Source organism: Polaromonas sp. P1_F4, assembly GCF_056405675.1.
Window position 1 is genome coordinate 668243 of record NZ_JBFUBP010000001.1, and the last position, 397046, is coordinate 1065288.

The 397046-nt window shown below is 61.8% G+C and carries 366 protein-coding genes, 6 tRNA genes, 1 other RNA gene, 4 pseudogenes and 1 riboswitch; of the genes and pseudogenes, 220 read left to right on the top strand and 157 right to left on the bottom strand.

Annotation, left to right across the window (positions count from 1 at the left end; all coding sequences use genetic code 11):
• The first annotated feature begins 79 nt into the window (after positions 1-79).
• Both AC1DYQ_RS03190 and AC1DYQ_RS03195 read left to right on the top strand, forming a co-directional pair.
• Positions 80-988: a LysR family transcriptional regulator gene (locus AC1DYQ_RS03190; protein WP_477685539.1), complete on the top strand. Its 909-nt coding sequence runs from the start codon at positions 80-82 to the stop codon at positions 986-988.
• A gap of 109 nt (positions 989-1097) precedes the next feature.
• A complete protein-coding gene (locus AC1DYQ_RS03195; protein WP_457280492.1) occupies positions 1098-2057 on the top strand; it encodes a LysR family transcriptional regulator in 960 nt (319 codons plus the stop codon).
• Positions 2058-2068: 11 nt separating this feature from the next.
• Here the strand turns inward: AC1DYQ_RS03195 and AC1DYQ_RS03200 are convergent, their stop codons facing one another.
• From AC1DYQ_RS03200 to AC1DYQ_RS03215, 4 genes are all read right to left on the bottom strand, one after another.
• Entirely contained in the window at positions 2069-2869 is an 801-nt protein-coding gene (locus AC1DYQ_RS03200; protein WP_457280493.1) for a sulfite exporter TauE/SafE family protein, read from the bottom strand.
• 92 nt (positions 2870-2961) lie between these two features.
• Positions 2962-3141, bottom strand: a non-coding RNA gene (ssrS, locus tag AC1DYQ_RS03205) — 6S RNA.
• Between the two features lie 66 nt (positions 3142-3207).
• A complete protein-coding gene (locus AC1DYQ_RS03210; RefSeq protein WP_457280494.1) occupies positions 3208-3543 on the bottom strand; it encodes a cell division protein ZapA in 336 nt (111 codons plus the stop codon).
• On the bottom strand, positions 3540-3779 hold the full coding sequence (locus AC1DYQ_RS03215) for a DUF904 domain-containing protein (protein WP_457280495.1): 240 nt from the start codon (positions 3777-3779) through the stop codon (positions 3540-3542). Before AC1DYQ_RS03215 ends, AC1DYQ_RS03210 begins: the two co-directional genes overlap by 4 nt.
• A gap of 46 nt (positions 3780-3825) precedes the next feature.
• A riboswitch (cobalamin riboswitch) is annotated at positions 3826-4111 on the top strand.
• An 84-nt stretch (positions 4112-4195) separates the two neighbouring features.
• Between AC1DYQ_RS03215 and AC1DYQ_RS03220 the strand changes: the two genes are divergently transcribed.
• From AC1DYQ_RS03220 to AC1DYQ_RS03315, 20 genes and pseudogenes are all read left to right on the top strand, one after another.
• On the top strand, positions 4196-6106 hold the full coding sequence (locus AC1DYQ_RS03220; RefSeq protein WP_477685540.1) for a TonB-dependent receptor domain-containing protein: 1911 nt from the start codon (positions 4196-4198) through the stop codon (positions 6104-6106).
• A 22-nt stretch (positions 6107-6128) separates the two neighbouring features.
• The gene (locus AC1DYQ_RS03225; protein WP_477685541.1) at positions 6129-7469 is read left to right on the top strand and encodes a cobyrinate a,c-diamide synthase; all 1341 of its coding nucleotides are present in this window, start codon (positions 6129-6131) and stop codon (positions 7467-7469) included.
• Complete coding sequence (locus tag AC1DYQ_RS03230) at positions 7466-8314, top strand: ABC transporter substrate-binding protein (protein WP_477685542.1); 849 nt, start codon at positions 7466-7468, stop codon at positions 8312-8314. The genes AC1DYQ_RS03225 and AC1DYQ_RS03230 overlap by 4 nt, the downstream gene beginning before the upstream one ends.
• Complete coding sequence (gene cobU, locus AC1DYQ_RS03235) at positions 8311-8898, top strand: bifunctional adenosylcobinamide kinase/adenosylcobinamide-phosphate guanylyltransferase (protein ID WP_477685543.1); 588 nt, start codon at positions 8311-8313, stop codon at positions 8896-8898. The genes AC1DYQ_RS03230 and cobU overlap by 4 nt, the downstream gene beginning before the upstream one ends.
• A 149-nt stretch (positions 8899-9047) precedes the next feature.
• Positions 9048-9905 (top strand): ABC transporter substrate-binding protein, encoded by an 858-nt coding sequence (locus tag AC1DYQ_RS03240; RefSeq protein ID WP_477685544.1) that lies wholly within the window; start codon positions 9048-9050, stop codon positions 9903-9905.
• The gene (locus AC1DYQ_RS03245; RefSeq protein ID WP_477685545.1) at positions 9902-10981 is read left to right on the top strand and encodes a FecCD family ABC transporter permease; all 1080 of its coding nucleotides are present in this window, start codon (positions 9902-9904) and stop codon (positions 10979-10981) included. The genes AC1DYQ_RS03240 and AC1DYQ_RS03245 overlap by 4 nt, the downstream gene beginning before the upstream one ends.
• An 8-nt stretch (positions 10982-10989) precedes the next feature.
• A pseudogene (locus AC1DYQ_RS03250) lies at positions 10990-11763 on the top strand (ABC transporter ATP-binding protein); the annotation flags it as partial.
• A 27-nt stretch (positions 11764-11790) separates the two neighbouring features.
• Complete coding sequence (cobO, locus tag AC1DYQ_RS03255) at positions 11791-12360, top strand: cob(I)yrinic acid a,c-diamide adenosyltransferase (protein ID WP_457280977.1); 570 nt, start codon at positions 11791-11793, stop codon at positions 12358-12360.
• Positions 12361-12517: 157 nt separating this feature from the next.
• Complete coding sequence (locus AC1DYQ_RS03260; RefSeq protein WP_477685546.1) at positions 12518-13348, top strand: ABC transporter substrate-binding protein; 831 nt, start codon at positions 12518-12520, stop codon at positions 13346-13348.
• Between the two features lie 23 nt (positions 13349-13371).
• On the top strand, positions 13372-14433 hold the full coding sequence (gene cobW / locus AC1DYQ_RS03265) for a cobalamin biosynthesis protein CobW (protein WP_477685547.1): 1062 nt from the start codon (positions 13372-13374) through the stop codon (positions 14431-14433).
• Positions 14434-14601: 168 nt separating this feature from the next.
• Positions 14602-18420: a cobaltochelatase subunit CobN gene (gene cobN, locus AC1DYQ_RS03270; RefSeq protein WP_477685548.1), complete on the top strand. Its 3819-nt coding sequence runs from the start codon at positions 14602-14604 to the stop codon at positions 18418-18420.
• Positions 18421-18428: 8 nt separating this feature from the next.
• Positions 18429-19505 (top strand): magnesium chelatase ATPase subunit I, encoded by a 1077-nt coding sequence (locus AC1DYQ_RS03275; RefSeq protein WP_477685549.1) that lies wholly within the window; start codon positions 18429-18431, stop codon positions 19503-19505.
• An 80-nt stretch (positions 19506-19585) separates the two neighbouring features.
• Complete coding sequence (locus AC1DYQ_RS03280) at positions 19586-20197, top strand: vWA domain-containing protein (RefSeq protein WP_477685550.1); 612 nt, start codon at positions 19586-19588, stop codon at positions 20195-20197.
• A gap of 9 nt (positions 20198-20206) precedes the next feature.
• On the top strand, positions 20207-20611 hold the full coding sequence (locus tag AC1DYQ_RS03285) for a DUF1636 family protein (protein ID WP_477685551.1): 405 nt from the start codon (positions 20207-20209) through the stop codon (positions 20609-20611).
• Between the two features lie 66 nt (positions 20612-20677).
• Complete coding sequence (locus AC1DYQ_RS03290; RefSeq protein WP_457280507.1) at positions 20678-20869, top strand: CbtB domain-containing protein; 192 nt, start codon at positions 20678-20680, stop codon at positions 20867-20869.
• Positions 20870-20894: 25 nt separating this feature from the next.
• Entirely contained in the window at positions 20895-21734 is an 840-nt protein-coding gene (locus AC1DYQ_RS03295; RefSeq protein WP_477685552.1) for a CbtA family protein, read from the top strand.
• Positions 21735-21820: 86 nt separating this feature from the next.
• Complete coding sequence (gene bluB, locus AC1DYQ_RS03300; protein WP_477685857.1) at positions 21821-22459, top strand: 5,6-dimethylbenzimidazole synthase; 639 nt, start codon at positions 21821-21823, stop codon at positions 22457-22459.
• A 49-nt stretch (positions 22460-22508) separates the two neighbouring features.
• The gene (cbiB, locus tag AC1DYQ_RS03305; RefSeq protein ID WP_477685858.1) at positions 22509-23498 is read left to right on the top strand and encodes an adenosylcobinamide-phosphate synthase CbiB; all 990 of its coding nucleotides are present in this window, start codon (positions 22509-22511) and stop codon (positions 23496-23498) included.
• Positions 23495-24517 carry an aminotransferase class I/II-fold pyridoxal phosphate-dependent enzyme gene (locus AC1DYQ_RS03310; RefSeq protein WP_477685553.1) on the top strand — a complete coding sequence of 341 codons (1023 nt, stop codon included), beginning with the start codon at positions 23495-23497 and terminating at the stop codon, positions 24515-24517. The genes cbiB and AC1DYQ_RS03310 overlap by 4 nt, the downstream gene beginning before the upstream one ends.
• The gene (locus AC1DYQ_RS03315) at positions 24514-26028 is read left to right on the top strand and encodes a cobyric acid synthase (protein WP_477685554.1); all 1515 of its coding nucleotides are present in this window, start codon (positions 24514-24516) and stop codon (positions 26026-26028) included. The genes AC1DYQ_RS03310 and AC1DYQ_RS03315 overlap by 4 nt, the downstream gene beginning before the upstream one ends.
• An 11-nt stretch (positions 26029-26039) precedes the next feature.
• Here AC1DYQ_RS03315 and AC1DYQ_RS03320 read toward each other — a convergent pair whose 3' ends face one another.
• Positions 26040-26534, bottom strand: a complete 495-nt coding sequence (locus AC1DYQ_RS03320) for a hypothetical protein (protein ID WP_477685555.1) — start codon at positions 26532-26534, stop codon at positions 26040-26042.
• A 319-nt stretch (positions 26535-26853) separates the two neighbouring features.
• Here AC1DYQ_RS03320 and AC1DYQ_RS03325 point away from each other — a divergent pair, with 319 nt between their 5' ends.
• Positions 26854-29406, top strand: coding sequence for a two-partner secretion domain-containing protein (locus AC1DYQ_RS03325; RefSeq protein WP_477685556.1), 2553 nt, complete (start codon positions 26854-26856; stop codon positions 29404-29406).
• A 503-nt stretch (positions 29407-29909) separates the two neighbouring features.
• Positions 29910-37061: a two-partner secretion domain-containing protein gene (locus AC1DYQ_RS03330; RefSeq protein ID WP_477685557.1), complete on the top strand. Its 7152-nt coding sequence runs from the start codon at positions 29910-29912 to the stop codon at positions 37059-37061.
• A 180-nt stretch (positions 37062-37241) separates the two neighbouring features.
• Here the strand turns inward: AC1DYQ_RS03330 and AC1DYQ_RS03335 are convergent, their stop codons facing one another.
• Complete coding sequence (locus AC1DYQ_RS03335; RefSeq protein ID WP_477685558.1) at positions 37242-39173, bottom strand: sensor histidine kinase; 1932 nt, start codon at positions 39171-39173, stop codon at positions 37242-37244.
• Between the two features lie 54 nt (positions 39174-39227).
• A complete protein-coding gene (locus AC1DYQ_RS03340; protein ID WP_477685559.1) occupies positions 39228-39923 on the bottom strand; it encodes a response regulator in 696 nt (231 codons plus the stop codon).
• Between the two features lie 392 nt (positions 39924-40315).
• Here AC1DYQ_RS03340 and AC1DYQ_RS03345 point away from each other — a divergent pair, with 392 nt between their 5' ends.
• The 4 genes from AC1DYQ_RS03345 to AC1DYQ_RS03360 all read left to right on the top strand — a co-directional run bounded on the left by AC1DYQ_RS03345 (position 40316) and on the right by AC1DYQ_RS03360 (position 48773).
• Positions 40316-45472: a two-partner secretion domain-containing protein gene (locus AC1DYQ_RS03345; protein WP_477685560.1), complete on the top strand. Its 5157-nt coding sequence runs from the start codon at positions 40316-40318 to the stop codon at positions 45470-45472.
• Between the two features lie 114 nt (positions 45473-45586).
• Positions 45587-45877 carry a hypothetical protein gene (locus tag AC1DYQ_RS03350; RefSeq protein ID WP_477685561.1) on the top strand — a complete coding sequence of 97 codons (291 nt, stop codon included), beginning with the start codon at positions 45587-45589 and terminating at the stop codon, positions 45875-45877.
• Positions 45878-46396: 519 nt separating this feature from the next.
• Complete coding sequence (locus tag AC1DYQ_RS03355; RefSeq protein ID WP_477685562.1) at positions 46397-48082, top strand: ShlB/FhaC/HecB family hemolysin secretion/activation protein; 1686 nt, start codon at positions 46397-46399, stop codon at positions 48080-48082.
• 493 nt (positions 48083-48575) lie between these two features.
• On the top strand, positions 48576-48773 hold the full coding sequence (locus AC1DYQ_RS03360; protein WP_477665830.1) for a hypothetical protein: 198 nt from the start codon (positions 48576-48578) through the stop codon (positions 48771-48773).
• A 35-nt stretch (positions 48774-48808) separates the two neighbouring features.
• Here the strand turns inward: AC1DYQ_RS03360 and AC1DYQ_RS03365 are convergent, their stop codons facing one another.
• The 3 genes from AC1DYQ_RS03365 to AC1DYQ_RS03375 all read right to left on the bottom strand — a co-directional run bounded on the left by AC1DYQ_RS03365 (position 48809) and on the right by AC1DYQ_RS03375 (position 50641).
• Positions 48809-49117 carry a pentapeptide MXKDX repeat protein gene (locus tag AC1DYQ_RS03365; RefSeq protein ID WP_477685563.1) on the bottom strand — a complete coding sequence of 103 codons (309 nt, stop codon included), beginning with the start codon at positions 49115-49117 and terminating at the stop codon, positions 48809-48811.
• Between the two features lie 92 nt (positions 49118-49209).
• A complete protein-coding gene (locus AC1DYQ_RS03370) occupies positions 49210-50001 on the bottom strand; it encodes a molybdopterin-dependent oxidoreductase (RefSeq protein WP_477685564.1) in 792 nt (263 codons plus the stop codon).
• Positions 50002-50044: 43 nt separating this feature from the next.
• Positions 50045-50641 carry a cytochrome b/b6 domain-containing protein gene (locus tag AC1DYQ_RS03375; RefSeq protein WP_477685565.1) on the bottom strand — a complete coding sequence of 199 codons (597 nt, stop codon included), beginning with the start codon at positions 50639-50641 and terminating at the stop codon, positions 50045-50047.
• A gap of 225 nt (positions 50642-50866) precedes the next feature.
• On the opposite strand from AC1DYQ_RS03375, the gene AC1DYQ_RS03380 reads away from it, so the two are divergent.
• Positions 50867-51433 (top strand): VTT domain-containing protein, encoded by a 567-nt coding sequence (locus AC1DYQ_RS03380; RefSeq protein ID WP_477685566.1) that lies wholly within the window; start codon positions 50867-50869, stop codon positions 51431-51433.
• Positions 51434-51435: 2 nt separating this feature from the next.
• Here the strand turns inward: AC1DYQ_RS03380 and AC1DYQ_RS03385 are convergent, their stop codons facing one another.
• From AC1DYQ_RS03385 to AC1DYQ_RS03410, 6 genes are all read right to left on the bottom strand, one after another.
• Entirely contained in the window at positions 51436-51852 is a 417-nt protein-coding gene (locus AC1DYQ_RS03385; protein WP_477685567.1) for a hypothetical protein, read from the bottom strand.
• A gap of 16 nt (positions 51853-51868) precedes the next feature.
• Positions 51869-52384, bottom strand: coding sequence for an O-acetyl-ADP-ribose deacetylase (locus tag AC1DYQ_RS03390; protein WP_477685568.1), 516 nt, complete (start codon positions 52382-52384; stop codon positions 51869-51871).
• Between the two features lie 69 nt (positions 52385-52453).
• Positions 52454-53185 (bottom strand): amino acid ABC transporter ATP-binding protein, encoded by a 732-nt coding sequence (locus AC1DYQ_RS03395; RefSeq protein ID WP_477685569.1) that lies wholly within the window; start codon positions 53183-53185, stop codon positions 52454-52456.
• The gene (locus tag AC1DYQ_RS03400; protein ID WP_457280527.1) at positions 53163-53930 is read right to left on the bottom strand and encodes an amino acid ABC transporter permease; all 768 of its coding nucleotides are present in this window, start codon (positions 53928-53930) and stop codon (positions 53163-53165) included. The genes AC1DYQ_RS03395 and AC1DYQ_RS03400 overlap by 23 nt, the downstream gene beginning before the upstream one ends.
• An 18-nt stretch (positions 53931-53948) precedes the next feature.
• Positions 53949-54716, bottom strand: coding sequence for a basic amino acid ABC transporter substrate-binding protein (locus tag AC1DYQ_RS03405; RefSeq protein WP_477685570.1), 768 nt, complete (start codon positions 54714-54716; stop codon positions 53949-53951).
• Between the two features lie 178 nt (positions 54717-54894).
• The gene (locus tag AC1DYQ_RS03410) at positions 54895-55785 is read right to left on the bottom strand and encodes a dienelactone hydrolase family protein (RefSeq protein WP_477685571.1); all 891 of its coding nucleotides are present in this window, start codon (positions 55783-55785) and stop codon (positions 54895-54897) included.
• A gap of 311 nt (positions 55786-56096) precedes the next feature.
• On the opposite strand from AC1DYQ_RS03410, the gene AC1DYQ_RS03415 reads away from it, so the two are divergent.
• The 4 genes from AC1DYQ_RS03415 to AC1DYQ_RS03430 all read left to right on the top strand — a co-directional run bounded on the left by AC1DYQ_RS03415 (position 56097) and on the right by AC1DYQ_RS03430 (position 61622).
• The gene (locus AC1DYQ_RS03415; protein WP_477671902.1) at positions 56097-56903 is read left to right on the top strand and encodes a DUF2726 domain-containing protein; all 807 of its coding nucleotides are present in this window, start codon (positions 56097-56099) and stop codon (positions 56901-56903) included.
• Positions 56904-56970: 67 nt separating this feature from the next.
• Entirely contained in the window at positions 56971-57258 is a 288-nt protein-coding gene (locus AC1DYQ_RS03420; RefSeq protein ID WP_477685572.1) for an HNH endonuclease, read from the top strand.
• Positions 57255-60026: a 7TM diverse intracellular signaling domain-containing protein gene (locus AC1DYQ_RS03425; RefSeq protein WP_477685573.1), complete on the top strand. Its 2772-nt coding sequence runs from the start codon at positions 57255-57257 to the stop codon at positions 60024-60026. The genes AC1DYQ_RS03420 and AC1DYQ_RS03425 overlap by 4 nt, the downstream gene beginning before the upstream one ends.
• 9 nt (positions 60027-60035) lie before the next feature.
• Positions 60036-61622, top strand: coding sequence for an alkaline phosphatase D family protein (locus AC1DYQ_RS03430; RefSeq protein WP_477685574.1), 1587 nt, complete (start codon positions 60036-60038; stop codon positions 61620-61622).
• Positions 61623-61793: 171 nt separating this feature from the next.
• On the opposite strand, the gene AC1DYQ_RS03435 is transcribed toward AC1DYQ_RS03430, so the two are convergent.
• The 3 genes from AC1DYQ_RS03435 to mfd form a co-directional block, all read right to left on the bottom strand.
• Complete coding sequence (locus AC1DYQ_RS03435; RefSeq protein ID WP_477685575.1) at positions 61794-63650, bottom strand: ABC transporter ATP-binding protein; 1857 nt, start codon at positions 63648-63650, stop codon at positions 61794-61796.
• Between the two features lie 115 nt (positions 63651-63765).
• Positions 63766-64476, bottom strand: a complete 711-nt coding sequence (gene serB / locus AC1DYQ_RS03440) for a phosphoserine phosphatase SerB (RefSeq protein ID WP_477685576.1) — start codon at positions 64474-64476, stop codon at positions 63766-63768.
• Positions 64473-67973: a transcription-repair coupling factor gene (gene mfd, locus AC1DYQ_RS03445; RefSeq protein WP_477685577.1), complete on the bottom strand. Its 3501-nt coding sequence runs from the start codon at positions 67971-67973 to the stop codon at positions 64473-64475. Before mfd ends, serB begins: the two co-directional genes overlap by 4 nt.
• 148 nt (positions 67974-68121) lie before the next feature.
• On the opposite strand from mfd, the gene ispD reads away from it, so the two are divergent.
• Positions 68122-68901 (top strand): 2-C-methyl-D-erythritol 4-phosphate cytidylyltransferase, encoded by a 780-nt coding sequence (gene ispD, locus AC1DYQ_RS03450; RefSeq protein WP_477685578.1) that lies wholly within the window; start codon positions 68122-68124, stop codon positions 68899-68901.
• A gap of 32 nt (positions 68902-68933) precedes the next feature.
• Positions 68934-69416 carry a 2-C-methyl-D-erythritol 2,4-cyclodiphosphate synthase gene (ispF, locus tag AC1DYQ_RS03455; RefSeq protein WP_477685579.1) on the top strand — a complete coding sequence of 161 codons (483 nt, stop codon included), beginning with the start codon at positions 68934-68936 and terminating at the stop codon, positions 69414-69416.
• A gap of 97 nt (positions 69417-69513) precedes the next feature.
• Here ispF and AC1DYQ_RS03460 read toward each other — a convergent pair whose 3' ends face one another.
• Positions 69514-70890: a sensor histidine kinase gene (locus tag AC1DYQ_RS03460; RefSeq protein WP_477685580.1), complete on the bottom strand. Its 1377-nt coding sequence runs from the start codon at positions 70888-70890 to the stop codon at positions 69514-69516.
• A 348-nt stretch (positions 70891-71238) separates the two neighbouring features.
• Positions 71239-71976 (bottom strand): osmolarity response regulator transcription factor OmpR, encoded by a 738-nt coding sequence (gene ompR / locus AC1DYQ_RS03465; RefSeq protein WP_007866319.1) that lies wholly within the window; start codon positions 71974-71976, stop codon positions 71239-71241.
• A gap of 362 nt (positions 71977-72338) precedes the next feature.
• Here ompR (AC1DYQ_RS03465) and AC1DYQ_RS03470 point away from each other — a divergent pair, with 362 nt between their 5' ends.
• On the top strand, positions 72339-73055 hold the full coding sequence (locus tag AC1DYQ_RS03470) for an SIMPL domain-containing protein (RefSeq protein WP_477685581.1): 717 nt from the start codon (positions 72339-72341) through the stop codon (positions 73053-73055).
• Here AC1DYQ_RS03470 and AC1DYQ_RS03475 read toward each other — a convergent pair.
• Entirely contained in the window at positions 73024-73569 is a 546-nt protein-coding gene (locus AC1DYQ_RS03475; protein WP_477685859.1) for a multidrug/biocide efflux PACE transporter, read from the bottom strand. The genes AC1DYQ_RS03470 and AC1DYQ_RS03475 overlap by 32 nt on opposite strands.
• A gap of 121 nt (positions 73570-73690) precedes the next feature.
• Between AC1DYQ_RS03475 and AC1DYQ_RS03480 the strand changes: the two genes are divergently transcribed.
• A complete protein-coding gene (locus tag AC1DYQ_RS03480) occupies positions 73691-74599 on the top strand; it encodes a LysR family transcriptional regulator (protein ID WP_477685582.1) in 909 nt (302 codons plus the stop codon).
• 143 nt (positions 74600-74742) lie between these two features.
• Here the strand turns inward: AC1DYQ_RS03480 and AC1DYQ_RS03485 are convergent, their stop codons facing one another.
• Entirely contained in the window at positions 74743-75366 is a 624-nt protein-coding gene (locus tag AC1DYQ_RS03485; protein ID WP_477649170.1) for an outer membrane beta-barrel protein, read from the bottom strand.
• A gap of 214 nt (positions 75367-75580) precedes the next feature.
• On the opposite strand from AC1DYQ_RS03485, the gene AC1DYQ_RS03490 reads away from it, so the two are divergent.
• The 3 genes from AC1DYQ_RS03490 (at position 75581) to AC1DYQ_RS03500 (ending at position 78663) form a co-directional block, all read left to right on the top strand.
• Positions 75581-76426 carry an N-formylglutamate amidohydrolase gene (locus AC1DYQ_RS03490; RefSeq protein WP_477685583.1) on the top strand — a complete coding sequence of 282 codons (846 nt, stop codon included), beginning with the start codon at positions 75581-75583 and terminating at the stop codon, positions 76424-76426.
• Positions 76427-76511: 85 nt separating this feature from the next.
• A complete protein-coding gene (locus tag AC1DYQ_RS03495) occupies positions 76512-77558 on the top strand; it encodes a histone deacetylase family protein (protein WP_477685584.1) in 1047 nt (348 codons plus the stop codon).
• A gap of 1 nt (position 77559) precedes the next feature.
• Positions 77560-78663 (top strand): NAD(P)/FAD-dependent oxidoreductase, encoded by a 1104-nt coding sequence (locus tag AC1DYQ_RS03500; protein WP_477685585.1) that lies wholly within the window; start codon positions 77560-77562, stop codon positions 78661-78663.
• A 3-nt stretch (positions 78664-78666) separates the two neighbouring features.
• Here the strand turns inward: AC1DYQ_RS03500 and AC1DYQ_RS03505 are convergent, their stop codons facing one another.
• A complete protein-coding gene (locus AC1DYQ_RS03505; protein ID WP_477649166.1) occupies positions 78667-79449 on the bottom strand; it encodes a 3-hydroxybutyrate dehydrogenase in 783 nt (260 codons plus the stop codon).
• Positions 79450-79567: 118 nt separating this feature from the next.
• Between AC1DYQ_RS03505 and AC1DYQ_RS03510 the strand changes: the two genes are divergently transcribed.
• The 8 genes from AC1DYQ_RS03510 to rimO all read left to right on the top strand — a co-directional run bounded on the left by AC1DYQ_RS03510 (position 79568) and on the right by rimO (position 88647).
• Positions 79568-80479 (top strand): alpha/beta fold hydrolase, encoded by a 912-nt coding sequence (locus AC1DYQ_RS03510; RefSeq protein ID WP_477685586.1) that lies wholly within the window; start codon positions 79568-79570, stop codon positions 80477-80479.
• A 93-nt stretch (positions 80480-80572) separates the two neighbouring features.
• Positions 80573-82831, top strand: a complete 2259-nt coding sequence (locus tag AC1DYQ_RS03515) for a RelA/SpoT family protein (RefSeq protein WP_477672699.1) — start codon at positions 80573-80575, stop codon at positions 82829-82831.
• 91 nt (positions 82832-82922) lie between these two features.
• Positions 82923-82999: transfer RNA gene (locus tag AC1DYQ_RS03520), tRNA-Val, on the top strand.
• Between the two features lie 169 nt (positions 83000-83168).
• A complete protein-coding gene (locus tag AC1DYQ_RS03525) occupies positions 83169-85025 on the top strand; it encodes a hypothetical protein (RefSeq protein WP_477685587.1) in 1857 nt (618 codons plus the stop codon).
• 23 nt (positions 85026-85048) lie between these two features.
• Complete coding sequence (locus AC1DYQ_RS03530; RefSeq protein WP_477685588.1) at positions 85049-86005, top strand: glycosyltransferase; 957 nt, start codon at positions 85049-85051, stop codon at positions 86003-86005.
• A 56-nt stretch (positions 86006-86061) separates the two neighbouring features.
• The gene (locus AC1DYQ_RS03535) at positions 86062-86424 is read left to right on the top strand and encodes a GtrA family protein (RefSeq protein WP_477685589.1); all 363 of its coding nucleotides are present in this window, start codon (positions 86062-86064) and stop codon (positions 86422-86424) included.
• 132 nt (positions 86425-86556) lie between these two features.
• Positions 86557-87171, top strand: coding sequence for a polyhydroxyalkanoate synthesis repressor PhaR (gene phaR / locus AC1DYQ_RS03540; RefSeq protein ID WP_477685590.1), 615 nt, complete (start codon positions 86557-86559; stop codon positions 87169-87171).
• Between the two features lie 66 nt (positions 87172-87237).
• On the top strand, positions 87238-88647 hold the full coding sequence (gene rimO / locus AC1DYQ_RS03545; RefSeq protein WP_477685591.1) for a 30S ribosomal protein S12 methylthiotransferase RimO: 1410 nt from the start codon (positions 87238-87240) through the stop codon (positions 88645-88647).
• A gap of 130 nt (positions 88648-88777) precedes the next feature.
• Here rimO and AC1DYQ_RS03550 read toward each other — a convergent pair.
• Positions 88778-88862, bottom strand: a tRNA-Leu gene (locus AC1DYQ_RS03550).
• 167 nt (positions 88863-89029) lie between these two features.
• On the opposite strand from AC1DYQ_RS03550, the gene rnr reads away from it, so the two are divergent.
• Both rnr and AC1DYQ_RS03560 read left to right on the top strand, forming a co-directional pair.
• Positions 89030-91354 (top strand): ribonuclease R, encoded by a 2325-nt coding sequence (gene rnr, locus AC1DYQ_RS03555; RefSeq protein WP_477685592.1) that lies wholly within the window; start codon positions 89030-89032, stop codon positions 91352-91354.
• Positions 91355-91429: 75 nt separating this feature from the next.
• Positions 91430-91999, top strand: a complete 570-nt coding sequence (locus AC1DYQ_RS03560; RefSeq protein ID WP_477685593.1) for a YggT family protein — start codon at positions 91430-91432, stop codon at positions 91997-91999.
• A gap of 20 nt (positions 92000-92019) precedes the next feature.
• Here AC1DYQ_RS03560 and AC1DYQ_RS03565 read toward each other — a convergent pair whose 3' ends face one another.
• From AC1DYQ_RS03565 to AC1DYQ_RS03575, 3 genes are all read right to left on the bottom strand, one after another.
• Positions 92020-93546: an NAD(P)H-hydrate dehydratase gene (locus AC1DYQ_RS03565; RefSeq protein WP_477685594.1), complete on the bottom strand. Its 1527-nt coding sequence runs from the start codon at positions 93544-93546 to the stop codon at positions 92020-92022.
• A gap of 71 nt (positions 93547-93617) precedes the next feature.
• Complete coding sequence (locus AC1DYQ_RS03570; protein ID WP_477685595.1) at positions 93618-94877, bottom strand: D-amino acid dehydrogenase; 1260 nt, start codon at positions 94875-94877, stop codon at positions 93618-93620.
• A 121-nt stretch (positions 94878-94998) separates the two neighbouring features.
• Complete coding sequence (locus AC1DYQ_RS03575) at positions 94999-96345, bottom strand: amidase (protein ID WP_477685596.1); 1347 nt, start codon at positions 96343-96345, stop codon at positions 94999-95001.
• A 162-nt stretch (positions 96346-96507) separates the two neighbouring features.
• Here AC1DYQ_RS03575 and rpsB point away from each other — a divergent pair, with 162 nt between their 5' ends.
• The 20 genes from rpsB to AC1DYQ_RS03675 all read left to right on the top strand — a co-directional run bounded on the left by rpsB (position 96508) and on the right by AC1DYQ_RS03675 (position 117493).
• Entirely contained in the window at positions 96508-97260 is a 753-nt protein-coding gene (gene rpsB / locus AC1DYQ_RS03580; RefSeq protein WP_457280556.1) for a 30S ribosomal protein S2, read from the top strand.
• A gap of 127 nt (positions 97261-97387) precedes the next feature.
• Complete coding sequence (tsf, locus tag AC1DYQ_RS03585; protein ID WP_457280557.1) at positions 97388-98302, top strand: translation elongation factor Ts; 915 nt, start codon at positions 97388-97390, stop codon at positions 98300-98302.
• Positions 98303-98363: 61 nt separating this feature from the next.
• Complete coding sequence (gene pyrH / locus AC1DYQ_RS03590; protein ID WP_036838012.1) at positions 98364-99074, top strand: UMP kinase; 711 nt, start codon at positions 98364-98366, stop codon at positions 99072-99074.
• Between the two features lie 52 nt (positions 99075-99126).
• The gene (frr, locus tag AC1DYQ_RS03595; RefSeq protein WP_477685597.1) at positions 99127-99687 is read left to right on the top strand and encodes a ribosome recycling factor; all 561 of its coding nucleotides are present in this window, start codon (positions 99127-99129) and stop codon (positions 99685-99687) included.
• Between the two features lie 26 nt (positions 99688-99713).
• Positions 99714-100454, top strand: coding sequence for a polyprenyl diphosphate synthase (uppS, locus tag AC1DYQ_RS03600; protein ID WP_477685598.1), 741 nt, complete (start codon positions 99714-99716; stop codon positions 100452-100454).
• Entirely contained in the window at positions 100454-101314 is an 861-nt protein-coding gene (locus AC1DYQ_RS03605) for a phosphatidate cytidylyltransferase (RefSeq protein WP_477685599.1), read from the top strand. The genes uppS and AC1DYQ_RS03605 overlap by 1 nt, the downstream gene beginning before the upstream one ends.
• 13 nt (positions 101315-101327) lie before the next feature.
• Complete coding sequence (gene ispC / locus AC1DYQ_RS03610) at positions 101328-102515, top strand: 1-deoxy-D-xylulose-5-phosphate reductoisomerase (RefSeq protein WP_477685600.1); 1188 nt, start codon at positions 101328-101330, stop codon at positions 102513-102515.
• Position 102516: 1 nt separating this feature from the next.
• Positions 102517-103890 carry an RIP metalloprotease RseP gene (rseP, locus tag AC1DYQ_RS03615; protein WP_477685601.1) on the top strand — a complete coding sequence of 458 codons (1374 nt, stop codon included), beginning with the start codon at positions 102517-102519 and terminating at the stop codon, positions 103888-103890.
• 13 nt (positions 103891-103903) lie between these two features.
• Positions 103904-106201 carry an outer membrane protein assembly factor BamA gene (gene bamA / locus AC1DYQ_RS03620; RefSeq protein ID WP_477685602.1) on the top strand — a complete coding sequence of 766 codons (2298 nt, stop codon included), beginning with the start codon at positions 103904-103906 and terminating at the stop codon, positions 106199-106201.
• A complete protein-coding gene (locus tag AC1DYQ_RS03625; protein WP_477669255.1) occupies positions 106201-106707 on the top strand; it encodes an OmpH/Skp family outer membrane protein in 507 nt (168 codons plus the stop codon). Before bamA ends, AC1DYQ_RS03625 begins: the two co-directional genes overlap by 1 nt.
• 48 nt (positions 106708-106755) lie before the next feature.
• Complete coding sequence (gene lpxD, locus AC1DYQ_RS03630; RefSeq protein WP_477685603.1) at positions 106756-107820, top strand: UDP-3-O-(3-hydroxymyristoyl)glucosamine N-acyltransferase; 1065 nt, start codon at positions 106756-106758, stop codon at positions 107818-107820.
• Entirely contained in the window at positions 107817-108257 is a 441-nt protein-coding gene (gene fabZ, locus AC1DYQ_RS03635; protein WP_477685604.1) for a 3-hydroxyacyl-ACP dehydratase FabZ, read from the top strand. Before lpxD ends, fabZ begins: the two co-directional genes overlap by 4 nt.
• 31 nt (positions 108258-108288) lie before the next feature.
• On the top strand, positions 108289-109101 hold the full coding sequence (gene lpxA / locus AC1DYQ_RS03640) for an acyl-ACP--UDP-N-acetylglucosamine O-acyltransferase (protein WP_477685605.1): 813 nt from the start codon (positions 108289-108291) through the stop codon (positions 109099-109101).
• Positions 109102-109193: 92 nt separating this feature from the next.
• A complete protein-coding gene (gene lpxB, locus AC1DYQ_RS03645; RefSeq protein ID WP_477685606.1) occupies positions 109194-110330 on the top strand; it encodes a lipid-A-disaccharide synthase in 1137 nt (378 codons plus the stop codon).
• Positions 110302-110919 (top strand): ribonuclease HII, encoded by a 618-nt coding sequence (rnhB, locus tag AC1DYQ_RS03650; RefSeq protein ID WP_477685607.1) that lies wholly within the window; start codon positions 110302-110304, stop codon positions 110917-110919. Before lpxB ends, rnhB begins: the two co-directional genes overlap by 29 nt.
• Positions 110916-111710 carry a TrmH family RNA methyltransferase gene (locus AC1DYQ_RS03655; RefSeq protein WP_477685608.1) on the top strand — a complete coding sequence of 265 codons (795 nt, stop codon included), beginning with the start codon at positions 110916-110918 and terminating at the stop codon, positions 111708-111710. Before rnhB ends, AC1DYQ_RS03655 begins: the two co-directional genes overlap by 4 nt.
• A 270-nt stretch (positions 111711-111980) precedes the next feature.
• Positions 111981-113165, top strand: coding sequence for a glutamine-hydrolyzing carbamoyl-phosphate synthase small subunit (gene carA / locus AC1DYQ_RS03660; RefSeq protein ID WP_477685609.1), 1185 nt, complete (start codon positions 111981-111983; stop codon positions 113163-113165).
• Positions 113165-116395: a carbamoyl-phosphate synthase large subunit gene (carB, locus tag AC1DYQ_RS03665; protein ID WP_477685610.1), complete on the top strand. Its 3231-nt coding sequence runs from the start codon at positions 113165-113167 to the stop codon at positions 116393-116395. The genes carA and carB overlap by 1 nt, the downstream gene beginning before the upstream one ends.
• 133 nt (positions 116396-116528) lie before the next feature.
• Positions 116529-117005 (top strand): transcription elongation factor GreA, encoded by a 477-nt coding sequence (greA, locus tag AC1DYQ_RS03670; RefSeq protein WP_477649842.1) that lies wholly within the window; start codon positions 116529-116531, stop codon positions 117003-117005.
• 17 nt (positions 117006-117022) lie between these two features.
• The gene (locus tag AC1DYQ_RS03675) at positions 117023-117493 is read left to right on the top strand and encodes a DUF4149 domain-containing protein (RefSeq protein WP_477685611.1); all 471 of its coding nucleotides are present in this window, start codon (positions 117023-117025) and stop codon (positions 117491-117493) included.
• Here the strand turns inward: AC1DYQ_RS03675 and folD are convergent.
• The 3 genes from folD to AC1DYQ_RS03690 all read right to left on the bottom strand — a co-directional run bounded on the left by folD (position 117490) and on the right by AC1DYQ_RS03690 (position 121662).
• A complete protein-coding gene (gene folD / locus AC1DYQ_RS03680; protein WP_477685612.1) occupies positions 117490-118335 on the bottom strand; it encodes a bifunctional methylenetetrahydrofolate dehydrogenase/methenyltetrahydrofolate cyclohydrolase FolD in 846 nt (281 codons plus the stop codon). The genes AC1DYQ_RS03675 and folD overlap by 4 nt on opposite strands.
• Before the next feature lie 82 nt (positions 118336-118417).
• Complete coding sequence (locus tag AC1DYQ_RS03685) at positions 118418-119044, bottom strand: response regulator transcription factor (protein ID WP_477685613.1); 627 nt, start codon at positions 119042-119044, stop codon at positions 118418-118420.
• 50 nt (positions 119045-119094) lie between these two features.
• On the bottom strand, positions 119095-121662 hold the full coding sequence (locus AC1DYQ_RS03690) for a PAS domain S-box protein (RefSeq protein ID WP_477685614.1): 2568 nt from the start codon (positions 121660-121662) through the stop codon (positions 119095-119097).
• Between the two features lie 353 nt (positions 121663-122015).
• On the opposite strand from AC1DYQ_RS03690, the gene aceE reads away from it, so the two are divergent.
• The 5 genes from aceE to AC1DYQ_RS03715 all read left to right on the top strand — a co-directional run bounded on the left by aceE (position 122016) and on the right by AC1DYQ_RS03715 (position 130911).
• Positions 122016-124751: a pyruvate dehydrogenase (acetyl-transferring), homodimeric type gene (gene aceE, locus AC1DYQ_RS03695; RefSeq protein ID WP_477685615.1), complete on the top strand. Its 2736-nt coding sequence runs from the start codon at positions 122016-122018 to the stop codon at positions 124749-124751.
• A gap of 44 nt (positions 124752-124795) precedes the next feature.
• The gene (gene aceF, locus AC1DYQ_RS03700) at positions 124796-126463 is read left to right on the top strand and encodes a dihydrolipoyllysine-residue acetyltransferase (protein WP_477685616.1); all 1668 of its coding nucleotides are present in this window, start codon (positions 124796-124798) and stop codon (positions 126461-126463) included.
• A 13-nt stretch (positions 126464-126476) separates the two neighbouring features.
• Complete coding sequence (locus AC1DYQ_RS03705) at positions 126477-127067, top strand: MFS transporter (RefSeq protein ID WP_477685617.1); 591 nt, start codon at positions 126477-126479, stop codon at positions 127065-127067.
• Positions 127064-128929 carry a dihydrolipoyl dehydrogenase gene (gene lpdA, locus AC1DYQ_RS03710; protein ID WP_477685618.1) on the top strand — a complete coding sequence of 622 codons (1866 nt, stop codon included), beginning with the start codon at positions 127064-127066 and terminating at the stop codon, positions 128927-128929. The genes AC1DYQ_RS03705 and lpdA (AC1DYQ_RS03710) overlap by 4 nt, the downstream gene beginning before the upstream one ends.
• Before the next feature lie 707 nt (positions 128930-129636).
• On the top strand, positions 129637-130911 hold the full coding sequence (locus AC1DYQ_RS03715; protein WP_477685619.1) for a reverse transcriptase family protein: 1275 nt from the start codon (positions 129637-129639) through the stop codon (positions 130909-130911).
• Positions 130912-130974: 63 nt separating this feature from the next.
• Here the strand turns inward: AC1DYQ_RS03715 and AC1DYQ_RS03720 are convergent, their stop codons facing one another.
• From AC1DYQ_RS03720 to AC1DYQ_RS03775, 12 genes are all read right to left on the bottom strand, one after another.
• A complete protein-coding gene (locus AC1DYQ_RS03720; protein ID WP_477685620.1) occupies positions 130975-131769 on the bottom strand; it encodes a bestrophin-like domain in 795 nt (264 codons plus the stop codon).
• A 361-nt stretch (positions 131770-132130) separates the two neighbouring features.
• Positions 132131-133042, bottom strand: a complete 912-nt coding sequence (locus AC1DYQ_RS03725) for a polysaccharide deacetylase family protein (RefSeq protein WP_477685621.1) — start codon at positions 133040-133042, stop codon at positions 132131-132133.
• A 7-nt stretch (positions 133043-133049) separates the two neighbouring features.
• Positions 133050-133415, bottom strand: a complete 366-nt coding sequence (locus AC1DYQ_RS03730) for a nuclear transport factor 2 family protein (RefSeq protein ID WP_477685860.1) — start codon at positions 133413-133415, stop codon at positions 133050-133052.
• Positions 133416-133525: 110 nt separating this feature from the next.
• Positions 133526-134506 carry a Bug family tripartite tricarboxylate transporter substrate binding protein gene (locus tag AC1DYQ_RS03735; RefSeq protein WP_477685622.1) on the bottom strand — a complete coding sequence of 327 codons (981 nt, stop codon included), beginning with the start codon at positions 134504-134506 and terminating at the stop codon, positions 133526-133528.
• A gap of 337 nt (positions 134507-134843) precedes the next feature.
• Positions 134844-135620 (bottom strand): sulfur oxidation c-type cytochrome SoxA, encoded by a 777-nt coding sequence (gene soxA / locus AC1DYQ_RS03740; RefSeq protein WP_477685623.1) that lies wholly within the window; start codon positions 135618-135620, stop codon positions 134844-134846.
• A complete protein-coding gene (gene soxZ / locus AC1DYQ_RS03745; RefSeq protein WP_477685624.1) occupies positions 135617-135940 on the bottom strand; it encodes a thiosulfate oxidation carrier complex protein SoxZ in 324 nt (107 codons plus the stop codon). The genes soxA (AC1DYQ_RS03740) and soxZ (AC1DYQ_RS03745) overlap by 4 nt, the downstream gene beginning before the upstream one ends.
• Positions 135940-136413: a SoxY-related AACIE arm protein gene (locus tag AC1DYQ_RS03750; RefSeq protein WP_477685625.1), complete on the bottom strand. Its 474-nt coding sequence runs from the start codon at positions 136411-136413 to the stop codon at positions 135940-135942. The genes soxZ (AC1DYQ_RS03745) and AC1DYQ_RS03750 overlap by 1 nt, the downstream gene beginning before the upstream one ends.
• Positions 136414-136417: 4 nt before the next feature.
• The gene (gene soxX / locus AC1DYQ_RS03755) at positions 136418-136864 is read right to left on the bottom strand and encodes a sulfur oxidation c-type cytochrome SoxX (protein WP_477685626.1); all 447 of its coding nucleotides are present in this window, start codon (positions 136862-136864) and stop codon (positions 136418-136420) included.
• Positions 136861-139068 carry a xanthine dehydrogenase family protein molybdopterin-binding subunit gene (locus AC1DYQ_RS03760; RefSeq protein ID WP_477685627.1) on the bottom strand — a complete coding sequence of 736 codons (2208 nt, stop codon included), beginning with the start codon at positions 139066-139068 and terminating at the stop codon, positions 136861-136863. Before AC1DYQ_RS03760 ends, soxX (AC1DYQ_RS03755) begins: the two co-directional genes overlap by 4 nt.
• The gene (locus AC1DYQ_RS03765) at positions 139065-139568 is read right to left on the bottom strand and encodes a (2Fe-2S)-binding protein (protein WP_457280590.1); all 504 of its coding nucleotides are present in this window, start codon (positions 139566-139568) and stop codon (positions 139065-139067) included. The genes AC1DYQ_RS03760 and AC1DYQ_RS03765 overlap by 4 nt, the downstream gene beginning before the upstream one ends.
• A 169-nt stretch (positions 139569-139737) precedes the next feature.
• Positions 139738-140862, bottom strand: a complete 1125-nt coding sequence (locus AC1DYQ_RS03770; protein WP_477685628.1) for a winged helix DNA-binding domain-containing protein — start codon at positions 140860-140862, stop codon at positions 139738-139740.
• A 2-nt stretch (positions 140863-140864) separates the two neighbouring features.
• Positions 140865-141776 (bottom strand): glycosyltransferase family protein, encoded by a 912-nt coding sequence (locus AC1DYQ_RS03775; protein WP_477685629.1) that lies wholly within the window; start codon positions 141774-141776, stop codon positions 140865-140867.
• Positions 141777-142308: 532 nt separating this feature from the next.
• Between AC1DYQ_RS03775 and AC1DYQ_RS03780 the strand changes: the two genes are divergently transcribed.
• Both AC1DYQ_RS03780 and AC1DYQ_RS03785 read left to right on the top strand, forming a co-directional pair.
• Positions 142309-144012, top strand: a complete 1704-nt coding sequence (locus AC1DYQ_RS03780) for a ShlB/FhaC/HecB family hemolysin secretion/activation protein (protein WP_477685630.1) — start codon at positions 142309-142311, stop codon at positions 144010-144012.
• A gap of 44 nt (positions 144013-144056) precedes the next feature.
• Positions 144057-149129 (top strand): beta strand repeat-containing protein, encoded by a 5073-nt coding sequence (locus AC1DYQ_RS03785; protein WP_477685631.1) that lies wholly within the window; start codon positions 144057-144059, stop codon positions 149127-149129.
• A 226-nt stretch (positions 149130-149355) separates the two neighbouring features.
• Here AC1DYQ_RS03785 and AC1DYQ_RS03790 read toward each other — a convergent pair.
• Positions 149356-149928, bottom strand: a pseudogene (locus AC1DYQ_RS03790) (C40 family peptidase); the annotation flags it as partial.
• 236 nt (positions 149929-150164) lie between these two features.
• Between AC1DYQ_RS03790 and AC1DYQ_RS03795 the strand changes: the two are divergent.
• Entirely contained in the window at positions 150165-151325 is a 1161-nt protein-coding gene (locus tag AC1DYQ_RS03795; RefSeq protein ID WP_477685632.1) for a PQQ-dependent sugar dehydrogenase, read from the top strand.
• A gap of 12 nt (positions 151326-151337) precedes the next feature.
• Here AC1DYQ_RS03795 and AC1DYQ_RS03800 read toward each other — a convergent pair whose 3' ends face one another.
• Genes AC1DYQ_RS03800 through AC1DYQ_RS03810 form a run of 3 tightly spaced genes read right to left on the bottom strand, consistent with a single transcriptional unit; the run spans position 151338 to position 152917 of the window.
• A complete protein-coding gene (locus AC1DYQ_RS03800; protein ID WP_477665869.1) occupies positions 151338-151814 on the bottom strand; it encodes a RidA family protein in 477 nt (158 codons plus the stop codon).
• Positions 151815-151864: 50 nt separating this feature from the next.
• Positions 151865-152512 (bottom strand): LysE family translocator, encoded by a 648-nt coding sequence (locus tag AC1DYQ_RS03805; RefSeq protein ID WP_477685633.1) that lies wholly within the window; start codon positions 152510-152512, stop codon positions 151865-151867.
• A 48-nt stretch (positions 152513-152560) separates the two neighbouring features.
• Complete coding sequence (locus AC1DYQ_RS03810; protein ID WP_477685634.1) at positions 152561-152917, bottom strand: hypothetical protein; 357 nt, start codon at positions 152915-152917, stop codon at positions 152561-152563.
• A gap of 198 nt (positions 152918-153115) precedes the next feature.
• Here AC1DYQ_RS03810 and AC1DYQ_RS03815 point away from each other — a divergent pair, with 198 nt between their 5' ends.
• Complete coding sequence (locus tag AC1DYQ_RS03815) at positions 153116-154588, top strand: aminotransferase-like domain-containing protein (protein WP_477685635.1); 1473 nt, start codon at positions 153116-153118, stop codon at positions 154586-154588.
• Between the two features lie 91 nt (positions 154589-154679).
• On the opposite strand, the gene AC1DYQ_RS03820 is transcribed toward AC1DYQ_RS03815, so the two are convergent.
• Positions 154680-155330: a LysE family transporter gene (locus tag AC1DYQ_RS03820; RefSeq protein ID WP_477685636.1), complete on the bottom strand. Its 651-nt coding sequence runs from the start codon at positions 155328-155330 to the stop codon at positions 154680-154682.
• A 104-nt stretch (positions 155331-155434) separates the two neighbouring features.
• Here AC1DYQ_RS03820 and AC1DYQ_RS03825 point away from each other — a divergent pair, with 104 nt between their 5' ends.
• From AC1DYQ_RS03825 to AC1DYQ_RS03840, 4 genes are read left to right on the top strand one after another with little or no spacing between them, the layout of a single operon-like run.
• Positions 155435-156241, top strand: a complete 807-nt coding sequence (locus AC1DYQ_RS03825) for an MlaE family ABC transporter permease (protein ID WP_477685637.1) — start codon at positions 155435-155437, stop codon at positions 156239-156241.
• Between the two features lie 41 nt (positions 156242-156282).
• Positions 156283-157308 carry an MlaD family protein gene (locus tag AC1DYQ_RS03830; protein ID WP_477685638.1) on the top strand — a complete coding sequence of 342 codons (1026 nt, stop codon included), beginning with the start codon at positions 156283-156285 and terminating at the stop codon, positions 157306-157308.
• Positions 157305-157982, top strand: a complete 678-nt coding sequence (locus tag AC1DYQ_RS03835; protein ID WP_477685639.1) for a hypothetical protein — start codon at positions 157305-157307, stop codon at positions 157980-157982. The genes AC1DYQ_RS03830 and AC1DYQ_RS03835 overlap by 4 nt, the downstream gene beginning before the upstream one ends.
• Before the next feature lie 33 nt (positions 157983-158015).
• Complete coding sequence (locus AC1DYQ_RS03840) at positions 158016-158321, top strand: hypothetical protein (RefSeq protein WP_477685640.1); 306 nt, start codon at positions 158016-158018, stop codon at positions 158319-158321.
• A gap of 21 nt (positions 158322-158342) precedes the next feature.
• Here AC1DYQ_RS03840 and AC1DYQ_RS03845 read toward each other — a convergent pair whose 3' ends face one another.
• The gene (locus tag AC1DYQ_RS03845) at positions 158343-158582 is read right to left on the bottom strand and encodes a hypothetical protein (protein ID WP_477685641.1); all 240 of its coding nucleotides are present in this window, start codon (positions 158580-158582) and stop codon (positions 158343-158345) included.
• A gap of 20 nt (positions 158583-158602) precedes the next feature.
• The gene (locus tag AC1DYQ_RS03850; protein WP_457280606.1) at positions 158603-158797 is read right to left on the bottom strand and encodes a hypothetical protein; all 195 of its coding nucleotides are present in this window, start codon (positions 158795-158797) and stop codon (positions 158603-158605) included.
• Here AC1DYQ_RS03850 and AC1DYQ_RS03855 point away from each other — a divergent pair.
• Complete coding sequence (locus AC1DYQ_RS03855) at positions 158796-159230, top strand: nuclear transport factor 2 family protein (RefSeq protein WP_477685642.1); 435 nt, start codon at positions 158796-158798, stop codon at positions 159228-159230. The genes AC1DYQ_RS03850 and AC1DYQ_RS03855 overlap by 2 nt on opposite strands.
• A gap of 18 nt (positions 159231-159248) precedes the next feature.
• Entirely contained in the window at positions 159249-159707 is a 459-nt protein-coding gene (locus AC1DYQ_RS03860) for a MerR family transcriptional regulator (protein WP_477685643.1), read from the top strand.
• Here the strand turns inward: AC1DYQ_RS03860 and AC1DYQ_RS03865 are convergent.
• On the bottom strand, positions 159704-160282 hold the full coding sequence (locus AC1DYQ_RS03865) for a TetR/AcrR family transcriptional regulator (protein ID WP_477665878.1): 579 nt from the start codon (positions 160280-160282) through the stop codon (positions 159704-159706). The genes AC1DYQ_RS03860 and AC1DYQ_RS03865 overlap by 4 nt on opposite strands.
• A gap of 116 nt (positions 160283-160398) precedes the next feature.
• Here AC1DYQ_RS03865 and AC1DYQ_RS03870 point away from each other — a divergent pair, with 116 nt between their 5' ends.
• From AC1DYQ_RS03870 to AC1DYQ_RS03880, 3 genes are all read left to right on the top strand, one after another.
• The gene (locus AC1DYQ_RS03870; RefSeq protein WP_477685644.1) at positions 160399-160866 is read left to right on the top strand and encodes a nuclear transport factor 2 family protein; all 468 of its coding nucleotides are present in this window, start codon (positions 160399-160401) and stop codon (positions 160864-160866) included.
• Positions 160867-160998: 132 nt separating this feature from the next.
• Entirely contained in the window at positions 160999-161517 is a 519-nt protein-coding gene (locus AC1DYQ_RS03875; RefSeq protein WP_477685645.1) for a hypothetical protein, read from the top strand.
• Positions 161514-162770 carry an Hsp70 family protein gene (locus tag AC1DYQ_RS03880; protein WP_477685646.1) on the top strand — a complete coding sequence of 419 codons (1257 nt, stop codon included), beginning with the start codon at positions 161514-161516 and terminating at the stop codon, positions 162768-162770. The genes AC1DYQ_RS03875 and AC1DYQ_RS03880 overlap by 4 nt, the downstream gene beginning before the upstream one ends.
• 29 nt (positions 162771-162799) lie before the next feature.
• Here AC1DYQ_RS03880 and AC1DYQ_RS03885 read toward each other — a convergent pair whose 3' ends face one another.
• Positions 162800-163660, bottom strand: coding sequence for a LysR substrate-binding domain-containing protein (locus AC1DYQ_RS03885; RefSeq protein ID WP_477685647.1), 861 nt, complete (start codon positions 163658-163660; stop codon positions 162800-162802).
• Positions 163661-163780: 120 nt separating this feature from the next.
• Between AC1DYQ_RS03885 and AC1DYQ_RS03890 the strand changes: the two genes are divergently transcribed.
• From AC1DYQ_RS03890 to AC1DYQ_RS03905, 4 genes are all read left to right on the top strand, one after another.
• The gene (locus AC1DYQ_RS03890) at positions 163781-165130 is read left to right on the top strand and encodes a class-II fumarase/aspartase family protein (protein ID WP_477685648.1); all 1350 of its coding nucleotides are present in this window, start codon (positions 163781-163783) and stop codon (positions 165128-165130) included.
• Between the two features lie 18 nt (positions 165131-165148).
• Positions 165149-166123 (top strand): tripartite tricarboxylate transporter substrate-binding protein, encoded by a 975-nt coding sequence (locus AC1DYQ_RS03895; protein WP_477685649.1) that lies wholly within the window; start codon positions 165149-165151, stop codon positions 166121-166123.
• 175 nt (positions 166124-166298) lie between these two features.
• Positions 166299-166625, top strand: coding sequence for a helix-turn-helix domain-containing protein (locus AC1DYQ_RS03900; protein ID WP_477685650.1), 327 nt, complete (start codon positions 166299-166301; stop codon positions 166623-166625).
• Between the two features lie 3 nt (positions 166626-166628).
• On the top strand, positions 166629-167966 hold the full coding sequence (locus tag AC1DYQ_RS03905) for a type II toxin-antitoxin system HipA family toxin (protein ID WP_477685651.1): 1338 nt from the start codon (positions 166629-166631) through the stop codon (positions 167964-167966).
• Here the strand turns inward: AC1DYQ_RS03905 and AC1DYQ_RS03910 are convergent.
• Positions 167963-168730 (bottom strand): glutathione peroxidase, encoded by a 768-nt coding sequence (locus tag AC1DYQ_RS03910; protein ID WP_477685652.1) that lies wholly within the window; start codon positions 168728-168730, stop codon positions 167963-167965. The genes AC1DYQ_RS03905 and AC1DYQ_RS03910 overlap by 4 nt on opposite strands.
• A gap of 232 nt (positions 168731-168962) precedes the next feature.
• Between AC1DYQ_RS03910 and AC1DYQ_RS03915 the strand changes: the two genes are divergently transcribed.
• Both AC1DYQ_RS03915 and AC1DYQ_RS03920 read left to right on the top strand, forming a co-directional pair.
• A complete protein-coding gene (locus AC1DYQ_RS03915) occupies positions 168963-169415 on the top strand; it encodes a DUF2721 domain-containing protein (protein ID WP_457280618.1) in 453 nt (150 codons plus the stop codon).
• Positions 169416-169802: 387 nt separating this feature from the next.
• On the top strand, positions 169803-170357 hold the full coding sequence (locus AC1DYQ_RS03920) for a hypothetical protein (RefSeq protein WP_477685653.1): 555 nt from the start codon (positions 169803-169805) through the stop codon (positions 170355-170357).
• A gap of 21 nt (positions 170358-170378) precedes the next feature.
• Here AC1DYQ_RS03920 and AC1DYQ_RS03925 read toward each other — a convergent pair whose 3' ends face one another.
• Positions 170379-171326, bottom strand: coding sequence for a LysR family transcriptional regulator (locus tag AC1DYQ_RS03925; RefSeq protein WP_477685861.1), 948 nt, complete (start codon positions 171324-171326; stop codon positions 170379-170381).
• 130 nt (positions 171327-171456) lie between these two features.
• On the opposite strand from AC1DYQ_RS03925, the gene AC1DYQ_RS03930 reads away from it, so the two are divergent.
• From AC1DYQ_RS03930 to AC1DYQ_RS03995, 14 genes and pseudogenes are all read left to right on the top strand, one after another.
• Positions 171457-172875, top strand: coding sequence for an acyclic terpene utilization AtuA family protein (locus AC1DYQ_RS03930; RefSeq protein ID WP_477685862.1), 1419 nt, complete (start codon positions 171457-171459; stop codon positions 172873-172875).
• The gene (locus AC1DYQ_RS03935) at positions 172872-173243 is read left to right on the top strand and encodes an AtuA-related protein (protein ID WP_477685654.1); all 372 of its coding nucleotides are present in this window, start codon (positions 172872-172874) and stop codon (positions 173241-173243) included. Before AC1DYQ_RS03930 ends, AC1DYQ_RS03935 begins: the two co-directional genes overlap by 4 nt.
• Positions 173244-173317: 74 nt before the next feature.
• On the top strand, positions 173318-174325 hold the full coding sequence (locus AC1DYQ_RS03940; RefSeq protein ID WP_477685655.1) for a Bug family tripartite tricarboxylate transporter substrate binding protein: 1008 nt from the start codon (positions 173318-173320) through the stop codon (positions 174323-174325).
• A gap of 263 nt (positions 174326-174588) precedes the next feature.
• Positions 174589-175212, top strand: a complete 624-nt coding sequence (locus AC1DYQ_RS03945) for a TetR/AcrR family transcriptional regulator (protein ID WP_477685656.1) — start codon at positions 174589-174591, stop codon at positions 175210-175212.
• A gap of 41 nt (positions 175213-175253) precedes the next feature.
• A complete protein-coding gene (locus AC1DYQ_RS03950; protein WP_477685657.1) occupies positions 175254-175877 on the top strand; it encodes an isochorismatase family protein in 624 nt (207 codons plus the stop codon).
• A gap of 69 nt (positions 175878-175946) precedes the next feature.
• On the top strand, positions 175947-176750 hold the full coding sequence (locus tag AC1DYQ_RS03955; RefSeq protein ID WP_477685658.1) for a hypothetical protein: 804 nt from the start codon (positions 175947-175949) through the stop codon (positions 176748-176750).
• Between the two features lie 177 nt (positions 176751-176927).
• On the top strand, positions 176928-177299 hold the full coding sequence (locus AC1DYQ_RS03960; protein ID WP_477685659.1) for a hypothetical protein: 372 nt from the start codon (positions 176928-176930) through the stop codon (positions 177297-177299).
• A gap of 62 nt (positions 177300-177361) precedes the next feature.
• Positions 177362-177724, top strand: coding sequence for an energy transducer TonB (locus AC1DYQ_RS03965; RefSeq protein ID WP_477685660.1), 363 nt, complete (start codon positions 177362-177364; stop codon positions 177722-177724).
• Between the two features lie 31 nt (positions 177725-177755).
• Entirely contained in the window at positions 177756-178268 is a 513-nt protein-coding gene (locus AC1DYQ_RS03970; RefSeq protein ID WP_477685661.1) for a DinB family protein, read from the top strand.
• Between the two features lie 88 nt (positions 178269-178356).
• Complete coding sequence (arr, locus tag AC1DYQ_RS03975; RefSeq protein ID WP_477685662.1) at positions 178357-178752, top strand: NAD(+)--rifampin ADP-ribosyltransferase; 396 nt, start codon at positions 178357-178359, stop codon at positions 178750-178752.
• 115 nt (positions 178753-178867) lie between these two features.
• A complete protein-coding gene (locus AC1DYQ_RS03980) occupies positions 178868-179134 on the top strand; it encodes a hypothetical protein (protein ID WP_477685663.1) in 267 nt (88 codons plus the stop codon).
• 156 nt (positions 179135-179290) lie between these two features.
• Complete coding sequence (locus tag AC1DYQ_RS03985; RefSeq protein ID WP_477685664.1) at positions 179291-179713, top strand: SgcJ/EcaC family oxidoreductase; 423 nt, start codon at positions 179291-179293, stop codon at positions 179711-179713.
• Positions 179714-180104: 391 nt separating this feature from the next.
• On the top strand, positions 180105-181082 hold the full coding sequence (gene acuI / locus AC1DYQ_RS03990; RefSeq protein ID WP_477685665.1) for an acrylyl-CoA reductase (NADPH): 978 nt from the start codon (positions 180105-180107) through the stop codon (positions 181080-181082).
• A gap of 30 nt (positions 181083-181112) precedes the next feature.
• Positions 181113-183029 (top strand): annotated as a pseudogene (locus AC1DYQ_RS03995) (propionate--CoA ligase); the annotation flags it as partial.
• 58 nt (positions 183030-183087) lie between these two features.
• On the opposite strand, the gene AC1DYQ_RS04000 reads toward AC1DYQ_RS03995, so the two are convergent.
• The 4 genes from AC1DYQ_RS04000 to AC1DYQ_RS04015 all read right to left on the bottom strand — a co-directional run bounded on the left by AC1DYQ_RS04000 (position 183088) and on the right by AC1DYQ_RS04015 (position 185350).
• Positions 183088-183495, bottom strand: coding sequence for a hypothetical protein (locus AC1DYQ_RS04000; RefSeq protein WP_477685666.1), 408 nt, complete (start codon positions 183493-183495; stop codon positions 183088-183090).
• A 52-nt stretch (positions 183496-183547) separates the two neighbouring features.
• Positions 183548-183949 (bottom strand): hypothetical protein, encoded by a 402-nt coding sequence (locus AC1DYQ_RS04005; RefSeq protein ID WP_477685667.1) that lies wholly within the window; start codon positions 183947-183949, stop codon positions 183548-183550.
• 344 nt (positions 183950-184293) lie between these two features.
• Positions 184294-184683, bottom strand: a complete 390-nt coding sequence (locus AC1DYQ_RS04010) for a hypothetical protein (protein ID WP_477685668.1) — start codon at positions 184681-184683, stop codon at positions 184294-184296.
• Entirely contained in the window at positions 184676-185350 is a 675-nt protein-coding gene (locus AC1DYQ_RS04015; RefSeq protein WP_477685669.1) for a hypothetical protein, read from the bottom strand. The genes AC1DYQ_RS04010 and AC1DYQ_RS04015 overlap by 8 nt, the downstream gene beginning before the upstream one ends.
• 88 nt (positions 185351-185438) lie before the next feature.
• On the opposite strand from AC1DYQ_RS04015, the gene AC1DYQ_RS04020 reads away from it, so the two are divergent.
• The 3 genes from AC1DYQ_RS04020 to AC1DYQ_RS04030 all read left to right on the top strand — a co-directional run bounded on the left by AC1DYQ_RS04020 (position 185439) and on the right by AC1DYQ_RS04030 (position 189156).
• Complete coding sequence (locus AC1DYQ_RS04020) at positions 185439-185903, top strand: (2Fe-2S)-binding protein (protein WP_457280640.1); 465 nt, start codon at positions 185439-185441, stop codon at positions 185901-185903.
• A gap of 11 nt (positions 185904-185914) precedes the next feature.
• Positions 185915-188065 (top strand): xanthine dehydrogenase family protein molybdopterin-binding subunit, encoded by a 2151-nt coding sequence (locus tag AC1DYQ_RS04025; RefSeq protein WP_477685670.1) that lies wholly within the window; start codon positions 185915-185917, stop codon positions 188063-188065.
• A 62-nt stretch (positions 188066-188127) separates the two neighbouring features.
• The gene (locus AC1DYQ_RS04030; RefSeq protein WP_477685671.1) at positions 188128-189156 is read left to right on the top strand and encodes an XdhC family protein; all 1029 of its coding nucleotides are present in this window, start codon (positions 188128-188130) and stop codon (positions 189154-189156) included.
• 106 nt (positions 189157-189262) lie between these two features.
• Here the strand turns inward: AC1DYQ_RS04030 and AC1DYQ_RS04035 are convergent, their stop codons facing one another.
• The gene (locus AC1DYQ_RS04035) at positions 189263-191419 is read right to left on the bottom strand and encodes an O-linked N-acetylglucosamine transferase family protein (protein ID WP_477685672.1); all 2157 of its coding nucleotides are present in this window, start codon (positions 191417-191419) and stop codon (positions 189263-189265) included.
• 86 nt (positions 191420-191505) lie between these two features.
• Here AC1DYQ_RS04035 and AC1DYQ_RS04040 point away from each other — a divergent pair, with 86 nt between their 5' ends.
• Complete coding sequence (locus AC1DYQ_RS04040) at positions 191506-192522, top strand: glycosyltransferase (RefSeq protein WP_477685673.1); 1017 nt, start codon at positions 191506-191508, stop codon at positions 192520-192522.
• 20 nt (positions 192523-192542) lie between these two features.
• Here AC1DYQ_RS04040 and AC1DYQ_RS04045 read toward each other — a convergent pair whose 3' ends face one another.
• The 3 genes from AC1DYQ_RS04045 to AC1DYQ_RS04055 all read right to left on the bottom strand — a co-directional run bounded on the left by AC1DYQ_RS04045 (position 192543) and on the right by AC1DYQ_RS04055 (position 196716).
• Complete coding sequence (locus tag AC1DYQ_RS04045) at positions 192543-193862, bottom strand: FecR family protein (protein ID WP_477685674.1); 1320 nt, start codon at positions 193860-193862, stop codon at positions 192543-192545.
• Positions 193863-193929: 67 nt separating this feature from the next.
• Positions 193930-195345 (bottom strand): FecR family protein, encoded by a 1416-nt coding sequence (locus tag AC1DYQ_RS04050; protein WP_477685675.1) that lies wholly within the window; start codon positions 195343-195345, stop codon positions 193930-193932.
• Positions 195346-195384: 39 nt separating this feature from the next.
• Positions 195385-196716, bottom strand: a complete 1332-nt coding sequence (locus AC1DYQ_RS04055; protein ID WP_477685676.1) for a surface lipoprotein assembly modifier — start codon at positions 196714-196716, stop codon at positions 195385-195387.
• A 254-nt stretch (positions 196717-196970) separates the two neighbouring features.
• Between AC1DYQ_RS04055 and AC1DYQ_RS04060 the strand changes: the two genes are divergently transcribed.
• From AC1DYQ_RS04060 to AC1DYQ_RS04125, 14 genes are all read left to right on the top strand, one after another.
• Positions 196971-197354, top strand: coding sequence for an ArsR/SmtB family transcription factor (locus tag AC1DYQ_RS04060; protein WP_477685677.1), 384 nt, complete (start codon positions 196971-196973; stop codon positions 197352-197354).
• An 18-nt stretch (positions 197355-197372) separates the two neighbouring features.
• Entirely contained in the window at positions 197373-198707 is a 1335-nt protein-coding gene (gene soxC / locus AC1DYQ_RS04065) for a sulfite dehydrogenase (RefSeq protein WP_477685678.1), read from the top strand.
• A 34-nt stretch (positions 198708-198741) separates the two neighbouring features.
• Complete coding sequence (locus AC1DYQ_RS04070) at positions 198742-199881, top strand: c-type cytochrome (RefSeq protein ID WP_477685863.1); 1140 nt, start codon at positions 198742-198744, stop codon at positions 199879-199881.
• A gap of 148 nt (positions 199882-200029) precedes the next feature.
• Complete coding sequence (soxY, locus tag AC1DYQ_RS04075) at positions 200030-200497, top strand: thiosulfate oxidation carrier protein SoxY (protein WP_477651150.1); 468 nt, start codon at positions 200030-200032, stop codon at positions 200495-200497.
• Between the two features lie 49 nt (positions 200498-200546).
• Positions 200547-200858 (top strand): thiosulfate oxidation carrier complex protein SoxZ, encoded by a 312-nt coding sequence (gene soxZ / locus AC1DYQ_RS04080; RefSeq protein ID WP_477685679.1) that lies wholly within the window; start codon positions 200547-200549, stop codon positions 200856-200858.
• A gap of 63 nt (positions 200859-200921) precedes the next feature.
• The gene (gene soxA / locus AC1DYQ_RS04085) at positions 200922-201728 is read left to right on the top strand and encodes a sulfur oxidation c-type cytochrome SoxA (RefSeq protein WP_477685680.1); all 807 of its coding nucleotides are present in this window, start codon (positions 200922-200924) and stop codon (positions 201726-201728) included.
• Between the two features lie 18 nt (positions 201729-201746).
• On the top strand, positions 201747-202406 hold the full coding sequence (gene soxX, locus AC1DYQ_RS04090) for a sulfur oxidation c-type cytochrome SoxX (RefSeq protein WP_477685681.1): 660 nt from the start codon (positions 201747-201749) through the stop codon (positions 202404-202406).
• A 106-nt stretch (positions 202407-202512) separates the two neighbouring features.
• Entirely contained in the window at positions 202513-204228 is a 1716-nt protein-coding gene (soxB, locus tag AC1DYQ_RS04095; RefSeq protein WP_477685682.1) for a thiosulfohydrolase SoxB, read from the top strand.
• A 276-nt stretch (positions 204229-204504) separates the two neighbouring features.
• The gene (locus AC1DYQ_RS04100; RefSeq protein ID WP_457280656.1) at positions 204505-207393 is read left to right on the top strand and encodes a 2-oxoglutarate dehydrogenase E1 component; all 2889 of its coding nucleotides are present in this window, start codon (positions 204505-204507) and stop codon (positions 207391-207393) included.
• 57 nt (positions 207394-207450) lie between these two features.
• Entirely contained in the window at positions 207451-208719 is a 1269-nt protein-coding gene (gene odhB, locus AC1DYQ_RS04105) for a 2-oxoglutarate dehydrogenase complex dihydrolipoyllysine-residue succinyltransferase (RefSeq protein ID WP_457280657.1), read from the top strand.
• A gap of 8 nt (positions 208720-208727) precedes the next feature.
• Positions 208728-209201: a hypothetical protein gene (locus AC1DYQ_RS04110; protein ID WP_477685683.1), complete on the top strand. Its 474-nt coding sequence runs from the start codon at positions 208728-208730 to the stop codon at positions 209199-209201.
• 6 nt (positions 209202-209207) lie between these two features.
• The gene (gene lpdA, locus AC1DYQ_RS04115; protein WP_477685684.1) at positions 209208-210635 is read left to right on the top strand and encodes a dihydrolipoyl dehydrogenase; all 1428 of its coding nucleotides are present in this window, start codon (positions 209208-209210) and stop codon (positions 210633-210635) included.
• A gap of 19 nt (positions 210636-210654) precedes the next feature.
• Positions 210655-211758: a cell division protein ZapE gene (zapE, locus tag AC1DYQ_RS04120; protein ID WP_477685685.1), complete on the top strand. Its 1104-nt coding sequence runs from the start codon at positions 210655-210657 to the stop codon at positions 211756-211758.
• Positions 211755-212414, top strand: coding sequence for a hypothetical protein (locus tag AC1DYQ_RS04125; RefSeq protein WP_477685686.1), 660 nt, complete (start codon positions 211755-211757; stop codon positions 212412-212414). Before zapE ends, AC1DYQ_RS04125 begins: the two co-directional genes overlap by 4 nt.
• Positions 212415-212441: 27 nt before the next feature.
• Here the strand turns inward: AC1DYQ_RS04125 and AC1DYQ_RS04130 are convergent, their stop codons facing one another.
• Positions 212442-213200, bottom strand: coding sequence for a PP2C family protein-serine/threonine phosphatase (locus tag AC1DYQ_RS04130; RefSeq protein ID WP_477649471.1), 759 nt, complete (start codon positions 213198-213200; stop codon positions 212442-212444).
• A gap of 84 nt (positions 213201-213284) precedes the next feature.
• Between AC1DYQ_RS04130 and AC1DYQ_RS04135 the strand changes: the two genes are divergently transcribed.
• Both AC1DYQ_RS04135 and AC1DYQ_RS04140 read left to right on the top strand, forming a co-directional pair.
• On the top strand, positions 213285-213488 hold the full coding sequence (locus AC1DYQ_RS04135) for a DUF465 domain-containing protein (protein ID WP_457280662.1): 204 nt from the start codon (positions 213285-213287) through the stop codon (positions 213486-213488).
• Positions 213488-215494: an ATP-dependent DNA helicase gene (locus AC1DYQ_RS04140; RefSeq protein ID WP_477685687.1), complete on the top strand. Its 2007-nt coding sequence runs from the start codon at positions 213488-213490 to the stop codon at positions 215492-215494. Before AC1DYQ_RS04135 ends, AC1DYQ_RS04140 begins: the two co-directional genes overlap by 1 nt.
• Here AC1DYQ_RS04140 and AC1DYQ_RS04145 read toward each other — a convergent pair.
• On the bottom strand, positions 215457-216281 hold the full coding sequence (locus AC1DYQ_RS04145) for an outer membrane protein assembly factor BamD (protein ID WP_477685688.1): 825 nt from the start codon (positions 216279-216281) through the stop codon (positions 215457-215459). The two genes, AC1DYQ_RS04140 and AC1DYQ_RS04145, sit on opposite strands and share 38 nt — an antisense overlap.
• A 17-nt stretch (positions 216282-216298) precedes the next feature.
• Between AC1DYQ_RS04145 and AC1DYQ_RS04150 the strand changes: the two genes are divergently transcribed.
• The 22 genes from AC1DYQ_RS04150 to AC1DYQ_RS04255 all read left to right on the top strand — a co-directional run bounded on the left by AC1DYQ_RS04150 (position 216299) and on the right by AC1DYQ_RS04255 (position 238385).
• A complete protein-coding gene (locus tag AC1DYQ_RS04150) occupies positions 216299-217333 on the top strand; it encodes an RluA family pseudouridine synthase (RefSeq protein WP_477685689.1) in 1035 nt (344 codons plus the stop codon).
• Positions 217334-217457: 124 nt separating this feature from the next.
• The gene (scpB, locus tag AC1DYQ_RS04155; protein ID WP_477685690.1) at positions 217458-218231 is read left to right on the top strand and encodes an SMC-Scp complex subunit ScpB; all 774 of its coding nucleotides are present in this window, start codon (positions 217458-217460) and stop codon (positions 218229-218231) included.
• A 3-nt stretch (positions 218232-218234) separates the two neighbouring features.
• Positions 218235-219845 carry a pseudouridine synthase gene (locus AC1DYQ_RS04160; RefSeq protein WP_477685691.1) on the top strand — a complete coding sequence of 537 codons (1611 nt, stop codon included), beginning with the start codon at positions 218235-218237 and terminating at the stop codon, positions 219843-219845.
• Positions 219846-219970: 125 nt separating this feature from the next.
• Entirely contained in the window at positions 219971-220396 is a 426-nt protein-coding gene (gene ndk, locus AC1DYQ_RS04165) for a nucleoside-diphosphate kinase (RefSeq protein ID WP_477685692.1), read from the top strand.
• A 79-nt stretch (positions 220397-220475) separates the two neighbouring features.
• Positions 220476-221624 (top strand): dual-specificity RNA methyltransferase RlmN, encoded by a 1149-nt coding sequence (gene rlmN / locus AC1DYQ_RS04170; RefSeq protein WP_477685693.1) that lies wholly within the window; start codon positions 220476-220478, stop codon positions 221622-221624.
• Positions 221621-222430 (top strand): type IV pilus biogenesis/stability protein PilW, encoded by an 810-nt coding sequence (pilW, locus tag AC1DYQ_RS04175; RefSeq protein ID WP_477685694.1) that lies wholly within the window; start codon positions 221621-221623, stop codon positions 222428-222430. Before rlmN ends, pilW begins: the two co-directional genes overlap by 4 nt.
• The gene (locus AC1DYQ_RS04180) at positions 222423-223433 is read left to right on the top strand and encodes a RodZ domain-containing protein (RefSeq protein WP_477685695.1); all 1011 of its coding nucleotides are present in this window, start codon (positions 222423-222425) and stop codon (positions 223431-223433) included. Before pilW ends, AC1DYQ_RS04180 begins: the two co-directional genes overlap by 8 nt.
• On the top strand, positions 223433-224710 hold the full coding sequence (ispG, locus tag AC1DYQ_RS04185) for a flavodoxin-dependent (E)-4-hydroxy-3-methylbut-2-enyl-diphosphate synthase (RefSeq protein WP_477685696.1): 1278 nt from the start codon (positions 223433-223435) through the stop codon (positions 224708-224710). Before AC1DYQ_RS04180 ends, ispG begins: the two co-directional genes overlap by 1 nt.
• 5 nt (positions 224711-224715) lie before the next feature.
• The gene (gene hisS / locus AC1DYQ_RS04190; RefSeq protein ID WP_477685697.1) at positions 224716-226065 is read left to right on the top strand and encodes a histidine--tRNA ligase; all 1350 of its coding nucleotides are present in this window, start codon (positions 224716-224718) and stop codon (positions 226063-226065) included.
• A gap of 93 nt (positions 226066-226158) precedes the next feature.
• The gene (locus AC1DYQ_RS04195; protein ID WP_477685698.1) at positions 226159-226851 is read left to right on the top strand and encodes a YfgM family protein; all 693 of its coding nucleotides are present in this window, start codon (positions 226159-226161) and stop codon (positions 226849-226851) included.
• The gene (gene bamB / locus AC1DYQ_RS04200; RefSeq protein ID WP_477685699.1) at positions 226848-228002 is read left to right on the top strand and encodes an outer membrane protein assembly factor BamB; all 1155 of its coding nucleotides are present in this window, start codon (positions 226848-226850) and stop codon (positions 228000-228002) included. Before AC1DYQ_RS04195 ends, bamB begins: the two co-directional genes overlap by 4 nt.
• A 30-nt stretch (positions 228003-228032) precedes the next feature.
• Complete coding sequence (gene der / locus AC1DYQ_RS04205; RefSeq protein ID WP_477685700.1) at positions 228033-229376, top strand: ribosome biogenesis GTPase Der; 1344 nt, start codon at positions 228033-228035, stop codon at positions 229374-229376.
• Positions 229377-229427: 51 nt separating this feature from the next.
• The gene (gene hfq / locus AC1DYQ_RS04210) at positions 229428-229697 is read left to right on the top strand and encodes an RNA chaperone Hfq (RefSeq protein WP_411883131.1); all 270 of its coding nucleotides are present in this window, start codon (positions 229428-229430) and stop codon (positions 229695-229697) included.
• Between the two features lie 17 nt (positions 229698-229714).
• Complete coding sequence (hflX, locus tag AC1DYQ_RS04215; protein WP_477685701.1) at positions 229715-230875, top strand: GTPase HflX; 1161 nt, start codon at positions 229715-229717, stop codon at positions 230873-230875.
• A gap of 57 nt (positions 230876-230932) precedes the next feature.
• Positions 230933-232357 (top strand): FtsH protease activity modulator HflK, encoded by a 1425-nt coding sequence (gene hflK, locus AC1DYQ_RS04220; RefSeq protein WP_477685702.1) that lies wholly within the window; start codon positions 230933-230935, stop codon positions 232355-232357.
• Positions 232358-232368: 11 nt separating this feature from the next.
• Positions 232369-233271, top strand: coding sequence for a protease modulator HflC (gene hflC / locus AC1DYQ_RS04225; RefSeq protein WP_457280677.1), 903 nt, complete (start codon positions 232369-232371; stop codon positions 233269-233271).
• Between the two features lie 6 nt (positions 233272-233277).
• Positions 233278-233466, top strand: coding sequence for a DUF2065 domain-containing protein (locus AC1DYQ_RS04230; protein WP_457280678.1), 189 nt, complete (start codon positions 233278-233280; stop codon positions 233464-233466).
• Between the two features lie 129 nt (positions 233467-233595).
• Positions 233596-234786, top strand: coding sequence for an ATP phosphoribosyltransferase regulatory subunit (locus tag AC1DYQ_RS04235; RefSeq protein WP_477685703.1), 1191 nt, complete (start codon positions 233596-233598; stop codon positions 234784-234786).
• Between the two features lie 45 nt (positions 234787-234831).
• Complete coding sequence (locus AC1DYQ_RS04240) at positions 234832-236172, top strand: adenylosuccinate synthase (RefSeq protein WP_477685704.1); 1341 nt, start codon at positions 234832-234834, stop codon at positions 236170-236172.
• Positions 236173-236247: 75 nt separating this feature from the next.
• Positions 236248-236772 carry a phosphoribosyltransferase gene (locus AC1DYQ_RS04245; RefSeq protein ID WP_411877599.1) on the top strand — a complete coding sequence of 175 codons (525 nt, stop codon included), beginning with the start codon at positions 236248-236250 and terminating at the stop codon, positions 236770-236772.
• Positions 236773-236929: 157 nt separating this feature from the next.
• Positions 236930-238108, top strand: coding sequence for a PLP-dependent transferase (locus tag AC1DYQ_RS04250; protein WP_477685705.1), 1179 nt, complete (start codon positions 236930-236932; stop codon positions 238106-238108).
• A gap of 91 nt (positions 238109-238199) precedes the next feature.
• Positions 238200-238385: a hypothetical protein gene (locus tag AC1DYQ_RS04255; protein WP_457280683.1), complete on the top strand. Its 186-nt coding sequence runs from the start codon at positions 238200-238202 to the stop codon at positions 238383-238385.
• A 154-nt stretch (positions 238386-238539) separates the two neighbouring features.
• Here AC1DYQ_RS04255 and mnmH read toward each other — a convergent pair whose 3' ends face one another.
• Together mnmH and AC1DYQ_RS04265 are read right to left on the bottom strand one after the other, a co-directional pair.
• Positions 238540-239607 carry a tRNA 2-selenouridine(34) synthase MnmH gene (gene mnmH / locus AC1DYQ_RS04260; protein ID WP_477685706.1) on the bottom strand — a complete coding sequence of 356 codons (1068 nt, stop codon included), beginning with the start codon at positions 239605-239607 and terminating at the stop codon, positions 238540-238542.
• Complete coding sequence (locus tag AC1DYQ_RS04265) at positions 239604-240185, bottom strand: arylesterase (RefSeq protein WP_477685864.1); 582 nt, start codon at positions 240183-240185, stop codon at positions 239604-239606. Before AC1DYQ_RS04265 ends, mnmH begins: the two co-directional genes overlap by 4 nt.
• A gap of 127 nt (positions 240186-240312) precedes the next feature.
• On the opposite strand from AC1DYQ_RS04265, the gene AC1DYQ_RS04270 reads away from it, so the two are divergent.
• Positions 240313-241059 (top strand): ABC transporter ATP-binding protein, encoded by a 747-nt coding sequence (locus AC1DYQ_RS04270; protein ID WP_477685707.1) that lies wholly within the window; start codon positions 240313-240315, stop codon positions 241057-241059.
• A 112-nt stretch (positions 241060-241171) separates the two neighbouring features.
• Here AC1DYQ_RS04270 and AC1DYQ_RS04275 read toward each other — a convergent pair whose 3' ends face one another.
• Both AC1DYQ_RS04275 and AC1DYQ_RS04280 read right to left on the bottom strand, forming a co-directional pair.
• On the bottom strand, positions 241172-243451 hold the full coding sequence (locus tag AC1DYQ_RS04275; protein WP_477685708.1) for a protein kinase domain-containing protein: 2280 nt from the start codon (positions 243449-243451) through the stop codon (positions 241172-241174).
• A gap of 59 nt (positions 243452-243510) precedes the next feature.
• Complete coding sequence (locus AC1DYQ_RS04280) at positions 243511-244389, bottom strand: c-type heme family protein (RefSeq protein WP_477685709.1); 879 nt, start codon at positions 244387-244389, stop codon at positions 243511-243513.
• A 159-nt stretch (positions 244390-244548) separates the two neighbouring features.
• Between AC1DYQ_RS04280 and rlmB the strand changes: the two genes are divergently transcribed.
• Positions 244549-245301: a 23S rRNA (guanosine(2251)-2'-O)-methyltransferase RlmB gene (rlmB, locus tag AC1DYQ_RS04285; RefSeq protein WP_477649216.1), complete on the top strand. Its 753-nt coding sequence runs from the start codon at positions 244549-244551 to the stop codon at positions 245299-245301.
• Positions 245298-246449, top strand: a complete 1152-nt coding sequence (locus AC1DYQ_RS04290) for an NAD(P)/FAD-dependent oxidoreductase (protein ID WP_477685710.1) — start codon at positions 245298-245300, stop codon at positions 246447-246449. The genes rlmB and AC1DYQ_RS04290 overlap by 4 nt, the downstream gene beginning before the upstream one ends.
• An 18-nt stretch (positions 246450-246467) precedes the next feature.
• Here AC1DYQ_RS04290 and AC1DYQ_RS04295 read toward each other — a convergent pair whose 3' ends face one another.
• The 4 genes from AC1DYQ_RS04295 to AC1DYQ_RS04310 form a co-directional block, all read right to left on the bottom strand.
• Positions 246468-247052: a chromate transporter gene (locus AC1DYQ_RS04295; RefSeq protein WP_477649214.1), complete on the bottom strand. Its 585-nt coding sequence runs from the start codon at positions 247050-247052 to the stop codon at positions 246468-246470.
• Positions 247049-247624, bottom strand: a complete 576-nt coding sequence (locus tag AC1DYQ_RS04300) for a chromate transporter (protein ID WP_477685711.1) — start codon at positions 247622-247624, stop codon at positions 247049-247051. Before AC1DYQ_RS04300 ends, AC1DYQ_RS04295 begins: the two co-directional genes overlap by 4 nt.
• A 164-nt stretch (positions 247625-247788) precedes the next feature.
• Positions 247789-248784 carry a bifunctional helix-turn-helix transcriptional regulator/GNAT family N-acetyltransferase gene (locus AC1DYQ_RS04305; protein ID WP_477685712.1) on the bottom strand — a complete coding sequence of 332 codons (996 nt, stop codon included), beginning with the start codon at positions 248782-248784 and terminating at the stop codon, positions 247789-247791.
• A 66-nt stretch (positions 248785-248850) separates the two neighbouring features.
• On the bottom strand, positions 248851-249207 hold the full coding sequence (locus AC1DYQ_RS04310) for a cupin domain-containing protein (protein ID WP_477685713.1): 357 nt from the start codon (positions 249205-249207) through the stop codon (positions 248851-248853).
• 99 nt (positions 249208-249306) lie between these two features.
• Here AC1DYQ_RS04310 and AC1DYQ_RS04315 point away from each other — a divergent pair, with 99 nt between their 5' ends.
• On the top strand, positions 249307-250164 hold the full coding sequence (locus AC1DYQ_RS04315; RefSeq protein WP_477685714.1) for an AraC family transcriptional regulator: 858 nt from the start codon (positions 249307-249309) through the stop codon (positions 250162-250164).
• 2 nt (positions 250165-250166) lie between these two features.
• On the opposite strand, the gene AC1DYQ_RS04320 is transcribed toward AC1DYQ_RS04315, so the two are convergent.
• A complete protein-coding gene (locus AC1DYQ_RS04320; protein ID WP_477685715.1) occupies positions 250167-250517 on the bottom strand; it encodes a hypothetical protein in 351 nt (116 codons plus the stop codon).
• Positions 250518-250789: 272 nt separating this feature from the next.
• On the opposite strand from AC1DYQ_RS04320, the gene AC1DYQ_RS04325 reads away from it, so the two are divergent.
• Positions 250790-251395, top strand: a complete 606-nt coding sequence (locus AC1DYQ_RS04325) for a hypothetical protein (RefSeq protein ID WP_457280696.1) — start codon at positions 250790-250792, stop codon at positions 251393-251395.
• Positions 251396-251459: 64 nt separating this feature from the next.
• On the opposite strand, the gene fabG is transcribed toward AC1DYQ_RS04325, so the two are convergent.
• The 4 genes from fabG to AC1DYQ_RS04345 all read right to left on the bottom strand — a co-directional run bounded on the left by fabG (position 251460) and on the right by AC1DYQ_RS04345 (position 256231).
• Positions 251460-252203 carry a 3-oxoacyl-ACP reductase FabG gene (gene fabG / locus AC1DYQ_RS04330; RefSeq protein WP_477685716.1) on the bottom strand — a complete coding sequence of 248 codons (744 nt, stop codon included), beginning with the start codon at positions 252201-252203 and terminating at the stop codon, positions 251460-251462.
• Positions 252204-252260: 57 nt separating this feature from the next.
• Positions 252261-254408 (bottom strand): 3-hydroxyacyl-CoA dehydrogenase NAD-binding domain-containing protein, encoded by a 2148-nt coding sequence (locus AC1DYQ_RS04335; RefSeq protein ID WP_477685717.1) that lies wholly within the window; start codon positions 254406-254408, stop codon positions 252261-252263.
• 5 nt (positions 254409-254413) lie between these two features.
• Positions 254414-255622 (bottom strand): acetyl-CoA C-acetyltransferase, encoded by a 1209-nt coding sequence (locus AC1DYQ_RS04340; RefSeq protein ID WP_477685718.1) that lies wholly within the window; start codon positions 255620-255622, stop codon positions 254414-254416.
• Positions 255623-255826: 204 nt separating this feature from the next.
• Positions 255827-256231: a GFA family protein gene (locus AC1DYQ_RS04345; protein ID WP_477685719.1), complete on the bottom strand. Its 405-nt coding sequence runs from the start codon at positions 256229-256231 to the stop codon at positions 255827-255829.
• 101 nt (positions 256232-256332) lie between these two features.
• On the opposite strand from AC1DYQ_RS04345, the gene AC1DYQ_RS04350 reads away from it, so the two are divergent.
• Positions 256333-256809 (top strand): MarR family winged helix-turn-helix transcriptional regulator, encoded by a 477-nt coding sequence (locus AC1DYQ_RS04350; protein WP_477685720.1) that lies wholly within the window; start codon positions 256333-256335, stop codon positions 256807-256809.
• A gap of 35 nt (positions 256810-256844) precedes the next feature.
• Here the strand turns inward: AC1DYQ_RS04350 and AC1DYQ_RS04355 are convergent, their stop codons facing one another.
• The 7 genes from AC1DYQ_RS04355 to AC1DYQ_RS04385 form a co-directional block, all read right to left on the bottom strand.
• Positions 256845-257015 (bottom strand): hypothetical protein, encoded by a 171-nt coding sequence (locus tag AC1DYQ_RS04355; RefSeq protein WP_457280702.1) that lies wholly within the window; start codon positions 257013-257015, stop codon positions 256845-256847.
• A 103-nt stretch (positions 257016-257118) separates the two neighbouring features.
• Entirely contained in the window at positions 257119-258297 is a 1179-nt protein-coding gene (locus AC1DYQ_RS04360; protein ID WP_477685721.1) for an ROK family protein, read from the bottom strand.
• A gap of 15 nt (positions 258298-258312) precedes the next feature.
• Positions 258313-259092: an ATP-binding cassette domain-containing protein gene (locus AC1DYQ_RS04365; RefSeq protein ID WP_477685722.1), complete on the bottom strand. Its 780-nt coding sequence runs from the start codon at positions 259090-259092 to the stop codon at positions 258313-258315.
• Positions 259093-259238: 146 nt separating this feature from the next.
• The gene (locus AC1DYQ_RS04370) at positions 259239-260369 is read right to left on the bottom strand and encodes a sugar ABC transporter permease (protein ID WP_477685865.1); all 1131 of its coding nucleotides are present in this window, start codon (positions 260367-260369) and stop codon (positions 259239-259241) included.
• Positions 260370-260530: 161 nt separating this feature from the next.
• The gene (gene xylF / locus AC1DYQ_RS04375) at positions 260531-261547 is read right to left on the bottom strand and encodes a D-xylose ABC transporter substrate-binding protein (protein WP_477685723.1); all 1017 of its coding nucleotides are present in this window, start codon (positions 261545-261547) and stop codon (positions 260531-260533) included.
• A 293-nt stretch (positions 261548-261840) separates the two neighbouring features.
• Entirely contained in the window at positions 261841-262890 is a 1050-nt protein-coding gene (locus AC1DYQ_RS04380) for an Ldh family oxidoreductase (RefSeq protein WP_477685724.1), read from the bottom strand.
• 301 nt (positions 262891-263191) lie between these two features.
• Positions 263192-265150, bottom strand: a complete 1959-nt coding sequence (locus AC1DYQ_RS04385; RefSeq protein ID WP_477685725.1) for a PhoX family protein — start codon at positions 265148-265150, stop codon at positions 263192-263194.
• Positions 265151-265417: 267 nt separating this feature from the next.
• Here AC1DYQ_RS04385 and AC1DYQ_RS04390 point away from each other — a divergent pair, with 267 nt between their 5' ends.
• The 3 genes from AC1DYQ_RS04390 (at position 265418) to AC1DYQ_RS04400 (ending at position 268195) form a co-directional block, all read left to right on the top strand.
• Positions 265418-266086, top strand: a complete 669-nt coding sequence (locus tag AC1DYQ_RS04390) for a DsbA family oxidoreductase (RefSeq protein WP_477685726.1) — start codon at positions 265418-265420, stop codon at positions 266084-266086.
• An 83-nt stretch (positions 266087-266169) separates the two neighbouring features.
• Positions 266170-266898 carry a glutathione S-transferase gene (locus AC1DYQ_RS04395; protein WP_477685727.1) on the top strand — a complete coding sequence of 243 codons (729 nt, stop codon included), beginning with the start codon at positions 266170-266172 and terminating at the stop codon, positions 266896-266898.
• Between the two features lie 331 nt (positions 266899-267229).
• Positions 267230-268195, top strand: a complete 966-nt coding sequence (locus AC1DYQ_RS04400) for a ferritin-like domain-containing protein (RefSeq protein WP_477685728.1) — start codon at positions 267230-267232, stop codon at positions 268193-268195.
• A gap of 121 nt (positions 268196-268316) precedes the next feature.
• Here AC1DYQ_RS04400 and AC1DYQ_RS04405 read toward each other — a convergent pair whose 3' ends face one another.
• The 5 genes from AC1DYQ_RS04405 to ku form a co-directional block, all read right to left on the bottom strand.
• Positions 268317-268637 (bottom strand): hypothetical protein, encoded by a 321-nt coding sequence (locus AC1DYQ_RS04405; protein WP_477685729.1) that lies wholly within the window; start codon positions 268635-268637, stop codon positions 268317-268319.
• Positions 268634-268807, bottom strand: coding sequence for a hypothetical protein (locus AC1DYQ_RS04410; RefSeq protein ID WP_477665924.1), 174 nt, complete (start codon positions 268805-268807; stop codon positions 268634-268636). The genes AC1DYQ_RS04405 and AC1DYQ_RS04410 overlap by 4 nt, the downstream gene beginning before the upstream one ends.
• Before the next feature lie 93 nt (positions 268808-268900).
• Positions 268901-269173 carry a hypothetical protein gene (locus AC1DYQ_RS04415; protein WP_477685730.1) on the bottom strand — a complete coding sequence of 91 codons (273 nt, stop codon included), beginning with the start codon at positions 269171-269173 and terminating at the stop codon, positions 268901-268903.
• A gap of 154 nt (positions 269174-269327) precedes the next feature.
• On the bottom strand, positions 269328-271970 hold the full coding sequence (ligD, locus tag AC1DYQ_RS04420) for a DNA ligase D (RefSeq protein ID WP_477685731.1): 2643 nt from the start codon (positions 271968-271970) through the stop codon (positions 269328-269330).
• A gap of 24 nt (positions 271971-271994) precedes the next feature.
• On the bottom strand, positions 271995-272918 hold the full coding sequence (gene ku / locus AC1DYQ_RS04425; RefSeq protein ID WP_457280715.1) for a non-homologous end joining protein Ku: 924 nt from the start codon (positions 272916-272918) through the stop codon (positions 271995-271997).
• Positions 272919-273132: 214 nt separating this feature from the next.
• Between ku and AC1DYQ_RS04430 the strand changes: the two genes are divergently transcribed.
• The 6 genes from AC1DYQ_RS04430 (at position 273133) to AC1DYQ_RS04455 (ending at position 278598) form a co-directional block, all read left to right on the top strand.
• Positions 273133-273594: a CHRD domain-containing protein gene (locus AC1DYQ_RS04430; RefSeq protein ID WP_477685732.1), complete on the top strand. Its 462-nt coding sequence runs from the start codon at positions 273133-273135 to the stop codon at positions 273592-273594.
• Positions 273595-273698: 104 nt separating this feature from the next.
• Positions 273699-274157 (top strand): MarR family winged helix-turn-helix transcriptional regulator, encoded by a 459-nt coding sequence (locus AC1DYQ_RS04435; RefSeq protein ID WP_477685733.1) that lies wholly within the window; start codon positions 273699-273701, stop codon positions 274155-274157.
• Positions 274158-274214: 57 nt separating this feature from the next.
• A complete protein-coding gene (hmgA, locus tag AC1DYQ_RS04440; protein ID WP_477685734.1) occupies positions 274215-275519 on the top strand; it encodes a homogentisate 1,2-dioxygenase in 1305 nt (434 codons plus the stop codon).
• Between the two features lie 5 nt (positions 275520-275524).
• Complete coding sequence (gene fahA, locus AC1DYQ_RS04445; protein WP_477685735.1) at positions 275525-276805, top strand: fumarylacetoacetase; 1281 nt, start codon at positions 275525-275527, stop codon at positions 276803-276805.
• 255 nt (positions 276806-277060) lie between these two features.
• Positions 277061-278257, top strand: coding sequence for a cytochrome P450 (locus AC1DYQ_RS04450; protein ID WP_477685736.1), 1197 nt, complete (start codon positions 277061-277063; stop codon positions 278255-278257).
• Entirely contained in the window at positions 278254-278598 is a 345-nt protein-coding gene (locus AC1DYQ_RS04455; RefSeq protein WP_477685737.1) for an antibiotic biosynthesis monooxygenase family protein, read from the top strand. Before AC1DYQ_RS04450 ends, AC1DYQ_RS04455 begins: the two co-directional genes overlap by 4 nt.
• Here the strand turns inward: AC1DYQ_RS04455 and AC1DYQ_RS04460 are convergent.
• Positions 278595-279011 (bottom strand): DUF2784 domain-containing protein, encoded by a 417-nt coding sequence (locus AC1DYQ_RS04460; RefSeq protein WP_477685738.1) that lies wholly within the window; start codon positions 279009-279011, stop codon positions 278595-278597. The genes AC1DYQ_RS04455 and AC1DYQ_RS04460 overlap by 4 nt on opposite strands.
• A 168-nt stretch (positions 279012-279179) precedes the next feature.
• On the opposite strand from AC1DYQ_RS04460, the gene AC1DYQ_RS04465 reads away from it, so the two are divergent.
• The 4 genes from AC1DYQ_RS04465 (at position 279180) to AC1DYQ_RS04480 (ending at position 283610) form a co-directional block, all read left to right on the top strand.
• Complete coding sequence (locus tag AC1DYQ_RS04465) at positions 279180-281579, top strand: YgiQ family radical SAM protein (protein ID WP_457280723.1); 2400 nt, start codon at positions 279180-279182, stop codon at positions 281577-281579.
• 275 nt (positions 281580-281854) lie between these two features.
• Complete coding sequence (locus AC1DYQ_RS04470; RefSeq protein WP_477685739.1) at positions 281855-282070, top strand: YgaP family membrane protein; 216 nt, start codon at positions 281855-281857, stop codon at positions 282068-282070.
• Entirely contained in the window at positions 282070-282615 is a 546-nt protein-coding gene (locus tag AC1DYQ_RS04475; RefSeq protein WP_477685866.1) for an RNA polymerase sigma factor, read from the top strand. The genes AC1DYQ_RS04470 and AC1DYQ_RS04475 overlap by 1 nt, the downstream gene beginning before the upstream one ends.
• Before the next feature lie 152 nt (positions 282616-282767).
• Positions 282768-283610 carry a hypothetical protein gene (locus AC1DYQ_RS04480; protein ID WP_477685740.1) on the top strand — a complete coding sequence of 281 codons (843 nt, stop codon included), beginning with the start codon at positions 282768-282770 and terminating at the stop codon, positions 283608-283610.
• A gap of 76 nt (positions 283611-283686) precedes the next feature.
• On the opposite strand, the gene AC1DYQ_RS04485 is transcribed toward AC1DYQ_RS04480, so the two are convergent.
• Positions 283687-284640, bottom strand: coding sequence for a CoA transferase (locus AC1DYQ_RS04485; protein ID WP_477685741.1), 954 nt, complete (start codon positions 284638-284640; stop codon positions 283687-283689).
• Between the two features lie 217 nt (positions 284641-284857).
• On the opposite strand from AC1DYQ_RS04485, the gene AC1DYQ_RS04490 reads away from it, so the two are divergent.
• From AC1DYQ_RS04490 to AC1DYQ_RS04505, 4 genes are read left to right on the top strand one after another with little or no spacing between them, the layout of a single operon-like run.
• Positions 284858-285427, top strand: a complete 570-nt coding sequence (locus AC1DYQ_RS04490; protein ID WP_477665937.1) for a DUF2975 domain-containing protein — start codon at positions 284858-284860, stop codon at positions 285425-285427.
• A 19-nt stretch (positions 285428-285446) separates the two neighbouring features.
• Positions 285447-285662 carry a helix-turn-helix domain-containing protein gene (locus AC1DYQ_RS04495; RefSeq protein WP_092127875.1) on the top strand — a complete coding sequence of 72 codons (216 nt, stop codon included), beginning with the start codon at positions 285447-285449 and terminating at the stop codon, positions 285660-285662.
• Positions 285663-285684: 22 nt separating this feature from the next.
• Complete coding sequence (locus AC1DYQ_RS04500) at positions 285685-285885, top strand: hypothetical protein (protein ID WP_477665938.1); 201 nt, start codon at positions 285685-285687, stop codon at positions 285883-285885.
• A gap of 49 nt (positions 285886-285934) precedes the next feature.
• Positions 285935-286261 (top strand): TfoX/Sxy family protein, encoded by a 327-nt coding sequence (locus AC1DYQ_RS04505; RefSeq protein WP_477685742.1) that lies wholly within the window; start codon positions 285935-285937, stop codon positions 286259-286261.
• A 27-nt stretch (positions 286262-286288) separates the two neighbouring features.
• Here the strand turns inward: AC1DYQ_RS04505 and pobA are convergent, their stop codons facing one another.
• Entirely contained in the window at positions 286289-287458 is a 1170-nt protein-coding gene (pobA, locus tag AC1DYQ_RS04510) for a 4-hydroxybenzoate 3-monooxygenase (RefSeq protein ID WP_477685743.1), read from the bottom strand.
• Positions 287459-287584: 126 nt separating this feature from the next.
• Between pobA and AC1DYQ_RS04515 the strand changes: the two genes are divergently transcribed.
• Positions 287585-288430, top strand: coding sequence for an IclR family transcriptional regulator domain-containing protein (locus tag AC1DYQ_RS04515; protein ID WP_477685744.1), 846 nt, complete (start codon positions 287585-287587; stop codon positions 288428-288430).
• A 116-nt stretch (positions 288431-288546) separates the two neighbouring features.
• On the opposite strand, the gene AC1DYQ_RS04520 is transcribed toward AC1DYQ_RS04515, so the two are convergent.
• The 8 genes from AC1DYQ_RS04520 to AC1DYQ_RS04555 all read right to left on the bottom strand — a co-directional run bounded on the left by AC1DYQ_RS04520 (position 288547) and on the right by AC1DYQ_RS04555 (position 296658).
• Positions 288547-289302 (bottom strand): ABC transporter ATP-binding protein, encoded by a 756-nt coding sequence (locus tag AC1DYQ_RS04520; RefSeq protein ID WP_477685745.1) that lies wholly within the window; start codon positions 289300-289302, stop codon positions 288547-288549.
• On the bottom strand, positions 289302-290051 hold the full coding sequence (locus AC1DYQ_RS04525) for an ABC transporter ATP-binding protein (protein WP_477685746.1): 750 nt from the start codon (positions 290049-290051) through the stop codon (positions 289302-289304). The genes AC1DYQ_RS04520 and AC1DYQ_RS04525 overlap by 1 nt, the downstream gene beginning before the upstream one ends.
• Positions 290044-291066, bottom strand: coding sequence for a branched-chain amino acid ABC transporter permease (locus AC1DYQ_RS04530; RefSeq protein ID WP_477685747.1), 1023 nt, complete (start codon positions 291064-291066; stop codon positions 290044-290046). The genes AC1DYQ_RS04525 and AC1DYQ_RS04530 overlap by 8 nt, the downstream gene beginning before the upstream one ends.
• A gap of 148 nt (positions 291067-291214) precedes the next feature.
• The gene (locus AC1DYQ_RS04535) at positions 291215-292078 is read right to left on the bottom strand and encodes a branched-chain amino acid ABC transporter permease (RefSeq protein ID WP_477685748.1); all 864 of its coding nucleotides are present in this window, start codon (positions 292076-292078) and stop codon (positions 291215-291217) included.
• 222 nt (positions 292079-292300) lie between these two features.
• A complete protein-coding gene (locus AC1DYQ_RS04540; protein WP_477685749.1) occupies positions 292301-292927 on the bottom strand; it encodes a LysE family translocator in 627 nt (208 codons plus the stop codon).
• 182 nt (positions 292928-293109) lie between these two features.
• Positions 293110-294297, bottom strand: coding sequence for an ABC transporter substrate-binding protein (locus tag AC1DYQ_RS04545; RefSeq protein WP_457280738.1), 1188 nt, complete (start codon positions 294295-294297; stop codon positions 293110-293112).
• 195 nt (positions 294298-294492) lie between these two features.
• Complete coding sequence (locus AC1DYQ_RS04550) at positions 294493-296070, bottom strand: benzoate-CoA ligase family protein (RefSeq protein ID WP_477685750.1); 1578 nt, start codon at positions 296068-296070, stop codon at positions 294493-294495.
• Between the two features lie 96 nt (positions 296071-296166).
• On the bottom strand, positions 296167-296658 hold the full coding sequence (locus tag AC1DYQ_RS04555) for a flavodoxin domain-containing protein (protein WP_477685751.1): 492 nt from the start codon (positions 296656-296658) through the stop codon (positions 296167-296169).
• A gap of 134 nt (positions 296659-296792) precedes the next feature.
• Between AC1DYQ_RS04555 and AC1DYQ_RS04560 the strand changes: the two genes are divergently transcribed.
• The 3 genes from AC1DYQ_RS04560 (at position 296793) to boxB (ending at position 300959) form a co-directional block, all read left to right on the top strand.
• The gene (locus AC1DYQ_RS04560; RefSeq protein ID WP_477685752.1) at positions 296793-297689 is read left to right on the top strand and encodes a helix-turn-helix transcriptional regulator; all 897 of its coding nucleotides are present in this window, start codon (positions 296793-296795) and stop codon (positions 297687-297689) included.
• A gap of 22 nt (positions 297690-297711) precedes the next feature.
• On the top strand, positions 297712-299406 hold the full coding sequence (gene boxC / locus AC1DYQ_RS04565) for a 2,3-epoxybenzoyl-CoA dihydrolase (RefSeq protein ID WP_477685867.1): 1695 nt from the start codon (positions 297712-297714) through the stop codon (positions 299404-299406).
• Between the two features lie 128 nt (positions 299407-299534).
• Positions 299535-300959, top strand: coding sequence for a benzoyl-CoA 2,3-epoxidase subunit BoxB (gene boxB / locus AC1DYQ_RS04570; protein WP_477685753.1), 1425 nt, complete (start codon positions 299535-299537; stop codon positions 300957-300959).
• A gap of 105 nt (positions 300960-301064) precedes the next feature.
• Here boxB and AC1DYQ_RS04575 read toward each other — a convergent pair whose 3' ends face one another.
• On the bottom strand, positions 301065-301451 hold the full coding sequence (locus AC1DYQ_RS04575; protein WP_477685754.1) for a DUF488 domain-containing protein: 387 nt from the start codon (positions 301449-301451) through the stop codon (positions 301065-301067).
• A 153-nt stretch (positions 301452-301604) separates the two neighbouring features.
• Here AC1DYQ_RS04575 and AC1DYQ_RS04580 point away from each other — a divergent pair.
• A tRNA-Pro gene (locus tag AC1DYQ_RS04580) sits at positions 301605-301681 on the top strand.
• A gap of 116 nt (positions 301682-301797) precedes the next feature.
• Here AC1DYQ_RS04580 and AC1DYQ_RS04585 read toward each other — a convergent pair.
• Positions 301798-302241: a response regulator gene (locus tag AC1DYQ_RS04585; RefSeq protein ID WP_477685755.1), complete on the bottom strand. Its 444-nt coding sequence runs from the start codon at positions 302239-302241 to the stop codon at positions 301798-301800.
• Between the two features lie 241 nt (positions 302242-302482).
• Between AC1DYQ_RS04585 and AC1DYQ_RS04590 the strand changes: the two genes are divergently transcribed.
• A tRNA-Arg gene (locus tag AC1DYQ_RS04590) sits at positions 302483-302559 on the top strand.
• Between the two features lie 312 nt (positions 302560-302871).
• On the opposite strand, the gene AC1DYQ_RS04595 is transcribed toward AC1DYQ_RS04590, so the two are convergent.
• Positions 302872-303576 carry a glutathione binding-like protein gene (locus AC1DYQ_RS04595; RefSeq protein ID WP_477685756.1) on the bottom strand — a complete coding sequence of 235 codons (705 nt, stop codon included), beginning with the start codon at positions 303574-303576 and terminating at the stop codon, positions 302872-302874.
• Between the two features lie 56 nt (positions 303577-303632).
• Between AC1DYQ_RS04595 and AC1DYQ_RS04600 the strand changes: the two genes are divergently transcribed.
• Complete coding sequence (locus AC1DYQ_RS04600) at positions 303633-304319, top strand: hypothetical protein (RefSeq protein WP_477685757.1); 687 nt, start codon at positions 303633-303635, stop codon at positions 304317-304319.
• Positions 304320-304407: 88 nt separating this feature from the next.
• Here the strand turns inward: AC1DYQ_RS04600 and AC1DYQ_RS04605 are convergent, their stop codons facing one another.
• From AC1DYQ_RS04605 to AC1DYQ_RS04625, 5 genes are all read right to left on the bottom strand, one after another.
• Positions 304408-305667, bottom strand: coding sequence for an acyl-CoA dehydrogenase family protein (locus AC1DYQ_RS04605; RefSeq protein WP_477685758.1), 1260 nt, complete (start codon positions 305665-305667; stop codon positions 304408-304410).
• Between the two features lie 49 nt (positions 305668-305716).
• The gene (locus AC1DYQ_RS04610; protein ID WP_477685759.1) at positions 305717-306808 is read right to left on the bottom strand and encodes a phosphotransferase; all 1092 of its coding nucleotides are present in this window, start codon (positions 306806-306808) and stop codon (positions 305717-305719) included.
• Positions 306809-306829: 21 nt separating this feature from the next.
• The gene (locus AC1DYQ_RS04615; RefSeq protein ID WP_457280750.1) at positions 306830-307555 is read right to left on the bottom strand and encodes a Crp/Fnr family transcriptional regulator; all 726 of its coding nucleotides are present in this window, start codon (positions 307553-307555) and stop codon (positions 306830-306832) included.
• Positions 307556-307694: 139 nt separating this feature from the next.
• The gene (locus tag AC1DYQ_RS04620; RefSeq protein WP_477685760.1) at positions 307695-308474 is read right to left on the bottom strand and encodes an oxepin-CoA hydrolase, alternative type; all 780 of its coding nucleotides are present in this window, start codon (positions 308472-308474) and stop codon (positions 307695-307697) included.
• 160 nt (positions 308475-308634) lie between these two features.
• The gene (locus AC1DYQ_RS04625; protein ID WP_477685761.1) at positions 308635-310155 is read right to left on the bottom strand and encodes a 3-hydroxyacyl-CoA dehydrogenase; all 1521 of its coding nucleotides are present in this window, start codon (positions 310153-310155) and stop codon (positions 308635-308637) included.
• Positions 310156-310211: 56 nt separating this feature from the next.
• Between AC1DYQ_RS04625 and AC1DYQ_RS04630 the strand changes: the two genes are divergently transcribed.
• Positions 310212-312347 (top strand): type IV pilus assembly protein FimV, encoded by a 2136-nt coding sequence (locus AC1DYQ_RS04630; RefSeq protein ID WP_477685762.1) that lies wholly within the window; start codon positions 310212-310214, stop codon positions 312345-312347.
• 70 nt (positions 312348-312417) lie between these two features.
• Here the strand turns inward: AC1DYQ_RS04630 and AC1DYQ_RS04635 are convergent, their stop codons facing one another.
• Positions 312418-313425, bottom strand: a complete 1008-nt coding sequence (locus tag AC1DYQ_RS04635) for a D-2-hydroxyacid dehydrogenase family protein (protein ID WP_477685763.1) — start codon at positions 313423-313425, stop codon at positions 312418-312420.
• 675 nt (positions 313426-314100) lie between these two features.
• Complete coding sequence (gene lexA / locus AC1DYQ_RS04640) at positions 314101-314805, bottom strand: transcriptional repressor LexA (protein ID WP_477669422.1); 705 nt, start codon at positions 314803-314805, stop codon at positions 314101-314103.
• Between the two features lie 140 nt (positions 314806-314945).
• Between lexA and AC1DYQ_RS04645 the strand changes: the two genes are divergently transcribed.
• Positions 314946-315902, top strand: coding sequence for an asparaginase (locus AC1DYQ_RS04645; RefSeq protein WP_477685764.1), 957 nt, complete (start codon positions 314946-314948; stop codon positions 315900-315902).
• A gap of 96 nt (positions 315903-315998) precedes the next feature.
• On the opposite strand, the gene adk is transcribed toward AC1DYQ_RS04645, so the two are convergent.
• The 6 genes from adk to AC1DYQ_RS04675 form a co-directional block, all read right to left on the bottom strand.
• Positions 315999-316655, bottom strand: coding sequence for an adenylate kinase (gene adk / locus AC1DYQ_RS04650; protein WP_477648743.1), 657 nt, complete (start codon positions 316653-316655; stop codon positions 315999-316001).
• A 186-nt stretch (positions 316656-316841) separates the two neighbouring features.
• Positions 316842-317600: a 3-deoxy-manno-octulosonate cytidylyltransferase gene (gene kdsB / locus AC1DYQ_RS04655; protein WP_477685765.1), complete on the bottom strand. Its 759-nt coding sequence runs from the start codon at positions 317598-317600 to the stop codon at positions 316842-316844.
• Between the two features lie 37 nt (positions 317601-317637).
• Positions 317638-317820: a Trm112 family protein gene (locus tag AC1DYQ_RS04660; RefSeq protein WP_122956562.1), complete on the bottom strand. Its 183-nt coding sequence runs from the start codon at positions 317818-317820 to the stop codon at positions 317638-317640.
• Positions 317801-318871, bottom strand: coding sequence for a tetraacyldisaccharide 4'-kinase (lpxK, locus tag AC1DYQ_RS04665; RefSeq protein WP_477685766.1), 1071 nt, complete (start codon positions 318869-318871; stop codon positions 317801-317803). The genes AC1DYQ_RS04660 and lpxK overlap by 20 nt, the downstream gene beginning before the upstream one ends.
• 22 nt (positions 318872-318893) lie before the next feature.
• The gene (locus AC1DYQ_RS04670) at positions 318894-319322 is read right to left on the bottom strand and encodes an ExbD/TolR family protein (protein WP_457280760.1); all 429 of its coding nucleotides are present in this window, start codon (positions 319320-319322) and stop codon (positions 318894-318896) included.
• The gene (locus AC1DYQ_RS04675; RefSeq protein WP_477685868.1) at positions 319319-319957 is read right to left on the bottom strand and encodes a MotA/TolQ/ExbB proton channel family protein; all 639 of its coding nucleotides are present in this window, start codon (positions 319955-319957) and stop codon (positions 319319-319321) included. The genes AC1DYQ_RS04670 and AC1DYQ_RS04675 overlap by 4 nt, the downstream gene beginning before the upstream one ends.
• A 340-nt stretch (positions 319958-320297) precedes the next feature.
• Here AC1DYQ_RS04675 and xseA point away from each other — a divergent pair, with 340 nt between their 5' ends.
• Both xseA and AC1DYQ_RS04685 read left to right on the top strand, forming a co-directional pair.
• Positions 320298-321617, top strand: a complete 1320-nt coding sequence (gene xseA, locus AC1DYQ_RS04680) for an exodeoxyribonuclease VII large subunit (protein ID WP_477685767.1) — start codon at positions 320298-320300, stop codon at positions 321615-321617.
• Between the two features lie 54 nt (positions 321618-321671).
• Positions 321672-322253: a Fe-Mn family superoxide dismutase gene (locus tag AC1DYQ_RS04685; protein WP_431096247.1), complete on the top strand. Its 582-nt coding sequence runs from the start codon at positions 321672-321674 to the stop codon at positions 322251-322253.
• A gap of 66 nt (positions 322254-322319) precedes the next feature.
• Here AC1DYQ_RS04685 and AC1DYQ_RS04690 read toward each other — a convergent pair whose 3' ends face one another.
• Both AC1DYQ_RS04690 and AC1DYQ_RS04695 read right to left on the bottom strand, forming a co-directional pair.
• Positions 322320-322757: a DUF192 domain-containing protein gene (locus AC1DYQ_RS04690; protein ID WP_477685869.1), complete on the bottom strand. Its 438-nt coding sequence runs from the start codon at positions 322755-322757 to the stop codon at positions 322320-322322.
• A 151-nt stretch (positions 322758-322908) separates the two neighbouring features.
• Complete coding sequence (locus AC1DYQ_RS04695; RefSeq protein WP_457280763.1) at positions 322909-323214, bottom strand: hypothetical protein; 306 nt, start codon at positions 323212-323214, stop codon at positions 322909-322911.
• Between the two features lie 199 nt (positions 323215-323413).
• Between AC1DYQ_RS04695 and icd the strand changes: the two genes are divergently transcribed.
• The 6 genes from icd (at position 323414) to AC1DYQ_RS04725 (ending at position 331392) form a co-directional block, all read left to right on the top strand.
• Positions 323414-324673, top strand: coding sequence for an NADP-dependent isocitrate dehydrogenase (gene icd / locus AC1DYQ_RS04700; RefSeq protein WP_457280764.1), 1260 nt, complete (start codon positions 323414-323416; stop codon positions 324671-324673).
• Positions 324674-324835: 162 nt separating this feature from the next.
• Positions 324836-325213, top strand: coding sequence for an ATP-dependent Clp protease adapter ClpS (gene clpS, locus AC1DYQ_RS04705; protein ID WP_457280765.1), 378 nt, complete (start codon positions 324836-324838; stop codon positions 325211-325213).
• A gap of 69 nt (positions 325214-325282) precedes the next feature.
• Positions 325283-327619 carry an ATP-dependent Clp protease ATP-binding subunit ClpA gene (gene clpA, locus AC1DYQ_RS04710; RefSeq protein WP_477685768.1) on the top strand — a complete coding sequence of 779 codons (2337 nt, stop codon included), beginning with the start codon at positions 325283-325285 and terminating at the stop codon, positions 327617-327619.
• A 127-nt stretch (positions 327620-327746) separates the two neighbouring features.
• Complete coding sequence (cls, locus tag AC1DYQ_RS04715) at positions 327747-329204, top strand: cardiolipin synthase (RefSeq protein ID WP_477685769.1); 1458 nt, start codon at positions 327747-327749, stop codon at positions 329202-329204.
• 20 nt (positions 329205-329224) lie between these two features.
• A complete protein-coding gene (gene sbcB, locus AC1DYQ_RS04720; RefSeq protein WP_477685770.1) occupies positions 329225-330691 on the top strand; it encodes an exodeoxyribonuclease I in 1467 nt (488 codons plus the stop codon).
• Between the two features lie 140 nt (positions 330692-330831).
• A complete protein-coding gene (locus tag AC1DYQ_RS04725) occupies positions 330832-331392 on the top strand; it encodes a hypothetical protein (RefSeq protein WP_477685771.1) in 561 nt (186 codons plus the stop codon).
• 238 nt (positions 331393-331630) lie between these two features.
• On the opposite strand, the gene AC1DYQ_RS04730 is transcribed toward AC1DYQ_RS04725, so the two are convergent.
• The gene (locus AC1DYQ_RS04730) at positions 331631-332728 is read right to left on the bottom strand and encodes a saccharopine dehydrogenase family protein (protein ID WP_477685772.1); all 1098 of its coding nucleotides are present in this window, start codon (positions 332726-332728) and stop codon (positions 331631-331633) included.
• Positions 332729-332903: 175 nt separating this feature from the next.
• Between AC1DYQ_RS04730 and AC1DYQ_RS04735 the strand changes: the two genes are divergently transcribed.
• The gene (locus AC1DYQ_RS04735) at positions 332904-333335 is read left to right on the top strand and encodes an Lrp/AsnC family transcriptional regulator (RefSeq protein ID WP_477685773.1); all 432 of its coding nucleotides are present in this window, start codon (positions 332904-332906) and stop codon (positions 333333-333335) included.
• A 215-nt stretch (positions 333336-333550) separates the two neighbouring features.
• Here AC1DYQ_RS04735 and AC1DYQ_RS04740 read toward each other — a convergent pair whose 3' ends face one another.
• The 5 genes from AC1DYQ_RS04740 to AC1DYQ_RS04760 all read right to left on the bottom strand — a co-directional run bounded on the left by AC1DYQ_RS04740 (position 333551) and on the right by AC1DYQ_RS04760 (position 337157).
• Entirely contained in the window at positions 333551-334108 is a 558-nt protein-coding gene (locus tag AC1DYQ_RS04740) for a hypothetical protein (protein WP_477685774.1), read from the bottom strand.
• Positions 334109-334178: 70 nt separating this feature from the next.
• A complete protein-coding gene (locus AC1DYQ_RS04745) occupies positions 334179-334628 on the bottom strand; it encodes a DUF2628 domain-containing protein (RefSeq protein ID WP_477685775.1) in 450 nt (149 codons plus the stop codon).
• A 107-nt stretch (positions 334629-334735) separates the two neighbouring features.
• Complete coding sequence (locus AC1DYQ_RS04750) at positions 334736-335401, bottom strand: glutathione S-transferase (protein ID WP_477685776.1); 666 nt, start codon at positions 335399-335401, stop codon at positions 334736-334738.
• Between the two features lie 20 nt (positions 335402-335421).
• Positions 335422-336369 (bottom strand): oxygen-dependent tRNA uridine(34) hydroxylase TrhO, encoded by a 948-nt coding sequence (trhO, locus tag AC1DYQ_RS04755; RefSeq protein ID WP_477685777.1) that lies wholly within the window; start codon positions 336367-336369, stop codon positions 335422-335424.
• Between the two features lie 188 nt (positions 336370-336557).
• A complete protein-coding gene (locus tag AC1DYQ_RS04760) occupies positions 336558-337157 on the bottom strand; it encodes a GNAT family N-acetyltransferase (protein ID WP_477685778.1) in 600 nt (199 codons plus the stop codon).
• Positions 337158-337450: 293 nt separating this feature from the next.
• Here AC1DYQ_RS04760 and AC1DYQ_RS04765 point away from each other — a divergent pair, with 293 nt between their 5' ends.
• A complete protein-coding gene (locus AC1DYQ_RS04765; protein ID WP_477685779.1) occupies positions 337451-338698 on the top strand; it encodes an extracellular catalytic domain type 1 short-chain-length polyhydroxyalkanoate depolymerase in 1248 nt (415 codons plus the stop codon).
• Between the two features lie 79 nt (positions 338699-338777).
• Here the strand turns inward: AC1DYQ_RS04765 and AC1DYQ_RS04770 are convergent, their stop codons facing one another.
• The 3 genes from AC1DYQ_RS04770 to AC1DYQ_RS04780 all read right to left on the bottom strand — a co-directional run bounded on the left by AC1DYQ_RS04770 (position 338778) and on the right by AC1DYQ_RS04780 (position 340721).
• Positions 338778-339689: an alpha/beta hydrolase gene (locus tag AC1DYQ_RS04770; protein ID WP_477685780.1), complete on the bottom strand. Its 912-nt coding sequence runs from the start codon at positions 339687-339689 to the stop codon at positions 338778-338780.
• 111 nt (positions 339690-339800) lie between these two features.
• A complete protein-coding gene (locus AC1DYQ_RS04775) occupies positions 339801-340106 on the bottom strand; it encodes an EF-hand domain-containing protein (RefSeq protein WP_477685781.1) in 306 nt (101 codons plus the stop codon).
• 72 nt (positions 340107-340178) lie between these two features.
• Positions 340179-340721, bottom strand: coding sequence for a hypothetical protein (locus AC1DYQ_RS04780; RefSeq protein WP_477685782.1), 543 nt, complete (start codon positions 340719-340721; stop codon positions 340179-340181).
• Between the two features lie 279 nt (positions 340722-341000).
• Between AC1DYQ_RS04780 and ompR (AC1DYQ_RS04785) the strand changes: the two genes are divergently transcribed.
• Together ompR (AC1DYQ_RS04785) and AC1DYQ_RS04790 are read left to right on the top strand one after the other, a co-directional pair.
• Complete coding sequence (gene ompR / locus AC1DYQ_RS04785) at positions 341001-341750, top strand: osmolarity response regulator transcription factor OmpR (RefSeq protein ID WP_477685783.1); 750 nt, start codon at positions 341001-341003, stop codon at positions 341748-341750.
• 10 nt (positions 341751-341760) lie between these two features.
• Positions 341761-343086, top strand: a complete 1326-nt coding sequence (locus tag AC1DYQ_RS04790; RefSeq protein ID WP_477685784.1) for an ATP-binding protein — start codon at positions 341761-341763, stop codon at positions 343084-343086.
• Between the two features lie 130 nt (positions 343087-343216).
• Here the strand turns inward: AC1DYQ_RS04790 and AC1DYQ_RS04795 are convergent, their stop codons facing one another.
• Positions 343217-343849: an NADPH-dependent F420 reductase gene (locus AC1DYQ_RS04795; protein ID WP_477685785.1), complete on the bottom strand. Its 633-nt coding sequence runs from the start codon at positions 343847-343849 to the stop codon at positions 343217-343219.
• A 108-nt stretch (positions 343850-343957) separates the two neighbouring features.
• Here AC1DYQ_RS04795 and AC1DYQ_RS04800 point away from each other — a divergent pair, with 108 nt between their 5' ends.
• Entirely contained in the window at positions 343958-344887 is a 930-nt protein-coding gene (locus AC1DYQ_RS04800) for a LysR family transcriptional regulator (RefSeq protein ID WP_477685786.1), read from the top strand.
• A gap of 114 nt (positions 344888-345001) precedes the next feature.
• The gene (locus AC1DYQ_RS04805) at positions 345002-345916 is read left to right on the top strand and encodes a ketopantoate reductase family protein (RefSeq protein ID WP_477685787.1); all 915 of its coding nucleotides are present in this window, start codon (positions 345002-345004) and stop codon (positions 345914-345916) included.
• Between the two features lie 12 nt (positions 345917-345928).
• Here AC1DYQ_RS04805 and AC1DYQ_RS04810 read toward each other — a convergent pair whose 3' ends face one another.
• Positions 345929-346909, bottom strand: a complete 981-nt coding sequence (locus AC1DYQ_RS04810; RefSeq protein WP_477685788.1) for a GlxA family transcriptional regulator — start codon at positions 346907-346909, stop codon at positions 345929-345931.
• A gap of 127 nt (positions 346910-347036) precedes the next feature.
• On the opposite strand from AC1DYQ_RS04810, the gene AC1DYQ_RS04815 reads away from it, so the two are divergent.
• The 3 genes from AC1DYQ_RS04815 to AC1DYQ_RS04825 all read left to right on the top strand — a co-directional run bounded on the left by AC1DYQ_RS04815 (position 347037) and on the right by AC1DYQ_RS04825 (position 350811).
• The gene (locus AC1DYQ_RS04815; RefSeq protein WP_477685789.1) at positions 347037-347855 is read left to right on the top strand and encodes a dienelactone hydrolase family protein; all 819 of its coding nucleotides are present in this window, start codon (positions 347037-347039) and stop codon (positions 347853-347855) included.
• Positions 347856-348189: 334 nt separating this feature from the next.
• Positions 348190-349002 (top strand): formate/nitrite transporter family protein, encoded by an 813-nt coding sequence (locus tag AC1DYQ_RS04820; protein WP_477685790.1) that lies wholly within the window; start codon positions 348190-348192, stop codon positions 349000-349002.
• 63 nt (positions 349003-349065) lie between these two features.
• Positions 349066-350811 carry a bifunctional protein-serine/threonine kinase/phosphatase gene (locus AC1DYQ_RS04825; protein ID WP_477685791.1) on the top strand — a complete coding sequence of 582 codons (1746 nt, stop codon included), beginning with the start codon at positions 349066-349068 and terminating at the stop codon, positions 350809-350811.
• A gap of 122 nt (positions 350812-350933) precedes the next feature.
• On the opposite strand, the gene AC1DYQ_RS04830 is transcribed toward AC1DYQ_RS04825, so the two are convergent.
• Positions 350934-351401 (bottom strand): EVE domain-containing protein, encoded by a 468-nt coding sequence (locus tag AC1DYQ_RS04830; protein WP_477685792.1) that lies wholly within the window; start codon positions 351399-351401, stop codon positions 350934-350936.
• A 153-nt stretch (positions 351402-351554) separates the two neighbouring features.
• Here AC1DYQ_RS04830 and AC1DYQ_RS04835 point away from each other — a divergent pair, with 153 nt between their 5' ends.
• Together AC1DYQ_RS04835 and AC1DYQ_RS04840 are read left to right on the top strand one after the other, a co-directional pair.
• Entirely contained in the window at positions 351555-351878 is a 324-nt protein-coding gene (locus AC1DYQ_RS04835; protein ID WP_477669455.1) for a metalloregulator ArsR/SmtB family transcription factor, read from the top strand.
• A gap of 17 nt (positions 351879-351895) precedes the next feature.
• Positions 351896-353317 (top strand): DUF2867 domain-containing protein, encoded by a 1422-nt coding sequence (locus tag AC1DYQ_RS04840; RefSeq protein ID WP_477685793.1) that lies wholly within the window; start codon positions 351896-351898, stop codon positions 353315-353317.
• A gap of 59 nt (positions 353318-353376) precedes the next feature.
• Here AC1DYQ_RS04840 and AC1DYQ_RS04845 read toward each other — a convergent pair whose 3' ends face one another.
• The 21 genes from AC1DYQ_RS04845 to AC1DYQ_RS04945 all read right to left on the bottom strand — a co-directional run bounded on the left by AC1DYQ_RS04845 (position 353377) and on the right by AC1DYQ_RS04945 (position 374334).
• Positions 353377-354972, bottom strand: a complete 1596-nt coding sequence (locus tag AC1DYQ_RS04845; RefSeq protein WP_477685794.1) for a hypothetical protein — start codon at positions 354970-354972, stop codon at positions 353377-353379.
• A 467-nt stretch (positions 354973-355439) separates the two neighbouring features.
• Positions 355440-356162, bottom strand: coding sequence for a M23 family metallopeptidase (locus AC1DYQ_RS04850; protein ID WP_477685795.1), 723 nt, complete (start codon positions 356160-356162; stop codon positions 355440-355442).
• On the bottom strand, positions 356162-357223 hold the full coding sequence (locus AC1DYQ_RS04855; protein WP_477685796.1) for a L,D-transpeptidase family protein: 1062 nt from the start codon (positions 357221-357223) through the stop codon (positions 356162-356164). Before AC1DYQ_RS04855 ends, AC1DYQ_RS04850 begins: the two co-directional genes overlap by 1 nt.
• Positions 357224-357380: 157 nt before the next feature.
• Complete coding sequence (locus tag AC1DYQ_RS04860; RefSeq protein ID WP_477685797.1) at positions 357381-358067, bottom strand: alpha/beta hydrolase family protein; 687 nt, start codon at positions 358065-358067, stop codon at positions 357381-357383.
• Positions 358068-358118: 51 nt separating this feature from the next.
• Complete coding sequence (locus AC1DYQ_RS04865; RefSeq protein WP_477685798.1) at positions 358119-358391, bottom strand: YkvA family protein; 273 nt, start codon at positions 358389-358391, stop codon at positions 358119-358121.
• A 128-nt stretch (positions 358392-358519) separates the two neighbouring features.
• Positions 358520-358777, bottom strand: coding sequence for a hypothetical protein (locus AC1DYQ_RS04870; RefSeq protein ID WP_477685799.1), 258 nt, complete (start codon positions 358775-358777; stop codon positions 358520-358522).
• Positions 358778-358849: 72 nt separating this feature from the next.
• Positions 358850-359059 (bottom strand): hypothetical protein, encoded by a 210-nt coding sequence (locus AC1DYQ_RS04875; RefSeq protein WP_477685800.1) that lies wholly within the window; start codon positions 359057-359059, stop codon positions 358850-358852.
• Between the two features lie 73 nt (positions 359060-359132).
• Positions 359133-360101 carry a DKNYY domain-containing protein gene (locus AC1DYQ_RS04880; protein WP_477685801.1) on the bottom strand — a complete coding sequence of 323 codons (969 nt, stop codon included), beginning with the start codon at positions 360099-360101 and terminating at the stop codon, positions 359133-359135.
• 92 nt (positions 360102-360193) lie between these two features.
• Positions 360194-361471, bottom strand: coding sequence for an amidohydrolase family protein (locus AC1DYQ_RS04885; RefSeq protein ID WP_477685802.1), 1278 nt, complete (start codon positions 361469-361471; stop codon positions 360194-360196).
• 22 nt (positions 361472-361493) lie between these two features.
• Entirely contained in the window at positions 361494-361955 is a 462-nt protein-coding gene (locus AC1DYQ_RS04890) for a hypothetical protein (RefSeq protein WP_477685803.1), read from the bottom strand.
• Positions 361955-362896 (bottom strand): ABC transporter permease, encoded by a 942-nt coding sequence (locus AC1DYQ_RS04895; RefSeq protein WP_477685804.1) that lies wholly within the window; start codon positions 362894-362896, stop codon positions 361955-361957. Before AC1DYQ_RS04895 ends, AC1DYQ_RS04890 begins: the two co-directional genes overlap by 1 nt.
• Positions 362897-363061: 165 nt before the next feature.
• Positions 363062-364141: an ABC transporter permease gene (locus AC1DYQ_RS04900; protein ID WP_477685805.1), complete on the bottom strand. Its 1080-nt coding sequence runs from the start codon at positions 364139-364141 to the stop codon at positions 363062-363064.
• Entirely contained in the window at positions 364138-365844 is a 1707-nt protein-coding gene (locus AC1DYQ_RS04905; protein WP_477685806.1) for an ABC transporter ATP-binding protein, read from the bottom strand. The genes AC1DYQ_RS04900 and AC1DYQ_RS04905 overlap by 4 nt, the downstream gene beginning before the upstream one ends.
• Positions 365841-366572: an alpha/beta fold hydrolase gene (locus tag AC1DYQ_RS04910; RefSeq protein WP_477685807.1), complete on the bottom strand. Its 732-nt coding sequence runs from the start codon at positions 366570-366572 to the stop codon at positions 365841-365843. Before AC1DYQ_RS04910 ends, AC1DYQ_RS04905 begins: the two co-directional genes overlap by 4 nt.
• A 71-nt stretch (positions 366573-366643) precedes the next feature.
• The gene (locus AC1DYQ_RS04915) at positions 366644-367087 is read right to left on the bottom strand and encodes a VOC family protein (RefSeq protein ID WP_477685808.1); all 444 of its coding nucleotides are present in this window, start codon (positions 367085-367087) and stop codon (positions 366644-366646) included.
• A 1-nt stretch (position 367088) separates the two neighbouring features.
• Complete coding sequence (locus AC1DYQ_RS04920) at positions 367089-368105, bottom strand: 5'-methylthioadenosine/S-adenosylhomocysteine nucleosidase (protein ID WP_477685809.1); 1017 nt, start codon at positions 368103-368105, stop codon at positions 367089-367091.
• 34 nt (positions 368106-368139) lie between these two features.
• The gene (locus tag AC1DYQ_RS04925; RefSeq protein WP_477685810.1) at positions 368140-369141 is read right to left on the bottom strand and encodes a BMP family protein; all 1002 of its coding nucleotides are present in this window, start codon (positions 369139-369141) and stop codon (positions 368140-368142) included.
• 169 nt (positions 369142-369310) lie between these two features.
• The gene (upp, locus tag AC1DYQ_RS04930) at positions 369311-369952 is read right to left on the bottom strand and encodes a uracil phosphoribosyltransferase (RefSeq protein ID WP_477685811.1); all 642 of its coding nucleotides are present in this window, start codon (positions 369950-369952) and stop codon (positions 369311-369313) included.
• A gap of 96 nt (positions 369953-370048) precedes the next feature.
• A complete protein-coding gene (locus tag AC1DYQ_RS04935; protein ID WP_477685812.1) occupies positions 370049-371368 on the bottom strand; it encodes a URC4/urg3 family protein in 1320 nt (439 codons plus the stop codon).
• The gene (locus tag AC1DYQ_RS04940) at positions 371361-372701 is read right to left on the bottom strand and encodes a GTP cyclohydrolase II (protein ID WP_477685813.1); all 1341 of its coding nucleotides are present in this window, start codon (positions 372699-372701) and stop codon (positions 371361-371363) included. The genes AC1DYQ_RS04935 and AC1DYQ_RS04940 overlap by 8 nt, the downstream gene beginning before the upstream one ends.
• A gap of 118 nt (positions 372702-372819) precedes the next feature.
• Positions 372820-374334, bottom strand: a complete 1515-nt coding sequence (locus tag AC1DYQ_RS04945; RefSeq protein WP_477649515.1) for a helicase HerA-like C-terminal domain-containing protein — start codon at positions 374332-374334, stop codon at positions 372820-372822.
• Between the two features lie 75 nt (positions 374335-374409).
• Here AC1DYQ_RS04945 and AC1DYQ_RS04950 point away from each other — a divergent pair, with 75 nt between their 5' ends.
• The 10 genes from AC1DYQ_RS04950 (at position 374410) to AC1DYQ_RS04995 (ending at position 383625) form a co-directional block, all read left to right on the top strand.
• A complete protein-coding gene (locus AC1DYQ_RS04950; RefSeq protein WP_477685814.1) occupies positions 374410-375135 on the top strand; it encodes a YebC/PmpR family DNA-binding transcriptional regulator in 726 nt (241 codons plus the stop codon).
• Positions 375136-375216: 81 nt separating this feature from the next.
• Positions 375217-376518: a phosphoribosylamine--glycine ligase gene (gene purD / locus AC1DYQ_RS04955; protein ID WP_477685815.1), complete on the top strand. Its 1302-nt coding sequence runs from the start codon at positions 375217-375219 to the stop codon at positions 376516-376518.
• 51 nt (positions 376519-376569) lie between these two features.
• Entirely contained in the window at positions 376570-377487 is a 918-nt protein-coding gene (gene hemF / locus AC1DYQ_RS04960; RefSeq protein WP_477685816.1) for an oxygen-dependent coproporphyrinogen oxidase, read from the top strand.
• 35 nt (positions 377488-377522) lie between these two features.
• Entirely contained in the window at positions 377523-378116 is a 594-nt protein-coding gene (gene nadD, locus AC1DYQ_RS04965; RefSeq protein WP_477685817.1) for a nicotinate (nicotinamide) nucleotide adenylyltransferase, read from the top strand.
• Positions 378117-378145: 29 nt separating this feature from the next.
• Positions 378146-378958: a ribosome silencing factor gene (rsfS, locus tag AC1DYQ_RS04970; RefSeq protein WP_477685818.1), complete on the top strand. Its 813-nt coding sequence runs from the start codon at positions 378146-378148 to the stop codon at positions 378956-378958.
• On the top strand, positions 378955-379422 hold the full coding sequence (gene rlmH, locus AC1DYQ_RS04975; RefSeq protein WP_477659088.1) for a 23S rRNA (pseudouridine(1915)-N(3))-methyltransferase RlmH: 468 nt from the start codon (positions 378955-378957) through the stop codon (positions 379420-379422). Before rsfS ends, rlmH begins: the two co-directional genes overlap by 4 nt.
• 130 nt (positions 379423-379552) lie before the next feature.
• Positions 379553-380155, top strand: a complete 603-nt coding sequence (locus AC1DYQ_RS04980; RefSeq protein ID WP_477685819.1) for a Maf family protein — start codon at positions 379553-379555, stop codon at positions 380153-380155.
• Between the two features lie 31 nt (positions 380156-380186).
• Positions 380187-381686 (top strand): ribonuclease G, encoded by a 1500-nt coding sequence (gene rng / locus AC1DYQ_RS04985; protein WP_477685820.1) that lies wholly within the window; start codon positions 380187-380189, stop codon positions 381684-381686.
• 5 nt (positions 381687-381691) lie between these two features.
• Positions 381692-382447 (top strand): polysaccharide deacetylase family protein, encoded by a 756-nt coding sequence (locus AC1DYQ_RS04990; protein ID WP_477685821.1) that lies wholly within the window; start codon positions 381692-381694, stop codon positions 382445-382447.
• The gene (locus AC1DYQ_RS04995) at positions 382444-383625 is read left to right on the top strand and encodes a glycosyltransferase family 4 protein (RefSeq protein ID WP_477685822.1); all 1182 of its coding nucleotides are present in this window, start codon (positions 382444-382446) and stop codon (positions 383623-383625) included. Before AC1DYQ_RS04990 ends, AC1DYQ_RS04995 begins: the two co-directional genes overlap by 4 nt.
• A gap of 15 nt (positions 383626-383640) precedes the next feature.
• Here AC1DYQ_RS04995 and AC1DYQ_RS05000 read toward each other — a convergent pair whose 3' ends face one another.
• From AC1DYQ_RS05000 to AC1DYQ_RS05010, 3 genes are all read right to left on the bottom strand, one after another.
• Positions 383641-384513: a glycosyltransferase family protein gene (locus tag AC1DYQ_RS05000; RefSeq protein WP_477685823.1), complete on the bottom strand. Its 873-nt coding sequence runs from the start codon at positions 384511-384513 to the stop codon at positions 383641-383643.
• 87 nt (positions 384514-384600) lie between these two features.
• Entirely contained in the window at positions 384601-386373 is a 1773-nt protein-coding gene (msbA, locus tag AC1DYQ_RS05005; RefSeq protein WP_477685824.1) for a lipid A export permease/ATP-binding protein MsbA, read from the bottom strand.
• A complete protein-coding gene (locus AC1DYQ_RS05010; RefSeq protein ID WP_477685825.1) occupies positions 386370-387560 on the bottom strand; it encodes an O-antigen ligase family protein in 1191 nt (396 codons plus the stop codon). The genes msbA and AC1DYQ_RS05010 overlap by 4 nt, the downstream gene beginning before the upstream one ends.
• Before the next feature lie 237 nt (positions 387561-387797).
• On the opposite strand from AC1DYQ_RS05010, the gene AC1DYQ_RS05015 reads away from it, so the two are divergent.
• From AC1DYQ_RS05015 to AC1DYQ_RS05055, 9 genes are all read left to right on the top strand, one after another.
• A complete protein-coding gene (locus tag AC1DYQ_RS05015) occupies positions 387798-388568 on the top strand; it encodes a glycosyltransferase family 2 protein (protein ID WP_477685826.1) in 771 nt (256 codons plus the stop codon).
• Entirely contained in the window at positions 388565-389407 is an 843-nt protein-coding gene (locus tag AC1DYQ_RS05020) for a glycosyltransferase family 2 protein (RefSeq protein ID WP_477685827.1), read from the top strand. Before AC1DYQ_RS05015 ends, AC1DYQ_RS05020 begins: the two co-directional genes overlap by 4 nt.
• Before the next feature lie 14 nt (positions 389408-389421).
• Positions 389422-390711 carry a Tol-Pal system beta propeller repeat protein TolB gene (tolB, locus tag AC1DYQ_RS05025; RefSeq protein WP_477685828.1) on the top strand — a complete coding sequence of 430 codons (1290 nt, stop codon included), beginning with the start codon at positions 389422-389424 and terminating at the stop codon, positions 390709-390711.
• A 61-nt stretch (positions 390712-390772) separates the two neighbouring features.
• A complete protein-coding gene (pal, locus tag AC1DYQ_RS05030) occupies positions 390773-391306 on the top strand; it encodes a peptidoglycan-associated lipoprotein Pal (RefSeq protein WP_477685829.1) in 534 nt (177 codons plus the stop codon).
• Between the two features lie 20 nt (positions 391307-391326).
• Positions 391327-392082 carry a tol-pal system protein YbgF gene (gene ybgF / locus AC1DYQ_RS05035; RefSeq protein WP_477685870.1) on the top strand — a complete coding sequence of 252 codons (756 nt, stop codon included), beginning with the start codon at positions 391327-391329 and terminating at the stop codon, positions 392080-392082.
• Positions 392083-392148: 66 nt separating this feature from the next.
• The gene (locus tag AC1DYQ_RS05040; RefSeq protein ID WP_477685830.1) at positions 392149-393264 is read left to right on the top strand and encodes a YeeE/YedE family protein; all 1116 of its coding nucleotides are present in this window, start codon (positions 392149-392151) and stop codon (positions 393262-393264) included.
• Between the two features lie 29 nt (positions 393265-393293).
• A complete protein-coding gene (locus AC1DYQ_RS05045) occupies positions 393294-394073 on the top strand; it encodes a tRNA threonylcarbamoyladenosine dehydratase (RefSeq protein ID WP_477685831.1) in 780 nt (259 codons plus the stop codon).
• A gap of 93 nt (positions 394074-394166) precedes the next feature.
• Positions 394167-394242: transfer RNA gene (locus AC1DYQ_RS05050), tRNA-Lys, on the top strand.
• An 8-nt stretch (positions 394243-394250) separates the two neighbouring features.
• Positions 394251-394326 (top strand) — tRNA-Lys (locus tag AC1DYQ_RS05055).
• A gap of 6 nt (positions 394327-394332) precedes the next feature.
• Here AC1DYQ_RS05055 and AC1DYQ_RS05060 read toward each other — a convergent pair.
• The 3 genes and pseudogenes from AC1DYQ_RS05060 to AC1DYQ_RS05070 form a co-directional block, all read right to left on the bottom strand.
• The gene (locus tag AC1DYQ_RS05060) at positions 394333-395415 is read right to left on the bottom strand and encodes a tyrosine-type recombinase/integrase (protein WP_477685832.1); all 1083 of its coding nucleotides are present in this window, start codon (positions 395413-395415) and stop codon (positions 394333-394335) included.
• Between the two features lie 233 nt (positions 395416-395648).
• Entirely contained in the window at positions 395649-396677 is a 1029-nt protein-coding gene (locus tag AC1DYQ_RS05065; protein WP_477685833.1) for a hypothetical protein, read from the bottom strand.
• Positions 396678-396923: 246 nt separating this feature from the next.
• Positions 396924-397025, bottom strand: a pseudogene (locus AC1DYQ_RS05070) (ATP-binding protein); the annotation flags it as partial.
• Positions 397026-397046 lie beyond the last annotated feature (21 nt).

Genomic DNA, 397046 nt, shown 5'->3' on the forward strand with positions numbered 1-397046 from the left:
TCCCATCCTGTGCATTACGCTTATTCCAAACTGGAATAAATGATTGCCTGGCCGATGTCGCCGTGGTCTACTTGTGGCCATGGACCGCATTCAAGCCATCCGGCTTTTCATTCGCGTGGTGGACCTCGGCTCTTTCAGCAAGGCGGCGGCCGACATGGGTATGGGCCAGCCGTCAGCCACCAAACTGGTGGTGCAACTGGAAAAGCAGTTGGGTTCACGGCTGCTCCACCGCTCGACCCGCGGCGTGACACCCACCGAGATCGGCGCGCTGTACTACGCCAAGTGCAAGCTGATTGCACACCATGTCGAAGAGGCCGAGACCGTGGCGGCGCTATTACAGTCGCAGGTCCAGGGCGGCCTGCGAATCACTACCTCCGTAGCTTTCGGACGGCGTGTGCTGGTGCCGCTGGTCATGCGTTTCATGCAGATGCACCCCAAATTGCAAATCGAGTTGAACTTCGAAGACCGTTATGTCAACCTGGTTGAGCAAGGCATTGACGTGGCGATCCGGATGGGGCCGCTCGCTGACTCGACGTTGGGGGCGCGTTACCTGGGTATCAACCCGTGGGTGGTCGTGGCCTCGCCCGAATACATCAAGAAGCGCGGTGCGCCGGCCGACCCTGCGGATCTCGTTGAGCACGATGCACTGATTTACAGCACCGTACAGGGCGATGCGCGCTGGCATTTCAACGGGGCCGAAGGCCACGCGCGTCCGGTCTCGGTCAGTGGGCCGCTGCGTTCGAACAATCTCTCGGCGTTGCTGGCGGCTGCGCGTGGCGGCATGGGCGTGGCTGCCTTGCCCAGGTATGTGGCGCATGAGTCGGTGCGCAGCGGTGCCCTGGTGCCTCTGCTGAACGGTTGGGTGCTGCCATCGCAGGAAATCCATGCTGTCTATCCTTCGCCCCAACTGGTGCCAGCCAAGGTCAACGGCTTTGTCGGTTGGCTGCAAGGCCAGTTCGGCGAGTCCTGGTGGGCGGACCAGAAATAGTCACAGGCGAAAGCCCATTCTGGTCGTCCGGCCTGCGATGAATGATTATTCATTGCTAACCCATTTGATACCATGAATTACTTATGAGTTATGGATTAAAGGGGCCGAGATGAAGAATGCGACGTTGCGCCAGCTCAAGGTGTTCGAGGCTGTGGCCCGCAACTTGAGCTTTTCGCGAGCCGCCGAAGAGCTGCACCTGACACAGCCGGCGGTGTCCATCCAGGTCAACAAACTGGAAGACCACGCAGGCCTTCCACTGTTTGAGCAGCTCGGAAAAAAAATTCATCTCACGCCAGCGGGCATTGAGATGCTTCACTCCAGCCGGATCATCATCCAGCAGTTCAAGGAGGTGGAGGAAGCCATGGCGCAGTTCAAGGGCATTTCCGGCGGCAAGCTGAACGTTGCGGTGATCAGCGCCGGCGACTATTTCTTTCCGCGCCTGCTCGTTGAGTTTGCACGGCGCCACTCGGGCGTGACGCTGGACTTCGGCGTCTGCAATCGCGAGGAACTCTTGAGCCAACTGACCGACAACCTGACGGATCTGGCCGTCATGGTGCGCCCGCCGCTGGACATGGACACAGTGAGCGAACCTTTCGCCCCGCACCCTTATGTTGTTGTGGCAGCGCCCAACCATCCGCTGGCAGCCAAGAAGCGCATTCCGCTATCGCGCCTGGCCAGCGAACCCTTTGTTGTGCGTGAAAAGGGTTCCGATACCTGGAATTCGATGGAGGAGGGTTTCGGCACGCACCTGGCTGACCTCAACATCGCGATGGAGATCAAGAGCACGGAAACCATCAAACAGGCCGTGATCGCGGGCATGGGGGTGAGTTTTCTGTCGGCGCATACCATCAGCCGCGAACTTCAGGTGGGCAGCCTGACCGTGCTCGACGTGCAGGGTTTTCCGTTGATGCTGAATTGGTATGTCGTGCACCGTCGCAACAAGCGGCTGACGCCGGTAGCGCAGGCGTTCAAGACTTTTTTGATGACCGATGGCGGGGCGTTGATCGAGCAGACAATTGGTTTTCGGCCCAAAACGGCACAGCCCCGGCGTGCTGTCACCCGCCGTTAGCACAACAAGGGTTAGCGCAGCAGGAAATAGGCTGCCAGGATATACAGCACGACCGCGAAGACTTTCTTCAGCGGCTGGATGTCCATGCGGTGCGCCGTGCGTGCGCCCAGGGGCGCTGTACAAATGCTGGCCACCGAGATGATGACCAGCCCTGGCAGGTACAGAAAGCCGATGGAGCCGGGCGGCATTTGCGGGAGATTCTGGCCGGCCCAGATGTAGCCCAGGGTGCCGGCCAGTGCAATCGGAAAACCAAGCGCTGCCGAGGTTCCCACGGCGTCATGGATTTTCACGTTGCACCAGGTCATGAAGGGCACCGAAACGAAGGCGCCGCCTGCGCCCACCAGCGAAGACAGCATGCCGATGACACCACCCATGCCAAAGGTGCCCAGGCGGCCGGGCAGGGTGCGGCTGGGTTTGGGTTTACGGCCCAGAAACATCTGGGTGGCTGAAAACGCCACAAAAACGGCAAACAGGATGCTGAGGATTTTTCCCGGCAAGGCCACTGCCAGTTGGGCACCAATCAATGACCCCAGCAAAATGCCGGGCGCCAGCAGCCGAACGATGGGCCATAGCACGGCCCCGCGCCGGTGGTGCGCACGCACTGATGACAACGAGGTGAAGCAGATGGTGGCCAGCGAGGTGGCGACCGCCATTTTCACGGTGTATTCCTGCGGGTAGCCCTTTGCCGTGAGGATGAAGGTGATGAACGGCACCATCAGCATCCCGCCGCCGATGCCCAGCAGGCCTGCGAGAAAACCGGTGCACAGACCCAACAAGAGAAGTTCGGCAATAAGTTGGGGTTCGAGAGACATCAGATCTGCTGTGGCACGGCGGGCTGGGCCCGCAACCGGCTATTGTTTTTGTTCGCGGCCTGGATTCCGTTCGGATCCGGGACAAGAAAAGAAAGGTGTCTGCGAGTGCCACTGGACCGTCATCCTGAACCGGGGTTCAGGTGGGCGAGGGCAGTCAGGTTTCGGGTTCGTCTGACGCGAGACGATCACACCTGCCGGACAATTTACCAAGCCCGTGCTCGAAGAGCATTGGTTCAAGGAAATATAAAGCCCAATGCGCATCGCAGACATGTTCATTGTAGGCCTTTGCGGCCCTCGCGCGCGAAGTAGGGAGTGATTTACCGCAGGGGTGCGCGGGCTTAAAGCAGGCGGCCGTCAACACCCAGGGCCGTGTCAAGCCGCTGTAGCAAGGCTGTGAGTTGCGGATGCGTTGTTTCGCCAGCACTGGCGGTTGTTTCCGCTGTTGTCGCGGCGGGTGTGGGCGTGGCGTTTGGCGTGCGCTCGGGGAGCTCAAAGGCGAGATTGAGCGCCGCCAGAACGGCAATGCGGTCACGTGCCTTGATTTTCCCGGCATCGCGAATCCTGCACATGGCCATGTCAACACGGTTCACGGCGTCCAGCATTCGGGCGTCGCCATTTTCGGGGCAGCCCAGCAAATAGCTTTGGCCCATGATCTGCACTTCGAGCTGTTTCATGACTCGGTTCCCACGGTGTTTTTGGCGGCATGCCCGTTGGTTTCGGGCAGGCGCTCCAGCAGTGCATCCACACGGGCGCGTGCCGCGCCGAGCCGCGATTTGAGGGAGTCGCGTTCGTGCGTCAGAACGCCGACCTGCTCCACCAGGAGCTCGTTGGTACGCTGCAGCTCCTCATAGCGCAGCAGGAGCCGCTCAACGCGTTCGACGATCTGGTCGATTTGGGTTTGGTTCGACATGGCAGCTCCGATTGTAGGGTTTGCGGCCGGACATGGGGAAGGCCCGCGTAGAATCTGCCCTGTTGGTGCCCGCAGTGTGGTTCGCACGCTGCAGTTCAACGGGAAGCAGGAGGGGGTCAAAGCCATGCATCAGGTCAACCTGATTCGCTGGCGCCGAGACCTTTAACCTGCGCTGCCCCCGCAACGGTAATACGGACGAATGGGCTCCTGACGCCAAGTCAGAAGCCCATTCAGCTTTCATCACTAGCCACTGAGCGTTTTGAACACACGCTTGGGAAGGCGATGGAGGCAGTTCCGTCAGCCCGGATACCGGCCAACAAGGTGAACGCGCACGTCCATGAACTGGCATGAGCGTTTGTAACGCTCATGCACTGGCGGGGAAGCCAGTGAGGGTATTTTGTTGATTGTCTGATTCCATGAAAACCTGTGTTTTCCACACACGCCTTGCCGTGCTTCCGCTGGCTGTGGCCGCTGCCTTTCCCGCCTTGTCCCAGACTGCCCCGGCGGCCCGGGCCGGCGCGACGCCACAACTCAAGGAAATGGTGGTAACCGCTACGCGCAGCGCCCAACCCATCGGCGATGTCATTGCTGATGTCACGGTCATTGACCGTGAAACCATAGAGCGCGCCGGCCCGGTGGGGCTGGCTGACGTTCTGGTTCGCGTGCCGGGCATACAGATCACCCGTAACGGCGGTATCGGCAGCAATACAAGCGTTTTTGTGCGTGGCGGTGAAACCCGCCACACCCCGGTTTTTGTAGACGGCGTGAGGATGGAGTCGCAGACGACGGCTGGAGCCGCCTCCTGGAACAACATCCCCCTCTCGCAGATTGATCGCATTGAGATCGTGCGCGGCCCCAGCAGCGCAGTCTATGGCTCCGATGCCGTGGCCGGCGTGATCCAGATTTTCACCAAGCGCAGCCAAGGTCCTTTTTCGCCTTCCGTGACGGTCGGTTACGGTTCCTACAATACCAGCCGGGTCGAGCTCGCCGCCAGCGGTTCAGCGGGCGGCTTTGACTATTCTCTGGGCTTGACGCAGGGACAAAGCGATGGCTTCAATGCCCGGACCATCCCGGCTCAAAACCCCGATGCCGACGGCTACAAAAGCCAGAGCGCCAATGCCAAGCTGGGTTTGCAGATCAACCCTGACCACCGCATTGAAGCCAATGTGTTGCAGAGCCATATGGATGCGCAGTACGACGGCGGCCTTACCCGCGATTTCCGCCGTATCAGCGACCTGCAGACCCTGGGCCTGCAGTGGGAAGCCAAATGGTCTGGCCAATACAGCACCAAGCTGGCGATCACGCAAGGTACCGACTCAGGTGAAGAAGGCCTGAACGGCTCGACCCCGCAGATTTCTTACGACAAGAGCACCATCAGCACGCTGCTGTTCCAGAACGAATACCGCATTGGCGCGCATCTCCTGAGCGCCACACTGGAAAGCCGTCGCGATGTGTTCCGCCTGGTCGGATCCTCGGCCGTGCCGGCTGGCATGAGCACCCTCAACGGGAACCGTTCGCTGGATGGCGTGAGCCTGGGCTACGGCTGGAGCGGCGGTGCGCACACGGTGCAGTTCAACGCCCGCCATGACACGGACAGCGAATTCGGCGGCAAAACCACCGGCTCCGCCGCCTACGCCTTGGCGCTCACACCGCAGTGGAAAGTGTCCGCATCCGCCGGCACCTCCTTTCGGGTCCCCACGCTGTACCAGCGCTTCAGCATTTACGGCACCTCGACCTTGAAGCCCGAATCCGGCCGCAGTGTGGAAATGGCGCTTAAGTACAGCCAGGGGACTGCCCAGTATGGTGTCACCGCTTATCGCAACCGCCTGACCAACCTGCTGAGCTATGTCACGGGCAACGGCCCCTGCCTCAACGGCGGCCCGCCAACAGTGCTGAGCAATCGTGGCTGCTATGCCAACACGGCGCAGGCCCAGTACACGGGGCTGACGTTCACGGCTGCAGAGGCGCTGGGCAATGTTCACGTCCACGGCTCGCTGGATTTGCAGAATCCCAAGAACCTGGTCACCAACCGAACCCTGCAGCGCCGCTCCCGCCAATACGGCACGCTGGGCGCCGAGATGCCAGTGGGCAGCTGGCAACTGGCGACCGACCTGGTGATGGCCTCGCACACCTTCGACAGCGACACCAGCAACGTGGTGCTGCCAGGCTACTCGCTCGTGAACCTGAGCGCCACGACGGCGCTGTCGCGCGACTGGAAACTGGTCGCCAAGCTGGACAATGTGACCGACAAGGTCTACCAGACTGCCGGCACTTACGCCAATGGCCGGCGCTCTGTGTACGTCGGCCTGACCTGGGCGCCCCAGTAAGTAAGCCTCATCCACACCAGCCATGCAAACCTCCGTCCGTTGCCCTGCCATTCTCATCGCCGCCCCGGCTTCCGGCCAGGGCAAGACGACGGTGACCTGCGCGCTGGCGCGCCTGCATGCGCGGCAGGGCCGCCGGGTGCGGGTTTTCAAGTGCGGGCCGGATTTTCTGGACCCGTGCTGGCACGCTCTGGCCAGCGGCACGCCGGTGTACCAGATGGATCTGTGGATGACGGGCGAGGACGATTGCCGCGCGCGCCTGCATGCGGCGGCGCAGGAGGCCGACCTGATCATTGTCGAAGGGGTGATGGGCCTGTTTGACGGTGAGCCCAGCGCGGCCGACCTCGCACAGCGCTTTGGCTTGCCGGTGCTGGCGGTGGTGGATGCATCGGGCATGGTGGCAACCTTCGGCGCGCTGGCCTTTGGCTTGCAGCACTATCGTCCCGATATGCCCTGGGCCGGCGTGCTGGCCAATCGCGTGGCCAATGCGCGCCATGCGGGCATGCTGCAGGCCAGCGTGGCGCCGGAACAATGGTTGGGGGCAGTGCTGCGCAATGCCGCGATGAGCCTGCCCAAGCGCCACCTGGGCCTGACCGTGGCCACCGAAGTGGCAGATGCCATGGAGCGGCTGGACGCCGCAGCCGATACGCTGGCCACCACGCCGCTGGGTCAGATGACCCTGGACGACTTGCAGCGCTGGGCGGTGGACTTCGCGGCACCGGAAGCCTCTGCGCCCATTGCTCCCATGCTGAAAGGCAAAACCATCGCTGTTGCGCGCGACGCCGCCTTCTGCTTTATCTACGCCGCCAACCTCGACACCCTGCACTCGCTGGGTGCCGACGTGGTGTTTTTCTCGCCGTTGTCTGGCGCGGCGCTGCCTGCGTGCGACGCGCTGTGGATTCCCGGTGGCTACCCTGAGCTGCACGCAGAGGCGATTGCCGCTAACACCCCCATGCGGGAAAGTCTGGTCGAGCACATTGCCGCAGGCAAACCTGTGTGGGCTGAGTGCGGCGGCATGATGGCGCTGTTTGAGACGCTGGTCACGCTGGATGGCGAGCGCCATGTGCAATGGGGCGTGCTGCCTGGTGAGGTGACCATGCAAAAGCTGCTGGCCGGCCTGGGCCCGCAGCAGCTGCCGCTGGCCAGCGGCACCTTGCGCGGCCACACCTTCCATTACTCGACCACGGCCACGCCCCTGCAGGCGACGGCCCGAACATCGCGCCCAGGTACCGAACCTTCAAACGACGCGGGTGAGGCCGTGTGGCAGCAGGGTGCGGTGCGCGCCAGTTACTTTCACGCCTGGTTTCCATCCTGCCCCGAAGCGGTGGCGGAGCTATTCACCGCACCTGTGGAGGCGGTTACATGACGGACTTGCTGCACTACCAGCCCGGCCCGCAGCGCATCGTCTGCCTGACCGAGGAAACCACCGAATGGCTTTACCTGCTGGGCCAGCAGCAGCGCATTGTGGGCATCTCGGGCTACACCGTGCGGCCCAGGCGCGCGCGAGACGAGAAGCCGCGCGTCAGCGCCTTCCTGAGCGCCAAGATCGACAAGATCATGGAACTGCAGCCCGACTGCGTGCTGGGCTTTTCGGACCTGCAGGCCGACATTGCATCGGACCTGGTCAAGCGCGGCGTGCAGGTCACCATCTTCAACCAGCGCAGCGTGGCCGAGATTTTCTCCATGCTGTTTCAGTTGGCTGCCATGGTGGGCGAGGCAGAGCAGGGCGCGCAGCGCATTGCGCAGATGCAGGCCGATCTGCGTGCCATGCAAGTGGCCGTCGCAGCCAGGGTGGCCAACGGTGCGCGCCGCCCCAAGGTGTATTTTGAAGAATGGGACAGCCCACACATCAGCGCGATCCGCTGGGTGTCCGAGCTGATCGGCATTGCGGGAGGTGACGATTGCTTTCCTGAGCTCGCCGCCGAATCGCTGGGCAAGAATCGCATCATTGCCGACGGTACTGAGATCGTGCACCGTAACCCGGACATCATTCTGGGCTCCTGGTGCGGCAAGAAATTCCGGCCTGAGAACGTGGTGGCGCGCGAGGGCTGGAGTGCGGTGAATGCGGTGCGTCACAACCAGCTGTTTGAAATCAAGTCGCCCGACATCCTGCAGCCCGGCCCCGCTGCGCTGACCGACGGCGTGGCTCGGATGCACCAGATCATTTTGCGATGGATGGACGCTGACCAAGCCGGAGCGTACCAATCATGAACGCGATGACGATTGCCAAAAGCGAATTGATTTTGGGTGGCCAGAAAAGTGGCAAGTCACGCCGTGCCGAACTGCTGGCGCGGCAATGGTTGTTGCAGTCGACAGAAAACCGCGCTGTGTTGATCGCCACGGCCCAACCCTGGGACGACGAAATGCGCGAACGCATTACCCGCCATCAACAGGACCGTGCCGCACGCGTGCCTGGCATGGCCACGGTCGAAGAGCCGCTGCAACTGGCGCAGGCCCTCGCGCAGCACAGCCGCATGCACACGCTGGTCGTTGTCGATTGCCTGACCCTCTGGCTGACGAATTTATTGATGCCGGCGGAAAGTCTTAAGGAAAAAGAGCCCGCAGCGCAGGAGGGACGGGCGCAAGTAGCTATGCTTTTAGGAGCAATACAGGCTGCCGAGGGGCCGGTCGTGCTGGTCGGTAACGAGATCGGGCTGGGGGTGATACCGCTGGGCCGCGAGACGCGCGCGTTTGTAGATGCGCTAGGGCGCCTGAACCAGGATGTGGCCGTCACCTGTCAACGGGTGACGTTGATGGCGGCGGGCCTGCCATTGACTTTGAAAGATACGGCATGAGGGTACAACTATTCAGCCGTTTTCATGGGCTCCTCCCGCGGCGAGGGCGCGGGGCGGCAGAGCGTTCTGCTCCGTGTCCCCCGCCCGCTTTGCGGGCTCCTCCTTTACCTGCGCAGAACCCTCTACCGCCCCGCGTCTTGGCGGCTTTAATGCTTGCGTTCGCTTTTACGCTGACCAGTGCCGCCCACGCGCTGCAGGTCACCGACGACCGCGGCGTCACTGTCACGCTGCCAGCAGCACCCCAGCGCATCGTCAGTCTGCTGCCCTCGTTAACCGAAACCGTATGCGAACTCGGCCAGTGCCAGCGTCTGGTCGGTGTGGACCGCTATTCCAACTTCCCGGCCAGCGTGCAGAAGCTGCCACAGGTGGGTGGTGGCTTGGACCCAAATATCGAAATGATCGTTGCCCTCAAGCCCGACGTGGTGCTGATGGCCACTTCGTCCCGCGCGGGCGAACGGCTGCAGGCGCTGGGCATCAAGGTGGTGGCCCTGGAGCCCAAGCGCCATGCCGATGTGCAGCGTGTGATACTCAAGCTCGGCCAGTTGCTGGAGGTGCGTGATGCCGCACGCATCTGGCGCGCGATTGATGCGGGTGTCTCTGCCGCAGCCCAGTCGCTGCCGGTCAGCGTGCGCAATGTGAAGGTCTACTTTGAAGTGAACCAGGGCCCGTATGCGGCCGGCGAGTCGTCCTTCATTGGCGAAACGCTCACGCGCCTCGGTGCCCAGAACATCGTACCCGCCAAGCTGGGCCCGTTTCCCAAGCTCAACCCCGAATACATCGTTCGCGCCAATCCTGACCTGATCATGATCGGCCAGCGCAGCGCCGGCGGTTTGACGGCCCGGCCCGGCTGGCAAAGCATCCGCGCACTGCGCGAGCAGCGGGTCTGCATCTTCCCACCCGACGAGGCCGACATGCTGGTGCGTCCCGGCCCGCGCATGGCTGAAGGTGCGCGCCTGATGGCCCAATGTCTGCTGAAAAATGCGCCCGCCCCGGGAGCCAAACCATGATGCAAACCCGCGTTTTCTGGCTGGTCTGGGCCGGTGTGCTGGGAGCATTGGCTTTGGTGGCGTTGGGTATCTGTGTCGGCAGCGCCGGACTGGAGAACCTGATTCGTCCGCTGCTCAACCCCGCACAGGACCCGCAGCAAACCGCCATGGCACAGCAAATCATCTGGCAGATCCGCCTGCCGCGCACCTTGGGCGCCTGGGCCGCCGGCGCCTTGCTGGGCCTGGCCGGTGCCGTAGCCCAGGGCCTGTTTCGCAACCCCCTGGCTGACCCGTATTTGCTGGGCAGCGCCTCGGGTGCCTCGCTGGGCGTGGCGCTGGCATTGGCCGCTTTGGGTGGGGGCGCCGGCATGTTGGGCGGCAGCATGATGAGCGGCGGTATGGCCGTCAGTGTGTTCTCCAGCAGCTTGTGGGTGCGTCTGGGGTTGACCGGTGCGGCGTTTCTGGGCGCCGTGTTTGCGGTGATGCTCACGCTGGTGCTGTCGCGCGGTGTGGGCCACACGCTGCGCCTGCTGCTGGCCGGTGTGGTGGTGGGCGTTGTGTTGGGTGCCATGACGCACCTGGTGCTGCTGTTCTCGCCCGAATCGTTGCAGGCCATGCAGGCCTTCATGCTGGGCTCGACCGCCTTTGTCGGTTGGACCTCGTGCGTGCTCATGGCCAGTGTCTGGGGCGTGTGTGTGCTGGCGGCGTGGCTGTTGGCGCGCGTCCTTGATGGTTTGAGTTTGGGTGACGCTACGGCGATCAGCCTGGGCCTGCCGGTGGCGCCTATGCGAGCGGCGCTGGTGGCGGTACTGGCGCTGGCTACGGGCACCGCGGTGGCTCAAACCGGGTTGATCGCTTTTGTAGGCCTGGCCGCACCGCACCTGGTGCGCTCGGTGGTCAAGACCACGCACGCGCACCTGATGCTGCTCTCCAGCCTTATGGGCGGCGTGTTGCTGATGGCGGCCGACACGTTGGCACGCTGGCTGATCGCGCCGCAGGAGCTGCCCGTGGGCATGCTCACCGCGGTGCTGGGCGGCGGCTATTTGTTGTGGCTGATGCACCGTAGCAGCAGTCTGGGTGGAGGGCGTGCGGTATGAGTGATGCTATGAAATCAATAGCTGTCCGCGCAGACTCCATAAAGGCCAGTCTCGGAAATGGCTTGCAAAAGCAACACGTACTGCACGGCATCAGCCTGGACATTGCGGCGGGTCGATGGACCAGCATCGTCGGCCCCAACGGCGCAGGCAAGTCCACCTTGCTCAGGGCGCTGGCCGGCGTACTGCCGCACAGCGGTGAAGTCAGCTTGCTCGGCCAGCCGCTGCAAAGCCTGCCGCACCGCGAACGCGCCCGGCAGCTGGCCTGGCTGGGTCAGAACGAAACCTCGGCCGATGACCTGACGGTGTGGGACGTGGCCATGCTGGGCCGCTTGCCGCACCAGGCCTGGCTGGCCCCGCCCAGCGTCGCCGACCGTGCAGCGGTGGAGCAGGCCCTGCGCGCCACCCGTGCCTGGGACTGGCGCGAGCGCGCCTTGGGGCAACTGTCCGGCGGCGAGCGCCAGCGCGTGCTGCTGGCGCGTGCCCTGGCAGTGCAGGCCCAGGTGCTGCTGATGGACGAGCCGCTGGCCAACCTCGACCCGCCGCACCAGGCCGATTGGCTGGACGTGGTGCGTGCGCTGGTGGCCGAAGGAAAAACCGTGGTCAGCGTTCTGCATGAGATCACCATGGCATTGCAAGCCGACACCATGGTCGTGATGGCTGAAGGCCGCATCACCCACCAAGGCGCCTGCGCCGATCTGGCCACCCACCGCGCACTGGAAGACGTATTTGACGGACGCCTTGCCGTTCATCCCTTGCAAGGGCAGTGGATTGCGCTACCCAAAGTCAACCATCCCGCAAAGAGAGCCCCCATGCAAATTGAAACCCCACCCGTCGATTACGAACGTGTCGTTCCTACGGCCGAGCGTCGTGGCCTGATCATGATCAACACCGGCCACGGCAAAGGCAAAAGCACCGCAGCCTTTGGCCTGGCCCTGCGTGCGCATGGCCGCGGCAAGGCCGTCAAGGTCTACCAGTTCATGAAGGTGCCTACGGCGCGCTTTGGTGAGCACCGCTTGTTTGAGCAACTGGGCATTCCCATCGAAGGCCTGGGCGACGGCTTCAGCTGGAAGAGCCGCGACCTGGACCACTCGGCGCAACTGGCACTCGACGGCTGGGCCAAGGCAGAAGCCACCATCCGCGCGGGAGAACACTTCATGGTGGTGCTCGACGAAATCATGTACCCGCTGCGCTACGGCTGGATTCCGCTGGAGACCATCCTCACCTGCCTGCGCGAACGCCCGCCGCATGTGCATGTGGTGCTGACGGGCCGCAATGCACCGGGTGAGCTGGTGGACCTGGCGGATACGGTGACGGAGATGACTTTGATCAAACACCACTTCAAGGCGGGTGTGCCCGCGCAACGTGGCATTGAAGACTAGAAATATGGCCCCCACGCTTTTCACTTCGCCTTCGGCTCCGTGTAATGCGCTGCCCCCCGGGTGGGCGCTGCGCCTGCGGCCCGGCAAAGCCGGTTCCGCGGCCCCGGCTGGTGAAGGCGGGGCGCGGACTCGGAGCTTGCGTAGGCGAGTTCCCGCCGTGGCGTCGTTGGTGGTGCTGGGGCTGCTCTCGAGCTTCGCGATGGCGCAGGGCACGCAGCCGGTGTCGCGCATCGTCACGCTCGCGCCCTCGCTGACCGAAGCCGTGTGTGCGCTGGGCCGCTGCGCGCAGCTGGTGGGCACTGATCGCCACTCCACCTGGCCCGTTTCGGTACTGGCGCTGCCCAAAGTGGGCGGGTTGGAAGACGCGCAGGTCGAGCGCATTGTCACGCTGCGGCCGAACCTGGTTTTGCTGGGGCCGCGCAGCCGCGCCGGTGAGCGCCTGCAGGCGCTGGGCGTGCCGGTGATGATGCTGGATGCCCGCACCCATTCGGATCTGAAACGCATGCTGGTGAAGCTGGGCGACACCTTGGGTGAACCGGCCCGCGCCACCGAACTGATAGCCCGTATCGACACCGAACTCGACACCGCCGCGGGCCGCATGCCCGCCGCATTGCGCGGGCGCAGCGTGTATGTGGAAGTTGGGGCAGGGTCGTCCGCCGCCAGCGAAAAAAGCTTTATTGGCGAGACCGTGGCCAGGCTGGGCCTGGTCAATGTGGTGAGCGGCGAGCTGGGCCTGTTTCCCAGGATCAATCCCGAGCTGCTGCTGCGCCGCCCGCCCGACATCATCATTGGCCCGCGCGCCACGCTGGCCAACTTGTCAGACCGCCCCGGCTGGAGCGCCTTGCCGGCGGTGCGCCAGCAGCAGCTGTGCCTGCTGGATACTGAACGCATGGACCTGCTGTCACGCCCTGGCCCTCGCCTGGGCGAGGCCGCCCAGATGCTGGTGGAGTGCCTCAAGGCCCTGCCTCCCCGTGACGCGCCCCGTTAATTTTCTTTACCCGAGAGACTCTTATGCAAACCCGAAAAATTCCCGCCACCATCGTCACCGGTTTCCTGGGCAGCGGCAAGACCACGCTCTTGCGCCACCTGCTGGCCAACGCGCAGGGCCGTCGCATCGCAGTCATCGTCAATGAGTTTGGCGAACTCGGCATCGACGGCGAACTGCTGCGCGGCTGCGGCATAGGCTGCGACGAGAACGGTGAAGAAAACGGACAGCTCTATGAGTTGGCCAACGGCTGCCTGTGCTGTACCGTGCAGGAAGAATTTGCACCGGTCATGGAAAAGCTGGCCGCTCGCCGCGACCAGATCGACCACCTGATCATCGAGACCTCGGGCCTGGCCCTGCCCAAGCCGCTGGTACAGGCCTTCCAGTGGCCCGCGCTGCGCAATACCTTCACGGTGGATGCGGTGGTGACCGTGGTGGACGCGCCTGCGGTGGCCGCGGGAGACTTTGCTGACGACCCGGTGACCGTGGACGCCCAGCGCCGCGCCGACGACAACCTGGACCACGACTCGCCGCTGCACGAGTTGTTTGAAGACCAGCTCGCCACGGCCGATCTGGTGATCGTGCACAAGACGGATGGGTTGACGGCCGAAGAATTGGTGGGCGTGGAAGCCGCCATCCGCGCCGAAACCTTGCCCGGTGTGAAGCTGGTGCATGCGCAGCATGGCCGCATCGATATTGGCGTGTTGCTGGGCCTGGAGCGCGCAGTGGAAGACCAGATCGACCAGCGCAAGACGCATCACGACGAGGAAGAAGACCACGACCATGATGCGTTTGACTCGGTGCAGGTGGCGCTGGACGTGACCGGCCGCGAAGCATTGCTGGCCGCGCTGCGCGATGTGGTGGGCCGCCACGAGATTTACCGCGCCAAGGGTTTTGTGGCCTTGCCCGGGGTGGCCATGCGCCTGGTGGTGCAGGGCGTCGGTACGCGCTTTGACAGCTACTTCGATCGCCCCTGGCGTGCGGATGAAGTGCGCCAGTCGCGCCTGGTGCTGATTGGTTCCGAGCTCAATGCGGCTGTGTTGCAGGCTGAGTTGAGTGCGGCGCTGGCGGCACCCGTCGCGGCTTGAATCCAAATGCACGCTGAAGCTTTAGTTTTGTGGCGGGCACAGGCCGACGGGGCACTCCGCTCCGCGGCTGTCCTCCGCCCTGCGGGCTCCTCCTTTATGCCGCTGCGCAGAGCGCCCCATCGACCTGCGCCAGGATGGGCTGTTCAACCTTACCTTGTGAAATAAAACATGCATTTGCTCTCCACCCGCCCCGGCGGCCACGTTGAAGACGGTGGCCAGGGTGTGGTGCGCGTGGAGCAAACGCCGGGTGACATCGTGGTGCTCAGCGCTGCGGACACGACGCTGTCGCTGCTGGCCGATGCAGCGGGGGCGTTGCCCGAAGGCTTTCCCACGGTGCGCCTGGCTAACCTGATGTGGTTGCGGCAGCCCGCGTCGGCGGACATGTATGTAGACGAGGTGTTGCAACATGCGCGCGTGGTGGTGATTGACCACCTGGGCGCTGCCAGCGATTGGGCCTATGTGGTGGAGCGCGTGCGTGAGCTGGCGCGCGAACGCGGCCAGTGGCTGGCCCTGTTCTCGGGTGACGCGAGTGAAGACCTGCAACTGCTGTTGCGCAGCACCGCCCCGCATGAGGACTGCCGCCAGTTGTGGCGTTGCCTGCGTGAAGGTGGCCGTGACAACGCCCGCAATTTTTTTGAATTGATAGGCCACTCCGCTTTTGGCCTGGGCGCACGGCCCACGCCACCTGCAGCGTTGTCACCGGCCATGGTCTACCAGTCGCCTGTGCCGCAGGCGTGGCGTGACGGAGCCCCTGCGGCGCTGCTGGTGTTCTACCGCGCGCATGTACAAGCTGGCAACACGGCGGTGTTTGATGCCATGCTGGCTGCACTCAGTGATGCGGGTCTGAATACCGTGGCCGTGGCGGTGGATTCGCTGAAAACCCCCGCCAGCCTTGCGCTGTTGCAGTCACTGGCTGCACAGCATGGGGTGGGCGTGGTACTCAATGCCACCAGCTTTGCCATCACCGCGCTGGATGGGGATGACGTTGACAGCGTGGACGGCGCGCAGATGGAGCCTCTGGCCGGCGACGCGCCCGTGTTGCAGCTGATCACCGCAGGTTGCGCGCAAGAGCAGTGGGCGGCTGACCCGCACGGCCTGGCCCCGCGCGACCTGGCGATGCAGGTGGTGCTGCCCGAGGTGGACGGCCGCATCGGCACCCGCGCCATCAGCTTCAAGGGCCTGGCCTGGCGCGATGAACGCACCGAGGTGGACGTGGTGCGTTACCAGCCCGAACCCGAACGCATGGCCTTTGTGGCCGAGCTGGCGCGCCGCTGGTGTGTGCTGCGTGACAGGCCCAATGCCGACAAACGCGTCGCGCTGATCCTGGCCAACTACCCCAACGACGATGCCCGCCTGGCCAATGGCGTGGGTCTGGACACTCCGGCCTCCACGGTGGCCCTGCTGCGCGCCATGCAGGACGCAGGTTATGTCACAGGTGCCTTGCCCGAAGGCGGTGACGCACTGATCGCCGCGCTGGTGGCGGGCGTCACCAACAACCTGGACGCGAACGATATCCGGCCGGCAGGCCAGAGCCTTGCCATGGCCGATTACCTGCAGGACTTCAACCAACTGGACGCTGCCAGCCGCGACGCGGTGAACACGTTGTGGGGCGCACCCGAACAGGACCCCATGGTGCGCAGCGGCCGCTTCATGGTCCCCGGCCTGCGCTTGGGGAATGTGTTTGTCGGCATCCAGCCCGCGCGCGGGCGTGACCTGGACCTGGTGGCCACGTATCACGACGCCGACCTGGTGCCCACGCACAACTACCTGGCGTTTTACTTCTGGCTGCGGCGCAGCTTTTCGGTGGACGCAGTGGTGCACGTCGGCAAGCATGGCAACCTCGAATGGCTGCCTGGAAAAAGCGTGGCGCTGGGTGCGGCCTGTTGGCCCGATGCCATCCTGGGCCCCTTGCCGCACCTGTATCCCTTCATCGTCAACGACCCCGGCGAAGGCAGTCAGGCCAAGCGCCGCACGCAGGCCGTCATCATCGACCACCTGATGCCGGCCCTGACCCGCGCCGAAACCTACGGCCCGCTGCAAAAACTCGAGCGGCAGATGGACGAGTACTACGAGGCCCTGTCACTGGACCCACGCCGCGCCCAACGCCTGCGGGGCGACATTCTGGAGCGTGTGCTGACTGAGAATCTGCACACCGACCTGGGCTTTGCCAAACCCGCCGATGACGCGGGCCGTGAGGCCTTGCTGCAGCGGCTGGATGCCTACCTGTGCGAGATCAAGGAGTCACAAATCCGCGACGGGCTGCACATCCTGGGCACATCACCACAGGGCCGCCAGCAGATCGACACGCTGGTGGCGCTGGCGCGCTTTCCCGGCGGCACAGCGGCTGGCCAACGCAGCCTGTTGGTGGCCTTGGCTCAGGATTTGGAGCTGGATGGTGTGGACGGCTTTAGCGTGCTGAGCCCGGAGTGGGCCGCACCCTGGAGCGGTCCCTTCCCCTCGGTGTTGCAAGACATCAGTGTGGACGCTTGGCGCCACGCCGGCCACACACGGGAGCGGCTGGAACTGCTGGCCCGGCAACTGGTGTCCGACCACGTGGTGGCCGATGAGACATTCGATGCTGCGGAATGGCCGCACACCGCCCCGGTGCTGCAACGCATGCGCCAGGTGCTGCGCCCGCGGCTGGACGCCTGCGGCCCGCAGGAGATTGCGCAGTGTCTGCGTGGCTTGTCGGGCAAGTTTGTGCCCGCCGGCCCCAGCGGTGCGCCGTCGCGGGGCCGTCCTGATGTGCTGCCCACGGGGCGTAACTTCTATTCGGTGGACACGCGCGCCGTTCCTACGCAAACCGCCTACGCCATGGGCGCGGCGGCAGCGGAGCGCGTGATCGAGCGGCACCTGCAGGACCATGGCGAGATGCTGCGCTGCCTGGGCCTGTCGGTCTGGGGCACCAGCACCATGCGCACGGGCGGCGAAGACATTGCCCAGGCCTTTGCATTGCTGGGCGTGCGGCCCAAGTGGGCAGACGGCAGCAGCCGGGTGGTGGACATCGAAGTGCTGCCCATGGCCATTAGAAATCGCCCCAGGGTGGATGTAACTCTGCGTGTGTCAGGCTTCTTCCGTGATGCCTTTCCCAATGTGATTGATCTGTTCGACACCGCCGTGCGTGCCGTGGCCGCGATCAGTGAAGAAGATGAGCCCGACGACGTGAACCCCATCCGCGCCCGCGTGCAGTGCGAAGCCGCTGAGGCAGAGGCCAAGGGCTTGAGTGCAGAGGACGCCCAACGCGAAGCCACTTGGCGCGTGTTCGGCCCGCGCCCGGGTGGCTATGGTGCAGGTCTGCAAGAGGTGATGGCCAGCGGCCGCTGGAGCGACGGCGCCGATCTGGCCCAGGCTTATCTGCGCGCTGGCGCCTTTGCCTACGGCCAGGGTGAGCACGGCGTGGCGGCACGTGGCAGTTTTGAACAGCGTCTGGCCGGTCTGGATGCTGTGCTGCACAACCAGGACAACCGCGAGCACGACGTGCTCGATTCGGACGACTACTACCAGTTCCAGGGTGGCATGGCGGTGGCTGTTGAACACCTCGCAGGCGCGCCCGCATCGCTGTACCACGGCGACTTCAGCGTGCCCGGTGCCCCGCGCATCCGCACGCTGGGTGAAGAAGTGGCGCGCGTGGTGCGTTCGCGCGCTGTTAACCCCAAGTGGCTGGAAGGCGTGCGCCGCCACGGCTACAAGGGCGCTTTTGAGATGGCCGCCACGGTGGACTACCTGTTTGCATTTGACGCCACCACCGGTGTGGTGGGCGACCACCAATACGCGCTGGTGGCCGATGCCTATTTGCACGACGACATCAACCGCGCGTTTTTGCAGCAGCACAACCCCGGCGCCCTGCGCAGCATTGGTGAGCGCCTGCTGGAGGCCATGCAACGCGGCCTGTGGGAGGCGCCAGGCGAGCACCGCGAACGCATTGAAGACCATTTGCTGGCGCTGGAGCGCCGGCTTGAAGAACACGGAGAAGGACCCTTGGTATGAGCACTCTCATGAGCATTCCTGAACTGAACATTGCTGTTGAGCCCGCCACGCGCGCGGCCTTTCCCTTCACCGCGCTGGTAGGCCAGCCGCAGTTGCAGCGTGCGTTGCAACTGGCGGCCATTGATCCCGGCATTGGCGGTGTGCTGATCAGCGGCCCGCGCGGCACGGCCAAGTCCACCGCGGCGCGTGCGCTGGCCGCGCTGCTGCCCGGTGCACCCTTTGTCACCTTGCCGCTGGCCGCCAGTCTGGAGCAACTGGTGGGCACGCTGAATGTGGAAGACGTGCTGCGCGACGGCCAGGTGCGCCTGGCGCCCGGGCTGTTGGCGCGCGCCCACAACGGCGTGCTCTATGTAGACGAAGTCAATCTGCTGCCCGACGCGCTGGTGGACGCCTTGCTGGACGTGGCCGCCAGCGGTGTGAACACGGTGGAGCGCGATGGCATCTCAAAACAGCACGCCGCGCGCTTTGTGCTGGTGGGCACCATGAACCCGGAGGAGGGTGAGCTGCGCCCGCAACTGCTGGACCGCTTTGGCCTCTCGCTGGTGCTTGCCAACCCGGTGGATGCCGCAGAGCGCACCGCCATCCTGCGCGCGCGCCTGGGTTTTGATGAAAACCCCGGGGCCTTGGGCGCGCAGCATGCGGAAGAACAGCGCGCGCTCAGTGCCGCACTGGTGGCGGCCCGCGCTGCGTTGTCACGCCTGACCTGGTCGGATGAGGTGCTGCACCATGCAGCGGCCTGCGCCATGGCGGCGGGCGTGGACGGCATGCGTGCCGATCTGGTGATGCTGCGCGCCGCGCGTGCGCTGGCAGCGCTGGAAGGGCGCAGCGAAGTGACCGTGGACGATGTGGACGCGGTGGCCGAACTGGCGCTGGCGCATCGCCGGCCCGAGAGCAGTACAGTGCAAGCACCGGGAAATAGCAACGGATCGACCCAGCCCAAAAACAATCCAGAGCGCCTGCAAGACCAGCCGTCTGTCCCATCGTTGCCGCTCGTGCCCCAAGGCGACTGGGGCGCTTTGCCCGCTCAACCCGAAGGCACCACCAAGGTCCACGCGATAGCAGGGTGGCCGCCAAAAAAAGCCTAGGCCACCCCAGCCGCCGCCCGCGCAACGGGCCTGGCAGCTGGCGGTGGCCTCCACCCCAACGCATTCCTTCATCAGGCGCTGTGGTACGTACCCACAGCGCGCCGCAGCGCAGCACGGCCATTGCCTGGCTGCCTACGGTGGTGGCCAAGGGGCCTGCGCCACTTCAACGCGAACACCTGCGCCACCAGCCCGTGGCGCTGCGCAGCAGTCGCCTGCATTGCATCGTGCTCGACACCTCGGGTTCCATGCGCCAGCGCGGCCGCTTGGCGCTGGCCAAGGGCCATGCGGCCTTCATGATTGAGCAAGCCGCGCGGCAGGGCGACGATGTGGCGCTGTTGCGCTTTGGCGGGCAGGGTGTGGAACTGCTGCTGCCCCCCGGCCGCGCACGCGCCTCCGGCAGCCAGCGCCTGCGCCCCGTGGGCGGTGGCGGTGGCACACCGCTGGCCGAAGCCTTGGCCCAGGCCGACCGCCTGCTGCAACGCACGCTGCGCAAGAGTGGCCCCACGGAGTGCTGGCTGTGGCTGCTGACCGATGGCCGCACGCTGGAGCAACCGCAGGCGCCGTTGACCCCGCAGCACCTGGTGATTGTCGATTTTGACGATCCGAAAAAGAACCTGGGCCGCTGTGCCGCCTGGGCCATGCGCTGGGGCGCGGAGCACCGCCTGGCCATGGCCCCGAGTTACCAACCGTAAAAGATCGTCATGCCCGACACCGAAATCATTGTCTGCACCACTTGCCGCCCGACGGGCGCCTCGCGTGAGCTGCCTGCCCACGGCCTGGCGCTGTTCGAGGCCGTGCAGGAAGCGCTGCTGGTGTGTGAGCTGGACACCGGGCAGCACAAGGGCCTGCAGGTGCGCGGCCAGGCGTGCATGAGCGGCTGCACCCGTGCCTGCACCGTGACGCTGCAAGCCCAGGGCAAGTTCACCTACTACTTTGGCGACCTGGCTCCTGATGGCGAGACCGCAGCCCAGGTGATTGCCTGCGCGCAACTGCACGTGCAGAGTGCCGACGGCAACCTGGCCCGCAATGCACGGCCCGATCGCCTGCGCAGCGGTATCCTTGCCCGATTGCCCCCTGTTGGTTTGAACGGCCTGGGCTCGACATGAGCGGCCAAATCCACTAAGTTTGTTTTTTTCACCACCCACCTTCCCATTAACCCCAAGGAGAACGCCATGACTGAACCGACGACGCTGACCCACAACCCTTCTCACACCCTGAATCCCGGCCTGGCCGTGCTGCGCCCGTTGCTGGGCGCCGCCGCACTGGGCCTGGTGGTGCTGTACGGCGTGGCTTTTGCCGAAAGCCCGCTGGCCCACAACGCCGCGCACGATGTGCGCCACATCACCGTCAAACCCTGCCATTGAGCAGCACTTTCACCGGGAGACAGCTATGGTTTTTCAACGATTGATCTGGGCGGCGCTGGCCACTGCGGTGGTGGTGGGTAGCGTGCAAACCGGTGTGCAGCGCTGGCAAGCCGCCCCGCTGATTCTGGCGGCCGAGGTGTACGAGGAGCAAAAGGTGGAGGCTCCGGCGCCCGCCGCCGCTCCCGCTGCCCACGTGCATGCCGAAGGTACGGCCCCTCATGCGCATGAGCACGGTGCTGCCAAGGAATGGGAACCCGCGAACGGCGCCGAGCGCATTGGCTGGACCTGGGTGGCCAACATGCTGCACGCCTTCAGCATGGCGCTGCTGGCATTTGCGGTGATGGGCGTCTGGCTCTACAAACGTGACGCACAACGCGGTGGCGCGGTGGCTTCACTGCGCCTGGCCGGCGTGGTGGCTGCAGCTGGCTGGTTGAGCTTTCATCTCTGGCCTTCGCTGGGTTTGCATGCGGAAATACCCGGCATGGAAGCCGCGCCGCTGCAGGCCCGCCAGGTCTGGTGGGTTCTGGCAGTGGGCAGTGCAGCGGGTGCCTGCGCCGTAGCCGGTTTTGCGCGTGCATCCTGGCGCTGGCTGGTGTCCGCAGCCTTGCTGGCGCTGCCTTTTGTGGTGGGTGCACCCAAGCTTCAAGGTGATGCCCTGGCCGGTTTTGGCCCCGAAGCCCATGCCGCTCTGGAACAACTCGGCACGCAGTTCATCTGGGCCACGACCTGGGTGTCTCTGTCGTTCTGGGTGAGCCTGGGTCTGGTCTGTGGCCTGGCTTTCCAGCGCTGGGTGCGTCCGGCTTTGCTGGCGGTGCTGCAGCGTGCAGACGTACCCGTAGCGGGCGCGGTGCAAGCTCCTCAGTGAATGGTGTGACGGGCTTTGTCTCCGCCGCCGGGGCGGGCCCGGCCGATGCGGCCCGACCCGGCCACGCCTTCAGCACCGTTGAGCAGCTGGCGGTGTACCGGGCCATCTTCGAGCGGCGCGACATGCGCCACTTCAGCGGCGGCACGGTGGCTGACGATGTGATGCAGCGCCTGCTCTCGGCCGCGCACCACGCGCCCAGCGTGGGCTTCATGCAGCCCTGGCGCTTTATTCGCGTGCGCAACTGGCCCTTGCGTGAAGGCATTCATGCGCTGATTGAGCAGGAACGTGTGCTCACGGCCCAGGCCTTGGGCGAGCGCGAAGACGAGTTCATGAAGCTCAAGGTGCAGGGCGTGCTCGACGCCGCCGAAGTATTGGTCGTGGCCTTGCCGCCAGGGCGCGAGCAGCATGTGTTTGGCCGCCGTACCCTGCCCGAAATGGACCTGGCCTCGGCGGCTTGCGCCATCCAGAACCTCTGGCTGGCCGCCCGCGCCGAGGGCCTTGGCATGGGCTGGGTCTCGATTTTTGATCCGCAGCAGCTGGGCGGGCTGTTGCAGATGCCGGAAGGCAGCAAGCCGATTGCGGTGTTGTGTCTGGGCCCGGTCCAGGCCTTTTATGACCAGCCCATGCTGCAGGCTGAAAAGTGGGCGCGCCGTGCCCCGCTGGCCGACATGGTGTTTGAAGACAGCTGGGGCACGATTGCCCGGCATGAGCCGGGAGCCGGCTGACATGTTCACGCACTGGGCCAGCTTTCATGCCTTTGCCGTTCCTGCTTCCATGGCAGGGTACACGGCGTGCGTGCTCGGTGTGGTGCTGTTGCTGGCTTTGTGGGTAGACAAATCTTTCGGTGAGCCGGCCACAGGTGTGCATCCGGTGGTCTGGATGGGCAACTACCTTCGGGCCTGCGGAAGCATTACCGTGCGCTGCCCGCCCGGGCCAGCTTTTTTTCTCGGCACACTGGCCTGGTGGGTGGGTGTGGCATTGGTGGGCGCAGCAGCCTGGGGGGTGCAGGCCCTGGTGTTCTGGCAGCTGGCCGGCTACATCAAGGCGCCGGCCTGGGGCGCCGCCATCGACACTGCGCTGCTGGCCGTGCCGATGGCCTGGTTGCTCAAATGCATGCTGTCATGGCGCATGCTGCGCGAAGAGGTTGGTGCGGTTGAACTGGCGTTGGGCCAGTCGCTGGAAGCAGGACGGGAGCGCCTCTCCTGGCTGGTCAGCCGCGACACCGCCCAGCTCACTGAAAGCCAGGTGCGGGAAAGCGCAATCGAATCGCTGGCCGAAAACCTCAATGACTCTGTGGTGGCCCCGGTTTTCTGGTTTGCGTTGCTGGGTTTGCCGGGTGCGGCCATTTACCGCTTTGCCAATACGGCAGACGCCATGTGGGGTTACCGCGGCATCTATCGCGGCAAAAATTGGGAATGGGCCGGCAAGTGGGCCGCGCGTGCGGACGACGTGCTTTCCTGGTTGCCGGCGCGCCTGACGGCGCTGTTGCTGGCACTGGCGGCAAAGGGCCTGAAGCTCAAGGCATTGCGCGAAGAAGCCCGCAAGACCCCGTCGCCCAACAGCGGCTGGCCCATGGCGGCCATGGCGTTGGCACTCGGTGTCTCACTCGGCAAGCCGGGCGTTTACACCCTGAACCCCCAAGGGCGGCCACCTGAAGCATCGGACACGGCCCTGGCCCAAACCCTGGCCTCGAAGGCGGTGTTCTCCCAGACCCTGGTTGCCGCCCTGGCGATGCTGTTGATGGCGCTGGTGGCATCGGCATGAACACCAGCTTGGTCACCACGCGCATTCACGGTGGGCCTGACGCACTGGGCGTGCCGCTGCACGACTTTTCCACCAACAGCAATGCCTGCGGGCCTTGCCCCGCAGCGCTGGCTGCTGTCGGCCAAGCTGACGCCACCCGTTACCCCGACGCCGGCTACACGCAGTTGCGCAGGCAACTGGCGGCCTTTCATCGTGTCGATGAGGCGCGTGTATTGCTGGCGGCCAGCGCCAGCGAATTCATCTTTCGCATGACCACCCTGGCCGCGCAGCAGGGCGCACGCGCGGTGTGGCTGCCACCGCACAGCTACGGTGATTACGCACAGGCAGCGGGGGCGCATGGCCTGGAGGTGGCCGGCAAACCCGAGGATGTGCAGCTGCTCTGGGCCTGTGAGCCTTCCAGCCCATTGGGTGCTGCGCATCGCGGCCTGGGTGAGCTGGTTGATGCCCGGGAATTGACTGCCTTCGTCGTGCTGGACCGTGCTTACGAGCCCCTGCGGCTCAGCGCTGCGCCTACGCTCACGCCGCCGCAGCTGCAAAACACCTGGCAGCTCTGGACGCCCAACAAGGCGCTGGGCCTGACCGGCGTGCGCGCGGCCTATGCGATTGCACCGATGGAGCAAACGGACAACGCTGCAGCGCTGGAGCAGCTCTGCCCCTCGTGGCCGGTGGGCGCGCATGGCGAGGCCATGCTGCAAGCCTGGGTGAGCAAAGAGGCGCAGGACTGGCTCGCCGGCAGCCTCAATACTTTGCGCGAATGGAAAGCCCGGCAGATCAGTTTGTGCGAATCATTGAGCTGGCACTGCCTGCCCAGCGATGCCAATTTCTTCTGCGCCCAGCCGGCCTTGCCCGAAGGCCTGAGCTTGCAGCAGGCGCTGTCCACACTGCGCGCCCAAGGCACCAAGCTGCGCGACACGACATCATTCGGCTTACCCGGCCATGTGCGCCTGGGCGTGCAGCCGCCAGCCGCGCAGGATGCCCTGCACAACGCATGGCAACAACTCTCCAGGACAAGTTCATGAGTGCAAAAAGTGTCATGGTGCTGGGCACCACCAGCGGCGCTGGTAAAAGCTGGCTGACGACAGCGCTGTGCCGCTACTACGCGCGGCAGGGGCTCAAGGTTGCGCCCTTCAAGGCGCAGAACATGAGCAACAACGCAAGGGTGGTCGCGCAAGGTGAGATCGGTAGCGCGCAATACTTCCAGGCCTTGGCGGCGAGAGCTGTACCCGACGTGCGCATGAACCCGCTGCTGCTCAAGCCCGAAAAAGACACACAAAGCCAGGTCGTGTTGATGGGCCAGGTCAACGCCGAACTCTCGCGCATGGAATGGCGCGGCCGCAGCGCCTCGGTCTGGCCGGTGGTGTCGCGGGCGCTCGATGAGTTGATTGCGGACAACGACGTGGTCGTGATGGAGGGTGCAGGCTCGCCGGCCGAAATCAACCTCAAGTCCAGCGATATCGTCAATATGCGCGCTGCGCAGCACGCCAACGCGGCCTGCCTGCTGGTGACCGACATCGACCGCGGCGGCGCCTTTGCCCACCTGTATGGCACCTGGGCCATGCTGGACGAAGCCGAGCGCAAACTCATCAAGGGCTTTGTTCTCAACAAATTCAGGGGCGATGCCAAACTGCTGGCGCCCGGCCCGCAAATACTGCAGGACTTGACCGGCATTCCCACGGTGGCGACGCTGCCGATGTGGTGGCAACACGGCCTGCCTGAAGAGGATGGTGTGTTTGATATGGCCCCCACGCTCGGCACTGACGTGTCCTCGCTGCCCCCCGGGGGGGCTGAACTTGCTCGGGGCGGCCCGTCGCGGCGTTCGGGACCGCTGTTGGTAGCCGTCGTGGCCTACCCACGCATCAGCAACCTCGACGAATTCCAGCCCCTGAAAAATGTGCCCGGCGTACGCTTGAAGTGGGTGCGCAGCCCGGCCGACCTGGCCGGCGCCGACTGGATCATCCTGCCCGGCTCCAAGCACACCAGCGGCGACCTGGCCTGGCTGCGCGCGCAGGGGCTGGACCAGGCCATTGCCGCTCACGCAGGGCAGGGCGGCGCGGTGCTGGGCATTTGCGGCGGCCTGCAGATGCTCGGCGAAGCGTTGATTGACCCGCATGGCATCGACGGCAATGCACCCGGGCTGGGCTTGCTGCCGGTGGTCACCGTCTTCGAAGAAAGCAAAACGGTACGGCAGCGGCAGGCCCGCTTTGGCGAGGTGGACGGCGCTTGGGCGGCACTGTCAGGCGTGGCCCTGCAGGGCTATGAAATTCACCACGGCCAGACCGCGCAGCACCCGGCGCTGGCCGCAGCGGGCGACACGGCCAGCGCGGTGATGGCAGAAGGCCTGGCCTGGCAGAACATTCGCGGTAATGTGCTGGGCCTGTATCTGCACGGCATGTTTGAAGACCCGGCGGTATTGCAGGCGCTGTTTGGCGCCACGGTGCCCACGCTGGACTCGGTGTTTGATGGGTTGGCCGACTACATCGGCGAGCACTTTGCACCCGGTGTACTGCAATCGCTGATCAGCGACCGGTAAGCCTCTCAGGCCTATCCAGGCATCCGCTTCAAAGGCCCGAAGCAGGCCTGCAACGACTCGGCCTTGCACACAATGAACTGGTCCTGCTTGGGGCTGAACTGGATGAAGCGCACGACCGGCGGGTCCGACGCTTCGTGCAGGTCGCCTGAGCAGTCCCGCTTGCCATTGCTGTCGGTCACGGTGTCGGTGAGCCGGTAAAACCCTTGCGCGCTCGGCGCTGCGGATATTTCGTAGTCGCCTCGCGTGACTTCTTCGCCGCTGGTGTTAAGCCGGGTGCCCTTGGCGCTGTATTGCCAGGTTTCGGTGCAGGCTTTTCCTGCCAGCGTCCAGCTCCAGGTGCCCACGAGAGGTTGGGGCGAGGGGACTGACGCTGGGGCGGGTGGTGTGGGCTTGGCCGTCTGCGCAGCGGCAAGGCCACAGAACAAGGTGGCAAGGGCCAAACCCGTCAGCTTGCGCAAGGGGTGGCTCCTGGCCATGGAATGGGGATAGCTGTGTGAAAACGTCATGGGGTGATTATGAGGAGGCCGCAAGGTGGCTTCCCCTGCGCAGAGCCATCCCTTTGTCGCCAGGTGTTATTTCTTAAGAAAAACAAGCCCTGAGCCCAATGGAGACGAGCGCGAGCAGCTATCAAAACTGTAGCGAGTAGGGCTTCCCAGGGCTGCGCCGTGCGTGAAACCCAGGCTATCGCGCCGGTCCGGGGCGTCGTAATATGGCACTTGTCATGCGCGGCGCATGGGCCTGTGGCCCCAGATGGCAGGCCATCGCCGGCAGGAAAAGAGAGATCTTTGGGGGCTTCGCCGCCCGTCCTGTCCCGAAAGGCTACAGATGAAAAGCCATGCCGGCATCAAACGCATTTACCGCCTGGCCCGACGCGGCGCCAATGCAACGGGCGGGTTCACACTCAACGCTGCCTGCAGCGCCGCATTGCTTTTGCTTGCCGGAGGTGCCCAGCAGGCCCAGGCCGCAGACGCCGCCAACGCCAGCGTGTCTGCAGGCGCCGCCAGCCTGGCCACGGTGGGCAACACCACCACCGTCAACCAGACCAGCCAGCGCGTGGCGATTGACTGGACCAGCCTGTCTACGGTGGCCAATGAGGCGCTGATCTTTAACCAGCCCAATGCGTCGGCGATTGCGCTGAACCGCGTCACCGGTAGCAGCCCGAGCGAACTGCTTGGCAGCCTTACAGCCAACGGCCAGGTGTTTATCCTGAACCCGAACGGCGTGCTGTTTGGCGCGGGCAGCCAGGTCAACGTGGGCGGCCTGGTGGCTTCAACCTTGGGCATGAGCAATGCCGACTTCATGTCCGGCAACCATGTGTTCACGGGTTCGGGCGGCCCGGTCGTCAATCGGGGCACGCTGAGCGCTGGGCAGGGTGGTTACCTCGCCCTGCTGGCGCCCGAAGTACGCAATGAAGGCGTGATGACGGCATCACTGGGCACCGCACTTCTGGCCGCAGGCAACAAGGTCACCCTGAACATCGACAACGGCAGCCTGCTGGGTTACAGCATCGACCAGGGCGCCATTAACGCGCTGGCCGAGAACAAACACTTGATCCAGGCGAACGGCGGGCAAGTACTGCTTTCCGCGAAAGCCATGGACAGCTTGACCACCGCCACGGTGAACAACACCGGTGTCATTGAAGCCAAAACGATCCAGAACAAGGCCGGCCGTATCCTGCTGATGGGTGATATGGCGACAGGCACGGTCAATGTGAGCGGCACGCTGGACGCCAGCGCACCGAACGGTGGCGACGGCGGCTTTGTCGAAACCAGCGCGGCCCATGTGAAGGTGGCCGACGGCACCGTCATCACCACGCTGGCGGCCAATAGCCACCACGGTACCTGGCTGATAGACCCGACCGACTTCACCGTCGCCGCGGGCAGCGGTGCGCTGACCGGCAGCGGCATAGGCGCGGGCACGCTGGCCGCCAGCCTCAACCTGGGCAACGTCGCGCTGGCGACCAACAATGCCGGCGGCACGGACAACGGCGACATCCACGTCAACGCTGCCTTCACCTGGAACGCGGGCACCACGCTGACCTTGAGCGCCTGGCGCAACATCAACATCAACGCGTCCATCACCTCGCAGCACGCCAACGGCAAGCTGGCACTGGAATACGGGCTGGGCGCCATCAATGCGGGGAACACGGCGACCTACAACGTCAGGGCAACGGTCAACTTGCAGGCCGGCGACAACTTCAGCACCCGGCTGGGCAGCGACGGCGTCACGGACCCGTACAAAGTCATCACCAGCCTGGGCGTGGCAGGCAGCACCACCGGTACCGACCTGCAGGGCATCAACGGCAATCCCACCGGCAACTACGTGCTGGGCGCCGACATCGACGCGAGCGACACGGTGAACTGGAACGCCGGCGCGGGTTTCGATACCCTGGGTGGCGTCGGCGCGCCGGGTATTTTCGAGGGGCGTTTTGACGGCCTCAACCACAAGATCCGCAATCTCTTCATCAACCGTCCGGGCGACAACTTCGTGGGCCTGTTCGGCCTCACGCAGAGCACCAGCATCCAGAACCTCGGGCTGGTGGGCGGCAGCATCACCGGCGCCGACTTTGTGGGCGCCGTCGCAGGGCAGGGCTGCTGCACTACCTTCAGCAATGTCTACAGCACGGCAACGGTGCAGGGCATTGACGAGGTTGGCGGCCTGGTGGGCGAACTCAGCCAGGGCGGCATCACCGACGCGTACGCCAGCGGCGCCGTGAGTGGCGCCGACAAGGTCGGTGGACTGGTCGGCAGCTCGCTGGACGGCATCATCACGCGCGCCTACAGCACTGGCCGCGTCACCGCCACCGGCATGGCAGGCGGGCTGGTGGCCGAACAGGTTGGAACAGCTGTGACAAACAACAGCTATTGGGACGTCAACACGTCCGGCCAGGCTACCAGCGCGGGCGGTGCCGGCAAGACCACCGCACAGATGATGCAGGCGGCCACCTTCACCGGCTGGGACATCGCCACGCAGGGCGGCTCAACAGCCGTGTGGCGCATTTACGAGGGCCAGACGGGCCCGCTGCTGCGCAGCTTTTTGCAGCTGCTCACACTGTCCGACACCAGCGTGGCCTACAACGGCGCGCAGCAGTCGGGCGCCGGGGCGCCGGGCATCACGGCCGCCAGCGGTACCAACCCCGGCAGCTACTTCGCCTGGTCGGGCCAGGAAGGCTATGACATCACGGGCGGCACGCTGACGATCAGGTCAGCCGGTTCGGGCGGCAACTTCCTGATCGACGAGGCCTACCGCAGCGCGATGATCTACCTGGCCGGCGTGAACCGCTCCGCGAACCCCCGCATCGGCCTCAGCCCCGATGCCCAGGTCGATGCCCTGAGGACGGCCGCCGCCGAAGCCGGCAACACAGGCGAGGACGAGTAATTCTCAAGCGCATGCAGCGGCTCCCTTGGCTTCAGACCAGCAGGGCGGCGAAACCGGCTTGGCCGGGCCGTCGAGAGCTGTGCGTAGAGCTCTGGATGCTATGGTTTTAATAGCTGCTTGCGCCCGTCTGTATTGCCTAAAAGCCTGATTTCATGCTTAAAAATCGGCCAAAAAGGCCTTTTTTGGCATCTACGAACCCAACGGGGGCCGGAAAAATGGCGAAAAACTGCTTTTTCAGGAAATTTCGGCTCTTTCTTCAGCACTAAAAGTGCCTGAATGGCAATAGTAGCGGGCGCAAGCAGCTATTAAAAACATAGCAAGCGACTTCGCCGGCGGGGCCGTGTTGCCGCACGGATACGACGGTGTTGAAACGCAACAGGCAGTCGTTTCTCCCATGCCTTCCAGCAGTCAATTCATGGATACTTATGGTTACCTTCACGGGGCCCTAGTTACCCCGCTCGTCCAGGCAGTAGCCGGATTTTCTGACTTCCGAAAAGACTCTCATGAAAAGTCACGCCAGCATCAATCGCATCTATCGCCTGGTCTGGAACGCCGCGTTGGGCCTGTGGGTGGCGGTGGCTGAAACCGCCAAAGGCCGAAGCAGGGGCGGCTCGGGGCGCAGCGGTGTTGAAGTTGCTTCCGTCGGCCCCCGTGAGGGTTTCGTTTTTGTCCTGCATGCACGTTGTCGCGCCGCCGTGGTCATGCTGCTGGCGATGTCCGTCTTTAACTTGCAGGTGCATGCTGCCGATGCGCTGAATTCCACCGTGGTGGTGGGCAGCGGCAGCGTCAGCACCAGCGGCGCCACCACCACCATCAACCAGGCCAGCCAGCGCCTGGCGATTGACTGGACATCGCTTTCCACGGCAGCCAACGAGGCGCTGCGATTCAACCAGCCCAATGCACAGGCGATAGCGCTGAACCGCATCACCGGCAGCAGCCCGAGCGAGTTTTTGGGCAGCCTGACCGCGAACGGCCAGGTGTTCATCCTGAATCCCAACGGCGTGCTGTTTGGCGCCGGCAGCCAGGTCAATGTGGGTGGGCTGGTAGCTTCCACGCTCAGCATGAGCAATGCTGACTTTCAGGCTGGCAACCATGTGTTCACAGGCTCAGGCGGTGCAGTGGTCAACCAGGGCACGCTCAACGCCGCCCCCGGTGGCTACCTCGCTTTGCTGGCCCCCGAGGTGCGCAACGAAGGCGTGATGACGGCGAGTCTGGGCACAGCCCTGCTGGCTGCCGGCAACAAGGTCACCCTGAATTTAGACAACGGCTCCTTGCTGGGCTACAGCATCGACCAAGGCGCCATCAACGCCCTGGCCGAGAACAAACACCTGATCCAGGCCAATGGCGGGCAAGTGCTGCTGTCCGCCAAGGCGATGGACAACCTGACCGCGGCTACTGTTAACAACACTGGTGTCATTGAAGCGAAGACCATCGCCAACAAGGCCGGGCGCATCCTGCTGATGGGCGACATGGAGCACGGCACTGTCAATGTGGGCGGCACGCTGGATGCCAGCGCCCCCGATGGCGGCAATGGCGGGTTCATTGAGACCAGTGCCGCCAATGTGAACGTTGCAGCCGGCACGCGGGTCACGACCAAGGCAGCCGATGGCCAAAGCGGCACCTGGTTGATCGACCCGGTGGACTTCACCATTGCCGCCGGCAACGCGGCGCAAACCACTTCCGGCATGGGTGCGGCCACCTTGTCGGCCGCATTGAACGCCGGCAACGTGAGCATTGCGACGGATGGTTCCACGGCTGGCAATGGCGACATCAACGTCAACAGCGCAGTCAGCTGGGCGAGCCCCAGCACCTTGACCTTGACGGCGCACCGCGACATCAACTTCAACGCCAACGTGGCATATTCCGGCGGCGCGGCGGGGGGGCTGACCGCACAAGCCACGCGCAACATTACCGGCGGGGGAACCCTGAATCTGGGCATAGGCGGCGGGACGTTGGACATGACGGCCGGCGACAGCATCGGCGGCACCGACGGCCTGGGGCAAATCTTTGCCGGCAGTTTGAAGCTGAAAGCCACCACGGGTGAAGTGATCATGAATAGCGGCGTGGACTGGCAGGCCAGCTCCTTTGACCTGTACGCGGGTACCGACATTCGGGGAAATGCCGGCGCCGTCAATGCCACCATGACTGCGCCCGGCGGCAGCTTCACCGCTTCCGCGGGCAACACGGGCAATGGCCGAATACGCATCAACAGCTTCTCCAATGCCATAGGCACGCTGAACCTGACCGCCCTGGGGACAGGCGGAGGTGGTCAGGTCGACTTTTTGAGTGCCTCAGCCATCGGCAACGCTTCCATCACGGCCGCGCGTGACGTGAACGTCAGCGCGACCGGCAGCCTCAACCTCAATGCCCTGACCCTGACGGGTGCCAACCAGAACGTCAACCTGGCGGCCGGCGGTGGCACGCTGACGACGCTGGGTGCCCTGAACACCGGCGCAGGCAACCTGACCCTGTCGGGCGGCTCTATGTCTCTGGGCGGCGCCTTGAGCGCCAAAGATCTCAGCCTGACCGCAACGAGCGGGCTGAACATCAACCGGGACCTCACGGCGACCGGCAACCTGACACTCGCCGCGAGCAATGCGGCCATTCAGCAAACTGCCGGCGTCCTGGTCGCGGGCGGCACGACGACCGTCAATGCCGGCGCGGGTAGCGTCAACTTGAGCGGCCTCAACAATTTCAACGGCGCAGTCAGCGTCAGCAACCTGGGCGTGAACAACGTTGCGATCAACAACGCGGGCGGTGCGCTGACCCTGGGCACTGTGTCTGTCGGCAGCGGCACACTGAGCCTGACGGGCAACAACATCACCCAGACAGGCGCTATCACGCAGGCCGCCGGTGCGGGTGCAGTCACCATCAACGGCGGCGCCAGCGCGATAAACCTGAGCAACGCGGGCAACAATTTCACCGGCGCGGTCGGGCTCAACAATACCGGCGTCAATGCCGTGACCATCCGGGATGTGAACGACCTGGTGCTGGGCCCATCCACCGTGCAGGGCAGCCTGACGGCGATTTCCAGCGACGGCTCCATTTCGCAAGCCGGCGTATTGAATGTGGCGGGTGCTTCCACGTTCACGCTGAACGGCACCAGCAAGGACGTGTTGCTGGGCACTTCGGCCAACACCTTCGGCGGCGGCGTGACGGTGAACGGCACCGGCAGCGTCAGAGACATGGCCTTCCGTTACGGCAGCGGTTTTGCCTTTCCCACCACACCCAGCTACTCCGGCACATTGACGCTGGTCAATGACGGCGGCGCCATCAACCTGGGCACGCAAACCTTCAGCGGCGGCCTCGCGTTGACGGCGGCCGGCGGCATCAACCTGTTCGGCGGTACGCTGCAGACGGGCGGTGCACAAACCTTCAACAGCGCGGTAACGGTTGGCGGAACCGTCAACCTGGTCAGCACCGGCGGAGGCATCACATTTGCCAACACGGTCAATGGCGCGAATGCACTGAGCACCACGAGTGCCGGGCCCACCAATTTCAATGCGTCGGTGGGCGCTACCACCGCGTTGACCAGCTTGAGCGTCACTTCGGGCGGCGCCATCAACGTGCAGACCGGCGCCACGCTGCGCACGGGCGACCTGATGATGACGGCAGCAGGCGGCATAGGCAATGGCATCGGCGGTGCAGCGGCTATTGATGCGGCGCGCCTGAGCGCCATCAATTCAGTCGGCGGCCATATTGCACTGTCGCACACCGGCACGGGCACGCTGGTGGTGACGGACCTGGGGCAGGGCGATGGCATACAGAACAGCGTCGTGGGCGGCAACGTCAGCCTGGCAGCAACCAACGGCAGCATCCAGGTGCTGGGCAGCAAGGTCAGTGCGGCCGGCGGCAACGTCGTGCTCGGCGCGGCTGGCGCCAGCGCGACGCATTCAGTGGAGATCGTGAACAACGGCGCTACCCAATCGAACGTTACTACCAACGGCACAGGCAACATCACCATCAACGGCAACCTGACGAGCGGCGGCGCCAGCGCCACCGGCGGCTCGGCGGGCGGCGTGGTCGTCACCAATTCCAACATCACCGCAGGCAGCGGAACCATCACTGTTACGGGCGACGCGGGAGTACCTTCCGGTTTGCCGCGGGTGTCACGCGGCGTGCGCCTGGACTCGGGTACAAAAGTCACCGGGGCCGGCAACATCAGCATCACGGGCCAGGTTGGCAGCAGTGCGTCGATTAACAGCGAGGGCCTGCAATTGGCCGGTGGGGCGGAAGTCTCCAGCACCGGTGGAGACGTTGCACTCACCGGTTCGCTAAACAATCCTTCCACCCTTGCTGGCACCGGCCTGCATGTCAGTGGCAAGGTGCAGTCCGGTGCGAGTAAAAAAATCACGCTCACGGGCTCGGCGACCGTGGGCGGCAGCTCTGGCACCGGTGTGGTGATCGATGGGGCGGCGGAGCTACTTGCCGGCACAGGTGGGTTGACCATTCTGGGCAGCGTCAGCTCTTCAACGACTGCCACCAACGTCATTGGCACATCCATCGTCACCTCCAGTCCCTCTGCCAGCCCCATCATCAGCTCTACAGGCGCAATAGATATTACTGGCACCATGAGTGCCGGCTCCGCTTCAGGCAACGGCGCTTTACGCATGGAGGGCGGCACCATCAACTCAAATGGCGCGAACATTGTTTTGCGTGGCTCCGGCGTGCCTGCGCCTGCGCCTGTGGCTGCCCGTGATGTCTATCTCGCCGGTACGACGGTCGCCAGCAGTGGCGGCGAAATCCAGATTATTGGCGACCGCGTCGAGATTCTCAGTACGGTCAATGCAGGGGCCGGCCGTGTGGTGATTGCGCCCTTTACCCCCAACCGGGAGATCAAGCTCGCGTCATCGGTGGGGGGTATTGAGGCCGTAGCACTGAATTTGAGTACCTCTGAGATCAACCTCATCACGGCGGGGGTGTTGCAGATCGGTACCCTGACGAGCACTGGCGGCATTGAGATTGGTGGCGCCATCACTGCCGCACCGGGACCTTTGCCGGTCATCAGCCTGCTCAATGCCGGCAGCATCACCCAGACGGGCGCACTCAGCGTTGGCAAGCTCCGCGCGGCGGGGTCCTCCGTGACCCTGACCAACGCCGGCAACCAGATCGATGAAATCAGCGGACGCTCTACCACCGGAGCATTCGCCGTTACCAGCAGCAAGTCCGCGCCGCTCACAGTGGGCACGGTTGACGGGTACGCGGGCATCAACTCGGGCAGCAACGCCACCACGCTGACCAACCTGAACGGCGCCATCGCACAGACCCAGGCCATTGTGGCCAGCAGCTTCACCGGCAGCGGTGTGGGTGGCATCAATCTCAACCTGGCTGCCAACCAGATCGGCGCTTTTACGGCGACCAATAGCGGCGCGGGCGACATCGTGCTGCGCAACGGCATCAACACCACACTCACGTCCCTCACCAATACCGGTACGGGCCGCATTGACGTCGACAACATCGGTACGGTCACGCTGGCGTCAAGCGGCATCACCAGCAGTGGCACGGCCGCGGGTACTTCCGCCGGCACAGCGGCGGTGCGCATCAAAGGCTCGCAGGGCATTGTGGCCAGCGGCGCGTTTCCGCACATCAGCAATTCTGCGGGCGGCTCGGTCTACCTCGACGGCGGCGCAGGCAGCGTGGGCACCAACCCCGCCGGCGCGGTGGGTATTTCCGCTGCGTCCGTCACTGCGGTGGCGGCAGGCGGCGCCTCGCAAGTCAACCTGAGCCTGGCGAACGGCGGAACGCTGGAGAACATCTTCGCGGCGGGCAGCGTGAATGTCACGGCCACGACCGGCAGCCTGGCGGTCAAGACGGTGTCAAGCAGCTCGGTCAGCCTCAGCGCCGCAGCCGGCGCCATCACCGACGCCAACGGCGCGGCGAATAACATCAGTGGGACGTCTCTGACTGCTTCCTCACAAAACGGCATCACGCTGGGCACCAACGTGAGCGGTGCGCAGGTGCTGGGCACCACGGGCGCAGCCGGCGACATCACCATCACCGCCGCCAATGCCATCGACACCAGCAACTTCAGCGTGAGCACCAACGCAGGTTCCGCCCAAACGGTCAGCCTGGCTTCGAATGCCGGCATCACGGTGGGCAGCGCCTTCGGCAATAGCCAGGACAAGCTCAAGCTGATCACGACCGGCGGCAACATCGCCGTCAACGGCGCGCTGACGGCCAGCGAACTCACGCTGAACACCGCCGGTACCAGCACCCAGAGCGCGGCGATCACTGCCACAGGCCTGGAACTGCTGGGCACCGGCAGCCATACGCTGAACAATGCAGGCAACGCGGTGACGACGCTGGCAGGCAATACCGGCAACGTCGACTACTCGCAGGCCGGTGCGCTGGCCATTGGCACCGTCAACACGGCAGGGCTGACTGCCAGCGGCAAGGTGCTGGTGCGTGCGACTGGCGCTGCGGGCGACATCACGCTGAACAATGCGGTCACCTCAGGCAGCGCGGCGAATGATTCGCTGGTGCTGGCTGCCGGTCGCAACTTCATCAACAACGCCGGCGCAACACCGCTGAACCCGGGCGCGGGCCGCTTCCTGGTGTATTCGACCGACCCGACGGCCAACACCATGGGCGGCTTGGCCTCTACAGGCAACGCCTTCAGCCGCACTTATGCGGCCAATGCGCCCACCGATGCCTCCATGACTTCGCTCAGCGGCAACCGCATGGTGTACAGCGTGACGCCGGTGCTCACCATCACGGGTGACAACCAGGCCAAGGTCTATGGCGCGGCCGACCCGGGCCTGACGTACACGCTGAATTCCGGGCTCGTGGCCGGCGACACGGCTGCAACCGCGCTGGCCGGCGTGCTGGCAGCGCCGACGGGTTCCGCGGCCTCCGCAGGCACGCACGCCATCACCCAGGGCACGCTGGCTTCAGCCCTGGGCTACGGCATTGCGTACACCAACGGCACCCTGACGGTGGGCAAAGCCACGGTGAGCGTGACGGGCATGGCGGCCAACAACAAAACCTACGATGGCAGCGCAACAGCGATCCTGGGCAACGTCGGCACCCTGACGGGCCTGGCCTACGGCGAGCTATTGACCCTGAATTCCACGGGTGCCAGCTTCTCCGACGCGAATGCCGCCAACGGCAAGACCGTGACCGCCACCTACGGCCTGGCCAACGGCGCGGGCGGCCTGGCCAGCAACTACCAGCTGGCGGCGGCGCCCGTCACGGCGACGGCCGACATCAACAAGGCCAACCTGAGCGTCACGGCCAACAATGACAACCGGACCGTGGGCGCCGCAGCCTATACCGGCGGAAACGGCGTGAGTTTCAGCGGCTTTGTGGGCGGCGAAACGGCTGCCGTGCTGGGCGGCGCGCTGACCTACGGCGGCAGTTCGCAAGGCGCGAGCGCTGTGGGCAGCTACGCCATTACGCCCGGCGGCTACAGTGCCGGCAATTACGCGCTGGCCTATGTCGACGGCGTGCTGACCATCAACCCGGTAGCAGCGCCTGTACCGGTGCCGGTAGTGCCAGGCGGCAGCCCGGCAAGCGACGCTTATCTGAGCGCGCTACGGAACATCGCGAGCCTTGGCGCTTCAGGTGACGGTGGCGGCGCGCAGGGAGGTGGTGCAGACCCCAGTGACGCCCTGAAAGCTGCCGCTGCCGAAGCCGGAAACACGAACGAGGAATAAGCCCACCCCCGTCCAGCCTCACTTCGTGTAGCCTGTTCCCCCCTCAGGGGGCGGCGCCTGCGGTCTGGCAAAGCCAGTCCCGCGGCCCCCGTTTGTGCGCACAGAACTCTTCAACCAGCATGAGCCGTGGAACCGGCTTTGCCGGGCCACAGGCGGGCGGCCCCCTCGGGGGGCAAGGAACTACACGGAGTGAGTGACTGTGGGGGCCAATGGAAGCCACAAGGTAAAGCGCGTGCCCGCCGGCCCCGATTGCCAGTTGACCGTGCCGTCAATGGTTTGCGCGCGGCGCCGCTGGTTTTGCAGGCCTTTCCCCGCGGCGTCGCCAAAGGCTTGGTCGACATCAAAGCCCTGGCCGTTGTCTTCGATGATGACCTGCACCCCGGCGCCTTCGATGGCAGTGCTAAAGCGGATCTCGGTCGCATGCGTATGGCGCAGGATGTTGGCCACGCTTTCCTGGATGATGCGCAGGATGTGCAGCGCGCTGGAAGGGTTCAGCCAGTCCAGCGTGGGGAGTACCTGCACTTCCCACAGCAGCGTGACGCCGGTGCCTTCCAGCCGGGGTTCGAGCCGGAAACGCAGTGTGGCCAGCAGCAGCAACAGGTCGGCCTCCACCGGCTCCATCGAGTCGATGGCGAGCTTCAGGTCGTCCATACAGTCCTTGAGGGTCTGCGTCACGCGTTCGTCGCTCATGCCGCCGCCTTCGATGGAGCGGATGGCGCTGATCAGCGTCGAGCCCAAGCCGTCGTGCATGTCCTGCATCATGCGCTGGCGTTCATCGCTCAGCATCTGCTGCTGGGCAATCTCGCGCAGGCTGCGGTGGCTGGCTTCAAGTTCGGCTTCGCGTGCCCGCAGGCGCTCGGCCAGGCTGGCGTTGACCTGCTCGACTTCCGCAATGGCGCCGGTGTAACGGCGGTACATCACGTAACCGAAGACGCTGAAGGTGATCGCGTTGGTATGCGGGCCCAGATACCAGTTTTCGGGGCTGATGAAATTGTTCTGTACCAGCCAGTCGGTCGCGCTAAAGAGCGTGGCCAGCACCGTCCCGATGGCCACCACCATGGCGCTGCGAGAGCGCCCCCAGGCGTTGATGACGCCCGCCGCGCTGACGCTCACGCCCATCAGTGCGGCCACCACATACAGCACTGGTGTGGTCCTCGGCGTGTTGGGCAGGGCCGACCACAGGGGCAGGGTCAGCAGGGCCATCAGCACGGACGCGGTGATCAGTGCCCGCGTCAGCCACAGTTGCTGGCGCCGGTGCAGCAGGCCGATTGAAAAGTGCACCACCGTGACCAGCCAGAACAGCGAGTTGACGGTGAACCAGGCAAACCAGTCATTGGCAATCGGGAAGCTCACATAAAAATGCAGGCCCCGCATGAAGGACATGGCCGCCAGCACAAAAAACAGCAGATAGCCCGGCTCATGCCGGCGCCGCAACCACACCAGCAAGGCGAAGATGCCGACCGCGAGGAAAGCCGAGCTGAACATCCCCGGCAATTCCTGCTGCAGCCATTGGCGGCCGTGGTAGCGCCAGCTGATGGCATCCACCGGGCCCAGCCACAGTGATGACAGCGCCACCTGCGTCGCAGCCGTGTGCTCGATGCGCAGCGTGATCTCGTGCGGCGGCCGGCCATCGGCTGATTTCTCCAGCAGCACCCACAGCGGCGTGTGCGGGCTGTTCCATAACGGACCTTGCTGCTGTGCGGTGTGTACCAGGTGACCGTCGGCATACACCGCGAGGGTGCCGTCGGTGCGCACGCGGGCCGCATACAGCGCCAGTGGCGTGGACGATGCCGGGGCCTGCGGCACGGTCAATCGAAACCAGCTGGTGCGTGTGACGGGGGCCACGCCGGCGGATGCTGCAGCCCGGGCCTGTCCCAGCAACGCTATGGGCAGGGCATGCGGCAGCGTAACGGGTTGCCAGCGGTCCAGCAGGATTTGGCCGTCGAGGGTGAGCGGTGGCGAGGTGAAGCCCGCATCGGTTTGCACCTGCCAGTCAGCCTGGGTGAGATGCAGGGCCGCCGCGCTTGGGGAACCATCCGCGCGGGTGCCCGCAGAGTCACAGGCGACAAGACCCGTCAGCACCGCAGCCGCTGCCAGCAGCGCTACGGCCATGCGGGGCGAAAAACGCAGGAGGCGGTGGTGATGAAAAGGCATTCGCGCGGGCAACTACTGCGCCAAAATGCCCTGGTTCCTGGCTTCGTAGATCGCTTCAGCCTTGGAGGTCACCTTGAGTTTGCTGTAGATGCGCCGCACAAAAGTGCGCACCGTGAAGTGCGACAACTCCATCAACCTGGCGATTTCCACCGCAGTGAAGCCTTTGGTGATGTAGTCCAGCACTTCTTTTTCACGTGCCGACAGCAGCGATGACGCGTCGATATCGGCGGGCGTCGTGCCGGCGCCAGCTGCGGTGCTGCGGCGAAAGCGCGCCAGCACCTGCCGGGCGATGATGGGGCTGATCGGGCTGCCGCCGCTGGCCAGGCTGCGAATCTCTGCCGCCATCTTCAGCGGTGAGCTGTCTTTCAGCAGGTAGCCGGCGGCGCCGGACTCGATCGACTGCATCACGTGCGTCTCGTCGCCAAAATTGGTGCTCACCATGATGCTGCAGGCCGGCCACTGTCGGGAAGCCGCGCGGATCACGTCGATGCCCGAGCCATCGGGCAGGCCTAAATCAACCAGCAGCACATCGGCCGGCGGCTGCTTCAGCATCTGCAAGCCTTCGGCACGGGTGCCCGCCGCGCCCACCAGGCGCATGTCAGAAGCGCCTTGCACCACGCGGCTCAGCGCTCCGCGAAAGCCCGGATCGTCCTCGACGATGGCGACATGGATCACGGGCAGGTCTTGTTCAGCGGGAGGTGCATTCATCAGGCAGACATTTTGCGACGGTTTCGGGCGCACGACTCGCTATTTGTGTAGCTCGTTTGTTCTACGTGCAGGCCGGTAACGGGTGTCTGGTCACCGGCAGGGCCTGTTCGCTGCCCGCCGGTGCCGATCATCATGCCACCCGGCCGACCGGTTTGCTATATTTTTGATAGCTGTTCGCGCCCATTTTTGTTGGTCTGCAACCCGATTTCGTCTCTAGAACGGGGCCCCTGAAGGTATCTGGCGTAGCGCATATGCGCTACAGACAGCGGCTTTCGTGATTCGTACGATGACGGCCAGTCGGGCAAGGCGTTCCACAACATCCGGGGCGCTGGCCCGACTGATTGGCGGGCAACCTGGCTCGCTGCAAGTTCCACCCGCCAACGAAAGCTTCCATGAAAAGCCACGCCAGCATGAACCGTATTTACCGCCTCGTCTGGAACGCCGCCCTGAATCTGTGGGTGGCCGTGGCGGAAAATGCCAAGGGCAGAAGCAAGGGTGGCTCGGCGCGCGGCAGCGTGCAGTGGGATGACGTGCAGGCGGAAGGAGGCCATGGCGTCGATGGCGGTGGCGCGGACTTCAGGCTCAATACGGCCTGCCGCGCGGCGCTGGTGTTGCTTACCTCCCTGGCGGTGCTCACACATGAAGCGCATGCGGCCGATGCAGCCAATGCCAGTGTGTCGGCGGGTAGCGGCAGTGTCTCCACGCTAGGCAACACCACCACCATCAACCAGGCCAGCCAGCGCCTGGCCATCGACTGGACCAGTTTGTCTACTGCGGCCAACGAGGCGCTGCGATTCAACCAGCCCAATGCCTCAGCGATTGCACTGAACCGCATCACCGGCGCCAGCCCCAGCGAGCTGCTCGGCAGCCTGACTGCCAATGGCCAGGTCTTCATTCTTAATCCCAACGGGGTGTTGTTTGGTGCCGGCTCACAGGTCAACGTCGGCGGACTGGTGGCTTCTACCTTGAGCATGAGCAATGCCGACTTCATGGCGGGGAACCACGTCTTCAGCAGCAACGGCAGCAGCGGCTCTGTGGTCAACCAGGGCACCTTGACGGCGGCTCCCGGCGGCTACCTGGCGTTGCTGGCACCGGAAGTGCGCAACGAAGGCGTGATGACCGCAAGCCTTGGCACGGCGCTTCTGGCTGCGGGCAACAAAGTCACCTTGAACCTGGACAACGGGAGCCTGCTCGGCTACAGCATCGATCAGGGCGCGATCAACGCACTGGCCGAGAACAAACAGCTCATCAAGGCCGACGGCGGCCAGGTGCTGCTGGGCGCGAAAGCGCTCGACAGTCTCACCACGGGCACCGTCAACAACACCGGCGTCATTGAAGCGAAGACGATTGCCAACAAGGCCGGCCGCATCATGCTGATCGGCGATATGGAGCACGGCATGGTCAACATGGGCGGTACGCTGGATGCCAGCGCCCCGGATGGCGGTGACGGCGGCTTTATCGAGACAAGCGCCGCGCACTTCAAAATCCTGCCGGGCTTCAGGGTGAACACGCTGGCGCCGCGAGGCAAGACCGGCACCTGGCTGCTCGACCCGGCCACGATGACCATCGCGGGCGGCACAGGCGGGGCCGCCGACACCATTTACGAGGACACGATTGAAGCGATGGGTTCTGACGTGGTTATTGAGGCCACGGATTCGATCAACGTCACGGGCACTTTCGGCAATGCCGATGTAGAGCTCCTCAGTGGCCTCAATCTCACCATCAGAACCACCGGTCCCACCGGTACCGGCATCGACCTCACGGGCAGCACGCACGGCGCCGGCCTGGCGTTCAAGGTTTCCGGCGGGGGCTCGGCGAGCGTGACCACAGCGGCGGCCACCCAGGCTATCAAGACCTCCGCCATCTCCGCGACCGGCGGCGCCGGCACGATCAATCTCAACTCCGCCGGCGCGCTGGATATCAGCAACACGGTCCTGCAGACCAGCGGAGGCGCGATCACGCTGACCGGCGCGGGCCAGGCCGGGAGTTCGGGCGTGCGGGTGTCCCAAAGCACCCTGAACGCCGGCACCGGCGCCCTCACCATCAACGGCACCACGACAGACCAGTCGCAGTATGGCGTGCTGTTGGACCGCTCCACGCTTACCAGCGGCAATGCCAACATCAACAGCGCCGATAGCGCCGTGAAGCTGGCGGGCACCAGCGTGGCAAGCACCGGAAACATCACCGTCGAAGCGTCGGGTGCCAGGACGAGCCACCACGCGCTCGAGCTCGTCAATGAAGGCGCCACGCAAACCAACATCGGCGTCAGCGGGGGCGGAACGATAAACATCACCGGCAGACTGGTGAATGGCGGTGGCAGCGCCACGGGCGGCTCTTCGGGCGGCGTGGTCGTCACCAATTCCAGCGTGACCGGCGGCACCGGCACCGTCACCATCGCCGGTGACGTAGGCATGACCGGGGTCATCGCTCAGGTGGCCCGCGGCGTACGGCTGGATTCTCTGGCCAGGATCACAGGTGCGGGCAATATCGACATCACCGGGCGTACAGGGTTGTTTTCCCTGGCAGGTACTGCCGGCGTGGAACTCGGCACCGGCTCGGAGGTATCCAGCACCGGCGGCTATATCACCGCTACCGGCCGGGCCGGTGTCAGTAGTGCCGCCACCGAGGTCAAGGGCCTGATAGCAAGAGGAAAAGTGCAGTCCGGCACCTTGCGCAGCATCACGCTGGACGGATCGTCCTCGTTAAATGCTGCCGGGATCAGCGGCTCCGGCGTCCTCATCGATGCCGGCGCAGACATCGTCGCGGGCAGGCTTGGTTTTAACAGTACGGGTTTGTTCAGTAGTTCGAACGGGGGAACGGCGAACATTACCGGCATCTCCATGGTGGGCGGCAGCATCAACTCGACCGGCGAGATCACCATGATCGGCAACCTCGGTGGGACAAGCTCTATGGGCGGGGGTCATGCCGTGAGCCTGACCGGCGGCAGCATCAACTCCAACACGGCGGCCATGACGCTGCGCGGAATGAATTTTCCTACGGGTGCAATTGCGCCGGCCGGCAGCTACGCCCTGAACATCGACGGCGCCAGCATCACCAGCGGAGGCGGTGCGATCACGCTGCTGGGCGACCGCATCAACATCGGCTCCGCCGTCAACGCGGGCGCGGGCAAGGTGCTGGTCAACACGGACATCTTCAGCGCCAACCAGCCGATCACACTCGGCGGCGCATCAGAAACCGCCGCCATGAACCTGAGCAACGCCGAGCTTAACCGGATCACCGCGTCGGTGATCGCGATCGGCAGCACTTCCAATACAGGCGGCATAGTCATCGGCAACACCGGCGGCGCGATCAACCTGGCCAGCGCACCCAGCTTGAGCCTGATAAACAGCAACGCTGCAGGTTCGGGCATCTCGCAAACAGCGGCATTCACGGTTGCCAACCTGAAGGCCGATGCACAAACCGTCATCCTGGACAACTCACTCAACCAGATCAGCCAGGTCAGCGGTCGCGCCTACGGAACGAACAATTTCGAGGTTAGCTCCTACTCTGCCTTGTCGGTGGGGACGGTGGACGGAACGGCCGGCATCACCCAGTCCGGCACCGGTCTTGTTGCGCTGCTAAGCCGCGGCGCGCTGTCGCAAACCCAGGCCATCGTCGCGAACACCTTGCAGGCCACCAGTTTCGGGGGCATGACGCTGGCCAACGCAGGCAACCAGATCCAGAATTTCGGCAGACTTAACAACAGTACATCGGGCGACATCACCCTTCGCAACACCGCCGCCACCGCCAGCTTCCAGGGCAGCTTCAACAGCGCCGGCCGCGTCGATATCGCCAACACGGGCAATATCTTGATGGTGGGCTCCTACATGCCTTTTTTGAGCAACGCCACGGGTACGACTGCGGGCACCGCCGGCTTCAGCATGGTGGCCACGGGCGGCATCAGTACGCAAACTGTCCAGACCAACATCAATCCCCTCTCGGGTGGCTCGGTCTACCTGGAGGCGGGCAACGGCAGCATAGGCGCCAGCACCGCCCGCCCCATCACCATTTACACGACCGGCCCGGTCGTTGCGGTGGCGAGCGGCGCCGGTTCACAGGTCAACCTGGACCTGGCCAACGGCGGCACCCTGGAAAACGTCAGTGCAACGGGCGCGGTGAACGTCACCGCTGCCTTCGCCCTGGCGGTCAAGACGGTGTCCGGCAGCTCGGTCACTCTCAGCTCCTCGCTCGGAGCCATCCTTGACGCCAATGGCGCGGCCAACAACATCACCAGCACCACGCTTAACGCGACCGCACGGGAAAGCATCACGCTGGGCACCAATGTGACCGGCCTGCAAACGCTGGCGACCACAGAACCTGGCGCTGCGGGCGACATCAGCCTCACTGCCGCCAATGCGCTGAGTACCAGCAATCTCGCCATCAGCACTAACGCCGGGTCTGCGCAGACAGTCAGCGTGTCATCCGCGGCCGGCATCACGGTCGACAACGCCTTCGGCAATGCGCAGGACAAGTTCAAGCTGATCACGACCGGTGGCAACATCGCCATCAACGGCGCGCTGACGGCCAGCGAACTCACGCTGAGCACCGCCGGTACCAGCACACAAACCGCGGGCATCACGGCCACCGGCCTGGAGCTGCTGGGCACGGGCACGCACACCCTCAACAATGCAGGCAATGCGGTCACGACGCTGGCCGGCAACACAGGCGATGTGGCCTACGCGCAGGCCGGTGCGTTGACGGTGGGCACCGTCAACACGGCAGGCCTGACGGGCACCGGCAAGGTGCTGGTGCGCACCACAGGGGCGGCCAGCGACCTCACCTTGAACAACAGCGTCACCTCCGGCAGCGCGGCCAATGACTCGCTGGTGCTGGCCGCCGGGCGCAACTTTGTGAACAACGCCGGCGGCGGTGCGCTCAACCCAGGCGCGGGCCGCTTCCTCGTCTATTCGACCAGTCCTGTTGCCAGTAACCTGGGCGGCATGGTTTCCACAGGCAACGCCTTTGGCCGCACCTATGCGGCCAACGCGCCCACCGATGCGTCGATGACTTCTCTCACCGGTAACCGCTTTGTCTACAGCGTTGTGCCGACGCTCAACGTAAGCGGTGACAACCAGAGCAAGGCGTACGGCGGGGCCGACCCGGCTCTTACATACACCGTGGGCACGGGCCTGGTGGCGGGCGACACCGCAACCAGCGCGCTGAGCGGAGCGCTGTCGGCGCCCACAGGCGCTGCCACGACCAGCCCCACACATGCCATCACGCAGGGCACGCTGGCATCGGCCCTGGGTTACAACGTCGTCTATACCAACGGCACGCTGACGATGACCGGTACGCCGCCTTTGCCTGCATCCCTTTTCGGCGTGACGGCAGCGCTGGATGGGCCTTATGTGACCGCGCTCAACACCATTGCCGGCACGGGCAATGCCATGGGTGGCGTCACGGGTGGCGCCGATAGCGCCAATGGAGATGGCACAGGCAGCATATCGAGCGCGGTGGACGACGATCCGTTCAACATACTGGATGATGGCGCGCGCATGAAGGCGTTGAATGCCGCCGCAGAGGCAGCCCGCCAGGACAGAGGCGAATAGGCGGCAGCTTGGGGAGGAGGCGGGGTAGGCGAGGCCCTGGTGGGCCTGCGGTGAGACTCTGCGCAGGCAGCCTGCACGGGTGTGGTGACCTTGCTGGCCACTGGCTTGCCTTTGGTGACTGCCAGTACAGGCAGTACTACGCCCGGCACGCCAGACACAGTGCAGTACAGGATCGCGCTGCAAACCGTCTACCAAACCAGCCGCGAGACGGTCAACAGCGGCCCCGCCAGCTTCATTGAGCCCGACAACCGCGACGATGAGGCGGGCGGGAATGGCAACGGCAGTAACGGCAGTAACGGCAACAGCGGTGACAGCGGCAACGCCAGGCTGTTGAACTCGCTGGTCAGTATCGTCAGCTGCGGTTTATTGATGCCCAAAAGCGTTAGCCGTGCCACTTGTGAATAAACCATTTTCATGGCTCTTCATTAGCTCAGTCGGGCTGTAGCCATTTATGGGCGGGCGCAAGCAGCTATTAAAAATGTAGCAATGACTCCGCGAAAACCAAGTCATCCCCCACGATGGCGAGCTGGACGCGCGGCCTGGCCATTTCGGAGCCTGCAGGGAATCCCTGGTTGGGCTGAGCGCTTACATCAATTGGGGCGCCGTTGGGCGACGGATTAGGGTGGGCCTCATAGCGCATTTGTGCTACAGGCAAAACCGGCAGATATAGTTACGATTGGTTTCATGTCCCTAAAAATGGGGACATACAGGATGAGCTGTCTCTGCGACATTGCCGGAGCGGTCACGCTGGACGTATTGCATCCGCAGTATGGCTGCATGAGAGTCGGGTACACACAATTGCAGGATGTCGCCCGGGGCATCGAAGCCATGGCCCGGGGGGGCGATGGGGTGTATGGATGGTCAGCTGCCATGAAGGAGCAGTGGCTTGTGTTGGATGAGCATTAAGAAAAGTAGAGCGAAAAAATGAAACAGAATTCGTTACCCCTTTCCGCGCTGGCTTCAGCCCTGTTGGTAGCTTTGCATACCGGCGCCTGGGCGCAGACTGCCCCAGCCCCTGACGCCGGCCAGGTGCTGCGCGACCTGCAGCAGGCGCCCGCCTTGCCGCCGCCACAGAGCGTTCCGCTGCAGCGCATCGAAGAGTCAGCCGACCCCAGCCAGAAGGGCGAGGCGAGGGTGCTCGTGAAATCCATCACCATCACCGGCAACCAGGAAATCCCGTCCAGCGAACTTCAGCCCCTGGTGGCCGGCCTCATAGGCGCGGAGCGCTCGCTGAGCCAGCTGAACGCCGCCGCCCGCCGCATCACCGCCTACTACCGCAGCCAGGGTTTTGCCGTGGCCCGCGCTTATTTGCCCGCGCAGGACATCACCGATGGCGCTGTCACCATCAGCGTGATCGAAGGCCGCATCTCCAGCCACAAGATCAACAACCAGTCGCTGCTGAGTGACGAGCGCGCGCAGGCCTACCTTGGCCAGGTCAAGGACGGCGACGTCATCAAGTCCGACCAGATTGACCGCGGCCTGTTGCTGCTGCAGGACACGCCCGGCGTCAGCACCTCGCGCGCCACGCTGCAGCCCGGCGCCAGCGTGGGGACGTCCGAGCTGCTGATTGAGGTCAACCCGGCCAAGCCCTACAGCGGCAATGTCGTGGTCGACAACTACGGCAGCCGCTACACCGGCGAATACCGCGTGGCCGGTACGTTCAACCTCGTCAGCCCGCTGAAGATCGGTGACCAGCTCACCGTCAATGCACTGACCAGCGGCCGCAACCTCAGCTTCACGCGATTGGCCTACCAGTTGCCTGTGGGCAGCGACGGCCTCAAGGTAGGCGCCGCCTACTTCGACACCCGCTACAAGCTGGGCCAGGAGTTTGAAACCCTGCAGGCCCATGGCACGGCCACCTCTGCCAGCCTGTTTGCCGCTTACCCCTTCATCCGCAGCCAGCTTAAAAACCTGAACGGCACAGTGTCGGTGGAAGACAAGCAGCTCAAAGACTATGTAGACGCGACCTCTACCTTCACACCCAAGAAAGTCCTGGTCACCACCTTTGGCCTTTCAGGCAACCTGCAGGATGCCCTGGGCGGCGGGGGCATCACCGGCCTGGACCTGTCGGTAGCGATGGGCAACCTGCGCATCAACTCGCCCACCGCATTGGCCATTGACGCGGCCTCGGCACAGTCCAATGGCAGCTACACCCGTGTTTCTTATGGCGCCAGTCGCTTGCAGCGCTTTACCGACAGCACCTTCCTGGCCGTGTCAGTGACGGGCCAACTGGCCAGCAAAAACCTGGATTCATCCGAGAAGTTCTCATTGGGCGGCGTCAACGGGGTGCGCGCCTATCCGCAGGGTGAGGCTGGCGGCGACGAGGGCTATCGCGGCACAGTCGAGTTGCGCCACACCCTGATGACCAATGTGCAGGCCACCGTGTTCTATGACTGGGGCAAGGTCACCATCAACCGCAACCCTTTCGGCGCGGCGGCCTCCAACAGCCGCCAGCTGGCCGGCGCGGGCTTTGGCCTGAATGCCAGCCTGGCGGGTGTGCAGCTGCGTTCTTCGCTGGCCTGGCGCACCGACGGCGGACTGCCGACTTCCATCCCGGCCTCGTCGGCCAAGCGGCCCACGCTGTGGCTGCAGGCGTCCATGGCGTTCTGACGGGCCAGGTATCTGAGGCTTGCCGGCGGCTCTCAAATCTCCGAAGTAAATCGGGTGTTTGGCCAACAGGGACGGGCGCAAGCAGCTATCAAAAACATAGCAAATTTGAAGCACTGCCTTGCGGGTTGCCGTGTAAAAGTTTTTGCGGCCTGGTGATCTGGAGCAGGGCGGTAAGGGGAGGCACTATCGCGCGCTAGGCGCGCTGAAAAAATAGCGCGCCGAGGTTTCCAGGACGCGCAAGGCGTTTGCCCGGACATCGCTTGAGAGCTGCTTCGGGGCTTGTACGTAAAACGGCCAGTTTGCAGAGGTGCGGCCCTGTGGTGGCCGGGTGACCGGAGTGACTGGCGTGGCCAGGGTGACAGGGGTGAAGGGTGGCCTGGTGGGCGGGTCATGTAGAAGCTGCATATCAGTCTCTGGGTTGGGTTGTTCTATGGAATCACTTTGAAGAACAATGGTACTGTACATATATACAGTCTTCAACTATGATTTACCCATGGACACAAACACCCCACCCGAATGGATTGCCCGCTGCGCTGAAAGGCTGCACCAGCGATGGCACACCGTCGGGCCTGACCAGCTTGAAGAGGTCGCAGCAGTCATCTGGCAGGACGTGAACCTGCGGCGCATGGCGCCCGCTGATGCCGCGGCGCTATGGCTCAAGCCGGTTGTGCCGGCCCCAGACGGGACATAGCGGGCCGGCCGCAAGCGGCGCGGCGCGCAGCGGCCTTACTTTTTCATCTCGTCCTTGCCCATGGCGTCCTTGGCCATGTGGTCTTTTTTCATCTTGTCTTTTTTGGCCATGGCCATCTTGTCGTCCTTCTTCATGCCGTCCTTCGCCATGGCATCTTTACCCATGGCATCTTTCGCCATCGGATCCTTGGCCATGGCATCTTTTTTCATCGCATCCTTCTTCATGCCGTCTTTGGCCATGGCGTCTTTGCCCATGGCGTCCTTTTTCATCGCGTCTTGCGCCATGGCGCTGCCGCCGGCGAAGAGCATGCAGGCAGACAGGAGGGTTGCAGTCAATTTGTTCATGGTGTTGTCCTTGAGTGGTAGTGAATGAATGGATTGTTGAAAAAAGGCAATCGTTAAATGATTGCCCGCGTTGCAGGGTCTCTGAGCGGCGCTCAGCTACCTCCGAACCAGTTGTAGCCCTGGTCTTCCCAGTAGCCTCCAGGGTAGGTGTTGGTGACAAAAATCGCCTGGATGTGTTTGGGGTTCTTGTAGCCCAGCTTGGTGGGCATGCGCAGCTTCATCGGGAAGCCGTATTTGGGCGGCAGCGGCTGGCCGTCGTAAGTCAGCGCCAGCAGGGTTTGCGGGTGTAGCGCGGTGGGCATGTCGATGCTGGTGAAGTAGTCGTCGGCGCATTTGAAGCCGACGTACTTCGCGCTCAGGTCGGCGCCCACATGACGCAGGAAACTGCCGAAGTGCACGCCGCCCCATTTGCCGATCGCGCTCCAGCCTTCCACGCAGATGTGGCGGGTGACCTGGTCCACTTGTGCCATGGCGCGCAACTCGGGCAACGCCCATTTGCGCCTGTCGGACACCATGCCCGTGACTTCCAGCCGGTAGCTGCTTTCTTCGATTTCCCGGATTTCGTCCTCGCCGTAGTAGGCGTTAAAGGGGAAAGGCCGGGTGATCATGGATTCGGGATAGGTCGGCGCCAGGCGGTTGGGGTCAAACAGCAAGCCCTGCACCTCGTCGTTGATGCGCGAGATCTTGCTGAGAGCGGTGTTGACGCTTTCGCTGTCGTCCAGCATGCAGCCGGTCAGCATGGAAAGGCCACCCAGCGTGAGCGAGGTGCGTAGAAAATCGCGGCGCGCCGTGCCGAGCTTGCGGGTGTGGGCAATGCGTGCAACGGCTTCATCCAGCACGGCGGCGCTGTCGATGTCCATACGGGGAGGGGGTTTGATGATCATGGGTAATCCTTGCGGCTTTGCGGCGGTTGGGCAGTTCGGCGAGTCAGCGGCCGCGAACCATATAGACGAGGGTGCGCGGCACCAGCGCCACCATCACCAGGTGGACCGCGACGAATGCGGCCAGCGCGGCCATGGCGAAAAAGTGAACCAGGCGCGCACCTTCGTAACCCCCCATCAGTTCGCGCAGGAGCGGAAACTGCACAGACTTCCAGAGCACCAGGCCGGAAACGACGAGCAGGACACTGTCCACCATGACGAAGAGATAGGCCAGGCGCTGCACGGTGTTGTAGTGGCTGGGGTCGGCATGGGCCAGCTTGCCCTTGAGGGCAGCGAGCAGGTCGGCGACCAGCGCCCTGGGTGAAAGCGGAAAGAATTTGTGAAAGAGCCTGCGTGTGACGATGTTGAACGCCAGATAGAGCAGGCCGTTAAAGAACAGCAGCCACATGGCCGCAAAGTGCCATTGCAGTGCGCCGCCCAGCCAGCCGCCCAGCGTGAAATCCTTGGGAATGGCAAAACCGAGGAAGGCCGTGGCGTTGTAGATGCGCCAGCCGCTCATCATCAGCACGACCACGGCCAGCGCATTGAGCCAGTGCATGGTGCGCAACCAGCCGGGGTGGATGATCTGCCGGGACGTGTTCATGAAATGCTCCTCTTGTACTGGCCGCAACGCCCGGTGTTCCAGTGGATTGCCGGGATTTCCGCCGCAGTCTTGCTGCGTGTTGCTGTTTGGTCGGGCTGGGCACGCGCTTCTTACACGCTGGTTGCATTTATTTGCAAAAGGGCGGGGAGCATGCCTGCATGCCTCTGGATTGGCCGCCGCCTAGAATCGGCCGGTGTCCCTGCCCAAACCCGCAATAGAGTCAAGATGCACCGCTACAAACGACTGATCGCCGTAGTCGCGTTTCTGGGACTGCTGCTGGCGGTGTTCCAGCTTTCCGGTTTGCGCGACAACTTCAGCCTGGTCTTCTTGCACCAGAAATTCCTGGACAACGAAGTCAGCGGCTTGCTGATTTTTATCGCGCTGTTTGCGCTGGGCAACCTGATCCAGATCCCTGGCTGGATTTTTCTGGCCGCGGCTGTGCTGGCACTCGGCGAGATGTGGGGTGGCCTGGCAACTTACCTCGCGGCCGTGATCTCATGTGCCTTTACCTTCTGGCTGATTCGCCTGATGGGCGGGGATGCTTTGCGGCAGATCAAGGGTCGGTGGGCTCAACGCACACTGGCTCAGCTGGACGCGCGGCCGGTGGCGAGCATCGTGGTGCTGCGCATGCTGCTGCAGACCGTACCGGCGCTGAACTATGCGCTGGCAATGTCGGGCGTGAAGTTTCGTGACTACCTATTAGGGACCCTGCTGGGCCTGCCGCTGCCGATTGCGCTGTACTGCGTGTTTTTTGATTACCTGGCGCGGGTGTTGAAGGTGCCGGGGTACTGAACTTAAACGGCGTTGCCTGCCATGCTGGCAAAGAAGGGTAGTGCAATCGCTGCCGCAAGAGAGAAGAAAAAAACCAGCCCATAGGTCATCAGCGCGAGCAAGGCTCCGCCTTTCAATTCAAGGGGTGCATCCGCCCTTGTTCTGGCTCGTGAGCCGAGCCACCATGCACCCAGACCCAGTTGTGCCGCCAGTCCGGTGGCAAGGTCCACAAGAGATTGGCGTATGGGGTCCGAGCCGGCGCCCAGCGACCTGACAACAGCACCGACGGCGAACAGAACCATGAACAGGACAACACCGAAAATGAATGCGTGTTTCCAGCTCAGTTGCGTACGGCGATAAAGCCAGGCCGCCAGTTTGACGCAGACAACATACGAAAAAATGGTGAATGCGATCGGGACAAGACCGGGAAGTTCGGGCATGTGTCAATCTCCGCGGTCAAGCGGCCTTGCCCAGCACCTGCTGGTAGACCGTCAGGTCTTCCGCCGAAAAGCAGCAGAACACCACTTCCGCCAAGGAAGAGGGTTGCTGCAGAGCCTGTCGCACGCTGGCCACCGCGACCTGGGCAGCCAACTCAATCGGGTAGCCGTAAATGCCGGTACTGATGCTGGGGAAGGCCATCGACGTGACGCCTTTGACTGCCGCGATTTCCATGGAGCGTCTGTAGCAGGAGGCCAGCAACTCTGGCTCGCCGTTGTTGCCGCCGCGCCAGACCGGGCCCACTGTGTGGATGATGAACTTCGCCGGGAGTCGGTAGCCTTTGGTTGCCTTGGCTTCACCGGTTTTACAGCCACCTAGCAGGCGGCATTCATGGACCAGTTCAGGCCCTGCAGCGCGATGAATGGCACCGTCGACACCGCCGCCGCCCAGCAGCGACGAGTTGGCTGCGTTGACGATGGCGTCAAGCTGCAGCTTCGTGATGTCGGCCTGGACGGCCCGGAGGGTTGCAGGCATGGCGACTTCTCTGGATGGCTGAACCTTGCTGGAAGAAGCACGCGCCCGCAGGAGCGGGCGCGCGCCGTCTCACAACACCTTGCTCAAAAAGCGCTGGGTGCGCTCTTCCTTGGGGTTGTCAAAGATCTCCGCCGGTGAGCCCTCTTCGATCACCAGGCCTTCGTCGATGAACATCACGCGGTCGGCCACCTGGCGGGCAAAACCCATTTCGTGGGTGACGACCACCATGGTCATGCCTTCTTCGGCCAGGGCCTGCATGACGGCCAGCACTTCGCCGACCATTTCGGGGTCGAGCGCAGAGGTGGGTTCATCAAACAGCATGATGCGCGGCTGCATGGCCAGCGCACGGGCAATCGCCACGCGCTGTTGCTGCCCGCCGGAGAGCTGGTTGGGGTAGGCGTCGATCTTGTCGAGCAGCCCGACCTTGACCAGCAGTTCGCTGGCGCGGTTGCGCGCCTCAAGTGCCGTCAACTTGCGCACCTTGGTCGGCGCCAGCGTGATGTTTTCCAGCACGGTTTTGTGCGGGAACAGATTGAAGCGCTGGAACACCATGCCGATTTCCGAGCGCAGGGCATCGACGTCGGTTTTGGGTTCGTGCACCGACACGCCATGCACCAGCACCTCGCCGCCGCTGGCGTCTTCCAGCCCGTTCAGGCAGCGCAAGAACGTACTTTTGCCCGAGCCGGAAGGCCCGATGACGCAGACGACTTCGGTGGCCTTGATGGCGCAGTCGATGCCGCGCAATACCGGCGTGTGGCCAAACTGCTTGGTCAGCCGCTTAACGCGAATCACCTCGTCCATAACGAGCCTCCAGTTTTTTGACAAGGTAAGCCAGGCCCAGCGTCAGCACCCAGTACATGAGGGAGATGGTGAGGTAGGGCTCCCAGTAGCGTGAATAGGCGCCGGCGACGGTGCGCGCGGCGTAGGCCAGTTCGGCCAGACCAATCGCCGAGATCAGCGACGAGTCTTTCAGCAGCGAGATCGCGTTGTTGCCCAGGGGCGGCAACATGCGCCTGAAGGCCTGCGGCAGCACGACGTGGTACATGGTGCGCGGGAACGACATGCCCAGCGAACGCGAGGCCTCCACCTGGCCCTTGTCGATGGACTGGATGCCGGCGCGGAAGATCTCGGAAATGTAGGCGCCGGCATTGAGCGTGAGCGCCACGATGCCGGACAGGAAAGCACCGTAGTTCTGCTTGATGTCGCGCGCTGTTTCACCCGAGATGATCAGGCCGTCAGTCGGGTTGATGAACAGCGGCAACACGGCGAAGTGGATCAGCAGGATCTGCACGAACAGCGGCGTGCCGCGGAAAAAGCTGACGTAGACGGTAGAGGGCCAGCGCAGGGCGTATTTGCAGATCGCGCGCGCGGGTGAATGGCGCGATTCGGCCACGCGCGCCATGCCGACCGCCAGACCCAGCAAGGTGCCCTGCACGATGCAGATCAGCGTCACCATGATGGTCATCTGCAGGCCGCGCCAGAACAGCACGCTGTACTCGGCAATGATGTCGGCCCGGAACCAGCCGAACCAGAGGACGTGTTCCATAAGGAGGTGTCCTGATGTTTACTGGGCGGGCAACGCGGGAGCGTCGGCCTGGAACCATTTCTTGTAGATGGCGGCATAGCTGCCGTCGGCCTTGACGGCGGCCAGGCCTGCGTTGAGTTTGTCCTGCAGTGCCTTGTTGCCCTGCTTCACGACGATGCCGAAGTATTCCTTGGGGAAGCCTGCGTCGCTGATGGTCTTGAGGTGCTTGTGGTCTTGTGTGCGGAAAGCGATCACGCCGTTGTCGCCGATGGCGGCGTCCAGGCCGTTGTTGGCAAGCTCGGAGATCACCACGGGGGTGCTTTCAAAGCGGCGAATGTCGGGGTTGGTCTTGCCGAATTCGCGCGAGGCCATGTCGTCGCCGGTGCTGCCGGTGACCACGCCGATTTTTTTGCCGGCAAGGTCTTTCAGGCTCTTGGCCGTGCTGTTGCTGTGCACGGCGATCAACTGGCGGGCTTCGAAGTAGGGGGCGGTGAAGTCGTAGGACTGCTTGCGCTTGTCGTTGATGGTGACGCCCGAGATGACCAGGTCCACGTCGCCATTGTTGAGGGCAGCAAAGATGCCGGTCCAGGGGGTGTTGACGATCTTGATCTGCAGGCCGGATTTCTGGGCGATGGCTTTGATCATGTCTACGTCATAGCCAACAATTTCCTTGGTCGGGCTTTCATAGGCAAACGGACGGTAGGTGGCGCTGGAGCCGACGACCAGCTCCCTGTTTTGGGCCTGGGCTGCGCCCAGCGCACAGGTCAGCAAGCCGGCTGTCGCGGCAATTTTTTGCAGAATGTTCATGGTTGTGTCCAGAGGATCTGAGTGAGGGAAACGCTCGCCGGCTCACGGACAGGCCGAAAAAGCGAAAGTAGCCAATGGTAACGCGTGCAAAAGCCGTGCCTGGTGCGTTCCGGGCAGGGTTTTCGCGGGGGACGATGCAGGGATGGGCGGGCAGCGGGCCCGCGATGCCTGACCGGTTCTAGGCCCTGAGCTGTTTGTTGAAAAACGCCAGGGTGCGCTCCCACGCCAGTTTGGCTGCGGCTGCGTCATAACGCGGCGTGGTGTCGTTGTTGAAGCCGTGTTGCGTGCCCGGGTACTGGTGGGCGGTGTAATTCGCACCTGCCGCTTTGAGGGCCGCCTCGTAGGCGGGCCATGCGGCATTGATGCGCTCATCCACCGCGGCGAAATGGATCAGCAGCGGCGTCTTGACCTTGGCGGCATCTTCCGCTGCCGGCAGGTTTCCGTAGAAGGGAACGGCCGCACTGAGCTCCGGCAGGCGCGTGGTGAGTGTGTGCGACATGCCGCCGCCGTAGCAGAACCCGACGACTCCCAGCTTGCCGGTGCAGTCGTCCCGGCTCTTGAGCCAGGTGGTGGCCGCCACGAAATCCTCCACGCACTTTCGCTGGTCCAGTTTGGCGAACAACTCGCGCGCCTTGTCTTCGTCGCCGGGGTAACCGCCCAGGGGGGTGAGTGCGTCGGGTGCGAAGGCGATGAAGTTGTCCAGCGCCAGCCGGCGGGTGATGTCTTCAATATGCGGGTTGAGGCCGCGGTTTTCATGAATGACAAGCACGCCGGGCAGTTTGCCCGTGGCATTGGCAGGCCTGGCCAGATAGCCTTTGACTGTGCCTGAGCCGGCGGACGACGGATAGCTGACCATGTCGGTCTTGATGCGTTTGTCATCCCGGGCAATTTGCTGCCCCGCGGCAAAATCGGGGCTGAGGGCGGCCAGCAGGGCTGTCGCGGTCAGGCCGGCGGTGGCGAATTTCTGGGCGCGCTCCAGGAACCCGCGCCTGTCAATGGTGCCGTGGACATAGGCATCAAACAGAATCAGCAGTTCCTGGTCAAAATCCTGGGCGGTCTTGCGTGGCATGTTGGGCTCCTGCAAAAAATCGAGCATACCGATTCGTGGCCTGCGTGGCAAAGGTCATCGTCAACCCGCAGGGCCGCGTGTTTTGCAGCGCCATCCGGATGCTATGAAAAATATAGCTGCTTGCGCACGTCGGGGTTGGGCTGGAAGCTCTTTTGTGCCCCAGATTCCTGGAAAACCGGTAAAACCTGTTTTAATAACGCACCGGGACGCTGGCCTGAATTGACAGGGCGTCCGTTCTGTGACTCACTGGGGTCGCTGTTCGTACTGCCTGGCTTCGGCGGCATCCCCAATCGATAGAGGAGAACTACATCTTGAACCTGATTTCATGGCTGATGACGTTGCTGGGCGTCGCCGTGGGCGCGCTTGCAGGTGTTTTGCTGTATGCCGCCTGGCTGCGCAAAAGCGCGAGTGCGAAGCTGCGGATACCCCACAAATGGCCGCTGCGTGCCCGTGGGGTGGTGACCAACGATGAATACGAGGTATGGAAATGGCTGCGAAGCACTTTCCACGACCACGCGGTGATGGTCAAGCTGCCGGTGCTGCGCTTTACCATTCCGCTGGAAAAAGACAAGGAAAAGGAAAAAGACAAGGAAAAAACCGAACGCCTGCTTGAGCTGCTCAATGGCGTCTACACGACTTTCACCATCTGCACCCTGGATGGCAAAGTCGTCGGTTGCGTGGATTTGCGCGGCAAGCGTGATGTGAGCAAGGCCACCCGCCAGCTCAAGGAGACACTGTTGTCGGATTGCGGCATTGCCTACACCTCCATCAAGGCCGGCCGTCCGCCCACGGTCAGCGCCATGCGTGCCGCCTTCCTGGGGGAAATTCCGGAGGAGCTGGTGCAGGAGCACCAGGAAACCCGCGGCGGCGACAGCAGTTTCCACGCCGACCTGGAATCTTTCACCCGGGAACGTGTCAAGGCCGCCAAGGACGCCGCGCTCAAGGAACTCAACAAGGACAACCAGCCCGAATCCCCGCGAGCCACGGCTACCCGCAATGTCGGTTTCAACCCCGATGGCACCGGCGGCATTCGCATCGACAAGAACGACCGTTTTGCGACGCAGTGGGAAGACTCCTTCACCCAACCCGCCGACGCGCGGCCGGCCAGGATCGAATAGGGAGCGCGGCAATGAGCGCTGCGCAAAGGCAGCTGCCCGCGAGCGGCGGTCAGAGGAAAACGCTGCCGTGAGCAGGCTGGGGCTTACCCGGGACAAGATCTACAAAACTGTGGCACGGCAGCTCCACGGGGTGGTGCCGTGCTGGGTGTGCGGCGAACATGTCACGCCCCAGGCCGCCACCCTGGAGCACATCCTGCCCCTGAGCGAAGGGGGCAACAGCCATGCAGAAAACCTGGCGATCAGCCATGAAGTCTGCAACGGCCAGCGGCACGCTGCAGGTGCCGTTCCGGCTTCTGCCGCCTCGCCGGGGCAGGTCCAAAGGCGCAAGTCCCCGCTTCTTGCCGCCAATCCATGACATCTTGCTTGCGGTACCTGTTTCGGTTTGTGCTTGCCTTGCTGCTGGTGGGTGCCGGGCCATTGGTTTGGGCGCAGCCGCAGGAGCCCGTGCAGGAGCGCACCGAAGCGGGTGAGATCACCATCGGCGGCGACGACAGATATGTACTGTCGCAGTCGTTTACCTACCTTGAAGACGCCGGCGGCGAGCTGACACTGGCCGACCTTTTGAAACCGGATGCCCAGGCGCGCTTTCAGCCGGTGCCGCAAACCGGCTCGGCCACCAATTTTGGTTTGACCAGCTCGGCCATCTGGCTGCGTGTGAACCTGCGGACCGAACGCAGCACACCCGCAGACTGGATGCTGGAGCTGGCCTATCCGCCGCTGGACCGGCTGGAGCTGTATTCACCGGACGGCAAGGGCGGCTTTGTGTGGCAGGTGGGCGGTGACCTGTTGCCTTTTGCCGATCGGGCCGTGGTGCACCGCAACCATGTGATGCCGGTGCGTCTCAAGCCCGGTGCCGTCAATACGCTTTACCTTCGGGTGACGTCGGACGGCACAGTGTCTGCGCCCGTGCGTCTCTGGCAGCCTGCAGCACTGTGGCGGCACGACCAGGCTGAATACGCCACGATCAGCCTCTACTTTGGGTTGCTGGTCGGGCTCTTTTTCTACAACCTGCTGCTGTTTTTCTCGGTGCGTGACCGGGCCTACCTGATCTATGTGGCATTTGTCGGCTGCATGGCCATCGCGCAGGCCGCGTTGACGGGTTTTGGCGCGCAATTCATCTGGCCGGGCCTTACCTGGTGGAACAGCATTTCGCCCCCTGCGGGCATGGCGGCGACCGCATCTTTCGGCATTTTGTTTGCACGCAGCTTTCTTTCCAGTGCACTCAAGATGCCCCGCATGGACCGCTTTATACAGGCGCTGGTGGGCGGCTGGCTGCTGACCCTGCTGGCCGCTTTTACGATGCCTTATGTGGTGTCTTCATGGATGGTGACCGTGCTGGCGGTTCTCAGTGTCACCACGCTGGTCGCGGTGGGTTTGCTGAGCGTGCGCATGGGGCATCCCGGGGCCCGGTATTTCCTGGCGGCATGGGCCCTGCTGCTGGTGGGTGTGGTGACGCTGGCGTTGCACAACACGGGTGTCCTGCCGTCGAATGTACTCACGGCCAATTCGCTGTTGATCGGGTCGGCGCTGGAAATGGTCGTGCTGTCGTTTGCGCTGGCGGACCGCATCAACGTCACACGGCAGGAAAAAGAGCAGGCCCAGGCCCGCATCATGGCTGAGCAATCCATGGTGGAGGCCTTGAGCGTTTCCCAGGAAAATTTTCGCACCCTGCTGAAAGAGCGCGAAATGATCCTGGAAAATTCCATTGTGGGCATTGCCTTCCTGACACCGGATGGCCGCTTTCGCTGGGCCAACCAGGCCATGCTCAAGGTATTCGGTGCAGGCAGCAATCCGTTGACTTCGATGGAGCCGTTTTACCTGTCGCGTGAGCAGTACCTGCAGGTGGGCGGTGAAGTGGCCGCCTGCGTGAGCCGCGGTGAAAACTACGAAGGCGAGATCCAGGTCCGGCAGTTTGACGGCACCTTGATCTGGGTGTCGCTGTCGGGCAAGTCCGTTGCCGGACGCGACCTTTCGCAGGGCACGGTATGGGTGATCATCAACATCACGCAGCGCAAGGAACTGGAGGCCAAGCTGCTGCGCACCTCCTCGGAGCGCGAAGCCATTCTTAACAGTGCGCTGGTGGGTATTGTGCTGTCGGTGAACCGGCGCCATGAGTGGGTCAACGAGAAATTCGCCCAGATGATCGGCGGCCCGCGCGAAGAACTGATGGGGCAGTCTTCCAGCTATATCCATCCCGACCTTGCCACCTGGGAGCAGTTCGGCAAGGAAGCGCGTGAGATGCTGATTGCCACCGGCAGTTATATCAATGAACGCCAGCTCAGAAGGCGGGACGGACAGCTCTTCTGGGTGCAGATGGCCGGCAGTTGTGTTCAGCCCCATGACCCTGATTCAGGTGTGATCTGGGCGTTTCTTGACATCACCGAACGCAAGAAATCAGAGGAAGACACACGCGAGGCCCTTGAGCAGCAAAAGGCGCTCAATGAACTGCGCACCCGCTTCGTGGCCATGACCAGCCATGAGTTCCGTACACCGCTGTCTGGCATTCTTTCCGCCGAGGAATTGCTCAGGCATTACGGCAGCCGCTTGCCTGAGTCGGAAAAACTGGAGATTCTGGACAGCATTGCCGCCGGCGTGAAACGCATGACGGGCATGTTGGACCGCGTGCTGCTGCTGGGCAAGGCCGATGCCCAGATGCTGGAGTTTGAACCGCATCCGCTGGACCTGCACAGGCTGTGCCATCAATTGGTGGAAGAGGCGCGCACCCAGCAACCGGACAGTCTGTGCGAGTTGCAGCTGGATTATTCCGCCGGGGCGGGAGAAGGCCTGTACGACGAGAAGCTCCTGCGCCACATCTTCAGCAACCTGCTCTCCAATGCGGTCAAGTACTCGCCGCTGGGCGGTCTTGTGCGGTTCACCGTGAGCATCGATCAGGACATGACCGTCATGGAGGTGGCGGACGAGGGCATCGGTATTCCGGAGGACGAGTTGCCGCACCTGTTCGAATCTTTTCACCGCGCCAGTAACGTGGGCACCATCCAGGGCACCGGCCTGGGCCTGGCGATTGTGCGCAACGCGGTCGACATCCACGGCGGCACCATCGATGTGCACAGCAGCGCCGGCTCGGGAACCACGTTCATCGTGCGCCTGCCAGCCAGGCACTGAGCGATCCACATGACTCCCGTAATCCACAGGCGCCGGTTGCTTCAGTCGCTGGCGGCGGCGGGTGCTGGTTTTTACCTGCCACCCAGGGCATCGGCCCAGCAACGGCTGACCGGCAATCCTTTCACGCTGGGCGTGGCCAGCGGCTCACCCACCCATGACTCGGTGGTGCTCTGGACGCGGCTGCTTCTGGACAATGATGCGGCCATGCGCTTGCAGCCGGCGCCGGTGGCCGTACGATGGGAGATTGCGCACGACGATCATTTTTCGCGCATCGTGCAAGCCGGCCAGACCCATGCTGTACCCGGTCTGGCCCACTCGGTGCATGTGGAAGTGCAGGGCCTGGAGGCCGATCGCTGGTATTTCTACCGCTTTGCGGTGGGCGAGGCGGTAAGCGCCACCGGCCGCACCCGCACCTTTCCGGCACCCGATGCCGCTGTGGGGCGGCTGCGGCTGGCCTATGCCTCTTGCCAGCGCTGGGAACACGGCTACTACAGCGCCTACCGCCATATGCTTGCTGAAGAGCTTGATCTCGTGCTCTTCCTGGGCGACTACATCTACGAGTACCCCAACGCCGGCCAGCCGGTGCGTGTGCCCACGGGCGGCTGGGTGCTCACGCTGGACGACTACCGCCAGCGCTATGCCTTGCACAAGGGCGACGCCGACCTGCAGGCCATGCACGCAGCCTGCCCGTGGATGGTGACCTGGGACGACCACGAGGTGCAAAACGACTACGCGGGCGCCACACCCGGCAACAGCGGGCCGCCGGCGCCGGACTTTGCCGCCCGCCGCGCTGCCGCTTACCAGGCGTTTTATGAACACATGCCCGTGCGCGCTTCGGCGCTGACGCGGGCCGTGGCCGGCCTGGCAAGCGGCGCTGAAATGCGCATTTACCAGCGCGTTCCCTACGGCCGCCTGGCCTCGCTCTACATGCTCGACGCCCGCCAATACAAGGATGCGCAGGCCTGCACGCGTGACGGGAAAACCGGCTCCAGCACACTGAGCCCCGCCACCTGCGCTGCGTGGAAGGATCCGGCCCGCAGCATGCTGGGGACGCAGCAGGAAAGCTGGCTGGACGCTGAATGGAGCCGGGCCGCCAGCAAGGAAAGCAGCTGGAATCTGGTCGGCCAGCAATCGCTTTTTGGCCAGCGCGATTTTCGCCGTGGGCCTGAGCAGGTTTTCTGGAACGACGGCTGGGACGGTTATACAGCGGCACGCACGCGTTTTACCAACTCCCTGCGCAAGCACGCCGTGGCGAACCCGGTCATCCTCGGCGGCGATGTGCACGAAAACTGGGTGGGCCACGTCAAGGCCGACTACGCAGATGCGGCCAGCCCGTCAGTGGGCACCGAGTTTTGCGGCACCAGCATCACGTCCCGCTCTGCCGGCAACGCGAAAATTCCGGACTACCTCGCCGAGAACCCGCATTTCGTGTTTGCGGACTCAGAACGCAAAGGCTACGGCGTGGTGGAACTGACCCCGCGCAAGCTGACCACCACCTTGCGCGTGGTGAGCGACGTGACGCGTGCCGACAGTGGTGTGCAAACACTGGCGCAGTTTGCGGTGCAGGCGGGGCGCCCGGTGATCGAGAAAGCCTGAATCCGGCATGAGTGCAGCAGGCTCCGGGTTCAGGTATTTTGAGGCTTTTTCGTAAGCAAAATCGGGCTCTAGCCCTTTCAGTGCATGCGCGAGAAGCTATTAAAACAATAGCAAACGAGTGCCCGCCCCAGATGAGTACCTGAGGCGCGGCACCCGGCGCGGCCAGCAGCGTCAAGCCGCCAGCTCTTCTTCTTCCAGGTTGTCGCTGAGGAAGCCACCGCTTTGGTGCGCCCAGAGCCGTGCATACAGGCCGCCGTTGGCCAGCAGGCTGCGGTGGTCGCCTTCTTCGACGATGCGCCCTTGGTCGAGCACGATCAGCCTGTCCATGGCGGCGATGGTCGAGAGGCGGTGGGCAATCGCAATTACCGTCTTGCCCTGCATCAAGGTGTTCAGGCTGCTCTGGATGGCGACTTCGACTTCAGAGTCGAGTGCGCTGGTGGCTTCATCGAGCAGCAGGATGGGTGCGTCTTTCAGCATCACGCGCGCAATCGCGATGCGCTGGCGCTGACCGCCTGAAAGCTTCACACCGCGTTCGCCCACGTGGGCGTCGTAGCCGTGGCGGCCGTGCGGGTCGGTCAGGTCGGCGATGAAGGTGTCGGCTTCGGCACGCCGTGCGGCCAGGCGCATGTCGTCGTCGGTGGCGCCGGGGCGGCTGTAGGTAATGTTGTCGCGCACCGAACGGTGCAGCAGCGAGGTATCTTGCGTCACCATGCCGATGTGGCTGCGCAGGCTGTCCTGCGTCACGGTGGCAATGTCCTGGCCGTCGATCAGGATGCGCCCGCCGTCGAGGTCATAAAACCGCAGCAGCAGGTTGACCAGCGTCGATTTGCCCGCGCCGGAGCGTCCGATCAGGCCTATCTTTTCGCCAGGCCTGACGGTCAGCGTCAGTTGGTCGATGACCGGCTTGTTCTTGCCGTAGCTGAAGTTCACGGCTTCAAAGCGCACTTCGCCGCGCGGCACGTCCAGTGCGGCCGCATCGGGCGCGTCCACGATGGTGTGCGGCCGCGAAAGCGTGTTGATGCCGTCCTGCACGGTGCCCACGCTTTCGAAAAGGCTGGTGGTCTCCCACATGATCCAGTGCGACATGCCCTGCAGGCGCAGCGCCATGGCAGTGGCCGCGGCCACCGCACCCGCGCCGACCTGGCCCAGGTGCCAGAGCCATAACGACGTGCCGGCCATGCCGAGGATCAGGCCCATGCTGAGCGTGTGGTTGACGATCTCGAACGCGCTGACCAGGCGCATCTGGGTGTAGCCGGTCTTCATGAACTCGCTCATCGCGTCGCGCGCGAAGCCGGCCTCGCGCCGGGTGTGCGAGAACAGCTTGACGGTGGTGATGTTGGTATAGGCGTCGGTGATGCGGCCTGTCATCAATGAGCGGGCGTCGGCCTGCTGCTTGCCGATGCGGCCCAGCCGCGGCACGAAGTAATAGAGGCTCGCGATGTAGAGCGCCAGCCAGACCAGGAAGGGCGCTACCAGTTTCGTGTCGAAGGCGGCGGCCAGAACCGTCATGGTGGCGATGTAGACGCCCATGGCCACCAGCACGTCGGCCAGCACGAAGAGCGTGTCGCGCACCGCCAGTGCGGTCTGCATGACCTTGGTGGTCAGCCGGCCGGCGAATTCGTCCTGGTAGAACGACATGCTTTGCCCCAGCATCAGGCGGTGAAAGTTCCAGCGCAGCCGCATCGGGAAGTTGATGGCCAGCGTCTGGTGCTTCACGGTGGTCTGCAGCGCTACGGCGGCGATGCTGGCCACCACGATGAAGGCGAGCCAGCCCAGTGCGTTGCCGTGCTCGACCCACAGGTTGGCGGGCGCCGTCGCGCCCAGCCAGTCGACGATGCGGCCCAGCATGGCGAACAGCAAGGCCTCAAAAACCGCCATGACCGCCGAGAGCAGCGCCAGCTGAAGGATGTAGCTGCGTGCGCCTTCGGTGCAGGCCCACAGAAAGGCCATGAAACCCTTGGGCGGCAAGGAAGGGTCAGCGTCAGGGTAGGCGGGAAGCTGGCTTTCGAATCGTTTGAAAAAACCCATGGATGTCGTTTGTCTTTGGTTCAGGTGTCTGCTTATAAGGTGTTATGGCTGTGGGATCGTTGACTTATTTCGGAGTGATTGATGCGCCGGCTGTGATGCCGGCAACACCGGGGCTTCAGCTGAAGAGCTCCAGCAGGCGGTCCAGGCCGCCTTCATTGATGGCCACCATGGCCTGCTCGCGTACGCGCGGCTTGGCGTGATAGGCCACCGAGAGGCCGGCCACGCCCATCATGGGCAGGTCGTTGGCGCCGTCGCCCATGGCGATCGCCTGCAGCGGGTTGATGCCCAGCTTGCTGCAGGTCTCGAGCAGCATCTTGCGTTTTTCGTCGCCGTCGCAGATGTCGCCCCAGGGCTGGTCGACCATCTTGCCGGTGAGATAGCCGTCTTTCACCTCCAGCACGTTGGAGCGCGTGTAGTCGATGCCGAGTTCGTCACGCACGCGGTCAGTGAAGAAGGTGAAGCCGCCGCTGACCAGCAGCACCTTCATGCCGGCTTTCTTGCAGGTCTGCACCAGTTCGGCCGCGCCGGGGTTGAGTTTCAGTCGCTCGCGGTAGACCTCGTCCATGCTGGCCACGCTCACGCCCTTGAGCAGGGCCACGCGCTGGCGCAGGCTGTCCTTGTAGTCGGTGATCTCGCCGCGCATGGCGGCTTCGGTGATGGCTGCCACCTCGGCCTTGCGGCCCGCAGCGTCGGCGATTTCGTCCACACACTCGATATTGATGAGCGTGGAATCCATGTCAAAGGCGATCAGCCTGAAATTGCTGAGCTTGAGGTCTGGCGTAGAGACGTTGACGACGAGGCCGGGGGAGATTTCAGCGGGGGTCATGCGGGCGTTGCTTCTGTGGTGGAGGGGGTTTTGGGTTGACCGAGAGAGCGCAGGATGTCGCGCACCATTTGCGCGCGGTCTTTGGGTTCGGGGAGCTCGCGCTCGATGCGCAGCTTGTCGTTGCCGGCCAGCTTGATGTGCCGGTTCTTCTGGATGAGGTGCATGATGGCCATCGAATCGATGGGCGGGTCTTTCTTGAAGGTGATGTTGATGCCGCCGGGCGCGGCATCGACCTTGACCACGCCGTAGGGACGGGCAATCACGCGCAGGCGGTGCACGTCGATGAGTGTCTGTGCCTGCGGCGGCAGCTTGCCGAAGCGGTCGACGATTTCTTCCAGCAGCGCGTCGATCTGGTCGGTGTTCTTCGCCGTGGCCAGCTTTTTGTAGAACGACAGGCGCAGGTGCACGTCGCCGCAGTAGTCGTTGGGCAGCAGGGCCGGGGCGTGCAGGTTGATCTCGGTGGTGACGCTGAGCGGCGACAGCAGGTCGGGCTCGCGCCCGGCCTTGAGCGAGGCCACGGCTTCGCTGAGCATCTCGTTGTAGAGCTGAAAGCCGACTTCGAGCATGTTGCCGCTCTGGTTTTCACCCAGCACTTCGCCGGTGCCGCGGATTTCCAGGTCGTGCATGGCCAGGTAAAAGCCCGAGCCGAGTTCTTCCATCTGCTGGATGGCTTCGAGCCGCTGGCCGGCCTGCTTGGTCAGGCCCTCGATGTCGGGCACCATCAAATAGGCGTAGGCCTGATGGTGGCTGCGGCCCACGCGGCCGCGCAGCTGGTGCAGCTGTGCCAGGCCGAACTTGTCGGCACGGCTCATCACGATGGTGTTGGCGGTCGGCACGTCGATGCCGGTTTCGATGATGGTCGAGCACAGCAGCAGGTTGTAGCGTTGGGCGATGAAGTCCTTCATCACGCGCTCAAGCTCGCGCTCGGGCATCTGGCCGTGCGCCACTGCGATTCGCGCTTCAGGCAGTATCTCTTCGAGCTTTTCGCGGCGGTTCTGGATGGTCTCGACCTCGTTGTGCAGGAAGTAGACCTGGCCGCCGCGTTTCAACTCGCGCAGCACTGCTTCCCGGATCACGCCGTTGTTTTCGCTGCGCACAAAGGTCTTGATGGCCAGGCGCCGCTGCGGCGCAGTGGCGATCACGCTCAGGTCGCGCAGGCCTTCAAGCGCCATGCCCAGCGTGCGCGGGATCGGCGTGGCGGTCAGCGTCAGCACATCGACCTCGGCGCGCATCGCCTTCATGGCCTCTTTGTGGCGCACGCCGAAGCGGTGCTCTTCGTCGATGATGAGCAGGCCCAGGCGCTCGAACTTCACGTCCTGGCTGAGCAGCTTGTGCGTGCCCACCACGATGTCGACCGTGCCGTCGGCCAGGCCCTTGATGGCGGCGGTAATCTCTTTGCCCGAGCGGAAGCGGCTCATCTCGGCGATCTTGACAGGCCACTTGGCGAAGCGGTCCACCAGCGTCTGGTAGTGCTGCTCGGCCAGCAAGGTGGTGGGCGCCAGCAGCGCCACCTGCCGCCCGCCGGTCACGGCAATGAAGGCGGCGCGCAAGGCCACTTCTGTTTTTCCGAAACCCACATCGCCGCAGACCAGCCTGTCCATGGGGCGCGGGCTGATCATGTCCTGGATCACCGCATGGATGGCGGCGCGCTGGTCGGCGGTTTCCTCGAAGCCGAAGTCGTTGGCAAAGGTCTCGTAGTCGCCGGGCGAATAGCGGAAAGCATGGCCTTCGCGCGCGGCGCGGCGGGCGTAGATGTTGAGCAGCTCGGCGGCCGAGTCGCGGATCTGCTCGGCGGCCTTGCGCTTGGCCTTTTCCCATTGGCCGCTGCCCAGCCTGTGCAGCGGCGCTTCCTCGGCGCTGACGCCGGTGTAGCGGCTGATCAGGTGCAGCTGGCTGACGGGCACGTACAGTGTGGCGCTGTCAGCATATTCGAGGTGCAAAAACTCCTGCAGCAGCGGCGTGCCGTCTGCATTGGTGCCCTGGCCCAGGTCCATGTTGATGAGGCCGCGGTAGCGGCCAATGCCATGGGCGCTGTGCACCACCGGGTCGCCCACGTTGAGCTCCGAGAGATCCTTGATCAGTGCTTCGACGTCGCTGACCTGTTCCTGCTTTTTGTTGCGGCGGCGCACGGTGGCGCCCGCGGCAAACAGTTCGGTCTCGGTGATGAAGTCGATGCCTTCTTCAAGCCAGCTGAAACCGGTGTTCAGCGCCGCGGTGGCGATGCCGAGTTTTTCATCGCTGGCCTGGAAGTCTTCAAGCGAGTCAAAGGCCGGCGGGCTGACGCTGCTGGCGCGCAGGAAGTCCAGCAGGCTTTCGCGGCGGCCGTCGCTTTCGACCAGCACCAGCACGCGCTGGGCGGTGTTGCGTACATGGCCCTTGAATTTGGCCAGCGGGTCTTCGGCGCCGCGCACCACGGCCATTTCACCCAGCTTTTGAAACTGTGCGTTGTCGGCCACGTCTTCGACCGTGGCGCGTATGGCCAGCTGCGCGTAGTCGTTGGCGCGAGCGTAAAACTGCTCGGTGCCCAGGAAGAGCGACTCGGGCGGCAGCGCCGGGCGGTCGGGCGCGTCACGTACCAGCCGGTAACGGTCTTTGGTGTCTTGCCAGAAGCGCTGGAAGGCCGGCTCCAGGTCGCCGTGCAGCACCACGGTGGCATTGCCGCCCAGGTAGTCAAACACGGTCGCGGTTTCTTCAAAGAAGAGCGGCAGGTAGTACTCAATACCGGCGGTCGCGACGCCGTTACCCATGTCTTTGTAGATGCGGCTTTTGGTCGGATCGCCGTCCAGCAGCTCGCGCCAGCGGCTGCGAAAGCGCGCGCGCGCCTCGTCGTCCATCGGAAACTCGCGTCCGGGCAGCAGGCGCACTTCCGGCACGGGGTAGAGGCTGCGCTGGCTGTCGGGGTCAAAGGTGCGGATGCTGTCGATCTCGTCGTCAAACAGGTCAACGCGGTAGGGCACCGGGCTGCCCATGGGGAAGAGGTCGATCAAGCCGCCGCGCACCGCGTATTCGCCGGGGCTCACCACCTGCGTCACATGGCTGTAGCCCGCCAATGTAAGCTGGGCCTTGAGCCGCGTTTCGTCAAGCTTTTGCTTGACCTTGAACTGAAAGGTGTAACCCGCCAGGAAGCTGGGCGGCGCAAGGCGGTACAGCGCCGTGGTGGCCGGCACGATGACCACGTCGGCGCCAGTTTCCTTGTCGCGCTGCTGGATGCGCCACAAGGTGGCCAGGCGCTCGCTGATCAGGTCCTGGTGGGGCGAGAAGGTGTCGTAAGGCAGGGTTTCCCAGTCGGGAAACAGGGCGCAGCGCAGGTCAGGTGCAAAGAAGGCGATCTCGTCCATCAGGCGCTGGGCCGTGGTGGCGTCCGACGTGATGATGGCGGTGAGTTTGCCCGCAACTTTTTCCCGGGTGCCCAGACGTGCCAGCAGCAGGGCATCGGCAGAACCGGCGGGCTGGGGCAGGGTGTAGCGTTTGCCGGTGACGAGTGAGGGTAGGTGCATTGATCGGTGCGCTGGCTGGGGGCGTTTCAAACAATCAGAAAAGGCCAAAAGGCCGAAATCCAAACGACAAAAGCCAGACACCCCAAACCATCCGGAGTGGGGTGCCTGCATGCGTTCAAGCATCGATTTTAGAATCTATGATGAAGTTATGACGACAAGCCCTGCCAATAACCGTTCCGAACCCCGTTTTTTTGTGCTGATTCCCTGTGCGGGGCAAGGTAGCCGGGCCGGAACCCCTCAAGCCAAGCAATACCAGGTGATTGACGGCCTCCCTATGGTCCGCCATACCGTAGAGGCTTTTCGGGCGCTTCCAGGCACTTTCACCGGTTTGTGGGTGGTCATTTCCCCGTCGGATGACGATTTTTTGAAGGTGTTTCCCGATTTCGGCAACACGAACGAAACCCTGTGGGTTGGTGGCGGACTGACCCGTGCGGCCACGGTGCTGAACGGCCTCAAAGCGATGGTGGCGCAGCAACCCGGCGGCGCGGCCCTGACCGACTGGGTGCTGGTGCACGATGCGGCGCGCTGCCTGGTCACAGCCGGGCAGATCAAGGCCCTGATCCATGAATGCCGCAATGATTCTGTGGGCGGCCTGCTGGCTCAAAAGCTGCCGGACACGCTTAAAACCGAACGGGACGGCCGCGTGGCCGCCACTGTGGACCGTAGCGACAAATGGCTGGCGCAAACGCCACAAATGTTTCGTATCGGCGCGCTGATCGATGCGCTGGAGCACACAGGAGACGCTGTCACCGATGAATCCAGCGCCATGGAAGCAATGGGCGTATCGCCCAGGCTGGTCAACGGCAGCGCGCAGAACTTCAAGGTGACCTATCCGGAAGATTTCGCTCTGGCGGAAGCGATTCTCTGGCAGCGCAGACGCAGTGGCGAACTGGCTGGTTTTCCCGGCCGGCCCTTGAATGCCGCCTGACGGTTCAAACAATCTTATGAAAGCCTTCATCCATGTCCCTCATGAATTTTCGAATCGGTGAAGGCTGGGACACCCACGCGCTGGTGCCTGGGCGCAAGCTCATCATCGGTGGTGTGGACATTCCCCATACTGTCGGCTTGCTTGGCCATTCGGACGCCGATGTGTTGTTGCACGCAATCACCGATGCGTTGCTGGGCGCTGCCGGGCTGGGCGACATCGGCTCGCATTTTCCGGACACCGACGCGCGCTTCAAGGGCGCTGATTCGACCGTCTTGCTGGCGGAGGTCGGGCGCTTGCTGGCAGAGCGTGGCCACAAGATCGGCAACATCGACAGCACGGTCATTGCGCAGGCGCCCAAACTTGCGCCTTACATTGCGGCAATGCGCACGCGCATCGCAGAAGTGCTGGCGCTGGAAGTGGGACAGGTGAACGTCAAGGCCAAGACCGCCGAAAAGCTCGGCCCGGTAGGACAGGGCCTGAGCATGGAAGCCCGGGCTGTTGTCCTGCTTTTTTAGTGCTATTGTTTTGATAGCTGCTCGCGCACGGCCTGCCTGGTCGGAGGGGTGGTTCCTTTGAGGTCGGCTGCGCAGCCGTACAGCCTTCTGCGGGGGGTCAGCTCCTGCGCAGCTTGATATGCGCGGCGAGCCCACCGGAGCCTGTGTTGGCCAGGCCAAATACGCCGCCCATGCGGTGAATCGTCTTTTCGACAATCGCGAGACCCAGGCCCGCCCCGGTGGCGGCCGTGCGTGCGGCGTCTCCCCGGAAAAACGGGCGGGTGAGCTTGGACAAGGTCTCGGGTGCTACGCCCATGCCGTGATCCCGTACCTTGATCAGCACCCACTGGTCACGGCCTTTAGCCGCAATATCAACCAAGGCAATGCCGGTTTCAGGTGTCTTGCCGTAGCGCCTGGCATTTTCGAGCAGGTTTGAAATCACGCGCGACAACTCGACCTCGTCGGCCAGCACGGCCATGTCGTCCGGGATGGTGACGGTGACCCGCATGTCTTCATAGTCGGCGATGGCATACACAGCGGCATCGACCACCGCATTGAGTGATACCCGTTCCAGCCGCGGTGGCTCGGGCCGTGCGTAGTCAAGGAATTTGTCGATGATGGCATCCAGCTGGGTGATGTCTGCGGCCATGTGCTCGCGCGCATCCATGTCGGTGACGCTCATCTCGGTTTCCAGGCGCAGCCGGGCCAGCGGGGTGCGCAGGTCATGGGAAATCCCCGCCAGCATGATGACCCGGTCCTGCTCGATTTTGGACAGCTGTTCGGCCATGCGGTTAAAGCCGATGTTGACCTCACGGATTTCGCTGGTCGCCACTTTTTCATCCAGCAGGCTGGCATCGAAGTCGCCGTCCCGCATTCGGCTGGCGGCGAACGACAGCTGCTTGAGCGGCCGGTTGATCAGGCGGGCAATAAAGGCTGCCCCGGCCAGCGACAGGGCCGCCGCCGTGATGAGCCAGATGATCCATGTGCTGTTGCGTGAGGGCCCGATCTTGGAGGGATCCGTGAGCAGCCAGTACGCATCGCCGTCGATGGTAAAGCCCACCCACAGGCCCTTCTGGCCATTGACGCTGCTGGCCACCACGGTGCCGTTGCCCAGTCGCGCTCTGAGCTCTTCGGCTGTGCGCTCACCCAGATCGTCACTTTCAAAAAGCTCGTATTTATCTTTGGGTTCTCTCGGCGTGATGCGTACGCGCTCTTCATCGGCCAGTGTTTTGATCAGCGATACGCGAGCGATGGAGTCGGAATAGCGCAGTGCAGCGCGGCTGAGGTTGACGAGCGACGCAAGCTGCTGCGCATTCTGGATGGCGCGCGGCTCGGATTCGAGTGCCCGGAAGGTCTGCAGCCAGGCAACGATGGAGCCGAACAGCAGTAGCGCCAGGAAAAAGAAGGTCCGCCAGAACAGGCTGAAACCCCTGCGCGGGCGCATTTCCAGCGGGGCCGGGGCGGTTTCGAGGGGAACTGGATTGGTAGCGTCCATAAGGAAGTGGGGTACGTGGGCGCGAGCGCTGTGATCAATGGACGTTAGCACGATAAGCCTGCGCTACCGCAGCCAAGCTGTTGCCGCCTGTTGCAGGCCCGCCATACTTGCCCCCACGGTCGCTCACTTTGTGTAGCTCCCTGCCCCCCGAGGGGGCCGCCCGCCTGCAGTCCGGCAAAGCCGGTCCTGCGGCTCATGCTGGTAAAAGACTACTTCCGCTGGTCCTGCCCGCTGAACTCTTCAACCCAGCATGAGCCGCGGAACTGGCTTTGCCAGGCCGCAGGCGGGCGGCCCCCTCGGGGGGCAGCGCATTACACGAAGCCGAAGGCGCAGTGAAAAGCGTGGGGGCTAGTTCGTTCCGTCCGGCACAAACACGTAGCCGATACCCCAGACCGTCTGGATGTAGCGGGGCACCGCAGCGTCCACTTCGATCAGTTTGCGCAAACGCGACACCTGCACGTCCAGGCTGCGGTCAAAGGGCTCGAATTCGCGTCCGCGTGCCAGCTGTGCCAGTTTTTCGCGGGACAGCGGCTGCCGCGGGTGGCGCACCAGGGTTTTCAGCATGGCGAATTCGCCGGTGGTCAGCGGCAGCTCTTCGCCGTTCTTGTGCAGGGTACGCAAGCCCATATCGAAGGAAAACGGCCCAAAGGTAATCACTTCCTGGTCGCTGGACGGCGCACCCGGTACTTCGGCCGTCGGCCGACGGCGCAGCACGGCGTGGATGCGGGCGAGCAATTCACGGGGATTGAACGGTTTTGCCAGGTAATCGTCGGCGCCGACCTCCAGGCCGACAATGCGGTCCACGTCCTCGCCTTTGGCGGTCAGCATGATGATGGGTGTACGGTCATTGGCGGCGCGCAGGCGGCGGCAAATGGAAAGGCCGTCTTCGCCGGGCATCATCAAATCCAGGACGATCAGGTCGACGGCGTCGCGCAGCATGATGCGGTTCAGCGCTTTGCTGTCTTCGGCGAGGATGACCTCAAAACCTTCCTGGGCCAGGTAGCGACGCAGCAGGTCGCGAATGCGGGCATCGTCATCAAGGATCAGGATTTTGTCGGCGCGGGCGTTGGGTTGAGCTTGGGTCATAGTCATCTGGTAATTTGTAACAGAGCCATTTTGAAGGCTGAAAAGGCGGGATGTCGCATTTTTCAGTCGGTTTGACACACTGTTACAAAAGTTGCGGTCACATGCAAGTGTGCGTGTTGACTATGGCAATGCGCCTACATTCGATTGAAAAAACACATGTAAAAATAATCGGCCGCTCCCCGGGCACCGCGCTGGCGGGCCCTTGTAAAAGCAATGCCGGGCGAATGCGCCTGGTTACTTGCGGTGAACAGGCTGCTTGATTTGCAGCGTTCCGGATGTTCACCGTGATTTCCCCCTCCATTTCACGCTTGTCTTTTTTAGCCAGAAGCGGCTGAAATCCACCACCCCGAAAGGTAATTCTGATGCGAGCTCCAAAATCGATCGCTTTGTGTGTCCTGTTGGCAGGCGCAGTGCTGGGTAGCCACGCCATGGCCCAGACCAACTTCCACGAATCCCTGCAGAACGTGGCTCAGTTATCGGTCAGCGGCTCGGTGGAGGTGCAGCAGGACCTGTTGTCGATTTCATTGACCACAACCCGTGATGGTGCTGACGCAGGCGTCGTGCAAAGCCAGCTCAGGCAGGCGCTTGAGACCGCGCTGACCCAGGCCAAACAGGCGGCAGCGCCCGGCCAGATGGAGGTGCGCACCGGGAATTTCAGCCTGTATCCGCGTTATGGAAAAGACGGCAAGATCAATGGCTGGCAGGGCTCTACCGAGCTGGTGCTGGAAGGCAAGGACTTCCCGCGCATTACCAGTACGGCGGGCAAGATCCAGACCCTGACCATGGGCAGCGTCAGTTTTGCATTGAGCCGGGAGCAACGCGCCAAAGTCGAGGGCGAGGCCCAGGCGCTCGCGATTGAGCGATTCAAGGCCAAAGCCAGTGAGGTGGCGCGCAGTTTTGGTTTTGCCGGCTACTCGCTGCGCGAAGTCTCGGTGAATGCCAACGACCAGGGCTCTCCACCGCGTCCCCGCATGATGGCGATGTCGGCCAAGGCCGAAATGGCCGATGCATCAGTGCCTGTGGAAGCCGGCAAGAGCACGGTATTGGTTATTGTGTCCGGCTCTGTGCAGATGAAGTAAGACACTTGCCGACGGGCGCTGCACAAAGCAGCGCGGGCGCCGGCTGCTGCCCGCCGGCCGTGCGGCTGGCCAGCTGGGCTTTGCGCGCGTGGCGCGCCACCACCCGTGAGCGGACATGGTCGTAAGCCCAGTTAAAGCAGAAGGTATAGGGCAGGAAGAACAGCACGATCGCAATGTCCAGTACAAAGGCTTCCCACAGGCCGATGTCCAGCCACCAGGCCGCCAGCGGAACCACCGCGATGATCAGGCCGATTTCAAACAGCACAGCATGCACTGCACGCGCCGTCAGGGTGCGCTGAAAGCCCATGCGGCGCTGCGCCCGGTCAAACAGGGCGTTGAACACCATGTTCCAGCTCATCGCCATCAGCGAAACCATCAAGGTCAGCAGGCCCATGTGCGCCAGCGAATAGCCGAGCAGCCAGGCGCCTAGTGGCGCACAGATGGCAATGGCCAGGATTTCAAAGCCGAGGGCGTGGAAAAACCGTTCTTTCAGGGATTTTTGGAGGCTCATGATGTGCGTTCTAGATGATTTACCGGCCGTTGAGGCGAGATGCCTTACCGTCCTGAGGTATTTTCATCGCTATTTCGAATACATTAAAATCAATAATCATCGAAAAAATAGATAGAAGGCCGCCATGCGCCATTCCCCGGAAGCCTTGACCGCTTTTGCCGAGGCTGCGACCCTGGGTTCGTTCTCGGCTGCGGCCCGCAAACTGGGCAAAAGTCAGTCGACGGTGAGCAGTGCGATTGCCAACCTGGAAATCGACCTTGGCCTGAACCTGTTTGACCGGAGCAGCCGAAAGCCGGCACTGACGGAACACGGACGGGTCATGCTGGGCAAGGTGCAGGAAATCCTCGCGGCCAGCGACCGGCTTGACCGCGCTGCCAGCCAGCTTGGGGGCGGCCTGGAGCCCCGGCTCAGCGTGGTCTGGTCGGATACCTACCAGTCAGACCGGTTTGAAGAAATGCTTTCGGCTTTTGAGAAAAGCTTTCCCGACCTGGAGTTTGAATGCCTTATTGCCGAACACGGCGACCTGGTGTCGCTGGTGCAAACAGGGCGGGCAAACATTGGCGTGGTAGCCGCCCAGGGCGCTTATCCGCCCGACATTGGTTCGGCCACGATTGCCGAGCAGTCTGAAATCACCCTGTTTGTGGCCGCCGCCCACCCATTGGCCAGCATGAAAGACATCACGCCCGACGTTCTGGCCAATTTCAGGGAGCTGCGGCTGGATACCTATATAGAGATGGAGCAGGGCGCGCAGGGAGTCCGGAGCTCGCATGGGGCGCGCCAGTCGCGCCGCGCGTGGTCCGCTCCCAGCTATCTCATGCTGCTGGAAATGGCGGTGTTGGGTTTCGGATGGGCGGCCATTCCGCGCTGGATGGTGACGCGCTTTGCCGCTGGCAAACTGGTCGAACTTCATGCGCGCGGCTGGCCGCGCAGGGTGCCAGTGGACGCCGTGTGGTCACGCCAGCGCCCCTTGGGCCGTGCCGGAACCTGGCTGTTGCGGGAGATGCTGGCGCCGCACTTGCCGGCGGTTTTATAAGAATAAAGTGCTTGAAAGCGAAGAAAAACGGGCGCGAGCAGCTATGAAATTGATAGTGAATGCGTGAAGCGACAACGTGAAAAAGCCCGCATGCCGTGAAAGGCATGCGGGCTTTTGGCTGGTGGCTACGCTGCCACAACGGCCTAGAAGCGGTAGCGCAGGCCTATGCTGGTGGTGCTGAGGCGTTCCTTGTTGCCACCGGGGTACTTCATGTCATGCTCGTCCCATTGCAGCACCGCCGACAGGGTCGGAGTGAATGCCCATTCGGCACCCAGGCCGTACGACACGCCCCAGTTGCTTTCGCTGCCTGTGGCAATGCCGGACGCAGGTGCGGCGGACACGTGACTGCGTCCATAGGTCGTCCCCAGCTTGCCCAGCAGATTGAAGGAATTGCTGAGCGGCAAACGGCCGACCAGGCTCAGGTTGATGCCTTCTGCATCGGTCTGCCCGCCGCCACGGTTGATCTTGCCGAAATCGGTATAGCCCAGTTCCAGGCCTAAGTTGTTGTTGAAATAGCTGCCGCCGTAGATGTTGTACGACGTATCGTGATTTTCGGAAGCGAAACCGCCGGCGCCGCCGGGCAGCGAAAAATCGGACCTGCCCACATTGAGGCCGAAATAGCGCGAGCCCGGTGCGTAAAACGAGTAGTTGCTGCTGGATGTGGTGTTGGACGATGTCGAACCGCTTTGGGCGTTGGCCCCTGCGGCCGCAGCCAGGGCGGCGGCGGCCAGCACGGTTGCGGAGAGTCTGCGGGTCAAGGATGGCATGGTGTTTCCTTCAATGGCTGAAATTTCGGAATGCACTTTTTCGTCTGGAAAAAGCGACTTGATTGGCTTTCCGCTGTGAAATTTAAGGGTCGCACCCACACGCCGTTGTGAGGCTAAAAGTTAAAACGCTGTAGGACAAACGGAAGTTTGCGAAGGGGCTGAACCTGATGGCGCCACCGCCGGTTTGCCAATGTGCTGCTGCTAAAGTCAGGGCATGCCCTCCATTACCTACCTGCCCGGAAGCACTCCGCTGGTTCTTGATTCCCCGCACAGCGGGACGGTGTATCCGGCTGATTTCAGGCATGCCTGCGAGTTCGCCGTGCTGCGCAGCGCCGAAGATACTCATGTTGAAAAACTGTATGACTTCGCGCCGGCGTTGGGTGCGCATTGGGTTGAGGCGCATTTCCCCCGAAGCTACCTGGACGCCAACCGCAACACCACCGAAATGGATGTGTCCCTGCTGGATGCGCCCTGGCCCGAACCGGTAGACGACGATCCCCGGGTCATGTCCAAGGTCCGCCTGGGCAAGGGGCTGATCTGGCGCACCACCGACGAAGGCGTGCCGCTGTATGACCGCAAACTGGGAGTGGCAGAAATCCAGGCGCGCATCGAGCAGTGCTGGAAGCCCTACCACGCCGCCGTGGCGCAGGCGATTGATGCCGCCTGGCGGCAGCGCGGCTACAGCATCCACATCAATTGCCACTCCATGCCGGCAGTGGCCTCGGGCAGCGCCACCGATTTTCCGGGTGAGGCGCATGCGGACTTTGTGGTCGGCGACCGTGAAGGCACAACTGCCAGCAAGGCGTTGTCGACACTGGTGTGTGAGCACCTGCGCGCGCATGGCTACAGCGTGGCCTACAACCATCCCTATAAAGGTGTGGAGCTGGTGCGCCGCTATAGCCACCCGGCCGGGCACCGGCACAGCATCCAGCTGGAGATCAATCGCAAGCTGTATATGGACGAAACCACGCTGGAGATGACGCCGGGCGCCGGGGCCCTGAAGGCGACCTTGCGCTCACTGGTCGAGGTGTTGCTGAAGACCGACCCGCGCACACTTTGATGGTGGCAGGCTGCGCCGTGCAGCCGGCCACCATCACTCACCATCACATCTTCCTGCTCATGAACAAACCAGACCATCAGCCACCATGCTTACTTTTTTCAGTGACAGCCACCACGACCATGCCCCTGCGTTCGAGTTTTACCGCGGTGAGCGCGTGCCGTGTTTTGAAACCCCCGAGCGGGCCGAATACGTCAAAGCCCGCCTGAGCGAGCGCGGCCACGAGCTGCGCACATCCCAGGCCGACAGCCGCGTGCTGTTGGCCAAAGTGCACAGTGCCCGTTACCTGGCGTTTCTGGAGCATGCGTGGCGCGACTGGGTGGCGCTTGAAGAGGGCAACGACCAGCGACAGCCTTTTCCCTCCGTCTGGCCCGTGCGTACCTTGCGCAGCGACGTGGAGCCCGTCAATTTCACCGCACGGCTGGGGCTTTATTCGATGGACAACGGGTCACCGCTTTCCGCGGGAACCTGGACGGCTGCCAAGGCTGGTGCAGATGCCGCCGCCGGCGCTGCCGCCTTGCTGGCGACCGGCCAGCCTTCAGCTCGCGGCGTGTTCTGCTGCAGCCGTCCGCCGGGCCACCATGCAGGGGCCGATTTCATGGGGGGCTACAGCTTCCTGAACAACGCTGCAGTCGCTGCCCAGGCGTTTCGGGACGGCGGCGCCACTCGCGTCGCGGTGCTGGACGTGGACTACCACCACGGCAACGGGACACAAAGCATTTTTTACGACCGCGCTGATGTGCTTTTTGTGAGCCTGCATGGCGACCCCTTGACCGAGTACCCGTTCTACCTGGGCCATGCCAACGAAACCGGCGCGGGTGAGGGCGAGGGCTTTAACCTGAACCTGCCGCTGGCCGCCGGCTGTACCGTGCTGCGCTGGTTTGAGGCGCTGGAAGCGGCATGCCTGCGCATCAAGCAGCACCGCGCCGATGCGCTAGTGGTATCACTGGGGCTGGACACCTTTGCCGAAGACCCCATCTCCACATTCGCGCTGCTGCCTGGTGACTTTATCCGCCTGGGCGAGCGCCTGGGCAAGCTGGGGTTGCCCACGGTATTTGTGCTCGAAGGCGGTTACGCTGCCGCGGCGCTGGGCACCAATGCTGTCAATGTCATTGAAGGTTTTGAGGGCGTTTGATATGGACCAGGTCGATTGTGTGGTGATTGGTGCGGGTGTGGTGGGCCTTGCGGTGGCGCGTGCGCTGGCCTTGCAGGGCAGGGAGGTGATGGTGCTCGAAGCCGCCGACGCGATAGGCACCGGCACTAGCTCGCGCAACAGCGAAGTTATTCACGCCGGCATTTACTATCCGCAGGGTTCGCTCAAGGCGCGGCTCTGCGTGGAAGGCAAGGGCCTGCTGTACGACTACTGCGCGGAACGCGGCATAGGCCACAAGCGCTGCGGCAAGCTCATCGTGGCGACCAGCGAGGCGCAGGTGGCGCAGCTGCAGGCTATCCGTGAAAAGGCCGCCGCCAACGGCGTGAACGACCTGGTGCTGCTGACCCGCGAAGAAGCGCGGGCGATGGAGCCGCAACTCGAATGCGTGGCGGCGCTGCATTCGCCCAGCACCGGCATTGTCGACAGCCACGGCCTCATGCTGGCGTTGCAGGGCGATCTTGAGAATTCCGGCGGACTTGTAGTATTAAATTCGCCCCTGGCCCATGCGGAATGTGCGCAAGCAGCTATTAATTTAATAGCAGAAGACGGTACGGAACTGCAAGCCAGGACCGTCGTCAACGCCGCCGGGCTGCAAGCCCAGCACCTGGCCAGCCGCTTTGCAGGATTTCCGGCGCAGCATGTGCCGCCCAGCCATTACGCCAAAGGCAACTACTTCACCTTGCCCGGCCGTTCGCCCTTCAGCCGCCTGATCTACCCCGTGCCCGAAGCCGCCGGCCTGGGCGTGCACCTGACCATCGACCTGGGCGGCCAGGCCAAGTTCGGCCCCGACGTGCAATGGGTCGACTCACCCGACGACCTGGTGGTGGACCCGGCGCGCGGCGATGCCTTTTACGCCGAAGTACGCAAGTATTGGCCCGGATTGGCTGACGGTGTGCTCATGCCGGGTTACTCGGGCATGCGTCCCAAGATCCAGGCGCCCGACGAAGCCGCCAAAGATTTTCTGATCCAGGGACCGAGTGATCACGGTGTGGCAGGGCTCGTCAATCTTTTTGGTATTGAATCGCCGGGGCTGACAAGTTCACTGGCGATTGGCGGCTATGTGGGCCGTATGGTGCAAACGGCTTGATCTTTACTGCGCCGCCCAGCCACCATCCATGTTCCAGGCCACGCCGCGCACGTTGTTGCCCGCGGGTGAGCAGAAAAATACTGCCAGCGCGCCGAGCTCTTCGGGCGTGGTGAACTGCAGCGAAGGCTCTTTTTCACCCAGCAGTTGCTGCTTGGCGGCCTCGTTGCTGATGTTGCCAGCCGCGGCTTTGGCATCCACCTGTTTTTGCACCAGGGGCGTCAGCACCCAACCGGGGCAGATGGCGTTGCAGGTGACACCGGTGGTGGCGTTTTCGAGGGCGGTGACTTTGGTCAGGCCCACAATGCCGTGCTTGGCGGCAACGTAGGCGGATTTTTCTGCAGAGCCCACGAGGCCGTGGACCGACGCCACGTTGATGATGCGTCCCCAGCCTTTGCCGCCGTTGGCGGCCAGCATGGCAGGCAATGCCAGGCGGGTGGCGTGAAAAGCGCTGCTCAGGTTGATGGCGATCACAGCGTCCCATTTTTCGACCGGAAAGTTCTCGACGCGGGCAACGTGCTGGATGCCGGCGTTGTTTACGAGGATGTCGACCTGGCCGAATTGCGCGGCAGCAAACCGCATCATGTCCTCGATGTCGGCGGGCTTGCTCATATCGGCGCCGTGGTAGGCCACGCGCACACCCAGCGCTTCGATCTCGGCCTTGGGGCCGTCCACATCGCCGAAGCCGTTGATGACGATGTTGGCGCCTTGCGCTGCCAGCGCCTTGGCGATGCCCAGGCCGATCCCGCTGGTCGAGCCGGTGACGAGGGCTGTTTTACCTTTGAGCATGATGTTTCTCCGGATGATTTACGATGGTTGAGCTGGGATTCTGAACGGCGCGCGGTGCAGGCTGCGCATCGCCAGTTTCTCAAGCAATTATCAAGCCTTTGAATTGAACTGCTGCACCATGACCCAACCTACGCTGAACTACGTAAATTGCCCCGACGCCACAGGCGGGCACCGCATGGCGTACTGGCAATGGGGCCGGCCGGAAAGTGCGCACGTCGTGGTGTGCGTGCACGGCCTGTCGCGGCAGGGGCGCGATTTTGACGTACTGGCGAGGGCGCTGTGCGACCAGGCTCCGGGCGGCATTCGCGTGGTCTGCCCCGACGTGGTGGGCCGCGGGGAAAGCGACTGGCTCAAAGATCCCATGGGCTATCAAATGCGGGGCTATGCCGCCGACATGCTGGCGCTGCTGGGCCAGCTGCACGCGCAGGCGCCCGTGGTTTCGCTGGACTGGGTGGGCACCAGCATGGGTGGCCTGATCGGGGTAGCGGTGTGTGGGACCGCGGGTCTGCCCTTGCCGGCGCCGGTGCGCCGGCTGGTGCTCAATGATGTGGGCCCGGCCATCCAGTGGCAGGCGATCGTACGGATCGGCGCTTATTTGGGGCAGGCCGGTCACTTTGGGTCGGTGCAGGAAGCGGCTGATGCGATGTGGGCGATTTCCCAAAGCTTTGGCCCGCACACGCCCGACCAGTGGCTGGCGCTGTCGCGTCCCATGCTCAGGCGCGTCTCGGAGGCCGCCGATGCCAAATGGCGCCTGCATTACGACCCGGCCATCGCCGTGCCTTTCAAGCAGGAGACCGAGCAATCCGCACAGCAGGGTGAAGCCTTGCTCTGGCAGCTCTACGACAATATCAAGGCGCAAACGCTGGTGATCCGCGGCAAGCAGTCGGACTTGCTGAGCCTCCAGACGGCTCAGGCCATGACGGCCCGCGGCCCGCGCGCTCGCCTGGTGGAGTTTGACGGGGTTGGCCATGCGCCCACGCTGATCGCTGCGGACCAGGTCGCCGCCGTGGCGGGTTTCCTGCTTGGGTAGTGCTTGGGTGGCGCCCGGGTATTGAATTGGGTAATGCTGGGGAAGTGCTGCAATGCTGCACTGCCAGCCTCGCAACTATTTGACTGAAGTTTCATGAAAAGCAATGTGGTCGGGCCCGGTAGCCCGACAGCCTCCCAGGGGGCGAACGCCTCCATCGTGACCGCCACGGCCGACAGCCTGCCGGACCAGCCGCATGCGTTGGCCCGTGCCCGGGCGTTTGCCGAGCCCCTGATTGCCAGCGAAACGCACGACACGGGTGAAAACATCCTGGCGCATGCCGACGCTGTGGCTGCCATCCTGAAAAACATCGGTGGCTCGGAAGCCATGCAGGCCGCGACCTACCTGGTGTATGCGTGCCAGCACCTGAACAAGCCGCAGGAAGTCATCACCAAGGCATTCGGCGCCAACTATGCTGCGCTGGCGCTGGAAACCACCAAACTGGTCCAGGTGCAGCGGCAGGCTCGCACGGCCAATGCCAAGGCGCACTTGCTGGACGACCCGGCTGCGCAAACCGAAAACGTGCGCAAGATGCTGTTGGCGTTCTCGCGCGACTTGCGGGTGGTGATGTTGCGGCTGGCGTCACGGCTTCAAACCCTGCGCCATTACGCGGCCACCCGGCAACCTGCCCCTTTGCCGCTGGCCCACGAATCCCTGCATGTGTTCGCACCGTTGGCCAATCGCCTGGGCATCTGGCAGATTAAATGGGAAATGGAAGACTTGGCCTTCCGTTTCCTGGAGCCCGATACCTACAAGCAGACAGCCCGTCTGCTGGATGAAAAGCGCGTGGAGCGCGAAGGCTTCATGGAGGCCTTGCGTGCGCAGCTGGAGCGCGAGCTGAACCAGAACGGCATTGCCGCGCTGGTGCAGGGCCGACCCAAGCACATCTACAGCATCGTTAAAAAAATGCGCGGCAAGTCGCTTGACTTCGAGCAGGTGTTTGATATCCGTGCCTTGCGTGTGATTGCCGCCGACGTGAAGGGCTGTTATGCCGCGCTCGGTTTTGTACATTCGCGCTTCACGCCGGTGGACGGCGAGTTTGACGACTACATCGCCAAGCCCAAGTCCAATGGCTACCAGTCATTGCACACCGTGGTGCGCGACGATGGCGGGCGGGCGGTGGAGATACAGGTGCGCACGCAGGCCATGCATGACCATGCCGAGCACGGCGTGGCTGCGCATTGGGCCTACAAGGAGGCGGGTGCCAAGGGTTACGCGGGCGTATCGGCCAGCAGCGAATATGACGCCAAGATCGCCGTGCTGCGGCAACTGCTCGCGTGGGAGCGGGACCTCTCGGGCCCGGCTTCCCAGCGTGCACGCGACGCCAAGCAGGGGCTGTTCGAAGACCGCATCTACGTGCTGACTCCTGATGCCGCCATTGTGGAATTGCCGCAGGGCGCGACGACGGTGGATTTTGCTTACAGCGTGCACACCAGCCTGGGGCACCGTTGCCGGGGCGCGCGCATTGACGGTGTCATGGTGCCGCTGAATACGCCCTTGCAAAATGGCCAGACGGTTGAAGTGATCACCGTGAAGGAAGGTGGCCCCTCGCGCGATTGGCTCAACCCCGAGCTCGGTTTCTTGTGCAGCCACCGTGCAAAGTCGAAAGTCCGCGCATGGTTCAACGCGCTGGCGATGGAACAGACGGTGGCCCGGGGCCGCGAGGCCGTGGAAAAGCTGCTTCAGCGCGAAGGCAAGACCGCCATGAAGCTGGACGACCTGGCGGTGCAACTCGGCTTCAAGGCGGCGGATGATTTGTTTGAAGTAGTGGGCAAGGACGAGCTGTCACTGCGCACGATCGAAAACATGCTCAGGCCACCCGAGCCGGTGTTGAGCCAGGACGACTATGTGCTGGCAAAAAAAGCGCGCCCGCCGAATCAGAAATCCAAAAGTGGCGGCGGCGTGCTGGTGGTCGGCATGGGTTCGCTGCTGACGCAGCTGGCCAAATGCTGCAAGCCGGCGCCGCCGGATGAAATTCTCGGTTTTGTCACCAAAGGCAAAGGGGTCAGCATCCATCGCAGCGACTGCAGCAATTTCCGCAACATGGCCAGCGGCAGTCCCGACCGCGTGATTGAGGTTGAATGGAACGCACCCAAGACGGCGGATGGCGCGGTGTATCCGGTGGATGTGGCCGTGGAGGCGGCGGACAGGCAGGGATTGCTCCGCGATATTTCCGAGGTATTCGCCAAGGAAAAAATGAATGTGATTGGTGTGCAGACGCAATCGGTCAAGGACAACCGCGGCGGCACGGCCTGGATGACATTCACCGTGGAGGTTGCGCAATCGGGCCGGCTTAACCAGGTGCTGGCCGTCGTGGCCGAGGTGCCGGGCGTGCGGTCTGCGCGGAGACGCTGAACCCCATCAACAGGACTTTTTTAGGCAAATTTTCAGGGCGAAGCCGGATAGCCGTTTTGCTTTGCTACAATACGAGCTTCGAACAGTCCTTAGGCGCGTAGCTCAGCTGGTTAGAGCACCACCTTGACATGGTGGGGGTCGTTGGTTCGAGTCCAATCGCGCCTACCAATTCCTGTTCTACAAATACGGCATCTACGGATGTCGTTTTTTTTTGGTCCCGAATATATTCCCGACAAGGTGTTCCCGGAAACGTCCCGCCGCGTACCGGTTTCAACTGGGTTCTTTGTCCGCTTCCTCTGGGCATTTAGGACGGGAAGAAAAGCATCAGGAAGTTGCCATGGGATTTTTCTCTAAACTCCATTCGCGGCAGATAGCCTGTCTGGATCAGCCGTCAGCCCCGCGTTGGGCAGCTCTCTTCGTTCCCCTTTTGTTTGCGCTGGCTTCCGTATTTGTGATCGGCCAGGATGCGAACTGGGATCTGCTTAACTACCACCTCTATAACGCATATGCGCTGCTCAACGGCCGCGTTGGGGTTGACCTTGCACCGGCCGCGATGCAGAGCTATTTCAATCCGCTGCTGGATTTGCCCTATTTTCTGATGGTCCAGCACTGGCCGCCTCGTGCAGCTGCCTTCGCGATGGGCTTGTTTCATGGCCTTAATTTTGTATTTTTGCTTCTGATCGTGAAGCCTTTTGTTGTGCGTGCAAAACATCCCAACGCGACGGCGATTCTGCTCTCGCTGGCTGGGTGCCTGAGTGCTGTTTTTGTGTCGGAACTGGGAAACACCATGGGCGACAACGCTTCATCGGTGTTTGTGCTGGCAGGCCTGGCGATCGCAGTGGCACGATGGGATGACGTGGTACGTGTGCGCGGACACTACCTGTTGTGGTTACTGTTGGCAGGATTGCTGATAGGTATGGGTGCGGGCGCAAAGCTCACAAACGCGGTTTATGCGGTGGCCGGCGCCTTGGCATTTCTGCTCGCCTGTCCCGGCGGCGCAGTGCATCGGTTGCGCGTCGCATCGACATTCAGCGTGGGCGTTGTGCTGGGCATCGCCTTGACGGGAGGCTACTGGTTCCTTCTGCTCTGGGATCTCTACGGCAATCCGCTGTTCCCGCAGTTCAACACTTATTTTCAGTCGGACATGGCCGGCTCGATCGGTGTGGGGGACGCCCGCTGGAGACCCAAAGGTATAGCTGAAGCGATTTTTTTTCCCTTTATCTTTGCGCTGAATCCAGCGCGTGTTGGTGAATCGGCGCTTTATCAGATCGCGCTACCTGTGTTGTACGCATTGTTCCTGTTTTGGGCTGTTGCGGCGGTGCGTCACCGATTTTTCAGGCTACCGCCCGTGCGGCATGGATATGCCTTTCCTCTCGAGGCGCCGTCGCGGGCTCATTTCCTGCTGGCATTCGCCTCTACGAGCTACTTGACCTGGCTCGGAATCTTCAGCATTCACCGTTACCTGGTGCCGCTGGAAATGATTGCTCCATTGGCAATTTGGCTTTTGCTGCATCGGTTATTCAAGCCGGCTCTGGCGCAATCGCTCGGGAAAAAGATACTATTTTCCTCGGTGGTTGTGGTTTTGCTATTCCGGACAACATGGGGCAACGTTGGTTTTGGCGAGACGGCTTTTCGGGTTGAATTGCCACCACTGGCTCAACCAGAAAAAACCGCGGTCATGATATTGCAAGGTGGTCAGCACGCTTGGTTGATCCCTTTTTTCCCGTCGGAGATCGAAGTTGCCTCGCTGGCAAGTTTTCCCGAGTCGCCGAAATTTGTGGCGCAGGCCATGCGTATGATCGACAGCCGGTCAGAAAACGCTTATGTTATTTTTGCAGCGAGCAAAGACACGCGGCCTGCGCAAATTGCAAAAATCAATCGTGTTCTGGCAAGCATGAGCATTGGGAAAAACGGTTTTGGCTGCAATGTCGTACGTTGGGCCATCAATCGAAATTCCCGCTTGAATGCCAGGATGTCCGATAGCAGCAACGGTGCGTACTGCGGTGTTGTGATGGATCCCGCCACGCGGCGTGATCTTGCCGGGGAAGACAAGGTCATCGCCCAGGCCAGTGACGAACTTGCAAAAGCACGCTATGGCTTGCGTATCGATCTGGCATCGTGTGTGACGTACCATGCGTGGGTGGGCAACCGCCAGGATCGCTACCAATACTGCCGTATTTCCCGTCAGTCGTGATTCAGTCTTTTCAAGAGGTGTCGATGAGTTCTGCCAAGCCGACCGTTGCCGTCATTCTTCCTGCCTACAACGAAGAGTTGACGATCAGGCAGGTTATCCTGGACTTCCATGCTGCGCTGCCTGACGCCACCATATGTGTGATCGACAACAACTCCAGCGACCGTACCTCCGCAATCACTGAAACGACATTTGAAGAGTTGGGCTGTCAGGGGCGGTTGATTCGCGAGTATCGACAAGGCAAGGGAAATGCATTACGCCGTGCATTTTCCGATGTGGACGCTGACATTTATTTGCTGGCTGACGCCGACCAGACTTATCCGGCATCTCGCGCCGCCGACATGATCGCGCCTGTTGCGTCAGGCCAAGCGGACATGGTAGTAGGCGATCGGCATTCCGGCGGGCATTATCAGGACCACAACAAACGCCGCTTTCACGGATTTGGCAATGATCTTGTCAAAAACATGATCAATTTGTTTTTCCGATCCACTTTGCAGGACATCATGAGCGGGTATCGTGCCTTCAGCCGTACCTTTGTGAAGACCTATCCGGTAATGGTGGCAGGCTTTCAGGTCGAAACTGATATGACGCTGCATGCGCTTGATAAACGTTTTCGCGTCATGGAAATTCCTGTGGAGTATGTGGACAGGCCGGCTGGCAGCTTTTCCAAGCTCAACACCTTGGCCGATGGCGCCAAGGTTATTTTTGCGATTTTCCAGATACTGCGTTATTACAAGCCGTTGGCGTTTTTTGGTACGGTTTCCGTGCTGCTCATGGTCCTCGGTTTTATTGCCGGTATTCCGGTGTTGGCTGACTGGTTCACCTACCAATACATTTACCATGTACCGCTGGCGGTGCTTGCTGCCGCGCTGGAAATCGTGGCAGTCATCTTCTTTTCCGTGGCGTTGATGCTCGACAGCATCGTGCATCAGCACAGGATGAGCTACGAACTCATGATCGTGTCCATGACAAATAAAACCTGATGTCCAAGAGCCCGTCGGAACAAAATTCAGGACGCCAGTTGATGACCTTTCTGGTGGTGGGTGGTTTCGGCTTCGTGGTTGATGCTGGTTTATTCTTTGTCTTCCTGCGGATATTCGGCATCGACATCATGGTCGCGCGCGCATTGGCCTTTCTTCCCGCGACGTTTGTTACCTGGTGGGCCAACCGGCTATTCACCTTTCGCCCGCCAACCGGCGCCAGAGTTTTTTTAATGCAGGAATATCTCAGGTATTTGCTGGTGCAGGCCGGAGGCATTGCGATCAATTTCCTGGTTTTCTACCTGATGATCCTCTGGCTTCCGATCGCGGCCGCTCACACGCTCCTGCCGCTGGCTGTCGGCTCCGTGATTGCGTTGCTTTTTAACTTTTCGGGTGCGCGTTTTCTGGTTTTCAGGCATTGATCGAGATAGCGAGGCCGCTTGTGTCAAGATGATGCTGATAGCCTCTTCTTGTGAAATGTCAGGGTAAACCAAGATAAGTGCGGGTATCAGCCTCCCTAAAATAGCCCAATTCATCCATTCACCGGAATACCAGTGCCAAAAAGCAAATCCACCAGCCCATCACCCGGCATGCCGCCTTCACAGGATGAGGCTTCTGCCGACGGCGCTCCCGGTGCCAAAGGTGGTCGGACGGCCGGCAAGGCTGCGGCTTCCCGTGTGATCAAGAAGTACCCGAACCGACGGCTGTACGACACCGAGACATCGGCCTACATCACGCTCACAGAAGTGCGCCAGCTGGTGATGGACACCGCCGATTTTGTGGTGCGCGATGCCAAGACCAATGAAGATTTGACGCGCAGCATCCTGCTGCAGATCATTTTGGAAGAGGAAACCGGCGGTGCACCGATGTTCACCGAGGCTGTGCTCGCCAACATCATCCGTTTTTACGGCAATGCGATGCAGAGCTTCATGGGTGCCTACCTTGAGAAGAACGTGCAGAGTTTTATGGACCTGCAGGTCAAGATGGCCGAGCAGTCCAAAGGGCTGACGCCCGAGATGTGGGCGCAGTTCATGAATGCGCAATCTCCCATGATGCAAGGCATGATGGGCAATTACGTGGAGCAATCCAAGAACGTTTTCACGCAGATGCAGGAGCAGATGCAAAAACAGAGCGAGCAGATGCTGCAGGCCTTCGGCTTGAAGCGTTGAAATGAAAGCCAGGGGTTGAATCTCTGGCGGTCCCGCAGAAGTCGGCGACCTGAGACAATACACCCCATGAGTGAAGTTATTTCCCCACCTGTTTCCATTAACACCAAGCCCGCGCCGCGCGTCGGCTTTGTCAGCCTGGGCTGCCCCAAGGCCCTGACTGATTCCGAGCTGATCCTGACGCAATTGAGTGCTGAGGGCTACCAGACCTCCAAGACCTTTGAAGGTGCGGACCTGGTGATCGTCAATACCTGCGGCTTCATCGACGACGCGGTCAAGGAAAGCCTGGACACCATTGGCGAGGCGCTGGCCGAAAACGGCAAGGTCATCGTCACCGGCTGCCTGGGCGCCAAGGCGGGTGAGGGCGGCGGCAACCTGGTGCGCCAGATGCACCCGAGCGTGCTGGCCGTGACGGGCCCGCACGCCACGCAAGAGGTGATGGACGCGGTGCACCTGAACCTGCCCAAGCCGCATGATCCTTTCGTGGACCTGGTGCCGAATGCCTTTGGCATTGCCGGCATCAAGCTGACGCCCAAACATTACGCCTACCTGAAGATCAGCGAAGGCTGCAATCATCGCTGCACATTCTGCATCATCCCGTCCATGCGCGGCGACCTGGTGTCGCGCCCTATCGGCGACGTGCTCAATGAGGCGCGCGCCCTGTTTGAAGGCGGCGTGAAGGAATTGCTGGTGATCAGCCAGGACACCTCGGCCTATGGCGTCGATGTGAAATACCGCACTGGCTTCTGGGATGGCAAGCCCATCAAGACGCGCATGCTGGAACTGGTGCAGGCACTGGGCGAGATCTCCGAGCCGTATGGCGCCTGGGTGCGCTTGCATTATGTGTATCCGTACCCAAGTGTGGATGAAGTGCTGCCGCTGATGGCCACCGGCAAGGTGCTGCCTTACCTGGATGTACCTTTGCAGCACAGCCACCCGGATGTGCTCAAGCGCATGAAGCGGCCGGCCAGCGGCGAGAAAAATCTTGAGCGCATTGCGCGCTGGCGCGAGATCTGCCCCGAAATTGTGATTCGCAGCACCTTCATCGCCGGTTTTCCCGGCGAGACGGAAGCGGAGTTCGACCATCTGCTGGACTTCATGCGGGAAGCCAAAATCGACCGTGCAGGCTGTTTTGCCTATAGCGCGGTGGAAGGCGCCACGGCCAACGATATTCCCGGCATGCTGCCGATCGAGCTGCGTGAAGAGCGGCGCGCCCGCTTCATGGCTGTGGCGGAGGCGGTTTCCAGCCAGAAACTGCAGCAGCGCATAGGTGCGATCATGCAGGTGCTGGTGGATTCGGCGCCGGCACTGGGCCGAAAGGGTGGCACCGGGCGCTCCTATGCCGATGCGCCCGAGATCGACGGCATCGTCAAGCTGTTACCGCCCGAGAAAATCAGCAAGACGCTGAAAGTGGGCGAGTTCACCCGGGCCCGCATCGTCGGAACCCAGGGCCACGACCTGGTTGCTGTACCTGTTTGATCAAGGTTGCGGACGAAACGCCGAACCTGAAGAGTGGGTCGGCCACAAAAAAGCCACTGGGTCACAGTGGCTTTAATCTTGCTTTATTCCAGAGCTCGTTTCAGAGTCTGGCAAAGCTGTTTGGTGTATCTGGTGCCCGGGAGAGAACTCGAATCTCCACATCTTGCGATACACGGACCTGAACCGTGCGCGTCTACCAATTCCGCCACCCGGGCACAGCTAGCAGTGTACCATTACTTCAATGCTTTCTCAGGCCCGGGCCCTCAAATTTTCCTGAAATATTTCGGCTGCATACTTAAACCCGGCAGCCTCCAACGAAAAGAGACTTTCTATCAAAACAACTCACTCCCATCCCGGCGGATCGTCCGCCCATTCATCCGGCTTGCTCGCTGAATTCGAGGGCACCGTTTCCGGCCACCGCGACGGCCATGGTTTCGTATTGCGCGATGACGGCGAAGCAGATATTTACCTGCCGCCCAACGAAATGCGTGCAGTGCTGCACAAGGATCGTGTCAAGGCCCGCATCGTGCGGCACGACCGCAAAAACCGGCCCGAAGGCCGCGTCACGGAAATCGTTGAGCGATCCTCGAATCCCATCATCGGCCGCCTGCTGCAGGAAAGCGGCGTCTGGCTGGTGGCACCCGAAGACAAGCGCTATGGTCAGGACGTCCTGATCCCCAAGGGCGCTACCGGCACGGCCAAGGCCGGCCAGGTGGTGGTGGTGCAACTCACCGAGCCGCCGGCGCTGTTTGGCCAGCCTGTGGGCCGCGTCAAGGAAGTACTGGGCGAGATCGACGACCCCGGCATGGAGATCGAGATCGCGGTGCGCAAATACGGCGTGCCGCATGAATTCAGCGACGAAGCGCTGGCCCTGGCCCGCACCCTGCCGGATTCCGTGCGGCCTGCCGACAAAAAGCATCGCGTTGACCTGACGGACGTGCCGCTGGTCACCATCGACGGCGAAGATGCCCGCGACTTTGACGACGCCGTGTATTGCGAGCCCGCCAAAGTGGGCCGCGGCAAGGGCTGGCGTCTGTTGGTGGCGATTGCCGATGTGAGCCACTATGTGGAAACCGGCAGCGCCATCGACATCGACGCCTACGACCGCGCTACCAGCGTGTATTTTCCGCGCCGCGTGATTCCCATGCTGCCGGAAAAATTGTCGAATGGCCTTTGCTCGCTCAACCCGAATGTCGAGCGCCTGTGCATGGTCTGCGACATGCTGGTCAATGCCAAGGGCGAGGTTCACGCCTACCAGTTCTACCCGGCGGTGATGTTCAGCCAGGCGCGTTTTACCTACACCGAAGTCGCCGCCATCCTGGCCAACACACGCGGCCCTGAAGCTGCGCAGCGCAAGGCGTTGGTGCCGCACCTGCTCGACCTGCACGACGTGTACCAGGCACTGCTCAAGGAGCGTGGCGAACGCGGGGCGGTGGATTTTGAAACCACCGAGACCCAGATTGTTTGCGACGAAGCAGGCCGGATTGAAAAAATCGTCCCCCGCACCCGCAACGTGGCGCACCGGCTGATTGAAGAAGCCATGCTGGCGGCCAACGTCTGCTCGGCGGACTTCATCTCGCAAAGCAAGCACGTGGGCCTGTACCGTGTGCACGAAGGCCCAACGCCCGAGAAGAAGGAGATGCTGCGCAACTACCTGAAGGCGGCCGGCATCGGCATGACCATCACCGATGACCCGGCGCCCGGCGAATTCCAGAAGATCGCGCTGGCCACCAAGGACCGGCCGGACGCACAGCAAATCCACTCGATGCTGCTGCGATCCATGCAGCAGGCGATCTATACACCCATGAACAGCGGTCACTTTGGCTTGGCCTATGAGGCTTACACGCACTTCACCAGCCCGATCCGGCGTTATCCGGATCTGCTGGTGCACCGCGTCATCAAGGCGGTGCTGAACAAGGCCAAGTACCAGCTCCCGACCCTGCCCACGCCGGGCGAAGCTGAGGCCAAGTTGTCCAAACGCCTGGCCGCGCGCGTCAAGGAACCAACGCAAAAGCCGAAAAAAGCCAGCGCGGACGAACTCGCCTGGCAGGCCGCCGGCCTTCACTGCAGCGCCAACGAGCGCCGCGCCGACGAAGCCAGCCGCGACGTGGAGGCCTGGCTCAAGTGCAAGTACATGCGCGAGCATCTCGGTGAGGAATTCGGCGGCGTCGTCACCGCGGCCACGGGCTTCGGCATCTTTGTCACGCTGGACGCGATGTACGTCGAAGGCCTGGTGCACATCACCGAGCTGGGCGGCGAATACTTCCGCTTCGACGAAGCCCGCCAGGAACTGCGCGGCGAGCGCACCGGCATCCGTTATGCCATCGGCACGCGGGTGCGGGTGCAGGTCAGCCGGGTGGACCTGGACGGCCGCAAGATCGACTTCCGGCTGGTGAATGAGGGCCAGGACCTTGTTGGCCGTGCGATGAAGGACAAGACGGGCGGCCATGCGGCGGAACTGCCGGCACAGGAACGCGGCGCTTCGCGCCATGCGGCAGAGCCTCGAACCGGCGGCAAGGCGGGCGGCAAGAGCGCTGGTAAACGCTCGGAGTCGCGCTCAGGCGGCCGCGGCGGCGGCGCGGCCAGCCGCAGCACCAGCAGCAGTGAAAGGGCGCCCAAATCGCCCATTCAGGCTCTGAAGGCGGCGGTCAAGAAGGCGGCGGGCAATCCGCCGGGCCGCAAGCAGGGCAAGAAGCCGCGCCGTTAGGCGCCGGGACACCATGAAATTTCCGCACAACACTTTTTCCCTGCCTGCGCTCCGTACGCGCAAGGCACGTTGCCCATGCTGATGCGCGTATTGGCCTTCCTGCTTGAAACGCTGTTTTTCCTGCTGATTGCAGCGGCGTTGCTGCGGGCCTGGATGAACTGGGTCCGGGTCAACATGACGGCCCAGCCCGGCCATTTTGTGATGGCCGTGACCGACTGGCTGGTCAAGCCCTTGCGCCGCGTGCTGCCCAGGCCGGTGATGCAGTCCCGGGTGGACTGGGCCAGCATCCTGGCGGCCGTGTTGCTGGCACTGGCCTATGCGTTGCTGTGGGGCCTGCTGTTTGGACTGCTGCTGGGGGGCACGTTGTGGACTGCCGGGGCTGCCCCTGTAGCCTTGCTCACGCTGCTGTCCTTTGCGCTGAAGATGCTGATCCGCGTGGCGCTGCAAACCCTGTTCATCCTGGTGCTCGGTTTCGCCATCCTGTCGTGGGTGCAGCCTGGTTCACCCGCGTATGGTTTGCTGGGGCGCCTGACCGAGCCCGTGCTGGCACCCCTGCGCCGCGTGATCCCCACGGTGGGCGGCGTGGATTTGTCCGCGCTGGTGCTCATCGTGCTGATCCAAATCGCCCTGATGATCCTGGTGTAAGGCTCTCATCGGCGCGTCTGTCAGTTGCCGCCTTGTGCACGGGCCAGTTCCGAGGCCGTCAGGGCCGGGGCCGTCCATTCGTCGGCCAGACGGCCATGTGCCCATACGGCGCTGCAGGCAGCGTTGAAGGCATCCAGCCCTGCCGCCAGCCGCGCGCCCACCATGCCCGCCAGCACGTCGCCGGTGCCGGCAGTAGCCAGCAGGGCGTTGCCGGTGCTGTTGATGGCGCTGCTGCGGCCCGGCGCCGCGATCACTGTTCCCGAACCCTTGAGTACCACCACACACTGAAACCGGTCGGCAAGCTGCCGGGCCGATGCCAGCCGGTCGGATTGAACCACTGCGGCCGTGGTTCCGGCCAGCCGGGCGGCTTCCAGCGGGTGCGGTGTCAGCACCGTGCGGTAGCCGCGGCCGTGACGTGCAATGAGCTGCGCCTGGAACTGCGTGTCCCCTGCAATGGCATTGAGCGCATCGGCATCCAGCACCAGCCGCCTGGCTGTCGACAGCACCCTGGCCAGCACGGCCCTGACGGCCTCGCCGCCGCCGCAGCCGCACACCACCACCTGCTGTGCGAGGTCCAGCGCCTCGGGCGCGCGGAACATCAGCTCCGGTTGTTGCGGGTCGACTGCGATGGTTGGCTTGCCGAGCAGCGCCACAAATACCCGGCCGGTGCCGGCATGCAGGGCGGCCCGCGCCGCCAGCAGCGCGGCGCCCGCCATATGGCTGTGGGCGGCGGACTCTCCCCCGAGCACGGCCACGTCACCAAAACTGCCTTTGTGGCTGGCATGCGCGTTGGCTGACCGGGGCGGCTGGCCGGCCTGGTCGGCGCCCAGCAACCAGGCGTCGGTCTGGCTTGGGGTTGCCGCCTGCGTCTCGCGGACGCCGAGATCGTCAAACCAGACCTGGCCCGCCCAATCCCGGCCGCCGGCGGTGAACAGCCCCGGCTTCAAGGTTAAAAGGCTTAAGGTAAAAATGGCCGTAGCGTCCGGTGAATGGGCGCAAGCAGCTATCAAATGTGTAGCAGACCCGGTGTCCGCATCCAGGCCGGTCGGAATGTCCACCGCCAGCCGCGGCGCACTGCCGGCTTGCATTCGCGCCAGCCACTCCAGCATCAAGGCCGTGCCTGGGCGCTCAGGGTCCAGCGCGCCGCCTATGCCCAACAGGGCGTCGATGCAGAAATCAAAATCATCGGGCGGTTGCGCCGCCATGGGCACGCCCGCGGCGATGGCGCGCTCGCGCGAGGCATGGGCGTCGCGCGGCAGGCTGGTTTTTCCGGCGGGCAGGCCGGTCCAGGTTACGACCACTGTTTTGCCCCATTGGTGCAGATGCATGGCGGCCTCAAAACCGTCGCCGCCGTTATTGCCTGGCCCGCAGGCGATCCAGATGCGCTGCGCATGCGGCGCCAGGGCCAGCGCCAGGCGCGCCACCGAGAGGCCGGCTCGCTGCATCAGCGTGTGGGGCGGCAGCCCGGCGGCGGCATGCCGTTCAAGTTCACGCGAGGCCGCCACACTGTGAAGTGGCTCGCTGCGGGTACTGGAAATTTTTCGCATGGCTCGATTGTGCGGCCCCGCAAAGCAAAAAGCCCGGCAGGCCGGGCTTTGGGCGTAGACGCAGGGTGGTTTCAGCCCAGGCGGGCAACCCCCAGGCCTTCCATGTCGATGTCGGCGTTTTTGCCGGCCATCAGGTCGGCCAGCACCCGCGCGCTGCCGCAACTGAGGGCCCAGCCGCTGGAGCCATGCCCCAGGTTGAGCCAGAGGCCGGGAATGCCGCTGTCGCCGATGATGGGCGGGCCGTCGGGCAGCATGGGCCGGGCGCCTTTCCATTCCTGCACGCTGGCGCCGGTGTTGGAGAGTTGGGCCGCACCCGGGAACCAGTCGTGTAGCACCTTGTACAGCGTCTGGATGGACGATGCCCGCTTGTTGTCAAGCGTGCCGCCGATTTCGGCGCTGCCCGCCACGCGCACCCGGTTCCCCAGGCGGGAAATCGCGACCTTGTAGCGCTCGTCCATCAGTGCGCTGCGTGGTGCGTTCAGCGGTTCGCGGATCGGGGCGCTGATGGAGTAACCGTAAACCGCAGCCATGGGAATCTTCAGGCCGAGCGGCCTCAGGAGTTCCGCAGACGCCAGGCCGGCGCACATGACCACATGGTCGAAGCCGCGGGGGCTGGCTTCGCCTGCTATCAAAATGCTAGCTGGTTGCGCCCGTTCCAATTGGGCTGCAGCCGTATTGAATTCAAAATTAACGCCGATGCGCTGGGCTTCGTTCTTCAGCAGCAGGGCAAACTGGCGGCAATTGGCCACCTCGTCGTTCGGCAGGTGCACTGCGCCCAGGAAGTCGGTGTCGGGGCTCAGTGCCGGCTCGATCTTGCGCACCTCGTCGGGGCCGATTTCCTTGAATACCACGCCGGCATCGCGCAGCACGGCCAGGCCCGGCTGCACCAGCTTCGCGTCTTTTTCAGAGCGCAGCAGCACCATGTAGCCGGGGCTGCCGTCGTACTCGAGCTCCAGTTCGGCCGTCAGGTGGTGCAGCCTTTCGCGGCTGTAAAAAGCCAGGCGCTGCATGCGCGCGCGGTTGGCCAGATAGGTTTCGAGCTTGCAGGCGCGAAACCATTTCCACATCCAGGCCAGGTCGCGGGCCGACAGTGGCAGGCCGAGCTTGACCGGCGCGTGGCGGCTGAAAAGATGGCTGATGACCTTGCCCGGCATGCCGGGGGCAGCCCAGGGCGTGACGTAGCCGGGCGCTACCAGGCCGGCGTTGGCAAAGCTGGTTTCCTCGGCCGCCGCGCCGCGCCGTTCGAAGACGGTGACCTCGTGGCCGTCCAGGGCCAGCTCGTAAGCAGTGGTGATGCCGATGATGCCGGCGCCAATGACGGCAACCCTCATGCGAGGCTCCCGCAGTCATGTGGGGCAGGCAAGGGGTGCGGGGAGGGAGCGATTTTTTTGTACATTTTTATAAGAAAAAGGCTTTGAAGCCAATAGGAATGGGCGCAAGCAGCTATTGTTTTTATAGCGAATTCGCCAGGGCGGCTTCCACCTGCAGGGCCAGGTCCAGCACCGCGTCGTCATGCAGCGCCGCATGCCAGAGCATCAGGCCCACGGGCAACTGGCCGGGCGTGTGGCAGGGCAGGGAAATGGCGCAGCCGTCGAGCATGTTCACCACGGAGGTGTTGCGCAGCAGCAGGCCGTTGACCCGGAAAAATTCGGCATCGTCATCCAGCACACCGGCGATCGGCGGCGCGACGATGGGGACGGTGGGCGAGAGCATGGCGTCAAAGCCTTGCAGGCGTGTTTCCATGCGGGCCACCCAGGCCTTGCGGGCGGCCAGCAGGTCGATGTAGTCGGCCGCACTCATGCCGGCGCCACGCAGGATGCGCAAGGCCACGCGCGGGTCGTATTCGGCCTGGTGTCTGGTGATCAGCGTTCGGTGCCAGGCATAACTTTCCGCCGCCGAGAGGCCGCCGGTGGCATTGATGGCGGCCAGCTCGCCGATCTCTTCCAGGTCGATTTCTTCAATATGCGCGCCCGCCTGGCGAAGGATTCGCAGGCTGCGCCCAAACGCCTCGGCGACGGTGTTGTCCAGGTGGTCCTGCATCACGGTGCGGGCAACGGCCAGGCGACAGGAGGCGAGCGGTTTGCCGGCCAGTTGGACCTTGCGTGCCGCCAGGACCTCATGCACGGTGACTGCGTCGCGCACCGAGCGGGTCAGGGCGCACACGGTGTCCAGGCTGATAGACAAGGGTAGGGCGCCTTGCGTGGGCACCAGGCGCGCGGTGCTTTTGAAGCCGACGATGCCGCAAAGCGCCGCCGGGATACGGATCGATCCGCCGGTGTCGGAGCCGAGCCCGACCAGGGCCGCACCCGTGGCCACCGAGACTGCCGCACCGGAGGACGAGCCCCCGGGAATACGCGCCACCTTCGGGTCGGCCGGGTTGACGGGTGTGCCGTAGTGCGGGTTGATGCCGACGCCGGAGAAGGCGAACTCGACCATGTTGGTGCGCCCCATGAACATGGCGCCGGCTGCGCGCAGGCGTGCCACGGCGGGGCAGTCTTCTGCGGCAGGCGCGGCGCCTGCCAGCACGGTGGATCCGGCTGTGGTGGTCTGGCCGGCCACGTCGAACAGGTCCTTCATCGACACCGGAATGCCGGCAAGCGGAAGGCCTGCAGCGTCCGAAACGGGGTTTTCCGCCATTCCGGCGTGGTTCTGCGGGCTCCCTGGCATGAAAACATGGCGGCAGGCGTCACTTTGGGCCGTGGCCAGGGCCTGTTCGATAACCTGCCGGGGAGCGGTCTGGCCGATCGTCATGGCCTGGCGAGTGGCATGGAGGTCGCCTGAGGAGGGCATCTGGCTCATGGGTCAGGAGGGTGTTATACTCGACAGGCTTTGCAAATGACGATTTTGTTGTTTGCAAGGCAAATCGCAAATCAGCCACTCAAGGTGTTGCCCCGGAAATCTCGAAAGAGGCTAACGGGACGATAAGCGCTGATTTTAGACACAACCTTTTGGAGTATTCCTATGTCGACCACTATGCGCGAAATGCTGGAAGCAGGCGTTCATTTCGGACACCAAACCCGCTTCTGGGACCCCAAGATGGCCCCGTACATCTTCGGCCATCGCAACCGTATTCACATCATCAACCTGGAAAAATCGCTTCCGATGTACCAGGAAGCGATGAAGTTCGCGAAGCAGCTGTCTGCCAACCGCGGCACCATCCTGATGGTAGGCACCAAGCGCCAGGCTCGCGACATCGTCGCCACCGAAGCCAAGCGCGCCGGTGTTCCCTATGTTGACCAGCGCTGGCTGGGCGGCATGCTGACCAACTTCAAGACGGTCAAGACTTCCATCAAGCGCCTGAAAGAAATGAAGGCCCAGCAGGAAGCCGGCCTTGATTCCATCAGCAAAAAAGAACAGCTCACCTTCAAGCGCGAAATCGAAAAGCTTGAAAAAGACATCGGCGGCATTCAGGATATGAACGCCCTGCCGGACGCCATTTTCGTGATCGACGTGGGCTTCCACAAAATCGCGATCCTGGAAGCCAAGAAACTCGGCATTCCCCTGATCGGCGTGGTTGACTCCAACCACTCGCCTATCGGCATCGACTACGTGATCCCCGGCAATGACGACTCCTCCAAGGCTGTCGCCCTGTACGCCCGCGGTATCGCCGACGCGATCATCGAAGGCCGCGCCAATGCCGTGAACGACGTCGTCAAGGCGGTTTCGGCTGAGAGCTCGGATGAGTTCGTGGAAGTGGAAAACGCAGCCGCCTGATAGTTTTCGGCTCTGCGCCAGACGCGAAAAAGGGGCTCGCGTAGCCCCTTTTTCACAACTTAACGAAAAGCTGGGTGCGAATTGATCGCTTCCAGCGTGTCAAAAACGACAAAACGGAGAATCAAAGATGGCAATTACTGCAAGCATGGTCGCTGAACTGCGCGCCAAGACCGACGCCCCCATGATGGAGTGCAAGAAAGCACTGACCGAAGCTGAAGGCAACTTCGAAAAAGCCGAAGAAATCCTGCGCGTCAAGCTCGGCAGCAAGGCCGGCAAGGCCGCTTCCCGCGTCACCGCCGAAGGCGTTGTGGCTGCGCACCGCGAAGGCGATGTGGGCGCGCTGGTGGAAATCAACTGCGAAACCGACTTCGTGACCAAGAACGACAGCTTCCTGGCCTTCACCAAGGCAGTGGTCGAAGGGATTGTCAAGAACAACCCGGCCGATGTGGAAGCTGTTGGCGCCATGCCTTTGTCGCTCGACGGCTTCGGTCCGACGGTGGAAGACGTGCGCAAGGGCCTGATCGGCAAGATCGGCGAAAACATGAGCGTGCGCCGCTTCAAGCGTTTCTCGGGCAGCAAGCTGGCCTCTTACCTGCACGGCACGCGCATCGGTGTGGTCGTGGAGTTTGAAGGCGACGAAGCCGCCGCCAAGGATGTCGCCATGCATGTGGCGGCGATGAAGCCCGTGTCCCTGTCCAGCGCTGAAGTTCCCGCTGAACTGGTCGCCAAGGAGCGCTCGGTTGCTGCAGCCAAAGCCGCTGAAGATGCCGCCAAGGCACAAGCCGAAGGCAAGGCCGTTCAGTCTGCTGAAATTGTTGCAAAGCGTATCGAAGGTGGCGTGCAGAAGTACCTGAAGGAAGTCAGCCTGTACAACCAGACTTTCGTCAAGAACGACAAGCAGACCGTTGAGCAGATGCTCAAGGAAAAAGCGACGACGATCAAGTCTTTCACGCTGTATGTCGTGGGTGAAGGCATTGAGAAAAAGGTGGACGATTTCGCTGCCGAAGTCGCCGCCCAGGTCGCCGCAGCCAAGGCTGCTTGAGCATTTCAGTCCAGCCGGAAGGCCGCTAAACTTCAGACAACCCAACAAAGAAAGCTCTCACATGCCAGCCTACAAGCGAATCTTGTTAAAACTGTCAGGTGAGGCCTTGATGGGGGATGATGCCTTTGGCATCAACCGTGCGACCATCGTGCGCATGGTGGAAGAGATTGCCGAAGTCACCCGCATGGGTGTCGAAGTGGCGGTCGTGATCGGCGGCGGCAATATCTTCCGCGGTGTGGCCGGCGGTTCCGTCGGTATGGACCGCGCCACCGCCGACTACATGGGCATGCTGGCCACCGTGATGAACGCGCTGGCTTTGGGCGACACCATGGACAAGGCCGGGTTGATTGCCCGTGTGATGTCGGCCATCGGCATTGAGCGCGTGGTCGAGCCTTATGTTCGCCCCAAAGCCCTGCAGTATCTTGAAGAGGGCAAGGTCGTCATCTTCGCGGCCGGCACCGGCAATCCGTTTTTCACCACCGACACGGCGGCCGCATTGCGCGGTGCGGAAATTGGCGCCGAGATCGTGCTGAAGGCCACCAAGGTCGACGGTGTGTACACTGCGGACCCCAAGAAAGACCCGAAAGCCACGCGCTACACCAACATCACGTTTGATGAAGCCATGGGCAAGAACCTGGAAGTCATGGATGCCACTGCCTTTGCGTTGTGTCGCGACCAGAAACTCCCCATCAAGGTGTTCAGTATTTTCAAGCACGGTGCGCTCAAGCGCGTTGTGCAGGGTGAGGACGAGGGAACCCTGGTTCACGTCTGAGCCTCCTGTCCCAGCTTGTTCTTTTTCGCTATAAAAATCCGGAGATTCGACCATGAGCATTGTTGAAGTCAAGCAGCAGGCAGAGCAAAAGATGCAGCAGTCCATTGATTCGTTCAAAAATGGCCTGACCAAGATCCGCACGGGCCGCGCCAACCCCGGTTTGCTCGATACCGTGCATGTTGACTATTACGGCTCCATGGTGCCGATCAGCCAGGTGGCCAATGTGTCGTTGCTCGACGCCCGCACCATCAGCGTCTCGCCTTGGGAAAAAGGCATGGGCGCCAAGATCGAAAAGGCCATCCGTGATTCAGACCTGGGACTCAATCCGGCCGCGCAGGGCGACCTGATCCGCGTGCCCATGCCGGCAATGACCGAAGAGCGCCGTCGCGAACTCACCAAGGTCGTGCGCACCGAAGGGGAGCACGCCAAAGTGGCTATTCGCAACCTGCGCCGTGATGCCAATGACGGTGTCAAGAAACTCGTCAAGGACAAGCTCGCTTCCGAGGACGATGAGCGCCGTTCTCAGGACGATATCCAGAAGTTCACGGACCGTTTCATTGCCGAAGTCGACAAACTGGTCGCAGGCAAGGAACAAGACATCATGGCGGTTTGACGCCTCGTCGTCTGGCCTGATTCACCATGGCCACCACCCATCCCATAGTCCCGCACCACGTTGCCATCGTCATGGACGGCAATGGCCGGTGGGCGACCAAACGGTTTTTACCCCGCATTGCGGGCCACAAGCAGGGCGTCGATTCGCTCAGCCGCTGCGTTCGCGCCTGCCTGGATCGGGGCATCAGGGTCCTCACGGTTTTTGCTTTTTCTTCCGAAAACTGGAACCGTCCGGCTGAGGAAGTGTCCGGGCTGATGGAGTTGCTTGCCTATTCTCTTTCCAAGGAAGTCCCCAGCCTGAATGCCAACGGCGTGCAACTGCGTTTTGTCGGAGACCGCCAGCGGCTTTCCGAGAAAGTCCAGGCAGGGTTGGCGCAAGCTGAGCTCGACACCTCGACCAACCTGCGGCTGGTTTTTAATGTGTGCTTCAACTACGGTGGCCGCTGGGATATTGCCCAGGCTGCGAACAGGTTGGCCAGCCGCGGTGAAGCCATCACGGAACTGTCAATGGACCGGGAGATGGCGCTGGCGCACGTGCCGGACCCGGATCTGCTGATTCGCACAGGCGGTGAGTTGCGGATCAGTAATTTTTTGCTGTGGCAGGCAGCTTATTCAGAGCTGCATTTCTCCGACAAGTTGTGGCCTGAATTTGACGAGACGGCGCTGGACGAGGCGATAGCCGTCTTTCGGACTCGCGAACGACGCTTTGGCAAGACCTCCGCCCAGGTCAGCGGCTGCAGCACCAATGAAAATACAAAGGCGGCCTGATGCTTAAACAGCGCGTGATCACAGCGATTGCCCTTCTGGCTATTTTGCTGCCAGCCCTTTTCTACAAGACGCCAGAGCCCTTTTGTGCCGTCGCGCTGCTGCTGATTGCTGCGGGTGCCTGGGAGTGGGGCCGGCTGAATGCGCTCGGGCAGGGAGCCTCTGTGGGGCTCGCCGCCGTTTGTGTCGGGCTGTGCGCGCTCGCGTGGTACTTTGGCCTGCTCGTAAAGCCGCTGCCGCTTCTTTGGGCTGCAGCAGGTGCTGCCTGGGTGCTTGCCGGTGGCTGGTTGCTGCGCAATGGCGTGGCGGGCTGGCCGCGCATACCCAAAGTAATTCGCCTCCCAGGGGGGCTGGCTGCGTTGTTGGTCGCCTGGCTGGCTGTGGCACAGGCCCGTGTGGCGGGCATTGACTTTTTGCTGTCCGTTCTGCTGCTGGTCTGGGTGGCCGATATCTTTGCCTACTTTGCGGGTCGCGCCCTGGGAGGCCGGTTCAGCAAGGGCAAGCTGGCTCCTTCGATCAGCCCTGGTAAAAGCTGGGAGGGCGTGTGGGGCGGCATGGCCGGTGTGGTAGCGCTGTCGCTGGCCTTGGTCTGGCTGGGCCGTGCGGGCATTGGCGGTGGCTTCTGGGCTGACGCCACGCTTTACAGCCGCCTGGCTGATCATCACGGCATGGCCGTCATGCTGCTCGCGGTTATTTTCCTGGCCGCCATGAGTGTGGTGGGCGATCTGGTCGAGTCTCTTATCAAACGCAGTGCCGGGGTGAAAGACTCCAGCGGCCTGTTGCCGGGCCACGGCGGCGTGCTCGACCGGGTCGACGCGCTATTGCCCACGCTGCCCCTGGCGATGATGCTGGTTACCCTTTAGGCTTTGCTCCCGTATGTCCTTTGAAAAGCAGCGTGTGACGGTTTTGGGCTCCACGGGGTCCATTGGTGTCAACACGCTTGATGTCATCGCCCGCCACCCTGAGCGCTTTGAGGTGTTTGCGCTCAGCGCCGCAACCCAAACGGACTTGATGCTGGCGCAGTGCGCCCAGTTCAAACCCCAATACGCGGTGATGGCCAGTGAGCCGCATGCCTGTTTGCTGGCGGAGAAGATCAAGGCAAATCAGCTTCCGGTGCAGGTTCTATGGGCGCAAGACGCTCTCGAAATGATAGCGTCACACGAGTTGGTGGATACCGTGATGGCCGCTATTGTGGGCGCTGCCGGGTTGGGCCCGTGCATGGCGGCCGCAAAGGCGGGCAAGCGCCTGCTGCTCGCCAACAAGGAGGCCCTTGTCGTCGGCGGCGAAGTGTTTATGCGGGCGGTTCGTGAAGGAGGTGCCCGGTTGCTGCCTATTGACAGTGAGCATTCGGCCATTTTCCAGTCATTGCCCGAAGACCCGGCGGTGTGGCCCCGGCGCATCGAAAAAATCATGCTGACCTCGTCGGGCGGTCCTTTTCGCGCCCGTGATCCGGCAACTTTGCGCGACGTAACGCCCGAGCAGGCCTGCGCGCACCCCAATTTTTCCATGGGCCGCAAGATTTCGGTGGATTCGGCCACGATGATGAACAAGGCTTTGGAGGTGATAGAGGCCAAGTACCTGTTTGGTGTCGTGCCGGAGCAGATCGAGGTGGTGATCCATCCGCAGCAAATCATCCATTCGATGGTGCAGTTCCATGACGCATCGGTGATGGCCCAGCTGGGTACGCCCGATATGCGGGTGCCGATTGCCTATGGCCTGTCCTGGCCGGAGCGGATTGAAAGCGGCACGGCGCGCCTGGACTTCGCCCGCATGGCCGCCATGACATTCGAGGTCCCGGACTTTCAGCGCTTTCCCTGCCTGCCTTTGGCCTGGGAGAGTTTGCGTGCGTCGCCGGGCACTTGCGTGGTGCTGAACGCAGCCAATGAGATTGCTGTGGCGGCGTTTTTGGACCGGCGCATCCGCTTCGACCATATTCATCATGTAAACCATGCAACTTTGGAGGCTGCGGCAGTCTCTCAGGTGGACGATATAGAAGGCTTGCTGGCGCTGGATGAGCAAGCCCGCCGCGTTGCCACTCAAATCACCCAACGCCTGGAGTCCTGAGATGCTGACACTGGTTTCTTTCGTTGTGACTCTCGGTATCCTGATTGCCGTGCACGAATACGGTCATTACCGCGTCGCAGTGGCGTGTGGCATCAAGGTCCTGAAATTTTCCATCGGATTCGGCAAACCTATTTACACCTGGAAGCTCAAAAACAAGTCGACAGAGTTTTCCATCGGCATGCTGCCCCTGGGCGGCTACGTCAAGATGCTGGATGAGCGCGAAGCCCCGGTGGATCCATCCGAGCGCCATCTGGCTTTTAATACCCAGCCGCTGAAATCGCGGGTTGCTGTGGTGGCCGCCGGCCCGGCCGCCAATTTGCTGCTGGCCATAGTGCTGTATGCCGTGGTCAACTGGAGTGGCTTGCAGGAGCCCAAAGCCATTTTGGCCAGCCCGGTGGCAGGATCGCTTGCCGAAAAGGCTGGCCTGGCTGGCGGGGAAACGGTTCAGCAGGCGGCTTTTGAAGGTGGCGACCTAGAGGTCGTTCATTCTTTTGAAGACTTGCGCTGGAGGCTCACTCAAGGTGCACTGGATGGTCGCGACCTCACCTTGGTGCTTGGCAGCGATGGCGCAGCGTCAGGGCAGACTGTGCGGTTGCCGCTCAGTACGCTGGGTGCACCCGAAGCAGATGCCGATCTGTTCAGGAAAATTGGCATTCTCGGCCCCTGGACCCGTCCGGTGATTGGTACTGTCATGCCGGGGGGTGCCGCAGAAAAATCCGGCCTGCGTGCCGATGATCTCGTGCTTCGCATTGGCGAGACAGCGATTGTGGATGGGCAACAGCTGCGCGAGGTGATACGTACCTCTGCCCGCTCGACCGGCACGGGTGCTGCCGTTGTCCCGCAGACATGGCAAATCAGCCGTGCCGGCGCATCCCTGGCGCTGCAAGTGACGCCTGAGATCAAGGCAGTGAACGGGGTGATGGTGCCCCGGATTGAGGCCTATGTGGGAGCCCCTCCCGAGTTTGTCACGGTGCGCTACGGCCCTGTCGATGGTTTGTGGCAAGGTGCCGTCCGTACCTGGCAGGTTTCGCTGCTCACACTGAAGATGATGGGGAAAATGGTCATAGGCGAGGCGTCGCTTAAAAACCTGAGTGGCCCGCTCACGATTGCGGATTACGCGGGGAAGTCGGCCAGCCTTGGGTGGAGCAGTTATCTGCTGTTTTTGGCCCTTATCAGTGTGAGCCTTGGCGTCCTGAATTTACTGCCCCTGCCGGTTCTGGATGGGGGGCACCTGATGTATTATCTTTGGGAGGGGATCACCGGCCGGGGCGTGTCTGACGCCTGGATGGACCGGTTGCAGCGCGGTGGCGTTGCTATCCTGCTGGGCATGATGTGCGTTGCCCTGTTTAACGATGTCACCCGGCTTTTGGGCTAATTCCTTACATTTCATGCAAAAACAAATAAATCGCTTCAAAGTTCGTGCAGTTTGCGCTATCGCCGCCGGTCTTTTTGCAGCCAGTTCGGCTTGGGCCGTTGACCCTTTCACGGTGCGTGATATCCGGGTTGAAGGCTTGCAGCGCGTTGAGCCCGGAACCATTTTTGCCTCCTTGCCCTTTCGGGTCGGTGAAACCTATAACGACGACAAGGGTTCCACCGCCATTCGTGCGCTGTTTGGACTGGGTCTGTTCAAGGACGTGCGGCTTGAAGTTAGTGGCGACGTATTGGTGGTGATCGTTGAAGAGCGTCCCACTGTCGCTGACGTGGACTTTGTGGGTGCCAAGGAGTTCGACAAGGACGCGCTCAAGAAGGCACTCCGCGAGGCCGGTGTTGCGGACGGCCAGCCGTTCGACAAGGCGCTTGCCGACAAGGCGGAGCAGGAGCTCAAGCGCCAGTACATCAACAAGAGCCTTTACGGCGTTGAAATCGTCACCACCGTCACGCCGATCGAACGCAATCGGGTCAACCTGACTTTCAGTGTGACCGAAGGCGATGTCGCGAAGATCAAGGAAATCCACATTACAGGCAACAAGGCCTTCAGCGAGTCAACACTCCTGAGCCTCTTTGACCTTGATACAGGTGGCTGGCTCAGCTGGTACACGAAGTCGGATCGCTATTCGCGCACCAAGCTCAACGCCGACATTGAAACGCTGCGCTCCTACTACCTTTCCCGGGGTTACCTCGAGTTCAAGATCGACTCTACCCAGGTTGCGATTTCCCCGGACAAGCAAAGCATTGCCATCACCGTCAACGTGACAGAGGGCGAGCGTTTTGTGGTTTCGGGCGTCAAGCTTGAAGGCAACTACCTGAACAAGGAAGAAGAGTTCAAGACCCTGGTGAAAATCACGCCTGGTGAGGCCTACAACGCGGACGAGGTCGCTGAAACGACCAAGGCGTTCAGCGACTATTTCGGCACTTTTGGCTACGCTTTTGCCCGCGTTGAAGCGGTGCCGGAAATCGACCGTGTCAATAACCGCGTGGCATTTGTGCTTCAGGCAGAACCATCCCGCCGTGCTTATGTGCGGCGCATCAACGTGGCCGGAAACAATCGCACGCGCGATGAAGTCGTGCGTCGCGAGTTCCGCCAGTTTGAGTCGTCCTGGTACGACGGCGACAAAATCCGGCTTTCCCGCGACCGTGTCGACCGCCTGGGCTTCTTTACAGATGTGAATGTAGAAACGCAGGAAGTGACCGGCACAAACGACCAGGTCGACATCACGGTGAACGTGGTTGAAAAACCAACCGGTAATTTGCAGCTTGGTGCGGGCTATTCCAGTGCGGACAGCCTCTCGCTGGTATTCGGTATCAAGCAGGAAAACGTTTTTGGCTCCGGCAATTACCTGGGCGTTGAAGTCAACACCAGCAAGTCAAACCGCCAGATTGTGCTCAGCACCATTGACCCATATTTCACGGCCGATGGTATTTCGCGCACCATTGATGTCTATGACCGCACCTCGAAGCCTACCTCGGGCCAAGGGGGTGACTACAGCCTGAAAACGCGGGGCGCAAGCATTCGTTTCGGTGTTCCGTTTACCGAGAATGACACGGTCTATTTTGGTACTGGTTACGAGCAATTGAAGATCGTGCCGGGCACCAATCTGCCAGTGAGCTACCTGAACTATGCGAACCAGTTCGGCTATACAAGCAACTCGATTCCACTGACCGTGGGCTGGTCGCGCGACAGCCGCGACAGTGCGCTGGTTCCTACCTCGGGCCTGTACCAGCGCGTATATGGTGATTGGGGCGTCGCTGGCGACATCAAATTCGTGCGAGCGAATTACCAGGCCCAGAAATACATTCCCCTCAACAAGCAGTTCACGATTGCGCTTAACGGCGAGTTTGGCTGGGGTAAAGGCCTGAGTGGCCAGCCTTATCCGCTCTTCAAGAACTACTATTCGGGCGGCCTGGGTTCCGTGCGTGGATTTGAGCAAGGCTCACTGGGCCCGCGCGATGCGTCTGATCTTGCCATCGGTGGACCGAAGAAGCTCACCCTCAACGCCGAGCTCATTGCGCCGTTTCCTGGTGCGGGCAATGACCGTACCTTGCGCCTCTATGGGTTTGTAGACGCGGGCAATGTTTTTGGTGAAAATGAGCGCTTTCGGGTAAATGATCTGCGGGCTTCCACAGGTATCGGTATCAGCTGGATTTCCCCAGTGGGTCCCTTGCGCATCGCCATTGCGACGCCGCTGCGCAAACTGCCAGGCGATAGAATAGAGCGGTTGCAATTCCAAATTGGTACATCTTTCTAATGAAGCATTTTTCAATCAAAATTTTCCTGGGCGTTGCCATTGCATTGGCGGGTTTCTCCGCAAGTGCGCAGGAGTTCAAGGTCGGGATTGTCAACCTGGACCGGATTTTCCGGGAAGCCAATTCCGCGAAAGCCGCTCAAACCAAACTCGAGCAGGAATTCAGCAAGCGTGAAAAAGAGCTGAACGATCTGGCGACGCAGCTGAAAACCCTCTCCGACAAGTTTGAGCGTGAAGCACCAACACTTGCCGAGAGCCAGCGCGTTTCACGGCAAAAGCAGCTTGTTGACCAGGATCGGGACTTCCAGCGCAAGCGCCGTGAGTTCCAGGAAGACCTGAACACCCGCAAAAATGAAGAACTCCAGCAAGTCATCGAACGCGCGAACAAGGTTGTGAAGACACTGGCTGAGACGGAAAAGTACGACCTGATTCTCCAGGAATCGGTCTATGTCAATCCCAAGCATGACATCACCGACAAGGTGATCAAGGCGTTGAACGCTGCCCGTTGATTGCGGGGTGTTCACCACGATCACCATCGTGAAAATGGCAGGCGCAGTGTGACACTCCGTCTTGCCGATATCGTTGAATCCCTGGCCGGTGCCGTACAGGTCGAACTTGTCGGCGACCCTGACCTGCAGATAGAGCGGCTCTCCACTTTGGAGGCAGCCGGTCCCGCGGACCTGAGTTTCCTCAGCCACCCCAAATACCTGTCCAAGCTCGCGCAGTCCGAGGCTGTCTGCGTCATTGTGGCGCCCGCCGCGCGCGAGGCCGCAGTCAAGCGGGGCGCTTGCATCGTCACAGACGATCCCTATCACGCTTTTGCGTTGGTCACCCAACTCTGGAAGCGGCGGCATTCCCCGCAGGTGGTTCCGCACATTCACCCCAGTGCCTATGTCGATCCCTCTGCCACTGTGGCGTCCGGCGTTTCGATCGGTGCATTTGCCTGCATTGGCCAAGACGCGGTGATTGGCACGGATGCGCGGATTGCGGAGCATTGCGTCGTCGGGCGGCATGCACAAATTGGCGCGAATACCCGGTTGTCGGCGCGCGTGACTGTGGCCGACGGCTGCCGCGTCGGGGAGCGCTGTATCGTACATTCCGGCGCGGTGATCGGCGCCGACGGTTTTGGCTTTGCATCGCACCAGGGGCAATGGGTGAAGATCGAGCAACTCGGTGGTGTGCAGATCGGCAATGATGTCGAGATCGGTGCCAACACCTGCATTGACCGCGGTGCGCTGCAGGATACGGTGCTGGAAGACGGTGTGAAGCTCGATAACCTGGTTCAGATCGGCCACAACGTCCGGGTTGGCAAACATACCGCCATGGCCGGCTGTGCCGGCGTAGCGGGCAGTGCCACGATTGGTGCGCATTGCACAGTGGGGGGCGGCGCCATTGTGCTGGGCCACCTGACGCTCGCCGATGGTGTGCATGTCTCGGCTGCATCGGTGGTAACCCGATCCATTTTGAAGCCCGGGCATTACACCGGTCTCTTTCCCATCGACGACAATGCTGTCTGGGAAAAAAATGCCGCTACGCTCAAGCAGCTTCATACGCTTCGTGAGCGTCTCAGGGAGGCTGAAAAAGCGATCCTGCACCCAGGACACACTCAAGAAAAATCATGATGGATATCCACCAAATTCTCAAACAACTGCCGCATCGTTATCCCATCCTGCTGGTGGACCGGGTGCTGGAAATCGAAAAAGGCAAACGCATCAAGGCGCTCAAAAACGTCACGATCAACGAGCCCTTTTTCATGGGGCACTTTCCCCATCACCCGGTGATGCCGGGGGTATTGATACTGGAAGCCATGGCGCAGGCGGCTGCGCTGCTGGCTTTCGAAACGCTGGGCGTCACGCCCGACGACAAGACGGTCTACTATTTCGCCGGCATCGACGGCGCACGCTTCAAGCGGCCCGTCGAACCTGGCGACCAGCTGATCATGGACGTCACACTGGACCGCATGAAGGCCGGCATTTTCAAATTCAAAGGGACCACCAGGGTAGGTGAGACCATAGCCTGCGAAGCCGAATTGATGTGCACCATGCGCACGATCGCGTGAGCCGGGTTGTGAAAATCAAGGCTGACGCGACATGACAGCATCTTCTTCCACGCCGGGCATTCACGCCACGGCGATTGTGGATCCGCAAGCCCAGCTCCATGAGTCTGTGAGCGTCGGTCCCTACACGGTCATTGGCCCGCACGTGAAGATTGGTGCCGGCACCACCGTAGGCGCCCACTGCGTGATCGAAGGCCACACCACCATTGGCCGTGACAACCGGATCTTCCAGTTCAATTCACTGGGCGCAATTCCGCAGGATAAAAAATATGCGAGTGAGCCTTGTGAGCTGGTTATCGGCGACCGCAACACCATTCGCGAGTTCTGTACCTTCAACATCGGTTCGCCGGGCGACAGCGGCGTGACCCGTGTGGGGGATGACAACTGGCTCATGGCCTATGTGCACCTGGCGCACGACTGCGTGGTGGGAAACAACACCATTTTTGCCAACAACACCCAACTGGGTGGGCATGTGCATGTCGGCGACTGGGTGATTCTGGGTGGCTTCACCGTCGCGCATCAGTTCGTGAAAATCGGTGCCCACAGTTTCACCGCCATGTGCTCATTGCTGTTTGCCGATTTGCCGCCTTTTGTCATGGCGCAGGGACAACCGGCCGAGGCGCGCTCCATGAATTTTGAAGGGCTACGGCGACGGGGCTTTTCACCGGAGCGAATTTCCGCTGTCAAGGCCATGCACAAAGCGCTGTACCGTGACGACCTGACCCTGGACGTATCGCGCGAGCGCATTGCCGCTCTGACGGAAAAGTACCCGGATGCTGCGCCTGACGTGCAGATGATGCTTTCATTTCTGGAGCAAACCTCGCCGCAGCGCGGCATTGTCCGGTAAGACCTATGTCGTTGATGGAGCCAAGCCCTCTGCCAGCCCGTAGAGAGGCAGGCCTCCCCGTTGCTGACTCCCTGAGAGCCCGTTCCCCTTGCGTGGCGATGGTCGCGGGCGAAACCTCTGGAGATTTGCTCGCCGGCCTGCTGCTCGATGGTTTCAAGGCCCGCTGGCCGGCACTGACGTCAAACGGTATCGGCGGCTCACAGATGGCAAGCCGCGGTTTTAACGCCTGGTGGCCCAGTGAAAAGCTCGCGGTACGCGGGTATGTTGAGGTATTGCGGCATTACCGCGAGATTGTCGGCATACGCGAACAACTGAAGCAGCGCCTGCTGGATCAGCGCCCCGATCTTTTCCTGGGCATTGACGCACCCGACTTCAATCTTGACCTGGAGGCGGCGCTCAAGGCCAAAGGCATCAAGACCGTGCATTTTGTCAGTCCCGCCATCTGGGCCTGGCGTGCCGACCGTGTTGAGAAGATCCGGCGCAGTGTGGATCATGTGCTGTGCATCTTTCCTTTTGAGCCTGCGCTGCTGGCTGCTCATGGCATTGCCGCGACCTATGTGGGGCACCCGCTGGCCAATGTCATTCCCCTGCAGCCTGACCGCGCAGCGGCCCGGCGCAAACTGGGTTTGCAGGATGAAGACACCGTGGTGGCCATTCTTCCCGGCAGCCGGAAATCTGAAATCCAGTACCTGGCTCAACGATTCTTTAAGGCTGCAGCCCTTATCCAACGTGCACAACCAGCTATCAAATTTATAGTGCCGGCCATTCCCGCGCTGAGGCACATGATTGAGCGCCATGCCGACCAGGAAGGAATGAAATCCCATCTGCAGATCATCGAGGGCCAGTCCCACAGTGCACTGGCGGCATGCGATGTAACGCTGATAGCCAGCGGTACCGCTACGCTGGAGGCGGCGCTTTTCAAGCGGCCCATGGTGATCGCCTACAACATGAACTGGCTGTCCTGGCAAATCATGCGGCGCAAAAAATTGCAGCCCTGGGTGGGCCTGCCCAATATCCTCTGCCGGGAGTTTGTCGTTCCGGAGCTGCTGCAGGACGCCGCTACGCCTGAGGCGCTGGCAGCGGGCGTGCTGAAATGGGTTGACGCAAAGTCTTCGGCACCTGACAAAATAGCGGCTGTAGAACAACGATTTACCGCGCTGCATGCGGAACTGCAGCGGGACACTTCAAAACTGGCGACAGATGCGATCCAGCAAATTCTTGAAAGCTGAGCAAACACCCTTGTCATGGGATACGCCTGGCCTCGTGGCTGGCGTGGACGAAGCTGGCCGGGGACCGTTGATGGGCCCGGTGGTCGCGGCCGCCGTCATTCTTGATGAGCTCAATCCCATTCAGGGGCTGGCCGACTCCAAGAAGCTCACGGCCTTGCGCCGCGAAAAACTCTATGACGAAATTCGAGCCAAAGCGTTGTGCTGTTCTATCGCGCTGGCGACGGTTGAGGAAATCGACAGCATCAACATCTTGCAGGCCACCATGCTGGCCATGCGGCGCGCGGTAGAAGGCCTGCGCCTCAAGCCCAACAAGGTGCTGGTCGACGGCAACCGGCTGCCGACGCTGGTGATTCTGTCCGAGGCCATTGTGGGTGGTGACGCGCTGGTGCCTTCGATTTCCGCAGCATCGATCCTGGCCAAGGTTTACCGCGACCGTTGGTGCGCGGAGTTCCATCTTGAGTATCCCCAGTACGGGTTTGCCGACCACAAAGGCTACGGTACGGCCGAGCATCTGGCTGCGTTGCGCGAACACGGCGCGTGTCCCCAGCATCGCAGGTCCTTTGCGCCGGTGGCTGAGGTCTTGCGGTGAGTTCCAGCTTCTCCGGGTCCTCCGGCTCCGCCACGTACATCACTTCGCGCGACAATCCCCTGATCAAAGAGCTGCGCAAACTGTCGCAAGACAGCACCGCGTACCGCAAGCAGGGCCGCGTCTGGCTGGAGGGGGATCATCTATGCCGTGCTGCGCTGGCGCGCGGCCTGAAACCTGCCATCGCAGTTTTTTCTGAATCATTTTGGTCTGCAAGCCAGTCTGAATGGGCGCAAGCAGCTATCAAAAACATAGTGATTCCCGATGCACTGCTGCCGGAAATCAGCGGCCTGGAGTCACCCGCACGCATGGGTTTTGTGCTGGATTTGCCGGTGCCCGCCAGCCCGCAGCCCCATGCAGCCTCGGTCATTCTGGACCGGGTGCAGGATGCCGGCAACGTGGGCTCCATCCTGCGCAGCGCGGCGGCCTTTGGGTTTGGCCAGGTTCTCGCCCTCAGGGGCACGGCGGCCCTCTGGTCGCCCAAGGTGCTGCGTGCCGGTATGGGCGCCCACTTTGGGCTGCAACTGGTGGAAGGCCTGGAGCCCGAGGCTCTGGCAGCATTGACCGTGCCCATCGTTGTCACCAGCTCGCACCAGGGCAGCTTTTTGCATCAGCAGAAGTTGCCTGTGCCGTGTGCATGGGCCATGGGCCACGAAGGGCAGGGCGTCAGCGACGACCTTATGGCAAGGGCGGCACTCAAGGTCCGCATCGACCAACCGGGGGGCGAGGAGTCGCTTAATGTGGCAGCCGCGGCCGCAATTTGCCTTTACACCAGCTCGGTACAGGCGGTGTAACGCCCGCCCGGGCGCGTTGACAGCCCCCAGTCTGCTTATGGCGGATGGATTTGATACCCATATTCGGCTGATTTCTCCGACTATGTGTTTAAAGCATAAACTGGCGTTCAGCTCAAGCTATAATCAAGGGCTTTTCAAAACACAGCTTCGCCCGAGCGCAGACAAAGCAAACACCCTCACAAAAGCAGCCAACTAAGGCAGCCAGCAAGAGTCTCCCAGAGACGTTTCTTGTGCACGCTTGGGCGAACCGTAACCAACCCGGAGAACCCAGTGCTTTTGTCTCTACAGGGATCACGCGAAAAATCCCCACACGCCATACTGGCGCTCGCAGACGGCACGGTCTTTATCGGCAATTCCATTGGAGCCGCAGGCTCCACAGTCGGCGAGGTGGTGTTCAATACCGCCATGACCGGCTACCAGGAAATCCTCACGGATCCGAGCTACTGCCAGCAGATCGTCACCCTCACGTACCCGCACATCGGCAACTACGGCATCAATGCCGAAGACGTTGAAGCTGAAAAAGTCCACGCCGCCGGCCTGATCATCAAGGACCTGCCGCTGCTGGCCTCGAACTTCCGCATGACCATGACCTTGTCCGAATACCTGGTCAAGGAAAACACGGTAGCCATCGCCGGCATTGACACCCGCCAGCTGACACGCCACCTGCGTACCAACGGCGCGCAAAACGGCTGCATCATGGCACTGCCTGCGGGCGAAGAAGTCAGCCAGCCCGCGATCGAGAAAGCCGTTGCGGCGGCGCGCGGCGCGCCCAGCATGGCCGGCCTGGACCTGGCCAAGGTCGTTTCGGTCAAGCAGACCTACGAATGGACGCAGACCGAGTGGAAGCTCGGCGCGGGTTACGGCGTGCAGATCACGCCCAAATTCCACGTCGTGGCTTTCGACTTCGGCGTGAAGAAAAACATCCTGCGCATGATGGCCGAGCGCGGTGCGCGCATCACCGTGGTGCCGGCACAAACGCCAGCCGCCGACGTGCTCAAGCTCAAACCCGACGGCATCTTCCTGGCCAATGGCCCGGGCGACCCTGAGCCTTGTGACTACGCGATTGCGGCGGTGCGCGAACTCATTGAGACCGGCATCCCGACTTTCGGTATCTGCCTGGGCCACCAGATCATGGCACTGGCCAGCGGTGCGAAGACCTTCAAGATGAAGTTTGGCCACCATGGTGCGAACCATCCGGTGAAAGATCTCGACAATGGCCGCGTCAGCATCACCAGCCAGAACCATGGTTTCGCGGTCGACGAAAAAAGCCTGCCCGCCAACCTGCGGCCCACGCATATCAGCCTGTTTGACGGCACGCTGCAAGGCCTGGCCCGTACCGACAAGCCGGCGTTCTGCTTTCAGGGTCACCCGGAAGCCTCGCCTGGCCCGCACGATATTTCGTATCTGTTTGATCGTTTCACAGCCCTCATGGAACAGCATGGAGGGAACAAATAATGCCAAAACGTACAGACATCAAAAGCGTCCTCATCATCGGCGCCGGCCCCATCATCATTGGCCAGGCCTGCGAATTCGACTATTCCGGCGTGCAAGCCTGCAAGGCATTGCGCGAAGAGGGCTACAAGGTCATCCTGATCAACAGCAACCCCGCCACGATCATGACCGACCCGGCCACCGCCGACGTCACCTACATTGAACCCATCACCTGGCAGACGGTTGAAAAGATCATCGCCAAGGAGCGCCCTGACGCCATCCTGCCGACCATGGGTGGGCAGACCGCGCTCAACTGCGCGCTCGACCTTTGGCACAACGGCGTGCTCGACAAATACAAGGTCGAGCTGATTGGCGCCAAGCCCGAAGCCATCGACAAGGCCGAAGATCGCCTGAAGTTCAAGGACGCGATGACCAAGATCGGTCTGGGCTCAGCCCGCTCCGGTATCGCGCACAGCATGGACGAAGCCTGGGCGGTGCAGAAGACCGTCGGCTTCCCGACCGTGATCCGACCCAGCTTTACCCTGGGCGGCACCGGCGGCGGCATCGCCTACAACTCCGAAGAATTCGAAGTCATCTGCAAGCGCGGCCTCGAAGCCTCGCCCACCAATGAACTGCTGATTGAAGAATCGCTGCTCGGCTGGAAAGAGTACGAGATGGAAGTCGTGCGCGACACCGCCGACAACTGCATCATCGTTTGCTCGATCGAAAACCTGGACCCAATGGGCGTGCACACCGGCGACTCGATCACCGTAGCCCCGGCCCAGACGCTGACTGACAAGGAATACCAGATCCTGCGCAATGCCTCGCTGGCCGTGCTGCGCGAAATCGGCGTGGACACCGGCGGCTCCAACGTGCAGTTCTCCATCAATCCGGTCGATGGACGCATGGTCGTGATCGAGATGAACCCGCGCGTCTCGCGCTCCTCGGCGCTGGCCTCCAAGGCCACGGGTTTCCCTATCGCCAAGGTCGCGGCCAAGCTGGCTGTCGGCTACACGCTCGACGAGCTGCGCAACGAAATCACGGGCGGTGCAACCCCAGCGAGCTTCGAGCCCAGCATCGACTACGTCGTGACCAAGATTCCGCGTTTCGCGTTTGAGAAATTCCCTGCTGCTGATTCGCGCCTGACCACGCAGATGAAATCCGTCGGTGAAGTGATGGCCATGGGCCGCACCTTCCAGGAGTCCTTCCAGAAAGCGCTGCGCGGCCTGGAAGTCGGCGTCGACGGCATGAACGAGAAGACGCAGGACCGTGAAGTGCTTGAGAAAGAACTCGGCGCGCCCGGCCCCGACCGCATCTGGTATGTGGGTGACGCGTTTGCGCTGGGCATGAGCGTCGATGAAGTGTTTGCGCTCACCAAGATCGACCCTTGGTTCCTCGTGCAGATCGAGCAGATCGTCAAGATCGAGCTTGAGCTCGAGACCACTTCGCTCGACAAGATTGACGCTGTCACGCTGCGCGCGCTGAAGCAAAAAGGCTTCTCCGACCGCCGCCTGGCCAAGCAGCTCAAGACCACCGACACGGCCATCCGTGAAAAACGCCGTGCGCTGGGTGTGCGTCCGGTCTACAAGCGCGTGGACACGTGTGCCGCCGAGTTTGCGACCAACACCGCCTACATGTACTCGACGTACGAGGCCGAAGGCAGCGAGTGCGAAGCCGCACCGACCGACAAGAAAAAGATCATGGTGCTGGGCGGCGGGCCCAACCGCATCGGGCAGGGCATTGAGTTTGACTACTGTTGCGTGCACGCGGCGCTGGCGATGCGCGAAGACGGCTACGAGACCATCATGGTCAACTGCAACCCTGAAACGGTTTCGACCGACTACGACACTTCGGACCGCCTGTACTTCGAGCCGCTGACGCTCGAAGACGTGCTCGAAATTGTCGACAAGGAAAAGCCACTGGGCGTGATCGTCCAGTACGGCGGCCAGACACCTTTGAAGTTGGCGCTGGACCTCGAAGCCAACGGCGTGCCCATCATCGGCACTTCGCCCGACATGATCGACGCGGCAGAAGACCGCGAGCGCTTTCAGAAGCTGCTGCACGAGTTGAAGCTGCGCCAGCCGCCCAATGCCACGGCACGCACTGAACCTGAAGCGCTTGAAAAAGCTGCCGCACTGGGCTACCCGCTGGTTGTGCGCCCCAGTTATGTCCTGGGCGGCCGTGCCATGGAAATCGTGCATGAGCAGCGCGACCTTGAGCGTTATATGCGTGAGGCTGTCAAGGTCAGCCATGACTCGCCTGTGTTGCTTGATCGCTTCCTGAACGACGCCATCGAGTGCGACGTGGACTGCCTGCGAGACCCCGAAGGCCGCACTTTCATCGGCGGCGTGATGGAGCACATTGAACAAGCCGGCGTGCATAGCGGCGACTCCGCCTGCTCATTGCCACCGTACTCCCTGAGCGCTGAAACCGTCACCGAAATCAAGCGTCAGACCGCAGCCATGGCCGAGGCCCTGACGGTGGTCGGGTTGATGAACGTGCAGTTCGCGATCCAGAACATTGACGGCAAGGACGTGATCTACGTGCTGGAAGTCAACCCTCGCGCTTCACGTACCGTGCCTTTCGTCAGCAAGGCCACCGGCATCCAGCTGGCCAAGGTGGCGGCACGCTGCATGGTCGGCCAGTCACTCGCTTCCCAGGGCATCAAGGACGAAGTTACGCCGCCTTACTTCAGTGTCAAGGAGGCGGTGTTCCCCTTCGTCAAGTTCCCAGGCGTGGACACGATTCTCGGCCCCGAGATGAAATCCACCGGCGAAGTCATGGGCGTGGGCAAGACCTTCGGCGAAGCCTTCGTGAAGTCCCAGCTCGGCGCGGGCACCAAACTGCCGACCTCCGGCAAAGTGTTTCTCACCGTCAAGAACAATGACAAGCCGCGTGCCGTGGAAGTGGCGCGCAAGCTGGCGGCCCTGAAGTTTGAAATCGTGGCCACCAAAGGCACTGCGGCCGCCATTCAGGCCGCGGGTATCGCCTGCACCGTGGTCAACAAGGTCACCGAAGGCCGGCCACACGTGGTGGACATGATCAAGAACAACGAAATCGCCCTGGTCATCAACACGGTGGAAGAGCGGCGCAACGCGATCACCGATTCGCGCCAGATCCGCACCTCGGCGCTACTGGCCCGTGTGACGACCTACACCACCATTGCCGGCGCCGAAGCGGCCGTGGAGGGCATGAAGTACCTGGACAACCTGCCGGTTTATTCCGTGCAGGAGTTGCATGCGCAGCTAGGCTGACAGCCTGACGACCCGGGTTTTTTCCGGATTTCAGCAGGTCCGATTTGCATTAAACTTGTTTGATTGAAATTTTGGATTCAAGCGCCGCCGCCAGGTGACTGGTGGCGGTTTCGCTTTTGAGAGGAGCAAAAACATGGCAACCATTCCCATTACCAAGCGTGGCGCGGAAAGCCTCAAGGCCGAGCTGCACCAGCTGAAAACCGTTGACCGGCCCTGGGTCATCAATTCCATTTCCGAAGCGCGTGCCCAGGGTGACCTGAGCGAAAACGCCGAATACGACGCCGCCAAGGACCGTCAGGGCTTTATCGAAGGCCGTATTCAGGAAATCGAAGGCAAGCTTTCCGCCGCGCAGATCATCGACCCGTCCGAACTGGACGCCGGCGGCAAGGTCGTGTTCGGTTCCACGATCGAACTGGAAGATGAAGATACCGGCGACAAGGTGACTTATCAGATCGTGGGTGAAGACGAGGCCGACATCAAGGCGGGCCGGGTCAACATCAGCTCGCCGATTGCACGTGCGCTGATCGGTAAGGATGAAGGCGACACCGCTGAAGTTCAGGCGCCAGGCGGCATCAAGCGCTACGAAATCATCGCGGTGATGTACATCTAAACATCCTGATTTCATTCATGAAGCAGCGCTTCAATGTGATGGTGGCGGCTCTCTGGTGGGGCAGCCTGACCAGTTTGGGATTCGTGGTGGTCCCCATGTTGTTCGCCAATTTGGGCTCATCCGCTGCGGCCGGCGCCATGGCGGCGAAGCTCTTTACCGCACAAACATGGCTTAGTACTGGCTGCGCCATGCTGTTGCTCCTGGTTCTTAACAAAAAAGACGATGTAGCCCTTGCGCAGCAAGCGCAAGCAGCTATGAAATTCATAGTGGCTGGCTTGTTGCTGGCCTTGCTGGTGGAGTTCGGCATCGCGCCGCGCATCGTCAGTGCGCGTGCCGAAGGCGGCAACCTCAAGCTTTGGCATGGCCTGGGTACGGCGCTGTATGTTGTGCAGTGGCTGTGCGCCGGCCTGGTTCTTTGGCGCCTGGCGCATGTGGGCTCTACGCCGCCGCAGGCTGCAGAGCGTGGCGTGGACTCCACCGCGACCTAGACGCGTTCGGCCGCTTCCAGCGTATTGACCAGCAGCATGGTGATGGTCATGGGGCCGACACCGCCGGGCACCGGTGTGATGTAGCCTGCCACTTCTTTTACGCCGTCAAAATCCACGTCGCCGCAGAGCTTGCCTTCGTCATTGCGGTTCATACCCACATCGATCACGACTGCGCCCGGCTTGACCATATCGGCCGTCAGCACGTTGCGCTTGCCGACAGCCGCCACGATCACGTCGGCCTGCAGTGTCATGGCCTTGAGGTCTTTGGTCGCGCTGTGGCAAATGGTGACGGTGGCGTTCTTTTGCAGCAGCATCAGTGCCATGGGTTTGCCGACGATGTTGCTGCGGCCGATGACCACGGCATGCTTGCCTTTGAGGTCGTAGCCGATGCTTTCCAGCATCTTCATGCAGCCATAAGGTGTGCAGGGCCAGAAGCCCGGCTGGCCGACCATGAGCGCGCCGGCGCTGGCGACGTGAAACCCGTCAACGTCTTTCGCGGGCGAGATCGATTCGATGACTTTTTGCGCATCGATATGCGCCGGTAGCGGCAATTGCACCAGGATGCCGTGGATGGCCGGGTCGTTGTTGAGCGCTGCCACACGGGACAGCAGGTCGGTTTCGCTCAGGGTGGCGGGGTATTGCTCGAGCACCGAATGCAGGCCGTTGTCCTGGCAGGCCTTGACCTTGTTGCGCACGTAGACCTGGCTGGCGGGGTTCTCGCCCACCAGCACCACGGCCAGGCCCGGCGTGACGCCGCGTGCGCGCAGGGCGGCGGCGCGTTGGGCGACTTCAGCGCGCAGTTGTTTGGAGAGGGCGTTTCCGTCGATCAGCTGGGCAGTCATTTTTATCGATTTTCAAGTAAAAACGCCCGCAAATCCAATCATCACGGGCGCGAGCAGCTATCAGAAAGATAGCGGAAGGAGGTCAGCCTTTCGGTGCGCTGGATCCGAGGGCTATTTTGAGCAGGTCGGCCACGGTATTGGCGTTGAGCTTTTCCATGATGTTGGCGCGGTGCGCTTCTACCGTCTTGATGCTGATGCCCAGGTCGTCGGCAATCTGCTTGTTGAGGCGGCCGGCCACGATGCGCTCAAGCACCTGGGCTTCGCGCGAGGTGAGCTTGGCGAGCAGGGCGTCGCGGCTGGCGGACTGCTGGTAGTCGCTGAAGGCTTCTTTGGCCTGCTCAAGCATGCGCTCGACCAGGTTGACCAGGGCTTCTTCCTGGAAGGGCTTCTGGATGAAATCCATGGCGCCTTTTTTCATGGTGTTGACCGCCATGGGTACGTCGCCATGGCCGGTAATGAACACGATGGGAAGCGGTGACTTGCGCTCGACCAGGCGGTCCTGCAGTTCCAGGCCCGTCATGCCGCCCATGCGGATGTCGACGATCAGGCAGGCGACTTCACGCGGGTCGTAACGGGAGAGGAATGTTTCGGCCGAGTCGTAGCAGCGGACCCGGTAGTCCTTGCCTTCCAGCAGCCACTGAAGCGAGTCGCGCACGCCCTCGTCATCATCAACGACGTAGACGGTACCTTTTTTGGGAATCAAGCTCATGCCAAACTTTCTTTCGTGAACTTCTCGAAAAGACGGTTCTTGAAGGGGTTTCAATGAACGCCGGTATCCTTGGTTGCTATGGTATCGCTAGCAGGCGCCGCCGGTGCCAGCAGGGGCGTCACGGGGATCCAGAAGGTAAACCGGCACCCCACCACTTCGTCCCCATTGTAGAGGTTCTGGGCCTCCATTCTTCCCTGGTGGGACTCGACAATGCTGCGGCAGAGTTTGAGGCCTATGCCCATGCCTTCCGCCTTGGTCGAATAGAAGGCTTCATACAGCCGGCCCATGACTTCAGGCGACAGGCCACGCCCCGTATCGAGCACCGAAAACTCCACCACGGCCTGGTCTTCAATCTGCTTGGGTACCACGCGCAATTCAACGCTGCGCCGCGCTGTCGGCAGGTGCGCCTGTTCAATCGATTCAGCCGCGTTTTTCATCAGGTTGATCAGCACCTGCTCGATCAGGATGGGGTCCACCATGATGTCGGGCAGGCGGGCTGCGATGTAGTGACTGAGCCGCACGTGATGGCGCCGCAGCTCGATGTCGGCCAGCTCCATCGCATTGCTCACGATGGTCGCCACGTCGGCGGAGCTGCGGTTGGGCTCGCTGCGTTTGACGAAGGAGCGTATGCGCTGGATGATCTGCCCGGCGCGGTGCGCCTGTTTGGCGGTTTTCTCCAGCGCCACCAGCAGGTCTTCGTTGCTGATCTGCTGGCCCTTGATGCGCGACACCATGCCGTTGCAATAATTGTTGATGGCCGTCAGCGGCTGGTTGAGTTCGTGCGCCACGCTGGAGGCCATTTCCCCCATGGTGATCAGGCGGCTCGCAGTCTGGGCCCGCTCGTTCTGCTGGGCTGCCTGCTCTTCGGCATGACGCCGCGGCGTGATGTCGGTGGCAATCACCATCTGGGCCAGGCGGCCGTCCACCCACGTGAGGTAACGCGAGCGAACCTCCAGCCACTTGCTGAGTTCGGGCACATAAATTTCGGCGTTTTCCGTCTGCGCCGCCGTCAGCGTGTCGGTCGGCAGGCCTGCCAGGCCGTCGACCGCATCCAGCGCATCTTCGGTGGGTACGGCTGAAGGCACGCCGGCTTGCGCGATCAGGTTCAGGTGGCCGGAGACTTCACCGCCAAACCACGAGCGGTACAGCTTGTTGGCAAACAGCAGCTCTTCACTGCCCAGCGGCGCCACGGACACGGCCGCGTCCAGTCCCTCAAGTACCGTGGTGAAACGTTCGTAAGAAGCTGTGAGCTCTTCGCGGATGCGTTTGGGTTCGGTGATGTCGGTCATGGACGTCATCCAGCCGGTTTGCTGGCCGCGCGGATCAATCAGCGGCGAGACATACATGCGCGCGTCAAAAATCTGGCCGTTCTTGCGCTTGACGCGCACCTCGAAACCACCGGGCGGCGTGCGGCCGTGCAGTTCATCGTCCAGCCGCTGCATCAGGGTCTCGATCTCGCCTTCCGGCCAATGCGGGAAGGGCGGCGTACGGCCCACCAGGTCGCCTTCAGTGAGGCCCGTCATCTGGCAAAACGCCGGGTTCACATAGGTGATGCGGCCCTGCAGGTCCAGCGCGCGCATGCCGGTCAGCATGGAGTTCTCCATGGCGCGGCGAAAGTTGGTTTCAGAAATCAAGGCTTGCTGGGCCTGCACGCGACGGCGCGTATGGCGCCAGGTGCCCAGCAGCATCCACACCGTCAGTGCGCTCAGGGCGCTGACCAGCCAGAAAAAACCGCTGCCCACCACGCCCAATGAGGCCCGATAGCCTTCCGCGCGAATCAGCAGGCCGTTGCCTACCGGTGAAACCGGTATTTCATATTCGGCGGCGGCATCGGTCCAGGGCAAAAGCCGGGCCGCGGGGTTGCGGGGCGGCGGGAGGTTGCCTGCCAGCACCGTGTTTTTGTCGTCGATCAGCGTGACCGCGTATTTGGCCGTCACGTCCGTCGGCACGCCAAAGCGCAGCAGCCCGTCGATGGAGTATTCGCCCATGATGACGCCGGCAAATTTCCCCTGGTCATCGAGCGGCACCTGCAACTGCAGGGTAGGGGTGTTGTAGCCGCTGGCTTCCTTGGTCACCAGCGGTCGCGAATACACCGGTTGCCGCAGGTCTCTTGCCAGGTCGTAGGTGCCGTCTGTTTCGCCGACCTTGAGTTGCTCGCCCGCGCCGCGCAGCTGGCTGGCGTTGGCGCTGGGCGATACATAGGCCACCTTGATCCGCCGCCGGCTGTCCACCCAGGTGACTGCCATGAGTTCGGGGTACTGGTTGACCAGGGATTCGGCCTGCGAGATGAATTCTTCCGTATCCACTTCCTTGTTGGAGACATCGCGCCCTATGCGCATGAGCTGTTCCTGGCGCTCCAGAAGGCGCAGGCGCAGGCGCTGCTGGGCGTATTCCACATCGCGCTTGACGGCCTGTTGCTCGCGGTCGATTTCTTCGATGCGCAGGTAACCGAAGGCTGCAATCACGGCTGCCAGAAACAGCACCACGGCCAGCAGGGGCCCCAAGGTGATGAAACGGTCCTGGCGCGACGGCGACTGCTTGCGCCACCATCGCCTCCACAGGGCAAAGGTGGCGGAGTTCGCCGTGGTGTCGGCGGTGGCGGGGGCTTGCTGGGTCATAGGGAATGATGCAGTTTAAGTGAGATGCCCCTCTGTGGTCAGGGTTGACCCTGATCTTTTAATGTGAGGCTGTGGGCTGCGCTGTCGCATCGCCGGTTTCGATAAAGCAACCGGTATTTGCCAAGGGCATTTCCCCGCAGGTATCGATTTGCCCAAGGCGTATGAAATTTCTTAATGTGAAATCAATAGGCACTATTTGAAATTTAACAAATATTGTGAGAAACTAGACGCTTGAATCTAATTTGCGTTTAAAACACGCTTAGGCGCAATTGGACACAGGCTCCGCGCACAGCCCGACAAGAGGCTGTATTGCGGATTAACAAAGCTTTATCAGGCTACTCAGGAGACAAAAAATGGCTGCCATTCCGAACCAAGCGGGCGACAACTTGCGCGCTGCCGCCAACGACGCGCTGGACAAGGACACCCAGGAAACCCGCGAATGGATGGACGCCCTGTCCGCCGTCATCGAAAGTGAAGGTCCCGAGCGCGCCCACTTTCTGCTCGAGCAACTCCTTGAGCACGCCCGCCAGAAAAGCATCGACATGCCTTTTTCGGCCAATACGGGCTATGTCAACACCATTGAAACCGACCACGAAGAGCGTTCCCCCGGCAACCTCGAGATTGAAGAACGCCTTCGCGCCTACATGCGCTGGAACGCCATGGCCATGGTCGTCAAGGCCAACCGCCTGCACCCCGCTGATGGTGGTGACCTGGGCGGCCACATCGGCTCCTTCGCCTCGCTGGCCAGCCTGTTCGGGGCCGGCTTCAACCATTTCTGGCACGCCGAGAGCGCTGAACCGGGTAAAGAGCACGGCGGTGACTGCCTTTACATCCAGGGCCATGTGTCGCCAGGCGTCTATGCCCGTGCTTACCTTGAAGGCCGTCTGACCGAAGAGCAATTGCTCAACTTCCGCCAGGAAGTCGACGGCAAGGGCCTGTCCAGCTACCCGCATCCCAAGCTCATGCCCGAGTTCTGGCAGTTTCCCACCGTCTCCATGGGCCTCGGCCCGCTGATGGCGATCTACCAGGCCCGTTTCCTCAAGTACCTGCACGCCCGCGGCATTGCCAACACCGAAAACCGCAAGGTCTGGGTCTTCTGCGGCGACGGCGAGATGGACGAAGTCGAATCGATGGGCGCTATCGGCCTGGCCGCGCGCGAAAAGCTCGACAACCTCGTCTTCGTCATCAACTGCAACCTGCAGCGCCTGGATGGCCCGGTGCGCGGCAACGGCAAGATCATCCAGGAACTCGAAGGCGAGTTCCGCGGTGCCGGCTGGAACGTCATCAAACTTATCTGGGGCAGCAACTGGGATCCGCTGCTGGCGCGCGACAAGGACGGCGCACTTCGCAAGGTCATGATGGACACCGTTGACGGCGACTACCAGGCCATGAAAGCCAACGACGGCGCTTTCGTCCGCAAGCATTTCTTCGGCAAGGACCCGCGCACGCTCGAGATGGTCGCCAAGATGAGCGATGACGACATCTGGAACCTGCGCCGCGGCGGCCATGATTCGCAAAAGGTCTATGCGGCCTTCCACGCGGCCGTGAAGCACGAGGGCCAGCCTACCGTCCTGCTGATCAAGACGGTCAAAGGCTTCGGCATGGGCAAGATCGGCGAAGGCAAGAACAACGTCCACCAGACCAAAAAGCTGGCCGACGAAGACATCAAGGCTTTCCGCGACCGCTTCAACATCCCGATTCCCGACAGCCAGCTCGCCGACATCCCGTTTTACAAGCCGGCCGAAGACACCCCCGAGATGCGTTACCTGCACGAGCGCCGCAAGGCCCTGGGCGGCTACCTGCCGCACCGCCGCGTCAAGGCCGACGAGCAGTTCACCGTGCCGGCCCTGGAGACCTTCAAGTCGGTGATTGAACCCACGGCCGAAGGCCGCGAAATCTCGACCACGCAGGCGTATGTGCGCTTTCTCACGCAACTGCTGCGCGACCAGGCCCTGGGCCCACGCGTGGTGCCCATCCTGGTCGATGAAGCCCGCACCTTCGGCATGGAAGGCCTGTTCCGCCAGATCGGTATCTACAACCCTGACGGCCAGCAATACACGCCGGTCGACAAAGACCAGGTGATGTACTACAAGGAAGACAAGCAAGGCCAGATTCTGCAAGAGGGCATCAACGAAGCCGGCGGCATGAGCAGCTGGATCGCAGCCGCCACCTCGTACAGCACCAACAACCGGATCATGATCCCGTTCTATGTGTACTACTCGATGTTCGGCTTCCAGCGTGTCGGCGATCTGGCCTGGGCGGCCGGCGACATGCAGGCGCGCGGCTTCCTGCTGGGCGGTACCTCGGGCCGCACCACGCTGAATGGCGAAGGCCTGCAGCACGAAGACGGCCACAGCCACATCCTGGCCGGCACGATTCCCAACTGCATCAGCTACGACCCAACCTTTGCCCATGAAGTCGGCGTCATCCTGCACCATGGCCTCAAGCGCATGGTCGAAAAGCAGGACAACGTGTATTTCTACCTCACGCTGCTGAACGAAAACTATGCGATGCCCGGCCTCAAGCCCGGTACTGAAGAGCAGATCATCAAGGGGATGTACCTCTGCAAGGAAGGCGCCAAGCTCACGCCGCGCGTGCAGCTCCTGGGCTCCGGCACCATCCTGCGTGAATCCATTGCCGCGCAAGAGTTGCTTGAAAAAGAGTGGGGCGTTGCCGCCAACGTGTGGAGCTGCCCGAGCTTCAACGAACTGGCCCGCGACGGCCAGGACTGCGAACGCTGGAACCTGCTGCACCCGACCGACAAACAGCGTGTGCCGTTTGTCAGCCAGCAGCTTGAAAAGCACACCGGCCCAGTGGTCGCATCCACAGACTACATGAAGGCCTATGCCGAGCAGATCCGCTCCTTCGTGCCCAAGGGCCGTACCTACAAGGTGCTGGGCACCGACGGTTTTGGCCGCAGCGACTTCCGCAGCAAGCTGCGTGAGCACTTCGAGATCAACCGCCACTACATCGTCGTGGCGGCGCTCAAGGCGCTCAGCGAAGAGGGCACCGTGCCGGCGGCCAAGGTTGCCGAGGCCATCAAAAAGTACGGCATCAACGCCGACAAGATCAATCCGCTTTACGCTTGAGTTAAAACCCTGACGTAGCACCTGTAGCAACCGGAGACAAGAATATGGCAGTGGTAGACATTCAAGTTCCTGATATCGGGGATTTCGACGAAGTGACGGTGATTGAGCTGATGGTCAAGCCCGGCGATACCGTGAAGGCAGAGCAGTCGCTGATCACCGTGGAGTCCGACAAGGCCTCCATGGAAATCCCCTCCAGCCACGCGGGTGTGGTGAAGGAGCTCAAGGTCAAGCTCGACGACAAGGTCAAGCAGGGCTCCGTGGTCCTGACGCTGGAAGTGGCCGGCGCCGAAGCCGCCCCGGCTTCAACGACAAAACCGGCTGCAGCGCCCGTTGCGCCAGCGCAGGCAGCTAGCAAATCTGTAGCAGCGTCGGCGCCTGCGCCCGCTGCTGCCCCGGCCGCTTCCGGTCCGGTGGAAGTCCGTGTGCCCGATATCGGCGACTTCAAGGACGTGTCTGTCATTGAAGTCCTGGTCAAACCTGGCGACACCATCAAGGCCGAGCAGTCGCTGATCACCGTCGAGTCCGACAAAGCCTCGATGGAAATCCCGTCGTCTGCCGCCGGTGTGCTGAAAGAACTCAAGGTCAAGATGGGCGACGTCGTCAACATCGGCGACCTGCTGGCCATCCTGGAAGGTTCTGCGGCTGTGAGCGCATCGCCTGCGCCCGCGCCAGCCTCCGCTGCAGCGCCTGCCGCAGCATCTGCTGTTGCCCCTGCACCGGCAACGTCATCTGCTTCAGCGAGCCAGCCGGCCCACAACCCCACCACCGCGCCTCAAGGCAACCTGCCGCATGCATCGCCCTCGGTGCGAAAGTTTGCGCGCGAACTCGGTGTGCCACTGGCAGAAGTCAAGGGCAGCGGCCCCAAAGGCCGCATCACGCAAGACGACATCCAGGCCTTCACCAAGTCGGTGATGGACGGCAGCGTGCGCACCCAGGCGCAGGCCGCCAAAGCGCCCGCATCTTCGGGCGGCGGCGCAGGGCTCGATTTGCTGCCATGGCCCAAAGTCGACTTCACCAAGTTTGGCCCGGTCGAGCGCAAGGACCTGTCGCGCATCAAGAAGATCAGCGGCGCCAACCTGCTGCGCAACTACGTGATGATCCCGCACGTCACCAACCACGACGACGCCGACATCACCGAGCTGGAAGCCTTCCGCGTTTCGACCAACAAGGAAAACGAAAAAGCGGGTCTGAAGGTCACCATGCTGGCTTTCCTGATCAAGGCCAGCGTTGCGGCGCTGAAGAAATTCCCCGAGTTCAATGCTTCGCTCGATGGTGACCAGATCGTCTACAAGCAGTACTACCACATCGGTTTTGCCGCCGACACGCCCAACGGGCTGGTCGTTCCCGTGCTGAAAGACGCCGACAAAAAAGGCGTGCTGCAGATCAGCCAGGAAATGGGCGAGCTGGCCAAGAAGGCGCGTGACGGCAAGCTCACGCCAGCTGAAATGCAAGGCGCCAGCTTCACCATTTCGTCGCTGGGCGGCATCGGCGGTCGTTACTTCACCCCCATCATCAACGCGCCGGAAGTCGCCATCCTCGGCGTGTCCAAGAGCCAGATGGAGCCTGTCTGGGACGGCAAGGCCTTCCAGCCGCGCCTGATGCTGCCGATGTCGTTGGCCTGGGATCACCGGGTGATCGACGGCGCAGGCGCTGCGCGCTTTAACGCTTACCTGGGCCAAATCCTCGCCGACTTCCGCCGCGTCCTCCTCTAAACGGGGCGGAACCATGACAACACTTGTAGTCGTCAAGAAGGCGGGGCAGGTTGCCATCGCCGCCGACACGCTGGTGACCTTCGGCGACACCAGCCTGGGCCACCGGTTTGAAGCCAACAGCAAGATCTTCAAGGTCGAAACGCCTGCCGGCCTGAGCTATGTGGGCATGGCCGGTACGGTGGCGCATTTTCCGGTGCTGCGCAAGGCCATGGCGGCCTTGCCCAAAGAACAGCTCAAGCTGGGCTCGCGCGACGAGGTGTTCGACACCTTCGTCAAGCTGCATCCCATGCTGAAGGAAACGTTCTTCCTGCAGACCAAGGAAGACGACAACGATCCCTACGAGTCCAGCCAGTTCACGGTGGTCATTGCCAATGCCAGCGGTATTTACGGCCTCTACAGCTACCGTGAAGTCTTTGAGTTCAAGGAATTCTGGGGCATCGGCTCAGGCCGCAGCTTTGCGCTCGGCGCCATGCATGCCGCCTGGGACAAGGCCAAGACTGCACGCGAAGTGGCCATGGCCGGCCTGAATGCGGGTTGCGAGTTCGACAAGAACTCCGCCGGACCCATCGACATATTCACCCTTAAATTGAAAGCCTCCAAATGAGTGCATCCCCTGTGATCGACATCAAGGTACCGGACATCGGCGACTTCGACGAAGTGTCCGTCATTGAAGTGCTGGTCAAGGCCGGCGACACCATCAAGGCCGAGCAGAGCCTGATCACCGTTGAAAGCGACAAGGCCTCGATGGAAATCCCGTCGTCAGCTGCCGGTGTGGTCAAGGACATCAAGGTCAAGGTGGGCGACAAGGTCAAGCAAGGCTCCGTCGTACTGACGATGGAAAGCAGCGGTGCTGCCGCTGCGCCCGCAGATGCGGCACAAAAACAGGCTGCAGCGCCCGCAGCACCTGCGCAAGCAGCTCCTAAAACTGTAGCAGGCCCTGTCGCAGCAGCAGCCCCGGTTGCCGCAAGCTTCACCGGATCGGCCGACCTGGACTGCGACGTGCTGGTGCTGGGCGCCGGCCCCGGCGGCTATTCCGCCGCTTTCCGCGCCGCCGATCTGGGCCTGAAGGTTGTGCTGGTGGAGCGTTACGCCACGCTGGGCGGTGTCTGCCTGAATGTCGGCTGCATTCCCTCCAAGGCCTTGCTGCATGTGGCCGCGGTGATGGACGAGGTCAAGCATTTCGACAGCCTGGGTGTGAGTTTTGGTGAACCCAAGCTCGACATCAACAAGCTGCGCACGCACAAAGAAAAAGTCGTCGGTAAGCTCACCGGCGGGCTGACGGCCATGGCCAAGATGCGCAAGGTCACCGTCGTGCGTGGCCTGGGCCAGTTCGTCGGTGCCCATCACCTGCAGGTTGAAGAAACCAGCGGCGCTGAAGGCCAGGAGAAAACCGGCAAGAGCCAGACCATTGCGTTCAAGAACTGCATCATCGCCGCCGGTTCGCAAGCTGTACGCCTGCCTTTCATGCCAAACGATCCCCGCGTGGTGGACAGCACCGGCGCGCTGGCGCTCAAAGAGGTACCGAAACGCATGCTGATCCTGGGCGGCGGAATTATCGGCCTCGAAATGGGCACGGTGTATTCCACCCTGGGGGCACGCCTGGACGTGGTCGAAATGATGGACGGCCTGATGCAGGGCGCCGACCGCGACCTCGTCAAGGTCTGGCAAAAGATGAACGCGCCGCGTTTTGACAACATCATGCTCAAAACCAAAACGGTGGGCGCCAAGGCAACCAAGGCAGGCATCGAAGTCACGTTTGAGTCCGCGGAAGCAGGCGGCAGCGCCCCGGCCCCGCAGACCTATGACCTGGTGTTGCAGGCCGTGGGCCGGACACCCAATGGCAAGAAACTGGCTGCCGAAAAAGCCGGAATCACGGTCTCCGACCGCGGCTTCATTCCGGTTGATATCCAGATGCGCACCAACGTGCCGCACATCTTCGCCATCGGTGACATCGTGGGCCAGCCCATGCTGGCGCACAAGGCCGTGCACGAAGCGCACGTGGCTGCTGAAGTCATTGCCGGTGAACTGCAGGGCAACAAGGAACTGGCCAGCGCCGCCTTCAACGCTCGCGTGATCCCCAGCGTGGCTTATACCGACCCCGAGGTGGCCTGGGTGGGCCTCACTGAAGACCAGGCCAAGGCCGAAGGCATCAAGGTCAAAAAGGGCCTTTTCCCCTGGACGGCTTCCGGACGCGCCATCGCCAATGGCCGCGACGAAGGCTTCACCAAGCTGCTGTTTGACGACAGCCCTGAGGCGCACGGCCACGGCAAGATCCTGGGCGGCGGCATTGTCGGCACGCATGCCGGCGACATGATCGGCGAGATTGCACTGGCCATCGAGATGGGTGCAGACGCCGTTGATATCGGAAAGACCATCCATCCGCACCCGACGCTGGGCGAAAGCATCGGCATGGCGGCGGAAGTGGCGCACGGCAGCTGCACGGATTTGCCGCCAGCGCGCAAGTGACGCTGAATAGTTGCCAGAGGCGCTACTAAGTCAGTAGCCGGCCGCGCAGACACCGCAAGGGTTGCGCGGCTTTTTTATGGGTTGAGTTTGAACGCAGTCCTGAGAGAGCCTTGCGCAACCCAAGGCCGACGTGTAGCTGGAGCCTTGCATGCGCTGGGGCTGCGCGTGACCTATCTTCAGGTAAAAAGTGCCTCTGGCCCTTATCGGGCGAGCGCAAGCAGCTATTGAATTGATAGCGTGTTGCATCCTCTTGGTTGGCATATTCTTTTGATGTGTGCGGCAGCGTAGGCCGTACATCAAAAGCATTCCCTGTTGTTTTGGCACCTTCACAGCGCGGGACAACACCTCGTTGCCGAGGGCAAGCCATTAGAATTTCGACGACGCCAGCATTCCAAGTGTTGCGAGCGGGACGCGATTCGTTGCTGCCTGTCCGCACCATGGGGTACCCCCATGGTTGTTTTGTACTTTGCGATTTCGGCGCGTGAGCGGACTGCGCATTCTGCGCACCCAGCTCACGCAGGACCTGCTGGTTGGGATGCCGGCGTCAACCCAATTCCATGCGCGAAGCCAGCTTCCGACATTTGATTGCACGCGGCCTGGCTCGCGCACTGCTCGCCGACGCGGACAAGGCGGGCGGCACCACCTTGGGCACCCTTCAGGCCAGGGCAGCATCAGCCCTCGGGCAACGCCCCGCCTGGCTTCGGGAGTTGCTTGAGCCGCTGACTCTGCTTTCGACCATCACCTGGCAAAAATTTGACGTCACTTCGCTGGCGCGGCGGCTGGAGGCATCCCATGCCTTTGACTTGGCCTTTGGGGAGGAGGGTGATGACGACGAAGACGCAGAGCCCAATGACTCCAGCGCGCCGCAAGCCTCGCAGCCGGTTGATGACCGGGATGATCCCGAACCGGAAAGGCCGCCACGAATTCGCCGATTAATCCTGCGACCGGCGGTGATGCGGCCCCGGCCGTTGGGGCTGGAGGCTTGCACCTTGCCCGACATTGCAACGAATGCGGATCTTGCATGCTGGCTACAACTCCCCCCCGAAAAGCTGCGCTGGCTGGCTCCGGCGACGCCGGCAGTTGTTGAGCACTATCGCTACAGCCTGCAGCCCAAGCAGACGGGTGGCCTTCGGTTGCTGGAGACGCCCAAAGCAGAGCTCAAGCGGGTGCAGCGCCACATCCTGCATACGCTGCTGGGCCAGGTGCCTGTGCACGAGGCCGCACACGGCTTTACCGCTGGCCGTTCAGTTAAAACCCATGCGGCAACCCATGTTGGCCAAGCTGTGGTGATTCGTTTTGACTTGCGCGATTTTTTTGGAAGTGTAGGGGCGGCCCAGGTCAATGCCGTCTGGCGCACGCTGGGTTACCCCGAAGGTGTGGCGCGAAGCCTCACCGCGCTCTGCACACACCGTACGGCCGCGATGGTCGTTGAGCGCTTGCGCGACGATGGCGGACTTGACTGGATAGGGGCCAAGCGCCTTGGCTCTGCACATTTGCCGCAAGGCGCGCCCACCTCACCGGCGCTGGCTAATCTCTGCGCTTTCAATCTCGATTTGCGGCTTGAGGGACTGGCCTGGGTATTCGGCGCGAGCTATACGCGCTACGCCGATGACCTGGTATTTTCAGGTCCCGAGTCGCTGCGACGGAAGTTTCGCGCCCTGCACGCCTGGGTCGCAGAGATCGTCCGCGATGAAGGCTTTACCCTGCATCCGGACAAGACGCGTTGCCTGCCCCGGCATCAACGCCAGCGCGTGACCGGGGTCGTGGTCAACGTTAGACCGAATGTGCCACGTGATGATTTCGATCGGCTTAAAGCGTGTTTGCATCAAAGCGTGCTGCATGGGCCAGCATCACAAAACAAAGACCGGCTTGCCGACTTTCGATCACACCTGTTGGGCCGGATCGGTTGGGTCGGGCAATTCAGCCTGGCGCGGCAGGCGAGACTCATGCGCCTGTTTGAGCAGATCAACTGGTCGACCTGAAGGCCGCGAGGGCCGCGGAAGCGGCGCACCGCAGTTGTACGAATTTGCCGCCGGCGCGCGGCGCTAGCGCGGGGACGGCATGAGCCGTTCCTGAACCAGCTTCAGGGCGTCCGGCGAGACGCTCTCTTCGCCGCGGAAGGGGTGGTCCATCGCGGCGATGAAAAACAGCATCAAGCCGACAAAACTCGCCAGGATGCCCGACAGCACAAGGTGTAGTGCCAGCCGGTCCATGGAAAACAGCCACAGCAGCGAAAAGTTCAGCGCCGCTCCCAGGCACACCACCCACCACAGCACACCCGAGAGGGAGGTGCTGACGCTTTGCAGGCGCGCATACCGGGCCTCCAGAAAGCTGTTGAATTGCCGCAGTGTTTCGGCATGCAGGATTTCCTGGGTCCGGCTGGCGGGGGTAAATGACAGCAGCTTTTGATGAAGGTCTGAAACGCGCGTGGTGCCGCCAGCATGCAGCCGTCCTTGCCGCTGCTCGGGCCAGGCTTCGACGATCAGAAAGCGTACGTAGTCCCTCATCTGGCCTTCCAGGGTGGCGCGCGCAGGCTCCGGATAGTTCGACAAATCACGGTACAGCGCCGCAATGGCGGTGGCCTCCTTGCCCACGGCTTTTTCTGCATCCGCGAAGTTCTGGTAGGTGGCAACCGCGATCAGGCCCAGCATCAGCCCGTAGAACACCCCATAAGCCGAAAGAAAGTAGCTGACAAATTCATTGGCGTCCGGCTGCGGGCCCACCCACTTGCGCATCAGCGGCCGCAGCAAAAGCAGGCCACCCCACGTGTAGGCCAGGCAGACGGCGCAAAAAAGCAGCGCCAGCATCCAGTGGGGTATGTCGTAGATCCAGTAGAACATGGTACCTTGCCTCCTCTTTGTGTGCCGAACTCCACTCCGATGCGGATGATAACCACGGTTGCATGTCGGAAGCTTTCGGCCCGGCGGTCCCGGCAAATGCGGGGCAGTGCTGCGGCAGGGATTGAATACCTGAAAAATGTTGAAGTGAAAGTTGGCTGAAAGTCCTGTAAATACTGAGCAAGCAGCGATCAATTTAATAGCTAACTCGCTTTACGTGAACCTCAGGGCGTACACCGGGCGACTCCAGCGCTGTGCCTTTCGCGTGGACATTCAGCTCAAGTTCCACCAGCTCCTGCGCGTAATAAGCAAAAGCCTCTGCCCGCGCTCCGGCACGCACACGAGCGCCTCTTTCAGGGGCCGCTCACGCGGCCATCTGTACGGCGTGCCGGAAGATATCGCCCGGCGTGCTCATCCAGACCTGGCCCCGGTCACGTGCGGCGGCGACATGCTGAAGCGCGCGCCGCAGGTGGCGCAGGCGGTAAGGCTGGCCGACGATGTAGGGGTGCAGTGCAATGCCCATCACCAGTGGTGCTGAACCGCTGGCCTGCGATTGCTCCAGCATCTCATCAAGCTGATCGATGATCATCTGCGCAAAGTCTTTGCCGTCCATCTGACGCGCAATGATCATCGGGATGTCATTGAGTTCCTGCGGGTAAGGCACAGCCCACAAAGCCTTTCCGCTGCGGGTGCGCATTGGCAGCGGCTGGTCGTCGTGGCACCAGTTCAGGGTGTAGCCGTAGCCGCTTTCAGCGAGCAGGTCAGGGGTATGCAGGCTTTCCGAAATCCACGGTGAAAGCCACCCGGCGGGGGACTGGCCGCTCTCCTGTTGCATGCGCGTGCGGCACTGCACCAGCAAGCTGCTTTCGTCCGCTTCACTCATGGCGGCCTGGCGTTCGGCGTTGGTGTGGCCATGGCCGACCAGTTCATCGCCGCGCGCTACGCAGGCAGCCACCAGCTCGGGGCAGTGGTCATACAGTGCGGTGTTGATCAGGGCGGCCGCCGGCAGGCCCAGGCTGTCAAACAGCTTGAGGCAGCGCCAGCTGCCCACGCGGTTTCCGTACTCGCGCCAGCTGTAGTTCAGGACATCCGGCTGCGGGCTGGCCGGGCCGATGGTGGCACCCATGCCCTCGCCGAAGGCAAAGTGCTCGATGTTGAAACCCAGGTAGACAGCCAGACCAGCGCCGTTGGGCCAACGATAAGGTTTGCGCTGGTTGATCGCCTGGTAGTCAAAGCGATTGTGCGTCGGCAGGGCGCCGCTGTAGCTTGCCGCCATCAGCTGATCACAGCACAGCCAGGCCTGCCCGCACCAGCAGCCATTCGGCGCTGTCGTTCCACACGTCCATGTGTGTGATCAGCCCGCTTTTGACGACATAGCGGTCCACATAGCGGTTGCCTTCAAAAGGCGTTCCGTCAGGCCATTCTCCGTACAGGGTTCCCAGGCTGTAGACCACCGCTTCGTCGGGGGCGGAGCCGTTAGAGCCCGCAGCAACCGTTTCGGTGCGCTCAATCCTTTTTTTCACCCATTTGTAGCGCGATGCATTGAATTTGGTGCACTCAGCGGGGGCGCTCATGGCCCGGCCGCCGGTGAAAAGAATCTTCATGCCGGGTGCCGTGAACCGGCTGGCGGCCACCGGGTCAGGAAGCATGATGAGCCGGAGAAACTCATTGACCACATCGGCAGCGCTTGCCGTGCCGCTGGAAAAGGCGTGGGTGCTGTTCACTCAGGGTGCTCCTGCGGCTGTCGTTGCCGGAAAAATCATGTTATCACCTCGACGTTGGCCAGCTTGGCCACGCTGCGCCAGGTGTCGATCTGCGAATTGATCAACTGAACGAACTCGGTGCCGACCACCGCATTTTTGCGTGGCAGGGTCTGGATTTCTTCCAGTCTGGCTGCGATGTCCGGTTTGGCGAGAATTTCAGGGATCAGTGCCGTCAGCCGCGCAAGAATGGGCCCAGGCAGGCCTTTGGGCGCTGACAATCCCAGCCACTGGGACCCCGTCAGCTTGGGGAAGCCGAGCTCGGCAAAAGTCGGAATGTTGGGAAGCGCCTGCAGGCGGCTGGGGGTAGAGACAGCCAGCGCGCGCAGGGACCCCGCCTTGAGTTGCGCCACGTTAGTGGTGATGGGATCGAGCAGACTGTCGATCTGCCCGCCCAGCAGATCCTGCATGGCCGGCGCGCTGCCTTGGTAGGGGATGTGGTCGTGTTGGGGTGCCTTGCCTTCAATCTTGAGCATTTCGCCAAACAGGTGATTGGCAGAACCGATGCCCGATGAGCCATAACGCACAGGCCGGGTCCTGGCGGCCGTCAGGTATTGCTCCAGGGTCTGGAAGGGCGACTGCGCCCGCACCAGCAACACCATGGGCGCTTCAACCAGCATGCCCATGTGAGAAAAATCATTCACCGGGTCAAAGGGCATGACTTTGCGGGTGGCTGTGGCATAGATGTGCACCGACGCATGGCTGACCAGTAAGGTGTAGCCGTCGGCGGGCTGCTTGGACACATAGTCGGTGCCGATCAGGCCGCCCGCACCCGCGCGGTTTTCCACCACGACGGTCTGGCCCAGCGCCTGTGACAGGTGCGGCGCCATCATGCGGGACACGGTATCAACCAGACCGCCCGGTGGGAATTGCGCGACCAGTCTGATCGGCCCACGCGAAGGCCAGGCGCTTTGGGCGCTTGTCCATGCTGGAGCGGTCAGGGCAGAGATGCCGGCGGCCAGGACGTGACGACGTTTCATGGAGTGCTCCTGAAGGGCTGAAGGCTGCATTGGCAACCATCAACAGGATTGAAAGCGGGGAAGCGGCTGATGACATCTGGCGATCAGCAACTTGTGTGCCAATTCGACTGTTCAGGCATTCGCGCTTTGGAGCCGGGTTTTCTTTGTGCCCCGACGCTGGCACCAGGAGGTGCCTCCCGGCCCGGTCGTGTGACGGCATAAGCCTCATGGGACGGAAAGCCGGCACTGACCCGAACGGAACGGGCCCGGTTTTGAGATGATAAAAAGCGCAGCAGCCCTTCGCCGGATTGCTCAATATGCTATGTAATTGATAGCATCCGCAGTACTGCCGCTCAAATCACGGCCGCACACCGGGCGACTCCAGTGCCATGCCTTTCGCGCGGACATTCAGGTACAGCTCAAGCTCCACGAGTTCCTGCGCACCATACGCAAAAGGCTCGGCGCGCACGCCGCTCATGCAGCCACGCAGGCGGCGCTGCAGCGAGCCCATGGCCTGCCACTCGAGCCTGTACACCGGATAAGCCGTTGGATGTGCCTCTGGAATTACGCTGCTGGCCAGCCGCCTGCCGGCCAACCCGTCATGGCATTGCGCGCACGAAAGATTCAGCTGGCCCATGCGCTGCGTGAAAAGCCGCTGCCCGCGCTGGCGGAAAGGCTCAAGCCGGGCATCCTGGGACGGCGATATTGGCAGACCGCGCGACTGCAGCGCGACATAGCTCTCCAGGCTCAGCAGCTCCTGGCTTTCGGGGCGCAGCGGGGTAGCCTGCTGGTGCTGCTGGCGGCACTGGTTGATGCGTTGGCCCAGGGTGATGGGACGGCCCAGCTTGCTGTCAAACGCGGGGTAGCGCGCTGCCACGCCGCGCATGCTGTCCGGCGCTGCCGCGTGGCAGCTCGCACAGGCTTTTCCGCTGACACCTGTTGGCTGCTTCCACAGCGCTTCGCCGTCCTTGACCCACAACATGCCGGGATTGAGCGCATCGTCTTTCTGCATGGCTTGTGTGGATGCGCCCATATAGTCAAAGCCCGAGCGGCGGGTGTCTTTGCCTGGAGCTGTCTGCGCGCTGGCATTGCTGATCAGCAGACCCAACAGCATGCCTTGCAAAATCCGCATCATGGCGAGACGGTCAGGTTGATGCTTTCAGTCTGTGCAAAACCGTTGTCGCCCTCCCAGCGAAGCACCAGCGTGCCGCTGTCGGTGGCCACAGTGTGGAAGGCGAGGTAGGGGTTGGCCGAGACGGCCGAAAACAGCTCGGCGCTAAAAACCAGCTCGCCGTTGTATCGGCAGCTGAAGGTCTGGATGATGTTGCGCGGCAGGACCTTGCCGTCCTCGCCGGCGCGAAAACCGGTTTCCATCGGGTGGCCTATGGTCGCGCGTATCTCGATGACTTCACCGCGTCTGGCGGTAGTTGGGGCATTGATGAGTGTGCGTGCCATCAGGGATCGCCTTCAATACAAGCCGCCAGGGTCACGATGACATTGACGGTGTGCGACCAGTAGCTGCCGTCGCTCATCTGCGCGACGGCCACAAGCTGTTGTGAGGTGGCCAGGCGTATGCGCGTGGTCACGGCGGCCTTGCCGGCGCGTGGCCCCAGCGTGAAGCGGGCTACATCGCGCTGGGGGTTTTTCTCGTTGAAGACGGCAATGCTTTTCACATGGTCGGCCGCCGTCATTGGGCTGTCCACCGTGACGGTGATGGGTACCACATTGCCGTTGTCGACCAGCTCGGCGATGTCAAGCTTGACTTTGCCCGCTCGTACCGGAGCGCTTAGGGTATAGGTCGCCACCGCTACCGCCAGCTCACCGGTCTGCGCCGCTGCGGGACGCAAAACGACGCTCAGGCCCATGCTGGCCGCGCCCGCCAGAATCTGGCGCCGATTAAAAGAAATAAAACGGCCTGCTGTGGTCATGAGTTCACTTCAGTGTGAGCAGAAAGGCCACCACGTCTTCAATTTGCTGGGCGTTCATGATGGGCTTGCCCTGCCAGGCCGTACCCACGCGCACCAGGCTGTCGTTGCGGTAGTAGGCGGGCATGATGCTGGCCGGGTTCAGGCGCTGCGCGTCGGTAATGCGCAGGCGCAGCTGCCCTTCGCTCCAGCGTGCGCCCGCGCCCGCCAGGTCGGGCGCCAGGTTGCCCTGGAAGCGCTCTTCGGGAATGGGCCCGGTGTGGCAGAGCAGGCACAGGCCGTGTTGACGGCTCGCGACGATGGCGCGGCCGCGTGCCGGGTCGCCGGGCGTGACCGTCAGTGCCTGGGGTATCGCGTCGCCAACAACCTGCAGCGGCGGGACGGATTGTTGCGCGAAACTGGTCCAGGGTGCCAGCATCATCACCCCGCCGGCGATGGCGCCACGCCAGTTCATGCCTTTTTGAGGTCGTGATTCTTCAGCGGCAGGTCGCGTATGCGTTTGCCCGTCGCCGCGAACACGGCGTTGAGCACTGCAGGCGCGGCGACCGCGATCGTCGGTTCACCGACGCCGCCCCAGAAGCCGCCCGAGGCAACGATGATGGTCTCCACCGCAGGCATGTGCTGCATCTGCACGACGGGGTAGGTGCTGAAGTTGTCCTGCTCCATGCGCCCGTCTTTTTGTGTGCACTCGCCGAACAGCGCCGCCGACAGGCCATAGGCAAAGGAGCCCTCGACCTGCGCCTCGATCTGCTGCGGATTGACCGCATAGCCTGGGTCGGTGGCGGCCACGATGCGGTGGACCTTGAGCACGCCGTCGCTGCTTACTGACACCTCGGCGCAGGCCGCCACGTAGCTGCCGAAACCCATGGTTTGTGCCAGGCCGCGGTAAACCTTCTGGCCGGCTATATCGGGCGGCGGCACGTTCCACTTGACGCGCTCGGCCACGGCATTGAGCACCGCCAGGTGCTTGGGGTGGTTCGTCATCAGCTTGCGCCGCAGGGCCAGCGGGTCCTGCTTGGTGGCAACCGCGATTTCATCGATGAAGGATTCGAGGTAAATCGTGTTCTGGTTCAGGTTTACGCCGCGCCAGAAGCCGGGCGGCACGCTGGGATTGCGCATCGCGTGGTCGATCAGCAGGTTGGGGAAGCTGTAGCCAATGGAGGCTTCAGGCCCCGGCGCGTTGAGGCCCTGGAACTGCACCGGGTCGAGCCCGTTGCGCACGTTTTGCGGCGCCACGCCGGCCAGGATGGATTGGCCCGAGATGCGCATGTGCAACGCGGTGACGTTGCCCTGCGCGTCCAGCCCGGCCTGCAGCTTGCACTGCGTGACCGGGTGGTAGCGGCCATGCAGCATGTCTTCCTCGCGCGACCACAGCAGCTTGACCGGCACGCCAGGCATCTGTTTGGCAATGTCCACGGCCTGGCGTACCCAGTCGTGCACCGCGCCGCGCCGCCCGAAGCCGCCTCCCAGGTGAATTTTGTAGACCTCGCATTTGCCGGCCGGAAGGCCTGCCGCTTCAGAGGTGGCCGCCAGAGCCGCTTCACCGTTTTGCGTGGGAGTCCAGACTTCACAGCGCTCGGGCGTCCAGCGTGCCGTCGCATTCATGGGCTCCATGGTCGCGTGGTTCTGGTGCGGGTAGGAATACACCGCCTCGATGCGCCTGACCGCCGACGCCAGCGCGGCTTTGGCGTCGCCGTTCTGGTTGCCAACGGCCGCGTCGGGCGCGTCCAGTCCGGCCTTGAGCATCTGGGCCACGCCGGCGCTGGAGTTCGAAGCGTTGGGGCCGTTGTCCCATTCGATGGGCAGCGCGTCGAGTGCGGTCTTGGCGCGCCACCAGGTGTCGGCCACGACGGCCACCGCGCTGTCTCCGACCGCCAGCACCTTCTTCACGCCGGGGCGCTTTTCAACCGCGGCGGCATTGAAGCTCTTGACCTTGCCGCCGAACACCGGGCAGTCCTTGATGGCCGCGTTGAGCATGCCGGGCAGTTTCAGGTCCGCGCCGTACACCTGCTTGCCGGTGACCTTGTCCAGCGTGTCCAGCCGCGCCAGGCGTTTGCCCACGAGCTTCCAGTCTTTCGGGTCCTTCAGCTTGACCTCGGCGGGCGGCGCCACTTTGGCTGCCGCGATCGCCACTTTCCCATAGGTGGTTTTGCGGCCCGATGGCGTGTGGGTGATCACGCTATTGGCGGCGGTACATTCGGCCGCCGGCACCTTCCATTCGTCGGCTGCGGCCTGCACCAGCATCATGCGGGCGGTGGCGCCGCCTTTGCGCACGTAGTCGTGCGATTCGCGGATGCCGCGGCTGCCGCCGGTGGAGAAGTTGCCCCAGGCCCGGTTGCGTGCCAGGTTCTGGCCGGGTGTCGGGTATTCGGTGGTGACCTTGGCCCAGTTGCATTCCAGCTCTTCGGCCACGAGTTGGGCAAGGCCGGTCAGGCTGCCCTGTCCCATTTCAGAGCGTGCGATACGGATGACCACCGTGTCGTCGGGGCGCACCACAACCCAGGCGTTGATCTCCGGCGAGGCTGCGCCTTGGGCAGCCGCCGTGCCGGCGAACGGAATGTGGAAACCTACGATGAGGCCGGCCGAGGCACCCGAGGCCAGGAAGCGGCGGCGCGAGAGACGCAGAGAGTTTGCGGAGGGCAGGGGGGTGGCGCTCATGTCGTGCTCCCGTCGGTGTGTTGAATGGCGAGCGCCGCGCTTTTGGTGTTACCGCCCGCGGCAACAACCTTGATGGCGGCGCGGATGCGGTTGTAGGTGCCGCAGCGGCAGATGTTGGTCATCGCCTCATTGATGTCGGCATCGGTCGGGTTCGGTTTGGCCTTGAGCAGCGCCGCCGCCGTCATCACCATGCCGCACTGGCAATAGCCGCACTGCGGAACGTCCAGCGCAACCCAGGCCTTTTGTATGGGGTGCGAGCCGTCCGGCGACAAACCTTCAATGGTTACGATTTTTTCGGTCGCACTCACCGTCGAGACGGGCCGCACGCAGCTGCGTGTAGGCACGCCGTCGATGTGCACGGTGCAGGCGCCGCAAGCCGCGATACCGCAGCCGTATTTGGTGCCGGTGAGCCCAAGTTGTTCGCGGATGACCCACAGCAGCGGTGTGTCGTCCTCCACTTCAAACTCACGCACAGTACCGTTGACGTTCAGTTTTGCCATGGATGCGCTCCTCAATATTTGAAGGAAGGATGGGCCGGATGACTGGAAGCGATAGTAGCGCCGGTGCCGGGCGAATGCACCTGTGACCGCTATACCTGAGTAATGTGCTGACCTGAAACGGTCGACAAAGTTCAGCCGGGTAAACCCTTGTGATGGCCGGCAAGTTGTCTTAGTGCACTTCCGCGAGTGGCAGCCCCATGAAGGCCGAGTAGCGCTGCGCGGCCAGGCGCAACGCGCCGGCGCTGCCGCGCGGCAGCGGTGCGAAGGGCATTGTGCTGATACTGAGCGCGCCTTTTTTTACCTGCGCCTGCCAGGTGCCGGCCACGCGCCCACCGACCAGCAGCGCCGGGCGGAACAGGCCATTGGGCGTCATGAGCTTGCCAGTATGTTCGCTGTCGATGATGGCTTTGCGGTCCGTGTAGCCCAGCACGTATTCGTCGAAGCCGGCGAGCAATTGAAGCGCGGGCCTGCCGGCTGGCGGTAAAGGCGTGCGTTTGGACCACCACACGGTGTCTCCCTCAAACAGCGCCTGTGCCAGGCCGGTTTCGGCCATCTCCAGCGCCGCCCTGGCTTCGCCGGCGGCCAGCCCTGACCACCAGGAAAAATCGGCCAGCGTGGCGGGGCCATGGCTGGCAAAGTAGCGCTGCGCCAGTTGTTTGAGTGCGTCCTCGCGAGGCAACTCCTTGCCGGCTTCGAGTCCGGGAGGCAGCCATTCATCGAGCAGTGTGTAGGTGGCCTGCTTGCTGCGCGGGTCGCCCAGGCAAATCAGTCCGACCTGGGCCGCGCGGTACAGGATGCGCCCTCCGCGATGGCCTTCAGTGTTGACGCGATGCTGCGCGAGCGTTGCAAAAAGTTCCAGGCGTGTGAGCTGCTGGCCGCCTTCCAGGCACTGCCGGATGGTCGGAAGGATTTTGCGGAAGGCTGCCTCATCCAGCTGGACCTCACGATAGGCTGCCGCGGTGCGGGTCAGCAGAGCCGGCGCGGCCAGGGCCAGCAGCCAGCGCAGGTCGGCGGCCGTCACCAGGTGCAGCGTGCCGCGCAGGACCCAGCTGCGGACCACCTTGCGTTGGGACAGCGCCTGCTCGATCGACGCATCAGTGATGGCCGCAGCGGCTGCGAAGCGCGAGCCAACTGCCCATCGGGCGTGGGCATATTCCTGTGCCTGCACAGCACCAAACCACTGCACGGCCTGATCGGCGCGTTTGAAATTTGAGGCCTCAGGCGGGGCGGTTGCAACAAGGCGCTGGCTGGCCTGCCGCAGCGCGAGCAGTTCCTGCCGCGAGATCTCCGCCATGCTCAGGCAACGTTTTCAAGCATGGCGAGCATGCGACTTTGCCAGGCTGCGGGAGAAAACCGTTCACGCAGCAGTTGCTGCGACGCCTGCACCATGGCCTGGCGGCGGGGTACGTCTGCCAGCAGGTCGGCGCATGCCAGGGGCATGTCCTTGAGGTCTGCCATGACCAGGTGAACACCCGGCTCGATGCCGAAATCTTCGCCACCTTCAAAGATGTCGGAAACGACGGCCGTGCCGGCCGCCCAGCTTTCGAATGTCCGGAACTGGTCGAAGTAAGTGTGTTCCGGGTCGGCATGGATGTTCAGGTTGATGCGCGCACCGGCGCGGCAGGCGTCGCGCGCGGCGCCCCACAGTCCGCTCCAGACGAACTCGGCCTTCAGTGCAGGAGCCGTATGGGCGAAGTACTGCTCGGCATCCCTGCGCCGGGGCGTGTCGCCACCCATCATGATGATGTCGCGGTTTCTCTGTGCCTCGGGAAGGGGCGTTCCCACATGTTTGCCGGCGACCATATAGGGCAGCTGGTAAGTGGCAAGTGCCGGGAAATGCTGTGCGAGGTAGCGTGCTATGGAGGAATCCATCGCCAGCACAGCGTGCAGGCCGGGTGCGATGGCGTCGAAAAGACCGGTCTTGTGCCGATGCACGGTAGCCAGTGCATTCTTTGTCAATGGATCAAACATCCACAGCACGTGCTTGCCGTTGCGCGGCAGGCCTTGCACGGAAAAACGGGGCAGTGCATAAATTCCGGCAATCAGCAGGTTGATGTCGCAGTGGCCGACATCGGGCAACGGCGCGTCGGTGCTGGTGCCCAGGTCAATGAACTCCACGTCATGGCCTGCCTCCACCAAAACGTCCATCCACAAGCGCGAAGCGTTGCCAAACAAGGTGTCGATGTCGGTGTAGATGTGGATTTTCAACGCGTCTTCCTGCGGCTTCTTCGTGTTGCTCTTCAGCTTATAGCGCAAGGCGCCGAGGTGGCCAGGGCCGAGCGGGCGTTGGCGATCCGCAAACAGACCCAGGAGTCATTGCCGCTGTGATCTGTTGTCATCGCCGTTCGACGGTCCGAATGGCGGTGCTTGTCGTTCCGGCAATGCCATCCGTGCGCCGTATCGGGGACCCGCAGCAAAACTTTACACAACGCACCTGGATTTCCTGGGGAATTCTTCGCCGGCAAGAAAGATTTTCAGTAAGCCAAAGGTAACTGAATGTATGTCTTTCTGGCTCTAAATGTAACCAATAGGGCCGCGTAATGTGGGCAGAAAAGCCCTTTTGGTAAAAATTGGGGCGAAATGATTACATAAGACCGTTGGTAATTAATCACTTTTTCTCCCTTGTATCAGGTTTCACAATTGGTTACCGTGAATTAGTTCACAAAAAATACTACCGGCAAGTGTCGAATCACAACACCTGCAGGCACTTCGGAAACCTTGATTTTCAACGGGGCTGGCGATGAAGCGTATCGATCATGTGGGCGTGCATAGCGTGTGGACTGGTGCTTTCTCTGTGCTCATGGTCATTTCGACAACTGCGCTGGCGCAGCAACCGCCATCTACCGTCGACCCTGGCCGGGTTCGCGAACGTTTCGATTTCCAGCCGGAGCCTGGCACCTCACCGGCACCTCCGGAAATCAGGACCGAGCCAACAGGGCCTTTGCCTGAATCGCTCAGGGCCATTAAGGTCACGCTCAGGCGCATTGATATTGAAGCCCGCACCGTGCTGCCCGGCGGCGTTCTTCAGGCGCACGCAGACAGCTACACCGGACGTGAGGTTAGCGGCAGCGAGATTCTGCAACTTGCGTCCTCGCTTACCGCGATGTACCGCAATGCAGGCTACATCCTGTCGCTGGTGGTGGTGCCGCCGCAGTCTCTTGCCGACGGTACGCTCACCCTGCGTGTGGTTGAGGGCTACATCGACAAGGTGAACATTCAGGCGGGGGACGATGTCAGTGCCCATGTGAAGGAGCAACTCGCAGCCATCGGCGAGAAGATCAGGGCGTCACGGCCCATTCAGGGCCCCGTGCTTGAGCGGTATCTGTTGATCGCCAATGATTTTCCGGGGATCGAGTTGCGCAGCGTACTTACGCCATCGCAAACGCCGGCAGCGGCCGACCTCACCCTGATTGCGCAGGTGAAAACCTTCGAGGGTTTTGCGACCGTGGACAACTACGGTTCCAGGTACCTGGGGCCAGATCAGCTCACGATTGGGCTGGTCGGCAACCAGCTCCTGGGTGTGAACGATCAGTGGCGGGTGATTGGCGTGGGTACGGGTAATTCCGAAATGGCCTACGCCCAGCTGTCTTATAGCCAGGTGGTAGGTGCCAACGGGCTCAAGTTGTCGGCGGCGGTGTCAAGGGCCCGTACCCAGCCGGGCGACATCCTCAAGCCGTTTGATGTGCGCGGCAGCGCCGACGCTTTTTCCCTCTCCATGAGTTACCCATGGCTAAGGACACGCAACGAAAGCCTGATTGCACGCGCTACCTACGACCACTCCGACGTGCACACCGATATTTTGGGTACGCGGGTGATCGAGGACCGGATACGGGCATTGCGCCTTGGTTTGAGCTGGCGCTTGCTGGACAGCCTTGATGGGCAAAATAATCTGGAGCTTGACTTCAGCCAGGGACTGGGCGGAACTGAAGAGTCTGACCTGCTTAAAAGCCGGGCGGGTGCGAAGGGCGTTTTCAACAAGCTGGTTTTTGACTATGAACGCACCCAGTTCTTTAACTCCAACTTGAGCCTGGTGATCGGTGTGGGTGGGCAGTGGGCCAACACGCCGCTTCTTTCTTCCGAACAGTACGCCCTTGGTGGCCGTCGTTATGGGCGTGCCTATGAGCCCGCTGAGCTGGTAGGCGAACGCGCTCTTGCCTTCCGTATCGAGCAGCGTTATGCCGGGGCCATCAACTCGCCAGGCTTCAGGTCTTACCAGTTGTTCGGCTTTTACGACATTGGCAAGGTATGGAAACTGGGCCCGCCAACGCCCGGCTTGCCCAGCAGCCAGAGCCTGGCTTCGGCTGGCCTGGGCATACGGCTTTTCATGCAGAAAAACACGGTGGCGAGCCTGGAGGCGGCATTTCCCCTGACCAAAACCATAGCGAGTGACGCAGGCAATCCCAGGGACGTCAGGCTTCTGGGTTCCTTGCTGGTTCGGTTCTGAGTCTTTTTTTGTTTAACGGCTTTTTCCTGAATTGAGGTGACTCCATGAAAACGGTTTTTCGGCCCCATAAGTCCCCTGTGCTTAACCGAACGCAAAAATCCAGAGCCTTCATGCTGAAGGCCTTGCCGTCGGCACTGATGCTGGTTTTTGCGCAGCCTGGCTGGACGCAGGCCACCATTAATACTGGCGCGCTGGCCGGTTTGCCGGTCAACGGCAATGTGACCGCAGGAGGTGCGGGCGGTGCTATGGAAGCGCTGAATAACGGTACCCAACTTACCATCACGCAAACCACCAATCGAGCCGTCATTCGCTGGGATTCGTTCAATATCAGTGCCGACAATACTGTTCGATTTGTCCAGCCGAGTGCGACCGCGGCCGTCCTGAATCGTGTGTCCGGTTCGGCCAATCCTTCGGAAATATTTGGCACGCTTACTGCCAACGGCATCGTGATGCTGATGAATCCCAACGGCATTGCGTTCAAGCCAGGTTCCTCCGTTAATGTCGGCTCCCTTATCGCCACCACGGGGGTGATCGATGAGAACCATTTCCTCAACAGTGGCAACGGAAACGGAAACGGAAACGGGAATGGAAACGGGAATGGAAACGGAAACGGAAACGGGCCGATCCAGGTTCGCATTACGCCAGGTACGGGGAGCGGCATTACCAATGAAGGCACTATCACCGCGGCCGATGGGGGCCTGATCGCTCTTGTGGCACCGTCGGTGGTCAACAAGAAGCCCGCTGTTGGGCCGGGCGGGATCATCACTGCGGTCAACGGGGTCAACGGGACCATCGCCTTGCTCGGCACCGACGCAGCCACCATTTCACTGAACAACGGGCTGTACGAGTTCGCGTTGCCCCCTGGCGCAACGGGAGTTGCTGTGTCGAACCTGGCCGGCGCCAGCTTGAACGCCGCGAATATCCACCTCGGCGTAGGGGATGCAGCCAACCTGTTGTCGGGTGTGATTAACCTCGAGGGCGTGCAACAGGCGACCAATGCCATCACCGTTGATGGTCATACCGTGGAACTCAAGTCGGCGTTGCAGGCGACTAACGTCGTAAGCGGCAATTCCAATATTGTGAATGTTTACAGCGGAGCGCGCATTCAGGACGCCGTCAAGATCGCCAAAACCGGCACACCGGGTGATGGCGCGACTGTCAATGTGCAAGGCGGCTCGTATAACGAACAGGTGGCCCTCAACAAAGCCAACATCACCCTCAATGGCCGGAACGGCGCCACGCTCAACGTGGCAGAGGGGCAAACCGGGGTGGACATCACCGCCAATGGCGTAACACTTGACGGCATGCAGATCACGGGTCCGAACAGCCAGAACTATGCTGCCATCAACTGGACCGGCCTGAGTACAACCGGGGTCAAGGTCGCTTCTGGCGTGACCGACGCGACCATACGCAACAACACGATAAAAAATATCCGAAGCGGGATTCAGGTCACCAACGCCTCAGCCACCATCACTGGGAACACCATCGAAAACACCAAAGGTGCCATTCTTGTTCGTTCGAACAATGTGACCATGTCGGGCAACTCCAGAGGGACGTTGGGCAATGAGTGGGACATTGTTTTCCTGGACGGCGTCGCCAGCGGGTCTTATTTTGGTTCTCCACTTAACAGCGAAGCGCAGTATGGCGCCGGCATGATGGCCATGTCTGCGGCCAATGGCGACATGCACATTCTTGATCGCCGCTACGGCCTCAATGGGCTCCTGGGTTCAACGCCGCAGTTTGCCAACCGCTCGCATGTCACCGTTCGTTCGGGGGAGAGTTTCACCGCCGCAGACGACTTCAATCTCGGCAATGGCCTTGGCAATGATCGGCAGCCGCTGGGCACCATAAGCGACGGCATCAAGGCGGTCGTTTCTGGCGGGGTTGTTGACGTGAAAGCCGGTACCTACGCCGAGAGTCTGAGCATCACAAAGGCACTGACCCTGCACGGAGCGGGCGCAGGGCAATCCGTCATCACACCGGCGGCCGGTGACGCTGTCACAGTGAACGGCAATATTGGTACGTCGTCGGAAGTACTCATCGACGGCTTCACTTTCCGCAGTGCACCGGGTTCAGGCGTGCGGGTGGCAAATAACACGGTCCTTCGCAAACTGACCGTCCAGAACAGCGATTTTCTTCATAACGGGAAATTCGGCTTCTTCGCCGACGGCTCGGCGACGGCAGGTATTCCAGGGCTTCAGAATGTTTCGCTTCTCAATAGCACGTTCACAGGCAATGGCGCGCCCTACACAAGCGCGACCTCGCTAGGCATGGGCGACATCAACTTCAACTATTACAACGGTAACGCAACGCTGAAGGATCTGCGAATAACCGGCGAGACCGAATTCGTTGGGATCCAGTTCCGCGGTTACCACGATAACGTTGCGAGTGGAGGTGTTCATGATGCCGGCAGACTTGAGTTCGATAACGTCACCATTGAAGGAAGCTTCCGCCGCCCGAGCGGCAGTGCCGGAAGCTGGAATCCGCAAGGCCCGGGTGATGCGGTTCACCTGCTTGAGTACGGGTCAGTTGCCAACGTATCGTTCAACAATGTGGTCATCAATCCGTCGGTGGGCCACGGCATGTTTCTGGAAGGGCTGGGCTCAACACTGGACATCGGCAATACCCGCTTTGGCGCGCCCGACAGCGTGATCTCCGGCACAGGCAGTTCGACGCGGTCGTGGAATATCTATGCAGGCGCCAATGACCGGAACAACGTGAAGACAAATGTCAATGCATCAAGTGCCAGTTTCACCGGGGCCGCCAATGGCTTTGCCATCGAAGATCGCGTTCACCATGCGCTTGACGTCGCGGGACTTGGTGTCGTCAGCTGGGACGCAGGCAATGTTTATGTCACCCAGGCCAGCGGCAGCATTCAGCGCGGGGTGGATGCCGTGGTTGCCGGCGGCACGGTGAATGTGGCCGGGGGCACCTACGTGCAACCCACCACGCTCAATGTCGACCGCAGCCTGACGCTGTCCGGCTCGGGTCAAGGGGCGACCACGATTGACGCACACGACGTCAGTGGTTACGGCATCAACGTGACCGCCGACAACGTGTCACTCAAAGACTTCACGCTCTATGGCCCGAGCGCCAACGTGGCCGGATCCTACGGTATCAAGGTGGCACCCGTCGGAGACGCATCAGCCCGGCTACGCAACTTCTCGATCAGCAACGTCACCAGCCGGGGCGCGGGCAGGGCCGAGTTGGACCTTAACGGTGTTGACGGCGCGTTGATAGACCGTGTGACGGCCGACGGTGCGCCTGTGGGCAACAACAACGGCACAACGGAGGGTGCCGGCATACAGCTGACCGACAGCGCCAACGTGACGGTCAGCAACTCGACCACCCGCAACAACAACTGGGGCGGTCTGGCGCTCTACCAAGCCAACCATTATTACAACCAGCAGGTGAACAACATCACGGTGGCGAACAGCAACAGTTTCACCGAACGCAATCCGGTGTACATGCAGAATGAATCAGCGAACCCCAACTTCGGTGCGCTCAACATCGCGGGCTTTGACTTTGCCGTACGCAATGCCGGCACGGTAGACAACAACCAGTACACCTGGCTGCAGGCTTCGCAGCAGAACGCCCTGGACTACGCCGTCAATCTGGGTAGTGCGGGTTCCAGCTACGTTCAGGGCTGGAACGGCGCGCAGGCCACGCAGGACTTCCATGTGGGCATCGGCAACCTGCTGGGCGGCGGGACACAGGCGCTGTCCATCGGGACGGCCATGGGCAATGCGGCAACCGGCGCCAATATCCGCGTGGGCGCCGGCACCTATGCCGAGAATGTAGTGGTAAACAATCCCTACAACCTGTACTTCGGCGGCAGCACGGTGCACAGTCTGGCGCTCAACGCTGGCGCAAGCGGCTCCGGCATCAGCGGTATGGTGACGGCCACCGGTGTGGTCGCAGAAGACGGCGTGAGTGGCTTCCTGTTCAATGCCGGGATACCCGATCCGGGGGCGCCCAATGCCAGACCACCGGTCCGCCTGCTGGGCGACACAACGCTGGTCACACTGGGCTCCGACATCACGCTGAACGGCGATATCCAAAACGCCGGCGCCACGGCCAGCGCGCTGAGCCTGGTCGCCGGATCGGGCGCCAACCGCGGCAATGTGCACATGCTGTCGGGTGGTACCGAGGCGAATGCACTCGGCCAGCTTGAGGTGGTCTCCAACCGATACAGCCTGGAGAGCACGCTCTGGGTCAAGGGCTATGGCATCAACGCCCTGGGCAATGTCGCGCTGAGCAACCACACCTTGCGCGGCCAGGACGCCAGCGTCACCAACACGCTGAACGCCGGCGGCGACGTGAGCGGCTCCACCATCAGTCAGGGTGCCGTCCAGGTCACCAGCGGCGGCGATGTCTCGGCTAACGTGACGGCCAGCGAAGTGGCGGTGGCCGCCGTAGGCGACGTAAGCGGCACCACCACCAGCCAGGGCAATGTGCAGATCAGCAGTAGCACCGGTGACATCAGCGGCAACATCACCGGCAACAACGTGGTGGTGCAGGCTCAGGGCGACGTGAGCGGCACCACCACCAGCCAGGGCAATGTGCAGATCAGCAGCAGTGCCGGCGACGTCAGCGGCAACATCTCCGGCACCAATGTGGTGGTGCAGGCGCAGGGCGACGTGAATGTCGTGGTCACTGCCAGCAATTCGGCATCGCTGGCTGGCGACACCGTGGTGGCCAACGTGGTCGCGCCCATCATGGCCGTGGAGGCCGTCACCGAGGCGAAGATTTCCGGCATATCCGCCCAGGTGAGCATTGATTCGCCAAAAGGCAGCGTCAGTGGAGACTTCGGGCAGGTGACCAATTCGGGCGGCGGCCTGGTCAATGTCAACGGCAAACCGCAGGGCAACCAGCAGCTCTCGTCCAATGCCGAAAATAACCGCGTGATTCCGGCCGGCAACAACGCCGCTGACAACGCCGGGGCCGGGGCTGACGGCGCAGGGGTAGCAGATACGCCGACGCTTCAGCTGGCGCTGGCCGGTGAAGGTCAGACCTCTCCGGTTTCGAGCACCCCTGCTAAAGCGGGTGACGCCCTCGACAACGGTCAGGCCGTGGAACTGGACATGTCGCCAGGCAATGGGAAAGAGAAGGATTGAGGGCTGGCCGGTGAATTGCCGGGCTGGGTGCAGGGCCTGAGCTTGACCTGAAGATTGGCGTCGATGCGACGCCTGTGCCTTTGATTCCGGTTTAATTCCGGTACTGTTCCTGTTGCATCATCAGCTCAGCCTGCCGCGCAACCGACACCTGCGGGGTTGCCGCCTGAGCGGGCGGCTTGTCCGGCGCAGTAGCTTGCGGCTGCTGTGGGCGGGCGGGCAACGCAGCGGCGCGTGGCGTGGTCTCTTGTGCCACCCCGTTGGATGGCTGCACGCGGCGGGCGCCGTCAAAGCGGCGCTGCCAGTAGCTCACACCCATGCTTTCGACACGTACTTCAGCGCCGGGCTTGGGGGAGTGGATGAACTTGCCGTCGCCGATATAGATGCCGACATGGCTGAAGGCGCGCTTCATCGTGTTGAAAAACACCAGGTCGCCGGGCTGCAATTCGGTCTTGTCGATGCGCTGGGTGGCGGCGGCTTGCTGTTCGGCGCGGCGGGGCAGCAGTAGCCCGACGCTTTGTTCGTAAATGGCGCGTACAAAACCGCTGCAGTCAAACCCGGTTTCAACGGTGTTGCCGCCACGTTTGTAGGGCACGCCCAGGAAGCCCATGGCGTTGACGACCAGCTCGGAAGCCTTGTTGGTGACGCTGTGGCGGACGTTGTCAATCTGGGTCAGCAGGCCCTTGTCGGCGAGCAGTTTGTCCATGTCGTTGTCGCCGCCTGAATTGCCGGGTGCCGCATGTGCGCCGGCTGCCAGCAGGGCGGCAGAGGCTATGACGAGGGCAGGGGCAATCATTCGCATGGCGCCAAGCATACTTGACGGATTAGTCCTACGTCAACTCATGTTGTTTCTTGATAACGTTGACAAGCCATTGATTTGTAACGAATTTGTAGGGGATTACCCCGTTTATTACCCCCGGATGCCATGTTTTACACCGCATAAACCCGGCCTGGACGCGACCAAAAGGCGGTTTTCCCGGTCAAATGGGCTTGATGGGCCGATCAATCTGCTTTCAGGGCCCTTTTTCAAGGTGAAATATGGCTTTAAACCAATACCAACGGGCGCAAGCTGCTATATCTTTGATAGCGGCCAGCACGCTGTTTCAACCCGCCCAGGCTCAAAGTGTTCGTCCTGAAACCGTGGCGGCGGGCCTGGAGAACCCCTGGGGCGTGGCTTTTTTGCCGGGCGAGCGTTTTCTGGTCACGGAGCGCCCCGGCCGCCTGCGGGTCATCGGGCCGGGCGGCAAGCTGGGCATGCCGGTGGCCGGCCTGCCAGAGATTGCCGCCGGCGGGCAGGGTGGCTTGCTGGACGTGCTGGTCGACAGCGACTTTGCCCGTAATCGAACGCTGTATTTCTGCTTTTCCGAGCCGGCTGCCACCGGTAACGGCAACAGCACGGCGCTGGCACGCGCCAGCTTGAGTGCTGACGACACCCGGCTGGAGAACGTCAAGATCATCTTCAGCCAGAAGCCCAAGGTGGCCAGCACGGCGCATTTCGGCTGTCGCATCGTGGAAAGCCGCGCGGCACCGAACGGCGCGCCCGATGGCAAGCTCTTCCTCACGCTGGGTGAGCGCTTCAGCCGCAAGGAAGACGCCCAGAAGCTGGACAACCATCATGGCAAGATTGTCCGCATCAACAAAGACGGCTCGGTTCCCCAGGACAACCCCTTTGTCGGCAAGGCAGGGGCTTTGCCTGAAATCTGGAGCTACGGCCACCGCAACGCCCAGGGCGCCACGCTGGCGCCCGACGGCACCTTCTGGATGCACGAGCACGGCCCGCAGGGCGGCGATGAAATCAACCTGCCCAGGCCTGGGGCTAACTACGGCTGGCCGGTCATTACCTACGGCGAAAACTACGGCGGCGGAAAAATCGGCGAAGGCCTGACGGAAAAGGCCGGCATGCAACAGCCGCTGCATTATTGGGTGCCGTCCATCGCGCCGTCCGGCATGGCTTTTCTGACCAGCGAACGTTATGGCAAGTCCTGGCGCGGCAACCTGTTTGTGGGTTCGCTCAAATTCGGCTACCTGGACCGGATCGAACTGGCGTCGCCGTTCGCCGGCAAGGTGGTGCGCGAAAGCAAGCTGCTGTCTGACGCCGGGGAGCGCATCCGCGATGTGCGCCAGGGGCCGGATGGGCTGCTTTATGTGCTGACCGACAGCAACAACGGCAAGCTGATACGGCTGCTGCCCGGTGGCTGAATGCAGGCAGGCCTAGCCGGCCACCGCAATGAGATCGATCTCGACCGAGGCACTCTTGGGCAGCTGAACAACGCCCACCGACGTACGGGTGTGGGCCCCGGCCGGGCCCAGCACCGCATACAGAACTTCAGACGCGGCATCGGCGACTTCGCTTTGCTGCGTGAAATCCTGCGCCGATTGCACAAACACCGTGATGCGCAGAATGTGTTTTACGCGGTCCAGGCTGCCAAGGCTTTGCCGCAGCAGCGCCAGCGCGCGCATGGCGCAGATTTTTGCCGCCAGCTGGGCTTGCAGAACAGACGTTTCCGAGCCTACGCGGCCGGTCACGACCACGGTATTGCCGACACGCGGAATCTGCCCGCTGACAAAGACCTGGTCGCCGTGCTGCACGACAGGCACGTAATTGCCGCCTATCTTGATCTCACCGTCAAAGCTGTAGCCGAGTTCGGCCTGCACTGCGGCGAACCGGGTGTCGCGTGAATCTTCCATGGACAGGAATTCCTCTTTATGTAGTTGGATGGAGCGTAATGCGGGGTGTTTCAGGCAGGGCTCTTGAGCCGTAGCAGGCTCAAACCCAGCAGGCCAAACGCACCGCCACAGAGACGGTTGAAAATGCGGGCCCGGCGGGGCGTGCCAAACCATTGGTGGGTGTGTTTGGCCAACAGCACATAGGTGAAGTGGGAGACCAGCACGCACGCAGCGAAGGCGCTGGTCAGTGCGAAAAATTGCGGCAGCATCGGCGCCTCCGGGTGGATGAACTGGGGGAACAGCGCGGTGAAGAACAGGATGCTCTTGGGGTTGGTCACCGCCACCAGCAGGCCTTGCCGGAAGAGCGCGGCATTGCTTTTTCCGGCCGGTGTCCCGGCGTGCGTCCCGTTTGGCAAGGGCGTGTCGAACATCGAGGTCTTGCTGGTCCATTGCCGCCAGCCCAGGTACATGAGGTAGACGGCGCCCACGGCCTTGAGCACAGCAAACAGCCAGGCCGAGGTGTGCAGCAAGGTGCCCAGGCCCGCCATGGCCGCGGTGGAGACGGCGAACACGCCGAGCACATTGCCGGTAGAGCTCCACATCGTCTTGCGCGGCCCCCAGGCCACGGCGTTGGAAACCGCCAGCAAAATGCCGGGCCCGGGGCTGAGCGCGGTGACAAGTGAGATGGTGATGAAGAGCAGCCAGGCGGAAGTGGTCATGGTGAGGTCGATTAAAAAAATGAGGAGGCGATTTATTTCCGGCGGCGGCTATGCCGCCTCGGCGCCACGCAGCCAGCCGCGCACGGCTTTCATCATTCCTGAAAAGTACCTCAAAAGCGCGCTTCCCGTCTGGCCGGGGGCTTTTGCCGGGGCTTGGCTCAGCACGCATGCCGCGCCCCCGTGCTGGGCGGTCACCGTGATCCATCCAGTCTGGGCGACGGTATGCGACTGTCCCGCCTCCAGCGGCATGCTGTCGCGAAAGACCTGCTCGCCAAGCCAGCGCGGGGTGCCGGTCACCAGCAGGGTGCCCGAGGTGCTGATCAGGGCGCTTCCCGCTTTGGTGTGAAAAAACAGGGACTCACCGGCGTCCAGTTGAAGGTGGCGAGGTGCAAAGTGCTCTTTCATGGCGGCTCCATTCATGGGTGGGTGAACTGGAAAAACGGGGGAAGGTGACATCAAGGTTAAAGAGACCGGCACTTTCCCGACAGAGCCAGGCAAGTCCTTTCTGTATCGGTACAGATGACTATTTATTCATCTGTTATGGTCTGATTTCGCCCCATCTGTGGCTGTGTCCCGGCTTCCCCTTCACGGATCATTCGGTTTATGGACATGCAACCCTCGCCATCCCTGTCGCAACCGCTCTATCTACAGCTCTCCAGCCATTACCGCCAGGCGATCCAGTCCGGCGTTTTGATGCCGGGGCAGCGCATGCCGTCGGTGAGGGCGCTGACGCGGCTGCACCAGGTCAGCCTGTCGACCGCGGTAGAGGCCTGCCACACGCTGGAAGACGAAGGCCTGCTGGAGGCGCGGCCGCGTTCGGGCTACTTTGTGCTCAAGCGTCGCCGGATGGATATCCAGCCGCCCAGCGAGCCGGAATGCGGTCACAGGCTGGATCCGGCGCAGTACGTCGGCATCCATGACCGGGTGTCCGACTTCGTCGCCAAATGCGATGTCTACCCGCTGGTCACCAACCTGGCTGGCACCTATGGCTCGCCTGAGATGTACCCCGCCGAGGCCCTGAAAAACGCCGCCACGCGTGCGTTGCGCAAGCACCCGCAGCTGCTGGTGAACCCGCCCGACTTTCTCAACGATTCACCGCTCAACGCCGTGCTGGCCAAGCGGGCGCTGGAGGCCGGCATGCGGCTGTCGGCAGAAGACATCCTGGTCACGCACGGCTGCATTGAATCGCTGAACGTTGCCTTGCGTGCGGTGGCGCGGCCGGGCGACACCGTGGCCGTCGAGTCACCGACGTACCACGGTTTGCTGCAGATCCTCGAAAGCCTGGGCCTGCGTGCGCTGGAGATTCCCACCAGCCCGAAGCTGGGCATTTCCGTCGAGGCGCTGGACCTGGCCTTCCAGACGCACGACCGCATACGCGCCGTGGTGGTGATCCCCAATTTCCACAATCCGCTCGGCAGCGTGATGCCCGACAGTGAAAAGGAAAAGCTGGTCGCGCTGTGCGAGCGCCAGCAGGTGGCACTGATTGAAGACGACACCTATGGCGCATTGGGGCCTGACGACATCCCGCTGAAGGCCGCCAAGGCCTGGGACCGCAGCGGCTCGGTGATTTACTGTGCGTCGCTGCGCAAGACCCTGTCGCCGGGGCTGCGCCTGGGCTGGGTTGCCGGCGGGCGTTGGCAGGCGCGCATCAAGATGCTCAAGTACGCGCAAAGCCGCGCCAACGACATGCTGGGCCAGCTGGCCGTGGCCGAGTTCATGGCCTCCAGCGCCTATGACCGCCACCTGGCCCGGCTGCGCCGCATGCTCAATGTGCAGCGTGAGCAGATGGCCGAGGCGATTGCGGCGCACTTTCCTGCCGGAACCCGGCTGTCGGTGCCCCATGGCAGCATGATGCTGTGGGTGGAGCTGCCGGCAGGCACGTCCGCGCAGGCGGTGTTTGACACTGCCATCCGGCAGGGCATACGGGTGGCGCCCGGCTCCATGTTTTCCAACTCGAACCGCTTTGACCACTTCCTGCGCATCAGTTGCGGCTCACCGTTTTCCAGCGAGACCGACGACGCCCTGCGCAAGCTGGCGGGTATTGTGTCGGCGCAGGCTGTGGACCGTCCGATCTAAGGGAAGGGTCGCTGCTATTTTGAGGGTTTTTGGGCTGTGACCCTTTATCAACGGGCGCAAGCAGCTATTGTTTTAATAGCAATCTGCAGGCCTAGTGCGCTGCTGCGTGGCTGCGCTTGACAAAGAACAGGCCCGCACCCACCGCCATCAGCATGCCGCCGAACAGCCGGTTTTGCAGCCGCACCGCACGTGCGTTCCTGAACAGCTTTTGCAAGCGGCTCGCGGCAAACGCATAGCCGTGCATCACCACGGTGTCGACCGCCACAGTGGTGAGCGCCATCACCACCAACTGGGGCCACAGCGGCCGGGCAGGGCTGATGAACTGCGGCAGCACTGCCACCATGAAGAGGATGCCTTTGGGGTTGGTGACGTTGGTCAGCAGCCCGGTCAGGAAGCGCCTGCGCGCTGAAATGCCGTTCGCATCGGCTGCCGGGCCGGCATCTTCTGCCGCGATGCCGTTTGATGAGCGCCACTGCGACCAGCCGATATAGATCAGGTAGAGCGCACCCAGGACTTTCACGATGCTGAAGGCCAGCTCGGACGCCACCAGCAGCGAACCCACGCCCGCCCCGGCCACCAGCAAGATCACGACCAGCCCGAGCTGCAGGCCCGCGATGGTGGCGCGCGTGCGCTGCATGCCGTAGCTCAGGCCATGGCTCATGGCCAGCACCGCGCCCGAGCCGGGTGAGAGCGCGATCAGGATGGAGGCGAGGAAGTAGGCGGTCCAGGTGTCGATGGCCATGATGAAGCGGTGGTGAAAAGGGGGAGAGAGGAGAGGGCGCCCGCACCGGGCGAAAGCCTGCCATCCTACATGGACAGGCAATAGCCCGCGGGTATCATGGCCCAATGGCTTCAACAGCATCATCCTGGCAAGGCCGCCTCTCGCAAACACGCCGCACCGCCCAGCACTGGCTGATCGAATGGTGGCGTCTGGTGAAATTGGGCGCGATCATCCTGGTGCTGACCCTCTCGCCTTCCAGCTACAGCCCGCAAAGCCGCACGGTGCTGTCCCGCCACATTTACATCAACACCGCGCCCATCCTGCTGGGCTTTACCTTGCTGTGCGCGCTGGTCACCGTGGTGCTCACTCGCATCGTGCTGGTGACCGCGCTGAGCTACGGCTTGTCGCAGTACGCGTTGCAGGTCGTGATCCGTGTGCTGGTGCTGGAGCTGATTCCGCTGACGGCGGCGCTTTTTGTGGCGTTGCGCTGCACCATCCCCGACGGCGCCGAACTCACCGCCATGCAGGCCAGCGGTGAACTTGACGAGATGCGCCAGCGCGGCATCGAGCCGGTGCGGCGCGAAGTGCTGCCGCGTGTGGTGGCGGGCATGTTCTCCGGCATCACGCTGGCTGCGCTCAGCTGCGTGGTGGCACTGGTGGTGGCCTATATGGCGACCTACGGCTTTGCCTTGTCGGGCCTGGCGGCCTACACCCGGCTTTTCGGCCAAGTCTTCAGCCCTTCGGTCACGCTGATCTTTGTGCTCAAAACCCTGTTCTTCTGCCTGGCTGTGTCCTTGATACCCATGGCCTCGGCGCTTTACGGCATGGGCGAAGCCAGCGTGCGCACCAGCGCCGAGATGCGCGGCCTCGTGCGCATGTTCGCCGTGATTTTGCTGATTGAGGTCGCTTCGCTGGTCGGCAACTACTATTGACCTCTTCAAAAAATACCAAAAACAATACCAAATAACAATCCATGAGCTCACCCCACGACCCTTCATCCCCGGAGCACGGCCGGCCGGACCCGCTCCAGCCGGCGCGCGAGGCAGAGTCTTCGCCGGCGGAGATCGCCAGCCTGGAGTTCAAGGCCCGGCTGCTGTTGCTCTTCATGCTGCTGTTGGTGGTGGGCTCGGCCCTTTATGTGATGTATGCGCGCGGGGCGTTTGAGTCCACGCAAAGCCTGGTACTCATTGCGGAGGATTCCGAAGGCGTAGTGGTCGGCATGGACCTGACTTTCTCGGGTTTCCCGATAGGCCGCGTCAAGCGCATCGAGCTGGCCAGCGACGGCAAGGCCCGCATATTGGTGGATGTGGCCGCGAAGGATGCCCACTGGCTGCGTACCACCAGCGTCTTCACGCTGGTGCGCGGCCTCGTCGGTGGCACCAACATCCGCGCCTACACCGGCCTGCTGAACGACCCGCCGCTGCCCGACGGCGCGGAACGCACGGTGCTGCTGGGCGATGCCGCCGGCGAGGTGCCCAAAGTGATCGCTGCCGCCAAGGACCTGATTGAAAACCTCAACACCCTCACGGGAAGCGGCGGTGCGGTGGGCACCAGCCTGGCCAACCTGCAGACGCTGACGGAGCGGCTGAACGGGCCGGGCGGCGCGTTGACGGTGTTGCTGGGCAGCGAGGCAGAGGCCAAAAAGTTTGCCGCCACGCTGGAGCGCACCAACTCGCTGCTCACCAAACTCGACGGGCTGGCCGCCAAGACCGACACCCAGGTGTTCGGCGACAAGGGACTGATGCCCGAAACCCGGGCCACCGTGGTTCAGCTCAACGCCATGCTGGGCGAGGCCCGCACCAGCCTCAAGAAAGTGGATGCATTGCTGCAGGACGCCCAGGCCGTCACCCGCAACGCCAAAGATGCCACTGACGACCTGGGCGCGCTGCGCGCCGACGTGGAAGCCAGCCTGCGCAAGGTCGAAGGCCTCATCAACGAAATCAGCCGCAAATGGCCTTTCGCCAAAGACGCCCGCGACGCGGAGATGAAGTTGCCATGAAGAACATCTTTACGTATGCCGCACCGACTTCGGCTTTGCTGCTGGCCGCCTGTGCCGGCGGTCCGCAACCGCCCGACTGGCAACTCGAGGCCAAAGGCTCAATGGACCGCTCTGTGGCCGCCTACATGGAGGGCAACAGCCGCGTCGAGATGGCCGAACTTGGGCGCGCGCGCGCCCAGCTCACTCGCTCCGGCCGGGCCGAACTGTTAGCCACCGCCGAGCTGCTGCACTGCGCCACCCGGGTTGCCAGCCTGGTGCTTGATGAGCCGTGCACCGGCTTTGAGAAACTGCGCGAGGACGCCACCGACGCCCAGCGCGCCTACGCTGATTACCTCAAGGGTCAGGTGCAGCCGCAGGGCATCGCCTTGCTGCCTGAGGCGCAGCGCCGCGCCGCGGCTGGTGACGCCGGCGCTGTGACGGCCATTGCCGACCCCTTGTCAAAGCTGGTGGCTGCCGGCGTGATGCTGCAGGCCGGTAAGGCCAGTCCTGCCGTGATCACCCAGGCGATTGATACGGCGTCTGTGCAAGGCTGGCGCCGGCCGCTGCTGGCCTGGCTGGGCGTTCAGCTGCGCCGGGCAGAGCAGGGCGGCGACACCCAGGAAGCGGCAAAGCTGCGGCGCCGCATCGAGCTGACGCAGGGCATGCCTGTACCGGTGAAGCCGCAAACACCCTGATCCTTGTCCCGTTTTGCCTTGAGAGAAACAACCGTGAGCTACCGCCTCAGGCTTTACGCCTATGAAGACGCCTCTGCAGAAGAACTGCAGGCCGCCGAGCAACGCTTCAGGACGGCGCTGGAAGCCGAGCTGGGAGACGAAAGCCTGGTCTGGCCGGTGTACGCGGCCTATATGAAACTGGTGGCGACTTACGGCGAAGCGCCGGCCGAAGATGTCCTGTCAAGCGACGAGCTGGAAATCTTCAACCAATGGCAGGCGGCCGAGCTGGCCGCCGTGACGGCCGCGCTGGGCCCCAACCGCTACATGGGCGACGCGCAGTTTGAAATCCGCCCCGCCTGAAAGGAAGCGGACCTGAAGCGTTCAGGGCGAGCGGCTCAGCCGCGGCGAGGCCAGTGCCTGCAACTGGTCTGAAATGGCGGTGTCAACGCCCTTAAGTTGTTTGAGCAGCTGCGCTTTTTCCAGCGCGGCGTGCAATTGCTGCAAGTCCTTGCTGCTGGTGGTCGCCTTGATCTGGGCCAGCGCTGCCGGGGTGTTGCCGGTTTTCAGTACAGCCAGCATCTTGCTGACCCATTCACTCGTTGCAGGCTTTTTGGGGTTCATGCGCCATTGTAGGTTTGCTATTAAAAGCATAGCTTCTTGCGCCCGTCCTTATTGCGCCAAAAGCCGATTTCATGGTGAATTTTGCGGCATTCCACCTCCAGGGCTTGACCTTGAGTGCACTCAAGGTATTCCAATCCTTTCAGGGCCCCGGCAATGTTGCCGGCCTCCATCCACTTCGCATTCCGTGCGAAGAAGCCTTCAAGGAGTTTCATCATGAGTGCAGCATCCACCAACAACATCACAGTCGCCAACCGCCAGCGCATGCAGGAGGTCATGGCTGAACTGGACAAAGGCAACGGCCAGGCATTTGTCGACGCCATGGCAGATGATTTTTGCTGGACCCTTGAGGGCAGCACGCCCTGGTCGCGCACCTACCGTGGCAAGCAGGCGGTCGTCACCGAGCTGCTGCGGCCGCTGTTTGCCCAGTTCGCCACGCCCTATGTCAGCACCACAGGGCGCGTGATGGCCGACGGCGACATGGTCGTCATCGAGTTCCGCGGGCAAGTTACCACTCATGCCGGCAAGGCCTACAACAACCGCTATTGCTATGTTTGCCGCATGGAAGGCGGGCAAATGAAAGAGCTGACGGAGTACTTCGACACCGCCCTGGTGAGCGCTGCGCTGGAGGCGCCCGCGCTGGCCGTCTGAGCCGTTATACAGTCGGGCATGGCTGAAAGTTTTCTGATCGGGCAGCTTGCCGCACGCACCGGGCGCAGCCTGCACACCATACGCTGGTATGAGGCGCAGGGCCTGATCCCGGGCGTGACGCGCGACGCCGGCGGCCGACGCGTCTACGGTGAGCTGCATATCAGCTGGCTGGAGCTGATGGACCGCCTGCGGCGCACCGGCATGTCGATTGCCGAGATGCGGGAGTACACAGCGCTGGTCAAGCAGGGCAGCAGCACCCTCACGCAGCGGCAGGCGCTGCTGGCCGCGCACCGCGAACAGGTCAGGGACATGATTGCCGAATGGCAGCTGGCGCTCAAGCTCCTGGACAGCAAGATCGACTTTTACGGCGAGTGGGTGGCGTCGGGCAAACGCCCGGCCGTGAAGGCGGTTGAGCGTGCGGGCGTTGCGCTTGCGTCGCGGCCCAAAGAAAAATCGCGCCGGCCTGGAAAAACCTAGCGGCTGCCCGTTTTTCCGGCCGGGCTGTCCAGCCCGCCCAGCAATAGGCGCAGGCCTGCCAGCGCCGCATCGGCGCCGTCCATCTGCGCCCGCACGATGGCGCCGTCCACTGCCAGCGCGGCGGCCCGCGCCGCCTCGGTTTGGCCCGCGCCGTGTGGCAGTAAATCGGCAATGACTTGCTGCATGTCCTGCTTGTGCCGGCGCGCAATGTCTGCCACGCCCGGCAGGGTGCCACCCACTTCCGCCACGGCGTTGATGAAAGCGCAACCGCGAAACGCCGGGTCGGCGAACCACTCGGCCATGGCCTGCACCAGCGGCGCCAGCCCACCGCCGGGTTGCGCGCCATGGCGGCCCAGCGCGTCGACAAACCAGCCCATCCAGCGTTCATGCCGGTAGTCCAGGAACGTGCGGATCAATTCGTCCTTGCTGGGAAAGTGCCGGTAGAAGGTGAGCTTGGCCACGCCCGACTCGGCAATGATGCGGTCGATGCCGGTGGCGCGCAGGCCGTCGCGGTAGAAAAGTTCGTGTGCCGTGACGAGGATTCGCTCGCGTGCGGGGAGGGTAGAGACGTCCATGGCGCATTGTAGACGTCATGTAGACAGCTTTGTCTACATGTGACAGAATTTCGCCCAAGTAGACAAATCTGTCTACATCTGGTTTTGCGCAATTATTTCAACCCCAGGAGATCCCCATGGAATCACGGCCGCCGCTTCCCCCCTTTACCCTTGAAACCGCCGTGCAGAAAGTCCGCGCCGCCGAAGACGGCTGGAACACGCGTGAGCCGGAGCGCGTGGCTATGGCCTACACACCGCAAAGCAAATGGCGCAACCGCGCCGAGTTCGTCACGGGCCGCGAGGAGATCGCCGGGCTGCTGTCGCGCAAATGGGTGCGCGAGCTGGACTACCGCCTCATCAAGGAGCTCTGGGCCTTTGGCGGCAACCGCATCGCGGTGCGCTTTGCCTATGAGTGGCATGACGACGCCGGCAACTGGTTTCGCTCCTATGGCAATGAGAACTGGGAGTTCGACGACAACGGCCTGATGGCCGTGCGCCACGCCAGCATCAACGACCTGCCCATCAAGCCCGCCGACCGCAAGTTTCATTGGCCGCTCGGGCGCCGGCCCGACGATCACCCCAGCCTCAGCGACCTTGGGTTGTGAGCGGTTTGGGTAGGGCTGTAAAATCCGCTCCCCCTGCGCGCCGTGTTGTTTGATGTTGTCTGAAGGCGGTGCGTGACATGAATTTGCCCCCCGGCTCTTATTGCCGGGGCGCCCCACCCGAGTGACCGCGTTTTGACTGACTCCCGCACCCCGCCGGCCGGCCTGGCCGAAGATTCCCACAACGACACGCCTATCCAGGAGCCCAGGCTCTGGTGCGGTGACGGTTGGACAGCCAAGGTCATCAAGAACGAAGACGACGACGGCTGGGCTGTCGCCATGATCAAGGACGGCGAGCCCGAGCCCGCGCTGGTGGGGCCGTGGACCATGGGGCGCGACAAGAAGAACCCCAAGCCGCTGGATGGCCCGGCCTTCAGCACACTGGTCAAAACCGCTTCCGAATTTGTGCGCCGGCATGAGCAGCAGCTGCATGCCACGCTGCACCAGAGCATCACCGTGACGGCCAACGCGGCGCGTGTCACCGTCTCGCTCGACATCGTTCCTGACGAAGACAACCCACACGGTCTGCTTAGCGCCACCGATGAAGCGGGTGAGCATCTCGCGCAAGTGCGCGTGGCACCCTCCTTCAAGCTCAACCGCACCAGCGCCGTGGCGTGGGCCGAAAGCGGCTTCGCCAGGCCGGCAGGGCGGTGAGCGCACCCCGCGCCTGTGGGATCGACTTCGGCACCTCCAACTCCACGGCGGGCTGGAGCCGGCCGGGGTTTCCCGCATTGCTGGCGCTTGAAGGCGGCAAACCCACGCTGCCGTCGGTGGTGTTTTTTCATGCCGAGGACGAGCATGTGAGCTACGGCCGCGCGGCGCTGGCCGACTACCTGGCCGGCTATGAAGGCCGCCTGATGCGTTCGCTCAAAAGCCTGCTCGGCACGTCGATGATCGACGACCACACCGAGGTCGCCGGCCGTGCGTTGCCGTTTCGTGTGCTGTTGGCACAGTTCATCGGTGAGCTCAAGCACCGCGCTGAAAAAGCCGCAGACCAGCCCTTCAACCAGGCCGTGCTGGGTCGCCCGGTGTTTTTTGTCGACGACGATGCTGCCGCGGACAAGAAAGCCGAAAACACGTTGGCCGAGATCGCACATGCAGTGGGTCTCAAAGACATTGCCTTTCAGTACGAGCCGATTGCGGCGGCGTTCGACTACGAATCGCAGATCAGGCGCGAAGAGCTTGTGCTGGTGGTCGACATCGGCGGCGGCACCTCGGACTTCGCGCTGGTGCGCCTGTCCCCCGAGCGCGCCCGCAAGGCCGACAGGCGCGATGATATTTTGGCCAGCGGCGGCGTGCACATAGGCGGCACGGACTTCGACAAATACCTGAGCCTTGCCAGCGTGATGCCCACGCTGGGCCTGGGCAGTTTGCTTCACAGCGGGTTGCAGGTGCCGTCGGCCCAGTACTTCAATCTGGCGACCTGGCACACCATCAACCAGGCCTACAGCAAGAAGTCGTGGACGCAGATCAGCGATATCCGGCGTGGCGCAATCGAGAAAGACAAACTGGACCGCCTGCAAAACCTGGTGCGCGAACGGGCAGGGCACTGGCTGGCCATGCAAGTGGAAGCGGCCAAGATCGCGCTGTCGGATGCGCCCGAAACCGTCACGGATCTGGGGCGCATTGCCCCGGGCGAGACGCTCACCTTGCACCGGCCCGATTTCGACGCGGCCATCAATGAGCTGGTCGGCACTGTGGCGCGTACCGTGATGGGGCTGGTCAAGGACGCGGTTGTCAACGCCGACGACATTGACACCGTGTTTTTCACCGGCGGCTCCAGCGGCGTGCCTTTGTTGCGCGAACAGATCTCGGCAATGCTGCCGCAGGCGCGCAGCGTGGAGGGCGACCGCTTCGGGAGCATCGGCGTCGGGCTGGCGCTGGATGCAGCGCGCAAGTTTGGTTAGAGGCTGTGTTCTGATGCCGTGCGCTTGGCTTACAGCAGGTTCATGAATTGCTGCAAGGCTTCGCCGGGGTGCTCGTCGCGCCGGCGGATAAAAAGTGTTTTGACGGCGTATTTTTTGCCCGTCGATGGATGGCACCGTAAGGCGGACCTGTTGGCCGCGTTTTCGACAACGGACCGTGGAAGCAGCGAGATGCCGACCTCCGCGGCGACACAGCCCAGGATGCCTTCCAGCGTGCCCATTTCAAGCCGGGTGTACCGGGGCCAGCCGCGCTCGCTCAGAAGCTGTTCGAACCGCTGGCGATAAGAGCAGCCGGTCTTGAACATGATCGCCGCCGCGCCGTTTTCCAGGCGCCTGCCGAGCTCACTGGGGCGCACCCAGCTGGCAGACGAGACGAGCACCAGTTCTTCTTCAAACGCGACCAGGCTGACCAGCGCATGGTTGTTGAGCGGGCCGGCGATGAACGCGCCATCCAGGCGCCGCGTGAGCACGGCCTCGATCAGTGTCGCGGTCGGGCCGGTTTCCAGCGAGATGGCCACCTGCGGAAGCACGCGGCGGTATGCGGCGAGCAGCGACGGCAGCCGGACCGCAGCGGTGGTCTCCATCGAGCCGATTGTCAGGACGGCGGGAGCGTCTTCCTCCCCTTTGGCCGCAGCCTGCGCTTCATCCATCAGCGCCACGATGCGATTGGCATAGGGCAGCAGCCGCTGGCCCGCACGCGTCAGTTCCATGCCCCGGCTGTGGCGCTTGAAAAGCGCCAGGCCCAACTCCGATTCCAGCATCCGGATGCGTTGGGTGATATTGGATTGCACGGTGTGCAGCGTTTGCGCGGCAGAAGTAATGCCGCCCTGGCTGGCGACGGCGGCAAACGTTTTCAGGCCCAGAACATTCATGGTCAACCCATCGCTAAAAGAGAACGGAGGGATCTCAACAAATCGTTTTTACAGAAATATCATATTGGATACAGTTGGTTTCACCTAGCAACATCTGTGGCAACGCAAAGGGCCTGACGAATGAACCAGCTCTTCAGTGATTTGCATGACGGCGGGGCCATCGCTGGCATCTTTTCAGAGCGGAATTTTGTCGACCGCTGCCTTCGTTTCGAGCGTGAACTTGCCGTCGTGCAGGCTGAACTGGGTGTGATTCCTCAGGATGCGGCGGATGAAATCTGTCGCGTTGCCCACGTCGAAAACATCGATTTTGCGAAACTCAAGCAGAAGACGCGCCTGGTCGGCCTGCCCATGGTGGGGCTGGTGAGCCAGGTGGTCAACCTGTGCCGTGGTGACCTGGGCCAGTATGTGCACTATGGCGCAACGACCCAGGACGTGATGGATTGCGCACTGGCGCTCCAGATGCAGGAAGCATTCACACTGATCGGCGATTCGCTGGCGCAGTTCTCGGGGGCGCTGGGTGCATTGGCCACGACCCACCAGCGCACCATCCAGGCGGGCCGGACCAATCAGCAGCATGCGTTGCCCGTCACGTTCGGCTTCAAGGCTGCGGTCTGGAATTCCGGCGTGCTGCGGCAGATGGACCGGCTTGCACAGGCTGTGCCGCGCGTGGCCACCGGGCAACTGGGTGGCGCTGTGGGCACGCTTGCTTCATTCTCCGGCGCGGGGCATGAAACACGCCGGCGCCTGATGCAAAAGCTGGGGTTGAACGAACCGGATATTGCGTGGCATTGCATGCGTGACGGCCCGGCCGAGGCGGTGCTTCTTTTGTCGCAGATCGCTGCGACGCTCGGAAAGATCGGCCGGGACCTGCTGATGCTTTCCAGCACGGAAGTCGGTGAGGTGGCTTTTGCCGCCGGCAGGGGCGCCAGCAGCACCATGCCGCAGAAAAACAATCCGGTCGCGGCGTCGTCCGTCGTCGCCCTTTCGAGGATGCTGTTTCACACGGCTCCGATGATGCTGGACGCGGCGCTCGTGGAGAACGAAAGGTCGCTGGACGCCTGGTATGTCGAGCTGCATGCAGTGCCGCTGTGCTTTTCCCTGATGGGTGCTCTTCTGGCGCAGGCCACGACCATGCTGGACGAGCTGGTGGTGGACTCCGCCAGGATGGCGCGCAACGTTGTCCTCACAGACGGGGCAATCGTCACCGAGACCGTGCAGATGGCGCTGGCCAGGCGCATCGGCCTGAACCGCGCGCATGAACTGGTTGCCCGTGCCTGCCAGAAGTCCAGGGTGGAGGGCGTATCGATCGCAGCTGCCCTGGTGGGCTTGCAGTGCGGGCTGGACGAAGCCGCAGTGAATGCGCTGCTTGATGTGAACGAACACCTGTCTTTTGGTGCGCTCGAGGTGGACGCATCGCGCAGGCCGCCGCCTGCCGCCGGGGGCCTGGCAACGCAATCCGTATCCGTTTAACCAACCCGAGGGGGATTTATGACCAGAGCCATCTGCATTGCCTTCATGCTCGCCTTCTGCGCTGCGTCTGCGTGCGCTCAGGAGGCCTATCCCACCAAACCGGTCACCCTCATCGTGCCCTTTGCAGCCGGGGGGCCCATGGACAAGCTGGCCAGGGAGCTTGCCGTGCCGATGCAGGCCCAGCTGCGCCAGCCTGTGGTTGTCCAGAATCTGTCCGGCGCTGGCGGCAACCTCGGGACGGTCATCGCAATGCGGGCTCCAGCCGATGGCCACACGCTGCTGATGGGGCACATCGGCATGGCGACTTCACCGGCGCTGTACCGGAACCTGGGTTTCAAGCCGGATGTCGATTTCGCGCCGCTGGGAGTGGTGGTCGATACGCCTCTGGTGCTGGTTGCACGGCCGCAGGTGCCTGCGGACTCCGTGGTGAGCCTCATCCGGTGGATGGCCCGGCAGCCGCAGGTGAGGCTCGCGCACGCCGGTGTGGGCTCGTCATCGCACCTGTGCGGCTTGCTGCTCCAGTCTTCATTGAAAGTCAGCATTACGACCGTGCCCTACCGCGGCAGCGCACCCGCAGTGGCGGACCTGCTTGGTGGGCATGTGGACATGATCTGTGACCCCACCCCTACGACGGTCGGCCACATCCAGGCCGGCAAGCTCAAGGCAATTGCCGTGACCTCCGCCAAACCCCTGACCGGCACATCGCTCTCCGCAGTTCCGACCATGGCGAGGTTCGGCATTTCGGGTGTCGAGCTGAGCATCTGGTTTGCCCTTTACGCGCCCAAGGACACGCCGCCGCACATCCAGCAGCGGCTCAACGATGTGCTGCGGGTGGCCATGAAAACACCTACCTTCAGGCAGGCGCAAATTGCCTCAGGCATACAGGTCGTGGAGGATGACCGTGCCACGCTGGCCGGGCACCGCAGCTTTCTGGGCAACGAAATTGCCCGGTGGGGGCCTATCATCAAGGCGGCCGGTGTTTATGCCGACTAGCTGCGGATGCTGTCCCCTGCATGTGGCGGCGCTACAGGAATTAAAAGAAGAAGTCAGCTCTCGATAAACGATATTTAACTATTGTTTTTGTATAAAACGCTAGTTTGGTATTGATTGATATGGTTTGATTGGATAAAGTACTATCGTTTTAACAAGAAACGATATTTATCTATCTATGAAAACATTGTCTGAAGTTGCTGCCAGCCTGGAAGGCCAGCGCCAGCGCCTGGGGCTGGATTACCAGGCCGTTGCCGAAAGCACGGGGCTGACGCCTTTGTCGGTGCGCAGCGTCCTGCAGGGCAAGACGGCGCCACGCGTGACCACGCTGATGGCCATTGCCGACCAGCTTGGGCTGGAGGTGCTGTTGCTGCCCAAGGTGGTGGCTGCAGGGCTGCAGGCGCAAGCCGCCGAAGGGCCGGCGCCGGCGTTGTCGCGGGTGGACCGCATCGTGGCCGAAACTTCCCAGCTCGCTGCGGCAAACATCAAGAACGTCAGGCCCTGATCCATGAACGTTCTGGCGCTTGATATTTATATCGGCACCTTGCGTGCCGGCCTGCTGTTCCAGTACGGCACGGGCAGTAGCGCGCTCACACGTTTCATTCCAGACGAGGTTTTTTGGTCCAACCCCGATTCGCCGGTGTTCTCCTGGGCCGCTACCGACGACGACCCGCAGCGCCGGGGGATTTTCTGGCGCAGTTATGTGAACACGCCGTTCTTCAATGCCGAAGGCGGGCGCCTGCCGGCCTTCTTCCAGAACCTGCTGCCCGAAGGGCCGCTGCGCCGCCACCTGGAGCGGTTGCGCGGTTGCGGGCCGAACGACCATTTCGACATGCTGGCCGCCTGCGGCACAGACTTGCCGGGCAATGTGTATGCTTATCCCGCGCACCTTGATGCCGATGCGCTGGCAGGGGTGGTGACGCAGCACAACGATGCGCTCGAAATGTCCGTCACGGCCGATCCCCTGCCCGACGCGACATCGCTGTCGGGCGTTCAGCCCAAGCTGGCGCTGGTGCAGCAGCCGGGCCGTTACGTGGCGCGCACCCGCGATGCGCAAGGCACTCACATCATCGCCAAGCTGCCCACGGCTGAATTTGCCCTGTTGCCCGAAGTAGAAGAGCTTTCCCTGCGGCTTGCGCGGGCAGCCGGCGTGAACGTCTGTGAGGCCTGGCTGGCGCCCATGGACGAGATCGTCGCCGAGCAACCGTTTGTGCTCGGCGAAAGCCGGCATTTTCTGGCCGTCAAGCGCTTTGACCGCGGCCCTGAAGGCCACATTCATTGCGAAGACTTTGCGCAGATCCTGCGCATCCAGCCGGAAGAAAAATACACGCATCCCGCCGCAACCTACGCCGCCATGACCCGGACTTTGCGCGAAGGCATGAGCCTGGATGCGCACCTTGGCGAGGGCGCTGCAGAAGAACTGATCCGCCGCGTGATGGTCAATGAAATGCTCGGCAACTATGACGCCCACGTCAAAAACTTTGGCGTGGTTTACCGTGACGGCCGCACGCCCGAGTTGTCTCCGGCCTACGACGTGGTGGCCTACGCGGCCTACCAGGGCGGCAGGGGCCACGCGCTGCGCTTTGTGCCCGGTGGTGAAAAGCAGGCCAGGCTGACCGCCAAAACGCTGCGCAGTTTTTGCAACGCCACGGGCATGTTTGAAACGCGCGTGCGCGGCGTGCTCAATGAAGCAGTGGGAAAAGCGTGTGAGTCATGGCCGCAGATGATTGCCGCCAGTTCGCTGCTCGAACGGCAAAAGCAGAACCTGCTCAAGCACTTTGACGCCTGCGAAGCGGTGGTCAGCTGGCGCGCCCGGCGCAGGGCAAAAAGCGCTGCGGCCGGCTAGCTGAGAAACTGGCGCGGTTCAGACTGTGGCCGGGACTTTTCCAACCAGGCTTGCAGGTCTTCCGACCCGCCGATTTTTTTCCCGCCTGCGAATACTTGTGGCGCCGTTCCCGCGCCTGCAACCGCTTGCAGCGTGCTGGTGGTGATGCCCTGGCCCAGGGTGATCTCCTCGTAGCTAAGGCCTGCTTCGTCCAGCATGGCCCGGGCTTTTGCGCAAAACGGGCAGCCCGGCTTGCTGAAGAGGGTGACGGGTTCGGGCGCTACCGCGTTCGGGGCGACGTACCTGAGCATGGTGTCGGCGTCGGACACCTCAAACGGGTCACCTTCCTTTTCAGGTTCAATGAACATTTTCTCGACCACGCCGTCCCGCACCAGCATGGAATAACGCCAGGAGCGCTTGCCGAAGCCGAGATCGCTTTTGTCGACCAGCATGCCCATACCTTTGGAGAAGTCGCCATTGCCGTCCGGGATCAGGGTGATATTGCCGGCCTCCTGCGCCTTGCCCCATTCGTTCATCACAAAGGCGTCATTGACCGAGAAGCAGACCACGTCGTCAATGCCGTTGGCCTTGAAGGTGTTGGCCAGCGCATTAAAGCGCGGCAAGTGGGTGGAAGAGCAGGTGGGCGTGTAGGCGCCGGGGAGCGAAAAAACCACGACGTTTTTTCCGGCAAACAGGTCGGTGCTTTTCACATCAACCCATTGGTCGTTCTGGCGTGTCTTGAAGGTGACGTCAGGGACGCGCTGTCCCTCGTTATTGGGGAGCATGGAAAATCCTTTGGTGGAAATAATTCGGTGCAGTGCCGCGATGGCGGTCGCAGGGAAAAAAGGCAACGCGGGCACTGCCTTGGAGTTCATTGTGGGGACGACCGCACGCCGCGAGCTGTCGGACAGCGACGACATCCGTGTAGGGCATCGTCCGCAAAGGCAGGCGACCGGCAGGCCTGCTGGCCTGATGTTTGCATGACAATACCCATTTCATGAACCCCCGGAGCCCCGCATGAACTTTGCGCCCGACCTTGCGACGGTCACCCACGGTATTCAACTGGCAGTGGCGCCGGTGTTTTTGCTCACCGCTGTTTCGGGAATGATCGCCGCCGTCGCCGGGCGGCTGGCGCGCATCATCGACCGCGCGCGTTTCCTGGAGAACCGGCTGGAGACCGGCGGCGTGGAAGAGGCCCGCGCGCACCGCATGTATGCCGAACTGCGCGAGTTGCGCCAGCGCGGCTGGCTGGTCAACATCTGCATCGCCTTTCTGACCTTTTGCGCCATGCTGATCGGCACTACCATCATCCTGCTGTTTTTGGGTGAGACGAGTGAGTTGCCGACCCTGCGCATTGCCACTGTCTGTTTTTTGTCGGGCGTGGTGTGCTTTCTTCTCGCGCTGGTTTGCTTCCTGGCTGAAACGCTGCTGGCCACACGCCTGCTCAAGTTTGCCGAGCCGAAAAAGTAGCGCGGTGGTTTGAGGCTTAATTGTTTTGCAGGTCTTAAATGCCTGCAGGCCAATTGGAACGGGCGCGAGAAGCTATGAAAAATATAGCACTCGGGTTTTTTCTCCTGTCGTAATTGTGACCGGCAGAAAACGCCAGACCTCCAGATACGTGACAACGTATGACTGTGAAACAGCTTGTTTCCTTACATCCCCATGCTGTGTTTTGCCGCCAGAATTGTGCAGCTTTGCGTGTGCCGGCATGCCCGTAAGGATGGACATGCCCGCAGAGTGCAACGCGGCGTGAAAGCCCTGTCAACGGCAACCGCAGGCCGCCGTTGAAAAAGGGACGCCGCGCACTTGCTGCCTGTGTCCGGCGAGCCCTGAACCGAAAACCACTGGAGAACCACGATGACAACAATACACACACCGAAAACAGGTTTGCGCCTGTCCAGCCGCAGCTTGGCACTTTTGATGGTAGGTGCACTGATGTGCTCCACAAGCTTTGCCGAGAAACCCGAATGGGCTGGCGGCGGCAAGAACAAGGACAAGGGCGGCAAGCACAGCCAGGTGGAGCAGTCAGACCAGGACGACCATGGCGGCAAAAAAGACAAGAAATCCAAAGGCAAGAAACACGAAGACGTCAGGGTCGGCGGCTATTTTGTTCCCGAGCAGCGTGTGGTGCTCCAGGACTACTACGGCAAACAATTCAAGTCCGGTCATTGCCCACCGGGCCTTGCCAAGAAAAACAACGGCTGCATGCCCCCGGGCCAGGCCAAAAAGTACGCCATCGGGCAACCGCTGCCTGCGGGCGTGGTGTATTACCCGGTGCCTGCATCGGTGGTGGTGCGATTGGGCCCTCCGCCCTCAGGCCACAAGTATGTGCGTGTCGCCACCGACATCCTGTTGATTGCGCTGGGTACCAGCATGGTGGTGGATGCCGTCCAGGATTTGGGCTCGCTCTAAGCCCTAAAAAGTCCTAAAGCCCTAAGGCTTTCCGGGTTTGCGGCGCATCGGCTGCTGCGGCCCCGGCTGCCACGCTTTCATGCGCTCCATGACCAGGTCGTGCAGTGCCTTCGCCGCCACTGAAAGGCTGCCTTCCTGCCGGCGCACGGCATAAATTTTTCGTGACAGGCCAGGCGTGGCCAGCGGCCGCGTCAGCAGGTTCTTTCGCTCAAAGTGAAAGAGCGTGAGCGCCGGCACCACGCTGATGCCGATGCCGGCCTCAACCATACCGGTTACTGTTGCCAGCTGGTCCACTTCCAGCACCGTATGGGTCTGCAACGGGTGCAGCGCTGCGTCCAGCGCCTGTCTCACGCTGCTATTGCGCGACATATGGATAAACGGGTAGGTCGCCAGTTTCTTCAGCGTCAATACTTTTTCTGTGGCCAGGGGATGGTCCGTGCGGCAGACCAGGTGAAAACGGTCGGTGCACAGGAGCTGCGTAGTCAGGCCCGCATGCGTGGCGCCTGTCGAGGCGAGCGCGAAGTCGGCCTTGCCGCTGCGCACCAGCTCAATGCAGGCGTCCGACAGCAGGTCACTGAGGTTGAGCTCAATGCCGGGCCAGGCCTGCCCGAACTCCGCAAAGATGGAAGGCAACCAGCCCGCCGCGAGTGAGGGCAGGGCCGCCACATGCACACGCCCCTTGCGGCGCTCGACGTGATCGCTCAGTTCACCCACCGCGGCGCTGAAGTCACCCAGCAATTGCCGCGCCGGCGCTTCAAACAATCTGCCTTCCGCTGTCAGCTGCACGCTGCGCGTGTCGCGGTCAAACAGCCGGGTGTTCAGCTCCGTTTCCAGCGTCTGGATCAGCGCGCTGAACGCAGGCTGCGACAGGTGGCAGGCGGCAGCGGCCCGGGTAAAGCTGCTCAGCTCCGCCAGCGCCAGAAAAGCCCGCAGCTGGCGCGTCGACAGGTTGGGGCTGCGTGGAGGCAGGCGGGCCGCATTTTTCGGGGTGGTGGTGGGTGCGGCCATTAATCTGATTTTCAAGTCAATCGATAGGAATTTTGCATTTTACAAATAAAAGGTGGGGGCTTAAATTCATGGCATCCACCGCTTGGCCATGATGACCTCTACCACCGCTGCTGCAGCCGCCCGTACCGCCACGCCGCCCGCCAACCTGCTGATCGGTTGCGCGGCCGGCTTTTCGGGTGACCGTGTGGACGCGGCCGGTCCGGTGGTGGACACCCTGATCGCGCGGGGCGGGCCGGCTTTTTTGATTTTCGAGACGCTGGCCGAACGCACGCTGGCGCTGGCGCAATTGCGCCGCCGCGCCGACCCCGGCGCCGGCTTTGAGCCGCTGCTGGACGACATGCTGCGTCCCGTGCTGGCGCGCTGCCTGCAGCACAACATCCGCATCGTCAGCAACTTCGGCGCGGCCAACCCGATGGGCGCGGCGCGGCATATTCAGGCCATGGCCCGGGAGCTGGGTTTGCCTGCGCCGCGTATTGCGGTGGTCGAAGGTGATGACCTCTCGGAAGAGCGGCATCGCGAGCTGCTGCGCACCCAGCTGGGCAGCGCAATGGACGGTATCCGCATGGTCAGCGCCAATGCCTACATTGGCGCTGAAGCGATTGCCGCTGCGCTGGACGCCGGCGCGCAAATCGTGGTGGCTGGCCGCGTGGCCGATCCGTCACTGGCCGTCGGGCCTGCCATGTCGCACTTTGGCTGGCATGCCGACGACTGGGACCGGCTGGCACGCGCCACCATGGCCGGCCATCTGCTGGAGTGCGGGGCGCAGGTTTGCGGCGGCTATTTCGCAGACCCCGGCTACAAGGACGTTCCCGATTTGCACGCCGTCGGCTATCCGATTGCCGAAATCAGCGCCGACGGCAACTGCATCATCGGCAAGGCCGCCAACACCGGCGGGCTGGTGAACCTTGCCAGCGTCAAGGAGCAGTTGTTGTATGAAGTGCATGACCCGGCCGCCTACCTCACGCCCGACGTGGTGGCGGACATCACCACGGCGCAGATTGAACAAGCCGGCCCCAACCGCGTGGCGCTGAGCGGTGTGCGCGGCCGTGCCCGGCCTCCCAGCCTCAAGGTCAACCTCTGCCATGAGGGCGGCTGGCTGGCCGAAGGTGAAATTTCTTACGCCGGCCCGCGCGCCGAGGCCCGCGCCCGGCTGGCGGCCGATGTGCTGCGCCGGCGCCTGCCGGCCCTGGCGCTGCGGGTAGACCTGATAGGTGCGCTCAGCGTCATGGGCGACGACGCCGGCCGCCTGCTGGCCGCAACGCCGCCCGGCGACGCGCGCGATGTACGCTTGCGCGTGGCCGCCACACACACTGACCGCCTTGAGGCCGAGCGGCTGACGCGGGAAGTCACAGCCCTGTATTGCTGCGGCCCGGCTGGCGGCGGCGGCGTGCGCACGGCCTTGACGCCAAGGCTCAACACGCTGCCCTGCCTGGTGCCCCGAGACGCTGTGAAGGTGTCGTTCAGGATGCTCGATACCGCAGCGCTGGCTACCGCAGGGGAGGCCGCATGAGCCAGGCCATGATCACGGTCCCGCTGTACCGCGCCGCGCACGGGCGAACCGGCGACAAAGGCAACCGTTCCAACATCAGCGTGATTGCCTGGCACGCTGAGCTTTATCCCGTTCTTTTGCAGCAGCTGAGCGAAGCCGCCGTGGCGCGCCACTTTGCCCACCGCAAGCCCAGCCGTGTGCAGCGGTTTGAGCTGCCTTTGCTGGGTGCCCTGAACTTTGTGCTCGACGACGTGCTCGACGGCGGCGTGAATGACGCGCTCAACCTCGACACGCACGGCAAGTCGCTTTCATTCTGGCTGCTGGATTTACCCATCGAGGTTCCTGCGGCGCTGGCGGGCCTGCTGGCCGGAGGAGACCACGCTTTTTAACGGAACCGATTCACCAGGACACCAAGACGAGATCAACAACGTCAGATAGCCCCATCACAACATCAGGAGACAACATGAAAACCGCCACTCAAAAATCCATCCACAACCGCATCCGCCCCGCCATGCTCGGCATTGCCGCGCTATGGGCCATCGCGCCCCTCGCCGTGCCCATGGCGGCTCAGGCGCAGGGCTTTCCTGAAAAGCCGATCACCTTTGTTGTGCCGTTTGCGGCCGGCAGCGCGACCGACCAGCTGGCGCGCGCCATCGGCCAGGCCGTGACCAATGACAGCAAAGTCAGCGTGGTGGTGGACAACAAGCCCGGCGCCAACAGCTTCATCGGCGCCCAGGCAGCTGCCAAGGCGAAGCCCGACGGCTACACCGTGTTCATCACCACCAATACAACGCAGTCCGCCAACGAGCACCTGTTCAAGAAACTGCCTTACGACCCGGTAAAGGACTTCGCACCGCTGACCGCGCTCGGCCGCGGCGGCCAGATCATGGTGGTCAACCCGGCACTGCCGGTCAACAGCGTGGCGGAGTTCATTGCGCTGGCCAAATCGAAACCCGGCAAGCTGTCTTTCGGCAGCGGCAGCTCGTCCAGCCGCGTGGCGGGTGAGCAGTTCAAGCAGATGACGGGCACCTACATCCTGAACATTCCGTACAAGAGCAACCCGCCCGCGGTGACGGACCTGCTGGGCGGCCAGATCGACATGATGATCACCGACATGGCGACCGGCCTGCCGCAGGTCAAGGGCGGCAAGCTCAAGGCGCTGGGTGTTTCCACCCGCCAGCGCTCGCCGCTGGCGCCCGAGGTGCCGACCATCGCCGAAGCTGGCGTCAAGGGGTATGAAATGACCTACTGGTTTGCTGCCTATGCGCCGGCCGGCACGCCCGCCGATGTGGTGGCCAAGCTCAGCGACATGCTGGCGAAGGCGGCCCGCAGCCCTTCGGCCGCGCCGTTTTACCAGTCCAGCGGCACCGAAATCTTCACCAGCAACCCGGAAGAGCTGCGCAAGTTTCAGGCGGCAGAAACGCTGAAATGGGGAAAGATCATCAAGGCCGCGGGAATCGAGCCTGAATAAGGGCTTGGGGCTGGATTTGAGCTAAATGGGTCTCCAGCCCTTTGTGAACGGGCGCGAGCAGCTATCAAATTAGTAGCTAATCAGGCTGGCCGGGCAGGCGGCGGGCGAGGCCAGGCCGATCATGTGACGAATGAAGCTGCGATGGTGGTGGATCTTCTGGCGTCATCCAGTGAATTTAAACAACGTTTAATTTTTAGAACAAGCGTTAATTTTCACCGGAAATCGCACCCTGGATAGACGGCTTTCACGCCTATATTCTGGCGATGCAAACCCGAATAGATCGCCAGCAGGTCCAAAACGATTTACGCCGAACCCTGATGCTGGACGCCGCCCGATCCGTCTTCGAACGCCTGGGCATCGACGGCGCCAGCATCCGCGAGATCGCCAAGGAGGCGGGCTACACCGCAGGGGCCATCTATTCCTATTTTGAAAACAAGGAAGCCATTTACGGCGCCTTGCTGGCCGAGTGCCTGGAGCGCCTGAATGGCGTGGTGGCGTCTGCCGGTAAGGAACGTGGCGAGCCGGCTGAGGTGCTGGAAGCCAAGGCCGGCGCCTGGTTTGGGTTTTTTGCAGCCAACCCGCGCGACCTGGATCTGGGTTTTTACCTCATGCAGGGCATGCGCCCGCGCGGCCTGGGCACCGAGCTGAACCAGCAGCTCAATGACCGCCTTCACGATGCTTTGCGGCCCTGTGAAACCGCCTTGCGGGCCATGGGTTTGAACGCCGAAGACGCATTGCGCGAAAATACGGCTTTGTTCGCGCATGGCATGGGCTTGCTGCTTCTCCAACATACCGGTCGCATCCGCATGTTCGGGCAGGACGCCACGCTGCTGTTCGATGCTTATGTGATCGGCCTGGTGGAGCGCCTGCAGCGCAGCCCGGCCTGATCTTCTTTCCAGAACGCCTCCAGAATTCCCCAGGACCCCCGATGCTGCTTGACGCCGACGACTCCCAACTTGTGCTGGTCGACTACCAGACCCTTTTGATGCCCGCCATTTTTGAAGGCAACCTCGTCATGGCCAATGCCGTCAGGCTGGCCCGCATGGCCAGGCTGATGGACGTGCCGGTGTGGGGCACAGAAGAAAACCCCGAAAGCCTGGGCGCCACAGTGCCCGAAATACAGGCGGCCATCCAGGCTGCCGGGGGCAAGACCATGGACAAGATGTTTTTCAGCGCCGTGGCCGACGGCCTGGGCGACATGCTGCGCCCGCCGGTGCGCAAGGCGCCCACAGGCGGAAACGCCCGCAGCCTGCCCAAGCACCTGCAAAAACCGGCGCCCGAGCCGGAAGAGGGTAGAAGCACCATCGTCATCGCCGGCTGCGAAGCCCACGTCTGCCTGATGCAGACGGCGCTGGACTTGCTCGAAGAAGAGTTCGAAGTCTGGGTCGTGACCGATGCCTGCAGCTCACGCACCGAGCGCAACCGCGATGCAGCGTTTGACCGCCTCGCCGGCAACGGTGCCGAACTGGTGACGACCGAGATGGTGGCCTTTGAGTGGCTGCGCACGGCGGAGCATGAGGTGTTCAGGGATGTGCTGGGGTTGGTTAAATAGAAGACGCAATAGAAGACGCTTGTGGCCGCAGCTTGCGGTCTCTCAAAACTAAAAAAATGGGAGGGGCATGTGAAGAAGCTTTATCTATTGGGCGCGGTTGCCCTATTCGCTGCCGCATGTCTTGGCGCTCCAGATGGCGCACGAGCGCATGAGAACGACAAGGTCGTCACCGTGCAGGGAAGTCCCACGGTCTACCTGGCACTGGCCGACGGACCAATCTATCCTTTCGTGAATCCGGAAACATTCCTCGGCTGCGGCTTCAAGTGGACCGATGTGGTGACGGTGCCACAGGAGTGGCTCGACTATGCGTTCAGGATCCGCATGTACCCCCTTTCGGATGTGCCGACCTGCGAGATGGTGCGCGGGCTGCGTCCCATACAGAAGGCGCCGGCCGATCGCGCGCCGGTAATGGTTGATGGCAGACCGGAGGTGTACTACGTGCTTCCGGACGGGACGAAGCACCTGATTGCCAACGCCGATGCTTTCCTCGGGTGTGGGTTCCTCTGGAGCGACGTGCAGAAGATATCGTCCAAGGAGTTGGAGGCGATGAATAACGGTATCGCGCTGCCGGACGCGACTGCGTGCCGAACGGCGCGTCGCTTGAGCTTCGCGGTAGCGACACGCGAAGGCGAAGGGGCTCCACAGGGTGTGGGAGAGTTGCTCGACAATATAGTCTCAATCCCTGGCCAGGAGGAGATTGTGTACTTCGTGACGGGCTGGGGTATCCGGTACAAGTTCTCGAATCCAGAGGCCTTTCTCGGCTGCGGTTTCCTGTCTGGCAACGTAAAGAAAGTCAGCCCGTTGCCGCTCTTCTATCTGGTCGCGGGCCCTTCACTCACCAGCGCCGCCGACTGCAAGCTGCTGCGAAACTGAGCCGATCCGAATCAAGTGAGAAAGATGGGAACCACCACCCATCAAATGAATTGCAAGCTGCATCCCGGATGATCATGATCTCTTTGTCAAAGCAGACCTGGCCGGTAGCTAGGCTTAACGATTCATTTATGCCGAAGTCGCTTCATGGTGCGCCTGCGTTCAGGCTTTAGACCTCCAATGAGAAATTACGTACTGCCGGTAGCCGCTCGGCTCCTGGCGTTTATCGTGCCGTTATTCCTTGTGTACCTGTATGCACGAAGTGCGTTCGAGTACGCGCGCACACAAGAACACCACGGAGATACTGGCCTGGGAATCGCCATTCTTCTGGGCTTCATGACCTTCGTGATGCTCGGCGCGTTCCTGATTGATCTCATCATCCAGATCCGAAAGAGACGGCCTTCCGCCTATTTGACGGACGGTTTAATCTTGCTGATGCTACTCATGCCGTTTGGCTGGTTTGCGTGCAATTGGTTCGGGCTTCATAACAGTCTTGCTTGCAGGATTCCCATGGTATTTTTCAGCCAGGTTCTAAGCTGGCTTTATCAGTGAGGCTTTTTGACCGCCTGGCTGGCGTTCGAATTTTGTCCAGTTGCAATCCATACCGGTACCCCATGAAATACCTGTTTCGCGTTTTCTGTATCTGCTTCCTTTTCCCTCTGTCGATGGCGCTGACAGCTTGTGTCACCGGCCCGGATGAAATTGTGCGGCCTGCCAGCCAGGCCGATTCGCCAAGGCTTGCGTATCCAGCACGTGCCAGGCGTCTTATGGAGGAGGGCGTTGTCAGGTTGCGAGTGGAAGTTTTGGCGAACGGCAACGCCGGCGAGGTGCGGCTCCGTCAGAGCTCGGGTTTTGCCATGCTGGATGCGGCCGCAATCGAAGGCGTGAAAAAGTTCAAGTTCAACCCTGCCAGAACAAAGTCGGGCCGTGCCGTGGACTCCTGGGTGGAACTTCCGATCAAGTACGCTCTTGAGTAGCTGGCCAAACTTAAAAGGAACCTCACTTGCCATGAACACCATTCTCGTTTCATTGTTCGAGTACAAGGCCTGGGCGAACACCGAGCTCCACGCTGTCCTCGAAAAGTTTGCTGCGCAGCAGCATTCCGGTGAGTTTCGCGCCATGCTTCACACGCTTGATCACGCCAACGTTGTGGACCGTATTTTTCAGGGCCATCTGACCGGCGCCGCCACGCAGCGCTTCAAGGCAACGCACTCTGAACCCACGCCGGGCTTGCCGGAGTTGCGGGAGATCGTGAGGTCCACAGACGACTGGTACCTGCAGTTCGTACGCGGCGTCAGCGCCGAGCGTTTGAAACATCGGGTGAATTTCACTTTCACTGATGGTGACAAAGGCGAGATGTCTTGTGAAGAGATGCTGCTCCACGTCATTACACACAGCGGCTATCACCGCGGGAGCATTGGTCAGATGCTTGAAGACTTGGGCACCGACTCTCCGCCAGACTCCCTGACAAAGTTTTTGCACAGGCATGAACCGGAGCGTCGACTCGAACCCAAGGGGTAACGAGGCGGGCGCACGGCAACGCATGCAGTGACTCCTAACCCCTCGTTCAACCCGCCTTCCGCATCGACCCGTTTTTATTTCACAGCTCATGGCAACTTTGGATACCGGCCCTTTTTTTCACGGCACCAAAGCCGAATTGCAGACAGGCGATCTGCTGACGCCAGGCTTTAAATCGAATTACGACGATAGCGTTGTGATGAACCACATCTATTTCACAGCCCTTCCCAAAGGCGCCGGGCTTGCCGCAGAAATAGCCAAGGGCAGCGGCAGGCCGCGGGTCTATATCGTTGAACCGACGGGGGAATATGAGAACGATCCCAACGTCACAGACAAGAAGTTTCCAGGCAACCCGACGCGGTCCTATCGAAGCAAGCTGCCTGTAAAAGTGATTGGCGAACTTGAAAGCTGGGAACTGTATGACTCGCAGTTCATTCAACAACTGAGAGACCGCATAGAGAATGGCATGGGCAAAATCATCAATTGATATAAATCTCCCTCTATGAAGCGAACATCCAATTGCGCCGATAGGGCGCCTAACCCCTCGCTCAAGCGCCGACCCGCTACGGCCGGCTTAGCTCAAGCGTTAACCTGCTGAAGTCATGCACACTGAAAAGCCGGAAATCCTTCCCGAGATACGCCTTTCTCGGTTCTCTGCGGTGGGGGACGGCATGCACGTCGAAGTTTCAGCACCGGTGGAGGCTGTTGACACCGCTGGTCCAATCCTGACTTTCCGGGAGGATGAGCGGTTGGGAAAGCAGGTGGTGCTGCACTTCCCTGATCGAGACATTGTGTTTCCACTCTCCGAGCTTCAGCGAGCCATCACCTATGCCGAAGCAGAGGTGCACAAAGAGTCGTTCTATGACTAGCGTTTTTTTGGACGCCTGCATAGCGTCCAGCGGCCTGGTAGTTTGGTTAACACGGATGCCCACGGGAACTCGCTCCCTGGGGTCGCACCTTTCCGCGGTCGTCAATTAGGCCTGTCCCTGGCGCCGTAGCAATCCGAGAGACGCAGGACTAACCCCATGACCAAGATGAAGAAACCTGAAGATGCGCCCGGTGCATTTCAAGACGCCTGGAATAGCCACGACATGACGGCTCTCGGTGAGCTATTCGATCAGGACGCAACGTTCGTGAATCGCTTCGGACACTATGTTCGGGGCGTTGAAGAGATCGTGGCACTGCACGTTCCCATTCACGAAACAATCTATCGCGACTCCACGCTGCAGAACGAGCTCATCGATGTCGCCCATATTGCAGACGGGGCGGCGGTCATCCATTTCTGGAGCCGCCTGGCTGCCGGCGCCAGCCACCCGGCCGGGCCCCACGTGGTCGATACGCTGATCCTCGCGGTGCTGACGAGGCAGAGCGACATCTGGCGCATTCGGGCGCTCGAAAACGTGACCCTTGTGAACCCGCGGACCGGTGAGGCGATATTGCGCGGCTAGCGCGGGCTTGACTTGACAGTGCGTCGTCTGTCGGTCGAGTCCTGTGCTATTAAAAGAGTAGCTGCTCGCGCAGGCCCTTATTGGCTTGCGGGCTAATTTCGTTCTGAAAAGACGGCAAAATCGGCCTTCAGGCGTTCCCCTGAGGCCCAAAAGCAGTCCAAAAGCGCCTAAAACAACTCCCGGGGAGGCAAAATACACATTATTCAGGTGCAAAAAGTAGCTGTTGGCCAATAGGGGCGGGCGCAAGAAGCTATTAAAACAATAGCAAATTCCGGTGTACCAAGGGCATCGTCAGCCTCCTGAAAGCCCGTTATCCATAATTAAGAATTCAGTTTCGCGGGTTTTCCAGCGTTTCTGGCCTTGAGACAACAACCCATCCGGAGACAACGCCGTGTTCAAGTCACTTCTGCTCACCAGGTCCGACGCCGGCTTTTCAGCGGCCGTCACCGACACCGACGAGGCCCAGCTTCCGGCGGGCGACGTGCTGGCGCAGGTCGAGTACTCCACCCTCAACTACAAGGACGGTCTGGCCATTACCAACAAGGGGCCGGTGGTGCGCAGCTGGCCCATGGTGGCGGGCATTGACGGCGCGGGCACGGTGCTGGAATCGAGCCACGCTGGCTGGAAAGCCGGCGACCGCTTTGTGCACAACGGCTGGGGCCTGGGTGAAACGCGCTGGGGCCTGATGGCCGAGCGGGCGCGCCTGCAGGGCGACTGGCTGGTGAAGTTGCCGGCAGCCTTCACCACCCGCCAGGCCATGGCGATTGGCACCGCGGGCTACACCGCCATGCTGAGCGTGCTGGCGCTGGAGCAGCATGGCGTGAAGCCCGGCGACGGCGAGGTGCTGGTGACGGGCGCGACCGGTGGCGTGGGCAGCGTGGCTGTCGCGCTGTTGGCCAAGCTGGGCTACACCGTGGTGGCCGCCACCGGCAAGGCCAGCGAGGAAGCTTATTTGAAGCAGCTGGGTGCCCGCAGCATCATTGACCGGGCCGAGCTGTCTGCGCCCGGCAAGCCGCTGCAAAAGGAACGCTGGGCGGGCGTGGTGGACGCGGTGGGCTCGCACACGCTGGCCAACGCCTGCGCGCAAACGCGCTACGGCGGCGTGGTCACGGCCTGCGGGCTCGCGCAGGGCGCGGATTTCCCCGCGACGGTGATGCCGTTTATCTTGCGCAGCGTGACCCTGGCGGGCATCGACAGCGTGATGGCGCCTCTTGCCAAGCGCCAGCAGGCCTGGGACCGGTTGGCAAAAGACCTGGACACTGCCAGGCTCGAGGCCATGGTGGAAGAGATTCCGATGGCGAAAGCGGCAGAAAAAGCCGCCGACTTGATGTCGGGCAAGGTGCGCGGCCGCATTGTCGTCAAGATATAAACAAAGCGACCGAGAAAACAAGAACGGAGACGAGACATGACGAGCTACGCAGACTTCTACCGCCAGTCCATAGACCAGCCCGAGGCCTTCTGGACCGAGCAGGCCCAACTGATCGACTGGCACAAGCCCTTCACCCGCGTCTGCAACGACGACAATCCGCCGTTTGCCCAGTGGTTTGAGGGCGGGCAAACCAACCTGTGCCATAACGCGGTAGACCGGCACCTGAAAGACCGGCCAGACCAGCCCGCGCTGATCTATGTCTCCAGCGAAACCGGCGTTGAAAAAACCTACACCTTCACCGAGCTGCACGCCGAAGTGCAGCGCATGGCCGCCAGCCTGCTGGCCATGGGTGTGGTCAAGGGTGACCGCGTGCTCATCTACATGCCCATGATTGCCGAGGCCGCCTTTGCCATGCTGGCCTGCGCGCGCATAGGCGCCATTCACTGCGTGGTGTTTGGCGGCTTTGCCAGTGGCTCACTGGCTTCACGCATTGACGACGCCACGCCGCGCGTCATCATCAGCGCCGACGCCGGCTCGCGCGGCGGCAAGGTAGTGGCGTACAAGCCCTTGCTCGATGAAGCCATCCGCCTGTCGAAACACCAGCCCGAAGCCGTGCTGCTGGTAGACCGCGGCCTGGCACCCATGCCCATCGTGCCCGGGCGCGATTTGCATTGGGAAACCCTGCGCGCCAAGTACATGCACGCGCTGGTGCACTGCGTGTGGCTGGACTCCGCCGCCATCAGCTACACCATCTACACCAGCGGAACCACCGGCAAGCCCAAGGGCGTGCAGCGCGACACCGGCGGTTATGCCGTGGCGCTGGCCGCCAGCATGAAGCACATCTTTGACGGCCGCGCCGGCGAAACCTATTTCTCGACCAGCGACATCGGCTGGGTCGTGGGCCACAGCTACATCGTCTACGGCCCGCTGATTGCCGGCATGGCCACCATCATGTATGAAGGCCTGCCCACGCAGGGCATGGACAAGCAACCCAACGGCGCTATCTGGTGGAGCCTGGTAGAGAAGTACAAAGTGACCGGCATGTTCAGCGCGCCCACCGCGGTACGCGTACTCAAAAAGCAGGACCCGGCCCTGCTGAAAAAACACGACCTCTCCAGCCTGCGCGCCTTCTTCCTGGCCGGCGAACCGCTCGATGAGCCGACAGCCCGCTGGATCAGCGAAGGCCTGAACGTGCCCATCATCGACAACTACTGGCAGACCGAATCGGGCTGGCCCATCATCACGATTGCCAACGGCGTCGAAAAGAAGGCCAGCAAGTTCGGCAGCCCCGGCGTGCCTATGTACGGCTACAAGGTGAAAATCCTGCACGAGTCCACCGGCGAAGAGCTGACAAAACCCAACGAAAAAGGCGTGGTCGTTATTGAAGGCCCGACGCCGCCCGGCTTCATGCAAACCATCTGGAAGGATGACGCGCGCTTCGTCAACACCTACTGGAAGAGCGTGCCCGGCAAGATGGTTTATTCGACCTTTGACTGGGGCATACGCGACGAAGAAGGTTACTACTTCATCTTGGGCCGCACCGACGACGTGATCAACGTCGCCGGCCACCGCCTGGGCACACGCGAGATTGAAGAAAGCATTTCAGGCCATGCCGGTGTCGCCGAGGTGGCGGTGATCGGCGTGGCCGATCAGCTCAAAGGCCAGGTCGCCATGGCCTTTGCCGTGCCCAAGGACTCGAGTGTGCTGGCCGACAAGGTGGCGGGCATGAAGCTGGAAGGCGAGATCATGAAACGCGTGGATGGCGATCTGGGTGCGGTGGCCCGCCCATCGCGCGTGCACTTTKTGTCGGCGCTTCCCAAGACCCGCAGCGGCAAGATGCTGCGCCGCGCGATTCAGGCCGTGTGCGAGGGCAGGGACCCTGGGGATTTGACAACGATGGATGACCCGGCGGCGCTGCAGCAGATTCGGGATCGGGTGGCTGGGTAGGTCGCCCCCACGTAGGACCGTGCGTCACAAAATCATCGGATACGCTTATGCGGGCGCTTCACAATTTCGTATCCCGCAGGCTGAATATCGCTTCGAAGTGAAGGTCTTTGCAGCGCCCGGCCAGTTGCGATAGCACAGCTTCGCCCAGGGCCGAGCGCGCCCTGGGATGCGTGATAAGTATGCGAATCCCCAGATCGGCTCTTGCGTGAGGAAAAACTTTGCCGAGCTCTGCGCTATGCACCCATTCCGAATAGGCATTGAGTTTGCGGATGGCGCGTGGTTTGGTCAGGCCGTCTTCCAGTGGCCGGTCAATGACCAGAAGCAGCGTAATGGTGCCGGATTTGTCATCTACCTGAATGCCGTCCAGCTGGCTTATGTCGTTGACTCCCAAGCCAGCCGCAGGCGCGAATTTTGCGCAAAGAAGCAGCAGGCTGATAAAAGAAATACGCCAAAACAGAGATCGCATAAGGGATTGGTAATTCGCAGTTTTAACTTTGGCAGAGACGTGAAGGGCGTTGCTAGTCCGGTAAGGCAAGCGCCATACCTTCCATCATGCCTTTTGCTTCTGGCTCCAGGGATTCTGTCCAGACGCGATTCCCGTTGGTAGCGGTGGGGCGGTTAGCGGCCTCCTGGATAAGAGCACCGACTAAACCAAAAAACTGACCAAAGCCACCACTTGGCTGTGAAAACGTCGCGAGTAGATAGAAAAAACGCCGTTCGTCTGCCTGCACGCTGATCTCGGTAATGCGCTCCTGACCTGCGGGGGTGGCGGCGGTGAGCCGCCGGGCACCGGGCGCGACGCCGATGGCTGTATAGCTATTCGGTGGCATGGTGGCCACTTTGACGCCATCCACCAGCACGGTCACTGTCTCCATATCTCCGGAAATTCTCACCAGATACAGCAGCGCTTGCCCTGGCATGGGGTCTTGCAACTGTATTTTTTTTGGCTGCGGTGTGGCCGTAGCTGCGGGGGGATTGGCCCAGGCGCAGACACTCGCAAGCAAAAGTATCCCTGACAGTGCACGTCGGATCATCTTGGCCTTCAAGTTCAGGTGAATCGAGCTGTAGCGGCTAGCGTAGCGTTGCTGATTCTAGAGGGTCGGGCGAACGAAAATGCCTCGGAGGGCTGAGTGTTGACGCTTGTGCCAGGGTCTCGGCTTAAGGAGACTTTTCGACACTTGTTTGATTTCAAGTTAATCCGCAGCCAACAATGGACGATCCGGCTGCGTTGCAGCAGATTCGGGATCGGGTGGCGGGGTAAAACTTAAAGGGATCGCACCTTTTTGCCGGTCACCGTGCTGAGGTTGGCTGCAGCGATGGCGGCATCTACCTGATCTCTGGTGTTTCCTATCATGACCGATGTGTGCGTATCGAGGTTCAGGCGTACCGTCCATGACTCTCGCCTGTTTCTGCTTTCCTCGATGTGCTTGATATCTATCGACTCAATGGCCTGTATGTGCGCCAGCAATCGGGAGCCAGACATCACTGTGCCATGGCTGTTGTTCACTACGATTTCACGGCGATTGCCTCTCAAAATGAGCTGAATCCGGTTTTGCTCAACGATCTCGATGGTGTTGGAAAAGCCGATCGCTCGGCCTGCTTCCAGCAGGAGGTCCTGGATGAAATCCCGAAGAAGGAAGAGTTTGTTACTCACTGAGTGGGTTGCCGCTGGAGATGGATGCTTCTGTCGCAGGCCTGCCAAACGGTGTACCGTTGAAGGTATAGGTGCAACACCGGCAAAGTGGAGCCATCCTTTCAGGCCCGAGATTGGGATTGACTACCACCAGAAGCCCTTGTTCGTTCACGTACAAGCCGCTGAAGTAGCTGGCTTCACCCACGCGAACAAGGTCCTTCTTCTCGTGTTCATGAAGGGCTACGAGCCAGAAAATCGGCTCGGGTTTGTCTAACCGGTTGACCGCTTCGCCATACACGGAGTTCCAGTCGGTACTGACTTTTGACAGAAGAAACATGAAAAGCGGTGTGTAGTCAAGGCCGCGTTGCCGTTTGCCATTCATGGAGGTGCGCGTCGCCTCAGATTGCACTTCTTTTTTGGTATTTCTCTTGTGGCGAAACTCACCCCCACCCCCCGAGTGACGCATGCCACGGGCCGTCCTGTTCTCTTTGCGAAATAACGGTTCTTTTTGCATTCTTTTGAAGTGGGTGTGAGGTCTGTTGCCGCAGATGGAAACGAAAGTGCGCGCATCGGAATCCGCCATTTTATGAGCCGCCCCCGGCAATGTCTCATCTTGAGAAAAAGTGTTGAGACTTTGTTTCAGCCAAGGGTTTCTACCCGGATACCCCTCAAGGCGCAGTCGTAGCATGAGTCCCGCAAGGCCTTCGGGTAGTAGCTGACTTTTGGGGGCCTGCCCGATCCTGTGATGACAGCGATTCAACAAAAGGGGACCCCACATGACAACAAAACTCAACGTGAACGGCAAGGCCGTTTCCGTCAATGCAGAACCCGACACACCCCTCTTGTGGGTGATACGCGATGAGCTGGGCATGACCGGCACCAAGTTTGGCTGCGGCGCTGCGCTATGCGGCGCATGCACCGTGCACCTCAACGGCAAGCCGGTGCGGTCGTGTCAGACACCGCTGTCTGCTGCCGCGGGCCAGAAGGTGGCCACGATTGAGAGCCTTTCCCGCAACAACACACACCCGCTGCAGGTGGCGTGGATCAAGCATGACGTGCCGCAGTGCGGCTACTGTCAGTCGGGCCAGCTGATGAGCGCAGCGGCCTTGCTCACGAGCAACAAGAACCCGAGCGACGCGGACATTGACGCGGCGATGAGCGGCAACATCTGCCGCTGCGGCACTTATCCGCGCATCAAGGCGGCGATCAAGGATGCTGCTTCCACCCTGCGTAAAGCCTGAGGAGAACGATCATGACTGCCAATACACTGGTCTCCCTCGATCGCCCTGATCGCCGTACCTTTCTCAAAGCCTCATCAGCCGTCACGGGCGGGTTGATGATGGGCGTCACGCTGGGCCTGCCGCTGGCAACCCAGGCGGCGGGCACCCTCTACACCCCCAATGCATGGGTGCACATTGCCGACGACAACACCATCACCTTGTTGTCGGCCCGCTCCGAGATGGGGCAGGGCGTGTACACCTCCATGCCCATGCTGATTGCTGAAGAACTCAATGTCGATTTGCGCAAGATCAAGGTCGCAATTGCGCCTCCGGGCAAGGTCTACACCAATGCGCTGCTGGGCGCGCAGATCACCGGCGGCTCGACTTCGGTGCGCGACGGCTGGGAGAAGCTGCGCATCGCCGGCGCGCAGGTGCGCACCATGCTGGTGTCGGCGGCAGCTGCCAAATGGAATGTCGATGCCTCGACGCTCAAGGCCGAGAACGGCATGGTGATTGGCCCCAATGGCAAGAAGGCGACTTATGGTTCGCTGGCCGAGGCGGCATCGAAGCTGCCGGTGCCGGAGAATGTGGCGCTGAAAGACCCGAAAGACTTCACCGTCATCGGCAAGCCCACCAAGCGGCTGGATACGCCGATGAAGGTCAACGGCACGGCCGAATTCGGCATCGACGTGAAGCTGCCCGGCATGGTCTACGCCAGCCTGCAGCAATGCCCGGTGATTGGCGGCAAGGTCTTGAGCTTTGACGCCGCCAAGGCCAAGGCCATGCCGGGCGTGATCGACGTGGTGCAGATTCCCGACGGCGTGGCCGTGGTAGCTGACAGCTACTGGCATGCCTACAAGGCGCGGCAGGCGCTGACGGTGCAGTGGGACGAAGGCCCGGTCGCGGCCATCAGCAACGCGAGCATGCTGGACGGCATACGCAAGGCGGCGGACAGCGGCAAGGTGATACCCATCATTGCGCCCAAGGGTGATACGGCGGGCGCCATGAAGGGCGCGGCCAAGACGGTGAAGGCCGAGTACGTGTCGCCGCTGCTGGCGCATGCCACGCTGGAGCCGATGAACTTCACAGCGGATTACAAGAACGGCAAGATTCTGCTGATCGGCCCCACGCAGTTCCAGCAGGGCGCGGAGGGCAGTGTGGCCGCGGCGCTGGGCATCAAGCCTGAAGACATCACGCTGAAGACGACCTTTCTGGGCGGCGGCTTTGGCCGGCGGCTGGAGCTGGACTTCATCGTGCAGGCGGCGCAAATCTCCAAGGCCGTGGGCAAGCCCGTCAAGCTGCTGTGGAGCCGCGAGGACGACACCACGCACGACTTCTACCGGCCCATGGCGGTGAACCAGCTCTCGGCCGGGCTGGGGGCCGACGGAAAGCCCGTGGCGTTCAACTTCAAGGTGACCTCGCAGTCCATCACGCAGCGCGCCTTTGGCCTGCCCAAGGACACGCTGGACCCTTTCATGGCCGAAGCCGGCGTGGTGCCTTACGACATCCCGAACACGCAGTACGACCTGGTGATCCACGACAGCGGGCTGCGTGTGGGCTACTGGCGCTCGGTGAGCCATGCGCTCAATGCCTTTGCCAATGAAAGCTTTGTGGACGAAATGGCGCTGGCGGCCGGCAAAGACCCGTATGCCTACCGGATGTCTCTGCTGGAAAAGCAGCCGCGCTTTGCCAATGTGCTGAAGATGGCGGCCGACAAGGCCGGCTGGGGCACACCGCCGCCGGCAGGCCGCAGCCGCGGCATCGCGCTGATGGAAGGCTACGACACCTACATGGCACAGGTGGCCGAGGTGTCGGTGAAGGACAACCAGATCACGGTGCACAAGGTGACGGTGGTGGCCGACCTGGGACGCATGGTCAACCCCGACACGGTGCAGGCGCAAATCCAGTCGAGTGTGGTGTTTGGCCTGTCGGCTGCGCTGAACAACCAGATCACGCTGGACAAGGGCCGGGTGCAGCAGACCAACTTTGGCGACTACCCGGTGCTGCGCATGCATGAATCGCCGGTGATGGACATCACCTTGGTGCCCAGTACCGAAAAGCCCGGCGGCATTGGTGAGCCGGCCACGGCGCTGGTAGCGCCGGCGGTGGCCAACGCGGTGTTTGCTGCCACTGGCAAACGCGTGCGTACGTTGCCGCTGAATGACAACCTGGCCAAGGCCTGAGGCCGCAGGGCTTTGTGGCCAGGCCGAGGCGGAAATAACGGCGGGCTGCTAGCATTTGATGCATGGATAACATCGACCTCGAAGTTCTGAAGACCTCATCGCAGTGGCTGGCCGCGGGCCTGCGCTGCGAACTGGTGACTGTGCTCAAGACCTGGGGTTCCAGCCCGCGGCCCGAAGGCTCCATGCTGGCCATCTGTGAAGACGGCCGCGTCGTGGGTTCGGTGTCGGGTGGCTGTATTGAAGACGACATGATTGACCGGGCCCGCCGCGAAGGCCTCAGCCAGACCAGGCCGGCCATCGTCACTTATGGCGTTTCAGCCGACGAAGCGCGCCGCTTTGGCCTGCCTTGCGGCGGCACCATTGAGCTGGCCATTGAGCCTTTGACAAAGGAAAGCCGCATCGACGAGCTGCTGCAGCGCCTGCAGGCCGGTGAGCTGGTGGCGCGCCGACTTGATCTGCACACGGGCGCCGTCACGCTCAGCACCGCCCAGCCCAGCCAGGGCATGCAGGTGTCTGAAGCCGCGCTGGTGACCTTGCACGGCCCGCGCTGGCGACTGCTGATCATCGGTGCTGGGCAGTTGTCGCGTTTTGTGGCGCAGATTGCGCAGGGCATGGACTACGCCGTGACGGTGTGCGACCCGCGCGAGGAATACCGTGACAGCTGGCAGGTAGAAGGCGTGGAGCTGGCCACCGGCATGCCCGACGACGTGGTGCAGGAAATGAAGCTGGACGCGCGCTGCGCGGTGATTGCGTTGACGCACGACCCCAAGCTGGACGACCTGGCGCTGATGGAGGCTTTGCGCTCGGAGGCGTTCTACGTCGGCGCCATCGGCTCCCGGCTGAACAACCAGCGCCGCCGTGAAAGGCTGGCCGAGCACTTCGACATGACGGCCGAAGAGCTAGGCAAGCTGCACGGCCCGATCGGTATCTACATCGGCAGCAAGACGCCGCCCGAGATTGCGATTTCCATCCTGGCCGAACTGACAGCGGTGAAGAACGGCGTGGTGTCTGGCCAGGCGGCCAATGTCGCGGCCGCCAAGAGCCAGCTTGGTTTGCCGCCTACAGGTGAAGTCTGTGCCGTCACGCCGTGACTCTTGCACCGTGAGTTCGGCGCGTTAAAGCAGAATTTTCAGGCGTTAAATCGGGCTCTAGCCCAATAAGGACGGGCGCAAGCAGCTATTTTATTGATAGCAGCGATCAAGCCTTGGCGGAGGAAGCAGGGTTCACATCGAAAGCTGCTGGCGGCAAACCAGTGTGTGAGCGCTCCACCATTTGGGTCCATGCCGCCTCCCGATCCCTTACGCGCGCAGTCATGTCGAACAAGGGTGCCGTTTGTCGTGCGGCATGCAGCTTGCCTCGAAGCTGCTGCAAGGCCTTGGGGTTACGGCCCAGGCGGACGGCCTCCGCAACATAAGCCTGCGGGCTTTTCAGAATGCATTCAGGCAGGCCGGCAGTGTGCAGAATGCTTGCGCCCATGCGTGCGGCCATGCTGCTGCCGGGGCAGGTGAGTGCGGGAACGCCCTGGCGCAGGGCTTCTTCCAGTCCGGGCGCGGCATTGAGGCGCAACGTGTCCAGGAAAAGGTCGGCACAGCCCAGGTGGGCGGGTATCTCGGGCCAGGCGGCAAGGGCTGAAAAGATCAGCCGCTGTGCGCCCACGCCCGCAGCCTGTGCTTCGCGCACGAGGTTGGCGGCGGCCCGGCTGCAAAAAGGCAGCCACAGCGCCGCGTCGGGCAGCGACCGCAGGATTTTCATCCAGCTGGCGAAGGTGGCTGCATCCAGCAGGGGCGGCAACAGGCATGAACACAGCACCAGGGCGTCCGCGGGCAACCCGGCTTTTTCGCGGGAAGGGGTTGTGGGCTCGGCATCCATGCCAAAGCTTCCCGGCCAGCAAGTTTGCGGCAGGCGGATGATGGGGCCGGCCCGATCTTCCACCTGCGGATGGATGAAGTGGTCGGAAAGGGTGTAGTCCCATGCGCCCGGTACATGATGGCTGTAAAGGCCGGGCTCGCGCAGCTGCACGGGCGCGACGCGCATCAAGGCGATTTCCTGCCGCGTCCAGGCCGGGTTCAAGGCCTGTTCAATGTAAATATCAAGCCTGTCCAGCCGGATGCGCCCCACCGCTTCGAGGTCGGTCATGTGCCCCAGTTCATTCACACTGGCCGCATGGCGGCGCAAAACCTCCAGGTGCTCCGGCTGCGGCCGTCCTGTGAAGGCGTAGACATGCATGGCAAAGCGGCCACTGTCGTGCAGCGCGAGTTGCTGCTCGAGCGCCCGCATGTGCCGGGGGTCGGCCAGGCTTTGCACGGCGAGGCCGACGTGGATGCGGCTGTCGCTCTGCAGGCGGCGTGTGCGCGAATCGGGCTTGAACGGCGGGCAGGGTTTGAGCCGGCTTTTTACGGCATCCAGGGTTTGCCGGCACATCTGCTGCAGTGCGTCTTCATCCATGGCGAGTGCCAAACCGTGGAAAGGCGCGTCGCCCCAGTCGCGGGGCTTTTGGGCGGCAAGGGATTCGGCCAGGGCTTTCTGCAGGATATCCGCGAGGCCGTGGTGATGCCGCCAATCGCCGATGGCGATATTGCGGAAGGCTTGCCGGGTGTGGATTTGCAGCGCGTCGTCCGCCACGTGGTCGGCGGCCTTGCCCTGGATGGTGCCCTCCAGCGCGCCGCCTTCTGCCGTTTCCAGTTTCAGCAGGAACTCACCCAGCAGCTTGCGGGTGTTGCCATCGAGGTCTTTCAGGGCGGCGTCGGTCTTTTCAAGCTCACCGGTGAAAGCCAGGAGCGCGATGTGCCGAAGCTTCAGCTCGGCATGTTCAGGAAACTGCACCAGGGCAAGCCTGGTGGCTTCCACGGCCTCGGCGTAGCGCCGCGCGCCTGAGAGGTATTCTGCGAGGTTGGCGTGGTAAGGCGGGTGGCCGGGCTGAAGATCAAGGCACTTGCGGGCCAGGTGAATGGCCAGGTCCCACTGCGATGAGCCGGCCGCCAGGATGGCGACGTTGTTCAGGGAACGCAGGTGGTCGGGGTTGAGTTCCAGGGCCCGTGCATAGGCCGCCTGGGCCTTTTCAAGATCGCCGCAACCCTCTGCTGCTATTGCGAGGTTGGCGGCGCCGTCGGCGTCCTGCAGCAGCGAGGCCTCAACGCCCAGCAGCGTGCGGTAGGCCGCCTGCGGACGATCCAGCACGCTGAGCAGGGTGGCGCAGGCGGATGCCGAATTGACATCCGTCGGCGAGAGGGCGTGCGCCTTTTCAAAAGCCGCAAGCGCCAGTTCGGGCTGGCCGGTGCTGTCTAGCTGGCTGCCTTGCGACATCCAGGCCTCGTGATCCGCCTCACCGATACCGGGGCGGGGGGTTTTATCCATCGCAACTGTGTCGCCGTCGTGCATGCAGGAATTATGTGGCACGGTGGGTTCGGGGATTCAGGCGGGCGCGGAGATAATCGCGGCTAATGACCCAAGGCCTGACTTCCACCGACCCCGGCGCGCTGCACCTGCTAGGCCGGTTCGGCGAGTTGTACACGGGCGCGGAGCGGGAACTGCTGGACCTCGCGCGGCTTCTGGCCGGCAGGCGCGCGGTCAAGCTGTGGTCCGATGTGCCGGTGCATCGAGGGTACGCCGCGGAAGGCATTACCGCCGTGCAGCCATTTGCGCACCAGTTTCCCAGGGAGGGCACGCTGCTGATAGGCGGCGTGCACCTGCAACCGGGCGTCTGGCTGAAATACACGCGATTCCAGCGCATCGTGCTTCTGCACAACATTTCCCACCAGGGGCAGCTGTTTGCCATTGTCGAAGGCGTGCGGGAATACACCGGCCTTGACCCGGAAATCGTTTCTGTGTCCGACTGGTTGCGCCGCACCGCGGCATTGACCGCGCGGGTCATTCCCAGCCTGCTCGACCTCACGCCTTTTGCAGAGGTTGCCGTTGAACGCTTTGCCCGATGGCCGCATGGTGGAGCCCAACCGCGGCCTTTCACGGTCGGGCGTGCCAGCCGTGATCTGCTGGAAAAGCACAACCCGCAGGACCTTTCGCTTTACCGCATGCTGGCCAGCCGCGGCATACGGGTCCGCATCATGGGAGGAACCTGCCTGGCACCGGGTCTGGCCGGAACCGAAGGTGTTGAATTGTTGCCTGCAGGGGCAGAGTCCGTGCCGGATTTTTACCGCTCGCTCGATGCGATGTTCTACCGCACCGGTAACTTTTTCGAGGCATACGGACGGGTGGTGCTGGAGGCCATGGGGGCCGGTTTGCCGGTAGTGGCCCACGTGAACGGTGGCTATGCCGAAGTCATCGAGCAGGGCGTCTCGGGGTTTTTGATCCGCTCGCAGGAGCAGGCTTTCGACGCCCTGATGTCGCTCAATGATTCGGTGGATTTAAGGCTTCAGCTGGGTATGGCAGCGCAGCAGCGGGCCAGCCAGATGCACGGCCCCGAGGCAACGGAGCGCGACCTGGCGTTCTATCTCAAGTGAACGGTGACCGGCCGCCCCCATCAGGGCGCGGCAAATGCTGCTGCGCCTGAATAGCGAATGTTTCCGTTGGTGCCGGTGTAAACCATGCCGGCACGGCTTGCATTCACCCCGGTGAAGAAACCGTCCACGGTGAAAACCGGTCCACCGTTGGAGTAGCTGAACTGCCCGCCTGCAACACTGATGTTGGATGCCGCAAAACCGCCAAGTGTCGTGACCACGCCCATGCTCAGCTTGGCCGTGCCGAAGTTGACGCTGAACGTTGCGGATGTCAGGGTTCCGGAGGCTACGGCCGCCTGTAGGGATGTGTCGTAGCCCGTGACTGGCGTCTGGCCGATCAGGTTGTAGCTGAGGGTGCCCGCTGTGGGCATGACGAGGGTAGGCTGGCCGACGATGTAGTGGAGATCGTTGATGTTCGTGGTACTTGGGTTGCGTGTGCCGGTGGTCCACGAGCCCCAGCCGATGAAGTCGCCCGCGTCGGTAGAGCCCGCCGAGCCTGCAAAGGCGTTGATGGTGGGGGTGAAATCCTTGCCATTGGCGCTGAGCGCGGTCAGTTTGCCGGTGTCAATGGTTGCGGAAGTGCCCGTGGCAACAGGCGAAATGGTAGAGGGGCCAAAATTGCCCTGCGAGTGGTAGGTTGCGGTTGACTTGAAATTTGTGAACGTGCCTGTGTTGACTGGCTTGACATCGGTCACAACCGCTTTATTGATGAGGATGGGCTCTATTGGAGGTTCGGGCGTGGGTATGGGCGGGCGTACATTCGTTCGTTTCGGCGTGTCTGCGTTGTTGACCACCCGGACAGACTCACCTGCCGTCAGCCCGACACATCCCCCCGCATTGCAGACCTCAATCGCATCCAGCTCGGTTGTCACGCTCAGCGAGCCGTCCGGGTTGTACCCTGCATTAAAGCCAGAGCCGCGGATACCAATGGTGGCCGTCGTGGTGGTGACACGGTAGTTTTCACGGTTGCGTTTGCCGATCAAGCCGGTGATGGCCCGCATGCTGCCGCGCAGCAGGTCGACCAGGAAGCGGTCTTCCTTCGGGTCGGCCTTGTCCACATAGTTGGCGACCTTGAACTCCGTTCCCGGCTGCAGCGAAACGACACCGCCATCGGAGAACTTCACCTGGGCGCGGCCATCGAGGCCGGTGATGATGGCCTGGCCACTTTCGATGTCCTTGCCTTTGACCAGCGCGTCGGTCTTGCCGTCCGTGCGCCGCAAACTGACTTCGCCGGTGGTGAACTGGGCCACGCCCGCGGAAGGCGCTGCCAGGGCCTGCAGTGGGTAAATGGCGGCCAGCGCAATAACCAGGGCGGTGTGTTGGAGCTTGATGTGCGGGGTCATGGTGGTTCTCCGAGTATTCAATTAATGCGGACTGGGCGGCGCGCGGCGTTAAAAGGGGTGGCCTTGGTCACTGGGGTGGTCTCAGGACCAGGGTGGTCTGCTGGAAAACGGCCGCACCGGAAACCTGGCCCGCATTGGGGCCCGCGCCGGTAACCGACGAGGCGCTATAAACCAATGCGGCGCGGCTGGCCTCGTTGCCGGTGAAGAAGCCAGTGACATTCGCTCCTGAGGAGTTCGTGATCTTGGCGTTGTTGATGTCGATGCTGCTGCTGACGCCATAGTCATTTCCGCCAAAGCGCGTGGTGAGGTCCACGCTGCCATAGCCTTGTCCGACGCCAAAATTGGCGACCAGCGAACCGCTGACAAGCTGACCCGCGCCCAGCAGGCTGGAGAACGCAGTGCCACCGGCGAACTGGTAAGTGCCCTGCATATTGTCGGCCGGCATCTGGGCCGTCGGCGTCGGCCGGCCCATTACAAAGTGAACGGATTCAATCGCGCTGGGCGAGCCCCCCACGAACTTTTGCCCCGTCACCCAGCTGCCCCAGCCGACGAAGTCGGGATCGGACGGCGCACCCAGCGCGCCTTTTTCCATCGTGGCGAGGCCGGGCGTGCTGCGGAACTGGGTCCGGACGTTGCGGCTGTCAACACTGTCGAAGTCGATGGGTTTGCCGCTGAGGAAGCTGGTCAGCACAGCGGTGCCGGCCTCGGGGTAGTAGCTTTCGACCACCGGGTTGGCCGCGCTGTCGGTGAACGCAATCGCGGCGGCCAGGTCGGTGAACACCTGTTTGACGGGTGTGGTGGGGACAATGGCGGGCTTGCCATCGGACGTGGTCTGGTTGCCCGCAACGACCACTTCCTGGACGGGCGGCGGTGTCGGCACGTTGGCCCGCGTATTGGTGCGAACTGGCGCCTCGGAGCTATTAATGACCCGCACCGACTCGCCGGCCGTCAGGCCGACGCAGCCACCGGCGTTGCAGACCTCGATGGCGTCCAGTTCCGTCGTGATGCCCAGTGATCCGTCCGGGTTGTAGCCCACGCTGAAGCCGGAACCGCGTATGCCTATGGTGGCCGTGGTGGTCGTGACTTTGTAGTTCTCGCGGTTGCGCTTGCCGATCAGGCCGGTGATGGCCCGCATGCTGCCGCGCAACAGGTCGACCAGGAAACGGTCCTGCTTGGGGTCAGCCTCGTTGACATAGTTGGCGATTTTGAACTCGGTATTGGGCTGCAGTGACACCAGGCCGCCATCCGAAAACCGGACCTGGGCGCGGCCCGCGGCACTCGTCAGTATGGATTCGCCGCTTTCAAGCCGTTTACCCTTGGCCAGTGCCTCGGTTTTGCCATTCGCGCGCAGCACGTTGACGTCGCCGGCGATGAACTGGGCCACGCCGGCCGAGTCGGCGGCGAACGATTGCACGGGGAAGGCCGCCGCAATCACGACCGACAGGGCGGCGTGTTTGAGAGAGCGTTCCCGGATGGTTTTCATGGGGTGTCTGGCGGGGCGTGTTCAGTCGGCACGGCAGGTTTAGAAGTCGCGGCGCACGGTCACGGAGAAAAGGCTGCGGTTGTAGTCGGAAATGGCAATGTTCGACTTGACGGAGGTCAGTGACAACTGCGGCGTCACGCGCCAGAGCTTGGCGGGCACCCAGTTGAGGCCAAGGTTCAGGTTGAGCTGCCTGTCGCTGCGGGTGACCAGGAACAGCGGATCGGTGCCGCCGTATTTGCGGTCTTCATAACTGATATTGCCAAAAAAGGCGAGGTCGTCCCTGATGGATTTCTGTGTACCCAACCGGATGCCGAACAGGTGGTGGCCCATGTGCGGAACGCCGCTGGCTTTTTCCTTCTCGGCACCCACATAAATGCCCCCGAAGACCAGCAAACCGTCGCGGAATGCATGGGCGTAGGACGTACCCAGCACGGTTCGGTCCGCATCACGAAGCGATTGACCCGGATAGCTCAACTCGCCCCATTGCAGGTAAGTGCTCCACTGGCGGAAGCCGTCGATGCGGTAGGTCCATTCGCCGACCAGGCCTTGCTGGTCGCGCGCGCGGGATCCGGCGACGGTATAGCTGCCGGCCTGCACGACACCGGTGAATTCGTGCTTTTCGTAGCGGTAGCTGGCACCGGCGTTGACATCAACCTGACCGGTGTTGAAGTCGTTGTACTTGGCATTGATGCGCGAATTCCCGCTGGCGTTCGCGATCAACGACCAGCGCGGGTCGACGACGTAACGGGCTGACAGCCCGCCGCCCAGGGTCATGAAGGCATCTTTGGTCTCAACACCCGAAGCATTGAGGGTGAAAATTGCGCCGCCAAAAAGCGGAACCGCGACATTGGGATTGCCGGGGCCGCTGTTGACGTTGGTGTCGTAGCCGACGCTGGCTTCCAGGTACGGTTTGACGGACGAGCGGGCGGCTTCTTCCGTGCGATCAATAGCTTGCAGGAATTGGTCGATGGTGGCGGCGGCCTCCGCCGGGATGTTGTCTTGTTTGGCTTCCAGTAACACCTTGCGCGAGCCGGCGTTGTCCCCGACGGCAAACAGTGCCCGTCCAAGCTCTGCACGCGCACGGGAGTTGGCCGGTTGCACCGCCAGCACGCGTTCGAGCGCAAATATGGCGCGGGTGAATTGCCCTGTGTCGTTGGCGGCGATACCCAGCACCGTGTCGAAGTCGGGGTCGCCTGCGCGTGCGGTTTCCTGGGGCTCAAGCAGGTCGAAGGCTTTTTGTGCCTGGCTCTGGTCGAGCAGCGTACGCGCCTGACTGACCAGTGCATCGACTTCCGCATGCGCCGCGGTGGCCATCATGACGGCGAGAAGGATGCCGGTACTTTTGAAGATGAAGGTTTTTTTTGAAGACATAAGTATTGGGTTTTACGCGTCACGGGTAACAACTCGTAAGTAACAAAAGTTTTATATCACGATGAGGGGTCTTTCAACGCTTTATTACACCTTTGCCGGACTGCTCAAGTGCATGGAGGCAACACCTTTTTAGCGTTTGGCGGGTTGGTTGGTGATATTTACCTGTTCGCCTTGCTGGCCTAGGGTATTTACGGGTTTTTTGGGACGGCTTCACGCTTAATATCAGCAATCACTTATATTAAGCATAAATCGCTATGAACGAGATGATCCAGACCAGTGCGCAAGTCGAGAGGGGCCGTGTGTTTGAACTGGCGGCCGAGTTGTTCGCTGTGCTCGCGACGCCGATGCGCCTGCGCGTCTTGAGCGCCCTGTGCGAGCGTGAAAAGTCCGTGAACGAGTTGCTGGCGGAGATTGACACCACCCAGCCCAATCTTTCCCAACATCTGGCCGTGCTGTACCGCACCGGTGTGCTGGCCAAGCGCAAGGAAGGCACCCAGGTGATTTACCGCGTTCAGAGCGAAAAAGCCGTGGCGCTGTGCCGCAGTGTCTGCACCCAGATCGCCATTGAGCTGGATGAGCCGGGCGGATTGTCGGCGGCCGAAAGCCTGTCTCCGCGGTCCGCATCCCACGACGCCTGAACTGAAAGAACGCCTTTTATGCTGAGCCGTTTTCTACAGCGCGCGCCGGAGAATTTCCTCTCAGGGGCGCAAATAGCGGATGTGCGCGCCGGGCGCCGCGGTTTTCTGGCCGGCGCGTTTGCGGCTGCGTCAGCCGGCCTGGTGGCGGTGGGCCAGGCACGGGCAGCGACTCCGGAAGGCGATGCCAATATCCTGAACCTTCCCGCCCACAGCAAGGGCCTGGGCCAGCCCGTGGCGGCCCGTGGTTACGGACTGCCCAGCGAATGGGAAAAAAACCTGCAGCGCCGCGAGAGCCCGGGCCTCACGCGCATCGGCCAGGCCAGCGTGAGCTTTTGCCCCTTGCAGGGCCTCTTTGGCATCATCACCCCCAGCGGCCTGCACTTTGAGCGCCACCACCAGGGCTGGTGGGACATCGACCCTTCGAAACACCGGCTGATGGTCAATGGCTCCGATGACGCCATGCTCAAGCGCCCCATGGTTTTCAGCATGGATGAGCTGATGCGCCTGCCGAACGTCAGCCGCATGCACTTCATCGAATGCGGCGCCAACACCGGCATGGAGTGGGGCAACTCGGCGGTGCCAACAGTGCAGTACACCCACGGCATGCTGAGCTGCAGCGAATTCACCGGCGTGCCGCTGCGGACCCTGCTGGAGCTGTGCGGCGCCGACCTCAAGCGCGCGAAGTTCATCCTGGCCGAGGGGGCCGACGGCTCGGGCATGACCCGCACCATCCCCATGAGCCTGGTGATGAGCGGCGAAGTGCTGGTGGCCTATGGCCAGAATGGCGAAATGCTGCGCCCTGAAAACGGCTACCCGTTGCGGCTCATCGTGCCGGGCGTGCAGGGCGTGAGCTGGATCAAATACCTGCGGCGTATCGAGGTGGGCGACATGCCTTATGGCGCCAAGGATGAGACGATCCATTACGTCGACCTGCAGCCCAGCGGCCTGCACCGGCAATACACCAGCATCCAGGAAGTCAAAAGTGTGGTGACCTCGCCCAGCGGCGGGCAGGTGCTGCTGCAAAAGGGCTTTCACAACGTCACGGGCCTGGCCTGGAGCGGCCGGGGCAAGATCAAACGCGTGGATGTCTCCGTGGATGGTGGGCGCAACTGGGCGCCGGCGCGTCTGGAAGGGCCGGTGCTGGCCAAATGCCTGACGCGTTTTAATGCCGATTTTGTGTGGAACGGCAAACCAGCCATTTTCCAGAGCCGTGCCGTTGATGAAACCGGCCAGATCCAGCCGACGTACAACGAACTGCGCAAAGTGCGCGCGTCCCGCAGCATTTATCACAACAACGCCATCCAGTCGTGGTCGCTGGAAGAAAACGGCGAGGTGAAAAATGTTCAGATCTAGGGCTTTGTCCGTTTCTCATGGCGTCCGCGTTGCGATGGGCTCGCTGCTGCTGGCGGGTGTTACCCAATGGGCTGCGGCTGCTGACAAGCCGGCGGCGCTCTCCGGCATCGGCCGCACGGCGACGCAGGCGGAGGTCAAGGCCTGGGACATCGATGTGCGGCCCGACTTCAAGGGCCTGCCCAAAGGGCAGGGCTCGGTGCGGCAGGGCGAGGTGATCTGGGAGGCGCAATGTGCGTCCTGCCACGGCAGTTTTGCCGAGTCATCCGAAGTGTTCACGCCGATTGCCGGCGGCGTCACGGCCGACGACATCAAGAATGGCCGCGTGGACGGCCTGATGCCTGGCTCCAACCAGCCGAACCGCACTACGCTGATGAAAGTCTCCACGCTGTCGACGCTTTGGGACTACATTAACCGCGCCATGCCCTGGAACGCCCCGAAAACATTGACGGCCGACGAGGTTTATGCCGTCACTGCCTACATCCTGAACCTGGGCAATATCCTGCCCGACAACTTCACCTTGTCGGACGCGAACATCCGCGAGGTGCAGGCACGCCTGCCCAACCGCAACGGCATGACGACGTCGCACGCGATGTGGCCGGGCAAGGAGCTGGGCGGCACGGCGCGCTCCGATGTCCAGGGCTCGCCATGCATGAAAAATTGCGCTGGTGAAGTGGTGGTCAAAAGCTTTTTGCCAGACTACGCGCGCAACGCCCATGGCAACCTGGCCGAGCAGTCGCGGTTGGTGGGTGCCAGCCGGGGTGTGGACACCACCCGGCCGCCGATGGCCGGAATATTTGAATCAAATACGGCTCCAGACCAGGCAGGACGAGCGCAAGCAGCTCCTGAAAAGATAGCAAACTCCACGCCGGTTGTTGCCGTGCAGCCGCCAGCTGCCGGTAAAACCGCTGCGCCCGGCGTTGCGTCCGTCATGCCGTTGCTGCAAAAAAATACCTGCACCGCCTGCCATGGCATGGACAGCAAGCTGGTCGGGCCATCCTTCAAGGATATAGCCAACAAATATAAAGACCGCGCCGACGCGACGGTTTACCTCTCGGGCAAAATCAAGGCCGGAGGGCAGGGTGTCTGGGGCGCAATCCCCATGCCACCGCAGGCGCTGAGTGCGGCGGAGTCGGCGCAGATTTCCCACTGGCTGGCTCAGGGCGCGTCAAAATGAGGCGCATGGAAATTGACGATGTCGAGACAGCCGGCTTTAACTTTTTCACAGCGTGGTCGGGATAAGTACCGTTTCACGGCTTGACGTTTTTGTGTCCAATCGTTGTTAGTTTTTCAGACATTAAAGTTATATAAAAAAGGAGTTCACCATGGAACGTCGTGATTTTCTGGCCAGCAGTTCTGGCGCCACTGCGCTGGTGCTGGCAGCGGCCACCGGCCTGAACCCGGCCCATGCGCAAAACGCGCCGGGCTGGAACAAGGCCGCTTTTGACAGCAAGTCCCTGGCTGATGCCGCCAAGGCCATGGGCGCGACCAGCGCTCCGGTCGAAAGCAAGGACCTGCTGCTGCAGGCGCCCGAAATTGCCGAGAACGGCAATGTGGTGCGTGTCGGCGCGCAAAGCAACATTGCCAACACCACCCAAATTGCGCTCGTTGTCGAAAAGAACCCCAGCGCGCTGGCTGCCATGTTCGAGATCCCCGCCGGCACCGACGCCAACGTCTCGACCAACATCAAGATGGGCCAGTCATCCAATGTTTACGCGCTGGCGAAGGCCGGTGACAAGTACTTTTATGCGGTCAAGGAAGTGAAGGTCACGCTCGGAGGCTGCGGCGGTTAAGCCGCTCGCACCCGATCACCACCTCAACCCTTGAAATCAGGAGAAAAAAATGTCAGAACCGATGCGAATCCGGGCACAGGCCCAAGGCGATAAAACCACCGTGCGCGTGCTGGTGAGTCACGAAATGGAAAGCGGTCAGCGCAAGGACGCGGCCGGCAAGACCGTCCCGGCCTGGTTTATCCAGAACATCAGCGCCACCTGGAACGGCAAGACCGTGATGAGCGCGCAGTGGGGCACGGCCGTGTCCAAGAACCCTTTTGTGCAGTTCAGCTTCAAGGGCGGCAAGGCCGGCGACAAGATCGCGGTCAGCTGGGTCGACAACCACGGCGACAAGCGCACCGACGAAGCCGTTGTTGCCTGAATCCCGGCCGTTTTCCCGATGCGGCACATTGGCTGCCCCACAACGATATTTGAGGAGTCCACGATGAAGTTGAGCCTGTTTGGGCTGGCGGCCCTGGCCGCCATGGCCACCTTGTCATTGCCTGCGGCGGCGCAGAAGAGCACTGCTGAAGGTATTGCCGAATACCGCGCCATGCTGGCTGACGGCAACCCGGCCGAGCTGTACGAAGCCCGTGGCGAGGCACTCTGGAAACAGGCGCGCGGCCCCAAAAATGCCTCGCTTGAAAAATGCGACCTGGGCAAGGGCCCGGGCGTGGTGAAGGGGGCGTTTGTCGAGCTGCCGCGCTTCTTTGCCGATACCCAGCGGGTGCAGGACATGGAGTCGCGCCTGCTGACCTGTATGGAGCAGCTGCAGGGTTTTAATGCTGCCGAGATCGCCAAAACTCCTTTCGGCGCGGGCGAGCAGAAGTCCATCGAGTCGTTGGTGGCCTATATCTCGGGTGAATCGCGCGATATGACCTTTAACGTGCCGCAGTCGCACGCCAAGGAAAAGCTGATGTACGAAGTCGGCAAGAAAGTGTTTTACCTGCGCGGCGGGCCTTACGACTTTTCCTGCGCCTCCTGCCATGGTGAAGACAACAAGCGTGTCCGCCTGCAGGATTTGCCCAACCTCACCAAACAGCCCGGCGCCGGCAACGGCTTCGGCGCCTGGCCGGCCTACCGTGTCTCCAGCGGCGACCTGTGGAGCATGCAGCGCCGCCTGAACGACTGCTATCGCCAGCAACGTTTCCCCTTCCCGGGGTACGCCTCTGACGCCACCATCGCCTTGGGCGTGTACATGGGCGTCAACAGCAAGGGCGGCGCCTCCATTGCGCCGGCCCTCAAACGCTAATCCGGCAGGAGAGAACTGATGAACACGATTTACACCAAAGCCGCCCTGTCCAGCGTTTGCCTGGCGCTGACTGCCTTTTTACTGTCCAGCTGCGCCGTTGCGCCCACGGCGCAACAGGTCGACGAAGCCACCCAGCAGGTGCTGAAAAGCTCCTTCCGTGAGCAGGGCATCGCGAAGATGGACCGCCTGACGCTGGATGCGTCCAACCAGGCCTGCTCGGAAGCCGCCGGCAAGCCGCTGGAGGAAAAAGCAGCCAAAGCCATTGAAGAAGCCAACCTCAAAACCGTGAAACTGCCTTCCGATGGCAAGTACCTCGGCAGCTGGAGCGAAGGCGAAAAAATTGCGCAGAACGGCCGCGGCCTGACCTGGAGCGACAAGCCCGGCGAAGCCAATGGCGGCAGCTGCTACAACTGCCACCAGATCAGCAAGGCCGAGCTGTCTTTCGGCTCCATCGGCCCCAGTCTTTACAACTACGGCAAGCTGCGTGGCGTGAGCAACCCGGCTTCGCCCGAGAGCAAGCCCATCGTGGAGTACACCTGGGGCAAGCTGTGGAACGCCAAGGCTTACAACGCGTGCTCCGACATGCCGCGGTTTGGCCATGCCGCCATCCTGAACGAGCAGCAGATCCGCGACGTGATGGCGCTGCTGCTGGACCCGAACTCGCCCATCAACAAATAATTTGAGTATTTTCGGCCTCCAGGCCAATAACGACGGACGCAAGCAGCTCCTGCATTAATAGCAACCTGAGAGAGTGCCTGGCACACCGGGCAGGATGACCAACGCCATGAACCTGTCCCGTCGAGAGTTTGCAAGTGTCATGGCCGCTGCGCTGGCTGCCGGTTTCCCTTTGCGCGAGGCCGGCGCCGCCCAGGCTGCAAGCCTGTACGAGCTGCCGCGCACCGGCAATGTGCATCTGCTGCACATGACCGATTGCCATGCCCAGCTGCTGCCGATCTATTTCCGCGAACCCTCCGTCAACCTGGGTGTGGGGGCGATGCGCGGGCAGGCGCCGCACCTGGTGGGCGAACATCTGCTCAAGGCTGCCAGCCTGAAGTCGGGTACGCCCGAGGCGCATGCGCTGACCTTCCTGAACTTTGAGCGGGCGGCGCGCCAGTACGGCAAGGTGGGCGGCTTTGCACACCTTGCAACGCTGGTAAAGCAACTGAAGGCTGGCCGGCCGGGTGCCTTACTGCTCGACGGCGGTGACACCTGGCAGGGCAGCGCCACGGCGCTCTGGACACAGGGCCAGGACATGGTGGATGCAGCCAGGTTGCTGGGCGTGGATGTGATGACGGGCCATTGGGACTTCACCTATGGCGAAGAGCGCATCAAAAAAATCGTCGAGCAGGACTTTGCCGGCAAGGTTGACTTTATTGCGCAAAACGTCAAAACCAGCGACTTTGGCGACCCGGTGTTCAAGCCCTACGTCATCAAGGAAATGAATGGCGTGCCTGTTGCCATCGTCGGCCAGGCTTTTCCCTACACACCGATTGCCAATCCTGGCTGGCTCACACCGAACTGGACTTTCGGCATCCGCGAAAGCGAAATGCAGGAAACGGTGAATGAGGCGCGTGCCAAAGGAGCGCAAGCCGTGGTGCTGCTCAGCCACAACGGCATGGATGTGGACCTGAAGATGGCCTCGCGCGTCACGGGAATCGACGCCATTCTGGGCGGCCACACTCATGACGGCGTGCCGGTGCCTGTTATCGTCAAAAACCCCGGCGGCCAGACCATCGTGACCAACGCGGGCAGCAACGGCAAGTTTTTGGGCGTGCTGGACCTCGACGTCAAGGACGGCAAGGTGGCCGGCTTTAAATATCGCTTGCTGCCGGTGTTTGCCAACTTTTTGCCTGCGGACGTGGCCATGAACGAGCTGATCAGCAAGGTGAGGGCACCTTACACGGCCAAGCTGGGTGAAAAACTGGCGGTAACGGAAGGCACGCTATACCGCCGCGGCAACTTCAACGGCAGCTTTGACCAGCTGATCCTGGACGCGCTGATGAATGTGCGCGGCGCCGAGATCGCGTTTTCACCCGGATTCCGCTGGGGAACCTCTCTGCTGCCCGGCCAGGCCATCACGCGCGAGCACGTGATGGACCAGACTGCGATCACGTATCCCTGGACCACGCTGACGGACATGCGCGGCGACATGATCAAGACCATCCTGGAGGACGTGGGCGACAACCTGTTCAACCCCGATCCGTATTACCAGCAGGGCGGCGACATGGTGCGTGTGGGCGGTTTGACCTACACCTGCGAGCCCGGCGTCAAAATGGGTGAACGCATCCAGGACATGCGTCTGGGCGGCAAGCCCATCGAAGCCGGCAAGACTTACAAGGTGGCCGGCTGGGCACCGGTGGCCGAGGCCAGCAAAAATGCCGGCCCCCCGGTCTGGGAGGTGGTGGAAAGCTATCTGAAGGCCAAAAAGGTCATTCAACCTGTCAAACCCAACACCCCGCGGCTTGTGGGCGTGGCCGGCAACCCGGGTCTTGCCGCCTGACTTTCCGCCCCCAAATGCAGCAGTAGCTTCGAAGCATGTGAGAGCATGTAAGAGGTATGTGGGAGCGTTGGGCGTGCGTAGAAGCGATGGCCTTTTCGGGTATGGTCATGAGCACCGTCTTTCCGCTGTCACAGTTCGGTGGCACAATCTGGGTTGTTTCTGAAGGCCCTTCCTGCCACAGTCGCATCCGCTAATCGGTCCAGCCGTGTTGCGGAAGGTTAATTAACAAGCTTTAACCAGCTAATGTTTCCCAAAGGGAAACGGAGGTCAGCGGATATGAGTTCCAACCCGGCAGCATCGTCTGTCTATTCTGCCTATCAAGGCAACACCTATCTCTTCGGCGGCAACGCGCCCTATGTCGAAGAGATGTACGAAAACTACCTTGCCAACCCCGGCAGCGTGCCCGACAACTGGCGCGAGTATTTCGACGCACTCCAGCACGTTCCCGCCGTCGACGGCAGCAATGCCAAAGACGTTCCACACCTGCCGGTCGTCAACGCCTTTGCCGAGCGCGCCAAGCAGGGCCAGACCAAAGTTGTGGTCGCCAGCGGCGCCGACTCCGAAATGGGCCGCAAGCGCACGGCCGTCCAGCAACTGATCGCCGCCTACCGCAACGTCGGCGCACGCTGGGCCGACCTGGACCCGCTCAAGCGTGCCGAACGCGACAAAATTCCCGAACTGGAGCCGTCTTTCTACGGTTTCAGCGACGCCGACCAGGAAACCGTGTTCAACACCAGCAACACGTTCTTCGGCAAAGACACCATGAGCCTGCGCGAGCTCATGAACGCGCTGCGCGAAACCTACTGCGGCACGATTGGCGCCGAGTACATGTACGCGACCGACCAGAACCACAAGCGCTGGTGGCAGCAAAAGCTCGAATCGATTCGCAGCAAACCCAATTTCACCAAGGAAAAGAAGCTCCACATCCTGGACCGGCTGACTGCAGCCGAAGGCCTGGAGCGTTTCCTGCACACCAAGTACGTCGGCCAGAAGCGCTTCTCGCTCGAAGGCGGCGAGAGCTTCATCGCCTGCATGGACGAGCTGATCCAGCAGGGCGGTATCAAGGGCGTGCAGGAAATAGTGATCGGCATGGCCCACCGCGGCCGCCTGAATGTGCTGGTCAATTCCCTGGGCAAAGTCCCCGCCGACCTGTTCGCCGAATTCGACCACACCGCACCTGAAGACCTGCCCAGCGGCGACGTCAAGTACCACCAGGGCTTCAGCTCCGACGTGACCACCCCTGGCGGCCCGGTCCACCTGACTTTGGCTTTCAATCCCTCTCACCTGGAAATCGTCAACCCCGTGGTTGAAGGCTCGGTGCGCGCCCGCATGGATCGCCGTGCCGACCCCAAAGGCCTGCAGGTGCTGCCGGTGCTGGTGCACGGTGATGCCGCTTTTGCAGGGCAGGGCGTTGTGATGGAAACGCTGGCGCTGGCCGAAACCCGCGGTTATTTCACCGGCGGCACGGTGCACATCGTGATCAACAACCAGATCGGTTTCACCACCAGCGACCCGCGCGACAGTCGCTCGACGCTGTACTGCTCCGACGTCGTCAAGATGATTGAAGCGCCGGTGCTGCACGTCAATGGCGACGACCCGGAAGCCGTGGTGCTGGCTACCCAGCTGGCCCTCGAGTTCCGCATGGAGTTCCAGAAGGATGTCGTGGTCGACATCATCTGCTTCCGCAAGCTGGGCCACAACGAGCAGGACACGCCAGCGCTGACCCAGCCGCTGATGTACAAGAAAATTGCACAGCACCCCGGCACCCGCCGCCTGTACGCCGACAAACTGACGGCGCAGGGCATGGGCGACACCCTGGGCGACGACATGGTCAAGGCCACGCGCGCCGCGCTGGATGCCGGCAAGAGCACGTTTGATCCGGTTCTCACCAACTTCAAGAGCAAGTATGCGGTTGACTGGGTGCCTTACCTGGGCAAGAAGTGGACCGATGCCGGCGACACCGCCATCCCGATGGCCGAGTGGAAGCGCCTTGCCGACAAGATCACGGCCATCCCCGCGACCGTGACGCCGCATCAGCTGGTCAAGAAGGTGTATGACGACCGCGCAGCCATGGGCCGCGGTGACGTCCCTGTGGACTGGGGCATGGGCGAGCACATGGCGTTTGCCTCACTGGTGGCAAGTGGCTACCCGGTGCGCCTGTCGGGCGAAGATTGCGGACGCGGCACGTTCACGCATCGCCATGCCGTCATTCACGACCAGAATCGCGAAAAGTTCGACACCGGTACCTATGTGCCGCTGCAGAACGTGGCCGACAACCAGGCTCCGTTCGTTGTCATCGACTCCATCCTGTCTGAAGAGGCGGTGCTGGCGTTTGAATACGGCTATGCATCGAACGACCCGAACACGCTGGTGATCTGGGAAGCCCAGTTCGGCGACTTCGCCAACGGCGCGCAGGTCGTGATCGACCAGTTCATCGCCTCGGGCGAAGTCAAGTGGGGCCGCGTCAATGGCATCACCCTGATGCTGCCGCACGGCTATGAAGGCCAGGGCCCGGAGCACAGCTCGGCACGCCTGGAGCGTTTCATGCAGCTGTCGGCGGACACCAACATGCAGGTGGTGCAACCGACGACCGCCAGCCAGATCTTCCACGTGCTGCGCCGCCAGATGGTGCGCAACCTGCGCAAGCCGCTGGTCATCATGACGCCCAAGTCGCTGCTGCGTAACAAGGACGCCACCTCGCCGCTGTCCGAATTCACCAAGGGTGGGTTCCAGACCATCATCCCCGAGACCAAGGATGACATCAACAAGAAGGCAGACAAGGTCAAGCGCATCATCGCGTGCTCGGGCAAGGTGTATTACGACCTGGCCAAGAAGCGTGAAGAAAAGGGCATTGACGATACGGCCATTATTCGTGTTGAGCAGCTTTATCCGTTCCCGCACAAGGCTTTTGCGGCCGAGCTGAAAAAGTACCCGAACGCCACCGACATCGTGTGGTGCCAGGACGAGCCACAAAATCAGGGTGCCTGGTTCTTTGTGCAGCACTACATCCACGAGAACATGTTCGAAGGTCAAAAACTGGGCTATTCCGGCCGTGCTGCTTCGGCATCACCGGCTGTGGGCTATTCGCACCTGCACCAGGAGCAGCAAAAGGCGCTGGTGGACGGCGCGTTTGCCAAGCTCAAGGGCTTTGTGCTGACCAAGTAAGGTCGCCCCTTCCCGAACCAAGAACACGAATACAAGAACGAACCCGAAAGAATCAACATGGCTATCGTAGAAGTCAAAGTCCCCCAGTTGTCCGAGTCCGTGGCCGAGGCCACCATGCTGCAGTGGAAGAAAAAAGTCGGTGATGCAATCGCCGTGGATGAAATCCTGATTGAGATCGAAACCGACAAGGTGGTGCTGGAAGTGCCGGCGCCTTCCGCCGGCGTGCTGACCGAGCTGGTCGTCGCGGACGGCGGCACGGTGGTGTCAGATCAGGTGATTGCCCGGATCGACACCGAAGGCAAAGCGGGTGCCGCTGCTCCTGCAGCCGCTCCGGCGGCGGCCGCTGCAGCACCTGCCGCTGCTGTTGTCTCCGCGCCTGCACCCGCAGCCGGTGGCTCCATGGCTGGCGTTCCCATGCCGGCTGCAGCCAAGCTGATGGCCGACAACAACCTTGCCGCTGGTTCGGTGCCTGGAACCGGCAAGGATGGCCGCGTTACCAAGGGCGACGTCCTCGGTGCGGCTGCTGGCGGTGCCAAGCCGGCCGCTGCTGTTGCCATTCCCACAGGCGTGCCTACTGCGGCCTTGCCGCAGGTTGCTGCTTCCGCCAAACCTTCCGATCTTGGTGACCGCCCTGAGCAGCGCGTGCCCATGAGCCGCCTGCGCGCGCGTATCGCCGAGCGACTGCTGCAATCGCAGGCCACCAACGCCATCCTGACCACGTTCAATGAAGTGAACATGGCGCCGGTGATGGAAATGCGCAAGCGCTTCCAGGAGAAGTTTGAAAAAGAACACGGTGTGAAGATCGGCTTCATGAGCTTCTTCGTCAAGGCCGCTGTGCATGCGTTGAAGAAGTACCCCGTGCTCAACGCATCGGTTGACGGCAATGACATCGTTTACCACGGCTACTTCGACATCGGCATCGCCGTCGGTTCCCCGCGCGGCCTGGTGGTGCCCATTCTGCGCAATGCAGACCAGATGAGCTTTGCCGACATCGAGAAGAAGATTGCCGAATACGGTGCCAAGGCACGCGACGGCAAGCTGGGCATTGAAGAAATGTCCGGCGGTACTTTCTCGATCTCCAATGGCGGTGTTTTCGGCTCCATGTTGTCCACGCCTATCATCAACCCGCCGCAGTCGGCGATCCTGGGCGTGCATGCGACCAAGGACCGCGCCGTGGTCGAAAACGGCCAGATCGTGGTCCGTCCGATGAACTACCTGGCCATGAGCTATGACCACCGCATCGTCGACGGTCGTGAAGCCGTGCTGGGCCTGGTGGCGATGAAAGAAGCGCTGGAAGATCCTGCACGTCTGCTGTTCGACATCTAAGGCTGTCGATGCGCCGCCTCGTCGCCTGCCTGGCCTGCACGTTGAGCGTGGGCCTTGCCGTGGCTGCGGCGCCGGTTGGCGACAACTGGAGCGGCCACTACGGGTTGCAGTGGGTCAGTGTTTCGCAGGCGGGGTCCCGGCTGGTACTGGCGAAGGCGCCGGATGCTGACCCGGGGAAGCTGGTTGAAAAATACCAGTCGGACCTGGTCCGCTGGACCATTGCCGATGTGCGGACCCCTGCGGAGACCGTATTCCTGCGCCGCTTTCTCGCGGAGGAGTATGAGGGCTTCGGCTGGGCCGCGCTGCATGCCGCCGGCGGGATTGAATGCCTCGATGCCAGGCATCTGTTTGTCTGCAAGACCACGCCCGGAACGACCGTGAAAATTGGCCGCGATGGTCCCCAGCAGGAAAGCCTGCTGGCGCGCACCGGTGTATTTGGAATCGTCCTCCACGCGGGGGCGTTTGAACTCAAGAAGGAATAAAGAAACATGTCTAAACAATTCGACGTCATCGTCATCGGTGGCGGCCCCGGCGGTTACATTGCCGCGATTCGCGCCGCCCAACTGGGTTTCAACGTCGCCTGTATCGACGAATGGAAGAACGCCAAAGGCGGCCCGGCCCTGGGTGGCACCTGCACCAACGTCGGCTGCATTCCGTCCAAGGCGTTGCTGCAATCGTCCGAACATTTCGACCATGCCAGCCACCACTTTGCCGATCATGGCATTGAGGTCAAGGGCCTAGGCCTGGATGTCACGAAGATGCTTGCCCGCAAGGACACTGTCGTCAAGCAGAACAACGACGGCATCGTCTACCTGTTCAAGAAGAACAAGGTCACCTTTTTTCACGGCCGTGGCTCCTTTGTCGCCGCCAAAGAGGGTCTCTATGACGTCAAGGTCGCTGGTGCCGCTGAGGAAACCATCTCCGGCAAGCACATCATCGTGGCCACGGGTTCCAACGCCCGCGCGCTCCCGGGCGCGCCATTTGACGAGGAAAACATCCTGTCGAATGACGGAGCACTGCGCATCGGCGCCGTTCCCAAGAAGCTGGGCCTGATCGGCTCCGGGGTGATCGGCCTGGAAATGGGCTCGGTCTGGCGCCGCCTGGGTGCAGACGTGACGGTACTGGAAGGCCTGCCGACGTTCCTGGGCGCGGTTGATCAGCAGATCGCCAAGGAAGCCAAGAAGGCATTCGACAAGCAGGGCCTGAAAATCGCGCTCGGCGTGAAGGTCGGCGAGATCAAGAGCGGCAAGAAAGGTGTGAGTGTTGCCTACACCGATGCCAAGGGCGAAGCCCAGACCCTGGAAGTGGACAAGCTCATCATCTCCATTGGCCGGGTAGCCAACACCCAGGGCCTGAACCCTGAAGCCGTTGGCCTGAAGCTCGACGAGCGCGGCGCCGTGGTGGTGGATGACGAATGCAAGACCAGCCTGCCCAATGTCTGGGCTATCGGTGACGTGGTACGCGGGCCCATGCTGGCGCACAAGGCCGAGGAAGAGGGCGTTGCGGTTGCCGAGCGCATTGCCGGGCAGCATGGGCATGTCAACTTCAATACGATCCCCTGGGTGATCTACACCAACCCTGAAATCGCCTGGGTGGGGCAGACCGAAGAGCAACTCAAAGCTGCCGGCCGGGCGTACAAGGCAGGGACTTTCCCGTTCATGGCCAATGGCCGCGCACGCGCGCTGGGTGACACGACTGGCATGGTGAAGATGCTGGCCGATGCCGCGACGGATGAAATTCTCGGCGTGCACATCGTCGGCCCGATGGCCAGCGAACTGATCGCCGAATGCGTGGTGGCCATGGAATTCCGCGCCAGCAGCGAAGACATTGCGCGTATTTGCCATGCCCATCCGTCATTGAGCGAGGCGACCAAGGAAGCTGCGCTGGCGGTCGACAAGCGCACCTTGAATTTCTGAGCACGCAGGCAAGAAGTCGGTGAATCAACCGGTGCGCTCGGCGTATGACGCCGAACTTGCGGCGCGGGGCTATCAAAGCGATCCTGCCCAGTTGCGGGCAGTCGAAGCGCTTGAGCGTTGTGCCTCTGAGTGGGCGGCGTTCAAGGAGCAGCGCTCCAATGCCATCAAGAAGCTGATAAACCGGCCTGATGTCCCTCGTGGCGTGTACATGTACGGAGGCGTCGGCAGGGGGAAAAGCTTCTTGATGGACTGCTTTTTCGGGGCTGTCCCACTCAGGCGCAAGGTACGGCTGCACTTTCACGAGTTCATGCGCGAGGTGCACCGGGAGTTGCAGGACCTTCAGGGTACGGCAAATCCGCTGGACGAACTCGGTCGGCGCATTGCGAAGCGATACCGGCTCATCTGCTTTGACGAGTTTCATGTGGCGGACATCACCGACGCGATGATTCTTCACCGTCTGTTGTCGGCGCTGTTTGACAATGGGGTCGGCTTTGTCACAACTTCCAACTTTCAGCCGGACGAGCTGTATCCGAATGGCATGCATCGCGACCGTGTTCTGCCTGCCATTGAATTGCTGAAGGCGAGGCTGGAGGTCATCAGTGTTGACAACGGGACGGACTACCGCGGGCGCACGTTAGCCCAGGCGAAGCTCTATCACACCCCGCTAGGCCTTCAGGCCGATGCTGAAATGACTGAAACTTTTAATGCGCTGGCAGAGTCTCAGGATGAGAACCCGGTATTGCAGATTGAGTCCAGGCAAATCCAGGCCAGGCGCAAGGCGGGGGGAGTCGTCTGGTTTGACTTCAAGACGCTGTGCGGTGGTCCGCGTTCGCAAAACGATTACCTGGAAATAGCCACGCAGTTTCATACCGTGCTGCTAAGCGATGTACCGCATATGCCGGTGCGTATGGCGTCGGAGGCACGGCGGTTTACCTGGCTGGTGGATGTGCTGTATGACCGCCGGGTCAAGTTGATCATGTCGGCAGAAGTCGCTCCTGAGGCGTTGTACACCGAGGGGCCGCTGGTACACGAATTCCCCCGTACGGTTTCCCGGCTCAACGAAATGCAGTCAAAGGAATTCCTGGCGCTTGAACGCAGAAACGTGGATACAACACTCACATGAAGCATCTGGTTACCGCCTGTTTTCTCATCGCTTTAAGCGTGCTCGCGAATGCGCAGTCCACGGTCGAGACGGCTGCACCCGCTGACCAGATGCGAAGCATTGATGCCGAGCGGACGAGAATCAGCGCCGAACGCAACAGGCTGGAAGCAGGATTTTTGGCTGAGGATGCAGCCTGCTACGACCGGTTTGCCGTCAACAGCTGCCTGGGAAAAGTCAATGACCGGCGGCGCGAAGCCATGGCAGACCTTCGCCGGCAAGAGCTGTCGCTCAATGACGAGGAACGCCGCATCAAGGGTGCGGAGCAGATCCGTAAAACGGAAGAGAAATCGTCAGCTGAAAAGCAGCAGGAGGCCGCAGACCGCCGGGCGAAGGCCTTAGCAGACTCCCAATCCCGTCTTGAACGGGAGAAAAAGAAAGCCGAGGACCGTGGCGCAGCCAAGGCCGCAGAGCAAGGCAGCAGCGACGCCAACGCTGCCAAGATAAAGGGTAGCCAGGAACGGGTCCAGGACCGGCTCGACAAGCAGGCCACGGCTGCGGAAGAAGCCAAAAAATTCAGTGACCGTCAGAAGGAGGCTCAGGAGCGCAAGGCGCAGCATGAGCGTGACCGCCTGAAACAAACCAAACCCCCGGCGAAGCCGCTGCCTTTGCCGGAGTAAGCCTGGTTTTGAACTACCGTGCGGAACTCAACCCAGAGGTTCGAGTTTGACGATTACCAGCGAGAGGTTGTCACCGCCGCCTCTTGCGCGGGATCTTGCTTTCTGGATCAGGAACTCAGTTGCCTCGCGAGGTGACAGCATTGACAGGGCCGAGCCCATTTCACTGGTGCTGAAATAGTGCCAAACTCCGTCACTGCAAGCCAGCAGGACGTCTTCAGGCCGGAGTTGCGGGATGAAATGGTGGGTAATAGGTGGCGCATCTTCAGTGCCCAGGCAGCCCATCAGGATGTTCGACTGCGGATGGACATTGGCTTCTTCCTCGGTAATCTCGCCTTTGTCCACCAGGGTCTGCACATACGAATGGTCAACCGTCCTGTGCACAAGCTTGCTGCCCTGGTAATGGTAAATCCTTGAGTCGCCGGTATGTACCCAGTGACAGTCCCCGCCCGGGTTGATCAGAAATGCTGCCAGCGTGCTGTGCGGTTCCTGCTCGGCCGAGATCGCAGTCAGTTTGATGACGATATGGGCTTCTTCAATGACCTGCTTGAGCATCGCAGGCGCATCATCCGTTTCCGGGGCATAGCGCTCAAAAAGCTGCTTGGCCGTCAACATGACCTGATCGGAGGCCTTGCGCCCTCCGCTACGGCCTCCCATACCGTCAGCCACGATACCCAGCATGCAGCCGGGAATGCGTGAGTGACTGAACAGATTGACCTGATCCTGCTGGTAGTCCCGATCGCCTTTATGGATACCGGTGGACGCTGTGATTCGATAACCTTTGGACATTGTGTGGTCGTTCAAGCGCGAGGCTCGATTTATGGTCGCAATCGACGTATTATCAAGCGAAGCAGCGTGTACGGATAAAAAACCTTGGACTTAAATTTACATTCTCCGGAACGCCAGCTGATCGAACTCAAAATGGAGCACGCCGATCTCAATGCGCTGGTGGACCTGACCGCGCACGCCTTTCCCATTGATGAGTTGTTGCTCAGGCGCCTCAAAAAGCGGCGCCTGCAGCTTCGTGACCAGATTGCACAGCTTGAGCTGTCGCTGGATCCCCCAGAGCCTGCTTGATGACCCTTGCGATAGAAGTAGAAGAGGCCTTTGCGCCGGGCGGTGTCCTGTCGCGCGCCGCGGAGCATTTCGTGCCCCGCAGCGGCCAGACTGAAATGGCTCTGGCCGTGGCGCGTGCAATCGAGGGAGCATACCCCTTGGTGGTCGAGGCCAGTACCGGCGTAGGTAAAACTTTTTCATACCTGGTCCCCGCTTTGCTAAGCGGCGAGCGCGTGTTGTTGTCGACAGCGACCAAGGCCTTGCAGGACCAGCTTTTCGGTCGTGATTTGCCGCGACTGGTGGAGACGCTGGGTCTTCCCGTCAGTATGGCGCTTCTCAAGGGCCGGGGCAGCTACCTGTGCCTGCACCGGATGGAAATGGCGCGCCAGGAGGCTTATTTGCCCGACGGCGTTTCCGTGCGCGCCCTGGCCAAAATTGAGGAATGGTCCAAGATTACGCGCACCGGCGACCTGGCCGAACTCCCTGGCCTGGACGAACGTTCGCCGATGATTCCGCTGGTGACCTCCACCCGTGAGAACTGCCTGGGCGCCACCTGTCCGCGTTTTCGGGCCTGTCATGTGAATCTGGCCCGCAGGGAAGCCATGGCCGCCGACGTGGTGGTGATCAACCATCACCTGTTCTTTGCCGACTTGGCGGTGCGCGAATCCGGCGTCGCTGAATTGCTGCCTTCCGTGCGCATTGCCATCTTCGATGAAGCGCATCAGCTCAACGAGACCGGCGTGCAATTTCTGGGAACAAACCTCACCACGGGCCAGCTTCTTGATTTTGCACGGGACATGCTGGCAACCGGCCTGCAGCTGGCCCGCGGGCTGGTGGACTGGCAGGAGGTGGTGTCGGCCGTCGAGCACGCTGCGCGGGAGTTGCGTCTGTGTGCCGGGAAACAGTACCCAGGAACCAAACTGCGATGGGTGGGTGAGTCTCCGGAGGGGTTGAATGCGGCTGAGTGGAACAGTGCGTTGCAAGTCATTCACACGTCTTGCGAGCGGGCTTGTGCCGCCCTGGATACGGTCAGTGAAATCGCGCCTGATTTCGTTCGCCTCCATGAGCGTGCCGAGGAGCTGGCGGAACGCGCCCAGCGCTTCGTTCACACATGCGAGGCGGGCTGCGTGCGCTGGGCTGACGTGGGAACCCAGCTCCGGCTGGTCGAGTCGCCGCTGGATATTTCGAAGGCGGTGAAAAGCAAAGTGCTGGGTGCGTCCGCCGGTTCCGCAAAGTCATGGATATTCACTTCTGCCACACTGGGAGATGACGACAAGCTCAGCTGGTTTACCAAGCCTTGCGGGCTGGAAGATGCCGAGGTCTTGCGGGTAGGAAGTCCTTTTGATTACGAGAGGCAGGCGGCGTTATATGTGCCTGAGGTGTTCCCCAAACCGGGAGATCCTGCTCACACCATGAAAGTCGCCGAAGCTGCCGCCAGATGGTCGAGGCATCTCGGGGGGCGCACCATGGTTTTGACGACCACGCTGCGGGCTTTGCGCACCATTGGTGATGCACTCAGAGAGGTTTTTCTGGATTCGCCGGACATGGAGGTGCTGGTTCAGGGTGCCATGCCCAAGCGTGTGCTGATTGAACGTTTCCGTGAAGGCAATGCCAATGGCGGCAAAGGCTGCGTGCTGGTGGCTTCGGCGTCATTTTGGGAGGGCATTGACGTGCCAGGCGACGCGCTGCAATTGGTTGTCATTGACAAGCTGCCTTTTCCGCCTCCGAACGACCCGCTGGCAGAGGCGCGCTCAAAGCTTCTCGAATCACAAGGACGCAGTGCTTTTAACGACTATTTTCTGCCTGAGGCGGCGGTAGCCCTCAAGCAGGGTGCCGGGCGCCTGATACGCCGAGAAAGTGACCAGGGGGTGTTGGTGGTCTGCGACAGCCGCCTGGCAACCATGGGTTATGGGCGGCGTTTGCTGAGAGCTCTTCCGCCGATGCGGCGGTTGGCATCCGAGGAGGAGCTGTTCGACCGGCTGGAAGCTCTTACCAAAACTTGTACCAAGGATTGTCTCCCGACTTGAATCCCTTGCTCAAGTATTCGCTCTGCGGGTAGCTCTTTTCGAGGATACGGCGGGTATCGTCACGCAATTCGACCATACCCAGCGCTTCGTAGGACTTATAGAGAATGAAGATAGCCTCTTCCAATGCGGGTACATCGCGGTAGTCGGCGATTGCACTCTGCGCACGGTTGATTGCCGCCACGTAGGCACCCCTTGAGTAATAGTACCGCGCGACATGCACTTCGGATTGGGCCAGCGAGTTCACGATATAGCTCATCCGCAGGCGGGCATCCGGCGAGTATTTTGACTCTGGGAAGCGGGTCACAAGGTCCCTGAATGACTCAAAGGATTCCTTGGCTGCTTTTTGGTCCCTTTCGGACAAATCCTGACGGGAAATAAACCCGAAAATACCGAGATTGTCATTGAAGTTCACCAGGCCTTTGAGATACAACGCATAGTCCAGGGCCGGACTGGCCGGGTGCAGTCTCATAAACCGGTCCAATGTCGCGATAGCCTGAGCTTGTTCTCCTCCCTTATATTGGGCATAGGCTTTCTCAAGCTGCGCTTGCTGGGCGAGGGGGGTACCTGCAGCACGGCCTTCCAGTTTTTCGTACAGCGGGATTGCCTTGTCATAGGCCCCGCCGCTGGCTTCATCTTTTGCTTCGGCGTAAATCTTGTTCGGGCTCCATGTAGCAGTCTTGTCGGGCGCAGGGGTGCTCGAGCATCCGGCAATCACAAAAGACAAAGCGCAAACGGCTGCAAAAAGCGGCATTGCATTGGGAACAACCGATAATTTGGTGGAAAACATTGCAATCGACCTTCTTGATGACTGATTCAGAACAAAGCAAATTGATTATATCGGGCGCTATTGCGCCTGAGGAGGTGCCGGATGAGGCTCTGGAGGAGGGCGATACGGCTGTCGAGGTGGAGTTGCGGCAGGTAGCTGTCCCGGTCGAAAGCCATGGCAGCCGTCTCGACCGCGCTTTGGCCGCCATTGTGCCCGAGTTCTCACGCACATATCTTCAACAGTTGATCGACTCCGGCATGGTGAGACTCGGCGGCTCTATAGTCACCAAAACATCCACGAAGGTCCGAGCTGGTGATGAACTCGCCATTGAGTTGCGTCCAACGCCGCAAAGCCAGGCATTCAGGCCTGAAGCGATGGAACTGGACATCGTGTTCGAGGACGCTTGCCTGATGGTGATCAACAAACCTGCCGGGCTGGTTGTGCATCCGGCGCCCGGCAACTGGAGCGGGACCTTGTTGAACGGCTTGCTGGCGCATGATCCGCAGGCCGTCTTCCTGCCACGCGCCGGCATTGTTCACCGCCTTGACAAGGACACCAGCGGTTTGATGGTGGTCGCCCGGCAGCGGACGGTGATGGACCAGTTGGTCGGCCTGATCGCCGCCCGCGACGTGAGCCGGGAATATGTCGCACTGGCCCATGGTGCCTGGCTGGGCGGGAAAACCCGGCAGGTAGAAGCTGCCATTGGGCGGGATCCACGCAACCGTTTGCGAATGGCCGTGGTGAACCTGGAAAAGAACGCCGGGAAGCCGGCATCCACTATGGTGTCGCTGCTTCAAAGTGCCGGTAAGCACTGCCTGGTCAAATGCAAGCTGCACACCGGTCGCACGCACCAAATCCGGGTCCATATGGCCTTCATTGGCCATCCCCTGGTATCCGACGAGTTGTACGGGGGAGCTCCTGCTGCTGGGCTTGGCCGTCAAGCGCTGCATGCGTGTCGACTGGCATTCGAGCATCCGGTGACTGGCAAAGTGATGGAGTTCCGGTCAGACCCTCCAGCCGACCTTCAGGCTGCCATCGCCGGTTTGGGCCTGATATACAATCAAATCCAGTAGTTTTCAGCTACCTGCACCATGGCATCCTGATCAGGAGATTGCGTATTGGGTGCCCTGCGCGCCAAGCGCCGAACCCACGTTTTCCCGGCCCTTTTTTCCGCTTTTTTTCGGAACGACCACAATCATGAATACGACGGATGCAAAACGCGTCCTCGAAACAGCACTTATTTGCGCGCAGCAACCATTGCCCCTGCGCGAAATGGGAGTTCTGTTTAACGGGGTATTGACTGCGGACAGCCTCAAGCTGGTGCTTGAGGAGTTGCAAAGCGATTGGTCTGGTCGTGGCGTGGAACTTGTTCACGTGGCGACGGGATGGCGTTTTCAAAGCAGGCCGCAGATGCGTGAATATCTGGACCGGCTGCACCCCGAAAAGCCCCCGCGCTATAGCCGTGCCACACTGGAAACCTTGGCCATCATTGCTTATCGTCAGCCGGTGACGCGCGGTGACATGGAGGACATCCGGGGGGTCACGATCAACAGCATGATCCTCAAGCAGCTCGAAGATCGCGGGTGGGTGGAAGTGATCGGCCATCGGGAAACTGTCGGCCGCCCGGCACTTTATGCCACCACCCGGCAGTTTCTTGACGACCTTGGGGTCGAGTCGCTGGACCAGCTTCCCGTGATGGACAGCAGCCCGAATCAGCTTCCGATGCTCGAGCAGATAGAGTTTGGCATCTCTGAACTTGCGGGCAAGCCGGAGGTGGGTATGGATGGTATAGCTGTTGAGCGGCTGGAACCTGCTGTGCCGGAGCCCGTGTCAGGCACGGCTGAAGAGCCTGAGATTGGTGAGATCGCCGAAGCGCCAACTTTGTACACGCAACCACAGGTCGCTGACGACAGTGATACCGGGCCTCTTGAGAACAATGAGACCGGTGGCGATGAGCCCACCCGAATGTAAATCATGACCCAACAAGACCCTCCTGCTTCCGAATCTGCGGACACACCTCGTGAGCCGCAGGAAAAGGTGCTCATAGAGGAGCAAGCCGTGCAAGATTTGCCGGAAGCAATCGCACCCCCCGAGTCCGGCCCCGCGCAAGCCATCCGTACTCCAGCGCCGCGGCCTCTCGCCGGCCGCAATGTCCCAGCCCCTGGCGCCATCCGGTTTGAGGATGTCGTGACTGGGCAATTCGATGCTGATGAGGAAGACGTTGCGTTGGCGCTGCCCAAGCGAGTGCTGGCGCCCCAGCCCGAGACCCCCAAGCTGCACAAAGTGCTTGCCCAGGCGGGACTGGGTTCCCGGTTGGAGATGGAGCAACTGATTCTGGAGGGGCGAATCTCGGTCAATGCTGAGCCTGCCCATATAGGGCAACGCATCCAGTTTGGCGATACGGTCAAAGTCAATGGCAAGCCAATCCGGGTGCGTATCGACCCGCCGCCGCCAAGGGTGATCGCCTATCACAAGCCCACCGGAGAGGTCGTCACACATGATGATCCGCAAAACCGTCCAACCGTCTTTCGCCGCTTACCCAAGCTGTTCCAGGGCAAATGGCAATCGGTCGGTCGCCTTGACTTGAACACGGAGGGCCTTCTGCTACTCACCAGTTCGGGTGAATTGGCCAACAAGTTGATGCATCCGCGTTTCGGCCTGGAGCGTGAGTACGCTGTTCGTGTGCTCGGTGCGCTAAATAACGAAGAGAAAAAACGCTTGCTCGAAGGTGTGAACCTGGATGACGGCATGGCCCAGTTCAGCTCCATTGAAGCCGGAGGGGGGGAAGGCGCCAACTGCTGGTACAAGGTCACCATCTCCGAAGGGCGTAACCGTGAGGTCAGACGGATGTTTGAGGCAGTGGGGCACGCTGTCAGCCGCCTTATTCGCATCCGCTATGGGGCCATGGTTCTCCCGCGCGGCCTCAAGCGCGGCGCGTTTGTCGAACTCGATGAGCGCGATATCTGGGCCCTGACAAGCGCTTTGACGCGTTCCGAATCCCGCGCAGTGCCGGGCGGGCCGCAGGCATCCGGCGCTCATGGAGAGGGGGTTGAGCCACCGAGGCGAGGACCGCGCAGAAACGAACGCCAGCGCGGCGACCGCGGGCGGTCGTCATCGCCAAACAGCGAACTATCTCAAGCGCCGGTACAAGGCGGATCGGGGGACGATCAGGAGACTCATGATCCACATGAGTTGCAACCGCCGCTGAATCTCAACGATTCTGCACCCCGTGGAAACCGACGTCGCGGCGGCAAGGGGCGTAACCAGGGTGGCAATCCTGGTGGTGGTTTCCGGACCGGCCAGCCGCAAGGCAACGGCAATGGAGTGCCGGGACAAAAAAGGCGGGATGACCGGGGTGACAAAACTGCCGGCGGAGCGCAGCCCGATCCGATGAAAACCTCATTTGGGTATATCGGTGCGGACACTTTTACCCGGCAGCGACAGGGGCAAGGCCAGGGTCAGCAGCGTCGCGGGGGCGGTGGTACGGGCGGAAACGGTACCGGTGGACCGCGCCGCGGCGGTGCGGGTGGTGGAAACCGGGGAGGCGGTAATCGCGGTGGTGGGAGCCGCGGCGGAAATCGATGACCCCGCAGAGGCACCTCAAACCGCAAGGTTGATTTGTGCCAATATGCCTACAGGTTAAAATCATGGGCTTTATTCAAATTTTTGAATAATTTACGACTCCAAAAAATTTAAGTTAAGGAAATCTCATGGCAATCGAGCGCACTCTCTCCATCATCAAACCCGACGCCGTGGCAAAAAACGTCATTGGGCAAATCTATGCGCGTTTTGAAGCTGCTGGCTTGAAGATTGTGGCAGCCAGGATGGCTCACTTGTCACAAGGCGAGGCTGAGGCTTTTTATGCGGTGCACAAAGAGCGCCCGTTCTTCAAAGACCTGGTTTCCTTCATGATTTCCGGTCCCGTCATGATCCAGGCGCTGGAAGGCGAGGGCGCCATTCTGAAAAACCGTGATTTGATGGGGGCTACCGATCCGAAGAAGGCTGCCGCCGGCACCATTCGTGCTGATTTCGCCGACAGCATTGATGCCAATGCCGTCCATGGTTCGGATGCCGCTGAAACGGCCAAGGCGGAAATTGCTTTCTTCTTTCCCGGCATGAGCGTTTACTCGCGTTAACCATGTCTCGCCCCATGCTTTGCTACACCCAGCCAGGGCCGTCGCTTGCTTGGGGCAGCTCAGTCGGTTCTCTACTGCGATGACTGCCAACCTTCTTGACTACGATCTGGATGGTTTGGCAGCCTTTTGTGGGCAGCTTGGTGAAAAGCGCTTTCGGGCCACGCAGCTTTTCCGCTGGATTCACCAAAAAGGGGTTGCAGATTTCGGGCAAATGACGGATTTGGCAAAATCCCTGCGCAATAAGCTGACAGGATCAGCCCAGGTTGTGAGCCCCACAGTGGTTTCCCGCCACGATTCCGCCGATGGGACCATCAAATGGTTATTTGATGTCGGTGCAGGCGATATCATTGAAACTGTTTTTATTCCGGAAACCGATCGAGGAACATTGTGCATTTCCTCGCAGGCCGGCTGTGCTGTTGGTTGCCGGTTCTGCTCTACGGGTCACCAGGGTTTCAGCCGTAACCTGACCACGGGAGAGATCGTTTCCCAGCTATGGTTTGCCGAGCATTTCCTGCGGCAGCATCTAGGTCGGGATGAACGGGTGATTTCCAACGTCGTCATGATGGGCATGGGCGAGCCCCTGCAGAACTACTCGCAGCTCCTGCCAGCCCTGAAGGTCATGCTTGACGACCATGGTTATGGCCTATCACGCCGACGGGTGACGGTATCGACATCGGGCGTTGTGCCCATGATTGACCGGTTGGCCGGGGACTGCCCGGTAGCCTTGGCTGTATCGCTGCATGCGCCGGAAGATGGGCTGCGCGACAACCTTGTGCCCTTGAATAAAAAATACCCCATATCCGAACTGCTTGCGGCCTGCACCCGCTATCAATCATCGGCGCCCCGGGACTTCATCACGTTTGAGTATTGCATGCTCGATGGTGTGAACGACCAGCCAGAGCATGCGCGTCAGCTCGTATCGCTGGTTCGAACCCAGGCAGAGAAGGGGCTCTCCTGCAAATTCAACCTGATTCCCTTTAATCCATTTCCGGCTTCGGGTTTGAAGCGTTCTGACATGCCGCAGGTGATGGCATTTGCGAAAATCCTGATGGATGCGGGTATTGTGACAACCGTCAGGAAAACCCGGGGGGACGATATTGATGCGGCTTGCGGGCAACTGGCTGGCGATGTGCAGGACCGCACAGGTGTAGATCAGCGCATGGCGGCGCAGCGGCAAGGTATGCTCGGGGGAATCAAGGTCGTAGTGGCCAAAGGGATGGGTACATGAGATTTCGCGCCAATATGATCTGGGTGCCGGCCTGCTGGCTGGTAGTGTTGCTCACAGGGTGTGCCAATCAGGCCGGAACTCCGGGGACCTCGGGTAACCGGACTGACATTGTCACGGAATCAGACGAGCCTGATCAGCGGCGGCGAGCGAGATTGCGGCTTGAACTGGCTACCGGATATTTCGAGCAGGGGCAGATTACCGTAGCGTTGGATGAAATCAAGCAATCGCTGGTAATCGATCCTACATTTGCAGATGCGTACAACTTGCGCGGCCTTGCTTATATGAGGCTTAACGATATTCCATTGGCTGAGGACAGTTTTCGTCGTGCGCTTGCGCTGAACCCTCGCGACGCTGGTGTGGCTCATAACTACGGCTGGCTTTTGTGCCAGCAGGGTCGCTATACCGATTCACTTCGGTGGTTTACCCAGGCGATCGCCAATCCAACTTATGCCGGCAGGGCAAAAACCCTGATGACTCAGGGAATTTGCCAGCTTCGCGGGGGGCAGCGAGTGGAAGCCGAGCAGAGCTTGATGCAAGCCTATGAGCTGGATGCGGGTAATCCCATTATTGGTTATAACCTTGCGAACCTACTGTATGAGCGCGGCGATGTGACGCGCGCCCAGTTTTACATTCGCCGCTTGAACAACAGCGATCTGGCCAACGCAGAGACACTTTGGCTTGGCATCAAGGTTGAGCGAAAATTAAACAATCGAGACTCGGTACGGCAGCTCGGTGATCAGCTTAAAAAGCGTTTTGCGCAGTCCCGGGAGGCTGCTGCTTATGACAAAGGGGCGTTCAATGAGTGACGCTGACGTTGTTGCGCCGGCTGGGGAGGCCATATCTGGAATGGCTGCGTCTGGCGTTGACCGGGGTACTGACTTCGAGCCCACGGCAGGCACACTGCTTCGTGAGGCAAGAGAGGCTGCAGGCATACATATCGCGGCCCTCGCAGTATCCTTGAAGGTTCCGGTAAAAAAACTCGAGGCGCTGGAGCTGGATCGCTTTGACTTGCTGCCGGATGCTGTTTTTGTTCGGGCCCTGGCTTCCAGTGTGTGCCGTAGCCTGAAACTGGATGCGGCCCCTGTGCTGGAACGCTTGCCTCAAACCAGCGCCCCCAAGCTGATATACCAAGGTGCTGGCATCAATGCACCGTTTCGCTCGCCAGGGGAAGGTCCCCGGCCCGCTGTGTGGACCCAGGTTTCGAAGCCTGCAGTGCTGGCCGGCCTGGCGTTGTTGCTTGGTGCTCTGGTATTGATTTTCCTGCCAGTCATCAAGCCGGATGCCACGAAGGGTCAGAGTGATAGCGAGATGCAAGCTGGCGGCGCCGAGGCCGCCAAACCGCTGCCCGCAGCTGTGGCGATGACGGGCGGAGGATTGGTAAACGACGCCAAGCCTGTTTTTCCCACAGAGCAGAGTCATGAGACTTTTTCAGGCGCCGGGGCTGCCACGGTTGCCGGCTCTCCCGCCGGCCCTGCTGTGACGACAACTACCTCTCTACCTGGTCCGGCCGTTCAGCCTGCTCCGGTGCCAGTGCCAAGTGGTGTTGCCGCACCTGTATCGCCAGCGGCACCGGCGGGTATCGTGACTTTTCGCGCCAGGGGCGAATCCTGGGTGGAGGTGACGGATGCCAAGGGAACGGTTGTGCTGCGCCGTACCCTGACCGCCGGAGAGGTCGCTGGTGCGTCCGGGGCGTTGCCACTGGCCGCCGTGGTGGGTAAGGCAGATGTGACGCAAGTGCAGGTGCGCGGCCAGGCTTTTGATCTGAGCAGCGTGGCCAGGGACAATGTTGCCCGATTTGAGGTGAAATAATGTCGAAGGGTTGCCTTCCGATCGAGTCCGCTTTTCCCAAAGCGCGGCGCTCCCTCCAGTCACAGGTGTCATGGGGTGCCCGTGTTTTGACTGTCGGCGGCGATGCGCCGGTGCGCGTCCAGTCCATGACCAATACCGACACGGTGGATGCCATTGGCACCGCGATTCAAGTCAAGGAACTGGCGTTGGCGGGTTCCGAGATGGTTCGCATCACCGTCAACACGCCGGAAGCGGCGCAGGCTGTTCCGCATGTGCGTGAGCAACTCGACCGGATGGGGATCGACGTTCCACTGATAGGGGACTTTCATTACAACGGCCATCGGTTGTTGACGGATTACCCCGCTTGCGCGGAGGCGTTGTCCAAATACCGCATCAATCCCGGAAATGTTGGCAAGGGCGACAAACGTGACCGGCAGTTTGGCCAGATGATAGAGGTGGCCATGCACTGGAAAAAACCAGTGCGTATCGGCGTGAACTGGGGCAGCCTTGATCAGGAGCTGCTGGCAAGCCTGATGGATGAAAACAGTGCGCGTGCAGTCCCCTGGGATGCCAGGCAGGTCATGTATGAAGCATTGATTACGTCCGCGATCGACTCCGCCCGGCGCGCTGAAGAAATGGGAATGCCTCGTCACCAGATCATCCTTTCCTGCAAGGTAAGCGGTGTTCAGGACCTGATTTCGGTCTATCGAGAATTGGCCCGGCGCACAGATCACGTGCTTCACCTGGGGCTGACGGAGGCTGGTATGGCCACCAAGGGCACAGTGGCTTCTGCCACGGCGTTATCGATCCTGCTGCAAGAAGGCATTGGCGATACCATTCGCGTCTCCTTAACGCCCCAACCGGGTGAGGCCCGCACCCAGGAAGTGGTTATTGCGTCGGAGATTCTCCAGGCGCTCGGTTTGCGGACCTTTGTGCCCAGTGTGACGGCATGCCCAGGTTGCGGACGTACCACCAGTACGACCTTCCAGGAGCTGGCCAAGCAAATTGACGACTTTCTGCGTGCTCAGATGCCTGTCTGGCGCAAACAATATCCCGGCGTCGAAGGGCTCAAGGTCGCGGTCATGGGCTGTATCGTCAATGGACCGGGTGAAAGCAAACATGCCGATATCGGCATCAGCCTGCCCGGCTCCGGCGAGGCGCCTGCCGCGCCGGTGTTTATTGATGGTGAAAAAAGACTGACCCTGCGTGGCGACAACATTGCGCAGGAGTTCCAGGTCATTGTTGAAAATTACATTGAAAAACGCTTTGGCACGCACACCGTCGCTGAAGCTGCGTAACACCCATGGTTGAAAAAGCAGCTGCCGGCCTGGTAGAAAAATCCGCCGTGGCCAAAATGGAAAAACTGACGGGCGTCAAGGGGATGAACGACATCCTGCCGCCGGAGTCGGCTCGTTGGGAGTGGTTCGAAGCCAAGGTGCGCGCGTTGATGGCCCGCTATGCCTACGCCAATGTACGCACGCCGATCGTCGAGCCGACCGCGCTGTTTGTGCGTGGTCTTGGCGAGGTGACCGACATCGTCGAAAAGGAGATGTATTCTTTTGTCGACTCGATGAACGGCGACCGGCTCACATTGCGCCCTGAGGCCACCGCCGGTATTGTGCGCGCGATGATCGAGCACAACGCGCTGTACAACGGCCCAATACGGGTCTGGTCGGCAGTGCCGCTGTTTCGCCATGAGCGACCACAGAAGGGGCGCTATCGCCAGTTCCATCAAATCGATGTCGAAGCCTTGGGTTTTTCCGGACCCGACGTGGACGCGGAGCAAATTTTGATGTGCCGTGCGTTGCTGCACGACCTGGGTATCCCGATGGAGCATGTGCGGCTTGAGCTGAACAGCCTCGGTCAGCCCGGCGAGCGGATGGCACACCGTGCCGCACTGATCTCGTACTTTGAGGCGCATGCCGGCATGCTGGACGAAGATGCAAAGCGCCGGCTGCACACTAACCCATTGCGCATTCTCGATACCAAAAATCCTGCCATGCAGGCCGTCGTGGAAGCCGCGCCGCAGCTCATGGACTTCCTTGGCGATGCCTCGCTAGCGCACCTGAATGCGGTGCGCCGGATACTCGATGCAGTGGGGCTGGCCTATCGCATCAATCCGCGCCTGGTGCGTGGCATGGATTACTACAACCTCACGGTGTTCGAATGGGTCACCGACAAGCTTGGCTCGCAGGGTACGGTTTGCGGTGGCGGCCGTTACGACGGCCTGTTCGAGCAGCTTGGCGGCAAGCCAACGCCTGCGGTAGGCTGGGGCATGGGTGTGGAACGAATGCTGCTTCTGCTTGAGGCGGTGGGCGTGTTGCCGCCAGTGAGTGGTCCCGACGTCTACGTGATCGTTCCGTCTGCCGAGATGATGCCAACCGTGATGGCAACCTGCGAAGCCTTGCGTGCTGCTGGCATCAACGTGCAGATGCACGCCGGTGCAGGCGATGGCATGGCCAGCATGAAGTCCCAGTTCAAGAAAGCTGATGGCAGTGGTGCGCGCTACGCTTTGATTTTTGGCGAGACCGAACTTGCCCAGGGCTGTGTTGCCGTCAAACACCTGCGGGGCGAAAAAGACCAGGCCCTGCAGGCCCAGGCACTCCAGCCCTTGAGGGATGTCACCGCCTGGGCCCATACCTTGCGCGGCTGAGCCGCCAAGACCGGCCATTTGGAGCGCCGGCTGGCGCCTCTACAATCACCCCAACTCAATCCGCACCATTTCCGGGGCAGAACAAAGACTTTTATGGCAAAACATCTCGATTTGGAAGAACAGGAACAGCTTGACGAGCTCAAGCACTTCTGGAAGCAGTACGGTGACATGATCACCTGGGCCCTGATTGTGGTGCTCGGGGCCCTTGCCGCGTGGAATGGATACCAGTACTGGCAGCGTAACCAGGCAGCCCAGGCTTCGGTCATGTATGACGAAGTCGAGCGCGCTGTGCAGTCCGGTGACATGGCAAAAATCGACCGCTCATTAGCCGACATGAAAGATCGTTTTGGCCGGACAACCTATGCCCAGCAGGCGGGACTGCTGGCCGCAAAGGCTTATTACGACAAGGGCAATGTTGACGCATCGCGCGCGGCCCTGAATTGGGTCGCTGAAAAAGCCTCTGATGAGGGCTATCAGGCCATTGCCCGGTTGCGCCTGGCGGGGCTGCTGATTGAGAAGAAGTCTTATGACGAGGCCCTGCAGCAGGTTTCAGGTCCTTTTCCGAAGGACTTCACGGCATTGGTCGCCGACCGGCGTGGCGATATTCTGGCAGCGCAGGGTAAGAAACCAGAAGCGAAAAGTGAATACGAAAAGGCTTACAAGGGGCTTGACGAGCGCTCCGAGTATCGGCGTCTGGTTGAGGTCAAGCTCAACGCGCTGGGGGTTGATCCCAACGCAGGGACAACCAAGGCCGATGCGCCATTGAATACAGAGGTGAAGAAATGATTTATCAATCTTTTAGGCCTCTGGCCCAAGCGGTGCGTGCGCCGGCGGCTATTGTTTTGATAGCGATCCTGAGTGGCTGTTCCTTTTTCGGTGGCGGTCCTGCAAAACCGCAGCCCGCAGAACTTCAGCCGGTGACAGGTCTGGTGTCTGCGCGCCAGATCTGGACCACCCGCGTGGGGCAGGTGAATTTCCCTCTTGAGATGGGGGTTTCGGGTAATACCGTGGCGGTGGCCAGCGGCGACGGCACCGTGGCTTTGCTGGACGCCCAAACAGGCCGCGATTTCTGGCGATTGGCGCTGAATACACCCTTGGCTGCCGGTGCTGGAAACGACGGCAAGGTCGTTGCAGTGGTAACCAAGGCCAATGAAGTCATCGCGTTGCAGGATGGCAAGGAACTCTGGCGCCAAAAGCTGGGCGCCCAGGCATTTTCCGCTCCCTTCGTGGCTGGCTTGAGGGTATTTGTTCTGGCCGCAGACCGTTCGGTCACGGCCTTTGACGGGCTGACGGGTCGCAAGCTTTGGGCGCAGCAGCGGCCCAATGAGCCCCTGGTGCTTCGTCAGTCCGGCGTCATGCTGGCGGTGGGCGATACGTTGGTCGTAGGTTTGGCCGGCCGTCTCGTGGGCCTCAACCCGTCTAACGGCAGCGTCCGTTGGGAGGCACCGATTGCCACGCCTCGCGGTATCAATGACGTGGAACGGCTCGTCGACCTGGTGGGACGCGTCAGCCGGCAGGGCGATATCGTTTGCACGCGGGCGTTCCAGGCAAGCGTTGGATGCGTCAATGCTGTGCGCGGCAACCTGCTGTGGGCCAAGCCGGCCAATGGTGTACAGGGCATTGATGGAGACGATCGCCTGCTGTTCGGCACGGAAGCTGATGGCACTGTGAACGCCTGGCGCCGCACCGATGGTGAGCGTGCGTGGTCCACCGACCGCCTGCGCTACCGTAGCCTCACGGCGCCGGTGGTCGTCGGGCGCTCTATCGCCGTGGGCGATTTTTCCGGCTACGTCCACCTGCTTTCCCGCGAAGACGGCTCATTGCTCAATCGCCTGCCTACCGATGGTTCAGCCATTGCGGCAACGCCCGTGCTTGCTGGCAATACGCTGATCGCCGTGACGCAAAACGGTGGTATTTACGGCTTCCAGCCTCAATAAGGGCCTACGGTCTCTGCCAGAAACTGATTGATGAAACCTGTCATAGCGCTAGTCGGCCGTCCGAATGTGGGCAAGTCGACGCTTTTCAACCGGCTGACCAAGACGCGGGATGCGATCGTGGCCGACTTTGCCGGCCTGACGCGGGATCGTCATTACGGTAACGGGAAGCTTGGACCCCACGAATACATCGTGATCGACACCGGCGGATTTGAACCCGATGCGGCGTCCGGTATTTACAAGGAAATGGCCAAGCAGACCCGGCAGGCGGTCGCGGAAGCCGATGTGGTCGTCTTTGTGGTCGACGCCCGCGCCGGCATCAGTGCGCAGGACCACGATATTGCCAAATACCTTCGAAAGCTGGGCAAACCCACCATCCTGACCGCCAACAAAGCCGAGGGCATGACTGAAGGCGTGCAGCTGTCCGAGTTCTTTGAATTGGGCCTGGGCGAGATGCTGGCGGTTTCCGCCTCACACGGCCAAGGCATGCGCACGCTGGTTGACATGGCCTTGGCGCCGCTCAATTTGCCGGATCCGGACGAAGAGGCCGAGCCTCAAGATCCTTCTGTGATTCGTCTGGCCGTGGCAGGACGCCCCAACGTGGGGAAGTCCACGTTGATCAACACCTGGCTGGGCGAAGAACGCCTGGTGGCCTTTGATTTGCCCGGGACAACCCGCGACGCCATTTCTGTGCCTTTTGAGCGTGCCGGGCAGAAGTTTGAGCTGATCGACACGGCAGGACTGCGCCGCAAAGGCAAGGTTTTTGAGGCCATCGAGAAGTTTTCCGTGGTCAAGACCCTGCAGGCCATCGAAAACGCCAACGTAGTGCTGCTACTGCTCGACGCCACCCAAGGTGTGACCGATCAGGATGCCCACATTGCCGGCTATATCCTCGAAAGCGGGCGTTCGGTAGTGCTGGCCATCAACAAGTCGGACGCTGTGGACTCCTACCAGCGTGAGCTGCTCGAGCGCTCCATCGAGACCCGGTTGGGTTTCCTCAAATTTGCCGCCATCCATCCAATCTCTGCCATCAAACGGCAGGGCCTGGGCCCGGTCTGGAAGTCGATTGTTCAGGCCCATGCATCGGCCAACCGCAAGATGTCCACGCCGGTGCTCACCCGGCTGCTACTGGAAGCCGTGCAGTTCCAGCAACCCCAGCGCTCGGGTGTTTTCCGCCCCAAGTTGCGCTATGCCCACCAGGGCGGCATGAACCCACCCATCATCATCATCCACGGCAATTCGCTCGAGCATGTCACCGAGTCGTACAAACGCTATCTGGAAGGGCGTTTCCGCAAGGAATTTGACCTGGTCGGCACGCCGCTGCGCATCCAGATGAAGAGCTCCCACAACCCCTTTAAAGACAAGGAATCGGCCTAGGACTACATGACCCGGGCCACGCCCTGTGGTAAGGTCAAGTTCTATTAACTTTTGAACACGGAAAATATCGTGAGCAATAACAAAGGTCAGCTCTTGCAGGACCCATTTCTCAACACCTTGCGTCGCGAGCATGTTCCTGTTTCCATTTATCTCGTCAACGGGATCAAATTGCAGGGCCAGATCGAATCCTTCGATCAATATGTGGTTCTGCTTCGCAACACTGTGACCCAAATGGTCTACAAACATGCGATTTCCACCATCGTTCCAGGTCGCGCCGTAAATTTCGCGACCAACGAGTCTGAAGAAAGCCCCGCCAGCTGAGTTCGTACGATGCTCCGGTGAGCCCGAAACCCCTGGTCCTCCTTGTAGGGGTCGATCTGGGGTTGCCAAACTTTGATGCCGATCTGCAGGAACTGGGTTTGCTCGCGCAAACAGCAGGCCTGCAGCCGGTGGCGCGCGTCACTTGCAGGCGCAAGGCGCCCGACGCCGCGCTCTTCATCGGCAGCGGAAAAGCCGACGAAATCAAGCTGATGGCGCTGGACACCGGCGCCACGGAAATTCTGTTCGACCAGTCTCTCAGCCCGGCGCAGCAGCGCAACCTGGAGAGGCACCTGGACATGCCGGTCAACGACCGGACCCTGCTGATTCTTGAAATCTTTGCCCAGCGGGCGCGTAGCCACGAAGGCAAGCTGCAGGTTGAGCTGGCCCGGCTGCAATACATGTCTACACGCCTGGTGCGGCGCTGGTCCCACCTGGAGCGGCAAACCGGCGGCGCCGGTGTACGCGGCGGCCCGGGTGAGAAGCAGATCGAGCTCGACAAACGCATGATCGGTGACGCGATCAAGCGCACCAAGGAACGCTTGCTCAAGGTCAAGAAGCAGCGGCAAACGCAGCGAAAGCAGCGCGAGCGCCGCAATTCCTTCACGATTTCCCTGGTGGGTTACACCAACGCGGGAAAATCCACGCTCTTCAATGCGCTGGTCAAAGCGCGTGCCTATGCGGCCGATCAGCTGTTCGCCACGCTCGACACCACCACGAGGCAGCTTTATTTGGGTGACGCCGCGCGTTCTGTGTCGTTGTCGGACACCGTGGGTTTCATCCGTGACCTGCCGCACGGCTTGATTGATGCCTTTGCCGCAACCCTGCAGGAAGCGGCGGATGCCGACTTGCTGCTGCACGTGGTGGACGGCGCCAATCCCGACTACCTCGAGCAGATCGAGCAGGTCCAGCGCGTGCTTTCGGAGATTGGCGCGGCCGATGTGCCGCAAATATTGGTGTTCAACAAGCTGGACGCTATTGAAAAGGACAGCTTGCCCCTGCAACTGCAAGACATGTTCGAACTCAGGGACGCGTTTGAGGGCTCAAGCCGCAGCGTTGAACGGGTGTTCGTGAGTGCGCAGACAGGTGAAGGCCTGCCGCTTTTGCGGGCGCTGCTGGCTGGCTATGCGGTCAACCCGCCAGCCGACGAAATCCCCCAAACTGCCGAAGACCTTGCCTGATATGGCGGTTTCATTAGGCACAATGTCGGTGTAATGAAAAAAAGTGAGTTTGATCCCATGAATCTGAACCCCGTGCTGCAGACCTTGACGAGCTTGCCAGGCCGGCTCAAGCAACGCGCCCAAGGCATGTTCAACCTCAATGATCCGCGCTGGGGCCGGGATGACGACAAACCGTCTTCTGACGATGCCAAGCCCGAAGCTCCGCGGGAGGACAAGCAACCGACCCGGCCCGCCAACCGTCCGCAGGGGCAGGGGCCCAACCAGGGCCCACCCGACCTGGATGAACTCTGGCGCGACTTCAACCGCAAGCTTGGCGGCCTTTTTGGCGGTGGCAAGAACAACCCCAACCGTGGTGGATTTGGCCGCGGCAATGGCGGTGGAAACAACGGCGGCAGTGGCGGCGGCTTTCAGCCCGACATGAAGAGTGCCGGCATCGGCGTCGGACTGATTGCCAGTGTCGCAGTGTTGATCTGGTTGGGCACCGGGTTTTTCATCGTCCAGGAAGGCCAGCAGGCCGTCATCACCCAGTTCGGAAAATACCACTCCACCGTGGGCGCGGGCTTCAACTGGCGGCTCCCGTATCCTGTGCAGCGCCACGAAATCGTTGTGGTCACGCAGATCCGTTCAGTGGACGTCGGCCGTGATGTCATCATCAAGGCAACGGGCCTGCGCGACTCGGCCATGCTGACTGAAGACGAAAATATCGTTGAAATCAAGTTTGCTGTGCAGTACCGTCTGAACGACGCGCGCGCCTACCTGTTTGAAAGCAAGGACCCTGCAGCGGCGGTGGTTCAAGCTGCCGAAACAGCCGTCCGTGAAGTGGTCGGAAAAATGAAGATGGACCTGGCGCTGGCGGAAGAGCGTGACCAGATCGGGCCACGCGTGCGCGCTCTGATGCAGACCATCCTCGATCGTTACAAGGTCGGCGTTGAAGTTGTCGGCATCAACCTTCAACAGAGCGGTGTGCGCCCCCCCGAGCAGGTGCAGGCAGCGTTTGACGATGTGCTCAAGGCCGGCCAGGAGCGCGAACGCGCCAAGAACGAGGCCCAGGCATACGCCAACAATGTGATCCCGCGTGCCGTGGGTTCCGCGTCCCGCCTCAAGGAAGAGTCTGAAGCCTACAAAGCCAAAATCGTGGCCCAGGCACAGGGTGATGCCCAGCGCTTTCGTTCGGTGCTGACCGAATACCAGAAGGCGCCACAGGTGACCCGTGACCGTATGTACACCGACGCCATGCAGCAGGTCTACTCCAGTGTGACCAAGGTAATGGTCGAGTCCCGTCAGGGCTCCAACCTGCTATACCTGCCGCTGGACAAAATCATGCAGATGACGGCGCAGGGTGATGCTGGCAGTACCGCAGAGCCCGCGCTGGCTCCCGGCGCAGCGTCTTCGCCAACGGTGCCTGCCGCGCCGGTTTCCAGCTTGCCCCTCGATGCCCGCTCCCGCGATGCTTCCCGCACGCGCGATCGTGAAACACGCTAAGGAAGACGATCGTGAATAGAGTTGGATTTATCATTTCTTCGTTGCTGGTGATCCTGGCATTGCTCAGCTCCACGCTTTTTGTGGTGGACCAGCGGCAGTTCGGCGTGGTTTATGCGTTGGGGCAGATCAAGGATGTGGTCACTGAACCGGGCCTGCATTTCAAGATGCCGCCGCCGTTCCAGAACGTCTCTTACATCGACAAGCGCCTGCTGGTGCTCGACAGCGTTGACGCCGAACCCATGCTGACGGCAGAAAAGCAGCGTGTCGTGATCGACTGGTACGTGCGCTGGCGCATCATCCAGCCCACCGACTACATCCGCAACGTCGGCCTGGACGAAAAAACCGGCGCCAACCAGCTCAACCGCGTGGTGCGCAATGCCTTCCAGGAAGAGATCAACAAACGTACCGTCAAGGACCTGCTTTCGCTCAAGCGCGAAGCCCTGATGGCCGACGTCAAGCGGGAAGTGCTTCAAGCCGTGCAGGGTGCGCAGCCCTGGGGCGTGGACGTGGTCGACGTGCGTATCACGCGCGTGGACTATGTGGAAGCCATCACCGATTCTGTCTACAAGCGCATGGTTGCGGAGCGCCAGCGCGTGGCCAATGAACTGCGCTCTACCGGTTTGGCAGAAGGCGAAAAAATCCGTGCCGACGCCGACCGCCAGCGAGAAGTCACCATCGCCAACGCCTACCGCGATGCGCAAAAGGTCAAAGGCGAGGGCGATGCCGAAGCCGCTCGCACCTATGCCGAATCGTTCGGCCGCGACCCGCAGTTCGCTCAGTTCTACCGCAGCCTCGATGCCTACAAAGCCAGCTTCAACAAGAAGAGCGACGTGATGGTTCTTGACCCTTCGTCCGACTTTTTCAAGGCGATGCGCGGCCCAGGCTCCGGTAACGCCGCACCCGCCAAAAAATAAGCCGGCGTGGACGGCAACACCTTCTGGATGGCGCTGGCCCTGATGCTGGTCATCGAGGGCTTGTTGCCTTTCATCTCTCCCGGCGGCTGGCGCCGCATGTTCGAGCAGATTCTCACTCTGGGCAACGGCCAGATCCGCTTCTTCGGCTTGTGCAGCATTGCGGCGGGCCTGATCCTGCTGGCTGTGCTAGCCTGATTGCGCCTCCCCTGCCAAGCCGGCCACTGGCAGGTATTTCCGCCTGAGCGCGTCATTGGGCCTCCAGCGGGCCGAAAACCCGCTTCAAGCCCGGTAAAATGCTGTTTTTAACAGCCCACGAAAATCACAATGCCCGCCTGGTCGTCATCATGGCAATTGCCCGATCAAATTGCCGATGTCCTGCCCTCCGAGGCGCGCCACATCGAAGAGCTGCGCCGTCTGTTCCTCGACACCGCCCGCAGCTATGGCTATGAGCTTGTCATGCCGCCGCTGCTGGAGCACCTCGAGTCGCTCCTGACCGGCACCGGCGAGGCGCTTGATCTGCAGACTTTCAAGCTGGTGGACCAACTCTCCGGTCGCACGCTGGGCCTGCGTGCCGACACCACGCCCCAGGTCGCCCGCATTGATGCACATTTGCTCAACCGCAGCGGTGTTGCCCGTCTTTGCTATTGCGGCCCGGTGCTGCACACCCGTGCCGACCGGCCTCATGCCACCCGTGAACCGCTGCAGTTTGGCGCGGAAATCTATGGCCATGCCGGCCTGGAGGCAGACCTGGAAGCCCAGCAGCTGGCGCTGGAAGGCCTCAAGGCGGCCGGCGTCACTGAACTGAGCGTGGACATGGCGGATGTCCGCATCGTCAACAGCCTGCTGGCCGGCACCACCGTCAATGGCAAAACCCTGGCGCTCATCCATGCCGCGCTGGCAGCCAAGGACGCGAGCGAGCTCGGCAGCCTGATCGCCAGCCTCAAGGACGGCATTTCGGCTGCGGCGCGCGAAGGCCTCAAGGCGTTGCTGCAGCTTTATGGTGACGAGAAAGTGCTGGCCGAAGCGGAAAAAGTCCTGCCGCCCTCAACGGGCCTGAAAGCAGCGCTGCAAAACCTGAAATGGCTGGCCGCACACACCAGGGGTGAAAAAGGCGATGTCAAGGTCAGTTTTGATCTGGCCGATCTGCGCGGCTACGCCTATTACAGCGGCACCCGCTTTGCCATTTACGGGCAGGGCGCCGAACTGGTGCGCGGCGGCCGCTATGACGAAGTCGGTGCCGTGTTCGGCCGCAACCGGCCCGCAGCAGGCTTCAGCCTTGACCTCAAAGAGCTGGTCAGTGTGCTGCCACCCCGGGCCCTCAAGGCCGCCATCCGTGCGCCCTGGGGGGAAGATACCGGCCTGCGTGCCGCCATCGCCCGCCTGCGTGCGGGCGGCGAAACCGTGGCCTGCGTGCTGCCCGGCCACGAACATGAAGTCAATGAGTTTGATTGTGACCGCGAACTGGCAAACGCTGCCGGTCAATGGGTGGTCCAGCCCCTTAAAAAAGCCGCTTGAGGGCCTGCGCCCGGCTTTATCCCGAAACCTTAACGAGAATTGAAGATGACAAACAAACAAACCGCAGCCGCGGGCCGTAATGTCGTGGTCGTGGGCACCCAGTGGGGCGACGAAGGCAAGGGCAAGCTGGTCGATTGGCTGACCGAGATGTCGCAAGGCGTGGTGCGCTTCCAGGGCGGCCACAATGCCGGCCACACGCTGGTCATCAATGGCGTGAAAACGGCGCTGCACCTGATTCCCAGCGGCATCATGCGCCCCGGCGTGAAGTGCTATATCGGCAACGGTGTGGTGCTGTCGGCCGCCAAATTGTTCGAAGAAATTGAAGGGCTGGAAAAAGCCGGCGTCGAAGTGCGCTCGCGCCTGCGCGTCAGCGAGGCCTGCCCGCTGATCCTGCCTTTTCACGTCGCGCTGGATGTCGCGCGCGAGGCTTACCGCGAGAAGGGCGGCACGACCAAGATCGGCACCACCGGCCGTGGCATCGGCCCCGCGTATGAAGACAAGATTGCCCGCCGGGCCTTGCGCGTGCAGGACCTCAAATATCCCGACCGTTTTGCCGCCAAGCTGCGCGAGCTGCTGGACCTGCACAATTTCGTGCTGACCGGCTACCTGCATGCGCCGGCAGTCGATTTCGACACCGTCTACGCCGAAGCCATGCGTCACGCCGAACTGCTCAAACCCATGATGGCTGACGTCTCGCGAGAGCTCAACGATGCCAACGAGGCCGGTGCCAACCTGCTGTTCGAAGGCGCGCAGGGCACCTTGCTCGATGTCGATCACGGCACCTATCCCTATGTGACCTCCAGCAACTGCGTGGCCGGCAACGCCGCCGCAGGCGCCGGCGTCGGCCCGGGCATGCTGCATTACATCCTGGGCATCACCAAGGCCTATTGCACGCGCGTGGGCGGTGGTCCTTTCCCGACTGAACTCGACTGGGAAAAACCCGGCACGGTGGGCTACCACCTCAGCACTGTGGGTGCCGAAAAAGGCGTGACCACAGGGCGCAGCCGCCGCTGTGGCTGGTTTGACGCCGCATTGCTCAAGCGCTCGGCCCAGGTCAACGGCCTCTCGGGTTTGTGCATCACCAAGCTTGACGTGCTGGACGGCATCGATGAGCTCAAGCTGTGCACCGGCTACGAACTTGACGGCCACATCACCGATATCCTGCCGATGGGCGCTGAAGAGATCGAGCGCTGCAAACCCATTTACGAGACCCTGCCGGGCTGGAGCCAGAGCACCGTGGGCGTTACGGAGTACGACAAACTGCCGGCTGCCGCGCAGAAATACCTGCACCGCATCGAAGAAGTGACCGGCGTGCCGATCCACATGATTTCCACCAGCCCGGACCGGGATCACACCATTTTGCTGCGTAACCCCTACGCTGCCTAGCCGAAAAATTTTAGAAAAATAGCCGCCTGACCCAATAGGGACGGGCGCAAGCAGCTATCAAATCAGGAGTAATTCATGTTGACAGAAGACGGCAAGCATCTCTATGTGAGCTACGACGAGTACCACAACCTGATTGAAAAACTGGCCATCAAAATCCACCAGTCCGGCTGGCAGTTCGACACCATTTTGTGCCTGGCTCGCGGCGGCATGCGCCCCGGCGACATCCTGTCGCGCATTTTCGACAAACCGCTGGCCATCATGTCCACCAGCTCCTACCGCGCCGACGCCGGCATGACGCAGGGCAACCTCGACATCGCCCGCTTCATCACCACGCCCAAGGGCGAGATCGCGGGCAAGGTGCTGCTGGTCGACGACCTGGCCGATTCGGGCCACACGCTCAACGCAGTCATCCACCAGCTGAAGAACAACTACAAACCCATCACCGAGCTGCGCAGTGCGGTGATCTGGACCAAGGGCGTCTCCACTTTCCAGCCCGACTACTCGGTCGAGTTGCTGCCCACCAATCCATGGATCCACCAGCCTTTTGAAGGCTACGACTCGCTGTCACCCGCGCAGTTGATGGCGAAGTGGAAGATTTAGCCCCCACGGTCGCTCACTTCGTGTAGCTCCCTGCCCCCCGAGGGGGCCGCCCGCCTGCGGTCTGGCAAAGCCAGTCCCGCGGCTCATGCTTGAATGGGAGAGGGTGGCTTTGTTCTACTGCTCTTCAGGTCTCTGGGCTTGCCGTTAATATCCGAGGATGAGCGAAACATCCACCACCCTGATCCATCACCCCTACAAGCCGCCCGCCGGCTTTGACGCAATCCCGCCCGGGGTCTACAAAGCCTCCACCATTGCATTCCCGACCGTCGCCGCGCTGCGCAGCCGCGACTGGAAGCACAAGACCGGCTATACCTACGGCCTGCACGGAACCCCCACCACCTTCACGCTGGAAGAGCGCATCGCGACCCTGGAAGGCGGCAAGTACTGTACCTTGGTGCCCAGTGGCCTGGCGGCGGTGGTGCTGGTGGGCATGGCGCTGCTCAAGGCCGGCGACGAGCTGCTGATTCCCGACAACGCCTACGGGCCCAACAAGAGCTTCGCGCAGGGCGAACTGGCCGCCTGGGGCATCACCCACCGCTTCTACGACGCGATGAACCCCGCAGACCTCGCCGCCAAGCTGGGCCCCAAAACCCGGCTGGTATGGATCGAAGCGCCGGGCTCCATCACGCTGGAGTTTCCCGACATGCCGGCGCTGGTCGCCGCGGTCAAGGCGCACCAGAATGCGCATCCCGCCGGCATCGTGACCGCACTCGACAACACCTGGGGCGCCGGCCTGGCTTTCAATGCGTTTGACCTGGGGCTCGATATTTCGGTCCAGGCCCTGACCAAATACCCCAGCGGTGGTGCCGATGTGCTGATGGGCTCCGTCGTCACGCGCGACGAGGCGCTGCACCACCTGGTCCATTTTTGCCACATGCGCGTGGGTTATGGCGTGGGCGGCAACGATACAGAACTGGTGCTGCGCGGCCTCAACACCATGGCCCTGCGTTATGCCGCCCAGGATGCCGCGACGCGGGAGCTGGCCGGCTGGCTGCAAACCCGGCCGCAAATCGCGGCCATGCTTCACCCGGCCTTGCCCGGCTCGCCTGGCCATGAAACCTGGAAACGCGACAGCACGGGCGCTGCCTGCCTGATGAGTGTCGTCTTCAAGCCGGAGTTCACGCAGGACCGGGTGGACCGCTTTTGTGACAGCCTCAAGCTCTTCAAACTGGGCTACAGCTGGGCAGGCCCCATGAGCCTGTGCGCACCGTACGACATACCGGCCCTTCGCACCACGCCATGGCCGTACAAGGGGGGGCTGGTGCGCTTTTCGGTGGGCCTGGAGGCCGTAGCGGACCTGCAGGCGGACATTGCCCAAGCGCTGGAAAAGGCCTGATAAAAGCCGGATCAAAAACTGCATCAAAAGCCAGGTGATGCCGTGACGGCAATGCAGTACAGTAAGGGTTACCTATTCACGAAAGCACGCAGTGGCAACTCCCAATTACTCTTACGAAAAGCGCCAGAAAGAGCTTGCGAAAAAACGCAAAAAAGAAGAAAAGCTCAAGCGCAAGGCAGAGGGCAAGCCGGACGATGCCGCTGACGACGGGACCGATACGCCCGATGTCGACGGTGAGGCGCCCGGTGGCCTTCCACCTGTAGACCCGGCCCCCTGAGCCTCCCCGATTCTTGATGAAAAAAGGCTGCAGCCCTTGATGGAAAAGCGCAAGCAGCTATTGATTTGATAGCAACAAAACGCAAAAAAGCCAAAAAAACGGCAGGCAATCAAAAACCCGGCAACACCTGTGAAGGTCAGCCGGGTTTGTCGTTTCAGGGGGCGGAATTTTCAGCCTGTAGGGCTTGCGCCAGCGCGGTCATGGCTGCGGTGCTGTGATCCTGCGGCGAAAGCACACGGGCCGTGGCATGCCCGGAAAAATTGCGCTGCATCGACTGCAGGTAACCCGGGTCGTAGTGTTGGACCAGCAGCTCACGCACCACAGAAGCCACGTCGCCGCTGCGGGCGCGCGCCTGCCAGTCCTGCACCGTGGCCTTGCCGCGTGCTTCCGTCAGCGCACCCAGGCGTTCGCAGAAGAACGCGATGTCCTTTACAAAAAAGTCATAGTCTTCCAGCAGCAGCAATACGCGTTCATCCTCCGGCAGGTCCAGCTGCAGGCAAGGGCTGGCCCGCATGGCGGTGATCAGGCCTTCCGGCACGGCCACATTGCCGACTTTTTTACTTTCACTTTCAATGTAGACCGGCTGGGCTGGGTCAAAGCGTTTCAGCGTGGCCCAGATGCTGCTGTCAAACGCCTTCTGGCTGGGCTGCTGCACGCCGGGAATGGCGCCCAGCACCGAGCTGCGGTGGTTGGCCAGCGCTTCCAGGTCCAGCACCTGCGCGCCTTCGGCCGCCAGGGCCTGCAGCAGCCGGGTCTTGCCTGAACCCGTGGGGCCGCACACCACCCGGTAGCGAAAGCGGCCGGCCAGCTGCGGCAAATCCGCCACCAGCGCGGCGCGAAATGCCTTGTAACCGCCGTCTACCAGCGTCACCTTGAAGCCGATCTGGTCCAGCACCAGCGCCAGCGAGCCGCTGCGCTTGCCGCCGCGCCAGCAGTACAGCAGCGGTTGCCATTCGCGGGGTTTGTCCAGCACATCACGCTGGATGTGTTCAGCGATGTTTTTGGCCACCAGCGCCGCGCCCAGTTTTTTGGCTTCGAACTGGCTGATCTGCTTGTATTTGGTGCCGACGATCTTGCGTTCCTCGTCGCGCAGGCTGGGCCAGTTCACCGCGCCCGGGAGGTGGTCTTCGGCGTATTCGCCTTCGCTGCGGGCGTCAATCACCCCGGAATAACGCCCGAGCGTTTGGAGCGCCTCTTCGGCAGAAATGCGGTCCAGGCTCACTTGACCAGTTTCTTCAGTTCGGGCCACACATTGGCAAGCATCTTCGCCTGCGACTGCTCGTTCGGATGGATCCGGTCAGCCTGGAAGTTGGCCACCGGGTCGGCCGCGTCGGCAATGCCCTTGAGAAAGAAGGGCACCAGGGCCACTTTTTCCGCCTTGGCGATCTTGCCGAACAGCCCCGAAAACGTGGCCGCGTAGGCGCTGCCATAGTTGGGCGGTACCTGCATGCCCACCAGCAGCACGCGTGCCCCCGCTTTTTTGGAGGCCTGGGTCATCAGGATGAGATTCTTTTCGGTCATGTCCAGCGGCAACCCCCGCAGGGCATCGTTGCCGCCCAGCTCAATCACCACCACGGCGGGTTTGTGCTGTGCCAGCAGCGCCGGCAGGCGTGAACTGCCGCCCGAAGTGGTGTCACCGCTGATACTGGCGTTGACGACTTTGGCAGTCTTCTTTTCGCCGGCAAGCTGTTTTTCCAGCAGCGGCACCCAGCCCGTTCCGCGTTTCAGGCCGTATTCGGCGCTGAGTGAGTCACCGACCACCAGAATGGTTTCCCCTTTGGGCACCGGCGTTTGCGCCATTGCCGCCGGGGCACCGCCACCCACCACGGCGGCCACAAGCAGCGCCCCGAAAGGTTTTAGCAAACGCTTTGCCGCCGCAAGGGCAAGCTTGGTAAAGTCTGAATTCATATTTCCTGACAAGGCCGACATGTTTGAACCCGTGGTGAGTGGCGTGAATGATGGTTCCAGGGCTGCGGCTTCCGCTGTGCCCGCACCGTCCCCGACCTCTTCAATTATTTCCGTTGAGCATGTTTTCAAGTCGGTCACCGACTCCACCGGCACATTGGCCATTTTGCGCGATATTGACTTCGCCCTGGCCCCCAGGGAAACCGCCGCCATTGTCGGTGCATCGGGTTCCGGCAAAAGCACCTTGCTGTCCATCATCGCAGGGCTGGACACGCCCACGCAGGGCACGGTCAGGCTGGCGGGGCAGGACATCTTTGCAATCAGCGAAGACGACCGGGCCGCCCTGCGTGCGCAAAAGGTCGGGTTTGTCTTCCAGAGCTTTCAGCTCATGGGCAATTTGACGGCGCTTGAGAACGTCATGCTGCCGCTGGAGCTGTCGGGCGCCAAAAACGCACGCTCGCTGGCCACCGACATGCTCAAGCGTGTCGGTCTGGGGGAGCGGCTGGGCCACTACCCGAAAGTGTTGTCGGGCGGCGAACAGCAGCGTGTGGCGCTGGCCCGTGCCTTTGTGGTGCAGCCGGCGGTGCTCCTGGCCGATGAGCCTACGGGCAGCCTGGACTTTGCCACCGGCGAGACGGTGATGTCGTTGATGTTTGAACTCAACCGCGAACTCGGCACGACCCTGGTACTGGTGACGCATGACCAGGCCATCGCGTCGCGCTGCGAGCGGCGCATCACCATTGATGCGGGACGCGTCAGCCCGGTGTGATTTTGAAAAGATCCTGGGCCAAAACCTTAAGGGGAAATGGCCTGAAGGCCTTTGTCATCGGGCGCAAGCAGCTATCAAAAGCATAGCGTATTGCGGGGCGTAAAAGCTGCCCTCAGCGCCCGCCGTGCATTTTCTGCGCGATGGCCAGAAATTTCGCGCGATCATCAGGCCGGTCAATCTGCTGCGCCAAAGCGTGGATCAGTGCCAGAAAGGTAAGCTGCCGGGCTGCTTCCTTGCGCACCAGGGTTTTGGCGAGCGGGCCGATATGCTGGCTGAGCGCGCGTTCCAGCTGCGCCTGCAGCTCCGCATTGAAATTCTGCACATTGATGGACGTGGAAGATGCCGAGGTCGTTCCGGATGTCGTTGCCGATGTGGACAGGGGCCGGCTCATGTCGGAGCGCAAGGGGCGGGAAAACGTCGAGGAAATGGGTCGGCTATAGCTGCTGCTGCCGCCGGTAGAGCGCGATGGGCCACTGGCGCCATGCAGCCCCGAATTCACCGTCGCGCTGGCGTGGCGCGGCTTCAGGAAGGCTTCGCGGGCCGTCGCATCGGGAATGGAAATGGCCAGCAGGTCGCGCAGCCCCTGGGCGCTGACCGTGCGCGGGATGGCTTTCTTGACCAGCACCTTGGCCAGCGGCCCGATGGCCTTGGCCAGCTCGTTTTCAATTTCCAGCGCGATTTCCGGGGTGAGCGACGCCAGCGCAGCAAAAGAGGCGGTGTGTTCGAACTCCATGTTGCGGGACATCGGCGCGGCCGGTGCGGCGTTCGGGTCCAGCACCGCGTAGATCTCGTGCGAGCGCAGATGCTTGTCCATGTGCGGGCCGAGGTAGTCGAAGAGGCTGGCGGCGCTGTCGGTGATGCGTGAAATCACGTCGTAATAGGCACGCGAGACCACGATCTGGTTGGGCCTGGAGAAGTCCATGATGCGTTGGGCTACATTGATGCCGTCGCCCACCACATTGACGCGGTTGTTGATGTCAAACACCATGCGGATCGGCCCCAGGTGCAGGCCCACCCTCAGGGACAGCTTGCGGCCGTACTTTTGTACCAGCAGGTCGCGCAGCAGCAGGGCCGACTGCAGGGCCTCTTCGGGGTCGCCCAGAAAGCAGATCGCCGCGCCGTCGCCGGTGTCGATCATGATGCGTGACGACTCCTTCACGCCGCCGATGGCCTTGGTGATGAGTTCGTTGAACAGGGTCTTCAGTGCCACCTGTTGGTCGACCGAATAGGTGGAATAGGACACCAGGTCCAGGAACATGATCGTGCCCAGTACATTCTTGCGCAGGTTTTCGGCACTGTTGAGCGGAATGGACTGGGAATTGGCCGCGTAGGCGAGCACGGCGCTTTCGGACAGCAGCTTGCTTGTCTTTGTGGTTGACGTATCGGTCTGCGGCGCTACCGTCGCTGCCGGGGCAATGGCGGCTGTGTTGGACGAAGGGTTGGCGGCGCGGATGGTCTGCGTCTTGAGAAAGTCCGAGCTGATCAGTGCCTGGCGCAGGGCTCCGACGTCCTGCGGGCGCTGTGTTTCGTTGGGCATCATGGCCCAGTCGATGGCGCGCAGCAGGGGCGCACCGAAGACCACCGCGCTGGCCGTATCGGCCGCCTTGGGCATGGTGTCCTCGCGCACCCGCGAGGCCGACTCCATGGGCTTGTGGCCCGTCGTCATCCAGTACATCACCGCACCCAGCGAATAGACGTCCGTCCACGGCCCCTGGTGTCCCTTGCTGTGGTACTGCTCAAACGGTGCGAAACCAGGGCTCACGATGTTGGTCATGTCGTGGTTGCCGGTCACGCGCCGGGCGGCGCCGAAGTCGAGCAGCACTGGTGTGCCATCGGCGCGAATGTAGATGTTGTCCGGCTTGATGTCGCGGTGCAGGAAATTCACCTTGTGCACCGCTTCCAGCCCGTCCATCAACGGGTAGATGATCTTCAGCAGACCCTGCTGGTCCAGCGCCGGCTGCCTGGCCAGCCAGCGCTTGAGCGGGTCGCCGGACTCGTACTCCATGACGATGTAGGCGGTCCCGTTTTGCTTGAAGTAACGCAGCACCCGCACGATGTTCGGGTGGCGAAAGGACGCCAGCGCCCGCGCTTCGTCGAGGAAGCGCTCCAGCCCCCAATTGAACTGGCCGTTGTTCGCGCTTGAGCGCACGTGCACTGACAGGTCTTCCGAACGCACGGCCAGGTCCCCGGGAAAGTACTCCTTGATGGCTACCGGCAGCTGCAGGTTGATGTCCTGCGCCAGGTAGGTGATGCCGAAGCCGCCGCCGCCCAGCATCTTGTCGATGCGATATTCAAAAACGGTTTGCCCCGGCAGAAGCGCAGCCGCGTCCTTGCCTTCGCCGCCTGTGGGACGCACGGGCAGGGCTTGCGTTGTTTCTTCCGGTTCTTCCATTCGTGAGATCGATTCGTGGGGGCTGAGGGTGCCTGTGAATTATTGAGCCCGGCCGGACATCAGGCGCCGTGGTCGATCATCTGCATGGCTTTTTCGAGGCTGCGCCGCATGCGGTTGAACGCGCCGCCGAGCACGGACACTTCGTCTTTGCCGCCGTCAGCGAATTCCGGTACATCAAAATCACCGGTGCTCACCTTGTCGGCGGCCTGGGACATGCGGCGGATAGGCCGCACGATAAGCCAGCTCAGCATCAGGTTAAGTACGACAAAAACCACGGCGAAGACAGTTGCCAGCGAGGCCATGAAGGTCTTGAAGGTGCGGTCTGCGTTGCGGATGGGAATGTCCATGGGAACGGTGACAACCTGCGCGCCGATGATTTCGTTGTGTTTCCAGCCGAAGCCGTTGGCCTCGCCGTAGATCTTGATCATGCTGGCGGGCGCATTGGCCGGCACGCTGTGGCACTGCAGGCACGCCGCGTTGGTGATCTGGATGGGCTTGGCAATGTACAGCAGGCGGCCGGTGGCGGCGGCACGCTCGGAAATCAGTTCTTTCGATTCGGCGTTCTGGCGGAATTGCTGGACGATGTCCGCTTCCCAGTCGGTGGCGCGGTCGCGCGGGTTGGTCGGGTTCAGCGTGGCTTCCTTGTAGCCGTAGTCACGGTACTTTTTCTGGATGTGGCCCAGCGTTTCGGTGGCGGCGTAGGCCGGAACGGTCTGGGGCAGGAACACTTCCTCGAGTTGTTTATCCAGGTGCGGCTTGATCTGCTCGACGGTGTAGGCCCGCACGGAAAGCGCGGTGTCCATCATGAGGCGGGCGTTGCGCAGCACCTCTTCGCGCGCATTGTCCTGCAGCAGCTGGCGCGAGATGTAGCCGGCCGCAGCAAAGCCGGCCAAAAAAACCACGACCAGCACCAAATTGAATTTCAGTCTCAAGCCCATAGCGCCTCCAGGTGCCCTGCAGCCAGCAGAGCGGGATTATTCAGCAGGTTCAACAAATTGTTACTATTTTAGTCCTGCCCGGGGGCCATTGTGCCCCGCTCGTCGCACCCGATACACCGGTAGTAATGCCAATTACGGCCAACAGTGATAATCGCTGCCATGTCTTCTTCTCCCAAAGTGCTTTTTGGCTTCCATGCCGTCGGCGTTCGTATCAAAACAGCGCCCCAATCCGTCCTGGAAGTGTTTTTCGATGTGTCCCGCCGCGATGCGCGCATGCGCCAGTTCACGGACCGGGCCCGGGAGGCGGGTGTGCGGCTGATCGAATCCGACGGTTTGCGCCTGGCAAAGATGTGCGGCAGCCACGGCCACCAGGGCGTTGTGGCCCGGGTCGATGCACTGGCGCAGGTCAAATCGCTCGACGAATTGCTGGAGCAGCTCGAAGAAGCCGGTGTGGCCCAGCCGTTGCTGCTGGTGCTCGACGGCGTGACCGACCCGCACAACCTCGGCGCCTGCCTGCGTGTGGCTGACGGCGCCGGCGCCCATGCGGTGATCGCGCCCAAGGACCACGCGGCCGGCATCAACGCGACCGTCGCCAAGGTCGCCAGTGGCGCCGCCGAAACCATGCCCTATTTCATGGTGACCAACCTGGCCCGCACCCTCGGCGAGCTCAAGGAACGCAACATCTGGTGCATAGGCACCAGCGACGATGCGGAAAAAACAATTTACGACGTGGACCTGAAAGGCCCTGTGGCGCTGGTGCTTGGCGCTGAAGGTGAGGGCATGCGCCAGCTCACGCGCAAGACTTGCGATGAGCTGGTCAGCATCCCGATGCATGGCGCGGTGGAAAGCCTGAATGTGTCCGTAGCCAGCGGTGTGTGCCTGTACGAAGCCCTGCGCCAGCGCAGGGCATGACGACGCCGCAGCACTTCGACCTGGTCGTCATAGGCGCCAGTTTTGCCGGGCTGGCCTGCGCGCGCGCCGCGGCCAGGGCGGGCCTGCAGGTCGCCATTGTCGAAAAGAAGACTTCTTCCGGCGACAAGCTGCATACCACCGGCATCATCGTGAAAGATGCCATCGACACCATCCCCTGGCTGCAGCAGGTGCCTGCGGCGCTGGTGCGGCAGGTGGACGGCGTGAGGCTTTATTCGCCCAACCTTCGCCATGTGGATCTGCACGCGCCCGGTTATTACTTCTGGGCGACCGACACACCGGCCCTGCTGGACTGGATGTGCGCGTCCGTCGTGGCGGACGGCGTCACTGTGCTGGCCGGGACGCTGTTCGAGCAGGCTGCACGAGACAGCGGCGGCTGGGCCGTGTCGGTCAAGCCGGTTGTATCGCAGGAGCCGATGGTGCTGCAGGCCCGCTACCTGGTCGGCGCCGACGGCCCCCATTCGCGTGTGGCCAAGGCCTTGGGCCTCTCGCTCAATACCCAGTTTCTCTTCGGTATCGAGCATGAATACGGCCAGGCCCGGCTGGATGCCAACCTGCTGCACTGCTTCATAGACCGCCAGCTCGCGCCCGGCTACATCGGCTGGGCCGTTGCGGGCGTCGGTATTCACCAGATTGGTCTGGCCAGGCGGATGTCGGCCTCAGGCGCATCCGTGCCCGCCAAACAGGCGTGGATGGCGGCTTTCATGTCAAAGATTGCGCCCCATGTGGATGTCGGCAACGCAAGTCCGCTGGCGACGCGCGCCGGCATGATTCCCTGCGGTGGGGTGCTGAAGCGGGTGTCCGACGCACGCGTCATGCTGGTTGGTGATGCCGCCGGCATGGTGTCGCCCGTGACGGCTGGTGGCATTCACACGGCCCTGGAGCATGGCGATGCGGTGGGCAGCGCGGTAGCCGCCTTTTTGCAAGGTGGTTCGGCCGATGGCGGCGACCCGGCTGATCCAGCGCAAGGGCTGGTGCGGCACTACCCGAAGTTCCGCGCCAAGCGCACGCTGCGCTGGCTGTTTGACCGCTTTCAGGCAGACTGGATCTTCAATATGGCCCTGGACACCGAACCCATGCGGCAGGCTGCGCGCATGGTGTACTTTCACCGGCGCGGCAAACCTGAGTAGCCGCCCCGAAACGGGCTGCTAGACCAGCCCGTACCAGCCCAGCAATGCGCCGGCGCCCAGCAGCCACAGCAGATGGATTTTGCTGCGCCAGACAATCACGGCTGTGGTGGCCGCCAGCAGCCACACCGGCCAGTCTTTCAGCGAACTGCCGTTGGCGGTGGCCAATATCCAGCTTGTCGCGATCAGCAAGGCCACCACGATGGGCCCCATGCCCTGCTTGAAGGCCCGCACCGCGCGCAGTTCGCGGTTGCGGTGCCCCCACTGCGCGGCCAGGTAGGTGAGGGTGGTGCTGGGAATCAGGATGCCCAGCATCGCCAGGAAAACGCCCAGCAGCCCGGTCAGCATGCCGCCCGCGTTCAGCCCCACATTCCACCCCAGCAAGGCGATGAACAGCACATTCGGCCCGGGGGCTGATTGCGCAATGGCAATGGACGCGTTGAACTGCGCGTCGGTCAGCCAGTGCTGCTTGTCGACCAGGAAACGGTGCATGTCGGGTGCGGTGGTGATGGCCCCGCCGATCGACAGCAGCGACAGCGAGAGGTAATGCAGGAAGAGGTCAAACCACTCCCGCGCGCCGAAGACGAGGTGCAGCGATTCGGTCATGGTGCCAGCCTGCGGTAAGCGAGCAGGCAGGCCACGCCGCCCAGCCCCAGCAGCACGTAGGCCAGCGGAAAGCGCAGCAGGGCGATGGCCACAAAACAGGCCACACCGAACGCGGCGCATAGCTGCAGGCCCAGCACGTTTTTCTTGAGCGCGCCGAACAGCTTCAGGCCGGTCGCGCCGATCAGCCCTGCTGCCACGGCGCCCATGCCGCGCAGCGCGCCGGCCACGCCGGGATGCCCGGCAAACTGGGCATAGACCACCGCCAGCAGCAGCACCAGCACCAGCGGCACGGTCAGCATGCCGGCCAGCGCTGCCAGGGCGCCCTTGAGGCCGAAGTAGCGGCCACCTATCATCAGTGAGATGTTGACTACATTGGGCCCGGGCATGATTTGCGCGACGGCCCAGTCTTCAATGAATTCTTCGCGCGTCATCCAGCGCTTTTTTTCGACCAGCTCGCGTTGCACGACAGCCAGTACACCGCCAAAGCCCTGAAGCGCCAGCAAGGTGAATGAGATGAAAAGATCGGAGAGAGATTGGGGTTTCGGGCGGTCTTCGGCGGGAGGGGTGCTCATGCACCAATTATCGCCGCTTCATCGATGCACCACAGCCTGCGCACAGGAGACCAAGGGCCGCCGTTTGCTATTAATAAGATAGCTGCTTGCGCTCGTTGGATATGGGCTGGAGGCAAAAATGGCGTAAATTTTTGAGGCAGCGCCCGACATGCCCTGCATGGCGGCTACAGTCGCAGTTCCCAAGTTTCGCCCACCAGGTTTTCTTTCCCAAAGCCATGGTAAGGCTCGCTCCTGGTCAGCTTGAAACCACGCCTGGCGTAAATGGCGCGCGCTGCGTCCAGGCAGCTGTTGGTCCAGAGCACCATTTTTTTGTAGCCCTTGCTGCGCGCAAATGCGATGCACTCGTCGGCCAGTCGCCCGCCCAGGCCCAGTCCGCGCGCCTGCGGCGTGAGGATCAACATGCGCAGCTGGGCCACGGTGGCTGATTTACGCGCCACAAACACCGCGCCCGCGCGCTCACCGTCGACTTCGGCTATCCAGCACTTCTCCCACTCCGGCTGGTGGTTCTTGAGGTATTTGCCGGCAATATCGGCCACCAAGGCCTCGAATTCGCTGTTCCAGCCGTATTCACGCGCATAAATTTCACCGTGTTGCTGCACCACCCAGCCGATGTCGCCCGGCCCGGGGTCGCGCAACAACACTGTACGTGTCGCGGCAGGCGCAGTGCCGTTGGCCAGCAGCCGTTGCATGGTGGTCATGGCCGTCACCACCTTTTGCTGGTGGTCCGGCGCCAGCGCGGCCAGCAGGGCGGTGGCTTCGTCGCGGGAGCGCTGCTGCAGCGGCGCAAATGCAGCGTGGCCGGCCTCGGTCAGCTTCAGCAGGCTTTGCCGCGCGTCCGCTGGCGAAGGCACGCGCGCCAGCCAGCCCTGGCTTTCGAAGCGGCGCAGGATGCGGCTCAGGTAACCCGCGTCCAGCGCCAAGTCGCGCCCCAGCTCCGTGGCCGTAGGCTGGTCGCGATGGGCCAGTTCATACAACACCCGCACCTCCGTCAGCGAAAACTCGCTGCCCAGGTAAGGGTCCAGCACGCCGATGCGCTGGGTGTAGAAGCGGTTAAAGCTTCGCACGGCCTTGATGTGGGCCGTAGCGGCGGCCGCAGGGAGTGCTCCAGCTTGTGGTGGGGAAGAAATGCTTGAGGCGGCGGTATTGATTGACGAGGCCATGCTGGATATCGTCAATCAATTGGTTGACAAAGTCAAGTATCTCGTATTTCCCGGTTTCGGCCGGCCTCAGATCACCCGGCGCGGGGCCGCTGTCGCCGCATCGCCGCTGTTGGGCGCACCGGTCGGCTCAATCAGCAGCAGGTGCGCCTCTTGTGATGCCCGCGGGCGATGACGCACGCCGCGCGGCACCACATACAACTGGCCGGGTTTGAGCGTGACGGTGGGTTGCCCGTCAATGTCGATGTGCAACTCGCCCTTGAGCACCAGGAAGAAGTCGTCGCTCTCCGGGTGCGAATGCCAGCTGAATTCCCCCTGCACCTTGACGACCATCACGTCGTGCCCGTTGAACTCGTTCACGGTGCGCGGCTGCCAGTGGCCTTCAAAGGTGGCGAGCTTGGCTTGCAGGTCTACGGCTTCTTTCATGTGAACTCCTCTTTCATGGCGGTTGAATGCGATTGAGGAGGGAGTTTCCTTGTCCAGGGCTGCCGCGTCTTGTACGATTGTTTCCTTTACGATTGTTTCATGCACGACGCCCAGGCAACCACGCCCAAAGACTGGGCCCGCTTTCGTCCCGGCGCACTCGCCGGCGTGACGCAGATGAACGCGCATTTCACCGAACACACCTTCGAGCGCCACAGCCACGAAACCTATTCCATCGGCGTCACCGCCTCCGGTGTGCAGACCTTCCACTGCGGCGGCACGCTGCACGCCAGCCTGCGCGGCGATGTGATTCTTTTTAATCCCGACGAGCCGCACGACGGCCAGCGCGGCACGCAGGAGGGTTTTGGCTACAGCATGCTGTATGTGTCGCCACAAGTGGTGAACGACTGCCGTGACAAGGACGCCGGCCTCGAGATGGCGGCCTACTTCCGTCAACCTGTGGTGCGCGACGCCGCCATGGGCCGCGCACTGACGCGAGCCATAGGCGCAGGCGGTCAGGCGCAGGAGTCGCTGCGCGCTGAAGAGCTCACGCGCAATGTGCTGGTGCGCTTGCTGCAGCGCTATGGAGAGCGGCGCTCAGGCGATGATGTGAAGCCGGCTGGCGTTGCACGCATGGCCCGCATTCGCGACTACCTGCGCAGCCACTTCGACCAGGACATCACCGTCGATGCCCTCGCAGGCGAGGCCGGCTTGTCGCGTGTTCACCTGACCCGCGCCTTCGCCCGGCAGTTTGGCGTACCACCGCATATCTACCTCAACGCCGTTCGCATCGAACGCGCCCAGTCAGCCATGCTGGCCGGGCAGGGCCTGGCCGAGGTGGCCGCCGCCTGCGGTTTTGCCGACCAGAGCCATTTCAGCCGGCGCTTCAAGGGCAGTGTGGGTTTGTCGCCTGGCGCTTGGCTGCGGCAGATGAAGCCTTCCGCGGCCACAATTGGGTGAATCTATTGCAGGTCGGCAAATAAGGATTCCCCGCGGTCAAGCGGGTCCACAACCACGTTATAGATCTCGTTGATGCGCCAGATCGGGGTTTCATAGGCGGCCTGGCCCTGCACCCTCACCAGGAACGCGCTTTTCCTTTCGTGAGCGGCAAGGGTCAGCTCACAGGAGAAGTCGATTTGCCCTGTGTCCGTCGAAATGGCGCTCACGAGTTCATGCGCGGCAAGCGAGAGGCGCTCGGTGCTTTCGTGTGGCAAGAGCTGATCAACCTCATAGGTCCGCAGCACGATCGCAGTGATGCGATCGATGAGGTCGTCAACTACCGAGTTCGGATTTGTGACCATCTGTGGATGCATTTTGGGGATTCTCCTGCATCTCCCAAAGAACTAAAAAGCTATATCTATATTGCAGATTGTCATGAGTGGCATGTTGAATCGTGGAAGCCGTGAATAGGCAACAGGATTGGCTATTTGCCCGCACCAGCCTATTTTTGAAGAATACAGCTCGCAAGTTGCACGCATAGAATCACCAGCAAGCATGGGCGCGTCTTGTTTGCTTCAAGGTCGGCCCCCCGAGAGCACGGAACGGCCGTCACCATGTTGAGTCATCAATCATTCCAGAGGATCCCTTGAAAAAAGTATTGCTACTTCTCGCCATTGCTCTTCTTTCAGCTTGCGCGACTACATCTTTTCGCTCGAACGCGCCTGAATTCGCGGGAGAGAATCGTGTAAGTTCGGTTTACGTCTACTCATTTCTTGACTTGCGTGAAGGAGCTCTGGGAAGGAAATTCCTGGCAGAAGTAAAGCGTCAGCTAAATGATTCATTGAGCAAGGAAAATATCTCGTCCAAGCAACTTTGGTTTAACGATTCCCCATTTGCCACCCAGTTCTCCCTGGAAGAAAAGGGCCCAAACCCTTCCAACACCAGTACACGTGTTCCAGTTGAAGAGGTAATCAAGGCCACACAGGACGAAGAAAGACTTTTTGGCGCTTCGCATCGTTTGATTGTGTTTCCTGCCTCGGTCATGCAATCTAATACCGGAGCAAGTTTTAGTATCCGATGGTCTTTAGTCGATCTAAAGACCAATCAAACTGTCTGGGCCACTACTTCAGTGAGCAACCACGCGAAATGGTTTCTGGGTGATGAGAACCCGGAAGCACGAGCTACCACTTTTGTTGAAGAGTTGATGAGCGAGCTTAGAAAATCAAAAGCTATCCGTGAGCGCAGGGCCTGATTGTTCGGTCAAGCATGGTTCCCGACAGCAGGAAGTCATTTTCGCGATACCACCCGATACCACCCTAGACCGACATCCCACCAGAAACCTCAATCACTGCCCCATTGATATAACTCGCCTCATCGCTCGCGAGGAAGGCATAGACATTGGCAATCTCCTCGGGCCGTCCGAGGCGCCTGAGCGGCACATGGGCCTCCATCTCCTTCAGTACCTTGTCGGGGATAGTGCTGAGGATGGGCGTTGAAATAAAACCGGGGGCCACGGCATTCACGCGCACGCCCTTGGGGCCCAGCTCGCGGCTCCAGGTTTTGGTGAAACCGATTACACCGAACTTGCTGGCGGCGTAATTCGTCTGGCCGAAGTTGCCGTAGATGCCGACGACTGAACTCGCATTGAGGATCACGCCGCTGCCTTGCGTTGTCATGGTGTCGGCCACGGCTTGTGCGCAGTGAAAGACGCCGCGCAGGTTCACGTCGATTACCTTGTCGAACTGTTCGAGCGTCATTTTCTGCAGGCGTGCGTCCTGGGTGATGCCGGCGTTGTTGACCAGCACGTCGATACGGCCGAACTGGTCTTTGACCTTGCCGACCACGGCGTCGACCATGGCGCGCTGGGTCACGTCCATCACATAACCGACGGCCTGCGCGCCCAGGGCCTGACATTCTTTGACGGCTTCATCCACACCGGTTTGTTTCACGTCGCAGACGATGACGATGGCGCCTTCCTGGGCAAACTTGAGTGCGGTGGCGAGGCCAATGCCCTGAGCGGCGCCGGTGATGATGCTGATCTTGTTTTGGAGTCTTGGCATGAAGTGGATATGGGTCGATGAGATGAATGGAAAGAAGGGGAAGTTGAACGAAGCGGCTCAGTAAACCGGCCGATGCTGGCGAATCGCATCTTTGACCGCGTCCGTCAGCGCAAATCCGGGCCCGAATTTGGCGGTCAGCTCGGCACAACGTGCGATAAAGGCGTCAATCCCCATGCCGTAGATAAACTGCATCGCGCCGCCGGTCCAGGCCGGAAAGCCTATGCCGAAGATGGAGCCGATGTTGGCGTCATGCACGGTGGTTAGCACGCCTTCACTGAGGCATCGGGCGGTCTCCGCAGCCTGGCGGTAGAGCAGCCGGTCTTTGAGTTCGTTGATGTCCCAGGCGGTGCCGGGTTTTTCAAACAGGGGCTTGAGTTCGGGCCACAGATGCTTCTTCGCTCCGGGCTCGGTGGGGTAGTCGTAAAAGCCGCCACCGGCCGCGCGGCCGTGGCGCTTCAACTCTTTCACCATGCGTTCGACCAGCAGCTCGCCGGGCGTGGCGGTGTAGGTCTTGCCTTCTGCGGTGAAGTCGGTACGTGTCTGGTCCAGCACGTGCACGCTCAATGACAACGCGGTTTCGTCCAGCACGGCCAGCGGGCCGACGGGCATGCCGGCCTGGATGCCGGCATTTTCAATCGCGGCGGCGGGAATGCCTTCGCCCAGCATGGCCGCGCCTTCCATCACAAAGGTGCCGAAGGTGCGGCTGGTGTAAAAACCGCGCGCATCGTTCACCACGATGGGGACCTTGCCCAGGGCCTGTACATAGTCGAAGGCGCTGGCCACGGTTTCGTCGTCGGTCTGCTTGCCGCGAATGATCTCGACCAGCTTCATCTTGTCGACAGGGCTGAAGAAATGGATGCCGATAAATTTTTCGGGCCTGTCGCTTGCCGTGGCCAGGCTGCTGATGGGCAGGGTGGAGGTGTTGGATGCGAAGAAACCGCCGGGCGCCAGCAAAGGCTCGGCCTCCTGCGTCACTTTGGCCTTGAGGTCGCGCCGCTCGAAGACGGCCTCGATGATGAGGTCGCAGCCGGCCAGTTCCGCAACCTGGTCGGTCGCGGTGATGCGAGAGAGCAGGGCGCTTTGCTCGGCGGCCGTCATGCGGCCCTTCTCCACACGCGGCGCGGTGATCTTGCTGCTGTAAGCCTTGCCGGCTTCGGCCTTGTCCTGGCTCACGTCCTTGAGCACGGTGGCAATGCCTTTGCTGGCTTGTGCGTAAGCGATGCCCGCACCCATCATGCCGGCGCCCAGCAGGCCGACCTTGGCAGGCCTGAAACGCCCTACGCCTTTGGGCCGCGACTGCCCGCTCTTGATGGCGTTCATGTCGAAGAAAAAGGTGTTGATCATGGCCTTGGCATTGGTGCCTGTCATGAGTTTGGCGAGGTAGCGGCTTTCGATGCGAAAGGCGGTCTCCAGGTCCACCTGTGTGCCTTCCACCATGCAGGCCAGGATGGCTTCAGGCGCGGGGTAGAGGCCGCGTGTCTGCTTTTTGAGCATGGCAGGCGCGACGCTGAGCGCCGCGGAGATCTTGGGATTGGCTGGTGTGCCGCCCGGGATTTTGTAGTCCTTTGCTTCCCAAGGATGCTGGGCGGCAGGGTTGGTGGCGATCCATGCTAGTGCCTTGCCGCGCAACCCGGCTGCATCAGCCACCAGCTCGTGCACCAGGCCCAGCTCAAGTGCCTCGCGCGGGTTAAAGGTTTTACCCTCGACCAGATAGGGTTGCGCGCCCATCAAGCCAAGATGGCGCGTCATCTTGGTCACGCCACTGGCACCGGGCAGCAGGCCCAGCGTGACCTCGGGCAGGCCAAACTGTGTTTTGCGGTCGTCCACCGCCACGCGGTAATGGCCGACCAATGCGACTTCCCAGCCGCCGCCCAGCGCGGTGCCGTTAAGGCAGCTGGCGACGGGTATGCCCAGCGTTTCGAGGGTGCGGAAGTTTTTCTTGACGCGCTCGATCTCTGCATAGGCCTTGGGCGCGTCGGCCGGTGTGAGTCGCATCACGGCCTTCAAATCAGCGCCAGCAAAAAAAGTGCTTTTGGCGGAGGCGAGGATGATGCCTTTGATGGCGTCTTTGTCGTTCACCACCTGCGCGGTGACTTCACTGAGGTCGTCTTGCCACTGCAGACACATGGTGTTGACGGGGGAGTCTGGTTCGTCAAACGTGATGATGGCAATGCCGCCCTCAATTTGGTACTGGATGGTCTTCATGGAATTCAGACCCTTTCAACAATCGTCGCGATGCCCATGCCACCGCCCACGCACAGCGTGGCCAGGCCGTAGCGCAGCTTGCGCCTGTGCAGCTCGTCGACCAATGTGCCGAGGATCATCGCGCCGGTGGCGCCCAGCGGGTGGCCCATGGCAATGGCGCCGCCGTTCACATTGACCTTTTCGTGCGGTACCTTCATTTCTTTCATGAAGCGCATCACCACGGCGGCAAAGGCCTCGTTGACTTCGAACAGGTCGATCTGCTCCACCGTCATGCCAGCCTTGGCCAGCGCCTTGCGCGTGGCGGGCATGGGGCCGGTCAGCATGATGGTGGGGTCGGCGCCGCTCAGGGCGGCGGCCACGATGCGGGCACGCGGCTTGAGGCCGTGGGTTTTTCCGGCGGCTTCCGAGCCCACCAGCACAGCGGCCGCGCCGTCCACAATGCCCGACGAATTGCCGGCATGGTGCACGTGGTGGATGCGCTCGACCTGAGGATAACGCTGCAGCGCCACGGCATCAAAGCCCATGCCGCCCAGCTGCTCGAAGGCCGGTTTGAGTGAAGCCAGGCCTTCCAGCGTGGTGTGGGGTTTGATGAATTCGTCTTCGGCCAGAATCGTCTGGCCCAGAAAATCCCTGACTGGTACGACGGAGCCGGTGAAGTGGCCAGCGGCGCGGGCTTGGGCAGCGCGCTGCTGGCTTTCGAGCGCAAAGGCGTCCACGTCGGCGCGGCTGAAACCCTCCATCGTGGCGATCAGGTCGGCGCCTATACCTTGCGGCACAAACAGGGTGGCGCTGTTGGTCTCCGGGTCTTGCGCCCAGGCGCCGCCGTCGGCGCCAATCGGCACGCGGCTCATGCTCTCGACGCCGCCGGCCACCACCAGGTCTTCCCAGCCCGAGCGAACTTTCTGCGCGGCCATGTTCACAGCCTCCAGGCCCGAGGCGCAAAAGCGGTTGACCTGTACGCCCGAGGCGCGGAAATCCCAGCCTGCCTTGAGCGCGGCCACCTTGGTAATCACCGCACCCTGTTCACCCACCGGTGAAACCACGCCCATCACTACGTCGTCGATGGCCGCAGTGTCGAAGCCGCTGCGCCGTTGCAGGTCGGTCAGCACGCCGGCCAGCAGGTTGACGGGCTTGACCTCATGCAGGCTGCCGTCTTTTTTGCCTTTGCCGCGCGGCGTGCGGATGGCGTCGTAGATAAAGGCTTCGATGCTCATGATGGCTTTCCTCGGGAAGGCGGGAACGCGGGAACGCAGGGCTGGCGGGGAGGGGCCGTTGAAGTATATGCATTTCGCCAAGCAGTCGCTTTGCATAAATAGACGAACGGAAAGCCGCGTTGCGTTGTAGTGGGCTGAGGCCGGACCTGACCTTCCTCAATTCCTGACCGACATCGTTCAGGGGAGGTGGATGCCCGCGATGAATCAGAGGTGCCGTGTCTCGGCAGGGGTGTTCCACCAGGCGTTGTTGCGCCCGTCCGCGTAGTTGACCGGCGCGCTGATCAGTTCAGCCGGTTCGGCGTTGTCCAGCGCGGCGATGTTGATGGATACATAGTCGCCGCCTATCTGCTCCACGTAACCCCGACCGAAAGGCCGCACGCCGCAGTGCCTGCAAAACAAGTGGTGGCCGCTTTTGGTGCCGAACTGGTAGTCGCTCAGTTCGTTCTCGCCGGCCAGCAGCCGAAATGCGTCGGGTTTGATGATGGCGCCCCAGTTGCGGGTTTTGGTGCAGATGGAGCAATTGCAGCGGCCCGTGCCTTTACTGAGGTCGATGTCGGCTTCAAAGCGGACGGCGCCGCAGTGGCAGCTTCCGGTATAGGTCTTTTGCATGGGGGCGAACTCCTTGATGGTTGCAGGTTGTTGGGAATATCCGAATATGACAGAATGTTGTCATGTCTGAAAGTATAGTTAAGCGACAGCATACTGTCAAATTGGGAATCGCCAACGAGGAGGTCGAGCGCACGCCGGCCGCCAATTCCCTGAGTTGGCTGGTGGTGCAGGTGATGCAACTCAACGGCTTGTTGACGGCGGCCGGCGATGCGCTGGCGGCGCCGGCCGGGCAGACTTCGGCGCGCTGGCAGGTGCTGGCCACGGTGGAGGATGCGCCGCTGTCGGTGGCACAGATCGCACGCGCCATGAACCTGACACGGCAAAGCGTGCAGCGGGTGGCGGATTTACTGGTGGAAGAGGGGCTCAGCGTTTATGAAAACAATCCGGCTCATGCACGCGCCAAGCTGGTACGGCTCACTGCCAAAGGTCGCAAGGCCTTGCAAACCATACAGGCAGAGCAAAAAGTATGGGCCAATGCGTTGGCTGATGGGATGAATGAGGCCCAGCTACGCGCCGCGAGCACCGTGCTGGCGCAGTTGCAGCAGGCCTTGATGGCGCAGGAAGCGCCGCGGGAATAGTGGGAGATTGGTGTGAGATTGCCGGCGCGTGCCGCTTAAGACGGGTCTTTGCTGCGCGTGCGGCTCACGGCGCTGAAGATTCCTATCCCCAGGAAGATCAGCGCACCTATGCCGATGTACAGATGCGGCACACCGGCCACCACGGCGCCCCAGATGACACCGGCCAGGAAAATCACGAAACCGATCATGTAAAGCGCAAAAGACATTTTCTTCTCCACGAAATGTTGTGGCTCCACTATGCGTGCCGTGGTGCCGGCGCTTTATCGGGTAGATGCGCTGATGGGTGTCAGCGAGGGCCTACGAATGGTTTCAGGAGGCTGCGGCCAATTCCGTCACTCGGGGCTTGAAGCCCTCCGGGAGGCCATTGCTCACGAGGCGGCCGCGCGGATGCATGGGGCGCAGATATTGGTGCAGCACCAGGGCGGCAGCACCTACCGCCGAAGCCAGCAGACCGTAACGCGCCACGCGCACCATGGGAGCCGTTACGCCGGCATGGGTGGCGTAGTTTTGCAGCGTCTGCCTGGCAACCTCCACCAATTCCGGAAAATGCTGACAGGATGCGCCGCCCACCACCAACACGCTGGGATCGAAGGTGGTCCACAGGTTCTGCAGCAGCACACCCAGGTAGTGTCCTGACCGGCGAGTGTCCGCCAGCTGGCCCAGAGCACCCGAACCGATGAAGGCCTCCGCGCACCCGCGCCGTCCGCAGGAGCACGCGGGTCCGTCGAGCTCCAGAATGCTGTGGCCGATCTCGCCGGCCATGCCCCGCATGCCGGTGAACAGCCGGTCGTTGAGCACGATGCCCGCGCCCACGCCGACATCGCAGGTCACAAAAATCAGCGAGTCCTTGCCGTCGTTCTCCGAGAATTCGTATTCGCTCAGCGCGGCCGTGTCGGCTTCGTTTTGCACGTGCACCGGTACCGGGGGCAGGCCTGCATGAATCAGTGCCTGGGTGATCTGCGGCAAGAAGTCCACGTTGCGCCAGCCAAGGTTGGGGGCAAAGCGGACCACACCGGTGGTTTCGTCAAACGCGCCGGGCAGGCCGATGCCCACACCTGAAAGTTGCGCGCCGCGCAATACCAGCTGCGCCTGGGCCAGCACTGTCAGGTCGGCGATCTGGCTGCAGACGTCTTGCGGCCGGGTGCCGCGCAAAGGTTCTTGCGTTGACCACAGCACTTGCCCCAACAGGGACACGCTCACCACGCGCAAGGTGTCGACTGCCACTTCCACACCAATCAGGCCGCGCGACCGGCAGTCGATTTGCAGAGGCGTGGAGGGCCGCCCCACACCGTTGGCGGCGGCCATGCTGATTTCACTGAGCCAGCCTTCATCAATGAGTTCTCGCACCAGCAGGCTGACTGTCGACTTGGTCAACCCGCTATGGTTGGCCAGCTGCGCGCGCGAGCGCCCAGGCTGGTTGCGCAGCAAGCGCATCAGCACACTGCGGTTGATGCGTTTGACGAGTTGCTGGTCACCTGTGGTTTTCATGGCCGATGGCATGGTTCAGGCAATGCGGTGCGGCGCCTGTGTTTTCCCTTCCGGCTGCTTGCCGGCGATGATCATGCCGAGAATCTGGTCTTCGTTCAGGTCGGCCGTGCGGTAAGTGCCGATCAGGCGGCCGTTTTTCATCACCGACAGGCGGTCGCTGAGCGAAAAAACATCCTGCATGTCATGCGTGATCAGGAAAATACCCACGCCTTCGGCCTTGAGCTGGAGCACCAGGTTGGCCACCATGGCGGACTCCTCCGGCCCCAAGGCGGCGCAGGGTTCGTCCATGATCAGGATGCGGGCATTGAAGTAAATGGCGCGCGAAATGGCCACCACCTGGCGCTGACCGCCCGACAGGCGCCGCACCGGCGTGTGGATGTTGGTAAAGTTTTTATTCAGGCGGCCAAACACCTTGCGCGCCTGCGCCTCCATGAAGTAGTCGTCCAGCGTATTCCAGGCCGTCATTTTTTCACGGCCCAGAAAAAGGTTGGCCACGGCGTCCAGGTTGTCGGCGAGCGCCAGTGTCTGGTAAATGGTCTCGATGCCCTGGTGCTGTGCATCGGCCGGGGTCCGGAGGTTCGCTTTCTGCCCCATCACATGGATCTCGCCCGAATCGATCGGGAAAGCGCCGGCCAGCATTTTCATGAGCGTTGATTTGCCCGCGCCGTTGTGGCCCAGCACGGCGACAACTTCGCCGGGGTACAGATTCAGGTTCACGCCGTCCACGGCATGAACGCCGCCAAAAGCCTTACGGATGTCCTTGAATTCGACCAGGGGTTCGGTAGTGATTTGCATTTCAGTGATCCATTGCGCTGCGCGCCACCCGCGACATATGAAACCGCACGGCAAAGGCCAGGGACACCGCGGAACCGGCTTCGCCGGGCCGCTGGTGTCGCCCCCTTGAGGGGGAGGCGCCGAAGGCGCTTCGGGGGTGTTTCATCCTAGCTTTCCTGCGCCCACTTGCGGTAGAGCACGTCAAATACCACCGCCACAATCAGCACCTGCCCGATGATGATCATGCGTTTTCCGATGGAGACATCCAGCAACAGCATGCCGCTGTCCAGCGACTGCATGATGAGTGCACCCAGCACCGAGCCGATGATGGTGCCGCTGCCTCCAGCCAGTGCGGTGCCGCCAATCACGGCGGCGGCAATCACGAAGAGCTCCATCCCGGTGCCCAGCGAGTTGGTGCCTGCGTTCAGGCGGGCCACCGACACGATGGCCGCAATGGTGATAAGCACGGCGAGCAGGGCAAACAGCATGAGCGTTACCCGCTTGACCGGTATGCCGACCAGTACCGCGGCGTCGGGGTTGCCGCCCATGGCGTAAACATAGCGGCCAAAACGGGTGCGCTGGGAGATGAATGACATCACCACCGCCACGGCCGCCCAGATCAGCACCGGAATCGGGATGCCCTGGGGGGCGTCCTTGTTGGTGACCAGGTAGCTGTTCATGGTCGCGGCGAACGCGGCCAGCAGAACCACCGGTGCCGCCACCAGCAGTACATCCACCCACACGGGCTGGTTGGGCATCTCATGGCGCGTGGAGGCACGGCGGCGCAGCAGCATGCGAACCACCAGCACCACACTCACGCAGGCGGTCAGGACCCAGGTGGCGGTCACCCCGATACCGCCGTCATAGCCGCCGCCGAGTTGCAGAAATGTCTCGTCGCTGACGGGCTGGGTCTTGCCGTCGGCCACAAGAAAGGCCGCGCCGCGCAAGGACATCAAGCCCCCCAGCGTGACCACAAAAGACGGCACGCCGAGCATGGCGGTCAGCCATCCCTGGTACACCGACACCACCAGCGCCGCCGCCAGCCCGGCGAGTGACGCCGCCGGCCAGGACCATCCCAGGGTGTATTGGAGGTAGGCGATGAGCACGCCGACAAAACCGATCACCGAGCCGACCGACAGGTCAATATGCCGCGCCACAATGATCAGCACCATGACAGTGGACACGATGCCTACCACCGCGGTTTGCTGGGCAATGTTGTAGAGATTCTCAGGCGACAGGAAAATGCCGCCCGACAGGATCTGGAATACGCCCGCCATGACGGCGAGCACGCCCCCCATGAACACCAGCCGCCAGTCGACAGCAGCGTTGCGCAGGAATCGAACGGGAAATTGCATGGTTTTGAGGATGCAGTACTCCCCAAGGCAACCTACAGGCCGGTTGCCTTGCCTGCTTGCGCAGAACGGGGAGCAGGTGTTTGAACGCCTGTATTAAGCCTGTATTACTTGCAGGCCGCGACGTTGCCCGTGACACCCTTGCAGAGCTCGTCTTTCTTGATCCAGCCGGCTTTCACCACCACGTCGAGGTTGTCGCGGGTGATGGGCACCGGCTTGAGGAACTGGGCCTGCAGGGCGACCTTCTTCTCGCCACCGTTCCAGGAAGTCGCGCCGTCGACTTTTTTACCGGCCCCCAGATTGACAGCTGCGCTGGCCGCCTGTTTACCGAGGTCGCGCGCATCTTTCCAGACCGACACGGTCTGGGTGCCCATGGCCACGCGGTTCAGGGCGGCAAAGTCACCGTCCTGGCCGGACACCGGCACGCCCTTGAGACCCTTGGAACTCAGCGCCGCCACGACACCGCCGGCGGTGCCGTCATTGGAGGCCACCACGGCATCGACTTTGCCGCCGTTCTTGGTCAGGATCTGTTCCATGTTTTTCTGTGCGACTTCAGGCTTCCAGCCTTCGGTGTATTCCTCACCCACGATCTTGATGTCGCCTTTCTTGACGGCGGCGTCAATGATTTCCTGCTGGCCTTCGCGCAGGAAATTGGCATTCGGGTCGGTGGGGGAGCCCTTGATCATCACATAGTTGCCCTTGGGCTTGGCCTGGAACACGGCACGGGCCTGCATGCGGCCAACTTCCTTGTTGTCGAAGGTGATGTAGAACACGCCGGGCGCTTCGATCAGGCGGTCGTAGGCGATGACCGGCACTTTTTGTTTGGTGGCCTTGTTCACGGCGGGCAGGATGGCGTCCTTGTCCATGGCCAGCACGATCAGGACCTTGGCGCCCTTGGCCATCAAGCCGTCAATGTCCGCCAGCTGTTTTTCAGGGGAGCCTGCGGCGTCTGCACTGATGTATTTGGCGCCCAGCTTTTCAAGCTGTGTCTTGATGGCGGCCTCGTCGGTTTTCCAGCGTTCCTCCTGGAAGTTGGACCAGCTGACGCCGACAGTGACCTGCGCAAATGCGCCGGCAGCGGCCAGGCTGAGTGCCATTGCGGTGAGGGAATTTTTTAGTTTCATGAATGTCTCCGATAGTTCTGCCCAGTCGGGCGTGTAGTTTTGAAAACTCAGCTGAATCCCGGTAATCGTTCCGCTGCAAACGCAGCACTTCAGAATTAGTTTGAACGACGCACTAATTATGTGGACCTGAAAAATTCCCCGCCTAGGGACAAACCCCGGGTATGCGGGGGGCACTTTAAATTTTTGATGGTTTCTGTAATACCAAAGGCTGATCAGCAGGCGCTGCAAGCAGAAAATCCGTCAGCGGCACCGGCTGGCCGGACCGGTTTTCCCTGGAAGGCCTGCGCTTCGCTTCAGTTGGCGGCAGACGGCTCTGTCACCCCAAGCTTGATCGCCCAGCTTGACAGTGAGGGCAGGATGGAGGGATACAGCTCCACGCCCGATTCCATTTGCCTGGTTGCCAGCGCAATGCCTTTTTCCCCGGGCGTGCGCACCGCAGACCCTGCTTGCGCGGGGCGTGATGCGCGGCAGGCATCGGCGACATGGCCAGTCTGGCGTGTGAATGCATCCAGGCCCGCAAAAGCGCGCGGGTCAATCACCTGCAGGAAAACCGTGGCGCCCCAGCCTTCTTTTGCGTCGGCGCGGCCGTGGCCTGCGAGGCCGCCGGTCAGCGCCTCCACCAGCAAGGTGAGGCCATAGCCCTTGTGGCCCGAGTCCATGCCACCCAGCGGCAGGATGGTGCCCTTGGGTTCATCGAACAGTACCGAAGGGTTGTCACTGGCCACGCCGTGGCCGTCCATCACCCAGGCAGCAGGCAGACGCTTGCCTTCCTTGTGCAGCCGGTTGGTCATGCCGTTGGTCGTGGCCGAGGTGGACACATCCATCAGCACCGGAACACCGTTGGTGGGAATGCCGGCCGAAACCGGGTTGGGTGTGAACACCGGGTCCAGCCCGCCAAAGGGGGCAACGCTGGCCGTGTTCGGATCCGAGCAGGTCAGCAGCATCATCAGGCCCTGATCGGTGGCGCGCTTGAGATAGGCGGCCAGGCAGGCGATGTGGTGGCTGCGGCGAATCACAACAGTGCAGGTGCCCTGGGTGGCGGCACGCTCAGTGGCCAATGCCATCGCTTGCAGAACCAGCCAGGGGCCGGGCAGGCGGCGGCCGTCCCATGTCACGGCGGCCGGATGGTCGGCCAGCACGGCTGGGGTGCCGAGTTTTTCCATCGCGCCAGACTCCAGCTCTGCCAGGTAGCCCGGCAGCAGGGCGAGCCCGTGGGTGTTATGGCCCATCAGGTCGCCCTGGACCAGGATGTCGGCCACGGCGGCGGCCTTGTCGTGCTCCAGCCCGGCAGTGGTCAGCAGGGTTCGGGCGTAGTTGATCAGATCGGTCTGGGCGTATCGCATGGATTTTTCTCGGGGTTGTCTCAATGTTGTCGCTGCAGATGCTCTGTTTTTGATAGCTGCTCGCGCTCGTCCTGTATGGGTTAGATGGACTTTTGATACACATAACCCAACGCGTCAGGCCGCATCAGGCCGGCCGTCGCTGTCCTGAACATTCTAGGGACGAACACGTAAGGTCGCACATCGCACAACCCATGCGCGGCATTTCATACGGGGCAAAAAGCGGAAAGCGGGCCATGAGCCCGCTTTCCGCCTGAGGCACCGAAGCCGGTGCCTGTAGCCATGTTTATGGCTATGCCGTCAATCAGCCCAGCTTGATGCTGCTGGGGTCCGCGGTGAGGTAGCCGACAGCCGCGCCGAAGCGGTCCTTGTAGTTCGCGCGCACCAGCGGGTCCAGCGTGGCCTGCACCTTGCCATGCAGCGCCGGAATCCAGTCGCCGGGGTGCTGGAAGTTGCTCATGATGTAGGTCCAGCCGTTGAGGTCGTCCACCACATGCAGGCCGGTGGCTTCGGCACCCGAAGGCATGGACATCAGGCGCGACAGCTGCTGGGTGTCGACGTTGTAGGCCCAGATGAAGTTGTTGACGTGGGTGCTGCTGTCTTCGCCGATGAAGAGTGTGCGCATTTTTTCCGAGAACTTCAGGTTGTCGGGGTTGGACACCTTGTTGGGGTTGGCCTTGTTGCCCAGTGCATCGCCGGCGATGTCTTCGCCGACCAGCAGGGCCTTGGTGTGCACCGGCATCCATTCGCTGTTGATGGCGTTGCCGGCCAGGTCTTTCTGGCCGCCGTCCAGCTTGTGCACCATCACGCCGCCGGCAATCAGGGCCTTGTCCAGCGCGATGCCGCTGGCCGCGTTCCAGCCCTTGCCGGTCTTGACCATGGAGTCCTGCATGTTCTGCAGCGCCGAGTAGGCGACCTTGTCCTTGATGTTGACGGTGGTGCCTTCCATTTTGGAAAAGCCCATGCTGCCGCCCATGAGGTAGGCGTAGCGGTGGGTTTCGAGGAAGGCCGCGGCTTTTTCCATGCCGGGCTTGACCTTGATCCAGTTCGGGTTGCCGCCGTAGAACACCTTGGTGAAGCTGGTGTCCGACGGGTCGGCCTTGAGCACCGTCATGATGTCGGCCGGTTTGAGCGTGTCGGCCATCTTTTCGATCTCGGCGCTGGAGGCGTGGCCCAGCTTGATCCAGGAAATCTTCGCGCCCTGGTCGGCAGGGTCGACCGAGAAGCCGGTGCCCAGCTTGCCCACATACAGCGTGCCGGATGAGAGGTCTTTCTCACGGTCGGCCACAAAGACAAAGAGGCCGCTGTTGGTGGCGTCGTCGCCCATCAGCACGGTGCGGTTGTCAGGCATGACCTGCACCAGCTCATGCGAGATGCGGCCCATGTTGTAGTGCTTTTTGACCGTGCCGGTGCCATCGGGATGCACGGTGACTTCCGGCAGGTGGCCGTAGTGGTAAGGGTTCGCTTTGGTTTCGTCGCCGTAGACGTTCTTGCTGAACTTCCTGAACTGCGCGCTTTCAGTGGCAAAAGGTGCGTCGGGTTCGTACTCTTCGCTCGAAAGGTGGGTGTTCCAGGGCGAGAGGCTGGCGCCACAGGTGATCCACAGGCCGTGCGCCCTGGACATATCAACGTTGTGATACTTCACCAGGCTGAGCTTGCCGGTAGCCTGGTCCTGGTCCAGCGTCAGCACGGCGATGGGCGAGGGCAGGTTGCCGTAGGCATCGGCGCCGGCCTGGTCGCGTGTGGTGTATTCAAACTGCACAACGGCGAACACCGCCTTGCCCTTGACACCGGGGACATTGGCGTTGGTCAGGCCCAGCAACGAAGTGCCGTCGGGCGAGTCGGAGAATATCTGGCGTTCCTTGCCCGGCACCGAGCGGTCGATGATGGGCTGGTTGTTGATGTCGACATAGCCGCCGGCAAGGATGGTGCCGCCCTTGCCATCCGGCACCATGTCGCCGGTCACGAAGAAGGGCTGGTAGGCGAGCTTGTAGCTCTGCGTGCTGTTGTCTTTGAGGCGGACCTGCAGGCTGGAGCCCACGGTGGTGGTGGCCATGGCGGCCGCATCAGCCAGCGAGGGGGCGGCCATGGACGTGAAGCTGGAGGCCATGTAATTGCCCGCTGCGGCGGGGCCGCTTCCGGTGGCGCAGCCCGACAACAGGGTGCTGGAGGCCAGGGCCCCCAGCGGCAGCATGGGCGCGGTCGCCAGGAACTTGAGGGCCGTGCGGCGGGAGGGAAGGGAAGGGGTGGCCAGGTCGGACATTGTTATGGTTTCCAGTGTTTCAGGTGGGTGATCGCGAAGCCGCAGCCCTGGCCGCGCACTCCGGCGGGGCAAGTCGGGCTGCGCTGCGGGAATCTTAGGAAGCTTGTGTGACAGTTTCTTGAAAAGGGCTGCCACAGACGGCCCCAGGCAGGGGCGGCTCCCGCTGATTAACCTCGCGCCGGGTACTTGAATATCCCCGGGCGAACCGCAAGCTGCTTTGCTGCGGGCCAAAATCGGTCTGCCAGAACAGCAACCCTCAAGGCCTCCATGACCACTCAACTCAAAATCGATTTCGTGTCCGACGTTTCCTGCCCCTGGTGCGTGATCGGCCTGAAGTCGCTGGACCAGGCGCTGGAGCGCGTGCGCGGCGACATCACGGCAGAGCTGCATTTCCAGCCCTTTGAACTCAACCCGAAGATGGCGCCCGAAGGCCAGGAAATCACCGAGCACATCACCGAGAAATACGGCATCACACCCGCGCAGGCCCAGGCCAACCGCGAGAACATCCGCGCACGCGGCGCGCAGGTGGGCTTCAAGTTCAGCATGGCCGACGAGCCCGGCGGCGGGCGCAGCCGCATCTACAACACCTTTGACGCGCACCGCCTGCTGCACTGGGCCGAGCTGGAAGGGGTGGACAAGCAGAAGGCGCTGAAGGAACTGCTTTTCAAGCGCTACTTCACCGACGGCCAGAGCCCGGCGTCGCACGAGGTGCTGGCGAAAGCGGCTGCGGAGGCGGGGCTGGATGAAGCCCGGGCGCGCGAAGTGTTGGCCTCAGGTGAATATGCCGGCGAGGTGCGCGAGCGCGAGCAGTTCTACCTGACCCAGGGCATTCACTCGGTGCCGGCCGTCATCATCAATGACCGCCACCTGATTTCCGGCGGGCAACCCGCGGAAGTGTTTGAGCAGGCCCTGCGGCAGATCGCCGCGGCGGGCTGAGCGCGGTTTCTGCGTTTCCAGCGGCCCGCCCCCAGCGCTTTCACGCAAGAGGACGAAACGTCAAGCACAGGAGTTTGTCATTCATGCCTTACGAGCTTCACTACTGGCCCACCATCCAGGGGCGCGGCGAATTTGTCCGGCTGGCACTGGAGGCCGCTGGCGCCGGCTACCTTGACGTGGCGCGTGGCTGCGAGGGCGACGGCGAGGGCATTCCTGCCATGATGCACTTCATGGAGAGCGCGGACGTGCAGCACCCGCCCTTCGCGCCGCCGTTTTTGGTGGACGGAAAAACCATCGTCGGGCAGTCCGCAGCCATCCTGCTTTACCTGGGTCCGCGCCTGGGCCTGGTGGGCAAGAGCGAGGCCCAACGCCTGTGGACGCACCAGCTGCAGCTCACGATCGCCGACGTTGTGGCCGAGGCGCACGACACCCATCATCCGGTAGGAACTGGCCTGTATTACGAAGACCAGAAAAAGGAAGCGCTGCGCCGCGCAAAAGAATTCAGGACGGCACGCATGAAGAAATTTCTGGGCTGGTTTGAAACCGTGCTGGAGCGCAACCCACGCGGCAGCGCGCATCTGGTGGGTGGCCGGCTGAGCTATGCCGACCTTTCCCTGTTCCAGTTAGTGGAAGGACTCCTGTATGCGTTTCCCAAGGCGGCCCGCCGCGCACTGAAAACCGTGCCGCGCGTTGCGGCCTTGCACGACAGAATGGCGCAACACCGGCGCGTGGCAGCCTATCTTGCGAGCGAGCGGCGCATTGCCTTCAACGAAGACGGCATCTTTCGCCGTTACCCGGAGCTCGATGCCTGAGTGGGCCGGGTCTTCAGTTGCAGTGCTGTTGTAATCGCCTGGGTACGCCAAAGTCCAGGTCTTCCTTCTTGTCTCTGCTCCTGTTTTGATAGCTGCCTGCGCTTGTCCTGAAAGGCCTATAGGCCGAAATTGCGTAAATTTCTGACGCGACAACCTGGCCGGGGCGTGCGCGGCGTTCTCCTACAACGGAGGCTGTGCTTGCCTGACCGCGCAGTGCATCCCTGGGTTGCACCATCAATCTACCTGCCTGGCAATCATCATCACATCACGATGGTGCGAGCAACGTCCGGGCAGTTTTTTTACAACGCTGCAAGAGACAAAGGAGTACACCATGGCAAAGGAACAGCACGACCAGAATCTTGATCCCATCAGCAAGGAACCGGGCGCCCATCCGGTTGGAACCGGTATCGGCGCAGCGGCGGGTGGTGTTGCCGCCGGCGCGGCTGCTGGAACGGTGGCCGGACCGGTGGGTGCGGTGGTGGGCGGCATTGCAGGCGCCGTGGCTGGTGGCCTGGGCGGCAAGGAAGCTGCCGAAGCGCTGGACCCGACCGCAGAGGAAGCCTACTGGCGCGGCAACTACAACCGTGAAAGCTATTACGAAGACGGGCGGCCCTTTGACGACTATGCGCCGGCCTACCGTCTGGGGCTCTATGGCCGGCAGGAGTATGCGGGTTCATTTGACGAAACCGAAAGCCGCTTGCGGACCCACTGGGATACGAAAAGAGAGCGTTCCACATTGACCTGGCCACAGGCCAGGGAGGCGAGCCGCGCGGCATGGAGCAGGGTTGAGAGCCTGTACCCGGGTGCTTTTGAAAATGCCGCTGCAACGGGCGATGCAACAGTGGACGACGATGAAGACGTCATCGAAAACCTGAATGACCTGCTTGAGTCCTGCCGTGACGGCGAGTATGGTTTCCGCGAATGCGCCGAGCACACCAAGGCGCAGGACATCAAGACACTGCTGCTTCGCCATGCTGATGAATGCCGGGCTGCGGGCCTGGAGCTGCAAACCCTGATTCGCCAGCTCGGCGGGAAGCCCGACGAAGGCGGCTCGGTCAGCGGTGCATTGCATCGCGGATGGGTTTCCGTGCGGGCCACGCTGAGCGCGTTGAGTGACCAGGCGATGCTCAACGAGTGCGAGCGCGGCGAAGACGCTGCAGTGGCACGCTACCGCAGAGCCCTGAAGCGCAATTTCCCCGCCGGTATCAGAGCCGTGGTGGAACGCCAGGCCCAGGGCGCGCAGCGCAACCATGACCAGGTGAAAGCCCTGCGCGACGCGCTGAAGACTGCTTCATAACTGACAAGGACTGGCGCTCACACAGGAATCAATTATTTTTTGTCGGCACTCGAGGCTCGGCAAACCAAGGGGCGGCATCTGTCGCCCCTTTTTTTATTCCTCCATGTCGGGAGTGGCCTCGTTAGTTCTTCAAGCTGCTCGCGCAATCCACCTGGGCGTCGAGCTGTACGCCGTTGCGTGAATAGTCAGCATCGGTGACCTTGCAGCCGGAGCGCAGTTCAATCGCCTGCAGCAACACTGCGCGGCCCGCAGGGGTCGATATGACGCTGCCGCCTTTTGACCCTGGAGCAATGGCTGTCCAGGTGCCGGCTGTCAGCTGGCTGATGAGATAGGTCTGCCCGTCCACGCTGACGGGGTGCGGGGGCGGCTCTGCTGTTGTGCCGGCACATCCGGCCAGGCAGATGGCCGCAAACATGCCGGATGGCCATCCACGGTTTTTCATGAAAGGGGGCCGGACAGGCTGCTTTTGATTGCAACCATGGAAGGTATCGGCGTGGCGACAGTTTCGGCTTTGGGCTCGGGCGCCTTGGGTGGCGCTTTGGGAACCTTGTTGTCGGGGCAGCCGGACAGGAAAAACAAGGTCGCCAGTACAAAGGGCAGGTAGGGTTTCATGGGTGTCTCCAGGTGCGTTCTATGGCGCTGTCTGAATAATAGGACGCAGCCGGCAACAGGGCCAGCCCTTGGGCCGCAAGTCGCGGCGAATGCCTACACCCGGCGCGAAGGTGAGCCCGTCACACCCATGCGCTGCAAGGCCTCGCTCAGGCTGCGTGCCGGCTTTTGGCTGGCGGCCGGGGTCGCGCATTGCTGTTGAGCGGGCCCGTGGGCACTGGGGTGCCGAGCCGCGGGCGGACAGGAGTCAGGCGGTGCGGGCGACCGGTTTTCTGCGTCCGGCAGTGTCTTGCCTCGGAGCTCCGCGGCCATTCGCCGACCTTCAGTCTGCAGGTAAAGCGTCAAATCCATTTCATCGAGCTGCTTCATGGTGAGCATTTCTGGTTCATTCCTTGAATAAGGCCGGGCAAACAGAACTCTTTATCCAAGCGAATCTAGGCTCAAGCCCTTCACCAGCGTGTCAGGCCATCGGCCTTCGGTCTGTAGGAGTGCAACGACAACCCAGGCAGGGCCGCCGTGAGGGCTATTTCGCGGCCGGTGGCGCCTTGAAGCCCACTTGTTTCATGGCGGCGGTGAGCCCGTTGCGTGATGCCTCGTAAGTCTCCCAGGGCTGGTTGCCGATGGCCAGGCGCCCGCCCAGGGTTTGCGCCGTCCAGTGTGCGCCGCCGGTCAGTGAGGCCAGTTCATCCCAATTGACAGGGACGGACACGCCGAGGCCCGGCCGGGCACGCATGGACCACGCCGCGACGGTGGTGGCGCCAAATCCATTGCGCAGGTAATCCGGAAAGATCTTGCCGATGCGGTTTTTAGGGCCGCTCTTCGCGGCAAAGCGCTGGGGGATCACGGCGGCCAGGTGCATCACGATGGCATGCGAAAAATCCTTCACTGTGTCGAAATCGTATTGCCGCTTGAGCGGCACCACCACGTGCAGGCCTTTGCCGCCGCTGGTTTTCAGGAAATTCGCGAGCTTCAGTTCGTCAAGGAAAGCGCGCACCAGCTGCGCGGCCTCCTGAACCTGCGGCCAGGCAACGCCTTCACCCGGGTCCAGGTCGAACGTCATGCGGTCGGGCTTGTGGATGGCGCGCGTGGTGGCGTTCCAGGTATGGAACTCGATCACGTTGATCTGCGCGGCCGCCAGCAGGGCGGCGGCGGAGGGAATTTCCAGCAGCGGACCATGGCCGGGGTCCAGCGCGGGGTCCAGCAAGTTGATGCCGGGAATTGACGTAGCTTCGGCATGCTTCTGGAAGAACAGCTCACCACCTATGCCCGAAGGCGCGCGCACCAGCGCGGTGGGCCTGGCTTTGAGGTGCGGCAGCATCAGCGCCGCGACCTGTGCGTAGTGCTCGACCACGTTTTGTTTGGTAAAACCGGTGCTGCTGTCGATCACCCGGTCTGCATGCGTGATGCGCAGGGACTTCAGTGCTGCTGGGGCGGACTTCGCGGTCTTTTTTTCAGGGACGTTCAGGCTACCCTTCGCGGTAGGTTTTTCGGTGGAGGTTTTTTTGGCGGGGTTCACGGTAGTGCCTTTCTTGCCGCGCTCCAGGACGGCGGGTTTTTCACGGAGGATGTTTGTTGCGGGTTTGTCGGTGCGCAGGCCCTGGAATACGGAGTGGCGGATATGGCCGCCATGGGTCCATTCACCAAAGGCCACTTCGGCCAGCAAACGCGGCTTGACCCATTGGCCTTTGACGCCGGCGGGCAGCTTTGCGAACGGGCTGCGATCGGTGTGAAGTTTTTCCAGCCGGGCTTTCAGTGTGTCCAGCATCTCGTCGTTGAAGCCGGTGCCGACATTGCCGGCGTATTGAAGCGCACCTTCTTCATCGTGGACGCCCAGCATCAATGCGCCCAATCCGATGCGCGAGCCTTTGGGTGCGGTGTAACCCCCAATCACGAACTCCTGGCGCAACTGGGTTTTGAGCTTGATCCAGTCCGGCGAGCGGCGTGACACGTAAGCCGAGTCCACGCGTTTGCCGATCACGCCCTCCAGCCCGACCCGGCGGGCCGAGGCCAGCAGGTCCTGTGGCGTTTCTTCAAATGTGTCGCTGAAGCGGATGCTGTCCTGGGGGTGGCGGGTGACGAGCGTGCACAGGGCTTCGCGGCGCTGGGCCAGCGGCAGCTGGCGCAGGTCCAGCCCGTCAAAAAATGGGAGATCGAACACGTAGTAAAGAATGTCCGCCGTACTCGCATGGTCGAAAGCGTTTTGCAGCGCGCCGAAATCGGGGACGCCGCGTTCGTTCATCACCACGATCTCGCCATCGATCCAGCCTGAAGGCAGTTCCAGCGCAGCCACAGCCTTGGCAAGCCTGGAAAGCTTGTCGGTCCAGTCGTTGCCCTTGCGTGTGAAAAGGCGAACTGATGAGCCGTCGATACGCGCCAGCAACCGGTAACCGTCGTATTTGATTTCATAAACCCAGCCTTCGGGGCTGGCGGGCGGGCGCGTGACCAGCGTGGCCAGTTGCGGCGCGAGCGTTTCGGGCAGCTTCGCCTTGATGGCGCCTTCGGGAATGCTTGCATCAGCTTGTTTTGGGCGTGCCTTGGCCCGGGTTTTTTTGACAGGCGCCGTCAGCGCTTTCTTTACGGCGGTGCTGGCTGTGGCATCGCGCGGCAGAGGCTTGCCCGAGAGCACGCTGTTGGGCAGCGCCTTGAGTACGTCAAACTCTTTTTCGGCGCGGGCATGCTCGTCGTGCTCTTTGATCAGCAGCCAGGGTTCATGGGATTCGTCGCCTCGCCCGTGCATGCGCACCAAGGTCCAGCCGCCCTTGAGCTTTTCGCCATGCAGTTCAAACTTGAGCTTGCCGCTTTTGAACCCCTTCACCGGGTCGCCGATCGGCGTCCACAAGCCGCGGTCCCACACGATCACGTCGCCCGCTCCGTATTGTCTGGCCGGGATGCTGCCCTCAAAACCGGCGTAGGAAAGCGGGTGGTCTTCTACATGCACGCCCATGCGCTTGACGGCCGGGTCCAGGCTGGGGCCCTTGGGGACGGCCCAGCTTTTGAGGGTGCCTTGCAACTCCAGACGGAAGTCGTAGTGCAGCCGGCTCGCGTCGTGCTTCTGGATGACGAAGCTGAGGGCTTTATCCGAGCGGGCGCCGCCGTGAGCGGGCTCCGGCGTACGCGCGAAGTCACGCTTGGCGCGGTAGTTTTTCAGCAGGTCGCGGGCGCCCATGTCGTCGGCTCATGCGGCCGGAACTCAGGCGGCGCGCCGTCTTGCGGGCGCGTGCGAGGGCGATTTGGCTGCGGTTTTCTTGCGCGCCGGGGTTTTGGTGGACGCCTTGGTCGTGGCTGCCGCCTTGGCTTTGGGTCCGTCGCCGCCGCCTTTACGCAGGCTGCGCTGCAGCAATTCCGTCAGATCGATGATCTTGGCGCTGGAGCGGCCTTCGGTCTCTTCTTCCTCCGGCTGCACCACATTCTCCAACTTGCCTGCTTTGGCCTTGCGCTTGACCAGCGCCATGATGTCGTCCTTGAAGGAGTCGGTGAACTGATCGGGCTTCCACTTGCCGGTCATGTCGTCCACCAGCTGTTTGGCCATGGCGAGTTCCTTGTCGGTCAGGCCGGCGGCCTTGGCGCCTATGGGCGGCAGATTGAGCTCTTCCAGCGACCGTATGTCTGCACCCCAGCGCAACAGGTTCAATATCAAGGCAGGCCCCGAGGGCACCAGCACGGCCAGGTGCTGCTTGGTCTGGATGATTACGCGGGCGATGCCCACGCGCTGGGTTTTCAGCAGGGTGTCGCGCAGCAATGCATAGACTTTCTGGCCTTTGTTGATAGGGGCGACGTAGTAGGGGCGCTCGAGGTACACAAAGGGTATGTCGGTGTTGGGCACAAAGCTTTCGATCTCGATGGTCTGCGTGGTCTTGGGGTAGGCGGACTTGATCTCTTCTTCAGACAGCACCACGTACTGGCCGTCTTCGTACTCGACGCCTTTGACGATGTTTTCCTTGGTGATCTCTTTGCCGGTGCGCTTGTTGACGCGCTTGTAACCCACAGGGTCCATGCTGCGCTTGTCCAGCCAGTCGAAATCAATGCCGCTTTCCGAGGTGGCCGAATGCAGCGCTACGGGGATGTGAACCAGGCCGAAACTGATGGCCCCTTTCCATAAAACGCGCGATGCCATGGTGTGAGTCTTTCTGCTGATGATTGCGGGCTGGCCTGAGGGAGTGCAGGCGACAACGATCAGGCCAGTCTCCGGCCCGCGCGCACGCAGGCGTGTCGGTGTGCGATGGGGTACGGGCGTCGTCCGGAACCGACTGTTCGCATGGGGTTTGTCCTACGGGTTTGACCAGCGTGCAGCACGCACAATCGGCTGCAACTTTTCAAGGAGCCTACCCATGCTTTCACGCCGCACCGCCACCCGAGTTTCCCTTGCCGCGATGGCCGTAGCCGCTGCCGCCATCACGGGCTGCGGCGTGATGAACAAGCAATCCCCCCTGGTCGCCTTCACCACACAGCTTCGCGGCGCCAATGAGGTGCCCGCCAATGCCAGCACCGGCAGCGGCTCGGTCGATGCCGTGTTTGACACCAGCACCAACCTGCTTCGCTGGAAAGTCAATTACACCCGTCTGACCGGCCCGGCGACCGCGGGACACTTCCATGGCCCGGCCGCCATCGGCGCCAACGCCGGTGTTGCTTTGGGGTGGGCCAGCCCCCTCCGCACCCCTATGGACGGCAGCGCAACACTCACGCCCGCCCAGGCCGCCGACCTGATGGCGGGCCGCTGGTACGCGAACATCCACACAGCTGCTTATCCCGCAGGGGAAGTGCGCGGCCAGATGACGATGGTGCGTAACTAGGGCCTTCTGAAGAGGCCCCCCGGGCCGGCCTTGATAGATGGTTGCGGGCGCAACCGGATTGGTTTATAGTTGCGGGCGCAACCATAAATTTACCCGGTCGCTACATGATCAAGCTCGACAGAACCCTGACCTATCGCCTGCACCTTCTGCACAAGCTGACGGACATTGAAAGCCAGCGTGCTTATGTGGCGGACGCGCGCCTGTCGATGAGTGATGCCCGTTGCCTCACTGCCGTGGGCACATTCGCACCACTGTCGGTGAACGACCTCGCGCAAAAAGCCAATCTGAACAAAGGCCAGGCCAGCCGTGCGGCCCAGTCCCTGGTCGATCAGGGACTGGTGGTCAAGGCCGCCAGCCCGACGGACGGGCGCGGCGTGGTGCTGACACTTACCCCAAAGGGCCGGAAGGCCTGGCAGCGCACCATGCAGGTGGTGGGCCAGCGCAACCAGGATATTTTTGGTGTGCTGAGTGCAGCCGAGCGCAACCAGCTCAGCGAGTTTTTCGACCGGCTGATCGAAAAGGCCAGGGACCGCGGCGATGAGCCTGCCGATGCCGAAGCTTGATGGCTCTAACCTCTGAATGAATCCGTGAATTGACACGCGAGACCGAAAGAAGCATCCATGACCTCAAACACCTTGCGCTACCAGTCCGGCTTTGGCAATGAATTTGCCAGCGAGGCCGTTGCGGGCGCGCTGCCGCAGGGGCGCAACAGCCCGCAACGCGCGCCGCACGACCTGTACACCGAGCTCATTTCCGGCACCGCTTTCACAGCGCCGCGCGCCGAAAACCGCCGCACCTGGATGTACCGCCGCCAGCCTTCCGTGATGGCGGGCGGCTACAAGCCTTATGGCCAGGCGCAGTGGACGACAGGGGCTGCAGGCGGCGTTGCCGTGCCGCCGGAACCCCTGCGCTGGAATCCGTTTGCGATTCCATCCGGGTCGCTGGACTTCGTCGATGGCATCCGCACTGTGGCGGCCAACGGCGACGTTGAAGCGCAGACTGGCATGGCCGCGCACGTGTATGTCGCCGACCGCTCCATGCAGGGGCGCGCGCTCGTGAATGCCGACGGCGAGATGCTGCTTGTCCCGCAGCAGGGCCGGCTGGTGGTGACGACCGAGCTGGGCGTCCTGGATGTCAAGCCCGGTGAAATCGTGGTGGTGCCGCGCGGCATGGCCTTCAGCGTGACCTTGCCAGACGGCGCATCGCGCGGCTACGTCTGCGAAAACTACGGCGCGCACTTTCGCCTGCCGGAACTCGGTCCGATCGGCTCCAACGGCCTGGCCAATGCGCGTGACTTCCTGGCGCCTACGGCGGCGTTCGACAGCGCGCCTGCGCCCAAGGGCGGCTTTGAGATCGTCAAGAAATTCGGCGGCCGCCTGTGGTCGGCCAGGCAAGCGGCCAGCCCCTTCAATGTGGTGGCCTGGCACGGCAACCTGGTGCCCTACAAGTACGACACGGCCCATTTCATGACCATCGGCTCCATCAGCTATGACCATCCGGACCCGTCCATCTTCACCGTGCTGACCTCGCCCTCGGACACAGTGGGCACGGCCAACTGCGACTTCGTGATCTTTCCGCCACGCTGGCTGGTGGCCGAGAACACCTTCCGCCCGCCCTGGTACCACCGCAACCTCATGAGCGAATTCATGGGCCTGGTTTATGGCCAGTACGACGCCAAGCCCGAAGGCTTCAAGCCCGGCGGCGCATCGCTGCACAACTGCATGGTGCCGCACGGCCCAGACACCGAAGCCTTTGAGAAAGCCAGCACGGCCCCGCTGGCGCCGCACAAGCTGGACAACACGCTGGCCTTCATGTTTGAAAGCCGCTACCGCTTTATTCCCACAGCCTATGCGATGGAAGGCGGAGCGCTGGATGCCGGCTACAGCAATTGTTGGGCCGGGCTCAAAGACCAGTTCAAGGGCTGACGCGCATGAACGAATTACTCAACGCCACCCACGACGCGCAACTGCGCAGCTGGGTCGCATCTGCGAATGACGCGGGAACAGACTTTCCGATCCAGAACCTGCCTTTTGGCACCTACAGCCATGGGCCGGACGCGGTGCGGAAGATTGGCGTGGCCATTGGCGACCAGGTGCTGGATGTTCGGGCGGCCGGGCTGCTCGATACCGGTGACATGAATGAGTTGATGGCCCAAAGCCCGGCGACAACGAGCGCGCTGAGAGCGGCGATCTCGCGAGGCCTCGCAGAGGGCAGCTCAAAGCAAGCCGAGTGGAAGAACTTTTTGTCCCCCCAGGATTCGGTCACCCTGCACCTGCCTTGCCGCATCGGCGACTACACCGATTTCTACACCGGCATCCACCACGCCACCACCGTCGGCAAGCTGTTTCGCCCCGACGCACCGCTGCTGCCCAACTACAAGTGGGTGCCGATCGGCTACCACGGCCGCGCGTCGTCTATCGGCGTGAGCGGCCAGGCCTTTCCCCGCCCGATGGGCCAGACCAAAGGCCCGGACGACGCGGCGCCCGCGCTGCGACCCACCCAGCGACTCGACTACGAACTTGAACTCGGCGTGCTGGTAGGGCAGGGCAACGCGCTGGGCGAACCCATCGCCATGGCTCAGGCTGAAGCACATGCCTTTGGCATGGTGCTGCTGAACGACTGGTCGGCGCGTGACGTGCAGGCCTGGGAATACCAGCCGCTCGGCCCGTTCCTGTCCAAAAACTTTGCCAGCACCCTCTCGCCGTGGGTCGTCACGATGGAGGCGCTGGCGCCGTTTCGCGCACCGTTCGTGCGGCCCGAAGGCGACCCCCAGCCCTTGCCGTACCTGGACTCGGAAGGCAACCGCCGCCTGGGCGGTATGGATGTGGCGCTGGAAGTGTGGATAGAGACGCAGGCCATGCGGGAAGCCGGCCGGGGCCCCGAGCGCCTGTCGCAGTCGAACTTTCGTGACGCCTACTGGACGGTGGCGCAGCTGCTCACGCACCACACCGTCAACGGCTGCAACCTGCAGCCCGGCGATTTGCTGGGCTCGGGCACGCTGTCAGGCCCGGCGCCGGAACAGGCCGGCTCGTTGCTGGAGCTGAGCTCGGGCGGCAAGAATGCGTTGACCTTAACCAATGGCGAAAGGCGCACCTTCCTGCAGGACGGGGACGCCGTCATCCTGCGTGCAAGCTGCGTGCGCGAAGGCTTCCGCCGCATTGGTTTTGGCGAATGCCGTGGGCAGGTGCTGCCGGCCAGGCGGCCGCAGTGAAGCCTGAAGGAGAGTGATTCGCTATTAATTTAATAGCAACTTGCGCCCGATGTATAAGGGCTACAGGCTCTTTTCATAGGTAAAAACACGGTTTTGGGGCCGTGAGGCGGGTTTCAATGCACAAAAGCGGCCTTGAGTCTCTTTTAGCTCCCGTTTCAGCCCGGCTTCTGCCTCGCCCCTTGGCAAGACTTTCCAATGGGCTGCTGCTGATACTTCGACCGGCAACGAAGCATCACGCCAGCCATCTGGGCAAAAATGACGCCCATGCACCCCGACAACATCCTCGCAGCGCCCAGCCACCCCAACCCCTATCCTTATTACGCCGCGCTCGTGGCAGGCCCCCCGCTGGTGTTTGACGCACCGTGCAAGCTCTGGATCGCCACCAGTGCGGCCGCGGTCAATGCCGTGCTGGGCAACCCGGCATGCCGTGTGAGGCCGGTGGCTGAGCCCGTGCCGCAGGCCATCGTCGGGTCGGCGGCGGGTGAGGTGTTCGGCCACCTGGTTCGCATGAACGACGGCCTCCGGCACGACGCACCCAAACTGGCCTTGCAGCGTTTCCTGGCCGCGCTGGATCTGGACCGTGTTGGCGAGCACACCGGGTTGATTGCGGCGAAGGCCATGGGTGGCGAACCCCTGCGCGGAGCGGCGTTGTCGCAGTGGGTTTTTGATGTGCCGGTGATGGCAGTCGCTGATGCCCTGGGTTTTGCGCAGGCCGAACTGCCGCTTGTTGCAGGCTGGACGCGCGACTTTGTGGCGTGCCTCTCGCCGCTCAGCACGCCGGAGCAGTTAGCTGCGGCGGGTGATGCTGCAGCGGCCTTGCTGGCAAGGTTCTCGGCGCTGGTGCAGGCAGACGCAAGCCCGGAGAGCGCCGTCGCCCGTGTCCGGCTGGAAGCGCAGAAGGTGGGTTGGAATGACGCCGCAGCGTTGCTCGCCAACCTGGTCGGCCTGCTGTCGCAGACCTGCGAGGCGACTGCCGGACTTGTCGGGAACAGCCTGGTGGCCCTGGCCACGCAGCCGGGCCTGGCCGAAGCCGTGGGGCAGGATCCGGGCAAGCTGCTTCAGATGGTGAACGAGGTCAGCCGCCACGACCCGTCCATCCACAACACGCGCCGTTTTGTGGCAGAGGCAACGGAGGTGGCGGGGGTTTCCCTGAAGGCGGGCGATGCCATCCTGGTGGTTCTGGCGGCTGCCGGCCGTGATCCTTTGTGCAACCCGGAGCCCGACCGGTTTTTGCTGGACCGCGCAAGCCGTGAGGTGCCCGGCTTTGGGTGGGGAGCGCACCAATGTCCGGGGCAGACGCTGGCCTGCACCGTCGCTGCCGCGGCGGTCAAGGCCTTGCTGGATTCAGGCAAGCTGCAGTTGCCGAAACCGGGAGGCTGGCACTACCGGCCTTCCATGAACGCCCGCATCCCGTTTTTTCTGATGGATACCACGACTGAAAGCTCCACATGATCGCCATCATTTTTGAAGTGCAGCCCGCTAAAGGCAACATGCAGACCTATCTCGATATTGCTGCTGCGCTCAAGCCGCAGCTCGAGCAAATAGACGGCTTTATTTCCGTCGAACGTTTTCAAAGCCTGAGCAACCCGGGCAAGCTGCTATCGCTCTCATTCTTCAGGGACGAAGCCGCCGTGATGGAATGGCGCCGTCTCGAGTCCCACCGCAAGGCGCAAAGCCGCGGGCGCGGTGGCGTGTTTGAAAACTACCGCCTGCGTGTGGCCCATGTGCTGCGCGACTACGGGCTGAACGAACGGGACGAGGCGCCGGCGGACAGCCGCGAGCAGCACGGCTAGGCGCTGCGGGGCCTGGCGCGCTTCCAGCGGGGCGGCCACCACCACCAGCTCAGCAACACCAGCAGGCCGAATCCGGTATAGGCCACCATGAACACCCACGCCGGCGCGTTGAAGAAGATCAGCCGCGACAGCCAGTGCTCAATGAAGGAGCCGCCATAACTGGCTTGCCCGGCCAGCTGCCTCAGGGCCTGTTCCCAAATGGTGAGCGGGCAGATCTCGCCCAGCCAGCTTTGCGCCACCACAAAGCCGATCAGCGCCAGATGCGTGAGCCTGACCCACGGCGCGCGAACCCAGACCCAACCGCGCCAGCCGCCTGCCATGAACAGCAGTTGGCCGAGCACGGCAAAGGCGACGATAGCGACGTGCAACACCAGGATCGAGTCTGCTAGCAGGGCAGCGGTGAAAGGGCTCATGGGTGTGTGAGGAGTCAGTAAAGCGTGTTTATTCGCGGCTGTTCGTGGCCACGCGGCCACTTTAAACGCGCCAATCGTGCATTGAGAGGTGTTTGTAGGGCTTAAATGCCGAATAAAGAGGCAAAACTCAGGGTAAACCTTACAATGGAGGGTTACCCCAAACCCTCCATGAACGCCCCCGTCGACGTCTCCTTCTTTGCGCGCGCCGCCAAGCCGCTCACCAGTTACCGCAAGTACTGGGCGGCCCGCTTTGGCACGGCCAAATTTCTGCCCACCACGCGGGCCGAAATGGACGCGCTCGGCTGGGACAGCTGCGACATCATCATCGTCACCGGCGACGCCTATGTAGACCACCCGAGCTTCGGTATGGCCGTCATTGGCCGCATGCTGGAGGCGCAAGGCTTTCGCGTCGGCATCATCGCCCAGCCCGACTGGCAAAGCGCCGAACCCTTCCGCGTGCTGGGCAAGCCCAACCTGTTCTTCGGCGTGACCGCCGGCAACATGGACTCGATGATCAATCGTTACACGGCGGACCACAAGATCCGCAGTGATGACGCCTACACCCCCGGCGACATCGGCGGCAAACGCCCCGACCGCGCGGCGCTGGTGTATTCACAGCGCTGCCGCGAAGCCTACAAAGACGTGCCTATCATCCTGGGCGGCATTGAAGGTTCGCTGCGCCGCATCGCGCATTACGACTACTGGTCCGACAAAGTTCGCCGCAGCGTGGTGGTCGATGCGAAATGCGACCTGTTGCTGTACGGCAATGCCGAACGCGCGATAGTCGAAATCGCCCACCGCCTGGCCGCCAAAGAGCCAGTCGCCAGCATCACCGACGTGCGCGGCACGGCCTTCATCCGCCGCAGCGGCGACGAAACCGCCAACGGCTGGTTTGAAATCGATTCCACCAGCGTGGATGCACCGGGCCGGGTCGAAGCGCATGTCAACCCGTATCTGATGATTTCCGACCAGGCGCGGGAGCAGGGCGCTACTTGCGCGCGGGAAGATGAAGCCGCTGAAGTGGCGGTTGAGGCGGAAGCAAAAGGCTCGCCTGTGCTCGCCAAGGCCGTCAAGCCCGCCGCCGCGGCCAACCCGGCCATCAAGCCGCTGACTTTCGTCGCCAACCCGAATCTGCCGTCCACAGTGCACACTGCGCAGGGCAAGATCAAGGTTCCCCCGCGCGACCGATCCGTGATCCGCCTGCCGTCTTACGAGCAGGTCAAGAGCGATGCGGTGCTGTATGCCCACGCCAACCGCGTGCTGCACCTTGAGACGAACCCCGGCAACGCACGCGCCCTGGTTCAGGCCCATGGCGACGGCGCCACCGCGCGCGATGTATGGATCACACCGCCGCCCATCCCGCTGACCACCGCCGAGATGGACTACGTGTTCGACTTGCCCTATGCACGCTCGCCGCATCCGCGCTATGCCGACGAAAACGGCAGCCATGACGGCGCCACCAAGATCCCGGCGTGGGAGATGATCCGCTTTAGCGTCAACATCATGCGCGGCTGCTTTGGCGGCTGCACTTTCTGCTCCATCACCGAGCACGAAGGCCGCATCATCCAGAGCCGCTCCGAAGACTCTGTCATCCGCGAGATCGAGGCGATCCGTGACACCGTCAAGGGCTTTACCGGCGCGATCTCCGACCTGGGCGGCCCCACCGCCAACATGTACCGTATCGGCTGCAAGTCGCCCGAAATCGAAGCCGCCTGCCGCAAGCCGAGCTGCGTGTATCCGGGCATTTGCTCCAACCTCAACACCGACCACAACCCACTCATCAAGATGTACCGCCGCGCGCGGGCCTTGAAGGGCGTGAAGAAGATTCTCATCAGCTCGGGCCTGCGCTACGACCTGGCCGTGCAAAGCCCTGAGTACGTGAAGGAGCTTGTCAGCCATCACGTGGGCGGCTACCTCAAGATCGCGCCCGAGCACACCGAGCAGGGCCCGCTCACCAAGATGATGAAGCCGGGCATCGGCAGCTATGACAAGTTCAAGCAGATGTTCGACAAGTACAGCCTCGAAGCCGGCAAGAAGCAGTTTTTGATTCCGTACTTCATCGCCGCCCACCCGGGCACCAGCGACGAAGACATGATGAACCTGGCGATCTGGCTCAAGAAAAACGGCTTCAGGGCCGACCAGGTGCAGACGTTTTACCCGAGCCCGATGGCCACGGCCACGACGATGTACCACACCAACAAGAACCCGCTGCGCAAGATCACGCGCGACAGCGAGACGGTGGACATCGTGCGCGGTGAGCGCCGCCGGCGCCTGCACAAGGCCTTTTTGCGCTACCACGACCCCAACAACTGGCCGGTGCTGCGCGAGGCGCTCAAAGCTATGGGCCGCGCTGATTTGATCGGCAACGGCAAGCACCATTTGATCCCGACCTTCCAGCCGATGACCGACGGCAGCTATACCAGCGCGCGGCGCAAGAACTCGACCGGCACGGCCACCACGGTGAAAGCTTCGCCGGTGGTCAAGGGGCGCCTGCTGACGCGCCACACGGGTTTGCCGCCGCTGGCACAGGGCGCCGGTGGCAAGCCCGGGGGCCGTAAAGGCCGCTAGGCGCTGCCAAAGCAGATATTTCGAGAAAAAAGGCTCCGATGGGGCCTTTTTTACGAGTGAAATTGGCTTTGCGCCCAATAAGAATGGGCGCAAGCAGCTATTGAATTGATAGCGACTGCGTGCGCGCACCAGCAGCTTTGGCGCGCCCGGCCAAGCCTGGCGGGTGCTTTATTCCAACAATATTCCAACAATATTTCCCCAACGTGAATCCTTTTGCCCGCATGACCCCTCCTTGCAGCGATGCCGCGTTTTTGACGGCAGCCAAAGGAGATTTCATGTTCTATCGAAAAAATGTGGGGCCCAAAGAGCGTTGGGCGCGTGGCGTGTCCGGTGCCTTGATGGCCGTCTGCGGCCTGCTGGTGCTGGGTGTGACGCCGCTTGGTTTGCTCGCGGCCTGCGCCGGCGTGGTCGCAGTGCTGACCGGGCTGTTTGGTTTTTGCCCGACTTGCGCCATGGTGGGTCGCAGGCTGGAAAAGCCGGGCCCTTGGTGATGGTCATTGAAACGGCCCTTTTTGCCGCAGCGCAGGCCGGTGACCCGGCCGCGCTGGCTTCGCTGCTTCGGCAGCTTCAGCCCGATGCCCGCCGCTACGCCCGCTATCAGTGCCACCGCGGCTCTGCTATCGAAGACGTGGTGCAGGAGGCGCTCATCATCATCTACCGCCGCGTCGGCACCGTGCGCGACGCTGGTGCGGTGGCCGGCTGGATGTTCAGAATCGTCGCGCGGCTGTGCATGCTGCCGGCGCTTGCGCTGATGCGCGGCACCCAGGCGCTTTCCGACCACGACGAGGGTCAGTACTTCGCGCAGATGCCGCAGGACGAACTGCGCATCGACCTGGTCCGTGCGCTGGAATCCCTCCCGCTGATGTACCGCGAGGTGGTGCTGTTGCGCGACATGGAGCAGCTCACCATCACCGAGATCGCGCAGCGCCTGCAGCTCACCCGCGAAGCCACCAAAAGCCGCATCCACCGGGCGCGTGCCATGGTGCGTGAATACCTGCGGCCTGATGGAGCTACGCGCGAGAAGACCGGCGCATGACGCGGTTTTACGTCATGGACTTCTTGTAGCCAGCAGAAGAGGGTAGTTACGCCCGCATGTGATGTGGTTCTCTGGCAAGATAAGTAGAGGCAAGCCGCCAGGCCTCAGACCTTCTACTGGCCCTGGCTTCATTCACACCTTCTGGAGACACCATGGACATTGCCCGCAAAGCACTTGCCGCTTTCACCATGGCCGCCGTGCTGGCCTGTGCCTGGCTGGCGCCGCTGGATGCGCCCGCCATGCGGCAGGTGGATGCCGGCCTGAAAAGGGCGCTGCTGAGTTTTGCCACGGCCAGGCTGCTCAACGGCGTGATTTCGGTGGCGCAGGGGACCGAAGCGTCGGTGCAGCCTTTCGGCGTGGGTGTCACGTTTGCACCCGGGCAAATCCTGGATCCCGTCAACGACCTGGTGGAGCAGTTTTCGCATTTGATGCTGGCGGCCAGTGTTGCTTTCGGCGTTCAGAAAGCCTTGATCAGTATCGGCAGCTACTGGCCGGTATCGCTGGCGCTGAGTGCCACTGTGCTGGGCTGGTGGTGGTGTTACCTGCGCAGGCCGCAGGTGCCTTTGTGGCTCTCAAGGTTGCTGGTGATTTTGCTGATGCTGCGCTTTGCGGTTCCGGTGGTCACCTTGGGTACCGACCTGCTGTGGCAAAAATTCCTGGCAACTGACTACGCCGCCAGCCAGCAATTGATCGACAGCGCCACCGGTACGGCCAGCCAACTCAATTCCCCGGCTGCTGCAGCACCTGACAACCGCGGCCTGGTGGACAGCCTGAAAGACTGGCTGGCAAAGAACGGCGACGTGACAAAACACTTCGAGAACCTCAAGCGGGCCGCAGAGCAGGCCACCGAGCACATCGTCCGGCTCATCGTGATTTTTGTGCTGCAGACGCTGGTGATCCCCTTGCTGCTTTTGTGGGCCCTGTATGGCTTCGTCAGGCAGGTGTTGCTGGGGCAGCGCTGGCAAAGGCTGCCGGCAGCCTCCACCCTGTATTGATGCGTGAAGGCGCCGGCGCATCCGGTTTATGCATCAAATCGGCCCTTCGCCCAATAAGGACGAGCGCGAGCAGCTCCTAATTTGATAGCGACTGCAGCGGGATGTCCTTGTCCTGCGCCAGCTTGTCCAGCTCCTTGCGCGTCTTGCCCAGAAGCCAGGCTTCAATCGCCGCATGTGTGGCGGGCGCAAACATGGCCTTCATGCTGGAGGCCGCCACGCCGGCTGCTGCGCACAGGCTCGCGGCAAAGTGCGGCTCCAGCGCGGCGAGCGCCACGCGTCCGTCCTTGCAACGGTACACGCGGTAGCCCGCATGCCCGCCGCCCACCGCAGCACCGGGCTGGGTCAGCCCCCAGGCGCGGGGCAGGGCCAGGTAAGCCGCCGCGCCGGAAAGGGCCACTTCAAGAAAGACACCCTTGCCCTTCGCCCGCTGGTGCATCACGGCCTGCAGCACGGCTGCGCTGGCCATCAGTGAGCCGCCCATGTCGGCGTACAGCGTGGCAGGCAGGTCCACACCGGTGATCAGGTCGTTCTGGGCCAGATAGGTGAGGTCGTGGCCCGGCTCGTCAGCCCGTTCCCCCGGGCTGCCGACGATGGCGACCTGGCTCAGGTGCGGATGCTGTTTGTGCAGCGCTTTCCATGTCAGTCCCAGCTTGGCCAGCGCCGCCGGCCTGAACGACGTGAGCAGCACGTCGGTTTTGGCCAGTTCGCGGTGCAGCAGCGCCTGGCCGCGTCCGGTTTTCAGGTCGGCTGTGGCGGTGCGCACACCCGCATGCAGGGTTGCATAGGCGGTGGGGTTGTAGAGCTTCATCGGGTCACCCGATGCGCCGGCCGGCGCGCCTTCGTGCGGCGGTGGTTCCAGCTTCACGCAGCGGGCGCCCATTTCGCGGCAGCGCATCAGGGCGGCCGGGCCCGGCAGGTTGAGCGCCAGGCTCAGCACCCGCACACCCTTGAGTGACTGCATCGGCTGGACTGCCGTGGCGGTGGAGGCTGTTTTGCGGGCGGGGGCGGGTTTGGAGGGTGAGGGCGGCATGGAGGAGGTCACTGTGAACGGGCAGGGGCCGCAAAGCGTCGGGCACCGGGCGGTTGTGGGGTCAATTTACCTCAAACCCTTGAGCGGCGGCTTCACAGGTGTCCTAGCCGGCTGGCTGGCGAAGAAGAAAATTTCTGTTTTATGACTATTAATTATTGTTTTACAGTAATTATTTTGAGACACTGGAGGCCTTTAAACAAGGCAAAGAGGTGCTCCCTTGAAAAATACGGCAACTCCCATGGCCCCCGCCGGGCCGGATGTCCAGGGTATTAGCAGCGTGCTGGCCTGGGCTTGTGCCTTGCTGGCGGTGGCATTGCCGCTGGCGGTGGCTTACCACCTGCTCAGTACGCCCGTTGAAAGCCTGCTGTTGCGCGCCGGGGTTGTGTTGTCGGCGTCGCAAGCCGCGGCGCTTGATGTCACGCTGGCCCAAAAAAGTTTTGCCGCCTTGCTGGGCGTGCTGCCGGTGTGCTGCGCGTCGTACGGGCTGGTGTGCGCCATGCGCTGCTTCTCCGGCTTTTCGCAGGCCGAATATTTCAGTGTGCGCACTGTCAAATATCTTCGCGGTTTTGCCGCCGGCATTTTTGCGTCGGTGGTGGCCAGCGTGGTGTCTTCAACGCTGATCACCCTGGTGCTGACATCGGGTGCACCGGCCGGCCAACGTGCGCTGTCCCTGGGCATGGGCAGCAATGAACTGCTGACGCTGCTGTTTGCCGGCATGGTCTGGCAAATCGCCGCCGTGATGGCGCGGGCAGTGGCACTGGCCGAAGAGAACGCGCAGTTCGTCTGACTCTTTCGCCGCTCACCGCATGCCCATCGTCGTCAAACTCGATGTGATGCTGTCTGAACGCAAGGCCAGGTCCAAAGACCTGGCCGCGTATGTCGGCATCACCGAAGCCAACCTGTCCTTGCTCAAGCAGGGCAAGGTCAAGGGCGTGCGCTTTGACACGCTGATGCGCATTTGCGAGTTTCTCGACTGCCAGCCGGGGGACCTGCTGGTTTCCCGGCCGGACGACACCACCTGATCCACTGCTTCGGAGCTTTCTCATGAAACGTCTTGCCATCGCCGCGGCCCTGGTCGCCCTGCTCAGCGCCTGCGCCGATATCAACTGGGAACAAACCGCCAAGGAGTCCGTCAAATCGGCTTGCCGGGGCGCGGGCAATTGCAGCATTCCCTGTGACCGCGCCAATCCGGCCACCTTCAATGATCCGCAATGCCTGACGGGCGGCAGGCGTCCGTCGCCATAATGATCTTCATGAAATTCAAGAAAAAAATCTCCGCAGCTGGGCGGGCAACATGAGCGCCAGCGCCGAATTTGTCCGTTATGTGCAGGAGCTGCTGGTGCCATTGGGAGATATCCGCGATGGAAAGTTCTTTGGCGGCCATGCGATGAAGCACGGTGGAAAGCAGTTCGCCATGGTCATGGGCAACACCCTGTACTTCCGGGTGGACGACGCCTCGCGGCCGGCGTATGAGAAGAAGGGCTCCAAACCCTTCAGCTACTCAACAAAGAACGGTGTGGTGCAGGTGCGCAAGTACTATGCCGCGCCTGCGGAGCTGCTCGATGACCCGGCGCAGTTGCTGGTGTGGGCCCGGCAGGCGATCGGTGCAGCGGGTGCCTGATTTACGCCACTCCGAAAAAGTTCAGGCTTAAAGCGGCAAGCCCACGTAGTTTTCGGCCAGCGCCGTTGAAGCTGCCTGTGAATGGATCAAGTAATCCAGCTCGGCCTCCTGGAGCTTTTGCCCGAAGCCGCCTGCATCGGGAAACTTGTGCATGAGTGACGTGAACCACCAGGAAAAACGCACAGCCTTCCAGACGCGGCGCAGGCAGGTATCTGAATAGCTGTTGATGCCGGCCTCGCTGCCCGCATAAAACTCAGCCAGTGCGCGCGCCAGGTACCGGACGTCGCTGGCCGCCAGATTCAAACCCTTGGCGCCCGTGGGCGGCACGATGTGGGCCGCGTCGCCTGCCAGGAAGAGGCGGCCGAAGCGCATGGGCTCGGCAACAAAACTGCGCAGCGGCGCAATGCTTTTTTCAATCGAAGGGCCTGTGACCAGGCTTTCCGCCAGCTCGGGCGCCAGGCGGCGGCGCAGCTCGTCCCAGAAGGCGTCGTCGCTCCAGTTCTCCACCTTGTCGTCCAGCGGGCATTGCACGTAGTAGCGGCTGCGGGTGTGGCTGCGCATGCTGCAAAGGGCAAAACCACGCGCATGGTTGCTGTAGACGAGTTCGTGAGAAACCGGCGGCGTCTCTGACAGCACACCCAGCCACCCGAAGGGATAGACGCGCTCAAAGGTCTGCAGCGCATTGGCCGGCACGCTGGCGCGGCTCACGCCGTGAAAGCCGTCGCAACCGGCGATGAAGTCGCATTCCACTTCGTGCGCCACGCCGTGCTGCACATAACGCACTTTGGGGTGTGGCCCATCAAAGTCATGAAGGCTCACGTTTTCGGCTTCGTAGGCAGTTGCCAGGCCTGCTGCAGCGCGCGCGTCCATCAGGTCGCGTGTGACTTCCGTCTGGCCGTAGACCATCACCTGTTTGCCGCCTGTAAGCTGCTGCATGTCAATGCGGTGATGGGCGCCGCCAAAGCCCAGGGCAAAGCCGCCGTGCACCAGCCCTTCTTTGTGCATGCGGCCGCCTACGCCGGCTTCGTCGAGCAGGTCGGTGGTACCTTGCTCCAGTACGCCTGCGCGTATGCGTCCCAGCACATATTCCTTGCTGCGCTGCTCAATCACGATGGCATGGATGCCGGCCTTATAAAGCAGCTGGCCCAGCAAATGCCCGGCGGGGCCGCCGCCCACGATGGCTACCTGTACGCGCATGGTGTCTCCGTTTAATTTGTCGGGCAATGTGCCCCAAGCGAGAAGGTTATGCGGCTGCGTGCGCCGGGCCCAGCGCGTGGCCGCGGCTTTGCACGATGTCCGGCTCACTTGTGCGATGATCGCGCAATGGTCACTTCAAAAACCGTTTCGAAACCCGGCGCTTTCCCGATCGCCAAGCCCGACATGATTGAAGGCATGGCCAAAGGCATGGCCGTGCTCGAGAGTTTTGACACGCAGCGCCAGCGCCTGAACGCCACGCTGGCGGCGGAACGCGCGGGCATCACGCGGGCGGCCGCGCGCCGCCACCTGCTCACGCTCACACACCTGGGTTACCTCGAAACCGACGGCAGTTATTTCTGGCTGGCTGCCAAGGTGCTGCGCTTTTCAGGCAGCTACCTGGCCACCGCACGTCTGCCGCGCGCTGTTCAGCCCGCGCTGAACCGGCTGGCCGCACAAACGCAGGAGTCGTTTTCCGTTGCAGTGCTGGACGGCGACGAGATTGTCATCATTGGCCGTAGCGGTTTTGAGTGGAAGTCACCGGCAGACAGCGGCAGGGCGGCGCCGGCGCGCGTGCTGGCCTACGGATTGCACCTCGGTGCGCGCCTGCCGGCGCATGCGACTTCCACCGGGCGCGTGCTGCTGGCGGCCAAAACAAAAACCGGGTTCAATGCCTGGCTGAAAGCCAGGACCGACACAGGCAACCTGGCCCGGCTGACCCTGCACACGACGACCGATCCACGCAAACTTCGCGCCCTTATTGACCAGGTGCGGCTGGACGATTACTGCGTGGCCAGCGAAGAGCATGAGCTGGGCGTGCATGCGCTGGCCGTGCCGCTGCGCGACATGCAGGGGCACACGGTGGCCGCGCTCAATGTGGTGTCGTCGCCGCAGCGGCTGCGTGCAGACCTGCTGCAAAAAGAGCTGCTGCCGCTGTTGCTGGACGCGGCGCGCGAGTTGCGGTCACTGTTGTAGAGTGTCCACCCCGCATCTGGTTTCAATAAGAAATCAGGCTTGAAGGCAATAGGGACGGGCGCAACCAGCTATTAAAACGATAGCGATTGCCGGCATGGCGCAGGCGCGCCGGCAGCCTAAACGCCCAGGTACTGGGCCAGCAATTCCGGCCTGGCATGCAGCTCGGCCGAGCTGCCTTCAAACACGACCTGGCCCTTGACCAGGATGACATTGCGGTCGGTGATCTGGGTGACGTGTTTCCAGTTCTTGTCGACGATCACGCTGCTGATGCCGGTTTCGCGAATCAGGCCGCAGATGCGCCAGATGTCCCGCGCAATCAGCGGCGCCAGGCCTTCGGTGGCTTCGTCGAGGATCAGCACGTCAGGGTTGGTCATCAGCGCGCGGCCGATCGTCAGCATTTGCTGCTCGCCGCCCGAAAGCTGCTGCCCGCCGTGGTTCAGGCGTTCTTTCAGGCGCGGAAAGGTCTCCAGAACGCGCTCGTAGGTCCAGTCGTTTCTGCGGCCCACGCCGTCTGCGGCGCTTCCTGGCCTGCCGGCGCGCGCTGCCATCTTGAGGTTCTCGGTCACGCTGAGGTTGCCGAAGATGCCGCGGCCTTCGGGGACATAGGCGATGCCGAGACGGGCAATTTCGTAGGGTGGGGCGCCCGTCATGGGCCTGCCGTTGATGGCGACCGAGCCCGAGCGTGGTTTGACGAGGCCCATGATGCTTTTGAGCAGCGTGCTCTTGCCCATGCCGTTGCGGCCCATGAGGCCTATGGTCTCACCGCGCGCAACGTGAAAGTCAATGCCGCGCAATACATGGCTGGCACCGTAGTAGGTGTTGATGTCCTGAGCGCCGATCAGGATGTCGATTTTTTTTTCGGGGGCGTTCATCAATGCTCCTCGCCTAAATACGCTGCCTGCACGCCTGCGTCAGCGCGGATTTGCGCGGGCGTGCCGCTGGCAATCACCTGGCCGTTAACCATCACCGTGAGCTTGTCGGCCAGCGTGAACACCGCGTCCATGTCGTGCTCGACGAGCAAAATACCGTGGTTTTTCTTGATCGCCAGCAGCAGGGCGACCATGCGCTCGGCCTCGGCCACGCCCATGCCGGCCAGCGGCTCGTCGAGCAGCAGCACCTGCGGCTCGGTGGCCAGCGTCATCGCGATCTCAAGCTGGCGTTGCTCACCGTGGCTGATGGTGCCGGCGATGCTGTGCTTGCGGTGTTGCAGGCCGGCCAGTTCCAGCGCTTCTTCGGCGCGGGTGTTGACTGCCGCGAAGTTCGTGGCGCGCTTGAGCCAGTGCGCGGCATGCGGCGCACGCGACTGTGACGCCAGCCGGACGTTTTCCCAGACGCTGAAGGGCAAAAAGATATTGGTCTTCTGGTAGCTGCGGCCCAGGCCCTTGCCCGAGATCTTTTCAGGCGTCCACCCGGTGATGTCATGGTCGCCCAGCGTGACCGTACCCGAGGTCGGCGGCAAGTCGCCGGAGAGCAGGTTGGTCAGCGTGGATTTGCCGGCGCCGTTGGGGCCGATGACGGCGTGAATGTGGTTGCGCCAGAGATCAATAGAGACATCATTGACAGCCGCAAGACCACCAAAGCGTTTGGTGAGATTTTTTGCACTGAGGAGTAGCTCACTCATGGCCAACCTCCGCCTTGTCTTTGCGCTGGGTGAATTTTTCGACCAGGCCCAGGATGCCGCGCGGCGCAAACGTGACCAGCAGCACGATGAAAAGGCCCATCCACAGCTGCCAGTGCTTGCCCAGGTTGACACTGCCGATTTGCGGCAAGTCCTTGAAGACGTGCAGCAAATATTCAAAGGCGAACGCGCCGACGATGGCGCCGGCAAAATTGCCCATGCCGCCCAAAATGACCATCATGATCGCATGTGCGCTCATGTGAAAGCCCATGAGCTCGGGGTTGATGTAGCCCGTTTGCGCACCCCACAGGTAACCGGCCAGGCCCGCCAGCGCGCCGGCCAGCGTGAAGGCCGAGAGCTTGTAGCCGAAGGTGCCAAAGCCCATGGCGCGCATGCGGTGCTCGTTGACGCGTATGCCGGCCAGCGTGCGGCCGAAGGGGCTCCAGAGCAGGCGGCGCAAGAAGGCGTAAACCAGCAGCACGGCCGCGAGCGTGAAGTAGTAGAGCGTGACTTTCTTGTCGAGGTCGAAGGGCACCCAGCCGAAGATGGCTGCGCTGGGCTTGAAGTTGATGTACAGCCCGTCGGAGCCGCCCAGCACCTTGTTGTCGAAGAAGAGGTAGAACACCATCTGCGCAAACGCCATGGTGACCATGATGAAGTAGATGCCGTGTGTGCGCACGACGAAAAAACCGATGATGAGTGCGGCGAGGCCCGAGGCCGCCACGGCCACAGGCAAAGTCCACCACAGGCTGACAGGCTCGCCCGCGGGTGTCAAAAAGGCCAGCGCATAACCTGCCAGGCCGAAGTAGGCTGCATGGCCCAGCGACACCAGACCGGTCACACCCTGCAGCAGATCCAGGCTCATGGCAAAAATCGCCATGATCATCATGCGCGTGACCATCTGGGTGTAGAAGTCGGTGCCGACGAAAGGGAAGGCGACGAGTGCGATCAGACCCAGCCCAAGCGCCACCTGCACACCGCGCGGCAGGATTTCGAGATTTGCTTTGGCTGAACTCATAGCGCTTTAGCCGATAACTGAACTGGATGTGTGGAGGCTTTTCCCCTCCAGGCCGGGGCCGCGGAACCGGCTTTGCCGGGCCGCAGGCGCAGCGCCCCCTCGGGGGGCAGCGCAGTACACGAAGTGACAAGCGTGGGGGCCATGGAATTCATTGTTTAAAGAGTCCTTCTGGTTTCCACAAAAGGACAGCAGCCATCAACATATAAACCAGCATGCCCGCCATCGAAGGCAGCAGCACCTTGCCAATGGTGTCGACCAGGCCGACCAGCAGGGCCGAGATCAGCGCACCGCGCACCGAGCCGATACCGCCAATGACCACCACCACAAAACACATGATGAGGACCTGTGAGCCCATATTTGGATACACGCTGGCCACGGGTGCGGCGATCATGCCGGCCACTGCGGCCAGGCCCACGCCCAGCGCGAACACCACGGCGTGAATCAGCTTGATGTTGATGCCCAGCGATTCGGCCATGTCGCGGTTAAAGGCGCCGGCGCGTATCTTCATGCCCAGGCGGGTTTTGGAGATCATGAAATAAAGGCCCAGTGCCAGCGCGATGCAAACACCCGACATAAAGAGGCGGTAGACGGGGTAGGAGAGGTTGTCGGTAAGCGGAATCGAGGCGCCCAGCAAGTCGGGAATCGTCACGCCATGGACATCGTCGCCCCAGAGGATGGAGCGCACTTCTTCAAAGATATAGATCAGGCCGAAGGTCAGCAACACCTGGTCCAGATGGTCGCGCTGGTAGAAGTGCCTGAACAGCAACCACTCCAAAGCCAGGCCGAAGGCGACCGACAGCACCGCACCCAGCAAAATGGCCAGCGTGAGGCTGCCTGTCAGCGTGCTGAGCGACCAGGCCAAGTAGGCGCCCAGCATGTAGAAGCTGCCGTGGGCCAGGTTGACCACACCCATGATGCCGAAGATCAGCGTCAAGCCGGCGGCCAGCATGAACAGCAGCAGGCCGTACTGGACGCTGTTAAGCAACTGAATGAGGAAGTTGGCTAGATCCATGTGCGTTTCAAAAATTCGGAGACTGTGAATTGAGGGTAATGCCAGCCAGCAGGGGCCGCGGAACCGGCTTCGCCGGGCCGCAGGCGCAGCGCCCCCGAGGGGCTGGAGCCCGCGGCTCCAAGCCTGCCTGCGCAGGCTTGGACGGACGACAGAGGCGAAGCGTCTCGCGAGCCGCGGCCTGCAAGGCCTCGAGAGCTACACGAAGTGAGCGAACGTGGGGGCTCATGTATGCCGGCGGGTGAACAACAAGAGGCTGCCCATCAGGGTGAATAAACCGCCGGAGACACGGTTAAACCAGCGCACGGCCCGGCTGGATCTCAGCAGCGGTGCGATGCGCGCCACGCCCAGCGCGCAGCATGTCAGCACCGTGAACTCAAAGGCCATGAAGGTCAGGGCGAGTATGGCGAACTGCGGCACGAAAGGCGCGGCCGGGTTCAGGAACTGGGGAAAGAAGGCCGCGAAGAACAGCACTGCTTTGGGATTGCTGGCACCTACGAGAAAGCCGCGCAAAAAGAAGGAGCGGCGCTGCGACGGTGCTTCTTTCGCCGTGGCGTCGAATACGGCCGCCTCGCTGCGGAAGGTTTTGACGCCGAGATAAATCAGGTAGGCCGCACCAATGACTTTGGCCACGGTGAAGGCGGTTTCCGACGCGGCCAGCAGCGCACCCAGGCCCATGGCTGACAACAGCATCACGCAGAGTACGGCGCCCACGCTGCCGGCTACCGAGGTCATGGCCTTGCGCGGCCCATGGTTCAGCGCATTGGTCATGCACATCAGCATGGTCGGGCCAGGTGTCAGGATGAGCAGCGCGACAGCTGCGACGTAGAGGAGGTAGGTAGTGAGCGTCATGGTGAGGATGCTACAAGACAGAAAGCACACCTCATACCAGTTTTACCTAAGAATGAGGCGGGGCGGCCCATGTGACTTCATACCAGCATGAGCCGCGGGACTGGCTTTGCCAGACCGCAGGCGGGCGGCCCCCTCGGGGGGCAGGGAGCTACACGAAGTGAGCGACCGTGGGGGCCACGTCTTCAGGCCATCTTGCAACCGGCGCCTGAGTCGGCCAGCGCCTTGGCTGCCACACCAATCACCTTGTTTTCCTTGTTCTCGACCACGCGCAGGTACATGTCCTGCACAGGGTTGTGCGACGGGCTCATGGTCCATTTGCCGCGCGGGCTGTCGATGACGGCGCCTTCCAGGGCCTTGTAGAGCGCCGGCTTGCTGCTCAGGTCACCCTTCACCGCGTTGGCGCCCTGGATCAGCAGCAGGCCGGTGTCGTAGCCCTGCACGGCGTAGACGTCGGGCTGCAGCCGGAAGGTCTTGGCATAGCTCAGGCGGAACTGGCCATTGCGCTGCGTTGGCAGCGAGTCGCTGTAGTGCATGGTCGTGATGATGCCGTTGGCAGCGGGGCCGGCGGCCTCGAGCACGCCTTCTGTCAGGAAGCCGGATCCGTACAGGGGAATCTTTTCCTTCAGGCCCGAGGCGGCGTAGTCCTTGATGAATTTGGCCGCGCCGCCGCCGGCGAAGAAGCAGGCCACGGCATCAGGCTTGAGCGCGGCGATCTCGGTCAGCAAGGCCTGGAATTCGACTTGCGGGAAGGGCAGGCCGAGCTCCTTGACGATGGTGCCGCCCGCGGCGGTATAGCTTTCCTTGAAGCCTTCAAAGGCCTCGTCGCCTGCGGCGTATTTCCAGGTGATCCACACAGCTTTTTTGTGGCCGCGGTCGACCATGGCCTTGCCCAGCGCGCGCGTGGGCTGCGAGTTGGTGAAGGACGTGCGGAACACATTGGGCGCGCACAGGCTGCGCGTGGCGGCGTGCACGCCGGCGTTGGGGATCAGGCTCAGCACGCCGGAGTCGCGGGCGACTTTCTGGATGCCCATCTGCACGCCCGAGTGCACCGTGCCGACGAGTACGTCGACCTTGTCGCGCTGCACCAGTTTGTTGGCGTTTTCAATGCCTTTGGAAGGTTCGGACTCGTCGTCGACCTTGAAGTATTCGATTTCGCGGCCGCCGAGTTTGCCGCCCTGTTCGTTGATGGCCATGCGAAAGCCGTTTTCAATGGCGACGCCGAGCTGGGCGAAGGTGCCGGTATAGGGCAGCATGAAACCCACACGCACCTTGGCGGACTGCGCACGCACGATTTCGGGCAGCAAGAGGCCGGTGGAAGCGGCACCGATAACGGCAGCACTGCGGGTCAATACAAGTCGGCGTGAAGTCATGGAATAGCTCCTGGTTGAGACTGAAGACAGTGAGACGAATAGTAAGCGTGCGTTGTGTATGCAGCCCTAGTGTAAAACCCGAGATTGAAGATTAAATTGTTTATGTCTAAAGCAATACCCGTGCCCGATTCGCGCATTTTCTGACCCTCCGGCGCAGGGTATTTTCCGGATGCCAGCTTCCCGGGGTTTTCCATGTCAGTGCGGCTGGCGCAGCTTGAAGCGCTGGATCTTGCCGGTGGCCGTCTTGGGCAGCTCGTTCACAAATTCAATCCAGCGCGGGTATTTGTAAGGTGCAAGCTGCAGCTTCACATGGGCCTTCAGTTCGTCCACGGTGGCGGCCTGCCCGGCCTTGAGCACCACATAGGCCTTGGGCTTGACGAGTTCGTCGGCGTCGGCCACGCCTATCACCGCCACTTCCAGCACGGCGGCGTGCGTCATCAGGCAGGCTTCGACTTCAAACGGCGAGACGTAAATGCCGCCGACCTTGAGCATGTCGTCACTGCGTCCGCCGTAGGTGTAGTAGCCGTCAGTGTCGCGGGTGTATTTGTCGCCGCTCTTGGTCCATTCGCCGGCGAAGGTTGCTTTGGTCTTGGCGCGGTTGTTCCAGTACATGATGGCCGCGCTGGGCCCGCTGATTTGCAGCTCTCCGATTTCTCCGTCAGCGCATTCACGCCCGTCGTCGCCGATGATGCGCAGCCCGTAACCCGGCACGGCCTGGCCGGTCGTGCCGTAGCGCACCTGGCCGGGACGGTTGCTTAGAAAGATATGCAGCATCTCGGTGGAGCCGATGCCGTCCAGGATTTCACAGCCGTACTGCGCGGTCCATTTTTTGCCGATTTCAGCGGGCAGGGCTTCGCCGGCGCTGGTGCACACGCGCAGGCGCAACTCGGACTTCGCCGGCCGGGCCGGATCGGCCAGCAGGGCCGCATACAAAGTGGGTACGCCATAAAAAATCGTGGGCTGGTATTTTTTGAGCAAGGCGAACACGTCAGCGGGCGTGGGCCGCGCGGGCAGCAACACCGTGGTGGCACCCACGCTCATGGGAAAAGTCAGCGCGTTGCCCAGGCCGTAGGCAAAAAAGAGCTTGGCGGCGGAATACACCACGTCGTCATCCCGGATGCCCAACACGCCGCGGCCATACAGCTCGGCCGTCTGGATCAGGTGGCTGTGCAGGTGAACGGTGCCTTTGGGTGCACCGGTCGAGCCGCTGGAGTAAAGCCAGAAGCAGACGCCATCGGCGCAGGTGTCTGCTATGGTTTTGGTAGCTGGTTGCGCAAGCAGGACGCCGGCCAGCGTTGGATATGACGGGGACTCTTCAATGCCGGCGACGATCACGGTTTTCAGCGTGTCGATTTTTTCCAGCAGTGGCTCAAAGGCCGGAAGCAGGGCGCTGGAGACGATAAGGCCCTGCGCCCGCGAGTCGCGCAGCATGAACTCGAAGTCGGGAGGGGTGAGCAGGGTGTTGGCCGCCACGGGCACCACACCCGCAAGAATGCAGCCGAGGAAGGCGACGGGCCATTGCGGCGTGTCCAGCATGGCGAGCAGCACACGGCTTTCAGGGGCAACCCCCTGGGCGCGCAAGGCGTTGGCAAAACGGTGGGCCTGGTCGGTGAGTTCGCCGTAAGTCAGCGCCTCGCCGGTGGTGGCATCGATGAAGGCGGCCTTGCCCGCACGGCCGGCATTGCGCTGCAGCAGGTCGTGCGCGGCGTTGTAATTGCGCGGAATGGTTACCCGTGGCGGGCTTGCCGAATGGTCTGCGGTGCTTGCTTGCATGCTTGTCTCCAGATGTCTCTTGCTATTATTTTGGTAGCTGCTTGCGCACGCACATCAAGCGCTACGGGCCGATTTCTTATAAATTCATGATGCAGATCAAGCGGTGGCCGGGCTGGCACCCAGCGTCTGCAGTGCGCCGGTGAGCCACTGGCGGCACCACTCGGTACCTTCTGTCTCGGGCATGGTGCCGCTGCTGGCGTCGTGGCACCAGATATCGCCGATGCGCTGGGCGCCCAGGTCGGTCAGGCGTTCGTCAAACTTCTTGCCGCCGAAGCAGAAGGTCTGCATGTAGGTGCGGTCGCCGAGCGCGATGACGCCGTAGCGCACATGGCCAAGGAACTGCGGGTTGGCGCTCAATGATTCATAGAGGGCGCGGGCGTTGTCGGGCACATCGCCGGAGCCGTAGGTGGAACTGCAGATGAGATAAAGTGCATCTTCTGCCTTTGAGGCGTCGAAGACGCTGATGTCCAGGTTGTCCATCAGTTCGACTTCAATGTCGTTGACCAGGTCTGCGCAATCCATCTGGATGGCCTGTGCCACATAGTCGGCGGTACTGGTCATGGTACCTACAAGGATTTTGAGTTTCATCAAGAAGTCTCCAAATAAAAGATGCAATAAACTGCTTGACATCAATTTAACCTGAAGTATACTGCAATTTAGACGAAATGCAACTGGCAAAGCCCTGAAAGGGCGACTTTTTACACAGGTGCTTCTTGGAAATCATGTCAGAACAGGAATCGAAAGCCACGCTCAGTGAACTGGGCGCCCGCGTTCGTGCCTGGCGCGCGCGCCGGGGCATGACGCGCAAACAGCTGGCGTCGGACTCTGGCCTGAGCGAACGCTTTCTGGCCGATGTGGAAACCGGCAAGGGCAACGTTTCGATCAATTCCCTGGAAGCTGCGGCCCGCGCGCTGAACATCTCCATTCTCGAGCTGCTGCAGGACGCGCCGCGGCCGGCTTTGGCCCGTGTGCAGGGCCTGTTGACGCGGCTGGACGACACCCAGCTTGACCAGGCCTACAGCCTGCTTGGCAGCACCTTCGGCCTCAGCGACTCACTGGGCCGCGAGCAGCGGGTAGCGCTGATCGGCCTGCGCGGCGCCGGCAAGTCCACCTTGGGCAGCCAGCTGGCGGCCGAGCGTGGTGTGCCTTTTATCGAGCTGGATCGCGAGATTGAACGCGAAGCCGGCACCAGCATGAACGAAATTTTGCTGCTGCACGGACAGGCCGGCTACCGGCGCTATGAGCGCCGCGCGCTGTTCCGCATCGCCGAAGACCACCCGGACGGTGTCGTCATGACCACGGGTGGCAGCATCGTGAGCGAGCGCGAAACCTTCGATTTGCTGCAAAGCCGTTTTTACTGCGTCTGGCTTAAAGCCAGTCCCGAAGAACACATGGCCCGCGTGGTGGCCCAGGGCGACATGCGGCCTTTCGACACAACCCGCGGCGCGACCGACGAGGCGATGGAAGACATCCGCCGCATCCTTTCGAGTCGCGAGGCGCTTTATGCCCGCGCCGACGCCGTGGTTGATACCGCTGCGCGCACACTGAAACAAAGCCTGAAAGACCTGGAACGCGCCGTTCCCAAAACAACCGTCAGCGGCACCGCTGAACGGGCCTAAACCGGAGACACCCATGAACGCCATGACAGAACCGCTTTTATTCAAACAGGTCATCGAGGGCCAGGAGCGCGAGCTCGTGAGTTTCTCCACCCACCCCAGCAAATACCAGCATTGGACGCTGAGCGTGGAGGACGACGTCGCGCACCTGAAGCTGGACATCAACGAAGACGGCGGCATCAAGCCCGGCTACAAGCTCAAGCTCAACAGCTACGACCTGGGCGTGGACATCGAACTGCACGATGCAATCAATCGCGTGCGCTTTGAGCACCCGGCCGTCAAGGTGGTGGTTTTCGAGTCGGGCAAGGAAAAGATCTGGTGCTCGGGCGCCAACATCTACATGCTGGGCCTGTCGACCCACGGCTGGAAAGTCAACTTCTGCAAGTTCACCAACGAAACCCGCAACGGCCTGGAAGACTCCTCGCGCCATGACGGCCTCAAGGCGATTGCCTCGGTGACCGGCGCCTGTGCCGGCGGCGGCTACGAGCTGGCCCTGGCCTGCGACCGCATCATCATGGTGGACGACCGTTCTTCCACCGTCAGCCTGCCCGAAGTGCCCTTGCTCGGCGTGTTGCCCGGCACCGGTGGCCTGACCCGCGTGACTGACAAGCGCAAGGTGCGCCGCGACCTGGCAGACATCTTCTGCACGACCAGCGAAGGCGTGCGCGCCGACCGCGCCAAGGACTGGAAGCTGATTGACGCGCATGCCAAGCCGCAGCAGTTTGGCGACCTGCTTGCTACAGAAATTGAAGCGCTTCGCGCACAGTCCACAAGGGCTGCAGCCGCAAAAGGCATTGAACTCACCCCGCTGAAGGCCGTCATTGACGATGCCGGCTACCACTACAGCCTGGTTGATGCGCAGGTCGACCGTGAAAAGCGCATTGCCACCATTACCGTCAAGGCGCCTGCTGCGGCCATTGAGTCCACGCCCGACGCCATTGAGGCCGCAGGCGCCAACTGGTACCCGCTGAGATTGCAGCGTGAACTGGATGACGCCATCCTCAACTTGCGCACCAACGAGCTGGAAGTCGGCACCTGGGTCATCAAGACCACAGGCGATGCCGGCCAGGTGATCCGCATGGACGAAACGCTGGCCAAGCTGAAAGACCACTGGCTGGTGAAGGAAACCACGGGCGCGCTGCGCCGCACGCTGGCGCGCCTGGACGTCACCAGCCGTTCGCTGATTGCGCTGGTCGATGCGGGTTCGTGCTTTGCCGGCACTTTCTACGAACTGGCCCTGGCCTGCGACCGCATCTACATGCTGGACTTGCCCGATTCACCAGACGCCGCGCCTGCGCTGCAACTGAGTCCGGCCAACTTCGGCTGGTTCCCCGCCGTCAATGGCCTGACGCGCCTGCAGACCCGATTCTGCGAAGACGATGCCACCATTGCACAGTTGCAAAAACTCGGCGACAGCCCGCTGCGCGCTGATCAGGCGCTGGCGCTGGGCCTCGTCACCTTGACCCCCGACGACATTGACTGGGAAGACGAGATCCGCATCATGCTGGAAGAGCGCGCTTCGCTCTCGCCAGACGCCATGACTGGCATGGAAGCCTCGCTGCGCTTTCCGGGAAAAGAGACGATGGAGACACGCATTTTCGGCCGCCTCTCGGCCTGGCAGAACTGGATATTCATTCGGCCCAATGCGGTGGGTGAAGACGGCGCCTTGAAACTTTTCGGCACCGGCAAGAAGGCCAAGTTCGATTGGAAGAGGGTGTAACCCCCCGAAGCGCCTGCGGCGCCTCCCCCCAGGGGGCGCCACCTGCGGCCCGGCAAAGCCGGTTCCGCGCTGGCACTGGTACTGACATTGCTGCTGCCGCCTCGCAACTTATTTGATGGAAGAACGCCATGAGCTCAATAGATCTGCAAGCCCTCATCCCCAACAACGTCCACCTCGGTGAAAACCGCCAGCTCCAGCGCGCGCTCGAGCACTGGCAACCCGCCTTCCTGAACTGGTGGGACGAGATGGGCCCCAGCGACTTCAAGGCCAAGGAAGTTTATTTGCGCACCGCCGTCGGCGTGGATGCATCAGGCTGGGCCAGCTACGGCTACACGCCCATGCCCGACTACCGCTGGGGCATCTTTTTGGCTGACAAGGAAGAGGGCCGCAAGATTGGCTTTGGCGACCACATGGGTGAAGAGGTCTGGCAGGACGTGCCTGGCGAATACCGCTCCACCTTCCGCCGCCTGATCGTGACGCAGGGCGACACCGAGCCAGCGTCCGTGGAGCAGCAGCGCCTGCTGGGCCACACCGCGCCTTCGCTGTATGACCTCCGCAACCTGTTTCAGGTCAACGTCGAGGAAGGCCGCCACCTTTGGGCCATGGTGTATTTGCTGCACGCGCACTTCGGCCGTGATGGCCGCGAAGAAGCAGAAGAGCTCTTGATGCGCCACAGCGGCGATGCCGACAAGCCGCGCATCCTGGGCACCTTCAATGAGCCCATGGACAACTGGTTGTCCTTCTTCATGTTCACCTACTTCACTGATCGTGACGGGAAGTTCCAGCTCAAGTCATTCGCCGAATCCGCCTTTGACCCGCTGGCCCGCACCACGCGTTTCATGCTGACCGAGGAAGCCCACCACATGTTCGTGGGCGAGACCGGCGTTGGCCGTGTCATCAAGCGCACGCTGGAGGTGATGAAAGAGCTGGACACCGACGATGTCGCCACGCTGCGAAAAGCCGGCGTAATTGACCTGCCCACGGTGCAGAAATTCATGAACTTCTGGTTCACGTCGTCGTTGGACCTGTTCGGCTCGGAAGCGTCGTCCAACGCCGCCAACTACTTCAGCAACGGCATCAAGGGCCGGCCGGACGAAGCCAAGTTCGCCGACCACGTTGAGCTGGAAACCGAGATGAGCATCGTGGTGCCGAACGGGCAGGGCGGTCTCAAAAACGAGACGATTTCGACCCGCAACGGCATGAACGAAATCACGCGCCTGGAATACGTCAAGGATTGCAATGTCGGCGTGACGCGCTGGAACATGGGCATCAAGCGCGCGGGTGTGGATTTTGAGTTGACCCTGCCGTCCACACGTTTTCGCCGCGCGGTCGGCGCCTGGGCCGGTAATTTCACCGACCCGCAGGGCAACCCGATCAGCGCCGCCGATTTCGAAGCGAAAAAAGACCAGTGGCTGCCCACGCCGGCCGACACGGCATTTGTCAAAAGCCTGATGAACCGCGTGACCGAGCCCGGCAAGATGGCGGCCTGGATCGCGCCGCCGGACCGTGGCATCAATGCCAACCCGCTCGAATACGAATACGTCAAACTCTAAGGAGGCGATTTAAGCCAAGTCGGGGCCGCGGGACTGGCTTTGCCAGACCGCAGGCGCAGCGGCCCCTCGGGGGCAGGGCGCTACACGCAGTGAGCAACCGTGGGGCTAACCAATACTGCCGCCGCGCTCCTTGAGGAGGTCCCGCAGTAGCGAACGATGGCAGCGCGCCTCGTTCTCGCAGTAGCAACCCATCGCGAAATTCGTCTGGTGTGATAGCGCCGCCAGCAGGTCCAGGTTGCGGCTGGGATCGGGTTCATTCATTTCGGCCCGGTACTTTTTGCTGAAGGCGGCCCAGTCCTTGTCGGATTCAACTGATTGGCCCAATTTCATGGTCTCAACGCTGGGCGCCAGGCTGGGATACCAGATGTCATACCAGTTGCCGGATGCAAATTCCGTTTTTGGCACGCCGCGCGGTGGCCTGCGTACTGTGCCTATACGCAGTCCCTCGCCAGCGGTGCGCGTCGTACCCAGCCTCACGATCTTGATGGCCATGGCAGTCTCCTTTGGGGTGCGATTTTGGCAGGCTTTGTTTGGAAGCGCCCGCGGTACTGCCAGCCTTATGGAGCGTGCTGGCCCCCGTAGCGTGGAGAAAGTTGGGACCGCGCGTGAAAGTGAGCCAAGTTCGGGCTATAATCTTGGACTTGTCGGAGTGTGGCGCAGTCTGGTAGCGCACCTGGTTTGGGACCAGGGGGTCCAAGGTTCGAATCCTTGTACTCCGACCAAAAATTTCAAGCAAAAAGCCCACCTATGTGGGCTTTTTCATGCCTGTTTGCGGAGGCGTCTCGCCAGTCCGGCCTTGGCAGTCCTCAGGACCTCAGGCCCGCCAACGGCGGCGTTTTCAGGGCTTGAGCAAGGACCCAAAGTTGGATGTGCGCCAGTATTCGCGCACCTGTTCCAGTTTTTCCTGAAAATCCCGAAAGTGCAGCGGCTTGCGCACGTAGCTGTTAAGCCCGCCCTGGAGTTCTTTCACCACCGGGGAGTATTTGGATTCGGACGTCAGGAGGATGACGGGTACAAAGAAGGTGCGGGGGTCGGCCCGCATGCGCTGCATGACTTCCAGCCCGCTGAGGCCGGGCAAATTCAGGTCCAGCATGACGAGTTCGGGCGGATGGTCGTTGAGCCGGTTGCTGTAAGCACCTTCGCAGAAAAGGTATTCAAGGGCTTCCGTGCCGTCGCGGGCAACGATGATTTCATGGTCCGCGCCGTTTTCCTGCAACGTCACCATGGTGAGCTCGACATGGGCAGGGTTGTCTTCCACCAGCAGCAGGATTGGTCGGGTCATGTGCGTGCCTTTGCGTTTCTTTCGTGTAGACAATATACCCCTGACAGGGAGCCAGCCATAGGTGAGTCATTGCGGTGTGTGAGAACCACAACAAACCACTGAGTCCGAATCACCGCGTGCCGGACATGTCCGACCCTGTTGCCCGGGGTGTCCGGCAGGCGTTTGAAGGTATGATTCGCGACGAACTGAATCCTGCAGTTCACAAGTTTGCGGCTTCGCCGCGCTGACACACACATACAGACTGCCCGTAGCTCAGTTGGATAGAGCATCAGCCTTCTAAGCTGAGGGTCGGGGGTTCGATCCCCTCCGGGCAGGCCAATCGACCGCTTCAAGCTACTGCGGACCCGTGATCAAAGCCAATACGTTCCTCGCGATCCTCACGTACCCGGAGGTACGTTCCGGTCGCTGCGGTACGGTTTGGCTTTGCTGACGGGCTCTCGCTACGCTTGCTATCGGCCGCTTTTCTTGTCTGGGCTTCAGCCCGATGCGCTTTTATCCTCACGTACCTGAAGTACGTTCCGGTTCTTCCGGTGCGGCTCGGACTTGCTGACGCGTTCTCGCTACGCGATCTGATCCCAAATCGGGAGACAACACTCCGACAACGCTCCGGTTACTGGATCGCCCTTGGGCTCAACGTTTTTCGTACTGCGTCTTGCCAAACAGGATTTCCCGCGCCTTGTCGTCGGTGATGGGTCTGCGCAGATCGGCCAGCACTTTGACGCCGCGTTGCACGGCGGGGCGGTCGCTGATCAGGTCAAACCATTTCTTGAGGTGAGGGTAATCGGCCCAGTCGATGCCGTGGTTTTGCCAGTTGCGCAGCCAGGGGAAGATGGCAATGTCGGCGATGGTGTATTCATCGCAGGCGATGAACTTGTGGGTGGAAAGCTGCTTGTCCATCACGCCGTAAAGCCGCTTCGTTTCATTCGTGTAGCGGTTGATGGCGTAGTCGATTTTCTCCGGCGCGTACTGCCGGAAATGGTGGGTCTGTCCAATCATGGGGCCGACGCCGCCCATCTGGAACATCAGCCACTGCAGCACCTGGAATTTGAGGCGGTCGCTTTTTGGCAAAAACTGGCCGGTTTTTGCGGCCAGGTACAGCAGGATGGCGCCGGATTCAAACACGGAGAACGGCTTGCCGTCGGGGCCGACCGGGTCAACCAGCGCAGGAATCTTGTTATTCGGGCTGATGGCCAGAAATTCGGGCTTGAACTGGTCGCCGGTGCCGATATTGACTGGAATCGCTCGCCAGTCCCGGTCCAGCTGCAGTCCGCATTCTTCCAGCATGATGTGGACCTTGTGGCCGTTCGGTGTGGGCCAGGAGTAAACATTGATCATTGGCGCTTCCTTGGACTAACATGAGGTTGCTGCACTTTAAGAGAAAAGCCAAAACCATGTTTGAGCGGTTGAAGAAAGTCTTTGTCGGGGGTAAGGGGGATGCGGGCGACGCCAGCGCCTCCGACGATGCCGTGTCCGAGTGGGCCGGTACCCGCGGCTTTTCTTATACCGGCCTGGGGGAAGGCAAGGGTTTTGCCCTGAAAGGTTCCGTGAGTGGCAAACCCTGGAAGATGGAGCGTGGCCGGGCCTCGCGCGACTACATCCGCGGCGAAGAACTCCGCGCCCGCGGTGAGATCAAGGTTAACGACGACGTCACGGTGCTGGTCATGAATCGGGCTCTGAAGGATTCACTTGAAAAACGTGCTTACCAAGCCTATACCGACACCCTGCAGACCACCGCAGACCTGAGCATGCCGGAAGAGGTGCGCTGGCTGGCCATGTATTCGGAAGTAGGTTGGGAAAGCCTGCCCAAGCCGTTCTGGCAGCGCTACGCAGTCATGGCAGACCAGCGTGTGCATGCGCAGGCCTGGCTGGACACCCACCTGGTCGACTTGCTGATGAACTGGCCAGAGCCGTCACCAGATGCGCGAGTGCCTTTTATCCTGATGATTCTGCGCGGCAAGGCTTACCTGCGCATGCAATACACCCCCGCCGACATGCCGACGCTGGAACATGCGGCCCACATTTTCACGAGCGCTTGCGAATCGGCCATTGCAGGCCTGTCCAACGACATCACGCTCTGATGAGGCCATTTTTCAGGGTGAAATTGGCACTTTAGCCATATAGGGCGAGCGCGAGCAGCTATTGATTTAATAGCAAAATTTGGGCGCGTCAGCCGCCACGCGTGATGGGCATCTCGACTTCGCCGGGCATCAGCAAGTGCTTGGCCAGCTCAAGCTTGGCCAGGGAAGCTCGATGCACCTCGTCCGGGCCGTCGGCCAGGCGCAGGGTGCGCTGGCTGGCGTAGGCATAGGCCAGCGGGAAGTCGTCCGACACGCCGCCGCCGCCGTGGGCCTGGATGGCCCAGTCGATGATCTGGCAGGCCATGTTGGGAGCCACCACCTTGATCATCGCAATCTCGGCCTTGGCAACCTTGTTCCCAACGGTGTCCATCATGTAGGCCGCCTTGAGCGTCAGCAGGCGGGCCTGCTCGATCATGCAGCGGGCCTCGGCGATGCGTTCGTGCCAGACCGATTGGCTGGCAATCGGTTTGCCGAAGGCGACGCGGGTATTGAGGCGTTTGCACATCAGCTCCAGTGCGCGCTCGGCAATGCCTATGCTGCGCATGCAGTGGTGAATGCGTCCGGGACCGAGGCGCCCCTGGGCAATTTCGAAACCACGGCCTTCGCCCAGCATCAAATTGGCGGCGGGCACGCGCACGTTGGTCAGGCGCACTTCCATGTGGCCGTGCGGGGCGTCGTCGTAGCCGAAGACCGACAGCGGGCGGATGACTTTGATGCCGGGCGTGTTTGCGGGCACCAGGATCATGGATTGCTGCTCGTGGCGGCCGGCGTCGGGGTTGGTTTTGCCCATGACAATGTAGATGGCACAGCGCGGATCGCCCGCGCCGGATGACCACCACTTGAGGCCGTTGAGGACGTAGTCGTCGCCGTCGCGCTCGATGCGGCACTGGATGTTGGTGGCGTCGGACGAAGCGACTTCCGGCTCGGTCATCAGGAAGGCAGAACGGATCTCGCCCTTGAGCAGCGGATCCAGCCACTGGTCCTTGTTGGCTTCGGAGCCGTAGCGGGCGATGGTTTCCATGTTGCCGGTGTCGGGCGCCGAGCAATTGAACACCTCGGCCGCGAAAGGCACGCGTCCCATGATCTCGCACAGCGGCGCGTATTCGAGGTTGGACAAACCTTCAGGCGCGCGCGGCGAGTGCGGCAAAAACAGGTTCCACAGGCCGGCGGCTCGCGCCTTGGGTTTGAGCTCTTCTACGAGTTTGGTCGGGATCCAGGCATTGCCCTTGGCGCGGTTCTCGGCGATTTCTCGGAAAAAGCGGGCCTCATTGGGGTAAACATACTCGTCCATGAACTTGAGCAGGCGCGCCCGCAGTTCCTGTACTTTTGGGGTGTAGTTGAAGTCCATGAAATCTCCAGAAAGATGTGAGGCGATGTTGTTGTGAGGCAGCGGTCGTTCAGCCCTGGTTTTTCAGGGCAAAGCCCCATGCCATCTTCGCCAGCAGCGGCGCGCCGGCGGCCGAGCTGACGGCCTGGGCGCTGGAGGCCGTGCCGGCCTCGACGCGCTTGGCAATGCCTTGCAGAATGGCCGCGATGCGAAACAGGTTGTAGGCCATGTAGAAGTTCCAGTCGGCCTTGAGCGCCTCGGGCGTGGCCAGCCCGGTACGCGCGCAGTAAAGGCGGATGTAGTCGGATTCGGTGGGAATTCCCAGGCTGACCACGTCGAGCCCGCCGATACCGCGGAAGGCCCCCGGCGGGATGTGCCAGGCCATGCAGTGGTAGCTGAAGTCGGCCAGCGGGTGGCCCAGGGTGGAGAGCTCCCAGTCAAGCACGGCCAGCACACGCGGCTCGGTGAGGTGAAAGAGCAGGTTGTCTAGCCGGAAATCACCATGCACGACGGAGACCATGTTTTCGTCGCGCGCGCTGGCCGGAATGTTGGCCGGCAGCCACTGCATCAGGCTGTCCATCTCGGCGATGGGCTGGGTGATGGAGGCGGCGTACTGCTTGCTCCAGCGGCCGATCTGGCGCTCAAAGTAGTTGCCGGGCTTGCCGTAGTCGGCCAGGCCCCGCTCGGCAAACTTCACCTTGTGCAGTGCGGCGACCACGCGGTTCATCTCGTCGTAGATCTCACCGCGCTGGGCGTTGGTCATGCCCGGAAGTGACTGGTCCCACAGCACGCGGCCTTCGACGAATTCCATCACATAGAAAGCGCGGCCGATCACGGATTCGTCTTCGCAGAGGCAATACATCCTGGGCACCGGCACGTCGGTACCCTGCAGCCCCTGCATGACCTTGAATTCGCGTTCCACCGCATGGGCCGACGGCAGCAATTTGGCCACCGGTCCCGGCTTGGCGCGCATCACATAAGAAGCGGTGGGCGTGATCAGCTTGTAGGTCGGATTGGACTGGCCGCCTTTGAAGATTTCCGCGGTCAGCGGGCCCTGGAAGCCAGGCAGGTGCTTGTCGAGATAAGCGGCAAGGGCTTCGAGATCAAAAGCGTGCGCACCCGAAACAGCCCGTGTACCGACAAAGTGATCGAAATTGCTCATGCTCAAACGTGTTGTCTCTGTTTATTTGTCAATTTCAGCTTCAGAGATGCGCATCAGGGTTGCGCGGTTGCGCACCACCAGGCCACCCGGCTCGATCCGGATGGCTTCTTCGCGCTCCATGGACTTGAGCTCCTGGTTGACACGCTGGCGCGAGGCGCCCAGCAGTTGCGCCAATTCCTCTTGTGCCAGCTGCAGGCCGATTCGCACCTCGCCGCTGTCCGCCAGGCTGGGCACACCGTAGCTGCGCACCAGGTGCAGCAGTTGCTTGGCCAGCCGAGCCCGCAAGGGCAGGGTGTTGAGGTCTTCCACCAGGCCGAAGAGCTGCCGTATGCGCCGCGCATGCAGGCGCAGCAGGGCTTCGTACAGCTCGACGTGCTGGCTCAGAATCTTGCGCAGGTCGGCGCGCGAGACGCACAGCAAGGTGGTTTCGCCATGGGCATAGGAGTCGTGCGTGCGCCGCTCGCCGTCGAAGATCGCTACATCGCCGACCCAAAGGCCCGGCTCCACATAGGTCAGCGTGACCTGCTTGCCCGAAATCGAGGTCGAACTGACACGGATGGCGCCGCGCGCGCAGGAGATCCATTCTTCCGGCACATCGCCGCGGGCGCTGATGAGTTCGCCGTCTTTGTAGCGTTTGACGTAGGCGCATCGAAGTATGTCGTGCCTCAGTGATGGGGACAGGGATGAAAACCAGCGGCCGTTGTTGATGGCCTCTCGTTCCTCTATCGTAAGAATGGGATCGTCCATGGTCTGTCTTTTGAGTGACTAACAAGACGACCATTGTCGCTTGAGGGACCCGCCCGGCGCCAGCGGGCTGTCGCATGGGTGTCGCCCGGCCGGAGGCCTGGATTGTCGGTTGGGCAGCCCGCGACTGGCTGCCTGCCGCCTAGCGGTAGTGCGGCGTGCGCTTGTTCAGGAAGGCGTCTATGCCTTCACCTGCATTGGCGTCGTGCAGGTTGCGTACGAAGTGATCACGTTCGTGGGTGAGTTGCTCGGTCAGCGTGCTGCCGGCTGCGTCGTTGATGAGTTCCTTGATGCTGGCCAGCGCGTTGGGTGCGCGCGCATTCAGGTTTTCGGCCAGTTCAAGCGCCTGGGCCAAGGCCTCGCCCGGGGCCGCAACGCGGTTCACCAGGCCAAGATCATGCAACCGGCGCGCGCCTATGCGTTCGCCGGCCATCAGCAATTCGCTGGCCAGCGCACGCGGCAAGGCACGCGCCAGGGCCCAGCTGCCGCCACCGTCGGGTGAGAGCGCCACAGTGCTGTAAGACATCACGAACACAGCGTTGTCCGCTGCAACGACGAAATCGCAGGCCAGCACCAGTGAAAAACCTGCACCGGCGGCAGCACCTTCCACGGCGGCGATCACCGGCTTGGGATAAGTCCGGATCGAGTCAATCCAGTTGTGCAGGCCTTCAATGCTCTGGGCTTGCACCTCCGGCGCCTCGCGGCGGTTGGCCTCCAGGCGCTGCAGGTTGCCCCCTGCGCAAAACATGGCACCTTCGCCGGTGATCACCACACTGCGGATGTCGGGGTTGTTTTCAGCGGCATTCAGCGCCTCAATGCCCGCGGCGTAAATGTCGGGGCCGAGCGCGTTCTTGAACTCGGGGTTGCTGATCGTCAGGATAAGGGTCTGACCCTCGCTCGTACCTTTGATTGCGCCTGCCATGCTAGTTTTTCCAATGCATCGAAATAAGAAATAGGCAGGGACCAAGTCCCCGTACAGATCCCCTTGCCAGTGGGGGCCGCGGAACTGGCTTCGCCAGGCCGCAGGCGCCGCCCCCTCGAGGGGGGAAGGTGCTACACGAAGTGAGCATCCGAAGGGGGTGCTATTCCTCCTGGTGTAACAGGCTAAGGCCAATGGCGCCGCGCCGCCGCAGCCAGGGGGAAGGGCGGTAGCGTTGGTCGCCGTACACGGTCTGCATGTTGAACAACACTTCCAGCACATTGGTGGGGCCATAGCGGTCACCCATGGCCAGCGGGCCCAAGGGATAACCCAGGCCCAGCGTCACAGCCGTCTCAAGGTCTTTCGGGCTGCAAATGCCTTGCTGGCAAATGTCGCTGGCGATGTTGACGATGGTGGCCACCACGCGCTGGGTGACAAAGCCGCCGCTGTCGCGGATCACGCTGACTGCTTTGCCGTCGCGGGCGAAGAGGGCATGGGCGGCGTCGCGCATGTCGGTGCGGGTGGCCGGGTTGGTGGCCAGCACGCGCCGCCTGGTGGCTGCGTCGTCGATCAGCATGTCGATGCCCACGGTGCGGGCCGGGTCCAGCCGCTCCACGACGGCGACGGTGGTGATGTCAAAGCCAAGGGGCGCCACCAGCATCAGGGCCTGTGGCGATGCGGAGGCGCCGGTCTCGATTTTGGCGCCCAGGTTTTTGAGCAGCTGCAACAGCTCCGAGCGGCGTGAAGCACGCGGCGACACCCATACCGGCGGGAGTTCGGTCACATCAGGGACGGCCGGCTCGGGCGGCACCTGCATGGCGCCGTCGGTGTAACGATAAAAGCCTTCACCGGTCTTGCGGCCCAGCACGCCGCCGGCCAGGCGCTGCGCCGTGATCACATTGGGACGGTAGCGAGCTTCTTCGTAATACTGGTGGTAGATTGACTCCATCACGGGATGGGAGACGTCGAGCCCGGTCAGGTCCATCAGCTCGAAAGGGCCCAGCTTGAAGCCGGCCTGGTCGCGCAGGATGCGGTCTATGGTGGCGAAGTCGGCGACGCCTTCGCTGACGATGCGCAGCGCTTCGGTGCCGTAGCCTCGGCCGGCGTGGTTGACGATGAAGCCGGGCGTGTCTTGCGCCTGCACGGGTGTGTGGCCCATTTGCCGGGCGTATTGGCTGAGGCCCTCGCACACGGCGGGGCTAGTCTTCAGGCCGGCGATGACCTCCACCACTTTCATCAGCGGAACGGGGTTGAAGAAATGGTAACCGGCCAGGCGTTCGGGGTGCTTCAGGTTTGCGGCGATGGCCGTTATGGACAGCGAGGAGGTATTGCTGGCCAGCACGGTGTGCACAGGTACCAGTGTCTCGAGTTCGGCGAACAGGGCTTTCTTGACCTCCAGCCGCTCCACGATGGCTTCGATGATGAGGTCGCAGGCCGCGAGGTCAGTGAGGGTGGCGGCCAGCACAAGCCGGTCTTTGTGCCCGGCTGCCGCGGCCGCGTCGATGCGGCCTTTTTCCACGAGCTTGTCCCATTGGGTGCAGAGGGCTTCGCGCGCTTTTTCCGCGGCGCCTGCCTGCGCGTCCATCAGCCTGACGGTGCTGCCGGCCTGCACGGCGATCTGCGCAATGCCGCGCCCCATGGCGCCGGTGCCAACTATTCCCACATTCGTGTAATTTACTTCCATGCCTGAATTATGGCCGACCGTATTTGTCAGGGTCCCGTGTCAAAATTGCCCACCCCATGAAACTTGCCAAGAAGCCTGTCAAATATCTCCTTGGCGTTCTGCTGATGGGCGTTGCCGTCCACAGCGTGGCATTGTCGCTGGGGCGCATGCGCGGCGCCACCCTTGTCGGACGCCCCCTTGATGTCACTCTGTCGGCGCACCTGGACGGCACGGAAGGGCTGTCTGCAGTCTGCGTGGCGGCTGATATTTTTTTTGGCGACAGCCAGGTTCCCCAGGACAAAGTACGTGTTGTCACGTCGCAAGGCGCTTCCGGTGAGGCACTGATCCGCATCCGCACAAGCTCAGGCGTCGATGAGCCGGTGGTGACACTCTATGTGCGTGAAGGATGCCTGCAGAAAAACACGCGCAAGTATGTGCTGCTGGCGGAAGTGGCCGGAGAAAACACCAACCCGATTCCCGTTGTCGGCGGAGAAGTCGTGGCGACTGCGCCTCTGGTGACGCAGATGCCTGGTGTTGCTGGCGCTGGCGGCAACGCCACAAAGGCACAGGCAGGCTCCGCGCCCTCCAGCCCGGGAAAATCCCCAAGAGCGAGGTCCGGAAAAGTCCCGCCTGCCGGAGGCAGTGAATTGCGATCGACTGCTTCAGTTGGGTCGCTGCAGGCAACGCCTGCTGTCCGCGGGTCTGGGAAGTCCGCATCCGGGCCGGCGGGCAAGCCCCGTTCTCGCCTGAAACTTGACCCCATTGACCTGGCGGCCGAGCGCGACCCTGTGCTTAGGTCTTCGCCGGAGCTGCTGACGGAACCCTCAACGGACGCCCAGCAGCGCGCTGCCGCCGCCGCACTGTGGCAGGCGCTGAATGCACAGCCGCAAGACATGGTGCGCGAGAGCCAGCGCCTGAAATCCCTGGAAGCCGATGTTGCCGGCATGCTCGCGCGAAGCCAGAAAACCGAAAAAGCCGTGATGGAAATGCGCGGCCAGCTTGAGCAGGCGCGCGGTGAACGCTATGACAACTGGCTCGTATACGCCCTTTACGCCTTGCTGGCCGCCTCCCTTCTTGCGATCCTGGCGCTATGGATACGTAGCCGACAGCAAAACCGTGTCAGCCGGGGATCATGGTGGGGCAAGGGGTTTGCTGAAGACGGCGCGCCTTATGTGACTGAAGGTACGGGTAACACCGGGAAGGCCTTCTTGCGCAGGGCCTCAGAAGCTGAATCGGTGAGCGCCGGGCCTTTGCCCGATTCGCTGGTTGATTTCGATCCCAGCGAACCATTTTTCGAGGCGCCGAAAAATACGCCGGCTTCAGGCGCCGTGGCGCGCCCAAGGGTTGCCGAATCCAGATTTCCCTCGGAATTTCTGCCTAGCCTGAGCGGTATCAGCAGCATGCCGCGGATTGTGAATGCCGAAGAGCTGTTTGATGTGCAGCAACAGGCCGATTTCTTCCTGTCGCTCGGCCGGCCCGACAAGGCGGTAGATGTTCTGCGCCACCACATCATGGACAACGTGGAAACAAGCGCGCTCGTCTATCTCGACCTGTTTGACCTCTATCACAGCTTGGGACGCCGGGAGGATTACGACGCGTTGCGCACAGACTTCAACAAGATGTTCAATGCCAAGGTGCCGGCATTCGACGAATACGCGGCGAATACGCACGATCTTGAGTATTACACGGAGGCTCTCTCGCGGATTGAGGCCCTCTGGCCAACGCCCAAGGTACTCGACGTACTTGAAGAGTCCATATTCCGCAAACCGGATTCGCGGGGAGAGGTCTTCAGCCTGGCCGCCTACCGCGAGCTGTTGCTCCTCCACTCGATCGCAAAAAGGATTGTTAGCCGGCCGTCCGGCGACGCCGAAGCACCGGTCAAACCATCGGACGCACCGTCGATTCCGACCATGCCGGATACGCTCCCAAGCGTTGCAGGCTTTGGACCCACCAGCATCCAGCCACTGTCAGCCCGGTTCCAGATCGTGGCGCCCTTGCCATCTCCTGCCGTGGCAAGCGCAACCGACCCGACACAGCCTCCCGCGTCCCCCCGGCTTGGCCTTGATATTGATTTGAGTGCAGGTGAGGGGGCGGACCTGGCCCCGTTTCCATCGATCGACGCTGGTGCGCGGCCGCCGCAAGCCGCTGCCAACAATCTCATCGAGTTTGACCTCGACTTTCCGGATTCTTCGGGGCCGACGCAGAAAACTTGAGCGAAAGTTTCAGCCTGGCTCGCCGGGAGTTTCCGATTTGCGCGCACTTGATCAGGCTGGGCGTGTCACATCAGCGCCGTACTTGCAAGGCCCCCGGGTTGACGATATTGGTGGGCGTGCCCTTGATGAAGTTGACGACATTGTCAAACGCCGCGCCAAAGTACAGCTCATAGCTGTCCTGTTCAACATAGCCAATATGCGGCGTGCAAATGCAGTTTTCCAGTCGGAGCAGCGCATGGCCTTGCAGGATGGGCTCCGACTCAAAAACATCGATGGCCGCCAGGCCGGGCCGCCCGCGATTGAGGGAGGCGATCAATGCTTCCGGTTCGATCAGCTCCGCCCTTGACGTATTCACCAGCAGGGACGTGGTTTTCATGCGCGACAGGTCTTCCAGCGTGACGATACCGCGTGTCTCCGTGTTGAGCCGCAGGTGAAGGCTCAGTACATCGCTTTGCTCAAAGAATTCGGCTTTGCTGGCCGCGACTTCAAAGCCATCGGCCTGTGCCCGCTCCAGTGATGCGTCACGGCCCCAAATGATGACACGCATACCGAAGGCCCTGCCGTAGCCAGCCACAATTTGCCCGATCTTCCCGTAGCTCCATACCCCCAATGTCTTGCCCTTGAGGACGGAGCCGATGCCGAAATTGGGTGGCATCGAAGCTGACTTGAGCCCTGCCTGTTGCCAGGCGCCATGCTTCAAGTGGGCTACATAGTGTGGAATGCGGCGCATGGCGGTCATCACCAGCGCCCAGGTCAGCTCCGCGGGTGCCGTAGGAGACCCAATGCCCTCGGCAACCGCGATGCCGCGTTCTGTGCAAGCCGCGACATCTACATGGCTTCCGACACGGCCTGTCTGGGCAATCAGCTTGAGTTTGGGCAGTTTTTCAATAACTTGCCGGTTGAGCTGGGTTCTCTCCCGGATCAGGACGATGACATCGGCATCCTTGAGGCGGACGGACAGCTGGCCGATGCCTTTAACGGTGTTGGTATAGACCTTGGCGGGGTAGGCTTCCAGCTTGGCCGCGCAGTTCAGTTTCCGCACCGCGTCCTGGTAATCGTCGAGGATCACAATATTCATGCCGATATTGTGCCTGCAAGATTTTTCTTCCTTGCCGCCGGGGTCACTTCCGACTGGGGATTTTGTATCTCAAGGAAACGCACCAGACGGCGCCGCAAAGCGCATAGGCCCGGGCTGAACTTCTGGTGGGAAGCTTGCTGTACCAGTTATCTCAAAGAGGTTTCTCGCTGGCTCATGCGCTCAAGTTCCGCGCAGACGTCGGCCATGCGGCCGGATATCACCATGCGGCCAGCGCACGCTGGGCCGACATTGGAGTCAAACTCACGGACAACTCGCAGCCGGCTGGGCCGGGACGCCTTGACAGAGGGTTGGACGGCAAGAGCACCAGTGGCGCGGGCAGATGGGCCGCGCATTGCCGCGAAATCGCCGGAAGCAAAGGGTAGCGCAAGCTGGTGAGATCTGGGCTGCGCGCCGGCTGGCGCGGAAAAACGGCTTGCCCCAGCCATACCCTGCGCCGGCAATAACAATGACACCAATGCCTGCACGGGGGCCAGCAGGACTGACGACATTGGTGAATGTGAAAAACTGACGATTCCCATGATGAACTCCTGTATGAGAGAGGTTTACACAGGCAGGATTGCAAACTGGCAAATTGCCAGGAAGGCCCCGGCACCAGGGTGTTGGCCATCACAACGGCCAAACGCCCGCCACCTGGTGCGTGGCCAGGTGAGCTGCCTACATCAGCATCGTGTTGCGAATGAGGCCGACGGCCAGACCTTCCAGTTCGAAAGGCTCGCCGGGCTCGACCACAATGGTTTTAAAGTCCGGGTTTTCGGGCAGAAGTTCGATCAGGTGCTTGTTGCGGCGAAAGCGCTTGACGGTCACTTCATCACCCAGCCGGGCCACGACAATTTGACCATTCTTGGCTTCCTTGGATTGCTTGACGGCCAGCAGGTCGCCATCCATGATGCCTGCGTCCCGCATGCTCATGCCGCGGACCTTGAGCAGGTAGTCGGGCTGGCGCTGAAACAGGCTGCTTTCAAAATAATAGGTTTGCTCGACATGTTCCTGCGCGAGAATTGGGCTGCCAGCAGCAACCCGCCCCACCAGAGGTAGGGCGAGTTGGGCCAGGCTTTGCAACGGCAGGGAAAACTGTTTGATTCTGGATTCGTTCAGGCTGCGAAGGGCGTCATTGCGCAAACGTATGCCGCGTGAGGTCCCGCTGACCAGTTCGATGACGCCTTTGCGGGCCAGTGCCTGCAAGTGCTCCTCGGCGGCATTGGCAGAGCGAAAGCCAAGCTCGGCGGCGATTTCAGCACGGGTAGGCGGGGCGCCTGTGCGCGCGATGGCGCTCTGGATCAATTCCAGAATTTGCTGCTGGCGCGCAGTGAGCTTGGGAGCCTCAGAGGGAAAATGCGAAAAGTTATCGAGTGTGCTCATCACTGTTGCTCCTTGAATCACAACTTCAGCCCGTTTGCGTATTGCCTGTTGGCCTTAGGTACGCAACGTTACTGTAGCTGTTTTAATATCCAGTAACTGTATTTTCATCCAGTTTTTAAAAGATTGCAAGTTTACGTCTTATGCATCCTCAAAATATTGTGATTCTGGGCACTGGCGGCACGATTGCCGGGCAGGCTGCGAGTGCGTCGGACAACATTGGCTATACCGCTGCCCAGGTGGGCGTTGAGCAGCTGGTCGCGGCGGTCCCGCCCTTGGCAAGGTTCGGCCCCCTGATGACCGAACAGGTCGCGCAGGTCGATAGCAAGGACATGAGCTTCGAGGTATGGATGCAGCTGGCCAGTCGGGTCAACTACTTTCTGGCCCAGCCGGACATGCAGGGCATTGTCATCACGCACGGAACGGACACGCTGGAAGAGACGGCATATTTCCTTCATGCGGTGTGCCGCCCCGATAAACCCGTGGTGCTGACCTGCGCCATGCGGCCCGCGACGGCGCTGGTGCCTGACGGCCCCCAGAACATGCTGGATGCCATGGCGGTGGCGCGTCATGCAGGGGCGAGGGGTGTTGTTGCGGTGTGCGCCGGAACCATCCACAGCGCGCTGGACGTGCAGAAAGTGCATACCTACAAGGTTGACGCCTTTGACTCCGGTGATGCGGGGCCGATTGGCTATGTGGAGGAAGGATTCCTCAGGTTAATGAGAAATTGGCCTGAAACCCATGTAGAACGGGCGCAAGCAGCTATTAAAATAATAGCGAACTCCGTGGTTCCGGTCCAGTGGCCGCGCGTTGAGATTGTCATGAACCATGCCGGCGCCAGTGGTGCGGTCGTGGACGCGTTGCTGGCGCAGGGTGTTCAGGGGCTTGTAGTTGCCGCCACGGGTAATGGCACCTTGCACCATGCGCTGGAGGCGGCCTTGCTTCGCGCGCGGTCTGCGGGGGTGCGGGTCGTCCGGTCGACAAGGTGCCTCAATGGTCGTGTCTTGCCCACACCGGGGGATCTGTTTTCTGATTCGCAGGGGCTGAGCCCCGTGAAGGCGAGGATAGCGATGATGCTCGAGTTGCTGGCGGAAAGCTGAACCCTGCCTTGCGATTCCAGTCTGCCGGGAACCAGAATGAAAAAAGCCGTCAGATTGACGGCTTTGGGGTGCAGATGGACTCGCTGGAGGCTCGATTCAGCCCGCCAGCGCTTTGAACGCGCGGGCGGTGATCTCGTCAACACCGCCCATGCCGCTGATGGCACGATATTTTGGGGCCAGTTCAGGCTCTGACTTTGCCCAGCTGGAGTAGTACTCAACCAGCGGACGGGTCTGGGCGCTGTAAACCTCCAGGCGCTTGCGGACGGTTTCTTCCTTGTCGTCATCGCGCTGGATCAGCGGCTCGCCGGTCACATCGTCTTTGCCTTCGACCTTGGGCGGATTGAACTTGACGTGATAGGTGCGGCCTGAGGCGGGGTGCGAACGGCGTCCGCTCATGCGCTCGATGATGGCGTCGAAGGGTACGTCGATTTCAAGAACGTAATCCAGCTTGACGCCGGCAGACTTCATGGCGTCGGCCTGCGGAATGGTGCGCGGAAAGCCGTCAAACAGAAAGCCCTTGGCGCAGTCGGGCTGGGCAATGCGCTCTTTGACTAAATTGATGATCAGGTCGTCGCTGACCAGTGCACCCGAGTCCATGATTTTTTTGGCTTCAATGCCCAGCTGCGTGCCGGCTTTGACGGCCGCACGAAGCATGTCGCCGGTGGAAATTTGGGGGATACCGTACTTCTGGCAAATGAAGGTCGCTTGCGTCCCTTTGCCCGCGCCAGGCGCGCCCAACAAAATCAGTCTCATGGATGTCCTCGGATTTTATGAATTCTTGAAGTCAGCCCGAACCGCCGGCCGGTTTCCGCAGGGGCTGCTTGACAGGTATGGAGGGCTGCCGGCACGTCCTGCAGGCCTCACACTTGTGTTTTTCCCAAGGATAGCATGCACCCCTGACAGCAACTTACGAGCCGGCGTCGTGCCGGGGAGGGCAGGTCAGGAAAACAACTTGCGGGCGAGGTCCAGGTCTTCCGGGGTGTCAACGCCCGGCCCGGGCGCGTCGCCGGTGATGTGCACGGCGATGCGATGGCCGTGCCACAGTGCCCGGAGTTGCTCAAGGCACTCCAGTTGCTCGAGTGGCGACTGGGGAAGGCGCGGGAACTCCCGCAGAAATCCCACCCGGTAGCCGTAAATGCCGACGTGCCGGAGTGGCCGGGGCAGGCTGCTGCCGGCCTCCCACCACGCCTTGCCGGTAAAGTCGCGCGCGGCCGGAATGGGTGAGCGGCTGAAGTAAAGGGCCGTATGGCGCGCGTCAAGCACCACCTTGACCACGTTGGGGTTGTTCAGGTCGGCCAGCTGCTGGATGGCATGCGCCGCCGTGCTCATGGCGCAGTCCGGTCGCTCGATGAGCAGGCGCGCGACCGCGTCGATCAAGGCCGGGTCAATCAGCGGCTCGTCACCTTGCACATTCACCACAATGTCGTCGTCCGCGAGTCCCAGCACGCTGCAGGCTTCCGCGAGCCGGTCGCTGCCGCTGGGGTGGTCTTCTCGTGTCAGCACGGCGGCGATGCCGAAAGACGCGCATTTTTCGATGATTTCGTTGCTGTCCGTTGCGACGACGGTGCGCAAGGCGGTGCTTTTCATAGCGCGCTGCGCCACACGCACGACCATGGGTGCACCGCCGATGTCGGCCAGCGGCTTGTTGGGCAGGCGTGTAGAGGCCAGTCTGGCCGGAATGAGGACGGTGAAGCTCATGCTTTCGGGGTCTGGCTTGTTTTTTTCAAGGACTCGTTCACAGGCCGAGCTCTTCGTCGGTCAAGGTCCGCGCTTCGCTTTCCAGCAGCACGGGAAGCCCGTCGCGCACCGGGTAGGCGAGGCGGGCGCTGCGGGAAACAAGTTCCTGTTTTTCCCGGTCGTAGTCGAGCGGGCCTTTGGTCACAGGGCAGACCAGCAGTTCAAGCAGTTTGGTGTCCATGGCCTGATGGTAAGGGAGAAATCAGCGGGGCCAGCCGGGCATCGAGTGCGGCAAAGAACGCTGGTTCGGGCGTAAACACCAAAGGCACGGCCAGAACCTCCTTTTGTGACGTGCCCTGCAGGGCAAAAAGCTTGACAGCGTCTTTTTCAGTGCACAGCACCACGCGCCCTTTGAGTGCCTCCGCTTCCAGGTCTTGATCGGTGAAGTCATGGTGGTCGGGGAGGGCCGTTGTGGCCTGCAGCGTCAGGCCGGTTTCCCTCAGCATTCCGAAAAATGCTTCAGGGTTGGCTATGCCCGCAAGTGCCGCCAGGGGCTGGCCCCGCAGGCTCGCCAGCGAGACCGGTTCGTCCCGGGCGGAATAAGCTTCGTTGCCCAGTTTGCGGTTGGAAACAAACCCTCCAAATGCCGGTTTTTGCCCGGTGTGCAGTACAAAATTCAAGCCAACCCGTTCGCGTGCGGGCCAGGGCTCACGCAATGGGCCTGCCGGTAGCAGCCAACCGTTCCCCACACCTCGGTCGTCGAACACAGCAATCTCGATATCGCGCTGCAGGGCGTAGTGTTGCAGCCCGTCGTCACACACGACTACAGCCGTACCCGGATACGCGGCAAGCAATGCGCGCACGGCGTCTGCACGCTTGCCGGCAACAAAAACAGGCGCACCCGTTGCGCGCTTGATAAGGGCCGGCTCGTCGCCCGTGAGATGAGGGGGTGTACCGGGGATCACCTCCAGGCAGTCAGTGCCGTGCCTTCCATAACCTCGGGACACCACCCCTACCCGTATCTGTTGCGCCTGCAGATGTTTCACCAGGGCAATCACCAGCGGTGTTTTTCCGGCGCCGCCGGCGATGACGTTTCCGACCACGACCACCGGAACGCCAAAATGTTCGGACCGGAGAATGTGACGGCGATACAGCACCCACCGCAGCCGCACGACCAAGCCATAGGCCTGGGCAAGCGGCCAGAGCAGGCATGCCAGCCAACCCCGTCTGTGCCAGGCATTCTGCAAAATCTGTTTCACGTGATGACTGCCATTTCGCCGCGAAGGCTGCATGGAATGGGCAACCGGCCCCGGCCTATCTGGCCCCGGCCGTTGCGGCGCTTTGCGTTGCAAATGTGATTTGCGTCAGCCCCTGGCGGCGTGCGGCCTCCATGACGGTGATGACGGCTTGATGCGTGGCGTTGGCATCGGCGCTGATGATGATGACGCTCTCCTTGCCGGCCTTCGCTGCTTCGGCCAGTGCGGCTCCCAGCACTTCGATGCCACGGCCTTCCACCAGAGTCTTGTTGACCATGTAGCGGCCGTCGCTGCTCACGGCGACGATGACTTCCTTGGGGTAGTCTCGCTGCTGTTCGGCGTTGGCGATCGGCAGTTTGACCTGTAGTTCGGTGAACTTGCTATAGGTCGTGGACAGCATCAGGAAGATCAGCACCACGAGCAGCACATCGATGAAGGGGATCAGGTTGATCTCCGGCTCGTCATGAGGATGGGGGCGGAAGTTCATTTTCTGAGGGTATTGAGGTGGCGTACAAAACGCTCGGCCGCCAGCTCCATCGTCAGTAGATATCCGTCCACGCGCGCCCGGAAATAGCGCCAGAAAATCAGCGAGGGAATGGCCACCATCAGGCCGAAAGCCGTGTTGTAGAGCGCAATCGAAATGCCTTGCGCCAACTGGGCGGGGTTGCCGCCAGCGGCATTGCTCACACCTCCACCACCTGCCTGGGAGCCGAAAATCTCGATCATGCCGATGACCGTACCCAGCAGGCCGAGCAGGGGCGCAGCAGAGGCGATGGTTGCCAGGGCTGCCAGGTATCGCTCCAGCTTATGGGCCGCCTTGCGTCCCGCGCCTTCCAGCGTGGAGCGCAGGTCATCTTCGCTGATCCGGGGATTGATGTTCAGCGCGCGAAAACCGCTGGCAAGCACTTCGCCGAGCAGCGAATTCTGTTCAAGCTGCGCCACGACATCGGGGGAGGGGACGGAGGCGCGGGAGACGGTGATGGCTTCGTCAAGCAGCTTGGCGGGGGCGACTTTTCGGGTTTTTAGGCTGGTAAAACGCTCAATAACCAGAGCAAGGGCCAAGACAGAGCAGGCAACCAGGGGCCAAATCGGCCAACCTGCGGCTTGTATGATCGAAAACAATGCACATCTCCAGGCAGTAAGTTGTGGTGGATTATGGCTTACAGAAACTGCCATCTCGTTGCAGCTGAGCCTGACCTGTTAAATGTTCGCAACTTCACCGCGTGTCGGACGTAGCCCACAGAAGCTGTGGATAACTTTGTTAGCAAGTAGTGGCGCAGAGGCCTGCAAGCCGCGCCAAATCGTGCATGTGACAGAACGATGAAATTTTGAGCAGAATTAAGTTATTCAAAATCAATGAGTTACACGAACTTATCTCGATATCCGCGTGAAACCAGGGGTTTGAGCCTTGAGGGGCGGCGCTCTGTGGAGTATTACACCCGGATTGCCAAGGGGTTTAGGCGTGTTTGATGCATCAGTCCCTTCGGAGAACCCTCAAGCGGCAGCACGCGAGGCGGGTATTCGTGTATGGCCTGTTGGGTCTTTGCTGAGGGCAATTTCGGACAGCCTGGAAGCCCGGTTTAACCCAGTAGCGGTGCGGGGTGAGCTCAGCGGGTTTTCGCGGGCGGCCAGCGGCCACTGCTATTTTTCACTCAAAGATGAACAGGGGCAGGTTCGCTGCGCCATGTTCCGCCGCGCTGCCACGATGCTGGACTTTTCCCCGCGCGACGGCCAATTGGTGGAGCTGCGGGGACGGCTGGGTGTATATGAGCCGCGCGGTGAACTACAACTGGTGGTCGAGTCCATGCGCCAGGCAGGCCAGGGCAACCTTTTTGAACAGTTCCTGCTGCTCAAGGCGAGGCTTGAAGCTGAGGGCCTTTTCGACCCAGGCCGTAAAAGGCCTTTGCCTTTGCTGCCTTGCGCCATTGGTGTGGTGACTTCGCTGGGTGCCGCCGCCTTGCACGATGTCATGAGTGCTTTGCAGCGCCGTGTACCGCACATTCCCGTGGTTATTTATCCTGCCAGCGTACAGGGCGCCCAGGCCGCCGGCGAATTGCGCGCCGCTTTGCTCAAAGCCTATCAACGGCGATCGCTGGACCATGTGGATGTCTTGCTGGTGGTACGCGGTGGCGGCGCCATGGAAGACCTGTGGGCTTTCAATGATGAACAGCTTGCCCGGACCCTGGTGGAGTCGCCCATGCCGGTGATCAGCGGGGTGGGGCATGAAACCGACTTCACGATCGCCGATTTTTGCGCTGACGTGCGTGCGCCCACGCCGACCGCCGCGGCAGAACTCTGCGCGCAGCCCCAAGCTGTCTGGCTGGGTGCGCTGGACTTGGCCCTATCGCGGCTGCAAAACGGCATAGACCGGCAGCTGGAGTCGCACAACCAGCGCCTGGACTGGGCGGCTTCCCGGATCAGCCGGCCGTCGCATCTGGTTACCAGGCAGCATGCCCGCCTGGCCGGGCTCGGCCAGAGCCTGAGCCATGCGGCGCGTTCGGCACTGCAGCACGAACGGCAAAAGCTACAGGCCTTGGGCAGCGACTTCCCGCGCGAGGTGGAGGGCAGCCTGCGGCGCGGCCAGCAGCGCGTTGAGCGCGCGCAGTTGCGGCTTGAATTGCTGGACCCCAAACTGGTTCTGAAGCGCGGCTATGCCTGGCTTGCCGACCTTCAGGGGCAGCCCATTACAAGCCGCGAAAAGACCCATGTGGGACAACCCGTACGCGCTACCCTTGCCGACGGCGAGGTCGATTTGACGGTTTCTGCGCGCAGGCTGATTTAGTTTTTACAATGACATCGTTAAAAGCAGTTTATTCATCACCACGAGGAAAAAATCATGGAACACAAACTCCCCCCGCTACCGTACCCCATCGACGCCCTGGCGCCGCATTACAGCCAGGAAGCCTTTGAATACCACCATGGCAAGCACCACAATGCTTACGTGGTGAACCTCAACAACCTGCAAAAAGGCACTGAGTTTGAAGCCATGACGCTCGAAGAGATCGTCAAGAAATCCAGTGGTGGCGTGTACAACAATGCAGCCCAGATCTGGAACCACACCTTCTTCTGGAGCTGCATGAAGCCTGCTGGCGGCGGCGAGCCTGGCGGCGCGCTGGCTGCAGCCATCAACGCCAAGTTTGGCTCTTACGCTGCCTTCAAAGAGGCTTTCGTCAAGTCGGCCGTTGGCAATTTCGGTTCCGGCTGGACGTGGCTTGTCAAAAAAGCCGACGGCACGGTTGATATTGTCAACACCGGCCCGGCAGGTACCCCGCTCACCACTGCCGACAAGGCCTTGCTGACGGTGGATGTCTGGGAGCATGCCTACTACATCGACTACCGCAACCTGCGTCCGAAATTTGTCGAGACCTTCCTCTCCAATCTGGTGAACTGGAGTTTTGCCGAGGCCAACTTCGCCTGAGGCGAGAAGCCTTCGCTCACAAAAAAGCCGACATGAGTCGGCTTTTTTTGTTTTAAAAGCGAGAAATCAGCGCTTCGCCTCGAAAATCGGGCCGCCCAGTTTGCTGCCGGCCTTGATGCGTTTTCGCGCAAACCAGCCCTTGTTCATTTCCAGGACAAAGCGCACGGGTTGGGCAGAGCAGTGTGGGTCTGTGGTTTGAGGTTTCATGTCGGCGAGGTTCACGATGGTGCCGTCATCCGCCACAAAGGCGGCGGTCAGCGGCAGCAAGGTGTTTTTCATCCAGAAGCACTGCTGGGCTGGCTGCTCGAAGATAAAAATCATGCCTTCCTGTTGCGGCATTTCCTTGCGGAACATCAGGCCGATTTGCCGCTGTTCCGGCGTGAGTGCCACCTGTGCATCAATCAGGTGCATGCCGGCCGACAGCTTGACGCGCTGTAAATTCATCTGGGGACCGTCCTGCGCCGAAGCACCCAGGGGCACAAACAAGGCGGCAACAGCCAGCATCTGGGTGAGGCCCTTGAACGCCCCACGAAAAAAGACAGTACCGGGTTCGAAAAACATAGAGTCACCACGCATGAAGTTGATCGGCCAGCATAAACGACGCGCATAAAAAATGCCCGCACGCGGCGGGCATTTTGACCGAAGTCACCAGGAATTACTTCTTGGCTTCAGCTTTTGCTTTTTTGGCGGCAGCAGCTTCGGCTTTCTTGGCTGCAGCGGCTTCAGCTTTTGCTTTCTTGTCAGCAGCAGCTTTTTCTTTCTTTGCGGCCTTGGCAGCAGCTTTTTCTTCTTTGGTCATTTTGGCTGGCTTGGCTTCAGCTTTGGCTTCTGCTTTTGCAGCAGGAGCGGCTGGCGTTGCGGCAACAGCTGGCTTGGCTGGAGTAGCCGCAGGAGCGGAAGCTTGTGCGAAAGCACCAGCAGCGAAGAGGCCAGCGATCAAAGCAGCGAGGATTTTGTTCATTTGGAATTTCCTTTGATAACGTTATTGGAAAAAATACCCCGAACTTCTCGGAGGCCCTACCGTAACGAGGCCGGTTCCAAAGCCGTTGACACGATGCCCCCAAATTCTTTTGCTGTACGGTTTTACGGCTAGAATTTAGGGGTTTTTACCTAACTGTTGCGTGGCGTGCCCTTGGGCGCCTTGCGCTTACCGGAGACTTTTGTTCATGTATCAGCACATCAAGGTGCCTTCCCAAGGCCAAAAAATCACTGTCAATGCCGACAACTCGTTGAACGTACCTGACGAACCCATCATTCCGTTCATTGAAGGCGACGGCACCGGCGCAGACATTACGCCGGTGATGCTGAAAGTGGTTGATGCTGCTGTTGCCAAAGCCTACGGCGGCAAGAAAAAGATCCACTGGATGGAAGTGTTTGCCGGTGAGAAGTCGACCAAGGTCTATGGCCCGGACGTCTGGCTGCCAGAAGAAACCCTGCACGCTGTTCGTGACTACGTCGTGTCGATCAAGGGTCCGCTGACGACCCCGGTGGGCGGCGGCATCCGCAGCCTGAACGTGGCGCTGCGCCAGGAGCTGGATCTTTACGTCTGCCTGCGCCCCATCCAGTATTTCAAGGGCGTTCCTTCGCCCGTCAAAGAGCCTGAAAAGACCCACATGGTCATCTTCCGCGAAAACTCGGAAGACATCTACGCCGGTATCGAGTTCGAGTCCGGCAGCGACAAGGCCAAAAAACTCATCAAGTTCCTGCAGGACGAGATGGGCGTCAAGAAGATTCGCTTCCCGAACACCTCCGGCATCGGCATCAAGCCAGTTTCCAGCGAAGGCACCGAGCGCCTGGTGCGCAAGGCCATCCAGTACGCTATCGACAACGACAAGCCCAGCGTGACCATCGTGCACAAGGGCAACATCATGAAGTTCACCGAAGGTGGCTTCCGTGACTGGGCTTATGCCCTGGCCAAGAAGGAATTCGGCGCTGTGGAAATCGACGGCGGCCCATGGATGAAGTTCAAGAACCCCAAGACCGGCAAGGAAATCACCGTCAAGGACAGCATCGCCGATGCTTTCCTGCAGCAGATCCTGCTGCGTCCCGCTGAATACAGCGTGATCGCCACCCTGAACCTGAACGGCGACTACGTGTCCGACGCGCTGGCTGCCCAGGTCGGCGGCATCGGCATCGCCCCCGGCGCCAACCTGAGCGACACCGTCGCCATGTTTGAAGCCACCCACGGTACTGCGCCCAAGTATGCCGGCAAGGACTACGTGAACCCCGGCTCCGAGATCCTCTCGGCCGAAATGATGCTGCGCCACATGGGTTGGACCAAGGCTGCCGACCTGATCATCAGCTCGATGGAAAAATCCATCGACTCCAAGAAGGTCACTTATGACTTCGCCCGCCTCATGGAAGGCGCAACCCAGGTCAGCTGCTCCGGCTTTGGCCAGGTCATGATCGACCACATGTAAAGCTGGCTCAGCCGGTTTTTCCGAGAACCGCCCGGGAGCAATCCCGCGGCGGTTTTTTTCTTGGCCACGGAAAAGGAAAAAAATCACGCTTGAATGTCGCGTTCCCGCCACCAATTTCCCTATCAGGCGCACTGGACTACATCGGTGGCTAGAATGAATTCCATGGCAACCAAGTCTCCCAAATCCCCCAACTCTCCGGTGCAGCCCCCAGTGCCGGCTATCAAGCCCGATAACGGCAATGGGGGAGAGTCGGTCGTATTGGAGCGCCGGCCGCAAAAGACCAAGCCCCCGCAGATGTACCAGGTGGTCCTGCTCAACGACGACTACACCCCCATGGAGTTCGTGGTGGTGGTGATCCAGGAGTTTTTCAACAAGGACCATGACACCGCCACGCAGATCATGCTGAAGATCCATCTGGACGGCAAAGGTGTCTGCGGCGTGTTTTCCAGGGACGTAGCGGCGACCAAAGTGGACCAGGTCACCGAAGCTGCCCGGAAAAACGGCCATCCGCTGCAGTGTGTCAGTGAGCCCATTGAATAATCGTAAATCCGGCCAATATTCCCTTCATAAGTCAGTAGAGTTAACCCAAGCAAGCCGAAAGGAAGATCAATGATTGCCCAGGAACTAGAAGTCAGCTTGCACATGGCGTTTGTCGAGGCGCGTCAGCAGCGCCACGAGTTCATCACCGTTGAGCATCTCTTGCTTGCCTTGCTGGACAACCCCAGTGCAGCCGAGGTATTGCGCGCCTGCTCAGCCAATGTGGACGACTTGCGCAAGTCGTTGGCCAATTTCATCAAGGACAACACCCCGCAGGTCGCCGGCACCGACGATGTCGACACGCAGCCCACGCTGGGCTTCCAGCGCGTGATCCAGCGCGCCATCATGCACGTGCAGTCCACCGGCAACGGCAAGAAGGAAGTCACCGGCGCCAATGTGCTGGTCGCCATTTTTGGTGAAAAGGATTCACACGCCGTGTATTACCTCCACCAGCAGGGCGTGACGCGCCTGGACGTGGTGAATTTCATCGCGCACGGCATCAAGAAGAGCGACCCGCCGGAACCAGCCAAGGCAGGCGAGAGCGCTGCCGAAAGCGAAGAGGGTGGCGAGAAGAGCGAAAAAGCCTCACCGCTTGAACAATTCACCGTCAACCTGAACCAGCTCGCCAAGGACGGCAAGATCGATCCGCTGATCGGCCGCCAGTATGAAGTCGAGCGCGTCATCCAGATTCTCTGCCGCCGCCGCAAGAACAACCCGCTGCTGGTCGGTGAGGCCGGTGTGGGTAAAACCGCGATTGCCGAGGGCCTGGCCTGGCGCATCACGCAAAAAGACGTACCCGAGATCCTGGCCGAAGCCAATGTGTACTCGCTCGATATGGGCGCATTGCTGGCCGGTACCAAGTACCGCGGTGACTTCGAACAACGCCTGAAGGGCGTGCTCAAGGCATTGAAGGACAAGCCCAACGGCATCCTGTTCATCGACGAAATCCACACCCTGATCGGTGCCGGTGCGGCCTCGGGCGGTACGCTGGATGCGTCCAACCTGCTCAAGCCGGCGCTGTCCAGCGGCCAGCTCAAGTGCATCGGCGCGACCACCTTCACTGAATACCGCGGCATCTTCGAAAAAGATGCGGCCCTGTCGCGCCGCTTCCAGAAGGTCGATGTGGTCGAGCCGACCGTGCAGGAAACGGTCGACATCCTCAAGGGCCTGAAGTCGCGCTTTGAAGAGCACCACAGCGTCAAGTACGCCGTGGCTGCCCTGCAGGCTGCGGCCGAGCTCAGCGCCAAGTACATCAATGACCGCCATCTGCCCGACAAGGCCATTGACGTGATCGATGAAGCCGGCGCTGCCCAGCGCATCCTGCCCGCGTCCAAACGCAAGAAGATCATCACCAAGGCCGAGGTCGAAGAGATCGTGGCCAAGATCGCCCGCATCCCGCCCGCCAATGTCTCCAACGACGACCGCGGCAAGCTGCAGACGCTCGAGCGGGACCTGAAAAGCGTGGTCTTCGGCCAGGACAAGGCCCTTGAAGTGCTGGCCTCCGCCGTCAAGATGGCGCGCTCCGGCCTGGGCAAGGACGACAAGCCGATCGGCTCCTTCCTGTTCTCCGGCCCCACCGGCGTCGGCAAGACCGAAGCTGCCAAACAGCTGGCCTACATCATGGGCATTGAGCTCATCCGCTTCGACATGTCCGAGTACATGGAGCGCCATGCCGTGAGCCGCCTGATTGGTGCGCCTCCGGGTTACGTCGGTTTTGACCAGGGTGGCCTGCTGACCGAAGCCATCACGAAGAAGCCGCACGCTGTGCTGCTGCTCGACGAGATCGAAAAGGCGCACCCGGACATCTTCAACGTGCTGCTGCAGGTCATGGACCATGGCACGCTGACGGACAACAACGGGCGCAAGGCCGATTTCCGCAATGTCATCATCGTCATGACCACCAACGCCGGTGCCGAGACGATGAACAAGGCGACCATTGGCTTTACCAACCCGCGCGAGTCCGGCGACGAGATGGCCGACATCAAGCGTCTGTTCACGCCCGAGTTCCGCAACCGCCTGGACGCGACTGTCAGCTTCAAGGCGCTGGACGAAACCGTCATCCTGCGCGTGGTCGACAAGTTCCTGCTGCAGCTTGAAACGCAACTTGCCGAGAAGAAGGTGGAAGTCACCTTCACCGACACGTTGCGCAAGTACCTCGGCAAGAAGGGCTTTGATCCGCTCATGGGTGCCCGCCCGATGCAGCGCCTGATCCAGGACACGATTCGCCGTGCGCTGGCCGACGAGCTGCTGTTTGGCCGGTTGACCGACGGTGGCCGCCTGACAGTGGATATGAAGGTCACGACGGACGAGAAGGGCGTTGAGACCGGGGAAGTCCAGCTCGACATCCAGCCGCTGCCCAAGAAGGAAGGCAAAGCCAAGCCGGAAGCCGAAGCGGCAGAGACCAACTGACCATTTCGCGGATCCAGTCAATCCAGCGGCGCGGATAGTTTTCGCGCACCCAAAAAAGGCCGGTAGCATCACGCTATCGGCCTTTTTTCATTTCACCCGCGCTTCCTAAAACAAAAGACGCCCCGCCTTGATCCTTCCCGAACTCAGCTCAGAATGGAAAACCGGCCTCTCCCTGGCATGGAGTGCCTACATTGCCGTGCTGTCGGTCTGGATCGTGATGCAAAAGCGCGCGCCGGTTTCCACCATGAGCTGGATCCTGTCGCTGGCCTTGCTGCCGTTCGCCGGCTTCGTGATTTACTACTTCCTCGGTCCCCAGCGCCTCAAAAAGCAGCGCCTGAAGCGGCTGCGCAGCCGCGCCGGCGCGCGCGGCGATGCCGATCTGGCCCAGTTGCAGGGCGTGGCCGAAAGAGCACCTCCGGCCCTGCGGCAAATGACCGCCCTGGGAACCGCCGCCTGCGGCCTGCCGGTGTCCAGTGCTACCGGCGTCCAGCTGCTTTCAGGCGGTGCGCACACCTTCGACAGCATCTTCCAGGCGATCCGCGACGCCCGCCATCATGTGCACCTCGAGTACTATATTTTTGAACCTGACCGCATCGGCACTGCCCTGCGCGACCTGCTGGCAGAAAGTGCGGAGCGGGGCGTCAAGGTGCGGCTGCTGGTCGATGCGCTTGGATCCAAGCGGCTTGGCAGCCGGTTTCTGGCACCCCTGGAGGCCGCCGGCGTCGAGGTTGCGTTCTTTCACGACACCCGCATAGGCCGCCGCCTGCGCCCGGTGACCAACTACCGCACCCACCGCAAGATCGTCGTCTGCGACGGCCGCGTCGGCTTCACGGGCGGCGTCAACATCACCGATGAAGAAGACCGGCGCACCCGCGCCGATGCCTACCATGATGTGCACTTGCGCATTGAGGGCAGCGCGGTGCGATGGCTGCAAACCACCTTCCTCGAAGACTGGACTTACGCCACCGGCGAATCGATAGCCGACACGGACGGGACCCTTCCGCACCTGCTGCCCCTCCTGGTGCCCGACGAAGAAGCCGGCGACATTCCGGTGCAGGTGGTGACCAGCGGGCCGGACAACATGCTGGAGCCGATTCACCGCATGCACCTGGCCGCCATCAACGCCTCCACCCAGCGCGCCTGGCTGACCACGCCTTACTTCGTGCCGGGAGAGCCCGCGCTGATGGCACTGACCAGCGCCGCGTTGCGCGGCGTCGACGTGCGCCTGCTGGTGCCTCGCCGCAGCGACAGCTTTGTCGTCAGCGCCGCGGCGCGATCCTACTTCGACGAACTGATCGCCGCCGGCGTCAAGGTCTGGGAGTACAAGGCCCGCATGCTGCACTCCAAAACACTGGTCGTCGACGACAGCTGTGCCATGGTCGGCACCGCCAATTTCGACAACCGCAGCTTTCGCCTCAACTTCGAAGTGATGGCCGTGGTCTACGGCCCCGCGTTGGCAGGGCCGCTCGCTGCGCAGTTTGAAACCGACCTGTTCAGCGCTGCGCCCGTGCGCGCACATCGCCCCCAGAACTTTTTGATGCGCCTGCTCGATGCCACGGCGCGGCTGTTTTCACCCTTGCTCTAATTACCTACTTCGAGTTCTTCATGCCCCACACCTTCCTCTGGCACGACTACGAAACCTTCGGCATCAACCCGCGCCGTGACCGGCCCGCGCAGTTCGCCGGCATTCGCACCGACGCAGAGCTCAATGAAATCGGCGAGCCGCTGATGATTTATTGCAAGCCGGCCAACGACTACCTGCCCAATCCAGAGTCCTGCCTGCTCACCGGCATTACCCCCCAGTTGTGCCTGGAGCGCGGCGTGGCCGAGCACGAATTCGCCGCGCAGATCGAAGCCGTGCTGGCCGAGCCCGGCACGATTGGCGTGGGCTACAACACCATCCGCTTCGACGACGAAGTCACGCGCTACATGTTCTGGCGCAACCTGATTGACCCCTATGCGCGCGAATGGCAAAACGACTGCGGCCGCTGGGATTTACTCGATGTCGTGCGCATGGCCTACGCGCTGCGGCCCGAGGGCATCACCTGGCCGCTCAAGCCCGACGAACGCAGGCCGGACGACGCCAGCGCCGTCCGCCCCAGCTTCAAGCTCGAAGACCTGGCGCGTGCCAACGGCCTGCTGCACGAGTCGGCGCACGACGCCCTGTCTGACGTGCGCGCCACCATCGCGCTGGCCCGCCTGATCCGCAAGGCGCAACCCAAGCTCTTTGACTTTTGCCTGGGCCTGCACAAAAAAGATCGCGTGGCCGCAGAGCTCGGCTTGCCCACCAGCCCGCAAACAGCCCAGCCGTTTTTGCACGTCTCGGGCATGTTCCCGCCAGAGCGCGGCTGCCTGGCCGTCATGTGGCCGCTGGCAACGCATCCGACGAACAAGAACGAGCTGCTGGCCTGGGACTTGTCGCAAGACCCGAGTGAGCTGCCCCTGCTCGACGTTGCCACGTTGCGGCAACGCCTCTTCAGCAAATCGGCCGAGCTGCCCGAAGGCGTGCAGCGGCTGCCCCTCAAGTCGGTTCACCTGAACAAGTCACCCATGGTCGTGCGCAAGCTCGCCACGCTGTCGCCGGAGATGGCCGCCAAATGGAATGTAGACATCCCTGCAGCGCTGGCCAACGCCGAAAAAGCCGCCGGCCTGCCCGACATGAGCGCCATTTGGCCCGAAGTCTTCCAGCGGCCCAAAGAGCCCACGCCGGATGTTGATGAAGACCTGTACGGCGGCTTCATCAACAACACCGACAGGCGCCGGCTGAACCAGCTGCGCGCCTTGTCACCCGCTGAGCTGGCTCATGCCCGCATCGGCTTTGACGATGAGCGCCTCGGGGAACTGGTGTTTCGCTACCGGGCGCGCAACTTTGCCGAAACCCTGTCGCCTGAAGACGCCGAACGCTGGGAAGCGCATCGCGCCGCGCGTTTGCTGGAGGGGGAGGGCGGGGCGCGGAATGTGGATGCGCTGTTTGCCGAGATTGATGTGTTGGCGGAGACGGCGGATGAGAAGGGGCAGGCGGTGCTTGAAGCTCTTTATGAGTATGCGGAGATGATTGCGCCGGAGACTTAAGGTTAGTAGTTTGGGATATGTCGCACTAGCAGCTGTACTGAGCTCAGGTTTTGGGGAGCGTGGCCTTAGTGGCACGAACCCTGAACTTCTATCAGAGCCACTTCGGAGATACTGAAAATACGGTTATGAAAGCTACTCTTATGAATAAAGCCACTAAGGTATTTGGCTTATGTAGGTACGATCAACTTCAGACAAGACTCGTATATTCCTCCGTTGGAGAGGTAAAAGTATTTCTGGAAAATTACAGAGCTGAGCGAGGCGATTTCTACCGAACCCTGGGTGTTCATCCGAACCAGAGCGGTGACAGAAATCTGTTACTTTCAATCAGTAAAACCGTCGAACGGGCTTTGAGATTTAGAAAGCTAGTCGATGCTGAGCTTGTGCAGTATGAAAACCAAGGACTAAGACAATTGGCATCGCAAGCTTTGGTGGCCGATGATGAAACAGAATACATATTGCTGGCGTTGGCTCAACTTCTTGGCGACCACTTCGTATCAACGAATACCAACTGGCATTGGGTTGAACTCGTCAAAAAAAGTCCTCGCTTGCTTGACTTCGGTTTGCCGGTTGTACAGGCGTTGCCGGACGATGTCTCTCCCATTCAAAGCGTATATGCGGCTTCGAACTCCTCAATCAATTTGGCCCCGGAGAATTTTTCGAATCACATCCTCAGGGTATTGCAGTTTTGGTTAGGCCCTTGAATCGTTGCAGTCGGATGTTGTGGATTTGGGATAGGCTTCCCTCCGCACACCTTTGCACTGCACGTCCGATCCATATACGAAGAAAAAGAAAGTGAGTAGCCGCCGGGCAACCCGGCCAGCAACACTCAGCAAAGGGCGCGCCCATCAAATCAACAACAACCTCAAAAGAAAATCGCTATCAATTCAATAGCTACTAGCGCTCTCCCTCATTAGTCAAAACGCTTGTTTCTAAAAAAACTCAAGCCGCAACCCTCTCCACCAAAGGCGCATAAGCCCCACCAAACCGGTTCCCCAAAAAGTCCCCCAACGCAATATCCTCCTGCCGCACAAACCCTTGCGCAGGCAGCCGCCCGTGAGCCAGCAAATCCAGCACTGTGCAAATACCAGCCGCCGTAGTGATCTGGATCGCGCTGCGCAGCACGCCGCCGACCACGTGGCTGTACACCTTGTGGGCGTAGGTCTCCTGCATCAGCCGGCCTTCGCGCTGGCCGCTCACGGTGACGAACACGATGACCACGTCCTGCATCGTCGTGGGCAGCGCGTTTTCCAGGATGTCCTTGAGCACACCGCGGCGGTCGCGCAGGCGCAGGTCGTTGAGCAGTGCCTTCATGATCGCCGCGTGGCCGGGGTAGCGGATGGTCTTGTAGTTGAGGTTGGTGACCTTGCCCTGCAGCGTCTCGCACAGGGTGCCCAGGCCGCCTGAGGTATTGAAGGCCTCGTACGTCACGCCGTCGAGCGAAAACTCTTCGTGTTCGGCCAGCGGCGGCACCTGGCGCAGCACGCCTTCCACAATGGCTTCGCAGGGCTCGCAGTACTCGTTGATGACGCCGTCGGTGCTCCAGGTCAGGTTGTAGTTCAGCGCGTTCGACGGGTACTGGGGCAGGGCGCCCACCCTCATACGCACGCTGTGCAGGCTGTCAAAACGCCGGCACAGGTCGGCCGCCACGATGGACACAAAGCCCGGAGCCAAGCCGCATTGCGGAATCAGCGCTGAGCGCGCGGTGCCGGCCAGTTCGCGCACGCGCCGCGTGCTGGCCACGTCTTCGGTCAGGTCCAGGTAATGCACACCGGCCGCCACGGCAGCTTCGGCAATCGACGTGGTGAGGTGGAACGGCGCCGCGCTGAGCACCGCAAACTGCCCTTCAAGCGCTGCGCGCAGGGCGACAGGATCGGTGACGTCCAGCACTTTCAGCTGAACCCCTGCGCCGGCCTTGATGCCTGCGAGTGCGGCCTGCGATGCGTCCACCACCGTCACCGCGTAGTCCTGGCTGGAGCCCAGCAGGGCGGCGATGGTTGAGCCGATTTTGCCGGCGCCTACGACCATGATCTTTTTCATATCAGCTCCTTGATGGGCCCCTCCAGGCGAAGGGCGTTGATTGATTGTGGAGCGCAGCACCGGCGGTTGGTAGTATCAATTTATACAAATAGAAGCCATAATTTAGACGAATAGAATGTTATGACAATCTATTTAACTATTCATCTCCACAACAGGGCGCGACCCACCCAGACGCATGAACCTTGACGCCATAGACCAGGCACTGCTCAGCGAGCTGCGAGAAAACGCCCGTTGCCCGGTGGCCTTGCTCGCCCGCAAGGTGAACCTGTCGCGCACGGCGGTGCAGGCCCGCATAGAGCGGCTGGAGCGCGACAAGGTCATCACTGGCTACGGCGTGCGCACCGGTGACGCCTATGAGCAGTCGCAGGTGGCCGCCCACGTGATGCTCACCGTTGGCCCCAAGCTGTCGGGCCCGGTGGAGGCGGCGCTACGCAAGATTCCGGAGGTCCGCTCACTGCTCTCCGTCAGCGGCACGTTCGACATGATCGCCATCGTGCAGGCCGGCTCGATTGAGCGGCTCGATGCGCTGATCGACGGCATCGGCCTGCTCGATGGGGTGGAGCGCACCAATACCTCGGTGGTGCTGTCGACGCGTTTTCAGCGTTGATTTATGCCTTATAGGCGCTTAAAGCGCCACGATCGCCACCGCATGGCCATGCCACCACTTGGTCTTTACCTCGGGTTTGAGTACCTTGGGCGCTGAAGCCTTTTTGCTCGGCCAGCTTCTTGAAGTCGGCGGGGACTTGCCGGTGTTACCTGGAACCTGGATGTTATCAAGGTAAGCCTGGAAGCTGATGGTCGGTCCTCAGGGTTGGTCACGTATTACGGCTCCGGCAAAAAGGCGCCCCATACCGCCAGCATGAAGAAGGGGATGCCGAGCACCGCAGTCAGCCAATTCCAGCCCGAAAAGCGGCTGTTGGGGTTGTGGCCCGGCGCCACCTTGTGGTTGAGTTGGTTGACCAGGCCTTGCACCGGGATGAGCACAAAAATGCCGACAAAGCCGATCAACCAGTACGGGTCAGGCAGTTTCCATAGCAGGGTGAGAATAATCCAGGCCGCAGCCAGCCCACCGGCTTCCATTCGGGCGCTGGGTGCTTCGGGGTCATGCTTTTTGATGCGGTCGAGCAGCGAGTAGAAAAAAAGCACACCGAAAAATGCACGCCAGAAAGGCATGATGTCTTCGTCCGTGCGCAGGCGGACCATCTTCCAGTTTTTATAGAGCCAGTAAAACTGGTATAGGCCCAGCGTGCTGAACGACATCACCACCAGCTTGATCTGTGAGACCGGGAAGAAGGCCGGGGCGCCGGCGCTAGCATCAGGCGTTGCGGGAACATCGGCCACCGGGGCCAGGGGAGGTGCGTAGGGGTTGGTGGAACTCATGGCTTTTGAAGGTGGGGGTCGAAAAAAACGCAAGCGGTAGGTGGCTCGCAGAGCCAGGCAGCAGGTGGGGCTACCACCAGCCGTTTTGCCCGAGCACCATCTTCTTGTAGTAGTCGATATTCGCGCGGATGGCGTAAACGGCCCCGGCGCCATAGGTGAGGGATCTGCCGAACCTGCCAAGACCGGCCATCTCCAGTGCGATTTCGATGAGCAGAATCACCACCAGGCACAGCAAAAACAGAGTGATCGCCTTTTTCCACATGCCTTTGGCCAGGTAATAAAAGGGGCCAAACAGGAAAGGCAGTATGCCGAAGCCGAGCTTCATGCGCTCCCCGGTGGTCAAGGCCTTGAACTGGGGCATCTTCACGCCACCGGCTTTCTCCATCAACTTGAACTTGGTCTTCCAGGCATCGGAAACCGGCAGCTCGTCGATGGCGATGGTGGCCAGCGGCGCAGGCACGTCGCTGACGGGCGTCTGCGGCGGCGCAAAAGGGTTGGGCTGGGGTGTGGGGTTGTTCAAGAAATTCCTCCCGGTGATGGACTGGCATGGGCCGCGGCCGGTGTGCGGCCTGGGCGGCGGCACTGCCGGCTGTATGGTCCGGTCTGGGCGTCGCTGAGTGGTTTATATCAGCATTGAACCTGGGCGTCCGAAGGCTGCCACGGCGCATGCTTGTCCATCACACCCGCATACAGCGTGCTCGCCTCAAACTGCGTCAGCCAGGCTTGCAGCCGCGGCCAGGGCCGGGCCGCAAACCAGGCGGGGTCGGTATGCGCGAACTGGCGTACAAAGGGCAGCATCGCCATGTCGGCCAGGCTGGCGCGTGCACCGCACAGCCATCCCTCATTCAGCATGTCGTCCAGCTTTGCCAGCCATGCCGCGCCCAAGCCGCGCTGCAGCTGCGCGAAGGCGTTGGCTTCACCTGCCGATTCCTCAGCATAGCGGTTCGGGTATTTGTAGCGGTCGAGGCTGCGCTTGAAGGCGCCGTCGTAGCCTGCAATCAGCGCGAGCATGTCATCGATGGAACCCTTGGATGGTGAGAGCCAGCCCTCGGGATCATTGCGCCGCAGTGCCCACAGCATCACGTCCAGGCTTTCATCAATGACTTCGCCGCCGGGCAGCACCAGCACGGGCACCGTACCTTTGGGCGAAGCGGCCAGCATCTCGGCGGGCTTGTTCTTCAGCACGACTTCGCGAAGTTCATGCGGCTCGCCGCTCACGGCCAGCGCCAGCCGGGCGCGCATGGCATACGGGCAGCGGCGAAAGGAATACAGGACGGGCAGGGAGCTGTTCATGGCCTGAGACACCAGGTGCATCAGGTGCCGGATTGCCGCACGCCGATGTGCGCGGCATTGCGCGCTTCGGCCAGCTCAACCTGGCGCTGGCGTTCGCGGTAGCCGGCTTTCTGTTCTTCCGTCGTCTTTGCATGGCAGTGCGCGCAGCTCACGCCCAGCTCGTACAGCGGCGACTGGCGGTCTTCTTCGCTCAGCGGATCGCGGCAGGAGCGGCACAGCGTGAAGGCGCCGGGCTTGAGGCCGTGGCCGACGGACACACGCTCGTCAAACACAAAACATTCGCCTTCCCAGGTGCTTTGCGCCTCGGGCACGGTTTCCAGGTATTTAAGGATGCCGCCTTCGAGGTGGTAGACCTCTTCAAAGCCTCTGGAGCGCAGCAGCGCGGTGGATTTCTCGCAGCGAATGCCCCCGGTGCAGAACATGGCTACCTTCGGCTTTTTGCCGTCATGCGCCGCCAGCTTGCCGCCTTCGGCCATTTCGCGCTCGACCCAGCCGGGCAGCTCTGAAAAGCTGCTGGTGTGCGGGTTCACGGCCCCATGGAAGGTGCCGATCGACACCTCGTAGTCGTTGCGTGTATCGACCAGCACCACGCCCGGCTCGTTGATCAATTGGTTCCACTCCTGCGGCTTGACGTATTCGCCCGCCATCAGCGCGGGGTGTACTTCCGGCACACCCATGGTGACGATCTCGCGCTTGAGGCGCACCTTCATGCGGTAGAAGGGCATGGACTCAGCCCAGGCCTCTTTGTGCTCCAGCTTCGCCAGGCGCGGGTCACTGCGCAGATACGCCAGCACGGCGCGCACACCTTCTTCAGGCCCGGCAATCGTGCCGTTGATGCCTTCTGCCGCAAGCAGCAGCGTGCCCTTGACACCATGGGCTTCGCATTGCGCCAGCAGCGGCGCCTGCAGCTCGGCGAAATCGGGCAGCTCAACGAACTGGTAAAGGGCGGCGGTCAGGAATTCGGGCATGAGGCAAAAGAGGTGAAACCGATGGAGGTGTCAAGCGGCTGAAGTACAGGCAGTGATTCAACGGGATGCCATGCAAATCCATCAACTTGCTGGGCACCTCCATTTTCGAAGAAATTTCAGCCACGTGGCTTTATCGCCCCACGTTACCGTGCCTTCCTTCGCCAAATTGCGCTTGAAGTTGATGCGAATCAAATCCTGGTCGTGGGCTTGATCCTCGCGAACATCAAGCTCGGCCCTGCGGCTTCACCCAGTTGGGGCCGGGCTTCCCAATTCTCCAGACGCGCTTCCAGCTTGAGCCCTGCTTTCACGAGGACACGTTCCGAAGCGGTGTTCTCCGGGTGGCATGTGGCCCAGATCCGGTAAATCTCGGGCCGTCTAACGGCCCAGTCGATGACGGGCTCAATAGCCTCTGTCGCAAAGCCGTGGCCCCAGAAGCGCTCGCAAAAGATGTAGCCGAAATCCACTTGCGGTGGATTGACCCGTACCTCGACGACGCCTACGAACTCTCCCGATTGTTTCGACACAACGGCCCAGGGGTAAGCGGACTCGTCTTTCCAGCATCGAACGCATCGCTCGGTGAAAGCTACCGCTTCATCAAACGCCGCATGACGTGAAAAATTCATGAAACGGGTCGCGACCTCACTGCTGGAATATCCGAGAAAAATGGCTTCTGCGTCAGCAAGTGTGACGGGCCTCAGCGCGACGCGCGGAGTGTCCAGGAATTCAGGAGGTTGTGGTTTTGCCATTTCCAGTTTTGCGAGGAATGCAGATGCGAAGCCGGAAAGCACAAAAAGACCCTAAATGGTGCGCACACGCGCTGAAATGGCGCTGATACCGCGCCGAAATGGCACATGCGCTCCCGGGCTCCATCGTAGCGGCTCGGGTTTTAGCATTTTGTAACCCCGATTTTGTGACGGAAAGCGCCGAATTCAATGTTTTATGGCCATGCTGGTAGACATTTTGTTGCAATGCAGCAAAATGACCGTGTACTTATTGATCTGGCGCAAATCCCTTCCTGGAAATCAAAGTAGACGCAGACCTCGAACCGACCCCAGATGGCCCCACCACTTTTTGTCAAACCATGTCCAGAAGCATAAGCAGTCTTTGGCTTAAAAGCATGCGCCGCATGGGCAAGGCCCAGCAGGCGCAGGGCTTGCGGCTGTTTGAAAGCCTGCTTCCCAAGGTCACGCCGGCGTTGCCTGCCACCACAACGCCGCGCCGGCGCAGGCCCGGGGTCAAGCTGTTGAAACCGGTGGTTGTCCGGCCCGCCAAAAAAGCCCGCCGGCCCACGGCGGCACAGGCCCGCGCCGCAGCCGGGTTGCCCGGCACCTGGCGCAAGGCCTGGTTTACCTTGCCCGGGGACGGCTTGCTGACGGATTCCCGGCGCATGCTGTATTGGCTGTATCTTCCTGCCGCGGCCGCTACGGCCACTACGGCCATTACTGCCGGGGTTCCCGATGCCCCTGCAGCACCGCGCCCGCTGGTGGTCATGCTGCACGGCTGCCAGCAGACGGCAGCGGACTTTGCAGCGGGCAGCCGCATGAACGAACTGGCCGAGCGCAAGGGTTTTGCGGTGCTCTACCCCCAGCAATCCAGTGCGGCCGACGCCCACCGCTGCTGGCACTGGTACAAGCGGGCCACACAAAACGGGGAGGGCGATGTGGGCGTGATCGCCGCCATGATTTCCCAGGTGCAGCAAAAACACGGGCTTGACGCTTCACGAACTTACGTGGCGGGCCTGTCGGCCGGCGCCGCGCTGGCGGCCATCGTGGCACTGCGCCACCCGGAGCTCATCGCGGCCGTGGGCATGCATTCCGCACCCGTGTTCGGCACCACCCATTCGCCCTTCAGCGCCTACCGGGCCATGCAACACGGCTCGGGCTCGTCTTACGATGCGGTGGCGCGCTTGTTTGCCAGCGACCAGCCGGAGTTCCCGGGCATGCCGGCCATCCTGATCCATGGCGACAACGATGCCGTGGTGCGGCGGGTGAACGCCGAGCAGCTGGCCGAGCAGTTCGAAATCATCAACAACCCGGTCATTACCCAAAATGCGGCCCGCCCCGAGCCGGTGGTTCGCCGTTACCCCGAGCGCCGCAGCGGCAGGCGGCCACGCCATGCCTACCAGACGACGACCTGGTACGCCGGCCGCAAGCCGCAGCTGGTGAAGTGCGACGTAGATGCCCTGGGCCACGCCTGGAGCGGCGGAGACGCCAGCATGGAATACAGCGAGCCCGAGGGCCCGGACGCCACGCTCATGATGTGGACGTTTTTTACCTATCACCGCCGCAATGCTGCCCTGGCTGCGGCAGAGCCTGGTGCGGCGAAGTAGCTGAGCCTGATTCGCTATCAAATAAATAGCGTCTTGCGCCCGTTTACTGCGGGCTGCAGCCTGTATTTACTTAAATCCATCAGCGCGGCAGCAGCCCCGCCATAAAGCCGTCTACCGCATCGGTATACCCGCCGGGCAGGCCCAGCGTGGTGTTGACCTGTTCGTGCGTCAGGTCTTGCGGCAGCACGCTGGCCCGCACGCCTTTGGCCGTCACTTTCGCAGCAAAGTCACGCGACTGTGCGCAGGGGTCATCCGCCCGTTGTGTCGAGCAGACCAGCAGCATCGGCGTGGCGTCAGCCGCCAGCACGCTGGTGGGCGACACAGTGCGCCAGTAGGCCGGGTCAGTGCCAAATACGCGGTCATAAAACCGCATGTGCCGCGCTTTCATGATGCGCTCAAGGTCCAGCGCGGCGCTGTCAAGTGCCACAGTGCCTAGCCACAGCCTGGCGCCTGATGTATAGGCCAATGCCGGCGAGGCACCCAGCAGTGCCACCAGGTGTGCGCCCGCCGAATGCCCCATAAGAATGACCTTGGCCGGATCGCCACCCCACGAGGCGGCCATGGCCTGCGTCTTGGCCAGGGCACTGGCCACATCGCGCGCCTGCACCAGCGGGTCAACCTGCGGCGACAGGCGATAGCCCACCGACACCAGGATGTAGCCCTTCTGCTTGACCCACCAAGCCACCTTGTTGTCGGTCACGTTGGCCATCGCCTTGTTGCCCACCATCCAGGCACCGCCGTGCACCATGACGATGACCGGTGCGTTGGCTGCCGGCTGCTGCGGCAGGTAGGCATCCATGCGCTGGCGCGGGTCTGTGCCGTAGGCGATGTCGGGGATTTGCCGCACCCCGGCCGGTACGGTGGACCTGGCGGTTTTTCTCGCCAGGCGGCCGCTGTCCTGCTGGGCAGGTGCCGGCCCGGCGTAGAGAACCGCGGTGAGCACCAGCGCAAGCGTCGGCCAGTGCGTGAGGAGGCGAGGGGCAAGGAACATGTCATGGCTCCAGTGGTATTGCGGCGGGCAGGCCGGACAGCATATCCGGCCCGCCTCTGACCTTGTGCGTCAACGATGGGTCAGGCATTCGGGCTGCGCGATGCGTAGTCGTCAGCCGGCCGGTTTGCGCGAGCCTTTTTTCGATGCCACAAAGGTCTCGATGTCGGCCAGCGAGATGGTGCCTGCATGGCTGGCGTCGATGGCGTCAAAGTTCTTGTACACCTTGGGCATTTTTGCCTGCGCTTCTTCGCGGGTCAGCTTGCCGTCCTTGTTGGTGTCGGCCGCCTCAAAGCGCTTTTGCAATTCGGTGCGGGCTTTTTCCAGGCGGGCGGCATTGGGTGCCTGGGCATGGGCTGCGGTACCTAGTGCCAGCAGACCAATGATTGAAAGTGCGCGGAGGTTGAACGAGAGGGTCATGAGAGCGCTCCAAAAAATGAAAGTGAAGGTTGAAATTTTGAAAACCGGATTTGATAAAAGGCCCAGGCCCGTTTAGCGCGACGGGCAGCTCATCGCCGCGCCGGCAGCGTCATAGCAGGTCGTGCTGCGGGTGACGCCGGTGGCCTGGTTGTAGGAAGCTGTGCTTTGCACGCTGTTGCCGGTGGCGGCGCTGGTGGCCGTGGTGTTGCGGCTGGCGTTGACGGCGCCGTCGGCGGTTTTGCTGCTGCTGCCGCTGCTTTGCACGGTGCCTTTGGCGCCGGTGGCAGCAAACTCTCCGCTGCGTTGTGCCGAGCCGTCCGCGCTGCGGCTGGCCTGGCCGGTGCGCACGGCGGTGGCGCCGTTGGGGCCTGTGGTGGAGGCACTGCCCACGGTACTGGCATTGCCTTGCCCGTCGGCGGTGGTGCTGCGGTTGCGCACCCGTGTGCCGCCTTGCGGGCCCTGGCGGGTGACTGCCCTGGTGGCGGTGGCGCTGCCATCGGCATGGGTCCGCACCACGTGGCGGCTGGCCGCTTCGGCGGGGGTGGCAAAACCTGCGGCCAGCAGGGTGCATGTCAGGGCGGTGGTCAGGGCAGTGGCGGAAAGCATGGTTTTCATGGTGAACTCCTTGAAGGTTGACGTTGAACGGTGAAGCGTCTTGAGGTTCCGGCCGCATTGCAGCGCCGTGATGCCACTGTGGCCGCCAGATGTGAGCCAGGCATGGCTGCAGGCGGCATCTTGATGACAAGGCATGAGCAAATCCCGGCTTTGTCATCGTTTGTCATGATTTGCCGGGCGGGCGGCCTGACGCGGGCCGCTACCATGGGGCATCTTTCTTGCGGCGGGGTGTTTTCTTATGGTTGTTTCCAGCGTGCTTTTGCAGACAGGCCTTTCACGATGAGCGAGCCACTGGCCCGGGTCCTGGTGGTCGACGATGAGGCCGACCTGCGCAGCCTGCTGCAGCGTTACCTGAGCGATCAGGGTTACGCCGTGCGCACACTGGAAGACGCCAAAACCCTGGACACCCTGCTGGCGCGCGAGCGCTTCGACGTGCTGGTGCTCGATGTGATGATGCCGGGCGAAGACGGCCTGGCGGTGTGTCGCCGCCTGCGCGCGCAGGGTGAAACCATTCCCATCGTCATGCTGACCGCCCGCGGCGACCCGGTGGACCGCATCGTCGGGCTGGAAATGGGCGCTGACGACTACCTGCCCAAGCCCTTCAATCCCCGCGAGCTGCTGGCCCGCATCCAGGCGCTGGTGCGCCGGCAGCGCATGCTGGGCGCGCACAGCGGCCCGCTGCCCGGCCAGGGCACGGTGCAGTTTGGCGCCTTCACCCTGAAGCTGGAAGCACGCCGGCTGGAAAAAAACGGTGAAGACGTGCCGCTCACCACCGGTGAATTCAGTCTGCTGCAGGCGTTGGCCCTGCACCCCAACCGGCCGATGGGCCGCGACAGGCTGATTGAGCTGGCCTACGGCCGCGACCACGAAGCCACCGACCGCAGCATCGACGTGCAGGTCATGCGCCTGCGCAAGCTGATTGAGTCGGACCCTTCCCAGCCGGCGCACATCCAGACCGTGTGGGGTGTGGGTTATGTGTTTGTGCCGGAAGGCGGTGTGGCAAAAAACGGCAAGGCGGGCAAGCCGTGAGGCTATTTCCATGAAGCTGTTTCCGCGCAGCCTGTTCGGCCGCAATGTGCTGCTGATCGTGGTGCTCATTGTGGTCGGCCAGCTGGCCAGCGCGCTGCTGGTGCGCCAGCTGATCATCAAGCCGCGGCTGGCGCAGCTGTCGGTGGCGGTGGCGCGCAATGTCAGCTCCATCCGTGCCGGCCTGGCCGCCATGCCGCCCGCGCAGCGCGAGGCTTTTGTCGCGCAGTTCAACCGCCGCGCCATGCAGGGCATTGCCGATGACGACGAGGGTGACGGCCGCGGCGAACGCCGGCTGCTGAGCCGGCTTGAGCGCCGCTTCGTCAACGAAGCCTCGCGCGGCATTGCGCTGGAAGGCGAGGGCTCCGAAATCATCTGGCGGCGCGAAGCCGGTGGCAGCCTGGCGGTGCGGCTTCGCCTGGACGGCGCCGACCATTGGGTCAACCTGCCCGGCGTGCTGCCGGCGCGTGAATTCACCGGCGCCTGGGTCGTAACCTCGCTCGCCAGTGCCTTGCTGGCTTTACTGGGCGCGCTGCTGATTCACCGCTACCTGAACCAGCCCCTGCGCCGCGTGATGGCTTCGGCGCACATGCTGGCCGGCGGCACCAGCCCGCAGCCGCTGCCCGAAGACGGCCCCACGGAAATCGCCGACCTGAGCCGCAGCTTTAACCAGATGGTGCGCAGCCTGGCCCAGGCCGACGACGAGCGCACGCTGATGCTGGCCGGGGTGTCGCACGACCTGCGCACGCCGCTGACCAAACTTCGCCTGGGCATCGAGATCCTGCGCGACAAAGGTGATAAAGGCGACGATGAGTTGATGGCCCGAATGACACGCGGCGTGGAAGAAATGGACGCCATCATCAGCCAGTTCCTGGACTTTGCCCGCAGCACCGAAAGCGAAGCGCTGGCGCCGGTGGCGCTGGATGTGCTGGCGGCTGAGGTGGCGGCCGCCTCGGCCGGCCACGGCATGCCGGTGGCGCTACAGGGCGGCAACCCGCCGCCCGTACCCTTGCGCCCGCGTGCGATGCGCCGCGTGCTCACCAACCTGGTTGAAAACGCCTGGCGCCATGGCCTGCCGCCGGTCACGATGGCCACCGGGCTGCAAGGCGACTCGGTCTGGATAGCGGTGACAGACCACGGGGCCGGCATTGAGGCCGCGCAGGCTGAGGCTTTGAAGCAACCGTTTCGCCGCGCTGAAAGCACACGCACCGGCCCGCCCGGCGCCGGGCTGGGCCTGGCCATCGTGGACCGCATCGTGCGCGCGCATGGCGGCAAGTTTGAGCTGCTGCCTGCCGATGGCGGGGGCCTATGCGCCCGGATCACGCTGCCGGAGGCCTGAAAACACCCAAAAAGGCCTCAAAAGGCCCATTTTTAGCCATCAAAATAGGCTGAAAGCCAATAAGAACGGGCGCGAGCAGCTATTGATTTGATAGCGAAAGCCGCAGCCCCAAGGATTGCGGCTTTCGCGTTTAGCCGAGCTGCACCAAGTTAAGAAGTGCCAGCGGACCGCCGGGAAACTGCGTCATGCGGCCACCCACGGCCAGCGTACCCAGGTCGACGCCCGAGAACCCGAGCTGGCTGATCAGCGCGGCCACGGCGGCTTTGGCCTTGGCGTCGTTGCCCGAATAAAACAGCGCACGCGTTCCGCCGCCAGTCGCCGGGTCGGTTGACAGCAGCCGTGCCTCCAGGTGATTAAAGGCCTTCACCACGCGTGCGCCGGGCACCAGTTCGGCAAACACCTCGCTGGAAACGCGGCCGTTCAGATCGACCGCCTTGAGCGACGGTATTTCGACCGGGTTGTTGGCGTCAATGACGACGCGACCGCCAAAGCCCGGCAGGCCGGCCAGCGCGTCAGGAAGGCGCGCCCAGGTGACGGCGACCAGCACGATGTCTTTCGAGGCCGCTTCCTGGACGGTGCCGGCCTGGATGGTGGGGCCAATCTCGCGGACCAGGTCCTTGAGTGAGTTCGGGCCGCGGCTGTTGGACAGCGTGGCGTGGATGCCCTTGCCGGCCAGGGCCTTGGCGAATGACGCGCCGATGGCGCCGGCGCCGATGATTCCGATGCTGGGGGCGGCGGTGTTGGGGGTTGAGGGGGTAGACATAAATTCACTCCTTGGGTTGTTGATGGGGTGAATGATGGGTTTTTGATTGCCTTTTGATAAGTCGGTAATTGATTGAATTATCTTCAATCATTACTTTAAGATGGTGAAATGGAAACCCTGGCCAACCTTGAATCGTTTGTTCGCAGCGCCGAAGGCCGCAGCTTTTCAGAGGCTGCGCGGCGCCTGGCGCTGACGCCCGCCGCCGTGAGCCGCAACGTCGCCATGCTGGAGCGAAACCTGGGCGTGCGGCTGTTTCAGCGCTCGACCCGCAAACTCACGCTGACCGAAGCCGGCGAACGCTTCCTGGCTTCGATTGGCGGCAACCTCAACGCGCTGCAGTCCGCCATCTCAGCCGTTTCCAGCGACAGCGGCGACCCAGCGGGTTCGATCAAGGTCAGCATGTCGCCCACCTTCGGCGCCGAATACATCGTGCCCCTGCTGCCGGCCTTTCTGGCCCGCTATCCGCTAATTCGCCCCGACTGGCACTTCGAGAACCGGCCGGTCGACCTGATCGCCGAAGGGTATGACGCGGCCATTGGTGGGGGCTTTGAGTTGTCGCCGGGCGTGGTGTCTCGCGCCTTGGCCCCGATCCACCTGGTCGCTGTGGCATCGCCTGCCTACATGGCCGCCCACCAGGCCCCAGCCGACCCTGCGGGCCTGGCAGTGCTCAACGGCATCGCCCTGCGATCCAGCGCAACGGGCCGGGTGCGCCAGTGGGTCATGCGCGATGGGGCGGGAGTGGAAGTTCCGGCAAGCCTCACCGAGTCGGTGGTCGTGAACGACCCGACGGCCATGCGCGCCGCAGCGCTGCTGGGCCTGGGCGTGGCGCTTCTGGGCGTGCCCGACGTACTGCCCGCGCTGGAACGCGGTGAACTCGTCAGGGTGCTGCCGCAGTGGTATGTCGATGCCGGCGCGATCTCGATTTATTACGCCACGCGCAGCCAGATGCCTGCCAAGACGCGGGTGTTTATCGATTTTGTGGTCGAGGCTTTTGAGCGCGACCAGCTGGCCCGGCGTTTTACCGGCGGCCCGGGCTAAGTGGCCCGGTCGCCAGCAGGGGCGGCAGACTTCACCCACAATTCCTTTTTACGTTTCCTCTTCCGTTTCTGTTTCTGTTTCCGTATCTGCATCTCATCGAAGGCAAAGACCCCCATGACCCAATCCCTCAAAGTCGCCGTGATGGGCGCAGGCGCCGTTGGTTGTTATTACGGCGGCATGCTGGCCCGTGCGGGACGTGACGTGACGCTGGTCGCCCGGCCCCGGCATGCTGACGCCATCCAGAGTGACGGCCTGCACATGGAAACCCGCACTTTCGACGAACACGTGCGCCTGGCCGCCAGCAGCGAACCCACCGCCGTGCAGGGCGCCGACCTGGTGCTGTTCTGCGTGAAATCCACCGACACCGAAGCTGCGGGCGCATTGATCCGGCCGCACCTGGCACCGGATGCGCTGGTGCTGTGCCTGCAAAACGGCGTGGACAACGCCGACCGCCTGCGCACCGTGCTGCCGCAGCACGCCGTGGCGGCCGCCGTGGTGTACGTGGCCACCGAAATGGCCGGCCCCGGCCACGTCAGGCACCACGGCCGCGGCGAGCTGGTGATTGAGCCGGCCAGCCGGAGCGAGGCCGTGGCCCAGGCCTTCATCGCAGCCGGTGTGCCGGTTGAAATCTCCAGCAACGTGCGCGGCGCGTTGTGGGCCAAGCTCATCCTCAACTGCGCCTACAACGCCGTCTCGGCCATCGCGCAGCTGCCGTACGGCAAAACCGTGCAAGGCGAGGGCGTGAAAGACGTCATGCGCGACGTGGTGGCCGAATGCCTGGCCGTGGCAGAAGCCGAAGGCGTGCAGGTGCAGGGCGACATGCACCTGGCCGTGGACAAACTGGCCGGCAGCATGCCCAACCAGTTGTCATCTACCGCACAAGACCTGGCGCGCGGCAAACCCACCGAAATCGACTACCTCAACGGGCTGGTCGTCAGGCGTGGTGAAGCCCTGGGTGTGGCCACGCCGGCGAACCGGGTGCTGTGGTCGCTGGTGAAGCTGATGGAGTCCAGGCAGGCCCTCGCCTGAATCGCCGGGCTCTCAAGCTCTTAACCCCGCCGCCCGGTACCGACTCGGGTTGGCGCCCGCCGCCTTGTGCATCATGCGCCGGAGCGCCGTGGCATCTTCGTAGCCCACTTGCTCGGCCACGCGTTCGATGGTCATCCGGCTGGACTCAATCAGCATCCGCGCGCGATTGAGCCGAACGCTTTGCACCAGCGCCATCGTGCTCTTGCCCGTGGCCTCGCGTACGTGACGCGACAGCGTCCGCTGCGACATCGCGAATTCGTTTGCCAGTGCCTCCACGCTGGGTGGGCTGGGCAGGGCAGACTCGATCCGCGCCACCAGGCGGGCCACCAGTGCGTTGCCGCTGGAGAGCATGGCTGGCACCACAAAAGGCGCTTGCGCCTGCCGGCCGTCGATCAGCAAGATGCGACCCACAGCTTCGGTCAGGGCTACCCCGAACTGCTCGCGCAGCAGGTGAAGCATCAGGTCGGTTTGCGCAAAGGCGGCGCCTGCGGTGCTCACCGGGCCGTCGGCGCACACCATCCGGTCGGCATTGACGGTACAGGCCGGCTCCCGCCTTCGAAGCTCCGGCGCCAGCCACCATGAGGTAGTGACCCGGCGCCCGGCCAGCACACCGGCCGCCTGGAGCAAAAAAACCGCCGAGCACGACGCCGCAACACGGCCACCGTGCGCAGCATGCGCGGCGACGGCCTGAATCACGCGTTGCGCGTCTGCGGTGGCCAAGCCGGTGTCGAGGGCCTGCGGGTTGTCCAGGCCCAGGCCCGGCACGATCCAGGTGGAGGGATCAGGCCGGTAGCGTTTGGGCAGGGCTGCGGTATCGATGTAAAGGCCTGAACTCAACCGTACCTGGCCGCCTGAAGCTGACAACACACGCCAGGTGGGGCGCGCCAGCTTCATGCGCGGCGCGAGGGCAGACGCGGCCTGCAGGATATCGAGTGTGGCCGCCACGCCGGTGGCAAAGGTGCCCGGCAGCAGCAGGAGGGTGAAATCTCGCATTGGCTGAAAAGGCCTTAAACATGTCGAAATAGACACTGGGAGTTTACGCGCGTACGGTGCCAAATTCATCTCTTCCATGAATTCCACGGACGCCATTCCTCCCACCGTTCGCAAAGCAAGGACACCGATGACAACGCGCAAGCTGACCGAAGACGACTCCCTCGAGGATTTCATCCAACGTGAGATCACGTTGGATAGCGTTACCAAAAACGTCTACCTGATGGGCAAGGGCCCGGCCGTGATCGTCATGACCGAGATGCCCGGCATCAGCCCGCACGTGGCGCGCTTCAGCCGTTGGGTGCGCGACGCGGGTTTTACCGTCTACATGCCGTCGCTCTTTGGCCGCGACGGCGCCGTGCCGCGTGCCGATGAAGGCGCGGCCATCTTTCAGCGCGCCTGTGTCAGCGCCGAGTTCCGCGCGTTCGCGTCCAACCAGGCCAGCCCGGCCACGCAGTGGCTGCGGGCACTGGCAAGGCTGGCGCATGACGAGTGCGGTGGCCCCGGCGTGGGCGCCATCGGCATGTGCTGGACGGGTAATTTCGCCCTCACGATGATGCTGGAGCCCGCCATGCTGGCGCCGGTGCTGTGCCAGCCGTCGCTGCCGCTCAATGACCCGGCCGGCATCGAAATGTCGCCTGCGGACATCAAGGCCGTCCGCCAGCGGCTGGACCGCGAGAACCTCACGGTGCTGGCCTATCGGTTTGAAGGCGACAGCTTTTGCAGGGCCCAGCGCTTTGCGGCCTATGCCGCGGCGCTGGGCGACCGCTTTGTGGGCCGCGTACTGACCGACGGCGCCGCCAACCCCGACGTGCCGCCGTTCTTTGCGGCGCACGTGAAGACGCCGCACAGCGTGGTCACCGCCCACCTGATCGACGAGGCGGGCCAGCCTACGCTGGCCGCGCGTGACGAGATCCTGGCGTTCTTTGCGCAGCGGCTTGCGCCTTAGCGCCTGTATCCGGCAGTGGCCTAGCTGGCACCAAAATATTTAAAGATGGACACCCTGATGCACAAATTTGGGGCAGTCACTCCCTTCGCAGTGCCAAAACGACGGGTAAAAGCGTCGCTAAAGCGTCGGCAAGCCCGGATTCGCGGTGTTTTGTTAGCGGCACGGTATGTGCTTGCATCCCTCGGGTCAGGCTAACGAAGGCCTGCGCAGGGTGCAGCGAGTTTCGCGGTGCCCATCGATCTGAATGGATAACGTCGTCCACTTCGGTCTTCAAATCTTTTTGAAGATCTCGAAGTGGATTTTTTTTTGGCAAAACAGGACTTAGAGGGATCGTATGGCTTATTTAGTGCCTTCGGAATTTGTGACCAAGATGGTGGATGCGGGTGAATCCAAAATCTTCATGTCGACGCGGGACACCGTTATCCGGGCCTACATGGCCGGCGCCATCCTGGCCCTGGCGGCCTGGTTCGCCGTCACCATCAACGTGCAAACCGGCCAGCCCCTGCTGGGCGCCGTGCTGTTCCCGGTGGGTTTTGTCATGTTGTACCTATTCGGCTTCGACTTGCTCACGGGCGTGTTCGTGCTGTGCCCGCTGGCGCTGATCGACAAACGCCCGGGCGTTACGGTCAAGGGCGTTCTGCGCAACTGGGGCCTGGTGTTCGTCGGCAACTTCGCGGGCGCCTTCACGGTGGCGGTGATGATGGCCATCTACGTCACCAACGGCTTCTCGACCGAGCCCAGCGCCGTGGGCAAGGCTATCGGCATCGTGGGCGAGAGCCGCACGCTGGGCTACCAGAAATACGGTGCCAACGGCATGCTCACATTGTTTGTACGCGGCATGCTGTGCAACTGGATGGTGTCGGCCGGCGTGGTGGGTGCGATGATCTCCACCCAGGTCAGCGGCAAGGTGATCGCGATGTGGATGCCCATCATGCTGTTCTTCTACATGGTGTTCGAGCACTCGATCGTGAACATGTTCCTGTTCCCGTCCGGCCTGCTGCTGGGCGCGCACTTCACCATCATGGACTACCTGATCTGGAACGAGATCCCGACGGTGCTGGGCAACCTGGTGGGAGGCCTGGCCTTCACCGGCTTGACGCTGTATGCCACGCACATTAAAACCGGACCATCACGCTCCTTTAAATAATCTGCCTCAAAAACAAAGGCCCTCGCGCACCTTGCATGCGCGAGGGCTTTGCCGGTACCCCACATGTCCAGTGAACTGAAGATATCGGCAGGTCAGTATTCGGACAAGGGCCGCAAGGAAACCAACCAGGATTTCCACGGTATCTATGTGCCGAAAGAGCCGCAACTGAGCGCCAAGGGCATCGCCATTGCGCTGGCCGACGGCATCAGCAGCAGCGCTGTCAGCGATGTGGCCAGCCAGTACGCCGTGACCGGTTTCCTCGAAGACTATTACTGCACCTCGGAAGCCTGGTCGGTCAAGACATCGGCCGAGCGGATCTTGAGCGCCACCAACTCCTGGCTGCATGCGCAGACGCAGAAGAGCCAGTACCGCTACGACAAAGACAAGGGCTATGTGTGCACGCTGAGCGCCATGGTCATCAAGTCGACCACCGCGCATATTTTTCATGTTGGTGATTCACGCATTTACCGTTTGCGCGGCAAGGTGCTGGAACAACTGACCAGCGACCATCGTGTGTGGATTTCGCAGGGCCAAAGCTATCTCGGCCGCGCGCTGGGCTTCAAGCCGCAGCTTGAAATCGACTACCAGACCCAGCAGGTGGAGCAGGGCGACATCTTCTTGCTGGCCACCGACGGCGTGTACGAACATGTCAGCGAATACGACATGGCCGGCCTCATCCACATCTGTGCCGACGAGCCCGGTGGGCTTGATATGGCGGCCAAATCCATCGTTGAAAAAGCCTTGGAGCGGGGCAGCGGCGACAACCTCACGGCACAGATTGTCCGCGTCGATGAGCTGCCCAACGGGCAGGCCGGCGAGTTGCTCCAGCAGCTGTCGGGCCTGCCGCTTCCGCCCATCCTGGAGGCCAGGACGCAGTTTGACGGCTATACCATCATCCGCGAAGTGCACGGCAGCAGCCGCAGCCATATTTACCTGGCCACCGACAACGAAACGGGCGCGCTCGTCATCCTCAAAACACCGTCGATAGATTTGGGCGGCGACCCGGCCTACCTTGAAAGGTTTTTGACGGAAGAGTGGATTGCCCGGCGCATCAACAGCGCGCATGTGCTGAAGCCTTATGTGCCGACCCGAAAGCGTCACTATGTGTATGTGGCCACCGAATACATCGACGGGCAGACGCTGAGCCAGTGGATGATTGACAACCCCCAGCCCGGGCTTGAAGCCGTGCGCGGGCTGGTGGAGCAAATCGCCAAAGGCCTGCGCGCGTTTCACCGGCTGGAGATGCTGCACCAGGACCTGCGGCCCGAGAACGTCATGATCGACAAGACCGGCACGGCGAAAATCATTGACTTTGGATCAACCCGCGTAGCCAGCCTGATGGAAGCAGATGCGCCCGGCGGGCACAACGACATCCTGGGCACGGCCCAGTATTCGGCGCCGGAGTATTTTGTGGGCGAGGGCGGCACCACGCGCTCTGACCTGTTCTCGCTCGGCGTCATCACCTACCAGATGCTGACCGGCAAGCTGCCCTACGGCGCCGAAGTGGCCAAATGCCGGACCCGGGCCGCGCAAAGCAAGCTGCGCTATGACTCAGTGCTGTACGAAGACCGTGACATACCCGCATGGATAGACGGCGTGCTGCGCAAGGCCGTTCACCCCGACCCCGCCAAGCGCTATGGCGAGCTGTCGGAGTTCTTGTACGACCTGCGCCACCCCAACCAGTCATTCCTGGACAAGACCCGCCCGGCTTTGCTCGAGCGCAACCCGGTGGCGTTCTGGCGGGGTGTTTCCCTCATCCTGGCTGTGGTCGTGGTGGTGCTGGTGGCGCTGAAGTCCGCTGGCGGGTAGCCAAAAAGCTGCCAAATCGATATAAAAAATGGCTGCAGGCCAGTAGCGGCGGGCGCAAGCAGCTATGGTTTTGATAGTCAAGCTGTCACCCCGCGACGTTGCGCAGGGCAGGCCAGCAGCGTTCAGGACTTGCCCAGCAGCTTGGTAATCACCCGCCAATGCTGCGGCTCCACCGGCGTGATGGAGAGCCGGTTGCCCTTGCGCAGGATGATCAGGTCTTCCAGCTCTTTGTGAGCCCGCAGCTCAGGCAGCGTCAGGTTGCGTGTCTTCTTCAGCACCTTCACATCTACCAACTGCCAGCGCGGCTCTTCGCGTTTGGACTTGGCGTCGTAGTAATGCGACTTCGGGTCGAACTGCGTCGGGTCAGGGTAGGGTGTAGACGCCACCTCTGCGAGGCCGACAATGCCCGGCTCGGCACAGCTCGAGTGGTAGAACAGCACGCCATCGCCGACTTGCATCCCGTCACGCATGAAGTTGCGCGCCTGGTAGTTGCGTACGCCGACCCAGGGGACTGTCGAATTTTCGGCTGCGAGCGCGTCGTCGACCGAGCATTCTTCGGGTTCGGATTTCATGAGCCAGAAGCTTGTCATGGGAGAGGCCTTGATGCCTGAGGTTGGGACGGAGCAAAGCTTAGCGGATCGACGGGGCAAAGAAAAGCGCCGGCCTCAAACCAGAAGCCCAGAAGCAGCTTGACAGCACGGAATATCTTGAATAAAGTTATTAACAAATAAGTTAATACATCAATGCCTGCATCCCTTGACAAAATATTTGAAGCGCTCGCCTCGGGGCCCAGGCGCCAAATCCTGGCCTACCTCACCGAGAAAGAACTCAGCACCACTGAGCTGGCCGAGCGCTTTGCCATGAGCACGCCGGCCGTTTCTCGCCACCTGTCGGTGCTTGAAAACGCCGGCCTGGTGACCAGCGAGCGCAGCGGCCAGTTTGTGCTCTACAAGCTCAACGGTGACAGCCTCGTAAACAGCCTCACGGGTTATGCATTCGAACTATGCCCGGTGGCGCGTCCCCTGAAGCGGGAACGCGTCGCTGCCAAAACACAAAAAGCCAGGTAACAAGGAGAGAGGGACTCATGCTGAATCTCACACAGGTGATTGAAACGTTTCCGTCGGTTCGTATTCCATCCGAATCGGGCGGTTTGGCCGTCGAGGTGTCCTTGATTGCCCAGATCGGCCATGGCGCCGGCAATCATCTGTTTGCCAGCGTGGCATCCAGGCAGCGGCAGCACGGCGCGTTTGTCGATGAGCTGGACGAGCCATCGGCCAAACTGGGCGGGACCAATTTTGCCAAAGGTGACGCTACCTCGCTGTATTCATTTGTCGTGGGGCCCAAGGGCCATCCGTTTCACCGCCATGCAGGGCACCGCATCTTCACGGCGGTGTCGGGCAGCGGTGGAGCCCAGTTGCGCTTTTCCAGCGCGTCGGAACAACAAATCCAGGAAGACCCGCAAAACTTCATCCGCGCCCTGCGTTTTGTGAACATCCCGCCTGACTGCATGTTCACTGTGCGCTTTGGCGGAGAAACCTGGCACCAGTTTTCTCCGCTCTCGCGTAATTCTTTGCACCCTGTATTTTTTGCGTTGTCTTGCCATACCAATGAACTGGGCGGCAATTTGTCGGAGTCTTTGAAACAGGAGGTGCTGACCAATAAGGCGAGCATCCCATCATTGACGGAGTTGCTGCCGGACGAGGTGAAAGCGTTGCTTCAGGCCAAGGACTTCAAGGCTGATACCGTGCCGACCACGACTTTGTCGCTGGATGCTCCGCCCGGAACATTCCACCGGGTGGTATGCAACACTGTGCGCAGCGGCGCAGGTGTGATGCGAGGTTTGTGGGGTTCGTGGAAAGGGGCGTCGGGCTTTCTGTCACATGGCGGATCCGCCCGAAGCGTGAAGGAGCTCAGCAGCCCGCCACTCGATTCGCTGCTGCTTCAGCAACTGACCGAACTGCGCGTCCATCATGAAGACACTTTTCGCTTGCGCGTGACCGGTACCAACTTTGGGCACACCAGCGCCACGAATTTGCTCGCCACGGTCCTGGAGGGCTTTTTGCTTAACGCGCCCAGCGGTGTGTCCAATCTGATGGCGCTGCGCAATGTTCTGGTTAAACCCCTGGGCCTGCGTACATCGCCATTGGGCTGCCCTGTGTCTTCGCTGTTGTCGCCGGACACCAGCAACCTGTTTGCCAATCGCTACCCGGTGCTTGGCCAAACCATTAATGCAGCCGATACCAAAGCGCAAGTCATTCTGGGCGCCAATGACAAACATCTGCTGTTCAGGTCCTGTGTCAGCGTGGAAATCGTCGACAAGCATCATGTGGATGTGATGCTGGGTACGCGGGTTCATTGCAAGAATGCCTTTGGCCGCTTTTACATGGCGGCCATTGACTATGTGCATCGCCACTACGTCACACCCACGATGCTGCGGCTGGCTGTGGAATATGCGGTGGTTCAGGAAAAAGAGTCGGTTGTACCCGCCAAACTGGTAACGGCCTGAGAGATCAACTCAGGAACGTTGTTTTGGCAGTCGCAACTTTGTCACCACCTCGCAGCAGCTCACGCCAGCAGAAGCAGCAGCAGGCATATCAGCATCACCCCCATCTCGAGCCATTCCTGACTCGTCATGCTGAGCATGCGGCGGACCGTCAGCGTCACCACGGGAACCAGCAAGACGAGGCCTATCCAGCGGTCTAGCGGCATGAGGCAGACGCGCGCCAGCGCCCAAAGCCAGGCAGCATGCGCCAGGAAGCCCCAGAACTCGGCCCGGCTTGTTCTTGCGGTGAAGTTCAGCGCACGGCGCCAGCCGGTAGCCACGGCCTGCCACCATTCCATCTCCTCGTCGTCCAGCACCTTGTGCAGGGCGTGCAGGGCCACCACGCCCAGCACCACCGGCCCGACGAAGCCCGCCCCCAAGGCAAGGCCGAGATACAGGGGATGGTCGTAACCCGTGCCGCCACCGCCCAGTTTCACAGTGGCCAGCACCCACGCGCCGCCTACCAGCAGCACCGAGACAACGGCAACCACGCCCTCCGGCACGCCCGCGCTACGCGCCGCGCGGCCGCCGGCAAACAGGCCGAGCGCCAACACGGTGGCGCCGAGGAAGGTCGCCAGCAATGTGGCGGTCGCCTTCCATCCGTGATGCGGCGCAGCCGTCAAACTGCCCGACTCGGGTGGCTCCAGTGCGGTTTTGGCAGGAGACCACTGGCGGTACTTCTCATGCCGGGCCTTCATCAGGCGCTGGCTCCAGCTGACAGCTTGCGGCGCCGCATGCGAGAACGCCAATTCCATGTGGTACAGCCGCTGCTGGCTGTCCAGCTCGTGCGGCACGACCACGGTTTGCAGGCCCGCCTTGCCGTTGGCGGCCAGCAGCGCGGGCACCTGCTCGCGCCAATACCCGGGCACTGGAGGTGCTTCGCACGCCAGGGGATCGGATTCGGCGCCGGGCTGCAGCAAGGTGACTTCATTGGCCTGCATTTCGCTCTGCCTTATCCGTGTCCTGTCCCAGTCGCAGGTAAAGCGCAGCGTGCCTTGCAGGACGATGTCGGGGCGGTACAGGGGCAGTGGCACCGAACTGGTGTTGGCCAGACGCAGCGACAGCATCAGGCGCAACTGACCCTCGGCAGAGGGTGCAGCCCAGATGCCGGGCGCGATAGGCTGCATGTCGCGCAGCTCCAGCGTGAAAACCGGCGCACCTGAGGTGCCGGGTCCCCAACGCGGTGTCATCGCCTGGTTGATCGCCGTCTGCCAGGTGGCGCGGAACGCGGGGCTCATCACGTCGCCGTGCTGCCGGCCGCGCGCGATGACTGCGGCCACATTGTCTGTTGGCGGTTTCGCCCGGCCCGGCAACCGCCGCATGAGTGACTCCCAAAGGCCTGGCGCGGGTTTGGGCGCGGCGGTTGGTGGCGCTGCGCTGGTCATCTGGGCTACATAGCCATGCAACAGTTCGGCGCGGAAGGCTTCGAGGTCCGCCTTGGGAGCTTCAGCCCGGCGCAATACGTTCACCAGGAAGTAGGCCTGTGCAGGATTGCTGCCCACGCTCGTTTCGTAAAGCGCGGTGGTGTAGGCGGTCGGGACGGACGAAGGATTGGCTGCGAAGGCCCAGCTCTGGAAGAGCAGCACGCCGCAGAGAATTTGGCGCAGGGTTCGTGCCATGGTTTTATGCTGCCGCGCGGTACGAGTGAACATGGTTCTCGTCGGCAGCAAGGCCAGGGCACAAAAAACCAGAACCCACCCGTCTGGTTTTTAATGCCACGCTCTCTTTTGCGTGGGTATTTGCTGTTTTCACGTATCGGTCTCCCTCCGATGAAAGGCGGCTTGCGCAGCAAGCTTGTTTTTGGCGATCACACCGATCTTATATTCAAGCCAACTATCGACAGAAATAGATGGCAATGCAGGATTTATACCCGCGAAAGCCTGACGCACCCAGTCTCGATAACACCAAACATTTGATGTTCCGGTCTTGTGTGGGCGCTGAGATCGTGAAGATCGTGGAGGAGCCGCCTGCCATGCTGTGGTTTGCGGTTAAGTACGCGACTGTTCAGGGCGGCGGGGTGAAGTCGCTTGCCGGGCGGGCAGGTGCGTAGCGCCTGCATGAGCCGGAGCACCGTTGGCCGGGTTGTTTACGGTCTGGCGTCGCGCCAGACAAGATAAGGATTCAGCGGCGTGCCACGCCACCATTGGCGCTCCGGCCCCAGCTTGAAGATCGCGAAGTGCAGGTGCGGTGCGTCGGGTGATGCATTGCCGGTGCTGCCGACATAGCCGATGACCTGGCCTTTGCGCAGGCTGGCGCCTTCGGCGAGGCCTTCGGCGTAGCGGTCCAGGTGGGCGTAGTAATACGCGTACTGGCTGGCCGGGTCGAACTGGTAAATCGTGATGCCGCCTGGCTTGCTCAAGAACAGCTTGGCCACTTTGCCGTCCTCGACGGCGAGCACTGGCGTGCCGCGTGGGCTCATGATGTCTATGGCTTCATGCGGGGCGCCTGCTGCGCGCGCCTGGGTGTAGGTGTCACTGAGCTGGGCGGGCGTGACGCCTTGCACTGGAAGTGTCAGGACGCGTAGCCGTAACTGCGAAATGTCCGTGTCATCGGCGACAGATGCGGGTGGGGGCGGCAGGGCAGATGGGGGCGCGGCATTCTCGATGGTCTGAACCACAAGCGCTGGCTTGTCGGCCTCTCTTGCCGGCACGGCGGGCGCCAGCGCCTGGCTGGCTGGCGGTGTGGCGGGCTGCACGATTTGCGTAACTGCCTCTTCCTTGTGCGTGCCCAGCATCACGCCAGCCGCCACGGCCAGCAGCGCGCAGATGGCAAACGCCGTTCTCTTGATGCGGGCGGGTGTGGATGCCATCAAGCCTTGACGCTCACTTTGAAGCCGGCTTTCGCCAGGGTCGAGAGGCGCTCTGCGTCCCAGTTGGTCATGTGAATGCAGCCATTGGTTTCGGAATGGCCCACATTGGAAGGGTTGGGTGTGCCATGAATGCCCCAGTGCGGTTTGGTCAGGCCCAGCCAGATGGTGCCGACGGGGTTGTTGGGACCGGCTGCGATGTCGACCTTTTGTGCATCCTTGGGTGCGTTTTTCAGTAGCGCAGGGTTGTAGGTGAAGCCGGGATTTTTGACCTCGTTCTTGATGGCCATCATTCCCAGCGGTAGCGGGTCGTTTTTTTCATTGCCTATGCTGATGGGAAAACCCGCCACCAGGCGCTTGGCGGTGTCCAGCACGTAGAGCACACGCTCGGACTTGTCGATTTCGATGGAAGCCGCGTTGACCGGCGTGGCGCTGACCGCGATATATGGCACGGTGATCTGCTTGCCGGCCTCGATGTTGATGCCGCCGTTGAGCTGCTTGAGGTAGCCGGTGCTGGTGTGGAATTTTTCCGCCAGCGCTTCTTCCACCGATTCATACACCAGCGCTTTCATCTTCGCGCGCTCGTCCATCGCCACAGGCGTCTTTTCAAAAGGGCCGGCGGCGTCCTTCTCTGTCACGGTATAGCTTGTCAGAAGCGGAGCACCGTCCTTGCGCAGCGAAACCCAGGTTTCCGCGGTGACGGTGCCCGTGGGTTTGAGGTCGTGTGCGCTCTGGTAGGCCTTGACCATGCGCTGCATGTTGGTGGCAAAGCGCCCATCGATCTCCCCGCAGGAGAACCAGGCCCGGTCCAGCATGATCTGTGCGCGCGCTACCGCTGCGCCTTTGTTGCCACTGCGCAGCAAGGGACTGTCGGTGGCGTTGTTGAAGGCTTCTGTGTCAAAGGGCTGGTTGCCCGCCGCCGTGTTTTTGGGCTTGGCCGCCCATGCGCCGTTGCCGGCCAGGCCCAGCCCCGTCAGGCACAAGGCAGCGACGAGGGTGCGACGGGAGAGCTGGGAGAGCTGTGGGGTTACAAGGCGAAGAGAGGAAGGGATATCGAACGGCATGACGGGCTTTCGTAGTCAGGCCAGTCTGGGGGGCATAAGGCGCATCACCTGTCAGCAGCCATGCCTAGCGGTGGTCAGGTTTAAGCGGGTATTTGTCCTGGCTCACACGCCATACAGAGTGCCAAGCGGCTCTCCTGGTACATCAGGGAACTGACGATCACGCTGCACGCTGGTGCTTCGTCATCCACGCGGCCATGGTGTCCAGCAATTCCTCGCGCACCTGCGCATCGGTGCGGCCTGAACGCACCAGCACGTGAAAGGCGTGGTCGGCGCCATCCACGATGTGCAGGCTTGCCTTTTTACCGAGGCTTGCCGTGGTCTGGGTGATCAAGTCCAGATCAGCGAGGCCGTCGCGCGTGCCTTGCAGAAAAAGCATCGGCAGCTTCACGCCGTCCAGGTGCGCGGCGCGTTCGGTTGAGGGCTTGCCGGCTGGGTGCAGTGGAAAGCCCACCAGCACAATGCCCTTCAGTCCGGGTAATGGCTCAGCCGCCTGCGCCTGCGTGGTCATGCGCCCACCGTAGGACTTGCCGCCGGCAAACAGCGGCACGTCAGGCATTTGCCGCGCCGCTTCAGCAACCGCTGCCCGGATCGCCGCATGCGCAACGGCGGGAGAGTCCGGTCGTTTCGAGCTTTGTTCCATGAACGGAAAATTGAAGCGCAAGCTGGCAATGTCGCGTTCCGCGAGACCTTGGGCAATCGCCTCCATGAAGGTGTGGTTCATGCCCGCGCCCGCGCCGTGGGCGAACACATAACACGCCTTGGCGCTGGCAGGTTTTTGCAGCAGGCCGGAGATGGTACCGCCCGAAGGGAGCGGAACGGTCAGTGAAACGGGGCGTGTGGGCATCAATAGAAGGGGCGAGCTGGGTTGATATGCCCATTACAGCATCCCCAGTGCTCAGGCCGAACGCTTCGGCGCAGGCTCGGCGAGCCCGGGCGGCAGGCGGTTGAGCAGCCACCGGATCGCCAGCGGAACCAGCACCAGATCATCGGCAATTCCGATGACCGGCAAGAAGTCGGGGATGAAATCGATGGGAGAGAACAGGTAGAGTGCAATTGCTGCGGTACCCCACTTCAGCCAAGCTGGTGCCTCGGGGTGGCGCAACGCTGTCCACAGCCGCCGAGCATCGCCGCGTATCAAAACCCAAAGCAGGGTCAGACGTTTGAACATGAAAGCTCCTTGGGTGCAGATGCAGGCCCGGCGGGCCTGCTGAGCTTCAAATGGAGGTGCTTGCCCGGGCTACAAGGGCACTAACGGGCCGTTACGTTTGCGCGCCAGGAGGGGAGCCGGGTCTTCCGTCAATGCGCCAGATTGGCAACCAGCTTGTCTGCCGCCTCAACGGCCTCAGCACGCGTAGGCCAGGTCCGGTCGCTGTCGTGCAGGGGCGGCAGCGATTCGACGTGTACGACATCGATGTACCAGGGACCGTCAGGCAGGTGGCACAGCCTGGCCATGTAATGCCGGCCGTTGGCGACGCCGGGGACGTATTCCTCGATCGGCTCCGGTTCGTCTTCGGGTGCTTCGTCCAGTGCGTCTTCTGGTGTGTCTGTTTGCATCGGGTTTCTCTCCAAATCCCGATTATCCGCAACCAATCCTTGTCCTTCCCCGGGGAGGGCACTGGGTACAGCTCAGTCCTTGAGCTCCACCCCTAGCGCCGCGAGCTTTTTGGCGTACGCATCCCTGCGTTTTGCTGCCTTGTCTGCTGTCTCGACGGCCATCTGTATCGCCCTGGGGCCTTTGGCTGCAGCCGCCTTGATTAATCCGGACTTGTGCGCAGCCTCTGCCTCCGCTCTCCTGAAAGTGGCAATAAGTTCGGCATGGGCTACGGGTGAATTCACAAGGTCCCTTTTTGGCAGATCGTCATTTTTTGGGTCTTTTTTTGCTCGTGCAGCGGTCGGGCATGTTTTCCCGTTAACGCGAAATGCCATCGCAGAGCTTGTCGGTCGCTGGTGCATCCGCGTTGACCTTGCATGTGATCTTGTTTTCATAAAAACGGTAGTTTTTGTCTTGTCCGTTTTGAGACGCCGGTGCGACAAAGCTTCCCGGATCAGCGATATCCATGCGTTCGTCGTTGTAATACACACCGTTCTTGTCTTTGGTGTACGGAGGCTGCAAAACGGTGAACGTGGCCAGATCTCGGTCGATCTTTTTATACATCTTGAAAACTGAGCGGTCGTCAGAGGTGTATTCAGAAAAAGGAGGGTAGCGTCGTACGGTGGCTGGATCCAGTCCCACGATTTCTCTGCCCTCCAGATAAACGGCCCGCCTGTCTTTCCACAGAGATTCTTTGATTTGCTCGATAGTGGCGGGGTCCGCTTCCGGAATGGCCACGAATCTGTAGTAAACACGGTTCTTGTCGCGCGCCATGGAGACCGATGGGTTCAATCCTTCAAAGGATTTGACATCGACATCTAAAAGCTGTCCGCGGTAATACACGTTTGTGCTGGTCCGGACGGTATCGTATGTTTTGGGCACGAACTCAAAGCCTTCACCAGCCAGAACCGTGTCTTTGTAGAAGTAGCGCTGACCGTCTGTCGCATACGCCACGTAAGCCGCAGATTGAGAGTCTCCAAGAATGCGAAAGTCCGCGATGCGGGTTGTAATGCGCCGATCGAGCCCGTACACCGCGGTGCTGTCTTTCGCGAAATACCTGTTGATGAATTCGAAGGTGTTCGGATCAGCGCTGGCTATCGGCTTTCCCCTGTGGTAAACGCGGCCCTTGTCGCGTACATAGTCAGTCACCCCTCCGCCGCACGGCACCGTTCCCTTGAATGGATCAACAACCGACTTCATGCTGTGCGGATCGACCTCTGTGGGGATTATTTGCTCGCCGCGACCATCTCCCGAACTAAAGATGAAGACTACTTTTCCGTCTTTCATTTGATAGTCAGATCGATCAGCAGGGCAACTCAGCGCATGTGCGCTTGAGGTCCATGCCGAAAAGGTCAGTAGTGCTACCAGTATGTGGCAGTTCATTTAAGAAAGTCCACAGAGCTAGGGCGCTCGGTGAGTCCTAACTGAGTCACCTGCTTCGATGTCTCGGCCAGCACTTTTCCTTTTCTCCACACCTTCAAGCGATTCGCGCGCAATCGGATCGCCTCGACCGGGTCCCGGGCCTGCAACAACACAAAGCTTGCGTCACACCCCACCTCCAGCCCATAACCTTTGAGGTGCATCACCTTCGCAGCATTGACCGTCACCGCATCAAAGCACTGGCGTATGCCTTTCTGGCTCGTCATCTGCGCCACGTGCAGGCCCATGTGAGCGACTTCCAGCATGTCGCCGCTGCCCATGCCGTACCAGGGGTCCATCACGCAGTCGTGGCCGAAGGCGACATTGACGCCTGCGGCCATCAGTTCGGGCACGCGGGTCATGCCGCGGCGTTTGGGGTAGGTGTCGTGGCGGCCTTGCAAGGTGATGTTGATGAGGGGGTTGGCGATGACGCTGACGCCGCTTTCGGCGATCAGGGGCAGCAGCTTGCTGACATAGTAGTTGTCCATGCTGTGCATGGAGGTGCAGTGGCTGCCGTTGACGCGGCCCTGCAGGCCCAGGCGCTGGGCCTCGTAAGCCAGGGTTTCGATGTGGCGTGAAAGCGGGTCGTCGGATTCATCGCAGTGCATGTCGACCAGCAGGCCGCGTTCGGCCGCAATTTCGCAGAGCAGCTTCACGCCGGCGGCGCCGTCGGCCATGGTGCGCTCAAAGTGCGGGATGCCGCCGACCACGTCCACCCCTTTGTCGAGTGCGCGCTCCAGGTTGTTGATGCCGCCTTTGGTTCGCAACACGCCGTCTTGCGGGAAGGCGACCAGTTGCAGGTCAATGTACGGCGCGACCTGCTTCTTGACTTCGAGCAATGCGTCTACCGCCAGCAGGCTCGGGTCGCTGGTGTCGACATGGCTGCGAATGGCCAGCAGGCCTTTGGCGACGGCCCAGTCGCAGTAGGTGAGGGCACGTTCGATAAGCGCTTCGGCTGTGAGCAGGGGCTTCAGTTCGCCCCACAGTGCGATGCCTTCGAGCAGCGTGCCGCTTTCGTTGACACGTGGCAGGCCGTAGCTCAGCGTGGCGTCCATGTGGAAGTGCGGGTCGACGAAGGGCGGGCTGAGCAGGTAGCCCTCGGCGTCTACCGTCTCGCGGGCTTGCGCGCCAGTGATGGGGCCTTCGCTGACCTCGGTGATCTTCCCGTTTTGCACGGCAATGGAGATGTTGTTGCGGCCATCGGGCAGGCTGGCGTGGGTGATGAGGAGGTCGAGCATGGCAGTGAAGATGTATTGGGTTTCAGTGTGCGCGTTGCGCGCGGTAGCGGTACTGGCCATTGGCCGGACCGACCTCGATAGTGACGCGGCGCAACTTGTCGTCATGGCCTGAGGCGGCGCGCGCCGTGAGCGTGATGCCGCGCGGCGTTGTGCGGCATGTCAGGCCGCTGAGCATGATCTCCGAGTGGTCGTTGTTCAGTTCGGCGATCCCCACGGTGTGCCCGGCATGCAGGCTGCCGTTGGCGTCGCGTGTCATCCACTGGATGTAGAGGAATGATTGTGCGTACTGGTCGGCGTGCACGACGCGGTAGGTGCCCTGGTGGTCCTTGCCCCATGTGCCGCACATCTGCACCCAGCTTACAGCGTCGGGTGTCTTGAAGCTGTCGTAGCTGTAGTCACTGCCCAGCGCCTGCGCGTTGGCGCAGCCCAGTACCAGCAAGGCGGCCAGCAGCGTGCCGCGTGGGGCAAGGGGTGTCGTCGTCATCAGCGCTCGCCTTTTCGATAAGGTTTCATCAACGCCTGAGGATACGCCGCCTTGCGCGCCACCAGCACCAGCGCCAGGATGGAGAGGGCGTAGGGCAGCATCAGGTACACCTGATAGGGCACATTCACGATGCCCGAGGTTTGCAGGCGCAGCTGCAGTGCGTCGAAGAAAGCGAACAGCAGCGCGCCCAGCAGCGCCTTGCCGGGCCGCCACGAGGCAAACACCACCAGTGCCACGCACACCCAGCCGCGGCCATTGACCATGTTGAAGAAAAAGGCGTTAAACGCCGACAGCGTGAGGAAGGAGCCCGCCACGCCCATGAGCGCCGAGCCGGCCACGATGGCGGCGGTGCGGGTGGCCGCGACGGAGACGCCCTGGCCTTCGGCGGCCTGGGGGTTCTCGCCGACCATGCGGATGGCCAGGCCGGCCGGTGTGCGGTAGAGCAGCCAGGTGATCAGCGGCACCAGCAGTAGCGCCAGCAGCGTGAGTGGGGTTTGCGCGGCCAGCACGTTGAGCCCGCCGCCGGGAAAGCCGTCGAGCCAATGCATGGGGACGAAGGGTGTGATGGTGGGTGGCGTGTCGACTTTGGGAAAGCTGACGCGGTAGCCGTAGTAGCTGAGCGAGGTGGCCAGCAGGGTGATGCCAAGCCCGGATACGTGCTGCGACAGTGCCAGGCCGACCGTCAGAAAAGCGTGCAGCAGGCCAAACACCGCACCTGTAAGTGCCGCCACACCCACGCCTGCCCACAGCGGCGCGCCGCCGTACACGGCCAGCCAGCCGCTGAAGGCGCCAGCGACCATGATGCCCTCGATACCCAGGTTGAGCACGCCGGCACGTTCACACAGCAACACGCCCAGAGTGCCCAGGATGAGCGGCGTGGCGATGCGCAGCACGGCGATCCAGAAGGGCGCCGCGGCAAGGATGTCGAGCATTTCAGCCATACAGGAAGCCTTTTCCCACCGGTATGCAGACTGTCGACGCTATCAATTTAATAGCTGCTTGCGCCCGTCTTAATTGGCTTGTGGCTATTATTTTCTTAAGAATTTCGCGCACAGCCTCAGTCTGTGCAGCCGCATGGGTTGGCAGGGCGCGGGTGCTGAAGAATTTCATGCGGCCCGGCCTTTTTCTTTGACTACCAGCCGGTATTGCGTCATCAACGTGGCCACCAGCACGGAAATCAGCGAAGCCGCCACGATGACGTCGGCGATATAGGTCGGCACGCCCACGGCCCGGCTCATGGTGTCGGCGCCGACCAGCACGCCCGCCACAAACACGGCTGCCGCCAGAACGCCCAGGGGGCTCAGTGCGGCCAGCATGGCGATCACGATGCCGGTGTAGCCGTAGCCGGGTGACATGTCGAGCGTGACATAGCTGGTGCGGCCGGCTACCTCGATGGCGCCGGCCAGCCCGGCCAGAGCGCCCGAGAGAAGCGCAACCAGCACGACCGTGCGGGTGACGGGTACGCCGGCGAACGCCGCGGCTTTGGCGTTGGCGCCCACGGCGCGTATGTCAAAGCCCAGCACGGTGTATTTCAGCAAGGCCCACAGCGCCACAGCCAGCGCGGCGGCCCACAGCAGGCCGGTGTGGATGCGTGTCTGCGCGACGAGCCTGGAAAGCTCCAGATCACCCTGCAGCGCCACGCTTTGCGGCCAGCCCATGGCAGTCGGGTCTTTCATGGGGCCGTCGAGCATGACCGACACAAACAGCAGCATGATGAAATTAAGCAGCAGGGTGGTGACGACTTCATCGACCCCCAGCCGGGCCTTCAGCAGGGCCGGGCCCAGCAACAGCAGGGCGCCGGCAATGGCCGCGGCCAGCATCATCAGCCCGAACAGCAGCCAGATGGGCAGTTCAAAGCCAGTGCCACCGTGCATGCCGCCCACAGCCACAGCGGCCAGCGCGCCGGCATAAAGCTGACCTTCGGCGCCAATATTGAAAAGCCGTGCCTTGAACGCTACCGTGGCGGCCAGGCCGGTCAGGATGAGGGGCACCGCACGGGTGAAGGTTTCGCTAAGGGCAAAAACCGAACCGAAGCCGCCCTTGAACAGCAGCACATAGGTTTGGCCCAGCGGCGCGCCGGCCCACAACACCAGCAGTGCGCTGATCAGCAAGGTGAACGCGATGGCGCCGATGGGCGCCAGCACCAGGGCGAGTTTCGAAGTCTGAGTGCGCTTTTCGAGCCTCATAACGGGTTGGCCCCCACGCTTTTCACTTCGTGTAATGCGCTGCCCCCCGAGGGGGCCCTCGCTCCTTGGGGCGGCCCGGCGACGCTCGAGTCACCCCCGTTGGCTCCAGCCATCGCCAGCCCAATGGCCTCGCGTGTCCAGGCTTCGGCGGGCAGGGCCTCCGTCAGCTGGCCCGCGTGCATCACCGCCACACGGTCGCCGAGCGCCACCACTTCGTCCAGGTCGTCAGAAATGACCAGCACGGCCGCGCCGGCGTCTCGCGCGGCGATCAGTTGCTGCTGCACATAGGCAACGGCGCCGATGTCCAGGCCCCAGGTGGGCTGGTGGGCGATGATCAGTTTGGCCGGCTGGGGTGCGGTTTCGGAAGAGGGGAAACATTTTTCCGACGGGCCGCCCCTAGGAAAAATAGCCCCCTCGGGGGGCAGCGCAGTACGCGAAGTGAAAAGTGTGGGGGCCACGAGCGCCCGCCCGAGGATGAGCTTTTGCATATTGCCGCCCGACAGCGAGCGCGCCGCGGTGTCCGGTCCGCCGCCGCGCACGTCAAACTCGCGCATGATGCGGGCCGCATGGGCCTGCGCGGCCTTGCGCTTGACCCACAGCGCTTTGGAAAACGCCGGGCTGCGCAAGCGCTCTGACACCGCGTTTTCCCAGACGCTGAGGTCGCCAACCACGCCGACGCCGTGCCGGTCTTCAGGGATACGCGCCACGCCCTGGGTGACCAGCCAGGCTGGCGAGGTCTTCATGGGTTGGCCCAGAAATGTCACGGAGCCCTGGCTGGCGGCGCGGGTGCCGCACAACAAGTCGGCCAGGGCGAGCTGGCCGTTGCCTGAGACGCCCGCAATGGCGACGATTTCACCGGCCTTGAGCTGAAGCGAAACGCCATCCAGGCGGTCTTGCCCCGCATCGGCCGTGCTGACGCCTTCCAGCGTGCAGACCGGCAGGCCGGTTGACGGCGCGGGGCGGCGTTGTGTGGTGGTGACGGCGTGGCCGACCATCCATTGCGCCAACTGCGCCTGGCTGGTGCCGGCGGCAGGTGCTTCGGCCACCAGCTTGCCACCGCGCAGCACAGCCACCCGGTTCGACACGCGCAGCACCTCGCCGAGCTTGTGGCTGATGAAAATGATGGACAGGCCTTGCGCCACCATCTGGCCCAGCGTATCGAAAAGCGCCTCGCTTTCCTGCGGCGTCAGCACGGCGGTGGGTTCGTCCAGGATCAGGATGCGTGCACCGCGGTACAGCGCTTTCAGGATCTCGACACGCTGGCGTTCACCGACCGAGAGGCTGCCCACCTTGGCATCGGGCGCCACGGGCAGGCCAAAGCGCCGGGCCACGTCCAGCAGCCTGGCACGGGCTGCTCTGCGGCGTGAAAACAGTTGCCACAGCGGCTCGCTGCCCAGCATCACGTTGTCGAGCACACTGAGGTTGTCGGCCAGCGTGAAATGCTGGTGCACCATGCCGACACCCGCCGCCAGCGCGGCCTTGGGGTTACCCGGTGGCAGCGACTGGCCAAAGATTTCGATGTGGCCTTCGTCGGCTGTGTAGTGGCCAAAGAGGATGGACACCAGCGTGGACTTGCCGGCGCCGTTTTCACCGAGCAGCGCGAGGATTTCACCGCCGCGCAGCTCGAGCGAAATCGCGTCGTTGGCAACCAGCGGGCCGAAGCGTTTGGTGATGCCGCTGAGGCGAAGAACGGGGGCCGTCATGACGAGGCAGACCCCAGCGTGCGGCAGAACGACTGAATGGCCAACGCGGCGGGAGCTGGTGAGACTTGCAAAAGGCAATGCGGGCCTTCTATTTTTACGATCTCCATGGACGGAAGGTCTTGCTTCAGGGATTGCGCGGCAGATGCAGGAACCACCCGATCCTGCGTTGCTTGCAGATACATCACCGGCACGTGGAGCTGTTTGAGTTTATCCCTCACATTCACATGAAGAACCGCTTGAGTTCGCTTGGCCATCGCTTGCGGTGAAAGCTGCCGCAGTGCCTGTTCAAGAGAGTTTCTCAACTGGGTAGATGCAAATCTACCGAGCAAAAAGGGGCTGACAAGGCGGGTCAGAAGATGCGGAGGGATTTTCCGGGACACCCAGTTGTCCGCAAGATGGGAGACAAAGGAAAAGGCAGGGCGGGGATTTTGCGCAAAAGTACAGCTCAGGATCACTCCACGCAAGCCGGCAGGCCGGGTAGCTGCAATGGAAATGGCCAAAGGCCCGGAAAAAGATTCACCCAGTAATACGAATGGCGCTACGGTCATGCGCGCCAGGATGAACGTGTGCAAGTCGTCATAGCCCAGCGCGTCATGTCCAGGGTAGCGCACGACTTCAACTTGCATGGATGGCGCCAGTGCGTTGACCAGCGGTGCGAGCAAATCTCCTGTGCCATCCATTCCGGGTAGCAAGACGAGCCGTAGAACAGGGAGGAGGGGCGCGGTCATCCGAAAGAAGTAGGGTTTAGCAATGTGGCTTTCAGATCAACACGGGCCGCAGCACCGGCGGTTGCGCGTTTTCAGCCGAGGGATTCCCAGTGGTCATGCCGGTCGCGCCGCTCCTGGCGGTAGTTGGTGATCTCCAGACGAAGGCCGTCGGGGTCGGTGAAAAAAGTGGCCCAGTAGTCGGGTGCGTATTCGCCGTGGTTGTGCGGCTCGCTGGCGTTGATGCCTGAGCCCTGCAGCAGCCGTGCGCATTCGGCCACGTCTTCGATGGTGTCTACGCGCAGGCAGAAATGGTGAAGGCCGGGCGAGTATGAGTCGTGTCCGGCTTGCGAGCGGGCTGGCCGCAGCACATAACCGAAGTGGCGGTTGTAGTACTGGATGTGCGGTTCACCGCCTATCGTGAAGGTGTTTTTGCGGCAGCTGAGTGCCTTGAGCATCAGCTTGTCATAGAACGCTTCCGACTCGGCCATGTTGCTCACGGCAATGTAGATGTGGTCCATGCCGGTGAGCTCGGGCATGCTATTTCCAGGCGGCCAGGAACGCCAGCAACACCTTGGCCGAGTTGTCGGCAGCGATGTTCATGAAAGTGACCATCTCATTGGCGGCTTCACCGCCGCCGGCCAGGTCGCTGAGCGACCGGAAGGCGATGTAAGGCACGCTGTTGCTGTAGGCCACCATGCCTACGGCGGCGGTTTCCATGTCGAGCACGTTGGCCTGGAAGGTCTTGAAGGCGTATTCGCGGAAGGCGGCATTGTCGACAAAGGCCTGGCCCGACACGCCGTTGCCGCCCACCATCAGCTGCGGTTTGTGCGTGAGGCACACACCCGCGTTGCAGGCGCCGAGCTCGATGTTGCCCATGCCCCTGGCAACCGCGAGCATTGCGGGGTCGACTTCAAACCAGAACTTGCGTACGGGCGCGGGGTTGGCGGCGGTGCGCGTTTCGACCGGGCGCGGGTGCAGCATGCCGAAGGGCGCCAGGGTCTGCGCCTCCATGCGGGGTGGAATGGTGAACCGGCCTGGCGAGGTTTCGCGTGCCATCAGCACTTCCAGGTATTGGCTCCACTGGGTGGGTACGCTGACGTCGCCGATGTGCAGGGCCGGGTTGACGCCGCCGGCGATGCCGCTGAAGACGATATGTGTGATGTTGAAACGGTCTAGCACCAGCTGTGTGTTCATGGACGCATTGACCATGCTGATGCCGGAAAGAAACAGCACGACCGGCTTGCCCTGCAGGGTACCGGTGGTGAAATCGACGCCGTTGATGCGGTGCCTGGCGGGGCCTTGCAAGCGGTTGAGCAGCAGGGTCAGTTCGGGCTGAAAAGCCGACATCACCGCGATCCGGGGTGTGGCGTCAAGCCGGACTGGGATACCGGCAACTGCGCCAGGCGCATGAGCTGGGTTGGGTGGGGCCGGCGCTGGACCCGCGCACCCCAAAAGGCCCAATGACAGGACGGCCAGGAATGCCAGCGGCGCCGCGGCCCGCCAGGCAGCAGGCTGGCTGAAAAGAAAACGCCGCAGGCAAAACAGGGAATGCATACGGCGTTTTCAGGTGGGGCGGTGAAACGCCGGCTTATTTGGCGGTGGACTTGGGCTGGCCGTCGTCGACCTTGACGGTGAACTTGCCGGCCAGGATATCGGCTTCTTTGGCCTTGACCTTGGCGACGATGTCGGCAGGTACCTTTTTCTCGAAGGTGCCCAGCGGGGCGAGTTCGGAGCCCTTGTACTTCATCATGGAATAGGGGCCGTAGTCCTCGGCCTTGAACTTGCCTTCCTTGACGGCCTTGATGGCGCGGTCGATGCTGGGCTCCATGTTCCAGAGGGCTGACGCCACCACGGTGTCGGGGTATTTGTCTTGTGTGTTGATCACATTGCCGATGGCCAGCTTGCCTTTTTCCTTGGCGGCGTCGCTCACGCCAAAGCGCTCGGCGTACATCACGTCAGCGCCCTTGTCGATCATGGCGAAAGCGGCTTCCTTGGCTTTGGGCGGGTCAAACCAGCTGTTGATGAAGCTCACGCTGAACTCGACCTTGGGGTTGGTTTCTTTCGCGCCGGCCATGAAGGCATTCATCAGGCGGTTGACTTCAGGAATCGGGAAACCGCCGACCATGCCGATCTTGTTGCTCTTGGTCACGCCGCCGGCGATCATGCCGGAGAGGTAGGCGGGCTCCTGGATGTAGTTGTCGAACACCGAGAAGTTGGGCGCCTGCACCTTGCCCGACGAGCCCATGAGGAAAGATACTTTCGGGAAGTCCTTGGCGACCTTGCGGGCCGCGGCTTCCACTGCAAAAGCTTCGCCGACGATGAGCGCGTTGCCGGCCGTGGCGTATTCGCGCATGACACGTTCGTAGTCGGCATTGGAGACGTTTTCAGTGGCCTTGTATTCGATCTCGCCGCGCGCTTCGGCGGCTTTGAGCGCCTTGTGCAGGCGGCTGACCCATTGCTGCTCAAACGGCACGGTGTAGATGGCCGCAACCTTGGGTTTGGCTGCTTGGGCAAGGGCAAAGCCGGGCAGGGCGGCTGCGAGGGCGGTGGCCAGCAGGACGAGCTGGCGGCGCTTGAAGGTCTGAGGCATGGGACTCTCCGGGTTGGTGGGTTCAGATTCGGAAAAACAGTGGCAAGAAATCAAGAGGCTTCCGCTTTTTCCAGCCGGCGCCGCGGAACCGGCTTTGCCGGGCCGCAGGCGCAGTCCCCTGCAAGGGGAGAAGGCTCTACACGCAGTGAGCGTCCGACAGGGGTGTGCATTACTTCGTTCCGAAAATGCGGTCGCCGGCGTCGCCCAGGCCCGGCAGGATGTAGCCGTGGCTGTTGAGCTCGCGGTCGATCGCGGCGGTGTAGATCGGCACGTCCGGGTGGGCGGTCTGCAGGGCCTTGATGCCCTCCGGGCAGGTCAGCAGGCAGACGAACTTGATGGATTTGGGGTTGAGTTCTTTCAGCCGCTCGACTGCGGCAATGGCCGAGTTGCCGGTGGCGAGCATCGGGTCAACCACGACGATGTCGCGCTCTTCCATGTCGTGCGGCATCTTGAAGTAGTACTCGACCGCAGTCAGGGTTTTCGGGTCGCGGTACAGGCCGACGTGGCCGACACGGGCGCCGGGTACCACGCTGAGCATGCCCTCAAGAATGCCGTTGCCGGCGCGCAGGATGGAGACAAACACCAGCTTCTTGCCGTCGATGACTTTGGAGGTGGTGGTTTCCAGCGGGGTCTCGATCTCGATGTCCTGCATCGGCATGTCGCGCGTGACCTCATAGGCCATCAGCATGCTGAGCTCGTTGAGCAGGGTGCGGAAGGTGTTGGTGGAGGCGTCCTTGCGGCGCATCAGGGTGAGCTTGTGCTGTACCAGCGGGTGGTCGATCAGGTGGACTTTGTTGCTCTGGATGGTCATTTTCTTGTGTGCCTCTGTGTTCTGTCTTTGCTTTGTCTGGTTGTTATTTTTGTTCCGCTCTTGCCTGTCCGATCCGCGCATCTTTCAAGGCGATGCTCAGAAAACGGTGCCGTCGCTTTCGATGTTCAGGGGCGGCAAACCTTGATGCAATTGCTGTGCCAGTGCACGCCCTGCGGCCCAGGTGCCGCCTTCGAGCACGCAGGCCAGCGGCATCTGCTCGGCGGTCAATCCCAGCTGCTCGCGCACCAGTGGCGCGAGCTCGTCGAGAAGGGCCACGGTGAGCGCGCGCCACTCTACGATGAGTTCGTCGCCAGCGGCATGCAGGCGCCCCGCTTGGGCCGGGTCTTTCAGTACCAGCACACCGGCGTCAAGGAACAGGCCGCCGTTGCGGTATTCGGGCAGGCCGGTCAGCGCGTCAAGCCCTTTGACCTGCACACCGGCCCACTCGAAAGGCTCCAGCAGTGAATAGGTGAGCCACTGCGACAGCTTGTGAAAAGGCATCCAGCCGTGACTGGGCCCAGCTTTTTCGGACTCATCGTCGCCTGCCGCGCTGTGCTGCCAACAGTCGCCCAGGGGAATGGTGCCCAGGACATTTTGAGCCGGCCAGATGGACGACAGACTGGTGAGCAGCACCGACAGCAACTCGTGCGCCTCGATGGCGCTTTGCCCGGGCTGCACCAGCGCTTCAAACAAATGGCCGGGGCGGCCGCGCTGGCCAAAAAGCGCAGGTTGATCCTGCAGCGCCTGGCCCAGGCGTCGCAGCAGTGCGGCGCGGCCTTCGAGGCCGATCAGCGGGTTCTCGGGTGTGACCTGGAAAGCCTGGACCAACTGGTCTGCGGTAATGGTTTTGAGCTTGAGGGCATCGGCTTGCAGCGGTTGCTGTGGATCGCTGGAAAAAAGCCCGGCCATGAAGGCATGAAAACTTGCCACGCCCAAGCCTTCGGAGCGGCTGTATTCGCTGCAGGGATGCTCTCCCTGGGCGGCTTCGAGGTAGTGCCACTGGGCGCCGGCACCGGCATCCAGCAGCACGCTGATCAGTGCGAGGTCAATCTGGGCACGGGCGCGCCCGGCAGCCGTGGCGGATGCCAGCCCTTCGTTCAGTTGGGCCAGGCGGTCAATGCCGCCAGCTTCGAAATGTCGCCAGCGGCTGTGGTACGGAATGTCCAGGTCCGGATAGCGGGCGCGGGTGATTTCGGCAACCAGCGCAGCGGCGGTGGTCATAGCGCCGTCGTTGACGGTAAACCAGGCGGATTCGCCGCGGCGTGCGCGCTCAAGCAGGGCAGAGGCGCGGGCCCGTATGGTTCTGGTGGAACGCAATTCTGCGGCGGCGCTGATGCCTCGCAGGTTTCCGGCGATGGTGTAGGTGGCGTTGGCGGGGTTGCGAGGACTGTCAGGAAGAGGCGTGGTTTCAGACATCCAGCCCCCGGCCCTTGGCTTTTTTCAGTTCTTCGGCGTCGGGCACCGCGCCAGGGGTGAAATAGCCTGCGGCCATCTTGGCGTCCATTTCGACCTGGGCGTCGGCCGGGATCATGTGTTCGGGAATGTTGATGCGCTGAACCACTTCGATGCCCGCGCGGGTGATGGCGTCGTACTTCATGTTGCTCATGGAGACAAGGCGGTGGATTTTGCGGATGCCCAGCCAGTTGAGCACGTCGGGCATGAGTTCCTGGAAGCGCATGTCCTGCACGCCGGCCACGCATTCCGTGCGGTTGAAGTACTGGTCGGCGGTGTCGCCGCCCACCTGACGCTTGCGGGCGTTGTAGACCAGGAACTTGGTGACCTCGCCGAGCGCCCGGCCTTCCTTGCGGAAATAGGACACCAGGCCCACGCCGCCGCGCTGGGCACCCTGGATGCATTCTTCAATAGCATGTGTGAGGTAAGGGCGGCAGGTGCAGATGTCGGAGCCGAAGACGTCGGAGCCGTTGCATTCGTCATGCACGCGGGCTGTGAGCTCGATATCGGGGTTGGCGAGGTCGCGCGGGCGGCCAAAGATGTAGGCCGTGAGGCCGCCGATGGGCGGCAGGAAAACTTCCAGGTCGCTGCGGGTGACGAGCTCGGGGTACATGCCGCCGGTTTCTTCAAACAGCACGCGGCGCAAATCGGTTTCGCTGCAGCCGAAGCGGCGGGCAATTTCGGGCAGGTACCAGACGGGTTCGACGGCGACCTTGGTCACCATGGCCGCGCCGCCGGCTGTCAAAAACTTGCCGTCGGCCTTGAGGCGACCGGACTGCAGGGCTTCGATCACCTCGGGCAGGATCACGTGGGCCTGGGTTACGGCGATGGTCGGCCGGATGTCGTAGCCCGCTGCCAGTTCGTTGGAAAAGACGTCTGCCACCATGGCGCCCCATGGGTCCATGGCGACGATGCGGCCGGGCTCGCTCCATTGCGGGTAGGGGCCGATCACGTCGGTCGGCGAGGTGTTCGTCAGGTCGGCCTTGTGGCTGGCTTTGAGCGCCCCGGAAGCAACGGCGAGCGCGCGGTAGACGCTGTAGGAGCCGCTGTGCGTGCCGATGACGTTGCGGTGGCTGCGTTTGGTGGTGGTGCCTACCACCGGGCCGCGTTCGGCGGCCGTGGCGGCGGCCCAGCGGATGGGCAGGGCGCCATAACCTCCCGCGTGAGAGGTCAATCGGATGTGGGAGGCCGCAGGGCTGGCCGGAACTGTGGGGGCAGAAGTGGAGACGGGCGAAGAAACAGGCACAGGGGTAGCCGGCCTTGAATCAGGTGACTTGGCGGCAACTTCAACAGGCATTGCGGATCCTTAAAAAATCCAATGTAGCCATGCGTGCCGGGATTGACAAGCCCGGCAGTTTTGCCGGGTCGTTAATTTGCGACAGGCCCGGCCGAACGCACCGGGTCTGTGCGCAGGCTCAGCGTTTTTTGCCGCCGAAGATGCTGCCGAGGACGCCGCGGATGATTTCCCGGCCCACGGCTGAGCCCATGGTGCGCACGGCGGACTTGGCCATGCTTTGCGCCAGGCCGTCGTGTTTGCCGCCGCGCGGGCCCGTGGTGCCGAACAGGACGTCGTTGAGTCCGCCCATGATGCCGCCCGAATCGGTTTGCCCAGCCGCGCCGCCTTGGGGTGCCTTGGCCGCCTCCGTGGCCGCGACTTCCGCGCGGCCTTTGATGGCTTCGTAGGCCGACTCGCGGTCTACGGTCTTTTCGTAGGCGCCGGCCACCAGTGAATTTTGCAGCAGCTGCTGGCGTTGTGGCGGTGTGATGGGGCCGATCTGGCTGCCTGGAGGCAGCACGTAAACGCGTTCCGTCACGCTGGGGCGGCCTTTGCTGTCGAGAAAGCTCACCAGGGCCTCGCCAACGGCCAGTTCGGTGATCGCGGTTTCGATGTCGAGGCCGGGCTTTTGCCGCATGGTCTGGGCGGTGGCCTTGACGGCTTTCTGGTCGCGGGGCGTGAAGGCGCGCAGGGCGTGCTGCACCCGGTTGCCGAGCTGGGCCAGTACCGAATCGGGGATGTCCAATGGGTTTTGCGTCACGAAATACACGCCGACGCCCTTGGAGCGCACCAGGCGCACCACCAGCTCGATGCGCTCGACCAGCACCTTGGGCGCTTCGTTGAAGAGCAGGTGGGCTTCGTCAAAGAAGAAGACGAGCTTGGGCTGGTCCGGGTCGCCGATTTCAGGCAGTTGTTCGAACAGCTCGGACAGCATCCACAGCAGGAAGGTGGCGTAGAGGCGCGGCGAGTTCATGAGCTTGTCGGCGGCCAGGATGTTGATCACCCCTTTGCCATCAACGGTTTGCATGAAGTCGCTGATGTTGAGCATGGGCTCGCCGAAGAACTTGTCGCCGCCCTGGCTTTCGACCTGCAGCAGCCCGCGCTGGATGGCGCCCACACTGGCGGCGCTGACGTTGCCGTACTTGGTGGTGAACTCGCTGGCGTTGTCGCCGACGTACTGCAGCATGGCGCGCAGGTCTTTGAGGTCGAGTAGCAGCATGCCGTTGTCGTCGGCAATCTTGAACACCAGGTTGAGCACGCCGGCCTGGGTTTCGTTGAGGTTGAGCATGCGGCCCAGCAGTAGCGGGCCCATGTCGGAGATGGTGGCACGCACGGGGTGGCCCTGTTCGCCGAAGACGTCCCACAACGTAGCGGGGCAGGCCAGCGATTCGGGGAGGTCGATGCCCCGTTCCTTGAGGATGCCGGCCATTTTGTCGCCAATGGTGCCGGCCTGGCTGATGCCGGTCAGGTCCCCTTTGACGTCGGCCATGAAGACCGGGACACCGATTTTCGAGAAGTTTTCGGCCAGTGTTTGCAGCGTGACGGTCTTGCCGGTGCCGGTGGCCCCGGTGATCAGCCCATGGCGGTTGGCCAGCGCGGGGAGGATCTCGCAGTGGATGGAATCGTGCTTGGCAATCAGTAACGGCTCGGCCATGGGGTGTCCTGGAGTGAAAAAGTAAAATGCGGGTTGTAGATTAAATCAATTAATCAGTCTGAAAAGGGATTCTTCGTGGCCGGTCACAGTAAATGGGCGAATATTCAACACCGCAAGGGGCGCCAGGATGAAAAACGCCAGCGCATCTGGACCCGTGTGATGCGTGAAATCATGGTGGCGGCCCGCATGGGAGGCGGCGACCTGGGCACGAATCCGCGCCTGCGCCTGGCAGTGGACAAGGCCAAGGCGGCCAACATGCCCAATGAGAACGTCAAATACGGCATTGCCAAGGCCACCGGCAGCCTGGAAGGCGTGCATTACGAGGAAGTCCGCTACGAAGGCTACGGCATAGGCGGCGCGGCCATCATCGTCGACTGCATGACCGATAACAAGGTGCGTACCGTGGCTGAAGTGCGGCACGCTTTTTCCAAACACGGCGGCAACATGGGCACCGAAGGCTCGGTGGCTTTCCAGTTCAAGCACTGCGGCCAGTTGATTTTTGCGCCCGGCACCAGTGAAGACAAGATCATGGAAGTCGCGCTGGAGTCCGGCGCCGACGACGTGATCACGCATGAAGACGGAGCCATTGAGGTGTTGACGCCCTATACGGATTTTGAAGCCGTGAGGAACGCGCTGGAAGCCGCAGGCCTCAAGCCCGAGATTGCCGAAGTCACCATGCGCGCCGACAACACCATAGAACTTGCCGGCGAGGATGCCCGCAAGATGCAAAAACTGCTGGACGTGCTGGAAGACCTGGACGATACCCAGGATGTGTTCCATAACGCCGAGTTGTCTGACTAAGCAAACCAAACACGCAGCCACAATGAAGCAACAACGCCACAACGGCAAAAGCAAAGCCAGGTACACAATGAAAGCAGCAGCATGAAAGTTTTAGTGGTGGGTGGCGGTGGCCGTGAGCACGCCCTGGCCTGGAAACTGGCGCAGTCTCCCAAGGTTCAGGCGGTGTATGTCGCCCCAGGCAATGGCGGCACTGCGCTGGATGCGCGTCTTGAAAATGTTGACATCACCGACGTGAAGGCGCTGCGCGAATGGGCGCTGGCCGAAAAGATCGCGCTGACGGTGGTAGGTCCCGAGCAGCCGCTTGCGGCCGGTATCGTTGACGAGTTCCGTGCGCACGGCTTGCGGGTTTTTGGCCCGACCAAGGCGGCGGCGCAGCTGGAGAGCTCCAAGGCGTTCTCCAAGGCCTTTATGAAGCGCCACGGTATTCCGACGGCTGAATATGAAACCTTCACCGACGCCGCGGCGGCCCACGCCTATGTGGACGAAAAAGGCGCACCCATCGTCGTCAAGGCTGACGGTCTGGCGGCCGGCAAGGGCGTGGTGGTGGCCATGACGCTGCATGAGGCACACGAGGCCATCGAATTCATGCTGGCACCGAACCCCGACTTCAACCCGCTTGGCGTGGCGCACAACGAAGGTGGCGCGCGCGTGGTGATTGAAGAATTTTTGCAGGGTGAAGAAGCCAGTTTCATCGTGATGTGCGACGGCAAGAATGTGGCCGCCATGGCGACCAGCCAGGACCACAAGCGCCTGCTGGACGGCGACGAAGGCCCCAATACCGGCGGCATGGGCGCGTATTCACCGGCCCCGGTCGTTACCCCCGAAGTGCACGGCCGCGCCATGCGCGAGATCATCCTGCCGACCATCAAGGGCATGGAAAAAGACGGCATTCCGTTCACCGGCTTTTTGTATGCCGGCCTGATGATTGATGCGGAAGGCAAACCGAAAACACTGGAATTCAACTGCCGCATGGGCGACCCGGAGACGCAGCCGATCATGATGCGCCTCAAAACCGACCTGTATGAGGTGATGATGGCCGCCACCTCGGGTGCGCTGGACCAGATCGAGCTGGACTGGGACCGCCGGCCAGCCCTGGGGGTGGTGATGGCCGCGCACGGCTATCCGCTGAGCCCGCGCAAGGGTGACGTGATTCATGGGTTGCAAAAAGGCGTCGATGCGGCCGAAGACGCGATGGTGTTTCATGCCGGAACACGCAAGCAGGGCGACGCGACGGTAACAGTTGGCGGCCGGGTCCTGTGTGTGACGGCGCTCGGCAGCACGGTGAAAGCCGCGCAGCAACGTGCCTACGAAGTTGCCCAGGACATCGGATTTGATGGCGCGCAGTACCGCAAAGACATCGGCTGGCGCGCGGTCAAGTCCTGATCGGCACATGAGCGCTGGTTTTTCCCTCCGCCCTTCGGGTAACACTTCAGCATGACCGATATTCCAGGCGTTCGAGACTTTCTGCTGGCGCTTCAGCAGCGCATCACCGGCGCGGTTTCCGGGATCGACGGCCAGCCCTTTACGGCTGACCATTGGCAGAAATCGCCCGGCGAGACGTTGCAAGGTAACGGAATCACCATGATCCTGGAGCAGGGCCAGGTGTTTGAGCGTGCCGGCTGCGGGTTCTCGCATGTGCGGGGCCCCAAGCTGCCGCCTTCGGCAACGCAGCACCGTCCGGAATTGACAGGCGCACCGTTTGAGGCCCTGGGGGTTTCGCTGGTATTCCACCCGCGAAACCCCTACGTTCCGACAGTCCATATGAATGTGCGCATGCTGGCCGCGACCCCGGTGGCAGGCTCAGGCGAGCCCGTCTGTTGGTTCGGTGGAGGCATGGACCTGACGCCTTATTACGGATTTGAGGAGGATGCGGTGCATTTCCATCAGACCTGCAAGGACGCGCTGGCACCGTTTGGCGACGACAAGTACCCCCGGTTCAAACAATGGTGTGATGAGTACTTTTACCTGAAGCACCGGCAGGAGCAGCGTGGAATTGGCGGCGTTTTCTTTGACGATTTCCAGGAGCTGGGCCTGGACCAGAGCTTTGCCCTGATGCAGGGTGTTGCGGACTCGTTCCTACAGGCTTATTTGCCAATTGTTGAGCGGCGCAAGGACACGCCGCACGGTGAGCGGGAGCGTGAATTCCAGCTTTACCGGCGAGGCCGGTACGTGGAGTTCAACCTTGTATGGGACCGTGGCACGCACTTTGGTTTGCAGTCCGGGGGGCGCACGGAGTCGATCCTGATGTCCATGCCGCCGCTGGCGAGCTGGTCTTATCAGCGGGGCGTAGAGGCTGGCAGCCCTGAAGAGCGCCTGTACACGGAGTTTTTGCCAAGACGGGACTGGGTTTGATGGCAGTGCCGTCACCTGCGCAAAAGCGCATCGGTATGTTTGGCGGTGCGTTTGATCCGCCGCACAGTGCACATGTTGCGCTGGTGCAGGAGGCGATCCGGCAGTTTGGCCTTGATACCCTGTACGTCGTCCCGACCGGCCACGCCTGGCACAAGTCACGCGCCTTGAGCTCGCCGGCGCACAGGCTTGCCATGGCCAGGCTGGCTTTTGGCGATATTTCTGGCGTTCGGGTGGATGCGCGCGAGGTTGAACGCAGCGGGCCGACTTTCACCGTTGACACGCTTTTGGCGCTCCAGGAGGAGAATCCGGGCGCCCAGCTTTACCTGTTCATTGGTGCGGATCAATTTGCCGTCTTCAGGCAATGGCACCGGTGGCAGGACATTCTTGACCTTGCTATAATTTGTATAGCTGATCGCGCACAATCCACGCTGGCTGGAGCTCAATTTGAGTCCTACGAAAGCCGCAGCAACCGTTTTGTCCTGCTCAATCTTCCCCTGATGCCTGTCAGCGCTACCCAGATTCGCCAGTTAATGGCCTCCGGAGCCGCGGTGACAGAGGGAATTACCCAGTTGGTCCCTGAAGCCGTTGCGCGTTATATTTCACTTCACCAGCTGTACGGTTCCCATTAATTTCTCACTTTATCGAAGCAAAACACTGCATGACATCCACCACCGTCAAAACCTCCGCCGCCGCCGACAAAAAGGACGTGCAGAAACTGCAGCGTGCCATCATTGACGGTCTGGAAGACGTCAAGGCGCAGGACATCCAGGTGTTTGACACGGAGCACATCACGTCATTGTTCGAGCGCGTGATCATCGCCTCCGGCAGCTCCAACCGCCAGACCAAGGCATTGGCCGCCAGCGTGCGGGATGCCGTGCGGGACGCAGGTTTTGCCAAGCCGCGCATCGAAGGCGAAGACAACGGGGAATGGATCATTGTCGATTGCGGCGCCGCCGTGGCGCACATCATGCAGCCGACCATTCGTCAGTACTACCACCTGGAAGAGCTCTGGGGCGACAAACCCATCAAACTCAAGCTGGGCGCGCCCGCGCCGCTGGTGAAGGCGTCCAAAGCCGATGCCGAGCCCGAGGCCAAACCCAAGGTCTCCCGCGCTGGCGCGAAAACTTCCGCGAAACCAGGCGCAAAGACCACCGCGAAATCGGCAACCAAAGCACCTGCAAAGGCGCCGACCGCCCCCGATTCAAGCTATGTGGGCCGGGTTGGCAAGACCAATGACTGGACCGCCAAGCGCAATGCCGCCACGCCGGCTACCGAACCAGCCGCAAAGCCGGCACGGGCAGGCGCCAAAGCGGCTCCTGGCAAGTCATCGGCAAAGCCTGCGGTTAAAACACCGATTGTCAAAGTGCCCGTAGCCAAAAAGGTGGCGGCGAAGAAAACAGCAGCGAAAACCGCCGCTAAAACGGCAGCCCGCAAACCCGCCGCCAGGAAAACTCCGTCCCGGAGCAAATGAGGCTCACGATCGTAGCGGTCGGCCAGAAAGTGCCCGACTGGGCGCAAACGGCTTATGACGACTACGCCAAGCGCTTCCCGCCAGAGCTGAAAGTCGAGCTCAAAGCCGTCAAGACCGAACCGCGCGCCTCCAAGACCCTGGAAAACCTGCTGTCGGCTGAGCGCGGGCGCATAGAAGCGAGCATCGCCCGCGGCACCCGCGTCGTGGCGCTCGATGAACGCGGCACGGCCGTCACTACTGTGGCACTGGCTGAACGACTCAAGGCCTGGCAACTCTCCGGTGACGACGTCGCCATCGTTATCGGCGGGCCCGACGGGCTGGACGCCGGTTTCAAACAGTCTGCGCATGAGCGCCTGCGCCTGTCGGACCTGACCTTGCCCCATGCCATGGTGCGCGTGCTTCTGATTGAGCAGCTTTACCGCGCCTGGAGCATCACGATCAATCACCCCTATCACAGAGAGTGATGAACCCCCACGGTCGCTCACTTCGTGTAGCTTCCTGCCCCCCGAGGGGGCCGTTGCGCCTGCGGCCCGGCAAAGCCGGTTCCGCGGCCCCTGCTGGTTTGAATACCCAAATACCTGAATAACCTGCTGTATGCCTGAATTTATCTACCTGGCCTCGCAAAGCCCACGACGGCGTCAATTGCTGGAGCAACTGGGCGTGCGGCACGAACTGCTGCTGCCGGACGCCGATGAGGACGCTGAGTCGCTGGAGGCGGTGCTCAAAAACGAGGCGCCCGCTACTTACGTCCAGCGTGTCACTGGCCTCAAGCTCGATGCGGCAGTTGCCCGCATGAAGCGGCGCAAGCTGCCGCCGGCGCCCATCCTTTGTTCGGACACTACGGTGGCCATGGGGCGGGTGATTTACGGCAAGCCGGAGGACGAGAAAGACGCGGCCCGCATGCTGCGCGAGCTTTCGGACGGCACGCACAGGGTGCTGACCGCCGTGGCGGTGCAGTCCGGGCGCCGTCGTTTCGAGGCGCTGAGCACTTCGCGTGTCAGTTTTGACGCGCTGACGCCCGCGCAGATCCGCAGTTATGTGGCCAGTGGCGAGCCCATGGGCAAAGCCGGCGCATATGCTGTGCAGGGCAGGGTGGCGATGCACATCAGCCGCATCGACGGCTCCTACAGTGGCATCATGGGGCTTCCGCTGAGGGAAACCGCCCAACTGCTGCAGGCCGCGGGCATTCGCCTCTAGCGCCTCCAGCCAACTCAATTTTCCAAAAGACATGCAACAAGACATCCTGATCAACTGGTCTCCCCAGGAAACCCGGGTGGCGGTGGTCGAACACGGCGCGGTGCAGGAGCTTCACGTCGAACGCACCCTGGAACGCGGCCTGGTCGGCAATGTGTACCTGGGCAAGGTCGCCCGCGTACTGCCCGGCATGCAGTCGGCCTTCATCGACATCGGTCTGGACCGTGCAGCCTTTCTGCACGTGGCAGACCTCATGAGCAGCATCAACAGCCGTCATGCCGACACGGATGCCCAGGCAGCTGGCGGCTTGACGTCACCGGCCATGGCGTCGCTACAGCCGATTGAAAAGCAGCTGTTCGAAGGGCAGGCGGTCATGGTGCAGGTCCTCAAGGACCCGATAGGTACCAAGGGCGCGCGGCTGACGGCGCAAATCAGCATTGCCGGCCGGTTGCTGGTGTTTTTGCCGCAGGACAACCATATCGGTGTGTCGCAAAAAATACCACCCAGGCAACGCGAAGAGCTTCGTCAACGGGTTCAGGCCCTGACTGCAGACATGGGTGGCGGATTCATACTGAGAACCAATGGCGAGGATGCGACAGACGCTGAACTGGCAGAGGACATCACCTACCTGCGCAAGACCTGGGGACGGATCAAGGATGCATCTATACGTTTACCTCCCGCCTCTGTGCTTCACCAGGATCTCAATTTGCTGCAGCGCGTATTGCGTGATCTGGTGGTGGAGGAAACGCAGACAATCCGCATTGATTCACGTGAGCAGTTTGAAAAGCTGAAGGCATTTGCTGTGGAGTTCATGCCGGCAACCGAGCCGAAGCTTCAGCACTACGGCGGCGAACGTCCTATTTTTGACTTGTTCAACATTGACGAGGAAATTGCCAAAGCGCTGGGCCGGCGGGTCGATCTCAAATCAGGCGGTTACCTGATCATCGACCAGACGGAAGCGCTGACAACCGTCGATGTCAATACCGGTGGATTTGTCGGTGCCCGCAACTTCGACGACACGATTTTCAAGACCAACCTGGAGGCATCGCAGGCGATTTCCCGGCAGCTACGCCTGCGCAACCTTGGCGGTATTGTGATCGTCGATTTCATCGACATGATCAAGGAAAACCACCGCGATGCGGTGCTGACCGAATTTCAGAAACAGCTTTCACGAGACCGTATCAAGACCAGTGTCAACGGTTTTTCCGCGCTGGGCCTGCTGGAGATGACGCGCAAGCGCACCCGCGAATCGCTGGCCCATCAGCTTTGTGAGCCCTGCGCAGCCTGTATGGGCAAAGGCGTGGTTAAAACCGCGCGGAGCGTGACCTACGACATCCTGCGCGAAATCCTGCGCGAAGCGCGGCAGTTCAACCCGCGCGAATTCAGGGTGGTGGCTTCGCCCAAGGTGATAGAGCTTTTCCTCGATGAAGAGAGCCAGCATCTGGCCAGCCTGAGCGACTTCATTGGTAAACCCATTTCCCTGCAGGCGGAAGCGGCGATGGCTCAGGAACAATACGACATTGTGCTGCTGTGACCTTCATGCCCCTTTCAATGTTCAGCCAGAACCGCCAACCCATTCCCATCCTGGTCTATCACCAGATCGCCGAGGCGCCGCCAAAGGGCAGCAGCCCGTTTCGCGGCCTCTACGTGGCGCCCGCGGCTTTCGCGCGGCAAATGGCCTGGCTCAAGCTGCTCGGCTACACGGGTCTGTCCATGGGCGCGCTGCAGCCCTACCTGCGCGGCGAGCGCGGGGGCAAGGTGGTGGGCATCACCTTTGACGACGGCTACCGGAACAACCTCACGCATGCCCTGCCGGCGTTGGTGAAGCATGGCTTTTCGTCTACCTGCTACGCGGTCAGTGGGTTGTTGGGCAAAACCAATATCTGGGACGACAACATCGGCATTCCGCAGACCCCGCTGATGGACGAGGCCGAGATCCGACAATGGGTGGCGGGCGGGCAGGAGATTGGCTCGCATACGCACCGGCACGTCAACCTGCTGGAAACCGACGAGTCTGGTTGTCGTGAGGAGATGGTGCTCGGAAAAACCGGGCTGGAGGCCGTCATAGCCCGGCCGGTCGAGCATTTCTGCTATCCCTACGGCCATTACGAGGCCAGGCACGTCGAGTTGGTCCGGGAACTGGGTTTTGCCACCGCCACCACCACACAGCGCAGTCGCTGCCATAGCGGCGCTGATCTGCTGCAGTTGCCGCGGGTGCCCGTACTGCGCTCAACCACCTTGCCGGTGTTCTGGCTCAAGATCGCCACGGCCTACGAGGACCGCCGGAAAAAATGAGCCCGCCCGATTCCCCATCCCAGAAACTGCGCGTCGCCGTCTTCAACCGCACTTTTTCGCCGACCGGCGGCGGCGCTGAGCGCTATTCCATCGCCCTGGTCGAGCAGCTCTCGGCTAGGCACGAAGTGCATGTGTTCGCGCAGGAAATCGATCACCAGTGGCCCGGTGTAACTTATCACAAGGTATCGGCTCCGCTGCGCAAGCCGCGCTGGGTGAATCAGCTGTGGTTTGCCACGGCCACCTGGTGGGCGACGCGGCACGGCTTCGACGTGGTGCATTCCCATGAAAACACCTGGCACGGCGAGGTACAGACGGTGCACGTGATGCCGGTCAAGTACAACCTGTTCCGTGCGCGCAGTGGCTTGCGTCTTGTGCTGCGCTGGATCAAGGTCGTGACCAGCCCGCGCCTGCTGGCTTACCTGGCACTGGAGCGCGCGCGTTATACGCCACGCCCAGGCCGGCAGGTGGTGGTGACCTCTGAAAGCCTGCGGCCCATCATGGGGGCAGCTTACCCGGCGTGCCGCGCGGCGGTTTCGGTTGTGACTCCGGGCATCACGCTGCCCAGCTTGCCGGTGACGTTGGATCGAAAGTGCGAGGCGAGGGGGCGGCTGGGTTTGCCGGCGGACGGCCATTGCCTGCTGTTTGTGGGCAACGATTACCGCAAGAAGGGCCTGGAGGCTTTGCTGCAGGCCCTGACGCAGCTGCCAGCCGAAGTTGTACTGGCGGTGGTGGGCAACCCTGCGCATATTGCTGAATTCCGCATGCTGGCTGGGACGCTCCAACTGAGTGCGCGGGTGTTTTTCCTGGGTGCGCTCAAGGACGTCAGTCCGGCCTACGAGGCCGCCGATATCCTGGTGCACCCCACCTTCGAGGACACCTTTGCGATGGTGGTGCTGGAGGCCATGGCCCACGGCCTGCCGGTGGTGGTCAGCGGGCCGAATTACTGCGGTATTTCCGGCCTGCTGAGCCAGGGTGTGAATGCCTTGATGCTGGATGATCCCCGGGATGCGGGTGAACTGACGCGGGTGTTGGGCGATTTGCTTGCCCAGGCGACGTTGCGGGAAACGCTGTCGGAGGGCGCTGTGGCCTTTGCCGCGCACTACCAGTGGCGTGAAATCGCGCTGCAGCAGGAGGCGCTGTATTTTTCAGCTGTTGCGGCGAAGATCGCGGGTTCCTGACGACACTCAGGTGGGTCAAGCCACCAGTTTGAAATGCTTACGGCTGAAATCCAGCCCGGTCAGCGTTTCCACCTGCCGCATGAAGTGGTATTTGTTTTCCTTGGGCGTGGGCCTGTAAGCCGGGTCGATGTTCAGGACCGGTTCGGCCTCAGTGGCCAGCCATTCCTGCACCGCTTGGGGGTGCGTGCCCGTAAAAGGGGCCAGAGCCCGGCGATCAAACTGGCTGTAGGTGATTTGCGCCGCTGAGGCCTCGCCCCAGTACTTGCTGACCTGATCCAGCTTTTTCTGCATTTCCTCGTTGCGCCGTATCCAGCCGTAGTGGTAAATGTGCGCACCAGCAAGTGCGCCGTGGGGGTTACGCCCCCGTTTGTGCTGTGTAGTGACCAGCCAATATTGGCCATCGGGTGCATAGCTTCGAATGGTATTGCGGATCAAGCGGCATTCGCGGCGGTACCATCCCGGACTGATGGAAATCCAGTCGGGAGAGCCGTAAAAGTGATGGTAGTCAAACACCAGCGCTTCGACTGCGGGATTGGCATGATGGCGTTCAACACTGGCCCGAATGGCGGCAAGCTCGCCTTCGTGTACCACTTCATCGCCTTCCAGGTAGAACGCCCAATCACCGGTGCAGGAATATTGGGCGATCATTTTTTGCTGCGCGTAAACAAATCCGCGGTCTGCCATGCGCTCGTTCCACAGCGTTTCGATGATGCGGATTTTCGGGTCGTTGATGGCCTTGACGCGCTCCAGCGTGTCGTCCTCACCCTTGCCCACGGCCACGACGAATTCATCGACCAGGGGCAGCAGGGAGCGGATAGATGCTTCGAACGGAAAGCCGAGGCTTACGCCATTGCGTATGAACGTAAAGCCGCTGATTGAGACACTCATCGCAATAAACTTTCGGGTAAAGGGCCGGTCCGCGGTGGGCCGTTAGGGAAAATCGGGCAATCCGCAACCCTGGATAACTTCATATGGTCAGGCAGCAGACTGAAATCCCAGCCGATAAAGGTGAGCATAGGCTCCATTTTTTTCCAGCAATTGAAGATGGGTGCCAGACTCGATGATCCGGCCTGCCTCCATCATGATGATGCGGTCTGCATGTTGAATCGTGGAGAGACGGTGTGCAATGACCAGTGATGTCCGGCTGGATGTAAGGCGGCGGATGGCTTCCTGCACTGCGAGTTCTGACTCTGTGTCGAGTGCTGAAGTCGCCTCGTCCAGTATCAGAATCGGCGCGTCTTTATACAGCGCACGTGCAATGGCAAGCCGCTGGCGTTGTCCTCCCGACAGTTGCATGGCGTTGTGACCCAGTACGGTGTCGAGTCCGGCTGGCAGCTCGGCCAGCAATGTGGATAAATTGGCGGCAACAAGGCATGCCAGAACCCTGTCGCGGTCGACTGATTGGCCAAGGGCGACGTTTTCCGCGATGCTGCTATTGAACATGACCACGTGCTGGCTTACGAACGAGAACTGGGTTCTGAGCGATTGAAGGTTCCAGTCCCGGAGTTCCCGGCCGTCCAGGTAGATGTTTCCTGCTGTCGCGTCGACAAATCGCGGTAATAGGTTGACGAGTGTGGTTTTTCCAGATCCCGAAGTTCCCACGACCGCCAGCGTTTCTCCCGCCTTCACTGACAAATTCAACGCGTTGATTGCCGGTGGTGCATCGGCCTTGTAGGCTACGCTCACACCGACGAACTCGATATCACCACGCGCCCGATTCAATACAAAATCACCACCGGATTCGTCTTCGGTCAGATTCATCAAGTCAAGTCCACGCTCCAGTGCAGCAAGGCCGCGGGTCACCGGCGTAGCTGCGTCCGAAAGGCTTTTCACCGGTGCGATCAGTAGCAGCATGGCGGTCACGAATGCCACGAAGCCGCCGACACTTGTGGTGTTTTCTGCGCTTTGAAGCAGGGCCACGGAGATGACCGCTGAAAGCGCCATGGCGGCCAGCACCTGCGTAATGGCGCTCATCCCCGCGTAGGCCGCCGTCGATTTCATGGAAAGCCGGCGCAGGGAATGACTGAGGACTTCAAAGCGGTTGGCCTGACGTTGCTGGGCGCCATGCAAGCGAACGTCGCGATGCGCCAGGACATTCTCCTCGACCACATACGCGAGGTTGTCGGTCGCAGTCTGGCTTTCCTTGGTCAATCGGTAGAGCCGTTTTGAAAGAATCTGGATCACGAAAGCCACCGCGGGGAAAAGCAGGGCGACGATCAACATCAGTTTCCAGTTCAGGAAGACCAGGTAACCGATCAGCGCAACCAGCGTCAGTACGTCCCGTGCAAGTTTCATGACCGCATTGATCAGCATCGAGGAGCCGTTAAAAACCTCGTACACCACGGTGTTCGCAATTGCACTGGAACTCTGGTCCGCAAACAGGTTGAGCCGTGCGCTCAGCAGTTTGCCGAACATGGCTTCACGCAATCGTGTTAATCCGTCATTGGTGACTTTTGCAAGTGCAAACTGAGCCAGAAAGCCCGAAAGTCCGCGCAGCGTAAACAGAACAATCAGCGCAAGGGGGACCAGCCAGAGATTGAAGCCGTCACGCTGAAAGCCGCGATCCAGGAGTGGCTTGAGAAGCGCAGGAACCAGGGGTTCGGTTGCCGATGCGACGATGGTCGCACCCACCGCAAGTGCCCAGCCTGCTTTTGAATCCTTGAAGTATGGCCATACGCGGGTAATTCGGCGCGCCAGTGAAAGCCTGGGCACCACTGGAGTTTCAGGAGTGGGGGGCGGAGTGCTCAAGCGCGACTCCCTCGCATACCATGCGGCACGGCGGCTTCAGGTGGCTTGCTCAGACCGGCGGAAAGAAGCAAACCCAGGCAGACACAGAAGAAGTCACCTATGAGTGCGTCATACAGCGACGAGTTGAAAAGACATGCAATGGCCAGACCGGCAAGAACGCACAGCGTAGCACGCGCATAGATTTTTTCCATCCGCCATGCATCCGAAAGTACCGTCCCCATCAAGGCGAGCAGAAGTGCAATGCCGGGGATTCCGAGCTGAACTCCCCACAGGAGATATTCCTGGTGTGGATTTCCGTTGCCAGCGATATCAATGTGAGCCGGGTTTTGCCGTTTCTCCAGGCGGTTGTATTCGGTGCTCCAGCTGCCGATACCCGCGCCCCATAACGGTTTCTCTTCGACAATTTCCAACGCGCGTCGCCAAAAGGCAAGCCGTATTCCGGATGAAGTCGCTGACTCGCCTTTTGTCGAATAGGATTGAACCTCATGGGCAACCTGCGTCAGGCGGTCCCGGACCTTTGCTGAACTGGCAAACAGACCCAGGCCGATCAGGAAAGGCAGAACCACAACGGCTGCCCTATATTTTCTTGGAAGCTCCCACATGATGGCCAAAGAGAGAAGTGCGATGGCAATTGCATACCCGCTGCGTCCGTTGAGTACAAAAAAGACATTGCCCAGCGCGATCGCACATGCCGCGACAGCAAACTGCCGGCCAAACCTGCCGGGCACGATTTCCCGTAAATTCCAGCAAAGGGCCGCGAACACGGCGCTCATGATTCCCTGGTCGAGGTAGCTGGAGAAGACTGCATATTGTGTCAACGCCATATTGGAGCTAGCCCAAGGTACGGGTATACCGAGAAAAAGAGCCCATGAACTGGCAACAAGAAATAGCTGCGCAACCCCAAATGCGCAAAGCGCATAGAGTGCTTCGCGCCGATCATGAATGAGCATCATGATAAGGAGGGGCAGGAGCAGTTTGCCGTATTTCGCAAGAGATCCCACTGCGTCAGCCGACGGAGCCACTGTCCAGAGCAAGCTTAAAGTGAATGCCGCGAGCGCACCCAGTACCGCAATGGTTGTATAGCTGTTTTTGAATTCGGCTGCTTTTCTGGAAGTTGCCAGAGCAACAATGCTGAAGACCAATGCGAAGAGAAATAGCACCAGCTTGGACAGGCTGATGATTGCCATGGACAGCCCAACCGACGCAGCCATTGCGCAGACCACAACCAGCCGGAAATTGATGTTCTTGTGGGGCAAAATAATGGCGCGCTCGCTTGAGGAAAGCCTGCATTATCGGCGATTCCCGCCCACTTAAGCATCCAGCCGCTAGGGCTTGTCTGCTATGCTGTCCGGGCGCCGCGTCACTGTGCGTTTCATTGGAAAAATCCTCTTTATCACCCAGGAAAAAGGCATTCGTTGGCCAGCTTGTCCGTCATCGTCATTACCCACAATGAAGCCCGCAATATTGAAGCCTGTCTTCGCGCGGCGAATTTTGCAGACCAGCTCGTCGTGCTGGACTCGGGCAGCACGGACGACACCCTGAAGATTGCCGCTTCATTGGGCGCCGAGGTCAGCACAGCTCCCGACTGGCGCGGGTTCGGTATTCAGAAAAACCGGGCTCTTGCCCTGGCGACGTCGGACTGGGTGCTTTCGCTGGATGCAGACGAACGTGTCACCGCCCAGTTGCAGGCCGAAATCCTGGCTTGTTTGGCCGCTCCGGTCTTTGACGTGTACTCCTTCCCCAGGCTGTCGAGCTACTGCGGCCAATACATGCGCCATTCGGGCTGGTATCCGGACCGGGTGACTCGCCTGTTCCGGCGTAACGCAGCCTGTTTCAGTGAAGACCTGGTGCATGAGAGGCTGGTGACTTCGCTGCCCGTGGGGCAATTGCAATCATCGCTGATGCACGAAAGCTTCCTTAATTTCGAAGCCGTGCTCGACAAGGCCAATCGTTACTCCTCGGCTGGGGCTCAAATTCTGCGGGATAAAGGCCGATCCGCTTCCATCGGCAAAGCAGTAGGACATGGAATCTGGGCTTTTATCCGTACGTATTTCCTGCGGTTTGGCTTTCTGGATGGAAAGATGGGTTTTGTGCTTGCAGTTTCCAATGCGGAGGGCACCTATTACAGGTATCTGAAATTGTGGTTGTTGCAACGCCAGGGGCCCGATGGACATGGCTCGGCCGGTGCACCATGAAGATCAGCTTTGTCGTCCTCACATACAACCGGACGGATGCACTGCTGGCCGTGTTGCGGTCGCTTTCAAGTCAATGTGGAGAGGATCACGAGGTGGTGATCGCCGACGACGGCTCGGGGCCAGACCAGGTCGCCATGCTGCTCAATGCCTGCCCGACCTTCAAATGCTCCGTCCGCCACGTTTGGCACCCTGACGTAGGCTTTACCGCCGCGCAGGCTCGCAACCTCGGAGCCAGTCTGGCTATGGCCGACTATCTGGTTTTTCTCGACGGAGACTGCGTTCCCGGGCCGCGCTTTGTGGCGGAGCATGCTCGCCTCGCCGAGCCAGGATGTTTTGTCAACGGAAGCCGGGTATTGATCAGCCAACGTCTTACAGAACGTGTAGTCAATGGCGCTATTGATTTACCCAGCCGTCCTGTATCGTTCTGGATTCGCGCCCGGCTGCAGGGCGATAGCAACAAATTATTGCACCTCCTGTCCTGGCCATGGCGTTTATTCAGGGTACAACAAGGTTTTCAGTGGCAAGGCATTCGCAGCTGCAATCTGGGTGTTTGGCGGCGGGATTTTTTTAACGTCAACGGATTTGACGAAACTTTTCGGGGGTGGGGTCATGAAGATGCCGACTTGGTGTTGAGGCTCAGCCATATGGGAATTCGGCGCAAAAATGGTTTTATGGGTACGGAAGTATTTCATCTGTGGCACCGAGAGAATACGCGCGACCAGGAATCCATCAATAAAAACAGGGTGCTCCAGCGCATGAAAACTGCTGTCACGCAGGCGGAGAAAGGGCTGGGCCAGATTGCCCCCCAAGCACCCATCAAAATAACGCATTTGCATTGACCTGAAAAAAAACCATGAGCATCACACCCCTTATTCGCCGTCGCACCATTGCTGGAATGCTGGTTGCTGCCACGCTCCCGGCAGTGCCGGCTCTGGCGCAATTTCGCGTTGAGGTTTCCGGAGTTGGCCTGACCCAGCTGCCTATCGCCATCGCCACGTTTCGGGGAGAAGCGCAGGCACCGCAAAAGATCGGCGCCATCGTCCGGGCAGACCTTGAGCGCAGCGGCATGTTTCGATCGGTCGATACCGCAGGGGTCGTCGCGGATGAGAATACCCGTCCGGATCTGGCCGCGTGGAAGCAAAAAGGCGCTGATTCGATGGTGACCGGCAGCATTTCCCCGTTGGCAGATGGTCGTTTTGATGTTCGTCTTCGCCTCTGGGATATCGTGCGCGGACAGGATTTGGGAGGCCAGAGTTACACGGTAGGGCCTGCTGACTTGCGGCTGTCTGCACACCGCATTTCCGATTTTGTCTATGAAAAACTCACCGGCGAAAAAGGCATTTTCTCGACGCGTATCGCTTACGTGACCAAGGCGGCCCAGAAGTACAACCTCTGGGTGGCCGACTCCGATGGTGAGGGCGCGCAGTCGGCCCTGACCAGCCCCGAACCCATTATTTCGCCCGCCTGGTCGCCCAACGGCTCGCAACTGGCCTATGTGTCGTTTGAGTCGCGCAAGCCGGTAATCTATGCGCACGACGTGGCATCCGGCAAGCGACGCTTGCTGGCCAACTTTCGAGGCTCCAACAGCGCGCCCGCATGGTCGCCGGACGGCAAACAGTTGGTGGCGACGCTGAGCCGCGACGGCGGTTCACAGCTCTATGCGATCGGCCTCAATGGGGGCGAGCCCAAACGGCTGACGCAGTCTTCCAGCATAGACACCGAGCCTGCCTTCTCGCCCGATGGGCGCTACATCTATTTCGTGAGCGACCGCGGCGGCGCGCCGCAAATCTACCGCATGAACCCCAATGGTGGCAATGCCGAGCGGGTCACCTTTACCGGGACCTACAACATATCCCCGGCGCTCAGCCCCGACGGTCGATGGCTGGCCTATGTTTCCCGGGTGGGCGGCGCCTTCAAGCTGCACGTTATGGAACTTGCCAGCGGTACGGTCACTCCAATCACCGAAACCGCGGCCGATGAAAGTCCGAGCTTTGCACCCAACAGCCGATTGATTGTGTATGCCACCCAGCAGCAGGGCAGGGAAGCCCTGATGACTACAACGCTGGACGGCAAGATCAAGGCAAGACTGTCCGGGGCAAGCGGTGACATCCGGGAGCCCGATTGGGGCCCTTTCCAGCGGTGACCGGCAACACCCGGCGTTATTTTTATTTTCCATACGGCCTATTTTTTTGTAGAGGTACTTCATGAAACGCACCGTTTTTTCAATCATCTTCTCCCTTGTCCTGGCGGCCACGCTGGCAGCCTGCGGTTCCGGCGTCAAGCTGAACGACGTGCCGGTCGAGGATCGCACCGGCACGACCCAGCAAGGCGGTACACCAGGCGCGACTGGCCGTGCTGTTGCGCCGGTACAGGTTGAAGGCGCCGATGCCTCGTTGGCGGGCCCTGCCAATACCACCAAGGTCATCTACTTTGACTTCGACAGCTATGTGGTCAAGCCCGAGTTCCAGGGAGCAATCGAGGCCCATGCCAAATACCTGACGGCCAACAAGGGCCGCAAGATGGCTATTGAAGGCCATACCGACGAGCGCGGCGGCCGCGAGTACAACCTGGCTCTGGGCCAACGGCGCGCTGAGGCAGTTCGCCGCGCGCTGGGCTTGCTGGGCGTGGCTGATGCGCAAGTCGAGGCCGTGAGCTTCGGCAAGGAAAAGCCGGCAGCCACGGGCTCTGACGAGGACTCCATGGCGAAGAACCGCCGTGCTGAACTCAACTACCGTTAAACGGGGCCCGAACCGTGAACATGTTTCGGTATGCCGCGGTAGCCGCGGCCTGCATGCTGGTGTTCAATGCAAACGCCGGCCTGTTTGAAGACGACGAGGCTCGTCGCGCGATTCTCGATTTGCGTCAGAAGGTTGACGCGGCACAGCTGCGGACGGCCGAAGATCTGCGCAGGACCACCGAGGACAACGCCCAGTTACGTCGCAGCCTGCTCGATCTGTCGAACCAGATCGAGGCCCTTCGCAACGAACTCGCCACCATGCGAGGGCAGAACGAAAGCCTCACGCGCAGCGTAGCCGAGATGCAGCGCACCCAGAAAGACCTGACGACAGGCGTGGACGAGCGTCTGCGCAAGTTCGAGCCCGGCAAAGTCAATGTGGACGGCAAGGAATTCGTGGCCGAGCCCGCTGAAAAACAGGAGTTTGAAACCGCACTGGCCACGCTTCGCAAGGGCGACTTCGCAGCAGCGCAGACGAGCTTCCTGGGCTTCCTGAAGCGTTATCCGCAAACCGGTTACCGGACATCGTCCCTGTTCTGGCTGGGCAATGCGCAGTACGCCTTGCGCAACTACCGCGACGCGGTGACCAATTTTCGCTCGCTCGTGACGGCTGACCCCGACCACATGCGCGCGCCGGAGGCCATGCTTTCGCTGGCCAACTGCCAGGTGGAACTCAAGGACACCAAGTCGGCCCGCAAGACGCTGGAGGACCTGGTCAAGGCATATCCCCAGGCCGAGGCGGCTTCCGTCGCCAAGGAACGGTTGGCCAAGCTGAAGTAAGCCGCACCTCGGGCAGGCTATCCGGCCGGCCCGGGGACAAAGAGCATTCGCCCCTAAAATCGGGCGATGGACATCTCCACACTCAACAGTCTCACGGCCCAGGTTCTCTGGGCCGGTTTCATTCTCGCCATGATTTTTGGTGCGATTGCCCAACGAACGCACTTCTGCACCATGGGCGCCGTCAGCGACATCGTGAACATGGGTGACTGGACCCGTATGCGCATGTGGGGAATGGCGATCGGCGTCGCCATGATCGGTTTTTTCACCCTGGCCGCTGCCGGTGTGATTGACCCTGCCAAGACCTTGTACGCCTCCAACCGGTTTATCTGGCTCTCCGCGCTGGTGGGCGGCACGATGTTCGGTTTTGGCATGGTCCTGGCTTCCGGCTGCGGCAGCAAAACGCTGGTACGTATTGGAGGGGGCAGCCTCAAGTCCGTCGTGGTATTTGCCGTGATGGGCATCGCAGCTTTCGCCACACTCAAAGGCATCACGGCTGTGATCCGCGTGGCTACGGTTGACAAGGTTGCCGTCGATTTCACGGCCAATGCGACCTTGCCCAACTGGGTGGCCGGCGCCATCGGCATCACACCCGCCGCCGCCGGTATCGGCCTGGCCATCCTCATCGGGTTGGGCCTTATCGTCTGGGCCTTGTTCGGCAAAGAGTTCCGGCGCTTCGACAACCTGCTCGCGGGCTTGGGCATAGGCGGCGTCATTGCGGCCATGTGGTGGGTCAGCGGGCATCTTGGTTATGTGGCCGAGCATCCGGAGACGCTGCAGGAGGCCTTCCTGGCCACCAACTCGGGCCGGGCCGAGGCACTGAGCTTTGTCTCGCCGGTGGCCTATACCGTAGACTGGTTGATGTTCTTCAGCGACAAGAGCAAGGTGCTCACCCTGGGCATCGTGTCTGTGTTCGGGGTGGTGGCCGGCTCGGCCGTCTATGCCCTGCTGTCGCGCAGTTTCCGCTGGGAAGGCTTTCGCGACGCGGAAGACACCGCCAACCACCTGGTGGGCGCAACGTTGATGGGCGTGGGCGGCGTCTGCGCCATGGGCTGCACTGTGGGGCAGGGCCTGTCGGGCATCTCGACCCTGAGCGCCACCAGCTTTGTGGCGCTGGCGGCCATTCTCGTGGGCTGCGTGGCGGGTTTGAAGTACCAGATCTGGCGGCTGGAACGCTCTGCCTGAGCGCGTCCCGACAACGATCCGCATTTCCAATGACATCCCTCCTCGAAGAACCTCCCGCCGATCTGGAGCGCCGCTTCAGTGGTCTGGCGCGCCTCTATGGCGTAGCAGGCGCGCAGCGCATACGCCAGGCGCACATTGTGGTGGTAGGCTTGGGCGGGGTAGGGTCCTGGGCTGCCGAGGCCGCGGCGCGCAGCGGCGTGGCACGCCTGACCTTGATCGACCTCGACCACATCGCCGAATCCAACATCAACCGCCAGGTCCATGCGCTTGCCAGCACATTAGGGCAGGCCAAGGTGCAAGCCATGCGTGAGCGCATCGCGCAGATTCACCCGGGCTGCCGCGTGGACGGCATCGAGGAATTTGTCGACGCCGCCAACTGGCCGGGCATCCTGGGCCTCGAAGAGGGCTTTGACCGCAAGCAGCTGGCCGTCATCGACGCCTGCGACCAGGTGAAAGCCAAAACCGCCATGGCAGCCTGGGCGATTGCCAACAAGGTGAATCTGGTCAGTGTAGGCGCCGCGGGCGGCAAGCGGCTGGCGCACCGCGTGGACATCGACGACCTGTCACTGGTCACGCACGACCCCTTGCTGGCGCAGTTGCGTTACCGGCTGCGCAAGGAGCATGGCGCCGCGCGTAAAGGCAAGATAGGCGTAGCCTGTGTCTTCAGCCGTGAGGCTGTGCTGCAGCCCGATGCGGCAGAGCAAAGCGACGGCAGCCTGAACTGCCACGGTTATGGATCGGTCGTCAGCGTAACCTCGACCTTCGGCCTGTGCGCGGCCGGCTGGGCTCTCGACAAAATTGCCGCCTGAGTTTTTGCGGCGGCCTAAAAAACCACGCTATAATTCAAGGCTTTGCTGCCCTCGAAGCAGCAAATACCGGAATGTATCGCGAGATGCGTTCTTGGGACCATAGCTCAGTTGGTAGAGCAGCGGACTTTTAATCCGTTTGTCGTGGGTTCGACCCCCGCTGGTCCCACCAGAATTTCCGGGTTCTTAGCTCAGTTGGTAGAGCAGCGGACTCTTAATCCGTAGGTCGACAGTTCGAATCTGTCAGAACCCACCAAGTACATCAAGGACTTAGCCGCAAGGCTAGGTCCTTTTGTCTTTCTGAACGTGACAAAAACGTGACCAGATTCCCCTCGGTTTCGGGCTTCAAGCGGACGATCCGCGTAGCAGCCGTGGCCAAGTGCTCCGTTCCATACTTCGCATAGCGGTCCACCATCTCCCGGGACTTCCAGCCGCCCAATTCCTTGAGCTCATCGCAAGACGTTCCCGCCTGACGATGCCATGAAGCCCACGTATGGCGCAGGTCATGGAACCGAAAATCCGAAATGCCGGCAGCCTCAAGCGCTGTACGCCAGGCAGAGTTGGTAACCTGATAACGCATCGGTTCGCCCCGAAAGGTGAAACAGTGCGTCAGGCTCTTGCCAATCTGCTCCCTCAAGACCTCTTTCGCATCTTCATTCAACGGAACTCCCCGGGGCGTGCCATTCTTGGTTTTATTGAGCCAGGCGGTACGCCGGTTCAAATCCACCCGATTCCACTCCAGACCCGTTATCTCGGAAGCACGGCAGCCTGTTGCCAGGGCAAACCGCACCAGGGCCGCCAGGTGTGGCGCACAACAGCGAATCAATCGATCCGCCTCTTCATGCGTCAACCAGCGGTCCCTCTCGACTTCACCGGTCAGGAGCCTGATTTTCGGAAAGGTGTCGATCCACTGCCATTCATCCCGGGCCATCCGAAAAAGGCCGCGTATCGTAGCGAGGTACCGGTTCACCGTGGCAGGCTTGTTGCCCTTCTTGAGTTCTCCCTGGACAACGGCCCAAATCACATCACCATTGATCTGATTGAGCATCATCGACCCCAGGTAAGGGTCAAGAGAGCGGCAAATCTGCTGCACATCCGAAAAACTTCTCAATGTCCGCTTCAATTCGAGGTACCGGACAACGGCTTCTTGCCAGCTCCGCTGAGGCTTCAATCCAAAGTGGGTTTCCCGGTACGCGTCCAGCTTTAGTTTGGCTAGATACGCTTCGGCATCCTCTCTGATTTCAGTCCCAGCGCTTTGGCGTACTCTTTTGCCGTTGGGGAGCGTTGCATTGATCCACCAGAAACCGGAGTCCGGTCTCTTGTAGACACCTTCATTACGGGCCATAAATTCTCCTTTCCGGCCCGCCTTCGCTCGTCCTTATAGTCATCGAGCCAGGCATCGATGTCAAGTTTGTCGTAGACGCAGCGACGACCAAAGCGCACATGAGGAATAGCCAGTTCAGCCAGGAGCGTGACCCCGATCCCCAGGTAGGCCGCCGCTTGTTCCTTGCTGAGACAGCGCGCCGCAGGCAGCGGTAAACCCGTCTCATCAGCCGTTTTATCCATGATGGCCGTCCTTTATTCACCGCGTGACGCCTTGCGGTAAGCCTTGACGCCCTCGGATTCCTCCGACTCTTGCGGCTCCTCACCCTGGAAATTCACCCCGGCGTTAAATAGCCTGGAACGTGCCGCAACCCGTTGAATCAACAGCTCATCGATTTCCAGGCCTTGGTAATAGGCCACCTCCTGGAAATGCTGATGCATCTTGCCGAGCAGGCCGTCTATGGCGACGTTCTTGTCATCGAGCTGGTGGATGGCCATGTATGAGGCCAGCGATCCAAACACGGTGCTGTAGAGGCGTTTCTCATCCGGGAGGCGGGCATTGCTAAAGCGCTTGAGCAGGACGCCACCGGAGGTTTCCCAGTCTGCAGAGGCGAGGGCGATCCAAAGGGGATGGGTTGGCCAGCGAGCCCGGGTCAGGTCGTTGGGGTTGGGCTCCGTCAGCCGCAGCCATTCGGTCGTGGCATAGCTCCAGAGGCCATTGAGATTGACCAGGACGCTCTCCAGCGACGATAAACCGCGTTCCTTGAGGTAATCCCGCTTGAACTCGAATTCCAGCCGCCAGACGGACTGCCCAGGTTCCCAGCCAGCGGGAAGCCACAGGTTCATGGCCCAGGCTTTACCGCTTTTGCTAATTTCCTTGGTTTTGTCGTAGAGGCGGGCGGCGATGATGCCTCCCATGCCGATGGTCCAGCCGGTGAACTCTTGGTCTTTGGCATAGCTGTGAATCTCGACCGTCCGAGTGACCCAGGCTGAGCGGTGCCAGGAATCCATGACCACCGGGGTGCTGAAATCAGCGGCCAGGTCGATCCGGCTCACCATGTTCCTACCTTTTATCTCGCCGAACTCCGCAAGGAGGACTTCCAACTCCTCTTGGACGGGGCGGGGGCCTTTGTGTGCCAGGTACTCCGCCGATACCTTGACGTAGGCCATGGGCAGTTTCTTACCGGGACGGGAGAACTGGATCCGGTAGGCGTTGTCATCCAGGACGAAAGGGAAGAGGCCAGCGCCCTTGTCCTTGACCTCGAAGATGTGATCTCCGACCACGTACTGGGCTCGGGCTTGCTCTTCCAGGTGCGGGGACTGGGCTTTACTCTTGAGGTCGATTAAGCGGGCCAGGACCTTGGGGTGTAAGTCTCCGGGGTAAGAGAGGTACAGACTGTCAACAGCCAGGCGAAGCAGCCTGAAGCCATCCGGGAGGACAGTATTGCTGTTATGGTGTTGAATTGCACTGAAGTCTGACCCGAGTTTTCCATCGAATCTTGACCCACACTCTTTGTGAGCAGAAGGTGCTCACGATGTGGATAAGTTCTTGATCTTCTCCTTTTTGGGCTGAGTCTTTGCAGAGCTGTTTTTGAACCGATAGCTGTCGTTTCCAGTCTCAAGGATATGACATTGTGTGGATCTGCCTCAAAG

Excerpts from the sequence above, each read along its gene's own strand:
- AC1DYQ_RS04335 (WP_477685717.1), bottom strand. The coding sequence starts at position 254,408 with ATGAAGACCATCCAGTACCAAATTGAGGGCGGCATTGCCATCATCACG.
- AC1DYQ_RS03315 (WP_477685554.1), top strand. The coding sequence starts at position 24,514 with ATGAGTGCAAAAAGTGTCATGGTGCTGGGCACCACCAGCGGCGCTGGT.
- AC1DYQ_RS03480 (WP_477685582.1), top strand. The coding sequence starts at position 73,691 with ATGCGCCATTCCCCGGAAGCCTTGACCGCTTTTGCCGAGGCTGCGACC.
- AC1DYQ_RS04835 (WP_477669455.1), top strand. The coding sequence starts at position 351,555 with ATGCCTGCATCCCTTGACAAAATATTTGAAGCGCTCGCCTCGGGGCCC.
- soxY (WP_477651150.1), top strand. The coding sequence starts at position 200,030 with ATGGAACGTCGTGATTTTCTGGCCAGCAGTTCTGGCGCCACTGCGCTG.
- AC1DYQ_RS03360 (WP_477665830.1), top strand. The coding sequence starts at position 48,576 with ATGGACACAAACACCCCACCCGAATGGATTGCCCGCTGCGCTGAAAGG.
- lpxA (WP_477685605.1), top strand. The coding sequence starts at position 108,289 with ATGACAGCATCTTCTTCCACGCCGGGCATTCACGCCACGGCGATTGTG.
- sbcB (WP_477685770.1), top strand. The coding sequence starts at position 329,225 with ATGCCCCACACCTTCCTCTGGCACGACTACGAAACCTTCGGCATCAAC.
- AC1DYQ_RS04890 (WP_477685803.1), bottom strand. The coding sequence starts at position 361,955 with ATGACGACGACACCCCTTGCCCCACGCGGCACGCTGCTGGCCGCCTTG.
- AC1DYQ_RS04145 (WP_477685688.1), bottom strand. The coding sequence starts at position 216,281 with ATGTTTTCCACCAAATTATCGGTTGTTCCCAATGCAATGCCGCTTTTT.
- AC1DYQ_RS04460 (WP_477685738.1), bottom strand. The coding sequence starts at position 279,011 with ATGAGCCCTTTCACCGCTGCCCTGCTAGCAGACTCGATCCTGGTGTTG.
- adk (WP_477648743.1), bottom strand. The coding sequence starts at position 316,655 with ATGAGACTGATTTTGTTGGGCGCGCCTGGCGCGGGCAAAGGGACGCAA.
- fabZ (WP_477685604.1), top strand. The coding sequence starts at position 107,817 with ATGATGGATATCCACCAAATTCTCAAACAACTGCCGCATCGTTATCCC.
- AC1DYQ_RS03735 (WP_477685622.1), bottom strand. The coding sequence starts at position 134,506 with ATGAAACGTCGTCACGTCCTGGCCGCCGGCATCTCTGCCCTGACCGCT.
- AC1DYQ_RS04850 (WP_477685795.1), bottom strand. The coding sequence starts at position 356,162 with ATGGCATCCACACCCGCCCGCATCAAGAGAACGGCGTTTGCCATCTGC.
- AC1DYQ_RS03490 (WP_477685583.1), top strand. The coding sequence starts at position 75,581 with ATGCCCTCCATTACCTACCTGCCCGGAAGCACTCCGCTGGTTCTTGAT.
- AC1DYQ_RS03470 (WP_477685581.1), top strand. The coding sequence starts at position 72,339 with ATGCGAGCTCCAAAATCGATCGCTTTGTGTGTCCTGTTGGCAGGCGCA.
- AC1DYQ_RS04610 (WP_477685759.1), bottom strand. The coding sequence starts at position 306,808 with ATGAGCAATTTCGATCACTTTGTCGGTACACGGGCTGTTTCGGGTGCG.
- AC1DYQ_RS04070 (WP_477685863.1), top strand. The coding sequence starts at position 198,742 with ATGGGCTCGCTGCTGCTGGCGGGTGTTACCCAATGGGCTGCGGCTGCT.
- AC1DYQ_RS03330 (WP_477685557.1), top strand. The coding sequence starts at position 29,910 with ATGAAAAGTCACGCCAGCATCAATCGCATCTATCGCCTGGTCTGGAAC.
- lpxK (WP_477685766.1), bottom strand. The coding sequence starts at position 318,871 with ATGCAGCCTTCGCGGCGAAATGGCAGTCATCACGTGAAACAGATTTTG.
- AC1DYQ_RS03940 (WP_477685655.1), top strand. The coding sequence starts at position 173,318 with ATGAAAACCGCCACTCAAAAATCCATCCACAACCGCATCCGCCCCGCC.
- AC1DYQ_RS03430 (WP_477685574.1), top strand. The coding sequence starts at position 60,036 with ATGACTCCCGTAATCCACAGGCGCCGGTTGCTTCAGTCGCTGGCGGCG.
- lexA (WP_477669422.1), bottom strand. The coding sequence starts at position 314,805 with ATGAGCACACTCGATAACTTTTCGCATTTTCCCTCTGAGGCTCCCAAG.
- AC1DYQ_RS04035 (WP_477685672.1), bottom strand. The coding sequence starts at position 191,419 with ATGGATAAAACCCCCCGCCCCGGTATCGGTGAGGCGGATCACGAGGCC.
- cobW (WP_477685547.1), top strand. The coding sequence starts at position 13,372 with ATGCAAACCCGAAAAATTCCCGCCACCATCGTCACCGGTTTCCTGGGC.
- AC1DYQ_RS04240 (WP_477685704.1), top strand. The coding sequence starts at position 234,832 with ATGACAAACAAACAAACCGCAGCCGCGGGCCGTAATGTCGTGGTCGTG.
- soxX (WP_477685626.1), bottom strand. The coding sequence starts at position 136,864 with ATGAACTGGCGTGGCGCCATCGCCGGCGGGGTGATGATGCTGGCACCC.
- der (WP_477685700.1), top strand. The coding sequence starts at position 228,033 with ATGAAACCTGTCATAGCGCTAGTCGGCCGTCCGAATGTGGGCAAGTCG.
- AC1DYQ_RS03380 (WP_477685566.1), top strand. The coding sequence starts at position 50,867 with ATGCACCGCTACAAACGACTGATCGCCGTAGTCGCGTTTCTGGGACTG.
- AC1DYQ_RS04725 (WP_477685771.1), top strand. The coding sequence starts at position 330,832 with ATGAATAAAGCCACTAAGGTATTTGGCTTATGTAGGTACGATCAACTT.
- AC1DYQ_RS03525 (WP_477685587.1), top strand. The coding sequence starts at position 83,169 with ATGGGATTTTTCTCTAAACTCCATTCGCGGCAGATAGCCTGTCTGGAT.
- AC1DYQ_RS03225 (WP_477685541.1), top strand. The coding sequence starts at position 6,129 with ATGCAAACCTCCGTCCGTTGCCCTGCCATTCTCATCGCCGCCCCGGCT.
- AC1DYQ_RS04140 (WP_477685687.1), top strand. The coding sequence starts at position 213,488 with ATGACCCTTGCGATAGAAGTAGAAGAGGCCTTTGCGCCGGGCGGTGTC.
- nadD (WP_477685817.1), top strand. The coding sequence starts at position 377,523 with ATGTTTGGCGGTGCGTTTGATCCGCCGCACAGTGCACATGTTGCGCTG.
- ybgF (WP_477685870.1), top strand. The coding sequence starts at position 391,327 with ATGTTTCGGTATGCCGCGGTAGCCGCGGCCTGCATGCTGGTGTTCAAT.
- AC1DYQ_RS03825 (WP_477685637.1), top strand. The coding sequence starts at position 155,435 with ATGGCTTCAACAGCATCATCCTGGCAAGGCCGCCTCTCGCAAACACGC.
- AC1DYQ_RS04505 (WP_477685742.1), top strand. The coding sequence starts at position 285,935 with ATGAGCGCCAGCGCCGAATTTGTCCGTTATGTGCAGGAGCTGCTGGTG.
- AC1DYQ_RS04750 (WP_477685776.1), bottom strand. The coding sequence starts at position 335,401 with ATGAACAGCTCCCTGCCCGTCCTGTATTCCTTTCGCCGCTGCCCGTAT.
- ompR (WP_007866319.1), bottom strand. The coding sequence starts at position 71,976 with ATGACCCAAGCTCAACCCAACGCCCGCGCCGACAAAATCCTGATCCTT.
- aceF (WP_477685616.1), top strand. The coding sequence starts at position 124,796 with ATGGCAGTGGTAGACATTCAAGTTCCTGATATCGGGGATTTCGACGAA.
- AC1DYQ_RS03370 (WP_477685564.1), bottom strand. The coding sequence starts at position 50,001 with ATGATCATCAAACCCCCTCCCCGTATGGACATCGACAGCGCCGCCGTG.
- AC1DYQ_RS03310 (WP_477685553.1), top strand. The coding sequence starts at position 23,495 with ATGAACACCAGCTTGGTCACCACGCGCATTCACGGTGGGCCTGACGCA.
- AC1DYQ_RS04805 (WP_477685787.1), top strand. The coding sequence starts at position 345,002 with ATGACCCAATCCCTCAAAGTCGCCGTGATGGGCGCAGGCGCCGTTGGT.
- AC1DYQ_RS04370 (WP_477685865.1), bottom strand. The coding sequence starts at position 260,369 with ATGGGGGGCGTGCTCGCCGTCATGGCGGGCGTATTCCAGATCCTGTCG.
- AC1DYQ_RS03980 (WP_477685663.1), top strand. The coding sequence starts at position 178,868 with ATGCACACTGAAAAGCCGGAAATCCTTCCCGAGATACGCCTTTCTCGG.
- AC1DYQ_RS03765 (WP_457280590.1), bottom strand. The coding sequence starts at position 139,568 with ATGGCAAAACTGAACGTCAACGGTACTGTGCGTGAGTTTGAAGTGGAG.
- soxA (WP_477685680.1), top strand. The coding sequence starts at position 200,922 with ATGAAGTTGAGCCTGTTTGGGCTGGCGGCCCTGGCCGCCATGGCCACC.
- AC1DYQ_RS03760 (WP_477685627.1), bottom strand. The coding sequence starts at position 139,068 with ATGAGCGCCACCCCCCTGCCCTCCGCAAACTCTCTGCGTCTCTCGCGC.
- AC1DYQ_RS04005 (WP_477685667.1), bottom strand. The coding sequence starts at position 183,949 with ATGCCAGGGCAAGCGCTGCTGTATCTGGTGAGAATTTCCGGAGATATG.
- AC1DYQ_RS03690 (WP_477685614.1), bottom strand. The coding sequence starts at position 121,662 with ATGACCCAGCAAGCCCCCGCCACCGCCGACACCACGGCGAACTCCGCC.
- AC1DYQ_RS04415 (WP_477685730.1), bottom strand. The coding sequence starts at position 269,173 with ATGAAGCAGCTCGATGAAATGGATTTGACGCTTTACCTGCAGACTGAA.
- AC1DYQ_RS03400 (WP_457280527.1), bottom strand. The coding sequence starts at position 53,930 with ATGGAACACGTCCTCTGGTTCGGCTGGTTCCGGGCCGACATCATTGCC.
- AC1DYQ_RS04920 (WP_477685809.1), bottom strand. The coding sequence starts at position 368,105 with ATGCATTCCCTGTTTTGCCTGCGGCGTTTTCTTTTCAGCCAGCCTGCT.
- AC1DYQ_RS03405 (WP_477685570.1), bottom strand. The coding sequence starts at position 54,716 with ATGAACATTCTGCAAAAAATTGCCGCGACAGCCGGCTTGCTGACCTGT.
- pal (WP_477685829.1), top strand. The coding sequence starts at position 390,773 with ATGAAACGCACCGTTTTTTCAATCATCTTCTCCCTTGTCCTGGCGGCC.
- AC1DYQ_RS05045 (WP_477685831.1), top strand. The coding sequence starts at position 393,294 with ATGACATCCCTCCTCGAAGAACCTCCCGCCGATCTGGAGCGCCGCTTC.
- arr (WP_477685662.1), top strand. The coding sequence starts at position 178,357 with ATGGCAACTTTGGATACCGGCCCTTTTTTTCACGGCACCAAAGCCGAA.
- purD (WP_477685815.1), top strand. The coding sequence starts at position 375,217 with ATGAAAGTTTTAGTGGTGGGTGGCGGTGGCCGTGAGCACGCCCTGGCC.
- AC1DYQ_RS04235 (WP_477685703.1), top strand. The coding sequence starts at position 233,596 with ATGCCCGCCTGGTCGTCATCATGGCAATTGCCCGATCAAATTGCCGAT.
- greA (WP_477649842.1), top strand. The coding sequence starts at position 116,529 with ATGGCAACCATTCCCATTACCAAGCGTGGCGCGGAAAGCCTCAAGGCC.
- AC1DYQ_RS04615 (WP_457280750.1), bottom strand. The coding sequence starts at position 307,555 with ATGGACGATCCCATTCTTACGATAGAGGAACGAGAGGCCATCAACAAC.
- AC1DYQ_RS04740 (WP_477685774.1), bottom strand. The coding sequence starts at position 334,108 with ATGAGTTCCACCAACCCCTACGCACCTCCCCTGGCCCCGGTGGCCGAT.
- AC1DYQ_RS04935 (WP_477685812.1), bottom strand. The coding sequence starts at position 371,368 with ATGTCTGAAACCACGCCTCTTCCTGACAGTCCTCGCAACCCCGCCAAC.
- AC1DYQ_RS04735 (WP_477685773.1), top strand. The coding sequence starts at position 332,904 with ATGAACCTTGACGCCATAGACCAGGCACTGCTCAGCGAGCTGCGAGAA.
- AC1DYQ_RS04100 (WP_457280656.1), top strand. The coding sequence starts at position 204,505 with ATGAGTTCCAACCCGGCAGCATCGTCTGTCTATTCTGCCTATCAAGGC.
- AC1DYQ_RS04775 (WP_477685781.1), bottom strand. The coding sequence starts at position 340,106 with ATGACCCTCTCGTTCAACCTCCGCGCACTTTCAATCATTGGTCTGCTG.
- AC1DYQ_RS03565 (WP_477685594.1), bottom strand. The coding sequence starts at position 93,546 with ATGCGAAAAATTTCCAGTACCCGCAGCGAGCCACTTCACAGTGTGGCG.
- AC1DYQ_RS03930 (WP_477685862.1), top strand. The coding sequence starts at position 171,457 with ATGACCTCTACCACCGCTGCTGCAGCCGCCCGTACCGCCACGCCGCCC.
- AC1DYQ_RS03705 (WP_477685617.1), top strand. The coding sequence starts at position 126,477 with ATGACAACACTTGTAGTCGTCAAGAAGGCGGGGCAGGTTGCCATCGCC.
- rseP (WP_477685601.1), top strand. The coding sequence starts at position 102,517 with ATGCTGACACTGGTTTCTTTCGTTGTGACTCTCGGTATCCTGATTGCC.
- AC1DYQ_RS03340 (WP_477685559.1), bottom strand. The coding sequence starts at position 39,923 with ATGAATGCACCTCCCGCTGAACAAGACCTGCCCGTGATCCATGTCGCC.
- AC1DYQ_RS03365 (WP_477685563.1), bottom strand. The coding sequence starts at position 49,117 with ATGAACAAATTGACTGCAACCCTCCTGTCTGCCTGCATGCTCTTCGCC.
- AC1DYQ_RS04915 (WP_477685808.1), bottom strand. The coding sequence starts at position 367,087 with ATGCCCGAGCTCACCGGCATGGACCACATCTACATTGCCGTGAGCAAC.
- hmgA (WP_477685734.1), top strand. The coding sequence starts at position 274,215 with ATGACCTCAAACACCTTGCGCTACCAGTCCGGCTTTGGCAATGAATTT.
- AC1DYQ_RS03385 (WP_477685567.1), bottom strand. The coding sequence starts at position 51,852 with ATGCCCGAACTTCCCGGTCTTGTCCCGATCGCATTCACCATTTTTTCG.
- upp (WP_477685811.1), bottom strand. The coding sequence starts at position 369,952 with ATGACCATCCAGAGCAACAAAGTCCACCTGATCGACCACCCGCTGGTA.
- AC1DYQ_RS04815 (WP_477685789.1), top strand. The coding sequence starts at position 347,037 with ATGACAACGCGCAAGCTGACCGAAGACGACTCCCTCGAGGATTTCATC.
- AC1DYQ_RS03850 (WP_457280606.1), bottom strand. The coding sequence starts at position 158,797 with ATGATGAAACTCCTTGAAGGCTTCTTCGCACGGAATGCGAAGTGGATG.
- AC1DYQ_RS04845 (WP_477685794.1), bottom strand. The coding sequence starts at position 354,972 with ATGGCACGAACCCTGCGCCAAATTCTCTGCGGCGTGCTGCTCTTCCAG.
- odhB (WP_457280657.1), top strand. The coding sequence starts at position 207,451 with ATGGCTATCGTAGAAGTCAAAGTCCCCCAGTTGTCCGAGTCCGTGGCC.
- AC1DYQ_RS04480 (WP_477685740.1), top strand. The coding sequence starts at position 282,768 with ATGGACATTGCCCGCAAAGCACTTGCCGCTTTCACCATGGCCGCCGTG.
- ku (WP_457280715.1), bottom strand. The coding sequence starts at position 272,918 with ATGGCATCGCGCGTTTTATGGAAAGGGGCCATCAGTTTCGGCCTGGTT.
- rlmH (WP_477659088.1), top strand. The coding sequence starts at position 378,955 with ATGAGGCTCACGATCGTAGCGGTCGGCCAGAAAGTGCCCGACTGGGCG.
- AC1DYQ_RS04630 (WP_477685762.1), top strand. The coding sequence starts at position 310,212 with ATGAAACTTGCCAAGAAGCCTGTCAAATATCTCCTTGGCGTTCTGCTG.
- AC1DYQ_RS03190 (WP_477685539.1), top strand. The coding sequence starts at position 80 with ATGGACCGCATTCAAGCCATCCGGCTTTTCATTCGCGTGGTGGACCTC.
- AC1DYQ_RS04895 (WP_477685804.1), bottom strand. The coding sequence starts at position 362,896 with ATGGCTGAAATGCTCGACATCCTTGCCGCGGCGCCCTTCTGGATCGCC.
- AC1DYQ_RS05040 (WP_477685830.1), top strand. The coding sequence starts at position 392,149 with ATGGACATCTCCACACTCAACAGTCTCACGGCCCAGGTTCTCTGGGCC.
- lpdA (WP_477685618.1), top strand. The coding sequence starts at position 127,064 with ATGAGTGCATCCCCTGTGATCGACATCAAGGTACCGGACATCGGCGAC.
- AC1DYQ_RS04500 (WP_477665938.1), top strand. The coding sequence starts at position 285,685 with ATGAAACGTCTTGCCATCGCCGCGGCCCTGGTCGCCCTGCTCAGCGCC.
- pilW (WP_477685694.1), top strand. The coding sequence starts at position 221,621 with ATGAGATTTCGCGCCAATATGATCTGGGTGCCGGCCTGCTGGCTGGTA.
- ispD (WP_477685578.1), top strand. The coding sequence starts at position 68,122 with ATGACGACAAGCCCTGCCAATAACCGTTCCGAACCCCGTTTTTTTGTG.
- bamA (WP_477685602.1), top strand. The coding sequence starts at position 103,904 with ATGCAAAAACAAATAAATCGCTTCAAAGTTCGTGCAGTTTGCGCTATC.
- AC1DYQ_RS03770 (WP_477685628.1), bottom strand. The coding sequence starts at position 140,862 with ATGGCGGAGATCTCGCGGCAGGAACTGCTCGCGCTGCGGCAGGCCAGC.
- AC1DYQ_RS04635 (WP_477685763.1), bottom strand. The coding sequence starts at position 313,425 with ATGAATATTGTGATCCTCGACGATTACCAGGACGCGGTGCGGAAACTG.
- AC1DYQ_RS03200 (WP_457280493.1), bottom strand. The coding sequence starts at position 2,869 with ATGTCTCTCGAACCCCAACTTATTGCCGAACTTCTCTTGTTGGGTCTG.
- AC1DYQ_RS03345 (WP_477685560.1), top strand. The coding sequence starts at position 40,316 with ATGAAAAGCCACGCCAGCATGAACCGTATTTACCGCCTCGTCTGGAAC.
- AC1DYQ_RS04060 (WP_477685677.1), top strand. The coding sequence starts at position 196,971 with ATGAACGAGATGATCCAGACCAGTGCGCAAGTCGAGAGGGGCCGTGTG.
- xylF (WP_477685723.1), bottom strand. The coding sequence starts at position 261,547 with ATGAAACTAAAAAATTCCCTCACCGCAATGGCACTCAGCCTGGCCGCT.
- mfd (WP_477685577.1), bottom strand. The coding sequence starts at position 67,973 with ATGCACCTACCCTCACTCGTCACCGGCAAACGCTACACCCTGCCCCAG.
- hemF (WP_477685816.1), top strand. The coding sequence starts at position 376,570 with ATGACCGATATTCCAGGCGTTCGAGACTTTCTGCTGGCGCTTCAGCAG.
- tsf (WP_457280557.1), top strand. The coding sequence starts at position 97,388 with ATGGCAATTACTGCAAGCATGGTCGCTGAACTGCGCGCCAAGACCGAC.
- AC1DYQ_RS04055 (WP_477685676.1), bottom strand. The coding sequence starts at position 196,716 with ATGTCTTCAAAAAAAACCTTCATCTTCAAAAGTACCGGCATCCTTCTC.
- soxX (WP_477685681.1), top strand. The coding sequence starts at position 201,747 with ATGAACACGATTTACACCAAAGCCGCCCTGTCCAGCGTTTGCCTGGCG.
- AC1DYQ_RS03295 (WP_477685552.1), top strand. The coding sequence starts at position 20,895 with ATGGTTTTTCAACGATTGATCTGGGCGGCGCTGGCCACTGCGGTGGTG.
- rnhB (WP_477685607.1), top strand. The coding sequence starts at position 110,302 with ATGCGATCCAGCAAATTCTTGAAAGCTGAGCAAACACCCTTGTCATGG.
- AC1DYQ_RS03245 (WP_477685545.1), top strand. The coding sequence starts at position 9,902 with ATGATGCAAACCCGCGTTTTCTGGCTGGTCTGGGCCGGTGTGCTGGGA.
- AC1DYQ_RS03495 (WP_477685584.1), top strand. The coding sequence starts at position 76,512 with ATGCTTACTTTTTTCAGTGACAGCCACCACGACCATGCCCCTGCGTTC.
- AC1DYQ_RS03685 (WP_477685613.1), bottom strand. The coding sequence starts at position 119,044 with ATGAGCTTGATTCCCAAAAAAGGTACCGTCTACGTCGTTGATGATGAC.
- AC1DYQ_RS05060 (WP_477685832.1), bottom strand. The coding sequence starts at position 395,415 with ATGGCCCGTAATGAAGGTGTCTACAAGAGACCGGACTCCGGTTTCTGG.
- AC1DYQ_RS04390 (WP_477685726.1), top strand. The coding sequence starts at position 265,418 with ATGACCACTCAACTCAAAATCGATTTCGTGTCCGACGTTTCCTGCCCC.
- AC1DYQ_RS04045 (WP_477685674.1), bottom strand. The coding sequence starts at position 193,862 with ATGACCCCGCACATCAAGCTCCAACACACCGCCCTGGTTATTGCGCTG.
- AC1DYQ_RS03390 (WP_477685568.1), bottom strand. The coding sequence starts at position 52,384 with ATGCCTGCAACCCTCCGGGCCGTCCAGGCCGACATCACGAAGCTGCAG.
- ompR (WP_477685783.1), top strand. The coding sequence starts at position 341,001 with ATGAGCGAGCCACTGGCCCGGGTCCTGGTGGTCGACGATGAGGCCGAC.
- folD (WP_477685612.1), bottom strand. The coding sequence starts at position 118,335 with ATGACTGCCCAGCTGATCGACGGAAACGCCCTCTCCAAACAACTGCGC.
- AC1DYQ_RS03820 (WP_477685636.1), bottom strand. The coding sequence starts at position 155,330 with ATGGCCATCGACACCTGGACCGCCTACTTCCTCGCCTCCATCCTGATC.
- AC1DYQ_RS04485 (WP_477685741.1), bottom strand. The coding sequence starts at position 284,640 with ATGCCGCCCTCACCCTCCAAACCCGCCCCCGCCCGCAAAACAGCCTCC.
- AC1DYQ_RS03215 (WP_457280495.1), bottom strand. The coding sequence starts at position 3,779 with ATGTCGAACCAAACCCAAATCGACCAGATCGTCGAACGCGTTGAGCGG.
- AC1DYQ_RS04820 (WP_477685790.1), top strand. The coding sequence starts at position 348,190 with ATGGCTTATTTAGTGCCTTCGGAATTTGTGACCAAGATGGTGGATGCG.
- AC1DYQ_RS04540 (WP_477685749.1), bottom strand. The coding sequence starts at position 292,927 with ATGACGCTCACTACCTACCTCCTCTACGTCGCAGCTGTCGCGCTGCTC.
- cobU (WP_477685543.1), top strand. The coding sequence starts at position 8,311 with ATGAACGCGATGACGATTGCCAAAAGCGAATTGATTTTGGGTGGCCAG.
- AC1DYQ_RS04520 (WP_477685745.1), bottom strand. The coding sequence starts at position 289,302 with ATGAACGCCCCCGAAAAAAAAATCGACATCCTGATCGGCGCTCAGGAC.
- AC1DYQ_RS03560 (WP_477685593.1), top strand. The coding sequence starts at position 91,430 with ATGCTGATGCGCGTATTGGCCTTCCTGCTTGAAACGCTGTTTTTCCTG.
- AC1DYQ_RS04925 (WP_477685810.1), bottom strand. The coding sequence starts at position 369,141 with ATGCCTCAGACCTTCAAGCGCCGCCAGCTCGTCCTGCTGGCCACCGCC.
- AC1DYQ_RS03625 (WP_477669255.1), top strand. The coding sequence starts at position 106,201 with ATGAAGCATTTTTCAATCAAAATTTTCCTGGGCGTTGCCATTGCATTG.
- AC1DYQ_RS03510 (WP_477685586.1), top strand. The coding sequence starts at position 79,568 with ATGACCCAACCTACGCTGAACTACGTAAATTGCCCCGACGCCACAGGC.
- AC1DYQ_RS04525 (WP_477685746.1), bottom strand. The coding sequence starts at position 290,051 with ATGAGTGAGCTACTCCTCAGTGCAAAAAATCTCACCAAACGCTTTGGT.
- AC1DYQ_RS04790 (WP_477685784.1), top strand. The coding sequence starts at position 341,761 with ATGAAGCTGTTTCCGCGCAGCCTGTTCGGCCGCAATGTGCTGCTGATC.
- AC1DYQ_RS03780 (WP_477685630.1), top strand. The coding sequence starts at position 142,309 with ATGAAGCGTATCGATCATGTGGGCGTGCATAGCGTGTGGACTGGTGCT.
- hflK (WP_477685702.1), top strand. The coding sequence starts at position 230,933 with ATGAATCTGAACCCCGTGCTGCAGACCTTGACGAGCTTGCCAGGCCGG.
- AC1DYQ_RS04365 (WP_477685722.1), bottom strand. The coding sequence starts at position 259,092 with ATGCAAATCACTACCGAACCCCTGGTCGAATTCAAGGACATCCGTAAG.
- AC1DYQ_RS04355 (WP_457280702.1), bottom strand. The coding sequence starts at position 257,015 with ATGTCTTTTGCGCTTTACATGATCGGTTTCGTGATTTTCCTGGCCGGT.
- AC1DYQ_RS04575 (WP_477685754.1), bottom strand. The coding sequence starts at position 301,451 with ATGGCCATCAAGATCGTGAGGCTGGGTACGACGCGCACCGCTGGCGAG.
- AC1DYQ_RS04150 (WP_477685689.1), top strand. The coding sequence starts at position 216,299 with ATGACTGATTCAGAACAAAGCAAATTGATTATATCGGGCGCTATTGCG.
- AC1DYQ_RS03970 (WP_477685661.1), top strand. The coding sequence starts at position 177,756 with ATGAACACCATTCTCGTTTCATTGTTCGAGTACAAGGCCTGGGCGAAC.
- AC1DYQ_RS03985 (WP_477685664.1), top strand. The coding sequence starts at position 179,291 with ATGACCAAGATGAAGAAACCTGAAGATGCGCCCGGTGCATTTCAAGAC.
- AC1DYQ_RS04645 (WP_477685764.1), top strand. The coding sequence starts at position 314,946 with ATGCATCCTCAAAATATTGTGATTCTGGGCACTGGCGGCACGATTGCC.
- AC1DYQ_RS03905 (WP_477685651.1), top strand. The coding sequence starts at position 166,629 with ATGAACGTTCTGGCGCTTGATATTTATATCGGCACCTTGCGTGCCGGC.
- AC1DYQ_RS04495 (WP_092127875.1), top strand. The coding sequence starts at position 285,447 with ATGCCCATCGTCGTCAAACTCGATGTGATGCTGTCTGAACGCAAGGCC.
- AC1DYQ_RS03945 (WP_477685656.1), top strand. The coding sequence starts at position 174,589 with ATGCAAACCCGAATAGATCGCCAGCAGGTCCAAAACGATTTACGCCGA.
- AC1DYQ_RS04280 (WP_477685709.1), bottom strand. The coding sequence starts at position 244,389 with ATGGGCTTGAGACTGAAATTCAATTTGGTGCTGGTCGTGGTTTTTTTG.
- boxC (WP_477685867.1), top strand. The coding sequence starts at position 297,712 with ATGACAGAACCGCTTTTATTCAAACAGGTCATCGAGGGCCAGGAGCGC.
- AC1DYQ_RS03320 (WP_477685555.1), bottom strand. The coding sequence starts at position 26,534 with ATGACGTTTTCACACAGCTATCCCCATTCCATGGCCAGGAGCCACCCC.
- AC1DYQ_RS04015 (WP_477685669.1), bottom strand. The coding sequence starts at position 185,350 with ATGCTACGACTGCGCCTTGAGGGGTATCCGGGTAGAAACCCTTGGCTG.
- cobN (WP_477685548.1), top strand. The coding sequence starts at position 14,602 with ATGCATTTGCTCTCCACCCGCCCCGGCGGCCACGTTGAAGACGGTGGC.
- AC1DYQ_RS04995 (WP_477685822.1), top strand. The coding sequence starts at position 382,444 with ATGAGCCCGCCCGATTCCCCATCCCAGAAACTGCGCGTCGCCGTCTTC.
- AC1DYQ_RS04765 (WP_477685779.1), top strand. The coding sequence starts at position 337,451 with ATGTCCAGAAGCATAAGCAGTCTTTGGCTTAAAAGCATGCGCCGCATG.
- AC1DYQ_RS04980 (WP_477685819.1), top strand. The coding sequence starts at position 379,553 with ATGCCTGAATTTATCTACCTGGCCTCGCAAAGCCCACGACGGCGTCAA.
- AC1DYQ_RS03785 (WP_477685631.1), top strand. The coding sequence starts at position 144,057 with ATGAAAACGGTTTTTCGGCCCCATAAGTCCCCTGTGCTTAACCGAACG.
- AC1DYQ_RS03870 (WP_477685644.1), top strand. The coding sequence starts at position 160,399 with ATGGAATCACGGCCGCCGCTTCCCCCCTTTACCCTTGAAACCGCCGTG.
- AC1DYQ_RS03915 (WP_457280618.1), top strand. The coding sequence starts at position 168,963 with ATGAACTTTGCGCCCGACCTTGCGACGGTCACCCACGGTATTCAACTG.
- soxZ (WP_477685624.1), bottom strand. The coding sequence starts at position 135,940 with ATGGCACGCACACTCATCAATGCCCCAACTACCGCCAGACGCGGTGAA.
- AC1DYQ_RS04880 (WP_477685801.1), bottom strand. The coding sequence starts at position 360,101 with ATGAAAGACGGAAAAGTAGTCTTCATCTTTAGTTCGGGAGATGGTCGC.
- AC1DYQ_RS03395 (WP_477685569.1), bottom strand. The coding sequence starts at position 53,185 with ATGGACGAGGTGATTCGCGTTAAGCGGCTGACCAAGCAGTTTGGCCAC.
- AC1DYQ_RS04670 (WP_457280760.1), bottom strand. The coding sequence starts at position 319,322 with ATGAACTTCCGCCCCCATCCTCATGACGAGCCGGAGATCAACCTGATC.
- AC1DYQ_RS04410 (WP_477665924.1), bottom strand. The coding sequence starts at position 268,807 with ATGAAACCCTACCTGCCCTTTGTACTGGCGACCTTGTTTTTCCTGTCC.
- AC1DYQ_RS04245 (WP_411877599.1), top strand. The coding sequence starts at position 236,248 with ATGTTGACAGAAGACGGCAAGCATCTCTATGTGAGCTACGACGAGTAC.
- ispC (WP_477685600.1), top strand. The coding sequence starts at position 101,328 with ATGTCCTTTGAAAAGCAGCGTGTGACGGTTTTGGGCTCCACGGGGTCC.
- cobO (WP_457280977.1), top strand. The coding sequence starts at position 11,791 with ATGCAAATTGAAACCCCACCCGTCGATTACGAACGTGTCGTTCCTACG.
- AC1DYQ_RS04940 (WP_477685813.1), bottom strand. The coding sequence starts at position 372,701 with ATGCCTGTTGAAGTTGCCGCCAAGTCACCTGATTCAAGGCCGGCTACC.
- AC1DYQ_RS04310 (WP_477685713.1), bottom strand. The coding sequence starts at position 249,207 with ATGAAAGAAGCCGTAGACCTGCAAGCCAAGCTCGCCACCTTTGAAGGC.
- rimO (WP_477685591.1), top strand. The coding sequence starts at position 87,238 with ATGAGTGAAGTTATTTCCCCACCTGTTTCCATTAACACCAAGCCCGCG.
- AC1DYQ_RS03325 (WP_477685556.1), top strand. The coding sequence starts at position 26,854 with ATGAAAAGCCATGCCGGCATCAAACGCATTTACCGCCTGGCCCGACGC.
- AC1DYQ_RS03355 (WP_477685562.1), top strand. The coding sequence starts at position 46,397 with ATGAAACAGAATTCGTTACCCCTTTCCGCGCTGGCTTCAGCCCTGTTG.
- AC1DYQ_RS04455 (WP_477685737.1), top strand. The coding sequence starts at position 278,254 with ATGATCGCCATCATTTTTGAAGTGCAGCCCGCTAAAGGCAACATGCAG.
- AC1DYQ_RS04385 (WP_477685725.1), bottom strand. The coding sequence starts at position 265,150 with ATGTCCGACCTGGCCACCCCTTCCCTTCCCTCCCGCCGCACGGCCCTC.
- AC1DYQ_RS04535 (WP_477685748.1), bottom strand. The coding sequence starts at position 292,078 with ATGGATCTAGCCAACTTCCTCATTCAGTTGCTTAACAGCGTCCAGTAC.
- AC1DYQ_RS04110 (WP_477685683.1), top strand. The coding sequence starts at position 208,728 with ATGCGCCGCCTCGTCGCCTGCCTGGCCTGCACGTTGAGCGTGGGCCTT.
- AC1DYQ_RS04795 (WP_477685785.1), bottom strand. The coding sequence starts at position 343,849 with ATGTCTACCCCCTCAACCCCCAACACCGCCGCCCCCAGCATCGGAATC.
- AC1DYQ_RS04685 (WP_431096247.1), top strand. The coding sequence starts at position 321,672 with ATGGAACACAAACTCCCCCCGCTACCGTACCCCATCGACGCCCTGGCG.
- AC1DYQ_RS03720 (WP_477685620.1), bottom strand. The coding sequence starts at position 131,769 with ATGTTCTACTGGATCTACGACATACCCCACTGGATGCTGGCGCTGCTT.
- AC1DYQ_RS04600 (WP_477685757.1), top strand. The coding sequence starts at position 303,633 with ATGTTTGAGCGGTTGAAGAAAGTCTTTGTCGGGGGTAAGGGGGATGCG.
- fabG (WP_477685716.1), bottom strand. The coding sequence starts at position 252,203 with ATGCCAAGACTCCAAAACAAGATCAGCATCATCACCGGCGCCGCTCAG.
- lpdA (WP_477685684.1), top strand. The coding sequence starts at position 209,208 with ATGTCTAAACAATTCGACGTCATCGTCATCGGTGGCGGCCCCGGCGGT.
- AC1DYQ_RS03730 (WP_477685860.1), bottom strand. The coding sequence starts at position 133,415 with ATGCTTCCTGACCCGGTGGCCGCCAGCCGGTTCACGGCACCCGGCATG.
- AC1DYQ_RS03935 (WP_477685654.1), top strand. The coding sequence starts at position 172,872 with ATGAGCCAGGCCATGATCACGGTCCCGCTGTACCGCGCCGCGCACGGG.
- AC1DYQ_RS03950 (WP_477685657.1), top strand. The coding sequence starts at position 175,254 with ATGCTGCTTGACGCCGACGACTCCCAACTTGTGCTGGTCGACTACCAG.
- AC1DYQ_RS03920 (WP_477685653.1), top strand. The coding sequence starts at position 169,803 with ATGACAACAATACACACACCGAAAACAGGTTTGCGCCTGTCCAGCCGC.
- AC1DYQ_RS04380 (WP_477685724.1), bottom strand. The coding sequence starts at position 262,890 with ATGCGATACGCCCAGACCGATCTGATCAACTACGCCCGAACCCTGCTG.
- scpB (WP_477685690.1), top strand. The coding sequence starts at position 217,458 with ATGAATACGACGGATGCAAAACGCGTCCTCGAAACAGCACTTATTTGC.
- AC1DYQ_RS03285 (WP_477685551.1), top strand. The coding sequence starts at position 20,207 with ATGCCCGACACCGAAATCATTGTCTGCACCACTTGCCGCCCGACGGGC.
- AC1DYQ_RS05020 (WP_477685827.1), top strand. The coding sequence starts at position 388,565 with ATGAAGATCAGCTTTGTCGTCCTCACATACAACCGGACGGATGCACTG.
- soxB (WP_477685682.1), top strand. The coding sequence starts at position 202,513 with ATGAACCTGTCCCGTCGAGAGTTTGCAAGTGTCATGGCCGCTGCGCTG.
- AC1DYQ_RS04695 (WP_457280763.1), bottom strand. The coding sequence starts at position 323,214 with ATGAACAAAATCCTCGCTGCTTTGATCGCTGGCCTCTTCGCTGCTGGT.
- AC1DYQ_RS04780 (WP_477685782.1), bottom strand. The coding sequence starts at position 340,721 with ATGAAAACCATGCTTTCCGCCACTGCCCTGACCACCGCCCTGACATGC.
- AC1DYQ_RS04690 (WP_477685869.1), bottom strand. The coding sequence starts at position 322,757 with ATGCTGGCTGTTGCCGCCTTGTTTGTGCCCCTGGGTGCTTCGGCGCAG.
- AC1DYQ_RS03830 (WP_477685638.1), top strand. The coding sequence starts at position 156,283 with ATGAGCTCACCCCACGACCCTTCATCCCCGGAGCACGGCCGGCCGGAC.
- AC1DYQ_RS03910 (WP_477685652.1), bottom strand. The coding sequence starts at position 168,730 with ATGCTCCCCAATAACGAGGGACAGCGCGTCCCTGACGTCACCTTCAAG.
- clpS (WP_457280765.1), top strand. The coding sequence starts at position 324,836 with ATGGCAACCAAGTCTCCCAAATCCCCCAACTCTCCGGTGCAGCCCCCA.
- AC1DYQ_RS03860 (WP_477685643.1), top strand. The coding sequence starts at position 159,249 with ATGGCTGAAAGTTTTCTGATCGGGCAGCTTGCCGCACGCACCGGGCGC.
- clpA (WP_477685768.1), top strand. The coding sequence starts at position 325,283 with ATGATTGCCCAGGAACTAGAAGTCAGCTTGCACATGGCGTTTGTCGAG.
- AC1DYQ_RS04340 (WP_477685718.1), bottom strand. The coding sequence starts at position 255,622 with ATGAGCATCGAAGCCTTTATCTACGACGCCATCCGCACGCCGCGCGGC.
- rng (WP_477685820.1), top strand. The coding sequence starts at position 380,187 with ATGCAACAAGACATCCTGATCAACTGGTCTCCCCAGGAAACCCGGGTG.
- AC1DYQ_RS03485 (WP_477649170.1), bottom strand. The coding sequence starts at position 75,366 with ATGCCATCCTTGACCCGCAGACTCTCCGCAACCGTGCTGGCCGCCGCC.
- AC1DYQ_RS03675 (WP_477685611.1), top strand. The coding sequence starts at position 117,023 with ATGAAGCAGCGCTTCAATGTGATGGTGGCGGCTCTCTGGTGGGGCAGC.
- AC1DYQ_RS03805 (WP_477685633.1), bottom strand. The coding sequence starts at position 152,512 with ATGACCACTTCCGCCTGGCTGCTCTTCATCACCATCTCACTTGTCACC.
- AC1DYQ_RS04530 (WP_477685747.1), bottom strand. The coding sequence starts at position 291,066 with ATGAGTTCAGCCAAAGCAAATCTCGAAATCCTGCCGCGCGGTGTGCAG.
- AC1DYQ_RS03335 (WP_477685558.1), bottom strand. The coding sequence starts at position 39,173 with ATGGCCGTAGCGCTGCTGGCAGCGGCTGCGGTGCTGACGGGTCTTGTC.
- AC1DYQ_RS04560 (WP_477685752.1), top strand. The coding sequence starts at position 296,793 with ATGTCAGAACAGGAATCGAAAGCCACGCTCAGTGAACTGGGCGCCCGC.
- AC1DYQ_RS04430 (WP_477685732.1), top strand. The coding sequence starts at position 273,133 with ATGCTTTCACGCCGCACCGCCACCCGAGTTTCCCTTGCCGCGATGGCC.
- kdsB (WP_477685765.1), bottom strand. The coding sequence starts at position 317,600 with ATGAGCTTCACCGTCCTCATTCCGGCCAGACTGGCCTCTACACGCCTG.
- ispG (WP_477685696.1), top strand. The coding sequence starts at position 223,433 with ATGTCGAAGGGTTGCCTTCCGATCGAGTCCGCTTTTCCCAAAGCGCGG.
- AC1DYQ_RS04000 (WP_477685666.1), bottom strand. The coding sequence starts at position 183,495 with ATGCGATCTCTGTTTTGGCGTATTTCTTTTATCAGCCTGCTGCTTCTT.
- carB (WP_477685610.1), top strand. The coding sequence starts at position 113,165 with ATGCCAAAACGTACAGACATCAAAAGCGTCCTCATCATCGGCGCCGGC.
- AC1DYQ_RS04475 (WP_477685866.1), top strand. The coding sequence starts at position 282,070 with ATGGTCATTGAAACGGCCCTTTTTGCCGCAGCGCAGGCCGGTGACCCG.
- AC1DYQ_RS04550 (WP_477685750.1), bottom strand. The coding sequence starts at position 296,070 with ATGCAAGCAAGCACCGCAGACCATTCGGCAAGCCCGCCACGGGTAACC.
- AC1DYQ_RS04195 (WP_477685698.1), top strand. The coding sequence starts at position 226,159 with ATGGCAAAACATCTCGATTTGGAAGAACAGGAACAGCTTGACGAGCTC.
- AC1DYQ_RS03895 (WP_477685649.1), top strand. The coding sequence starts at position 165,149 with ATGACCAGAGCCATCTGCATTGCCTTCATGCTCGCCTTCTGCGCTGCG.
- AC1DYQ_RS04305 (WP_477685712.1), bottom strand. The coding sequence starts at position 248,784 with ATGGCCTCGTCAATCAATACCGCCGCCTCAAGCATTTCTTCCCCACCA.
- AC1DYQ_RS04515 (WP_477685744.1), top strand. The coding sequence starts at position 287,585 with ATGGTCACTTCAAAAACCGTTTCGAAACCCGGCGCTTTCCCGATCGCC.
- AC1DYQ_RS04855 (WP_477685796.1), bottom strand. The coding sequence starts at position 357,223 with ATGCCGTTCGATATCCCTTCCTCTCTTCGCCTTGTAACCCCACAGCTC.
- AC1DYQ_RS03865 (WP_477665878.1), bottom strand. The coding sequence starts at position 160,282 with ATGGACGTCTCTACCCTCCCCGCACGCGAGCGAATCCTCGTCACGGCA.
- AC1DYQ_RS03960 (WP_477685659.1), top strand. The coding sequence starts at position 176,928 with ATGAGAAATTACGTACTGCCGGTAGCCGCTCGGCTCCTGGCGTTTATC.
- AC1DYQ_RS03810 (WP_477685634.1), bottom strand. The coding sequence starts at position 152,917 with ATGAAAGAGCACTTTGCACCTCGCCACCTTCAACTGGACGCCGGTGAG.
- serB (WP_477685576.1), bottom strand. The coding sequence starts at position 64,476 with ATGACCCCCGCTGAAATCTCCCCCGGCCTCGTCGTCAACGTCTCTACG.
- AC1DYQ_RS04555 (WP_477685751.1), bottom strand. The coding sequence starts at position 296,658 with ATGAAACTCAAAATCCTTGTAGGTACCATGACCAGTACCGCCGACTAT.
- ispF (WP_477685579.1), top strand. The coding sequence starts at position 68,934 with ATGTCCCTCATGAATTTTCGAATCGGTGAAGGCTGGGACACCCACGCG.
- AC1DYQ_RS03885 (WP_477685647.1), bottom strand. The coding sequence starts at position 163,660 with ATGAATGTTCTGGGCCTGAAAACGTTTGCCGCCGTCGCCAGCCAGGGC.
- AC1DYQ_RS04360 (WP_477685721.1), bottom strand. The coding sequence starts at position 258,297 with ATGAAAACCACAGGTGACCAGCAACTCGTCAAACGCATCAACCGCAGT.
- AC1DYQ_RS03890 (WP_477685648.1), top strand. The coding sequence starts at position 163,781 with ATGAACCAGCTCTTCAGTGATTTGCATGACGGCGGGGCCATCGCTGGC.
- soxZ (WP_477685679.1), top strand. The coding sequence starts at position 200,547 with ATGTCAGAACCGATGCGAATCCGGGCACAGGCCCAAGGCGATAAAACC.
- AC1DYQ_RS03795 (WP_477685632.1), top strand. The coding sequence starts at position 150,165 with ATGGCTTTAAACCAATACCAACGGGCGCAAGCTGCTATATCTTTGATA.
- AC1DYQ_RS05000 (WP_477685823.1), bottom strand. The coding sequence starts at position 384,513 with ATGAGTGTCTCAATCAGCGGCTTTACGTTCATACGCAATGGCGTAAGC.
- AC1DYQ_RS03515 (WP_477672699.1), top strand. The coding sequence starts at position 80,573 with ATGAAAAGCAATGTGGTCGGGCCCGGTAGCCCGACAGCCTCCCAGGGG.
- AC1DYQ_RS03845 (WP_477685641.1), bottom strand. The coding sequence starts at position 158,582 with ATGAACCCCAAAAAGCCTGCAACGAGTGAATGGGTCAGCAAGATGCTG.
- uppS (WP_477685598.1), top strand. The coding sequence starts at position 99,714 with ATGGCCACCACCCATCCCATAGTCCCGCACCACGTTGCCATCGTCATG.
- AC1DYQ_RS03505 (WP_477649166.1), bottom strand. The coding sequence starts at position 79,449 with ATGCTCAAAGGTAAAACAGCCCTCGTCACCGGCTCGACCAGCGGGATC.
- AC1DYQ_RS04405 (WP_477685729.1), bottom strand. The coding sequence starts at position 268,637 with ATGAAAAACCGTGGATGGCCATCCGGCATGTTTGCGGCCATCTGCCTG.
- AC1DYQ_RS04990 (WP_477685821.1), top strand. The coding sequence starts at position 381,692 with ATGCCCCTTTCAATGTTCAGCCAGAACCGCCAACCCATTCCCATCCTG.
- AC1DYQ_RS04830 (WP_477685792.1), bottom strand. The coding sequence starts at position 351,401 with ATGACAAGCTTCTGGCTCATGAAATCCGAACCCGAAGAATGCTCGGTC.
- AC1DYQ_RS03500 (WP_477685585.1), top strand. The coding sequence starts at position 77,560 with ATGGACCAGGTCGATTGTGTGGTGATTGGTGCGGGTGTGGTGGGCCTT.
- tolB (WP_477685828.1), top strand. The coding sequence starts at position 389,422 with ATGAGCATCACACCCCTTATTCGCCGTCGCACCATTGCTGGAATGCTG.
- rpsB (WP_457280556.1), top strand. The coding sequence starts at position 96,508 with ATGTCGACCACTATGCGCGAAATGCTGGAAGCAGGCGTTCATTTCGGA.
- AC1DYQ_RS04800 (WP_477685786.1), top strand. The coding sequence starts at position 343,958 with ATGGAAACCCTGGCCAACCTTGAATCGTTTGTTCGCAGCGCCGAAGGC.
- ligD (WP_477685731.1), bottom strand. The coding sequence starts at position 271,970 with ATGGGCGCCCGCGACCTGCTGAAAAACTACCGCGCCAAGCGTGACTTC.
- AC1DYQ_RS03605 (WP_477685599.1), top strand. The coding sequence starts at position 100,454 with ATGCTTAAACAGCGCGTGATCACAGCGATTGCCCTTCTGGCTATTTTG.
- AC1DYQ_RS04595 (WP_477685756.1), bottom strand. The coding sequence starts at position 303,576 with ATGATCAATGTTTACTCCTGGCCCACACCGAACGGCCACAAGGTCCAC.
- AC1DYQ_RS04020 (WP_457280640.1), top strand. The coding sequence starts at position 185,439 with ATGACAACAAAACTCAACGTGAACGGCAAGGCCGTTTCCGTCAATGCA.
- AC1DYQ_RS04660 (WP_122956562.1), bottom strand. The coding sequence starts at position 317,820 with ATGGACACCAAACTGCTTGAACTGCTGGTCTGCCCTGTGACCAAAGGC.
- AC1DYQ_RS04315 (WP_477685714.1), top strand. The coding sequence starts at position 249,307 with ATGCACGACGCCCAGGCAACCACGCCCAAAGACTGGGCCCGCTTTCGT.
- AC1DYQ_RS04865 (WP_477685798.1), bottom strand. The coding sequence starts at position 358,391 with ATGTTCAAACGTCTGACCCTGCTTTGGGTTTTGATACGCGGCGATGCT.
- AC1DYQ_RS04470 (WP_477685739.1), top strand. The coding sequence starts at position 281,855 with ATGTTCTATCGAAAAAATGTGGGGCCCAAAGAGCGTTGGGCGCGTGGC.
- AC1DYQ_RS03575 (WP_477685596.1), bottom strand. The coding sequence starts at position 96,345 with ATGAGCCAGATGCCCTCCTCAGGCGACCTCCATGCCACTCGCCAGGCC.
- AC1DYQ_RS03240 (WP_477685544.1), top strand. The coding sequence starts at position 9,048 with ATGCTTGCGTTCGCTTTTACGCTGACCAGTGCCGCCCACGCGCTGCAG.
- AC1DYQ_RS04625 (WP_477685761.1), bottom strand. The coding sequence starts at position 310,155 with ATGGAAGTAAATTACACGAATGTGGGAATAGTTGGCACCGGCGCCATG.
- AC1DYQ_RS03410 (WP_477685571.1), bottom strand. The coding sequence starts at position 55,785 with ATGCCACGCAAGACCGCCCAGGATTTTGACCAGGAACTGCTGATTCTG.
- AC1DYQ_RS04345 (WP_477685719.1), bottom strand. The coding sequence starts at position 256,231 with ATGCAAAAGACCTATACCGGAAGCTGCCACTGCGGCGCCGTCCGCTTT.
- AC1DYQ_RS04030 (WP_477685671.1), top strand. The coding sequence starts at position 188,128 with ATGGATAACATCGACCTCGAAGTTCTGAAGACCTCATCGCAGTGGCTG.
- AC1DYQ_RS03290 (WP_457280507.1), top strand. The coding sequence starts at position 20,678 with ATGACTGAACCGACGACGCTGACCCACAACCCTTCTCACACCCTGAAT.
- soxA (WP_477685623.1), bottom strand. The coding sequence starts at position 135,620 with ATGATGCGGATTTTGCAAGGCATGCTGTTGGGTCTGCTGATCAGCAAT.
- pobA (WP_477685743.1), bottom strand. The coding sequence starts at position 287,458 with ATGCGCGTACAGGTAGCCATCGTGGGCGGCGGCCCCGCCGGGCATTTG.
- AC1DYQ_RS04825 (WP_477685791.1), top strand. The coding sequence starts at position 349,066 with ATGTCCAGTGAACTGAAGATATCGGCAGGTCAGTATTCGGACAAGGGC.
- AC1DYQ_RS04840 (WP_477685793.1), top strand. The coding sequence starts at position 351,896 with ATGCTGAATCTCACACAGGTGATTGAAACGTTTCCGTCGGTTCGTATT.
- boxB (WP_477685753.1), top strand. The coding sequence starts at position 299,535 with ATGAGCTCAATAGATCTGCAAGCCCTCATCCCCAACAACGTCCACCTC.
- AC1DYQ_RS04585 (WP_477685755.1), bottom strand. The coding sequence starts at position 302,241 with ATGACCCGACCAATCCTGCTGCTGGTGGAAGACAACCCTGCCCATGTC.
- AC1DYQ_RS04250 (WP_477685705.1), top strand. The coding sequence starts at position 236,930 with ATGAGCGAAACATCCACCACCCTGATCCATCACCCCTACAAGCCGCCC.
- AC1DYQ_RS04160 (WP_477685691.1), top strand. The coding sequence starts at position 218,235 with ATGACCCAACAAGACCCTCCTGCTTCCGAATCTGCGGACACACCTCGT.
- AC1DYQ_RS04435 (WP_477685733.1), top strand. The coding sequence starts at position 273,699 with ATGATCAAGCTCGACAGAACCCTGACCTATCGCCTGCACCTTCTGCAC.
- AC1DYQ_RS04945 (WP_477649515.1), bottom strand. The coding sequence starts at position 374,334 with ATGGCCGAGCCGTTACTGATTGCCAAGCACGATTCCATCCACTGCGAG.
- rlmN (WP_477685693.1), top strand. The coding sequence starts at position 220,476 with ATGACTGCCAACCTTCTTGACTACGATCTGGATGGTTTGGCAGCCTTT.
- AC1DYQ_RS03725 (WP_477685621.1), bottom strand. The coding sequence starts at position 133,042 with ATGGCGGCAAGCTACAGCGGCGCCCTGCCGACGCACAATCGCTTTGAC.
- AC1DYQ_RS04025 (WP_477685670.1), top strand. The coding sequence starts at position 185,915 with ATGACTGCCAATACACTGGTCTCCCTCGATCGCCCTGATCGCCGTACC.
- AC1DYQ_RS04860 (WP_477685797.1), bottom strand. The coding sequence starts at position 358,067 with ATGCCCACACGCCCCGTTTCACTGACCGTTCCGCTCCCTTCGGGCGGT.
- AC1DYQ_RS04810 (WP_477685788.1), bottom strand. The coding sequence starts at position 346,909 with ATGCGAGATTTCACCCTCCTGCTGCTGCCGGGCACCTTTGCCACCGGC.
- cbiB (WP_477685858.1), top strand. The coding sequence starts at position 22,509 with ATGGCAGGGTACACGGCGTGCGTGCTCGGTGTGGTGCTGTTGCTGGCT.
- AC1DYQ_RS04900 (WP_477685805.1), bottom strand. The coding sequence starts at position 364,141 with ATGAGGCTCGAAAAGCGCACTCAGACTTCGAAACTCGCCCTGGTGCTG.
- AC1DYQ_RS04770 (WP_477685780.1), bottom strand. The coding sequence starts at position 339,689 with ATGTTCCTTGCCCCTCGCCTCCTCACGCACTGGCCGACGCTTGCGCTG.
- AC1DYQ_RS03570 (WP_477685595.1), bottom strand. The coding sequence starts at position 94,877 with ATGAGGGTTGCCGTCATTGGCGCCGGCATCATCGGCATCACCACTGCT.
- AC1DYQ_RS04905 (WP_477685806.1), bottom strand. The coding sequence starts at position 365,844 with ATGACGGCCCCCGTTCTTCGCCTCAGCGGCATCACCAAACGCTTCGGC.
- AC1DYQ_RS04300 (WP_477685711.1), bottom strand. The coding sequence starts at position 247,624 with ATGAGCACCCCTCCCGCCGAAGACCGCCCGAAACCCCAATCTCTCTCC.
- AC1DYQ_RS04885 (WP_477685802.1), bottom strand. The coding sequence starts at position 361,471 with ATGCTCGACCTCCTCATCACCCACGCCAGCCTGCCCGATGGCCGCAAC.
- AC1DYQ_RS04870 (WP_477685799.1), bottom strand. The coding sequence starts at position 358,777 with ATGCAAACAGACACACCAGAAGACGCACTGGACGAAGCACCCGAAGAC.
- AC1DYQ_RS04620 (WP_477685760.1), bottom strand. The coding sequence starts at position 308,474 with ATGGCAGGCGCAATCAAAGGTACGAGCGAGGGTCAGACCCTTATCCTG.
- rlmB (WP_477649216.1), top strand. The coding sequence starts at position 244,549 with ATGTCTTCTTCTCCCAAAGTGCTTTTTGGCTTCCATGCCGTCGGCGTT.
- ndk (WP_477685692.1), top strand. The coding sequence starts at position 219,971 with ATGGCAATCGAGCGCACTCTCTCCATCATCAAACCCGACGCCGTGGCA.
- AC1DYQ_RS04545 (WP_457280738.1), bottom strand. The coding sequence starts at position 294,297 with ATGACTTCACGCCGACTTGTATTGACCCGCAGTGCTGCCGTTATCGGT.
- trhO (WP_477685777.1), bottom strand. The coding sequence starts at position 336,369 with ATGCCCGAATTCCTGACCGCCGCCCTTTACCAGTTCGTTGAGCTGCCC.
- AC1DYQ_RS03855 (WP_477685642.1), top strand. The coding sequence starts at position 158,796 with ATGAGTGCAGCATCCACCAACAACATCACAGTCGCCAACCGCCAGCGC.
- AC1DYQ_RS04465 (WP_457280723.1), top strand. The coding sequence starts at position 279,180 with ATGAACGCCCCCGTCGACGTCTCCTTCTTTGCGCGCGCCGCCAAGCCG.
- AC1DYQ_RS03815 (WP_477685635.1), top strand. The coding sequence starts at position 153,116 with ATGGACATGCAACCCTCGCCATCCCTGTCGCAACCGCTCTATCTACAG.
- AC1DYQ_RS03800 (WP_477665869.1), bottom strand. The coding sequence starts at position 151,814 with ATGGAAGATTCACGCGACACCCGGTTCGCCGCAGTGCAGGCCGAACTC.
- hisS (WP_477685697.1), top strand. The coding sequence starts at position 224,716 with ATGGTTGAAAAAGCAGCTGCCGGCCTGGTAGAAAAATCCGCCGTGGCC.
- AC1DYQ_RS03900 (WP_477685650.1), top strand. The coding sequence starts at position 166,299 with ATGAAAACATTGTCTGAAGTTGCTGCCAGCCTGGAAGGCCAGCGCCAG.
- AC1DYQ_RS04275 (WP_477685708.1), bottom strand. The coding sequence starts at position 243,451 with ATGGAAGAACCGGAAGAAACAACGCAAGCCCTGCCCGTGCGTCCCACA.
- AC1DYQ_RS03460 (WP_477685580.1), bottom strand. The coding sequence starts at position 70,890 with ATGGACGCTACCAATCCAGTTCCCCTCGAAACCGCCCCGGCCCCGCTG.
- AC1DYQ_RS04395 (WP_477685727.1), top strand. The coding sequence starts at position 266,170 with ATGCCTTACGAGCTTCACTACTGGCCCACCATCCAGGGGCGCGGCGAA.
- AC1DYQ_RS03425 (WP_477685573.1), top strand. The coding sequence starts at position 57,255 with ATGACATCTTGCTTGCGGTACCTGTTTCGGTTTGTGCTTGCCTTGCTG.
- AC1DYQ_RS03230 (WP_477685542.1), top strand. The coding sequence starts at position 7,466 with ATGACGGACTTGCTGCACTACCAGCCCGGCCCGCAGCGCATCGTCTGC.
- bamB (WP_477685699.1), top strand. The coding sequence starts at position 226,848 with ATGATTTATCAATCTTTTAGGCCTCTGGCCCAAGCGGTGCGTGCGCCG.
- AC1DYQ_RS05010 (WP_477685825.1), bottom strand. The coding sequence starts at position 387,560 with ATGGCAATCATCAGCCTGTCCAAGCTGGTGCTATTTCTCTTCGCATTG.
- AC1DYQ_RS04910 (WP_477685807.1), bottom strand. The coding sequence starts at position 366,572 with ATGACCGCGCCCCTCCTCCCTGTTCTACGGCTCGTCTTGCTACCCGGA.
- pyrH (WP_036838012.1), top strand. The coding sequence starts at position 98,364 with ATGCCAGCCTACAAGCGAATCTTGTTAAAACTGTCAGGTGAGGCCTTG.
- rsfS (WP_477685818.1), top strand. The coding sequence starts at position 378,146 with ATGACATCCACCACCGTCAAAACCTCCGCCGCCGCCGACAAAAAGGAC.
- AC1DYQ_RS04270 (WP_477685707.1), top strand. The coding sequence starts at position 240,313 with ATGTTTGAACCCGTGGTGAGTGGCGTGAATGATGGTTCCAGGGCTGCG.
- AC1DYQ_RS03210 (WP_457280494.1), bottom strand. The coding sequence starts at position 3,543 with ATGAAACAGCTCGAAGTGCAGATCATGGGCCAAAGCTATTTGCTGGGC.
- AC1DYQ_RS04130 (WP_477649471.1), bottom strand. The coding sequence starts at position 213,200 with ATGTCCAAAGGTTATCGAATCACAGCGTCCACCGGTATCCATAAAGGC.
- AC1DYQ_RS04265 (WP_477685864.1), bottom strand. The coding sequence starts at position 240,185 with ATGGCGCAAACGCCGGTGCCCAAAGGGGAAACCATTCTGGTGGTCGGT.
- AC1DYQ_RS04605 (WP_477685758.1), bottom strand. The coding sequence starts at position 305,667 with ATGGACTTCAACTACACCCCAAAAGTACAGGAACTGCGGGCGCGCCTG.
- AC1DYQ_RS04450 (WP_477685736.1), top strand. The coding sequence starts at position 277,061 with ATGACGCCCATGCACCCCGACAACATCCTCGCAGCGCCCAGCCACCCC.
- AC1DYQ_RS03275 (WP_477685549.1), top strand. The coding sequence starts at position 18,429 with ATGAGCATTCCTGAACTGAACATTGCTGTTGAGCCCGCCACGCGCGCG.
- aceE (WP_477685615.1), top strand. The coding sequence starts at position 122,016 with ATGGCTGCCATTCCGAACCAAGCGGGCGACAACTTGCGCGCTGCCGCC.
- soxC (WP_477685678.1), top strand. The coding sequence starts at position 197,373 with ATGCTGAGCCGTTTTCTACAGCGCGCGCCGGAGAATTTCCTCTCAGGG.
- AC1DYQ_RS03195 (WP_457280492.1), top strand. The coding sequence starts at position 1,098 with ATGAAGAATGCGACGTTGCGCCAGCTCAAGGTGTTCGAGGCTGTGGCC.
- AC1DYQ_RS04400 (WP_477685728.1), top strand. The coding sequence starts at position 267,230 with ATGGCAAAGGAACAGCACGACCAGAATCTTGATCCCATCAGCAAGGAA.
- frr (WP_477685597.1), top strand. The coding sequence starts at position 99,127 with ATGAGCATTGTTGAAGTCAAGCAGCAGGCAGAGCAAAAGATGCAGCAG.
- AC1DYQ_RS03965 (WP_477685660.1), top strand. The coding sequence starts at position 177,362 with ATGAAATACCTGTTTCGCGTTTTCTGTATCTGCTTCCTTTTCCCTCTG.
- AC1DYQ_RS03835 (WP_477685639.1), top strand. The coding sequence starts at position 157,305 with ATGAAGAACATCTTTACGTATGCCGCACCGACTTCGGCTTTGCTGCTG.
- AC1DYQ_RS04050 (WP_477685675.1), bottom strand. The coding sequence starts at position 195,345 with ATGAAAACCATCCGGGAACGCTCTCTCAAACACGCCGCCCTGTCGGTC.
- AC1DYQ_RS04730 (WP_477685772.1), bottom strand. The coding sequence starts at position 332,728 with ATGAAAAAGATCATGGTCGTAGGCGCCGGCAAAATCGGCTCAACCATC.
- AC1DYQ_RS03435 (WP_477685575.1), bottom strand. The coding sequence starts at position 63,650 with ATGGGTTTTTTCAAACGATTCGAAAGCCAGCTTCCCGCCTACCCTGAC.
- fahA (WP_477685735.1), top strand. The coding sequence starts at position 275,525 with ATGAACGAATTACTCAACGCCACCCACGACGCGCAACTGCGCAGCTGG.
- AC1DYQ_RS04295 (WP_477649214.1), bottom strand. The coding sequence starts at position 247,052 with ATGACCGAATCGCTGCACCTCGTCTTCGGCGCGCGGGAGTGGTTTGAC.
- AC1DYQ_RS04320 (WP_477685715.1), bottom strand. The coding sequence starts at position 250,517 with ATGCATCCACAGATGGTCACAAATCCGAACTCGGTAGTTGACGACCTC.
- AC1DYQ_RS04180 (WP_477685695.1), top strand. The coding sequence starts at position 222,423 with ATGAGTGACGCTGACGTTGTTGCGCCGGCTGGGGAGGCCATATCTGGA.
- AC1DYQ_RS04040 (WP_477685673.1), top strand. The coding sequence starts at position 191,506 with ATGACCCAAGGCCTGACTTCCACCGACCCCGGCGCGCTGCACCTGCTA.
- AC1DYQ_RS04125 (WP_477685686.1), top strand. The coding sequence starts at position 211,755 with ATGAAGCATCTGGTTACCGCCTGTTTTCTCATCGCTTTAAGCGTGCTC.
- AC1DYQ_RS03530 (WP_477685588.1), top strand. The coding sequence starts at position 85,049 with ATGAGTTCTGCCAAGCCGACCGTTGCCGTCATTCTTCCTGCCTACAAC.
- AC1DYQ_RS04290 (WP_477685710.1), top strand. The coding sequence starts at position 245,298 with ATGACGACGCCGCAGCACTTCGACCTGGTCGTCATAGGCGCCAGTTTT.
- AC1DYQ_RS03220 (WP_477685540.1), top strand. The coding sequence starts at position 4,196 with ATGAAAACCTGTGTTTTCCACACACGCCTTGCCGTGCTTCCGCTGGCT.
- AC1DYQ_RS03375 (WP_477685565.1), bottom strand. The coding sequence starts at position 50,641 with ATGAACACGTCCCGGCAGATCATCCACCCCGGCTGGTTGCGCACCATG.
- AC1DYQ_RS03750 (WP_477685625.1), bottom strand. The coding sequence starts at position 136,413 with ATGACCACAGCAGGCCGTTTTATTTCTTTTAATCGGCGCCAGATTCTG.